336 protein-coding genes, 6 pseudogenes and 8 CRISPR repeat arrays (2 of these 350 cut by a window edge) are annotated in these 461,373 nt (G+C 73.0%); of the genes and pseudogenes, 142 read left to right on the top strand and 200 right to left on the bottom strand.

The annotated features are described in order from the left end of the window. Window positions 1-671 carry the 3' portion of an isocitrate lyase/PEP mutase family protein gene (locus tag ACOJVX_RS11390; protein ID WP_026420218.1) on the top strand. The gene continues 109 nt to the left of window position 1, outside the view, so the window shows 671 of its 780 coding nt (coding positions 110-780); its start codon lies off the left edge, out of view; the stop codon is at window positions 669-671. A gap of 245 nt (window positions 672-916) precedes the next feature. Here the strand turns inward: ACOJVX_RS11390 and ACOJVX_RS11385 are convergent, their stop codons facing one another. Further along, window positions 917-1,684 (bottom strand): ABC transporter permease, encoded by a 768-nt coding sequence (locus tag ACOJVX_RS11385; RefSeq protein WP_026420217.1) that lies wholly within the window; start codon window positions 1,682-1,684, stop codon window positions 917-919. Next, entirely contained in the window at window positions 1,681-2,634 is a 954-nt protein-coding gene (locus ACOJVX_RS11380; RefSeq protein ID WP_051314280.1) for an ATP-binding cassette domain-containing protein, read from the bottom strand. The genes ACOJVX_RS11385 and ACOJVX_RS11380 overlap by 4 nt, the downstream gene beginning before the upstream one ends. A gap of 60 nt (window positions 2,635-2,694) precedes the next feature. Between ACOJVX_RS11380 and ACOJVX_RS11375 the strand changes: the two genes are divergently transcribed. After that, window positions 2,695-3,432 (top strand): TetR/AcrR family transcriptional regulator, encoded by a 738-nt coding sequence (locus ACOJVX_RS11375; protein ID WP_418153435.1) that lies wholly within the window; start codon window positions 2,695-2,697, stop codon window positions 3,430-3,432. Window positions 3,433-3,595: 163 nt separating this feature from the next. Here ACOJVX_RS11375 and ACOJVX_RS11370 read toward each other — a convergent pair. Continuing rightward, window positions 3,596-3,847, bottom strand: a pseudogene (locus ACOJVX_RS11370) (GNAT family N-acetyltransferase); the annotation flags it as partial. Window positions 3,848-4,541: 694 nt separating this feature from the next. Here ACOJVX_RS11370 and ACOJVX_RS11365 point away from each other — a divergent pair. Genes ACOJVX_RS11365 through ACOJVX_RS11355 form a run of 3 tightly spaced genes read left to right on the top strand, consistent with a single transcriptional unit; the run spans window position 4,542 to window position 7,446 of the window. Next, window positions 4,542-5,606: a FecCD family ABC transporter permease gene (locus ACOJVX_RS11365; protein WP_422647511.1), complete on the top strand. Its 1,065-nt coding sequence runs from the start codon at window positions 4,542-4,544 to the stop codon at window positions 5,604-5,606. Next, on the top strand, window positions 5,603-6,439 hold the full coding sequence (locus tag ACOJVX_RS11360; protein ID WP_026420214.1) for a heme ABC transporter ATP-binding protein: 837 nt from the start codon (window positions 5,603-5,605) through the stop codon (window positions 6,437-6,439). Before ACOJVX_RS11365 ends, ACOJVX_RS11360 begins: the two co-directional genes overlap by 4 nt. Then, window positions 6,436-7,446 (top strand): ABC transporter substrate-binding protein, encoded by a 1,011-nt coding sequence (locus ACOJVX_RS11355; RefSeq protein ID WP_418153437.1) that lies wholly within the window; start codon window positions 6,436-6,438, stop codon window positions 7,444-7,446. The genes ACOJVX_RS11360 and ACOJVX_RS11355 overlap by 4 nt, the downstream gene beginning before the upstream one ends. A 731-nt stretch (window positions 7,447-8,177) precedes the next feature. Here the strand turns inward: ACOJVX_RS11355 and ACOJVX_RS11350 are convergent. Next, complete coding sequence (locus ACOJVX_RS11350; protein WP_030107072.1) at window positions 8,178-8,834, bottom strand: TetR/AcrR family transcriptional regulator; 657 nt, start codon at window positions 8,832-8,834, stop codon at window positions 8,178-8,180. Window positions 8,835-8,891: 57 nt separating this feature from the next. Between ACOJVX_RS11350 and ACOJVX_RS11345 the strand changes: the two genes are divergently transcribed. Next, window positions 8,892-9,629 (top strand): SDR family NAD(P)-dependent oxidoreductase, encoded by a 738-nt coding sequence (locus tag ACOJVX_RS11345; protein WP_418153439.1) that lies wholly within the window; start codon window positions 8,892-8,894, stop codon window positions 9,627-9,629. A gap of 46 nt (window positions 9,630-9,675) precedes the next feature. After that, the gene (locus ACOJVX_RS11340) at window positions 9,676-9,993 is read left to right on the top strand and encodes a DMT family transporter (RefSeq protein WP_026420210.1); all 318 of its coding nucleotides are present in this window, start codon (window positions 9,676-9,678) and stop codon (window positions 9,991-9,993) included. Window positions 9,994-10,083: 90 nt separating this feature from the next. On the opposite strand, the gene ACOJVX_RS11335 is transcribed toward ACOJVX_RS11340, so the two are convergent. The 4 genes from ACOJVX_RS11335 to ACOJVX_RS11320 form a co-directional block, all read right to left on the bottom strand. Further along, window positions 10,084-10,638 carry a CGNR zinc finger domain-containing protein gene (locus ACOJVX_RS11335; protein WP_026420209.1) on the bottom strand — a complete coding sequence of 185 codons (555 nt, stop codon included), beginning with the start codon at window positions 10,636-10,638 and terminating at the stop codon, window positions 10,084-10,086. Between the two features lies 1 nt (window position 10,639). Next, entirely contained in the window at window positions 10,640-11,605 is a 966-nt protein-coding gene (locus ACOJVX_RS11330; RefSeq protein ID WP_422647510.1) for a ketopantoate reductase family protein, read from the bottom strand. A 180-nt stretch (window positions 11,606-11,785) separates the two neighbouring features. Continuing rightward, window positions 11,786-12,502: an ABC transporter permease gene (locus ACOJVX_RS11325; RefSeq protein WP_026420207.1), complete on the bottom strand. Its 717-nt coding sequence runs from the start codon at window positions 12,500-12,502 to the stop codon at window positions 11,786-11,788. A 38-nt stretch (window positions 12,503-12,540) separates the two neighbouring features. Beyond that, the gene (locus ACOJVX_RS11320; protein ID WP_026420206.1) at window positions 12,541-13,425 is read right to left on the bottom strand and encodes an ABC transporter ATP-binding protein; all 885 of its coding nucleotides are present in this window, start codon (window positions 13,423-13,425) and stop codon (window positions 12,541-12,543) included. A 317-nt stretch (window positions 13,426-13,742) separates the two neighbouring features. Between ACOJVX_RS11320 and ACOJVX_RS11315 the strand changes: the two genes are divergently transcribed. After that, window positions 13,743-14,906: a sensor histidine kinase gene (locus ACOJVX_RS11315; RefSeq protein WP_418153442.1), complete on the top strand. Its 1,164-nt coding sequence runs from the start codon at window positions 13,743-13,745 to the stop codon at window positions 14,904-14,906. After that, window positions 14,903-15,505, top strand: coding sequence for a response regulator transcription factor (locus ACOJVX_RS11310; protein ID WP_026420205.1), 603 nt, complete (start codon window positions 14,903-14,905; stop codon window positions 15,503-15,505). Before ACOJVX_RS11315 ends, ACOJVX_RS11310 begins: the two co-directional genes overlap by 4 nt. A 195-nt stretch (window positions 15,506-15,700) precedes the next feature. Here ACOJVX_RS11310 and ACOJVX_RS11305 read toward each other — a convergent pair whose 3' ends face one another. After that, complete coding sequence (locus ACOJVX_RS11305) at window positions 15,701-16,273, bottom strand: TetR/AcrR family transcriptional regulator (protein ID WP_035292881.1); 573 nt, start codon at window positions 16,271-16,273, stop codon at window positions 15,701-15,703. Between the two features lie 36 nt (window positions 16,274-16,309). Here ACOJVX_RS11305 and ACOJVX_RS11300 point away from each other — a divergent pair, with 36 nt between their 5' ends. After that, window positions 16,310-17,329, top strand: a complete 1,020-nt coding sequence (locus ACOJVX_RS11300; protein WP_026420204.1) for a DMT family transporter — start codon at window positions 16,310-16,312, stop codon at window positions 17,327-17,329. Between the two features lie 50 nt (window positions 17,330-17,379). On the opposite strand, the gene ACOJVX_RS11295 is transcribed toward ACOJVX_RS11300, so the two are convergent. Further along, a complete protein-coding gene (locus ACOJVX_RS11295; RefSeq protein ID WP_051314277.1) occupies window positions 17,380-17,958 on the bottom strand; it encodes a TetR/AcrR family transcriptional regulator in 579 nt (192 codons plus the stop codon). A 120-nt stretch (window positions 17,959-18,078) separates the two neighbouring features. Between ACOJVX_RS11295 and ACOJVX_RS11290 the strand changes: the two genes are divergently transcribed. Then, window positions 18,079-20,538, top strand: coding sequence for an MMPL family transporter (locus ACOJVX_RS11290; RefSeq protein ID WP_026420203.1), 2,460 nt, complete (start codon window positions 18,079-18,081; stop codon window positions 20,536-20,538). A gap of 321 nt (window positions 20,539-20,859) precedes the next feature. Here the strand turns inward: ACOJVX_RS11290 and ACOJVX_RS11285 are convergent, their stop codons facing one another. Both ACOJVX_RS11285 and ACOJVX_RS11280 read right to left on the bottom strand, forming a co-directional pair. Further along, the gene (locus ACOJVX_RS11285) at window positions 20,860-21,726 is read right to left on the bottom strand and encodes a GNAT family N-acetyltransferase (protein WP_418153445.1); all 867 of its coding nucleotides are present in this window, start codon (window positions 21,724-21,726) and stop codon (window positions 20,860-20,862) included. Between the two features lie 485 nt (window positions 21,727-22,211). Next, the gene (locus ACOJVX_RS11280) at window positions 22,212-23,060 is read right to left on the bottom strand and encodes an SAM-dependent methyltransferase (protein WP_030107081.1); all 849 of its coding nucleotides are present in this window, start codon (window positions 23,058-23,060) and stop codon (window positions 22,212-22,214) included. A gap of 554 nt (window positions 23,061-23,614) precedes the next feature. On the opposite strand from ACOJVX_RS11280, the gene ACOJVX_RS11275 reads away from it, so the two are divergent. After that, window positions 23,615-25,468 carry an alkaline phosphatase gene (locus tag ACOJVX_RS11275; protein WP_026420200.1) on the top strand — a complete coding sequence of 618 codons (1,854 nt, stop codon included), beginning with the start codon at window positions 23,615-23,617 and terminating at the stop codon, window positions 25,466-25,468. Window positions 25,469-25,597: 129 nt separating this feature from the next. Continuing rightward, entirely contained in the window at window positions 25,598-26,632 is a 1,035-nt protein-coding gene (locus ACOJVX_RS11270; RefSeq protein WP_418153447.1) for a hypothetical protein, read from the top strand. A gap of 510 nt (window positions 26,633-27,142) precedes the next feature. Here the strand turns inward: ACOJVX_RS11270 and ACOJVX_RS11265 are convergent. Next, window positions 27,143-27,709, bottom strand: a complete 567-nt coding sequence (locus tag ACOJVX_RS11265) for a TetR/AcrR family transcriptional regulator (protein WP_026420198.1) — start codon at window positions 27,707-27,709, stop codon at window positions 27,143-27,145. 102 nt (window positions 27,710-27,811) lie between these two features. Here ACOJVX_RS11265 and ACOJVX_RS11260 point away from each other — a divergent pair, with 102 nt between their 5' ends. Then, on the top strand, window positions 27,812-28,762 hold the full coding sequence (locus ACOJVX_RS11260) for an NmrA/HSCARG family protein (RefSeq protein ID WP_422647509.1): 951 nt from the start codon (window positions 27,812-27,814) through the stop codon (window positions 28,760-28,762). Window positions 28,763-29,061: 299 nt separating this feature from the next. Here the strand turns inward: ACOJVX_RS11260 and ACOJVX_RS11255 are convergent, their stop codons facing one another. Beyond that, the gene (locus ACOJVX_RS11255; RefSeq protein WP_418153450.1) at window positions 29,062-29,607 is read right to left on the bottom strand and encodes a hypothetical protein; all 546 of its coding nucleotides are present in this window, start codon (window positions 29,605-29,607) and stop codon (window positions 29,062-29,064) included. Further along, window positions 29,604-29,978: a hypothetical protein gene (locus ACOJVX_RS11250; protein ID WP_026420196.1), complete on the bottom strand. Its 375-nt coding sequence runs from the start codon at window positions 29,976-29,978 to the stop codon at window positions 29,604-29,606. Before ACOJVX_RS11250 ends, ACOJVX_RS11255 begins: the two co-directional genes overlap by 4 nt. Window positions 29,979-30,026: 48 nt before the next feature. Between ACOJVX_RS11250 and ACOJVX_RS11245 the strand changes: the two genes are divergently transcribed. Next, a complete protein-coding gene (locus tag ACOJVX_RS11245) occupies window positions 30,027-30,677 on the top strand; it encodes a TetR/AcrR family transcriptional regulator (protein ID WP_051314275.1) in 651 nt (216 codons plus the stop codon). A gap of 215 nt (window positions 30,678-30,892) precedes the next feature. Here ACOJVX_RS11245 and map read toward each other — a convergent pair whose 3' ends face one another. Further along, window positions 30,893-31,717 carry a type I methionyl aminopeptidase gene (map, locus tag ACOJVX_RS11240; RefSeq protein ID WP_030225916.1) on the bottom strand — a complete coding sequence of 275 codons (825 nt, stop codon included), beginning with the start codon at window positions 31,715-31,717 and terminating at the stop codon, window positions 30,893-30,895. An 87-nt stretch (window positions 31,718-31,804) separates the two neighbouring features. Between map and ACOJVX_RS11235 the strand changes: the two genes are divergently transcribed. Continuing rightward, on the top strand, window positions 31,805-32,074 hold the full coding sequence (locus tag ACOJVX_RS11235; RefSeq protein WP_026420194.1) for a helix-turn-helix transcriptional regulator: 270 nt from the start codon (window positions 31,805-31,807) through the stop codon (window positions 32,072-32,074). 469 nt (window positions 32,075-32,543) lie between these two features. Here the strand turns inward: ACOJVX_RS11235 and ACOJVX_RS11230 are convergent, their stop codons facing one another. From ACOJVX_RS11230 to ACOJVX_RS11205, 6 genes are all read right to left on the bottom strand, one after another. Next, window positions 32,544-33,767 carry a cytochrome P450 gene (locus tag ACOJVX_RS11230; protein WP_422647508.1) on the bottom strand — a complete coding sequence of 408 codons (1,224 nt, stop codon included), beginning with the start codon at window positions 33,765-33,767 and terminating at the stop codon, window positions 32,544-32,546. A gap of 69 nt (window positions 33,768-33,836) precedes the next feature. After that, window positions 33,837-35,066 carry an NAD(P)/FAD-dependent oxidoreductase gene (locus tag ACOJVX_RS11225; protein ID WP_030107086.1) on the bottom strand — a complete coding sequence of 410 codons (1,230 nt, stop codon included), beginning with the start codon at window positions 35,064-35,066 and terminating at the stop codon, window positions 33,837-33,839. Further along, on the bottom strand, window positions 35,063-35,263 hold the full coding sequence (locus tag ACOJVX_RS11220) for a ferredoxin (protein ID WP_026420191.1): 201 nt from the start codon (window positions 35,261-35,263) through the stop codon (window positions 35,063-35,065). The genes ACOJVX_RS11225 and ACOJVX_RS11220 overlap by 4 nt, the downstream gene beginning before the upstream one ends. 41 nt (window positions 35,264-35,304) lie before the next feature. Then, a complete protein-coding gene (locus ACOJVX_RS11215; RefSeq protein WP_026420190.1) occupies window positions 35,305-35,958 on the bottom strand; it encodes a TetR/AcrR family transcriptional regulator in 654 nt (217 codons plus the stop codon). Next, entirely contained in the window at window positions 35,952-37,220 is a 1,269-nt protein-coding gene (locus ACOJVX_RS11210) for a cytochrome P450 (RefSeq protein ID WP_051314274.1), read from the bottom strand. Before ACOJVX_RS11210 ends, ACOJVX_RS11215 begins: the two co-directional genes overlap by 7 nt. Before the next feature lie 398 nt (window positions 37,221-37,618). Then, window positions 37,619-38,308 (bottom strand): TetR/AcrR family transcriptional regulator, encoded by a 690-nt coding sequence (locus ACOJVX_RS11205; protein WP_030225923.1) that lies wholly within the window; start codon window positions 38,306-38,308, stop codon window positions 37,619-37,621. 207 nt (window positions 38,309-38,515) lie between these two features. On the opposite strand from ACOJVX_RS11205, the gene ACOJVX_RS11200 reads away from it, so the two are divergent. The 4 genes from ACOJVX_RS11200 to ACOJVX_RS11185 all read left to right on the top strand — a co-directional run bounded on the left by ACOJVX_RS11200 (window position 38,516) and on the right by ACOJVX_RS11185 (window position 42,404). Continuing rightward, a complete protein-coding gene (locus ACOJVX_RS11200) occupies window positions 38,516-39,970 on the top strand; it encodes an MFS transporter (RefSeq protein WP_422647507.1) in 1,455 nt (484 codons plus the stop codon). A gap of 355 nt (window positions 39,971-40,325) precedes the next feature. Beyond that, window positions 40,326-40,853, top strand: coding sequence for a winged helix-turn-helix domain-containing protein (locus ACOJVX_RS11195; RefSeq protein WP_030107093.1), 528 nt, complete (start codon window positions 40,326-40,328; stop codon window positions 40,851-40,853). A 76-nt stretch (window positions 40,854-40,929) separates the two neighbouring features. After that, window positions 40,930-42,012, top strand: coding sequence for a serine hydrolase domain-containing protein (locus ACOJVX_RS11190; protein ID WP_081715658.1), 1,083 nt, complete (start codon window positions 40,930-40,932; stop codon window positions 42,010-42,012). After that, a complete protein-coding gene (locus tag ACOJVX_RS11185; RefSeq protein ID WP_026420186.1) occupies window positions 42,012-42,404 on the top strand; it encodes a hypothetical protein in 393 nt (130 codons plus the stop codon). Before ACOJVX_RS11190 ends, ACOJVX_RS11185 begins: the two co-directional genes overlap by 1 nt. 175 nt (window positions 42,405-42,579) lie before the next feature. Here ACOJVX_RS11185 and ACOJVX_RS11180 read toward each other — a convergent pair whose 3' ends face one another. Beyond that, the gene (locus ACOJVX_RS11180; protein WP_026420185.1) at window positions 42,580-43,248 is read right to left on the bottom strand and encodes a response regulator transcription factor; all 669 of its coding nucleotides are present in this window, start codon (window positions 43,246-43,248) and stop codon (window positions 42,580-42,582) included. A 734-nt stretch (window positions 43,249-43,982) separates the two neighbouring features. Here ACOJVX_RS11180 and ACOJVX_RS11175 point away from each other — a divergent pair. Then, entirely contained in the window at window positions 43,983-44,840 is an 858-nt protein-coding gene (locus ACOJVX_RS11175) for a DUF4097 family beta strand repeat-containing protein (RefSeq protein ID WP_155886244.1), read from the top strand. 166 nt (window positions 44,841-45,006) lie between these two features. Here the strand turns inward: ACOJVX_RS11175 and ACOJVX_RS11170 are convergent, their stop codons facing one another. The 5 genes from ACOJVX_RS11170 to ACOJVX_RS11150 all read right to left on the bottom strand — a co-directional run bounded on the left by ACOJVX_RS11170 (window position 45,007) and on the right by ACOJVX_RS11150 (window position 51,641). Further along, on the bottom strand, window positions 45,007-46,413 hold the full coding sequence (locus ACOJVX_RS11170) for a sensor histidine kinase (RefSeq protein ID WP_337662032.1): 1,407 nt from the start codon (window positions 46,411-46,413) through the stop codon (window positions 45,007-45,009). Next, on the bottom strand, window positions 46,410-48,962 hold the full coding sequence (locus ACOJVX_RS11165; RefSeq protein WP_422647506.1) for an FtsX-like permease family protein: 2,553 nt from the start codon (window positions 48,960-48,962) through the stop codon (window positions 46,410-46,412). Before ACOJVX_RS11165 ends, ACOJVX_RS11170 begins: the two co-directional genes overlap by 4 nt. 1 nt (window position 48,963) lies before the next feature. Continuing rightward, on the bottom strand, window positions 48,964-49,707 hold the full coding sequence (locus ACOJVX_RS11160) for an ABC transporter ATP-binding protein (RefSeq protein ID WP_030107101.1): 744 nt from the start codon (window positions 49,705-49,707) through the stop codon (window positions 48,964-48,966). A gap of 216 nt (window positions 49,708-49,923) precedes the next feature. Next, the gene (locus ACOJVX_RS11155; RefSeq protein WP_418153463.1) at window positions 49,924-50,712 is read right to left on the bottom strand and encodes an ABC transporter permease; all 789 of its coding nucleotides are present in this window, start codon (window positions 50,710-50,712) and stop codon (window positions 49,924-49,926) included. Then, window positions 50,709-51,641, bottom strand: coding sequence for an ABC transporter ATP-binding protein (locus tag ACOJVX_RS11150; protein ID WP_026065685.1), 933 nt, complete (start codon window positions 51,639-51,641; stop codon window positions 50,709-50,711). Before ACOJVX_RS11150 ends, ACOJVX_RS11155 begins: the two co-directional genes overlap by 4 nt. A gap of 156 nt (window positions 51,642-51,797) precedes the next feature. Between ACOJVX_RS11150 and ACOJVX_RS11145 the strand changes: the two genes are divergently transcribed. The 3 genes from ACOJVX_RS11145 to ACOJVX_RS11135 all read left to right on the top strand — a co-directional run bounded on the left by ACOJVX_RS11145 (window position 51,798) and on the right by ACOJVX_RS11135 (window position 54,596). Beyond that, window positions 51,798-52,919 (top strand): sensor histidine kinase, encoded by a 1,122-nt coding sequence (locus ACOJVX_RS11145; RefSeq protein WP_422647505.1) that lies wholly within the window; start codon window positions 51,798-51,800, stop codon window positions 52,917-52,919. Continuing rightward, window positions 52,916-53,563, top strand: a complete 648-nt coding sequence (locus tag ACOJVX_RS11140) for a response regulator (RefSeq protein WP_026420181.1) — start codon at window positions 52,916-52,918, stop codon at window positions 53,561-53,563. The genes ACOJVX_RS11145 and ACOJVX_RS11140 overlap by 4 nt, the downstream gene beginning before the upstream one ends. A 196-nt stretch (window positions 53,564-53,759) precedes the next feature. Next, on the top strand, window positions 53,760-54,596 hold the full coding sequence (locus ACOJVX_RS11135) for an aldo/keto reductase (RefSeq protein ID WP_418153466.1): 837 nt from the start codon (window positions 53,760-53,762) through the stop codon (window positions 54,594-54,596). A 5-nt stretch (window positions 54,597-54,601) separates the two neighbouring features. On the opposite strand, the gene ACOJVX_RS11130 is transcribed toward ACOJVX_RS11135, so the two are convergent. Then, on the bottom strand, window positions 54,602-54,949 hold the full coding sequence (locus tag ACOJVX_RS11130) for a hypothetical protein (RefSeq protein ID WP_337662033.1): 348 nt from the start codon (window positions 54,947-54,949) through the stop codon (window positions 54,602-54,604). A 147-nt stretch (window positions 54,950-55,096) separates the two neighbouring features. Further along, the gene (locus ACOJVX_RS11125; RefSeq protein ID WP_418153467.1) at window positions 55,097-56,146 is read right to left on the bottom strand and encodes a 5-methyltetrahydropteroyltriglutamate--homocysteine methyltransferase; all 1,050 of its coding nucleotides are present in this window, start codon (window positions 56,144-56,146) and stop codon (window positions 55,097-55,099) included. Between the two features lie 318 nt (window positions 56,147-56,464). Here ACOJVX_RS11125 and ACOJVX_RS11120 point away from each other — a divergent pair, with 318 nt between their 5' ends. The 3 genes from ACOJVX_RS11120 to ACOJVX_RS11110 are packed head-to-tail and all read left to right on the top strand — an operon-like array spanning window position 56,465 to window position 59,465. Continuing rightward, window positions 56,465-57,475, top strand: coding sequence for an acyl-CoA dehydrogenase family protein (locus tag ACOJVX_RS11120; RefSeq protein ID WP_245588927.1), 1,011 nt, complete (start codon window positions 56,465-56,467; stop codon window positions 57,473-57,475). Then, window positions 57,472-58,758 (top strand): PIG-L family deacetylase, encoded by a 1,287-nt coding sequence (locus tag ACOJVX_RS11115; RefSeq protein ID WP_422647504.1) that lies wholly within the window; start codon window positions 57,472-57,474, stop codon window positions 58,756-58,758. The genes ACOJVX_RS11120 and ACOJVX_RS11115 overlap by 4 nt, the downstream gene beginning before the upstream one ends. Further along, window positions 58,755-59,465, top strand: coding sequence for a glycosyltransferase (locus ACOJVX_RS11110; RefSeq protein WP_418153470.1), 711 nt, complete (start codon window positions 58,755-58,757; stop codon window positions 59,463-59,465). Before ACOJVX_RS11115 ends, ACOJVX_RS11110 begins: the two co-directional genes overlap by 4 nt. A 112-nt stretch (window positions 59,466-59,577) precedes the next feature. Here ACOJVX_RS11110 and ACOJVX_RS11105 read toward each other — a convergent pair whose 3' ends face one another. The 5 genes from ACOJVX_RS11105 to ACOJVX_RS11085 form a co-directional block, all read right to left on the bottom strand. Then, window positions 59,578-60,597, bottom strand: a complete 1,020-nt coding sequence (locus ACOJVX_RS11105) for an ABC transporter substrate-binding protein (RefSeq protein WP_026420176.1) — start codon at window positions 60,595-60,597, stop codon at window positions 59,578-59,580. Then, window positions 60,594-61,385 (bottom strand): ABC transporter ATP-binding protein, encoded by a 792-nt coding sequence (locus ACOJVX_RS11100; protein ID WP_026420175.1) that lies wholly within the window; start codon window positions 61,383-61,385, stop codon window positions 60,594-60,596. The genes ACOJVX_RS11105 and ACOJVX_RS11100 overlap by 4 nt, the downstream gene beginning before the upstream one ends. 3 nt (window positions 61,386-61,388) lie before the next feature. Further along, the gene (locus tag ACOJVX_RS11095; RefSeq protein WP_422647503.1) at window positions 61,389-62,522 is read right to left on the bottom strand and encodes a FecCD family ABC transporter permease; all 1,134 of its coding nucleotides are present in this window, start codon (window positions 62,520-62,522) and stop codon (window positions 61,389-61,391) included. A 497-nt stretch (window positions 62,523-63,019) separates the two neighbouring features. Then, complete coding sequence (locus ACOJVX_RS11090; protein ID WP_030107120.1) at window positions 63,020-64,273, bottom strand: MFS transporter; 1,254 nt, start codon at window positions 64,271-64,273, stop codon at window positions 63,020-63,022. 424 nt (window positions 64,274-64,697) lie between these two features. Further along, window positions 64,698-65,123: a MarR family transcriptional regulator gene (locus ACOJVX_RS11085; protein ID WP_026420172.1), complete on the bottom strand. Its 426-nt coding sequence runs from the start codon at window positions 65,121-65,123 to the stop codon at window positions 64,698-64,700. Window positions 65,124-65,248: 125 nt separating this feature from the next. Here ACOJVX_RS11085 and ACOJVX_RS11080 point away from each other — a divergent pair, with 125 nt between their 5' ends. From ACOJVX_RS11080 to ACOJVX_RS11070, 3 genes are all read left to right on the top strand, one after another. Beyond that, window positions 65,249-66,982 carry an ABC transporter ATP-binding protein gene (locus tag ACOJVX_RS11080; RefSeq protein ID WP_422647502.1) on the top strand — a complete coding sequence of 578 codons (1,734 nt, stop codon included), beginning with the start codon at window positions 65,249-65,251 and terminating at the stop codon, window positions 66,980-66,982. Then, a complete protein-coding gene (locus tag ACOJVX_RS11075; protein WP_030225953.1) occupies window positions 66,979-68,823 on the top strand; it encodes an ABC transporter ATP-binding protein in 1,845 nt (614 codons plus the stop codon). The genes ACOJVX_RS11080 and ACOJVX_RS11075 overlap by 4 nt, the downstream gene beginning before the upstream one ends. A gap of 159 nt (window positions 68,824-68,982) precedes the next feature. Continuing rightward, on the top strand, window positions 68,983-69,270 hold the full coding sequence (locus tag ACOJVX_RS11070; RefSeq protein WP_418153474.1) for a hypothetical protein: 288 nt from the start codon (window positions 68,983-68,985) through the stop codon (window positions 69,268-69,270). 259 nt (window positions 69,271-69,529) lie between these two features. On the opposite strand, the gene ACOJVX_RS11065 is transcribed toward ACOJVX_RS11070, so the two are convergent. After that, window positions 69,530-69,754 carry a hypothetical protein gene (locus ACOJVX_RS11065; RefSeq protein ID WP_156038766.1) on the bottom strand — a complete coding sequence of 75 codons (225 nt, stop codon included), beginning with the start codon at window positions 69,752-69,754 and terminating at the stop codon, window positions 69,530-69,532. Between the two features lie 304 nt (window positions 69,755-70,058). Continuing rightward, a CRISPR array of direct repeats spans window positions 70,059-70,392; the repeat unit is 28 nt; unit sequence GGAACAGCCCCGCGTGCGCGGGGAGGAC. A gap of 270 nt (window positions 70,393-70,662) precedes the next feature. Between ACOJVX_RS11065 and ACOJVX_RS11060 the strand changes: the two genes are divergently transcribed. Further along, window positions 70,663-71,070, top strand: a complete 408-nt coding sequence (locus ACOJVX_RS11060) for a pyridoxamine 5'-phosphate oxidase family protein (RefSeq protein WP_418153475.1) — start codon at window positions 70,663-70,665, stop codon at window positions 71,068-71,070. Between the two features lie 109 nt (window positions 71,071-71,179). Here the strand turns inward: ACOJVX_RS11060 and ACOJVX_RS11055 are convergent, their stop codons facing one another. Then, window positions 71,180-71,416, bottom strand: a complete 237-nt coding sequence (locus tag ACOJVX_RS11055) for a VOC family protein (protein WP_418153477.1) — start codon at window positions 71,414-71,416, stop codon at window positions 71,180-71,182. Next, window positions 71,337-71,588: a hypothetical protein gene (locus ACOJVX_RS11050; RefSeq protein WP_422647577.1), complete on the bottom strand. Its 252-nt coding sequence runs from the start codon at window positions 71,586-71,588 to the stop codon at window positions 71,337-71,339. The genes ACOJVX_RS11055 and ACOJVX_RS11050 overlap by 80 nt, the downstream gene beginning before the upstream one ends. 714 nt (window positions 71,589-72,302) lie before the next feature. Between ACOJVX_RS11050 and ACOJVX_RS11045 the strand changes: the two genes are divergently transcribed. After that, a complete protein-coding gene (locus ACOJVX_RS11045; protein ID WP_155886242.1) occupies window positions 72,303-72,521 on the top strand; it encodes a hypothetical protein in 219 nt (72 codons plus the stop codon). A 112-nt stretch (window positions 72,522-72,633) separates the two neighbouring features. On the opposite strand, the gene ACOJVX_RS11040 is transcribed toward ACOJVX_RS11045, so the two are convergent. Both ACOJVX_RS11040 and ACOJVX_RS11035 read right to left on the bottom strand, forming a co-directional pair. Continuing rightward, a complete protein-coding gene (locus tag ACOJVX_RS11040; RefSeq protein WP_026420165.1) occupies window positions 72,634-73,251 on the bottom strand; it encodes an SRPBCC domain-containing protein in 618 nt (205 codons plus the stop codon). A gap of 301 nt (window positions 73,252-73,552) precedes the next feature. Next, window positions 73,553-74,119, bottom strand: coding sequence for a pyridoxamine 5'-phosphate oxidase family protein (locus ACOJVX_RS11035; RefSeq protein WP_422647501.1), 567 nt, complete (start codon window positions 74,117-74,119; stop codon window positions 73,553-73,555). Between the two features lie 59 nt (window positions 74,120-74,178). Between ACOJVX_RS11035 and ACOJVX_RS11030 the strand changes: the two genes are divergently transcribed. Together ACOJVX_RS11030 and ACOJVX_RS11025 are read left to right on the top strand one after the other, a co-directional pair. Beyond that, window positions 74,179-74,649 (top strand): winged helix-turn-helix transcriptional regulator, encoded by a 471-nt coding sequence (locus tag ACOJVX_RS11030; RefSeq protein ID WP_026420163.1) that lies wholly within the window; start codon window positions 74,179-74,181, stop codon window positions 74,647-74,649. Then, window positions 74,646-75,170, top strand: coding sequence for a hypothetical protein (locus tag ACOJVX_RS11025; protein WP_051712853.1), 525 nt, complete (start codon window positions 74,646-74,648; stop codon window positions 75,168-75,170). The genes ACOJVX_RS11030 and ACOJVX_RS11025 overlap by 4 nt, the downstream gene beginning before the upstream one ends. 121 nt (window positions 75,171-75,291) lie before the next feature. On the opposite strand, the gene ACOJVX_RS11020 is transcribed toward ACOJVX_RS11025, so the two are convergent. From ACOJVX_RS11020 to ACOJVX_RS10885, 28 genes and pseudogenes are all read right to left on the bottom strand, one after another. Beyond that, entirely contained in the window at window positions 75,292-75,912 is a 621-nt protein-coding gene (locus ACOJVX_RS11020) for a dihydrofolate reductase family protein (RefSeq protein WP_418153481.1), read from the bottom strand. Then, entirely contained in the window at window positions 75,909-76,580 is a 672-nt protein-coding gene (locus tag ACOJVX_RS11015) for a winged helix-turn-helix transcriptional regulator (protein ID WP_026420161.1), read from the bottom strand. The genes ACOJVX_RS11020 and ACOJVX_RS11015 overlap by 4 nt, the downstream gene beginning before the upstream one ends. 478 nt (window positions 76,581-77,058) lie before the next feature. After that, complete coding sequence (cas2e, locus tag ACOJVX_RS11010) at window positions 77,059-77,388, bottom strand: type I-E CRISPR-associated endoribonuclease Cas2e (protein WP_422647576.1); 330 nt, start codon at window positions 77,386-77,388, stop codon at window positions 77,059-77,061. 196 nt (window positions 77,389-77,584) lie between these two features. Next, window positions 77,585-78,364, bottom strand: a pseudogene (gene cas1e / locus ACOJVX_RS11005) (type I-E CRISPR-associated endonuclease Cas1e); the annotation flags it as partial. 41 nt (window positions 78,365-78,405) lie between these two features. Further along, window positions 78,406-79,071, bottom strand: a complete 666-nt coding sequence (cas6e, locus tag ACOJVX_RS11000) for a type I-E CRISPR-associated protein Cas6/Cse3/CasE (RefSeq protein WP_418153482.1) — start codon at window positions 79,069-79,071, stop codon at window positions 78,406-78,408. Further along, entirely contained in the window at window positions 79,071-79,787 is a 717-nt protein-coding gene (cas5e, locus tag ACOJVX_RS10995; RefSeq protein WP_418153483.1) for a type I-E CRISPR-associated protein Cas5/CasD, read from the bottom strand. The genes cas6e and cas5e overlap by 1 nt, the downstream gene beginning before the upstream one ends. Next, window positions 79,784-80,920 carry a type I-E CRISPR-associated protein Cas7/Cse4/CasC gene (gene cas7e / locus ACOJVX_RS10990; RefSeq protein ID WP_418153484.1) on the bottom strand — a complete coding sequence of 379 codons (1,137 nt, stop codon included), beginning with the start codon at window positions 80,918-80,920 and terminating at the stop codon, window positions 79,784-79,786. The genes cas5e and cas7e overlap by 4 nt, the downstream gene beginning before the upstream one ends. Beyond that, window positions 80,917-81,549 carry a type I-E CRISPR-associated protein Cse2/CasB gene (gene casB / locus ACOJVX_RS10985; protein ID WP_422647500.1) on the bottom strand — a complete coding sequence of 211 codons (633 nt, stop codon included), beginning with the start codon at window positions 81,547-81,549 and terminating at the stop codon, window positions 80,917-80,919. The genes cas7e and casB overlap by 4 nt, the downstream gene beginning before the upstream one ends. Then, entirely contained in the window at window positions 81,546-83,174 is a 1,629-nt protein-coding gene (gene casA, locus ACOJVX_RS10980; protein WP_422647499.1) for a type I-E CRISPR-associated protein Cse1/CasA, read from the bottom strand. Before casA ends, casB begins: the two co-directional genes overlap by 4 nt. Then, window positions 83,161-85,986 (bottom strand): CRISPR-associated helicase Cas3', encoded by a 2,826-nt coding sequence (gene cas3 / locus ACOJVX_RS10975; RefSeq protein ID WP_422647498.1) that lies wholly within the window; start codon window positions 85,984-85,986, stop codon window positions 83,161-83,163. The genes casA and cas3 (ACOJVX_RS10975) overlap by 14 nt, the downstream gene beginning before the upstream one ends. 657 nt (window positions 85,987-86,643) lie before the next feature. Beyond that, a CRISPR array of direct repeats spans window positions 86,644-87,220; the repeat unit is 28 nt; unit sequence GGAACAGCCCCGCGTGCGCGGGGAGGAC. Between the two features lie 253 nt (window positions 87,221-87,473). Next, entirely contained in the window at window positions 87,474-88,253 is a 780-nt protein-coding gene (locus ACOJVX_RS10970; protein ID WP_026420156.1) for an enoyl-CoA hydratase, read from the bottom strand. Beyond that, window positions 88,250-89,197, bottom strand: coding sequence for a 3-hydroxyisobutyrate dehydrogenase (gene mmsB, locus ACOJVX_RS10965; RefSeq protein ID WP_030107139.1), 948 nt, complete (start codon window positions 89,195-89,197; stop codon window positions 88,250-88,252). The genes ACOJVX_RS10970 and mmsB overlap by 4 nt, the downstream gene beginning before the upstream one ends. Next, window positions 89,194-90,237 carry an enoyl-CoA hydratase/isomerase family protein gene (locus tag ACOJVX_RS10960; RefSeq protein ID WP_422647497.1) on the bottom strand — a complete coding sequence of 348 codons (1,044 nt, stop codon included), beginning with the start codon at window positions 90,235-90,237 and terminating at the stop codon, window positions 89,194-89,196. The genes mmsB and ACOJVX_RS10960 overlap by 4 nt, the downstream gene beginning before the upstream one ends. After that, window positions 90,237-91,376 (bottom strand): acyl-CoA dehydrogenase family protein, encoded by a 1,140-nt coding sequence (locus tag ACOJVX_RS10955; protein ID WP_026420154.1) that lies wholly within the window; start codon window positions 91,374-91,376, stop codon window positions 90,237-90,239. Before ACOJVX_RS10955 ends, ACOJVX_RS10960 begins: the two co-directional genes overlap by 1 nt. A gap of 9 nt (window positions 91,377-91,385) precedes the next feature. Beyond that, entirely contained in the window at window positions 91,386-92,885 is a 1,500-nt protein-coding gene (locus ACOJVX_RS10950; protein WP_026420153.1) for a CoA-acylating methylmalonate-semialdehyde dehydrogenase, read from the bottom strand. A gap of 1,032 nt (window positions 92,886-93,917) precedes the next feature. Then, window positions 93,918-94,655 (bottom strand): thioesterase II family protein, encoded by a 738-nt coding sequence (locus ACOJVX_RS10945; protein WP_026420152.1) that lies wholly within the window; start codon window positions 94,653-94,655, stop codon window positions 93,918-93,920. Continuing rightward, complete coding sequence (locus tag ACOJVX_RS10940) at window positions 94,652-95,728, bottom strand: HAD-IIIC family phosphatase (protein WP_030107143.1); 1,077 nt, start codon at window positions 95,726-95,728, stop codon at window positions 94,652-94,654. Before ACOJVX_RS10940 ends, ACOJVX_RS10945 begins: the two co-directional genes overlap by 4 nt. After that, window positions 95,725-96,876: an acyl-CoA dehydrogenase family protein gene (locus tag ACOJVX_RS10935; RefSeq protein WP_418153491.1), complete on the bottom strand. Its 1,152-nt coding sequence runs from the start codon at window positions 96,874-96,876 to the stop codon at window positions 95,725-95,727. Before ACOJVX_RS10935 ends, ACOJVX_RS10940 begins: the two co-directional genes overlap by 4 nt. Before the next feature lie 3 nt (window positions 96,877-96,879). Beyond that, entirely contained in the window at window positions 96,880-97,140 is a 261-nt protein-coding gene (locus ACOJVX_RS10930) for an acyl carrier protein (RefSeq protein ID WP_030107145.1), read from the bottom strand. A 27-nt stretch (window positions 97,141-97,167) separates the two neighbouring features. Beyond that, window positions 97,168-98,034: a 3-hydroxyacyl-CoA dehydrogenase family protein gene (locus tag ACOJVX_RS10925; RefSeq protein WP_418153493.1), complete on the bottom strand. Its 867-nt coding sequence runs from the start codon at window positions 98,032-98,034 to the stop codon at window positions 97,168-97,170. Further along, window positions 98,031-101,615 (bottom strand): SDR family NAD(P)-dependent oxidoreductase, encoded by a 3,585-nt coding sequence (locus ACOJVX_RS10920; RefSeq protein ID WP_422647496.1) that lies wholly within the window; start codon window positions 101,613-101,615, stop codon window positions 98,031-98,033. Before ACOJVX_RS10920 ends, ACOJVX_RS10925 begins: the two co-directional genes overlap by 4 nt. Continuing rightward, a complete protein-coding gene (locus ACOJVX_RS10915) occupies window positions 101,612-110,938 on the bottom strand; it encodes an SDR family NAD(P)-dependent oxidoreductase (protein WP_422647495.1) in 9,327 nt (3,108 codons plus the stop codon). Before ACOJVX_RS10915 ends, ACOJVX_RS10920 begins: the two co-directional genes overlap by 4 nt. Window positions 110,939-111,053: 115 nt before the next feature. Then, window positions 111,054-117,629 (bottom strand): SDR family NAD(P)-dependent oxidoreductase, encoded by a 6,576-nt coding sequence (locus ACOJVX_RS10910; RefSeq protein WP_422647494.1) that lies wholly within the window; start codon window positions 117,627-117,629, stop codon window positions 111,054-111,056. A 32-nt stretch (window positions 117,630-117,661) separates the two neighbouring features. Further along, a complete protein-coding gene (locus ACOJVX_RS10905) occupies window positions 117,662-124,000 on the bottom strand; it encodes a type I polyketide synthase (RefSeq protein ID WP_422647575.1) in 6,339 nt (2,112 codons plus the stop codon). Window positions 124,001-124,057: 57 nt separating this feature from the next. Continuing rightward, the gene (locus ACOJVX_RS10900) at window positions 124,058-135,910 is read right to left on the bottom strand and encodes an SDR family NAD(P)-dependent oxidoreductase (RefSeq protein WP_422647493.1); all 11,853 of its coding nucleotides are present in this window, start codon (window positions 135,908-135,910) and stop codon (window positions 124,058-124,060) included. Window positions 135,911-136,053: 143 nt separating this feature from the next. Beyond that, a pseudogene (locus tag ACOJVX_RS10895) lies at window positions 136,054-140,502 on the bottom strand (SDR family NAD(P)-dependent oxidoreductase); the annotation flags it as partial. Further along, a pseudogene (locus ACOJVX_RS10890) lies at window positions 140,497-141,642 on the bottom strand (polyketide synthase); the annotation flags it as partial. The pseudogenes ACOJVX_RS10895 and ACOJVX_RS10890, both read right to left, overlap by 6 nt. A 34-nt stretch (window positions 141,643-141,676) precedes the next feature. Then, the gene (locus ACOJVX_RS10885; RefSeq protein WP_422647492.1) at window positions 141,677-154,021 is read right to left on the bottom strand and encodes a type I polyketide synthase; all 12,345 of its coding nucleotides are present in this window, start codon (window positions 154,019-154,021) and stop codon (window positions 141,677-141,679) included. A gap of 253 nt (window positions 154,022-154,274) precedes the next feature. On the opposite strand from ACOJVX_RS10885, the gene ACOJVX_RS10880 reads away from it, so the two are divergent. Together ACOJVX_RS10880 and ACOJVX_RS10875 are read left to right on the top strand one after the other, a co-directional pair. Beyond that, window positions 154,275-155,291: an FkbO/Hyg5 family chorismatase gene (locus tag ACOJVX_RS10880; RefSeq protein WP_162182708.1), complete on the top strand. Its 1,017-nt coding sequence runs from the start codon at window positions 154,275-154,277 to the stop codon at window positions 155,289-155,291. Further along, window positions 155,288-156,511 (top strand): 3-deoxy-7-phosphoheptulonate synthase, encoded by a 1,224-nt coding sequence (locus ACOJVX_RS10875; protein ID WP_418154674.1) that lies wholly within the window; start codon window positions 155,288-155,290, stop codon window positions 156,509-156,511. The genes ACOJVX_RS10880 and ACOJVX_RS10875 overlap by 4 nt, the downstream gene beginning before the upstream one ends. Window positions 156,512-156,526: 15 nt before the next feature. Here ACOJVX_RS10875 and ACOJVX_RS10870 read toward each other — a convergent pair whose 3' ends face one another. From ACOJVX_RS10870 to ACOJVX_RS10855, 4 genes are all read right to left on the bottom strand, one after another. Next, window positions 156,527-158,716 (bottom strand): BTAD domain-containing putative transcriptional regulator, encoded by a 2,190-nt coding sequence (locus ACOJVX_RS10870; protein ID WP_422647491.1) that lies wholly within the window; start codon window positions 158,714-158,716, stop codon window positions 156,527-156,529. Window positions 158,717-158,967: 251 nt separating this feature from the next. After that, window positions 158,968-159,239: direct repeats of the CRISPR family, unit length 28 nt; unit sequence GGAACAGCCCCGCGTGCGCGGGGACGAC. 73 nt (window positions 159,240-159,312) lie between these two features. Further along, window positions 159,313-160,164, bottom strand: coding sequence for an IS3 family transposase (locus ACOJVX_RS10865; RefSeq protein WP_422646788.1), 852 nt, complete (start codon window positions 160,162-160,164; stop codon window positions 159,313-159,315). A gap of 35 nt (window positions 160,165-160,199) precedes the next feature. Then, on the bottom strand, window positions 160,200-160,532 hold the full coding sequence (locus ACOJVX_RS10860; RefSeq protein ID WP_030106222.1) for a transposase: 333 nt from the start codon (window positions 160,530-160,532) through the stop codon (window positions 160,200-160,202). Between the two features lie 64 nt (window positions 160,533-160,596). Further along, window positions 160,597-161,481: direct repeats of the CRISPR family, unit length 28 nt; unit sequence GGAACAGCCCCGCGTGCGCGGGGACGAC. A gap of 731 nt (window positions 161,482-162,212) precedes the next feature. Then, window positions 162,213-163,211: an AfsR/SARP family transcriptional regulator gene (locus ACOJVX_RS10855; protein WP_026420368.1), complete on the bottom strand. Its 999-nt coding sequence runs from the start codon at window positions 163,209-163,211 to the stop codon at window positions 162,213-162,215. 383 nt (window positions 163,212-163,594) lie between these two features. Between ACOJVX_RS10855 and ACOJVX_RS10850 the strand changes: the two genes are divergently transcribed. After that, a complete protein-coding gene (locus ACOJVX_RS10850; protein WP_422647490.1) occupies window positions 163,595-164,332 on the top strand; it encodes a VC0807 family protein in 738 nt (245 codons plus the stop codon). 393 nt (window positions 164,333-164,725) lie between these two features. Here ACOJVX_RS10850 and ACOJVX_RS10845 read toward each other — a convergent pair whose 3' ends face one another. The 3 genes from ACOJVX_RS10845 to ACOJVX_RS10835 form a co-directional block, all read right to left on the bottom strand. Next, window positions 164,726-165,721 carry an o-succinylbenzoate synthase gene (locus ACOJVX_RS10845; RefSeq protein ID WP_026420369.1) on the bottom strand — a complete coding sequence of 332 codons (996 nt, stop codon included), beginning with the start codon at window positions 165,719-165,721 and terminating at the stop codon, window positions 164,726-164,728. Further along, complete coding sequence (locus tag ACOJVX_RS10840; protein WP_418155548.1) at window positions 165,721-167,166, bottom strand: hypothetical protein; 1,446 nt, start codon at window positions 167,164-167,166, stop codon at window positions 165,721-165,723. Before ACOJVX_RS10840 ends, ACOJVX_RS10845 begins: the two co-directional genes overlap by 1 nt. Before the next feature lie 294 nt (window positions 167,167-167,460). Beyond that, window positions 167,461-167,610: a hypothetical protein gene (locus ACOJVX_RS10835; protein WP_155886261.1), complete on the bottom strand. Its 150-nt coding sequence runs from the start codon at window positions 167,608-167,610 to the stop codon at window positions 167,461-167,463. Between the two features lie 564 nt (window positions 167,611-168,174). On the opposite strand from ACOJVX_RS10835, the gene ACOJVX_RS10830 reads away from it, so the two are divergent. From ACOJVX_RS10830 to ACOJVX_RS10820, 3 genes are read left to right on the top strand one after another with little or no spacing between them, the layout of a single operon-like run. Continuing rightward, window positions 168,175-169,224 carry a Gfo/Idh/MocA family protein gene (locus ACOJVX_RS10830; RefSeq protein ID WP_418155547.1) on the top strand — a complete coding sequence of 350 codons (1,050 nt, stop codon included), beginning with the start codon at window positions 168,175-168,177 and terminating at the stop codon, window positions 169,222-169,224. Continuing rightward, window positions 169,221-170,477 (top strand): DegT/DnrJ/EryC1/StrS family aminotransferase, encoded by a 1,257-nt coding sequence (locus ACOJVX_RS10825; protein ID WP_026420371.1) that lies wholly within the window; start codon window positions 169,221-169,223, stop codon window positions 170,475-170,477. The genes ACOJVX_RS10830 and ACOJVX_RS10825 overlap by 4 nt, the downstream gene beginning before the upstream one ends. 5 nt (window positions 170,478-170,482) lie before the next feature. Then, the gene (locus ACOJVX_RS10820) at window positions 170,483-170,932 is read left to right on the top strand and encodes an NUDIX hydrolase (protein WP_026420372.1); all 450 of its coding nucleotides are present in this window, start codon (window positions 170,483-170,485) and stop codon (window positions 170,930-170,932) included. Window positions 170,933-171,234: 302 nt separating this feature from the next. Here ACOJVX_RS10820 and ACOJVX_RS10815 read toward each other — a convergent pair. The 16 genes and pseudogenes from ACOJVX_RS10815 to ACOJVX_RS10740 form a co-directional block, all read right to left on the bottom strand. Continuing rightward, window positions 171,235-171,453 (bottom strand): annotated as a pseudogene (locus ACOJVX_RS10815) (DUF397 domain-containing protein); the annotation flags it as partial. Between the two features lie 203 nt (window positions 171,454-171,656). Beyond that, window positions 171,657-174,563 (bottom strand): AAA family ATPase, encoded by a 2,907-nt coding sequence (locus ACOJVX_RS10810; RefSeq protein ID WP_422647489.1) that lies wholly within the window; start codon window positions 174,561-174,563, stop codon window positions 171,657-171,659. Then, a complete protein-coding gene (locus ACOJVX_RS10805) occupies window positions 174,560-177,082 on the bottom strand; it encodes an AAA family ATPase (protein WP_422647488.1) in 2,523 nt (840 codons plus the stop codon). The genes ACOJVX_RS10810 and ACOJVX_RS10805 overlap by 4 nt, the downstream gene beginning before the upstream one ends. Beyond that, the gene (locus ACOJVX_RS10800) at window positions 177,079-179,850 is read right to left on the bottom strand and encodes an AAA family ATPase (protein ID WP_422647487.1); all 2,772 of its coding nucleotides are present in this window, start codon (window positions 179,848-179,850) and stop codon (window positions 177,079-177,081) included. Before ACOJVX_RS10800 ends, ACOJVX_RS10805 begins: the two co-directional genes overlap by 4 nt. Further along, window positions 179,847-180,554 (bottom strand): helix-turn-helix transcriptional regulator, encoded by a 708-nt coding sequence (locus ACOJVX_RS10795; RefSeq protein ID WP_081715691.1) that lies wholly within the window; start codon window positions 180,552-180,554, stop codon window positions 179,847-179,849. Before ACOJVX_RS10795 ends, ACOJVX_RS10800 begins: the two co-directional genes overlap by 4 nt. Window positions 180,555-180,886: 332 nt before the next feature. After that, the gene (locus ACOJVX_RS10790) at window positions 180,887-181,657 is read right to left on the bottom strand and encodes a hypothetical protein (RefSeq protein ID WP_030107193.1); all 771 of its coding nucleotides are present in this window, start codon (window positions 181,655-181,657) and stop codon (window positions 180,887-180,889) included. After that, complete coding sequence (locus tag ACOJVX_RS10785) at window positions 181,654-182,688, bottom strand: Gfo/Idh/MocA family protein (RefSeq protein WP_422647486.1); 1,035 nt, start codon at window positions 182,686-182,688, stop codon at window positions 181,654-181,656. The genes ACOJVX_RS10790 and ACOJVX_RS10785 overlap by 4 nt, the downstream gene beginning before the upstream one ends. Further along, window positions 182,688-184,121: a GMC oxidoreductase gene (locus ACOJVX_RS10780; RefSeq protein WP_418155540.1), complete on the bottom strand. Its 1,434-nt coding sequence runs from the start codon at window positions 184,119-184,121 to the stop codon at window positions 182,688-182,690. The genes ACOJVX_RS10785 and ACOJVX_RS10780 overlap by 1 nt, the downstream gene beginning before the upstream one ends. A gap of 26 nt (window positions 184,122-184,147) precedes the next feature. Further along, window positions 184,148-185,626 carry a glycosyltransferase gene (locus ACOJVX_RS10775; protein WP_422647485.1) on the bottom strand — a complete coding sequence of 493 codons (1,479 nt, stop codon included), beginning with the start codon at window positions 185,624-185,626 and terminating at the stop codon, window positions 184,148-184,150. Continuing rightward, window positions 185,626-186,819 (bottom strand): glycosyltransferase, encoded by a 1,194-nt coding sequence (locus ACOJVX_RS10770; RefSeq protein ID WP_422647484.1) that lies wholly within the window; start codon window positions 186,817-186,819, stop codon window positions 185,626-185,628. Before ACOJVX_RS10770 ends, ACOJVX_RS10775 begins: the two co-directional genes overlap by 1 nt. A 35-nt stretch (window positions 186,820-186,854) precedes the next feature. Beyond that, window positions 186,855-188,186 carry a UDP-glucose dehydrogenase family protein gene (locus ACOJVX_RS10765; protein ID WP_103055324.1) on the bottom strand — a complete coding sequence of 444 codons (1,332 nt, stop codon included), beginning with the start codon at window positions 188,184-188,186 and terminating at the stop codon, window positions 186,855-186,857. Between the two features lie 255 nt (window positions 188,187-188,441). Then, window positions 188,442-188,762 carry a hypothetical protein gene (locus ACOJVX_RS10760; protein ID WP_418155537.1) on the bottom strand — a complete coding sequence of 107 codons (321 nt, stop codon included), beginning with the start codon at window positions 188,760-188,762 and terminating at the stop codon, window positions 188,442-188,444. A 116-nt stretch (window positions 188,763-188,878) separates the two neighbouring features. Then, complete coding sequence (locus tag ACOJVX_RS10755; protein ID WP_418155536.1) at window positions 188,879-189,274, bottom strand: hypothetical protein; 396 nt, start codon at window positions 189,272-189,274, stop codon at window positions 188,879-188,881. Next, the gene (locus ACOJVX_RS10750; RefSeq protein ID WP_422646988.1) at window positions 189,268-189,702 is read right to left on the bottom strand and encodes a hypothetical protein; all 435 of its coding nucleotides are present in this window, start codon (window positions 189,700-189,702) and stop codon (window positions 189,268-189,270) included. Before ACOJVX_RS10750 ends, ACOJVX_RS10755 begins: the two co-directional genes overlap by 7 nt. A gap of 33 nt (window positions 189,703-189,735) precedes the next feature. Further along, on the bottom strand, window positions 189,736-189,921 hold the full coding sequence (locus ACOJVX_RS10745; protein WP_030105388.1) for a hypothetical protein: 186 nt from the start codon (window positions 189,919-189,921) through the stop codon (window positions 189,736-189,738). Beyond that, the gene (locus ACOJVX_RS10740; RefSeq protein ID WP_418154612.1) at window positions 189,918-190,091 is read right to left on the bottom strand and encodes a hypothetical protein; all 174 of its coding nucleotides are present in this window, start codon (window positions 190,089-190,091) and stop codon (window positions 189,918-189,920) included. Before ACOJVX_RS10740 ends, ACOJVX_RS10745 begins: the two co-directional genes overlap by 4 nt. 167 nt (window positions 190,092-190,258) lie before the next feature. Here ACOJVX_RS10740 and ACOJVX_RS10735 point away from each other — a divergent pair, with 167 nt between their 5' ends. Next, window positions 190,259-190,996, top strand: coding sequence for a GntR family transcriptional regulator (locus ACOJVX_RS10735; RefSeq protein WP_418154613.1), 738 nt, complete (start codon window positions 190,259-190,261; stop codon window positions 190,994-190,996). Between the two features lie 340 nt (window positions 190,997-191,336). Here ACOJVX_RS10735 and ACOJVX_RS10730 read toward each other — a convergent pair whose 3' ends face one another. The 4 genes from ACOJVX_RS10730 to ACOJVX_RS10715 form a co-directional block, all read right to left on the bottom strand. Continuing rightward, the gene (locus ACOJVX_RS10730; RefSeq protein WP_418154614.1) at window positions 191,337-191,651 is read right to left on the bottom strand and encodes a hypothetical protein; all 315 of its coding nucleotides are present in this window, start codon (window positions 191,649-191,651) and stop codon (window positions 191,337-191,339) included. Window positions 191,652-191,802: 151 nt separating this feature from the next. Then, the gene (locus ACOJVX_RS10725; protein WP_418154615.1) at window positions 191,803-192,054 is read right to left on the bottom strand and encodes a hypothetical protein; all 252 of its coding nucleotides are present in this window, start codon (window positions 192,052-192,054) and stop codon (window positions 191,803-191,805) included. 46 nt (window positions 192,055-192,100) lie between these two features. Further along, window positions 192,101-192,889 (bottom strand): hypothetical protein, encoded by a 789-nt coding sequence (locus tag ACOJVX_RS10720; RefSeq protein ID WP_418154616.1) that lies wholly within the window; start codon window positions 192,887-192,889, stop codon window positions 192,101-192,103. A 140-nt stretch (window positions 192,890-193,029) separates the two neighbouring features. Beyond that, window positions 193,030-194,436, bottom strand: a complete 1,407-nt coding sequence (locus tag ACOJVX_RS10715; RefSeq protein WP_418154617.1) for a short-chain fatty acyl-CoA regulator family protein — start codon at window positions 194,434-194,436, stop codon at window positions 193,030-193,032. Between the two features lie 280 nt (window positions 194,437-194,716). On the opposite strand from ACOJVX_RS10715, the gene ACOJVX_RS10710 reads away from it, so the two are divergent. The 4 genes from ACOJVX_RS10710 (at window position 194,717) to ACOJVX_RS10695 (ending at window position 203,071) form a co-directional block, all read left to right on the top strand. Then, window positions 194,717-196,198, top strand: coding sequence for an MmgE/PrpD family protein (locus ACOJVX_RS10710; RefSeq protein ID WP_422647483.1), 1,482 nt, complete (start codon window positions 194,717-194,719; stop codon window positions 196,196-196,198). Beyond that, on the top strand, window positions 196,198-197,091 hold the full coding sequence (prpB, locus tag ACOJVX_RS10705; RefSeq protein WP_418154619.1) for a methylisocitrate lyase: 894 nt from the start codon (window positions 196,198-196,200) through the stop codon (window positions 197,089-197,091). Before ACOJVX_RS10710 ends, prpB begins: the two co-directional genes overlap by 1 nt. Window positions 197,092-197,144: 53 nt before the next feature. Further along, window positions 197,145-198,320 carry a bifunctional 2-methylcitrate synthase/citrate synthase gene (locus tag ACOJVX_RS10700; RefSeq protein WP_051314326.1) on the top strand — a complete coding sequence of 392 codons (1,176 nt, stop codon included), beginning with the start codon at window positions 197,145-197,147 and terminating at the stop codon, window positions 198,318-198,320. Window positions 198,321-199,120: 800 nt separating this feature from the next. Next, window positions 199,121-203,071 carry a Dyp-type peroxidase gene (locus ACOJVX_RS10695; protein WP_422647482.1) on the top strand — a complete coding sequence of 1,317 codons (3,951 nt, stop codon included), beginning with the start codon at window positions 199,121-199,123 and terminating at the stop codon, window positions 203,069-203,071. A 753-nt stretch (window positions 203,072-203,824) separates the two neighbouring features. Here ACOJVX_RS10695 and ykgO read toward each other — a convergent pair. Beyond that, complete coding sequence (gene ykgO, locus ACOJVX_RS10690) at window positions 203,825-203,947, bottom strand: type B 50S ribosomal protein L36 (protein WP_016698990.1); 123 nt, start codon at window positions 203,945-203,947, stop codon at window positions 203,825-203,827. A gap of 346 nt (window positions 203,948-204,293) precedes the next feature. On the opposite strand from ykgO, the gene ACOJVX_RS10685 reads away from it, so the two are divergent. Further along, window positions 204,294-205,103 carry a class I SAM-dependent methyltransferase gene (locus ACOJVX_RS10685; RefSeq protein ID WP_030107181.1) on the top strand — a complete coding sequence of 270 codons (810 nt, stop codon included), beginning with the start codon at window positions 204,294-204,296 and terminating at the stop codon, window positions 205,101-205,103. A 335-nt stretch (window positions 205,104-205,438) separates the two neighbouring features. On the opposite strand, the gene ACOJVX_RS10680 is transcribed toward ACOJVX_RS10685, so the two are convergent. After that, window positions 205,439-206,731 carry an MFS transporter gene (locus ACOJVX_RS10680; protein ID WP_030228382.1) on the bottom strand — a complete coding sequence of 431 codons (1,293 nt, stop codon included), beginning with the start codon at window positions 206,729-206,731 and terminating at the stop codon, window positions 205,439-205,441. A 124-nt stretch (window positions 206,732-206,855) separates the two neighbouring features. Here ACOJVX_RS10680 and ACOJVX_RS10675 point away from each other — a divergent pair, with 124 nt between their 5' ends. The 5 genes from ACOJVX_RS10675 to ACOJVX_RS10655 all read left to right on the top strand — a co-directional run bounded on the left by ACOJVX_RS10675 (window position 206,856) and on the right by ACOJVX_RS10655 (window position 214,965). Continuing rightward, complete coding sequence (locus ACOJVX_RS10675; protein ID WP_162147338.1) at window positions 206,856-207,407, top strand: TetR/AcrR family transcriptional regulator; 552 nt, start codon at window positions 206,856-206,858, stop codon at window positions 207,405-207,407. Window positions 207,408-207,797: 390 nt separating this feature from the next. Beyond that, window positions 207,798-209,624 carry an ABC transporter ATP-binding protein gene (locus ACOJVX_RS10670; RefSeq protein WP_030107177.1) on the top strand — a complete coding sequence of 609 codons (1,827 nt, stop codon included), beginning with the start codon at window positions 207,798-207,800 and terminating at the stop codon, window positions 209,622-209,624. Then, a complete protein-coding gene (locus ACOJVX_RS10665; protein ID WP_026420389.1) occupies window positions 209,621-211,366 on the top strand; it encodes an ABC transporter ATP-binding protein in 1,746 nt (581 codons plus the stop codon). The genes ACOJVX_RS10670 and ACOJVX_RS10665 overlap by 4 nt, the downstream gene beginning before the upstream one ends. 859 nt (window positions 211,367-212,225) lie before the next feature. Further along, on the top strand, window positions 212,226-213,449 hold the full coding sequence (locus tag ACOJVX_RS10660; RefSeq protein WP_051314328.1) for an acyl-CoA dehydrogenase family protein: 1,224 nt from the start codon (window positions 212,226-212,228) through the stop codon (window positions 213,447-213,449). Between the two features lie 463 nt (window positions 213,450-213,912). After that, window positions 213,913-214,965 (top strand): methyltransferase, encoded by a 1,053-nt coding sequence (locus tag ACOJVX_RS10655; protein ID WP_245588943.1) that lies wholly within the window; start codon window positions 213,913-213,915, stop codon window positions 214,963-214,965. A 118-nt stretch (window positions 214,966-215,083) separates the two neighbouring features. On the opposite strand, the gene ACOJVX_RS10650 is transcribed toward ACOJVX_RS10655, so the two are convergent. Next, window positions 215,084-216,655 (bottom strand): aspartate aminotransferase family protein, encoded by a 1,572-nt coding sequence (locus ACOJVX_RS10650; RefSeq protein WP_422647481.1) that lies wholly within the window; start codon window positions 216,653-216,655, stop codon window positions 215,084-215,086. Window positions 216,656-216,930: 275 nt separating this feature from the next. Here ACOJVX_RS10650 and ACOJVX_RS10645 point away from each other — a divergent pair, with 275 nt between their 5' ends. Beyond that, window positions 216,931-218,046 carry an FAD-dependent oxidoreductase gene (locus ACOJVX_RS10645; protein WP_418154627.1) on the top strand — a complete coding sequence of 372 codons (1,116 nt, stop codon included), beginning with the start codon at window positions 216,931-216,933 and terminating at the stop codon, window positions 218,044-218,046. Between the two features lie 362 nt (window positions 218,047-218,408). Here ACOJVX_RS10645 and ACOJVX_RS10640 read toward each other — a convergent pair whose 3' ends face one another. Next, window positions 218,409-220,361 (bottom strand): AMP-binding protein, encoded by a 1,953-nt coding sequence (locus tag ACOJVX_RS10640; protein ID WP_422647480.1) that lies wholly within the window; start codon window positions 220,359-220,361, stop codon window positions 218,409-218,411. A gap of 275 nt (window positions 220,362-220,636) precedes the next feature. Here ACOJVX_RS10640 and ACOJVX_RS10635 point away from each other — a divergent pair, with 275 nt between their 5' ends. The 6 genes from ACOJVX_RS10635 to ACOJVX_RS10610 are packed head-to-tail and all read left to right on the top strand — an operon-like array spanning window position 220,637 to window position 235,556. Continuing rightward, window positions 220,637-221,842, top strand: coding sequence for a DegT/DnrJ/EryC1/StrS family aminotransferase (locus ACOJVX_RS10635; RefSeq protein WP_081715693.1), 1,206 nt, complete (start codon window positions 220,637-220,639; stop codon window positions 221,840-221,842). A 28-nt stretch (window positions 221,843-221,870) separates the two neighbouring features. After that, complete coding sequence (locus tag ACOJVX_RS10630) at window positions 221,871-223,058, top strand: FAD-dependent oxidoreductase (protein WP_026420395.1); 1,188 nt, start codon at window positions 221,871-221,873, stop codon at window positions 223,056-223,058. After that, window positions 223,055-230,509: an amino acid adenylation domain-containing protein gene (locus ACOJVX_RS10625; protein WP_422647479.1), complete on the top strand. Its 7,455-nt coding sequence runs from the start codon at window positions 223,055-223,057 to the stop codon at window positions 230,507-230,509. The genes ACOJVX_RS10630 and ACOJVX_RS10625 overlap by 4 nt, the downstream gene beginning before the upstream one ends. A gap of 9 nt (window positions 230,510-230,518) precedes the next feature. Further along, the gene (locus tag ACOJVX_RS10620; RefSeq protein WP_422647478.1) at window positions 230,519-233,671 is read left to right on the top strand and encodes a non-ribosomal peptide synthetase; all 3,153 of its coding nucleotides are present in this window, start codon (window positions 230,519-230,521) and stop codon (window positions 233,669-233,671) included. Next, a complete protein-coding gene (locus ACOJVX_RS10615; protein ID WP_081715694.1) occupies window positions 233,668-234,843 on the top strand; it encodes an acyl-CoA dehydrogenase family protein in 1,176 nt (391 codons plus the stop codon). Before ACOJVX_RS10620 ends, ACOJVX_RS10615 begins: the two co-directional genes overlap by 4 nt. Beyond that, window positions 234,840-235,556 (top strand): thioesterase II family protein, encoded by a 717-nt coding sequence (locus ACOJVX_RS10610; protein WP_103055334.1) that lies wholly within the window; start codon window positions 234,840-234,842, stop codon window positions 235,554-235,556. The genes ACOJVX_RS10615 and ACOJVX_RS10610 overlap by 4 nt, the downstream gene beginning before the upstream one ends. Before the next feature lie 501 nt (window positions 235,557-236,057). On the opposite strand, the gene ACOJVX_RS10605 is transcribed toward ACOJVX_RS10610, so the two are convergent. Together ACOJVX_RS10605 and ACOJVX_RS10600 are read right to left on the bottom strand one after the other, a co-directional pair. Further along, the gene (locus ACOJVX_RS10605) at window positions 236,058-236,588 is read right to left on the bottom strand and encodes a helix-turn-helix transcriptional regulator (RefSeq protein ID WP_211237612.1); all 531 of its coding nucleotides are present in this window, start codon (window positions 236,586-236,588) and stop codon (window positions 236,058-236,060) included. Between the two features lie 17 nt (window positions 236,589-236,605). Continuing rightward, window positions 236,606-237,808 (bottom strand): metal-dependent hydrolase family protein, encoded by a 1,203-nt coding sequence (locus tag ACOJVX_RS10600; protein WP_422647477.1) that lies wholly within the window; start codon window positions 237,806-237,808, stop codon window positions 236,606-236,608. Window positions 237,809-239,198: 1,390 nt separating this feature from the next. On the opposite strand from ACOJVX_RS10600, the gene ACOJVX_RS10595 reads away from it, so the two are divergent. The 3 genes from ACOJVX_RS10595 (at window position 239,199) to ACOJVX_RS10585 (ending at window position 243,373) form a co-directional block, all read left to right on the top strand. Continuing rightward, a complete protein-coding gene (locus ACOJVX_RS10595) occupies window positions 239,199-240,308 on the top strand; it encodes a phenazine antibiotic biosynthesis protein (protein WP_337662050.1) in 1,110 nt (369 codons plus the stop codon). A 26-nt stretch (window positions 240,309-240,334) separates the two neighbouring features. Next, entirely contained in the window at window positions 240,335-241,705 is a 1,371-nt protein-coding gene (locus ACOJVX_RS10590) for an aldehyde dehydrogenase family protein (protein ID WP_418154636.1), read from the top strand. 165 nt (window positions 241,706-241,870) lie between these two features. After that, window positions 241,871-243,373 carry an FAD-binding oxidoreductase gene (locus tag ACOJVX_RS10585; protein ID WP_422647476.1) on the top strand — a complete coding sequence of 501 codons (1,503 nt, stop codon included), beginning with the start codon at window positions 241,871-241,873 and terminating at the stop codon, window positions 243,371-243,373. 502 nt (window positions 243,374-243,875) lie between these two features. On the opposite strand, the gene ACOJVX_RS10580 is transcribed toward ACOJVX_RS10585, so the two are convergent. After that, window positions 243,876-244,511 carry an NADPH-dependent F420 reductase gene (locus ACOJVX_RS10580; RefSeq protein WP_030107159.1) on the bottom strand — a complete coding sequence of 212 codons (636 nt, stop codon included), beginning with the start codon at window positions 244,509-244,511 and terminating at the stop codon, window positions 243,876-243,878. Window positions 244,512-244,611: 100 nt separating this feature from the next. Between ACOJVX_RS10580 and ACOJVX_RS10575 the strand changes: the two genes are divergently transcribed. Together ACOJVX_RS10575 and ACOJVX_RS10570 are read left to right on the top strand one after the other, a co-directional pair. After that, the gene (locus tag ACOJVX_RS10575; RefSeq protein ID WP_026420403.1) at window positions 244,612-244,995 is read left to right on the top strand and encodes a winged helix-turn-helix transcriptional regulator; all 384 of its coding nucleotides are present in this window, start codon (window positions 244,612-244,614) and stop codon (window positions 244,993-244,995) included. 570 nt (window positions 244,996-245,565) lie between these two features. Next, the gene (locus ACOJVX_RS10570; RefSeq protein ID WP_418154389.1) at window positions 245,566-247,416 is read left to right on the top strand and encodes a flavin-containing monooxygenase; all 1,851 of its coding nucleotides are present in this window, start codon (window positions 245,566-245,568) and stop codon (window positions 247,414-247,416) included. Between the two features lie 85 nt (window positions 247,417-247,501). Here the strand turns inward: ACOJVX_RS10570 and ACOJVX_RS10565 are convergent. Next, window positions 247,502-248,435: pseudogene (locus tag ACOJVX_RS10565) on the bottom strand (cupin domain-containing protein); the annotation flags it as partial. 351 nt (window positions 248,436-248,786) lie between these two features. Further along, window positions 248,787-249,818, bottom strand: a complete 1,032-nt coding sequence (locus ACOJVX_RS10560; protein WP_422647475.1) for a helix-turn-helix domain-containing protein — start codon at window positions 249,816-249,818, stop codon at window positions 248,787-248,789. A 57-nt stretch (window positions 249,819-249,875) separates the two neighbouring features. Here ACOJVX_RS10560 and ACOJVX_RS10555 point away from each other — a divergent pair, with 57 nt between their 5' ends. The 3 genes from ACOJVX_RS10555 to ACOJVX_RS10545 all read left to right on the top strand — a co-directional run bounded on the left by ACOJVX_RS10555 (window position 249,876) and on the right by ACOJVX_RS10545 (window position 254,773). After that, window positions 249,876-250,808, top strand: coding sequence for an alpha/beta hydrolase (locus ACOJVX_RS10555; protein WP_337662054.1), 933 nt, complete (start codon window positions 249,876-249,878; stop codon window positions 250,806-250,808). Between the two features lie 447 nt (window positions 250,809-251,255). Further along, window positions 251,256-253,061, top strand: coding sequence for an ABC transporter ATP-binding protein (locus ACOJVX_RS10550; protein ID WP_422647474.1), 1,806 nt, complete (start codon window positions 251,256-251,258; stop codon window positions 253,059-253,061). After that, window positions 253,058-254,773, top strand: coding sequence for an ABC transporter ATP-binding protein (locus ACOJVX_RS10545; protein ID WP_422647473.1), 1,716 nt, complete (start codon window positions 253,058-253,060; stop codon window positions 254,771-254,773). Before ACOJVX_RS10550 ends, ACOJVX_RS10545 begins: the two co-directional genes overlap by 4 nt. An 820-nt stretch (window positions 254,774-255,593) precedes the next feature. On the opposite strand, the gene ACOJVX_RS10540 is transcribed toward ACOJVX_RS10545, so the two are convergent. Beyond that, window positions 255,594-256,454 carry a helix-turn-helix domain-containing protein gene (locus ACOJVX_RS10540; RefSeq protein WP_026420404.1) on the bottom strand — a complete coding sequence of 287 codons (861 nt, stop codon included), beginning with the start codon at window positions 256,452-256,454 and terminating at the stop codon, window positions 255,594-255,596. A gap of 123 nt (window positions 256,455-256,577) precedes the next feature. Between ACOJVX_RS10540 and ACOJVX_RS10535 the strand changes: the two genes are divergently transcribed. From ACOJVX_RS10535 to ACOJVX_RS10525, 3 genes are all read left to right on the top strand, one after another. Beyond that, window positions 256,578-257,573 (top strand): aldo/keto reductase, encoded by a 996-nt coding sequence (locus tag ACOJVX_RS10535; RefSeq protein ID WP_026420405.1) that lies wholly within the window; start codon window positions 256,578-256,580, stop codon window positions 257,571-257,573. Window positions 257,574-258,535: 962 nt separating this feature from the next. Continuing rightward, complete coding sequence (locus tag ACOJVX_RS10530; protein WP_051314331.1) at window positions 258,536-259,339, top strand: ABC transporter ATP-binding protein; 804 nt, start codon at window positions 258,536-258,538, stop codon at window positions 259,337-259,339. Next, on the top strand, window positions 259,324-261,219 hold the full coding sequence (locus tag ACOJVX_RS10525; RefSeq protein ID WP_422647472.1) for a hypothetical protein: 1,896 nt from the start codon (window positions 259,324-259,326) through the stop codon (window positions 261,217-261,219). The genes ACOJVX_RS10530 and ACOJVX_RS10525 overlap by 16 nt, the downstream gene beginning before the upstream one ends. A 439-nt stretch (window positions 261,220-261,658) precedes the next feature. Here the strand turns inward: ACOJVX_RS10525 and ACOJVX_RS10520 are convergent, their stop codons facing one another. From ACOJVX_RS10520 to ACOJVX_RS10475, 10 genes are all read right to left on the bottom strand, one after another. Further along, window positions 261,659-262,054, bottom strand: coding sequence for an NUDIX hydrolase (locus tag ACOJVX_RS10520; RefSeq protein WP_103056836.1), 396 nt, complete (start codon window positions 262,052-262,054; stop codon window positions 261,659-261,661). A gap of 150 nt (window positions 262,055-262,204) precedes the next feature. Further along, a complete protein-coding gene (locus ACOJVX_RS10515; protein WP_418154397.1) occupies window positions 262,205-263,362 on the bottom strand; it encodes an alkaline phosphatase family protein in 1,158 nt (385 codons plus the stop codon). Window positions 263,363-263,507: 145 nt separating this feature from the next. Then, a complete protein-coding gene (locus tag ACOJVX_RS10510) occupies window positions 263,508-264,263 on the bottom strand; it encodes a hypothetical protein (RefSeq protein ID WP_418154398.1) in 756 nt (251 codons plus the stop codon). A gap of 752 nt (window positions 264,264-265,015) precedes the next feature. After that, complete coding sequence (locus ACOJVX_RS10505) at window positions 265,016-265,765, bottom strand: class I SAM-dependent methyltransferase (RefSeq protein ID WP_418154399.1); 750 nt, start codon at window positions 265,763-265,765, stop codon at window positions 265,016-265,018. Then, window positions 265,743-266,801: a thiopeptide-type bacteriocin biosynthesis protein gene (locus tag ACOJVX_RS10500; protein ID WP_422647471.1), complete on the bottom strand. Its 1,059-nt coding sequence runs from the start codon at window positions 266,799-266,801 to the stop codon at window positions 265,743-265,745. Before ACOJVX_RS10500 ends, ACOJVX_RS10505 begins: the two co-directional genes overlap by 23 nt. After that, window positions 266,801-268,123 carry a lanthionine synthetase C family protein gene (locus ACOJVX_RS10495; protein ID WP_422647470.1) on the bottom strand — a complete coding sequence of 441 codons (1,323 nt, stop codon included), beginning with the start codon at window positions 268,121-268,123 and terminating at the stop codon, window positions 266,801-266,803. The genes ACOJVX_RS10500 and ACOJVX_RS10495 overlap by 1 nt, the downstream gene beginning before the upstream one ends. Further along, window positions 268,120-271,290: a lantibiotic dehydratase gene (locus ACOJVX_RS10490; protein ID WP_422647469.1), complete on the bottom strand. Its 3,171-nt coding sequence runs from the start codon at window positions 271,288-271,290 to the stop codon at window positions 268,120-268,122. Before ACOJVX_RS10490 ends, ACOJVX_RS10495 begins: the two co-directional genes overlap by 4 nt. A 97-nt stretch (window positions 271,291-271,387) precedes the next feature. Next, window positions 271,388-271,588, bottom strand: coding sequence for a hypothetical protein (locus tag ACOJVX_RS10485; RefSeq protein ID WP_026420412.1), 201 nt, complete (start codon window positions 271,586-271,588; stop codon window positions 271,388-271,390). A gap of 654 nt (window positions 271,589-272,242) precedes the next feature. Then, window positions 272,243-273,193 carry a pirin family protein gene (locus tag ACOJVX_RS10480; RefSeq protein ID WP_026420413.1) on the bottom strand — a complete coding sequence of 317 codons (951 nt, stop codon included), beginning with the start codon at window positions 273,191-273,193 and terminating at the stop codon, window positions 272,243-272,245. After that, entirely contained in the window at window positions 273,186-273,503 is a 318-nt protein-coding gene (locus tag ACOJVX_RS10475) for a GNAT family N-acetyltransferase (protein WP_026420414.1), read from the bottom strand. Before ACOJVX_RS10475 ends, ACOJVX_RS10480 begins: the two co-directional genes overlap by 8 nt. 203 nt (window positions 273,504-273,706) lie before the next feature. On the opposite strand from ACOJVX_RS10475, the gene ACOJVX_RS10470 reads away from it, so the two are divergent. After that, window positions 273,707-275,242 carry a 3-hydroxyacyl-CoA dehydrogenase NAD-binding domain-containing protein gene (locus ACOJVX_RS10470; RefSeq protein ID WP_418154404.1) on the top strand — a complete coding sequence of 512 codons (1,536 nt, stop codon included), beginning with the start codon at window positions 273,707-273,709 and terminating at the stop codon, window positions 275,240-275,242. 83 nt (window positions 275,243-275,325) lie between these two features. Here the strand turns inward: ACOJVX_RS10470 and ACOJVX_RS10465 are convergent, their stop codons facing one another. From ACOJVX_RS10465 to ACOJVX_RS10445, 5 genes are all read right to left on the bottom strand, one after another. After that, a complete protein-coding gene (locus ACOJVX_RS10465) occupies window positions 275,326-275,931 on the bottom strand; it encodes an MSMEG_1061 family FMN-dependent PPOX-type flavoprotein (RefSeq protein WP_103055347.1) in 606 nt (201 codons plus the stop codon). A gap of 95 nt (window positions 275,932-276,026) precedes the next feature. Further along, window positions 276,027-276,851 (bottom strand): siderophore-interacting protein, encoded by an 825-nt coding sequence (locus ACOJVX_RS10460; protein WP_103055348.1) that lies wholly within the window; start codon window positions 276,849-276,851, stop codon window positions 276,027-276,029. A gap of 487 nt (window positions 276,852-277,338) precedes the next feature. Then, window positions 277,339-278,643: a carboxyl transferase domain-containing protein gene (locus tag ACOJVX_RS10455; protein WP_418154424.1), complete on the bottom strand. Its 1,305-nt coding sequence runs from the start codon at window positions 278,641-278,643 to the stop codon at window positions 277,339-277,341. Between the two features lie 22 nt (window positions 278,644-278,665). Next, window positions 278,666-280,123, bottom strand: a complete 1,458-nt coding sequence (locus tag ACOJVX_RS10450; RefSeq protein WP_103055349.1) for an acyl-CoA synthetase — start codon at window positions 280,121-280,123, stop codon at window positions 278,666-278,668. A gap of 70 nt (window positions 280,124-280,193) precedes the next feature. Next, window positions 280,194-281,615: an SLC13 family permease gene (locus ACOJVX_RS10445; protein ID WP_418154406.1), complete on the bottom strand. Its 1,422-nt coding sequence runs from the start codon at window positions 281,613-281,615 to the stop codon at window positions 280,194-280,196. Between the two features lie 789 nt (window positions 281,616-282,404). On the opposite strand from ACOJVX_RS10445, the gene ACOJVX_RS10440 reads away from it, so the two are divergent. Then, the gene (locus ACOJVX_RS10440; RefSeq protein ID WP_418154407.1) at window positions 282,405-282,815 is read left to right on the top strand and encodes a hypothetical protein; all 411 of its coding nucleotides are present in this window, start codon (window positions 282,405-282,407) and stop codon (window positions 282,813-282,815) included. A gap of 8 nt (window positions 282,816-282,823) precedes the next feature. After that, window positions 282,824-283,423 carry a DUF3558 family protein gene (locus ACOJVX_RS10435; RefSeq protein ID WP_418154425.1) on the top strand — a complete coding sequence of 200 codons (600 nt, stop codon included), beginning with the start codon at window positions 282,824-282,826 and terminating at the stop codon, window positions 283,421-283,423. A gap of 355 nt (window positions 283,424-283,778) precedes the next feature. On the opposite strand, the gene fxlM is transcribed toward ACOJVX_RS10435, so the two are convergent. Further along, window positions 283,779-284,984: a methyltransferase, FxLD system gene (gene fxlM / locus ACOJVX_RS10430; protein ID WP_422647468.1), complete on the bottom strand. Its 1,206-nt coding sequence runs from the start codon at window positions 284,982-284,984 to the stop codon at window positions 283,779-283,781. Between the two features lie 197 nt (window positions 284,985-285,181). Between fxlM and ACOJVX_RS10425 the strand changes: the two genes are divergently transcribed. Together ACOJVX_RS10425 and ACOJVX_RS10420 are read left to right on the top strand one after the other, a co-directional pair. Continuing rightward, complete coding sequence (locus ACOJVX_RS10425; RefSeq protein ID WP_418154409.1) at window positions 285,182-285,424, top strand: hypothetical protein; 243 nt, start codon at window positions 285,182-285,184, stop codon at window positions 285,422-285,424. 275 nt (window positions 285,425-285,699) lie between these two features. Further along, on the top strand, window positions 285,700-285,981 hold the full coding sequence (locus ACOJVX_RS10420; protein WP_418154410.1) for a hypothetical protein: 282 nt from the start codon (window positions 285,700-285,702) through the stop codon (window positions 285,979-285,981). Window positions 285,982-286,158: 177 nt separating this feature from the next. Here the strand turns inward: ACOJVX_RS10420 and ACOJVX_RS10415 are convergent, their stop codons facing one another. Further along, window positions 286,159-286,638, bottom strand: a complete 480-nt coding sequence (locus ACOJVX_RS10415) for a CGNR zinc finger domain-containing protein (protein WP_026420431.1) — start codon at window positions 286,636-286,638, stop codon at window positions 286,159-286,161. A gap of 99 nt (window positions 286,639-286,737) precedes the next feature. On the opposite strand from ACOJVX_RS10415, the gene ACOJVX_RS10410 reads away from it, so the two are divergent. Next, complete coding sequence (locus tag ACOJVX_RS10410; RefSeq protein ID WP_026420432.1) at window positions 286,738-287,604, top strand: alpha/beta fold hydrolase; 867 nt, start codon at window positions 286,738-286,740, stop codon at window positions 287,602-287,604. Window positions 287,605-287,863: 259 nt separating this feature from the next. Here the strand turns inward: ACOJVX_RS10410 and ACOJVX_RS10405 are convergent, their stop codons facing one another. From ACOJVX_RS10405 to ACOJVX_RS10380, 6 genes are all read right to left on the bottom strand, one after another. Continuing rightward, window positions 287,864-288,856, bottom strand: coding sequence for an NADPH:quinone oxidoreductase family protein (locus ACOJVX_RS10405; protein ID WP_026420433.1), 993 nt, complete (start codon window positions 288,854-288,856; stop codon window positions 287,864-287,866). A gap of 372 nt (window positions 288,857-289,228) precedes the next feature. Further along, window positions 289,229-290,398: an acyl-CoA dehydrogenase family protein gene (locus ACOJVX_RS10400; protein WP_026420434.1), complete on the bottom strand. Its 1,170-nt coding sequence runs from the start codon at window positions 290,396-290,398 to the stop codon at window positions 289,229-289,231. Between the two features lie 101 nt (window positions 290,399-290,499). Then, the gene (locus ACOJVX_RS10395; protein WP_026420435.1) at window positions 290,500-291,753 is read right to left on the bottom strand and encodes an ABC transporter substrate-binding protein; all 1,254 of its coding nucleotides are present in this window, start codon (window positions 291,751-291,753) and stop codon (window positions 290,500-290,502) included. Then, a complete protein-coding gene (locus tag ACOJVX_RS10390; RefSeq protein WP_211237615.1) occupies window positions 291,750-293,084 on the bottom strand; it encodes a branched-chain amino acid ABC transporter permease in 1,335 nt (444 codons plus the stop codon). The genes ACOJVX_RS10395 and ACOJVX_RS10390 overlap by 4 nt, the downstream gene beginning before the upstream one ends. Beyond that, window positions 293,077-293,967 carry a branched-chain amino acid ABC transporter permease gene (locus ACOJVX_RS10385; protein WP_422647467.1) on the bottom strand — a complete coding sequence of 297 codons (891 nt, stop codon included), beginning with the start codon at window positions 293,965-293,967 and terminating at the stop codon, window positions 293,077-293,079. The genes ACOJVX_RS10390 and ACOJVX_RS10385 overlap by 8 nt, the downstream gene beginning before the upstream one ends. After that, complete coding sequence (locus tag ACOJVX_RS10380; RefSeq protein ID WP_418154416.1) at window positions 293,964-295,796, bottom strand: ATP-binding cassette domain-containing protein; 1,833 nt, start codon at window positions 295,794-295,796, stop codon at window positions 293,964-293,966. The genes ACOJVX_RS10385 and ACOJVX_RS10380 overlap by 4 nt, the downstream gene beginning before the upstream one ends. Window positions 295,797-296,088: 292 nt before the next feature. Between ACOJVX_RS10380 and ACOJVX_RS10375 the strand changes: the two genes are divergently transcribed. The 6 genes from ACOJVX_RS10375 (at window position 296,089) to ACOJVX_RS10350 (ending at window position 301,560) form a co-directional block, all read left to right on the top strand. Then, complete coding sequence (locus ACOJVX_RS10375; RefSeq protein WP_051314338.1) at window positions 296,089-297,141, top strand: phosphotransferase family protein; 1,053 nt, start codon at window positions 296,089-296,091, stop codon at window positions 297,139-297,141. 339 nt (window positions 297,142-297,480) lie between these two features. Further along, on the top strand, window positions 297,481-298,305 hold the full coding sequence (locus tag ACOJVX_RS10370; RefSeq protein WP_418154418.1) for an SDR family oxidoreductase: 825 nt from the start codon (window positions 297,481-297,483) through the stop codon (window positions 298,303-298,305). Window positions 298,306-298,425: 120 nt separating this feature from the next. Further along, window positions 298,426-299,193, top strand: a complete 768-nt coding sequence (locus ACOJVX_RS10365; RefSeq protein ID WP_026420439.1) for an SDR family oxidoreductase — start codon at window positions 298,426-298,428, stop codon at window positions 299,191-299,193. A 204-nt stretch (window positions 299,194-299,397) separates the two neighbouring features. Next, complete coding sequence (locus ACOJVX_RS10360) at window positions 299,398-300,618, top strand: acyl-CoA dehydrogenase family protein (RefSeq protein WP_103055357.1); 1,221 nt, start codon at window positions 299,398-299,400, stop codon at window positions 300,616-300,618. Window positions 300,619-300,886: 268 nt separating this feature from the next. Further along, on the top strand, window positions 300,887-301,054 hold the full coding sequence (locus ACOJVX_RS10355) for a hypothetical protein (protein ID WP_418154420.1): 168 nt from the start codon (window positions 300,887-300,889) through the stop codon (window positions 301,052-301,054). 305 nt (window positions 301,055-301,359) lie between these two features. Continuing rightward, window positions 301,360-301,560 carry a GNAT family N-acetyltransferase gene (locus ACOJVX_RS10350; protein WP_418154421.1) on the top strand — a complete coding sequence of 67 codons (201 nt, stop codon included), beginning with the start codon at window positions 301,360-301,362 and terminating at the stop codon, window positions 301,558-301,560. A gap of 144 nt (window positions 301,561-301,704) precedes the next feature. Here ACOJVX_RS10350 and ACOJVX_RS10345 read toward each other — a convergent pair whose 3' ends face one another. The 3 genes from ACOJVX_RS10345 to ACOJVX_RS10335 all read right to left on the bottom strand — a co-directional run bounded on the left by ACOJVX_RS10345 (window position 301,705) and on the right by ACOJVX_RS10335 (window position 305,682). Continuing rightward, a complete protein-coding gene (locus tag ACOJVX_RS10345; RefSeq protein ID WP_103055359.1) occupies window positions 301,705-302,811 on the bottom strand; it encodes a zinc-binding dehydrogenase in 1,107 nt (368 codons plus the stop codon). A 67-nt stretch (window positions 302,812-302,878) separates the two neighbouring features. After that, window positions 302,879-304,336, bottom strand: coding sequence for an aldehyde dehydrogenase family protein (locus ACOJVX_RS10340; protein WP_422647466.1), 1,458 nt, complete (start codon window positions 304,334-304,336; stop codon window positions 302,879-302,881). Window positions 304,337-304,458: 122 nt separating this feature from the next. After that, entirely contained in the window at window positions 304,459-305,682 is a 1,224-nt protein-coding gene (locus tag ACOJVX_RS10335) for an acetyl-CoA C-acetyltransferase (protein WP_026420444.1), read from the bottom strand. A 912-nt stretch (window positions 305,683-306,594) separates the two neighbouring features. On the opposite strand from ACOJVX_RS10335, the gene ACOJVX_RS10330 reads away from it, so the two are divergent. Next, window positions 306,595-309,357 carry a LuxR C-terminal-related transcriptional regulator gene (locus tag ACOJVX_RS10330; RefSeq protein ID WP_422647465.1) on the top strand — a complete coding sequence of 921 codons (2,763 nt, stop codon included), beginning with the start codon at window positions 306,595-306,597 and terminating at the stop codon, window positions 309,355-309,357. 209 nt (window positions 309,358-309,566) lie between these two features. Continuing rightward, complete coding sequence (locus ACOJVX_RS10325) at window positions 309,567-310,937, top strand: PucR family transcriptional regulator (RefSeq protein ID WP_211237616.1); 1,371 nt, start codon at window positions 309,567-309,569, stop codon at window positions 310,935-310,937. A gap of 573 nt (window positions 310,938-311,510) precedes the next feature. On the opposite strand, the gene ACOJVX_RS10320 is transcribed toward ACOJVX_RS10325, so the two are convergent. Beyond that, a complete protein-coding gene (locus ACOJVX_RS10320) occupies window positions 311,511-312,719 on the bottom strand; it encodes a helix-turn-helix domain-containing protein (protein ID WP_418155846.1) in 1,209 nt (402 codons plus the stop codon). A 502-nt stretch (window positions 312,720-313,221) separates the two neighbouring features. After that, window positions 313,222-313,773: a CRISPR direct-repeat array (repeat unit 30 nt; unit sequence GTCCTCATCGCTCCTACGAGGAGTTCCAAC). 90 nt (window positions 313,774-313,863) lie between these two features. On the opposite strand from ACOJVX_RS10320, the gene ACOJVX_RS10315 reads away from it, so the two are divergent. The 10 genes from ACOJVX_RS10315 to ACOJVX_RS10270 all read left to right on the top strand — a co-directional run bounded on the left by ACOJVX_RS10315 (window position 313,864) and on the right by ACOJVX_RS10270 (window position 325,275). Further along, window positions 313,864-314,319 (top strand): YybH family protein, encoded by a 456-nt coding sequence (locus tag ACOJVX_RS10315; RefSeq protein ID WP_418155847.1) that lies wholly within the window; start codon window positions 313,864-313,866, stop codon window positions 314,317-314,319. Between the two features lie 1,379 nt (window positions 314,320-315,698). Next, complete coding sequence (locus ACOJVX_RS10310) at window positions 315,699-316,442, top strand: CRISPR-associated endoribonuclease Cas6 (RefSeq protein WP_418155848.1); 744 nt, start codon at window positions 315,699-315,701, stop codon at window positions 316,440-316,442. After that, window positions 316,439-317,878, top strand: coding sequence for a hypothetical protein (locus ACOJVX_RS10305; RefSeq protein WP_418155849.1), 1,440 nt, complete (start codon window positions 316,439-316,441; stop codon window positions 317,876-317,878). The genes ACOJVX_RS10310 and ACOJVX_RS10305 overlap by 4 nt, the downstream gene beginning before the upstream one ends. After that, the gene (gene cas7i, locus ACOJVX_RS10300) at window positions 317,875-318,897 is read left to right on the top strand and encodes a type I-B CRISPR-associated protein Cas7/Cst2/DevR (protein WP_026420449.1); all 1,023 of its coding nucleotides are present in this window, start codon (window positions 317,875-317,877) and stop codon (window positions 318,895-318,897) included. The genes ACOJVX_RS10305 and cas7i overlap by 4 nt, the downstream gene beginning before the upstream one ends. Then, window positions 318,894-319,553 (top strand): CRISPR-associated protein Cas5, encoded by a 660-nt coding sequence (gene cas5, locus ACOJVX_RS10295; RefSeq protein ID WP_422647464.1) that lies wholly within the window; start codon window positions 318,894-318,896, stop codon window positions 319,551-319,553. The genes cas7i and cas5 overlap by 4 nt, the downstream gene beginning before the upstream one ends. Beyond that, window positions 319,550-321,931, top strand: a complete 2,382-nt coding sequence (gene cas3, locus ACOJVX_RS10290) for a CRISPR-associated helicase Cas3' (protein WP_422647463.1) — start codon at window positions 319,550-319,552, stop codon at window positions 321,929-321,931. Before cas5 ends, cas3 (ACOJVX_RS10290) begins: the two co-directional genes overlap by 4 nt. Further along, window positions 321,928-322,425 carry a CRISPR-associated protein Cas4 gene (locus ACOJVX_RS10285; RefSeq protein ID WP_026420451.1) on the top strand — a complete coding sequence of 166 codons (498 nt, stop codon included), beginning with the start codon at window positions 321,928-321,930 and terminating at the stop codon, window positions 322,423-322,425. Before cas3 (ACOJVX_RS10290) ends, ACOJVX_RS10285 begins: the two co-directional genes overlap by 4 nt. Further along, window positions 322,425-323,405, top strand: a complete 981-nt coding sequence (gene cas1b, locus ACOJVX_RS10280) for a type I-B CRISPR-associated endonuclease Cas1b (RefSeq protein WP_026420452.1) — start codon at window positions 322,425-322,427, stop codon at window positions 323,403-323,405. The genes ACOJVX_RS10285 and cas1b overlap by 1 nt, the downstream gene beginning before the upstream one ends. A 2-nt stretch (window positions 323,406-323,407) precedes the next feature. Then, window positions 323,408-323,671, top strand: coding sequence for a CRISPR-associated endonuclease Cas2 (gene cas2, locus ACOJVX_RS10275; protein WP_026066200.1), 264 nt, complete (start codon window positions 323,408-323,410; stop codon window positions 323,669-323,671). Between the two features lie 108 nt (window positions 323,672-323,779). After that, window positions 323,780-324,268: a CRISPR direct-repeat array (repeat unit 30 nt; unit sequence GTCCTCATCGCTCCTACGAGGAGTTCCAAC). Window positions 324,269-324,930: 662 nt separating this feature from the next. Beyond that, window positions 324,931-325,275: a hypothetical protein gene (locus ACOJVX_RS10270; protein ID WP_418156082.1), complete on the top strand. Its 345-nt coding sequence runs from the start codon at window positions 324,931-324,933 to the stop codon at window positions 325,273-325,275. 398 nt (window positions 325,276-325,673) lie between these two features. Here ACOJVX_RS10270 and ACOJVX_RS10265 read toward each other — a convergent pair whose 3' ends face one another. The 5 genes from ACOJVX_RS10265 to ACOJVX_RS10245 all read right to left on the bottom strand — a co-directional run bounded on the left by ACOJVX_RS10265 (window position 325,674) and on the right by ACOJVX_RS10245 (window position 331,081). Further along, on the bottom strand, window positions 325,674-327,275 hold the full coding sequence (locus tag ACOJVX_RS10265; RefSeq protein ID WP_026420454.1) for a long-chain-fatty-acid--CoA ligase: 1,602 nt from the start codon (window positions 327,273-327,275) through the stop codon (window positions 325,674-325,676). After that, the gene (locus tag ACOJVX_RS10260) at window positions 327,272-327,736 is read right to left on the bottom strand and encodes a MaoC family dehydratase (RefSeq protein WP_026420455.1); all 465 of its coding nucleotides are present in this window, start codon (window positions 327,734-327,736) and stop codon (window positions 327,272-327,274) included. The genes ACOJVX_RS10265 and ACOJVX_RS10260 overlap by 4 nt, the downstream gene beginning before the upstream one ends. Window positions 327,737-327,922: 186 nt before the next feature. Continuing rightward, complete coding sequence (gene fabG, locus ACOJVX_RS10255; RefSeq protein ID WP_026420456.1) at window positions 327,923-328,681, bottom strand: 3-oxoacyl-ACP reductase FabG; 759 nt, start codon at window positions 328,679-328,681, stop codon at window positions 327,923-327,925. Between the two features lie 76 nt (window positions 328,682-328,757). After that, window positions 328,758-329,909 carry an acyl-CoA dehydrogenase family protein gene (locus ACOJVX_RS10250; RefSeq protein ID WP_418153262.1) on the bottom strand — a complete coding sequence of 384 codons (1,152 nt, stop codon included), beginning with the start codon at window positions 329,907-329,909 and terminating at the stop codon, window positions 328,758-328,760. Between the two features lie 263 nt (window positions 329,910-330,172). Continuing rightward, window positions 330,173-331,081 (bottom strand): alpha/beta hydrolase family protein, encoded by a 909-nt coding sequence (locus ACOJVX_RS10245; RefSeq protein WP_026420458.1) that lies wholly within the window; start codon window positions 331,079-331,081, stop codon window positions 330,173-330,175. Window positions 331,082-331,472: 391 nt separating this feature from the next. On the opposite strand from ACOJVX_RS10245, the gene recQ reads away from it, so the two are divergent. Beyond that, a complete protein-coding gene (gene recQ / locus ACOJVX_RS10240) occupies window positions 331,473-333,314 on the top strand; it encodes a DNA helicase RecQ (protein ID WP_026420459.1) in 1,842 nt (613 codons plus the stop codon). Window positions 333,315-333,409: 95 nt separating this feature from the next. On the opposite strand, the gene ACOJVX_RS10235 is transcribed toward recQ, so the two are convergent. From ACOJVX_RS10235 to aceA, 3 genes are all read right to left on the bottom strand, one after another. After that, window positions 333,410-334,228 (bottom strand): lipase family protein, encoded by an 819-nt coding sequence (locus ACOJVX_RS10235; RefSeq protein ID WP_026420460.1) that lies wholly within the window; start codon window positions 334,226-334,228, stop codon window positions 333,410-333,412. 1,110 nt (window positions 334,229-335,338) lie between these two features. Next, complete coding sequence (gene aceB, locus ACOJVX_RS10230; RefSeq protein ID WP_418153260.1) at window positions 335,339-336,967, bottom strand: malate synthase A; 1,629 nt, start codon at window positions 336,965-336,967, stop codon at window positions 335,339-335,341. 16 nt (window positions 336,968-336,983) lie between these two features. After that, window positions 336,984-338,309, bottom strand: a complete 1,326-nt coding sequence (gene aceA / locus ACOJVX_RS10225; protein ID WP_418153259.1) for an isocitrate lyase — start codon at window positions 338,307-338,309, stop codon at window positions 336,984-336,986. 214 nt (window positions 338,310-338,523) lie between these two features. Between aceA and ACOJVX_RS10220 the strand changes: the two genes are divergently transcribed. Continuing rightward, window positions 338,524-339,951 carry a short-chain fatty acyl-CoA regulator family protein gene (locus tag ACOJVX_RS10220; RefSeq protein WP_030106617.1) on the top strand — a complete coding sequence of 476 codons (1,428 nt, stop codon included), beginning with the start codon at window positions 338,524-338,526 and terminating at the stop codon, window positions 339,949-339,951. Between the two features lie 78 nt (window positions 339,952-340,029). Here ACOJVX_RS10220 and ACOJVX_RS10215 read toward each other — a convergent pair whose 3' ends face one another. Beyond that, complete coding sequence (locus tag ACOJVX_RS10215; RefSeq protein WP_418153258.1) at window positions 340,030-340,500, bottom strand: DUF1772 domain-containing protein; 471 nt, start codon at window positions 340,498-340,500, stop codon at window positions 340,030-340,032. Between the two features lie 256 nt (window positions 340,501-340,756). Between ACOJVX_RS10215 and ACOJVX_RS10210 the strand changes: the two genes are divergently transcribed. Further along, on the top strand, window positions 340,757-341,704 hold the full coding sequence (locus tag ACOJVX_RS10210; RefSeq protein WP_026420465.1) for an AraC family transcriptional regulator: 948 nt from the start codon (window positions 340,757-340,759) through the stop codon (window positions 341,702-341,704). Window positions 341,705-341,780: 76 nt separating this feature from the next. On the opposite strand, the gene ACOJVX_RS10205 is transcribed toward ACOJVX_RS10210, so the two are convergent. Further along, the gene (locus ACOJVX_RS10205; RefSeq protein WP_245588954.1) at window positions 341,781-342,566 is read right to left on the bottom strand and encodes an aminotransferase class IV family protein; all 786 of its coding nucleotides are present in this window, start codon (window positions 342,564-342,566) and stop codon (window positions 341,781-341,783) included. Between the two features lie 581 nt (window positions 342,567-343,147). On the opposite strand from ACOJVX_RS10205, the gene ACOJVX_RS10200 reads away from it, so the two are divergent. Beyond that, complete coding sequence (locus tag ACOJVX_RS10200) at window positions 343,148-344,428, top strand: helix-turn-helix domain-containing protein (protein ID WP_418153256.1); 1,281 nt, start codon at window positions 343,148-343,150, stop codon at window positions 344,426-344,428. Window positions 344,429-344,838: 410 nt separating this feature from the next. On the opposite strand, the gene ACOJVX_RS10195 is transcribed toward ACOJVX_RS10200, so the two are convergent. The 17 genes from ACOJVX_RS10195 to ACOJVX_RS10115 form a co-directional block, all read right to left on the bottom strand. Continuing rightward, entirely contained in the window at window positions 344,839-346,008 is a 1,170-nt protein-coding gene (locus ACOJVX_RS10195; RefSeq protein WP_030106613.1) for an ABC transporter permease, read from the bottom strand. Beyond that, window positions 346,005-347,180, bottom strand: coding sequence for an ABC transporter permease (locus ACOJVX_RS10190; RefSeq protein WP_418153254.1), 1,176 nt, complete (start codon window positions 347,178-347,180; stop codon window positions 346,005-346,007). The genes ACOJVX_RS10195 and ACOJVX_RS10190 overlap by 4 nt, the downstream gene beginning before the upstream one ends. A gap of 7 nt (window positions 347,181-347,187) precedes the next feature. Further along, window positions 347,188-348,126, bottom strand: a complete 939-nt coding sequence (locus tag ACOJVX_RS10185) for an ABC transporter ATP-binding protein (RefSeq protein ID WP_418153253.1) — start codon at window positions 348,124-348,126, stop codon at window positions 347,188-347,190. Beyond that, window positions 348,123-348,698 carry a hypothetical protein gene (locus ACOJVX_RS10180; RefSeq protein ID WP_418153252.1) on the bottom strand — a complete coding sequence of 192 codons (576 nt, stop codon included), beginning with the start codon at window positions 348,696-348,698 and terminating at the stop codon, window positions 348,123-348,125. Before ACOJVX_RS10180 ends, ACOJVX_RS10185 begins: the two co-directional genes overlap by 4 nt. Window positions 348,699-349,136: 438 nt before the next feature. Next, window positions 349,137-349,616 (bottom strand): hypothetical protein, encoded by a 480-nt coding sequence (locus ACOJVX_RS10175; RefSeq protein WP_103056232.1) that lies wholly within the window; start codon window positions 349,614-349,616, stop codon window positions 349,137-349,139. Window positions 349,617-349,627: 11 nt separating this feature from the next. Continuing rightward, the gene (locus tag ACOJVX_RS10170) at window positions 349,628-350,863 is read right to left on the bottom strand and encodes a hypothetical protein (protein ID WP_418153250.1); all 1,236 of its coding nucleotides are present in this window, start codon (window positions 350,861-350,863) and stop codon (window positions 349,628-349,630) included. Window positions 350,864-351,586: 723 nt separating this feature from the next. Continuing rightward, window positions 351,587-352,705 carry a Gfo/Idh/MocA family protein gene (locus tag ACOJVX_RS10165; protein ID WP_418153249.1) on the bottom strand — a complete coding sequence of 373 codons (1,119 nt, stop codon included), beginning with the start codon at window positions 352,703-352,705 and terminating at the stop codon, window positions 351,587-351,589. Further along, a complete protein-coding gene (locus ACOJVX_RS10160; protein WP_422647462.1) occupies window positions 352,702-353,490 on the bottom strand; it encodes a sugar phosphate isomerase/epimerase family protein in 789 nt (262 codons plus the stop codon). Before ACOJVX_RS10160 ends, ACOJVX_RS10165 begins: the two co-directional genes overlap by 4 nt. A 245-nt stretch (window positions 353,491-353,735) precedes the next feature. Then, window positions 353,736-354,905 carry a Gfo/Idh/MocA family protein gene (locus ACOJVX_RS10155; protein ID WP_418153247.1) on the bottom strand — a complete coding sequence of 390 codons (1,170 nt, stop codon included), beginning with the start codon at window positions 354,903-354,905 and terminating at the stop codon, window positions 353,736-353,738. After that, window positions 354,902-355,735 carry a ThuA domain-containing protein gene (locus tag ACOJVX_RS10150; RefSeq protein ID WP_418153246.1) on the bottom strand — a complete coding sequence of 278 codons (834 nt, stop codon included), beginning with the start codon at window positions 355,733-355,735 and terminating at the stop codon, window positions 354,902-354,904. Before ACOJVX_RS10150 ends, ACOJVX_RS10155 begins: the two co-directional genes overlap by 4 nt. Before the next feature lie 409 nt (window positions 355,736-356,144). Next, window positions 356,145-356,981 (bottom strand): nitroreductase/quinone reductase family protein, encoded by an 837-nt coding sequence (locus tag ACOJVX_RS10145; protein WP_155886267.1) that lies wholly within the window; start codon window positions 356,979-356,981, stop codon window positions 356,145-356,147. A gap of 375 nt (window positions 356,982-357,356) precedes the next feature. Further along, window positions 357,357-357,806 carry an NUDIX domain-containing protein gene (locus ACOJVX_RS10140; protein ID WP_418153245.1) on the bottom strand — a complete coding sequence of 150 codons (450 nt, stop codon included), beginning with the start codon at window positions 357,804-357,806 and terminating at the stop codon, window positions 357,357-357,359. Window positions 357,807-358,230: 424 nt separating this feature from the next. Next, entirely contained in the window at window positions 358,231-358,686 is a 456-nt protein-coding gene (gene speD, locus ACOJVX_RS10135) for an adenosylmethionine decarboxylase (protein WP_418153244.1), read from the bottom strand. A gap of 19 nt (window positions 358,687-358,705) precedes the next feature. Then, a complete protein-coding gene (locus ACOJVX_RS10130) occupies window positions 358,706-359,860 on the bottom strand; it encodes a hypothetical protein (protein WP_418153243.1) in 1,155 nt (384 codons plus the stop codon). Beyond that, a complete protein-coding gene (locus ACOJVX_RS10125; RefSeq protein ID WP_418153242.1) occupies window positions 359,785-360,540 on the bottom strand; it encodes a class I SAM-dependent methyltransferase in 756 nt (251 codons plus the stop codon). Before ACOJVX_RS10125 ends, ACOJVX_RS10130 begins: the two co-directional genes overlap by 76 nt. After that, a complete protein-coding gene (locus tag ACOJVX_RS10120) occupies window positions 360,537-361,328 on the bottom strand; it encodes a class I SAM-dependent methyltransferase (protein WP_337661708.1) in 792 nt (263 codons plus the stop codon). The genes ACOJVX_RS10125 and ACOJVX_RS10120 overlap by 4 nt, the downstream gene beginning before the upstream one ends. Beyond that, a complete protein-coding gene (locus ACOJVX_RS10115; RefSeq protein ID WP_418153241.1) occupies window positions 361,325-362,446 on the bottom strand; it encodes an NAD(P)-dependent oxidoreductase in 1,122 nt (373 codons plus the stop codon). Before ACOJVX_RS10115 ends, ACOJVX_RS10120 begins: the two co-directional genes overlap by 4 nt. Before the next feature lie 241 nt (window positions 362,447-362,687). Here ACOJVX_RS10115 and ACOJVX_RS10110 point away from each other — a divergent pair, with 241 nt between their 5' ends. Genes ACOJVX_RS10110 through ACOJVX_RS10100 form a run of 3 tightly spaced genes read left to right on the top strand, consistent with a single transcriptional unit; the run spans window position 362,688 to window position 365,287 of the window. After that, complete coding sequence (locus ACOJVX_RS10110) at window positions 362,688-363,200, top strand: hypothetical protein (RefSeq protein WP_418153240.1); 513 nt, start codon at window positions 362,688-362,690, stop codon at window positions 363,198-363,200. Window positions 363,201-363,231: 31 nt separating this feature from the next. Continuing rightward, on the top strand, window positions 363,232-364,026 hold the full coding sequence (locus tag ACOJVX_RS10105; protein ID WP_418153239.1) for a hypothetical protein: 795 nt from the start codon (window positions 363,232-363,234) through the stop codon (window positions 364,024-364,026). Window positions 364,027-364,081: 55 nt separating this feature from the next. Then, on the top strand, window positions 364,082-365,287 hold the full coding sequence (locus ACOJVX_RS10100) for a M20 family metallopeptidase (protein ID WP_418153265.1): 1,206 nt from the start codon (window positions 364,082-364,084) through the stop codon (window positions 365,285-365,287). Window positions 365,288-366,276: 989 nt separating this feature from the next. Here ACOJVX_RS10100 and ACOJVX_RS10095 read toward each other — a convergent pair. From ACOJVX_RS10095 to ACOJVX_RS10080, 4 genes are all read right to left on the bottom strand, one after another. Further along, window positions 366,277-367,050: an ABC transporter permease gene (locus ACOJVX_RS10095; RefSeq protein ID WP_103055391.1), complete on the bottom strand. Its 774-nt coding sequence runs from the start codon at window positions 367,048-367,050 to the stop codon at window positions 366,277-366,279. Beyond that, complete coding sequence (locus ACOJVX_RS10090; protein ID WP_418153237.1) at window positions 367,047-367,781, bottom strand: ABC transporter ATP-binding protein; 735 nt, start codon at window positions 367,779-367,781, stop codon at window positions 367,047-367,049. Before ACOJVX_RS10090 ends, ACOJVX_RS10095 begins: the two co-directional genes overlap by 4 nt. Next, the gene (locus tag ACOJVX_RS10085; RefSeq protein WP_162147339.1) at window positions 367,778-368,335 is read right to left on the bottom strand and encodes a TetR family transcriptional regulator; all 558 of its coding nucleotides are present in this window, start codon (window positions 368,333-368,335) and stop codon (window positions 367,778-367,780) included. The genes ACOJVX_RS10090 and ACOJVX_RS10085 overlap by 4 nt, the downstream gene beginning before the upstream one ends. A gap of 63 nt (window positions 368,336-368,398) precedes the next feature. Next, window positions 368,399-368,719, bottom strand: a complete 321-nt coding sequence (locus ACOJVX_RS10080) for a hypothetical protein (protein WP_418153236.1) — start codon at window positions 368,717-368,719, stop codon at window positions 368,399-368,401. 83 nt (window positions 368,720-368,802) lie between these two features. Next, window positions 368,803-369,292: a CRISPR direct-repeat array (repeat unit 30 nt; unit sequence GTTGGAACTCCTCGTAGGAGCGATGAGGAC). A 392-nt stretch (window positions 369,293-369,684) separates the two neighbouring features. On the opposite strand from ACOJVX_RS10080, the gene ACOJVX_RS10075 reads away from it, so the two are divergent. Continuing rightward, entirely contained in the window at window positions 369,685-370,545 is an 861-nt protein-coding gene (locus ACOJVX_RS10075; RefSeq protein WP_418153234.1) for a nucleotidyltransferase domain-containing protein, read from the top strand. A 23-nt stretch (window positions 370,546-370,568) separates the two neighbouring features. Here the strand turns inward: ACOJVX_RS10075 and ACOJVX_RS10070 are convergent, their stop codons facing one another. From ACOJVX_RS10070 to ACOJVX_RS10050, 5 genes are all read right to left on the bottom strand, one after another. Then, window positions 370,569-371,885 (bottom strand): hemolysin family protein, encoded by a 1,317-nt coding sequence (locus ACOJVX_RS10070; RefSeq protein WP_026420482.1) that lies wholly within the window; start codon window positions 371,883-371,885, stop codon window positions 370,569-370,571. A gap of 156 nt (window positions 371,886-372,041) precedes the next feature. Further along, window positions 372,042-372,818: an ABC transporter permease gene (locus ACOJVX_RS10065; RefSeq protein WP_026420483.1), complete on the bottom strand. Its 777-nt coding sequence runs from the start codon at window positions 372,816-372,818 to the stop codon at window positions 372,042-372,044. Next, complete coding sequence (locus ACOJVX_RS10060; protein WP_103055395.1) at window positions 372,802-373,842, bottom strand: ABC transporter substrate-binding protein; 1,041 nt, start codon at window positions 373,840-373,842, stop codon at window positions 372,802-372,804. Before ACOJVX_RS10060 ends, ACOJVX_RS10065 begins: the two co-directional genes overlap by 17 nt. Window positions 373,843-373,883: 41 nt before the next feature. Further along, window positions 373,884-374,723 carry an ABC transporter permease gene (locus ACOJVX_RS10055; protein WP_026420485.1) on the bottom strand — a complete coding sequence of 280 codons (840 nt, stop codon included), beginning with the start codon at window positions 374,721-374,723 and terminating at the stop codon, window positions 373,884-373,886. Then, window positions 374,720-375,523: an ABC transporter ATP-binding protein gene (locus tag ACOJVX_RS10050; RefSeq protein ID WP_418153233.1), complete on the bottom strand. Its 804-nt coding sequence runs from the start codon at window positions 375,521-375,523 to the stop codon at window positions 374,720-374,722. The genes ACOJVX_RS10055 and ACOJVX_RS10050 overlap by 4 nt, the downstream gene beginning before the upstream one ends. A 296-nt stretch (window positions 375,524-375,819) precedes the next feature. Here ACOJVX_RS10050 and ACOJVX_RS10045 point away from each other — a divergent pair, with 296 nt between their 5' ends. The 9 genes from ACOJVX_RS10045 (at window position 375,820) to ACOJVX_RS10005 (ending at window position 383,827) form a co-directional block, all read left to right on the top strand. Further along, a complete protein-coding gene (locus ACOJVX_RS10045; RefSeq protein WP_030106581.1) occupies window positions 375,820-376,599 on the top strand; it encodes a nucleoside phosphorylase in 780 nt (259 codons plus the stop codon). Next, a complete protein-coding gene (locus ACOJVX_RS10040) occupies window positions 376,596-377,606 on the top strand; it encodes a dihydroorotate dehydrogenase (RefSeq protein ID WP_422647461.1) in 1,011 nt (336 codons plus the stop codon). Before ACOJVX_RS10045 ends, ACOJVX_RS10040 begins: the two co-directional genes overlap by 4 nt. After that, the gene (locus tag ACOJVX_RS10035) at window positions 377,603-378,406 is read left to right on the top strand and encodes an IclR family transcriptional regulator (protein WP_026420489.1); all 804 of its coding nucleotides are present in this window, start codon (window positions 377,603-377,605) and stop codon (window positions 378,404-378,406) included. Before ACOJVX_RS10040 ends, ACOJVX_RS10035 begins: the two co-directional genes overlap by 4 nt. Then, a complete protein-coding gene (locus ACOJVX_RS10030; RefSeq protein ID WP_418153230.1) occupies window positions 378,406-378,891 on the top strand; it encodes a hypothetical protein in 486 nt (161 codons plus the stop codon). Before ACOJVX_RS10035 ends, ACOJVX_RS10030 begins: the two co-directional genes overlap by 1 nt. Before the next feature lie 47 nt (window positions 378,892-378,938). After that, on the top strand, window positions 378,939-379,391 hold the full coding sequence (locus ACOJVX_RS10025; protein WP_422647460.1) for a hypothetical protein: 453 nt from the start codon (window positions 378,939-378,941) through the stop codon (window positions 379,389-379,391). Beyond that, entirely contained in the window at window positions 379,388-380,677 is a 1,290-nt protein-coding gene (locus ACOJVX_RS10020) for a Zn-dependent hydrolase (RefSeq protein ID WP_418153228.1), read from the top strand. The genes ACOJVX_RS10025 and ACOJVX_RS10020 overlap by 4 nt, the downstream gene beginning before the upstream one ends. Next, window positions 380,674-381,537: a dihydroorotate oxidase electron transfer subunit gene (locus ACOJVX_RS10015; RefSeq protein ID WP_026420493.1), complete on the top strand. Its 864-nt coding sequence runs from the start codon at window positions 380,674-380,676 to the stop codon at window positions 381,535-381,537. Before ACOJVX_RS10020 ends, ACOJVX_RS10015 begins: the two co-directional genes overlap by 4 nt. Continuing rightward, window positions 381,534-382,832, top strand: a complete 1,299-nt coding sequence (locus ACOJVX_RS10010) for a dihydroorotase (RefSeq protein WP_103055397.1) — start codon at window positions 381,534-381,536, stop codon at window positions 382,830-382,832. The genes ACOJVX_RS10015 and ACOJVX_RS10010 overlap by 4 nt, the downstream gene beginning before the upstream one ends. A 446-nt stretch (window positions 382,833-383,278) precedes the next feature. Continuing rightward, window positions 383,279-383,827, top strand: coding sequence for an NADPH-dependent FMN reductase (locus ACOJVX_RS10005; protein ID WP_026420495.1), 549 nt, complete (start codon window positions 383,279-383,281; stop codon window positions 383,825-383,827). Window positions 383,828-384,002: 175 nt separating this feature from the next. Here ACOJVX_RS10005 and ACOJVX_RS10000 read toward each other — a convergent pair whose 3' ends face one another. Further along, window positions 384,003-384,686, bottom strand: coding sequence for a hypothetical protein (locus tag ACOJVX_RS10000; protein WP_418153227.1), 684 nt, complete (start codon window positions 384,684-384,686; stop codon window positions 384,003-384,005). Window positions 384,687-384,830: 144 nt separating this feature from the next. Here ACOJVX_RS10000 and ACOJVX_RS09995 point away from each other — a divergent pair, with 144 nt between their 5' ends. Continuing rightward, window positions 384,831-386,069, top strand: coding sequence for an endonuclease/exonuclease/phosphatase family protein (locus ACOJVX_RS09995; RefSeq protein WP_422647459.1), 1,239 nt, complete (start codon window positions 384,831-384,833; stop codon window positions 386,067-386,069). Between the two features lie 170 nt (window positions 386,070-386,239). On the opposite strand, the gene ACOJVX_RS09990 is transcribed toward ACOJVX_RS09995, so the two are convergent. From ACOJVX_RS09990 to ACOJVX_RS09980, 3 genes are all read right to left on the bottom strand, one after another. Further along, window positions 386,240-386,773, bottom strand: a complete 534-nt coding sequence (locus ACOJVX_RS09990; protein ID WP_418153225.1) for a nitroreductase family protein — start codon at window positions 386,771-386,773, stop codon at window positions 386,240-386,242. A gap of 263 nt (window positions 386,774-387,036) precedes the next feature. Continuing rightward, window positions 387,037-387,393, bottom strand: coding sequence for a DUF397 domain-containing protein (locus ACOJVX_RS09985; RefSeq protein WP_418153224.1), 357 nt, complete (start codon window positions 387,391-387,393; stop codon window positions 387,037-387,039). Between the two features lies 1 nt (window position 387,394). Further along, a complete protein-coding gene (locus ACOJVX_RS09980; RefSeq protein WP_418153223.1) occupies window positions 387,395-388,261 on the bottom strand; it encodes a helix-turn-helix domain-containing protein in 867 nt (288 codons plus the stop codon). A 235-nt stretch (window positions 388,262-388,496) separates the two neighbouring features. Between ACOJVX_RS09980 and ACOJVX_RS09975 the strand changes: the two genes are divergently transcribed. The 11 genes from ACOJVX_RS09975 (at window position 388,497) to ACOJVX_RS09925 (ending at window position 398,438) form a co-directional block, all read left to right on the top strand. After that, window positions 388,497-388,928 (top strand): hypothetical protein, encoded by a 432-nt coding sequence (locus ACOJVX_RS09975; protein ID WP_422647458.1) that lies wholly within the window; start codon window positions 388,497-388,499, stop codon window positions 388,926-388,928. Between the two features lie 230 nt (window positions 388,929-389,158). Continuing rightward, window positions 389,159-389,506: a helix-turn-helix transcriptional regulator gene (locus ACOJVX_RS09970; protein WP_418153221.1), complete on the top strand. Its 348-nt coding sequence runs from the start codon at window positions 389,159-389,161 to the stop codon at window positions 389,504-389,506. A 203-nt stretch (window positions 389,507-389,709) separates the two neighbouring features. Then, a complete protein-coding gene (locus tag ACOJVX_RS09965) occupies window positions 389,710-390,726 on the top strand; it encodes a hypothetical protein (RefSeq protein WP_418153220.1) in 1,017 nt (338 codons plus the stop codon). A 195-nt stretch (window positions 390,727-390,921) separates the two neighbouring features. Continuing rightward, complete coding sequence (locus tag ACOJVX_RS09960) at window positions 390,922-391,047, top strand: hypothetical protein (RefSeq protein ID WP_422647457.1); 126 nt, start codon at window positions 390,922-390,924, stop codon at window positions 391,045-391,047. 221 nt (window positions 391,048-391,268) lie between these two features. After that, complete coding sequence (locus ACOJVX_RS09955) at window positions 391,269-392,333, top strand: hypothetical protein (protein ID WP_418153218.1); 1,065 nt, start codon at window positions 391,269-391,271, stop codon at window positions 392,331-392,333. A gap of 11 nt (window positions 392,334-392,344) precedes the next feature. Next, window positions 392,345-393,118 carry a glycosyltransferase family 2 protein gene (locus tag ACOJVX_RS09950; protein ID WP_418153217.1) on the top strand — a complete coding sequence of 258 codons (774 nt, stop codon included), beginning with the start codon at window positions 392,345-392,347 and terminating at the stop codon, window positions 393,116-393,118. Then, window positions 393,115-394,146, top strand: coding sequence for a hypothetical protein (locus tag ACOJVX_RS09945; protein WP_422647456.1), 1,032 nt, complete (start codon window positions 393,115-393,117; stop codon window positions 394,144-394,146). The genes ACOJVX_RS09950 and ACOJVX_RS09945 overlap by 4 nt, the downstream gene beginning before the upstream one ends. A 66-nt stretch (window positions 394,147-394,212) precedes the next feature. Beyond that, the gene (tyrS, locus tag ACOJVX_RS09940; protein ID WP_418153215.1) at window positions 394,213-395,610 is read left to right on the top strand and encodes a tyrosine--tRNA ligase; all 1,398 of its coding nucleotides are present in this window, start codon (window positions 394,213-394,215) and stop codon (window positions 395,608-395,610) included. Between the two features lie 7 nt (window positions 395,611-395,617). Then, window positions 395,618-396,298 carry an HAD family hydrolase gene (locus ACOJVX_RS09935; protein ID WP_418153214.1) on the top strand — a complete coding sequence of 227 codons (681 nt, stop codon included), beginning with the start codon at window positions 395,618-395,620 and terminating at the stop codon, window positions 396,296-396,298. Further along, window positions 396,295-397,314 (top strand): zinc-dependent alcohol dehydrogenase, encoded by a 1,020-nt coding sequence (locus ACOJVX_RS09930; RefSeq protein ID WP_422647455.1) that lies wholly within the window; start codon window positions 396,295-396,297, stop codon window positions 397,312-397,314. The genes ACOJVX_RS09935 and ACOJVX_RS09930 overlap by 4 nt, the downstream gene beginning before the upstream one ends. 473 nt (window positions 397,315-397,787) lie before the next feature. Beyond that, window positions 397,788-398,438: an NUDIX hydrolase gene (locus ACOJVX_RS09925; RefSeq protein ID WP_418153212.1), complete on the top strand. Its 651-nt coding sequence runs from the start codon at window positions 397,788-397,790 to the stop codon at window positions 398,436-398,438. Window positions 398,439-399,692: 1,254 nt separating this feature from the next. On the opposite strand, the gene ACOJVX_RS09920 is transcribed toward ACOJVX_RS09925, so the two are convergent. Continuing rightward, window positions 399,693-400,907: a site-2 protease family protein gene (locus ACOJVX_RS09920; RefSeq protein ID WP_422647454.1), complete on the bottom strand. Its 1,215-nt coding sequence runs from the start codon at window positions 400,905-400,907 to the stop codon at window positions 399,693-399,695. Window positions 400,908-401,130: 223 nt separating this feature from the next. Between ACOJVX_RS09920 and ACOJVX_RS09915 the strand changes: the two genes are divergently transcribed. Next, window positions 401,131-402,012 (top strand): alpha/beta fold hydrolase, encoded by an 882-nt coding sequence (locus tag ACOJVX_RS09915; RefSeq protein WP_030106568.1) that lies wholly within the window; start codon window positions 401,131-401,133, stop codon window positions 402,010-402,012. A gap of 65 nt (window positions 402,013-402,077) precedes the next feature. Here the strand turns inward: ACOJVX_RS09915 and hemC are convergent, their stop codons facing one another. Beyond that, window positions 402,078-403,100, bottom strand: coding sequence for a hydroxymethylbilane synthase (hemC, locus tag ACOJVX_RS09910; protein WP_422647453.1), 1,023 nt, complete (start codon window positions 403,098-403,100; stop codon window positions 402,078-402,080). Between the two features lie 395 nt (window positions 403,101-403,495). Beyond that, window positions 403,496-404,905: a PLP-dependent aminotransferase family protein gene (locus ACOJVX_RS09905; RefSeq protein ID WP_418153209.1), complete on the bottom strand. Its 1,410-nt coding sequence runs from the start codon at window positions 404,903-404,905 to the stop codon at window positions 403,496-403,498. Here ACOJVX_RS09905 and ACOJVX_RS09900 point away from each other — a divergent pair. The 3 genes from ACOJVX_RS09900 (at window position 404,904) to ACOJVX_RS09890 (ending at window position 410,015) form a co-directional block, all read left to right on the top strand. Further along, entirely contained in the window at window positions 404,904-405,905 is a 1,002-nt protein-coding gene (locus ACOJVX_RS09900) for a DMT family transporter (protein ID WP_418153208.1), read from the top strand. The genes ACOJVX_RS09905 and ACOJVX_RS09900 overlap by 2 nt on opposite strands. A gap of 544 nt (window positions 405,906-406,449) precedes the next feature. Then, window positions 406,450-409,218 carry a DEAD/DEAH box helicase gene (locus tag ACOJVX_RS09895; protein WP_422647452.1) on the top strand — a complete coding sequence of 923 codons (2,769 nt, stop codon included), beginning with the start codon at window positions 406,450-406,452 and terminating at the stop codon, window positions 409,216-409,218. A 452-nt stretch (window positions 409,219-409,670) separates the two neighbouring features. After that, window positions 409,671-410,015 (top strand): hypothetical protein, encoded by a 345-nt coding sequence (locus ACOJVX_RS09890; RefSeq protein ID WP_026420502.1) that lies wholly within the window; start codon window positions 409,671-409,673, stop codon window positions 410,013-410,015. 339 nt (window positions 410,016-410,354) lie between these two features. Here ACOJVX_RS09890 and ACOJVX_RS09885 read toward each other — a convergent pair whose 3' ends face one another. The 8 genes from ACOJVX_RS09885 to ACOJVX_RS09850 form a co-directional block, all read right to left on the bottom strand. Next, window positions 410,355-413,483 (bottom strand): ThuA domain-containing protein, encoded by a 3,129-nt coding sequence (locus ACOJVX_RS09885; RefSeq protein ID WP_422647451.1) that lies wholly within the window; start codon window positions 413,481-413,483, stop codon window positions 410,355-410,357. 584 nt (window positions 413,484-414,067) lie between these two features. After that, window positions 414,068-414,931 (bottom strand): sugar phosphate isomerase/epimerase family protein, encoded by an 864-nt coding sequence (locus ACOJVX_RS09880; RefSeq protein WP_418153204.1) that lies wholly within the window; start codon window positions 414,929-414,931, stop codon window positions 414,068-414,070. 66 nt (window positions 414,932-414,997) lie between these two features. Beyond that, window positions 414,998-416,185: a substrate-binding domain-containing protein gene (locus tag ACOJVX_RS09875; RefSeq protein ID WP_026420504.1), complete on the bottom strand. Its 1,188-nt coding sequence runs from the start codon at window positions 416,183-416,185 to the stop codon at window positions 414,998-415,000. Continuing rightward, window positions 416,182-417,210: an ABC transporter permease gene (locus tag ACOJVX_RS09870; RefSeq protein WP_026420505.1), complete on the bottom strand. Its 1,029-nt coding sequence runs from the start codon at window positions 417,208-417,210 to the stop codon at window positions 416,182-416,184. The genes ACOJVX_RS09875 and ACOJVX_RS09870 overlap by 4 nt, the downstream gene beginning before the upstream one ends. Then, on the bottom strand, window positions 417,207-418,223 hold the full coding sequence (locus tag ACOJVX_RS09865) for an ABC transporter permease (protein ID WP_422647450.1): 1,017 nt from the start codon (window positions 418,221-418,223) through the stop codon (window positions 417,207-417,209). Before ACOJVX_RS09865 ends, ACOJVX_RS09870 begins: the two co-directional genes overlap by 4 nt. Continuing rightward, window positions 418,220-419,695 (bottom strand): sugar ABC transporter ATP-binding protein, encoded by a 1,476-nt coding sequence (locus tag ACOJVX_RS09860; RefSeq protein WP_418153202.1) that lies wholly within the window; start codon window positions 419,693-419,695, stop codon window positions 418,220-418,222. Before ACOJVX_RS09860 ends, ACOJVX_RS09865 begins: the two co-directional genes overlap by 4 nt. Before the next feature lie 520 nt (window positions 419,696-420,215). After that, a complete protein-coding gene (locus tag ACOJVX_RS09855) occupies window positions 420,216-421,289 on the bottom strand; it encodes a hypothetical protein (RefSeq protein WP_418153201.1) in 1,074 nt (357 codons plus the stop codon). A 409-nt stretch (window positions 421,290-421,698) separates the two neighbouring features. Continuing rightward, window positions 421,699-424,107, bottom strand: a complete 2,409-nt coding sequence (locus ACOJVX_RS09850) for an HAD-IC family P-type ATPase (RefSeq protein WP_422647449.1) — start codon at window positions 424,105-424,107, stop codon at window positions 421,699-421,701. Between the two features lie 988 nt (window positions 424,108-425,095). Between ACOJVX_RS09850 and ACOJVX_RS09845 the strand changes: the two genes are divergently transcribed. Together ACOJVX_RS09845 and ACOJVX_RS09840 are read left to right on the top strand one after the other, a co-directional pair. Further along, window positions 425,096-426,094: an Acg family FMN-binding oxidoreductase gene (locus ACOJVX_RS09845; protein ID WP_418153264.1), complete on the top strand. Its 999-nt coding sequence runs from the start codon at window positions 425,096-425,098 to the stop codon at window positions 426,092-426,094. 49 nt (window positions 426,095-426,143) lie between these two features. Further along, on the top strand, window positions 426,144-426,422 hold the full coding sequence (locus tag ACOJVX_RS09840; protein WP_026420510.1) for an SHOCT domain-containing protein: 279 nt from the start codon (window positions 426,144-426,146) through the stop codon (window positions 426,420-426,422). Window positions 426,423-426,966: 544 nt separating this feature from the next. Here ACOJVX_RS09840 and ACOJVX_RS09835 read toward each other — a convergent pair. Next, on the bottom strand, window positions 426,967-427,878 hold the full coding sequence (locus ACOJVX_RS09835) for a universal stress protein (protein ID WP_103055409.1): 912 nt from the start codon (window positions 427,876-427,878) through the stop codon (window positions 426,967-426,969). A gap of 511 nt (window positions 427,879-428,389) precedes the next feature. Here ACOJVX_RS09835 and ACOJVX_RS09830 point away from each other — a divergent pair. From ACOJVX_RS09830 to ACOJVX_RS09820, 3 genes are all read left to right on the top strand, one after another. Next, a complete protein-coding gene (locus tag ACOJVX_RS09830) occupies window positions 428,390-428,662 on the top strand; it encodes a DUF1876 domain-containing protein (protein ID WP_026420512.1) in 273 nt (90 codons plus the stop codon). 723 nt (window positions 428,663-429,385) lie between these two features. After that, window positions 429,386-430,045: a response regulator gene (locus tag ACOJVX_RS09825; RefSeq protein WP_418153198.1), complete on the top strand. Its 660-nt coding sequence runs from the start codon at window positions 429,386-429,388 to the stop codon at window positions 430,043-430,045. 246 nt (window positions 430,046-430,291) lie between these two features. After that, window positions 430,292-431,323: an Acg family FMN-binding oxidoreductase gene (locus tag ACOJVX_RS09820; protein ID WP_422647448.1), complete on the top strand. Its 1,032-nt coding sequence runs from the start codon at window positions 430,292-430,294 to the stop codon at window positions 431,321-431,323. On the opposite strand, the gene ACOJVX_RS09815 is transcribed toward ACOJVX_RS09820, so the two are convergent. Continuing rightward, window positions 431,286-433,211 (bottom strand): FAD-dependent oxidoreductase, encoded by a 1,926-nt coding sequence (locus ACOJVX_RS09815; RefSeq protein WP_422647447.1) that lies wholly within the window; start codon window positions 433,209-433,211, stop codon window positions 431,286-431,288. The genes ACOJVX_RS09820 and ACOJVX_RS09815 overlap by 38 nt on opposite strands. A gap of 493 nt (window positions 433,212-433,704) precedes the next feature. On the opposite strand from ACOJVX_RS09815, the gene ACOJVX_RS09810 reads away from it, so the two are divergent. Then, a complete protein-coding gene (locus tag ACOJVX_RS09810) occupies window positions 433,705-435,027 on the top strand; it encodes an acetamidase/formamidase family protein (protein ID WP_422647446.1) in 1,323 nt (440 codons plus the stop codon). Between the two features lie 203 nt (window positions 435,028-435,230). Beyond that, window positions 435,231-436,034 (top strand): hypothetical protein, encoded by an 804-nt coding sequence (locus tag ACOJVX_RS09805; RefSeq protein WP_418153194.1) that lies wholly within the window; start codon window positions 435,231-435,233, stop codon window positions 436,032-436,034. Window positions 436,035-436,227: 193 nt separating this feature from the next. On the opposite strand, the gene ACOJVX_RS09800 is transcribed toward ACOJVX_RS09805, so the two are convergent. Beyond that, a complete protein-coding gene (locus tag ACOJVX_RS09800) occupies window positions 436,228-436,662 on the bottom strand; it encodes a hypothetical protein (protein WP_422647445.1) in 435 nt (144 codons plus the stop codon). A gap of 67 nt (window positions 436,663-436,729) precedes the next feature. Between ACOJVX_RS09800 and ACOJVX_RS09795 the strand changes: the two genes are divergently transcribed. Continuing rightward, a complete protein-coding gene (locus ACOJVX_RS09795) occupies window positions 436,730-437,023 on the top strand; it encodes an SDR family oxidoreductase (RefSeq protein WP_418153192.1) in 294 nt (97 codons plus the stop codon). Here the strand turns inward: ACOJVX_RS09795 and ACOJVX_RS09790 are convergent, their stop codons facing one another. After that, window positions 437,024-437,497: an SRPBCC family protein gene (locus ACOJVX_RS09790; RefSeq protein WP_026420518.1), complete on the bottom strand. Its 474-nt coding sequence runs from the start codon at window positions 437,495-437,497 to the stop codon at window positions 437,024-437,026. Window positions 437,498-438,014: 517 nt separating this feature from the next. Here ACOJVX_RS09790 and ACOJVX_RS09785 point away from each other — a divergent pair. After that, entirely contained in the window at window positions 438,015-438,971 is a 957-nt protein-coding gene (locus ACOJVX_RS09785; protein ID WP_422647444.1) for a zinc-binding dehydrogenase, read from the top strand. 322 nt (window positions 438,972-439,293) lie between these two features. Here ACOJVX_RS09785 and ACOJVX_RS09780 read toward each other — a convergent pair whose 3' ends face one another. Continuing rightward, window positions 439,294-440,904 (bottom strand): glycoside hydrolase 43 family protein, encoded by a 1,611-nt coding sequence (locus ACOJVX_RS09780; protein WP_422647443.1) that lies wholly within the window; start codon window positions 440,902-440,904, stop codon window positions 439,294-439,296. 381 nt (window positions 440,905-441,285) lie between these two features. On the opposite strand from ACOJVX_RS09780, the gene ACOJVX_RS09775 reads away from it, so the two are divergent. From ACOJVX_RS09775 to thrS, 3 genes are all read left to right on the top strand, one after another. After that, complete coding sequence (locus ACOJVX_RS09775; RefSeq protein WP_418153188.1) at window positions 441,286-442,566, top strand: ABC transporter substrate-binding protein; 1,281 nt, start codon at window positions 441,286-441,288, stop codon at window positions 442,564-442,566. 100 nt (window positions 442,567-442,666) lie between these two features. Continuing rightward, window positions 442,667-443,587: a PmoA family protein gene (locus tag ACOJVX_RS09770; RefSeq protein WP_418153187.1), complete on the top strand. Its 921-nt coding sequence runs from the start codon at window positions 442,667-442,669 to the stop codon at window positions 443,585-443,587. 144 nt (window positions 443,588-443,731) lie between these two features. Then, window positions 443,732-444,997, top strand: a complete 1,266-nt coding sequence (thrS, locus tag ACOJVX_RS09765) for a threonine--tRNA ligase (RefSeq protein ID WP_103056928.1) — start codon at window positions 443,732-443,734, stop codon at window positions 444,995-444,997. 70 nt (window positions 444,998-445,067) lie between these two features. On the opposite strand, the gene ACOJVX_RS09760 is transcribed toward thrS, so the two are convergent. The 10 genes from ACOJVX_RS09760 to ACOJVX_RS09715 all read right to left on the bottom strand — a co-directional run bounded on the left by ACOJVX_RS09760 (window position 445,068) and on the right by ACOJVX_RS09715 (window position 456,411). After that, window positions 445,068-445,343 carry a hypothetical protein gene (locus ACOJVX_RS09760; RefSeq protein ID WP_026420521.1) on the bottom strand — a complete coding sequence of 92 codons (276 nt, stop codon included), beginning with the start codon at window positions 445,341-445,343 and terminating at the stop codon, window positions 445,068-445,070. Between the two features lie 692 nt (window positions 445,344-446,035). Further along, window positions 446,036-446,902, bottom strand: coding sequence for a hypothetical protein (locus tag ACOJVX_RS09755; RefSeq protein ID WP_026420522.1), 867 nt, complete (start codon window positions 446,900-446,902; stop codon window positions 446,036-446,038). After that, window positions 446,899-448,239 (bottom strand): vWA domain-containing protein, encoded by a 1,341-nt coding sequence (locus ACOJVX_RS09750; protein WP_418153186.1) that lies wholly within the window; start codon window positions 448,237-448,239, stop codon window positions 446,899-446,901. The genes ACOJVX_RS09755 and ACOJVX_RS09750 overlap by 4 nt, the downstream gene beginning before the upstream one ends. Then, window positions 448,236-449,327, bottom strand: coding sequence for an ATP-binding protein (locus tag ACOJVX_RS09745; protein ID WP_422647442.1), 1,092 nt, complete (start codon window positions 449,325-449,327; stop codon window positions 448,236-448,238). The genes ACOJVX_RS09750 and ACOJVX_RS09745 overlap by 4 nt, the downstream gene beginning before the upstream one ends. Window positions 449,328-449,795: 468 nt before the next feature. Continuing rightward, entirely contained in the window at window positions 449,796-450,971 is a 1,176-nt protein-coding gene (locus ACOJVX_RS09740) for a macrolide family glycosyltransferase (RefSeq protein ID WP_418153184.1), read from the bottom strand. Window positions 450,972-451,621: 650 nt separating this feature from the next. Beyond that, entirely contained in the window at window positions 451,622-452,773 is a 1,152-nt protein-coding gene (locus tag ACOJVX_RS09735; protein WP_422647574.1) for an epoxide hydrolase family protein, read from the bottom strand. 461 nt (window positions 452,774-453,234) lie between these two features. After that, on the bottom strand, window positions 453,235-453,453 hold the full coding sequence (locus tag ACOJVX_RS09730) for a hypothetical protein (RefSeq protein WP_418156132.1): 219 nt from the start codon (window positions 453,451-453,453) through the stop codon (window positions 453,235-453,237). Then, on the bottom strand, window positions 453,450-453,677 hold the full coding sequence (locus tag ACOJVX_RS09725; RefSeq protein ID WP_026420527.1) for a hypothetical protein: 228 nt from the start codon (window positions 453,675-453,677) through the stop codon (window positions 453,450-453,452). Before ACOJVX_RS09725 ends, ACOJVX_RS09730 begins: the two co-directional genes overlap by 4 nt. A 237-nt stretch (window positions 453,678-453,914) precedes the next feature. Beyond that, a CRISPR array of direct repeats spans window positions 453,915-455,226; the repeat unit is 28 nt; unit sequence GGAACAGCCCCGCGTGCGCGGGGACGAC. 373 nt (window positions 455,227-455,599) lie between these two features. Then, window positions 455,600-455,941, bottom strand: a complete 342-nt coding sequence (locus tag ACOJVX_RS09720; protein ID WP_418156130.1) for a hypothetical protein — start codon at window positions 455,939-455,941, stop codon at window positions 455,600-455,602. 20 nt (window positions 455,942-455,961) lie between these two features. Next, a complete protein-coding gene (locus tag ACOJVX_RS09715; protein ID WP_155886268.1) occupies window positions 455,962-456,411 on the bottom strand; it encodes a hypothetical protein in 450 nt (149 codons plus the stop codon). A gap of 1,107 nt (window positions 456,412-457,518) precedes the next feature. On the opposite strand from ACOJVX_RS09715, the gene ACOJVX_RS09710 reads away from it, so the two are divergent. The 3 genes from ACOJVX_RS09710 to ACOJVX_RS09700 all read left to right on the top strand — a co-directional run bounded on the left by ACOJVX_RS09710 (window position 457,519) and on the right by ACOJVX_RS09700 (window position 459,099). Continuing rightward, window positions 457,519-458,391 carry a helix-turn-helix domain-containing protein gene (locus ACOJVX_RS09710; RefSeq protein WP_051713117.1) on the top strand — a complete coding sequence of 291 codons (873 nt, stop codon included), beginning with the start codon at window positions 457,519-457,521 and terminating at the stop codon, window positions 458,389-458,391. Then, the gene (locus ACOJVX_RS09705) at window positions 458,336-458,545 is read left to right on the top strand and encodes a DUF397 domain-containing protein (protein WP_335334188.1); all 210 of its coding nucleotides are present in this window, start codon (window positions 458,336-458,338) and stop codon (window positions 458,543-458,545) included. Before ACOJVX_RS09710 ends, ACOJVX_RS09705 begins: the two co-directional genes overlap by 56 nt. 359 nt (window positions 458,546-458,904) lie before the next feature. After that, the gene (locus ACOJVX_RS09700) at window positions 458,905-459,099 is read left to right on the top strand and encodes a DUF397 domain-containing protein (RefSeq protein ID WP_026420531.1); all 195 of its coding nucleotides are present in this window, start codon (window positions 458,905-458,907) and stop codon (window positions 459,097-459,099) included. Between the two features lie 519 nt (window positions 459,100-459,618). Here the strand turns inward: ACOJVX_RS09700 and ACOJVX_RS09695 are convergent. Then, window positions 459,619-460,248 carry a TetR/AcrR family transcriptional regulator gene (locus ACOJVX_RS09695; RefSeq protein WP_418155674.1) on the bottom strand — a complete coding sequence of 210 codons (630 nt, stop codon included), beginning with the start codon at window positions 460,246-460,248 and terminating at the stop codon, window positions 459,619-459,621. Between the two features lie 151 nt (window positions 460,249-460,399). On the opposite strand from ACOJVX_RS09695, the gene ACOJVX_RS09690 reads away from it, so the two are divergent. Beyond that, window positions 460,400-461,101, top strand: a complete 702-nt coding sequence (locus tag ACOJVX_RS09690) for an SDR family NAD(P)-dependent oxidoreductase (protein WP_026420533.1) — start codon at window positions 460,400-460,402, stop codon at window positions 461,099-461,101. A 255-nt stretch (window positions 461,102-461,356) separates the two neighbouring features. On the opposite strand, the gene ACOJVX_RS09685 is transcribed toward ACOJVX_RS09690, so the two are convergent. Then, window positions 461,357-461,373, bottom strand: partial view of a serine hydrolase domain-containing protein gene (locus tag ACOJVX_RS09685; RefSeq protein ID WP_422647441.1) — the final stretch only. The gene runs 1,087 nt beyond the window's last position; only the last 17 of its 1,104 coding nucleotides appear in the window; the start codon falls outside the window, past its right edge — the gene reads right to left on this strand; the stop codon is at window positions 461,357-461,359.

Raw genomic sequence — 461,373 nt, 5'->3', positions numbered from 1 at the left:
AGATCCCGGGAACACGGGCGCTGGCCACCGCGAGCCACGGCATCGCCGCCTCGCGCGGCTACCCCGACGGGGAACGCATCCCGCGCGACGAGATGATCGCCGAAGTGGCGCTGATCGTGCGCGCGGCGGGTGACCTGCCCGTGACCGCCGACCTCGAGGCCGGCTACGGCGACCCGGGTGGCACGATCGCCCGCGCGATCGAGGTGGGGGCCGTCGGCGCCAACCTCGAGGACCAGATGAAGCCGTTGGCGGAGTCGGTGGGGGCGGTCGAGGCCGCGGTGGCCGCCGCCGAGGCCGCCGGGGTCGACTTCGTGCTCAACGCGCGCACCGACGCGTTCCTCAAGGCTGGGGACCGCGATCCCGAGGAGGTGCTCGCGGACGCGATCGCCCGGGGCCGGGCCTACCTCGACGCCGGCGCGTCGAACGTCTTCGTGCCGGGGAGGCTCGACGTCGACCAGGTCACCCGGCTGGTGTCCGAGCTGGGCGAGCGCAAGGTCAACCTGATCGGCGTTCCCGGTTCGATCTCGCTGGAGGTGGCGCGGGAACTCGGGGTCAGCCGGGTGTCCTACGGACCGTGGAGCCAGAACGTCGCCCTGACCGCGCTGGCCGAGCTCGTCGAGGACGTCCACGCCGGTGGTGGGCTGCCGGCGGGCACCCGCACGTTGAACTGACCGACCGGCTGGGACACCCCGCCAGCCCCGGCGGCGGCCACTCCCCCGAGAGCCGCACCACCGGGTGGCGGGGTCCGGGCACCCGTTCGACGCGGATCGATGAGGAGAGGTCCGCCGCGTGGGGAAGGGCGGCCGCCGTGGCGACCGCCCTCCGTGGGACGCCTGGCCCGCTCCGGCACGCACGGGAGGTCAGGCCTGGCGCCCCCGCCGGGGTGCGCACGGGACGCCGAACCGGTCGCGAGTGCTCAGCTCCGGGCGGCGCGGTCGAACAGGCGTGCCGTGAGCAACGTCGCCCCGACGCCCAGGCCCACGAGCCAGAGCAGCGAGTGGGTGAGGGTGGTCGAGTCCGGAGCGCTGGTGGCGAGCCCGCGCAGCGCCTCGATGACGAGGGTGACGGGCTGGTGCTCGGCGAAGCCGCGCAGGAACCCGGGCAGGTTGTCGGCCGGCATGAACGCGGTGGACAGGTAGGGCAGGAACAGCGCGATGAAGCTGAACATGCCCGCCGACTCCACGGACTTCGACGCCAGCCCCCAGGCGGCGGCGATCAGCGTGAACACGAGGACGTAGGCCGCGAGCAGACCCACGATGCCCAGCCACTCCAGCGGGGTGGCGGTCGGCCGGAAACCCATGGCGACCGCGACGAGCAGCACGATCACGATGGAGGCCAGGTTGCGCAGCACGCTGGCGAGGACGTGTCCGAAGATGACGCCGGACGCCCGGACCGGCATGGTGCGCAGCCGCTGGACGAAGCCCTTGGAGACGTCGGTGTGGATGGACGTCGCGGTCAGGGCGGCACCGAAACCGGCGCACAACAACATCACGCCCGGGGTCACGTAGTCGGCGTAGGAGCCGCCCACGGTGGAGTCCAGGGCGGAACCGAACACGGTGACGAACAGCAGCATGATCGCCACCGGTGCGACGACGGCGGTGACCAGGCTGTCGAGGTTGCGCAGCGAGTGGGTGATGCTGCGCTTGGCGAAGACCAGCTCGGCGGGGAGCGTGGCGGTGCTCATCGGGCGGGTTCCTTGTCGGTCGGTGCCGTCGCGGTGCTGTGGCCGGTCAGGGCGAGGAAGGCGTCGTCGAGGGTGGGGTTCTGGACGGTGAGGGTGCGGACGTGGCGCCCCTCGGAGTGCAGGCGGTTGAGCAGGAGGCGGACCCGCTCGGGGTTGCCGTCGGTGACGGACCGGATGACGGCCCCGTCGTCGAGGACGAGTTCGACGGTCTCCCGCCCGACCCGCTTCTTGAGCTCCGCCGCCGTGCCCGAGGCGACGATCGCCCCGCCGTCGAGCACGGCGATGCGGTCGGCGAGGACGTCGGCCTCCTCCAGGTACTGGGTGGTGAGGATGATGGTCCGCCCGCCGCGCGCGAGCCGGGTGACCACGTTCCACAGCGCCGCCCGGCTCCGGGTGTCCATCCCGGTGGTCGGTTCGTCGAGGAAGATCAGCGGCGGGGAGGCGACCAGGCTGGCCGCCAGGTCCAGGCGGCGGCGCATCCCTCCCGAGTAGTGGCCGACGCGGCGGTGGGCCGCCGCGGTGAGGTCGAACTCCTCGAGGAGCTCGTCCGCGCGTCGGAGCGCCTCGGACTTCCCGAGCCGGAGCAGGCGCCCGACCATCACCAGGTTCTCCCGGCCGGTCAGCTCCTCGTCGACCGACGCGTACTGCCCGGTGACGCTGATGAGTTCGCGCACCCTGGCCCGATCGCGGACGACGTCGTGCCCGAGGAGCCGGGCGGTCCCCCCGTCGGCCCGGACCAGGGTGGTGAGGATGCGGATCAGGGTGGTCTTGCCGGCGCCGTTGGGGCCCAGGAGTGCGAGGACCCGCCCCTCCGGGACGTCGAAGGTCACGTCCCGGAGGACCTCGCGGTCGCCGTAGCGCTTGCGGATCCCGGAGACCGCGAGAGCCGACTTGTCGGCGGTCGGGCGATCTACGAATGGTGGTGTGAGCTGGGGTGATGACCTCGTCATGCGTACAGCGTAACAGTTACGCAGTATGAATGCGCAAGGGTTACGCAGTAGGATGGCCGCATGGCGAACGAGCACGAGGGGAACCTGGCTCCCCCTCAGGTCCCCCGAGCGGTTCTGCTGGCCTGGGGCCGGTCACCCGCCACCACGAAGGGGCCCCGGCCGAGGTGGACGCTCGAGCAGCTGCTGGCGGCGGCCGTCCGGCTCGGCGACGAGCAGGGCATCGACGCCATCACCATGAGTGGGCTCGCCAAGGCACTCGGCAGCGGGACCATGTCCCTGTACCGGTACGTGGAGTCGCGGGAGGACCTGGTGATCCTCGCGGCCGACCACGCCCTCGGCCCGGGTGGCGCCCCCGAGGGCGCGGGCTGGCGGGACCGACTCCGCGCCTGGGTCCGCGACCTGCGCGAGGCCTACGAACGGCACCCGTGGCTGACCGCGATCCCCGTCGGGACGGAACCGCTGCTGCCGTCCTACCTGCACCGACTGGAGTCGGGACTGGCGTGCCTGGAACCCACCGGGATCTCCGGCGAGCGCGCGGTGACCGTGCTGACCATGCTGTGGACCTACACCCGGGGTGAGGTGGAGCAGTACGCCCAACTCGCCACCCTCGCGGAGGAGGCGGCCACGGGCGTCAACGAGGTCCTCGCCGCGCGCCTGCGCGCCCTCACCGGCGACGCGTTGCCCAGGGTGCTGGCCACCCTCGAACAGGAGGCGGCATCGACAGCGAGCGACCACGACGAGTTCGACGCCGCGATCTCCATCGTCCTCGACGGGCTGACACCCCCCACCGAGAGGTAGCGGCCCCGCGAGGGGGTGTCAGCCCGAGCCGGCGGAACCCCCGGCGGGCCGCTCGTAGCGGATCTCCAGGCCGTCCTCGTCGTCCCACTGCTCCCCCCACCCGCGTGAAGTGGAACCGCGTCGCGAGATGGGTGGAGACCAGGTTGTCCGGGCTGATGCTCAGCCGCACCGTGCGCACCCCCGGTTCGGTGGCCGCGCGGTCCAGCAGGACCTCGAGCGCGGCCGCCGCGTAGCCCTGGCGGCGGTGAGTCGGCTCGACCGCGTAGCCGATCTCCACCATGCCGGACTCGTCGGGAGGTCCGTGGTACCCGGCCCGGCCCACGGCCAGCCGTCGTCGTTCGTCCCAGATGAGCCCGGTGACCCATGCCGCGCTCGCCGGCTCCCGGGCGACCCGCTCGGCACGGCGGCGCCACACGCCCCGCCAGGCCGGCCCCGCGAAGTAGGGGGAGACGGGCACGGGAGCGATGGCGTTCGCGCCGTCGAGGTCGCCGGCGGCGAGCGCGCGGAACACCGGGCCGGACAGGTGCACGATCCGCACCCGCCGGAGGAGGTGGGCGGTCACGGACGTGAGGCTCCCAGACGCGCCGGTCCCGGGGCCACCGGTTTACCGCCTCGCACTCGGAGCCGCGGACCGTCCCGGCCGCGCGGTCCACCTCCCACCCACCGGCTACCGCCGTCGACGTCCCGGCCTCCCTGGCGCGGGACGAGGCCGGCCGCCCGAGGTGGGAGCCACCAGCGGGTCCACCCGCCACCGTTCACCCCTCTCGTCACGCGCGGCGGTTCCTCGCCCGGGCGACGGCCCGGATCAGGGGGCGGTCGGGGCGCGAGTCCGGTTCGGCTGGTGCGGTCCTCCCGGCCACGCACGGAGATGACCGCGTGCGCGGCAGGTGGCCGCCTGGCACCACCCTCCCGCGCGGAGTCGTCCGGTCGCGGACCGAGACCCTCGGCTGGCGCGCGACACGCGACGCCTCCGGGACGCCGAGGGAACCGAGCGCGGGAGTTGCGTCGCGGCTCACGTTCCGTTGACAGCGCGCGCCGCCGACGACATACGATCCGGTCGACAATGATTTTCATTTCTTCTGGGCCGGTTCGGTCCCGCTAGGTGAGCTGTGAAGACCTCCGTTGCCGCGTCCCCGGCTCGGCGCGCGCGGCGCGGCCCCCCGCGTGCCGCCATCGTCCTGACCGGACTGACGGCCCTGCTGCTGGTCGTCGTGGTCGCGGCGGTGTCGCTCGGCCCGATACCGGTGCCTCCTCGGGACACCGTGCTGGTGCTGCTGCACCGGCTGGGCGTGGTGGCATCGGCGGGCCAGTACGAGCTGGTCGTGGAGACCATCCGACTCCCCCGGGTGCTGGTGGCACTGGTGGTCGGGGCGGCGCTCGCCGTGGCCGGGACCGTCATGCAGGCCCTGTTCCGCAACCCCCTCGCGGATCCCGGTGTCACCGGGGTCTCCAGCGGCGCGGCCACCGCCTCCGTGCTGGTCCTGGCCACCGGGGCCACGGTCCTGGGCCGTTGGGTGCTGCCGGCGGCGGCGTTCGTGGGCGCGCTGGCGGCGTTGGTCGTCGTGCACCTGGTCGCGGCCGCGCGGCGCGACCGGTCGGCCTCGACCCTCCTGCTCATCGGGATCGCGCTCAACGCGCTGCTCGGCGCGGTCATCAGCGCGGTGCTGGCGAACGTGCCGGACGACCGGGACGTGCGGGGCATCGTCTTCTGGCTCAACGGTGATCTGGTCGCGCGCACCTGGGAGCACGTGGCGCTGGCGCTCCCACCCGTCTGCGTGGGCGTCGTCGGCGTCCTGCTCCTCTCCCGCGACCTCAACATGCTGCTCCTCGGTGAGAGCGCGGCCCGGTCCTCCGGAGTGGACGTGCTCCGCACCCGCCGCCTGCTGCTCACCCTGGCCGCCCTGATCACGGGGAGCGCGGTCGCGGTGGCGGGAGCGATCGGCTTCGTCGGCCTCGTCGTGCCCCACGTCATCCGCCTGGTGGTGGGGCCCGATCACCGGCTGCTGCTCCCCGCCGCCGCGCTGTTCGGCGGGTCCTTCCTCGTCCTCGCCGACCTCGGCGCCCGGATGCTCCTCAGCCCGGTCGTGCTCCAGACCGGGACGCTCACCGCGTTGATCGGCGCGCCCGTCTTCCTCCTGCTGGTCCTCCGGCGGGGACGGCGAGGTGCGCGGTGACCGGTCCCCCTCCCCGCCACGGAGCCCCGGACGACCTGCCGCTGGTCGCGGAGGAGGTGAGCGTGGTCATCGACGGTCGTCCGGTGCTCGTCGACGTCACCGTGCGCGTGCGAACCGGCGAGGTGATGGCGCTGGTCGGTCCCAACGGAGCCGGCAAGAGCACGCTGCTCTCCGTCCTCGCGGGCCTCCGGCGGCCGGAGGGCGGGGACGTCCGGCTCGACGGGACCCCGACGCGGTCGCTGCGTCCCCGGGTCCTGGCGCGCTCCCTGGCCCACGTGCCCCAGGACACCGCACTGGACTTCGAGTTCACCTCCCGGCAGGTCGTGCTGTTGGGCAGGCACCCCCACCTCCGCCGGTTCGCCCCGGTGGGCCCGGAGGACGAGCGGATCGCGGACCAGGCGTTGCGCGACGCGGGAGCCGACCGCTGGTCCGACCAGGAGGTGACGACGCTCTCCGGCGGCGAGCGGCAACTCGTGCACATCGCGAAGGCGCTCGCGCAGGAACCCCGGGTGCTGTTGCTCGACGAGCCGGTCGCCGCCCTCGACCTCCGCCACCAGCTCCACGTGCTGCGCCTGCTCCGCGAACTGGCCCGACGCGGAACCGCCGTCGTGGCCGTGCTGCACGACCTCAACCAGGCCGCCCGGTTCTGCGACCGGGTGGCGCTGCTCCACCAGGGCGGTCTGCTCGCCGACGGCCCCCCGGAACTGACGCTCACGAGGGAGAACATCGCCGTCGCCTACGGAGTGCGGGTGGTGGTCCGCCACGACCCCGACACCCGGAGCCCACGCGTGGTCCCCCTGGACATCGACGAAGGATCAGGAGACACCCGATGACCAACCCGGTACGCCGAGGCTCACTCCTCGGCACCACGTCGCTGGCGGTGGTGCTGCTCGCCGGCTGCGCGACCACCCCGGCGGACGAACCCGTGCCCGCGCCGTCCTCCGCGCCGCCCGGTGCCGCCGCCTCCTACCCGCGCACCGTCGGAGGCGGCGGTCAGGGCGAGCCGGTCACGATCCCCTCGGAACCGACCCGGATCGCCGCCCTGTCACCGGACGCCGCCGAGGCCGCGCTGGCGCTGGTGGGGGCGGAGCGGCTGGTGGCGGTACCGGCGAGCGTGACCGGCACCCACCTCGGCAACCACGTCGAGGATGCGGCGGCGGTGTCGGAGCACCTGCCGCCGGGGACCAACCCGGACCCCGAGCTGGTGCTGTCCCTGAACCCGGACCTGGTCCTGGTCACCCCCCGCCACGACGGCGAGCAGGACGCGCTGTCCCTGCTCGACGAGAGCGGCGTCCCCGTTCTCGCGCTGGAGCACTGGGACGACCTCGACGAGGTCGCGGGGAACCTGACGCTGTTGGGTGAGGCGCTCGGGGTCGAGGACCGCGCCGAGAGCCTCGTGGCGGACATGGCCAGTCGGCGCGACGCGGTGCGCGATGCCGTCGACGGCGTCGATCGCCCCTCCGTGCTCGTCCTGAGCAACCAGGCCGGCGTGCCGTTCGTCCTCGGCCCCGATTCCTTCACCACCGGCCTGGTCGAGCTGGCGGGCGGTGCCTCGGCGGCCGAACGGGCCGGCGTGCGCCGCACCGGTCCCGTCGACCCGGAGGTCGTCGTCGGTGCCGCGCCCGACGCGGTCGTGCTGGTCGACGTGACCGGCGCGGGTCGCGAGTCCTTCGACAGCCTGCTCGCCCACCCGGCCGTCGCCGACATCCCCTCAGTGGCCGAGGACCGGGTGCTGCTCCTCCCCGCCGCCTCCGCCTTCGCCTCGGGCGGCGCGCACACCCTGGACGGGTTGGAGGAACTGGCCGGCTGGCTGCACCCGGAACGGTTCGACGGGCGGTGACCGGACCCGCTGGGGCGGAGTGCCCTCCGCCCGGCCGGTACCGGCGCGGCGGCACCAGGCGGCCGCGTGCTCAGGGCGGGGCGCCGCCGCTCCCCGAGCCGGACGGACGGCCCCAGCGTGGGGTGATCCGCCGAGGTCCCCGGCCCGGGGTGGCAGTCGGGGGCCCGCCTCGCCAGCGGCACGCCTGACGGCCCCGGGCGGACACGGAAGTGGCCTGGCCGGCACCGGTCCACCCCGCACCGGGCTCCCCGGTGCGCGGGACTGGTCCGGCTGGGCTCACCGTGCCCCCGCTCCTCAACCCTGCTCGTCACGTGGGTGGACGACCAGGTCGGGGCGCCGCCGCGCGCCGCGTCCCCTCCACCTCCGGGGGTCCGGAGCGGACACCGGTACGGGCGTCTCGCCCGGACCCACCGCGCCGGACCTCCCGACCGGACCGAGCCTGCCCGCCATCTCGTCCTTCTCCCGTCCCTCCCGCCTCCGGTCCACGGTCCGCCTCATCCAGTGGACGCGCGCGACCCGGTCCGGGCGGAGGATCCCCGCGCCGCCGCGTGTTTCCCGGCGCGCTCGTCGATGTGACGCCGACTTCCCCCGGGGTTCACCCACGGGTGCGCGAGCCCCCCGCGCGGATCGTCGACCGTCCAGGACCGACGCCCTCGGGACACCGCCAGGAGACCCGCGCGAACTCGGGTCTCCCCTGTCCAGCGCCGGATCCCGATCGGCGGTGGGGCCTCTCACCCGCCGCGCGCGGTGTCGACGAGGTGGTCCCAGGAGGCGAGGGTGATGTCCACGACTCCGTCGAGTTCGGCGAGGGTGGCGCCGTCGCGCGCCTGGATCGACAGGCCGAAGAGCACGGACATCAGGAACGAGGCGAGCCGGTCGACGTCGACCGAGCCGGGCAGGCCGCCGTCGGCCCTCGCGGCGCGAAGACGGGCGCGCAGCCGGTCCCGGTCCTGTTCGCGCAGGGAACGCAGCAGGTCGCGGAGGCCCTCGCTCTCCGGGGAGTAGGAGATCGCGGAGAGGACGACCAGGCATCCGTGCGGGGTCTCGGGGTCGACGTAGGCCCTGGCGTTGTCACGTAGCAGCGCCTCGACCGCGTCCCGCACCGGACCGGGCCTCTCCAGGGCGAGCGTGGTGGTCGAGCGGTCGGGCGAGTTGTAGAACTCGACGGCCTCGCGGAACAACTTCTCCTTCGACCCGAACGCGCCGTACAGGCTCGGGGGGTTCATCCGCATCGCCTGAACGAGATCGGTCAGGCGAGTGCCCTCGTAGCCGCGCTCCCAGAACACCTCCATCGCCTGGCGGAGCGCCGTCTCCCGGTCGAAGGCGCGGGGCCGCCCCCGCCGCCGGGGCTGGCCGGTGGCGTCGGTGGCGCCGTGCGTGCTGGACATGCCCCCAGTGTATATTTTTAATGTTCACTACAAAATTAACACCACTGGGAGAACCTGATGCCGCAACGGAACAAGGTCGCGCTGGTCACCGGAGGGAGCAGGGGGATCGGCGCCGCGATCGCCCGACGCCTCGCCGAGGACGGGGCGGACATCGCGATCACCTACCTGTCGTCGGAGGCAGCGGCCGACGGTGTGATCCGCGAGATCCGCGCCCTCGGCCGCCGCGCCACGGCGATCGCCCTCGACAGCGCGGCGCCCACGGCGGCGGTGACCGCCGTCGACGCGGTGTTCGAGGGGTTCGGACGGCTCGACATCCTCGTCAACAGCGCGGGCACCTTCCCGAACGGTCCGCTGCCCCAGGTGACCGGGAACGAGGTCGACGCGGCCCTCGCCCTCCACGTCAGGGCGCCGTTCCTCTTCAGCCAGGCGGCCGCGCGCGTGATGGGCCCCGGGGGCCGGATCATCACCGTGGGAAGCTCCTTCGCCAACCGCACCCCCTACCCCGGGGTCACCCTCTACTCCATGACCAAGGCCGCCGTCGAGGGCATGACCCGGGGGCTCGCCCGGGACCTGGGCGACCGGGGCATCACCGTGACCGCGGTGCACCCGGGCAACATCGACACGGACATGAACCCGGCCTCGGCTCCCGAGGCCGCCGAGGAGCTCCCCGCCATCCCACTGGGCCGCTACGGCGAGCCTCGGGACATCGCCGCCGCCGTCTCCTACCTCGCCGGGGACTCCGGTCGCTACGTCACCGGCACCGCCCTCACCGTGGACGGCGGTTACAACGCATGACCGGCGGGTTCTCCACCGGGGAGCGACGACGATCGGAGGCGACGTGATCTCATGGTTGCTCCTCGTCGCGGCCGGGCTCCTGGAGATCGGCTGGGCCAGCGCCATCAAGGAGTCCCACGGGTTCACCCGGTTCTGGCCCAGCGTCCTGGGGATCGGCGGAGCACTCGCCAGCTTCGCACTCCTCACCCTCGCGGTCAGGGACCTGCCCCTCGGGACCGCCTACGCGGTGTGGGTCGGCATCGGCGCCGTCGGCGTGGCGGTGGCGGGCGTCGTCTGGTTCGGTGACACCCTCAGCCCGGGCCGGGTGCTCTTCCTCGGCCTGATCGTGGTGGGCGTCGCCGGGCTGAAGTTCCTCGAGAGCTGACCGCCGCGCGAGATGATCCCCCGACCCGTGTGCCGAACGACGCCCGGGGAACCCCGCACCCGGTCCACCGGCCGCGCCTCGTCCCGGGGGTCACGAGCGGCGCTGGCGGTGGGCTCGGACCCGTTCGCGGGTCTGGCAGCGGGTCGAGCAGTAGACCCGGTGCCCACGGCGCGAGGTGTCGAGGTAGACGTCCGCGCACCGCTCGGCGGCGCACAGGCCGGCCGACCGGGTCGCCGGGTCGGTGAGCGCGTCGAGGACGGTGGCGAGCATCGCGGCCAGCAGCGGAGGCGCGTCCGCCGCCGCTCGCCACCCCAACCGGGGCGGGGCCCCCCGGCTGTCGAGACGCGGGACGAGCCCGACGCGGTCAACGAGGGCATCGACGACCGCGTCGCGTGCCTCGCCCGGCTCAGCGGCGAAGACGGCGTGGATCTCCTCCGCGGCGGAGCTGATCTCCTCGTCCGCCAGGCGGCTCCCCCCGGGCCAGGTCTCGTGCAGCCGCATCCGGTACGGGGAGTCCGGGGCGGGGTGACCGCCCCAGGGTCGGGCGGACGCCTGGCGCGGGGTGACCGCCCACTCGTTGACGAGCTCGACCGCCACCCCGACCGGCAGTGGCGGCACGGGCAGCCACGAGCGTGGTCCGGTCATCTCACGGTTCGACCACGGGTCCCGGGCCGACGTCGGACCGCTCCTCCCTGGCGGCCAGTTCCCTGGGCAGCTGGGTGGCCCAGATCAGCTCGTGCACGGGAACGGGGATGCCCAGCGCCGTGGCGTGCCGCACCACGGCGCCGCTCTGGTCGGCCAACTCCGAGGGGCGGCCCGCACACAGGTCCCGCTGGAGGGATGCGGTGGTCTCCGGCGCGAAGCCGTGCTCGTAGACGTCGAGGATCTCGGCGAGATCATCCTCGCCCAGGCGGGCCCCCGACCGGTTGCCGACCGCGATGACCTCCCGCATCGCCCGTTCCACCAGGTCCCGGGTGGGGCGCACGGACCTGGTCCGCCCCACCGGGGCGTCCGCCAGGGCGCCCACTCCCCCGTAGGACGCGATGAGCGCCAGTTTCCGCCACAACGCGGTGCGGACGTCCTCGGTCCACCGCGCGTCCACTCCGGCTCTCCGCAGCACCTCCACCAGTCGGAACCCGGCGGCGTCGGGTTCGGAGTGCCGCAGGGAGCCGAGGACCACGCGGGCCTCGGAGCCGACGAGTCGCACGGCCAGCGGCGCCACCCGCCGCACGATGACGACGACCGTCCCCCCGTACACCGCGTCGGAGGGCACGTGGGCGGCGGCGCGGGCCGGCGCGTCCACCCCGTTCTGGGTGGTGAGCACCCTGCCGCCAGGTTCGAGCGCCGGGGCGATCTCGGCGGCGGCCTCCTCGACCTGCCAGGACTTGGTGGCCACGATGGCGAAGTCGAAGCGGCGCCCCGCCAGGTCGTCGACGAACTCGACGTTCGAGACGACCTCGGTGTTGTTCTCGTTCCGGATCTCCACGCCGCCGCCGGCCGCGGCGCGCACCGTGGCCGGGCGGCCCTTGACCGTCACCGGCTCACCGGCCGACGCGAGACGCGCCGCCAGGTACAGGCCGACCCCGCCCGCCCCGTACACCAGAACACCCATGTCCCACCCCCGATCAGGTAACGCTCATCATGCCATAGAGCCGTTACTACACCAGGGGGATCCCTCGTCCGCGTCGAGGAGGCCGTCAGCCACCCCGCCGAGGACCCCGAGCGCCGGGGGCGGGCGATGTCTGGCACCCTCGCCAGTCCCGCGGGCCCGGACGACGTCCCGCCCGGGTCGTCACCGGCGTGGTTCCCAGCGGAAGAGGCGGGCGGCCAGGGCCACCGAGACGACGACCCAGCTCAGGGTGGGCGCCAGCAGCACCAGCGAATCGGCCAGCGCGACGCCGCCGTTCCACGCGGCGACGACCAGTTCGCTGGCCGCGCCGCCGGGCAGCAGCCGCTTGACGATGGTGAGTTCCTCGGTCCCGGTGAAACCGACCCAGCCGGAAACGGCCATCGTGCCGATGAGGACGGGCAGCGTGGTCACCTGGGCGTGTTCCGGGGAGTTCGTCACCCCGGCCGTCGCCAGCCCCAGGCAGAGCATCATGGCCACCGTGGTGACCACGGCGACCACCAGGAGGAGGACGTCGCTCGGCGCGCCGGCGACCACGCCCAACACGGTCAGGATCACGGTCACCTGGAGCACCGCGACGCCCGTCACCGGCAGCAGCAGACCGGAGAGGATGCGGGTGTCGCTCGCCGCCGTGGAGCGCAGCCGCTTGAGGAAGAGGTTCTGCCGGCGGGCGGCCAACGTGGTCACCGTGGTCGTGTAGAAACCCATCGCCAGCACGAGGAACAGCAGGATCGCCGCGATCGCCCCGAGGTCGAACACGGCGACGGTCTCGTGCAGGTAGATGTAGAGGGCGCTGAACGCCACGGGAAGTACGAACATGGTGACCAGAACCGAACGGTTCCGGAAGAGCTGGACCAGCTCGCCGAGCGCGATGGGGAACATGGAGCGGTCTCCTCCTGGGGTGGGGTTGGTCGGGTGGTCTACTCGGCGCCGATCGAGCGGAAGACGTCGTCGAGGCGGGTCGGACCGGCGTGGAGGTCCCCCAGTTCCACCGCGTTGTCCCGCGCCCAGTCGAGCAGGGCGTGCAGGTCGCGCTGCATCGTGAAGGTCTCGATGACGAACGCCCCGTCGCCGTCCCGGTGGACGTGCGGCGGCGGAGCCACCTCGGGGGTGGGCAGGGAGAAGCGGATCACCGATGGCAGGGTTCGCGTCAGCTCGGCGACGGTGCCCTCCCGGTGGAGACCGCCCTGGTGCATGAGCCCGATGCGGTCGGCGCGTTCCTGCGCCTCCTCCAGGTAGTGCGTGGTGAGGACGATGGTGGCTCCCTCATCCCGCAACCGGTCCACGGCCCGCCAGAGGTCGTCCCGGGACTGGATGTCCAGGCCGGTGGTGGGCTCGTCGAGGACGACGAGCTCCGGTGAGCCGTAGACGGCGGTGGCGAAGTCCAGGCGCCGTTTCTCCCCGCCGGAGAGCTGGGACACCCTGGTGGCCGCCGTGCGGGTGAGGTCGACGACGCCGAGCACCCGGTCGACGCTGTCCGCCCGCTGACTGAGGGCGCCGACCAGCCGCACGGTCTCCCGAACGGTCAGGTCCGGTGCGAAGCCGCTCTCCTGGAGCATGATGCCCATCCGGGGCCGCACCGCGCTCCGGTCGCCGGGGTCGCGCCCGAACACCCGCACCGAGCCCGAGGTGGGGTCGCGGTGGCCTTCCACGACCTCCAGGGTCGAGGTCTTCCCGGCACCGTTCGTGCCGAGCAGGGCGTAGAACTCGCCGCGCTCGACCTGGAAGGACAGGTCGCTGACCGCGTGGAAGTCGCCGTAGGTGACGCCCAGGCGGTCGACGTCGATCACTGGTGTCGTGGACATGCCTCGATCCCACCCGGCCGTGCCCTCCTCGACCAGTGCGCTCCCGTCACCACCTCGCCGTGACGTTGCACCCGGGTGGGCCGTGACACCGTGTCACTGGTGCCTGGTGGTCGCCGGCGGGACACTGGAGCGTCCCCGCCGCCTGACCTCGGAGAACCACCGATGCCCACCGAGCCACCGCCTCGCCCGACGGCGGCCACCGGGACCTCGCTCCCCCGACCGGTCGCCCCGAGGGGGGCGGGCCGCCGGCTCCCGCCGGAACCCCACCGCGCGGGGGGACGGGTCGGACACGCCGGCCGCCGCCCCTGGCAGGTCCGATGAGGCCGCGCCGACGGGCGCGTCGACCACGCGAACGTCCCCAGGGGACGTGGGCCCAGCTGCGCAGCCTCAACCTCACCGTGCTGCTCCCCCCGCTCGCCGCCGTCGGGGTGCTGCTGGTGGTCGTCGACGCCGAGACCTGGTGGCACGGGATCGCCCTGAGCCTGGGCGTGCTGGCCGCCCTCGTCGCGTTCGCGCGGTGGGCCGCCGGCGACGTCCTCCGCGTCGCGGTGCCCTGCCTGCTGGTCACGGGCGCGGTGTGGCCCCTCGGGGTGCTCGTCTTGGACACCCCCAGGGCGTTCTGGGGTGTGGCCCTGACCGGCCCCCTCGTCGTGCAGCAGCTGTCGCGCCACAGGGGGACCGCCTCGGTGGCACTGGTGGCCTTCGTCGCCGTCACGGGCGTGACGAGGCTGCTGGTGTCCGATGACCCGGTCCGCGACACGCTGATCTCCTACGCCATCATCCCGGCCACCCTCACCCTGGTGGGAGCCGCCCTCGCCTTCCCCAACAAGGGGTTCTCCGACCTCCTGCGGGAACTGGAGCAGTCACGGGAACGGGAGGCCGAACTCGCCGTCGTCAGGGAACGGATGCGGTTCGCCAGCGACCTCCACGACATCCAGGGCCACACGTTGCACGTGGTCAAGCTGAAGATCACCCTGGCCGAGAAGTTGTTGCACAGCGATCTCGGGCGGGCGAGGGAGGAGCTCCGGGAGGTGCACGCCCTGGTCGGGGACACCATCAGCCAGACCAAGGAGCTCGCGTACGCGCAGCGGCGGCTGAACCTGGCCACGGAACTGGAGAACGCCAAGAACCTGTTCGAGGCGGCCGGCATCCAGGTGCGCGTCGACCGGGAGGCCGAGGTCGATCCGCGTGCCGGGGAACTGCTCGGCCAGGTGCTCCGGGAGACGACGACGAACATCCTGCGGCACGCCGAGGCCACGCGGGTGCGGATCACCCTGTCCGAGGCGGGGATCTCCATCGTCAACGACGGGGTGCGGGAGGGGCCTTCGCCGGAGCTGCGCGGGCTCCGCACCCTGCGGGAACGGGTCGCGGGTGAGGGAGGGGAGCTGGCGGTGCGGCAGCGGGACGGCCGGTTCGTGACCGCCGCGACCCTCCCCGCTCCGCGAGCCGGTCAGGGGAACGACGGGAGGGACGACCGATGACCACCGTGGTGTTGGCCGATGACGAGGTGCTGCTGCGCAAGGCGTTGGCCGCGTTGCTCCCCCTGGAGGGCGAGGTCACCGTGCTCGCCGAGGCCGCCGACGGGCGGCAGGCCGTGGAGGCCACCCTGCGGCACCGCCCGGACGTGCTCGTGGTGGACCTGGAGATGCCCGGCATGGACGGTCTCGGCACCGTCGCGGAGGTGCGGCGCGCGCTGCCCGAGCAGGTGGTCCTCATGCTGACGCGTCACGCCCGGCCAGGCGTGCTGCGCAGGGCGCTGAAGCTGGGTGTGCAGGGCTTCGTGAGCAAGTCGGCGGAACCCGAGCACATCACCTCGGTCATCACCGCCCTGCACGAGGGCAAGCGGTGGATCGACCCGGACGTGTCCGCCCTCGCCCTCGTCGACGACTGCCCCCTCACCGAACGCGAACTCGACGTGCTGCGGGCGACCTCCCAGGGGTACTCGGTCGCCGAGATCGCGGCGCAGCTCCACCTCGCGGAGGGCACCGTGCGGAACTACCACTCCAACGCCATGCGGAAGACGCAGACGCGGACCCGGCACGAGGCGGCCCGCCACGCCAGGGAACACGACTGGCTGTAGGCGCACGACCGGGGTGGTGAACCGGGGTGGCACCTGTCGCGATCCCGTCCCGCCCGGCGGTGGCGGGTCGGAGCGGTGGCGGGATGGGTCGGGCGGGGAGGCTGGACCGTCCACCGTGGCCGGCCGGTTCCCGCGCGCCCGTTCCGGGCGCGGGCTGGTGGCTCCGCCCGGGTCCGACTTCTCCCCTGGCGCGGCTCACGGGGTGGTGAGGAGGCTCAGCGCGAGGTCACGGGCGCGGGCGTAGGCCTCGTCGATGACGCGCATCCCGTCGGTCACCAGCGCGCCCTCGTGCAGGAGCATGACGGAGCGGGCGGTCGCCTGGGCGTCGGCCGCCCCGGCGGCACCGGCGATGTCGGTGAAGAGGTCGAGCATCCACCGCTTCTGGCCGACGATCGAGGCGTAGGCGGGGTGGTCGGGTTGGCTGATCTCGGCGTGCGCGTTGATCGTGCTGCACCCCTTGCCGCCCTCCTCGGCTGCCCAGTCGGCGGAGGCGTCGAAGACGGCGGCGAGGCGGGCGCGCGGGTCGGGCCCCGCCGCCTCCAACCTGGGGGCGAGGAACGCCCGCCACCGCTGGTCGCGTTGGGCGAGGTACTCCACGACGAGCCGCTCCTTGGAGCCGAAGCGGTCGTAGAGGGTTTTCTTGGTCACGCCGGCCCGGGCGGCGATCGCGTCCACGCCGACCGCGTGGATGCCCTGCGCGTAGAAGAGCTCGTTCGCGGCAGCCAGCACGGCGCGTGCCTTGGGGGTCCATTCGATGTCGGTTCCCACCTGACAAACTATACAGGTCGGTATACCGTGACGGATGTGAGTAAACAGATCGGTATACCAAAGGAAGGGCACACCCTCCTCACCGTCGGCCTGGGTGCCCTGTTCGTGCTGTGCTGGTCCTCGGGCTTCATCGGCGCGAAGCTCGGCGCGTCCGACTCCCCGGTCGCCACCGTCCTGATGTGGCGGTTCGTCCCGCTGGCGGTGGCCCTCGCCCCGTTCCTGCTCCGTCGAGCCGGCACCCGGGGCACCGACGCGCGGAGCGACCTGGGACGGCAGGTCACGATCGGTGCGCTCTCCCAGTCGGGCTACCTGCTCACGGTGTACTGGGCCATCGGCCTCGGGGTCAGCACCGGGACCACCGCGCTGATCGACGGCATGCAACCCCTCGTCGTGGCCGCCCTGGTCGGCCCGCTGCTGGGTGCCGCCGTGACCGGACGGCAGTGGACCGGCCTGGGCCTCGGCTTCGTCGGTGTCGTCCTGGTCACCTGGTCCGATGCCACCGCCCCCGGCAACGACGTCCCCACCTGGGCGTACCTGGTGCCCTTCGCCGGCATGCTCTGCCTGGTCGCGGCCACCTTCCTGGAGAGGCGGGCTCCGACCTCCACGCCTCCGATGCGCGCGCTCGCCGTGCACTGCGCGACCTCGGCGGTGATCTTCTCCGCGATCGCCCTGGCGACCGGCACGGCGGCACTGCCGACCTCGGGCCAGTTCTGGATCGCGATGTCCTGGCTGGTCGTCTTCTCCACCTTCGGCGGCTACGGCCTGTACTGGTACCTGCTCCGCCGGGTCGGGGTCACCCAGGTGAACACGCTCATGTTCCTCGTGCCGCCGGTGACCACGCTGTGGGGTGGGCTGATGTTCGACGAGCCCCTCACCGCTGGCACCGCCGTGGGCCTCACCCTCGCGCTGGCCGCCACCTGGCTGGTCACCCGCGCCTCGGGTGGCCTGGGACGGCGCCCCGGCGGGCGCCCCTCCCGGCAGGCGGGCGGCGCTGATCCGGCACCGCCCCCGACCCTCGTGGAACCGGGAGCCGAGCGGGACCGCGCCTGGTCATGACCGGCTGGGCCGGGAAGGCGTGACGCGGCGCGCCGCCAGCGGGGTGGCACTCATCCGACGTCCTCGGGCTCCCGCCACGCGCCGATGCCCAGCAGCACCTTCCACAGCCAGTCCGCCGCGACGACCGGTGAGGGCAAGGGGTCACGCGCCACCCAGGCGGTGATCACCCCGAGGGCACTGCCCGCGATCCCGGAGGCGAAGACGTCGACGGGCAGGTCGACGAGAGCCGCCGGTCGGGCCGTGCCGACGGCGTCGATGACGATGAGTTCGATCCGGTTGCGCAACCGGGCGGTGACCAGCGTCGACCCGTGGTCGCCGAGGACCCGCCGGTAGAGGGCGGCGTGGGACGCGATGTGTTCGAGGTAGGTGAGCAGCTCGACCGGCATCCTCGGGGTCCCGGCGGCCACCGACACCTCGGGCAGTTGCGTCGACACGTCGTGGAGGGCGTCCTCCAGTGCGTCGGCGAGCAGCGTCTCCTTGTCGGCGTAGTGCTGGTAGAAGCTGCTGCGGTTCACCCCGGCGCGGACCGTGATGTCGCTGACCGTGACCTCGTCGAGTGGTCGCTCGCGGGCGAGCTCCAGGAGAGCGTGCCGGAGGCTCGCTCGGGTGCGGGCAACGCGGGGATCCATGGCGGGCATCGTCTCACGTGTCCAGCGCCACCCGGACAGTTATCCGACACACGTTGGATAACCGACAGTCGTCGGATAAGTTGGCGGCCAGCAACAGTCCATTCCGACGAAAGGCGTACGGTGGCCAACCTCCTGTACCGGCTCGGACGGTTATCCGCGCGACGCGCGTGGGCCGTCATCGCCACGTGGATCCTCGCGCTCGCGGTCGCGGCCGGTGCCTTCCTCACGCTCGGCGGCTCCCTGGCCACGAACTTCTCCATCCCGGGCACCGAGACCGAGCGGGTCAACGACAGCCTCACCGAGCAGTTCCCCGAGCTCACCGGTGCCACCGCCTCCGTCGTGTTCGCCACCGACGGCGAGTTCGGCGAGTCGGAGCGCGAGCGGATCGACGAGCTCCTCAACGACCTGACCGAGGTCGACGGCGTCACCGCGGTGACGAACCCGTTCGAGACCGAGGCGGAACGCGACGCCGCCGAGGGCCAGGTCACCGGCGGCCAGGCGATGATCGAGGGCGCGCGTTCGGAGCTCGAGTCCTCCTCCGACGAGTTGGAGGCGGGGCAGGCACAGCTCGACGCCGCGATCGAGCAGGCGCGGGCAGCCGGCGCCTACGAGCAGGCCGCCGAGGAGTTCGAACGGCAGCAGGCCGAGCTGGACGCCGGCCGCGAGCAGCTGGAACAGGGCCTGCGGGAGATCGAGGCTCAGGAGGCGGAGCTCGAACACGGCGCCGCGCTCATGGAGTTCGCCTCCACCGTCCGCACCGTGTCCGAGGACGGTGGAACGGCGATCGCCACCATCGCCTTCGAGGAGACGATGTTCGAGCTGCCGGACAGCGTCAAGGCCGAGGTCGTCGACGTGCTCTCCGCCGCCGAGATCGACGGCGTGCGGATCGACTGGTCCTCGACCATCACCACCTCCACCGAGGGCATCATGGGTCCGGGCGAGGTCATCGGCGTCATCGTCGCCGGCCTGGTGCTGCTGATCATGATGCGCGCGTTCCTGCCCGCGATCACCCCGCTGATCAGCTCGCTGGTCGGCGTCGGCGTCGGCGTCGCCGGTTCGCTCGCCTTCTCCGGTCTCGTCCCGATGGCCTCCATCACTCCGGTGCTCGGGGTGATGCTGGGCCTCGCCGTCGGCATCGACTACTCGCTGTTCATCCTCAACCGGCACCGCAAGCAGCTGCTCGCCGGCATGGACGTGGACGAGTCCATCGGCCTGGCCAACGGCACCGCCGGCAACGCCGTCGTGTTCGCCGGCAGCACCGTCATCGTCGCGCTGGTCGCGCTGGGCGTGACCGGGATCCCGTTCCTGGCCACGATGGGCGTCGTCGGCGCGGCCTGCGTGCTGGTCGCGGTCCTCGTCTCGATCAGCCTCACCCCAGCCCTCCTCGGGCTGTTGGGGACGCGGGCCCTGGGCCGGAAGGCGCGCGAGACGATCGGCGACCAGCGGCACACCGACACCGAGGTCCGGCCGCTGCGCACCCCGCGCGCGCTCGGCGCGGTCGCCCTGGCGACCCTCGGACTGCTCGTGCTGGCCGTCCCCGCCCTCTCGATGCGCCTCGGCCTGCCCGAGGGCTCCTCGGAGGCACCGGACACCACGCAGTACCAGGCCTTCAAGACCATCGAGTCGGAGTTCGGAGCCGGGGTGAACGGCCCCCTGATCGTGGTCGCCGAACTGCCCGGTGGCGTGGACGAGAACGAGGTGACGGCCACCCAGGCCGGGGTCGCCTCGGAGCTGATGGAGCACGCGGACGTCAGCGCGGTGGCGCCCATCGTCGTCTCCGACGAGCGCGACGTGTTCCTGTTCCAGGTGCTCCCCGTGGAGGGCCCCTCGAGCGAGTCGACGGAGAACCTGGTCCGGGACCTGCGCGGGATGGCCCCGCTGTCCGGGGAGGCCACCCTGGGCGTGGCGGGACAGGCCTCGGGCAACATCGACGTCTCGGAGAAGCTCGCCGACGCGCTGCCGATCTACCTGGTCGTCGTGGTCGGCCTCTCCCTGCTGATCATGATCGTGGTGTTCCGGTCGCTGCTGGTGCCGCTGATCGCCACCGCCGGCTATGTCCTGTCGCTGTTCGCCGCGTTGGGGGCGGTCACCGCCATCTACCAGTGGGGGTGGTTGTCCGACGTCTTCGGCGTGCACGAGCCGGGACCGGTGCTGAGCTTCGGCCCGATCATCATCATGGGTGTCCTGTTCGGGCTGGCGATGGACTACCAGCTCTTCCTGGTCTCCGGGATGCGTGAGGCGCACGTCCACGGGATGCCGGCCAGGGCAGCCGTCGTGCAGGGGCTGCGCCAGGGCCGGGCCGTGGTCACCGCGGCCGCGATCATCATGATCTCCGTCTTCGGCGGTTTCGTCTTCAGCGAGCTCGGGATGGTGCGACCGCTCGGGTTCGGCCTGGCGATCGGCGTCCTCTTCGACGCGTTCGTGGTCCGGATGGTGCTGGTGCCCGCCCTGATGCACCTGCTGGGCGAGAAGGCGTGGTACCTGCCGAAGTGGCTGGACCGGATCATGCCCGACGTCGACGTCGAGGGCGCTTCCCTGGAGCGCGCGCACTCCCCGAACGGGAGCGCGGCGACCTCCTGACCTCGTGCTCGACGGGCCCGTCCGGACCTCGGTCCGGGCGGGCCCTCGTCGTTCCGGTACCCGTTCCACGCGGCACCGGGTCCCTCGTCGGTGTCGGCGCGCTGACAGGCGCGCGGGGGACGTCGTACCGCCAAGGGAGGGCGAGGGCGGGTGGGGCGACGGGACCGCCGGCCCCCGGCCAGGACACCCGCGCGGCCCCGGTTCCTGGAGCCGTTCGAGGTGGCCCCTCCCCGACGCGGTTCCGCCGCCCGTCGGCGGTCCTCCGGCGGGCGCGACCGCCGGCGCCGGGCGAACGCGACCCGTGCCCGTCCGGTGCCCGGGCTAGGGAGCCCGGCGGAGGTCCCGGGTTTCGGGCCATCGCTGGAAGCCGGCCGACGCGTAGGTCGCTACGGCGGCGAGGTTGGCGCTCGGGGTGCGGACGACCGCGCTCGACGAACCCAGTTCCCGCAACGCGGCCGCCGCCGCGACCACGATCGCCCGACCATGCCCCTGGCCGCGGTGGTCCCGGTGCACTCCCATCGGTTCGAGCAACCCGGGCCGTCCCGGCCCGGCCGACCACACCGTCGCGGCCGCCACCGCCCTGCCCTGACGGTCGTGGGCGACCAGGCAACGGGCGTCGGCGTAGGGGGCGCCGGCCGCCATCGCCCGCCAGCGGTCCTCGGTGAACGTCGACCCGTCGAAGGACGCCCGCTGGACGGCGGCGCGGACCCACGCCCGGTCCGGTGTGGTCACCTCGATCCGAGGGCCGGGGGCCGGCACCGGGTCGGCGAGGTCGCGGCGCAGCGGCGTCCACGCTTCGCCGGGCACCCAGCCCCGCTCCGCCAGCCGGTCGCGGACCAACGCGCCAGGTGGGGCCTCCACGTACGCCTCACCCTCCCCCAGGACCCCGCACGCCGGTTCGGTCACGTCCTCCGCCAGCCGTCGGGCCAACTCCTCGTCCCGCTCGACGTGTGGCGCGATCGCCAGTCGCACCAGGTCAGGGCCGTCCAGCAGGCCCATCGCGAGGACCCGGCCGCCTCGGCTCCAGGTCCGGACCGCTCGGGCGGTGGCCTCCGCGCCGAACCGCCAGAACCAGCCCAGGTCCCCGGGGTGCGGCCGCTCCGGCGCCCCGTCGTCCTGCCACGCCCGCAGTACGTGCGCTACCGCGCTCAAGCCGTCGACTTCCGGAGTACCCAGGAGAAACGTCACACCACCGATCACACCCCACCGGACCGAGCCGCCGCACCTGATTTGCCGCCCGGTCTGGTGGCGCTTGGAACGCGCGGGGAGAACTCGACGCGGGTGGCGTGGTGGTGTGGCCACGCCAGCCCCGGTTGCGGAGCCCAGGCCCGGTGTCCGGTGCGGGCGTGCTGCCGGCGCCTGGTCCTCGGCCGTCGGGTCCACCTGGGCGCCACTCCACGGGCATCGACGCCCACGCCCACCAGCCCACGAGAAGGCATCGACGCCGGGCGGTCGTGGTGGGCTCGGCGCGTCCACGACGGCCGGGTCGCCGACGGGTGCCCCCGGCCCGCGGGATGCGCACTCACGGGCCGTGCGCGGGGCAGGTCTGGTCGCCTCGTTGTCCTGGCCGACGACGAGCGGAGCGTGGAGGCAGCCGCGCGACCAGCGTCGACGACGATCGTGGACCTGCCGTGCCTCCTCCCATCCACGGCGCCGGACCACCCCGGGGACGGTCAGCGGCGGCCGGTCACGAGGAGTGTCGGGTGCACCAGGTAGTAGCCGGGGTCGTCGAGGACGTACCCCTGGCCGCCGGGGGTGAGCAGGGTGCCGAGGAGTCGGATGTCCTCGTCGCCCAGGCCCGCCTCGGCTCCTCGGGAGCGGGCGGCCTCCAGGAGCTCGGGCCACACCACCCGTTCCAGGTAGGGGCGCGCGGTCGGGTCGTCGTCGACGGGGAAAGCGACGCGGGGGAAGACCTGGACCCGGATGTCGCGCAGTCCGGCGGCGACCATCCAGTGGACGTGGCGGTCGTAGTGCCGTTCCCCGCCGCCGGGCAGGCCCCAGTTCAGCTCCGAGGCGGTGCGCAGCGCGCGTTGCAGCCGCGCGTGGCCCGGCAGGAACATCGACTGGTAGTAGTTGCTGGTGAAGAGCCCGAGGACCCCGTCGGGCGCCAGCGCGCCGGCCATCGCCGCGACGACGGCGGCGGGGTCCTCGAAGTTGCCAGGCCAGACGACGTCGCTGCCCCAGATCGCATCGAAGGCCCCTCCCGATCCGGTGGCCTCGTCGAGGGTGGCCAGCAGGTCCCCGGCGCGGAGGCGGACGCGGTCGGCCACCCCCTCCTCCTCGGCGTGGGTCCGGGCCAACGAGAGCACGTCGGGGTTGAGATCCACCCCGAGGACCTCGGAGTCCGGCCCGGCCGCGCGCGCGAGGGCCACCAGTCCGCCGCCCGCGCCCGTGCCGGCGTCGAGCAGCCTGCGACGCCCGGACAGGCCCAGGGTCTCCACCGCCCGCTCGACCGCTGGGGCGACGAAAGCCCTGTTGCTCAGCAGGTAGGTGACCAGCCCGGTCCGCCGCAACTCCGTCATGCGAAACCTCCGTAGATGAAAATGATTTCCATTGTATGGAGTCGGTGGCGGCGGGACGCACCGGCCCACTCCCACCGGGCGGCATGGGCCCGACGGCGTGGAGGACGTCCGACCGACGTGGACCGTGTGGTGGCGGGCCGGACGCCCGGAACACACCCCGATGACGGGCCGCTCCCCCGACCCACCGCGGCCCCAGGGGCGACGAACGCTCCCACGCCCCGGACTGCGAGGAGGCGTTCCCGTAGCGGCCCGGCCCGGCCGGCCTGACGGCCATCAGCTCCGCACTCCCCGGAGCGGGGTGTCCCGCGGGCGGCCGGCATGGGGCCCCTGGCGACCACCGGTGAGCCCGAGGACACCCCCGCGCGACACGGCCGAGGCGCCACCCGCCGTGCTCACGACGGAACAGACGGTCTGGATCAGTCACCACGTCGGCAGAGGTTCACCCGGAAGCCGGCTACCGATCGTGTCCGCGTCACCTTCGGCAGAAAACGTGCGAGGGCCGCGTAAGCCACGTCCACGCGGCATCGGACCCACTGACACGGAACGAGGAAGCAATGAGCAGCAGAGTGCTCAAGCGCACTCGCGGTCTCGTCGTCACGGGAGCGGCCCTGGGCATGGCCGCCGCTCCCCTGTCGACCGGCGTCGCGGGCGCGGAGGAGACACCCGTGCCCAAGAACATCATTCTTCTCATCTCCGACGGCGGCGGTTACGGCCACTTCGACCTGCCGAGCCTCTACGAGCAGGGGCAGAGCTACGGTCAGGCCTCCGTCGACCCCGCCACCGGCGCCGTGGAGCACGTGCCCGGCACCGCGAGCCAGGTGTACGAGTCGTACCCGGTCCAGGTCGGGCAGTCCCACCACTCCGCGAACGGCCGCGCCGAGTACGTGACCGAGGACGCCTGGGGCTCGTTCGACTGGGTGGCCTCCGGCGCCACCGACTCGGCCGCCGCCGGGACCGCGCTGGGCACGGGTGTCAAGACCAACAACGGCGTCCTCGGCTACACGCCGGACGGGGACCGCCTGCTGACCGTCGGCGAGCAGGCCATCGAGGTCGGCAAGAAGGTCGGCCTGGTCACCTCGGTGCCCTTCAACCACGCCACCCCCGCCGGGTTCATCGCGCACAACGCCGACCGCAACGACTACCAGGGCCTGGCGACCGAGATGATCGACAGCGGTGTCGACGTCCTCATGGGCGGCGGCCACCCCAACTTCACCGACGCCCACACCCGCCGGGCATCGGACTGGACCTGGATCTCGCAGGACGACTTCGAGCGGGTGAGCACCGGCGGAACCGACTTCACCTACATCGAGGAGCGGTCCGACTTCGACTCCCTCGCCGAGGGCGGGACGGTCCCGGAGAAGGTCTTCGGCCTCGCCCAGGTCGCGGAGACCCTCCAGTACAACCGTCCCGGGCTGGAGAACGACGACGTCCTCCCCTGGAGCGACCCGCTCAACGCCGTTCCCGGCCTGGACACCATGACCGAGGGTGCGCTCAACGTCCTGGAGCAGGGCGACGAGGGCTTCTTCCTCATGGTCGAGGGCGGTGCGGTCGACTGGGCCGGTCACGCCAACCAGACCACCCGCACGGTGGAGGAGCAGATCGACTTCAACCGCGCCGTGGAGGCCGTGGACGAGTGGGTCGAGGCCAACAGCAGCTGGGACGAGACCCTGGTGATGGTCACGGCCGACCACGAGACCGGCTACCTCGCCGGCCCGGACTCGAACCCGACCTGGACCCCCATCACCGGTGAGGCGGGTGCGCTGCCCAACGTCTCCTGGCACTCCGGTGGCCACACCAACGGCCTCGTCCCCTTCTACGCCAAGGGCGCCGGCTCGGAGGTCCTCCAGGCCCGGGCCAACCAGTGGGACATCGTCCGGGGGGCCTACCTGGACAACACCGACATCGGCGAGGCCGTCTTCGACTTCCTCGGTCACGCCCCCGCCTCGGGTGACTCCTCGGTGGCGCTGGAGGCCAGCGTCCCGCTGCCCACCACCGGTGGTGCGCTGAGCATGTCGGTCGCCGACGCCGGTTCCGTCGTCCTCGAGGGCGACCCGCGCGGCCAGTCCGGTTCCCTGCCGCACGTCACCGTGACCGACACCCGCGACGAGGTGCAGTCGCGCGGTCAGGGCTGGACGGTCTCCGGCAGCGCCAGCGAGTTCGTCGCCGGTAACCGCCGGTTCGGCGCGGAGAACCTGAGCTGGAGCCCGAAGGTGGTCGAGTCCGAGTCCGGCGCCTCGGCCGGCCCGGAGGCCGCCTTCGACGGTCCGGCCGCCCTGGCCGACACCGACCGGGTGAGCCGCTTCGGGACGACCGTCCTGGGCGCGGACCTCGGCCTCGTGGTGCCGGAGGAGGCCCGTGGTGGTCGCTACGGCAGCGAGATCACGCTGACGCTGTTCGCCAAGGACTGATCGACGTGGGCGGGGTGGAGCGGGGACGCACCCTGCTCCACCCCGTCTTCCGTTTCCCGGTCCGGAGCTGGTCCTCCGGCCGGGACGAGGTGGAGCGCCGCGCGGACGCGCGGCAGGAAGGAGCCGGGTGTGTCCACCACCCCGCAGTCACCACGCCAGTTCCGGTCCCGTCCCGGACGGGCGTTCGCCGCGTTGGCCCTGACCACCGCGTTCCTCGGTCTCGGCGCGGGCACGGCCGCCGGGGACGCGGAGGCGCCCGTGCGGTGGAGCGTCGCCCCGGCTACCGGGGACGGCCCGGACGGTCGCCTGTCGCTGCGGCACGTCGCCGATCCCGGCGAGGAGGTGTCGGACGCCGTCGCGGTGACCAACCTCGGCACGGAGCCGGCCGAGTTCGCGGTGGCGGTCGGGGATGGCGTGGTCGGGCAGAGCGGTGTCTTCGACATCGCCACCGGGGAACCGACGGGGTCCGGCAGCTGGATCAGCGTCGGAGGGCTCGACGAGGGCACCGTGACCGTGCCCGGTGGCGAGACGGCGGTGCTGCCGGTGATCGTGGAGGTCCCCGAGGACGCGACGCCGGGTGACCACCCGGCGGGCATCGCGGTGGGGGTGTCCACCGACGAGGACGGGATCACCGTCCAGCGCCGGATCGGCGTCCGACTGCACCTCCAGGTGGCCGGCGAGCTGGAACCCGCGCTGGCGGTCAGCGCGGAGGGGACCTCGTACCGCCGCTCGTCGTGGGTGCCGTTCTCCCCGGGAACGCTGGTCGTCGACTACGAGATCGCCAACGAGGGCAACGTGCGGCTGGGGGCGGCCACCACGCTCGACGCGGAGGGCCTCTTCGGCCTCGGATCGGCGCGGGACTCGGACGGGGTGGACGAGCTGCTCCCGGGCGACGTGGTGTCCCGGTCCGTCGACGTCGAGGTCTCGCCCTGGTTCCTGCTCTTCGGTGACCTGTCGGTGACCGCGTTGGCCGTGGGTGAGGACGAGGTGTCCCCGCCGGAGGTCGCCTCCCACGGGTTCACGCGGACGGCCGTGCCCTGGACCGAACTGGCGGTTGTCGTCGTGCTGGCCGGCGTGGTGGGGATGGCGCTGGCCCGGCGCCGGCGCACCCGAATGGCAGCGACGACCGCGAGCGCGTCGGTGGGCGAGGGTGCGGAGTCCTGACCGGACGCGATCCTCGGCACGCGGCGGGCGAGGTGGACGACCGGTCCGCAGTCCGGCGCGGCCACGGGTAGGGCAGTCAGCGGAGCGACCCGCCTCCATCCACCGCCGGTGAGCGAACGACGACCGCCCTCGGCCCCACCCCCGCGCGTCGCCGAACTCCCCTCCCCACGGCACCCATGACGAGCGCCGGAGCGTCGGGACGTGAGCCGACGGCGACACCGTCGAGGAGGAATCGCCGACGACCTCGTGCAACCCGCCGTGGGCCGTTCCCTCCGAGGAGCGCACCCGCTCCGCGTGACGCGTCGGTGTGCGGCACACCACCGGAGGCATCGTGTCGGTCGTCCGCGCCACGCCGGGGAATCCCGCTCCGCCACCAGACCGGTTCGCATCCTCCTGCCGGCGACGGCGACCCGGGCCAGGGGACGTGGGCCGTTCCCCGTCCGGCGGACTGACTCCGCACGCGGTCCACGCCTGAGCGTGGGACGGACCTGGTCCGTCCCCAGGGCTCGCTCAGGTCCGAGGGCTCAGGCCCGTGACGGCCAACCGGAACAACCGGTCCGCCTGGGCACCGGGGTCAGGGTGGTGCTCCGTGGCCAGGGCGATGCCGACGGCCAGCGTGATCAGGTCCGGGACGGTGACGTCCTCGGCCACGGCCCCGTCCTCCACGGCAGCGCGCAGCAGCGGGGCGGCGGCTTCCTCCAGGGCGTCCGAGCAGCTGTTGCCGTGCGCCTGGGCCGACTCGGCTCCGTCGTAGGCCAGCGCGACCGCCAGTCCCCGGGCGGAGACGCAGTAGGAGACGACCTCGCCCAGCCAGTTCACGAGCGCGGTCCGGCTGTCGGCCGCGCCGGCCAGTTCGTGGGCGCGGACGCACAGGGCCTCGATCCGTTTCCGGGAGACCGCCTCCAACAGCGCTCGGCGAGTGGGGAAATGCCGGCGCACGGTCGCCGAGCCAACCCGCGCGGTGCGGGCGATCTGTTCCATGGAGGCGTCGGCGCCACGGGTGGCGACCTCGTCCTCGGCCACCGCGAGGATGTGCGCGTAGTTGCGCCTGGCGTCGGCACGCTGGCGCTCGGGCATGTCGTCACCTCCAGGTTTGCCAAGTGGCGGGGCCCGCCGTATCGTACCCGAACACAAACGGCGGGGCCCGCCACTTACGTCTCCACCCAGTCGAGGAGCAGCATGCCCACGAATCCCGCGCCCGTCCTGGTCACCGGCGCCACCGGCAGGCAGGGGGGCGCCACCGCCCGCGCCCTGCTCGCCGACGGCGTTCCCGTGCGTGCCCTCGTGCGCGACCCCGCGACCGACCGAGCGAAGGCCGTGGAGGAACTCGGCGCCGAACTGGTCACCGGCGATCTCCACGACCGCGACTCGGTGATCCGCGCGGCCGAGGGAGCCCGCGCCGTCTTCTCCGTGCAGATGCCCCGCATGAGCGAGGACGGGGTCGACTTCGCCGGGGAGGTGGTCCAGGGCCGCAACCTCGTCGAGGGCGCGAAGGCGGCCGGAGTACCCCAGTTCGTGCACACGTCGGTCTCCGGCGCCGGCCAGCACACCGGGACCCCCGGCTGGGCCGAAGGCCACTGGTCCTGGATGGAACCCACTCTCGGTGCGAAGTGCGCGGTCCAGGACCAGGTCCGCGCGGCCGGCTTCCCGCACTGGACCATCCTCAAGCCGGTCTTCTTCATGGAGAACTTCCTCCCGTCCATGGCCTACCTCTTCCCGCGCGGCATCGAGGGCGGCCTGGTCACCCTCCTGCGCCCCGAGGTCCGGATACCCGTGGTCGCGGTGGCCGACATCGGCAGGGCGGCGGCCGCCGCCATCGCCGCACCGCGGCGGTTCGACGGGGTCGAACTGGAACTGGCGAGCGACTACCTGTCGATGGCGGAGGTCGCCGAGGTCCTCTCCCGCGTCCTGGGCAGGCGGTTGTCGGCCCCGGACATGACCGAGGAGGAGGCCGTCGCCGCCGGCATGCCGCCGATGGGTGCCTCGCACACGTGGCTCAACGCCGCCGGCCAGCCGGGCCGCCCCCGGTTCGCGCGGGATCTCGGCATCCCGCTCACCAGCTTCGAGGACTGGGCCCTGGAGCACATGCGGGCCGAGGTGGGGCAGGCCCCCGGTTCTCCCGCCGGCTGAGGGACGCACCCCCTGACCGGACCCGAGCCAGCGCGGAGCGGGCTCGAGGTGGCGTGGAGGCATGGGTCCGCGCCCCCGTCAGGGCGACGTCCGAGTGGGATGCCGGTCTCGGTGGCCTCGTTCGCCTGCCTGGCGACGCCGCCGCGTGGAGCCGCGTTGCCAGTGGTCCTCGCCGGGCGAGGTGACCGAGACCGCCCGCACGAGGACCAGCTCCAGGGGCTTACCCGGCCCGCTCCTGATGGGTAGGCGCTCGCCGGACGCGCGGTGGGGGACCGTGCATTCGGTCCGCAGTCGACCCGTCAGGCCCGGGCGACATCAGCGGACGCTCGCGCTTCGCGCAGCTCCGATCGGGCGCGGACGATCTCGCCGACGAGGAGAGGGCCGAGGAAGAACACGGCGAGCACGGTGCCGAACGCCACCCAGGAGAGCAGCGCGACCCCGGAGTCCGCGATCGAGGCGGTGCGGTGGCCCACCCAGATCGCGACCGCCGCGAGGCTCGCCAGGGCGCAGAGCATCGCGGCGAGGCGGTGCCGCGCCCACGCGGCCAGCCCCAGGACGGCGACCATCGGCGGCAGGAACATGCCCAGTTCGTGGTCGCGCACGATGAACACGACGTAGGAAGCGGTCGCGATCAGCGTGGATGTGAGCGGGAATCGGGCGAACGACGCGAGCGCGACGCACCCGAGAACCACCATCGCGAAGGCGAGGGCGTCGACCGGGCGGGTCGGGCCCCACCCCGCCGCCGGGGTGAACGGGTCGCCCGTGACGGTGCCGATCGTCGCCCCGAGTTCGACGATCAGCACGACGAAGGCGACGACCGGCCAGATGAGCGTCCGGCGCGTCATGTCCACACCACCGCGACGATGACGTCGGTGACGCCGAGCCCGCCGGCGGCGTGGAACAGCTGTCGCACCGAGGCGGTGTCCGCTCCCCGACGGCGTCGCGCGATGAGCGCGGCGACGAGCGCCCCGAGAGCGACGAGGGCGATGCCGAGCTTGACGATCACCTTGACCTCGTCGACATCGAGCCCCTGCAGGCGCCGCGCGGCGATGAGGGCGTTGCCGGTGACGACCTGCACGATCGCGCCGGTGAGCATCAGGCGCAGGCGGAACGCCTCCCGGCTGCGGAGTTGCAGGAGGAAAGGACCGATCAGGGCCGCGAGGCCGAGGAAGTGGGCGACCAGGAGCGCGAGGCGCGTGATCTCTAACAGCGACATGTTCCTCCTAGGGGTGAGTAAGTATTCACTCACCCCTAGAGTGGCAGTATGCCGCTACCCAGGTCAACTTCGACTCCGCGCGGCGACGCACCGTCCGCCTACGAACGCATCCTGGACGCGGCGGCGGTCGTCATGCGCCGCGACGGGCTCATGCGCGCCACCACCAAGGAGATCGCCCGCGAGGCCGGCTGCTCGGAGGCGTTGCTCTACAAGCATTTCCCCGACAAGCGCGACATCTTCCTGCGAGTGCTGACCAACCGCTCACCGCGGCTCGATCTGGCCGGGGGACTGGCTGGCACCGGCACGGTCACCGCCAACCTGGAACATCTCGTCGCGAACCTGCTGCGGTTCTACGAGCAGGGTTTTCCGATCGCCGCATCGATCTTCGGCAACACCGAACTCCTGCGCGCTCACCGACAAGCGATGGTCACCCGCGGCGCCGGCCCCCACGGCCCCTCGGCTGGCCTCGCCCGCTACCTCGACCAGGAGGTCCGACTCGGCCGGCTGCGCGACCTTGACGCCGACGCCGTCGCACGCCTGCTCACCGGCGCCGCGCTGCACGAAGCGTTCCTTGCCGCCTACACGGGCGAGCCGGTACCCGACCCGACGGCCCTCGCCCAGCGCCTCGTCGCGGCCCTCGACCTCTCCCCGCCACAGGAGGAACGGCGCGACGAACCGGCACCGGACCGAGGAGCGTGACCAACCGACGCGATCGGCGCTGCCACCATCCCGCTCGGTCGCGGTGACCTTCCACGTCACGCGGATCCGCCCCCCTCGGGGCGCTTCGGGTCGAGTGGGTGCCGCCGCCGGGCGGCGCGTGGTCCGCACGCCAGCCCCGAGGGATCGCGCCCATCCGGCCACCGGGTGCGCCTGGCGCGGGCGGCGGGTCGGAGGAGCCGCCCGCGTCGGACCGGTCAGGCGTCCTTCGCGCCGGGAGGCCCGCCGGAACCGCCGGCCGTCGCGGCGGCCTCGGGTTCGCGCCGGGTGAGCACCCGGGGGCCATCCTCGGTGATCGCGACGGTGTGCTCGGAGTGGGCCGTGCGTGAGCCGTCCGCCGAGCGGATCGTCCAGCCGTCCGGGTCGTACACGATCCGGTCGGTCGTCCGCGCGAACCAGGGCTCCAGCGCGAGGGTGAGCCCGGGGCGGAGCGTCAGGCCACGACCGGCCCGCCCCTCGTTGGGGACGTGGAGGTCCTCGTGCATGGTCCGGCCGATGCCGTGCCCACCGAACTCGGTGTTCACCGGGTAGCCGTAGTCGCGGGCCACCTCTCCGATCGCCGCCGAGATGTCCCCAAGGCGGTTGCCGGGGTGCGCCACCGCGATCGCCGCCTCCAGTGCCTCCTCGGTGGCGCGGATGATCCGCAGGTCCTCCTCGGCTGGCGTGCCCACGATGACGGTGCGTGCCGAGTCGGCCGCCCAGCCGTCGATGCTGACCGCGAGGTCAGCGCTGAGGACGTCCCCGTCCCGCAGCGTGTAGTCGTGGGGGAGTCCGTGCAGGACGGCGTCGTTGACCGACAGGCAGATGACGTTGCGGAACGGTCCTCGACCGAAGGACGGGGTGTAGTCCCAGTAGCAGGACTCGGCTCCGCGCCGCGCGATCATGCCGCGCGCGTGGTGTTCAAGGTCCATGAGGTTGACGCCCACGTCGGCGAGACGGCCGACCTCGGTGAGCACCTCGGCGACGAAACGCCCGGTCACGTGCATGCGGTCGATCTCCGCAGGCGTCTTCAGTTCGATCACGAGCACCTCGCGTCACAGGTAGTGGTATTACTATACCTGCCACCCTAGCACTTGACGGTATACTAATACCAACCCTAGGCTGGGAACATGGTCCGCCACCCGCTCACCCCCGAACAGATCGAAGCCGGCAGGCGCCTCGGAGCCCTGCTGCGGCAGGCGCGAGCGGAGCGGGACCTGACGGACGTCGCGCGCGCGGCCGGCATCTCACCGGAGACCCTGCGCAAGATCGAGACCGGCCGGCTGCCCTCCCCGGGATTCGGCACGATCATCTGCCTCGCCGAGGCGCTGGACCTCTCCGTGGAGCGGTTGGCAGCCACCTGGCGCGGCAGCGGCCTGCCCCTGGGAGCCGTGTCCTAGCCGTTCCCCCCGCGCACCGGACCCCACCGACACCGAGGGCGAGAAGCCGGTGTCCGACCGCGCGGCGGTCCAGGATCGAGAAGGGGAACCAGCGGCTCACCGGGTGCGACGTGCTGGCTGGCTGACGGCCACCGGGCCGAACGTTCCGGTGAGCGAACCGTCGACGCGTGGGACGGCTCGCTCGACACGCGGGGCTCCCGCGAGGGCGGCTCGGCGGAGCGGCGGAAGCAGGAGGAACGGTCCCGGCCCACTCCGCACCGCGTGCCGGGAACGACCTGCCACCGGTGGGTGGCCGTCAGCGGAGCTCCCCGTACGCCTCCCCCGGTGGTCGGCCAGGCACGGCACCTCGGCGGGGAGGCGCCGCCCCCGGCCGCCCCGAGGCGGTTCCCGGCCGGACCAGGGCCGGGCCCGGGCGCGCCCTCCCGGCGGGTGCCGGCCCCGGGGTGACCGCCGGTGACGCACCCGGTGCCTACCAGGTCACCGGGAGCTCGTAGACGCCGTAGACGAAGCCGTCGTGCTTGAAGGGGATGGTCTCGAACTCGGTGGCGAGGCGGAGGTCGGGGAGCCTGCGGTACAGCGTGCGGTAGACGACCTCGAGTTCGAGCCTGGCCAGGGGCTGGCCGAGGCACTGGTGCACCCCGAAGCCGAACGCCACGTGGTGCCGGGCCTCCCGGGTGATGTCGAGCTCGTCGGGGTCGTCGAACGCCCGTGGGTCCCGGTTGGCCACGTCGTTCGGCAGGATCAGCCCCTCCCCCGCCCGCACCGGGCACCCCGCGACCTCCATGTCCTCCACCGCGACGCGGCGCCGCCCGCCGTGGGTGATGTTGAGGTACCGGAGCAGTTCCTCGACCGCCCGCGTCGCCACGGTCGGATCGTCGGAGTCGCGGAGCAGCGCGAGCTGGTCGGGGTTGCGCAGCAGCAGGAGCGTGCTCAGCGCGATCATGTTCGCCGTCGTCTCGTGCCCGGCGATGAGCAGGAGCACGGCCATCTCGGTGGCCTCACGCATGGTGAGGTCCCCGGCCGCCACCCGCCGGGCCAGCCGGGACAGCAGGTCGGCGCCGCCGGGTTCCCCCAGCTTCTCCCCGACGAGTCCCCCCAGGTAGCGGGCCAGTTCCCCGGAGGCCTCCGCCCGCTGCTCCGGAGTGGACTTCCGGTGCACCATCGTCCTGCTGTTCCGCTGGAAGAAGTCGTGGTCGGCGTAGGGCACGTCCAGCAGGTCGCAGATGACCAGGGAGGGCACCGGGAGCGCGAACGCCTCGACGAGGTCGACGGGGCGGGGGCCGGCGAGCAGGCCGTCCACCGCCTCGTCGACGATGCGCTGCACGGCGGGCCGCATCGCGGCGACGTTCTTCACGGTGAAGGCCGACCCGACCATCCGCCGCAGCCGCGCGTGCTCGGGATCATCCATGCCGATGAAGCTGAGACTGGCCCGGCCCGGGGCCGACCGGGGGTAGGTGGGGTGGGTCATGTCGGCGCTGACCCGCCGGTCGGACAGGACGGCGCGTTGGTCGGCGAACCGCGTCACCAACCACGGGGTGGTGCCGTCCCAGAGCCGAACCCGGGCCAGGGGCGTCTCCTCGCGGAGTCGCTCCAGCCGCGGGGGCGGGTCGAACGGGCAGCCCTCCGCGCGGGACATCGGGTAGTCGGGCGCGTCGGCCGGCGGGTGGTTGGCGGGGTCCAGGGTGCTCGTCATCGAATTCCTTCCGTGGCGGGCTCCCCGCCTTCCCTGCGGCGGGGGTGCCGGTGGGGCCGGCGGCGCGGGCTAGGCGGACGTGGGGGCGACGGCGGGTTGGCCGGTGTCCACCGCGGTCGGTGCGGTACGCGCTGGTGGTGGCCCGAGGAGGCGTTGCCGCAGTCGCCTGGCCTGTTTGGGCATGTTCCAGCCGAGGACGCCCACGGGCCGGCCCTCCCGCCGGTAGACGGCCACGAACCCACGGGACCCCAGTTCGCCGTCCTCGACGGTGACCTCGGCGTCGCGGGGCGGCAGGCCGTGGACCTGGAGCCTGGCGTCGAACTGGTCGGTCCAGAAGTAGGGCACGGGGGTGTACGGGCGGTCGGCACCCAGGATGTTCTGGGCGACCACCCCGGCCTGTTCGGTGGCGTTCGTGCGGTTCTCGAGTCGCATGCCGACGCCCAGGCCCTCGTGGAACCAGTGGGCGACGTCGCCGACGGCGTAGACCCCGTCGGCCGCCCGGCACCGGGAGTCGCAGCGCACTCCGCCGGTCAGGTCGAGCCCGCTGCCCGCCAGCCAGTCGGTGTTGGGCACCGATCCGAGGGCCACCAGGACGACCTCGGCCGGGATCTCCTCGCCGCCCTCCAGGGCCACCCCGGTGATCCGCCCCTCCCGGGCGACGAGCCCGGTCACGGCCCGGCCCAACCGGAGCCGCACCCCGTTGTCGGCGTGGGTCCGGCGCAGCAGGCCGGCCACCAGCGGGCCCAGCTGCGCCTCCAGTGGCGCCGCCTGGGGCCCGGTGAGGGTGACGTCGTGCCCGGCGGCGCGGGCGGTCGCGGCGACCTCCGCCCCCAGCACGCCGTCCCCCACCACGACCAGCCGGGTCCCGGGTCGGAGGTCCTCGCGCAGCGCCAGGCAGTCGTCGAGGGTGCGCAGCACGTGGACGCCGGCGAGACCGTCCTGCCCCGGGAACGTCCTCGGTCGGACCCCGGTGGCGAGCACCACGACGTCCGAGCGCAGCAGCCGTCCCGACGCGGTCCGCACCACCCGGTTGCCCGCGTCGAGGGAGACCGCCGGGTCGCCGAGGACCACCCGGACGTCCAAGGCGTCCAGAGCGTCCTCCTGGCGGAGCCGCACCCGGTCCGGTGCCCAGGCCCCGGCGAGGACCTGTTTGGACAGCGGAGGCCGGTCGTAGGGCGGGTGGGTCTCCGCTCCGAGGAGGGTGACCCCGTCGGTGTACCCCCGGCGGCGCAGGGCCTCGACCGTCGCGAGCCCGGCGGCGGACGCACCGACGACGAGCACCTCCGCCGGGGTGTTCACGGAGCTGTCCGCAGGGTGATCGCGGCGGCGGGGCAGACGTCGGCGGCCTCGCGGACGGCGTCGTGCAGCTCGGCCGGCGGTTCCGCGTTCAGCAGGACGACGACGCCGTCCTCGTCGCGCTGGTCGAACACGTCGGGGGCCGCCAGCACGCACGATCCCGCCCCACAGCACTTGTCCTCGTCGACGGACACCTTCATCGTTCTCGCTCCTTCGTCCTTCGTGGTGGTGGGTGGTCTCCTCAGCCGGTGGCCGAGGTGACGGGTGCGTACCAGAGCCCGACGATGGCGTCGACGAGCGCGGCCGCGGCGCCGTCCCAGGTGGCCTTCGGGGTCGGCCTGCCGTCGGCGAGGGCCGCCTCCCGTTCGGCGCACAGGTGGGACAGGAGGGTGCGGGCCATCACCCCGCGTTCGAGGTGGACCGGTAGTGGCAGGGTGGGCAGGCAGCGGTTGAAGCCCTCCACGATGCGACGCAGGGCCTCCGTGGTGAGCGCGTCCTCCATGATGATCCTGCGCAACGCGGGGTCGGTCAGCGCCTGGGCGCTGAAACGCGCGTACCAGGAGGGAGTGCCGAGCCGGTCCAGGTGGTCGGTGAACGGCCACACCAGGCACGCCACCCAGTCGCGCGCGTCGTGGCTGCCCTCGATGCGGGCGAGCATCCGCTCCCTGGTCGCCTCGATGGCACGGGAGTGCCTGCCGATGATGGCCCGCACCAGCTCGGTCCTGCTCCCGAAGTGGTACCCGACGGCGAAGTTGTTGCCCTGGCCGGCCGCCTCACCCACCTGCCGGTTGGAGACGGCGGAGATCCCGCGTTCGGCGAAGAGCCGCTCGGCCGTGGTCAGGATCAGCTCCCGGGTGTCCTCCGCGCGTCGGGTCCCGTGTCCCGTGGTCACCATCGAACCGGTAGTTCCTGGAGCCCGCCGACCACCAGCCCCTCCACCCGCGCCAGGTCCTCGGGGGCGACGGCGAGCTCGAGCGTGGGGAGGCGGCGCAGCAGCACGGAGAGCACGGCCTGGAGTTCGGTGCGGGCGAGGGACTGCCCGAGGCAGGAGTGGCCGCCCGCTCCGAAGGCGAGGTGCGTGTTGGGGCTGCGGGTGAGGTCCAGCTGGTGGGCGTCGGGGAAGACCCGCTCGTCGCGGTTGGCGGCGCTGAGGTTGCAGACGACGGTGGTGCCCCTGGGCACGAGGGTGCCGCCGACCTCGGCGTCCTCGGTGATGTAGCGGGGGATCCCGAAGCCGCCGTTGGCGTCCATGCGCAGGAGCTCCTCCACGGCGGTCCGCACGAGGGACGGGTCGGCGACCAGCGCCTCCCAGCGTCCCCGGTCCACGAGCAGCATGCCCACCATCTTGCCGATCATGTTCGACGTCGTCTCGTGGCCGGCGACCAGCAAGCCCTGCGCCGTCGCCAGCAGCGCCTCGTCCGGCATGACGTGCCCGTGGGTCTCCGCGGTGGCGATCAGCTCGCTGATCAGGTCCTCCCCCAGGTTCTCCCGGGTGGTCGCGATGTGGCCGACCATGTAGGCGCGGAACTCGGCCTGCGCCGCGTCGATCTCGTCCTGCTCGTAGCGGGTCAGGCTCAGCAGGGTGTTGGACCAGTAGGCGAAGCGGTCCCGGTCGGCCTCCGGCACGCCGAGCATGTCGCAGATGACCCAGACCGGCAGCGGGAAACCGACCATCGACCTGAGATCGGCGGGAGCGCCGTGCTCCAGCATGGCATCGACCAGGCGGTCGGTCATGGCCTCGATCCCCGGGCGGAGCTGGGTCATGCGCTTGGCGGTGAACCACTTGCCGACGAGCCGCCGCCACTGCTGGTGGGTCTCCTCGGGCATGGCGCTGGCGAGTGCGCCGTTGAAGACCCCGCCGGACTCGTTCGCCGCGATGCGGGCGGCGTCGGGGGCGTTGAGGTGGCGGGTGAACCGGGGGTCGGAGAGCACCTGCCTGACGTCGTCGTACCGGGTCAGCAGGGAGGCCGTGTCGCCGCTCGGCAGGGTGACCGGGGCGACCGGGCACCGCCCTCGCAGTTCGGTCCACTCCGTCGGTGGTTCCAACGCGGCCGGGGCCGGGATGGGGTAGTCCAGCTTCTGGTCGGCGTCGCCGAGTGCCACCGCGTCCTCCTGGGTGTCGATGTCCTCCGGTCCAGCTAAACGAAATCCCCCCATTGAGTCAAGCGACTGACTTACGACTTCTGGAGGTGATCACCATGACACAGGGTGACGGCAGCACCGCGGACAGGTCCAGTCCCCCGAGCCGAACGGTCCAGCCCCGCGGCGACCGGATCGCCCGGACCACTACGCCCCGAGGGGGTGACCGGGCACCACCATCCCCTTCGGACCTCGGTCGAACCGGGCACGCCGACACCACCACGGGGGACGGCTTCCACGGGCTGAGCCTCCTGAGCACCACCCGGATCGGGGCCCGCGCGGGGAAGCAGCTCAACCAGGGACGCGGGCCGCGCCGCCGGGTGTCGGGACCTCGCGGGAGCACCCCGGCCACCACCGCCCACCCGTCCCAGCCGGACGTGGAGGACCGGTGCCGGGCGGGCACCCGAGGGCCGCGATCACAGCCCCGGCGGCCTCGGCCGGGAGCGCTCACCCGCGTGGGGCGCCGTCCACAGCCCGACGATGGCGTCGACGAGACCGGTGGCGGCTCCGTCCCACCCGGCACGAGGGGTGACCTCTCCTTCGGCCAGCGCCCGCTCGCGTTCCGCGCAGACGTGGAGGATGAGGTGTCGGACCATGTCCGCGCGGTCCGCCCGCACGTCGGGCGGGACCTCCGGGAGGCAGGACGACAGCTGGTCGAGCACCTCGCGCAGCGAGGGCGAGGCCAGGGACTCCTCCGCGAGGACGGGGCGGAAGGCGGGATCGGTCATCACCTGCGCGGCGAACCGGGCGAACCAGGTCGGCCCGTCCAACGAGGACAGATGGGAGGTGACCGGACGCACCAGGCAGTCCACCCAGTCGCGGACCTCCCGCGAACCCCGCACGGCCGAGACACACGCCACCCGCAGCTCCTCGATGGCCTCGGTGTGCCGGCGGGCGATGGCGCGGACCAGGTCGGCCTTGGTGCCGAAGTGGTAGCCGACCGCCGCGTTGTTGCCCTGCCCCGCCGCCGCGCTGATCTGGCGGTTGGACACCGCGTACAGGCCCTCCTCGGCGAACAGCCGTTCCGCCGTGGCGAGGATCTGACGTCGCGTGACCTCGGCCTGCGCCGCCCTCGGTCGCCTGTCGACATCCGCCACCACGGTCACCACCCTACAGGCAGCTCACGGGGTGTTCGGACCCTCGATCTTCGATCCCCCACCCCGTGCCCGACCACCACTCCGACGATCCGGTCCGACATCGTGACCTCCCTGGTCTCCGCCCGGTGACGCCCCAGTGAATCCGGCGGGACTAGGCTAAGTCAAGCAACTGATTTAATATCGGTTCGCTCCCCTCTTCCCGACGGAGGCTCCGCCATGTCCACCGCACCCGTCCGCTCCGCCGACCCGACGGACCGACCACCGGCGAACACCGTGGTGGCCGTGCTCGCCTTCTCGGGCATCGTCGTGTCGCTCATGCAGACGGTCGTGATCCCGCTCGTCCCGCAGTTGCCCAACCTCCTGGGAGCTCCCGCGGCCGACACGACCTGGGCGATCACCGCGACCCTGCTCGCCGCCGCCGTCGCGACGCCGACCATGGGCCGTCTCGGTGACATGTACGGCAAACGGCGGATGCTGCTGATCAGCCTGGCGCTCCTGGTCGCGGGCTCGGTGGTGTGCGCGCTCAGCGACAGCCTGTCGCCGATGATCGCGGGACGTGTCCTCCAGGGGTTGGCCTCCGGGGTCATCCCGCTGGGCATCAGCATCATGCGCGACGAACTGCCCGCCGAGCGGCTCGGCTCGGCCACCGCGCTGATGAGCGCCTCCCTCGGCGTGGGTGGCGCGCTGGGCCTCCCCGCCGCGGCCCTGCTCGCCGAGCAGTTCGACTGGCACGTCCTGTTCTGGACGGCGGCCGGCCTGGGGGCGTTCGCGCTGGTCCTGGTGCTGGCACTGGTCCCAGAGTCCTCGGTGCGCTCGGGCGGCCGCTTCGACCTCGTCGGCGCGCTTGGCCTCTCGGCGGCGCTGGTCTGCCTGCTCCTGGCCATCTCCAAGGGAGCGGACTGGGGCTGGGGCAGCGGAACCACCACGGGCCTGCTCGCCGCCACCGCCGCCCTGCTGGCCGCCTGGGGCTGGTGGGAGCTGCGGACCCCCGGCCCCCTGGTGGACCTGCGCACCAGCGCGCGTCCACCGGTGTTGATGACCAACCTGGCCTCGGTCGTGTTCGGCTTCTCGATGTTCGCGATGTCGCTGGTGCTGCCGCAGTTGCTGCAACTGCCCACCGGTACCGGTTACGGACTGGGCCAGTCGATGGTGGCGGTCGGCCTGGTCATGGCGCCCTCGGGGCTGGTCATGATGGCGATGGCACCGGTGTCGGCCCGGATCTCCCGGACCAGGGGGCCGAAGACGACCCTGATCGTCGGGGCACTCGTCGTGGCGACCGGCTACGCGCTGAACCTGCTGCTGATGACGGAGATCTGGCACCTCGTGCTGGTGTCGAGCGTCATCGGCGCCGGCGTCGGCCTGGCCTACGGCGCGATGCCCTCGCTGGTGATGGCGGCGGTTCCCGTGACGGCGACGGCGGCCGCCAACAGCCTGAACACGCTGATGCGCTCGATCGGCACCTCGGTGTCCAGCGCGGTGGCGGGGGTGGCGCTCGCCCGGATGACGATCTCGTTCGGGTCCGACACCCTGCCGTCGCAGGACGCGTTCCGGTTGGTGATCGCGATCGGGGCGGGTGCGGCCCTCACGGCCGCCGCCGTCGCGGCCCTGATCCCCGGCCGCCGACCCACCCCGGCCACCGACCGGCCGGCCCCAGTCGCAGCCCGAGGCTGAGGGACCACCTCCCCGTCACCCATCCCCTGGTGCGCCCGGAGGCCGTCGCTGATCGCCCGGCCTCCGGGTTCGTCGCTGGCACGCGGACTTCCCGGGTCCCGCTGGCACCCCACACCGGACATGGCACCGGGCCGCACCCCTTCCTGGGGTGCCCGCCCTCGGAACGTGACCGCCGACCAGCACGGGGAAGTACGTACTTGTTGAACATGGAGATCCCCACCTCGCCCGGGGATCGGCGCCGATCAAGCCCGCCCACCACCAGGTACACCGAAACCAGCGCCCCTGGCCATCGTCAGCCCCCTCCCACGACACCCACCAGTTGCAAAAAGTACGGACTTACGTAATACTCGTGGCCATGACGGACGAATCCGGGTCCACCGAGGAGCGCCTCGCGGCCCTGGAGGAGAGGGTGCGAGCCCTCGAAGCCCGCTGGGCCGAGGACGCCACCTCGGCCCCTGAGGCAGCGGACCTCGCCGAACGGTTCTGGGTGCTGCGGGGCCTGCGCCAACGGATGCCCGCCGACGCCGGAGGGCTGGTCTACGCGGGCGTCCTCCGGGACGCCGCCACTCCGGTGGAGTGGCAGTACGGGCATTCCTCCGAGGAGCTGTTGGCACTGGAGAGCCCGGACGCGGAGTCCACAGCGGACCGCCTCGCCGCGCTGGGCTCACCGGTCCGGCTGCGCCTGCTCCGCGAGGTGCTCAACGGCGTCACCAGCGCGGCGGAGCTGGCATCGCTGGACTCGATGGGCACCAAGGGGCAGGTCTACCACCACGTCCGCATCCTGACCGCCGCCGGCTGGTTGCGGTCGGTGGGCCGAGGCGCGCTGGAGGTTCCGCCCGCCAGGGTCATCCCGCTGCTGCTCGCCCTCGCGGCGGCGCGCTGACGACGCGTTCCCGCCGCCGACGCCGTCCACACCCAGGTCCCACGACATCCGCGCACCGACACCAGGGGGAACAGCCATGCCTTCGTTACCGCTACCCGCCCGCTCCTCGACCGTGGTCGCGCTGGTCACCACCGCCGCGCTGAGCATCGGGATCCACACCGCGCCAGGCCCGTCCCAGTTGCCCGAGGACGCGCACGGCGGGCGAGAGCTCACCGACCTCGTGCTGGAGATCGCCGGCGAGGACCACCGGGCGCTCGCCGCCGCCGTCGTGACACCGGAAGGCCGCCACACGACCGTCATCGGCACCGACCACGACTCCCGTTTCGAGGCCGGTTCCATCACCAAGGGCATCACCGGCCTGCTGTTGGCCGACGCGATCGACCGGGGCGAGGTCACGGCGGACACCCGCGTCGGGACGCTGCTCGACCAGCTCGAGGGCACCCCGGCCGGGGAGGCGACCCTGGCGGAACTGGCCACCCACACCTCCGGACTGCCACCGCAGATCCCCTCCCGCCGCCAGTACCTGCTGAACCTGTGGGCGAGTTGGACCGGATCGTTCCCCTACCCGTCGAGCACCGAGGACCGGCTCGCCGAGGTCGCCGAGCTCGCGGCGGACTCCGAACCCGGCACCTACTCCAACGTGGCGTTCGAGGTCCTGGGAGCCGCGCTGGGCGAGGTCGCCGGCCAGGACTACCCGGAGCTCGCGCGGGACCGGGTCCTCGACCCGGTCGGCCTGGCCGACGCGCACATCCCGACCAGCCCGGCCGAACTGGACCGGCGGGACCTCCTCGGGGAGGACGCGTCCGGTCGGACCGTCGCCGCCTGGGCGGGCGAGTCGATGGCACCCGCGGGTGGCCTGCGGATCCACGCCGACGACCTGGCCGTCCTGCTGTCGGCGTTGCTGGACGGGACCGCACCGGGCATGGACGCCCTCGAACCCCGTGGTGAGCTGGGGCCCGACCGGATCGGCTGGGCGTGGATCACCACCGAGACCGAGGACGGACGGCAGGTGGTGTGGCACAACGGCCACACGTCCGGGTTCGCCGCGTTCCTCGGGGTCGACCGGGAGGCGGGGACCGGGGTGGCCCTGGTGTCCGCGACCGGGCAGTGGGTCGACGCGGCAGGCTGGGAACTGCTGGCGAGGTCGGGAGAACTCTGATGGAGGCACCCCTGCTGGGCGCGGTCCCCGCCCTCGTGGCCCTCGTGTTCATCGGGGTGCTCCTCACCAGGGCGTGGGGTCGCGGGAAGGCCGCGGCCAGGGACAGGTACGCCCTGGTGAGCGGAACGGTGGACGCCGTCGTGATCGCCTCGGTGGCGCGGGTGCTCGTCGCACCCCACGGCATGACGTCCTGGGGGTGGGCGATCAGCTGGGGCTGGGTCGCTGCCTGCGGCGCGATCGGCGTCGGGGTCGCGGGCGCCTGCCTGCGCTGGCGGTCCTTGCCCTGGGACGCGCCCACCAGGGCGGACCGCGCTCCCCGCCCCCGCCTGCGCGGAGTGCTCAGTGGCGCCTACGTGGCGGCGGGCGCGGCACTCGTCGTGCTCGTCAGCTAGTCGGCGTCATTCGGCCCACGGACCGGGCGCGCGCTCGCTCACCGGTCCGCCCCGCCGTCGCACGCCACCGCGTCCACCCCGGCGGCGCATCCGCTCCAGGCGCATCGGGTAGTCGACTCGCCCCCGATGGCTCCGCGCCCGCTGAGGTGAGGGAAACCCCGGTCGACCGCCTCGGTCAGGCGTCCCGCAGGTAGGTCAGCACCGCCAGCACCCTGCGGTGACCGTCGTCCGCGTTGAGCCCGAGCTTGTGGAAGATGTTGCCCACGTGCTTGGCGACGCCGGCCTCGCTGATGTGGAGTTGCCGCGAGATCATGTTGTTGGTGCCGCCCCGGGCCATCAGCCCGAGCACCTCGAGTTCCCGGGCCGTCAGCGCGGCGAGCGACTGCTGCTTCCGGCGGTCGGACATCATCTGCCTGACGACCTCGGGGTCGATCACCATCCCGCCGCCGGCGACGCGGCTGATCGCCTCGGCGAACTCCCCGACCTCCCCGATCCGGTCCTTGAGCAGGTAGCCGAGGCCGGCGGTGCTGGTCCTGGTGCCGCCGAACAGTTCGACGGTATAGGCGGTGGCGACGTACTGGGAGAGCACCAGGACGGCCAGATCCGGATGGTCACGCCGCAGCCTGACGGCGGCGCGGAGTCCCTCGTCGGAGTAGCCGGGGGGCATCCGCACGTCGGTGATGACCAGGTCGGGCCGGTGTTCGTCGACCGCGGCCACCAGCCCCTCGACGTTCTCCACGGCGGCCACCACCTCATGATCGAGGCGGGTCAACAGTCCGGTCAGCCCCTCCCTGATCAGGAGTGAGTCCTCCGCGAGGACGATTCGGACGGGACGACTGGACATCGGTGCTCCACCGTGGACGCTCGGGACGAGGGGTACGGATGATCACGCACAGTATGCCCGTCAGCTACGTTCACCCTTGTGTCGGATCCCGCGTCCAGGTGAGCCAGCTGCTGGTTCGCCGTCGTCGTGAGTCCACCTCATCGCAGGAGCGGTCGGCACGGCACCACCCACGTCCTCGGGTACCGGTCCTCGGCCGTCGCGGGCGCCGGCCACCAGATCCGGGACCGCCGGTGCGTCGGACTTCCCCCGCCCAACCTGATCGTCGGCCGCGGTGATCCTCGGACCAGGAATGTCCTCCCGGTCCGATCCGAGTCCGAGATCGCACACGTTGGCGTACTGCCAGTCGGCCGCGGTCGTGGTCGTGAAGCGATTCCTCGTGCTCGGCACGACCGCGCCCTGGGCGCGTTGGCGACATCGAGCCGCGGGCGGCGAGCGGCTATCGCCGCCCTGACCGGTCCCGGTCCGCCCGCTCCCGTCGGCTGGTCCCGACTGGAAGGCACCTGACCTGCCGGTACTCCACGCTCATCCGCTCCTGCCCGAGTGGCGGCGGACCGCTCGCGGGAATGGCGCCGTCGACGCGGTAGAGGATGTGGGACAGCCGTGACTACAGCAGGCTATACCCGCGATTCGGGGTTTTCCCGGATTCCTCGGCGGTGGGTGCGACGCTAGTTTGATTCCCTGTCCCCCGAAACGCGGAAGGGGGAAAGGAAATCGGGCGGAGAAAGGGAGAAGGAATGGGCCACAAGGCGGCTCCGCCAGTGATGGCCATCGCGCTCGTGGCGGCGGCTGCCGTCTCGGCCGGCTGTTCGCCCACGACGAACCAGGAGACGCTGACATCCAGCCACGAGTTCCCGCTCACCGGCGAGCGCCTCATCGTCGAGGTGGTCGGCAGTGCGGTCGAGCTTCGCGAGTCCGATGTGGACTCGGTGAGCTTCGACCAGTACCTCGGTGGTGCCGCGGCCAGCGAGGGCAACGCCAGCTGGACGGTGGAGCGCGACAGCCTCCTGGTGGAGACCACCTGCACCGGTTTCACCCCCGGCTGTTCGGGCCGCTACGCCATCACCGTGCCCGTGGGCACCGCCATCGAGCTGACGGGGCGGGGCCGGAGCGTCACCGTGACCGGCCTGACCGGCCCGGTCACGGCCAGTCTCGACAACGGCACAATCGACGTTTCCGACACCTCGGGCGACCTGGACCTCGCGGCCCGCTCCGGGCACATCAGGACGGACAACACCTCGGGTTCCCTCCGGGCGAGCATCACCACCAACCACATGGAGATCCGGAACGCGAGGGGGCCGCTGGACCTGAGCAGCGAGTCAGGCAACCTCGTCGTGCGGGGCATCAGGTCACCGGAGGTCACGACCAACACCCGGAGCGGGGACGCGAGGCTGGTGTTCGCCGAGGCGCCCCGGCGGGTGAGGGCCACCTCGGCGGGAAGTGGCGACGTGCACGTGGCACTGCCATCGGGGCAGGAGACCTACCAGGTCGTCACCGAGGCCCGGCGGCTGGAGTCGGACGTGGATCACGACCCCGCGAGCGACCGGCTGATCTCCGTGGCCGGAAGCACCGTTCGCCTGACTCGGGACGCGTGACCCGGCCCGGGTCGACCGGGTCCACCCGGGGCGCCGACGAGGTCCGCGAAGCACGATGCCGCCACGGGCCTCAGCCGCGGTCCAGCGGGGTGCCGGGCGCGGGAGCCTGCCCGGAGGGGCACCGCGCTGCCCGGTTCCGGGTCACGGCACCGAGCCCGGGTGGTGGTCAGCTCGCACCGGCGGCGTCGCCGGTGCGGGGCGGCGGGCAGGGGATGGTGACCGTGAGGGTGGTCGGTCCCCCGGTCGGGCTGGTGACCTCCAGCCGACCGTCGACGACCGCGACCCGGTCCTGGAGCCCCACGAGCCCGGTTCCCAGTCGGGTCGCGGACGCTCCTCCCACCCCGTCGTCGGTGACGGTGACGGTGAGCGTTCCCCGGTGCAGCCGACCGGTCACCTCAGCCCGCTCCGCCCGGCTGTGCTTGACGACGTTGGTGAGGGCCTCCCGCACCACGAAGTAGGCGGTCGCCTCGATCGAGGGCGGCAGCCGACGTCCCAGTTCGACATCGACGGTGACCGGGACCGGGCACCGTTGCGCGAGGTCCTCGACCGCGGCCCCGAGGCCGAGATCGGTGAGCACCCTGGGGTGGATTCCCCGGACCAGTTCACGCAGTTCGGTGAGCGCCGCCCTGGCCTGGTCGTGGGCCTCGTCGACGAGGCGGACGCCGCGCTCGTCCCCGGTCCTGGCCATCTCCAGCCTGGCCATGCCCAGGCTCATCATCAACGCGACCAGGCGTTCCTGCGCGCCGTCGTGGAGGTCCCGCTCGATGCGCCTGCGTTCGGCCTCGAACGCGTCCGCCAGTCGCATCCGCGAGGTGCGCAGCTCCCGGACCCTGGCCCCCAGTTCCTCCTCGGTGGGGGACAGCAGCAGTCGGGTCAGGGCCGCCTGCCCGAGGGCGATCGCCGAGGCCAGGTACAGCGACACCGGGGTCAGCACGAGGCCCAGCGCGGCCCAGCCCAGCGCCCCGGAGGCGGGGTCGTCGACGCCGAGGACGACGAGCAGGACGGTCAGGCCGAACCCGCCAGCGAGCAGGATGAGCCCCACCGCGTTGACGACGGCGAGCGGGAAGGCGACGACGAGGGCGTAGGCGAGCTCCCGCCACGTCGCTCGTTCCCGCAGCCGGCAGGTCAGCCACGGCCGGAGTCCCGACTCCGCCGGGGGGCGGTGCGCCGTCCGCAGGGGCAGGGAGTGGGAGTCCTCCACCAGTCGGAGCCGGTACCGCTCCACCACCGCCATCGGGATGCCCAGCAGCATTCCCCCGACCAGCAGGGGCACGCCGACCGCGACGGGAGCGAGGAGCAGGCCGAAGAACAGCGACACCGCGAACAGCACCAGCAGAACGGGCCCGCAGGCCGCTCCGACGGCGAGGTAGGCCAGTGAGCGCAGCGGCCACCAGGAGAACAGGAAGCGCAGCGGGTTACCGGTCAGCGCGGCGGCGAGGCTGGCGGGACGCCGGGAGGCGCGACGCCCCGGGTGGGCTGACGCCTCCCCGGTGCCCTGGCCACCGCCGGCACCCCCCGGGGTGCCCGGTTCCACGTCCGTCTCCGCCGGTACCTCGGTGGGCCTCGCGTTCACGGTCCCGCCCCCGCTCGTCCACGTCCGAGCAACGCGACCGGCAGCAGGCTCGCCGGCAGCGCCACCAGCAGGCAGGCCCCCGCCACCACGCCCAGGTCGCCCCACGGGATCGCGAGGTGCGCGGCGTCGACCGTCCTGGCCAGGGCGAGGTACACGCCGGTCCAGCTGACCGCCGCCGCGAGCACTCCCAGCAGCGCTCCGGTGAGGACCACCCCGACAGCCTCCCAGCTCATCATGCGGACCAGCTGGGCGCGGGTGGCCCCCGAGTCGCGCAGCAGGGCGAGTTCCGGGATCCGCCCGCCGGCCGACATCAGCAGCGTGTTGGCGATGGCGATGCTGGTGTAGAGCACGGCCATTCCGATGAGGACGAACGCGAACACCCGGCTCTCCTGGGCGTTGTCCACTTCCCGTTCCCACAACCAGCGCGCGCCCGGCGTGGCGACGGCTCCGACGGGGGCGAGGGCGTCGTTCAGCTCGGTCAGGGGGTCGTCGTCGGCCGGGGTGCGGTCGAGGGTGAGGTACAGCTCGGCGGTCATCGGGTCGCGGGAGTGCTGGGCGACCAGCTCGGGGATGACCAGGATCTCGGGGAGGTCGACCGAGTTCCGCAGCACGGCGGCGATCCGCAGTTCCCGCACCCGGCCGTCACCGAAGTGCACCGGGACGACCTGCCCGTGTTCCCACCCGGTGTCGTCGAGGACTGGTTGGGAGACGACGACGCTCTCCCCGTCAAGGGTCGCCGGGTCCCCCTCGGTGACGTCGAGCCGGTAGGTGTGCCGCACCGCCGTGGGGTCGACGCCGCCGATGGTGGTCGCCCGGGCGTAGGTGGCGGTGGGCACCCAGCCCCGGGTGCGGGTCACCGAGGCGAGCCCGACGACCTCGGGCGCGGCGCGGGCCACCTCGGCGGCTTCCGGTGGCAGGCCCGTCGCGGTGGTCGAGTGGACGATCACGTCGGCGGCGAGGTTGCGTTCGCTGTCCCGGGCGGTGGTGGCGCTGGTGATGCTGGTGGCCCCGAAAACCGTTCCGGCCAGTGCGACGGTGACGATCACCGGTGCCGTGGTCGAGGCCGTGCGGCGCATCCCGGTGCGCAGGTTGCGCGACGCCAGGAATCCGCTGGACCTGCTGAGCGAGGCGAAGGGGGTCACGACGATCGCCGCGAGGGCGGGCACGAACAGCGGTGCGAGGCTGACCAGGGTCAGGACGAGGAACACCGCCAGCAGGAAGGAGAAGACCACCACCCCGTCGGCGGCCGCGGTGGGCATCGTCGACGCGATCAGCGCGCTCAGTGCCGCGCACACCCCGGTGGTGATCCAACGGCCGCGGGTCATGCGGCTGTCGTCGAGCTGGCCGAGTCTCGGAGGTTCGGTGGGCGAGACGCCACTGCCCCGCCGGGACGCCCCGACGACACCGGCCAACGCGACGAGGAGCCCGAGGACGAACGCGAGGGCCAGCGGACCGGGTGCTGTGGGCGCGTGGAACCCCGGCGGGGCGGCCCCGGCGTCGACGAGCAGCGCGGCGACCTGGCCGGCGGCCGCCGCTCCGAGGAACACCCCGACGGCGGAGGCCAGCGCGCCGAGGATCAGCGCCTCCCCGACGAGCATCACCCGGAGCTGCCGGGCGGTGGCCCCCAACGCTCGTAGCAGGGAGAGCTCCCCGGTGCGTTGGGACACCGCGAACCCGAAGGTCCCGGCCACCACGAAGGTGGACACGAACAGCGCGATGACGGCCATCATCGCCAGCAGCGCGGTGATGTCCTGGGTGCCCTGCTGGTAGATCTCGTCCTGGGCGACGCCGCCCTTGGCCGGCCCGTGCAGCACGCGGAGCCCCTCGTCGGCGAACTCCTGGCGGATCGTCTCGGCGAGCCGGGCGGGGTCCTCCTCGGAGAACACCCCGAGGGCCACGGGGAGCTGTCCGTCGGGGACGAGCGACGCGGCGGTGGCGTCGTCGAGGAGGACCGTGGCCTCCCCGGGTATCCCGGTGCCACCGGGTGGTTCGGCCACGCCGACCACCTCGACGTCCTGGCGGCCGGTGGGGGCGGAGATCCGGAGCGTGGACCCGACGGTGATGCCGTCGGCGTCGGCCAACGACCGGCTCACCACGGCCTGCGCGGGTGCCACCGGTTCCTCTCCCTCCACCACGGTGAAGGGGGTCAGAGGAGCGTTGGACCAGGGTGCGCCGACCAGGTCCCGGAAGGGGGTGTCCGCGTCGTCCTCGGAGATCAGGCCGAGCGCGAAGGAGCCGTCGGCGACGACGTCGGTGACCCCGGGGGTGGTGCGGAGCCGGTCCGCGACCTCCGGGTCAACGCCCCGTTCCTCCCGTGCCGTGGGGTGCACGGTGCGATCGCCGACCTGGACCGGCACCTCCTGGTCGGCGCGGACGACCACGGCGGCGGCATCGTAACGACCGATCCCACCGAGCCCGGAACCGCTGGTGGAGGCGGAGAGCAGCTGGCCGGTGGAGGCCAACAGGGCGACTCCCAGGCAGAGCGCGACGAAGGACCCGACGAGCAGTCCTCGCCTGGCCCAGAGCGTGTGCAGCGCGACCCTCAGCATGTCACCCGCCCAACGTCGTCATCTGTTCGGCGACGGCGGCGGCCGAGGGGGCGACCAGTTCGCCGTGGACCTCCCCGTCGGAGAGGAAGACCACGCGGTCCGCCCACGCGGCGGATACGGGGTCGTGGGTGACCATGACCACCGTCCGCGAGTGCCGGTCCGCCGCGTCCCTGAGCAACGCCATCACGTCCCGGCTGGAGTTGGTGTCGAGCGCTCCGGTCGGTTCGTCGGCGAAGAGCACGGACGGTTCGGACACCAGCGCCCGGGCCACCGCGACCCGCTGCTGCTGGCCCCCGGAGAGCTGCGCCGGGCGCGCGGTGGCCCGGTCGGCGAGGCCCACCTGGTCGAGGACGAGTTCCACGTCGGCCCGCAGCGGGCGGCGGCCGGCCAGTCGCATCGGGAGTTCGACGTTCTGGCGGACGGTCAGCGCGGGCAGCAGGTTGTAGGACTGGAAGACGAAGCCGACCCGGTCCCTCCGCAGGCGGGTGATGTCGGGTTCCCCGAGCACGCTGATGGTGGTGCCCGCGAGGACGACCTCGCCCTCGGTTGGCCGTTCCAGGCCGGCGAGGCAGCGCAGCAGGGTGCTCTTGCCCGAACCGGACGGCCCCATCACGGCCGTGAAGGACGCCCGGGGGAAGCTGACGGTGACGCCGCGGAGCGCGGGCACCCTGTTCTCGCCCTTCCCGTACACCTTCCGGAGTCTCGACCCCCACAGGGGGACATCCTCCGTGACCTCCGGCTCCATCTGACCTCCCGCGTAGCACCACGCTGTTCGCGAGATCGAGTCAATCAGCACGGGGCCGGGAACTCACTGGAGTACGCACTCCACTTGCTGGTAGAGAGAACCCGACCACGCCGCCCCGAATCTGGTGGACGGTCGTGGTCGGGTCCTCCTCCCCCAGCCCCCGCTCGGGTGGCGGGCGGCTCCCTCAGCTGGGGCGGAGCGGGCGGGGTTCGGTGGTCACTGCCAGCGGAAGAACTTCGCGGCGACGAGGGAACCGATCAGCGTGGCACCGAGCAGGCTGAGGATGTGGGTCGTGTCCACCGACTGCCCCGCCCAGGCGGCGCCGAGGGCCTCGGCCGCCGCGCCGAAGGGGAGGAACTCGCCGATCGTGGCCATCAGGTCGGGCAGCGCCTCCCGGGAGCCGAACATGCCGCCGGTGGCTCCCATCGCGAAGAAGAGCACGAGCCCGATGGCGACGGAGGAGTTGGCCGTGGGGGCCAGGGCGGCGACGAGCATGCCGACCGCGTACATCGCGAACATGGTCAGGGCGAAGACGCCGAGCGCGACCAGCGGGGAACGGGGCAGGTTGCCGCCGAAGGCCGCGAGGGCGAGCGTGAGTGCCAGGGCGATGCCGATGACGCTCTGGATGACGCTGACCACGGCCTGGGCGACCAGGATCATCATCGGCTTCATCGGCGTCACGGCCAGCCGCCGCAGCACCCCGGACCGGCGGTAGTACGACAGGAAGCTGGGCATGTTCACCACGCCGACGGTCGCGACGACCATCGTGATGACCAGCGGGAGGACGAACACCTCCATGACCGTCAGGCCGTCCGTTCCCGGCAGGACCTGGTTGTCCATGCTGATGCCGTGCATCACCAGGAGCAGCATGGGCAGTCCGATGGGGATGAGCAGGCCCGCGGTGTCCCGCATGACCATCTTCGACTCGGCCAGGACGAGTGCCATCCAGGCGCCGAACCCGGGCGGGCGCGCCGTGATCTCGGGCTGTGTCGTCGGGGTGGTCACCGGGAGTCCTCCGTGGTGGCGTCGTCGTTGAGGGCACGCCCCGTGAGGGCGAGGAAGGCGTCGTCGAGGTTCGGCCGTTCGAGACGCGTCTCGGTGGCGATGATGTTGCCGTGCACGAGGGCGCGGCTGACCGACTGCAACAGGTCGCCGTCACCTCGCACGGTGACCTGACCGCCCTCGACGCGGACCGAGGTGACCTCGGGAAGCCTGTCGAGGACCGCCTGGTCGAAGGGGCCGTTGACCTGGAACCGGACCCGCTGGCCGAGTCCGGCGCCGGAGACCAGGCCGGCCGGGGTGTCGAGGGCGATGATCCGACCGGCGTCGATGATGGCGATCCGGTCGCACAGCCGCTCGATCTCCTCCATGAGGTGGCTGACGAGCAGGACGGTCACCCCGTCGGACCGCAGGTCCTCCACCAGCGCCCAGATGTCCCGGCGGGCCTGCGGGTCGAGACCGGTCGTGAGCTCGTCGAGCAGGGCCACCCTCGGGTTGCCGACGAGGGCCAGGGCGACGGAGAGCCGCTGTTGTTGCCCCCCGGAGAGGTTCTCGAACCGGTGGTCGCGCCGCGACGTCAACCCGACGCGGTCGATGAGCTCGTCGGGGTCGGCGCCGTCGCCGTAGAAGGAGCGGTACAGCCGCACCAGTTCCCGCACGGTGAGCGCGTTGTGGAGGTCGCTGGACTGGAGCTGCACGCCCAGGACCTGGCGGACCCGGTCGCGGTCGCGGTGCGGGTCGAGCCCGAGGACGCGCACCGTTCCCGAGGTCGGCCGGAGCAGACCGGCCACGCACTCGACGGTCGTGCTCTTGCCGGCTCCGTTGCGCCCGAGGATGCCGAAGATCTCCCCCTGCCGCACGGACAGGCTGACGTCGTGCACCGCGACGGTGGATCCGTATCGTTTGTGCAGTTCGTTGACCTCTATCGCTTGCAAGAACGCTTCTCCTGTCGGCTGGTGGATTCCCTCGTCCGGGGGATACCGCTGACGCTATTGCGCGGGCGGGTTCCCCCGCGCGTGCCAGAGGTCATGACGACCACCCATGACTTGTGGCAGGGGCGGCGGCCTGGGCCGGGTTCCTACGATGGCCGGGTGAGACGGCTGGACCCCGACACCTGGTCGGCGATCTTCGGACTCGTGGTGTGCCTGACCGCGGGGCTTCCCGTGCTGCTGACGCAGCTCAACGGGCAGGAGGTGACGGTCGGTCCCCTCTGGCTGTGGTGGCTCGTCTTCCTCGGCTTCGTGACCTCGCTGGTCGCCTCCGCCATGCAGTCCGAGGAGGCGTCGCGGGGTTCCCGGTGGTCCCTCGCCGGTGCCGTGGTGCTCGGCTGCGCCCTCGTGCTGTTGGCGCCGGGCGCCGGGTGGACGCAGATCGTGCTGGTGTACGTGGCCGCCATCAGCTGCTACATCGTGCCCTGGCGCGTGACGCTCGCGATCATCGTGCTCAACACGCTGGTGGTGCTCGTCGCCGCGTCCCAGGCCAGCCAGGAGATGCACAACGTCCTGTTCACGGCGATGCTCTACGCGTTCCTCCAGGTGGGGACCGCGCTGAGCGCCACCGCGCACCAACGGGACATCGAGTCGCGGGAACGCCTGGCGGTCGCCCACACCGAGCTGCGGGCGGCCAGCGCGATCCTCGCGGAGACGACCCGGGGCGACGAGCGCCTCCGGATCTCCCGGGAGCTGCACGACCTGATCGGCCACCAGCTGACGGTGCTCACCCTCGAACTGGAGGTCGCCGCGCACAAGAGCACCCCACCGGCCCTGGAGCACGTCGTCCGTGCCAGGAAGGTGGCGGGAGAACTGCTCGGCGACGTGCGCGCGACCGTCGGCGAGCTGCGCCGCCGCGCCCCGGACCTGCGGGACACCCTGGACCGGATCGTGCGGGACCTGCCCCAGCCGCTGGTGACGGTCCGGGTGGACGAGGACGTCCGGCTGGACGAGACGCGGGCGGCCGCGGTGGTGCGCTGCGCGCAGGAGATCATCACCAACACCATCCGCCACGCCGACGCGAAGGAGCTGTGGATCACGGTGAGCAGCGGGGAGAACGGCGAGGTGCGCCTGGTCGCGCAGGACGACGGGCGGGGGTCGGGGGACCTGGTGCTGGGCAACGGGCTGAGAGGGATGGTGGAGCGGGTGGAGGAACTCGGCGGACGGGCGCGGTTCCGGTCCGACAACGGTTTCCGGGTCGAGGCGGAGGTGCCGGCCGCGTGATCCGCGTGTGCGTGGTGGATGACCAGACCCTGGTCCGACAGGGCATCCGAGGTCTGTTGTCGCTGGCCGAGGACATCGAGGTGGTCGCGGAGGCCGACGACGGGATGGCAGCCCTGACCGTCATCGAGGAGACGACACCCGACGTGGTGCTGTTGGACCTGCGGATGCCCCGGCAGGACGGCATCTGGACCTTGGAGGCGCTGCGGGAGTCGGGGATCAGCGTGCCGGTGCTGGTCCTGACCACCTTCGACGACGACGAGCTGGTGTTGCGGGCGCTGCGGGCGGGTGCCCGGGGGTACCTGCTCAAGGACGTGACCCTGGAGCAACTGGTGGGCGCGGTGCGCACCCTGGCCTCGGGGGGAACCCTGGTGCAGCCGGCGATCACCGACCGCCTGCTGCGGGCGGTCCGGTCCCGCGAGGTGCCGTTCGACTCGGAGGTGACGCGGGTCGAGGACCTCACCGAGCGCGAGCTGGAGGTGCTGCGGCTGCTGGCCTCCGGATACGCGAACCGGGAGATCGCCGAGGCGCTGTTCCTGGCCGAGGGGACCGTGAAGAACCACGTCTCGTCGGTGCTGCTGAAACTGGGCACCCGGGACCGGACCCGCGCGGTGTTGCGGGCGCTGCACCTGGGTCTGCTGCGCTGAGGGTGGGCGGGTCGGCTCCGCTCCGCCCCGCGTATCCGGCCGGCCGGCGGGTAGCCGGGAGGAGGCCTACCCGCGCTGGAGGTGTCCGCGTACGCGCGCGGGGCGCGGCGGTGGGCACTTGATCGGGCATGTCACCTGCCCAGCCGCTGGCACCGGCCGAGGTGTCGGCGGGACGGCGCGGAGGATCGGAGGCCGGATGGCACGGGAGCCGCACTCGCCGGACGGGCGGGAGACCGCGCCGTTGGGCCAGGGCACGTGGGGCATGGGCCATCGGGACGCGGAACGCGCGGCCGAGGTCGCCGCGTTGCGACACGGTCTGGACCTGGGGTTGACCCTGATCGACACGGCCGAGATGTACGCCGACGGCGGCGCGGAGTCCGTGGTCGGGGAGGCGGTGGCGGGCCGCCGGGACGAGGTGTTCCTGGTCGACAAGGTGCTCCCCCACCACGCCGACCGCCGGGGAACGGTCCAGGCGTGCGAGCGGAGCCTGCGTCGGCTGGGCACCGACCACATCGATCTCTACCTGCTGCACTGGCGGGGGGCGACTCCCCTGGCGGAGACCGTGGACGCGTTCCTCCGCCTGCGGGACCGGGGTCTCATCGGGGCGTTCGGGGTCAGCAACCTCGATGTCTCCGACCTGGAGGAGTTGTGGCTCGTCGACGGCGGGCCGGAGTGCGCGGTGAACCAGGTCCTGTACAACCTGACGCGGCGGGGGATCGAGCTTGACCTCCTCCCCTGGTGTCGCGAACGGGGCCTCCCGGTGATGGCCTACTCCCCCATCGAGCAGGGCCGGCTGTTGGAGGACCCGGTGCTCACCGGGGTCGCCGGGCGGCACGGTGTCCTGCCGGCACAGGTGGCCCTGGCCTGGGTGCTGCGGGGCGGCGAGCTGCTGGCGGTGGCGAAGGCAGCCGCCTTGGAGCACGTGTCGGCGAACCGGGGTGCCCTGGACATCCGGTTGACCCGGCAGGACCTCGCCGAGCTCGACGCCAGGTTCCCGGCTCCCGACCGGCCGGTGCCGTTGGAGGTCCTCTGACGGGGTCACGATCCGCTCGCCGCGCGTTCCTCGCGCGGGCGGGTCGGAGCGCGCCCGTTCTGGGCCGTTCCCGCGTCGGCGGAGCGGGATTCGACCCGCTGGTCCGACAGGGAGGGTGGCAGGGCGGAGGCGCGGCCGGCGGTGCTGCCGCCCTGGCCGCTCGCCCAGTTCGGGGGCATCCCGGCGGGCGGAGCGGGGGTGGACCGTCCGCGAGCCGAAACGCCGAACCACCGGCCGAGCGACTCGACCAGCCGGTACCCCACCGCGTCCTCGGCCTGGTTCGTGAGCCGGTTGGGGCCGGCTCCCCACCCCGGCAGCGGCGCGATCTCGTCGCGTTCACCGGGACCTGGCACGAGTCACAGCTGGCGTGAGTCGTCGGAAGGCGGGCGCTGGCTCGCGGTCGACGTCGGGGTCGTGGGGGCACGCGGACTTGCGGTGGGAAGGTCCTCGTCTCCGTGCCGTTCCGGGGGCGGAGCCGAGCGGCCCCGCCCCCGGTGTCCTCACAGGCCGAGTTGTTCGGCGGCGAGGGCGGTGCCCTCGATCCGGGCGCGGATCTTCGCGAAGGCGGTGTCCCGGGAGGTGGAGGTGTCGTCGGCGAAGGGGGCGAAGCCGCTGTCGTCGCAGGTGCCGAGCCGGTCGACCGGCAGGTACCTGGCGGCGGTGAGGACCCGGTCGCGGACCTGCTCCGGCGTCTCGACGGCCGGGTCGAGCGGGTCGATCACGCCGACGAGGACGCGGGCTCCTGGCGGCAGGTGGTCGGCGACGACACCCAGCACCCGGTCCGGGTCGGGCTCGCTGGCCAGCTGGAGGTAGAAGGTGCCCGCCCGCGACCGGAGGAACTTGGGCAGCAGCTCGGCGTAGTCGACGTCGAGGCTGTGGGTGGAGCCCTGGTCCGCTCCGGGGGAGGTGTGCAGCCCGACGCGGGCCCGCTCGTCCTCGGAGAGGCGCTCCAACACCTGGTCGTTGACCGCGATGAGGCCGTCCAACAGGCCACCGGAGGGGTCCAGCTTGAGAGACAGCCGTGCTTCGGTGAAGTCCAGTTGGACGACGTGCGCGCCGGCCTCCAGGCAGGCCCGGATGTCGGCCTCCGCCTCGTTCACCAGGTCCTCCAGGAACGCTTCCCGGGGGTAGCCGTCGATCCCGCCGGCGGGGTACAGCAGGCTCAGCGCGGACGGCGCGATGACGGCCTGTTTGACCGGCGAATTCGTGTGCTTCCGGGCGGCGCGCAGGTAGTCGGCCGCGTGGTTGGCGTAGCGGAACGGCCCGGCGGTCAGCTGGGGCAGCTGCCGGGTGTGGCCGTCCGCGAACGGGATCACCACTCCCTCCGGCGACAGGTCCGGCAGCCCGGCGACCGGGTAGGTGGCGAAGCTGGGCTTGGCCTGTTCGCCGTCGGTGACGACCGGGGAGCCGATTTCCTCCAGCCGGGCGATGGTGTCGCGGACGGCGGCGTCCTGGGCGGCTGCCAGCGCGCCGGCGTCGCTCGCGCTCATCGCGGCGAGCAGTTCCGGGGTCCGGGGGATGCTCCCGATCGGTTCGGTGGGGATGGTCATCCGGAACGTCCTTCCAGGCTGTGTGCGAGCCAAGCCCGCCGAGTGGCACCGGAAGAACTACCAGACAGCGCGGCCTTCACCCGGCTCCGCCAAGATCAACCACCTGATGGGGTGAAGTGCCGGCACCCGCGGTGGAACGGTCATGTTCCGGGCCAGTGGCCCCCCGGCTGGCCGACGCCGGTGACCAACCGGGGGGCCACTGGCGGACCTCGTCATCCCTCTCCGGGCGGCCTGCCGACCCTGCCCCACGTCGGGTGGCGTGTCACACGACGGGGAGGGTGACGGGTAGTTCACCAGGCGACCGGGTATGCCGCTCCCATGCACCAGGAGAACCCGCCACCGAGGAGCCTTGTCGCCGAATTACCACCGAAGGGTCTCGCCGAGCCCCGCACCGTCATGACGGTGGCCGAGGAGCTGCGGTCCCTGGTCACCGCCGGGACGCTTGACCTGCCCCTCCCCGGGGAGGGGGACACCGCCGCCCGGTGGTCGGCCCTGTGCGAGCTGGGCAGGCGTGACCTGGTGTTGGCCCGTCTCGCCGAGGGCCACACCGACGCCACCGCCATCCTCGCGGAGGCCGGTGCGGTGCCCGAGCCGAACGCCCTCTACGGCGTGTGGGCCTCCCGCTCGGGCGGCACGGGCGCGGAGCTGGTCGACGGCCGTGCCTCCGGGCTGGTCCGCTTCTGCTCGGGGAGCAGCGCGCTCGACCGCGCCCTGGTCGTCGCCGACGAGCGGCTCGTCGAGGTGGACCTCGGGCACGAGGGGGTCCACGCCCACCCCGAGACGTGGCGGGCGGTGGGGATGGACGTCTCCGACAGCGGGGACGTGGTCCTCGACGGCGTCCCCGTCGAGCGGACCGTCGGCGGCCGGGGTTGGTACGTGCGTCGGCGTGGCTTCGCGCTGGGTGGGGCCGGCGTCGCGGCGGTGTGGCTGGGCGGCGCGGTGGGGGTGGTGGATCGCGTGGTCGAGTTCCTCCGGGATCGTGGTCACGTCGACGACCACCAGGCCGCCCACCTGGGCGCGCTGCGCACCGCCATCGCGGCCACCGACGCGTTGCTGGTCCGCACGGCCGGGGAGCTCGACGACGGCCGGGCCGGGGGCTCCGGGGACGCGGGGACCGCGCTCGTGGTGGATCTCGCCAGGGCGGCGGCCGAGTCGACGGCCAGGGACGTACTCGATCGCGCCCCCCGGGTCGTGGGCCCGGTGGGGCTGACCCGGGACCGCGACCTGCCGAGGCGGCTGGCCGATCTCCAGGTCTACGTCCGGCAGCACCACGGCGAACGGGACCTCGCCTCCCTCGGACGGCACGTCGTCGACGGGGGTGCCCGATGACCGGCGACCACACGGTGGAGGCGTGCTGGCGTCCCGCGCTGGCCGGTGTTCCCCGACGCCGGCTTCCCGCGCCCAGGAGGGCCACGGTGGTGGCCGCGCACCCGGACGACGAGACGCTGGGCGCGGGCGGCGTCGTCCGCCACCTGCACCGGCAGGGCACCGAGGTGGTGCTGGTCGTGGCCACGGACGGCGAGGCCGCGTTCCCCGACTCCCCAGCCGACGAACGGGCGGAGCTGGCCGGGATCCGCCGCCGGGAGCTGCGGGCCGCCCTGGACCGGATGGGCCTGGACGGGGTCGACCCGGTGTGGTTGGGGCTGCCGGACAGCGGGCTCGCCGAGCACGAGGACGCCCTGGTCTCGGTGTTGCGGGAGCTGATGGCCGACAGCGACCTCTGCCTGTTCCCCTGGCACGACGACCCGCACCCGGACCACCGGGCCGCGGGGCGGGCGGCGGCGGCCGCCGCGCCGGTGGGGGCCCACCGGTGGTCCTACCCGATCTGGTTGTGGCACTGGCGCGCACCCGAGGACCGGTCGATCCCGTGGGACCGGGCGCTGCTCCACCCGTTGTCCTCGGATGACCGCGCCGCCAGGGGCGCCGCCATCGCCGAGTTCACGTCCCAGCTCAAACCAGGGCCGCGCGGCGAGGACCCGATCCTGGACGAGGACATGCTCAGCCACCTCGACCGCGACGGTGAGGTGCTCTTCCGCGAACCCCGGGGCGACACGGCTCCCCAGGGCCGTTTCGTCGAGCTGTACGAGCGGCGGGCGGACCCGTGGGACGGGAACTGCTGGTACGAACGACGGCGCCGGGCGGTGCTCCTCTCGGCGTTGCCGCGCGAGCGTTACGGGCACGCGGTGGAACCCGCCTGCGGACCCGGCCACCTGACCCGCGCCCTGGCGGGGCGGTGCGACCGGGTGGACGCCTTCGACGCCGTTCCGGCGGCCGTCCGCGCCGCCCGCCGCGCCACCTCCGACCTGCCGGGGGTGCGGGTCCGGGACGGCAGGCTGCCGGCGGGCCTGCCCGCCGGCCCGGTGGACCTGGTGGTGCTCAGCGAGATCCTCTACTACCTCGACGACCAGGACCTGACGGCCACCCTGGACGGGGCCGTCACCGTCCTGCGCCCCGGCGGGCACCTCCTCGCCGCGCACTGGTTGCCGTGGGCGCCCGAGGCCCCGAGGAGCGGGTGGGACGCCCACCGGCGCCTGGTGTCCCGCCCCGAACTCCGGTGCCTGGTGGCGCACGAGGACGAGGAGTTCGTGACGCACGTGCTGGAGCGGCGGTGATCGGCGCGGTCGGGGTCGTCGTTCCGGCCAGGGACGAGGCGAAGCTCGTCGGGGCGTGCCTGCGGTCGGTGCTGCGGTCGGTGCGAGCGCTCCCGCCGGGTGTGGAGTCGGCGGTGTGCGTGGTGGCCGACCGGTGCGCCGACCCCACCGAGGTGGTGGCTCGCCACGCCCTGGCCGGCCACCGCCGGGTGGTCGTGCTCGGCAACGACGCGGAGCTGACGATCGGGGAGGTTCGCGACCTGGGGGTGGACAGCGTGCGGACCCTGTTGTCGGCGCACCCGGCCGAGCGCACGCTCCTGCTGCACACGGACGCCGACACCGTCGTCACCCCGAGGTGGGCCTCGGAACACCTGGCCCGGTGCGCGGAGGGCGCGCACGCGGTGGCTGGCGCGGCCCGGCTGTCCAGTCCCCCGACCTCGCGGCTGGCGCGCATCCGCTACCGGGACGTGCTGGAGCGGGCCCGTCGACCGGAGGGCCACGGCAACGTGTACGGCGCGAACCTCGGGGTGCGGGCGGACGCCTTCGAGGCGGTCGGTGGGTTCGGCGCGGTGGCGCACGGCGAGGACCACGGCCTCTGGCGACGGCTGGACGCCGGGGGTTTCCGCGTCCGCTACGACTCGGCCGCGACCGTGATCACCAGTGGTCGGGTGGTCGGGCGGGCGCCGTCGGGGCTGGCCGCGTTGCTGGCCTCACTCGCCGTCGAGTGAGGCCAGCGCGGGACCGGGCGCGGTGCTCGGGACAGGCGGGTGCCACCCGCTGATCCCCCGGGTCCGCGGGTGGTCAACGGGCTGACGGGCGGAGCGGTGGCGAGGTGGCGGGTCAGAGGTCGAGGTCGCGCAGGTAGTCGGCGAACTTCTCCAGGCCGTCGACGTTGCGGGGGCCGCTGATGCCCTCGTTGTAGTCGAGGACGAAGAACCGGTCGTTGACCACGGCGGGCAGGTCGGTGGTGGCGGGGAAGGACCGCAGGAAGTCGATCTTCTCCTCGGCGGGCTGGTCGCCGTAGTCGAGGATGATCACGACCTCCGGTTCGGCCTCCACCACGGACTCCCACCCGACGGTGCTCCAGCGGGCGTCGACGTCCTCGAAGATGTTGCGCCCGCCGGCGATGCGGATGATGTCGTTCGGCGGCACCTGGTTCCCGGCGGTCATGGGTTCGGCGGTCCCCGAGTCGTAGAGGAAGACCGGCACCCCCTCGCCCTCGGGCACGTTCTCCTCCACCGCCTCGACCCGGCTCCGCAACTCGGCGACGACCTCGTCGGCGCGGTCCCGCACCCCGAAGATCGCGCCCAGCCGCTCCAGGTCGGTGAAGAGCCCGTCGAACGGGCTGACCCGCTCCGGGTGGCCCGGGTAGTTGTAGCAGCTCTCGGTGTGCATGAAGCTCTGGATGCCCAACCCGTCGAGGATCTCCGGGGTGATGCCGCGCTCGTCGCTGAACCCCGAGTTCCAGCCGGCCACCACCAGGTCGGCACGGGCGTCGGCGACGAGTTCCCGGTTGAGCAGGTCGTCGCTGAGGAACTCGACGGCCGCGTAGTCCTCGGCGAAGGGGGACTCCTCGACGGGCGGGTTGGCCGGCGGCATGACGTAGCCGTGGACGTGGTCGGTCAGGCCGAGGACGAACAGCTTGTCGGCGCTGCCGGCCTCGTAGGCGACGGCGCGTTCCGGTAACCGGTACTCGACCTGTTCGCCGCACCGGGGGACCGTGACGGTGCCGCCGCCGGTCGCGGTCTCCTCCACGGTGGCGCCGCAGGCGGCGGTGAGCACGGAGGCGGCGGTGATACCGAGGGCGGCCGTCCTGGTGCGGAGGCGACGGGTGCTGGTTCGGCGGGCGGGGGCGGTCACGGGGTGGTCCTTCCGGAGTCGTGGGTGGTGAGCGCGTACAGCAGCTGGGGGTCCCCCGTCACCGGGTGGGTGACGACGGTGGCCTCGACGCCGAAGACGTCGCGGACCAGCTCGGCGGTCAGGACCTCCGTCGGCGGACCGGCGGCCACCAGGCGGCCGTCCCGCAGGACACCGAGCCGGTCGCAGCTGGCCGAGGCGAGGTTGAGGTCGTGCAGCACGACGAGCACGGTGAGCCCGCTGCCGCGCAGCAGGGAGAGCAGCTGGATCTGGTGCCGCACGTCGAGGTGGTTGGTGGGTTCGTCGAGCACGAGGACGCTCGGCTCCTGCACGAGCGCCCTGGCGACGAGCACCCGTTGGCGTTCCCCTCCGGAGAGGGTGAGCACGCCTCGGTCTGCGAGGCGAGCGACGTCCATCCGCTCCATCGCCCACTCGCACAGGTCCCGTTCCCGGCGGCTGAGCGCCTGGTTGCCCGCGTTGTGGGGGGTGCGGCCGAGCGCGACGAGTTCGCGGACGGTGAAGTCCAGGTCGACGGTGTTCTCCTGGGTGAGCGCCGCCAGCCGGCGGGCGCTGTCGCGCAGCGGGAGCGCGTGGAGGTCGTCGCCGCCGATCCGCACCGTGCCGGTGTGGGGTCGCAGTGCCCGGTACACGCAGCGCAACGCCGTCGACTTGCCGGAGCCGTTGGGCCCGACCAGCCCGACGACGCCCCCGCCGGGGACGTCCAGGCTCAGTTCGCGGAGCAGGGTGGTGCCGTTGGCGGTGACGGAGAGGCGGTCGAGGGTGAGTTCCACGGGTCAACGTCCTCCGAACAGGTAGCCGCGGCGCCGCATCAGGGTGAGCAGCACCGGGACGCCGACCAGGGCGGTGATGACGCCCAACGGCAGCTCGCGGGGGGCCACCAGGGTCCTGGCGAGCAGGTCCGCCCACACCATGAGGACGGCGCCGACGAGGGGGGCGATGACGAGGACCCTGCCGTGGCTGGCGCCGACGACGATCCGCGTCAGGTGGGGGATCACCAGTCCGACGAAGCCGATGGCCCCGCTGACGGCGACCATCGCGCCGGTGACCACCGAGGTGAGGACGAACAGGCCGACGCGGAGCCGGTGGGTGTCGATGCCGAGGCTCACGGCGGTCTCGTCCCCGAGCGAGAGCACGTCGAGGCGTCGGGCGTTCCTGACGAGGACGACGACCGCGACCAGGACGGCGACCGCGACCAGGGGGAGGGTGCTCCAGGTCGCGGCCCCGAAGCTGCCCATCGTCCAGTAGAGCACCATGCTGGTCGCCTCCCCGCTGGGCGCGAGGTAGATGAGCAGGCTCATCACGGCCTGGAACCCGAAGGACAGGGCCACCCCGGTCAGCACCAGGCGCAGCGGGGTCACCCCGGCGCGCGAGCGGGCGGCCAGGTAGACGAGGGCGGAGGCGCCGAGGGCGCCGAGGAACGCGCCGGCGGAGACCGCGTGGACACCGAGCACGGCCAGGCCGCCGAACACCGAGACGCTGACGGCGCCGACGGAGGCCCCGGAGGAGACGCCGAGGATGAAGGGGTCGGCGAGGGCGTTGCGGACCATCGCCTGGATGGCGACGCCGACGAGGCTCAGGCCGGCTCCGACGACCACGGCGAGCAGCACCCGGGGGGTGCGGACCTGCCAGACGATCTGCTGGACGGTGACCTCGCTGGCGGGGATGGTGCCGCCGGTGAGGGCTGCCCAGAGGTGCCGGGCGGTGTCAGCGGGCGAGATGACGCTCGGGCCCAGGCCGATGGCCAGCACCACGGAGCCGGCGAGGAGCACGAGGAGTCCGACGACGCCGACGGCCAGCCCGGTCCAGCTCGGGGCGGGACGTGGTGGCGGGTGCTGGCCCTCCGTCCGCTCCGGGGCGTCGTCGTGGGCCGGGAGACGGTCCTTCGGCGTGTTGGTCGTGGAGGTCACCCGCGCTCCAATAGATTTGATTTCCGTTTTCATTAAGCTAGCACGGGTGATCCCGGCTCCACAGTGACCGGCGCCACTCCGCTGCCTCGACCTCGGGATCGTCGTCGGGCTGGAGCGGCGGTCGCGTCGTTGGGGATGCGCCGTCGTCACGCCGGACCTCGCCCCGGTCCGCACTCGACGCCCAGGGCCCGAGCCCCACGGCGGGCCGTCCGGCCGTTGCACCGCGAACGACGTGGGGGACCGGCGTTCCCGCTGGCATCACCGCGCACCCCATCCCCCGCGCCGGCGACCGACCGGGCGATGGCGCGGATCGTCCTCGATGGACGGGGGGCCGAGCGAGGAGAACGCGGGCCGGCCCCGCCGGGAGGAGCGGCCGCCGACCCGACGGGCGGAACACGGGAGCCCGTCCGGGTCCGCGTGGGATCCGCCGGAGTCGAACGACACACCCTTCCCCCGCCGGGGGCCACCACCCCAGTCGGCGGGCTCAGCGGTCGGACTCAGCGGTCGACGGAACGGCGCGAGTAGCCGCGCGCTCCCGGAGCGCAGGCCGCCAGGGCCGGCGCGAGGAAGCACACCACCGCGCACACCGCCAGGGTCGTCGACACCCCGCCCGCCGCCACGGCCGGGGTGATCAGCGCCAGGCCGACCGGGGCCAGACCGTAGGAGAACAGGAAGTCCACGGAGGAGACCCGGGCCAGCAGTCGGGGTTCGACCTCGCGCTGGATGGCGGTGAACCACAGGACGTTGAACAGCTCGATGCCCACCCCCGCGAGGACGTAGGCGAGGACCACCGCCGCCGGCGGCGCCTCCAGCATCATCGCCAGCGGCGCGAAGCCGTAGAGACCCAGCCCGAACAGGGAGGCCCACCCCGGCGACCGGGGCCGCCACCTGGCGACGACGACCGCGAATCCCAGGGCTCCCAGCGTGTAGCCGGTGGTGGCGGCGACCAGCACGAACTCGCCGTCGTAGTGGTCGCGGCTGACCAGGGGCAGGATCACGCCGGTCGCGGAGTAACCCGTGGCGATCACCGCCGAGAGCGCGGCGAGCCCGGCCAGGAACCACGGGTGCCGCCGCGCCTCCCGCAGGCCGTCGAGGAACTCACCCACGACGGAGGCGGACCTCCCCGCCTCCGCTCGGGCCGGGGGCGCGGAGGCGCCGGCGGGCGGCAGCAGCGCGGCCCCCAACCACATCAGCGCGGTGCCCAGGATGAGGGCCGACGTGTCCAGGAGGACCGCCAGCATCGCGGTCAGCCCCGGGGCGGCGAGGGTGGTGCCGCGCACAGCCAGGCTCATCGCCGCGTTCGCCCGCTGCCGGCGTTCCTCGACGACGACCTCGGCCGTCAGCGCCTGGTAGGCGGGCCGGCAGGCGCCCTGGCCGCAACCGACGACGGCGGCCGCGATCGCGGTGACCGTGGTCGACCACCCGAGGCCCACCACGACCAGGGGCGTGGCGGCGGTCGCGGCCAACCCGGACCAGAGCACGGTGGCGCGACGGGAATGCCGGTCGGCGAGCACACCGCCCACGGGGACGGCGGCGAGGAATCCGACCGTTCGGGCGGCCAGGACCACGCCAAGCTGCCCGACGCCGAGCGTGCCGTCCACGACGGCGAACCCCAGGAGGAACGGCAGGGCCCAGGTGGCAAGGCCGGACAGTGTCGCGCCACACCAGAGCCGGAGGAAGGCGGGGTCCCGGCGGAGCGGGCGGCCCTGGTCGGGCGGCGGCGTGGGGTGTTCGGCCACGGGGGCGACCATCGGTCTGCTCCTCGACTGTTGCGCGGTCGACGTGCGGCGCGGTCGGACCGAGGGCCCTGGACTCGTACCGGGTCGCCTCCCGGCGACGTTCCGGCGCTCGCGGGGACCACCAGCATACTGAAAACGATTATCGCTATCTGGGGCGGGCTTCCGCCCCGCGCCAACACCACCGATGACGTCACCCGACGGGGGACCCCGGAGCGGCACCCGGGGCAGGGCCTCACCCTCCCTCCGCGGTGGCCACCGGCCGGCAACCAACCGGCGCACCGACGGTGGCGAGCGGTCAGGACGAGGAGGAGAGCGCCGAGATTCGGAAAACGGGGTGCGCGCCCCTCGAACGGGAGCGAGGATCCCGGGGTGGATCCTCCTCGCGGCCCACCGGCCGGGCACTCCGGATGGACGAACGCCGCACCGCTCCCCCAGCTCAGGAACGGACGCACAACCGCCGCGCGAGCCCGTCCAACATCGCCAGCACCTCGGCCCGCGCCTCCACGTCGTCACCGCCGAGAGCGCGGTCGATGACGTGGTCGATCGGTGCCACCGGACGGCTCCGGCCCCACTCGCGGATGTTGGCCGAGGGCGCGACGAGCGTCCGCCTCCGGTCGGCCGGGTCCACGGTGGTCTCCAGCACCCCTTCGGCCCGGAACCGCGCCACCGCGCCCGAGACCTGGCTCTGGAGGAACCCGGTGCGCTCGGTGATGTCACCGATGGAACTGCCCGGGTGCTCGATCACGTCGAGCAGGATGGTGCGGGCACTGGCCGGCAGTCCGTGGAAGCCGCCCTCGGGAATGGCGTCCTCACCCAGTTTCATCAGCCTGCGCCCGAGTAGGTAGAGCACGAACCCGTCCACGCGCTCACGCTACAACAGCCAACACTCATCACCGACGATGCATCACTTGTGATGTAACCTGTGCTGACCTTCCGACCGCCACCCACCACACGCGCGACCCGTCGCGCCCGACACGTGGAGACCGCGTGCTCATCGCGCTGCTCAGAGTCCACTTACGGCCCTACACCGGCCGACTCGGTCTACTCGTGCTGCTCCAGCTCGTCCAGACCGTCGCCACCCTCTACCTGCCCACGCTGAACGCCGACATCATCGACAACGGCGTCATCCCCGGTGACCAGGGCCGCATCCTCACCGTCGGCGCCGTCATGATCGGCGCCACCATGCTCCAGGTCGCCTGCGCGGCCGGAGCCGTCTACCTCGGCGCCCACACCGCGATGTCCGTGGGCCGCGACATCCGCGCCGCCGTGTTCCACCGGACGCAGTCCTTCTCCAACCGCGAACTCGGCGAGTTCGGCGCCCCCTCGTTGATCACCCGCACCACCAACGACGTCCAACAGGTCCAGATGCTGGTCCTGATGACCTGCACGCTGATGGTCACCGCCCCCATCATGTGCGTCGGCGGCATCGTGCTGGCCCTCAACCAGGACGTCCCGCTCTCCGGCCTGCTGGTGGCACTCGTACCGGCGCTCGGCCTGGTCGTCGTCGCCCTGGCCTCCCGGCTGCGCCCCCTCTTCCGCACGATGCAGGAGCGGATCGACGGCGTGAACCGGGTCCTGCGGGAACAGATCAACGGCCTCCAGGTCATCCGCGCCTTCGGCCGCGACGACCACGAACGGGACCGCTTCCGGACCGCCAACACCGCGCTCACCGACACCGCGCTGCGCATCGGCCGGCTGATCGCCGTGATGTTCCCGCTGGTGATGCTCGTCGTCAACCTCGCCACCGTCGCCGTGACCTGGTTCGGCGCCGGCCGGATCGACAGCGGCGCCATGCAGGTCGGCGCGCTGGTGGCGTTCCTCAGCTACCTCATGCAGATCCTGATGGCGGTCATGATGGCGACCTTCATGTTCATGATGGTGCCGCGCGCCGAGGTCTGCGCCGACCGCATCCAGGAGGTGCTGACCACCGAGGGCACCGTACGACCGCCCGAGGACCCGGTGCGGGAGCTCCCGGGAACCGGCGGCCTGGAACTGCGGGACGTCGAGTTCCGCTATCCCGGGGCCGAGGACCCGGTGCTCCGCGAAATCAGCTTCCTCGCCAGCCCCGGGCAGACGACGGCCGTGATCGGCAGCACCGGGAGCGGCAAGAGCACCCTGCTGAGCCTCGTCCCACGCCTGGCCGACGTCAGCGGCGGCGCGGTGCTCGTCGACGACACCGACGTCCGCGACCTGGACCCGGCGCTGCTGGCCCGCACCGTCTCCGTGGTCCCCCAACGCCCCTACCTGTTCTCCGGGACCATCGCCAGCAACCTCCGGTACGGCAACCCGGACGCCACCGACGAGGAACTGTGGCGGGCGCTGGAGATCGCGCAGGCCGCCGACTTCGTGCGCTCCCGGCCCGAAGGGCTGGAGGCACCGGTCTCCCAGGGCGGGACGAACGTCTCCGGAGGACAACGACAACGCCTGGCCATCGCCAGGGCCGTGGTCCAACGCCCCGCCGTGTACCTGTTCGACGACTCCTTCTCCGCCCTCGACTACGCCACCGACGCCAGGGTCCGGGCCGCGCTCGCCCAGGAGACCAGCGACCGGACCGTCGTCATCGTCGCCCAGCGGGTCAGCACCATCCGCGACGCCGACAAGATCCTCGTGCTGGAGGCCGGCCGCGTCGTCGGCTCGGGAACGCACACGGAACTGATGGCGGACAACGACGTCTACCGGGAGATCGTCCTCTCCCAGCTGACCGAGGAGGAGGCCGCGTGAGCGCCCGAACCACCAGCGAGGACCGGCCCGCACCCCAGAGCGCCGGCCGGCCCCCCAACGAGAAGTCCAGCGACTTCCTCGGCTCCGGGCGGCGGGTGCTCGGACTGCTGACCCGTGAGCGCACCGCGATGGTCGTGGTCCTCGTGCTGGCCCTGGCCAGCGTGGCGCTCAGCGTCGCGGGACCCCGCATCCTCGGCTACGCCACCGACCTCGTGGTCGACGGCGCCTTCGGACCCGACGCCACCGGAATCGACTTCGGCGCCCTCGGCACCGTCCTGCTGTGGGTGCTGGCCGTGTACGTGGCGTCGGCGGGCTTCGGGATCGTCCAGGGCCGGCTCACCAACGGCGCCGTCCAGCGCACCGCCGGCCGGCTGCGCCGCGACGCCCAGGCCAAACTCGCGCGACTGCCGCTGCGGCACTTCAACGGCCAGTCCCGGGGCGAGGTCCTCAGCCGGGTCACCAACGACATCGACAACGTCGCCCAGTCCCTCCAGCAGGTGCTCTCCCAGGTCATCGTCTCCCTGCTGACCCTGGTGGCGGTGCTGGCGATGATGTTCTCCATCTCCTGGCTGCTCGCGCTGATCGCCCTCCTCAGCATCCCGGCGGCGGTGCTGGTGACCGCCCTCATCGGCAAGCGGGCCCAGCCCGAGTTCGCCGAACAGTGGAAGAGCACCGGTGACCTCAACGGCCACGTCGAGGAGATGTACACCGGGCACGCGCTGGTGCGGGCCTTCGGCCGCCAGCGGGAGGCCGCCGAGGTCTTCGGCGAGCGCAACGAACGACTCTTCCGGTCGAGCTTCCGCGCCCAGTTCATCTCCGGCCTCATCCAGCCGAGCATGATGTTCGTGTCGAACCTGAACTACGTGCTGGTGGCGGTCGTCGGCGGCCTGCGGGTCACCTCAGGCCAGCTCACCATCGGCGACGTGCAGGCCTTCGTGCAGTACTCCCGCCAGTTCACCCAGCCGCTCACCCAGGTCGCGAGCATGGCCAACCTGGTGCAGTCCGGGGTGGCCTCCGCGGAACGGGTCTTCGACTTCCTCGACGCCGAGGAGGAGGAACCGGACCCCGCCGAGCCACACCGGCTGCCGACCGTGCGGGGCCGCGTCGAGTTCGAGCACGTCTCCTTCCGCTACGACCCGGAGAAGCCGCTGATCGAGGACCTGTCGCTCGTCGCCGAACCCGGGCAGACGGTGGCGATCGTCGGCCCAACCGGGGCCGGCAAGAGCACCCTGGTGAACCTGCTGATGCGCTTCTACGAGGTCACCGGCGGCCGGATCACCCTCGACGGGGTCGACACCGCCACGATGACGCGGGCCGACGTGCGGGCCACCACCGGGATGGTCCTCCAGGACACCTGGCTGTTCGGCGGCACGATCGCCGAGAACATCGCCTACGGCGCGAAGGACGCCACCCGGGAACAGGTCATCGCGGCGGCGAAGGCCGCCCACGTCGACCACTTCGCCCGCACCCTCCCCGAGGGCTACGACACCGTCATCGACGAGGAGGGCGGCGGGGTCAGCGCCGGCGAGAAGCAGCTGATCACCATCGCCAGGGCCTTCCTGGCCAACCCGTCGATCCTCGTCCTCGACGAGGCGACCAGCTCGGTGGACACCCGCACCGAGGTGCTCATCCAGCGGGCGATGGCCGAGCTGCGCAGCGGCCGGACCGCCTTCGTCATCGCCCACCGCCTCTCCACCATCCGGGACGCCGACCGGATCGTGGTGATGGAGGAGGGCGCCATCGTCGAACAGGGCACCCACGACGAACTCCTCGCGGCGGGCGGCGCCTACGCCCGCCTCTACGCCGCGCAGTTCGAGCAGCCCGTCGTCGAGACCGGCTGAACCGGAGGCCCCGGCGTTCCGGGCCTGGTGCGGCGCACCAGGCCCGGAACGGTTTCCGCCCTCTCGAAACCGCGTCGACATCTCGGGCGCATCGCTCTTTCCGGCGGCGTTCGCGCCATCTCCTTGACCCCCCACCGCCGGTTTCGGTGGGATCGTCCGGTGCGAACACAGGTTGTGTACAAGATCACCTACCCCAACGGCAAGATCTACGTGGGTTCCGACGTGACCGGCACGGTGACCTACTTCGGAAGCGTCAACGACGAACTCGTGGCCGCCGACCACACACCGGAGCAGTTGCGCGATTTCACCGTGCGCAAGCAGGTCCTGTGGGAGTCGCCGACGGCGGAACCTACCGAGGTCCGGGCGCGGGAACGCCAGTACATCGAAACGCTCCAGTCGAACAACCCCGACATCGGCTACAACCGCACCCCGAAGTTCCAGGGATGAGGGCGGACCAAAGGCCGCCGGGGCCCGCCCCGAACCGCTGACGACGGGGCGCCGGCGCCCCGTCGACCCGCTCCCGACCGGCACCGCACCGGGAAACCCGGGCTTCCCGGTGCCCGCCACACCAGGAACGAACGGGGATGTCGGAGTCGCCCCGCGATTCCGGCGGAACGCCGGCCTCCGACCCCGCACGGCTGGGTCGGCAGGGCCGGCAAGGTGGTGCCGTCACCACCACCAACCCGGTGGAAAGCGATCAGGACGTCTACTCCCGCACGCAGACCTGCGGGCCGAGCGATCGGAACCCCTCGTCACAGGGCGAGGAGTCGCCCCACACCGCCACGGTCAGCGGGATGATGAGCACCAGCAGGACGAGCGCCGGAACGCACCACAGCCACGTCCAACGGCGGAGGCAGGACCGCCGCTGGCAGTTGGGCGGCTCGAACAGGGTCATGCTGCCGCACGGGCAGATGACCCTCCTGCTCAACACCGGCACGAGGTGGGGGGAGCCTGGTCGGGAGAAATGCGGAGAGTTGCCACACCCGGACATGGGGGCTGGTGCCATGCGGCCATGCCAGGACTGTAGGAGTGCCAGCTCGAATCACGCTCACGCAGCACAGAGTTCACCCTTTGGGGCTAGCAGCAGTCGGTGAACGTGCCCACCCGAACGGCGGCTGGTCGACGACGGGGCCCGATGCGTGAACTCGGCAGCCCCCCGGAAGCAGCCAACATCACGAGCAGTCCCGCATGCGCGGGGAGACCGGCTGTCCGCACCGGCCGCCCCTGTGGACGAGGGAACCGCCCCGAGTGCGCGGGGAGGACGTCGAGGTGGTGGACCCGAACCAGCTTGGGCTCGGAACAGCCCCGCGTGCGCGGGGAGGACCCTGCGGGACCCGTTCGAGCGTGAGTCGGTGCGGGAACAGCCCCGCGTGCGCGGGGAGGACGGGTGATCCGTCCACCAGGTACCCCGAGAGGAACGGAACAGCCCCGCGTGCGCGGGGAGGACGACCGTGATGGTCTGACGGGCTCTGCACCCCTGCGAACAGCCCCGCGTGCGCGGGGAGGACATGGTGTCGTGAGTTTCCGTCATGACCGTGCCCGGAACAGCCCCGCGTGCGCGGGGAGGACACTTCCTGACCTGCGGCGTTAGGAGCGCCCACACCGATTCTCATTCACTTTGTTCCGTCACCATACGGGATGCTCCGGTTCCCGGAGCGCCGCCGAACCGTCTCGACGAACCGGACGCGCCTCGCAGGAGCACTCGTCATTGTCCGCATTACCCCCTCCTCTCCCCTGCCTCCAACCCCGGGCGGACCCGTCTGCCGAAGACGGAGCACTGACGCCCATCCACCACTATGACCTTGACCTCAAGCGATGTGGAACTCCTAGCGTTGTGGCATGACTACTGGTTCGCCACTGGAAGGCCTGTCGGAGAAGGCCGAGGACCGAGTTCTCTGGCTCGGCACCGTGACCCCCAGCAACCGGCCAGCACTCCGCCCCGTCTGGTTCGTCTACCTGGAGGAGAAACTCGTCGTCTTCAGTGAGCCGCACGCCGCCAAGGTGCGCCACCTGCTCGCGAATCCGGAGGTCGTGATGACCTTCCACTCGGACCCCAGCGCCGGGCACGTCCGTGTCGTCTCCGGCCGGGCCGAGGTGAGCCTCGACGGCCCGCCTCCGTCCTCGATCCCGGAATTCCTGGGCAAGTACGAACACCTCTACCCCGCCACTGGCTACACCCGTCACACCTTCGACGCAGCGCTCAGCGCCCGCATCACCATCACGCCCACCCACTCCTGGGGTTGGTAGGTCAAACCGTGCGACCGGCGGGGTCGCCCAGGCAGGAACCGATCGCTCGCTAGGCGGCGTTGCTCGCGGCTGGGAGCTGGTGGCTGTGGGCGACACCGCCGCGACGGCCTCAGACGACGTCGAACTCGTTGCCCTCGGGGTCCCGCATGGCGGCGGTGTAGAGCCCCATGTGCGGCTCATCCTTGATCCGCAGCAGGGTGGCACCAGCTGTGACCAGCCGTTCGACGGCAGCCTTGACCCGCTGCGCGCGGACTTCCAGTGGGACGTCACGGCCACCACTGACCTTCAGATCGAGATGCCACCGGTTCTTGCCAACCTTCGGTTCGGGAACCTGCTGGAACCACACCCTCGGTCCGCGTCCAGTTGGGTCGACGATCGACTCCGGGACATCCCCGGCGCCTGCCGGTAGCTCTGGACTCGGGCACCCCCGTCGCCGCCCAGTACGCGCGCCAGGTGGCGTGCCCGGCAGGAGGGGGCTCGGGGACGTAGCCCAGGGCCTCGGCCCAGAACGTCACCATTCTCGGCGGATCGGAGCAGTCGATCGTCAGCTGCACCGTCATCTCCATGCGCGGAGCATCCCAGACCAGGCTGACAGGACACCGACTTCGCTGAGAGGTCCCAGGGGCGGCCAGGTCCCGGCGAAGGACGTCCGCTGCGATCGCGGCGCGCCCACGTCGTGCGTCGGCCCGCGATGTCGCCGCACGATCACCGCGCCCACATCCCACTCACGGCCGAGGTCTGGACCACCGCTGGAGGAGGCCGGACCTCCCGGACGTTGACCACGGCTCGGACCGGCGTTCTCCGGAGCGTGCGGCCCTGGGTTCGGCCAGGGACCTTCGATCGGGGGCCATCCGCGAGGTTTCACCCCACGGCCAGGTCATCACCCCTTCTCCCCGGTCTCGTCGTGCTGGTACCCACTCCTGGAGGGCGGGGGACCGTGGCGCACGACCGGGGTCCGTTCCGTCTCCAGTGGGGAGCGCGGTCGTGTGGTGCGAACTCCGCCGAGTGGCGGGCTGGTGAACGGTTCACCGGCGGGCCGCCGCCCGCCCTGCCACCAGCGGCTTCCGGGTGCTCGCGGCTGGTGCTTCCCATCCCCCTCCTCACGCGGCGAACGAGCCGGGCGCCGGTCGGCGCTTCCGCCCACGTGGGCGGTGCCGGTGCCGGGCCCCACCGCCCGGCCAGGCGGCGGGCGTCGTGCCAGCAACGGACCGGCCCGAGGAGGACGGTGTCCGATGTGGATTGAAAACCCGGATTTGGGCGTCCTGCACCGGCTTCGCGACCGGACGACGACCCGCGTCGCGGTGTGGTGCGGCAGGGTCTTCGACGCGGGCGAGGTTCGCGGGGTGCCGCACGGCACCGGCGGGAAACCCTGCGTCACCTGCTGGGAGCGGGAACTCCTGACCTGGATGAACCGTCGAGGTCCTGGAGAGGCGCCCTCACCAGAGGGATGAGCGACGATGTCGTCAACGTTCGGGGCCGGGCGCAGGGCTGGCACAGGCCACGCCGAAGCGGGGCAGCGAGCGTCTCCGTCCGCCCGCCCCGGCGTGGTCGTGCCCTGGGCGGCTACTGCTCGGCGCCGGTGTAGAAGGCGAAGGTGCGATCCGAGGTCTGCCGGGCGTGGTCGGGATCGGCCCCGGCCTCGACGTCGGCGTCCGCCCAGGCGGCGGCGGTGCGCCGCATGAACTCGACCCCTTCCTCGCTGGCTCCCACCTTGGCCATCTCCTCGGGGGTGGCACGCGGGTCGCCGGCGAGGTGCAGCGCGAGGGAGAGGACGGAACCGTCCCAGCCAACACCGGTGGCGCTGGGGCCGAACGTGTTCCAGAAGTCGCCGCCGGCCTGGACGTGCTCGACGCGGAGGACCGCTTGGTCGCCCTCCTCGCGCAGGCTCACCTCGACGAAACTGCCAGCACCGGAGTCCTCCCAGGTCACCCGCAGTCGCTCCCTCGGCACGCAGACCTCGATCGTGCCCTCGATGCCCCTGCCCTCCAGGCGGTACCTGCCTCCTTCGCGCAGGTCACCGCTGACCGGCTCGAACCAGCGCGGCAGCCGTTCGGGGTTGACGCAGGCGTCCCACAGGTCGGGCAGCGTGGTGTCGTAGGCGCGGGTGAGGATCACCGAGTTCATCTCGGTGCCCCGCTTGACCGCGCGGTGGGTCCGGTTGATGTGGTCGAGAAGGTCCATCGCCGCTCTCCCCCTGTCCGCCGCCCCGCTGCCGCGGGTACGGCCTCGTCGTCGCCGAGGCGTTCCACCGGGTCCCACAGCTGGCCCGCCTGCTCGGCCATCCCCTCAGGGAGTACCCAACCGCGTCGCTCTCAGCAGGACGATGAGCGGCGGCGGACGCCGGCTCATCACCTGGCTCCAGGACCCGCGCACACATTACGGCAGCGAGTTATATAAGTAAAACCTGAACTATGCCCACCTCCCCCTTCGTCCCAGCCCGTGACCGAGCGGCGCCATACGGGCGACCCTCGTGGGGGCGCACCTACCACGACCAGCGGGTGGCCGAGACCTCGGCGAACCCGAACGACACCCGGGGCACCACGCCGTAGATCCCGTACTCGGGTTCGCCGAGCAGGTCGGGGTCGGTCACGCCCCCGTCGTCAGCGACGGCGAGCCGCCACCCGAACCTCCCGGCCAGCGCGTCGCCGACCCGACGAAGCCCCCTGACCTCCCGAACCCGCTCCGCCCGCCCCTCCAGCACCAGCTCCAGCTCGTCAGAGCTGACGATCACACTGACCTGGGGGTTCACTGCGAGGTTCCTCCCCTTCCGGGAGCCCGGCCGGAGCGTGACGAACAGGGCGCCGTCGACCCAGACCGCGAAGACGGGCACGGCGTGCGGCCGACCGTCGGGCCGGGTGGTCGCCAACCACACCGTGGAGGCCGCCGCCAGCCGCCGCTCCGCCTCGGACCAGGGCGTCAGCGGCGCCTGGGCGTCGAACGGGCTGGCATCAGAGGGGCCGAACAGGGGTTCGGTCCGCGAGGGAGGTCCGCCGCCCTCCTCCCACGAGACGAGGTCGGCGGCATCATCGGCGGGAATGTCCGTTTCCATGCCGTCGCACTCTAGACCACAGAGTTCCCTCAAGGAACTTAGCTGGGTATGATGGGCGCATGCAGCGGACCCGTTTCGGCGACATGCCCTGCTCGATCGCACGGACCTGGAACGTCATCGGTGAGCCGTGGTCGCCACTGATCCTGCGCGACATCTACGTCGGCGTACGACGGTTCGACGACCTCCAGGCGTCCTTGGGCATCTCACGCAAGGTGCTCGCCGAACGCCTCGCCTGGCTCGTCGACCAGCAGGTCCTCGACCGCCACCCGTACACGAACAGGCCCACGCGCCACGAGTACGTGCTCACCCCTCGGGGCGCCGAACTCTGCGACGCGCTCCTCGTGCTGGCCGGGTGGGGCGACCGGTGGTTGGCCGGCGAGGACGGCCCTCCCGCGCTGTTCCGACACCGGAGCTGTGGCGAGGCGAGCAACGTGACGCTGCACTGTTCCCACTGCGACCAGCCAATGACCGCTGCCGACGTCGACGTGCTCGACGGCCCCGGAGCACCGGCACGGGAGGAGACACCGTGACAACCCCAGCACGCGCCACCCTCATCGGGCGGGACGCGCCACCCGGCTCCACACCGATCCCCTGGGAGGAGGCGCGCGACAGGTTCGCCACTGCCAGCACCTACTGGTGGAGCACGGCCAGCGGCGACCACCCCACCCTGCGCCCGGTGCTGTCCGTGTGGGTCGACGGCGCGCCGCACGTCTCGACCAGCCCCGCCACCCGTAAGAGCCGCCCCCTCGACACGAACCCGACGACCACGCTGGCCTGTCAGACCGACATCGCGGACACCGTCGTCGAGGGCACGACGAGCCGCGTCACCGACCGGGCCACGCTGCACGCGGTCGCCACCGCCTACGCCACCAAGTACGGCTGGTCCCCGAGCGTCCTGGGGGACGCGCTCGGTGGCGAGGAGGGGGCGCCGACCGCCGGCCAGCCGCCGTACGAGGTCTACCGGATCACGCCCCGCCGGGCCTACGCCTTCGGCACCGACGAGGACCACGGGGCCCGCTCCACCCGCTGGGTCTTCCCCGACCACTCCTGAGCCGACCCGCTGGGCGACCTACCGCGCCGGGGCGGGGCCGAACCCCCGCCCCGGTCGGCTCACCGTGCTACCCGGTGGTGGCACGCTGGGCTCCCGAAGGAGGCGGAGCTTGGCCGGCGGGTCAGGCCCCGCGCTCGTCCCGAGGCAGCTGGTAGGTCAGGTGGGTGGCGTTCGGCGTCACCGTGACCGCCGACTGCGACAGCAGGACGCGCTGGTCGATGTGGGCGAAGAGTGGCGTGCCCGAGCCCATCAACACCGGGGACAGGTGGATGCGGAGCTCGTCGACGAGGTTGAGCGCGAGCGCCTGAGCGCAGACGTCCCCGCCACCCATGATCACGGTCTCCCGGTCGCCGGCGACCTCCCGGGCGGCCGCGACGGCCGCTGCCACGCCCTCGGTCACGAAGGTGAAACCGGTCTGGTGGCGCGGGTTCGCCGGGGGCTCGTGGGTCACCACGAAGTTTGGGGGAGCCTGGGACTGGTCCTGCTCGTAGCCGTAGCCGAGGTCGTCCTTCCAGCCGGCGGCACCGTCGATCACGTCGAACGTCCGCCGACCCATCACGACGGCCCCGGTCGCCCTGAACGCGGCATCCAACAGCGCGGAGTCCTCCGGCGAGGGTTCCTCCGGCATGACCCAGCGATGGATCGGCTCACCGCCCTCCCCCAGGCCCTGGTCCGGACCGGCGTTCGGGCCGGTGACGAAACCGTCCAACGACATGGAGATGTCCACGACGACCTTGCTCACGAATGTCCTTCCTCAGTGGGTGGATCGGGGAGAACGAAACAGGACAACAGGGACTTGACGTCCGCGTGCGGACCGCTGACCACGGCGAGCTGCCGGCGCTCGGCGTCCTCGACCGCAAGGGAGCCGAACGTCAGGTCCGACAGGACGACCGGCGTGGCCGCCACGCGCGCGGCGGGCGGACGCGACGCGGGGGTAGCCCGGGCGATCTGGAACACGCCCTCCTCGATCTGCGTGTCGAACACGTCCTCGCCCATCTCCAGCCGCACCGCGACCGCGCGTTCGCCGGCCAGGGACGCGTCGAAGGTGGTGCGCAGCGCCAACGCGAAGGAGGAAGGACTGAGGACCTGGGCGGCGAGGTCCACCGGAGTGTGCGCGGCCCACCGCCCGAGGGCGATCAGCACCGGCTCGAGCGCGCGCCCCCAGGCAGTGAGTTCGTAGACCGCGACCGGCGTGGGTGGCGGGAGGCGCCGCCGGACCACCACCCCGACCTCGGCCAGCTCCCGTAGCCGGGTGCCCAGGATGTTCGTGCTCACGCCGGGCAGCGCGGCGGCGAGATCCGAGTACCGCCGTGGCCCGAACACCAACTCCCGCACGACCGGGAGCGCCCACCGCTCCCCCACCGCGTCCAGCGCCCGGGTGATCCCGCACGCGTCCCCGTACGTCCGCATGCTGGCACCATACAACTCCGCACTTGTTTTTCGAGAGCAGTGGTTCCGGGCATGTCGCTACCCATCCCCCATGACCCCGGAACGGATGACGTCCGGTCAGGCCGGCTTACGCCAGCGCGAACGGCACCACCGCCGGCCACCACCGGCGACAGCACCCCCGGGAACCAAACCCACCCAACGAGGCCCCTAGAGGACCGGGACCGGCGAACGGGCGGAGTTGGCGGTGGGGAACAGCCCCACATGCGCGGGGAGGACTGCACATCCGGCCCTGCGAGGTGAGGCCCCAGACGGAACAGCCCCGCGTGCGCGGGGAGGACCGTTCCCACTCCATTAGGTGCCAGACAGCCGGGGGAGCAGCCCCGCGTGCGCGGGGAGGACGTCTCCTTGCGGCAGGGCCTGACCTCTGTCATCGGAACAGCCCCGCGTGCGCGGGGAGGACACTTCCTGACCTGCGATGTTAGGAGCACTCCCGGGGTTTTCATTCACTTTTCTGGCCACGGCCGTACCGCCTCCTCCTGCTGGCGGTGCTCCAGCCCGCGCGCTGCTTCGGCGCGGAGCGCTTCCGCTGCGCGGGCCTCAGCATGAGTTGGACCCCCTCGTGATCCACCGGTGTCCACTCGTGGCCGTGCACCTCGAAGGCCAACCCCTGCTCGGTGTCCGTGTTGTAGACCATGATCGCTCGGCCGGTCTTCACCATCTCCTGGACGCGTCCCCACAACAGTGTGCGCACCCGAGCCGTGATGCCGCCGACGAAGACACCGGGGGAGATCTCCAGCAACCAGCGAGTGAGGTGGCCGCGCAAGCCCACCGGGCAGGCTGTCACCACGACCACGGTCACGACGTCTCCCGACCTGGTCGATGCCGTCGTCGTACTCGTCGTCCTGCCCGTAGGAGACCCCGGCCCGCACGTCCGGCCCGTCCTCGTTCCACAACATGACCACGTCGGGGAGTTGGAGGTCAGTGGCGTCCCCGAGCTGTCCGTCCGCCGGGTCGTGCAGCAGGGTGACGATGTCGCGGACACAGGTCCGGAGCAACTGGCCGTCCTTCAAGCGGTCCCGCACCGATCGACGGGTCACCGCGCCGATGTCATCGGGGTCGGTGGCCGCCACCTCGAAGGCGACGGGGATCGTGACCTCCGCCTTGTAGAGGTCGGCGATGTCGTAGACGAACGACCGCCGGTTACCGCTGTGGACGAAACCGAGTCCAGGAGCCAGTCCCAGCGACACGATGACCGCATGGACCACCCCGTAGAGGCTGGTGTGCGCGGCGGAGAGCGCCTGGTTGATCGGACTCCCGCCCGCGAAGTCGTGCGGGTCGTACTCCCTCCCGTCCCAGTCGATGCCGGTGCGGGCGGCGTACTCGCGGTACAGGCGACGGACCCGTGCCCCCTCCCGTCCTCGCAACTGCTGCATGGTCGAGGCGCTGACGTCCTCTCCGGGAAACCGCATCCCGTACATCCGGCGCGCGACCGACAGCCGTGACGTGCGATTGCTGACCAGCGCCGCCTGCCGTTCGAGGAGCCGGGAGGAATCCGTCAACGTCCGGCCGTGCGCGTAGTAGCGCACGCCGTGCTCCCCCACCCACACCACTGGTGATCCGCTCTCCGCGAGCAGGTTCACCGCGTGGTGGCTGATCGTGGTGCCGGGACCGAGCATGAGGACGCTCAGGGTCGCCGCCGGGATGTGGAAGGTCCCACGCTCGTCGCGGGAGGTGATGGCGTTGGCGTCGCGGTGGACGACGCAGTGTTCGAGGTAGACGAAGGTGAGCCGGTCCGTGGCTCGCACCAGGTGCGAGATGGGGACCGGCCTCGCCCCGGGGATTTCCGTCACGTCGGCCTGACCCGGGCCAGGGTGAGCAGACCGCACCCGTAGCCCTTGGCGGACCCGACACCGTGGGTCAGCGTCCGGCGGAACACGCCGGGGTCGGCGACCCGCAACCTGCCCTCGTAGGTGGCGAGGGTGAGGGTGACCGTGGTTCCCTGGCGGGCGAACCTGCGACGGTCCCGGCCCCGCACCGTCACGTCGGGCTCGTTCTCCACGGCTGGCGGGATGCTGAAACCCAGTCGTTCGACTCGTCCCAGCAACCAATCGGTCTGCTGCGTCACGGTGAGGTGCCCGTAGCGTTTCGTGTCCACATCCGACGTCCTGCGAACGCTCCGGGTCGGGTTCGCGGTGAGGCGGAAGGCCCATTCCTGGCCTGCGGCGAGCTGGTCGAGAAGTGGGCCGTAGGGACGGGTGTCCCAGGTGCTGGTGGCGGGCCACCCGGTCTCCTCCACCAGGTGGGTGAGGTCGGGCCGGTGCGGGCTGACGATGTACAGCAGGGTCTGGTTCGGGGTCTGGTCGAGACGCCAGAGGACCCTGCCGTCCTCGGTCGGCTCGCGGTGCGCGGCGGGAAAGGCTTTCATCACGGCACCGTGCAGGCGGTGCGGTGATGCCAACAGGTGACGCGTGGCCCGCCGTGCAGGGTTCAACTCGAAACGGGTGAGGTGCATCAGGACGGGCTCCCGAGCAGTTCCATGGGGTCGTGTGGGTGTTCGTCCGGTGGTGGACGGTGGTCGGGGTTCGGGATGGTGACCGTGTCCCGGTGGACGCTGCGCCAGGAGTACTGGCGGTGCCGGGGGTCGAAGCTGATCGGGACATCCCGCACGACGTCGCTCCCGGGTGTGTCGGGTGGGCAGTCGAGGACGACGTCCACCGTCACCTCCCGGTCGTGGGCGCGCTTCCTTCGGACGGCCGGGGAGGCGAGCCACGGAACGGTGGCCAGCGCCGTCCTGATGTCGCCGTCGATGACGGCCTCCACGAGACGGCCGGCGGGCGGGCAGGAGCGGCGGCCCAGGAACAGGGGTGCGGCCGGCCTGCGCAGCGCGGCACGCACCCTGTCCAGCAGTTCCGCGTCACCCTCCACGGCGACGCAGAACACCGCGTCGGCCAGGTAGAAGCGGGTGGACAGCGGCATGGTCTGTGACCCGTCTGGGCTGCGGGCAGTCTGGAAGTCGCGTTCCAGTTGGCCTTCCTGATCGACCCTGACCCCCACCCTGAGGTGGGTGAACGCTCCGAGGTCGTCGGCGCGGCGGACCCCGCAGGCGGAGGCCAGCAGTCCGATGACCCCGCTGCGGCTGGGTGCGAGGTCGGTGTTGCGGCGGGTGAACCGGCTGCTGGTCCCCCAGGACTGGAGCGGTGCGGCGAACCGCAGGACGAGGGCGGTCACGGGGCGAGCCGCTCGGCGACCAGCTGCCCGGCCCCCTTCACTGCGACGTCGAGGCTGACCCGCTTACCGATCTCGGCCAACGGCTCGACGCGCTCACCGACGCCGAAGCTCCACGCCCGCAGGGGTGTCTCGTCGAAGGCCGCGTGGATTTCGGTGGCGTGGGTGGCGATGCGACGGATCGAGCCGCTGATCCGCCCGCCCTGCTCCCGGGCGGTCACCGCCTCCTCGAAAGCACCGACGAGGTTGATGGGCTGCGTCTCGCGGGCGACGACGAGCACGGCGTCGGGCAGGGTGCGGTTGGCGAAGGTGTTCTGCTTGCCGGTGGGCATGCTGGAGACGAAGGCACGGACGAACGCCTCGACCGCCCGGCGGGTGGCCTCGACGTCCCCCAGGTTCTCCTGGAGCTGGTCCACGTCGATCGTCGCGTAGCGGTACAGCGTGGAGGAGTTGAACTCGATGGTGCCGATCATGCCGGCCCCGGCGTCCTCCTCTTCGACCGCCTTCTTGTGGTCGTCGACGGCTGTGTAGTAGTCGTACTCGTTGGTGACCCCGTGGACGCTGAGGGCGTGCGCGACCTGGGTGGCGGCCTCGACGTTGAGATCGGGGAGGTTCGCGACCATCCTGCCGAACAGGGCCACATCCACGGAGTGGGACCGGTCGGCGCGGGCCTTGGCCTCGGACTTGTCGATCTTGGTTTTACCGTCGCCGGCCTCCCGCGCCGCCTCCACCGCGAGGTCGGCGAGGTTGGTGATCTGCGCGCGGGAGAGGAAGACCAGGAACTCGGCCTCGTCCGGGGTACCCTCCGGGGCCTTCCGCGGTGCCTTCAGCTTGAAACCGGCGGCCTCCAGCACGGACTTGGCGAGTTCCTGGGCGCGGTCGGCGTGTTCGGGGGAGCGTTCGCCGATGGTCTGTGCGACCAGTTCGACGATCCGCTTGGTGCGGACCCCCAGGTTCTCCTTGTCGAGCAGGGCCTCGAAGGCGACCCGGGTGGCGCGCTTCCACGCCTGGCTGGACACCCGGGCGCGCCGGACACCCCCGTACATGGCGGTCTTCGGGGTTCCGGTGTCGTCGCGGTTGATGTTGCTCGGCGGAACGGTCTGGATGACGTGCAGGTCGATGATGGTGCGGCTCACGAAGCGTCCTCTGTCTTCTCGTTGTCGCTCGGCGGAGTGGTGTCGGATTCGGTGTTGGGCGCCCGGTGGAACTGACGACCCCAGTCCCGCCGGATGCGTTCGGGGGCGTCCTCGAAGCGTTGCCAGCGGAACAGCTGGTCGGCGAGCAGGCCGTAGTCGAGGGGGATCTCGGCCCCTCTCAGCAGCTTGACCAGGCCCCGCAGGTGGATGAGGAGTTCGTCGAGGTCGGTGCTGGTGACGAGCGTCGCGAACCTGCGGGCCGCCGGGTCGGTGGGCGAGATCTCCGCCTGGGGGTGCAGGGCCCGCGCCGCCCGGCCGACCCCCCAACCGGGTACGCACGCGTGTTTGCGCAGCGATTGCTGGTGCACCGCGAAGAGCGTCATCGCGTGGTGGGCTGCGGTTTCCCGCGCGCTGGGTTGGTCACTGTGCCAGCCCTGCGTCATGAAGGGGGCGTAGGTGAGGTCCAGGATGTCGGGCATCACGCCTGGCGGTGTGTCCACGGCACGGCGCAGTCTCGCCAGACCGGCGACAGCGTGTGACCTGTCCTTGATGTACTCCTGTTGGAGCCGACCCGACTGCTCGTTCACCCACTTCCGCAGCGGGGTGGGATCACTGTGGTTTCCTGTCATTCTTCGTCCTTCTCGGGCGGTTGCGCGGGGGATGCCATGGGCAGTGCTCGGTGCAACGCGAAGGTGAACCAGCGTTCGGCGACCGGGATGGTCATCCACTTGCCCTTGACGAGCCGGCCGGTCCACCCTGCGGGGGGTGCCTCGGCGATGAGGCGGCTGCCCACCGCCCGCATCTCCGCTCGGGCCGCGACGTGCCACTGCTCCTTGACATCAATCGGGTCATCCCCGGGGAGTCGAGCGGCGAGCCAGCGGCGGAACGCCGGGTCCAGCGCGGCGTAGGCGAGTTCGAGGGCGGAATCCTTCGGCCCCAGTCGGTTGTTGACGTTGGGCTCCTCGCGGGAACCGCAGGCCTTCGCGAGGTTCAGCGCGAGGTCGCCCACGGCGTAGGCGGCCTTCTCCGCGTCGCGGACGCAGCCGAGCACGACCTCCTTCAGGTGGGCCAGTTCTCGGTCGAGCAGCGCCGCGTGCAGTGAGATGGCGTCGTCGACGATCTCGGCCGTCGTGGAGCTCTGGCTGCCATAGGTCATACCGGTGGTGTGCAGGCGAAGCGGATAATCGCGGGGCAGCCGTCGGTCACTCGTCAGTCTGGCTATCTGGTCGAGCACGCCGGGGGCCAGGCGGTCGGAGGCCTCCGACCGCTGATTGCTGGTGACCGTCTGCGGCAGCATCGCGGTCAGCCCGCGCCAGATCACCCGTTCCGGGCTGTGCTCCAAGGGCATGTACACCGGGGTGCTGGACTTGAGCTTCTTCTCCTGGGTCTCGCTGCGCCGCCACGACGTGTGCGTCTCGTGCCGGTGCTGGTTCTGCGGCCCGAGTGGATCACCGTTGCAGACGAGGACCTTGGTCACGCGGTCCCCGGTTCCGACCAGGCGGATGCGCCGGCTCTGCCACGTGTAGAGGTCGACGGGGCCGGTGGGCTCCCGCTCCTTCCCGAGTGGGCCGCGCTGGCCGTGCTCCCAGGCTGGTAGGTCGTTCTCCCGGGTGGGGAGCACCAGGTTGAGCAGCAGGGTGCGCCAGAGGGTGTCCCCTTCCGGGGCCACTCCCCCGAGTCGTCCGCTCCACCCGGTGCCGATCGGGTAGCCCTTACCGTTCTTGACCCGGCTGTCGCCGACGGCGCCGGACTTGATGCCGGACGGGTCGAAGGCGTGGCAGTGGACCAACCAGCGCGCGGCCTCCGCCGGGGAGAGCGTGAGGTCCCGCTCGAGCCTCGTACTGAAGAAGGGGTGTCCGTTGGGGACGTCGGCGACGATCCTGTTGAGTTCGAACACCTCGTCCTTGGCGGTGCGAAGTGTCGCCACCTGCATGAACGGTTCCACGGGGTGGAAGAGGTCGAAGCGGGAACGGTGCCGCTCCAGGTAGTCCTTGATCTGGTCCTGCGGGACGCCCTCGTCCCACAACCGCTTCCAGCCGTCGTCGTCCAGGCCCCGACCGAAGGCCCGATGGCACACCGCGAGCAGGAGGCGGAGGTGGGCGAACTGCTGGGTCGGGATGTCCCCGACCAGGCCAGCGAGAGTCTCGGACTGGGTGAGGGTGTCGAGCAAGGACTTCTCCGTCACCTCGCCGTCGAGGTCACGCACGAGCAGCCAGGGCCGCTCCACGAGGTCGTAGGGGTCAGGCAGGCTCATGCATCAGTCCTCGTCGCCGGTCGTAGGTGAGGATGTGGTCGTGCAGTCGGGTTCGTCGTTCGGCATCGAGCGTCAGGACGAGTTGCCCGCTCAGCAGGGGATTGGCCTGGAAGCTGGCGAACCAGTTGTCCTCCAGTTCGTCGATGACCTCGTCGATCACGTCAGGGGTGCTGAGGGCGAGCGGCAGCCGCAGGGAACACGCCGCGACGACCCGGGCCTGGTCCCACGGGACCTTCGAGTCCAACGGCAGCTGTTTCCCCCCTCCCGGGACCCAGGGCAGGGTGCGCAGCCCACCGCCAGCGTCCCGTTCGACGACGAGGACTTCGAGCGAGGCGGCACCGTCCCGGACCTGTGCGGCTCCGCGTGCGGTGTCCTCCGAGGCATCACCGACTCCGGCCTTCAGCCAGCCGGTGAGGGCACCGGTCTCGGACGGCGCGCCCAGCCGATAGTTCTTCGCGTTCGCGGCGCGCCGGTTGGCCGTCTCCTCGGCGGCCTGGGCGGCGGCGGTCATCGCCGGTTGCCAGGAGTTGGGGCCGAGGGTGGTGTCGCCGTACCCGGCCTGCACGAGCGGCGCGATGTCGTGGGGTAGGGCGATCTCGTCGCGGTCGATCATGAGGGCGGCGGCCCGCAGCAAAAGGTGTTCCCCGTACACGCGCCGCGAGCCCGGGTGTGCCCGTGCTGGCTCGGCCGCCCAGTCCTCCACTCCCACGATGGCACAACGGGGGCTGCTGACCGCCGTCGGGCGGGACCGGGTGTGGCGGTGAAGGCGTCCCATCCGCTGGAGCAGCAGGTCCACTGGCGCCAGGTCGGTGACCATCAGGTCGAAGTCGACGTCCAGCGACTGCTCGACGACCTGGGAGGCGACCACGATGTGCAGCGGTGGACGGTCGGGGGCGGACTCTGGTGGTCCGAAGCGCCGCAGGAGCCCCCGGTCGATCTCCGCCCGGTCGCAGGCCAGGAACCGGGAGTGCGCGATGGTGACGGCGTCCTCGCCGAACTCCTCGCTGAGCCGCCGGGCCGTCTCCTGCACTCGACCGACGGTGTTGTGCACGACGACCGCGCAGCCACCGTCGGCCAGTTTCGCGCGCAGGTAGGTGACAAGGGTGTCCTGGCCGTCGTCCAGCCTGTCGAGGGCGACCCGGGTCCGCTCCGGGGGTAACGGCAGCACCGTCGGAGGTGGACCACCGCTCACCGACACCACGGGGTAGCCGGGGTGCCCGGCGGGAACGCAGGAGGCGTCGCCACCTCGACCGGTGTCGTAGGCGTGGAGCAGTTCCGCGCGGCGGTGGTCGGGCAGCGTGGCGGAGAGCAGCACGACCGGGACCCGGTACGCCCCTAACCATTCGAGGACGCGGTGGAGGTACTGGGACATGTACACGTCGTAGGCGTGCACCTCGTCGACGACGACGACCTTGCCCGCGAGGGAGAGGTGCCGCAGCATGACGTGCCGGCTTTTGAGGGCGGCGAAGAGCAGCTGGTCGATGGTGCCGACGACGAACGGCGCGAGCCCGGACTTCTTGCGCCCGCTCAGCCACCAGTGCGCGACCACGGGGTCCTCGCAGTCGTCCTGCGAGCGCCGGGACGATCCGCGCCGCTCCACGTCGTCCCCCATCGAGGCGAACCGGCCGCGTCGGACGAGCCCCGAGTAGGTGTCGTTCAGGTGCGCCTTGCCGTGGGCCAGGCTCACCGACGCCCTGTCGGGGATGCCGTCGAGCCTGTGCAACCAGGTGTGGACCCGGCCGAACATCGCGTCGGTGGTCGCCTGGGTCGGCAGCGCCACGATGACGCCGTCGGCGCCGGCCCGGTGCGCCATCACCTCCGCCACCAGCAGCGCGGCCTCGGTCTTCCCCGAACCCATCGGTGCCTCGATGATGAGGAGCCCTGGCCCGGGTTGCTCCACCGCCGCGCGGACGGCGGCGATCTGGACGTCGCGGGGGCGGTCACGCTCGAACCGGCGCCGCAGGAGCCCCGCGACATCCCCGTCGAACGGAACGGCCCGCCACCGGGGCGACAGGTTCAGCTTCGACCACGCCTCCGCCACCCGGCGTTCCGTCACCGTGTCGTCAGGCCCCGGCGCCCGGTCAAGCGCACCGACGGGGTAGAGCGGGAAGAGTTCGGAGTTGGAGGCGATCCAGTCGGCGACGATGACCAGGGCGGTCAGCAGGGCGAGCGCGGGCCGGCTGAACCGGACACCACGGAAGTGGACCAGTGCTTGCGGCCCACCCAGGTGGTCCAGCGACCACCCGAGGATGTGGTCACGCACCTCCTGCCACCGGCGATCACCGAGGAGGTATTCCAGCCCGTCCAGGCGGTGCAGCGCCGTGTCGTCCGGCGGGAGGCCGTGGTGGCTCCCGACGACCGAGGCCAGTTCGTGCGCCGCGCCCAGGAAGTCGAAGCCGAGCTCCTCCTCAAGCCACTCCCGCACCACCCGCTGGCCGGCGACGGCGTGGTTGGCTCTAGGCCGCTCGGGGTCCGCCTTGATGCCACGCCGTACGGTCAGTCCCCGACTCGCCATGTGGTTCGCCAGCTCGGGAACCTGGCAGGCGAAGGCCGGGCTGCACTTCAGGAGGTCGTGGACGGAGGCGAGCCACACGGTGAGGGTCTCGACGTCCTCACGGCCACCAGGGAACTCGGCGGCGAGCCGGTCCACTACAGCCGGTGACAGCCACTCACGAACGAGCAGCCGAGCCACCCCAGCGGAATCGGCGAGGTGTTGGTGCAAGGGAAGCCAATGCGTGAGCTCCCCGCTTGGGTCACGCTCAGACTTCGCCCAGACAGCCGTCCAGGCTACTTCGATCGGGGACAACCACACCCTCCAGTCAGGTCAGCACTGAACTAATACCGAAAACCCGTGACGTCGTTCCGGAAAACCAGGAACCTCACCCGTTCGGCCGAATATCGACCACTCGACACCCTGAGATCCAGGCCAGGTGACACCTTGGCCAGCAACGACGGACACCCCTGCCTCGATGGAAAATCACCAGCGCACGACTGGGAAAGTTAGGTTCCGGGTAACCGCCCGGAACCCCACGACCCGAGCGGTTTCCTAGCACCGAGCACCGACAGGAAACGAGGACTGCGGAGATTGGCCAGTGAGCCAACAACGACGGGAGCCCCCGACGGAGAATTGCCGCGACAACCGTTCCGAGACGGCCAGTTACCCCGCAGGCGCTTTCCCGGCTTCCCACTTCGGGGCTAGCCAACTCCGGGACCTCACAGCAGCGAGTGATCGATCGCCGCAGTTCGGCAGCGGTCCGTGTGGGGGCTGGCCGCACCTCGGTGACGAGCAGCCGCGTCCCCGCGTCCGTGGACCAGCTGGCCGGCTCCAGTGCTGTGCGCCCTGCGTTGCCCGTCAGCTCCACATCCGACACTCGACCCACCGAGGGTCCAGCTCATGGACGAGCCCGACCGGGCAAGCTCCTGGGCGGAGGAGGGCAGCGTCCCCAACGGTATGTCCAGCGCGAGGACCGGAACAGCCCCGCGTGCGCGGGGAGGACTCGATGAGGCGGTACTTCGACAGGACCGCCGCGGGAACAGCCCCGCGTGCGCAAGGAGGGCGACAGCATGGGCACCAGCACTGCCGGTGGCTACGGAACAGCCCCGCGTGCGCGGGGAGGACGTCGTCCGGGTCCAGGTCACCGAGGTAGTCCAGGGAACAGCCCCGCGTGCGCGGGGAGGACGTCGTCCGGGTCCAGGTCACCGAGGTAGTCCAGGGAACAGCCCCGCGTGCGCGGGGAGGACGGCGATCGCCAGCAGGCGGGACCGATCAGGTTCGGAACAGCCCCGCGTGCGCGGGGAGGACGCTGTGGGTAAAAGGTGGGGGGTCGGCCCATCGGAACAGCCCCGCGTGCGCGGGGAGGACCGCGGTGCCGCCGCCGAACACGAGGCCGGCGGAGGAACAGCCCCGCGTGCGCGGGGAGGACCGTCCTTGTGGTGGCCTCCGGTGCCCCCGAGGGGGGAACAGCCCCGCGTGCGCGGGGAGGACCTGCTGCCCCGCGAAGCGGCGGCCCTCTCAGGCGGAACAGCCCCGCGTGCGCGGGGAGGACACTTCTTGACCTGCGGGTTTACCGCGACCCGGCCCGGTTTTCATTCACTTTTTCTGGCATCTCCACCTCGGGAACCTCACACGGGATCGGCACGGCGGCCGGCGGCCAGCTCCCCGGAGGCGGGGTCGGTGTTCGCTACCTCCCGAACAAGCCTAGCGACACCTCACCCAGGTTCCCACGTTCGCCCGCGATGCCTCAAGGGCACGGGCGGCGGACAGCCCTCCGCGCCTGACGGGCGGCGGCCTTCCCTCCCTCAGCGGTGGCGGAACTGGGGGGCGCGCTTCTCGCTGAAGGCGGCCATGCCCTCCTTCTGGTCCTCGGTGGCGAAGGTGGAGTGGAAGACGCGGCGTTCGAAGAGCAGGCCCTCGGCGAGGCCGGTCTCGAAGGCCTGGTTGACGACCTCCTTGGCCATCGCGACCGCCGGGGCGGAGAAGCCGGCGATGCGGGTGGCGGCGGTGAGCGCCTCTTCCCGCAGGGTCGCGGTGGGGACCACCCGGGACACCAGTCCGGAGCGGTCGGCCTCCTCGGCGTCCATCATGCGGCCGGTGAGGCACAGGTCCATCGCCTTGGCCTTCCCCACGGCCCGGGTCAGGCGTTGGGAGCCGCCCATGCCGGGGATGACGCCGAGGGTGATCTCGGGTTGGCCGAACTTGGCGTTGTCGGCGGCGATGAGCAGGTCGCACATCATGGCGAGTTCGCAGCCGCCGCCGAGGGCGTAGCCGGCGACGGCGGCGATCAGGGGGGTGCGGACGTCGGCGAGGGCGGTCCAGCCTGCGAGCCAGTCCTGGGCGTGGACCTCGCTGAAGGTGAGGTCGCGCATCTCCTTGATGTCGGCGCCGGCGGCGAAGACGGTGTCCGAACCGGTGATGATGATCGCGCCGACGTCGGGGTCGGCGTCCAGCCTGGCGGTGAGGTCGGTGATCTCCCGCATGGTCTGGAGGTTGAGCGCGTTCTTGGCCTTCGGGCGGTTCAGGGTGATGAGGGCGACGCGGTCGGCTGGCCGTTCCAGGGTGATGGTGTGGAGGTCGTTCACGGGGTTCCGTCCTGGTTGCGGGTGTCGTCGACGACGGGCTCGGCGGTGGCGGGCGTGCCTGGGTCGAGGGATCCGTCGCGGATGGCGGTGATGATGGCGGAGAAGTCCCGCGCCGGCCCGTCCTGGGCCACGAAGGCCGCGTAGAGTTCGGCGGCCCGCCGTCCGAGGGCGGTGGTGGTGCCGGTCTGTTCGGCGGCGGCCATGGCGAGGCCGAGGTCCTTGAGCATCAGGCCGCTGGCGAAGCCGCCCGCGTAGTCGCGGTTGGCCGGGCTCTTGGGCACCGGTCCGGGGACGGGGCAGTTGGTGGTGAGCGCCCAGCACTGGCCGGAGGCGGTGGAGGCGACATCGAAGAGGGCCTGGTTGGTCAGGCCCAGTTTCTCTCCGAGGGCGAAGGCCTCGCTGACTGCGATCATGGAGGCGCCGAGGATGAGGTTGTTGCAGACCTTCGCGGCCTGGCCGGCGCCGGATGTTCCGCAGTGGATGGCCCTGGCCCCCATCAGCCGGAGGTAGGGCTCGGCGGCGGTGAACGCGGTGTCCTCCCCGCCGACCATGAAGGTGAGGGTGGCGGCCTCCGCCCCGACGACTCCCCCGGAGACGGGGGCGTCGACGGCGGGGTGGCCGGCGACGAGGGCGAGTTCGGCGGCGGCACGGGCGTCGGCGACGTCGATGGTGGAGCAGTCGAGGAACAGCGCTCCGGGGGCGGCGAGGGGCAGCACCTCCTGGTAGCAGTCCAGGACGTGGCCGCCGCCCGGCAGCATGGTGATGACGACGTCGGCGTCGGCGACGGCGGCCCCGGGTTCCTCCACGGTGGTCACGCCGGCGGCGAAGACGCGGTCCCGTGCCATGGGCACGGGGTCGTAGCCGACGACCCGCTGTCCGGCCCTGGCGAGGTTGACGGCCATCGGGCCGCCCATGTTTCCGAGTCCGAGGAACGCGACGCTCATCGGGACCACACTCCTTCCAGCCTGGCTTCGTCGGAGTCGTCTGCGGTGAAGTAGGCGGCCACGGTGGCCTCGTCGACCTCGGCGAGGGTGGCCGGTGACCAGCGCGGGGAGCGGTCCTTGTCGATGATCTGGGCGCGCACGCCCTCGACGAGGTCGGCGGAGCGCAGGGCGGCCCGGGAGGTCCGGTACTCCTGGCGGAGGACGGCCTCCAGGTCGGGCAGGGTGGCGGCCGACCGGAGTGCCCGCAGGGTGACGGCGAGGGCCGTGGGTGACTTGGTGTCGAGGGTGGCGGCGGCCTCGGCGGCGGGGCCGCCGTGGTCGCGGAGCCGCCGGAGGATGTCTGTGACGGTGCCGGCGGCGTAGCAGTGGTCGATCCAGCCGGCGTCGGCGGCGAGTGCGCTGGCCGGTGCCGGGGTGGCGTGCGCCCGGATGGCCTCGGCGGCGGGTGCCTGGGTGAGGGCTTCGGTGAGGTCGGCGAGGCGGTCGCTGGGGACGTGGTGGTCGGCGAGTCCGCAGTGGAGGGCGTCGGCCGCGCTGACGGGTGCCCCGGTGAGGGCGAGGTGGGTGCCGAGTTGTCCGGGGGCGCGGGAGAGCAGGTAGGTGCCGCCGACGTCGGGGATGAAGCCGATGCCGACCTCGGGCATGGCGATGCGGGAGCGTTCGGTGACGACGCGGTGGCGGCCGTGGGCGGAGATGCCGACGCCGCCGCCCATGACGACGCCGTCCATCAGGGCGACGTAGGGCTTGGGGTAGCGGGCGATGCGGGCGTTGAGCCGGTACTCGTCGGCCCAGAAGTCGAGGGAGGCGGTGCCGCCGGCACGGGCGTCGTCGTGGATGGAGCGGATGTCGCCGCCGGCGCACAGCCCCCGGTCCCCGGCTCCGTCGACGAGCACGGTGCGCACGGTGTCGTCGTGCTCCCAGTCGTCGAGCGCGGCGTGGAGGGCGCGGACCATGTCGTGGGTGAGCGCGTTGAGGGCCTTCGGCCGGTTGAGGGTGAGTCGGCCGAGGTGGCCTCGCACGGTGCGGAGCACGTCGGTCATCAGGCGGCCTCCCGCAGCATCCAGCGGGAGACGATGACCCGCATGATCTCGTTGGTGCCCTCCAGGATCTGGTGGACCCGCAGGTCCCGCACGAGTTTCTCCATGCCGTACTCGGTGAGGTAGCCGTAGCCGCCGTGGAGTTGGAGGGCCTGGTTGGCGATGTCGAACCCGGCGTCGGTGCAGAAGCGCTTGGCCATCGCGCAAAGCGGGGTGGCGTCGGGTTCGCCGTGGTCGAGGGCGTCGGCGGCCCGCCACAGCAGGGTGCGGGCGGCTTCGAGTTCGGTGCGCATGTCGGCCAGGCGGAACTGGAGTGCCTGGGCGTCGGCGAGGCGGCCACCGAACGCGGAGCGTTCGGTGAGGTGGCGGACCGCTTTGGTGAGGGCGGCTTCTGCCCCGCCGAGGGAGCAGGCGGCGATGTTGAGCCGGCCGCCGTCGAGGGCGGACATGGCGATGCGGAACCCGCCGCCCTCGCCGCCGAGCAGGGCGTCGGCGGGCACTCGGGCGCCGTCGAGGATGACCTGCCGGGTGGGTTGGGCGTTCCACCCCATCTTGACCTCGTTGGGTCCGAAGGACAGGCCGGGGGTGTCGGGTTCGAGGAGGAACGCGGAGATCCCGGCGGCGCCGGGGCCGCCGGTTCTGGCGAGGACGACGTAGACACCGGAGGTGCCGGCGCCGGAGATGAACTGCTTGACGCCGTCGAGCACCCAGTGCTCGCCGTCGCGGCGGGCGCGGGTGGTGAGCGCGGCGGCGTCGGAGCCGGCGTCTGGTTCGGTGAGGCAGTAGCTGCCGAGGGTGTCCATGCGGCAGAGGGCGGGCAGGTGGCGGTGCCGCTGCTGGTCGGTCCCGTACTGGTCGATCATGCGGGCGACCATGTTGTGGATGGAGACGTAGCCGGCGATGGAGGGGCAGCCGGTGGCCAGTGCCTCGAAGATGAGGACGGCGTCGGTGCGGGTGAGGTCGGAGCCGCCGACGTCCTCCCGGACGCAGACCCCGCCGAGGCCGAGTTGGGCCGCGGTGCGGAGCACGTCGACGGGGAAGTGCTTGGTCTGGTCCCAGTGGACGGCGTGGGGTTCGAGGTGTTCGGTGGCGAAGTCGGCGACCGTCTCGCGGAGCGCGCGTTGTTCGTCGGTGAGTGGCATCGTCGGTCCTCAGTGCATGGTGGGGATGACGAAGGAGGCGCCTTCCTTGGCTCCGGAGGGCCAGCGGGAGGTGACGGTCTTGGTGCGGGTGTAGAAGCGGATGGAGTCGGGGCCGTGTTGGTTGAGGTCGCCGAATCCGGAGCGCTTCCAGCCGCCGAAGGTGTGGTAGGCGATGGGCACCGGGATGGGGACGTTGACGCCGACCATGCCGGTGTTGACGCGGGAGGTGAAGTCGCGGGCGGTGTCGCCGTCGCGGGTGAAGATGGCGACGCCGTTGCCGTACTGGTGTTCGCTGGGGAGCCGGAGGGCGTCCTCGTAGTCGGTGGCGCGGACGACGGAGAGGACGGGTCCGAAGATCTCCTCCTGGTGGATGCGCATCTCGGGGCGCACGTGGTCGAAGAGGCAGCCGCCGAGGTAGAAGCCGTTCTCGTGGTCGGGGACGGTGACGTCCCGGCCGTCGACGACGAGGGTGGCGCCTTCGCTGACCCCGAGGTCGACGTAGTCGCGAACCCGGGTGACGGCCTCGGCGGTGATGAGGGGTCCGAAGTCGGCGGTGTCGTCGAGTGCGGGGCCGACGCGGAGGGCGCGGACCCGGTCGGCGAGCCGTTCGACGAGGGCGTCGGCGGTGGCCTGACCGACGGGGACGGCGACGGAGACCGCCATGCAGCGTTCCCCCGCCGAGCCGTAGCCGGCGCCGACGAGCGCGTCGACGGCCTGGTCGAGGTCGGCGTCGGGCATGACCACGAGGTGGTTCTTGGCGCCGCCGAAGCACTGGGCGCGTTTTCCGTGGGCGGCGGCGGTGGCGTAGACGTACTCGGCGATGGCGGAGGATCCGACGAAGCCGACGGCCTGGATGGTGGGGTGGGTGAGCAGGGCGTCGACCGCTTCCTTGTCGCCGTTGACGACGTTGAACACGCCCGGCGGGAGCCCGGCCTCGATGAGGAGTTCAGCCAGGCGCAGGGGCACGGACGGGTCGCGTTCGGAGGGCTTGAGCACGAAGGCGTTGCCGCAGGCGATGGCGGGGGCGGCCTTCCACAGCGGGATCATGGCCGGGAAGTTGAACGGGGTGATGCCGGCGACGACGCCGAGTGGTTGGCGCATGGAGTAGACGTCGATGCCGGTCCCGGCGCTCTCGGTGTACTCGCCCTTGAGGAGGTGGGGGATGCCGACGGCGAACTCGACGACCTCGAGGCCTCGTTGGATGTCGCCGTGGGAGTCGGCGAGGGTCTTGCCGTGTTCGGTGGAGAGCAGGCGGGCGAGGTCGTCCTGTTCGGCGCGGACGAGTTCGAGGAAGCGCATCAGGACGCGGGCGCGGCGCTGCGGGTTCCAGCGGGCCCATTCCCGTTGCGCGGCTGCCGCGTCGGCGACGGTGGCGTGGACCTCGTCGGCGCTGGCCAGGGGGACGCGGGCCCGGACGGCGCCGGTGCTGGGGTCGTGGACGTCGGCGAAGCGACCGGAGGTGCCGGGGACGGTTTCTCCGGACCGGAAGTGGCGCAGTTCTGCGGTCACGCGGGTCACCTCTTCTTCCTGGCGCTGGATCACGAAGGGGTGACGGGGCGTGGGGCCTGGCTCCCGCCACCGGGGACTGGGTGGGGTTGCGGGGCCGGGCTACCGGCGGGCCGGCGGTGGGGTGCTGCGGCGGGCTGGTCGACGAGGGCTCCTCATGCGGTGCTCTCCCTCCTCGTGGACGAGCGGCGGCGGTCCGGTGGCCGGTGGTCCGGCGCCTGCCAGCGTCGCCGGCTTCCGCCCTCAGGCGGGGCCGGTGGTCCGCGACGTGGCGTCGTTGCCGGTCACGGGGGTGGGGACGTTCCGGGTCGCCCCGGTTCCTCCCACCTCACGAGCTCCGTGGACACCATATAGTAGGAAGTCAAAGTATGTCGATAGCCCGGTGAGACCAGGACGAGGGCGTGTCCGTTGTGGACCATGTGCGGTGTCCCGGCTCGGTCGGGTGCCCCCGCGCCGACCTTGGGCGCCACCAGCACACGACATCCCACCCGCACTCGGCTTCTCCCACGCCGTGAGATCGACGACCGCCCGCTCGCGCCGATCCCGACGGCCTGGGGGCACCGGGGCGAGGGTGGCCGCCGGGAGGGCGGGAGCGCTGGTGGCGGTGACGGGGACCGGTATGCCGCTGAAGACGATCAGGAAGGTGTAGCCGGCCGCGCGGCGAGCATCCGGGTGGTCGGCTCCTGCTCATCGGCCCGCCCGTGGTGCCGGACACCTTCCTCCTCGCGAACCCGCTGGTGACACCCACGGTCTCCGGCGGGACCAGAAGCACCGGATCTGCCCCGGACTGGCCGTGACCACGGCCAGTCCGGTTCGCGCTCCGGTCCCCCAACGGGCGGCTGGCGATGTTTCGGAGCCGCTGGGAGCGAGGGTCCTGGCCGACCGGGGCGGGCACGCCGATGGGCGCAGCCGTTCCAGCCAGACGGAGGAACCCGAGCACCGGCACCCTGACGCGGGTGACGGGGTCGGGAGCCCGCGTCCGGCTGGGGCACGCGGACCGGGGCGGGCCGCGCCCCGGTCCGGGCACGACCCGGGTCAGCCCAGGAGCGTCCCGGTCGCGGTGGTCACCAGTTCCTTGGCGTGCGGGACCAGGAAGAAGTGGTCACCGGGCAGGACCCGGACCGTGCATCCGGCCCCGGCCTGCGCGGTCCACTCCCCCAGCTCCTCCTCGGTGGCCCGGGGGTCGTCGTCGCCACCGAACACCGTCAACGGCACGTCCAACGGTGCCTGCTCGGCGTACCGGTAGTTCTCGTTGACGGCGAAGTCCGCGCGCAGCGTGGGGAGGAACAGTTCCAGCAGGGCGGGTTCGGTGAGGACCTCCTCGGGTGTGCCGCCGATGCGCCGCAGTTCGGGGACCAACTCCGCCGTGCTCAAGGTGTGCAGGACCCGCCGGGGGTTGCGGCGCTGCGGGGCGGTGCGACCGGACACCACCAGGTGCGCCGGTGGGGTCGCTCCCCTGGCGCGGAGCCGTCGGGTCAGTTCGAACACGACCAGCGCGCCCATGCTGTGCCCGTAGAGCGCGTAGCGGCCGGTGAACTCGTCGCCGATGTCGTCGAGCAGGTCGTCCAGCAGCGCGTCGAGGTCGTGGTGCGCGGTCTCGGCCATGCGTTCGGCCCGGCCGGGAGGCTGGAGCGGGCACACCTGGACCTCGGGGGGCGCCAGTCGACGCCACTCGGCGAAGGCGGCGGCGCCGGCGCCGGCGTGCGGGAAGCAGAACAGCCGGGGCGCGGCGCGGTCCGGAACCCCGAACGGCAACCAGCGGGAACCAGTCATCGTGTCTCCACCGTCAGGTACCCGGGCATGGGTTGCACCACCTCGAGGTCGGACTCGAACACCACGGAGTCGCCGTCGCGGGTGAGTTCGCGGAACCCGGCGAAGGCGTAGGTCACGTACATCATGCGGTTGCGGCCCGTCTCCACGAAATCCGCCCGCAGCCTGGCGCCGTCCTCCCCCGCCAGTCGCATGACGTGGTTGAGCAGCACGGTTCCCACGCCACGTGCCATCACGCGGCAGGACATCAGCATCATGCGGAGGTGCCAGACCTCGTCGCCGCGTTCGACGAGGGCCAGGCCGATCTTGCCGTAGTCGCCGTAGCGGTCGGTCAGCGCGGCGACGAGCAGCAGGTGGTCCTCGGAGCGGCGGAGCCGGTCGAGTTCCTCGTAGGAGTAGGTGCGGCCGGTGGAGTTCAGCTGGTTGGTGCGGACGGTGAGTTCCTCGGCGCGTTGGAGGTCGGCCTCCTCGGCGCGGGAGATGGTGAAGCGGAGGTCGAGGGTGGCCAGGAACTCCTCGCTGGTGCCCTGGTGGTCCTGTTCGGCCTGGTCGCGGACGGCGGCGCTCTGGTACATGGCGCGGCGGTGCCGGGACTCGTCGGTGACGAAACGGGGGTGGAACTCGTCGCGGCGCAGCACCTCGGTGATGTCGGCGGCGTCCACGGTGGTCACCTCGGGCAGCGCGAAGCGGACCTCCTCGCGTTCGAAGGGTTGGTCGTCGACGAAGGCGATGGCGTCCAGGCCGATGTTGAGGTCAGCGGCGATGCGTTCGATGGAGGAGGACTTGGGGTTCCAGGTGATCTTCGGGTGGAGGAAGTAGTGGTCCAGCCCTTCTGCTCGTAGTCGGTCCATGGCCAGGTCGGGGTCGTTGCGGCTGGCGATGGAGTGCAGGACGCCGAGCTGGTCGAGGCGGCGGAGTTCGGCGACGACCTCGGGGCGGACGGTGACCCGCTCGTCCTCGAGCAGGACGCCCTCCCAGACGGTGTCGTCCAGGTCCCACACGACGCACTTGATCCGCCCGGGGCGGGAGGTCGGTGCGGTGGTCGTGGCCTCGCCGGCGGTCGGGGTGCTGGTCACGGCGCTACCTCCCGGTGGGCGTGGTCGGCGATGGCGGTCTGCTGGAGTTCGGTGGAGCCCTCGATGATCTCCATGACCTTGGCGTCGCGGTAGAGCCGGGCGACCGGGGAGCGCGGTCCGCAGCCGAGGGCTCCGTGGATCTGGACGGCGTCGCTGGCGGCGCGGGCGGCGGCGGTGGCGGCGAAGTACTTGGCGACCCAGGTGGCGGTGATGACGCCGGGGTCGTCGGTGTCCCTGAGCCGCCCGGCCTCGGCGCACAGCAGGCGGGCGGCCCGCCGGTTGGTGATCATGTCGCTGAGCATGCGGCGGACGAGCTGGCGGTCGGCCAGGACGCCGTCCCCGGAGGGGCGGGTGGCGGTGAGGTCGGCGCAGGCTTCGAGGGCGGCCGAGATGATGCCGACGCTGCCGCTGGCGACGCTGAGCCGGCCGAGGTCCAGGGCGGAGGTCATCACGGTGGCGGCGGCCCAGCCGGGTGGGCCGAGCACGGCGTCGGGGCCGAGCCGGACGTCGTCGAAGCGGATCTCGGCGAGCATGCTGGCGCGGGTGCCGAGGACGCCCGAGAGGGGCGTGACGGTGACGCCGGGGGCGTCGGCGGGGACGAGGAACGCGGTCATCGCCTCCCCGGTGCCGGCGAAGACGAGGAGGAGTCGGGCCAGTTGCCCGCCGGTGATCCACTTCTTGTGCCCGGTGAGGACCCAGCCGTCGCCGTCGGGTTCGGCGCGGGTGGCGGCGACGGAGGTGTCGCTGCCTCCCTCCGGTTCGGTGAGGCAGAAGGCGGCGAGCGGCCGGCCGGCGGCGAGTCCGGGCAGCAGGCGGTCCCGCTGGCCCTGGTCGCCCCAGCGCCACACCGACCAGCTGACCATGCCGTGCACGGTGAGCAGGCTGCGCAGGGAGGAGCAGCCCCGGCCGATCTCCTCGTGGATCCGGGCGAGGGTGGCCGTGCTGGTGCCGGTGCCGCCGTGCTCCTCGGGGAGGAACGGGGCCCACAGGCCGAGTTCGGTGACGCGGCGCAGCAGGTCGTCGGGTACCCGTTCGTCCTCGTCGTACCGTTCCACCCTGGGGCGGATCTCGGTGTCGACGAAGTCGCGGACCAGGGTCGGGTCGGGTGCGGTCGGTGGCGCGGGTTCTCGGGTGTCGGCGGCGGTCACGGCTCAGCCCGCCGTGGCCTCGGTGCCGGTGCCGACCCTGTCGACCAGGGCGGCGATGGCGGTGACCGAGCTGAAGTTCTCCCGGCGGAGTTCGTCGTTGGGCACCCGGACGCCGAGTCGCTGCTCGACGAACATGACGAGTTCCATCGCGAACAGGGAGTTGACGAACCCCAGGGCGAAGATGTCCTGGTCGTCGTCGAGGGTGATCTGGGGGAAACGGCCGGTGATGAACTGGCGGACCTCGGCGCGGACGTCCTGGGCCATGGGTCTGGGTCCTCCTGGGGTGGCGGGTCAGGGGTTGGCCGGCGCGGCGGCGCCGTCGTAGGTGTAGAAGCCCCGGCCGGTCTTGCGGCCGTGGTGCCCGGCGTCGGTCATGCGTTTGAGCAGCGGGCAGGGCCGGTACTTGCTGTCGGCGAAGTGGTCGTGGAGGACCTCGACGCTGTGCAGGATGGTGTCGACCCCGATGAGGTCGGCGGTCTCCAGTGGTCCCATCGGGTGGCCGAAGCAGCTGCGGAACACCTCGTCGACGGTGGCGGCGTCGGCGACTCCCTCGTGGACGAGGAACGCGGCCTCGTTGACGGTGAGCATGAGGACGCGGTTGGAGACGAATCCGCAGGCGTCGTTGACGGGGATGGCCTTCTTGCCGATGGAGTCGAGCAGGGCCCGCACCGTGGCCAGTGCCTCGGCGGAGGTGTGTTCGCCGGGGATGATCTCGACGGCGGGTTTCATCGGCACCGGGTTCATGAAGTGCACGCCGACGAACCGCCGGGGCCGGCGGGTGAGCGAGGCGAGCCGGGTGATGGGGATGGCGGAGGTGTTGGCGACGAACACGGCGTCGGCGCGGACGGCCGCGTCCAGCCGGGGGTAGAGGTCCTTCTTGAGGTCCCAGCTCTCGGTGATGTTCTCGATGACGACCTCGGTGTCGGCGAGCGCGGCGAGGTCCTCGCTGGTGGTGATGCGCCCGAGGACCTCCTCGGCGTCGAGGTCGGGGCCGCCGAGGAAGCGGGACATCCGGCAGTCGCGGTCGATAATCTCCCTGGCCCTGGTGAGGGCGTGGGGATCGGAGTCGACGAGCACGACGGGGTGCCCGTGGCGTGCGAGGTTCTGCGCGACGCCGGCCCCCATGACTCCGGCGCCGACCACACCGACGTGGGTCACGGTTGGTCTCCTGTTCCTGCGGTTGCGGTGGCGGCGAGGGCGGTGGCCAGGCGCCGCACGGTCGGGTTGGCGATCAGCACGTCGGCCTTGGTGCCGCCGAAGCGCGCGCGGACGCGGGTCATGACCCGGACACCGGCGAGGGAGTGGCCGCCGAGGTCGAAGAAGTCGTCGTTGGCGCCGACGCGGTCGAGGCCGAGGACCTCGCACCAGATGGCGGCGAGGTGGGTTTCGTCGCCGGGGGTGGGTTCCTCGTAGGGGATGTCGAGTTCGGGGCGGGGGTGGCGGAGGGTGGGGGCCTTGTCGGCGCCCCGGGAGTCGGTGAGGTTGGTGATGCGTTCGTCGAGGGGGCCGCAGGAGACGACCAGGTGCGGGGCCCGGTCGAACAGGGACAGCGCCCGTTCGAACAGGTCGGTGCCCTCGGCCCGGTCGTGGGTGTAGTCGCGGATGGCCGGTGCCAGGGTGCGCGGGTCGACGCCGTCGGTGAGCCAGGTGTCCCAGTCGACGGTCTGCCAGCGTGCCGGGGTGGTGTCGGTGAGCGCGACGGACTGGGCGTCGAGGGCGGAGTTGGCGGCGGCGTAGGGGCCGTGGCCGAGCCCGCCGAGGAGGGTGGACATCGAGGAGACGGCGAGCCGGACGGGTGCCTCCCCTTCGTGGAGCAGGTCGTGCAGGACCCGTTGCCCGGTGACCTTGGAGTGGAAGTGTTCCTCGCAGGCGGCGCGGTCGAGGTCGACGACGGGCCCGTACCGGTCGGAGCGCATGGTGCCGGCGGCGTGGATGACGGCGTCGAGGGGGCCGAAGCGCTGGCGGGCGACGTCGAGCGCGGCGGCCATCGCCACCGGGTCGCCGGCGTCGGCGGCGAGGGCGAGCACGTCGGCGCCGAGGCCGGTGAGGCGACGCAGGGTGGTGATGTGCTGGGCGGTGCGGTCGCTGGCCGGGTCGTGGTGGGCGAGGTGCTCGTCCCACTGGTCCTCGGGGGGCAGCGGGGTGGTGGCGGTGAGGACGAGGCGGGTGTGGCGGGTGGTCACCAGGTGTTCGGCGAGGATCTGGCCGACGGCGCCGAGGCCGCCGGTGATGAGGACGGTGCCGCCCTCGGGGATGCGGCGTCCCCGGGCGGGTGGGGCGGGCAGCGGGAGCCGGTCGAAGTGGCGGACCCAGCGGTCGGTGCCTCGGAGGGCGACCGGTTCGACGAGGTCCACCCCGAGTTCGGTGAGGACGGCGGCGGCGAGTTCCCGCGTCCCGCCGAGCGCGGCCGCGCAGCCGGTGACGTCGACGTCGATGAGCCGGCAGTCGAGGTCGCCGACCTCCTGGGCGATGACGCGCAGCAGGCCGAGCAGGGTGGCCTGTTCGGGGGCGGTGAGGTCGTGGGTGGTGGCGTTGACGGCGCCGCCGGTGCACACCAGCAGGTCCACGTCGCCGGGGGCGGGGTGTTCGGAGAGGGCCTTGGCCAGGGCGCGGACCGAGTGGAACCCGCGGTCCTGGGCGGCGGCGAACCGGGCGGCGGGGTCCTCGGGGCGGGGCGCGGCGAGGCTGGCGGTGTGCAGGACGGCGCGGGGGCGGCCGTGTTCGCGCAGGAACGCGGCGGCGTCCGTCGGGGTGGCCACGGTGGCGGGGTCGACGAGGGCGACCTCGGCTCCGTCGGCGCGCAGCAGGGCGGCTGCTGCCGCGCCGACCTCGTCGTCGGCGACGACGAGCCACGGGCCGAGGGCGCGGGCGTGCCCGGGGTCGCGGACCGAGGGCAGGGGGACGCGGCGCCACGAGGGGTGGTTGATCCAGTCGGCGGGGTCGGGCAGACGGTGGCCGGGCAGTCCGGCGTCCTCGCGGGCGGCGGCCGCTCCCAACGCGGGGCGGGGGATGAAGTACTCCCGCCGTTCGAACGGGTAGGTGGGCAGGGGGACGCGGCGGACGGTGCGCCGGTGCAGGGCGGCCCAGTCGACGTCGGCCCCGTCGAGCCACTGGTCGGCGGCGGTGGTGAGGGTGTCTGGCCGCGTCGCTGGGGCGCCGCGCGACGAGGGGTGGGCGGTGCGGTGGCGGGTGGGGTCGTCGAGGGCGGCCACCGCGTCGGCGAGGTCGTCCGCGACGCACACCAGGCGGTGGCCGAAGCCGGCGCGGCTGAGCTGGAGGGTGTAGGCGACGTCGCCCAGGTCGGTGTCGGTGAGGGTGCCGTCGGCCAGGCGGTCCCGCAGGGCCAGCCGGGCGGCGGTCAGGGCCGTGGCGGTGCGGGCGGACAGGACGAGCACGTGCGGCCCGGGGAGGGGGTCGGCGGCGGGTCGGGGCGGTGCCTGTTCCAGGACGACGTGCGCGTTGGTCCCGCCCGCGCCGAAGGAGCTGACCCCGGCGCGGCGGGGGGTGTCGCCGGGGGTAGTCCAGGGCTGGTAGGTGGTGAGGACGCGGAACCGGTCGCGGGGCAGGGCGGTGTTGGGCTGCCGGAAGCCTCGGGTCGCGGGGAGTTGGGCCCGTTCCACGGCGGTGGCGGCCTTGATGAGCCCGGCCATGCCGGAGGCCCGGTCGAGGTGCCCGAGGTCGGGTTTGGTGGAGGACAGCACGCAGGGGGTGTCGCGGGCGGTGGGGAAGGCCCGGTCCAGCGCGGCCAGTTCGACGGAGTCCCCGAGCCGGGTGCCGGGGGCGTGGCACTCGACGTAGTCGATCTCGCCGGGGTCGACCCCGGCCACGGACATGGCGTCGCTGATCACGGTGGACTGGCCCTCGACGGAGGGGGCGACCAGGCCGGCCCGGGCGGAGCCGTCGTTGTTCACGGCGCTGCCGAGGATCACGGCGTGCACGTGGTCGCCGTCGGCGAGGGCGTCGGTGAGTCGTTTGAGGACGACGACGCCGACGCCGTTGCCCAGCACGGTGCCGTTGGCGTCGGCGTCGAGGCTGCGCACGATCCCGTCGGGGCTGGTGAGCGATCCCTCCTCGAACAGGTAGCCCTCGGGGACGGGTTCCTCGATGCGGGACGCCCCGGCCAGCGCGGTGTCGCACTCCTGCGTGAGCAGGCTCTGCACGGCGACGTGCACGGCGACCAGGGAGGTCGAGCAGGAGGACTGGACGGAGAACACGGGGCCGTCGAGGCCGAGCCGGTAGGAGACGACCATGCACAGCGAGTCGGGGGCGGTGCCCATCGCGTACTGGCCTCGGGTGATGGTGTCCATGACCTCGGGGCTGGCCAGGACGTGCCGCAGCCCGTAGAAGCTGTGGCCGACGCCGCCGAAGACCCCGACCCGGCCGGGGACCCGGTTGGGCTGGTAGCCGGCGGATTCCAGGGCCTCCCAGCAGCATTCGAGGAACAACCGGTGCTGGGGGTCGGTGGCCTCGGCCTCCCGGGCGCTGAACCCGAAGAAGGAGGCGTCGAAGAGCCCCGGGTCGTCCAGGGGGGCGCCGCGTCGCACGTACTGCGGGTTGGCGAGCATGGCGGGTGGGACGCGGGCGGCGGCGAGTTCCTCCTCGGTGATCTCCCGGATCGCCGTCGGGCCGCCGGTGAGGTTGCTCCACAGTTGTTCGACGGTGCCCGCGCCGGGGAAGCGGCCGGTCATGCCGACGATCGCGATCCGGGTGTCGTCCTCGGGCATGTCCACCTCGTTCATGCGTTCTTCCTCCGCTGCGCCGCGCGCAGACCGGCGCGCCGCCGTTGGCCTCGGTCGCCGCCGGTTTCGGTCACGGCCGGGCTCGGGGGCGCCTGGTCGGGTGCGATCAGTTGGGCCAGGGCGCCGACGGTCGGCGCCTGGTACAGGACGTGGGGGGCGAGGTCGTCGACGTCGAGGCGTCGGCGGATGTCGGCCAGCACCTTGATGCCGACCAGCGAGTTGCCGCCGAGGTCGAAGAAGCCGTCCTGGGCGCCGACGCGGTCCAGTCCGAGGGCCTCGGCCCACACCTCGGCGACGGCGGTCTCGACGTCGCCGGTGGGGGCGACGTAGGGGGTCACGAGGTCGGGGCGGGGGTGGCGGGGGCTCGGCTGGTCGGTGGGGCGGGGTCCGTTGACGGCGTCGACGGTGAACTGGGAGCTGGCGCGGACCAGGGTGGTGAAGTCCTGGGTGTTGACGACCGCGTGGGGTTGGTCGGTGGCCAGCGCGCGCAGCAGGGAGCGCCAGCCGGCGTCGAAGTCGATGCCGAGGCGGGCCCTGTTGGCCCGGAAGTAGTCCTGGAGCGCGGAGTCGTAGCCGGCGAGGCCGGCCTCCCAGGCGTTCCACCGCCACTCCCCCCAGCCGACGGAGAGGGTGCGCCACGGCTCGGTGGCGCGGCGGGGGTCCCTGGCGTGGGCGTCGAGGAAGGCGTTGGCGGCGCAGTAGTCGACCTGGCCGGGTCCGCCGCCGGTGGTGGCGGTGATGGAGGAGAACAGGACGAGGAAGTCCAGGTCGGGTACGGCGCGCAGCGCGCGGGTCAGGGCGAGGGTGCCGGCGACCTTGGGGGCGAGCACCCTGGCCATCTCGGCCCGGGTCTTGAACTGCATGAGCCCGATGCCGGGGACGCCGGCGGCGTGCAGCACGCCGTGCAGCGCGCCGAAGCGGTCGAGGGCGGCGCGGACGGCCCGGTCGGTGTCCTCGGGGAGGCTGACGTCGCCGGTGACGACGAGGACTTCGGCGCCGGTGCCTTCCAGGCGTCGGACGCCGGCCACGCGGCGGCGCACCTCCTCGCCGGTGCGGGGGTCGGCGAGGATGTCGTCCCAGGTGTCGCGGGGTGGGAGGCCGGTGCGTCCGAAGAGGACGAGCCGGGCCTGGCAGGTGGTGGCCAGGTGTTCGGCCATCGCCAGGCCGATGCCGCCGAGCCCGCCGGTGACGAGGTAGACGCCCCGTTCCCGCGGCGCGCCCTGGCCGGCGGTGGTCCGCGCGTCGGTGTCGGGCTGGGCTGGGGGGATCCGGTCGTGCTCGGGCAGCCAGCGGCGCCCGCCGCGCAGGGCGACCACCGGGTCGGCGGGGTCGGCGGCGAGTTCGGCGGTGAGGGCCCTGGCCAGTCGGGGCGACGCGGCAGGTTCGGCGGGGTCCAGGTCGACCAGCCGGCAGGTGACGCCCGGGTATTCCAGCGGTACGACCCGCACGGGTCCGGTGAGGGTGGCCCAGGCCGGTCGCAGCGCCTCGGTGCCGGTGGCGGAGCAGACCCCGGAGGTGACGACGTCCAGCGCCCAGGAGGTGGAGCCGAGGTCGCGGAAGGCGACGGCGAGGCCGACGAGGGTGTGCAGGCCCCGGGTGAGGGCGGTGTCCACGGCGCCGGCGGGGTCGTGCGCCTGGTCGCCGTCGGCGGCGTGGTCGGGGAGCGACCACAGGTGGACGACGCGGTCGGGGAGTTCGTCGAGTTCGCGGGTGTGGCGCAGCGCGGCCCGCAGCTGGTCGGCGTCGCCGGGGCGGAGGGTGGCGGTGTCGCCGTCCCAGCGGGGTTCGGTCGCGTCGTCGTCGGGGCGGGCGAAGCGGACGGTGCCGCCGGCGGCGCGCAGGGACTCGGCGAGGGACCGGGTGAGCGGGGCGTCGGGGTCGTCGACCAGCAGCAGCCACCGGGCGGCCGGGGGTGGGGTGGGCCGGGGTGGGGTCTGCCGCCACACCTCGGTGTGCAGCCAGTCCGGCTCCTCCAGCAGGGGCAGGGCGCTGATGTCCAGCGGTGCGCCCTCCGGTGCCGGGGAGCCGGGGTGGCTGGCCCGGGGGGACTCCTCCAGCCAGTACTCCCGCCGCTGGAACGGGTAGGAGGGCAGTGGGACCCGGCGGGCCTCGCCGTGGTGGTGGGCGGACCAGTCGAGGTCCACTCCGGACAGCCAGAGCCGGGCGAGGCCGCCCATCAGGGTGTGGTCGTCGGCGTCGGTGTCGACGGCGGCCGGGAGGACGGGCACGATCAGCGGGCCCCGGTCGCGGTCGCAGTCCGGGTGCGCGCGGGCCATCGCGCCCAGGGACCGGCCCGGGCCGAGTTCCAGCAGCACCAGGTCGGGGTCGGCCAGCAGGTGTCCGAGCCCGTCGGCGAACCGCACGGTGGACACCATGTGCCGTGCCCAGTACTCGGGGTCGGTGACCTGGTCGGCGGTCACCGGGGCGCCGGTGGCGTTGGACAGGTAGGGGATGCGGGGTGGGCGGGGGCTCAGGTTCTCGGCCACCCAGCGGGTGAGCTCCTCGTGGGCGGGGCGCAGCAGGCGGGAGTGGTAGGCGTGGGCGCTGGGGAACCGGCGATGCGGTTCCCCGGCCTCGTCGAGCAGGCGGGTGAGGGCGTCCACCGCTTCGACGGTGCCGCCGACGACGGTCATCTCCTCGCCGTTGACGGCGCACACGTCCACTCCCCGGTCGGCCAGGGGGCCGAACCGCCGGTCGAGGGTGTCCGGTGCCAACGCGACGGTGAGCATCGCCCCGCCGGGCAGGGTGTCGATGAGGGCGGCGCGGTGGACGAGGAGCCGGAGGGTGTCGCGGGTGCTGAGCACACCGGACAGGCAGGCTGCGACGTACTCCCCCAGGGAGTAGCCGAGCATCACCGCGGGGGTGACGCCCCAGTCGAGGAACAGCCTGGCGAGGGCGTACTCGGCGACGAACACCGCGAGGTGGGCGACCTCGGTGCGGGTGAGCTCGCTGGCTTCCGGGCTGTCCGGGCCGGTGCGGGGCCCGGTGAGCAGGGCGACGACGTCGACGTCGACGAGGTCGGCCAGCTCGGCGGCGCACTCGTCGACGGTGGCGCGGAACCGGGGTTCGCGGTGGTACAGCTCCCGGACCATGCCGGGGTACTGCTCGCCGACGCCGGCGAACAGGAACGCCACCGGGCGGTCCCGGGCCGGGTCGCGGCGGAGGAGGGGGGTGGCCGGCGCGGTGCCTCCCGCGGCGAGGTCGTCGGTGGCGGAGACCACGAGGGCCCGCCGGTGTTCGAAGGTCTCCCGACCGACCTGGAGGGTGTGGGCTACGTCCCGCAGGTCCAGTCCGGGGTGGGCGGCGAGGTGGTCGCGGAGCCGGTCGACGGCGGCGTCCGCGCTCTCGGCGGTGCGCCCGGAGAGCGGCACCAGCTGGTAGCGGCGGTGGCCGGTGCCGGGCCGAGGCTCGGGGTCGGGGGCCTCCTCGACGACGACGTGCACGTTGGTGCCGCCCATGCCCAGCGAGTTGACGCCGGCGATGCGCCGGCCGCCGGGCGGTGGGGTCCAGTCGGTGAGGGCGGTGGTGACGTGGAAGGGGCTGGCCTGGAAGTCGATCTCCGGGTTGGGGGTGGTGAAGTGCAGGCTCGGGGGGAGCTGGCGGTTCCGCAGGGCCAGCACGGTCTTGATCAGCCCGCTGGCCCCCGCCGCGGCGGCCAGGTGCCCGATGTTGGTCTTGACCGACCCGATGGGGCAGGACTGGCGAGGGGGGCCTTCGCCGAACGCCCTGGCCAGCGCCGCCACCTCGATCGGGTCGCCGAGTTCGGTCGCGGTTCCGTGCGCCTCGACGTAGCCGACCTGTTCCGGGCGGACCCGGGCGGCCCGCAGGGCGTCGGAGACGACGCGGGCCTGGCCGACGACGCTGGGCGCGGTGTAGCCGACCTTGAGGGAGCCGTCGTTGTTCACGGCGGAGCCCCGGATGACGGCGTGGACGGTGTCCCCGTCGGCGAGGGCGTCGGCGAGCCGTTTGAGCAGCACCACGCCGGCGCCGTCCCCGAAGAGGGTCCCGGCGGCGGCGGCGTCGAAGGTGCGGACGTGGCCGTCGGGGGATTCCATGCCGCCCGGTTGGTAGCGGTGCCCGACCCGGTCGGGCACGTGGATGGCGACACCGCCGGCGAGGGCGAGTTCGCACTCGCGGGCCCGCAGGCTCTGGCAGGCCAGGTGCAGGGCGACCAGGGCGGTGGAACAGAAGGTCTGGACGCTGATGCTGGGCCCGGTGAGGCCGAGCTTGTAGGACACCCCGCTGGCCAGGGAGTCCTTGTCGTTGCCGATCAGCGAGGCGTACAGGTCGGCTTCGCCGCCGTCACGGACGGCGTCCTGCCGGCGGGCCATGTAGGCGCTGAGGTTCGACCCACCGAACACCCCGACGCGGTCGCGACCCCGGGCGGAGCCGTAGCCGCCGTCGTCCAGGGCCTCCCAACAGCACTCCAGGAACAGCCGGTGCTGCGGGTCGGTGATGCTGGCGTCGCGGGGGCTGTAGCCGAAGAACTCGGCGTCGAAACCCCGGATGTCGTCGAGGACGGGCCGGCGGGGCACGTAGTCCGGTGAGTGGATGTCGGCCTCGGGGACGCCGGAGGCGCGGAGTTCGTCCTCGGTGAACTCGGTGACGGACTCCACGCCGGCGGCGAGGTTGGCCCAGAAGGTGCCCAGGTCGGGGGCGCCGGGGAAACGGCCGGCCATGCCGACGACGGCGATCGGGTCGGGGGCCCCGGTCGGGTCGGGGGCGGGGGCCGGGGGCGGGTCGGCTGGTTCCTCCTCGGCCGTGCCACCGGCCCGTTCCAGCAGGGCGGCCATGGTGCGCACGTTGGGGGCCTCGAACAGCGACACGGCGGAGAGCGCGATGCCGAACACGCGTTGCACCCGTTTGACCAGTTGCAGGGCCATCAGGGAGGTGCCGCCGAGGTCGGCGAAGTTGTCGTGGGAGCCGACCCCGTCGATGGCGAGCACGTCCTCCCACACCTTGGTCAGGCGGCGTTCCACCTCTCCCCGGGGCGGGACGAACTGCTGGGCGAGGTCGGGGCGGGGGAACCGGTCCCCGGGGGTGGTCGGGTCGTCGCCCTGGTCGACCCACTGCCGGATCCGGCCGGCGAGGTCGCCCGCGCTGACCAGGGTGCGGGTGACGGGGGCGGCGAGCACCCGGTCGAGGGCGGTCAGCGCCTGGTCCTCGGTGAGGGAGTGCTCGACCTGGCTGCTGCCGAAGTCCTGGTCGCGGAGGGCGTCGGCGGTGCTGGCCCAGGTGTCCCAGTTGATGGCGCTCCAGCCGGTGTTGCGGGCGGCGACGGCGTCGAGGAAGGAGTTCGCTGCGGCGTAGGCGGCGAAGCCGATGCCGCCGAGGGTGGTGGAGATCGAGGAGAACAGCACGCAGCGGTCGACGTCGACGTCGGCGAGGACCCGTTCGAGCACGCGGGTGCCTCGCACCTTCGGGGCGAAGTGGCGGGCCCGCACCGCGGGGTCGAGTTCGGCGAGCACCCCGAACGCGGCCGGGTCGGTGAGGCCGGCGAGGTGGATCACGGCGTCGAGGCGGCCGTGGCGGTGGGTCAGGGTGGTGACCAGGGCGCGCATGGCGTCCTCGTCGGTGATGTCGACGGTGGCGACCTCGACGCTGGCGCCCTGCTCGGCGAGGTCGGTGAGGCCGCGCAGCCGGGCGCGCAGCGCGGGGTCCTCGGCGGCGTCGAGGACGGCGGGCCAGTCCTCGCGGGCGGGCAGCGCGCGGCGGGTGGTGAGGACGACGTGGCCGCCGAGGCGGGCGGCGAGGCGGAGTCCGACCGCGCCGAGGCCGCCGGTGACCAGGGTGACGCCGTCGGCGCGGGGCCGCCACGGCGTGGGGGTGTCGGCGGGCTCGGCCGGCCGGTGGTCCAGGGTGGAGCGGACGCCGTCGCGGTGGGCGACGAAGCGGTCCGTCCCGGTCGCCCACATCTCGGCGGCGACGAGGGCGGGCAGGTCCTCGGTGGGCAGCCGGACGTCGACCGCCCGCACCAGCAGCGACGGGTACTCCTGGGGGATGACCAGGCAGGCGCCGAAGGCGGTGGCGCGTTCGGCGACGGGCACGTCGCCCGGTGCGACGGCGCGGGCGGAGTCGGTGACCACGGTGACCGGCAGCGGGGCCCCGGCGGCGGCGCCGAGGGCGGTGGCCAGCGCGCGCAGGCTGTCGAAGCCCAGGCGGAGTGCGTGGGTGGCGTCCCCGGCGGTGCGGGTGTCGACGCCCCACAGGTGGACGACGGCCGCCGGGAGCCCGGTGCGGTCCAGCAGCCGCCGGTAGTCGGCGGGGTCGTCGGGGCGGAGGACCCCGTTGTCCTCGTCGGGTTCCTCGCCGGGGTGGACCAGCACGCAGGTGTGGTCGGGCAGGCGGTCGGCGAGGGCGGCGCCGATCCCCCGGTCGTCGGCGAGGATCCACACCGGACCGGTCGGGGCGGGTGGCGGGGTGGCCGGCAGCGGCGCCGGTGTCCAGTGCGGCCGCAGGATCTCCGGGCCACCAGTGGCGGTGGGGGTTCGGGTGGCGGGGGGTGGTGTCCCGGCGGCGCGGCCGGGGGTGTGGCCGGCCGGGTCGGGGGCCGCGCCCGGCCGGGTGGTGGGGCCCGGGGGTGTGGCGGGGCTGGCCTCGATCCAGTACCGGCGGCGCTGGAACGGGTAGTCGGGGACGGTGGTCTTCCTGGCGCCCCGGCCCCGGTGGTAGGCGGCCCAGTCGACGTCGGCACCGGCGAGCCACAGTTGGGCGACGGCGTTGGCCAGCACGGCCTCGTCGGTGGCCGGGTCGGCCTCGGCGGGCAGGGTGGGCACGAGCAGCGGCCAGCGCCTCGGCTCGCAGTCCGGGTGGTTGCGGGCCATCGCGCCGAGGGACTGGCCTGGTCCCAGTTCGAGGAGCACGTCGTCCCCGCCGGCCAGGACGGTGCCGAGCATGTCGGCGAAGCGGACGGTGCTCACCATGTGCTGGGCCCAGTAGCCGGGGTCGGCCAGCTGCGACTCGGTGACGAGTTGACCGGTCACGTTGGACAGGTAGGGGATGGTGGGGGGCCGGGGGCTCAGGTTGCGCCGCGCCCAGTCGGTGAGGTCGTCGGCGACCGGTCGCAGGGCCTCCGAGTGGAAGGCGTGGCGGGTACGGAGCCGGCGCAGCGGGACCCCGTCGCGGGCGAGGCGGTCGGCGAGTTGGTCGACGGCGTCGGTGGCCCCGGAGACGACGACGAACCTCGGCCCGTTCTCGGCGGCGATGTCCACCCCCAGGCCGGTGGTGCCGTACCGGTGGCGCAGTTCGTCCGAGGACAGCGGGACGGCGGCCATCGCGCCCCGGGGGAGCCGGGAGATGAGGGTGGCGCGGACGGCGACGAGGCTGGCGGCCTCGTCGAGGGTGAGGGTGCCGGCGAGGCAGGCGGCGGCGAACTCGCCGATGCTGTAGCCGAGCAGGACGCGGGGCCGCACTCCCCAGGAGGACACGAGCTGGCCCAGGGCGTAGTCGACGGCGAACATGGCCGGCTGCACGATCTCGGTGCGGGCCAGGTCCCCGTCGTCGTCGGCGGCGGCGGCGGGCCCGGTGTCCCGGCCCAGCAACCGGGCGAGGTCGTTCCCGCCGGTCTCCCGGTCCCGCAGCAGTTCCTCGACGGGGTCGCCGTCGAGGTGGCGGGCGAACACGGCGCGGCAGGCGTCGAGTGCCTCGGCGAAGACGGGTTCGGTGCGGTGGAGGCCGGCGACCATGCCCCGGTAGTGCTCGCCGACCCCGGCGAGCAGGAAACCGGTCGTACGGCCGGTGGTGGCGTCGACCCGGGTGGACAGCCGCTGGGCCGCCTGGGTGGTCACCGCGTCGGCGGCGTCGCTGGCGGAGGTGACGACCGCGGCCCTGCGGTGTTCCAGGACGGCCCGGCCGGTCTGGAGGGTGTAGGCGGCCGAGGGCAGGTCGGGGGTGCCCTGGAGGTAGGTGGCCAGGCGGGCGGTGGACTCGTCGGCGGCGGCGGCGTCCCGCCCGGACCAGACCAACACCTGGTGGCGGCGGGCGGGCAGCGGGGCGGTCGGGGTGGTGTCCGCCGGTTCCTCGAGGACGACGTGGGCGTTGGTGCCGCCCATGCCGAAGGCGCTCACCCCGGCCCGCCGGGGCCGGGACGACCGGGGCCAGGGCTGGCGGTCGGTGACGACGCGGATGCGGTCGCCGGAGCGGGCCAGCTGCGGGTTGGGGGTGGTGAGGTGGAGGGTGGCGGGGATCTCCTCGTGGCGCAGGGCCAGGGCGGTCTTGATCAGGCCGGTGACGCCGGCGGCGCGGTCGAGGTGGCCGAGGTTGGTCTTGGCCGAGCCGATGCGCAGCCGCACGCCCTCGGTGTCGAAGACCTGTTGGATCGCGGAGATCTCGGCGGCGTCCCCGAGGGGGGTGCCGGTGCCGTGGGCCTCCAGGTAGTCGAGGTCGGCGGGTTCGAGCCCGGCGGCGGCGAGGGCCTCGGCGACGACGGCGGCCTGTCCGGCGACGCCGGGGGCGGTGAACCCGACCTTGTCGGAGCCGTCGTTGTTGACCGCCCAGCCCCGGATGACGGCGTGGACGCGGTCGCCGTCGGCGAGCGCGTCCTCCAGCCGGCGCAGCGCGACGACGCCGACGCCGCTGCCGACGGGGGTTCCGGTGGCGGTGGCGTCGAAGGCCCGGCAGCTGCCGTCCCGGGAGGACATGCCCGCCTCCTGGTAGAGGTAGCCGACCCGGTGGGGCAGGGAGACGGTGACGCCGCCGGCCAGGACGAGGTCCGCCTCGCCGGCGAGGAGGGTGGAGCAGCCGAGGGACACCGCGACCAGCGAGGTGGAGCAGTAGCTCTGCACCGCGTAGGCGGGTCCGGTGAGGCCGAGGGCGTGGGCGACGCGGGTGGCCAGCGAGTCCTTGTCGTTGGCCAGTCCCACCTGGACCTGCCCGAGCAGTTCCAGCAGGTCGGGGTGGCCGAGCAGGTGGTGGGTCAGGTAGGTGCTCAGCGCGGCCCCGCCCACGACGCCGATGGTGCCGTCGAACCGGGCCGGGTCGACGCCGGCGTCCTCCAGGGCGTGCCAGGAGCTCTCCAGGAACAGCCGCTGCTGCGGGTCCAGCAGTTGGGCCTCCCGGGGCGTGTAGCCGAAGAACCCGGCGTCGAAGAGGTCGATGTCGTCGAGCACGGACCCGGCGCGCACGTAGTCGGGGTCGGCGAGCTGGTCGGCGGGCACCCCGGCGGCGCGCAGCTCCTCGTCGGTGAACCGGGAGATGGACTCGACACCGGACCGCAGGTTCGTCCACAGTCGGCGGACGTCCGGGGCGCCGGGGAACCGGCCGGCCATCCCGACGAGGGCGATGTCCGCTCCGGTGTCGCCCGACTCGCGTGCGCTTTCGGTCATGGATGACTCACCTATCGTGATCTCGTCACCGGAACGCCTGATCTCGGCAGAGGCTAGGTCTGGCTCCTGACCTGCCCCAATGTGGCGCGTCCACCGGGTGCCCATCTCGAAGTAACTACCGGCGGCGACGGGCGGCCACCGCCCGGCGGCGTTCGCCTCGGCGCGCCGCCCGGGTGGTGCCCGGTTCGGGGGTGTGGTCGTCGGGGTCGCGCACGAGTTCGGCGAACCGGGCGACGGTGGGGCGCTCGAACAGGTTCGCGGGGGCGAACTCGATGCCGAAGTGGCTGGAGAGGTGGGCCACCACGGACAGCCCGACCAGGGAGGTGCCGCCGAGTTCGAAGAAGGGGTCGTGGACGCCGACGCGGTCCACGCCCAGCTGGTCCTGCCAGACCTCGGCGATGTGCCGTTCGGTGTCGTCCCGGGGCGCCAGGTAGGGGGTGCGCAGCGTGGGCCGGGGGCGGCGGCGCTCCGCTGGCACGCCGCCGGCGGCGGCCTCGACCTCGGGGCCGGTGCCGGTGGCCTGGGCGGTGAGGCCGTCGAGGGTGTCGCCGAGCGCGTAGACGTGCGGGGGGCCGGCGGCGACCACCCGGGTGAGGGCGTCGAGGCCGGCGGCGTCGCTGATGCCGGACCGCGCGCGGTAGCGCAGCATCCTGGCGCGGAGTTCGGGGGCGTCGGCCAGCGCCTCGGTCTGCCACCGGTCGCGTCGCCACGGTCCCCAGGCGACGGAGACGACGCGGTCGGCGATCGCCCCGGTGCCGTCGTGGGCGAGCGCGAAGGCGTCGAGGAACGCGTTGGCGGCGGCGTAGTCGGTCTCGCCGAAGCCGCCGACGGCGGTGACGGCCGAGGAGAACAGGGCCAGCAGGGGGACGGGGCGGCGGCGCAGCGCCTCGGCCAGGGCGAGGGTGCCGGCGATCTTGGGGGCGAGGACGGCGTCGGCCCGCTCCCGGGTGCGGTGCTGGAGGAGGCCGCCGCCGGCGACACCGGCGAGGTGCAGGACGCCGTCGAGGGGGCCGAGGCGCTCGTGGGCCTCCTCCAACGCGGCCGAGACCGCGTCGGGGTCGGTGACGTCGGCGGTGAACGGGTGCGCCTCGACGCCGGCGGCCCGCAGGGCGCGGAGCTCGCCGATCACCCTCGCGTCCTCGCCCCTCGGGTGCTCGGCCAGCACGGTGTCCCACCGGTCGGCCGGGGGCAGGGTGCGGCGGTGCAGCAGGGCCAGGCGCGGGCGCAGCGGGGCGAGCTGGGCGGCGAGGGCGAGGGCGAGTTCACCGGTCCCGCCGGTGATCGCGTAGGTGCCGCCCTCCCGCCACACCTGCCGGGTGGGGACGGCGGGCAGGGTGAGGGGGTCCAGCACCGCGCGCCACCGCCGGCCGCGCCGCCAGGCGTGCGCGGTGTCGGGTGGGGTGGGTGCGGCCAGCGCGGACAGTTCGATGTGGACGTGGCGGGCGTGGTCGGTGGCGTCCGGGTCGAGGTCGACGCAGGAGACGCGGGCCGAGGGGTACTCGCGTCGGATGCTTCGGTTGAGCCCGGCGGGCAGGGCGCGGAGGGGGTCGAGGGTCTCCCCGCCGAGGACGTCGGCGGCGCCGGTGCTGGCGACGAGCAGGTGCAGCGGTCGGGTGGGGGCGACGGCGGAGGCGGCCTGGACGAGGGCGACGAGGCTGTGCGGGCCGTCCCGCAGGGCCGTGGGGGTGTCGGGGGCGGGGCGTAGGCCGAGGGCGTGCACGACCCGCAGTGGACCGGTTCCGGTGTCCACCTCGGACAGCAGCTGGCGGAGGTGGTCGGCCTCGCCAGGGTCGAGCTCGTGCGGCGGGTGCCCGTCGAGGCGGAGGACCTGCCCGGGGCGCACGGCGACCGGGGTGTGGCCGGTGGCGCGGAGCCCGTCGGCGAGGGCGTCGTCGTGGGCGAGGACGAGCACGGTGCCGGGTTCGGCCGGTGCCAGGGCGCGCGGGGACTCGTCGCGGTGCCAGGTGGGTCCGTGGAAAGTGATCCCGGGAGCGGGGGCACCTGGTCGGGTGTCGGCGTGGCCGGTGGTCTCCGGCCAGTGGCGGACCCGGTGGAAGCGGTAGGTCGGCAACCGCAGGGTGCGGGCACCGGGGCGGCTCAGTGGCGTCAGGTCGACGCCGATCCCCCGTTCCCAGAGCCGGCCGACGAGGTCGAGCCAGCCGCGTTCGTCGGAGGCGTCGGGCAGGGGGAACTCCCCGGTTCCCGTCGTGGACAGGACGACCTCGGGGTCGGGGTCGGAGGCGTCCTGGCCCAGGCCCCAGGCGGCCAGCCGCTCGGCGAGTTCCGGGCGGGCGTCGTCGGTGGCCTCGACGGCGTGCGGGGTGTCGCCGGTGGTGGGCGTGGTGGTGCGGGTGGCCGCGGCGCGCAGGGCGGTGACCGCCTCGGTGGGTTCGGAGGCGACGACGGCGAGGCGGTGGGCGAGGGCGGCCCGGCCGGCGGCCAGGGTGTGGGCCACGTCGGAGAGCCGGAGTTCGGGGTGGGCGTCGAGGTGGTCGGCGAGGGCGACGGCGTTGTCCCGCGCCGCCTGGTGGGTGGCTCCGGACACGGTGAGCAGGTGGGGGCCGGGGTGCCCGGTGTCCTGGTGGTGGTGGGTGGGGTCGGGCGCGGCCTCCAGGACCAGGTGGGCGTTGGTGCCGGACCAGCCGAAGGAGCTGATGCCGGCCCTCGGCGGCTGGCCGGGCGCCCCCGGGAGGGGGTGGGTGCCGGTGGCGGGGCGCACCGGCCCGTCGAGGTCGACCTGGTCGCTGGGGGTGGTGAGGTGCTGGTTCGGGGGGAGCCGCCGGGCCCGCAGGGCCAGGACCGCCTTCACCAGGCCCGCCATGCCCGCCGCGACGAGCAGGTGGCCGACGTTGCTCTTGGCGGCACCGACCAGCAGCGGCCGGTCGTCGTCCCGGCGGGAGAACACCTCGCGCAGGACGCCGAACTCGATGGCGTCGCCGAGGGCGGTGCCGGAACCGTGCGCCTCGACGAAGTCCAGGTCCCCGGGGCGGAGCCCGGCGTCGGCGAGGGCGTCGGTGATGGCCGCCCGCTGGGCCGCGCCGCTGGGCGCGGTGAGGCCGTTGGTGTGCCCGTCGGAGTTGGTGGCCGTGCCGCGCAGCACCGCGTGCGGTGGGGCGTCCTCGGGGCGCACGTCCCGGGACCGGCGCAACACCACCGCCGCGCCGCCCTCGCCGATGACGTAGCCGTCGGCGGCGGCGTCGAAGACCTTGCAGTGCGCGTCCTCGGCGAGCATGTGGGACTTGCAGGCCTGCACGAACACCTCGGGGCTGAGGGTGGCCGAACTGGCGGCGACGATGGCGGTGTCGCACTCGCCCGCCCGCAGGCTGCGCACCGCGAGGTGCACGGCCACGAGGGACGAGGAGCAGGCGGTGTCGACGGTGAGGCAGGGGCCGCGCAGGTCGAGGTGGTAGGCGATGCGGCCGGCGGCGGCGCTGGCCGAGGTGCCCAGGGCGAAGAGGGGGTCGTCGGCGAGGGACCGGCCCTCCGCCTCGGCCTGCCGCGCCTGGTACTGCTGCGAGTCGGTCATGCCGAGGAACACACCGGTGCGGCTGCCGCGCACCCGGTCGGCGGACAACCCGGCGTCCTCCAGGGCCGACCACACCAGTTCCAGCACCATCCGGTGCTGCGGGTCGAGCCGTACCGCCTCGCGGGCCGTGTAGCCGAACAGGGTGGCGTCCCAGTCGGCGATGTCGGGCAGGTAGGCGGCGCGCTGGGTGTAGGCGCGGCCGGGGGCGGCGCGGTCGGGGTCGTGGTAGGCGGCGGCGTCCCACCGGCCCGCGGGTACGTCGGTGACGGGGTCGGTGCCCTCGACGAGGAGCCGCCAGTAGGCGTCGGGGCTGTCGGAACCGCCGGGGAAGCGGCAGGCCATGCCGACGAGGGCGACGGTGTCCCCGGTCGCCGGTGCGGCCTCGGGCCGTCGGGGTGGGCGTGGCTCGGCGACGTCCTCGTGGAACAGCGCGGCGAGCAGGTGCCGGGCCAGGTCACGGGGGGTGGGGTGGTCGAAGGCGGCGGACACGGCCAGGGACACCCCGGTCTCGGCGGCGAGGGCGTCGCGGATGCGGACGGCGGCCAGCGAGCCGACCCCGAGGTCGGTGAACGACCGGCGGGCGGGGACCGTGCCCCCGGCGGGCTGGTCCAGGGCGTCGGCGACGGTCCGGGTGACCAACCGCACCAGGTGGCGTTCCCGGGTGGCCGAGGGGAGGGCGGCGAGCCGGTCGCGGGTGGCGGCGCGGCGCGCCGCCCGCTCCGGGGAGTCGTCCCCGCCGGCTCCGGAGGTGGCGTCCGCGTCCGGTGGCGCGGCGGGACGGCCGGTGGGGTCGGTCGTCCCGGCGGTCGCCGCCGGCTCCAGGCCGCCGCCGAGCCAGTAGTGGCGGCGTTGGAAGGCGTAGGTGGGCAGGTCGACGGGGTGGCGGGCCGGGAGGACCCGCCGCCAGTCGACGGTGCGGCCCAGGGTGTGCAGCCGGGCCAGTGCGGCCAGCGGACCGTCCTCGACGGACACGACGATGTCGGTGCCTGGGGAGGTGGCCGGGGGGCTGGTGCCGAGGACGAGGTGGACGGTGGTGCCCTCCCCGGCCAGCGCGGCCAGGTCCACCGCCCCGGCGGTCCCGGTCGACGGGCCCGGCCGGTCGGACCAGTAGGCGGGGTCGAGCCAGTCCCGGGTGGACACCGGCCGCTCGGCCACCGCCGGCAGGTCGGGTTCGTGGAAGGTCACCGCGTCGAGGACGGCGCGGTGCTGGTCGGGGGTGGCGGTCAGCACGTGGAGGGCGTCGGCCCTGGACCACAACCCGGCGGCGACCGCCGCCGCGTACTCGTCGGCGCCGGCGCCGGCGACCGCCTCGGGGGTGATTCCGGCGGAGACGACCAGGTCGAACAGGGCGATCTGGTGGGCGATCCGCTCCCCCGCCGGGCGCAGCTCCTCGTAGCTGGCGGCGAACACCGGGAACCGGGCGGCGAGGTCCTCGGCCTGGCCGGGTGGGAGTTCCCCGGTGAACACGACGGCGACCGCCGGGTCCTCGACCTCCTGCGTTCCGACGAGCAGGGCGGCGCCGGCTGGGGCGGCCGTGCCCTCGGCGGCGAGGACGTCGAGTCCGGCGCGGAGGCTGGCGAGGTCGTCGCCGAGGACGACGGCCCGGGTCTCCAGCGCGGCCCGACCGGTGCCCAACGTCCACGCCACCGCGTGCGGGTCGACGTCGGCGGCGGTGTCGAGGGCGTCCCGCAGCCGCGCGGCCTGCGCGCGCACTCCGTCGGGGGTGCGGGCGGACACCGGCCACACCGTGGTGGTCGGGGCGGTGGTGGCGGTGGGGGGCGTGGGGGCTCCGGGTGCCTGTTCGAGGATCAGGTGCACGTTGGTGCCGCTGAAGCTGAAGGAGGACACCGCGCCGCGCCGGGGACGGTCCCGGGCTGGCCACGGTGTCGGCTCGGTGAGCAGGCGCAGCGCCCCGGTGCGCCAGTCGACGCGGGTGGTGGGCCGCTCGGTGTGCCGGGTGCGGGGCAGGGTTCCCTCCCGCAGTGCCATGACCATCGAGAGCAGGCCCGCCATGCCCGAGGCGGCCTGGGTGTGGCCCAGCACCGACTTGACCGAGCCCACGTGCAGCGGGTCGTCCCGGTCCCGCCCGTAGGTGGCCTGGAGGGCGTGGGCCTCGATGGTGTCCCCCAGCGGGGTGCCGGTGCCGTGCGCCTCGACGGCGTCGACGGCGGTCCCGGGTAGTCGGGCGTCGTCGAGCGCGGCCTGGATGACGCGGCGCTGCGCCGGGCCGTGCGGGGCGGTGAGCCCGTTGGACGCGCCGTCGGAGTTGACGGCGGAGCCCCGCAGGACGGCGAGGACCGGCCGGCCCTGGGCGAGGGCGTCGGACAGCCGTTGCACGAGGACCATGCCGGCTCCCTCGCCCCAGCCGATGCCGGTGGCGTCCTCGGCGAAGGGCCGGCAGACGCCGTCGGGCGCGGAGCCGCGCAACGTGCCGAACTCGACGAGCATGTCGGGTTGGCCGAGGATGGCGGCGCCGCCGGCCAGCGCCAGCGAGCACTCCCCGGCCCGCAGCGCCCGCACCGCCAGGTGCAGGGCGAGCAGCGCCGACGAGCAGGCGGTGTCGACGGTGGCGGTGGGGCCCTCCAGCCCGAGGGTGTAGGCGATGCGGCCGGAGGCGATGCTGGTGGTGCGGCCGGTCATGACGTGCCCGGCGACGTCGGCGGCCTCCGGCGCGCCCCTCCCGTACTCCTGGGCGACGACTCCCAGGTAGACGCCGGTGTCGCCGCCCCGCAGGGACGTGGGGGCGATGCCGGCGCGTTCGGCGCTCTCCCAGGCCAGTTCCAGCAGGACCCGTTGTTGCGGGTCCATCGCCAGCGCCTCCCGTTCGCCGATGTCGAACGGGTCCGGGTCGAACCAGCCGGCGTCGCGCAGGAAGCTCCCGCTCCGGGCGTAGGTGGTGCGCGGGTTGGTGGGGTCGTCGTCGAACAGGTCGTCGAGCCGCCAGCCCCGATCGGTGGGGAACGGACCGACCGGGTCGGGCCCGTCGGCGAGCAGCCGCCACAGCGCCTCGGGGGTGTCGGCCCCGCCGGGGAACCGGCAGGCCATGCCGACGACCGCGATCGGCTCGTGGGCCCTGTCCTCCAGTTCCGCCAGCTGGCGGCGCGCGTGGCGCAGGTCCACCGTCGCGCGCTTGAGGTAGTCCAGGTACTTCTCTTCGCTGGCCACGGGGGTTCTCCTTGCGGGCGGGGACGGGCGGCTCAGGAGGTGCCCAGCTCGCTGTCGAGCAGGGCGAACATGTCCTCCGCGGACGCGTCGGTCACGTCGTCGTGGCCGCGGGCGTCACCGTCGGGGCCGCCGGGGGCGGCGGCCCGGGTCGACCAGGTGGACAGCAGCCGCCGCAGGGCCGGTTCCACTCCCGAGTAGGCCTCGTCGGTGGGGTCGGCGGAGGCCAGGAGCTCCTCCAGGCGGTGGATCCGCTCGCGCAGCGGGGCGGCCCGGTCGGCGGGCGGGGCGTCGGTGCCGGCGTCGCCGACGAGTTCGGTGAGCAGGGCACCGGCGACGGCCTGCGGGCTGGGGTGGTCGAACACCAGGGTCGCGGGCAGCCGCAGGCCGGTGGCGGCGGCGAGCCGGTTGCGGAGTTCGACGCCGGTGAGGGAGTCGAGGCCGAGTTCGGTGAACGGCTGCTGCGGGCGGATGCGCCGGTGGTCGGCGTGGCCGAGGACGACGGCGAGTTGGGTGGTGACGACGTCGAGCACCACCCGCTGCCGTTCCATGCCGGACAGGCCCGGGAGTTCCTCGGTCCAGGCGGTGTCCAACCCGGTGGTGGCGGCGCTGGCCTGGCGTCGAACGGTGCGCCGGACGAGGCCGTGCAGCATCGGGGGCGCGGTCCCGGCGGTGGCTTCCAGCCGGGCGGTGTCGACGAGGATGGGCACCACCACGGGGCTGGTCGAGCGGTGGGCGGTGTCGAGCAGCGGCAGCGCCCGTTCCGGGCGGAGCGGGGTGATCCCGCCCCGGGAGATGCGGGCGACGTCCTGTTCGGACAGCCCGGCGCCCATGCCGATCCCTTCCCACAGGCCCCAGGCCAGCGCGCGGGCCGGGCGGCCGGTGGCGGCCCGGCGGAGGGCCACCGCCTCCACGGCGGCGTTGGCGGCGGCGTAGTTGGCCTGGCCGGGCGCTCCCATCAGGCCGGCGGCCGAGGAGAACAGGGTGAGGAAGGACAGGTCGAGGTCGGCGGTGAGCCGGTCGAGGTGGTGGGCGGCGTCGGCCTTGGGCGCGAGGACGGCGTCGACGCGGTCGGGGGTCAGGGTGCCGAGCAGCCCGTCGTCGACGACCCCGGCGACGTGGACGACCCCGGTGAGGGGGTGCGCGGCGTCGATGCCGTCCAGCAGGGCCCGGGTCTGGTCGGGGTCGGCGACGTCGCAGGCGACGAGGGTGGCGGTGGCGCCCAGGTCCGCCAGGTGGGCGACGAGGTCGGTGGCGCCGGGGGCGTCGGGGCCCCGGCGTCCGGTGAGCAGCAGGTGGCGGACACCGTGGTGGGTGACGAGGCGTTCGGCCACGGCCCGTCCGACGCCGCCGGTGCCGCCGGTGACGAGCACCGTGCCCTCGGGGTCGGGGGGTCGGGGCACGGTGACGACGACCTTGCCGACGTGCCGGGCCTGGCTCATGAACCGCAGGGCGTCCCCGGCCTGGCGGACGTCCCAGCAGGAGACGGGCAGCGGGTGGATCCGGCCCTGGTCGAACAGGGGGAGGAGTTCGGTGAACATCTCCCGGATCCGCACCGGACCCGCCTCCAACAGGTCGAACGACCGGTACTCCACCCCCGGGAACTCCCCCGGGTCCCGCAGGTCGGTCTTGCCCATCTCCACGAACCGACCACCCTCGCCCAACAACCCCCTTGAGGCGTCGACGAACTCCCCCGCCAACGAGTTCAGCACCACGTCCACCCGCCCGAACCGCTCCGCGAACCCGGTGTCCCGAGAGGACGCCACCCGCTCCGGGGCCACCCCCAACGCCTCCACGAACCCCCGCTTCACCGGCCCGCACGTCCCGTACACCACCGCACCCCACTCCCGGGCCAACTGCACCGCCGCCATCCCCACCCCACCGGCGGCCGAGTGCACCAACACCGACTCCCCCTCGACCAACCGGCCCAGGTCCCGCAACCCGTACCAGGCGGTCAGGAACGTCACCGGCACCGTCGCCGCCTCCGCGAACGACCACGACCCCGGGAACCGGGACCACATCCGGTGGTCGACGACCACCTCGGAGGCGAACCCGCCCTCGCACAGGCCCATCACCCGGTCACCCACGGCGAACCCGTCCACCCCGCGTCCGACCTCGGTGACGACCCCGGCGGCTTCCAGGCCCAACGGCAGGGGTTCGCCCGGGTACATGCCGAGCACGGTCATGACGTCACGGAAGTTCACCCCGGACGCCCGCACCGACACCCGGATGGCGCCCTCGGGCAGGTCCTCGACCGGCTCGGTGGCCTCGGGGGCGACGCCGTCGACGCTGCCACGCCCGTCGGCGGCCAACCGCCAGGTCCCCTCGGGGGGCGGGGCCACCGTGGCGGCGGGGGACGGCTGGAGCCGGGGCACCCACACCGCGGCGTCCCGGACGGCGGTCTGGGGTTCGCCGACGGCGACGGCGGACCGGACCTCGTCCAGGGGGACCCCGCTGCCCGGGGGCAGGTCGACGAGCAGGATCCGGCCGGGGTCCTCGGACTGGGCGGACCTGACCATGCCGCCCACCGCGGCGGCGGTCGCGGTCACCGGGGCGTGGTGCGCGGGGTGGGTGGCGGCCCCGCCCCGGGTGACGACGACGAGGCGGGCCCCGGACCACCGCTCCTCGGCGAGGAAGGTCTGGAGCACGGCGAGGGTGGCGTGGGTGGCGGCGCGCACCGACCGGGGTTCGTCGTCGGCCGGCGGGAAGGCGGGCCACACCAGGGTGTCGGGTTCACCGTCGACGGCGGCGAGTGCGCCGGCGGGGGCGAACTCGTCGAGGACGTGCCAGCTGCCGGTGTCCTCGGTGGCCGTGGGGCTGGCGGAGGTCCACTCGACGCGGTAGAGCGGGTCCTCCTCGGCGGCGGTGGTCCCCTCCGGGGTGGCCACGGTGGCCTCCCGGAACGCGGTGACCCGCCCGGTGAGCACCGGTTGCCCGGCGCCGTCGGCGAGCAGGACGTCCAGTTCGCCGGTGCCGAGGCGGTGGAGGACGGCCCGGACCTCGGCGGCGCCGACGGCGTGCAGGCGCAGCCCGGCCCAGGTGGCGGTGACGGTGTCGGCCCCGAGCAGGCCGGCGGTGCGGGCGGCGGCCAGGGCGGTGTCGAGCAGGGCGGGGTGGAGGTCGAAGTGCCGGGCGTCCCGGGCGTGGTCGGCGGGCAGGTCGAGGTCGGCGAGGGCCAGGTCCTCGGAGCGCCGCAGGCGGCGGAGCGCGCCGCCCTCGCTGACGGAGAGCTCCTCCACGTCGCCGGTCTCCGGGGGCGAGGGCACCGTGGCGGCGCCGCCGCTGGTCAGGCGTCCGGTCGCCAGCTCGGTCCACGGGGTGGTGCCCTCGACCCGGCCGTGGACGGACAGGGCGCTGGCCGCGTCGCCGTCGGGGACGAGGGTGACCCGGAGGTGGACGTCGGCGGCGTCGGGGACCGCCAGCGGTTCGGCCACCTGGAACTCGGCGACGGTGTCGTGCCCGGCCTCGTCGCCGGCCCGGACGGCGGCCTCCAGCAGCGCGCCGACCGTGACGACGACCCGCCCGCGCACCGGGTGGTCGGCCAACCAGCCGTGGGTTCCCGAGGCGAGCCGGCCGGTGAGCACCACCCCGCCGTCCCCGGGGAGGTCGACGACGGCGCCCAGCACCGGGTGGTCGGCGGCGGCCACGCCGAGACCACGGGGGTCGGCGGACTGGCCGGAGCCGCTCAACCAGAACCGTTCCCGCTGGAACGGGTAGGTGGGCAGGCCGACGACCTCGCCGCGCCCGAGCACGGTGTCCCAGCCGACCGGGGTGCCCGCGCAGAACAGGGCGCCGAGCGCGGTGAGCACGTGCGCCGGTTCGTCGCCGTCGCGCCGCAGGGTGGACACGACGGGCACGGTCTCGTCGAGCACCAGGCCGGCCATCCCGGCCAGGGTGGAGTCGGCACCGACCTCGACGACGGCGGTGGCCCCGAGGTCACCGAGCTTGGCGAGGTTGTCGGCGAACCGCACGGTGGAGCGGACGTGCTCGGCCCAGTAGGCCGGCTCCGTCCACCGGTCCGCGGTGCCACCGGTGACGTTGGACAGCCCGACGAGCTGGGGTTCCCGGAACTCGAGGGTCTCGAGGACACGGGTGAACTCGGCCAGCACCGGGTCCATGCGGGCGCTGTGGAAGGCGTGCGACACCCGCAGCCGGGTGGCCTTCACGCCCCGCCCGGTCGCGGCGGCCACCACCCGGTCCACGGCGTCGGCGTCGCCGGAGACCACGACCGAGGTCGGGCCGTTGACGGCGGCCACCTCGACGCCCTCGACGAGCAACGCGTCCACGGTGGACGGGGTGGCGGCCAGGGCAGCCATCGCGCCGCCGGGGGGTAGCCGCCGCATCAGGCCGGCGCGGGCGGCGACGACCCGGCAGGCGGCGGGCAGGTCCCACACCCCGGCGACGTGCGCGGCGGTCACCTCGCCGATGGAGTGGCCGCCGACGATGTCCGGGCGCACTCCCCAGGAGGCGAGCAGCCGGTACAGGGCGGTCTGGACGGCGAACAGCGCGGGCTGGGCGTGGCCGGTGTCGTCGAGCAGGTCCTGGTCGGCACCGAGGACGGCGTCGCGCACCGAGAACCCGACCTCGGGGTCGAGGGCGGCGCACACCTCGTCGAAGGCGTCCCGGTAGGCGGGGAAACGGGCGTGCAGCTCGCGGCCCATGCCGGCCCGCTGGGTGCCCTGGCCGCCGAAGAGGACGGCGAGCCGTGGGGGCACGGCGGTCCCGGTGCGGACCCGGGGGTCGGGCTGGTCGCGGGTGAGCGCGTCGAGGCCGGCCAGCGCCCCGGCGTGGTCCTCGGCCAGCACGACCGCCCGGAAGTCCAGTCGCGCCCGGGTGGTGGCGAGGCTGCGGGCGACGGTGCCCAGCGGCAGTTCGGGGTGGGCGGTGAGGTGGGCGGCGAGCCGGCCGGCCTGGGCGCGCAGCGCCTCCTCCGACCGGGCGGTCACCACCAGCGGCGCCGGGGACGTCTCCGGGGCGGCCGGGGCGGGTTCGACCGGCGGGCCCTGTTCGAGGACGACGTGGGCGTTGGTGCCGCTGATCCCGAAGGAGGACACGGCGGAGCGGCGGGGCCGGCCGGTGTCCGGCCACGCCGTCGGGTCGCTGGCCAGGGCGACGGTGCCGCCGGACCAGTCGACGTGGCTGCTGGGTTCGCTGACGTGCAGGGTGCGGGGCACCCTGCCGTGGCGCATGGCCTGCACCATCTTGATGACGCCGGCGACGCCGGCGGCGGCCATCGAGTGCCCGATGTTGGACTTGATGGAGCCCAGGAGCAGGGGGCGGTCGGGGGTGCGGCCCTGCCCGTAGGTGGCGATCAGCGCCTGCGCCTCGATGGGGTCGCCGAGCGCGGTGCCGGTGCCGTGCGCCTCGACGACGTCGACATCGCCGGTGGACAGGCCAGCCGAGGCCAGCGCGGAACGGATCACCCGCTGTTGGGAGGGCCCGTTGGGGGCGGTGAGGCCGTTGGAGGCGCCGTCGGAGTTGATGGAGGTCCCCCGGATGACGCCGTGCACCCGGTGCCCGTTGCGGAGGGCGTCGGACAGCCGCTCCACCAGCACCATGCCGGCGCCCTCCGACCAGGCGGTGCCGTCGGCGTCGTCGGAGAAGGACTTGCAGCGGCCGTCCGGGGACAGGCCGCGTTGGCGGGCGAACTCCACGTAGATGGTGGGCACCGACAGCACGGTGACGCCGCCGGTGAGGGCCATCGAGCACTCGCCGGCGCGCAGCGACCGCACGGCGTGGTGCAGGGCGACCAGGGAGGAGGAGCAGGCGGTGTCGACGGACACGACGGGACCCTCGAACCCGAAGGTGTAGGCGAGGCGCCCGGAGGCGACCGAGCAGCCGTTGCCGGTGAGCAGGTAGCCCTCGACGTCGTCGCGGGGGCTGCTGCGGTGGTTGTACTCGGCGGCGGGGATGCCGACGAAGACGCCGGCGTCGCTGCCTTTCAGGCCGGTCGGGTCGATCCCGGCGTGTTCGAAGGTCTCCCAGGCGGTCTCCAGCAGGATCCGCTGCTGCGGGTCCATCGCCAACGCCTCGCGGGGGGAGATGCCGAAGAACTCGCGGTCGAAGTCGGCGGCCCCGGTGAGGAACCCGCCGCGCCGGGTGTAGCAGCGGCCCACGGCGGCGGGGTCGTCGTCGAAGAGGTTGGCCAGGTCCCAACCCCGGTCGGTGGGGAAGTCCGAGGTGGCGTCGCGGCCGGTGTCGACGAGGTCCCACAGGGTGTCCGGGTCGACCACGCCACCCGGGTAGCGGCAGCCCATGCCGACGATGGCGATCGGTTCGGTCGAGCGGTCCTCGATGCGCTTGAGCCGGTTGCGGGTCTCGTGCAGCTCCGAGGTCACCTGCTTGAGCAGGTGCAGCATCCTGTCTTGTTCCACCATGGGGGACCTCGCTGGGTTCGCGCTGGTTGTCGCTGGTCTCTGGGGCGGGCCGCGCTAGGAGATGCCGAACTCCTCGCTGAGGAGGTCCGCGAGTTCGTCGGCGGAGGCGTCGGCGATCCGGTCTCCGACGCCGACGGCCCCGGCTGCCCCGGCCTCGGTGTCGGGGGTGGTGAGCCGCTCGGCGAGGGCGTGCAGCCGCGCGGCGAGCGCGGCCCGGCCGGACTCGTCGGCGCCGAGCGCGTCGACGGCGGCGTCGATCCGGTCGAGTTGGGCGAGGAGCGCGGAGGTGGACGGGACGCCGTCCAGGTCCAGTTCCGCCAGCAGCGCCCGGCCGACGGCCCTGGGTGTGGGGTGGTCGAAGGTGACGGTGGCGGGCAGGGTGAGGCCGGTGGCCGCGTTGAGCCCGTTGCGGAACTCGACGGCGAGGAGCGAGTCGAACCCGAGGTCGGCGAAGGCCTCGTCCGGCTGGACCCGGCGGGTGCCGTCGTGACCGAGGACGGCGCTGGCGCGGTCGACGGCGAGTTCGGTGAGCCGTTCCGCCGCCTCGGCGGGGGACAGCCCGGCCAGCTGCCGGACCAGGGTGGAGGTGTCGGGGGCGGGGGCGGTGGTGGTGGCGGTGCGGCGCACCGGTCCGGCCAGGTCCCGCAGCAGCGGCGGGGCGGCGGCCCCGAGCCGGCGGGGGTCGACCCGCAGCGGGACGAGCAGCGCCTCGGGTCGCCGGGTGGCCTGGTCGAACAGTCCGAGCGCCTGGTCGGCGGTCAGTGGCGGGAAGCCCTGTTCGGCGAGGCGGCGGCGGTCGGTGTCGGTGAGGTCGCCGGCCATGCCGGTGTCCGCCCACAGGCCCCAGGCCAGGGACTGGCCGGGCAGGCCCCGCTGCCGGCGGCGGAGGGCGACGGCGTCGAGGGTGGCGTTGGCCGAGGCGTAGCCGGCCTGCCCGGGGGCTCCGAGGACCCCGGCGGAGGAGGAGAACCCGACGAAGAAGGACAGGTCGTGGGTGCGGGTGGCCTGGTCGAGCAGCTCCGCCGCGTCGGCCTTGGGCGCCAGCAGCGCTCGGACGCGGTCGGCGGTGAGCGAGCCGAGGACACCGTCGTCGACGGTCCCGGCGGCGTGCACCACGCCCTGCAGATCGGGGTGGGCCCCCAGCAGCGCGGTCAGGGAGTCCTGGTCGGTGACGTCGCAGGCGGTGACGGTGACGGCGCCGTCGTGGTCGGCGACGAGGTCGGCGGCTCCCGGGGCGTCCAGGCCCCGGCGGCTGGCGACGACGACGTGCCGGGCGCCCCACGCGCTGACCAGGTGGCGGACGAGGTGCGCGCCGACCCCGCCGGTGCCGCCGGTGACCAGGACGGGGGCGTCGGGGTCGAAGGCCCTGGGCACGGTGACGACGATCTTGCCGACGTGCCGGGCCTGGCTCATGAACCGCAGGGCCTCGGAGCACCGGCGGATGTCCCAGGTGGACACGGGCAGGGGGGTGAGGGAGCCGTCCTCGAACAGGGGGAGGAGTTCGGTGAACATCTCCCGGATCCGCACCGGACCCGCCTCCAACAGGTCGAACGACCGGTACTCCACCCCCGGGAACTCCCCCGGGTCCCGCAGGTCGGTCTTGCCCATCTCCACGAACCGACCACCCTCGCCCAACAACCCCCTTGAGGCGTCGACGAACTCCCCCGCCAACGAGTTCAGCACCACGTCCACCCGCCCGAACCGCTCCGCGAACCCGGTGTCCCGAGAGGACGCCACCCGCTCCGGGGCCACCCCCAACGCCTCCACGAACCCCCGCTTCACCGGCCCGCACGTCCCGTACACCACCGCACCCCACTCCCGGGCCAACTGCACCGCCGCCATCCCCACCCCACCGGCGGCCGAGTGCACCAACACCGACTCCCCCTCGACCAACCGGCCCAGGTCCCGCAACCCGTACCAGGCGGTCAGGAACGTCACCGGCACCGTCGCCGCCTCCGCGAACGACCACGACCCCGGGAACCGGGACCACATCCGGTGGTCGACGACCACCTCGGAGGCGAACCCGCCCTCGCACAGGCCCATCACCCGGTCACCCACGGCGAACCCGTCCACCCCGCGTCCGACCTCGGTGACGACCCCGGCGGCCTCCAGGCCCAACGGCAGGGGTTCGCCCGGGTACATGCCGAGCACGGTCATGACGTCACGGAAGTTCACCCCGGACGCCCGCACCGACACCCGGATCTCGCCGAGGCCCAGCGCCTCGCGGCGGGCGGTGTCCACCCGGACCCCGTCGAGGGAGCCGCCGGGTTCGGTACCAACCGTCCACGGCGTGCCCGGCAGGGACAGCCCGCCGTCGACGGGGCGCATCCTCGGTGCCCAGAGCCGACCGGAACGCAACGCCAGCTGCGGTTCGCCGGCGGCGACCGCGCCCCGGACCTCGGGGGCGTTCACCGACAGGGGGCGGTCGGTGTCGACGAGCAGGATCCGCCCCGGGTTCTCCGACTGCGCCGAGCGCAGCAGCCCCCACACCCCCGCGGCGGCCGGGTCCACCGGTGCCTCCGCCAGGCCCTCGTCCGGGTCGGCGGTGACCGCGTCGCGGGTGAGGACGACGAGCCGGGTGCGGGTGAACCGGTCGGCGGCGAGGAACGTCTGGACGAGGTCGAGGGCGGCGACCGGGCCGGTGCCGCTGGCCGCCTCCCAGAACAGGACGTCGGGTGCGGTGTCGAGGTCGCGGAGGGCGTCGGCGCCGGTGACGCGGTCCCACGACCAGCCGACGGTGCCCTCGGTGGGGCGTTCCACCGCCCGCCACGCCACCTCGTGCAGGGCGCCCCCGGTGGCCGCGGCGGCGCGCACACCCTCGGGGGAGGCGGCGCGGAGCATCAGCCGGTCGACGGTGAGGACGGGGACGCCCTCGGCGTCGACGGCGCGCAGGGAGACGGTGTTGTCGCTGAGCCGGGAGACCCGCACCCGGACGGCGGTCGCTCCCGAGGCGTGCGGGGTGACCCCGCGCCAGGAGTAGGGCAGCAGCGGGCCGCCGTCCCCGGCGGGCAGCAGCTGGGCGGCGCCGACGGCGTGCAGGGCGGCGTCGAGCAGGGCCGGGTGCACGCCGAAGGCGGTGGCCGGGGCGTGTTCCGGTTCGGGCAGTTCCACGGAGGCGAGGGCGTGGTCGCCGTCGCGCCGGGTGGCGCGCAGCCCCCGGAAGGCGGGGCCGTAGTCCAGGCCGGCGGCGGCGAAGGTCTCGTACACGCCGTCGGTCCCCGCCGACACGGGGGCGCGGCGGGCGAGGTCGGCGTCCGGGGCCGGCGCGTGGTCCGGGCCGGCCGACAGGGCACCGGTGGCGTGGACCCGCCACTCCCCCTCGGACTCGAGGCGGGCGTGCAGGGTGAACGGCCGGTGTCCCTGGTCGTTCTCCCGGGCCACGACGAGGCGCAGCTGGGTGGGTTCGTGGTCGGAGAGCACGAGGGGCGCGGTGGTGACCAGTTCGTCGACGGTGCCCCGGCCCACCTCGTCGCCGGCGCGGACGGCCATCTCCACGATGGCGGCGCCGGGGACGACGACCTGCCCCAGGACGCGGTGGTCGGCCAGCCAGGGCCGGCTCGTGGTGGACAGGGCGCCGGTGAGGACCACCGCGCCGGTTCCGGGCACCTCCACGGCGGCGGCGAGCAGCGGGTGGTCGGTGCCGGTGACACCGAGCCCGCTGGTGTCGGCGGCGGGCCGGGAGGTCCCGGTGAGCCAGAACCGTTCCCGGTCGAACGGGTAGGTGGGCAGGTCGACCCAGTCGCCGGCGCCGAACAGGTCGTCCCACTCCACCGGGACCCCGGCGCAGTACAGTTCGCCGACCGCCGCGAGCAGCGACGCCGCCTCGGGTCGGTCCCGGCGCAGGGCGGCCACGGCGCGCCCCGGCTCGGCGAGGACCGTCGCGGCCAGCCCGGTGAGGGTGGCGTCGGCGCCCAGTTCCAGCACCGCGTCCACTCCCGACGCCTCCAGCGCGGCGAGGTCGTCGGCGAACAGGACGGGGGCCCGCACGTGGTCGACCCAGTAGTCGGGGTCGGTCCAGCGGTCGGCCGGTCCGCCGGTGACGTTGGACAGCCCCGGCAGGGTCGGGGCGGCGAACCGCACCTCCCGCAGCACGCGGGCGAAGTCGGCGAGCACCGGTTCCACCAGGTGCGAGTGGAAGGCGTGGGACACCCGCAGCGCCCTGGTCCGCAGTCCCCGGGCCTCGGCCGCCTCGGCGACCGTGGCCACCGCGCCGGACTCCCCGGAGACGACCACCGAGGTGGGGCCGTTGACGGCGCCGACCCCGGCGCCGGGCACCAGGAGTTCCTCGACCTCTCCGCGCCCGGCGGCCACGGCGACCATCGCGCCGCCGTCGGGTAGGGCGTCCATCAGCCGGGCCCGGGCCGCCACCACCCGGCAGGCGTCGGGCAGGTCCCACACCCCCGCCACGTAGGCGGCCGTCAACTCCCCCACGGAATGACCGGCCACCACCTCCGCCCGGACCCCCCACGAGGACACCAGCGCGTGCAGCGCGGCCTCCACCGCGAACAACGCCGGTTGCGCCCAGCCGGTGCGGTCCAGCGCGTCGGCGTCCGCACCGAACACGACCTCGGCCAGGGGGCGGTCGGCGGCCAGTTCGGCGTCGAGGGCGGCGCAGACCCGGTCGAAGGTGTCGGCGTAGACGGGGAACCGGTCGTGCAGTTCCCGGCCCATCCCGATGCGTTGCGAGCCCTGCCCGCCGAACACGACAGCCAACTGGTGCACCGGGACCACTCCTGAGACGAGTCGGGGGTTCGTTTCTCCTCGGGCGAGCGCGCCGAGCGCGGCCGACGCGGCCGGCCGGTCGTCGGCCAGGACGACGGCGCGGTGGTCCAGCCGGGCCCGGGTGTGGGCCAGCGACCGGGCCAGGGCGCCCAGCGGGACCTCGGGGCGGGTGTCGACGAGCTCGGCCAGCCGGGCCGCCTGGGCGCGCAGCGCCGACGGTGTCCGCCCGGACAGCAGGAGCGGGACCGGGTTCTCCGTCCTCCCGGGTTCCTCGCGGGCCGGTGTGGGCGGCGGTGCCTCGAGGACCACGTGGGCGTTGGTGCCGCTGAAGCCGAACGACGAGACGGCGGCGCGGCGGGGCCCGGGGGTGTCGGGCCACGGCCTCGTCTCGGTGGCCAGCCGCACGGCGCCGGCGGACCAGTCGACCCGCGAGGTGGGGGTGGTGACGTGCAGGGTGCGGGGCACGGTGCCGTGCCGCATCGCCAGCAGCGCTTTGATGACGCCGGCGACGCCGGCGGCGGCCTGGGTGTGGCCGAGGTTCGACTTGACCGTTCCCAGCAGCAGCGGCGCCTCCCGGTCGGCGCCGTAGGTGGTCAGCAGGGCGTGCGCCTCGATGGGGTCGCCCAGGGCGGTGCCGGTGCCGTGCGCCTCCACGACGTCGACGTCGCGGGCGGTCAGGCCGGCGTCGGCGAGGGCGGCGCGGATGACCCGCCGCTGGGCCGGGCCGTTGGGGGCGGTGAGCCCGCTGGCGGCCCCGTCGTGGTTGACGGCGGAGCCACGCAGCAGGCCGAGGACGTGGCGGCCGTGGCGTCGGGCGTCGGAGAGGCGTTCGAGGACGAGGACGCCCACGCCTTCCGACCAGGCGGTGCCGTCGGCGTCCTCGGAGAAGGACTTGCACCGGCCGTCGGCGGCGAGCCCGCCCTGCCGGGAGAACTCGACGAACGCGGCCGGGGTGCTCATCACGGTGGCTCCCCCGGCCAGGGCCAGGGTGCTCTCCCCGGTGCGCAGCGACCGGGCGGCCAGGTGCACGGCGACCAGGGAGGAGGAGCAGGCGGTGTCGACGGTGAGGGCCGGCCCTTCCAAACCGAGGACGTGGGCGACCCGGCCGGAGGCGACGCTGCCGGTGGTCCCGGCGCCGAGCAGGCCCTCCACCTCGGGGGGAGCGTCGGCGAAACCGGGGCCGTAGTCGTGGTACATGATGCCAGTGAAGACGCCGGTCCGGCTGCCCCGCGCGGACCGGGGGTCGATGCCGGCGTGTTCGAGGGCCTCCCAGGAGGTTTCCAGCAGCTGGCGTTGCTGCGGGTCCATCGCCAACGCCTCGCGGGGGGAGATCCCGAACAGCCCGGCGTCGAACAGGGCCGCGTCGTCGAGGAACCCGCCCTCGCCCACCGAGCTGGTGCCGGGCCGGGTGGGGTCGGAGCCGAGGACGCGGTGGAGGTCCCAGCCCCGGTCGGTGGGGAACGGGCCGATGGCGTCGACCTCGGCGGTGAGCAGGTCCCACAGGTCGTCGGGGCCGCGCACCCCGCCCGGGTAGCGGCAGGCCAGGCCGACGATCGCGATGGGGTCGTCCGAGGAGCCCGCCGTGGGGGCGGCGGCCGGGGTTTCCTCGGGGTGCCCGTCGGCGGCGAGGAAGGCGGCGAGCCGCTCGGCGGTGGGGTGGTCGAACGCGAGGGTGGCGGGCAGGGGCCGGCCGGTGGCGGCGCTGAGCCGGTTGCGCAGTTCGACGGCGGCGAGGGAGTCGACGCCGAGTTCCCGCAGGCCCCGGTGGGCGTCGACCCGCCGGGGGTGGTCGTGGCCCAGTACGGCGGCCAGGTGGGCGCGGACCAGGGCGAGCGGGTCGGACGGCGGGGGCGGGGGTTCGGCGGTGCGGGGGCGGGCGGCGGGCAGCAGGTCGGTCAGCAGGGCCGGCGGGTCGGGGTGCCTGGCGAGCTGCCCCGGGTCGAGGTCGAGGGCGACCAGGGAGGGTTCGGCCCGGGTCATCGCCAGGTCGAGGAGTTCGAGGGCGCGGGGCGGGTCGAGCGGGGGGAACCCGGTGGTGACCAGTCGGCGGCGTTCGGACGCGGTCAGCGTGCGGGCCATGCCGGTGTCCGCCCACAACCCCCAGGCCACGGTCTGCCCGGGCAGCCCCTGCCGGCGGCGCCGGGCCATCAGGGCGTCGACCTCGGCGTTGGCGGCGGCGTAGGCGGCCTGCCCCGGCGCGCCGAGCACGCCCGCCGCCGAGGTGAAGGCGACGAGGAAGTCCAGGTCGAGGTCCCGGGTGAGCTGGTCGAGCGTGCGGGCGGCGCCGGCCTTGGGCGCGGCGACCCGCCGCAGGCGGTCGGGGGTCAGGGAGGTGAGCACGCCGTCGTCGAGCACGCCGGCGGCGTGGACGACGCCGGCGAGGGTGTCGGCGAGGGTGGCGAGCAGGCCGGCGAGTTCGTCGGGGTTGGACACGTCGCAGGGCACGAACCGGACCGCCTCGCCGCAGTCGGCGACGAGGTCGGCGACCCCGGTGTCGGAGCGGGCCGCGACGACCACCCGGGTGGCGCCCCACTGGTGGACGAGGTGGCGGACGACGTGGGAGCCGACTCCCCCGGTTCCCCCGGTCACCAGCACCGTGCCGTGGGCCGTCGGGGACCGCCGGCCGGCGGTGTCCTCGGCGACCGGGGTGAGGCGCGGGGCGAACACCCGGCCGTCGCGGACCGCCACCTGCGGTTCCCCGGTGGCCAGGGCGAGGCGCACCGCCTCGGCGCTGTCGTCGGCGTCGAGGAGGACCAGCCGGCCGGGGTGTTCGGCCTGGGCGGAGCGCACCAGTCCCCACAGGCCCGCCGCCCCGGGCACGACCGGTTCGTCCCCGAGGTCCACGGCGCCCCGGGTGCGCACCACGACGCGGTCCGGCCGGTCGAGGAGGTCGAGGAGCGTCGGCAGCTCCTCGGCGGCGTCGCCGCTGGGTGCCCACTGGGTGGCGGCGGCGGGCGCGGTGGAGGTTGGCGCGACCTCCACCCAGTTCGTGGTGTGGAGGTGACCGCCCGAGGTGGCGGCGGGCGGTGGGGTGGCGGGGCGGAGGGTGAGGCGGTCGACGGTGAGCAGCGGGCGGTCGGTGCCGTCGGTGAGCAGGAGCGACACCGAGGAGTCGTCGAGCCGGGTGATCGTGGCCCGCGCTGCCATGGTGCCCGGGTGGTGCGCGCGCACCCCGCGCCACGAGTACGGGACCAGGGGCGCGCCGTCGTGGTCGGGCAGCAGACCGGAGGGGTGCAGGGCGTGCAGGGTGGAGTCGAGGACGGCGGGGTGCGGCCCGAAGCCCTCGGCGGGGCCGGGGACCTCGACCGAGGCGTGGACGGTGGTCCCGTCGCGGCGCGCCGCCCGCAGGCCCTGGAAGCTCGGCCCGTAGTCCAGGCCGCGTTCCGCGAGTTCCGCGTAGAGCGCGGCGGTGTCGACCGGGTCCGGCGCCGCCGGCGGGGGCGCGGGGGTCGGCGGGGGGCCGGCGACGCCGAGGGTGCCGGTGGCGTGCCGGGTCCACTCGTCGCCCGACTCGGGGCGCGCGTGCACCGTGAAGGGCCGGTCACCGGTCGCGTCGGCCGGTGCCACCACGACCCGCAGCACGAGGGGACCGTCGAGCACCAGCGGGGCGAGGCTGGTCAGTTCGGTCACCTGGGGGTGGCCGACCTCGTCGCCCACCCGCAGGGCCAGGTCGACCAGGGCCGCGCCGGGCACCACGGTCCGGCCCAGCACCCGGTGGTCGGCCAGCCACGGCGGCGTGTCGGGGCACAACCGCCCGGTGAACAGCACCTCGTCCGAGCCGGGGACGTCGACGACACCGCCGAGCAGGGGGTGCCCGGCGGCGCGGACGCCCAGACCCGTGCCGTCGGCGCGCGGCCCGGGGGCGGTGAGCCAGTAGTGGCGCCGGTGGAACGGGTAGCCGGGCAGGTCGAGCGTCCTGGCGTCCTCGAAGAACTCCCGCCAGGACACCGGGACCCCGGCGACGTGCAGGTCGGCCAGCGCGCGGAGCAGGGATTCGGCCTCGTCGTGGTCCCGGCGGAGCGCGGGGACGGCCGGGACCGCGTCGCCGAGGACGAGACCGGTGAGGCCGGTGAGGGTGGAGTCCGCCCCGAGTTCGAGCACGGCGGTGACGCCGAGGCCGGGCAGGGCGGCGACCAGGTCACCGAACAGGACGGTGGCCCGGGCGTGCTCGACCCAGTAGTCGGCGTCGGTCCACCGTTCGGCGGTCCCTCCGGTCACGTTGGACAGCCCGGTGAGGCCCGGTTCGCGGAAGGTGACGCCGTCGAGGGCGGCGCGGAGGTCCGCCAGCGCTGGTTCCACCAGCGCGGAGTGGAAGGCGTGGGAGACCCGGAGCCGGGTCGCGCGGATGCCGCGCGCGGCGGCGGTGCGGACGGCGGCGTCGACCGCGTGCGCCGGGCCGGAGACCACCACGGCCTCGGGGCCGTTGACGGCGGCGATCTCCACCCCGTCGACGCGCAGCGCCTCGGCGGTTCCGCGGTCGGTGTTGAGAGCGGCCATCGCGCCGCCGTCGGGCAGGGCGTCCATCAGCCGGGCCCGGGCCGCCACCACCCGGCAGGCGTCGGGCAGGTCCCACACCCCCGCCACGTAGGCGGCCGTCAACTCCCCCACGGAATGACCGGCCACCACCTCCGCCCGGACCCCCCACGAGGACACCACCGCGTGCAGCGCGGCCTCCACCGCGAACAACGCGGGCTGGGCGTGGCCGGTGCGGTCGAGGCGCGCGGCGTCGGCGGGGCTGGTCTCGCCGAGGACGAGGTCGCGGACGGGGAACCCGAGCTCCGGTTCCAGGGCGGCGCAGACCTCGTCGAGGGCGGCGGCGAAGGCCGGGTAGGCGGCGTGGAGCCGCCGGCCCAGGCCGGGCCGTTGGGTGCCCTGCCCGCCGAAGAGGACCGCCAGCCGCCCGGGGCGGGTGGGGCGGGGGGCGGTGACCTCGGCGAGGCCGGCCAGCAGGTCGGCGCGGTCCCTCCCGAGCACCACCGCCCGGTGGTCGAGGCTGGCGCGGGTGGTGGCCAACGAGTGGCCGAGGTCGGCGGGCTGGGCGCCGTCGCGCAGCACCTCGGCGATGTTCCGTGCCTGGACCGGCACCGCCTCGGGGGTGCGGGCCGAGAGCACCAGGGGTGTGAGCGGGCCGCGCACCCGGCCGGGTGTCGCGTTCGGTGGCGGGGGCGGCGCCTGTTCGAGGATGACGTGGGCGTTGGTGCCGCTGATCCCGAAGGAGGACACGGCGGCCCGCCGGGGCCGGTCGTGCTCGGGCCACGGGGTGTCCTCGGTGGTGAGGGTGACCGCGCCGGAGGTCCAGTCGACGTGGCTGGTGGGCCGGTCGACGTGGAGGGTGCGGGGCAGCACGCCCCGACCCAGGGCCAGGGCGGTCCTCAGGACGCCGGCGACGCCGGCGGCGGCCTGGGTGTGGCCGAGGTTCGACTTGACCGACCCCAGCAGCAGCGGGGTGTCCCGCCGCTGCCCGTAGGTCGCGAGCAAGGCCTGCGCCTCGATCGGGTCGCCGAGGGCGGTACCGGTGCCGTGGGCCTCGACCGCGTCGACGTCGGCGGGTTCCAGCCCGGCGGCGGCCAACGCGGTGCGGATCATGCGCTGTTGGGCCGGCCCGTTGGGGGCGGTCAGCCCGTGGGACGCGCCGTCGGAGTTCACGGCGGTGGCACGGACCACGGCGAGGATGCGGCGGCCGTGGCGGAGCGCGTCGGAGAGCCGTTCCACGAGCAGCAGCCCGGCGCCCTCGGACCAGGCGGTGCCGTCGGCGGCGTCGGCGAAGGACTTGCAGCGCCCGTCGGGGGCGAGGCCGCGTTGCCTGGCGAACTCGACGAAGAGGTGCGGGGAGGTGAGGACGGTGGCGCCGCCGACGAGGGCGAGGCGGCTCTCCCCCGACCGCAGGGACCGGGCGGCCAGGTGCAGGGCGACCAGGGAGGAGGAGCAGGCGGTGTCGACCGAGAGGGCGGGGCCTTCGAGGCCGAGCGTGTAGGCCAGGCGCCCGGAGGCGACGCTGGTGGTGTTCCCGGCGAGCAGGTAGCCCTCGACCTCGGGGACCCCGTGGCGGGCGTCGCGGTCGTAGTCCTGCCCGGACACGCCGACGAACACCCCGGTGGGGGTGCCGCGCAGCGACCGGGGGTCGATGCGGGCGTGTTCGACGGCGCGCCACGCGGTTTCCAGCAGGACCCGTTGTTGGGGGTCCATGGCCAGCGCCTCGCGGGGTGAGATGTCGAAGAGGGCGGCGTCGAACAGGGCGGCGTCGGCGAGGAACCCGCCCCGGTCCACGTAGGTGCGGCCGGAGGCGGCCGGGTCGCTGTCGAAGAGGTGGTCGAGGTCCCATCCCCGGTCGGTGGGGAAGGGCCCGGTGACGTCGCGGCCCTCGGCCAGCAGCCGCCACAGGTCCTCGGGGGAGTCGACGCCGCCGGGGAAGCGGCAGGCGGCGCCGATGATGGCGATGGGCTCCGCCTCGGTCTCGTCCCTCTCGCGCACCCGGCGGGTCAGGCGCTCGTTCTCCTTGAGCGACGCCCGCAGCGCTTCGACGAGCCGCTCGTCAGCCTCCGCCATTCCGCGTCTCCTCCGCAGGGGTCGAGCCGTCCAGCAGCACGCTAGGTCGGGGTGGGGGGTGGACCAATGGCACGCGTCCACCCCGGGGGCATTGCCGGCGCACTCCGCCAGGCGGGTCAGTCGCCGGCGCCGGCCAGGGCCCGGCGGATCAGTTCGTCCGGGTCGAGGGAGTCCAGTTCGGACTCGGCGTCCTCGGTGGGTGGCGTCGCGGTGCCCGGGTCGGTGCCCGGGTCGGCCGTGGGTGGCCGCAGGGTGTCGAGCAGGTGGTCGGCCAGCGCCTCGGGTGTCGGGTGGTCGAAGACGGCGGTCGCGGTGAGGCGGACACCGGTGGCCCGCACCAGCCGGTTGCGGAGTTCGACGGCGGTCAGCGAGTCGAATCCCAGGTCGCCGAAGCCCTGGTCGGGTCGGATGTCGGTGGTCTCCCCGTGCCCGAGGACGCTCGCGGTGTGTTCCCGCACCACGTCCAGCACGGCGGCGCCGGCCCGGGCGGTCGGGAGTGCCGCGAGGCGGTCGACGAGGGCCGCCGGGGCGGTGTCCCCTTCGGACGCGGCCCGCCGGGTGGGCCGCACCAGGCGGGCCAGCGGCGGGGGCACCGGGCGGCCGGCCACGGTCGCCAGGTCCAGGCGCAGGGGCAGGCACCGGGGTTCGGCGGTGGTGACGGCGTGGTCGAACAGGCCCAGGCCCTCGGACCGGCCCAGTGGGAGCAGCCCGTCGCGGCGCATCCTGGCCCGGTCGGTGGCACTCAACCCGGCGGTGATTCCCCTGTCCTGTTCCCACAGCCCCCAGGCCAGGGAGGTGGCGGGCAGTCCGTGGGCGTGGCGGTGGGCGGCCAGCCCGTCGAGGACGGCGTTGGCGGCGGCGTAGTTGCCCTGGCCGGGCCCGCCGAGGACCCCGGCGGCGGAGGAGAACAGCGCGAACAGCGCGAGGTCGCTGGTCAGTTCGTGCAGGTGCAGCGCCGCGTCGGCCTTGGGCCGCAGCACCCGGTCGAGCTGGTCCGGGGTGAGGGAGCCGATCACGGCGTCGTCGACGACCGCCGCGGTGTGGACGACGCCGGTGAGGGGGTGGTCGGCGGGCACGGAGGCGATCGCCTCGGCGAGGGCGTCCCGGTCGCCGACGTCGCAGGCCAGGACGCGGACCCGGGCGCCGGCCGAGGTGAGGTCCTCGCTGAGGGCGGCGGCGCCGGGGGCGTCGGGGCCCCGGCGGGAGAGCAGCAGCAGGTGCCGCACCCCGTGGGCGTCGACCAGGTGGCGGGCCAGGAGCCCACCGAGGTCCCCGGTCCCCCCGGTGACGAGGACGGTGCCGTCCGGGTCGGGACGCCGGGGCAGGGTGAGCACCACCTTGCCGGTGTGGTGGCCCTCGCGGACGTGCCGGAACGCCTCCCGCGCCCGGTGGACGTCCCAGGTGGTCACCGGCAGCGGGGCGAGCGCCCCCCGGTCGAAGAGGTCGAGCAACGCGGTGAACATCCGCTGGATGTGGTCGGGGCCGGCGTCGAGGACGTCGAAGTCCCGGTAGCGGACGCCGGGGTGGTCCCGGGCGATGGTGGCGTCGTCGCGGATGTCGACCTTGCCCATCTCCAGGAACCGGCCGCCGGGGCGCAGCAGCCGCAGGGAGGCGTCGACGAACTCGCCGGACAGCGAGTTGAGGACGACGTCGACCCCGTCGGCGAAGGCGTCCTCGAACTCGAGGGTGCGGGAGGAGGCGATGCGCTCCTCGGCGATCCCGTTCCCCCGCAGGGCATCCCATTTGCGGGGGTGCGCGGTGCCGTGGACGGTGGCGCCGAGGTGGTGGGCGAGTTGGGTGGCGGCCATGCCGACACCGCCGGCGGCGGCGTGGACCAGCACCGACTCCCCCGGGGCGAGGTCGGCGAGGTCGACCAGGGCGTGGTAGGCGGTGAGGAACACCAGGGGCATCCCGGCGGCCTGCTCGAAGGTCCACCCGTCGGGGAACCGGGTGAGCAGGCGGCGGTCGGCGACGGCGACGGGCCCGAACCCGCCGAACACCAGGCCGGTGACCGGGTCGCCGGGGCGGAGGTCGGTGACCCCGGGGCCGACCTCGCGGACGACGCCGGCGGCCTCGCCGCCCAACAGGCCCGTGACGCTGGGGAACAACCCGAGGACGGTGAAGACGTCGCGGAAGTTCACGCCGGCGGCCCGGACGTCGATGCGGACCCGCCCGGCCGGGAGCGGGGTGTCGAGCACGTCGGGGCAGGGGTCGATCCGCAGGTTCTCCACGGTGCCGGTGCCGCTGGTGCCCAGCCGCCACGCCGGCTCCCCCGGTGGCGGCGCGAGGACCCCGTCGGAGGTGAACCGGGTGAGCCGGGCGGCCAGCGGCCGGCCCTCCCGCACGGCGATCTGGGGTTCTCCGGTGGCGAGGGCGCGGCGCAGCGCGCCGGGGAGGTCCCGGGTGGTGGCGGTGGTGGTGTCGACGTCGACGAGGACGAGCCGGCCGGGGTGTTCGGACTGGGCGGAGCGGACGAGGCCGTGGACGGCGGCTGCGGCCAGGTCGGGGACGTCCTCGCCCGGTGCCGTGGACACCGCGCCGGTGGTGAGCACGAGCAGGCGGGTCCCGTCGTCGGTGGCCAGCCAGTCCCGCAGGGTGGTGAGGGCGGCGGTGGTGGCGGTCCGCACGTCCCCGGTCGGGGGTGACCAGATCCGCACCTGGGCGTCGGTGCCCTCGCCCGGTCCGAGGCCGAACCGGTCCTCCCCCAGCGGCGCCCACCGGGCGGGGTCCTCCTCGGTCCCGCTGGTCGGGGTCCAGCCGGGGCGGAGCAGGTGGTCGAGCACGGCGGGGTCCCGGGTGGTGGGGTCGCCGCCCAGCCTGCGCACGGTCAGCGCGGCGATCTCGGCGACGGGCGCGCCCCCGGCGTCGGCGAGGACGAGGCGCACCGCCTGCCCGCCCAGGTGGGTGACCCGGACCCGCAGGGTGCGGGCACCGGTGGCGTGGACGCGCACCCCGGCGAAGGAGAAGGGCACGAAGGCCGTGTCGGCGGGCAGGAACCCGGTGAGCCGCAGGGTGTGCAGGGCGGCGTCGAGCAACGCGGGGTGCACCGCGAAACCGTCGGGTTCCGCCGGGGCGGGCAGGGTGACCTCGGCGAACACCACGTCGTCCCGGCGCCAGGCCGCGCGCAGCCCGCGGAAACCGGGGCCGTAGTCGACGCCGACGGCGCGCAGGCTGGTGTAGACGTCGCCGGTGGACAGGGCCCGCCCGCCGCTGGGGGGCCAGTCGGTGAGCGGGTCGGGTTCGGCGTGGCCGTCGGTGAGGGTTCCGCTGGCGTGTTCGGTCCAGGTGCCGCCGGGGTGGTCGGGGCGGGCCAGCACGGACACGGTGGCCGGCTCACCGGGGGTGGCGACCACGCGGATCCGGACGGCGCCTCGGTCGGGCAGTTCCAGTGGGCGGTGGACGACGAACTCCTCCAGCGTGCTGGCGCCGAGCTCGTCGCCCGCGCGGACGGCGAGGTCGACCAGGGCGGTGCCGGGGACCAGCACCCGGTCCAGGACCCGGTGGTCGGCGAGCCAGGGCTGGTCGGCCCGGGAGAGCCGTCCGGTGAGCAGGACACCCCCGTCGGGCAGGTCGACGGCCGCGCCGGCCAGGGGGTGACCGGTGGTGTCCTGTCCGAGCGCGGCGGCCCCGGTGGCGGCGGCGGGGGCACCGAGCCAGTACGGGGTGTGCTGGAAGGAGTAGGTGGGCAGCTCGACCGGGGTGGCGCCGAGGTCGGTGAACAGCGGGGTCAGGGTGACGTCGTGGCCCCGGGTGACGAGCCGGCCGACTCCGGCCGCCACCGACCGGGTCTCGGGGGTGTCGTGGCGCAGCAGGGCGATGGCGGCGCCACCGGGGCGGCGGAGGGTGTCGGTGACCATCGCGGAGAGCACGCCGCCCGGTCCCAGTTCCACGAAGGTGGTGGTCCCTCCTCGTTCGGCGGCGGCGACGCAGTCGGCGAAGCGCACGGTTCCCCGCGCGTGGTCGGCCCAGTAGTCGGGGGAGGCCACCTGGTCGGCGGTGAGGGGGGCGGCGGTGCGGTTGGACAGCACCGGGATCGACGGTTCGCGGGCCGTGGTGCCGGCGACGACGGCGCGGAACTCGTCGAGGACCGGTTCCACGAGCGCCGAGTGGAACGCGTGGGACACCCGCAGTTCCCGTGTCCTGGTGCCGCGCCCCGCCCAGCGGGCGGCGAGGGCCCGCACCTCGGTGGCCTCACCGGAGATCACCACGGAGGCGGGGCCGTTGACGGCGGCGACGCTGACGGCGGTGCCCGCCACCTCCACCGACACCTCGGCCTCGGGGGCGGCGACGGCGACCATCGCCCCGCCGGGGGGCAGCGCCGCCATGAGGCGGGCCCTGGCGGCCACGACGCGGCAGGCGTCGGGCAGGTCCCACACCCCGGCGACGTGGGCGGCGGCGAGTTCGCCGACCGAGTGCCCGATCAGGACGTCGGGGCGGACGCCCCAGGACTCCAGCAGCCGGAAGAGGGCGACCTCGACGGCGAACAGCGCCGCCTGGGCGTGGCCGGTGTCGTCGAGCCGGCCGTCGTCGGCACCGGTGAGCACCAGGTCGGCCAGCGGGGTGGCCGCCCCCAGGTGGCGGTCCAGTTCGGCGCAGACCTCGTCGAAGGCCTCGGCGTAGCGGGGGTGGGCGGCGCGCAGCTCGCGTCCCATGCCGGGGTGCTGCGCGCCCTGCCCGGTGAAGGTGAAGGCGATACCGCCGCCGTGGCCGTGCTCCCCGGCGTCCGCCGGCAGGGACCGCAGTTCGTCGAGCCCACCGGTGACGACGACGCGGTGCGGGAGCAGCGCGCGGCGGGTGGCCAGGGTCAGGCCGACGTCGGCCGGGCGGAGCTCGGGGTGGGCGGTGAGGAAGTCCGCCAGGGTCCTCGCCTGGGCGAGCAGGGCCGGGGGGTTGGGGGCTGACAGCAGCCAGGGCACGGCGGGCGGGGTGGGTCCACCGGTGGGGTCGCCGGTGGCGACCACGGGCGGGGACACGGGTGCGGGCTCGGGTTCGGGTTGGGGTTCGGGTTCGGGGGCCGCTTCGAGGACGACGTGGGCGTTGGTGCCGCTCATGCCGAACCCGGACACGGCGGCGCGGCGCGGCCCGGGGCCGGCGGGCCAGGGCCGCGCCTGGGCGAGCAGTTCGACCCGGCCGGCGGTCCAGTCGACCTCGGGGGTCGGGGTGTCGGCGTGCAGGGTGCGGGGCAGTGCCCCGTTCCGGAGGGCGCCGAGCGCCTTGATGACGCCGGCCATCCCGGCCGCGCCCTGGGCGTGGCCGAGGTTGGACTTGACCGAGCCGAGCCACACCGGGGTGTCCCGGTCCTGCCCGTAGGTCGCCAGCAGCGCCCGCGCCTCGATCGGGTCGCCCAGGCGGGTGCCGGTGCCGTGGGCCTCCACGAGGTCCACGTCGGAGGGTCGGAGGCCGGCGTCGGCGAGGGCGGCGCGGATGACCCGCTGTTGGGCGGGTCCGTTGGGGGTGGTGAGCCCGCTGGAGGCGCCGTCGGAGTTGACCGCGCTCCCCCGGACGAGGCCGAGGACGGGCAGCCCGGCCCGCCGGGCCTCCGACAGGGGGGCGAGCAGCAGGACGCCGGCCCCTTCGCTGAACCCGGCGCCGTCGGCGGCGGCGGAGAACGCCTTGCAGCGGCCGTCCGGGGCGAGGCCCCGCTGCCGGGAGAACTCCACGAACACCGCCGGTTCGGCGATGACGGCGACCCCGGCGGCGACGGCCAGCCGGCATTCGCCGGCCCGGAGGGCGCGGGTCGCCAGGTGCAGGGCCACCAGCGAGGAGGAGCAGGCGGTGTCGACGGTCAGCGAGGGCCCTTCGAACCCGTAGGCGAAGGACAGCCGTCCGGAGACGACGCTGCCGGCCTTCCCCGTGCCCAGGTGCCCCTCCAGGTCGTGGGGCACCCCGGCGTGGCGGGCGCCGTACTCGGTGGCGCTGATGCCGGTGTAGACGCCGACCCGTTCGCCGCGCAGGCCGTCGGGGGCGATGCCGGCCCGTTCCAGGGCCTCCCAGGTCAGTTCCAGCAGGAGCCGCTGTTGCGGGTCCATCGCCAGCGCCTCCCGGGGGGAGATGCCGAACAGGTCCGCGTCGAAGCCGGCGACGTCGGCCAGGAACCCGCCCCGCCGGGTGGTGATGCCCCCGCGCGTCCCCGGGTCCTCGGCGTGCAGGCCCTCGATGTCCCAGTGCCGGTCGGTGGGGAAGTCCCCGGTGGCGTCCCGTCCCTGGGCGACGAGGTCCCACAGCGCTTCGGGGCTGTCGGCCCCGCCGGGGTAGCGGCAGCTGGCGGCGACGATGGCGACGGGTTCCCGACCTGGGTCCTCGGGCCGCGCGGCGAGCTGGGCCCGCGCCTGGCGCAGTTCCACCGTCACCTTGTTCAGCAGCCGCCGCATGCGGTCGTCGTCGGTCACGTCCTGCCTCCGTTCCTCAGGAGATGCCGAACTCGGCGTCGAGCAGCGCGATCAGTTCCTCGTCGCTGGCCGACTCGATGTCCGCCCCACCGGCCCCTGGCGCGTCGTCGAGATCGAGTTCGGCGAGCACGTGGCGGGTGAGCGCGTCCGGGGTGGGGTGGTCGAACGCGGCGGTGGCGGGCAGTCGGAGCCCGGTGGCGGTGTTCAGGCCGTCGCGCAGCCGGACCGAGGCCAGTGAGTCGAACCCCTGTTCGCGGAATCCCCGGCCCGGGTCGACGGAGTCCAACTCGCCGTGTTGGAGGACGGCGGCGGTGGTGTCGAGGACGAGGGCGCGCACGATGCGGTGCCGGGCCGCCGGGTCGGCGGCCCGCAACCGGGCGAGCAGGTCGGCGGGGCCGGCGGTGTCCTCGGCGGCGGGCAGCAGGTCCCGCAGCAGCGGTGGCGGGGTGGGGCCGGCGACGACCGCCCAGTCCAGGTCGGCCACGAGGGTGTCGGCGGGGGCGTCGAGGATCCGCCGCAGCGTCGCCAACGCGCGCTCGGGGTCGAGGTCGCGGACCCCGGGGCGGCGGCCGTGGTCGCCGTCGGTGGCCCAGTGGCCCCAGGCGACGGAGGCGGCGGGCAGGCCCTGGGCTCGGCGGCGGGCGGCGAGGGCGTCGAGGACGGCGTGGCCGGGGGCGTAGCCGCCCTGCCCGGACGCGCCGAGGGTGCCGCCGACCGAGGAGAACAGGACGAACGCGTCCACCTCGTGGTCGCGGCTCACCCGGTCGAGGGCGGTGGCGGCGGTGACCCTGGTGCGCAGCACGCGGGTGAGCTGGGCGTCGGTGAGGTCGGTGAGCATCGCGTCGTCGAGGACTCCGGCGGTGTGCACCACGACGCGGGGGGTCTCGTCGGCGAGGGCGGCCCGCAGGGCGTCCTCGTCGGCCGGGTCGCAGGGAACGGGGTGGACGGCCGGGGGCAGGTCCTCGGGTGGGGGCGTGGCCGGGTCGGTCAGCAGGAGGACGCGCGGGGCCCCCATGGCGGCCAGCCAGGTGGCGACGAGGCGGCCGGTGGTGCCCTCTCCCCCGGTGACCACGGCGGTGCCCGCCGGCCGCCACCGGCCCGGGGTGGGCGGGGCGGGCGCGGGCCGGATCCGGCGCGTCCACGCCCGGCCCGCCCGCAGGGCCAGTTCGTCCTCGTCGCCGGCCACGGCCGTCGGCAGCCAGGTGAGCGCGTCGAGGTCGACGACGTCGACCAGTCCGCCCCAGGAGTCGGGGCGCTCGGCGGCGAGCACCCGTCCCAGCCCCCACTGGGCGGCCTGCCCGGGGTTGGGCACGTCGTCCCCGGGTGCCGCCGAGACCGCGCCGCGGGTGACGATCCACAGCGGAACGCCCTTCGGGAGGGCCTGGACCAGGTGGACGGTCGCGAACAGGCCGCCGGTGGCGGTGCCCTCGTCGGCCAGGGACAGCAGGGAGACCACGCCGGCGGCCTCGCCGTCGGCCAGCAGCCGCGCCAGGCCCGCGCGGGAGGTGTCGGTGGCGGTGCGCACCTCGAACCCGGCCGGGATGCCGGCGGGGACCTCGACGGAGCTCGGGGTGAGGACCAGCCACCGGCCCTCGGGCGGGGTGGTGGCGGGTCGGTGCGGGAGGGGCCGCCACTCCACGCGGTGGCACAGGTCGGCGCCGGCCGGGGTGTGCCAGGTGGCCAGGGCGGGCAGCAGCCGGTCGAGGGCGTGGAGGTCCTCGACGTCGGCCAGCCCGAGCCGGGTCCGGAGCGTCTCGGTGTCGCCGTCGTGGACGGCGGTCCAGAAGTCGTCGTCCCGCTCCTGGGGGGTGTCCGGTTCGTCGATCCAGTAGCGCCGGTGTTGGAAGGGGTAGGTCGGCAGGGCGACGGGCCGGGCGGTGCGCCTGGCGATCACCGTCGACCAGTCGACGGGGACACCCCGCACGTGGGCCTCCGCGACGGCGGTGAGCACCTGCCGGTGGCCGCCGTGGTCCCGTCGGAGGGTGGCGACGAGTCCGACGGGCACGCCGGCGGCCTCGGCGATGTCGCCGGTGGCGGGCAGCAGCACCGGGTGCGGGCTGACCTCCACGAAGGTGCGGTGGCCCCCGGCGAGCAGTGCCTCGGTGGCGGGCAGGTAGCGGACCGGTTCGCGCAGGTTGCGGAACCAGTGGTCGGCGGTGAGTTCCCCGGCCCGCACCCAGTCGCCGCTGACCGTCGAGCGCATCGGCACGGTCGGGTGTCCCGGGTGGATGTCGGCGAGGTCGCGGACCAGGGTGTCCCGGAGCGCGTCGACGGCCGGGCTGTGGGAGGCGTAGTCGACGGCGATGCGGCGGGCCCGCACCCCGGCGGCGTGGAGGGCGGCGGCGAGGGCGTCCAGGTCCTCGGGCGGTCCGGCGAGGACGGTGGCCAGGGGGCCGTTGGTGGCCGCCACGCTCACCCGGCCGGCGTGGGGTGCCAGGTGGTCGGCGGCGTCGGCGGCGGACAGCCCCACCGACAGCATCCCGCCGGTGCCCGCCAGGTCCCGCAGGGCGCGGGCGCGGACGGCGACGACGCGGGCGGCGTCGTCGAGGGAGAGGGCACCGGCGACGCAGGCGGCGGCGATCTCCCCCTGCGAGTGGCCGATGACGGCGTCGGGTCGGACGCCGTGCTCCTCCCACACGGCGGCGAGGGACACCATCATCGCGAACAGCGCGGGTTGCAGGACGTCGACCCGGTCCAGGCCGGCCCCGGTGCGCAGCGCCGCCTCGAGGTCGAGGTCGGCGTGCCGGCGGAGGGCGGCGGCGCAGTCGGCGATCCTGGCCGCGAACACCGGGCTCTCGGCCAGCAGGTCGCGGGCCATGCCGGGCCACTGTGCCCCCTGCCCGGGGAACACGAGGACGGTCCGCGCGTCGGGGTCGACGACCCCGGTGACCACCGACGGCGTCGGACGTGAGGAGGCCAGCGCGCGCAGCCCGGCGTGGAGCCCGTCGCGGTCGGCGCCGAGGACGACGGCGCGCCGGTCGAGGGCGGCCCGCCGGGTCAGCAGTCCGTGGGCGACGTCGGTGACGTCGACGTCGTCGTCGGTGAGCAGGCGGGCGAGGCGGCCGGCCTGCTCGGTGAGCGCGGCCCCGGACCGGGCGGAGAGCAGCAGCGGCGGCGCCGCCGTGGACGGTCCGATGTCGGGTGCCGGGTCGGGCCGTCCGGGCTCGTCGGGGGCCTGTTCGAGGATGACGTGGGCGTTGGTGCCGCTCACCCCGAAGGACGACACCGCGCCCCGTCGTGGCGCCTCCCCCGTCCAGTCCCTGGCCTCGGTGAGGAGTTCGACGGCGCCGGCGGTCCAGTCGACGTGCCCGGTGGGCCGGTCAACGTGCAGGGTCCTGGGCATCCGGGCGTGCCGCATCGCCTGCACCACCTTGATCAGGCCGGCGACCCCGGCGGCGGCCTGCGAGTGGCCCAGGTTCGACTTGACCGAGCCCAACCACAACGGGGCGTCCCGGTCCCTCCCGTAGGTGGCGAGCAGGGCCTCGGCCTCGATGGGGTCACCGAGCCGGGTGCCGGTGCCGTGGGCCTCGACGAGGTGGACGTCCCGCGCGGCGAGGCCGGCGGATGCCAGCGCCTGCCGGATCACGCGTTGCTGGGCGGGTCCGTTGGGGGCGGTCAGCCCGTTGGAGGCGCCGTCCTGGTTGACCGAGGTCCCCCGCACGACGGCCAGCACGGGGTGACCGTGGCGGCGGGCGTCGGAGAGCCGTTCCACGAGCAGCAACCCGGCGCCCTCGGACCACCCGGTGCCGTCGGCGGCGGCGGCGAAGGGTTTGCACCGGCCGTCGGGGGCCAGGCCCCGTTGCCGGGAGAACTCCACGAACGGTGTGGGGGAGGACATCACGGACGCGCCGCCGGCCAGCGCCAGGTCGCACTCGCCGGACCGCAGGGCCCCCACGGCGAGGTGCAGGGCCACCAGCGACGACGAGCAGGCGGTGTCGACGGTGACGGCGGGACCCTCCAGACCGAAGGTGTAGGCGATGCGGCCGGAGGCGACGCTGCCGGCGGTGCCGTGGCCCAGGTAGCCCTCCAGTTCCCCGGGGACGGTGCGCAACCGGCCCACGTAGTCGTGGTGGATCTGCCCGGCGTAGACGGCGACGGGACTGCCGCGCAGCGCGGTCGGGTCGATCCCGGCGTCCTCGAAGACCTCCCAGGCCAGTTCCAGCAGCAGCCGCTGCTGCGGGTCCATCGCGGTCGCCTCCCGGGGGGAGATCCCGAAGAACGCCGCGTCGAACCCGGCGACGTCGTCGAGGAACGCCCCGGCCCGGACGTAGCTGGTGCCGGTCCGGTCCGGGTCCTCGTCGAACAGGGCGGCGAGGTCCCAGCCCCGGTCGGTGGGGAACGGGCCGACGACGTCGACCTCGTCGTCCACCACCCGCCACAGGTCCTCCGGCGAGGCGATGCCCCCGGGGAACCGGCAGCTCATCCCGATGATCGCCACCGGTTCGTCCTCGGCGGCCGGGGCCGCCCTCGTGGCGGTCCGGGCCGGTGCGGAGGTCCCGTCGAGCGCGGTGAGCAGGTGGGTCGCCAGGGCGGCCGGGCTGGGGTGGTCGAAGGCGGCGGTGGTGGACATCCGCAGCCCGGTGGCCGCCTGGAGCCGGTTGCGCAGTTCCACCCCGGTCAGGGAGTCGAAGCCCTGCTCGGAGAAGGCCCGGTCGGGGACGACGGCCGCCGGGCCCGGGTGGCCGAGGACGGCGGCGGCCTCCGCGCGCACCAGGGCGAGCGCGGCGGCCGGTCGGTCGGCCGCCGGCAGGTCGCCGAGCCGCGCGCCGCCGCCCCGGGCGGGCCGGTCGACGGGCCGGCCCCGGACCAGGGCGCGCATCGCGGGTGGCAGGGGGCGCGCGGAGCGCGGGTCGAGCGCGGCGGCCACCACGCAGGGGTCGGGCGAGTCGAGGGCGGCGTCGAACAGGGCGAGGGCCGCGTCGGTGTCCATCGGGAGGACACCGCCCCGCCGCAGGCGTTCCCGGTCCCGGTCGGTGAGGTGGCCGGTCATGCCGCTGACCTCGGCCCACATGCCCCAGGCGATCGAGACGGCGGGCAGGCCGGCGGCCCGCCGTTCCACGGCGAGCGCGTCGAGGGCGGCGTTGGCGGCGGCGTAGCCGGCCTGCCCGGCGCCGCCGAGGGTGCCGGCGATGGACGAGAACAGCACGAACGCGGCGAGGTCGGTGTGGGCGGTGAGCTCGTGCAGGTGGCGGGCGGCGGCGATCTTCGGGTCCAGCACCACAGGCAGGGTGTCGGGGTCGGTGTTCGCCACGGTGGCGTCGGCGAGGACCCCGGCGGCGTGGACGACCACGCCCAGGTCGTCCACGGTGGCCAGCAGCGCCCGCAGCGCCGCGCGGTCGGCGGCGTCGCAGGCCACCACCCGGACCTCGGCCCCGGCCTCGGCGAGGTCGGCGAGCAGGTCCGGCGCGGCGTGGCCGCCGCGGCTGAGGAGCACCAGGCGGCGGATGCCGTGCCGGGCCGCCAGGTGGCGGGCGACGAGTCCGCCGAGGACACCGGTGCCGCCGGTGATCAGGGCCGTGCCGCCGGGGTCGACCGGTGCCGGCACGGTCAGCACGTTCTTGCCGGTGTGCCGGCCGGCTGCCATGACGCGCAGCGCGCCGCGAGCGTGCCGGACATCCCAGGCCCGGGTGGGTAGGGGCCCGGGGCCGTCGGTGGTCAGCGCGGCGAGCATCTCCCCGATCCGCTCGGGCCCGGCGTCGGTGAGCAGGTCGAACGCCCGGTAGGTGAGCCCGGGTGCGGTGCCGGGGTCGCGGATGTCGGTCTTGCCGAGTTCGACGAAGCGGCCACCGGGCGCGGTCAGGCGCAGCCCGGCGTCGACGAACTCGCCGGTGAGGGAGTTCAGGACGACGTCGACTCCCCGGCCGCCGGTGACCGCGCGGAACCGCTCCTCGAAGCCGGTGTCGCGGGAGGAGGCGATGTGGTCCTCGGGGATGCCGAGGTCCCGCAGCACCGACCACTTCCCGGGGCTGGCGGTGGCGAGGACCCGCGCGCCGTGGCGACGGGCGAGGGCGATCGCGGCCATGCCCACCCCGCCGGTCCCGGCGTGGACCAGCACGGTCTGCCCGGGTTGGAGGCCGGCGACGTCGAACAGGCCGTAGTGGGCGGTGAGCTGGGCGATGGGCACACCGGCCGCGTCGGCGAAGGACCACCCGGCCGGGATCGGCGCGAGCATCCTGGCGTCGGCGACGACCCGGGGCGCGAAGGCACCGTCGACGACGCCGAACACGCGGTCGCCGGGGTGGAGGTGGGTGACGTCGGCGGCGGTCTCCACCACGACCCCGGCGGCCTCGCCGCCGAGCACGTCGTCGGTGACGGTGACCACGCCCAGGGCGAGCAGGACGTCCCGGAAGTTGACGCCGGCGGCGCGGACCGCGATCCGGACCTGGCCGGGCCGCAGGGGGTCGGGTGGCGCGGGGACGGCGGCGAGGTCGTCGAGGGAGCCGGTTCCGCCGATCGCCAACCGCCACGGCCCGTCGGGCACGGGCAGCGGCGGTGGGTCGGTGGGTGGTGGGGCGCTGGCCGGTCGCAGCCGGGCGGCGGTGACGACCCCGTCCCGCACGGCCAGGTCGGACTCGCCGGCGCGCAGCGCGCCGAACACCGCCGGCCAGGCCGGGCCGGGGTCACCGTCCACGGTGGCGAAGGCGCCGGGGTGTTCGGTGGCGGCGGCGCGGAACAGCCCGGTCACCGGCCCGCCGCCCCGGGTGAGCACGACCAGGGTGGCGTCGCGGCCGATCCAGTCCTTGGCCAGGGCGAGCGCGGCGAGGGTGGCGGTGCCCGGGTCACCGGCGGGGGCGCGGACCAGGACGAACTCGGCGTCCTCGACGGGCACCGGGTCCGGCACCGGGTGCGGGGCGGTCAGGTCGGCGTCGAGCGCCGCGACCCGGACGTCGGTCGCGGCCGGGTGGTCGACCGGCACGTGGTCGAGGCGGTGCGGTGCCGGCGCGGCGGCGGCGGGGGACCGCAGGGTCAGGGCCTCGACGCGGGCGACGAGCCGGCCGGTGTGGTCGACGGCGACGACCTCGACGGTGGTGGCGTCGAGGACGCGGAGCCGGGCCCGCAGGGCGCGGCCGGTGGGGGCGCGGAGTTCCACGCCGGTGAAGCCGAACGGCAGTGGCGTGCCCGCTCCCCCGACGTCCGCGCCGCTGGCGCCGATGGCCTGGAGCACCGCGTCGAGCAGCGCGGGGTGGCAGGTGAAGTCCCCGCCGGTGTCCTCGGGCAGTTCGACCTCGGCCCGGAGTTCCGCGCCGGGCCCGGTGCCGGTGCGCCACAGCGCCCGCAAGCCCCGGAACAGCGGCCCGTACTCGTAGCCCCGGTCGGCGAGCCGGTCGTAGGCACCGTCGAGGTCGACCGGCTCCGCCGCCCCGGTCGACCAGGCGGCCGGGGCGGGGCCCGGGCCGGCGGCGACGACGGCCCCGGTGGCGTGGGTGGTCCACGGGCGGTCGCCGGCGCGGGCGTGCAGGGCCACCGGGCGGCGGCCGTCCGCGTCGGGCTGGTCGACGACCAGCCGGAGGGTGACCGGGACGTCGAGTTCCACGGCCACGGGGGCGGTGAGGGTCAACTCCTCGATCCGGTCGCAGCCGTGCCCGGCGGCGACGGTGGCCACCAGGTCGAGCACGGCGGTGCCGGGCACCAGGGCGGTGCCGCGCACGGCGTGGTCGGCGAGCCACGGGTGGGTGGTGAGGGAGATCAGCGCGGTGTGGACGGTGGCGTCGGGCAGGTCGACGGACGCGCCCAGCAGCGGGTGGTCGGCGGCGGTGATCCCGGCGGAGCCGAGGTCACCGGTCCCGCCGCCGGCCGGGGGCAGCCAGAACCGCTGGCGGCGGAAGGCGTACCCGGGCAGCGGGACGCGGCGGGCGCCGCTGCTCTGGAACCAGGAGGTCCAGTCGACGTCGACCCCGGCCGTCCACAGCTGGGCGGCGGCGGTGAGCAGGGGGGTGAGGTCGTCGTGGTCGCGGCGCAGCGAGCCGGTGACGACCCCGGTGGCCTCCCGCTCGTCGAGGATGTCGGTGAGGCCGACGGTGAGCACGGGGTGCGGGCTGGACTCGACGAACACGCGGTGCCCGTCGGCGAGGGCGGCCTCGACGGCGTCCTGGAACCGCACGGGGTCGCGCAGGTTGCGGAACCAGTACTCCGGTCCCAGGTCGGCGGTGTCGACGCGGGTGCCCGTCACCGTCGAGTAGAAGCGGGTGTCGCAGGAGCGGGGGCGGATGTCGGCGGCGAGGTCCACGAGCCGGTCCCGCAGGGCCTCCATCCTCGGCGAGTGGGAGGCGTAGTCGACGGGGATGCGTCGGGCGCGGATGCCATCATCCGCGCAGGAGGCGACGAGCCGGGCGAGGGCCGCGCCGTCACCGGAGACCACGGTGGACCGGGGCCCGTTGCTGGCGGCGACGACCGTTCCCGGGGGCAGTCGGCGTTCGGTGTCGGCGGCGGACAGCGGGACCGAGACCATGCCGCCGTCGCCGGCGATCTCCCGCAGGGCGCGGGCGCGCAGCGCGATGATCCTGGCGGCGTCGCCCAGGTCGAGCCCGCCGGCCACGCAGAGGGCGGCCAGCTCTCCCTGGGAGTGCCCGATGACCGCGTCCGGGCGCACCCCGAGGGAGGTCCAGAGCCGGCCCAGGGCCACCATCACCGCCCACAGCACGGGTTGGACGACGTCGACGGTGTCCAGGCTGGGGGCGCCCTCGGCGCCGGTGAGGACGTCGAGGGCGGAGTACCCCAGGTGGGGGCGGAGGGCGTCATCGCAGGCGGCCAGTTCCGCGCGGAACGGTGCGGACACCGCCAGCAGCCGGGTGCCCATGCCCGCCCACTGGGAGCCCTGGCCGGGGAAGACGAGGACGACGCCGTCCCCTCCTCCGCCCACCGTGGTGGTGACGGCGCGGTCCGACCAGTCGCGCAGCGCCCGCGCCGGGTCCTCGTCGGCGCCGAGGAGCAGCACGCCCCGGTGGTCGAGGGTGGCCCGGCCGGCGGCCAGCGAGAACCCCAGGTCGCTGGCGTCGGCCCCTCCGGACCCGCGGAGGTGGTCGGTGAGGCGGTCGACCTGGGCGCGCAGCGCCTGGTCGTCGCGGCCGGACAGCACGAGGGGGACCAGCGGTGGGGGTGTCCGCGTGGTGGGGGCCGCCTCTGGCGGGGCGGGCGCCTGTTCGAGGACGACGTGGGCGTTGGTGCCGCTGATCCCGAAGGAGGACACGCCGGCGCGGCGGGGGCGGCCGTGGTCGGGCCACGGCTGTTCCTCGGTGAGCAGCGCCAACCCGGAGGTGGCCCAGTCCACGTGGGGGGAGGGCCGGTCGACGTGCAGGGTGCGGGGCAGTCGGCCGGCGCGCAGGGCCAGCACCACCTTGATCACGCCGGCCACGCCGGCGGCCGCCTGGGTGTGGCCGAGGTTGGACTTCAGCGATCCCAACCACAGCGGGTGGTCCCGGTCGGCGCCGTAGGTGTCGGCGAGGGCGTTGGCCTCGATGGGGTCGCCCAGCACGGTGCCGGTGCCGTGCGCCTCGACGGCGTCCACCTCGGACGGTTCCAACCCGGCGTCGGCGAGGGCCCGGCGGATCACGGCGCGTTGGGCCTGTCCGTTGGGCACGGTCAGCCCGTGGGAGGCGCCGTCGGAGTTGACGGCGGAGCCGCGCAGCACGGCCAGCACCTCCCGGCCGTCCCGCCGGGCGGCGGACAGCCGCTGGAGGAGCAGCAGTCCGGCCCCCTCGCCCCAGCCGGTGCCGTCCGCGTCGGCGGAGAAGGATCGGCAGCGGCCGTCCGGGGAGAGCCCGCGTTGCCGGGAGAACTCCACGAACAACTGGGGTGTGCTGATGACGGTGGCCGCCCCGGCGAGGGCCAGCTCGCACTCCCCCGCCCGCAGGGACCGGGCGGCCAGGTGCAGGGCGACCAGGGAGGAGGAGCAGGCGGTGTCCACGGTGAGGGCGGGTCCCCGCAGCCCCAGGGTGTAGGCGATGCGGCCGGAGGCGACGCTGCCGAGCTTGCCGACGTCGAGGTAGCCCTCCAGTTCGGGCGGCGGCGGGTCGATGCCGGCTCCGTACTCGTGGCGCATGACCCCGGTGAAGACCCCGACCTCCCGGTCGCGCAGCGAGTCCGGGGCGATGCCGGCGTTCTCCAGCGTCCGCCAGGCCACTTCGAGCAGCAGCCGCTGTTGCGGGTCCATCGCCAGCGCCTCGCGCGGGGAGATCCCGAAGTGCTCGGCGTCGAAGTCCTCGACGTCGGCGCGGAAACCGCCCCGGGTGGTGATCGAGCGCCCCGGCCGGTCCGGGTCGGGGTCGTGCAGCCGGTGCAGGGGCCAGCCCCGGGTGGTGGGGAACTCACCGGTGGCGTCGACGCCGTCGACGACCAGCCGCCACAGGTCCGCCGGGTCGTCGACCCCGCCGGGCAGGCGGCACCCCATGCCGACGATGACGACCGGGTCGTCGTCGGGTTCGACCGGTGCGGCCCGGCGGCGCGGCTCGGGCCGGGACGAGGTCCCCCCGGCCGTGACCGTGGTGGTGGTGGTGCCGAACAGCCGGTCCCGCAGGAGGCGGGCGACGGCGGCGGGGGTCGGGTGGTCGAAGACGACGGTCGCCGGCAGCGGCACGCCCGCGCGGCGCACCACCGCGTCGCGCACCAGGAGGGCGGTGAGCGAGGTCAGCCCCAGCTCCCCGAACGGCCGGTCGTCGGCCACGTCGGCCCGGTCGACGCCGAGCGCGGCGGCGGTGCCCTCCCGGACCAGGCCGAGGAGCCGCCGGTGCCGTTCCCGGCGGGACAACGGGAGCAGGCCGGCGCGGAGGCCGTCCGCGCGCCCCTCGTCGGCGCCGGGCGCGGGCTCCTCGGCGGTGGTCGGGACCTCCGCGAGCAGCCGCCACGGCCGCTCGGCCAGCAGGTGCCGGGTCACCTTGCCGGCGGCCGTCCTGGGCAGGGCGTCGAGCGCGCGCAACTGGGTGGGCACCCGGAACCCGGCGAGCTTCTCCCGGCAGACGCGGAGGACCTCCTCGGGGTCGAGGTCGTCCCGGCCGACGAGGTAGGCGACCGGCACCTCCCCGAGCCGGGGGTCGGGCGCGGGCCCCACGGCGGCGTCGAGGACGCCGGGAGCGCCCAGCAGCACCTGTTCCACCTCGGCGGGGTGGATGTTCTCCCCACCTCGGATGATCAGTTCGGAGATGCGGCCGGTGACGGTCAGGTAGCCGTGGTCGTCGCGGCGGGCCAGGTCGCCGGTGCGGTACCAGCCGCCGGGCAGCGCGTCCGCCGTGGCCTCGGGGTCCCGGTGGTAGCCGGCCATGACGTTGGGGCCGCGCACCCACACCTCGCCGTCCTCGCCGACCGGCACGTCGGTGCGGGTGCCCGGGTCGACCAGCCGCACGGACAGGCCGGGCACGGGCAGCCCGCACGACCCGGGGACGCGGGTGCCACCGGGCCAGTTCGTGGTGATGGGCCCGCAGGTCTCGGTGGTGCCGTAGCTGTCGATCAGCGGGGCACCGAACCGGGCCTCGACGCGGGCCGGCAGCTCGGCGCCGCCGACCGCGCCGGCGGTCAGGCACAGGCGGAGCCCGGGGGCGACGATGCCGTCGGCGTCGGTGGCCCGCAGCAGCTCCTGGTACATGGCGGGCACCCCGACCAGCACGCTGAACTCCCCGGCCGCCAGCCCCGCCAGCACCTCCTCGGCGGCGAAGCCGGAGGTGACGTGGGCGCTGGCGCCCACCGCCAGCACGCCGAGGGTGCCGAGGTGGTGGCCGAGGCAGTGGTGCAGCGGCAGCGGCCACAGCACGCGGTCCTCGCCGCTCAGGCCGAGGATCGGGGCGTAGCAGGCGGCGATCGTCCACAGCGAGTTCCGCGTGGAGGAACGCACACCCTTGGGTCGGCCGGTGGTCCCGGAGGTGTAGAGCATGAACGCCCAGTCGTCCACCCCGAGGTCGTCGCGGGCGGGTTCCGGCGCGGGGCTGGTGGCGAGGTCCTCGAACCGGGGGCCGTCCCAGTCCACCGGGTCGACCTCGTCGGCGAGGACAGTGGTCAGCGCGGGCGCCACCCGGGTGAGCCTGGCGATCCGCGCCGGGTCGGTGATGACGGCGACGGCGCCGCTGTCCGCCAGGAGGTGGGCCAGCTCGTCGTCGCTGGACAGGGGGTTGACCGGCACCCCGACCGCCGAGGCGCGGGCGGTGGCGAGGTAGCTCTCCACGAGGGACACGCCGTTGCCGAGCACGAACGCCACCCGCTCCCCCCGGGCCACCCCGAGGGCGGCCAGGTGCCCGGCGAGCCGCCCGGTGCGGGCGGACAGCTCCGCGTAGCTCACGGAACGGCGGGCGTCGGAGTAGGCGGTGCGCTCCGGGATGTCGCGGGCGTGGTCGCGCACCAGCTCGTGGACGGGGCGGATCAACTCGGTCCTGAGCATGTCACCACACTTCGCTCACTGGGGTCGGGGCCGCCCGGCGCGGGGAGCGGGGCGCGACAGGCGGCCACGTTACGAACGGCGACCGTCGGCACGCTGCGGAAGAAGCCCACCGCACGGCCATCCCCCGGGAATCCGCGCGGCCGCTCACCAGCCCGCTGTTACCGACAGGTGGAAGTCCGGCACTGCGCCGGGACGGGCCGGGTTCCTAGCGTCGGGGCCGACAGCCGTCGGAACTCCACTGCTGGGGTGGTCCATGACTCGCTCGCCCGTCCAGCCCGTGGGCGCGCTCGCCCCGCTGCTGCTCGCCCCCGACTCCGACTCGGCGTCCGCCGAGGACGGCCCGGTGCTCGGCGTCAACCGGTACCTGGACGTCGCGTCGGCCCCGGCGGACGCGGCGCACCCGGGCATGACCGTGCCGCTGGCCGCCCCGACCGACGAGGTCGCCGAGGTGTGGCCCGCCGACGGCCCCGTCCGCTCCGGGGACCACGGCGGCATCCGGTACGCCCACTCGGACCGCTTCCTGTTCTGCTCGGCGCGGCTGCCCGGCTCCGGCTCCGGTGCCCGGGAGGTCGGCCGGATGTACCGGGAGCTGTTCGCGCTGCTGGCCCGCCTCGACTACCCCCGGCTGGTCCGGGTCTGGAACCACATCGCCGGCATCAACGACCGCACCGGGACCGGTGAGGAGACCTACCGCGACTTCTGCGTGGGCCGCAGCCTGGCCCTGGAGGAGTTGGGGATGCTCAGCGACATGCCGGCCACGACGGTGATCGGCGCGGCGGCCGGCGGCGTCGAACTGTCGTTGATCGCCACCCGGGGTGTCGACCCGGTCAACGTGGAGAACCCCCGGCAGGTCCCGGCCTACCACTACCCGTCCCGGTACGGGCGGCGCGCCCCGAACTTCGCCCGCGCCACCTACCTGCCCCGGCACGGCGACCCGGCGGCGCGGGGCTCGGTCCTCGTCTCGGGCACCGCCAGCATCATCGGTCACGAGACCCGGCACGTGGGCGACGTGCGCGCGCAGTGCAGGACCGCCCTGGGGAACGTCGAGTTGCTGGTGGGCCCGGAGAACCTGGGCCGCCACGGCGTCGACCACGCCTACGGGCTGGCCGACCTGCGGGCCGCGAAGGTGTACGTGCGGCACGCCGAGGACCTGCCCGCCGTCCGCGAGGTCTGCGCCGAGCTGTTGCCCGCCGACGGCCGGGTCGCCTACCTGCGGGCCGACATCTGCCGCGCCGACCTGCTCGTCGAGGTCGAGGGCGTCGCGACGTGACCTCCGGCGAGGTCGGGGAGGCCGGCGCCCTGCCCGTCGGGGCGGTTGGCCGGGGCGGGTTCCCCGCCGGGGTGGACTGGCACGGGGTGCCCGCGCTCCAGCAGCCGGACTGGCGGTGGGACGAGTCCCACGCACCCGTCCTCCGGGCCCTGGAGGCGGCGGAGCCGCTGGTCACCGGGGCGGAGGTCCGGGAACTGTCGACCCGGCTCGCCGCCGTCTGCTCGGGCGACGCGGTGCTGGTGCAGGCCGGTGACTGCGCGGAGAGCTTCCACGCGGCCTCGGACCCGCGCACCGACGCGGTGGTGGCGGTCCTGGACCGGTTGGCGGCCGGGTTCGGAGGTGGGCGCCCGGTCCTGCGGGTGGGCCGGATCGGTGGCCAGTTCGCCAAACCCCGGTCGCGGTCGGAGGAGGTGGTCGACGGGGTGCCGCTGCCGCCGTTCCGGGGGCACCTCGTCAACTCCGAGGTCGCCGACGTGCGCGCCCGGCGCCCCGACCCCCGCCGGATGCTGACCGGCTACCGGTTGGCCGCCTCGGCCCACCGCAGGCTCGCCGCCCACCGGGCGTCACGCCCCGACGGGTGGGGGCCGTGGTCCAGCCACGAGGCACTGGTCCTGGACTACGAATCGGCGTTCCTGCGCCCGGACGACACCGGGGAGCTGGTGTTGGGGTCCACCCACTTCCCCTGGGTCGGGGAACGGACCCGCCAACTCGACCACGGGCAGGTCCGGTTGGTGGCCTCGGCCGGCAACCCGGTGGCGTGCAAGCTCGGCCCCGGGGCGACGGGTGAGGACGTGGTCCGGCTGTGCGAGGTCCTCAACCCCGACCGGACCCCGGGCCGGTTGACCTTCGTGGTGCGGATGGGGGTGCCGGCCATCACCTCGGCCCTGCCGCCGCTGCTGCGCGCCGTGCGCGCGGTCCACCACCCGGTGGTGTGGGTCAGCGACCCGATGCACGCGAACACCGTCGCCGCACCCGGCGGTCGGAAGACCCGGTTCCTGACGGCGATGGTCGAGGAGGTCGGCTGGTTCACCCGGATCGTCCGCGACCACGGCGAGCACCCCGGCGGACTGCACCTGGAGGTGGCCGCCGAGGAGGTCACCGAGTGCGTGGGCGGGCCCGTGCCCGACGTCGAGGCGTTGGACGCCCGCTACGAGACGCTGTGCGATCCGAGGCTCAGCCCGGCCCAGGCGGCGGAACTCGTCGCCCGGGCCGGGTTCTGACCGTCGCCCGGGCGATCAGCCCGGGATCGCGGCGACGGCCGGGACCGGTACCCCGGCCTCCGCCCCACGCGGGTTGAACCGGGCGAAACCGGCCATGCCCTCACGGTGGGCGGCCTGGTCGTCCCCGGCGGCGTTGAACCGGGCCGCGTACTCCAGCGCGCGCAGCGGGCAGCCCCGGATCTCGCCCAGCAGCTCCCGCCACTCGCCGGTGGCGGCCGACGGCTGGGACGGGCCGAGGTGCGACTGGCGGCGGCGCGGGTTGAGCACCACGTCCAGCAGCCGGGTGACCGCGTTGTCGGTCAACCGGTCGAGGACGAAGCTCAACGAGTTGGGGCCGGTGGCGTTCTCGGACACGCGACGGGAGAACGCGTCCCTGGCGGTGGTCACGATCATCAGCGGCAGCGGGTCCGGGGTGTCGACGAGGGCGGCCAGCGCGGCGAGGAGGTCGTCGTCCGCGTGGTGCGCGTCGTCGACGACGACGAGCGCGGGCTGCCGACTGGCGAGACCCCGCAACGCCTCCACCCCGCCGCCCGGCTGGTCCCGGACCAGTTCGGACAGGACCGTGCCGGCGTCGCCGTGGCCGGGCCGCACTCGGGTGCGCAGGACCCGGGTGGTGTTCAGCGTGCCGTCCCGCAGCTGGTCGACGAGTTCGGACACCAGCCGTGTCTTGCCGACGCCGGGGGCGCCGAGCAGTGTCACCATCGCCGGTCGTCCCGTCGCGTGGGTGCGGGCCGCGGTGCGCTGCAACAGGTCCAGTTCGAAGGACCTGCCCACGAAGGGGGTGGGGCCGTGCCAGGAGCTGGGGAGCTCCGCCGGTGCCCCGGTGGGTCGTGGTCGTGCCGCGAAGGGGCCGTGTCCGACCGGTCCCTCGGGTGGGGCGGTGTTGAGGACGACCCGGCCGGGGGTGGCGGCGGCGGCGAGCCGTCGGCAGCTGTCGAGCACGACGGCGGCGACCTTCGGCACGGCGGTGTCCCCGTCGACGAGCCGGGTGACCACCGCCTCCCCGGAGTGCACGGCCACCCGGACCTCGGCGGGGTGGAAGTCGACCACCGAGCGGCGGGCGATGGCGCCGGCGGCGGCGAGCGCGCGGTCGGCGTGGTCGGGCTGCCTGCCGGACGCGCCGAAGTAGCCGCACCAGGACGAACCTGGGCCGGGCGCGGACTGCCCGCCGTGGTGGCGGATCTGCTGGCACACGAACCCCTCCACGGTGGCCGCGTGCTCGGCGGTGGTCATGACCATGACCACCGTGAGGGCCCGCTGTTCGGCGACCGCCCCGTTCTCCGGGATGGGGCCGGGGGCCGGGCGGGCCGGCTCCGGCGGGGCCGGGGCGCCGAGCCGGGTCGCCGACGCGCCACCGTTGTGCCGTGGCGCGGGCGCGAGGGCGGGCGACGGAGCGGCGCCGGGGACCACGGTGGGCCCGGGCACCCCGGCTGCTGCCCCGGGAGTGGTGGGTGCCGCCAGCTCGGGCCGCTGGTTGAGGATGTCCCGTTCGAGGGTGCGCAGGGTTTCCCCTGGTTCCACGCCGAGTTCCGCGACCAGCCGGGTGCGCAGGGAGCGGTAGGCGGCGAGCGCCTCGTGTTGGCGCCCGCACCGGTACGCGGCGAGCATCAACAGCCCGCACAGGCGTTCCCGCAGGGGGTCCGCCGTGACGGCCAGTTCGAGCTCCCCGACGACGTCCTGGTGCCGTCCCCTGGCCAGTTCCGCCTCGAACCTGTCCTCGACGGCGGAGGCGCGGGCCTCCCGGAGCACGTTCAGCTCCGGCCAGTCGAACCCCAGCTCCACGAGGTCCGCCAGCGGATCTCCCCGCCACAGCCCGAGGGCCAGGCGGAGGGACTCGGCCGCGCCGGCGGGATCGCCGGACCGCAGGGCGGCGCGGCCCCGCTCGGCCAGGTCGGTGAACGCGTGGCGGTCGACGCGGACCGGGTCGACCTGGAGCAGGTAGCCGGGGGCGTGCGTGAGCAGGATCGGCGCGTCCTCCTCGGCGGCGAGCAGCCCGCGCAGCCCCGACACCGCGTTCTGCAACATCTTCCGGGCGGTGCGTGGCGCGTTGTCGCCCCACATGGTGCGCAGGAGCCTGCTGGTGGGGATGACCTCGTTGCCGTGGAGCAGCAGGTAGGCGAGAACGGCACGTTGGTGCACTCCGGACACCGGGAGCGGCGCGCCGCCTCGCGACACCGACAGCGGCCCCAGTATTCCGAACTCCATGGTCCTCCTCCTGTCGGTACGACGTCCCCCTGTTGGGGGACGTTATGTCCGGGACCAGTAAGGAAAACCTCACTACCTCGTTGGCCGAATCGGTGAGTCGGCAACATCGACCGACTGACTCTCACCGTCGGTGACGACGTGCGGGTGGGCCGTCGCTCTCCGCTTCGCAGCTGAGCGCGGAGACCCCATCAATCCTCGGGACCAGCTTCGCGCGGGGACGACGTGGCGGGTTGACGGACGGCCGCCACCTGGGAACAGCCCCACGTGCGCGGGGACGACGACGGTTGCGGCGAGGTCGAGCCATTCACCGGCGGAACAGCCCCGCGTGCGCGGGGACGACGCCGAGTGCGTCTGCGAGGCCGACCAGTTCCAGGGAACAGCCCCGCGTGCGCGGGGACGACCCTCGCGGACATCCGAGAGCAGCCGGACGCCAAGGAACAGCCCCGCGTGCGCGGGGACGACCCGCTCAAGGCGAACCGCGACGCGTACGACTTGGGAACAGCCCCGCGTGCGCGGGGACGACACAGCCACTTGTCTATAGCGCGCTGGACCGCCCCGGTGGTGTTGGAGGCCGTGCCTCCCACGCTCGTGTGCGTTCAGACCGCTGTGGCCTGTCGCCAGTGTCGTTCCTCGTACTCCAACGGTGGCCTATTCCCACACCAACTATGCAGCCTGTGGTGATTGTACCAGTGAATCCACTCCGCAGTAGCAGCGCGGACGTCCGCAACCCCCTTCCACGGGCCTTTCCGGTAAATCAGCTCCTTCTTGTACAACGCGTTGACCGACTCCGCCAGCGCATTATCGTAGGAATCACCCCGACGCCCAACCGACCGCGCGATCCCCGACCGGCTCAACCGCTGACTGTAACGCAACGCCGTGTACTGCACCCCCCGGTCGGAATGAGCCACCAAACCAGGAGACAGACGACTCCTCCGCGCCCACAGCGCCATATCCAACGCATCCAACGCCAGCGACGTATCAGCGGTATCCGACACCTGCCACCCCACAATCGCCCGCGAGAACGCGTCCACGACCAACGCCGAATACACGAACCGACTCTCCCCGAGCCGAACGTAGGTCAGATCCGTGACCCACAACCGGTTCGGCCTCGGTGCCCGGAACACCCGCTCGACCAGGTCACCGGGCTGGCCCTCGACCTGCCCGGGCAGCATCGACCGCGGCCGGCGGGACCGGGTGACCAGCCCGGTCATGGCCTCGGACCGCATCAGCCGTTCCACGGTGCAGCGGGCCACGGTCACGCCTTGGCGGTGCAGTGCCGCCCAGATCTTGCGTGCCCCGTAGAGCCGGTGCGAGTCCTCCCAAATCCGGCGGATCACCGTAACGAGTTCCCGGTCGCGGCGGTGCCGGGCGGAGGGGTTCGTCCGTCGGTTGCGAATCGCGTAGTAGGTGGACACGCTCAGCCCTACTGTGCGGCAGGATACTTCCACGGGGAACCGGTCCCGGTGGTGGTCGACGAACTCGGTCAGCTCGGTGGGCGGGGGTCCATCTCCCGGGCGAAAAAAGCCGAGGCAGCCTTGAGGATTTCGTTGGATCGGCGGAGTTCGGCGTTTTCCCGTTCCAGCCGTGCGATCCGGTCCCGGTCCGACTCCCCGGTATTCGTGGAGTCCGCCGAGCCGGTGTGGGTGCTGGGTTCACCGCTGCGGACCCAGTACCGCAAGGCCTCGGGGTGCACTCCGAGTTGGTCGGCTACCCGGGCGATGGCTCCACGTCCGGGTCCCCACTGCCCCTCCAGTTCACGGACCATCTCCACCGCGCGTCGCCGCAACTCCTGGGGGTATTTCTTCGCGGAACCCATGCTCCTCATCCTTCCTGGGGTGCAGGGCCTCCAACAAACCCAGTACGGTCCACGCTCCAAAAAAGGGAACAGCCCCGCGTGCGCGGGGACGACCCGATTGGGGCCAGGCCCCACTTTCGGATTTCCGGAACAGCCCCGCGTGCGCGGGGACGACTGATCGGCGCCCACCCGATCTGGCCTTCCGGTAGGAACAGCCCCGCGTGCGCGGGGACGACCCTACATCAGGGCGGTGATGGCGTCAGGAGACCGGAACAGCTCCGCGTGCGCGGGGACGACCTGACACCCATCTCCAGCCCCCGGCTCCGCGCGGGAACAGCCCCGCGTGCGCGGGGACGACGTCCGTGTCTGGAATCCCTGCTCCTCGGAACACGGAACAGCCCCGCGTGCGCGGGGACGACATCGAGGACTTGTGCAGCGAGCTCCGGCAGCGGGGAACAGCCCCGCGTGCGCGGGGACGACGTTCAAGGGATGTTCTATCCCCACCGGAGAGCGGGAACAGCCCCGCGTGCGCGGGGACGACCCGGCTCACCTGCGCTGACCGCGTCAGCGCGGGCGGAACAGCCCCGCGTGCGCGGGGACGACTCCGGGCCGGGGCTGGTCGTCCTCGGTGGGGGGGGAACAGCCCCGCATGCGCGGGGACGACCTCCCCGCCTTCGGCGGGTCCTACCGCGACGCCGGAACAGCCCCGCGTGCGCGGGGACGACGCTACCTCGACGTCGACGGTCTCCCGCACGGCGGGAACAGCCCCGCGTGCGCGGGGACGACGACGCCCTCGCCGCGATGCGGGCCGCAGAGGAGGGAACAGCCCCGCGTGCGCGGGGACGACGGACGCGTTCCTCGCCCAGGCCCAGGCGATGGGGGGAACAGCCCCGCGTGCGCGGGGACGACGTCCATGTCGATCTCCTTCTGTTCGTTGCGGGGGGAACAGCCCCGCGTGCGCGGGGACGACACTTCTTGACCTGCGGCGTTACGAGCGACACGACCGATTCTCATTCACTTTCCCGACGGTCTCCCGCATCCCACAGATCCTCCCTGCCCACAGTATCCCGTCCCCCCGCCACAGCCCTCCAGCAGGCCCTTAACGACTCCACCAGGCGTCCCCACGACCCGCCGCCGCCCTCCCGCGACGGCGAGGACATCCGCACCGCTCGACCACGCGCCGCCCACCAGCACGAAACTGTCCGCAATTCCCGTCAGCCACCACATCGCGCCATACCTGGTGAAACATCCACAACAACTGCCGTTTCCGCCCTCCCCGCCGTCCCTCACACCTCGCGCCACCATCTGACCTGCGAGTTCTCGCCCGTTCGTACCTCGAACCACGAAGAAGCGGTCCGCACGACCACTCGCTCACGTGACCGGCGCGGGCTGGTCCACTGCCTGCCGTTCGGCGGCGAAGCACAGTTCCGGACGCCCTCGGGCGCCCGCAGGCCTACCCATCCCTGGCAATTCAGGTCACGAACTGCCCTGAATTCGGCCACACCACCACCCGTGGCCGAACGGTTCCTCACTTCGCTGGCAGCCCGACGCTGGGGAGCATGCGCTCAACCGGCTTTTCCAGCACCCCCACCGCCGGGGACAGCCGAGCACGGCCTCCAGGCGAGGTTGACGCGGCGCGGGAACCGGGACGCGCTCACGGGTGGGAGCCTGGCCGACCTCGGAGGCGATGGTTCAGCAGTGTCACGCCCTCACCTCCGACGGCAACTCCGCCGGTGCCGCCTCCACTCCCCGTTCGCGTTCGGACAGCAGGCGGACCCCCTCGTCGACCAGGGCGGCCGGTACGGGCTCCTCCGCCGGCCCGGCGGGCAGCACGACCGCTGAGACGGTGCGGGCCCGACCGCCCTCCCGGCCGATCAGGTCCGCCCGGATGCGGCCGGCGACGGCACGGGCCTCGGCGGGCGGTGCGGGCAGGACGGCGATGACCAGCGACCCGAACTCGACGTGGACCCGCCCTCCGGCGGCGCGCAGATGCGCGTGCACCCGGGCGGCGGCCCACGCCTCCCGGTGGGTCGTCTCGGCGGGGGACTCACCGGGTGTGGCCGGGGACTCGGCGGTCACCAACAGCACGCTGCTCGTGCCGAGCCCACCACCGTCCGGTCGGATCACCTCCCGGGGAGGACGGTCCGGTTCGGGGCGGGCCGCGAGGGCACCGCCCGCTTCGGACTCCTCGACGATCCGTTCCTCCACGGCGCGCCGCAGCCGCAGGAGGTCCCGCCACTCGGCCCACTCCGCCTCCAGGGACCCCGGTGCTGGTTGGGGTGTCTCGGGCGGCCACACCGCCAGCGCGGAGCGGAGGCGGTCGAGTCCCTGCCTCCGGTCGCCGTCGCGCAGGAGGCGGAGCCCGTCCTCGGCGTGCCGGGCGAAGCGCCCGGCGTCGACCCGGTCGGGGTCGATGCGCAGGAGGTAGCCCGGGGAGTGGGTGAGGAGCACCGCGCCGCCCGAGGGGTCGTCGTCCTGGGCCAGCACACCCCGGAGCTCGGAGACGGTGTTCTGGATCATCTTCCGCCCGGTCCTGGGGGGTTCGTCGCGCCACAGGGCCGCGAGCAGGTCCTCGATCGACACCACGGAGTTCGCCCGCAACGCCAGGTAGCGCAGGACCGCCCGGTGCTTGGGCCCGCCGAGCAGCAGGGCCGTTCCCCGCGCCTCCGCCCGGACCGCGCCCAGTACACGAATTCGCATCCTTCGGCCCCGCTTTCGGATCAGGCGTCGGTGCTGTGCCGCCGCTCCGCCGTCGTGGTGGGTCGTCCCGCGCTGCCGTGCCCGCCCGGCGCGGTGTCGTGGGTCCGCCGTCCCGCTCCCCCGCCCCGTCACGACCGGACGCCTACGGAGCGCGGTGCCCCGCTGGGAGGGCCACCGCCGGTCACCGGAACGGCGGTGGCCCCGTGGACCGGGCACGCTAGCCATCCGTGCCACCCCGGTGACAGTGCGTGCTTCCACCGGTGGGGTCAGCGGGCGGTAACCGGTGGGCGGTCACTGACCGAGCGGTGGAGGATCTCCCGGGGTACCGGGCGGCGCTCCGTTCGACAATGGTCGGGGCCGGGGAAACCGTGGGAGGAGGCCGGGTGGGCGGAGACGAGCGGCGTCCTCGCTCGCCGGTTCGCCCCGCGCGGGTGTTGGGCGGGGTGTTCCTCGACGCCGGCCTGTCGGTGTCGGCGTACCTGGTGTTCCGGTGGGCCGGGGCCGGTGACTACCTGGCGTTGCTGGCCGGGACCGTCGTCGCCGGTCTGCGGCTGGGCTGGGTGCTGTTGCGCACCCGGCGGCTCGACGCGTTCGCCTTGTTCATGACGGCCACCTTCGCGGTGGGCCTCGGCCTGTCGTTCGTCACGGGAGACGCCCGGTTCCTGCTGCTCAAGGAGTCGGTGGGCACCGCCGTCACCGGGCTGCTGTTCCTGCTGACCTGCCTGCTGCGCCGTCCGCTGCTCTACGCGGCGTCCAAGCGCTTCGCCGGTCTCGACGCGGCGGAGTCGACGGCGTGGGATGAGCGGTGGCGGGCCAGCCCGCACTTCCGCCGGCTCTTCTACCGCACCACCATCGTGTGGGGGTTGGGATTCGTCGCGGAGGCGGTGCTGCGGGTGCCGTTGGTGTTCCTGCTCCCGATCCCGGTGATGGCCACGGTGGGCTCACTCGGCACACCCGTGCTCATCGTGGGCCTGCTGGGGTGGACGCTGTGGTACGGGCCCCGCCGGGAACTCCGGGTCCAGGAGATCGAACGCGCCGAAGCCGCCGGAGCGGCGGGAACGGATCGCGAGAACGCCCTCCCAGCCGGCACCGAGGCGCGGGACCGGACGACGAGCGGCTGACCGGCCGGTGCGGGGCACCCGAGCCCGCTGGCACCCCCGGCCTCCCCGCCCCCACCGAAGCACGTCGAGTGCGCGCCGATGCAGGAAGCGACCCACACCCCGCCCTGTCGCCGCTGCGCGGGATGCGAGGCACCGGACACGGCCCTTCGCGGACACGCTGGACGAGCGTGCCACCGCCACTCCGCACACCACCGACGAGCAGCGGCCCTTGCGCTGCTGGATGAGGAGGAGCGCCGAGGCCCACGCGACGTCCTGGTCGTGCGCCCTCCTCTGCCCTTGGTCGCACGACAAGCTCGAACGATCAGTGAGGCCCGAACCGCACCAACGCGGAACCCAACAGGGACGATCAGCTCCTCGGGTGTTTCCGCGCGGACCGCCGCCCTCACGCTCGTATCAGCCGGACCGGTCCGCGCCGTGCACCGCGCGCACGCGGGCCAGCCGGTCGCGCCACCACCCGGCTTGTTCGGGCTCGACGAGTTCGTAGGTAGCGAGCAAGGAGGGGTCCGGGGCTGGTGGCGTGCGAGGCACGGGAAGGAAGCCGTCCACTGCCCGCAGGGAGCCGGGGCCGGACACGAGATCGCTCTCGAACAGCGACAGCGTGCCCAGACCGCAGGCGAAGTCCAGTTCGGGCAGTGCGGCGGCGAGGGCGACCTGTGCGGCGAGACCGACGCTGGTCTCCAGTGCCGAGGAGACCACGCAGGGAAGCCCGGCGGCTTCGGCGACCCGCAACGAGCGACGGACGCCACCGAGTGGGGTGCACTTGATCACCGCGACGTCCGCTGCGCCCGCGACGGCCACCCGTAGTGGGTCGTCGGCGCGGCGGATGGATTCGTCGGCGGCGATCCGGACCTCGACAGCCCGCCGGACGATGGCGAGTTCCTCGATGGTGCGGCAGGGTTGTTCGACGTACTCCAACCCGCCGGCGGCCTTGTCCAGCTGGCGGATGTGGGACACGGCGGTGTCGGTGTCCCAGACTCCGTTGGCATCGACCCGGATCGCGCCGTCCCGCCCGAGTGCGGCACGAACGGCTTCCACGCGAGCGAGGTCCTCCGGGAGCGACTCGGGGTGATCAGCGACCTTGATCTTGGCGGTCCGACACCCCGAGTTCGCGGTGATCTCATAGGCCCGTTCGGGGCCGACGGCGGGCACGGTGCAGTTGATGGGGATGCGGTCACGCACGGCTGGCGGCCAGCCAATGGCGCACTGCTCGATGGTCGTCGACAACCACCCCGCCGACACGGTGTCGTCGTAGTCGGAGAAGGGGCAGAACTCGCCCCACCCGGCAGGACCTTCGAGCAACATCCCCTCGCGGACGGTGATGCCCCGAAAGCGGGCACGCATGGGAATCGCGTAGATGCGGGCACCCTCGAAGTCGATTCCGGTGGTCATCAGGTGGCGGTGTCCTCGTCTCGGTGGGTACGGGTGCGGGTCAGGTCGGTGATGCGGTCGTCCAGCTCGCGCGCGTCCGGTGAGGTGCTGCTCAGCGGACGAACCCGCCGTTGGAGCATACGGAGCCTGTCGAGGACACGGTTGGAGCTGACCTGCCGCGCCATGCGCACGGCGTCCCGTCCCACGGAGGCGGCCTGTTCCAGATCACGGCTGGCCAGGTGAGCGAGGGCAAGGTCAGCCTGGACGAAGCATCGGCTGCGCACCCGCCACGGTTCATAGGTGTCCAACGCCTGTTTGATCAAACTGGCGCCTTGGTCTGGGTCGCCCACGTCGCGCAGACATCGGCCGAGATCGGCGGCGAGTTCGGCTTCGGTGTAAAAGGCCAGCCAGGCGGGTTCCTCGTCGATGCGCGCACGCTCGTAGTGCCGCTCGGCCTTCAACACGGCCGTGCGGGTGGCGGTGGTATCGCCGGACAGCGCGTGTCCCCGCGCCTCGACAGCATACAGCAGGGACGACAGCACCGGCGTGGCCTTGCCGTTAGCCACGCTCTGCCCCGCACGAGCCAACGCGACGCCTTGCCGGGCGTGGCAGAGCCGCTCGTGCTCCGCCACCGCGGCAAGTCCCAACTGGACGGTGAAGCGACTCATGTGGGACAGGACGTTCGCCGCGTAGAGCCGGTTACCAGCGCCCATGGCGAGATTGAGCGTCTGGATGTAGTAGCGCTGAGCCAGCGAGTGCCGGCCGACATCCGCGGCCATCGATGCGGCCAGCCACGACGCCTGTGCGACTGCGTCCAGAAGGGCCTTGCCGGTCGATTCCGAGTAGCTGCCGTGCATGACCGTGTTGGCTTCGCGGTGCAGCACCTGAACCACCTGCTCACGGACACGACCCGAGCCGTAGCGGTGATCCAGTCGTCGGAGGTGGGCGATGTGCTCGACGATGATCTCGACATCGGCAGTACCGATGCGTTTTCCCGCCGCTCGCGCGGTGCTCTCGGCCGGGGGCACCGTGATCGCGTACAGCGCTGGTTCGGAGAAGGCGGCCGCTGTGAAAGCGGAGCCCAGCAGGAAACCAGGCCGGTCCCTATCCCGTCCGGCCAGTTCGACGACCGTTCGGACTGTGCCGTCCAGTGTGCCCGAGCAGTTCAGTCCATCGTGTCGATCGCCGGCCACGGGAGCACGATCCGTGAACCCGCATTCGCTGATGCTGATCTCACGGTGCAGCTGGCGGGACAGCACCCTGGCTACCAGTCTCGGCACGGGCCAGCGTGGTTGCGACCCGCACAGCATCCGGGTCACCGAGGTCGTGTTGGTTCCGACGTAGACGCGTTCCTCGGCTCCCGCAGCCACCACCGCGCGTGCTAGTGCGGCGTTGCTCATGCCCGCTTCGTCCAGCAAGGCACGCAGAACATGGTTGTCGCTGCCCGCGCCACTCTCACTGCTCACCCGGGTCCCATCCCGCACGCTGGCCTGACCGCTGCTGGTAGTTGATCCTGGCCTACTGCTCCTACGCTGTGAAGCCTTCCCGCCCAAGTGGGACCCAAGTGCGACCCCTGAGAGTCGACCGGTCGTAATCGCACTGATCCAAGACTGCCAGTCGCCCACTGCCATCGATTTACTGGTAGTAGCGAGTGCACCACATATCGTCACCAGAGGAGCGAGAAGTGCTGATCCACGGGGACGACCACACCGCGGGACGGGCACCCCCTGCTGATGTGACTAGCACCGTGCGGGGCTGATTCACGAACCTTGCGACCGGGTGAAGCCGAGACGATGTGCCTCTGTTGCTGGCAACTCATCGCCGGCGGCGATCCTGGGGATGTTGACCAAATCATTCTCATCGAGCCTGAAGGTCACCGACGGCAACACTCCGCCAACGAACTTGAGCACCAGCCACCCTCCGGCCAGGAGAGCGGAATCAGCGAGGTGAGGTTCTGACTATCGACTTTTCATCGCGTTCGCTGGCGAACGACCACCACGTATAGGGTTATTGCGTCCGACGGGATGGGAAGCCGCGTCTGCCCCGCACGCTCGACATCGTAGCCGATCTCTACTACCTCGAAAAACACGTCACTGGTCGGGCATTCGCGAACGATCTGGTCGCACCCAAGCCCGCATTGTCCACACGATCTCGCTACGGAGTCTCGCACGCTGACCTAACTGAGCATGTTGGTCAGCAACCTTCAGGACCAGTCGGCCTTGACGGCGTGCGTGGACGTAGCGCTGAACGTGAGAGTGGAGCAGATCAGGAGCCGGAGGCCACTTGACCGAGGACCACCCGTACGAGGTGAACCCGGACGGCATCGCCCCTGATTCAGTGGTCGCTTGATGCGCACGGAAACACAGACTGCCCCAGCCAAAGTTCTGGTAATGGACAACGGGTTACGACCGGTAAGCGCCACCACTCAAGACGTTCTGTCATAGTCCGCACGAAACTCGAAACAAGGGGAAGGTATGGCCGAACTGACACCATGTCGGTTTACGGAAAATGGACAAAAAAGCCGCACATGGACGAAGCTCCGGGCAGGCGTAGTCGGCTTGGGCAAACAAGCGCTGGACGACCACATTCCGGCACTCCTCAGCTCAGACGCAGCGGAGCTGGTCGCCGTCTGCGACGAGGACACCGAGATCGTCAGGGAACAGCGGTACAAACTTCGGGTCGCGGGCTACACCGACGTGGAGGCGATGTTCACTGCCGAACAGCTCGACTTCGTGGTGGTGTGCGTGCCGCACAACGCCGGGCAAGCGATCATCCATACCGCTGCCGAACGCCGCGTCCACGTCCTCAAGGAGAAGCCGTTCGCTACGACACTGACGGAGGCCAAGGAACTGGCCGAGCTGTGCGAGCGCACCGGCATCCACCTGATGGTGACCTTGCAACGACGCTTCAACCCAATCTACACCAGCTTCACCCAACTTGCCGACCAGATCGGAACACCGTTCGTGGTAAATGCGGCGTACACGCTGCACATCACCGATCCGTCCGAAGGATGGCGCGGCCAAGCCACCAAGGCAGGCGGCGGTTGCGTGATCGACATGGGGTACCACCTGATCGACATGCTGCTTTGGTACTTCGGTCTGCCGGATCGATTGCTAGCCGACATTTCCACGACTGCTCGACCGGACCGCAGCTACGATGCCGAGGACACCGCACTTATCCACTTCAGCTACGACAGCGGCCTGTACGGTTCACTGCTTCTCTCACGGTTCATCGGACCGAAGTCGGAACAAATTCGACTCGTCGGCAGTAAAGGCATCGTACACTTGGAACGCGGCAGGATCAGGCGACTCACCAACGGCGGCGACGTCGTGGAGTCACTTGCCCGCGAACAAGCCTGGCCGTCTGCAGCCGTCAGCCAGATCAATCATTTCTGCCGCGTCATCGAAGGAGCGCGCCCCAACGCCAGCGGGCCGCGCGAGAATCTGGCGCATCTCAGCTTCGTCGAGGGCTGTTACGAGTCGGCCCGCACCCGTACGTCCATCAACCCAAAGGAACTGGCGTGAACGCACTGGCACTCACCGGCGGGTCGCCGGTCATCTCCCAGCTTGGCTCCCACTTTTCCTGGCCACCGATCACGCACGCGACGACCAAAGCCGTGCTCGACCAGCTCACGACGACTGTCTCGATCTATGACCGCTCAGGCGTGATCGCGGAGTTGGAAGACGCACTCCAGGAGTACTTTGGTGTCCGGCACGCCGTGCTCACTAGTTCGGGGACAGCAGCGGTGCACTCGACCTACGCAGCCACCTGCGTCGAGCCGGGTGACGAGGTGATCGTCCCGGCATATACCTTCCTCGCCACTGCGACGCCGCTGTTCCACCTCGGTGCGGTCCCAATTCTGGCCGACTCCGACGAGACCGGGAACATGTCGGTGGCAGAGGTCGAAGCGCGAATCACCAACAAGACCACGGCGATTATGGTGACGCACCTCTGGGGTACTCCGGCCGACATCGACGCACTGCTCGCCCTGGCCAACCGTCACGGCCTAGCCCTGCTAGAGGACGCCTCGCACGCCCACGGCGCCACCGTCCACGGCCAGAAGGTTGGCACGTTCGGTCACACAGCCGCCTTCTCGATGAACGGTCCGAAGCCCCTGTCGGCAGGCGAAGGCGGCTTCGTGCTGACCGATGACGACGATGTGTACCACCGCGTCCTGCTACACGGTCACTACAACAAGCGGTGCCGAAACGAGATCCCCGCCACCAGCCCGATGCACCCCTACGCCGTAACCGGTATGGGGCTGAAGTTCCGCATCCACCCACTGGCCGCGGCCATCGCTCTCGACCAGCTCGGTTCGCTGGACGACTACCTCAACGGAAGGGAGAACGTCGCCCGTTACCTGTGCAACCAGCTCGGCGAGCTCCCCGGCATCGCCGTGCCGAGGACCCCGGACGGCGTACGGCCCGCCTGGTACGGCCTACCGCTGACCTACGTTCCAGAGGAACTGGGAGGCCTCCCGGTCAAGCGCTTTCATGAAGCGCTGCTCGCGGAAGGACTCAAGGAGGTTGATCAGCCCGGTTCAATCTGCCCACTCAGTCGGTTCCCGCTGTTCCGCGACCCCGCGCCGGTGTTCCCGCACTACCCGCACCGGAAACGGGTGGCATACCGCGAGGGGCAGTTTCCCGTGGCCGAGCAGATCTGGCAGCACACCCTGAAGCTGCCCGTCTGGCACCGGGAGGAGGACTTGCCGCTGGTAGATCGCTACATCGATGGACTGCGCAAGGTGATCGAACACCACACCGAACTACTAGGGTAGGTTCCATGATCGACGCTTCCGTGCTCGCTCAACTCACCACTCAGGCCGCTGAGGACGGCGTTCAGCAACTCGTCGTCGGCGCGATCGTACAGAATCACAACAAGGTGCTGCTTCTCAAGCGTCCCGCAGACGACTTCATGGGCGGCATCTTCGAGCTGCCCAGCGGCAAGGTGGAGAGTGGCGAGAACCTTGACACTGCTACCGTCCGCGAGGTCCAGGAGGAAACCGGTCTCGCCACCACTGATATCACCGATTACATCGGCAGCTTCGACTACACCTCGGGCAGCGGAAAGAAGAGCAGGCAGTTCAACTTCGCCGTCGTCGTGGCTGATGCCGATGAGGTCAGGCTCAGCGAACACGACGCCTACGTGTGGGCTGCACTGAACGAGGACCTGCCCGTGACCGACGCCGTCAAGGGAGTGTTCGACAAGTACAAGCAGCTGCGTGCTGTCTGAGGCCGCTCTCCATGCTCCCCACGTCGCCTCAAGGACGCGGGGAGCATGGGCTATCCGGAGACGAGGAAGCTGGCACCCCAAGCCACGACTCTCGGAAAGATCCAAGTAAAACGGCTCAACGAGACGGAACCCACATCACGAACCCGCGCACGGGCAGCCACCGCCTGGCATCAGTTTCGTCCCGGAGGCCGCGCTGCGGGGCCGTTGGTGTTCGTGCTCCCGCTCCCGGTGGCGGTCACGGTGGGCTCACTGGGGACAGGCGCGCCGTGTCCCGGTGCGCCTGCTCCAGGCCACTGGGTGTCGAGGTCGTCGAACTCGCCGGCCTTGCAGCCCTTGATCCACGCGACCATCTCGGCGCGGGTGAAGAACACGACGCCCGCGTCGGGGTGCTTGCTGTTGCGCATCGCGATGGTGCCGTTGGCGAGCGGGGCGACCTCGACGCAGTTGCCCGCGCCTGGACCACCGCTGCCCGAGAAGCTGCTCTTGCGCCACGCGGCGTGAGCCAAGGCGTCGTTGTCCACCACTTGGCGTCCCCCTTCGTCGTGGATCACTGGTACTCCTTCGCGGCTTTCCTGACCAGATCCACCGAGTCGGTGTGGGGAAGCGCTCGCTCGGTGAGGACAGCCCACTTCAGAATACAAGCGCGGACCGCGTCACGGTCCTCGATGTACGCCGCTCCGCCGGATCCCTCGGCGTAGCCGAAATCCGGGGCGGGTGGCGGGAGTCAGCAGGCTCGGGTGCTCGGGTCGCCGGGGCCGGTGGAGACGGGGACGAGTGCGGCGGCGAGCCCGGAACGGCCGTCGACGGCCAGCTTGCGGTACACCCGGGTGAGGTGCTTCTCCACGGCGCGCACGCTCACGGTGAGGGTGTCGGCGATCTCCTTGTTCGTCCTGCCCTCGGCGGCCAGCACCGCCACCCGCAGTTCGGCCCTGGTGAGCACCAGGTCCACCCCCGACGCCCGGGAGCAGGCGGCCAGGTCGAACCGGAAACGGTCGGTGAGCCAGTCGATCCCTCGGTCGGCGGTCAGGTCGTGGCCCTCCCGCAACACCGGTTCCGCCGCCGGATCGCCCGCCCGCAGCAGTGCCCTGCCGAGTTCCGCCAGGGTGCGGCCGAGTTCGAGGCGGTTCCCCGAACCGGCGAGCACCCGCCGGGACTCCCTGAGCAGTTCGATGCCCCTCCTGCCGTCGGTGACAGTCCCCAGCAACCGCAGCGCGGCGCCCAGCGTGGCGGGGGCACCCCACCGGACGGCGAGGTCGTACTCCTCGGCGGCCACCGCCCTGGCCGCCGCCGGGTCCCCCATCCGCAGGTGCAGGGAGGTGGCCCAGTGCCGCCACGGGCTGAGCGCCGGGTTGCGGCGCCCGGCGCGGGCCAGCAGCTGGCCGCACTCCTGGACGTGGTGGAGGGCTCCCGGCAGGTCCCCGGCGTGGGAGCGGAGGAACCCGCGCAGCGGCAGCAGCGCGTCGTGGTGGTAGGCCGCGCCCTCCGAACCGGTGGCGTGCCGCTCCAACCGGTCGAGCAGCCAGCGCGCCATGCGCGCGTCGCGGGGCAGCAACGCCGTCGGCACCAGCGCCGCCAGGCACAGCGGTAGGCCGTCCGGCCACTCCGACTCGGCGAGCGCGACCGCGTCCAGCCCGCACGTCCGGGCCCCGGTGACGTCGCCCGCTCCGAGCCGCGCGCTGACCAGGCCGACCGACACGAGGACGCGGGCGACGACGGAGTTCTGCCGCCGCGCCTGGTCGAGGGCGATGTCGAGCCAGGTGCCGACGTCCTCGGCGGCGTCGGCGGCCACCAGGGTGGGTGGCAGCAGCACCAGTCCGGTGTGGACGTGCCGGGCGGCGGCGGGTTCGCCGGCGAGCACGGCCCGGCCGATCCGCCCCACGGCGTCGGAGGACAGCAGGAGTCCGCCGGTGGCCTGGTGCAGCAGCACCGACACCAGTTCCCGTTCGGCCGGGGTGCGGCCGCCTGGCACGACGTCGAGGTCGCGGAGCCGGTCGAGGACGGAGTCCTCGGTGTCGGGTGCCAGTCCGGCGCGGCGGACCCGGCACTCCACCCGCAGCGCGATCTCCGGGTCCTGCCCGGTCAGCGGTTCCCCTGACCGCAGGTCCGCCTCGGCGCGGCCCAGCAGTTCGCGGACGGCGGGCGTCACCTCGTCGAGGAGTTCCGGGGCGAGTCGGGTGGCCGCGACCGCGCGTTCCCTGGGGTGGGGCAGCAGGGGGACGGCCTGGGTGAGGTGTCGTCGCGCGGCGGCCCGGTCGAACTCGCGTTCGGCGAGGGCGAGTTCCACCAGCAGCCGGGCGCGCACCACCCCGTCGTCGACGTCGAGCAGCAGCCGCCGCAGGTAGTCGGCCGCCTTTCTCGGCGCTCCCCGCCGGAGCGCGGTGTCCGCCGCCTCCCGCAGGACCCTGGTGGCCCAGGCGTGTTGGGGGGTGGTGACGGCGAGGAGGTGTTCGGCCACGCGTTCGGGGGGTCGGCCCCGCTGGTGCAGGAGGAGGGCGGCGGCCTGGCGCAGGCGTTCCCGTTCGGCGACGCCCATCGCGCGGTCGACGGCGGCGCTGGCGCAGGGGTGGCGGAAGGAGCACGTGCCGTCGACGTGGACCAGTCCCAGCTGGCCCAGGACGTGCAGCGAGCGGTCGCAGGTGAGCTGGTCGAGTCCGACGAGGTCGGCGACGAGTTCGGGGGTCGCCTCCTCGCCGAGCACCAGCACCGCGCGGCCCACGTCCCGCACGGGCGCGACGACGGCGTCCAACCAGGTGGTCAGCCGGTCGCCGAGCAGCCCGGACCACGGGCTGTCCTCCGCCGTGAGCTGGTCGGCGGTGGCGGGTGCCCCCGAGGACGCGACCGCGTCGAGGATTCCGGTGAGGAACATCGGGTTGCCCCCCGACTCGGCGTGGGCCCGGGTGACGAACTCCTCCTCGACCGGTGCGCCGAAGCGGTCCCTGGCCAGGGTGCGGACGGCGTCGACGCCCAGCGGTCGGGGCCGGAGGGTGCGGGTGGCGGCGGCGAGGACGTCCTGGACGTCGGGGCGTTCCGACCAGCAGCCGACGTCCCAGGCGGCGGCCACGACGGTCACCGGGACACCGGCCAACCGGCGGGCCAGGTAACCCAGCCAGCGCAGGGACTCGGTGTCGACCCACTGGAGGTCGTCGACGACGACCAGCAGCGGCCGTTCCGCCGCCAGGTTCGCGGCCAGCGCGCGCAGCGCCGGCCACAGCGTCGCCGGTGGGACGGGCTCGGGTGGGCCGGGGTCGGGTGGGCCGGGGTCGGCGTCGAGGAGCGGGGCGGCGGGGGCGGCGGCTCCGGCGAACCAGCGGGACCGGCGCTCCGGGTCGGCCGACCAGATGGCGGGTTCGAACAGTTGCCGGGTGACGCCGTGCGCGAACTCCCGTTCCAGCGGTGCCCCGCTGGCCAGCACCACCCGGGTGTCGGCGGTCTCCTCCAGCTGGTCGGCGACCGAGCGCAGCAGGGCCGTCCGGCCGATGCCGAGCGGGCCGACGACGGCGGTCAGGGAACCGTGGCCGGCGTGGGCGGCGCGGACGGCGGCGCGGATCGCCGCGACCTCACCCTCGCGCTCGCACAGCCGCATCGCCTCTCGCCTCCCGCTGGACGATACGACGTGCCCGTCGGGGGTCACCGCACGTCCTCCCGCCCCGGTTCCCCCGAGCGGCGACCGAGTGGGTACCCGGGTTCGACGAGGTCACGGCGTCGCGTGTGGTGCAGCGTCGACCACGCCCGTGCGGCGAGCTCCTCGGTGCGCCGCAGCGGCGCCGGCGCTCCCCACCTGCCGGCCAGCTCCCGTTCCTCGTCGAAGAGCCGGGTGGCCTGCGCGACGTCGCCGGTGGCCAGGCAGGCGGTGGCGGTGTGTCCGCGCCACGGCAGCAGCGCCGGGTTGGGTTCCTGGCGGGCCAACAGCCGCCAGCCGCACTGGCGGAGGTCGGCGAGCGCCTTCCCCGGCTCGCCGAGGGCGAGGCTGAGCCGACCTCGGGTGTAGAGCACCCTGGCTCCGATCTCCCCGCCGATCGTGACGTCGGGGGGACAGGTGCGGAGCGCCCGCTCCGCGTCGGCCACGTCACCCACGTCGAGGTGGTGGAGGGCCCGCACCGAGGCCACCTGGGCGGCGAGGCTCCTCGACCGTCGCACGGCCGGCAGGGCGTCGCTGATCAGGGCCAGCGTCCGGTCGACCTCGGCGGGCAGTGCGGCGCGCAGCGCGGTTCCGGCTCGGACGGTCAGCACCCGGGCGACCACCCAGGACGGGGCCTGGCGGCGGGCCTCGGCCAGGACGGTGTCGATGGCGTCGAGGGCCTCCTCGTCCCGGCCCGCGAGGGACAGCGCGCGGGCGGCGGCCAACCGGGGGGCGGTCAGGGCGGCGGTGAGGGGTGCGCTGGTGGCCGGCTGCCCGTTGGGGGACAGTGCCCTGCGGGCGAGGTCCACCGTCCTGGTCAGGTCCACTCCGGCCACGGCGAGGGCGTGGGCGAGCGCCGCGCTCCGCGCGGGGTCGCCGGGGTCCGGTGGCAGCGGGGGTGGGGCGAGCTCGACGAGCCCGCCGGGTTCACCGCGTTGGGTGGCGTGGGCGAGCTGGCACAACGCCGTGAACGGCGCGTGGATCTCCTCGGGGGTGGTGTCGGCGTGGTGGGCGTCGGCGAGCGCGGACAGCTGCCAGTAGGCGGTGCGTCCGCGTCCCCCGGCCAGCAGCAGGTCGGCCGCGCGCAGGGTCGCCTCGCCGGGGGCTCGTCCACCGCCGGCGTCGGCGAGGACGTCGGCGAGGTAGCGCTCTCCCGTGTCCGCCGTGGCGCTGACCGCCGCCCGTTCGATCAGGGTGTTGACCCGCGTCGTCGGGGCCAGGGGTTCCCGCAGCGCCCGGTCGAGGTAGCGGGCGGCGTCGTCGGGGTGGCCGGTCGCGCGGGCCTGGTGGGCGGCGCGTCGCAGCACCCCGACGGCCCAGCCCCCGCCGCCGGATGGGGCGCGCATCAGGAGTTCGGCGACGTCGACGTCGTCCACGGCGGACCGGTGGCCGAGGTCGGCGGCCCGCGCGTACAGGTCCTCCCGGTCGTGGGTGGGCATCTCGGCGAGCACGCGGTCGCGGACGATCGGTCCGACCACGTCGGGGCGGTCGTCGGGGCCGCCGCGACCCCGGACGAGGCCCATTCCGGCGAGCCGGTCGAGGACGACGCGCTCGGAGGCGTCGCGGAGGCCGGCGAGTGCGGCGACGAGCCGGAACGGCAGGCGGCCCCCGGTGGCGGCGAGCGCGCGGAGCAGTCCCGCCGGTTCGGCCTCCAGGGTCGCGGCGAGCCGGGTGACGCGGTCGCCGTGGGCGGCCGCGACGACACGCCACACGTCGGTGGCCGCGAGGTCCTCCGGGGGGACGCTGGCGGATCCGAGGTGGCGGCGGAGGACGTCGAGCAACCAGGGGTTGCCGCCGGTGGCGTCGGTCGCCGCCCGCGCGAGCGTCTCGGGCGCGGGCGCACCGGCCCGCCCGAGGGCGCTCCGGACGCTCTCGGGGGTCAGCGGACCCACGGCGAGCAGGTGTGGCGCGGTGACCCGGTCCGGGCCGTGCGGCGCGCCCTCGGCGCGGGGGGACAGCGGCACGGCTCCGGTGTCGCCGGCGAGCAGCAGTGCCAGTGGGACGTCCCGCAGGCGCCTGCGGAGCGCGCCGAGCCAGCCCACCGACCACCGGTCGGCCCAGTGGGCGTCGTCCACGACGACCAGCAGGGGTTGTTGGCGTGCGACGGAGAGGAAGTCCCGGCACAGCAGCGGGACGAGTTCGGCGTCGCGGTCGGGGTCGGTCCACACCGGCGAGGTCCACAGGGAACTGCCGGGTGGGGTGAGCGCGCCGAGCAGTTGGGAGGTGATGCCGTGCCGGAGCCGGGTCTCGGCGGGTGTCCCCCTGGCGAGCACGACCCTGGCGCCGCGCCGTTCGGCGGCGGCGGCCGCGTGCAGCAGCAGCGCGGAGCGCCCGCTGCCGGGAATTCCCTCGACGACCCCGACCGACGGGGTGGAGGCGAGGAGTTGGGAGACGATCCGGCGCAGGGTCGCCAGTTGGGGCGCGCGGTCGAGCAGGTGCGCCCTGGCGGCCTGGTCCTGCCAGTGGCGCCGTCCGGTGAGCACGGACGCGGCGGAGGTCGCCGGCGGCGCGGCGGGCTGGTCTGGGTTCATCGGTGTTGGCCGGTCGGGTCGGGTTCGGGGAGGACGGCGCGCAGCGCGGCCCGCCCTGGCACGTCGAGCTTGCGGTAGGTGTTGGTGAGGTGCACCTCGACGGTCCGGACCGTCACGAACAGCGCGTCGGCGATCTCGCGGTTGGTGTGGCCGGCGGAGGCCAGGGCGGCGACCCGCCGTTCGGCGCCGGTGAGGAGGTCCACGGCGGCGGGTCCGGTGGAGCGCCGGCGGCCGCCGGCGGCGGCGTGGCGGCGGCTCGCGGCGAGGAACAGCGCCTGGGACCCGCACTGGGTGGACAGGTCGAGGGCGGCGCGCAGGTGTTCGCGGGCCTGCCGGTTCCGGCCGACCCGCAGCAGCGCCTCCCCCAGCCGGAAGCGGGCGTTGGCCAGGCACAGCCGCGCCGGGGAGGTGGCGAGCAGGTCCACCGCGTCGGACAGCAGGGCCACCGCGCGGCGCCCGGACTCGGCCAGTCCCCGGGCGGTCAGCCCGAGGCCGATGGCGCGGGGCGCGCCCCAGCGCAGGGCCCGCTCGTGCTGCCGGTGGGCCAGTTCACCGGCCTCGGTGCGCCGGCCGAGTTCGACGAGGATCGCCGTGGCGTCCACCCACCAGGTCGCGAACAGGGGGTTGGTGATGCCGGTCCGGTCGAGGTGGTCGCCGCAGCGCCGCAGGTGGTGCAGGGCGCCTTCGGTGTCGCCGCTCTGCCAGCGGGCTCGTCCCCGGGCCAGCAGGTGGTAGGGGTGGTTCCACACGACCCGGTCTGCCCCGGGGCGGCGGGCGAGCAGCAGCGCGCGTTCGGCTCCGGGGAGGTCGCCGTGGGCGACGAGGGTCACGGCGAGCATGGTGTTCGGCCAGGCGGCCCTGGTGCGCCGGGGGTTGCGGGCGGCCGCCTCGGCCGCGTCGCGGGCGTCGGCGACGGCATCCCGGACGCGTCCGGCGGCGAAGAGCACGTGGGCCCGGTTGGCGAGGGCGACGCTGAGGGTTCCGGAGTGGGTCCGTCGGCGGGCGGGGTCGGTGAGCCGGTCGAGCACGGTCAGCGCGGTGGGCAGCTCGTCGGCGAGGTGCAGGGCGAAGGTGGCGCTGACCAGTGCCCAGTCCCCGGTGCCCTCGGGGACCCGCACAGCCCGTTCGGCGAGGTCGAGGCTGCGCGGCAGGTCGGTTCCCCCTCCCGCGTCGAGGGCGGCCAGGACTCCCAGGAGCTGGCGTTCCCCGGGGGTGCGCCCCGGCGGGGCGGGGATGGTCCGGGCCAGTGCCCGGGTCTCCGCCAGGGTGCTGGCCTCCTGGATGCCGGTGAGCAGGAGGGTGGACTCCACCTGGGCGCGCAGCTCCCGGTCGGTGGGTCCCGGGTTGTCGCCCACCGCGGCGATGAGTTCGGCTCGTGCGTCGGCGAGCACCCGGGTCCCCTCCGGGGCGCGTTGCGCGCTGACGGCCGTCAGTCCTACCTGGACGGCGAGGCTGGCGCGGTCCCGCGCCCCGGTGGTTCCGGCGAGGGCGGGGGCGAGGTGGGCGAGGGCGGCGGCGGGGTCCACCTGGGCCAGCGGGCGGGCCAGCTCGATGCGCAGTTGCACCGGTGGGGTGAGCGGCCCGCCGGCGGCCAGCACCCTGGCGAGGTAGCTGGCGGCGTCCTCGGGGGCGCCGCGGCGGCGGGCCGCGTCGGCGGCCTCCCGGAACACCCCGGTCATCCACGGTTCGAGGGGGCCGTTCCGTTCGAGCAGTCGCAGGGCGACCTCCTCGGCGGGGCGGCCGGCGTCGTTGAGCAGGCGGGCGGCCCGGTCCCGCAGGCTTGGCAGTTCGTCGGCGGGGTGCGCGGTCAACACGGCCAGCCGGCCGGTGGTGTGGGTGAACCGGCCGCCGGTGACGAGCCCGGCCCGCGCCAGTGCGGTCATGGCATGGCTGGCGACGTGTTCCGGGACGCCGGCGAGCGCGGCTACCAGCCCGATCCCGGGGGTGGCCCCGGGTCCGGGGTCCTCCAGCACGGCCAGGGCCCTCGCGACCACCCGGACGTGGTCGGGCAGGGTGTCGAGGCGGATCAGGGCTGATCGCCGACGGACCTCGGCTCCCAGCTCGGTCACCCGGTGCGCGTCGCGGTCGTCCGGGGTGATCCCGGCCGTGTGGAGTTCGTCGAGCAGCCGCCGCAGCAGTGCCGGGTTGCCTCCGGTGAGGTCGTGGCAGCGGCGCACGAAGCTCGGGGTGCCGGGGCCGTCGAACGCCTCGCGGACCAGTTCGGCCACGGCGGGTTCGGTCAGCGGTGGGAGGGGCAGGCCAGCGGCGCCGGGGCCGCGCAGCAGGCGGGTGAGCACCGGGTCGGCCGGGGCGCGGACGGCGTCGTGCCAGCCGAGGACGACCAGCAGCGGTCCCCGGGTGGTCCGCCGGAGGAGGAAGTCCAGCCAGCGCAGCGACGCGGCATCGCACCACTGGGCGTCGTCGATGACGAGGGCGAGCGGGCGGTGGCGCATCAGCTGGCTGACCCGCCGGTAGGGGGCGTGCAGGGCCTCGTGGGTGTCGTCGCCGGCGTCGCCGGGCCCCGGGTGGTGTCCGAGGGGGGCGAGCAGCGCGTGGACGGTGCCGCGGTGGCGGGTGGCGGAGGAGGGTCGGCAGGCCGCCCGGAGGACGGTGAAGTCGGCGGCGAGTCGCCGGCGGAGGGTGTCGAGGACGACGGTGCGGCCGGTGCCGGCGGCTCCCGTGACGACGACGAGCCGGGCCAGGCCGGCGCGGACGTGGTCGGTGTGGGCGGCGAGCTGGTCGAACTCCCGCTCGCGCCCGACGATCACCGGACCCATTCCGGGGCGACTCGGGGTGGCCAGGCTCCCGGGCGCAACATGCCGAGGCTGTAGGCCTTGGAGACCAGCGCCGGCCGGTTGGGCACGTCCAGCTTCCGCATCAGGGTGCGGACGTGGTAGTCGACGCCCTGCCGGCTGAGGTAGAGGTGGGCCGACATCCACGCCGTGGACTGGCCGGCGGCGACGGCCTCGAGCACGCGGCTGCCGGCGCGGCTGAGCCGCGGTTCCCCCCGTCCGCCGGGCCGCTCGCCCCGTTCCGGGGTGAACACGACGACGAGCATGCGGGGTTGGTCGTCGGCCCCGCACAGGGCGGTGCCGGTGAGGTGGCCGGGGACGAGGGCGCCGTCGGCGCGGCGGATCAGCACGTTCTCGGTGAAGCGGGTGGCGCTGCCGTCGGCGAGGTGTTCGGCGCGGCGGCGGATGTCGACGGCGAAGCCGGGCTCGACGAGGGCGGCGATGTCGTGGCCCCGCACCTGGCCGGGAGGTCGTCGCACCACCTGGGAGAACTCGTGGCTGACGCCGAGCACCCGCAGGGTGAGGTCGGACCAGGCGATGCAGAGGGTGGAGGATTCCAGGAGGGTGTGGAAGAGGCCGGGGGGAACGTCGGTGCGGTCGGGCGGCGGGTCCACCTCGGGGTGGGTGCCGGTGGCGTCCAGCTCGGCCAGGTCCGGGGTGCGGACATCGGTCTCGGACACACTGCCTCCTTTTCCCGCCAGCACGCGAACCCGCGATTCCCCCTCGCCGTCGGAGCTTCACGAGCCGGGGTCAGGGAGTCGGAACGGGCTCCAAGATCACCGGTGATCGTCGCGCCGATCCTATGAAGCGATCACGGAGAGCGGCAACGCGAGCACGTTCCCGTTGCCTAACCTTGTGGTCCCGTCCCCCTTTGGTTCGGTCCTCAACCACCTGCTCCCGCATTCGTACGGGCCCCAACGGAGCAATGCCGGACCCCGAACGGAGCAACTGGTTCTGGGAGATGGCCGTACCCGCGCCGTCGCGGCCCGCCGAGCGCCGCGCCGTGAGCCGCTCATCTGAGCAGCGCGGCGGTCTCCTGGAGGACGGGGAGGGTGTCGAGGGGGCTCGGCGCCCCGGAGGCGAGGACCGCCCGGACCGCCTCCCACAGGCCGCGACGGTCGTTGACCTCGGGCAGCGCGTCGCACCGGACACCGGCGGGATCGTGCCGGACCAGGGTCGAGCGGGGGCCGAGGGTCACCGACCAGCGCACGGCGGACCCGACGGCGTCGAGCACGAGCACCGGCCCGTCCCCGTCGACGCCGCCGGTGAGCAGGACGTCGTGGTCCGCCCGGTGGGACACCAGGGAGTACCCGTCGGGTCGGAGTTCGACGGGTGCCAGCGCGCCGAGGCCCGGGACCAGCCCGCGCGCCACGGCGAGCTGGGTCGCCAGGGCCGTGTGCGCATCGCCTGCCGGGAGGCGGATGTCGAGGTCGAGCAGTTCCGCACCGGCCAGCGGGAGCCGACCGCCCGGAGCACGGGCGGCCCAGCCCGGGAGGGTGGGCCGGGGAGCGTCGAGCACGCAGCGCACCGACCTGGCCGTCAGGCCCTCGACGAGGGGCAGGGCGGCGGCGACGGGCCGGGAGAGGACGACCACGCGGGTGCGGTCGGAGCGCTCCCGGAGCCGGTCGGACCAGCCGGGGACGCCGCAGTCGACCAGCAGGACCTCGGCCCCGGCCGGTCCCGCCACCACCCGGAACGCGCCACCGAGGCCGGCCAGGGCCCGCCGGTGCCACTCGTCCGCGCCAGGGTCGCCGCCCAGCGCCACCGTGACCGGGCCGGTCACGACGGGTCCCCGAGCAGGGGCGCGGCCGCGTCGGCGATCCCGAGCAGGTAGTCCAGGTCCGCGACGGCCTCCTCCAGGGGCAGCACCGGTTCGGCGGTGCCGGCGGCGACCTCGGCCACGTTCTCCCACATCGCCCGGTACCCGTCGAGCGGGGTGGACCAGCGCCGGGTCTCCCCCGCCGCCGTCCAGCGCGCCGTGGCGGACCCGGCGCGCAGGTAGGAGGAGGGGAGGTCGACCCGCAGCCGGCCTCCCTCGCCTCGGGCGTCCACATGCCAGTCCGGCCGCCGCCAGTCCCCGGCGGAGAACCCGGAGAGGACGGCGGTGCCGCCCGGGCCGGCCAGCCCCAGCAGGTAGCCGCCGGAGGGCAGCAGCCTGGCGTGGGTCACCCGGTCCACCTCCGGGAGGAGCGCCCGCAGGTGGGTCGCGGTGTGGACACCCAACCCCAACAGGGCGAACCGGAGCACGACGGCGCGGGCCGAGGGGTCGGTGATGGGCGGTGGCGCCGGCGGCGCGGGTGGAGGTGCGGAGCCGGACGCCAGGGCGACCAGCACCTCGGTGCGCGGCACCCAGGCGCGGACCCGCACCCGCCGGGCTCCTCCCAGCCGGGGGCGCGCGTGCCCCAGGGCCGCCCGCCACGCGGGGTCGTAGGAGTGCATGGTCCCGACCAGCACCCGGGTGCCGGCGCGGCCGGCGGCGGTGGCGATCCGCTGGGCGTCTTCGACGCCCAGCGCGAGCGGCTTCTCGCACAGCACGACCCGCTTGCCGGCCTCGCAGGCCGCGACGACGTGATCGGCGTGCGTCCAGTGCGGACCGCAGACCGCGACGACGTCGACCGCCTCGTCGTCGAGCAGGGCGGCCACGTCCACCCCCGCCCGAGCGCTCATCTGAGCGCCCTCCAGGGCGGTTCTCGCGGAGTCGGGTGTCGCGGCCACGGCGTGGACCACGGGGAGCCGGTCAGCCAGCTCCCGCAGCACCGGGAGGTGCACGCTCCGTACAACACGACCGGTCCCGATGATGCCGACTCCCGCCATCACACCCCCTGGATCATCCGCGCCACCGCCGCCGCCGAGCGCACGGCGAGGGCCGCGCTGGTGAGCGTCGGGTTCGCCGCCGTGGGCCAGCCGATGACCCCGTTGCCGCCGACGACGAGGTTGTCCACACCCCACACCCGGCCGTCCCGGTCGCAGACCGAGGTGCGCGGGTCGTCGCCCATCCGCACCGTGCCCTGGTAGTGCAGGGAGCTGCCCGCCGGCAACAGCCGGGGCTCACCCCCGGGGGTCGCCTCCCCGAGCGAGGCGGCCACGGTGGACACGAGTTCGGCGGCGCGGGCGGCGGTGTCCCGGTCGGCCCGGGTGAGCCCGTACTCCACGCGGGGCGCCGGCATCCCGTAGGCGTCGAGCCGCTCCGCCGAGAAGGTGACGCGGTCCCGGGCACGGATCTCCTTGGCCGCGTACCAGGTCAGGCTCAGCAGGGGACGTGGGTCGGCGACCCTGGGGCCCAGCGGGCCGAGGTCGGCGAGCATGACCTGCCCGTGGAAGGGGTGCCCGCTGGTCCAGGGGACCCGCAGGACACCGGTCACCAGGTCCCGCCACTCCCCGTCGAACGGTTCGGCCGGTTCGGGGTGACGGGGAGGGTCGTCGAGGTCCAGCAACGCCCACGCCATCACCGCCAGGTGGTCGTTGAGGTACCGGCCCAGGGCTGGTGGTCGCAACCCCGACGCCCACAACAGCTGCGGTCCTCGGAACGCGTCGGCCGCCACGGCCACCGCGCGGGACCGCACCACCCACCGCCGGCCACCGCGCAGGCACTCCAGTTCCGCGCCGACCACCCGGCCGTCGTCGAGGAGCAGCCGGCGGCACAGGGTCTCGGGGCGGAGCAGGAACCCCGGCTGGCGGTCGAGGTCGCCGAGCACGGTGTCGACACCGCCCCACTCCCCCGGCCCGCCCGCCATGGGCATCCACCCGACGTCCTGACCGGGCAGGGCGTCCCGGAGCCCGGCGAGCAACCGGGTGCCGGCGGCGGTGTCGGCGTAGGGCCGGGCGCGCACCCCCAGCAGCCGCTCGGCGACGGCGAGGTCGTCGGAACCGACGAACGGGGACCGCTCCGCCGGCCCCGGGCGGGGGGTGGCGCAGGTCCAGTGGCCGCCCATGCCGCCGACGCAGGTGGACAGCGCGGCGGCGGGCATCCCGTCCTGCTCGTCGCCCTCCGGGTCGGCCGGGCGCAGCAGCCCGGTCCCGAACCGGGGCGTGACCGCGCCGGCTCCGACCGCCGGGTACCGCCCGGCGGAGCGGTGGCGGGGTTCGGCCCGGTCGGCGGCCGGGAGGTTGTGCACGTTGCGGCCGGGTGGCCCGGTCACGGCGGGGCCCGCGTCGACGACGAGCACCGAGGCCCCGGGGACGAGGTCCCGGACGCGGCGGGCGACGGTCGCGCCGACGGGTCCGCTACCGACCACCAGCAGGTCCACGGTGGAGGGTCCCTCCGGTGGGTCGGTCACGGCGTGGCCCGGGGCGGTCGGAGGCCCTGCTCCTCCAGCAGGGTCAGCAGGTTGTCGATGGACAGGTCGTCGGGGCCGGGAGGTTCCCCGGTGCCCCACTCGGCCGCGTCCACCCCCTCCACCCCGCCGATCTCGTCCAGGACACCGTCGAGGTCGGACGCATCCGGGGACAGCAGGGCGGCCCGCCGCACCAGGGCCGTCCGTTCGAGCCGGCCGAGCTCGCCCCTCTCGGGGAGGCCGAGCGGGACGACCGCGAGGCGCCGGACGTCCGACCACCGCACCAGCCGGGCCAGCGCCCCGGGGTGGAGGCGCCACCCGGCCGGGCAGGTGAACCGGAACGGGACGGGGAACGAGTCGCGCCCGGCCGAGGTGGCGAACCGGACCCGGCCCTCCCCCCGGTAGTGGACGCGGGTGAGCCGGGCGTCGACGAACTCCTCGGCGAGCACGTCCCGCCGTTCCCCGCCCAACTCGTCCCACGGCCCCAGCAGCGTGACCCGCACGTCGGGCACCCCGCCGGCCAGGGCCGCGTCCACGCTCGCGCACACCGCCTCGTGCCCGGCGCCCCGGGTGTCGATCACGACGTCGACGTAGGGCACCGTCCACTGCCGCGCCACGCCCCGGCGGGCCAGGCGCAGCGTCGGCACGAGATCCGCCAGGTAGGGGCGGTTGTGCCGGACCGTGCCCTCGGGGTCGCGGAGCAGACCGGAGGCGCCGAGGTGCCAGGACGTCGCGCCCGCCTCCGGCACGAACACCGCGCCGGCCTGCGACAGCCGGTAGCCCAGCTCGGTGTCCTCGCCGTGCGTCAGGCGCGGGTCGACGCCCCCGGCGGCCCGAAGCAGGTCGGCGGGGACGGACATGCTGGCGCCCACCAGGGTGGTGCCCACGCTCGGCCCGGCCTCCCGCAGCCCGTCGGTCTCCCCGCTGACCGCGTCGATCCAGTGGTTGGGCGTGGCGCCGGCCGGGTCGTACAGCTCACCGGAACGGCCCTCCGCGACCGAGGCCCGCACCTGCTCCGGGGTGAGGTCGCCGCTGGTGAAGTCCACCATCAGCCGGTGGCCGAGCACGACGAGGTAGTCGGCGAGGTGGTGCCACCGCAGGTGCAGCTCCACCTCCTCCCGGCAGGCGATCATGTCCGCGTCGAGCCGGTGGATGACCGTGCCCTCGGCGACGTCGACGCCCCGCCGCAGCGCGTGCCCCGGCCCCCACCCGTCGGGACCCGCCGTCACCAGCCGGGTGCGCTCCGGCCTGATCTCCGGCAACCGGACCGGCGGGGTGCTGCCGTCGTCGACCACGACGACCTCCAGCAGTTCAGCCGGGTAGGACTGGGCCGCCAACGCGGCCAGGGTGAGGTCCAGCCGGTCGTGGTAGTCGTGCGCGGGGATGACGACGCTCACGGGCAGCTCCGGCGTCCACCCGCCCGGGTCCGGTGGGTGGAGCACCCCGTGGTCGTTGTGCCGGATGCGGGGACGGGCCATCACCGCACCAGCCCTTCCAGGTGGGCCACGGCCGACTCCACCGGCGGCAGCGCCAGCATCCGCCGCTGGGCGCGGCGGAGCCGGGCTCCGTACCCGGGATCGTCCAGCAGGGTCCGGCAGGCCTCGGCGACGTGGTGGCCCTCGGGGTCGGCGACCCGCACCCCCAGGCCGAGCTCGATCAGCCGGTCGCTGTTGTGCTCCTGGTCGCCGAACAGGGGCAGCACCGCCATCGGCACCGCCGCGCGCATCGACTCGCGGATGCTGTTGTAGCCGCCGTGGGTGACGAACAGCTGCGCGCACTGCAACAGCGACGGCTGGGGGATGTGGTCGACCACGTGCACGTTCTCCCCGGCGAGATCCGGGTCGACGGGGATCCCCCCTGTGGCGACCACGCCCACGCAGTCCAGTTCGGACAGGCCGGCGATGAAGGACTCGGGGACCACCGCGAACGGGTGCTCGGTGACGGAGTCGGGGAGCTGCCCAGGCTCCGGGGTGAACCCGGGGAGCATGGTGCCGGCCGAGGCGATGACCAGCGGTCGGTCCGCCGGCAGGTCGGCGACCCAGTCCGGGAGCCGTTCGGCGCGGGTCACCGCCGCCGGCTGCTGGTAGGCGAAGGCCGGTGCGGCGTCCGACCGGGCGAAGGAGAGTTCGGCGGGCACGCAGTCCAGGCGGCCGTGCGGGTACATGGCCAGCGGGTCGTCCAGGGGTGCCAGCCCCAGCTCGGCGCGGCGCCCGTTGAGCTCGGCGTGCACCAACGCGGGGTCGAGGAACTGGCCGGTCCCCGACGGCGCGGGCACCGAGGGGACTCCGAGCGCCTCCGCGACCAGGGCGCCAGCGAAGTCGGTGCCGTCCCGCAACACCAGGTCGGGGTCGAAGTCCCGGGCCAGGGGCAGGATCGCCTCGTGGTTGGCTGCGATGTGGGGGCCGCAGCCGGTCATCACCCACAGCGCCTGGTGGTGCCGGTCGACGTCCGCCGGCACCGTGGAGGTGCCGTCGGCCAGGGCCCGCATCACCAGGTCGGCCAGTTCGGACAGGACCGGTTCGACGCGGACCGGTTCACCGTCGAACACGGCTGCCGGTTTCGGCGGCGCGACGACCAGGAGCTCGTGCCCGGCCGCGACGAGGCCCCGCGCGAGGGGCAGCAGCGCCCTGGCGTGGGAGGGGGTTCCGGTGATCGTGCAGAGCACGCGCATCGCGGTGTCCTTCTCTTCTCGGATGGTCGACCCGGTCAGGGTTCGGGGACCAGGTCGGGCTCGGCACGGGCCGCCCCGGGGGCGGCACCGAAACCGGTCAACGTGATCCCCGCGCCGGCGAGCACGTCGGGATCGAGGTGGTTGCGGGTGTCGACGACGACGGGCCGGGCCAGCAGCCCGGCCACCCGCGACCAGTCCAACGCCCGGAACGACGGCCACTCGGTGAGCAGCACCAACCCGTCCGCGCCTTTCGCCGCCTGGTAGGGGTCGTCGGTGACCGCCACCGCGCCACCGGGGATCTCCCGGGTCACCGCGACCGCCGGGTCGTGGGCGACGAGCTCGGCACCCCGCCGGGCCAGCAGTTCCGCGATCGCCAGCGCGGGCGAGTCCCGCAGGTCGTCCGTTCCGGCCTTGAAGGTGAGGCCCAACAGCCCGAGCCGGAGCCCGTCGAGGGACCCACCGCAGGCGGCCTCGACCCTGTCCACCACCCGCTCCCGCTGCCGCTCGTTGGTGCGGACGGCCTCGGCGAGGAGGGGGAAGTCGAAACCCACCGACTCCGAGACCCGCAGCAGCGCCATCGTGTCCTTCGGCAGGCAGGACCCGCCCCACCCCGGCCCCGGCCGCAGGTAGGACTGGCCGATCCGCTGGTCGTAGCCCATGCCGGTGAGGATGTCGGCGATGTTCCCGCCGAGGCGTTCGGACAGCTCGGCGATGGAGTTGACGTAGGACAGCTTCGTGGCGAGGAAGCAGTTCGCCGCGTACTTGACCAGTTCGGCGCTGGTGGCGTCGGTGAGCACGGCCGGCGCCCCGAGCCGCGCGTAGAGGGCGAGGACCCGTTCGGCCGCGCGGCGGCTGTCGGAACCGACGACGATCCGGTCGGGTGAGAGGAAGTCCGCCACCGCGCTGCCCTCGCGGAGGAACTCGGGGTTGCTGACGACGTGGACGTCGTCGCGGCCCAGGATCTCCGCCATCCCACGTGCCGTCCCCACCGGGACGGTGGACTTGTTCACCAGGACGCAGCCCGGGGCCAGCAGTGCTCCGGTCTCCGCCAGGACCGCCGACACCGCCGTGAGGTCGGCCGTCCCGTCCGGCCCCATCGGGGTGGGCAGGCAGAGGATGACCACCTCGGCGTCGCGGACCGCCCCGGCCGCCCCGACCTCGAAGGCGAGCAGCCCGGAGGCCTGGCCCTGCCGGATCAGCTCGGGCAGCCCCGGTTCGAGGATGTCGACCTCGCCCCGGCGGAGGCGGTCGACCTTGGCGGAGTCGATGTCGGCGCACCGCACGCGATGTCCCAGCGAGGCCAGGCACGCTCCGGTGGTGAGTCCGACGTAGCCGCTCCCGATGACGGCGACGGTGTAGCGGTACACGGGGCTTCTCCTTGCCTCGGAACTGCCTGCTGGAGGGCCCGGCGGCGGGTGGCGCGGACACCGGCCCAGCCCACTGAGCACCCCTTGGCCCGGTGCGGCGGCGATGGCGGGCAGCGGGAGGTGACGGACGGTGGGCACGGTCGGCGCCCGCGACGACTCGCTGGTGCGGGTGAGCTGGGGTGAGCGCGCACACCACCGGGAAGGCCGGGAGGTCGCCGAGCAGCGGCACGGGGAACCGCGTCGATCCGGTGAAGGTCATCGGCACCACGGCCACCGCGAACGCGACGCCGTGACCTCCCCGGCGCTGCTCGCCACCCGGGTATCGAGCACACCGACGGTCGTGGTGGGGCCCGCTCCGCCGGGTCCGAGAACGCCGAGCATCTCCCCACGACGCACGGAGGAGCACAGCCCCGCCACGGCGAGGCGCCGCGCCCCCGGGTAGCGCTCGACCAATCCGCGCACCTGGGCCGCGAGGCCCGGCCCTGGGGGAAACGCGCGCATCGGGTTCCCTCCCTCGGCCGTGATCTCCGCGAGGACCGAACGGCGGGCGCCGGTCACGTCGAGGGTCATGGTCACCGCGCCCGACCACGCCGGAAAATGGCAGGCGGCTACCGGACACCCACTGGCGGGTAAACGCGGAGGACGGCGAGGGAGCAACGGAGCGACGTGCCGTCGGAGGGACGGTTCGCCGCCTAGTCCCGGAACTCGAAGTAATCCAGCACGATCATCAGCAGCGGTGTCAGCCGGCCCACCAGCTCCCGTCCGCCTTCGGTGAGCTGGTGCCGCCGAATCACGGGCGCCCCGGGGGCGGGGCTGGCACGGACCACGCCCCGCAGCAGCAGGTGACGGCACTGGAGGTGCCTGCGGACCGTCTCCCACGCCGGGTGGGACAGTCCCACCCGGTGGCGTACGGCGCTGGCCGTGGTGGGGCCGTCGGCGACGACTTCGAGCACGGCCGCGCCCGACACGGTCAGGTCGTGCACCCGGCAGGCGGTGGCGGTGAGCACCGCGACCGGGGCCGACGGGTCGAGGTGTCCCGCGCGTAGCGCGTGGGTGAGCCGGGTGGCGGGGGCGTAGGGGTTCACCACGTTTCCGCTTCCTCGTGGCGGGGGAGCCAGCAGGCCAGGCAGAACTCCACGCCGGGGGTGAGCAGGCTGACCAGTTCGGTGTCGGCCGCCGGGGTCCAGATGCCGCAGGCGGTCCGCACGTCCAGGTCGGTGCGGTCCCGGGTGAGGTGGGCGGCGGTGTGTCCGGGGACGACGAGGGCGGCGAACAGGTCCGGTTTCATGATCTCGGCGCAGTGCGCGCAGGGTTGGTAGGGGATCTCGGGTGGGCGTTCGTCGTGGCCCACGACGACCGGGTGTCCGCAGAGGGTGTGGATGGTGGTGCCGATGAGGTGCTCGCCGTAGCCGCCGAGCACCAGGTGTCGCCACCACAGCCAGCCGGCGGGTGGTTTCGCGTCGATGCGCCAGAAGGCGGGCGGCTGCCCGGCGGTGACGCGGTCATGTTCAGGCATGTGGGACCGTCCCCGACAGTCGGTCGACAGGGTTCAGGCGGCCAGGGCGGCCACGATGGCCACGGTGGTGGCGGTACTCAGCAGGATCACGGCCGTCACGCGGGCCATGGCGGCGAAGCGCCGCCGGCGCAGGCGCCGCCGCTGGGCCTGGAAGGCGCGCATCGCCAGGAGGTCGCGTGTGCGGGCGGTGTCGGCGAGGTCCCCGCCGTGGCCGGTCACCGGGTGGCTCGGGTGGTGAGGGTGCGGAAGGTTCCGGTCTCGGGGTCGTACTCGACGACCCGGTGGCCGCGTGGTTCCGGGGGTAGTCCGCGTTCCGCGAGCCACGCCGCCCCCCGCAACAGCAGGGCTACACTCAGAGAAACGGTGATCACCAGGCACAATGCCCACATCGGTACATTCCCTCCGAACGAACAAGGAGCGCTGCGCGGTCGGGGAACCAATGGAAGAGACCCGCCGCCACAAACGAAAGCGCCAAAGGTGTAGATGTTTGCTGTAGGGTGAAGCTAGCAGCAAGATCGACCAAACATCTACACGTTCACCCCTTAGGAGTAGGCCCGTGGGAACAACCTTGTACAGCCGCATCGCCTCCGATCTCAGGGACCAGATCGCGAGCGGGGAGTTCCCGCCCGGATCGACGCTTCCCGCGATACCCGAGTTGATGACGCGCTACGACGCAGCACGTGACACCGTTCGCGACGCGATCAGGGTCTTGTCGGTTGAGGGACTGGTGACCCCACGACGAGGCATCGGAACGGTCGTCCGGGAAACCAGCCCGGTACGGCTCGAATATGCGCCGATCGGTGCCGCGCGCACCTGGGAAGCCCAGACCGCGGGAGAAGGAACGGACAAGCTCGTTTCAGCCGAGTGGGAACAAGCCGACCGTGACGTCAGCAGCCGGCTCCGCGTCGACATCGGCGAGCGGGTCATCCGGCGAGTCCGCCACCACTACCAGGGCCAGGGCATCGTGCAGGTGCACGAACAGTGGATTCCGGGAACGCTGGCCGAGCTGATCGCCGCCAAGGGAGGCGGCGACCTCGCGGACACCACCCGAGGACCAGGCAACATTTTCCAGGAGGCCGACGCAGCCGGACGGAAACCCGCGTCCACCACCGAACGCATCACCGCCCGGATGCCAGACCCGGACGAGCGCGAGGCCCTGGAACTCCCCGTCGGCGTCCCCGTCCTGGTCACGAACCGGACCACGGTGGACGTGGACGGTCAACCGATCGAGTCCAGCCACATCGTGAGCGCCAGCGACAGGGTCAGCCAGTCCTTCACCGTCCAGCTGGGCTGACAGCAGCCCGTCCCGAGGGGATGTAGGTCGGCACCACCAGTCCAGGACACGCTCCTTACGGGCTCGCGCACCGACAAGCCATCCGATGAAAGGGCGGCACGGTGAGCCTGAACTGGCGTGCGTCTCGTTTGACTCGGGACAGTGCGCAGTGCGGCGAGGCGGGACGCAACAGGGGTGTCCGGCTGGGCGACACGAAGCACCGCGACGGCGACGCTCTCGGCATCGACCACCACACGGGCTCGACGTCCTCACGGCAGCGAAGCCCGGACTCCCACAGGCAGCATCCTGACGAGCCCCCCGACCAGCAGCACTCCCGGCCAGGGGCTCGTTCCATATCGGCTCACGCAAACCACGCGATATCACCGAAGTCGACTTCACGGCCGGCCTCCTCGTACCTCCGCGTCTCGCGTTCGATGCGCGCAGCCGACTCCTCCCGAGTACCGCCCCAGGGCACGAATCCGTCCTCACGGAGATCACCCGGGGTGACCTTCCCCTCGCGAACGAGCTCAGCCGCTATACGGCCCGCCCGAGAAATCTGCCGCTGCGAGGGATCGCCGCCGACATGAACACCAAGACCGCTGATCTCGGCCATCATCACGTAATCGTCTTCGACGAGGTCACACACTGACTCCCGAACCTCGTAGTCAAGGCCCATCCTGGTCATTCCTTACCGCATTCACTTCAAGGAGACTTTACTACCTGTCCCTGATGTCGATCGCGGTGGTGGTCACGACGTGGCGACGTGATGGGCACTAACGTGCCCTTGAAACCCCAACTGATTGTTCGAGGGCTGGGTCCCTGCCAGCTCACGTGAACCACGCAATGTCACCGAACTCGACTTCGCGGCCGGCAGCCTCGTACTCACATGCCTCCCGTTCGATGCGCGCCGCCGATTCTTCCCGAGTGCTGCTCCAGGGTACGAATCCCTCCTCGCGGAGATCACCAGCGGTAATCCTACCCTCACGGACGAGCTGCGCAGCGATGTGCCCCGCCCTGCTGATTTGCTTGTCGAAACGCACTCCTCCGACGGCTACAACAGCCCCGATAACGTCAGACATCATGACATAGTCAAACCGAGCAAGATCGCACACAGATTCTCGTACCTCATGGTCGATGTCCACTTACTTCTATCTCCCTCATCGCAACGTGCACCTTGAACAAGTTTCGCTGACTGTCCCGAATGTCCAGAGTGGGATCATCTTTCGTCGATGCCGAGGTGTAACGGTAACCAATCCTGGTACCGTCAGGCTGTACCATCATGACCCCTCGATATCCAGGTACATCGACCTCGCGGGCCCCCTGGGAGAGGGCGTCGAATATCTCACGCACCTCGTCTGCGGTATCGACTTCACGTACCGCGATTCTCCTCCCGTGCGGCGACCGCCGGCCGATTCCTTCTCCCTTGTCCCTCGCGTAGTCGCTCGCGGTCTTCCCTCGCCACGTTCCCACCCTCGGCGGCGCGGCCGGTGGTGCCGCAACCATAGGAGCGGACGGCGCGGCCGGTGGCACGACAGTCGTGGGAGCGGGCGGCGCGGCCGGTGGCACGACAGTCGTAGGAGCGGACGGCGCGGCCGGTGGCACGACAGTCGTAGGAGCGGACGACGCGGCCGGCCCCGCGTGGACGTCGCCGGCGATGCCGTCCAGGTAGCGGCGGATGATCTCGGCGGACCGCCCGAACGCCTCGTACGCCTGCTTCACCGGCTCCGCCGCGTCGGCGGCCGACTTCACCACCCACACCACGTCGTGATCCGCCGAGCCCAAGAGGAGATGCGCGGTGAGCTGGCACCCCCGCTCCGCCCGGTCGAGCGCCGCCACCAACCCCCGTTGGGCTTCCTCGATCTCCACCAGGACCGCCCGTGCCTGGGCCACGACATCCGCGACGGACACAGTCACCTCCCCACCTCGGCGATCACCGTACGCTACCGAGAACCACCGTCCGTGAGGATTTGGCGGACTGGGAAATCGGCTCCGGTCCGCGGAACGAGGCCGACCGGGCAGTCCTGTTGGGAGACGCCCCGTCCTCCGGCGACGGATCAGCCAGCCGGCGGGTAGGGCAGGGTGGTGCTGCTGTTCTCGTCCACCCGCAGCGGCCGGCCCAGCAACGGGAACGCCCGCTGCGGGCAGGCGGGGCGTTCGCACACCCGACATCCCATACCGATCGGCGTGACCCGGGCCTCCTCCCCCAGCGCCAACCCGTCGGAGTAGACGAGTCGCCGGGCGTGCGGGAGTTCGCAGCCCAGGCCCACGACGAAGGTCTTCCCCGGGTCGCCGTGGCCGCCGGTGGTCCTGGACACCGTGCGGGCGATCCAGAAGTACTTCTTGCCGTCGGGCAGTTCGGCGATCTGCGTGAGCACCCGACCGGGGGAGCCGAAGGCCTCGTAGATGACCCACAACGGGCAGGAACCCCCGACGCGGGAGAAGTGGAACCCGGTCGCCGACTGCCGTTTGGAGATGTTGCCCGCCCGGTCGACCCGCACGAACGAGAACGGCACGCCACGCGCGTTGCGCCGTTGGAGGGTCGACAGCCGGTGGCACACCGTCTCGAAGCCGACCCCGAAGTGGTCGCAGATCCTGGCGATGTCGTACCGGTACCGTTCCGCGACCCCGAGGAAGGTGCGGTAGGGCAGCACCAGGGCGCCGGCGAAGTAGTTGGCCAGTCCGATCCGGGCCAGGCGGCGGGCGGTGCCGCTGCCGAAGGCCCAGGACGCGACGAGCCGGTCGATGACCTCCCCCACCTCCAGGAGCGCCAGTTGGGAGGCGAGCCGGAAAGCGGCCTGACCCGGCCGCAGCGTCGGCGCGAGGTGCAGGACCCGCCGGTCGGGGTCGTAGCGGTGCTGGTCCGATCCGGGTTCGATACCCCGCGTGGTCACCTCGACCCCGTGGCGGTCGGCGAGGGCGGCGACGAGGGCGGGGCGCACCTCCCCTGGCCGCAGGCGGAGCTCCACCGCCAGGCGTTCGGCGGGTTCGTCGAGCTCGGCGACGTAGTTCTGCCGTTGGTAGAAGTAGTCGCGGATCTCCTCGTGCGGCATGGGGCCGGCGACCCGCTCCGGATCGCGGCCGCCCGTGATCGCCGCGAGGTTCTCGGTGGCCTCCCGGTAGCGGCGGTGCAGGCCGACGAGCGCGCGGGCGACCCCGGGGAGGTTGGCGGTGAGCTCGTCGAGTTCGCCGGCGGAGAGGGTGTCGGCCACCGCCGCGTCGGCGAAGACCTCCCGGACGTCGGCGACCAGGCGCACCGTGTCCTGGGGGGCGAAGAACTCGGCGTCCAGCCCGAACGTCTCGGTCAGCCGGAGCAGGACCGGGACGGTCAGCGGTCGGGTGTCGTGTTCCAGCTGGCTGACGTAGCTCGGCGAGACGTCGAGCGACCTGGCCAGGGCGACCTGGCTGAGGCCCCGGTCCCGCCGCAGTTGCCGGAGCCGGGCTCCCGCGTAAATCTTCTCCACCCGAGGACGTTAACAAGCTTCACAGATCAGGGCGAAGTTTTCACAACACTTGGCAGCCAGGAGAGGTAGCAGCGGCCGGTTCGCGGTGCCACGATTTCGGTGAGGGCGTCACAAGCTTCACAGGAGGGGCGGGAACCAGCCGAGGAGCGGGCTCCCCACCGGAAGGCCCCGGCCGGGGAACTCGTCCTCCTCGGAGGCGTTCCGCCACCGGCCGGCGAGGTGGTGGCCGCGCCGAACCGCCCGGCGCCCGCCGCCCACTCGAGGGACCTCAGGGAGAGTGATGATCGACCACGTGGTGCGCACCTACCCGTCAGCCGAGCCCCTGCCCAGGGAGGAACAGCTGGCCTGGAAGCTGGCGGCCGTGGCCACCGACCCGGTGGCCGTCGAGCCCGAGGTCACCGAGATGGTGATCAACCGGGTCATCGACAACGCGGCGGTGGCCGCGGCGTCCCTGGCGCGTCGCCCCGTGCTCGCGGCCCGGGACCAGGCCACCCGGCACCCCGCCTCGCCGGGGGCGGTGGTGTTCGGCACGGCCGGCCGGTACTCGCCGGAGTGGGTGGCCTGGGCGAACGGGGTGGCGGTCCGGGAGCTGGACTTCCACGACACGTTCCTCGCCGCCGACTACTCCCACCCGGGGGACAACATCCCGCCCGTGCTCGCGGTCGCCCAGCACACCGGGGCCACCGGGGCGGACCTCGTCCGGGGGATCGCCGCCGGCTACGAACTCCAGGTCAACCTGGTGCGCGGCATCTGCCTGCACGAGCACAAGATCGACCACATCGCCCACCTGGGCCCCTCCGCCGCCGGCGGGATCGGCGCCCTGCTCGGCCTGGACACCGCCACCGCGCACCAGGCCATCGGGCAGGCCCTGCACACGACCACGACCACCCGGCAGTCCCGCAAGGGGGAGATCTCCTCGTGGAAGGCCTACGCGCCCGCCTTCGCCGGCAAGGTCGCCGTGGAGGCGGTGGACCGGGCGATGCGCGGTGAGGGCGCGCCCAGCCCGGTCTACGAGGGTGAGGACGGGGTCATCGCCTGGCTGCTCGGCGGTCCCGAGGCCCGGTACACGGTCCCGCTGCCCGCCCCCGGCGAACCGAAGCGGGCCATCCTCGCCACCTACACCAAGGAGCACTCCGCCGAGTACCAGAGCCAGGCGTTGATCGACCTCGCCCGCCGGCTGGGTCCGAGGATCGGCGACACCGACAAGGTGGTCCGGGTGCTGATCCGCACCAGCCACCACACCCACCACGTCATCGGTTCCGGGTCCGGCGACCCGCAGAAGTACGACCCGAACGCCAGCCGGGAAACCCTCGACCACTCGATCCCCTACATCTTCGCCGTCGCCCTCCAGGACGGCAGCTGGCACCACCAGCGCTCCTACGAGCGCTCCCGCGCGACCCGCCCGGACACCGTCGAGTTGTGGGGTCGGGTGAGCACGGTGGAGGACCCGGAGTGGACCCGGCGCTACCACGCGCCGGAACCCGCGTTCGGGGGTCGGGTCGAGGTCGAACTCGCCGACGGCACGGTGCTCGCCGACGAGATCGCGGTGGCCGACGCGCATCCGGCGGGCGCTCGGCCCTTCGCCAGGGAGCAGTACGTGGCGAAGTTCCGGGAGCTCGCAGACGGGGTGGTGCCCTCGGAGGACCAGGACCGCTTCCTCGACGCGGTCACCCGGTTGCCGGAGCTCGACGCGGCGGAGGTGGCGGCCCTCGCGCTCCCCTCGCTCTCCGACCCGGCGCCCGCGACGAAGGGGATCTTCTGATGCTGTACTCGACGACCTCGGCAGCCGAGAAGCGGTCGGCGTTCCGCGCCGACCTGGCGTCGGGGCGGCTGCTCCGGTTCCCCGGCGCCTTCAACCCGTTGTCCGCGCGGCTGATCCAGCGGGCCGGTTTCGAGGGGGTGTACGTCTCGGGCGCGGTCCTGGCCGCCGACCTCGGGTTGCCCGACATCGGCCTGACGACGCTGACGGAGGTCGCCGGCCGGTCCCAGCAGATCGCGCGGATGACGGACCTGCCCGCGCTGGTGGACGCCGACACCGGGTTCGGGGAGCCGATGAACGTGGCCCGCACGGTGCAGGCGTTGGAGGACGCCGGGGTGGCCGGGTTGCACCTGGAGGACCAGGTCAACCCGAAACGCTGCGGGCACCTCGACGGCAAGGAGGTCGTGGACCGGGACACCGCGGTGCGGCGGATCTCGGCGGCGGTGACCGCCCGGCGCGATCCGAACTTCGTCATCGCCGCGCGGACCGACGCGCGGGGGGTGCTCGGGATGACCGAGGCCGTGGAACGGGCCCGGGCCTACCAGGACGCCGGGGCGGACCTGATCTTCCCGGAGGCGATGGCCGACGCATCCGAGTTCGAGCGCATCCGCTCGGCCGTGGACGTCCCGATCCTGGCGAACATGACCGAGTTCGGCAAGAGCGAGCTGCTGAGCACCAGCACCCTGGAATCGCTCGGGGTGAACCTGGTCATCTACCCGGTGACGCTGCTGCGGCTGGCGATGCGCGCGGCGGAGGACGGCCTGACGACCATCGCCGACCAGGGCGGTCAGGCGGAACTGCTCGACCGGATGCAGCACCGCCGGGAGCTGTACGACCTCGTGGACTACGCGGGGTACGGGACCTTCGACTCCTCCGTGCACGACTTCCGCGTCTGAGCCCTCGTCGCGGCTGCCCGCGGGCGCCGCGCCCCAGCCGAAGGGGGACACCGATGTCCACTCCCACCGTCCACCGGGGACTCGCCGGCGTCGTGGCCGACACGACGGGCATCTCCTCGGTGAACCCCGACACCAACTCGCTCACCTACCGCGGCTACGCCGTGCAGGACCTCGCCGAGCACTGTCGGTTCGAGGAGGTCGCCCACCTGCTCTGGCACGGCGAGCTGCCCACCGCCGAGCAGCTCGCGGCGCAGGACGCGGAGGAACGCGGGCTGCGCGCGCTGCCGCCGGACCTCGTCGGGCTCCTGCTCGCGCTGCCCCCGACCGCCCATCCGATGGACTCGTTGCGGACCGCCGTGAGCGTGCTCGGCGCTAACGACCCCGGGGAGGACGACAACTCCCCGGCGGCCAACCACGCCAAGTCCCTCCGGTTGTTCGCCGCGCTCCCCGCCGCCGTCGCGCTCACCCAGCGGCGCCGCCGGGGCCTGCTGCCGCTGGAGCCGAGGGCTGACCTGGGCTACGCGGAGAACTTCCTGTACATGACCTTCGGGGAGGTGCCGGAACCGGCGATCGTCCGTGCCTTCGAGATCTCCCTCGTGCTCTACGCCGAGCACAGCTTCAACGCCTCCACCTTCACCTCGCGGGTGGTCACCTCCACGCTCTCCGACCTCTACAGCGCGGTGACCGCGGCGGTGGGGGCGCTCAAGGGCCCGTTGCACGGCGGGGCGAACGAGGCGGTGATGGCGACCCTCGCCGAGATCGGGAGCGCCGACCGGGTGGAGGGCTGGTTGTCGCGGGCGTTGGCGGAGAAGCGGCGGATCATGGGGTTCGGCCACCGCGTCTACAAGCACGGCGACTCCCGGGTGCCGACGATGCGGGCGGCGCTGGGCGAGGTCGTCGAGGCGCGGGGTGGGGAGGACCTGCTGGCGATGTACGAGGCACTTGCCTCGGCGATGCTGCGGGAGAAGGGGTTGCACCCCAACCTCGACTACCCGGCGGGGCCGGCCTACCACCTGATGGGGTTCGACACCCCGACGTTCACGCCGATCTTCGTGGCCGCCCGGATCACCGGGTGGACGGCGCACATCGCCGAGCAGTTGGCCCGCAACAGCCTGATCCGCCCGACGAGCCTCTACACCGGGCCGGCCGAGCGGCGGGTGGGCCGAGGTGCGCCGCCCGCGCCGAGGGCGGCCGCGGAGGACGGCTCCCCCGCCCGTCGCGTTCGCTGAGCCGGCCCGCCGCACCCGCCCGGGTCCCCCGGGTGCGGCGACGTCGGGGCGGCACCTCCGCCGGGTAGTCGCCGCCGACCGCGACCCGCCCCGGTCCTGGCCCCGCCGGGACCGGGGCCTTCCGCTGCCCGGGGAGTCCGGGCCCGCCGGCGACGGGTCCGAAGCACCGTTCCCGGGTCCGCGCCACCGGGACCGCCACGGGCCGGACCGGCGCAGGGCCTTCGACCGCGTGCTGGGCCGCCCGCGCGGCGCGGTTGTCGTCGGTGTTCCTCCCCCATCGCTGGTGGCGCGGCTCCTGATGCGGGTCACGCCGTCGCCGGCCGGCCCTCCCCCACCGAATTCCTCCTCAAGGTGGCGGCCCTTCAGGGGAACCACCGGGCTATGTCACCCAGGTTTCCCCATTCTTTCCCACTGTCGAGTGATTGTTGACGCGTTACCTCGTCGCTATCTTGTCGGGTGCCCGCCGGGACGGTGGCGCGCACCATCCACGATTTCCGTTCTCCGCCGCCCACCCCGCCGTCACACGACAGAAACGGCCGCATTGCCTGTTCCTCCCCGCGCTCCGGACCAACGAACCGGAGGACGGTTCTCGCTCTTCGGGACCCCCGTCTCCCCTGGTCAGCCGCGTGGTGATCGGCCACCGGCCGGCATGCGCGAGCGCGGGTCCCGTTCTCACACCGCACCCGGTTGGCGCGCGGCGAGATTTCCTCCACCACGAAGAACCGTGATGCGTCCGGACGGGTGACACGCACACGGCCGAGCAGTACCTCAGTTCCGAATTCCCCACGGAAAGGGAAACAGTGCCCGATTCAACGACCAGTACCGAGTCCACGGAAACGACGGTCCCCGCACCCAGGAACGTTCCCCTCGCGCGCCCGGTTCCCCCCGGTGACGTCCTCGGCGGCAACGAGGTGTGGCGCCACGTCCAGCGCGGTCTGGTCTACCCGTCCCCGCACGCCCTCTTCGCGACGTTCTGGCGAGCGCCGGAGGGCACCAAGATCACCCTGGCGCTGCTGCGGCGGGTCATGTCCTCGCTCCGGGACATCATCCACTCCCGCTTCGGTGACGCCAACACCACCGCCGTGGTCGGCGTGGGGTTCGGCCTGTGGAACGAGATCTGCGCCGCGGAGGGCATGGAACCCCCGACCGGGATGCGCTTCGACCTGCCCGCGAAACGGAAGGACGGGTCGCCCACGTCCACGGTGTTCGAGCGGTCCGGCGGGACCCTCGTCGACTCCGACGCCGACCTGTGGTTCCACCTCAAGTCCGACGAGGAGGGGCACTGCGACGGGGTCTACCAGGAGTTGGAGCGTCTCCTCGACGAGGAGGGGTGCGTCGCCCGGCACCGGGAGCAGCAGCGGGCCGACACCAAGGCGACGGGTGAGAAGAAGCTGGGCGGCAAGGTCCTGGGCTGCCGGTTCTCCGAGAACCTCAACAACCCGACCGATCCGGTGACCCTGGAGACCCACACGATCGTCGGCAACGAGGACCCGGCCTACGCCGGGTCCTCGTTCGTACTGGCCCAGCGGTTCGCGTTCAACTGGGAACACATCCTCAACATGGGCCCCGACCAGATCGAGGACCTCGTCGGGCGCACCTCGGAGGACATCATCGTCCCCACCAGGGACGAACGCAGCCACATCAAGTGCGCCCGGGCGCAGGACGCCCAGGGCGACACGATGCGGATACTCCGGCTCGGGCTCCCCTACGGGCGCAGCGACGCCACCACCAACAACGACCTCCGGTTCAAGGGCGCCAGCCTCCGCGACGAGCAGGGGGTCTACTTCGCCGGCTACGCGCGGCGCGCCGGCATCCTGGAGACCATCATGGACCGGCAGGTGGGCTCGCACGAGGGTCACATGGCGGACCGGTTGCTCTCCACCGTCCACTCCAACCTCGGCGGCGTCTACTTCGTGCCCAGCGCCACCGTGCTGGGGCTGGACCTGCCAGACCTGGACGACCTCGACGAGGTCGGGTGGGACGACTTCCCCGGCATGGACTGGAGTCGACTCGACCGGCACTTCACCGAGCGGTCCACCAACGGCCTGATGTTCTACAACCACCGCGACTGGCTCTACCAGATGAGCACCGCCGCCGGTGAGGACCGCGACCACTACCTGCCCCCCACCAAGCGGGTGCTCCGGCTGGTCGCGGCGGCGTTCTCCCGCTGGCAGGACAACTGGTACTTCGACCGCGTCCAGCAGGAACCCGAGCACCTGTCGTACTACCTCACCCGCGAACTCGGCGCGGAGGCGGCCGAGGAGATCATGGCGCGGCCGGTGATGGAACGCATGGGGTGGACGGTGCGCCTCGGCCTCGGCAGCGTCTTCGCCAGCGAGGAGTACGGGTTCCGGGGGCGGCGGCGCGACGCCGAGGGCAACTGGGTCAACGGCGCCGACACCTACCACATCGAACCGCTCGAACTGATCGTCGGCGGCATGCCCACCCTCGGGTTGGGCCAGGGCAAGTACGTCATCGACTACACCCGGGACGACGAGAAGCTCGCCAACTTCTTCCAGAACCTCGGCCCGGCCTCGGGGGTGGGCCACGTGGTCCCCGGCTACGAGAAGCTGCTGAGGCGGGGCCTCGGCGGGCTCGCCGAGGACGTCGCCGCCCTGCGGGACGCCGCCGAGGACGAGGACACCCGGCTGTTCTACACCGCCGTGCACCTGGCCCTGGAGGGGGTCCGCGCCCACTGCCTGGCCTTCGCGGAGCTCGCGGCGGCCACGGCGGACGCCCTGCCGGCCACGCGGGAGGTCGAGCGCGCCAACCTCGCCGAGGTCGAGTCACGGATGCGGCGGTTGTCCACCGACGCCCCGGAGACGCTGCTGGAGGCGGCCCAGCTGATCTTCACCATGCACTCCTGCCTGCACCTCATCGGGGAGCCGACGGCGATCGGGCGGCTGGACCAGCTGTTGCAGCCCTTCTACGAGTCCGACATCGCCTCGGGCGTGCTCAGCCCCGCCAACGAGGACGAGCAGGCCCAGGAGATCCTCGACTGCCTGTGGGTCAAGCTGGGCGGGAACGTGCTGTGGAACCGCATGTTCGTCGACGACCACCAGCCCGACGGGAACATGGCGATGGGCGGGATGGCCGGCAACTACCCCCAGGGCGCGGCCAACAACCAGTGGGTGCAGCAGATCACCGTGGGTGGCACGGTGGCCAACGACTCCCCGGGCAGCGGTGACCCGGCCTACAACCGCATGACCATGCTGTGCCTGCGCGCCGCCCGCCGGCTGCCGCTGAACGCGCCCTGCCTGTCCCTGCGGGTGCGCCGGGACATGCCGGCGGAGTACGCGGAGGAGGCGGCCAAGGCCCTGCTCAGCGGTGGCGCGCACCCGATCCTGATCAACGACGAGAAGGTCATCCCCGGTCTGGTCCGCAGCGGCGAGGAGATCGGCGACGGGCCGGACACCGGCGAGTACACCCCGGTGCGGGAGAGGGCCGGCGACTCCTGGAGCAGCGAGGTGCCCCTCGAGGTCGCCCGCGACTACGCCTGCGACGGGTGCTACGAACCCCAGTTCGTCGGCAAGAACTGGTTCACCCTCGGCGGGCTCAACACCCTCCAGCTGCTGGAGGCCACCCTCAACCGGGGCAAGTCGTGGTTGACCGCCGGACCGATGTGGTTCCGGGGGCAGCGGGTCTCGTTCACCTCGCCGAAGCCGAACGACATCGGCTCCTTCGAGGAGGTGCTGGACATCTTCTTCAGGCACCTGTCCTGGTCGTACGCCAAGCAGGTGGACGGCCAGCTCGGCGTCTACGGGAAGATGAGCGCGGTCTGCCCGTCCCCGCTGCTGTCGGTCTTCGTCGACGACTGCCTGGAGAAGGGCATGGACTACTACGCCGGCGGGGCCCGCTACAACGTGATCGGGCCGTGCTTCACGGCGTTGCCGAACACGATCAACTCGTTGTGGGCGGTGCGGAAGCTGGTCTTCGACGAGACGACCGCCGTGACCTCGCTGCCCGAGCTCGTCGAGGCGCTGATGTGCGACTGGGGCGAGTCGATGGTCGAACCCTTCGTGAGCACGCTGGCCGGGGAGGGCCGCATCGCCGCGCGGGCGGAGCGGTTCCGCGACCTGCGGGCCGCCGCGCTGGCCCTGCCCCGGTACGGCCGGGGGGACCAGGAGGTCGACGCCTTCGGCGACGAGTTCCTCCAGCGGGTGTCCGCCACCGTGATGAGCACCCTCACCGACCCGGCCCAGCCGACCGCGCGGACGCTGGTCGAGCTGGCGGAGCGGTACGGGAGCCCGGAGCACCCGTTCGGGATCCAGCTCCAGCCGGGGGTGGGGACCTTCGAGAACTACCTGGAGTTCGGTGCGATGTGCGGTGCCTCCGCCGAGGGGCGGCGGGCCGGCGAACCGTTGGCCACCGACCTGAGCCCGACCCCCAGTCCCGCCGACCGGCCGGTGGACCACCAGGAGGCCGACTTCCTGACCACGCTGCGCGGGATGACCGGGGCGGGCAGCGAGTCGTTCTGGGACATCGCCCCGACCGACTACAACATCCGGGAGGACTTCGGGCTGGACGCGCTGACCCGCGTCATCCGCGAGTTCGCCTCGGGTGAGGGGTCCAACCTGCTGACGGTGACGTGCGCCAACCCGGAGACCTTCGAGGGCGCGTGCCGCGACCCCGAGAAGTACGACGTGGTGCGCGTGCGGATGGGCGGCTGGTCGGAGTTCTTCATCTCGATGTTCCCGGCCCACCAGCGCACCCACCAGCGCCGTCCGATCAGCGTGATGACGGAGGGCTGAGGAAGGGACAGCGGGCCGCCGACTGCGGCACCGGATCGAGCGTGCCGGCTGGCTCCACCACTCCGGTGGTGGGCTGGCCGGTCGCCGGCCGGTCGCCGGCTGTGCGGCGGTCAGCCGCGACCGGTGATGCCCGGCGTCCCGTCGCCCCACCGGGCGGGGCGACCGCGAGGAACGGGGCGGTCGCGGGTTCGCGGCCTCCCGGACGATCGCTGGCTGGTGGGCGAGCCCCGCGCGCCGGTGCCCCGGCCACCTCGCCCTGGTCGTTGCAGGGCGGGCTGGGCCGCGAACGCCGGCGGGCCTGGTGCCGGCCTGGGTCTCCCCTGGCCGTCGCCCGGGGTCCGGCGGCGGGCTTGGCTGGCGTGGAGTGCCTCGCGCCGGGTGGGATGTCGTCCACTCCGGCCCGGCGAGGACGGGCGCGGCGCGAGGGTGGAACCGCGGCGGACTCGGTCCCTGACTCGGGACGCCGGCACCTCCGTCGCGGCCACCCGCCGCCCGTGGACCAGGTTCGCTCGACCGCGCTCGGGGTGCTCCCGCGTCACCACCAGCTCGGCGGCGCCCCTCACCGAGCCATCGCGGGATGGGGCGCCGCTGGCGAGCGGGGACGCGGTCGTGGGCCGGGCCGACATGAGGCGCGGGCCTCCCCGGGCCGCTCCTCCCGGGGAAGGCACCGGGTCGCGTGCGGCGGAGGCGGTGCGGCCTCCGCCGCCGGAGCGGCCTTTCACGGACCGGGAGTTCCCGCCCCCGGGGCGCGGTTCACGCCTGGCGGGCCTTGTTGCGGGGATCCCGCTTGTTGATCACGTACACCTTGCCCCGGCGCCGCACGACCTGGGCCCCGGGCTTCTTCTTCAGCGATCGCAGTGACCTGCGGACCTTCATGAGCTTCTCCTTCGTGTCGACGGCCCTCGTGGCGGTGCCCCGGCACCGGGACCCGGTGGGGCGGAGCCCTCGTCCGCCCTGCGGGGCGGAGGGAGGCGTCCCCGTGCGGCGCCCCGGGTGGTGCCCCTGGGCGGGGCACCACCGTCGTGGATGGGAGGGCATCCCCGGACACCGTACACGACAACGATTTTCATTTTCATCCATGCTCATCATTCCCGGCCGACGACACCCAGGATCGGGCGTGAGACGGGGCGAACACCCGGCGCCGGACCACCGGAGGAGGCCGGGAACCCTGGCCCACTGGAGCCACACCCGCCTTCGGGCTGAAATGATTATCATTCTCGACATGACCGCGCATCGACTTCCGGTGGACCGCCCCTCCTTCGACACGGCGACGGCCCACTTCGACGAACTCGGACGTCACCTGTGGGAACCGATCGGGGCGGCCACGGTGGCCGCCCTGGCGCTCCGCCCCGGGGAACGGGTCCTGGACGCCTGCTGCGGGACCGGGGCCTCGGCACTGCCCAGCGCCCGACTGGTGGGACCGGACGGCACCGTGGACGCCGTCGACATCTCGGATCCGATGATCGACCGCCTGCGGCGGCATGCCTCCGACCTGCCCCAGCTCCGCGCCTCCTCGGCCGACGTCACCACCTGGGAGCCCTCGGGGTACGACGTCGTCCAGGCCGTGCTCGGCATCTTCTTCTTCCCCGACATGGCTGCCGGCACCGATCACCTCGTCAGCCGGGCACGGGTCGGGGGCCGCGTGGGGTTGACCGTCTGGCGGCGCGGGGCGATGGAGGCGGCGGGCGCGCGCCTGGGCAGGGCCGTGTCCGAGGTGCTCGGGACCCCGCCCTCCGGGCCGCCCCCGTCCCCGCCGCCGGCCCGGGACATCCGGACGGTCGAGGGCTTCACGGACTGGCTGCGGGACCGGGGCCTGCACGACGTCGTGGTGCGGGTCCACGAACACCGGCTGCCCATGACGCCCGACATCGCCTGGCTCGTGGTCCTCGGCTCCGGCTTCCGCGCGGCCCTCGACCCCCTCGACGAGGAGGGGATCGAGGCGGTCCGCGGCCGCTACCTGGAGCTCCTCGCCGAGGACGACGTGACCGAGCTGGACGCGACAACCCTGGTGGGCACCGGGAGTCGGCGCTGAGGCCGGATGACGGTCGCCACCCGAGGAAGTCGGTGGACTCGGCCGGGTGCGAAAACCATTTCCAGGAATCACCATTCCCGCACCGAGAGTCATGAGCCGGAAACGGGATGCGACATCCTATTCGCCCGCGCCCGCCGCGAAGCCGGTTTCGGGGCTGTCGCCGCGCGGCTCGCGCGGAACTCCCCTTCCCCACCGCGACCGACAATGTTCCCGGCGCATTTCCCGGGAGAGGCCGACACCACCGGCGCCGGGAGCGTCCGCCCGCTCCATCCCGGCGGCGGGGGCGGCGGGGGCGGCGGGGGCGGACATGAGCCGACCGCCGCCCCCGAGGTAGCTCAGCCGCCCGCCGTGGTTCCGCCGGACACGTGCCGCCTCGTCCAGGCGAGCGCGACGGCGGCACCGGCGAGCGTGACCAGGACGGAGCTGGCGATCATGACCGGGTACCCGGTGACGCCCGCCAGCCCCAGCCCGACCGAACTGAGGACGATCCGGCACATCCCGATCATGGACATCGGGATCGTGTAGTCGGTCGCGGCCGAACTCTTCCTGGCCAGCTCCATCGAGATGGTCGACACCCACGTCATCTTGGCCCCGTAGGCGACGGCCATGACCACCAACGCCCCGGCCGTCAGCCCGTACCCGCCGCCGCCGAACGCCAGGGGCAGCAGGCATGCCGTCGCGACCGCCCCCACCACCCCGGTCACCACGACGGGAGCGGAACGGCCGAACCGGGTGATCAGGGCGCCCGCCACCAGGGCGACGGCGGCCTGCGCCGCGACCGCCAGCGTGTACTGGACCAGCGCGATCTCGTCGAGCGACCAGTCGACCGCCAGCAGCATCGCGGACTGCGGAGCGGACGCGAGCCAGTCACCGAGCAGGAAGACGGGGATCACCAGCAGCGTCCAGACGGCGGTCCGCCGCTGGCGGAAGAAGCTGAGCAGCGCCCGCCAGGGCTCCGACCGGTTGGCGGGCCGCACGACCGGCTCGACGAGCCGCGCCAGCACGGCGAGGGGGATGAGGAAGACCGCCGCCAGGGCCAGCAGGGTCGTCGTCCAACCCGCGTGGGAGTAGAGGAACAGGGCGCCGCCGGAGCCGATGAGGATGGACAGGCTCGCCGCCGCGACCTGGATGCCGTTGGCGACGCCGTAGTCGCTCGGCGGCAGCAGGCGGACCGCCATGCCGTTGATCGCGGTGTCGTGGAAGGCCGAGATGACCAGGAGCAGCGTCATCAGCACCAGGGTGGGCCCCAGGTTGTCCACGGGATCGAGTCCGGCGAGGACGACGAGTAACAGGACGAGCACGACCTGCGTCGACAGCAGCCACGTGCGGTAGTGGCCGAACCGGACCGAGCCGAACCGGTCGATCACCGGACCGATGAGGAAGCGGCTGAAGTAGACGACGCCGAGCAGGTTGATCAGCGCCACCGTGCCCAGGGAGACCCCCCGGCCGAGCAGGATCGTGCCGAGCGCTCCGAAGAAGAACGAGTAGCCGATGTCGGCGACCAGGAACAGCGCGGTGATGACGCCGAGCCGGTGTGCTCGCCCCAGCTGGCCCGGTTCCGTTCGACCGGCCCGCCCGGGTGGGCCGGTCGTGGTCTCCGGTACGACACCGTGTTCAGTGCCCCGCATCGTCTCTCCCTACAATTGGCATGACTGACCGGCAGTCACGGTGAATACAACAGTTCGCGCAAACAGCGCTGTGTGCGGCACGGGATCGCGTTGTATACGCTGTTCCGGACCGAAAGGGGATGAGGTGGCACGCACGAAACCGGGCGAGCAGCGTCGCAGTGAATTGCTCGACGCCGCCGAATCACGCGTGCTTCAGGACGGCATCGACTCCCTCACGGTCGATGACATCACCGTTGGTGCCGGCGTCGCGAAGGGGACCTTCTACCTCCATTTCACGAACAAGGACGATCTTCTCGGTGCCCTGCGGGACCGGTACGTCCAGCGGTTCGTGAGCAACCAGCGGCAGGCTGCCGAGCCCAGCGGGGGTGTCGACAAGATCGAACGGTGGATCCTCAGCGGGATCGACGAGTACCGGCGTGACGTCCGGCTGCACGACCTGCTGTTCCACCACCCGTCCCGGCCAGAGGGCCCCGAGGACAACCCGGCGGTGGACGCGCTGCGCGACCTGCTGGTCGAGATCGGGGCGACGATCCCCGACCCCACGGCGACGGCGGTGATCCTCTACCACGCGATGCACGGGACGGCCGACCACATCCTGCACACACCGGCGGACGAGGACCGCATGCTCGCCGAGGTGACCCGGCTCTGCCGGATCCTGCTCGCGCCCGCGACCTGAGCACCCGGGCCCCGGGGGCCTGACCCGCCCGCCCCGGCCGGGCCTCGGGGTGTCCACGGGGGCTCGCGCGCGCCCCCACCCGTCGTCGGGCACCCGGCACCACGCCGTCTCGCAACGCCCTCACCGCCTCGCTCCGGAAGTCACCTCCCGGCTCCCGTGGTTCGCCCGTTGGTGTGCACGGCCTCCGCCGGGGTACCCAACGCCCGGTCCGGCGGACGACCCTGGTTCGACCTTTCCGATTAGGTTAGCCTAGCCTTGAGTGGTGACTGACTGCCAGTCATTCCGTCGCCCCGGGGCCGGTCCCGGCGCCACACAGGCAGCCGACCAGGCACGCCGACCGCGCCCTGACCACGCGGCGACGCGACATGACCTCCACGACGAGGAAGGCTCATGACAACGACGGACACGACCACGGCGGAGCGCACCGCCCCACTCGACAACCCCCCACGCGGCCCCGCCGAGGAGGACAACCCCACCCTGGTCCGGGTCGGCGCGGCGGCTCGCCTCCTCCGGCCGGTCCGTCGCCACTTCATCACCTGTGGGGTGCTGTCCGCGCTCGCCGCCGCGGCGGGATTCCTCCCCTACCTGGCCATCGCCGAGATCGCCCGTGCGGTGCTCACCGCACCCAGCGCTGCTGCCGCCGCCCCCACGGTCTGGACCTGGGTCGCGATCGGTGGCCTGGGGGCGATGCTGCGCCTGGTGCTGCTGGGCTTCTCCTCCCACGTGGGCCACTACGCGGACGCCGAGATGCTCAGGGACATCCGGGTCCGGCTGGTGCGGCGGCTGGGGGTGATCCCCCTCGGCTGGTTCCGCTCGGCCGGCTCCGGCCAGGTGAAGAAGACCATGACCGACGACCTGGAGGAGATGCACCAGCTGATCGCGCACGCCCTCGGTGAGATCACCGCCGGGGCGACGGCGATCCTCGTCGGGTTCGGGTACCTGCTGTTCGTGGACTGGCGGATGGCGCTGATCACGCTGGCCGTCCCGGCGATGATGCTGCTCGCCTACCGCGTCTCGATGCGTTCGATGCCCGCCCACATGGCTCGGCTGCTCGCGGCCGAGGGGCGGATCAGCGCGGCCAGCGTCGAGTACGCCGACGGGATCAGCGTCGTGAAGGCCTTCGGCACCAACGGCCGACTGCTCGACCGGTTCGGCGCCGCCGTGCGGGAGCACACCGCGGCGATGCGCACCTGGGTCTCCGAGGTCCGGTACAGCTCGGCGTTGTGCCAGCTCTTCAACTCCGAGGTCACGGTCCTCGCGGTCGTCTTCGCGGCGGGGCTCGGTTTCGTCACGGCCGGGGAGCTCACCTTCGTCGACATCCTGCCGTTCCTGGTGGTGGGCGTGGGTCTGCCGACCTCCCTCACCCCGTTGATCCAGGGCAACCAGGGTCTGCGCAAGGCACGGATGGCGGCGGGGCGCATCGACGCCCTGCTCAACCGGGAGGCCCTGCCGGAGCCCGCCGAGCCCAGGACCCCGACCGGGCACGACATCGAGCTCGACCGGGTCACCTTCTCCTACGACGGGGCCACCAACGCGGTGGAGGACGTCAGCGTGCGCTGCCAGCCGGGCACCGTGACCGCGCTGGTCGGGCCGTCCGGCGCGGGCAAGACCACGCTGGCCAGCCTGCTCCCCCGGTTCTACGACGTGACCGGCGGAGCGATCCGCATCGGCGGGGTCGACGTCCGGGACATGTCCTCCGAGACCCTGCTGTCCTCGATGACGCTGGTCTTCCAGGACGTGGCGCTGCTGCGGGACACGGTGACGGAGAACATCAGGATCGGTCGTCCGGGCGCCTCCGACGAGCAGGTGCGCGAGGCGGCGCGGGCGGCCCAGATCCACGACGTGATCGAACGCCTCCCGCAGGGCTACGACACCGTGCTCGACGCGGTGGGTGGCGGGCTGTCCGGAGGTGAACGGCAGCGGCTGACCATCGCGCGCGCGATCCTGGCCGCCGCTCCGGTGGTGGTGTTGGACGAGGCCACCGCCGCCCTCGACCCGGACGGGGAGGCCGCCGTCCAGGACGCGCTGGCCACCCTGATCGCCGGTAAGACGGTGATCGTGATCGCCCACCGGCTGCACACCATCGCCAGCGCCGACCAGATCCTGGTCCTGGAGGGTGGTCGGGTCGCCGAGGTCGGGTCGCACCCCGTCCTCCTCGCCCGCAACGGCCTGTACGCGCGGATGTGGCGGGCCCAGCAGAACGGAGACACGGCATGATCCGCCACCTGTACCGCCTGTACCCGCATCCCGGGGTGCTGGTGCGGATGGGACTGCTGCACCTGGTCCTGGCGATCCTCCAGGGCGTGCTGCTCGGCATGTTGGTGCCGATCCTGCGGGCGCTGCTGCGTCCGGAACCGGATCTCGCCGCCGCCACGCCGTGGCTGGTCGCCGGGGCGGTGGGCGCCGCCGTGTACGGGGTGTTGAAGATGATCGCCACCCCGGTGGGCTTCGCCGCGAGCATGAGCCTGGCAGCCCAGCTGCGGCACCGCCTGATGCGGCACGCCGCGACCCTGCCGCTGGGCTGGTTCACCGGGGGGAACAAGGCGAAGCTGTCCCGCACGGTGACCACGTCGGCCGGCAACGTGGCCCAGCTGGCCTCCACGTTCGGACCACCGGCGATCACCGGCACCGTCGTGCCGGCGACGGTCGTGGTGGTGACCTTCTTCGTCGACTGGCGGTTGGCGCTGCTGTTCCTGGCGATCCTGCCGGTGGCCTTCCTCGCCCTGCGGCGCGCCGGGCGGATCACCGCCGAGGCGGACCGCGAGCTCGACGAGGCGGCCACGGAGATCGCGGGCCGGGCGATCGAGATGGGGCAGGCCCAGCCGGTGCTGCGGGCGGCCGGTCACGGCACCACCGGCACCGCCCGGATGCGGCACGCGCTGGACGAACACCGCACGCGGTACCGCAAGGGCCTGCGTCGTTCGCTGGTCCCCGACCTGACCTACACCGCCGTGGTGATGGTGGGGTTCGTCGCGGTGATGGTGCTGGGTGCGCAGTTCCTGCTCAGCGGCACCCTCCAGGTCGCCGACGCGGTCGCGTTGCTGGTGCTGGCGGTGCGGTTCCTGGAGCCGCTCGGCACCCTGACGGAGCTGCTGGGCACCCTGCACGCGATGGACAACTCCGTGACCCGGGTCGAGAACATCCTGTACACCCCGGCGTTGAAGCACCACCCGAAGCCGGTGCGCGAGTTGAAGGACGCGACGATCGAGTTCTCCGACGTCACCTACTCCTACGGAGGGACGCCGGCGTTGTCCGGGGTGTCCTTCCGGTGCCGGCCCGGCACGACCACCGCGCTGGTCGGGCCGTCCGGGTCGGGCAAGACCACGGTCACCCGGCTGATCGCCCGGTTCTTCGACGTCGACTCCGGCAGCGTGCGGGTCGGCGGCGTGGACGTCCGGGAACTCGACCACCAGGTGCTGCTCAGCGACGTGGCCATCGTGTTCCAGGACGTGTACCTGTTCGACACGACGATCGAGGAGAACCTGCGGATCGCCCAGCCGGACGCGACCCACGAGGAGCTGATGGCGGCGGCGCGGGCGGCCCGGCTCAACGAGGTCGTGGCCCGGTTGCCGCAGGGTTGGCAGACGAAGGTCGGGGAGGGGGGCGCCCAGCTGTCGGGAGGCGAGCGGCAGCGGGTGTCGATCGCCCGGGCGTTCCTCAAGAAGGCGCGGGTGGTGCTGCTCGACGAGGCCGGGTCGGCGCTGGACCCGGAGAACGAGGGCGCGATCAGCGAGGCGATCGCGAACCTGTCGCAGGACCCGAACCGGACGGTGATCGTGATCGCGCACCGGCCGGCGACGCTGGCCACCGCCGACCACGTGATCGCGCTGGACGGCGGCCGGGTCTCCGAGGCGGGGACCCCCAGCGAGCTGCGGGCGACCGGGGGCACCTTCGCCCGGTTGTACAACCAGTACGAGCACGCGCGGAGCTGGCACATCGGGGCGGCACCGGCCCCCTGATCCGCCACCGCCGACGTCCCGGCCGGGGAGGTCAGCCCGGCCGGGACGGGTCTGTCCCGTGCCCGCGCGATGCGCACCGGGTGGTACGCGGCGGATCTCCCCTCGGGTGTCCGGCGGATCGGTGCGCTCCGGCTCGCCCGGTGTGCCGGCTGGCGCGCGCCTGCGGGATGGGGCGGCTGGTGTTCGGGAAGGGCGACGCGTGAGCGCCATCCCCTTTCTCGGGCACTCCCGGGCCCGTGTGCGGGAAAGCGCGTCGCCGGGGCGAGTCGGTGGGCCAACGGGAAATGGCGGTCCTCGCCCCCGGCGGCGGGGTTCGACGGGCACCCATTCGGGATTTCGCGCGGATCTCACCCGAACTCTCGCGGAATACTCGATCCCGGGTCGTCACCGTGGGCGGGATGCGACGCGGAGGGCTCGCCTTTTCGGGTGCCGCCGCCCCCACTGTCGGCGGGCCGTGTCATGTTCGGGCCGGGGTCGGGTCAAGGGACCGCGCCCTCCTCCAAGGGGGGCGTGTCGGGGGATCACCGGGCACACCCGTGCCGGGCGAGGTGCCCACGGCCGGGCTGGCGACGTCCGGCGCCCGCAGGGCTTGGAGCGGGGGTAATCCCAGGTCAACGAATGACGATGGGGGGTGACCGGGATGGCTCCACTCGGACCGAGCGGATGCGGCCGTTCCGACCAGTGGTCGGGCCCGCTCGGGGGGACGGCCGGCCGTCGAGGGGCCGGGCAGCCGATGGTGGTCTCCTCGCGCTGCCGATCGCTCCGCTGGCTGGCGGCACCGGTTCTACACCGAAGAGACGAGGTGTACACCTCCCGCACGTCTTGACAATTCGTTCCCATGATAAGTGAATAAGTAATCATGGATGAGGCTTACACTTACGAGCGCGGCGCCGACGTGATCTGGCCGGAGATTGATCACCTGATCCCGAAGTCCGTTTTCGCGGAACTGTCGGAGGAGGCGGAGGAAAACGACAGGAACGGACGGTTGTCGGATCGCAGTGTGGACATCCTGCGGTCCGCCGGGTATTTCGGCCTGCCGATTCCGACCGAGTTCGGTGGGAGTGGGGCCTCGTTGGCGGAGTGCTGTGCCGTGCAGCGGGCGGTGGGCGCGGCCGATCCCGCGCTGGCGGTCGGCGCGAACATGCACCTGTTCTCGCTGGGTTTCATGGTGGAGCACTGGCGTCGACACCAGGACGAGTCGGCCCAACTGCTCCGGGACGTGGCCCGGGACAACCTGGTGATCGGTTCGGCGTTCGCCGAACCGGGGCTGGGCGGCGCGCTCACCCGGTCCAACTGCCCGGCCCGCAGGGTGGGTGACAGCTGGATCGCCAACGGCGTGAAGGTGCCCTGCTCGCTGGCCGAGCGGAGCGACGTCCTGTGCCTCCAGGTGGTCGACGAGGCCGGCGGGCCGGAGAGCCTGGTCGTGGCGCTGCTGCCCACCAACAGCCCGGGGGTGTCGATCGACCGGACCTGGGACACCCTGGGGATGCGGGCGTCCGAGTCGGATGCGGTCCGGCTGACCGAGTGCGAGATCACCTCGGACATGGTGATCCACCGCAGCGAGCCGGGGTCAATGGGTGACGAGGTGTTCGCCGCGGGGCTCGGCTGGTTCTGCACCACGGCGACCGCGCTGTACCTGGGTGCGGTGTCCGCGTCGATCGACCAGGCCCGGGCCGCCCTGGCCAAGTCGCCGATCAGCCACCTGAGCGCGTCGAGGTCGGCGTTGCCGTCGTTCCAGGCCGCGCTCGGTGACATCTACGCGGAGGTGTTGCCGTTGGAGGCGGCCTGCGTGGGCCTGGCCCGCCAGCTGGACGAGGACAGGGTGGACCCTCGGACCCTGGCGCCGGCCCTGATGGCGCTCAAGCACCAGTCGGTGGAGATCGCCATCCGCGCGGTCGAGATGGCCTCCGAGCTGGTGGGGGTGGCCTCCTACTCGTCGAGCGGGACGGCGTCGCGCCTCATCCGGGACGTGCACGCGGTGCGCTTCCACCCACCGACGCGGTTCGTCACCCGGCAGGCGCTCGGGAGGTGGGCGCTGAACCTGCCGTGGAGCTTCGAACTGGCCGAGCGTCCGACCGACTAGTGGACCAGGCGGGTTTCCCCCCGCCCCGTACGGGGCGGACGGTGATCGGGTCGCCGGCCGAGCCCGTGCCCCGGTGGCCGGGCCCGGGCACGCTCGCCCCGGCGGTGTGGTTGTCGAGCCGGTGCCGTGCGCCGGTGTGGCCCTCGCGCCAGGAACCCGCTCCCCCGGTCGTCCCCCCTCCGCCGTCCCGCTCGGGTGGGAGGCCGGCGCGTGGTGCGGCAGCACCCACCCGCCGGCGGTCACCCAGGCTGCCCTCGTCCCGTCCCTCCTACCGCACGGTCCTGCTCCCCCTGGCCCGGCCCGAGAACGCGGCGCGGGTCAGCGGGGAGCCGGAGGGCCAGCCGGCCGGTACGACCTCCGGAGCGCCCCGGTGTTCCCGGCGTTCGCGGCGGCTCGGATCCGGCCGTTGACGCGTTCCGGCTTTGCTCACCCCCAACCGCTGAGAGAGGACACCATGTCGGAAATGACCGCCGCGGAGGTAGCGGCTCGTCGCAAGGTGATGCAGTGGCTGTTCGGCACGATGGCGACGCAGGTCGTGGGCGTGTCCGCCAGGTTGAACCTGGCCGAGGCCATCGGTGACGAGGAGGCACACGTCGACGACCTGGCCAAGGCCTACGACATCCCGGCGGAGCGGTTGAACAGGCTGCTGCGCGCGCTGGCCGCCCTGGGGCTCTGCGAGGAGCGGAGCCCGGGGAGTTTCGCGCTCAACGACGCCGGCTCCCTGCTGCGCCGGGACACGCCCCGGTCGCTGCACTACCTGGTGCTGCTGCTCACCGAGCCGGTGATGCAGGAGGCGTGGCTGAACCTGGGAACGAGCGTGCGAACCGGTCGGACGGCGTTCGAGGACCTCTTCGACGAGCCGGTGTTCCAGTACATGGCCAACAAGCCGGAGTTGTCGCAGTTGTTCAACGCGGCGATGAGCCAGCGCACCAGGTCCGACGGGGTGGCGGGGTCGCTGCCCGAGCACTACGACTTCGCCCGGTTCACCTCGCTGACCGACATCGGTGGCGGGGACGGCACCCTGCTCGCCGCGGTGCTCGCCGAGTTCCCCACGTTGAAGGGTGTCCTGTTCGACACCCCGCAGGGGGTGGCCGAGGCCAAGGCCACCCTCGACGGCGCCGGGTTGAGTGACCGCTGTGGCGTGGTGGGCGGTGACTTCTTCGACTCGGTCCCCTCGGGCTCCGACCTGTACATGATCAAGAGCGTGCTGCACAACTGGGATGACGAGCGGTGCGTCGAGATCCTCCGGCGCGTCAGGGCCGGCATCCCGCCGGAGGGCCGGTTGTTGATCATCGAGCCGGTTCTCCCCGAGGTCGTCAGCTCGGACACGGCCCGGATCGAGGCGGCCGAGGACCCGTACATGAGTGATCTGAACATGATGGTCCTCATCGGCGGCCGGGAACGGACCCGCACGGACTTCGAGAAGTTGTGCGGCGACTCCGGTTTCGCCGTCGAACGCGTCATCGACCTGCCGGCCGACGTGGACTTCAGCCTGGTGGAGGCCCGCCCGGTCTGACCGGTTCGCGACCCACCGCCGAGTACCGAGCACGCGGGGAGGTCGCACCGACACGCGGGCGGGGTTCACCGCCGTCCGGGGGCGGCACCGCGCACGGCGCCGCCCCCGGACGGGGTGGTCACGACAGCACCAGTCGGTCCCCGTCCTGGTCGCGCAGGGCGGTGAACAGCGAACGCAACGCCGTCTCCGTGCGGTCGATCTCCTCGTCGGTGATGTACAGGGAAGGCGAGAAGCGGAGGAAGCCGCTGCGCGGGCCGGCCGGCAAAACCCGGATGTGGTGCTCGCGGAGCAGGAAGCCGGCGAGGACGTAGCCGAGGAACCCGTGGGCCGCCTTCTCCCGGATCGCCTGGGAGGTGGCGTTCGACTGGTCCCGCAGTTCCAGGGCCAGCATGAGCCCGGTCCCCCAGACCGCGCTGACCACGTCGGAGTGGTCGGCGCGCACCGACTCCAGCATGGCCTCCAACCGCTGCCCGCGCTCCCGCACCCGCTGGTAGACGCGCCCGCCGTCGGCTTCGACCATCTCCAGCACCTTGAGCGCGATGGAGGCGGAGAGACCGTCCTTGGCGAAGGTCGAGCTGTGGATGACCTCCATCGCCGGCAGGAAGCGGTCCTGGCGGATCAGGGCCACCGAGTTCTTGACGATCCCGCCCCCGATGGCCTTGGCCAGCGTGTAGTAGTCGCCTCGGATGCCCAGGAGCGCGCTGCCGAAGAACGCCCCGGTGCGACCGATGCCGGTCTGCACCTCGTCGACGACCAGCGGGCAACCGAGGGTGTCGCGGAGCCGGTGGAGTTCCTCGGCCAGTTCCGGTGTCACCGTCTTCATCCCGGATCCCCCGCGCACGGGTTCGACGAAGATGGCGCCGACGACGGGGAAGTCCCGTTCGACGACCCGGACGGTGTCCTTGTCGAGGGACAGGGTGAGCACGCTCCGACGCTCCTCTTCGACGATCTTGCCGATGAGCTCCGGCTCGTCGGCGGGCAGGAAACGCGCCGGTGACGACAACGCGGTGAACGGGGTCCGCCAGGGTTCGTTCTGGGTGAGCTGGATGCTGCCGACGAGTTTGCCGTGGAAGGAGCCGTCCAGGGTGAGGAACAGCGGCCGTTCGGCGCGGCGTTCGTCGTTGTGGCGGTGGATCTCGGCGATGACGCCGTCGACGTCGCCCGCCCCGCCACCGACGAGGGGGAGGGAGGCGGTGTCCAGGGTGGCCGTTCCGGTGGTGAGGGCTTCCCTGGCGGTGTCGAGTTCGGCGTCGATCTCGGCGAACAGCGCGGTGATCCGCTCCTGCCGTTCGAGCTCCGCGTGCTTCATGCAGATCTCGTTGGCCTCGGCTCCGCTGTTGGCGAAGATGGCGTTGTAGCGGTCGTCACGGCCGGTCTCGCGCCGCATGATGTCGTTGAGGATGCGGCTGATCTGGTTGGCGCGGGGCTGTCGGGAGAGCTGGGCGTGGACGACTGTGCCGGCGTCCAGGGCGGCCTTGGCGTGGGCGATGATCTCGGGGTGGTTGTGCCCGAAGATGAGGGATCCGAAACCGCAGGCGTGGTCGAGGACCGGGACCTCCCTGCCCTCGTCGTCGAGGTAGTAGACCGTGTTCCCCTCGGCGCGGACGTACTCGACTCCGAGTCCCATGCTCGTCAGCCAGCCGTTCAGTACGGCGTCCGCGTAGACGGGCTCACCGGATGGATGGGTCATCACCAACCTCTTTCCTGTGCGGGGAACGTCCGTGCCGCCGACCGGTACCGGGAACGGCCGGCGCTGGGGTTCTCGGCATCGCGTCGCCCACCATGCCGGAACCGGCGGTGCGACGCGTGGGGGGACTGGTCACGTGACCATTCTCCGCCGTGCCGACCTCTTCATTAGAGTCGTTCTCCGCCACGGGTACAACGGGTCTACATCGCATGGCATAGAACGCGACTCCTACCACCGCCATATTGTTCCGCCATAATTTTCCCTGGAATAGTGGTACGGTGCGAAAATCAGCGGAAATCGCGGGCGCCGGCTTCGCGGGACTGACGGTCGCCACCGAACTCGCCCGTCTCGGGTGGCGGGTCCAGGTCCACGAATCCGCCGATCGGCCGCGCACCTTCGGCGCGGGGATCTTCCTCTGGGACAACGGCCTGCACGTCCTGCGGGAGCTCGGGGTCGTCGACCGGGTGCTGGCGGGCTGCCACGAGGCCGTGCTGTGGGAGGAGCGGACGGCCACCGGCGAGCGGATCGGCGTGCGCCCCCTGGCCGCGCGGGGCGGGCTGCGTCTGGTCACCCTGCCCCGCCACCGTCTCATGACGTCGCTGCTCTCGGCCGCGGGCGAGGCGGGAGTTCGGGTGCGGACGAGGTCCAGGGCGGTGGGCGCGGACCCCGACGGCGCGTTGCTGACCGCCGGTGGGCACCGGTGGGAGGCGGACCTGGTGGTGAGCGCCGAGGGCATCCGCTCCGCGCTGCGGGTCAGCCTGGGCGTGCCGACCGAGCACGTGGTGTTCTCCGCGGGAGCGTGCCGGTTGTTGGTGCCCTGGGGCCGGGTTCCGGGTGGCGGGGACATGTGGCGCCAGTACGTCAACTTCAGCGACTCCCGGTCCCGGCGGCGCGTGTTGTACGTGCCGTGCGGGAACGAGGTCGTGTACCTGCTGCTCGGGGCGGAGGAGACCGATCCGGCGTTGCGCCGACCGCTCGACCCGGGGCCGTGGTGCGCGACCTTCCCCCCGCTGCGGTCGCTGTTGTCCGAGCTGCCGCCGAGGCCTCGGTTCGACCGGTACGAGTCGCTGCGGCTCACCGCCTGGTCGGTGGGCCGGGTGGGTCTGGTCGGGGACGCGGCGCACGCCATGCCACCCACGCTGGGGCAGGGCGCGGGCACGGCGCTGTCGAACTCGCTGGCCCTGGCGCGTTCGGTGGACGGGTCGGGGGATGTCCAGGCGGGGTTGCGCTCGTGGGAGGCGGCGCAGCGGCCGATGGTGGACCTGACTCTGGAGGAATCGGTGCGGGGTGTGTCGTACATGTACCCGGGGCCGGGGTCCCCTGGGCTGGACGGGTGGCCGGGGAGCGCGTTCGACATCGCCGCCCACCGGGTGCCACCGCGTCGCGGCGGGTGAACCGGCGGTGGTGGGGGGCGCTGGTCGCCCGGATCGCGCCGTCGCCGCGTGGCGAGCCGGGGATGGCCCGGCGTTTCGGGTGGCCCGATGGGTGGCCCGTGCCCCTCCCCCTCGTCGTCCGGCGGTAGGGGCCGGCGGTCGAGTTCCGTGGTGTCCCGCTCCGTCGGCGCGGCGGTCCGTCATCCCCGGGGGCCCGCGCCGCTCCCGCCCCGCCGGAGGTTCGGGGTCGGCACCGGCCGGGCCCAACCCCGACCGCGCCGCGGCCGACGGTCGACGGGGGCGGCCGCTCGGTCGGCGGCGGGCAACCCGGTGGTCGCTGGCCACCCGGCGGGGTGCGGATGCGGGGTGGCCCTCCCCCGCCGCTACCGGTCCTCGGCGGCGAGGGCGCGCAACCGCTTCTTGTCCACCTTGCCGATGCCCAGGTAGGGCAGCGCGTCGACGAACTCCAGGCGCTCCGGGAGCTTGTAGCGGGCCAGGCCGCGGTGGACGAGGTACCGGCGGACGTCGACGAGCGTGGGCGGGGTCCCGTCGGCCACCACGAAGAGGCACACCTCCTCCCCGTAGCGGGGGTGGGGGCCGGCGACGGCCGCCGCCGACGCGATCGAGGGGTGCTCGGCCGCCATCAGTTCGAGCTCGACCGCCGAGATCTTCTCGCCGCCCCGGTTGATGACGTCCCGGTTGCGCCCCTCGACGATCAGGGAGCCGGAGGGGTGCACCCGGACCAGGTCCCCCGTCCGGTAGAAGCCGTCGGAGGTGAAGGTGCTCGCGTTGGACTCCTCGTCGCCGTAGTACCCGGCGACGGTGTAGGGGCCCCGGGTCAGCAGCGCGCCGAGTTCCCCCGGTGGCACCGGGTCGCCGGCGTCGTCGACGACCCGGATCTCGTCGGCCGGGGACGCCGGCCGGCCCTGGGTGTCGAACACGACCTCGTCGGTGTCGTCGAGGGCCGTGTAGCAGAGCAGTCCCTCGCTCATGCCGTAGCACTGCTGGACCTGGCACCCGAGCACGGCGGGCACCTCCTCCACCTGGCCTCGGCGTGGGCGGGCGCCGCCCACCTGCAGGACACGCAGGCTCGACAGGTCGTGGGTGGTGGCGCGGCCCGCGTCGACCCACCGTTCGACCAGGGCGGGGACGAGGGTGGTGTGGGTGACCCGTTCCCGTTCGACGAGGGCGAAGGCCTGTTCCGGTTCGGTGCTGGCTCCCAGGACGACACGTCCCCCGGCGGCGAGGGTGCCCAGCACCCCCGGGCAGCCCAGGACGAACCCGTGGGTGGCTGGCATGACGGCCAGGTACACCGACTCGGGTCCGACACCGGCCAGGGCGGGGGTGTGGCGCAGCTGGTAGCCGTAGGCCTCCTGGAGCCGGGGGATGACCTTGGGGGGTCCGGTGGTGCCGCTGGAGAGCAGGCACAACGCGGCCCGGTCGAGGTCGGGCGCGGGCTCGGCGGTGTCCTGGACCGCCGGTCCCCCGGCACCGTCCTCGGCGGGGGCGCACAGCGCGGCCAGGTCGACGCAGGAGGGGTCGGGCTCTCCGCTGAGCAACACGGTGCCCAGGCAGGCGTGTTCCTCCCGCAGCCGCTGGGCCATGGCGAGGTGGTCGAACCGCGCGTGCCGGCGGGGGACCGCGATGGCCACCGGGCGGGCCGTGCGGACGACGTGGTCGAGTTCGTAGTGCCGGAGGGCGATCGGCGTCATGATCGGGGTGGCGCCGATGCGGGACAGCGCGAGCGCCAGCACGACGAGTTCGGGCTCGTTGGGCAGTTGCACGACGACCATGTCGCCCGCGCGCACCCCGAGCGCGGTCAGCCGTGCCGCGGTCGCGCTCACCGCCGAGCGGAGCTCGCCGCGGGTCAGCCGGCGTTCGCCGGCGACGAGGGCGACCTGGTCGGCTTCGGCGGGGGCGTCGTCGAGCACGATCTGGTCGACGCGGTGGGGGATCCAGTAGCCGGCCGACCGGTACTCGGCCGCCCGCGCCGGTGAGATGCGCACCAGCCCGTCCTCGCCGGTTCGGGAAGCATCCCCGCCGGGGGCCGCGGTGTCGGTGGCCGGGGCCCCACCGCCGTTGACCGCGGGGGCGGCGTGCTCGTCCCCGGCCGCGGGGGTGGCGCCGGCGGCCTCGATGCGCGCGCTGAGCTCACCCAGGGTGTAGTCGTGTGCGTCCCACAGGTCGACCACGATGCCGTAGTCACGGCCGAGCCGGGCCTCCAGTTCCACGGTCTCGGTGGAATCGAGCGCGAGGTGAGCGCGCAACCGCAGGTCGGGCGCGATCTCCTGCTCCTCGACACCGAGTTCGGTCAGAATCCTTCGCAGTTCTTCCACGACGTCGCCCTCACCGCGCAGCAGGAATTGTCCGACACCTGATCAAGGTATTGCCGACGGCGCTCCGGAGAAATCCGACTCTGGTCGTAGAACCTTCAGTACCGAACGGCCAGTAGCCATACCACGCACGGGCCCGGAGGATCGAAATCGCGGGCCCAGGTGAATTGACCGACCGCGTGTGCGGAACGCGGCGACGGCGGTTCCCGGAACTACGGAGAAGTGACGGCGGTATGCCAGCAGACCGGTACATGGTTCCCTATCCTTCGCGCGGCACGGTGCTCGGCGACACGGAGCTCGGTGCCGTGAGCGAGGCGCTGCGGTCAGACCAGACTCTGTCCGCGGGTGGTTATCGCGAGGCCTTCGAGCGGCGGTTCGCCGATCTGGTGGGCAGTCGGCACGCGGTGTCGGTCACCAGCGGCACGGTGGCGGTGCAACTCGGCATCGCGCTGCTCGGCCTGCGCCCCGGGGACGAGGTGATCGCGACCCCCCAGACGTACAAGGCCACGGTGCAACCCCTGTTGGACGCGCCGGTGACGGTGCGGTTCTGCGACGTGGACCCGCACACCCTCAACGCCGACCCCCGGAGCGTCGAGGCGTTGATCACCGACCGGACCCGGGCGATCCTGCTGGTGCACTACGGCGGGCTGGTCGCGGACATGAACGAGATCATGCGCATCGCCCGCGCGCACGACCTCCTGGTGCTGGAGGACTGCGCGCACGCGCTGGGCAGCGTCTACCACGGGCGGCGGCCCGGGACGCTCGCCGACATCGGGTGCTTCAGCTTCCACTCCAGCAAGAACATCACCACCCTCGGCGAGGGCGGCATGGTGACGGTCAACCGGGACGACTGGGCGGAGCGGCTGGACCTGATGCGCTCCAACGAGTCCGACAGCGTGTACGCCGACGCCCCCAGGCTCATCGGCGACCGCAAGCGGGCCTCGGCGTGGATGTTGCACCCCGGCAACGCCTTCACCCATGACTGCGTGGAGATCCGGCACCCGGGGACGAACGCGACGTTGTGCGAACCGGGCGCGGCCATGGGCCTGGCCCAGTTGGACCGGCTGGACCGGCTGATCTCCCGGAGGCGGGCGATCGCGGCGAAGATCAACGCCGTGCTGGAACGCTACTCGTTCGCACGCCCCGTCCAGGAGCCACCCGGTGTGGTGAGCGCCTACCACCTCTACACGTTCCTGCTGGAGACCGAGGACGGCCAGGCGCGCGACGCCGTGGTCGACAGCCTCGACCAGCGGGGGGTCGAGATGCGGCTGCGGTACTTCCCGCTGCACCTGCTGCCCGAGTGGCGAGCCAGGGGGCACGAGCTGGGTGAGTGCCCGGTCGTCGAACGCCTGTGGTTCGAACGGCAGATCAACCTGCCCTGCCAGCCGAGTCTCTCCGACGCGCAGGTCTCCCACCTGCTGGAGGTGCTGGACCGGACGTTGGCCGAGGCGGAGAACGGCATCCGCGCGTTGGCGCGGACTTGACGCCCACCGGGCAGGAAGGCGCTGAGCAGTGAGTGAGCAGACCGAGTACGACGTCGTCGTGATCGGGGGTGGCCCAGTGGGGCTGTCCTGCGGCTGGCAGGCCGCGGCACGGGGCAGCCGCACCCTGGTACTGGACCGCGTCGGGTTCTTCAACGAACGGTTGGGGACCAGCGGGGCGGAGCGGCACTGGCGGCTCCAGTACACCCAGGAGGACCTGTTCCAGCTGACGCTGGCCGCGCTGCCGCAGTGGCGCCGGTTGGAGGACCTCGCCGAGCGGACGCTGATCCACGAGATCGGCAGCCTGTGGTTCGGGGATGTCGAGGTCGAGACCAACGAGGGTCAGATCGCGGGCACCGCCCGCATGATGGACAAGCTCGGCGTGGGCTACGACTGGCTGACGGCCCGCGAGATCGAGAGCCGGTTCGGGTTCACCAACCTGCCGGACCACTTCGCGGGCTTCCTCCAGCCCCAGGGCGGCACGATCGACGTGCGGGGCACCATCGCGGCGCTCTACGGCCTGGCGCAGGAGGAGGGCTGCGACCTGCGTGGCGGGGAGCGGGTGCTGGAACTCGTCCCGGACGCCGACGGGGTGAGCCTGCGCACCGACCGGGGCCGCTACCGGGCGTCGAAGGTGGTGTTGGCCAACGGGGCCCACGCCAACGACCTCCTCGCGCCGCTGGGCGCGTCGATCGACATCCGGCTGTACGAGATGGCGCTGGTGACGATGCGGCGCCGCTCGGAGGACGTGGACTTCCCGTTCTGGTTCGTCTTCCAGGAACCCACTCCCGAGGACACGAACCTGTTCTACGGGTTCGGCCGGAACCCGTGGTCGCCCAGCGAACTGGTCCGGCTGGGACCGGTGTTCGAGGTCGACGCGCTGGAGCACGCCGACCTGGCCACCAACACGCCCAACCCCCGGCACATCAGCCGCATCGGTGAGTTCATCGGCCGGCACCTGCCGGCGCTCGACCCGGAACCGGTGCGCACCGGCACCTGCCTGGCGGTGCTGCCCGGCGACCCGCGTCGCCAGTTCTTCCTCGGCACCGCGCAGGGCCTGGTCGACCACGGCGAGCACCTGGTGCTCTACAGCGCCGGCTGGGGCTTCAAGTTCGTGCCCCTGCTGGGCCAGATCTGCGTCGACCTCGCGTTGGACGGCCGGACCGCGCACGACATCTCCCGTCTCAGCCCCACAGCCCCCCAGGAGGAGTCCCAGTGACCGGTCATGACACCGTCGAGTCGTCCGCGGGGAGTGTCGCCGTCGTCGGCATGGCGGGCCGGTTCCCCGGAGCGCCGGACCTCGACGCCTTCTGGCGCAACCTGCGCGGGGGTGTGGAGTCGGTCGCCCCGCTCAGCGACGAGGAGCTGTTGGCCGAGGGCGTGCCCCGCGAGGTGTTCTCCCGCCCCGAGTACGTCCGGGCCGCCTCGGTGTTGGACGGGGTGGACCTGTTCGACGCGTCGTTCTTCAACGTCAACGCGCGGGAGGCGGCGCTACTCGACCCCCAGCAGCGGTTGTTCCTGGAGACGGTGTGGCACGCGTTGGAGAACGCCGGCCGTGGCCCCGGGACCGACAGCGACGTCGGGGTGTTCGGTGGGGCGGGCATGTCGGCGTACCTGATGTCGAACCTGCTGGGTGGCAGCAGGATCGTGATGAGCCCGACGGTCTTCGAGCTCCAGATCCACAACGACAAGGACTACCTGGCCAGCCGGACGGCGTACCTGCTCGGGCTGAACGGGCCGGCCGTGTCGGTGCAGACCGCCTGTTCCAGCTCGCTGGTGGCGGTGCACCAGGCGGTGCGGGCCCTGGTGAGCGGGGACTGCGGTACCGCGGTGGCCGGTGGTGTCTGCGTCCGGGTGCCGCACAAGGTCGGCTACCTCTACGAGGAGGGGTTGATCTACTCGCCCGACGGGCACTGCCGTCCCTTCGACGCCGACGCCAGGGGCACCGTGTTCGGCAACGGTGTCGGCGCGGTGGTGCTGCGCCGGTTGGAGGACGCGCTCGCCGACGGTGACGACGTGCTGGCCGTGATCCGGGCGACGGCGGTCAACAACGACGGCAACGACAAGGTCGGCTACACGGCGCCGTCGGTGGCCGGGCAGCAGCGGTTGATCGCCAGTGCCCTGGCCGCCAGCCAGGTGGAGGCGCACACGATCACCGCGATGGAGGCGCACGGCACCGGAACCCAGGTGGGCGACCCCATCGAGATCAGCGCGTTGAGCCGGGCGTTCGGCGAGCACACCACCAAGACCGGGTTCTGCGCGTTGGGGTCGGTGAAGGCGAACATCGGCCACCTGGAGTCGGCGGCGGGTGTCGCGAGCCTGATCAAGGCGGTGCTCCAGCTGCGGCACCGGGAACTGGTCGGGGACCCGCACTTCCGCAGCCCCAACCCCCGGATCGACTTCGGGCAGACCCCGTTCTTCGTGAACACCGAGCTGAGCGAGTGGCGCAACGGCACGCACCCCCGTCGGATCGGGGTCAGTTCCTTCGGCATCGGCGGCACCAACGCGCACGCCATCCTGGAGGAGGCGCCGGCGCGCCGTCCCTCACCGGAGCCGGTGCGGCGCCCGCAGGTCGTGCTGCTGTCCGCGAAGTCGCCGCAGGCCCTGGACCAGGCCAGCGCCGACCTCGCCGACCACCTCGACGCCGAGCGGGACACCGCCGACGCGGCCCGGCTCGCCGACGTGGCCTCCACGACCCGCCTGGGTCGGGGCTCCCTGCGGTTCCGGCGGGCGCTGGTGGCCGACGAGGTGGGCACCGCCGTGGACCTGCTGCGCGGGTCGGACCCGTCGCGGGTGGCCAGCGCGGTGGCCCGCCCGGCCGCGCCCAAGGTGGTCTTCCTCTTCCCCGGGCAGGGGACCCAGCACCCGGGGATGGGTCGTGGCCTGTACGAGGCGGAGCCGGTGTTCCGGGCCGCCGTGGACGAGTGCGCCGAGATCCTGCTGCCGTTGTTGGACCTCGACGTGCGCACCGCGCTCTATGAGGCGGAGGAGGGTGACGAGGCGGCGGCCACGGCCGTGGAACAGACGGGCCTGGCCCAGCCGGCGTTGTTCGTCACCGAGTACGCCCTGGCCCGGCAGTTGCTGAGCTGGGGTGTCACGCCGGACGCGATGGTGGGGCACAGCCTCGGCGAGTTCGTCGCGGCCTGCCTGGCCGGGGTGATGGACCTCGGCGACGCGCTGCGGCTGGTCGCCTCGCGTGGACGGTTGATGCAGGACCTGCCCGGTGGGGACATGCTCTCCGTCGGGCTGCCCGAGGAGGAGCTGCGGGAGCTGTTGCCGGCCGAGCTGTCGGTCGCCGCCGTCAACGGACCGGCGCTGTGCGTGGTGTCCGGGCCCAGCGAGGCGGTCGCGGAGTTCCGGGAGTCCCTGGAGGGCCGGGAGGTCAGCACCCGGCTGCTGCGGACCTCGCACGCCTTCCACTCGGCGATGGTCGACCCGGTCGTGCCGACCTTCACCGACCAGGTGCGGGAGGTGTCGCTGCGGGCGCCGGAGCTGCCGATCCGGTCCACGGTGACCGGTGGGTGGCTGGAGGCCGAGGGCGCCACCGACCACGGCTACTGGGGCACGCACATGCGGGAGCCGGTGCGTTTCGGCCAGGCGGTGCGGGAGGCGGTGGCCGACCTCGGGCAGTGCGTCCTCGTCGAGGTCGGACCGGGCAACACGCTGGGCACCCTGGCCCGGCAGGCCGTCGACTCGGCGGCGACGGTGTCCGTCGTCAGCGGGATGCGCCGCGCCGACCAGGACGGGCCGGACGTGGAGGTGTTGCTGTCGGCGCTGGCCGGGCTGTGGCTCGCCGGGGTCGAGGTGGACTGGACGCGGTCGGAGCCTGGGCGGGCGCGGGTCGCGCTGCCCGGGTACCCGTTCCAGCGGCAGCGCTACTGGGTGGAACCGCGGGGCGGGGGCGCGAGCGGGGAGCTGGTCATCGACACCCCCACCGGGGGTGAGGACGCCGAGGGCGAGGCCACCGCCGGTGGTCGGCCGGCGCACCTGCTCACCACCTACGTGGCACCCCGGGACGACGCCGAGCGGACCCTGGTGGAGCTGTGGGAGGAGTTCTTCGGTTTCTCCCCGATCGGCGTGCACGACAACTTCTTCGAACTCGGCGGGCACTCGCTGTTGGCCACGCAGATCCTCAACCGGCTGGGGTCGCGGCTGGGCCACTCGGTGGCCCCGAGCCAGCTGCTGTCCCGGCCGAGCGTGGCCGGGCTCGCCGAGCTGCTGGCCGAGCAGGAGGACAGCGACGCGCCGGCGCTGAAGCTCCCGGTGCTGGTGCCCGACCCCGAGCGCCGGCACCAGCCGTTCCCGCTGAACGAGATGCAGCAGGCGCAGTGGATCGGCCGGCTCGGCAGCTTCGACATGGGCGGGGTGGCGCCGCACCTGTACCTGGAGTTCGACAGCGACACCCTCGACGCGGCGCGGTTGCAACGGGCCTGGCAGCAGGTGGTGCGCCGCCACGAGATGCTGCGCATCGTCGTGTTGGCCGACGGTCGGCAGCGCATCCTCGACAACGTTCCCGACTACGAGTTCGAGGAACTGGACCTGCGGGGCGTGGACCCGGAGGAGGCGCGCGCGCTGCTGGCCGAGGTGTCCGACCGGATGTCCACCGAGGTCCGGCCCGCCGACACCTGGCCGTTGTGGGAGGTGCGGGTGTCGAGGCTGGGTGACGGGCGGCTGCGCACCCACATCAGCTTCGACCTGTTGTGCGCCGACGTGGCCAGCTTCTTCTACCAGATCCTGCCGTCGTGGCGGGAGTTCCACGAGAACCCGGAGCTGCCCTCGGAGCCCCCGGAGCTGTCCTTCCGGGACTACGTGCTGGCGGAGGAGGCCCTGCACGACTCGCCGCTGTACGAGCGGTCCCTGGAGTACTGGCGGGAACGGGTGGCGCAGTTGCCGCCCGCGCCGGAGCTGCCCACCGTGGTCGCGCCCGGCGAGCTGGTCACGCCGGAGTTCGTGCGCCGGCACGGCAGCCTGGACCCCCGGGTGTGGGCGGGCATCAAGGAACGCGCCGGCGAGCACGGCGTCACCCCCTCCAGCGTGCTGTTGGCCGCCTACGCGGCCGCGGTGGGCCGGTGGAGCAAGAGCCAGCACTTCACGTTGAACTTCACCGCGGTCAACCGGCTGCCGTTCCACCCGGACGTCGACACCACGGTCGGGGAGTTCGCCTCCTTCGAGCTGCTGGAGGTGGACGTCCGCGAGCTGGACACCTTCGCCGAACTGGTGACGCAGGTGCAGCGGCGCAGCTGGGAGGACTTCGAACACCGCTACGTCAGCGGGGTGCGCATCCTGCGGGAGCTGAACCGGCTGCGGCGGGACACCACCGGTGGGCTGATGCCGATCGTGTTCACCAGCGCGCTGTCCACCGAGACCGACCCGGCGTCGGTGCCCTCCCCGTTGGACTGGCTGGGCGAGCAGGCCGGCTTCATCTCCCAGACCCCGCAGGTCACCATCGACCACTTCGTGTTGGAGTTGGGTGGTCGCCTGGAGCTGGCCTGGCACGCCGTCGACGAGCTGTTCCCCGACGGGATGATGGCCGAGATGTTCGAGGCCTACCAGGAACTGCTGGTGAGCCTCGCGACCCGGGAGGGGTGGGACCGGCCGCCGCTGGTCGCGCTGCCCGAGGAGCAGCTGCGGGCCAGGGTCCAGGCCAACGACACCTCCGGTCCCGTGCCCGAGGGGCTGCTCGCCGACCGGGTGTTGGCCGCCGGCCGCGACCCGGTGACCGCCGGGCGGCCCGCGGTGGTGGCCGGCGACCGGGTGCTCACCCACGCCGAGCTCGCCGCCCGCGCCGGGGACCTCGCCGGACGGCTCGTCGAGGCGGGCCACGGCAGGGGCAGCGTGGTGGGCGTCGGCCTGAGCAAGGGGTGGCGGCAGGTCGTCGCCGCGGTCGGTGCCTCCGCCGCCGGGTGCACCTACGTGCCGGTCGACCCGGAGCTCCCGGAGTCGCGGCGGCGCTGGCTCGTCGAACACGCGGGCGTCCAGTGCCTGCTGGTGGACGGCGCGGGCGGCACCGAGTGGCCCGAGGGCGTCCCGACGCTGGTGGTCCCCGACGGGTCCACCGCCCCGCCCGACGAGGCCGCCGACTGGCGGTGCCTCGGAGACCCGGGCGACATCGCCTACGTCATCTACACCTCGGGATCGACGGGCACGCCGAAGGGGGTGGCCGTCACCCACACCGCGGCGTTGAACACGCTGGTGGACGTCCAGGAACGGTTCGGGCTGACCGAGACCGACGCGGTGTTGGGCCTGTCCTCGCTGAGCTTCGACCTGTCCGTCTTCGACGTCTTCGGGATCCTCGGCGCGGGGGCGGCCCTGGTGCTGCCGGAACCGGAGGCGCGGCGGGACCCGGCGCGGTGGGTGGACCTGCTCCGCGAACACCACGTGACGGTGTGGAACTCGGTGCCAGCGCTGTTCGAGATGCTGGTGACCTACCTGGAGAACGGGCGGGAGGAGGACACCGGGGTCGCGCTGCGACTGGCGATGCTCAGCGGCGACTGGATCCCGGTGAGCCTGCCGGACCGGGCCCGGGCCCAGGCACGGGACCTGCGGGTGGTCAGCCTCGGTGGTGCCACGGAGGCGGCGATCTGGTCGATCCACTTCCCCGTCGAGGAGGTTCCTCGGGAGTGGACCTCGATCCCCTACGGCTACCCGCTGCGCAACCAGTCCTTCCACGTGCTCAACGACCGGATGGAACCGGCTCCGGTGTGGACGGCCGGGCACCTGCACATCGGCGGCGTGGGCCTGGCGTCCTGCTACTGGAACGACGAGCAGCGCACCGCCGAGTCGTTCGTCACCCACCCCACCACCGGTGAACGGCTCTACCGCACCGGTGACCTGGGCCGGTACCTGCCGGGCGGGGTGATCGAGTTCCTGGGCCGGGAGGACTTCCAGGTCAAGATCGGCGGGTTCCGGGTGGAGCTCGGCGAGGTGGAACACGCGATCGAACGGCACCCGAAGGTCGCCAACGCGGTGGCGGCGGCACTGGGCTCCCGCACGCAGCAGCGGCTGGTGGCCTACGTGGTGCCGGCCGAACCCGCGGAGGACCTCATCGAGTCGGTTCGGGAACACCTGGCGGGGACGGTCCCCAACTACCTGGTGCCGGCCGACATCGTGGTCCTCGACGAACTCCCGCTCAGCGCCAACGGCAAGGTCGACCGGGCGGCGCTTCCCGCGCCGGACCGCGTCGGGCACGCCGGCGGCGGCGACGGGATCGTCGACGAACGGCTCGCCGACACCCTGGAGCGGCTGCTCGCCCTGGCCGCGGAGAGCCTGTCGGTGGAGGCGGCGGGCGCCGAGGACAACTTCTTCTCCCTCGGCGGCGACTCGATCATGGGTATCCAGTTCGTCAGCCGTGCCGCCGCGGAGGGACTCCAGGTCGGCCCGCAGGACCTCTTCGAGAGCGACACCTTCCTCGACCTGGCCCGCAGGGTCACCGCCACCTCCGAGCAGGAGGCGGACGGGACGGTCGCGCCGTTCACCCCGCACCAGGCGGCCCTGGTCGCCGAGGGGGCCGTGGACTGGATCACGGTCGAGGCGGCCGCCTCCGACCTCGACCCGGCGTTGGCCGAACGCGCGCTGCGGGAGATCGCCGACCGGCACCCCGCGCTGCGACTGCGGTCGGGGACCCGGGACGACGGGACGCCAGGGCAGTACGACGGCGGATCCCCGGGGGACGGCCTGTTCTCCGAGATCGACCTCAGCGGGCTGGCCGAGGACGCCCGGGACGACGCGCTCGCCGAGATCGTCGCGGAGATGTCGGAGGAGGTGGGCCTGGCGGAACGGGAACCGGTGAAGTTGGCCGTGGTCCGCGCCGGCGCCGACGACGTGCGGCTGCTGTGGTTGGCGGCCGGTGCCGCCCTGGACGACACGTCGTGGCGGCTGCTGTTGGCCGAGTTCGGCCGGGCCTACCAGCAACTGGCCGAGCGGGGTTCCATCGACTGGACCGGGATGCCGGAGAGCGTCCTGGGCTGGGTCGCCACCCAGGAGGGCGCGGCACCGCCCCCCTCGGTGGAGACGGTGGCCTTCACCGGGGAACTGCGCACCGTGCTGGACGCGGACGTGACCACCGCGTTCGCCGAGGCCACGTTCGGCGCCTACCACCTGGAGCTGGGTGAGGCGGTCGCCGCGGCGCTGACCGTGGCCGCTCGGGCCTGGCCTGGGCGGGAACCGGCGGTGACGGTGGAACGGTCGCTGCGGACCGCGACGACCGACGAGGCGCTGGGCCGGTTCACCGAGGTGACCACGCTGGACGTGGCGGCCGAGGCCGTCGCCGACACCCTGACCGGGGTGAAGCGGGCCTACCGGGACGTGGTCCGGCCGGCGCCGGCCCAGCCGCGCGTGCACCTGCGGGACGTGCGGTCCGGTGACTGGCGTCCCACCTCCGGGCCACTGTCCCCGGCCGGGTTGTCCTCACCCGTGTCCACCGCGACCACTCCCGAGGTGCTCGCCGAGGTCGGCGCCGCGGTCGTCGGAGGGGAGCTGGTGCTGCGGTGGCGGCACACCACCGACGCGGCCGAGGCCACCGCGCTCGCCGAGGCGTTCACCGAGGCGGTCGAGACCATCACCGAGCACTGCCGGCAGGCGGGTTCCGGTAGCTACGAGCCGTCGGACTTCCCCCTGGCCGGTGTCGACCCCGACGAGCTCAGCGCCCTGCTGTCCACCCTTGAGAAGTAAGGCCGGTCCATGAGCCAGTTGAAAAAGGGCATCGAGGATGTCTACGAACTCACCCCGATCCAGCAGGGCCTGCTGTTCGAACAGCTCGCCAACGGAGACGCCGGCGTCTACATCGAGCAGCTGCTGCTGACCTTCGACGGAACGCTGCACCCCGAGGAGTTCCAACGGGCGTGGCAGATGGTCGTCGACCGCCACCCGATCCTGCGGACCTCCTTCCACTGGCGGCCGGAGGGCCTGCCGCTCCAGGTGGTGCACCAGCACGCCGAGCTGCCACTGGAGGTCCTGGACTGGCGGCACATCCCGGTCGCCGAGCAGAAGGAGAAGATCACCGAGTGGCTGGACCGGGAACGCGTCGAGGGTTTCGACGTGACCCAGGCCCCGGTCATGCGGCTCAGCGTCATCCACAGCGAACCCGAGACGTGGATCTTCGCCTGGCGGCTGTCGCACCTGCTGATGGACGGCTGGTCGTTCGGGTTGGCGGTCAGCGACTTCATCGACTGCTACCGGGCCCAGTGCCTGGGGTACGAGCCGGAGCGCCGGCCGATGCGGCCCTACCGCGACTACGTGGCCTGGTGGAGCCAGCGGGACCCGGAGGGCAGCCTGCCGTTCTGGCGTTCGGAGCTGGCGGGGTTCACCCCGCCGGAGCAGCTGCGGATGGGCGGCACTCCCCCGGCTCCCGGGGAACCCAGCCACGGGTTCGTGGAACTGAGCATGGCCGAGCTGGAGGCCGGGCTCCGCGACCTCGGCAGGACGAACCAGCTGACGCTGAACACCCTCGTCCAGGGGGCCTGGCTGGTGGTGTTGTCGCACCACTACGGCACCACCGACGTGGCCTGCGGTTTCACCATGGCGCACCGGCCGGCGGAGCTGCGGGGCAGTGAGAACATCCTCGGGCCGTTGATCTCCACGATGCCGGTGCGGGAACGACTCGAACCGACCCGGGCCGCGCTGTCCTGGCTGCGGGACTTCCAGATCCACATCACGGCGGTGCGGGAGAACACCAGCAGCCCCCTGTTCGAGGTGCAGCGGGTGCTGAACCTGCCGTTGGACGTGCCGCTGCTGGAGAGCAGCGTGTCCTACGAGAACATGCCCATGCCCGACTTCGCGCTCGCCGAGACCGGGATGAAGCTCACCGAGATGCGCTACGACGGGCGGCCGCACTACCCGATCACGATGGTGATCATGCCGGGTGAGGGCATGCCGCTGCGGGTGATCTACGACCGGAGCCGGTTCTCGCCCGAGGCGGCGCACCGGTTCTGCGACCACCTGCGCACCGTCCTCACCCGGCTCGTGGAGTCCCCCGAGCTGACGGTGGGCGAACTGCTGCCGGCCGAGGCCGTCGGGCCGCTGCCCGGTGCGACCGGGGACACGCCCGCCCCGCTGGACGAACGGCCCCTGCACGCCACGTTCTCCGACCTGGCCGCCGCCAACCCCGACGCCGAGGCCGTGGTCTTCGGGGACCGCCGCCTCACCTACGGTCAGCTGGCCGCGCACAGCGACGCCATCGCCGAGGAACTCGTCGAACGCGGGGTGGCGCCCGGGGACCGGGTGGGCCTGTGCCTGGAACGCTCCGACGCCCTGGTCGCCGCGATGATCGGCGTGTTCAAGGCAGGAGCGGCCTACGTCCCCCTCGATCCCGAGTACCCGGCGGAGCGGCTGCTGTCGATGATCGACGACGCCGGCATCACCGCGCTGGTCCGGGGGCCGGACCTCGCCGAGCGGACCGAGGGCTTCACCGGGCCGGTGCTCACGTTGGCCGAGGAGCTGCCCTCGTCCCCCACCGGCCGACCGCTGCCCGAGGTGGGTGCCGACGCGCCCGCCTACGTGCTGTACACCTCGGGCTCCACCGGTCTCCCGAAGGCCGTCGTGGTGACCCACCGCAACGCGCAGAGCCTGCTCGCCGCCGGGCGGGAGCTGTTCGGGTTCGGCGCGGGCGACACGTGGACGTTCAGCCACTCCTTCTCCTTCGACTACTCGGTGTGGGAGATCTGGGGGGCGTTGGGCAACGGCGGCCGGCTGGTCGTCGTCCCGTCCTGGACGGTCCGCTCCCCCGACGAGTTCCACGCCCTCCTCCGGTCGGAGGCGGTCACGGTGTGCAGCCAGACGCCGATCCTGTTCGAGCACTTCGCCGCCGCGGACGAGGCGGCGACGCCGGCGGACGGCGAGCCCGCGCTGGCGCTCCGGCACATCTTCATCGGCGGCGACCGGTTGCACGCGGCGACGGTGCGGCCGTGGTTGGCCCGGCACGGCGACGACGCGCCCCAGCTGCACAACCTCTACGGGGTGACGGAAGCGGCGGTCGTGTCGACCTGCCACCGCCTGACCTCGGAGAACGTCAGCACCGACGCGCCGCTGCCCATCGGTCGCGCCCTGCCCAACCAGCGGGCGTACCTGCTGGACGACCGGGGCCGCCCGGTACCGCCCGGGTCGCGGGGTGAGCTGTGCCTGGCCGGTCCGGCCGTCGCCGCCGGCTACCACGCGCGGGAGGAGTTGACCGCCCGCCGGTTCGGCGTCGAGCCGGTGGCCCCCGCTGAGCGGATGTACCGGACCGGGGACCAGGCCAGGGCGCTGCCGGACGGCACCCTGGAGTACCTGGGCCGGGACGACTCGCAGGTCAAGATCCGGGGCTACCGGGTCGAACTGGGCGAGATCGAGGCGGTGCTCCGCTCGCACCCGTCGGTGGCCTCCTCGGTCGCCGTCGCCCGCGCGGACGCGGGCGGGGAGCGGATCCTGTGCTACGGCGTGCCGGGCGACGGCGACCGCGCACCGGAGTCCGAGGTGCGGGACTTCGCGGCCCGCCGGTTGCCGGCGCACATGGTGCCCACCGCGTTCGGTTGGTTGGACGCGTTGCCCACCACGGTGGGCGGCAAGATCGACGTGCGCGCGCTGCCCGAGCTGGAGACCACCGCCGGTGGGGACCGCGGCGAGGCCCCGCGCACCGACCTGGAACGGGAGCTGGCGGAGGTCCTCTCCGGTCTGGTGTCGCTGCCGGCGGTGGGACGGCGGGAGGAGTTCGCCGACCTCGGCCTGCACTCGGCGCACATGATGCGGCTGATGACGACGCTGCGTTCTCGGTGGAACGTGTCCGTCCCGCTGCGGGAGCTGTACGTGTCCAACACCCTGGAGGACCTGGCCAGGCTCGTGGAGAGGGAGCGGGCGTGAGCGCACCGACGGTGACCACGGGCAACGGGGCTGCCCCGCCGCCCCTCACCCGGCTCTCCCCGGAGGACGAGGCGTGGCGGGCCCATGTGCGGGCGTTCGCCGAGGAGCACATCGCCCCGTTGTCCGACCGGATGGACCGGGACGCCACCCTCGACCCGGGGCTGCGGGAGAAGCTGTTCTCCGCCGGCCTGATGGCGGTGGAGGCCCCGGCCCGCTACGGCGGCCGAGGTGGCTCGCTGTTCCAGGTCGTGCTGACGATCGAGGAGGTCGCCCGGGTCGACCCCGGCGTGGCGGTGGGTGTCGACGTGCACAACGCCCTGGTCGTGGCGACCCTGCTCCGGCAGGGCACCGGGGACCAGAAGCGGCGCCGGTTGCCGCTGCTGGCCACCCGCCAGGTGGGGGCGTTCGCGTTGTCCGAGGAGAACGCCGGGTCCGACGCCTTCGCGGGCACGACCACGGCGGTGCCCACCTCCGACGGCGGGTACCGCATCAACGGCCGGAAGCGGTGGACGAGCAACGCCGGCCAGGCCGACGTGTTCCTGGTGTTCGCCAGGACCGAGGGGCACGGTTCCTCGGCGTTCCTGGTGGACCGGACGGCGGAGGGGCTGAGCATCGACCCCCGCACCGAGCAGATGGGGGTGCGGGCGGCTGCCACCGCGGACGTGGTGCTCACCGATGTGCGCGTCCGCCGCCAGGACTGCGTGGGCGGGCCGGGCGGCGGCGAGGGGGTGGCGATCGGCGCGCTCGACATCGGCCGGATCGGCATCGCCGCGCAGATGGTGGGACTGGCCCAGGGCGCCCTGGACGAGGCGGTGGCCTACAGCAGGACCCGGGAGCAGTTCGGGCAGCCGATCGGCTCCTACCAGGGGGTGCGGTTCACCCTGGCCGACATCGCCACCGAGGTCGCGGCCGCGCGAGCCCTGCTCTACGACGTGACCAGGACGGTGGCGGCGGGGACGGACATCGCGGAACGCCTCCGGCTGACCGCGATGGCCAAGTACTTCGCCTCCCAGGTGGCCGAACGGGCCGCCTCCCGGGCCTTGGAGGTGCTCGGCGGCAACGGCTTCACCCGGGAGTACCCGCTGGAGCGGTTCTACCGGGACGTCAAGGCGGGCAAGATCTACGAGGGGACCTCGAACATGCTGCTCCGGAGCATCGCGGGGTCGCTGTGACGACCCGGTTGTACTGCCTGGCCCACGCCGGCGGAGACGCGCGGATGTTCAGGTCGTGGTCGGCGGCGCTGGCCCCGGAGGTGGAGGTGCGCCCGGTGCAGTTGCCCGGGCGCGGTGACCGGCTGCGGGATCCGCTGGTCGACGACCTGTCGACCGTGTTGGACGACGTGCTGTCCTCGGTGGACACCGACGTGCCCTACGCGCTGTTCGGGCACAGCCTGGGCGCGATCCTCGCGTTCGAGGCCGCGGGCAGGCTGCGGGACGCCGGACTGCCCGGCCCCCGGTGCCTGTTCGTCTCCGGGCACCGCGCCCCGCACCTGCCGTTGCGGGAGGCGGTGATCCACCACCTGCCCGACGACCAGTTCATCGAACGGCTGCGTGAGCTCAACGGCACGCCGCCGGTGGTGCTGGAGAGCCCGGCGTTCCTCCGGGTCCTCCTGCCGGTGCTGCGGGCCGACTTCACCATCTCGGAGACCTACCGCTACCGGGACCGCCCGGCCTTGGACTGCCCGGTCGTCGCGCTGGGCGGGAAGGAGGACCCCGACGTCGATGGCACGGAGCTGGCGGAGTGGCGGCGCCACACCCGAGGGCCGTGCCGCAGGACGATGTTCCCGGGTGGGCACTTCTTCCTGTCCTCGGAACGGGATGCGGTGCTGGCGGTGGTGGCGGCCGAGTTGGGCTCGGTGACCTCGCCGCAGCGGTCGTCCCCCTGAAGCGGGGACGGCGACGGAGGCCGACGGCGACCCCGGTCCGGGGTCCGCCGGTCTCCCCCTGGACGCGCCGACGCCCCGGCGCGAAACACCGACGTCCGTCGGCGGTTCCCGGGCTGTGACCGCCGACGGACGTCCGGTGAGCGGTGGACGGGCGATCCGCCGGTCCACCCGGGCGGGTGGAGCGCCGGAGGTGGGGCGCCCGGCGGAGGGCAGCGGGAACGACCGGCCCGCGCCGAGCGGGACCGGCCCGGGGATCGGGAACGACAGGAGACGTGGGTGCGGGCGGAGCCGGGCTCGGAGGCGGACGACGACGTTGTCGTCCGGTCGGTACCGAGGCTGGCCCCCGACGTGCTCCAGGTGACCGGGTGACCGGAGGTGGGACGTCCGGCGCACCGCGGGGTGGGGCGGTGCCGGGTTGTCCGGGAGGGAGGTCCTCCCGCCACGGACAACCGGTCCTCAAGGAGGGTGAGGTACTCGGCCCAGCCGCCCAGCCCGCCGCCGTCAGAGCGAGCAGGACCGCGTGCAGGACCGCACCGGTCCGTTGCTGGTGCTCTCGGGCACCAGCCCGTGGTGCATCGCGATCACCACGGCTTCGGTTCTGTCGGCAGCGCCGAGCTTGTGGTAGATCATGTGGAGGTGCGCCTTGACCGTCTGCTCGGTGATGTGCAGGGACCGTCCGATGCGGCGGTTGGAGGAACCCTGCATGAGCAGGTCGAGGACCTGCTGTTGACGTCGGGTGAGTTGGAGTTTGCGCCCGTTCGGCGCCTCCGACGGCGTCTCCCCCGCGTCCCGGTCCGTGGTGGGGGAGGGACGAGGTCGCTCCGGCTGGGCCGCCCCCTCGGGGAGGTCCCGTCCCGCTCCCTCCGGTTCGCGGTAGTCGCGGGGCGTCGGCAGGCTGCTGCGTGCCCGCCGGGCGAAGTCCCCGAGTTCCTGTAATCGGGCGAGCACTTCGTGGATCACCGCGAGGGCGGTCTGGACACCGTCCTCGTCTCGTCGTTCGAGCGCTGGTTCTCGTCGCTCGGACGCTGGCATGACATTCGTACGGTCGATCACCGGGTGAGCCGCCCTCCTGTGTGGTTGGGACACTTGACGAGCGTTCCGGCCTTCCAGACGTGGGTCACGGTGTCTGGTCGGGCCAGGACGGAGATGTCCTGGAGCGGGTCGGAGGCCAACGCGATCACGTCGGCGTCGTATCCCTTCGCCAGCTGCCCGGACAGTGGTGCCTGTGGACCGAGCGTGGCGGGGGCGTCGGCCGTGCCGGCGGCGATCGCCTGGAGCGGGCTCAGGCCCGCGGCCACCAGGTAACCGAACTCCTCACCGTTGTGCCCCCAGCCGAACGGTGTCTCGGGCATGCTGGTGCCCAGGTCGGTTCCCATGGCGATGCGGACTCCGGCACCGTGCGCGAGGGCCATCGCGGCCCGGTGCCGTTCCTGGAGTTCGTGCAGCTTCCTGCGGGCGGCGGGCGACACCTGGTCGGCTCTGGAGAGGATCGCCTCGTAGATGGTTCGGGTGGGCACCAGGATCGCCCCGCACTCCCGCATCGCGGCGGCGACCTCCTCGTCGACGTCGGTGCCGTGTTCGATGGTGCGGCAACCAGCCCGCAACGCGGCCATGATCCCGGCCTTGCCGTGGCAGTGCGCCGCGACGACCCGATCGGACCTGGCTGCCTCCTCGACGATCGCCCGGAGCTCGGCGTCGCTGAACTGCTGGTGGGCGGGGTGGTCGAGTTCGCTGAGGACTCCCCCCGACGCGCAGACCTTGATGACCCTGGCGCCGAGCCTCAGTTGGAGCCGGGTGGCGCGCAGGCAGTCGTCGACCCCGTCCGCGACCTGGAGCATCCCGTTCCGCCGTTGCGGGTCGACGACCCAGGCGTGGGGCAGGCCGTGGGCGTCGGAGTGCCCACCGGTGGGGCTGATCACACTGCCGGCGGGGTAGACGGTCGGACCGGGAACGGTGCCCTCGTCGATGACCCTGGCGAGGTAGACCCCGTACCCGCCGACCTCCCGCACGCTGGTGAACCCGGCGTCGAGGGCGAGCTGGGCGTCGCGGACCGATCGCGCGACGGCGACCTCGGCCTGGTTCAGCATCAGTTGTTCGGTGCCGACCGCTCCTCGGAGCCCCGTGAAATGGGTGTGGCAGTCCCAGAGCCCGGGCATGACGACGTCGACCTCGTGGATCTCGTCGTCGGGATTCGGAGGTGGCGCGGCCGCGGCGGAGCCGGAATAGCCAATCCGGTCACCCTCGAACAGCACAACGCCGTTCGGAACAGGTTCGCCTCGCCCTGGAATCAGTAGACCCGCGTGGATGCGGTACACGACAAATCCTTCATCTCAGGCCCCCCGTTGACCATCACTTAACACGATGATATGGTTCCTGATTAAACTGGGACACCCCCAGATCCTCGATCGAATATAACCCAACCGTGACCGTGCGGCAAGGGTCAATGACTGTCGGTCAGTCACCCTGTCCACCCCCTGTCCGGTTCCCGGCGGAAATACACTGGTCACATACCTGAATTTCACAACGCCCCACCCCCACCCGGAGTGGACCGCGAACCAGTTCGGGGCGGGCATTCACAGTCTGTCACAGCATCCCGCGTCGCGGGGTTCGCCACCGCTCCACGGGCCGACGGACGGGAAACGACACGATCACGACGAGATTGCGCGGGTATCTCACGGAAGCGGAGCGACGAACGGAGGCCACCCACCGGAGGCCACCCGCCGACTCCAGGCCCGCCCCCGTGACCCGCGCCCGTCCCCTGGTGGCCCCGCACCCCGCGCCCGCCGAGCACAGCCCCAGCCGCGCCGTCACCCCGGCGGAACCCGACCGCCACCCCACCTCCGATGCGGCACCCGTTCGCGCTGGTCAGGGCCGGTCGTAGTGGGCCGGTGACCTGGCGTCGAGGCCACGACCAGGGGCACGAGAATCCGGGCCGCACGCCGATCCGAGTTCACGGCGGCCGCGCGGCCCGCCGGCCGGTCAGGAACCGCCGCCCGTGCGGGCGCACCACCCCGAACCCCGGCGCCAGATCCCGAACCACCCGCCAAGCGGAACCGGGGAACGCCGCTGACACCGGTCCGCTCCACTCCCGTCGGAAATGGAGCGGACCGACCGCGACACCGAGCGAACCGGACGTTCCGGGACGGAACACCGCCCCCGACCGGGACGCACCGTCGCCACCGACCCGGCCAACACCTTTTCCCGCCAGCGGAAATAGAGCGGTGTCCGAGTCCGACCCGACCCGGTGGCTCCCGTTTCCCGAGTTCCCGAAAGAACCTCCCGTCGTCCTGACGAGTTCCCGGCCACCGTTCCACACGGTCAGCCGCGCGCCACCTCGGGCCCAACGATCACTGGGCCAGGTGACCCAGTACGCGCGCCACCCGATGGAAGCGGGAATTCCCCTTTCCAGGCGCGCCCCGGACGGCCACCCGAAACGACCGCACCCGTCACCCGTACGGCGGTTCCGCGCCGAATTCCCCGCCAGAACTCCCCCACGCGTACTACACCGTTCTGCGCCTCGCGGATTCCAGACAGGGCATCGCCGTTTCGGTAAAGTCTCCGGTGCCGCCGCCGGGACATCCGACTTTTCCCGCAGCTGGTTCCTCTTCTCCTGATCAGCACGAGCCGGCAAGGAGACGTACGTTGACGACACCTGCCCCATCACCGCTGGACACGCCGTGGCAGACACCGCCGGACGCGCAGGACCTGGTGCGGGAGGCGGTCGAGTGGCACTTCAACCCGAAAACCGGGTCCCGGTTCTGGCTCGAGCGGGCCAGGACACTGGACTTCAACCCGCTGACCGACGTCCACACGGTCGAGGACCTGACGCTGTTCCCGAACGTCGTCGACGAGCTGCGGCACATCCCCGTGGAGGACATGGTCCCCCAGGGTTACGCCTCGATCGCGGGGATCACCGCGCGCCCCCTCGTGGGTGAGAGCGGGGGCACCACCGGACGTCCCAAGCGAATCTACAGCCTCCCCGACGTCCTGAACTCCTCCTGGCGCTGGTACTGGTCGCGGTTGCGGGAACACGACATGCCCACCGGCCGGAACTGGCTCGGCGTGGTCCCGATGGGGCCGCACATGATCGGCACCCTGACACAGGACGCGGCGGCCGAGTTCGGCGGTATCTACTTCCCCCTCGACCTGGACCCCCGCTGGGCCAAGCGCTGCGTGGCGTCGGGGTCGGCCGAGGCGGTGAAGGGGTACGTGAACCACCTGGTGGACCAGGTCGAGTGGATCCTCACCACCCAGGACATCGGGCTGATCGCCGCGACCCCACCCCTGCTGCAGGCCATCTGCACCAGGGAACACCTGGTCGACATCATCAACGAGCGGGTCCACACCATCACCTGGAGCGGCGCGTCGATGGACGCCGACACCGCGGAGCTGATGGCCACCGAGGTGTTCCCCGAGGTCAACATCATCGGGATCTACGGCAGCGCGATGATCTTCTGCGGCATCCCGCAGCGGCCAGGCGGCGGACGCACCGACCCGGCGATCTTCGACCCGCCCTCGCCGTTCTCGATGTTCGGCCTCATCGACCCGGAGACCGGCGGCAGCGTGCCCTACGGGGAACGGGGCCAACTGGTCTCCCACCACATGACCAGGAACCTGTTCCTGCCGAACAACCTGGAACGGGACACCGCCATCCGCCACGAGCACGGCCTGGGCTACGCCGGCGACGCCCTCTCCGAGGTGCGGCCCGTCGAGGAGTTCGGTTCGGCGAAGGTGATCGAGGGGGTCTACTGACAGTGCCCACCGCATCCCCTGCCCTGATGGAACTGGCCGCGCTCGGGCCACGCGGCCCCTACGTGTCCCGCAACCGCGAGCTGGTCGCCGACGTGCGCGGCGGTCCACTCGCCGAACTCAGCCTGGTCCCCGCGCTGTTCGTCCAACGCGCGATGCGGACGCTGTCGAAGGCGGAGAGCCCGGGTGAGTCCGACCGCGAGGCGGCGCTCACCCAGGCCGGTCCGCTGTTCAGCACGGGGGTCGTGGGCGGGGTGAGCGCCGAGGAGTACCACCGGGCGGTCGCCGCCGCCTCGGGAATGCCGATCACCTTCGTGCGCACCGCGTCCCAGGGGGTGGGCGACTACGCGGCGGCCGCGTTCGACGCCGCGCGGATGGCCCGCCCCGTCGGCGCGGTGAGCGGGTGGCGGGCCCCGGCGGCCCGATCCGGGGCGGCGGTGTGGGTGCGACGGGGTGACGTGCTCGCCGTGCACGCCCCGGCCAACACGCCCGCCGTGCACAGCGCGTGGCTCGACGCCCTGGCGTTGGGCTACCGGGTGGCGGTACGACCGTCCCGCCGGGAGCCGTTCACGCCGCACCGACTGGTGACCGCGCTGCGGGAGAGCGGGTTCGGACCGGACCAGCTCCTGTTGTTGCCGACCGACCACGCCGCCGCGGACGGCATCATCGCCGAGGCGGACGTCGCCCTCGCCTTCGGCGGGGACGCCGTGGTCGGCAAGTACGGCGCCGGCCCGATGGTGCTCCCCCAGGGCCCCGGGCGGTCGAAGATCCTGCTGACCAGCGGCGCCGACGTCGACCGCCACCTGGACACCGTCGTCGAGTCGGTCGCCGACCAGGCGGGCACCGGGTGCGTCAACGCGACGGCGGTGTTCGTCGAAGGAGACCCGGCGCCGGTGGCCGAGGCGATCGCCGCCCGGTTGGCCGACGCGCCCGCCCTGCCCCCCGAGGACGAGCGGGCGGTGCTCCCGGTGCGCGCGGAGTCCGACGCCAGGGACATCGACGAGTTCCTGCGTTCCCGCCGGGGCGACGCGCGTTCCCTGCTGGGGGACACGGTGGTGGCCCCGCTCGGGGACGGCTCCGCCGCGCTGCGTCCCGCCGTGTTCCTGGTGGACCGGGCGGACGCGCCGCAGGCCAGGATCGAACTCGGTTTCCCCTGCGTGTGGGTGGCGCCGTGGACGAGGCAGGACGGGATCGCCCCGCTCCGGGACACGCTGGTGCTGACCGTGCTCGGGGACGACGAGGCGCTGGTGGACCAGTTGGTGGCGGAGCCCAGCATCCGCAACGTGCACGTGGGCGACCACCCGACCACCTGGAGTCGACCGGGGGTTCCCCACGACGGCTACCTCGGGGAGTTCCTGATGCGGGCCAAGACGGTCATCCGGGACGATCCCGGGCGGTAGGGACGTCGCGGGGCCGGCGTCACCGTCGCCGCCCGGCCCCCGCGACGCCGGCCGCCTCCGCCGGTGGTGGGCTCGGACGCGGCCGCCACCGAACTCGTCCGCGTCCCGCCCAGGCCGGCGCGGGCGTTCGTGCGCTGGAACCCGTCGACTGGAAGGTGCCCGATCGTGTCAACCCGAGCGGCTGTGACCGTGAAACCGGACGATCACCGCTACGACCTGCTCGCCCGGGCCGACAACTACCGGTTCGTCGCCCAACCCGAGTACTTCCGGTTGCCCTACTCCACGGCCCAGGTCGTCGAGGCGGTGTCGGAGGCGGTCGCGGCGGGCAAGCGCCTCACCGTGCGCTCCGGTGGGCACTGCGGGGAGGCGTTCGTCGCCTCCCCCGACGTCGACGTCATCGTGGACCTGTCCTCGATGTCCCACGTGGGCTACGACGAGGAACGTGGTGCCTTCGAGGTGGAGGCCGGTGCCACGGTCGGCCAGATCTACCGGGCGCTGTACAAGAACTACGGGGTGACGTTCCCCGGCGGTTTCTGCATGGGGGTCGGGGCGGGCGGCCACATCTCCGGTGGGGGCTACGGGCCGCTCTCGCGCCTGCTGGGCCTGACCGTGGACTACCTGCACGCGGTGGAGGTGGTGGTCGTCGACGCCGAGGGCGTGGTGTCCACCGTGGTGGCGACCCGGGAGGAGGACGACCCGAACCGGGACCTGTGGTGGGCCCACACCGGCGGCGGGGGCGGGAACTTCGGGGTGATCACGCGCTACTGGCTGCGGTCGCCGGATGCGGTGGGCGACGCCCCCGAGGAGGCGCTGCCCCGCCCCCCTGCCTCGTTCCACGTCGCGCGGGTGAGCTGGTCGTGGGCCGAGCTGACGGAGGCCGACTACGTCCGGCTGGTGAGCAACTTCCTGGACTGGCAGCTGCGGAACTGCACGGTCGACTCCCCCAACATCGGGCTCTACGCCCTGCTGGAGTGCTTCCACCGGTCGGCTGGGCACCTGGCGATGCACGCCCAGATCCCGGTGGACGTCCCCGACGCCGAGGAGCGGATGTCGTGGTTCCTCGCCGAGCTGAACGAGGGGGTCGCGGTGGCCCCCTCGGTGACCCGCCGGCGGTTGCCGTGGTTGGCGACCAGCCAGCTGTTGGCGATCCCCGACGTCGGGCCGGGTGCGATCGGGGTGCGGCGGAAGGTCAAGTCCGCCGACCTGCGCGGCCCGCACACCCGTGAGCAGCTCGCGGCCGCGTACCGCCACCTGTCCAGGGCCGACTACCACTGCCCCAGCGCCGCGATGGAGTACATCGCCTACGGCGGGCGGGTGAACACCGTCGACCCGGCGGCGACGGCGGTTCCCCGCGGGGCGTCGTTGAAGACCTTCTACATGGTGGCGTGGACCGATCCGGATGAGGACGAGGAGCACCTGCGCTGGATCCGGGAGATCTACCGGGACATCCACTCCGCCACAGGTGGTGTTCCCAGCCCCGACGAGGTCAACACGGGCGCCTACATCAACTACCCCGACATCGACCTGGCCGACCCCGAGTGGAACACCTCCGGTGTCCCCTGGCACACGATCTACTACGGGGACAACTACCCGAGGCTCCAGGAGATCAAGTCGAGGTGGGACCCGCGCAACGTGTTCCGGCACGCCTTCTCGATCCGTCCTCGGTGAACCTCGACGAACGCGGAACGCCGCACCCCGGGTGGGTCGGGGCGCGCGCTCGCCCCGGGGGCGCCGCGCGGTAGGGCGTCACACCGCTGGGGCGTCGTGGGCCCCGGGCGCGCGATGGTCGTCGCCGGTCCGGGGGTGGCGACGCCGCGAAGGGCAGGTGCGCCGCGCGCGGCAGGCGCTGGGCCTCGCCCGGGGCTCGGGCCGTGGCACCTCCGGGTGGGTCGAGCCGCTGAGCGTCGGTTTCCGGGCGGGAGGGGCGTCGGCAGGGGTCTCGGGCACCTCGACGGGCCCTGTGGTGTTCGGCCGTGGAGCGGGCCGCTGCTCCGGTGATCGTCCCCGGTGGGGCACGGTGCCCGGTCCGGCGGAGCCGCCCCCGCCCGGACTCGGCGGGGGCGCTCGTCGACGGGCCCGCCCCCGGGGCACGCCACCACGCGCGACCCGGCGCGTCCCAGGGGTCGTCCGGGGTGGGAGGCCCGAGATGGGTTCCCCGTCTCGTCCGTCGTCAGGCTGGCAGGCTCGGCAACGCCGAACGGGGGTCGGTTCCGGAGAGCGCCAGGCTGGTGGCGAAACCGGCGATCTCCTCCAGCTGCCTGGCCCGGTCGAGCCGTCCCAGCGCGGCGGGCACCCCACCCAGGTCACGCACGAGGGAGGCGACGCGCTCCACCGCGACCGGGTCGTCGCCGCACATCGCGACCGCTGGCGCCGCGCCGCCGTCGCGCGCCACTGGCCACCGCGAGGCCGGGAACAGGTGGAACGCCTTGACCAACCGCGCCCCCGGGGCAAGTGCCGCCAGCCGGCCGGCTCCCGACTCGCCCGGCTCGACGAGCAGGGCCCCGGTGGTGAAGTCGACCGGGTTGGTCGGGTCGATCACCGTCGTTCCCGCCAGTGTTCCGGTCGGCCCGCCCACCTCGCGCACCACGTCGGCCGCACCGGCCCAGGGCACCGCGAGCAGCACGACTTCCTGCCCGGTGACCGCCTCGCGCTGACTGGCCGCCCGTGCCGTCCCGCCGAGGCCGTGGGCGAGCCGCCGAGCCCTGTCCCTCGACCTCCCTCCGACCACGACCTCGTGCCCGGCCCGCACCCAACCCGCGCCCAGCGCCGACGCCATCGTGCCGGTGCCCAGGATCCCGATCCTCATCGCTCCACTCCGATCTCCGCCGTGTCCCCGGTAGTACGGATGGACGGTAGGGATCGCGACGCGCACCGATCGGTAGGAGACCAGGGGCGAGAATGGTCCGATGACACGCGCGGACCAGTCGCACTGCGTCGAGCTGAAGGCCGACTGCCGGGTTCGGGCCGCCACCGACCTGTTCACCCACCGCTGGGACCCGGTGGTGCTGGTCGCGCTGGGTGAGGGCGCCCAGCGGCGGCGGGACCTGCGGTGGGCGATCGGCGGGCTGAGCGACAAGGTGCTGACCGAGTCGCTGCGCAGGCTCGTCCGCCAGGGACTGGTCGGACGCCGTTCCCTCCCGGCGGCGCCGCCACACGTCGAGTACCGGTTGACCGCGCTCGGGGAAAGCCTGGTGCGCGGTCCGCTGAGGGCGCTGGCGCGGTGGATCGACGAGCACGGGGACGAACTCCTCGCCGCCGAGGAGCACGCCGACCGCGTCGACCTCCCCTGAGCCTTCGGGCAGGACCGCATGAGGCACCGTGGTCGGTGACGAGCTCGGTCGAACGCACGCCCGCCCGGCGGTGGGTGGTCCGGGGTCGAGCGGCGGTCCTGGAATTCCGCCGTTCCCACCGTGAAAGGGAAACCACACCAGCCCCACGCCGAACTCGATTTCCGGTCGAGAGCAGTGGGGCCGCACTGAACGGGTCCACGGTTCCTCCACACCATTGTCGGCGCCCCGCACCCCGTTTGTCCCGCTCACCGGCGGTACCGGAAATATTCCGACGGAACCGGCACCTCCGGAATGGGGGACCACCGCTCGCCCTCGGGGCGAACGCCACCGGGACCGGGGAGCGCCCACCCGGCTAGCCTCGGTGGGACCGGACGGCCTACACCCGCTCCGACCAGGTCATCAATGGGCGATCCGCCGTTCCCGTCCCCTTGCGGGGACGGCCCGCACGCGGGTGTTCGGGTGTCACCGTCAACAGCCGTCCGCGCCAGGGGAACACCAGGGCACACCGACATTCCTCGTTCGTCGACGTCGGATTTCCGTGCCCGGTTCACGACGAGGACGGGTTGAACGATGACCGGACCAACATCCTCCCCCACGGGGAGCAGCGAAAAGCGCGCGACGGAAACGGATCCCGCCCGGCTCCGGGAACGTTATCGCGTCGAGCGCGACCGCCGACTGCGCGCCGCCGGCAGAACGTACGTCTCACCGACAGGTCCCCTCGCGCACCACGCCGCCGACCCGCACGCCGATCCGGCGTTCCACCGGCCGCCGCTGCGGGACGAGGTCGACACCCTGATCGTGGGCGGTGGGTTCGGCGGTCTGCTCCTCGCCGCCCGCCTCCGGGAACGCGGTGCGCGGCGCATCCGGATCGTCGACCGCGCCGCCGACTTCGGGGGGACCTGGTACTGGAACCGGTACCCGGGAGCGCAGTGCGACGTCGAGTCCTACGTCTACCTCCCGTTGTTGGAGGAGACCGGCCGGTTGCCCAGCGAGAAGTACTGCGGTGGCGAGGAGATCCTCGAGCACGCCCGGGCGATCGGTCGGCGGTTCGACCTGTACCGCGACGCCTGCTTCCAGACGGAGGTCACGGAGCTGCGCTGGGACGAGGAGGAACGGCGGTGGACGGTGCTGACCGACCGGGACGACGTGGTTCGGGCCCGGTACGTGGCGGTGGCGACCGGACCGTTCCGCGAGCTCCGGCTCCCCTCGATCCCGGGCCTGTCCACGTTCCGGGGTCGGGTGTTCCACACCGCCCGGTGGGACTACGCCTACACCGGCGGTGGGCCGTCCACGGCGATGACCCGGCTGGCTGACAAGCGGGTCGCGGTGGTGGGAACGGGTGCCACCGGCATCCAGTGCATCCCCCCGTTGGGGCGGGACGCCGGTCACCTGTACGTGTTCCAGCGGACGCCGGCGGCGGTCGACAGCCGGGGGAACCGTCCCACCTCCCCGGAGTGGGCGGGCGCGCTGGCCCTCGGTTGGCAGCGTCGCCGGCAGGAGAACTTCACCGCCGTGGTGTGCGGCGTGGACCAGGACGAGGACCTGGTGGCCGATGGGTGGACGGAGCTGTTCCGGTCGTTGCGGGTGCCCCTCCCCGGATTGGCCCCCCACGGCTCGGAACCCGAGGGGGACGCGGCGGAGCGCATGGAACTGGAGGACTTCCGGCGGATGAACCACCTCCGGTCCCGGGTGGAACGCTGTGTCCGCGACCCGGAGACGGCCGAGGCCCTGAAACCCTGGTACCGGCAGTTCTGCAAGCGACCCGGTTTCAGCGATGACTACCTGGCCACCTTCAACCGTCCGACGGTCACCCTGGTGGACACCCGGGGGCGGGGCGTGGAACGGGCGACGGAGCACGGCCTCGTCAGCGGCGGCGTCGAGTACGCCGTGGACTGCGTCGTGCTGGCGACCGGGTTCAGCGAGGGCACGCCCTACGAACCGGGTTTCGGCGGTTGGATCCGAGGTCGACACGGCGTGCGGTTGTCCGAGCACTGGCGGAACGGTGTGCGCACCCTGCACGGCCTCTACAGCCACGGCTTCCCGAACTGCTTCCTCCTCGGCCCCTCCCAGAACGGCATGTCGATCAACTTCTCGCACAGCCTGGACGAGCAGGCCCGGCACCTGGCCGCCGTGATCGACGCCGCCGAGCGGAGCGGGGCGTGGTACGTCGAACCCACGGCGGAGGCGGAGGCGGCCTGGGTGGAGGAGGTGCGCCGTTCCGGTTCGATGGACCAGGAGTACCTGCTGGCCTGCACCCCCGGCTCCTACAACGGGGAGGGCCGGCCCGTCGACCGCCCCGACACCTACGGCGGGCACGCCGTCCAGTTCCACGGGGTGATGCGGCGGTGGCGGTTCACGGGCGGGATGACCGACGTGCTCCGGGCCCCGGTCCGCGCGGTACCCGCGCCTCGCCACGACTGACGGTGCCGACGGGAGAGGCGAGGCCCTCCCCGCCTCCTGGTGGCGACCCGACCGGTGCGCCCGCCGGCACCGGCGGGGAGGCGGTGGCCACCGCGCGACGGTAGGCGGTGGGGCTGCACCCGCGGAGCCTGGTGAACGCGACGCTGAGCGCGAAGGCGTCCGCGTAGCCGACCCGGCGGGCGATGGTCGCCACCGTCGACTCCGTCTCCCGCAGCAGGTCCGCCGCCAGGCACACCCGCCACTCCGCGAGGTACCTCATCGGTGGTTCTCCCACGCCGGCGGTGAACCGGCGGGCGAACGCGGCCCGGGAGAGGCCGCAGGCGTGGGCGAGCGTGGCGACCGTCCATGGGGCGGCCGGGTTCTCGTGCAGCAGCCGCAGCACGCGGCCGACCACGGGGTCGGCGGCCGCCCGGTACCAGTGCGGGGCCTGGTCGGGGTGGGAGTCGAACCAGGCGCGGAGCGTCGAGACGAGCAGCAGGTCCAGGAGGCGGTCGAGCACCACCTGGTGCCCGGGCAGGGTAGTGACGATCTCCTCGGAGACCAGGTCGAGCACCGGGCAGTGGCGGTCCTCGTCGCGGGTGACGAGCACGGGGGGGCAGCGCGCGCAGCAGTCGGTCGCTGACCCCGGTGCGCCCGTCGTAGACCCCGGTGAGCAGCTGGGTGGAGCCGCCGGGGTCGACCGAGCAGGTTCGGGTGGCGGCCGGGGCGTCGGTGTCGAACGGCGTGCCATCCGCCCACCGGCATTCGACGTCGCCGACCACCACCAGGCGCGGTGGGGTGTCCGGTGGGTCGGACACGGTGTACGAGGCGGGGCCGGTGAGGACGGCGATGTCGCCCGGCGCCAGCGGGATCGGTGCCCCGCCGACCGGGGTGATCCACCCCGACCCGTCCAGCAGGGTCACCAGGGACAGCGGAGCCTCGGTGTCGAAACGCACCGACCACGGCGGGTCCAGCACCGCGCGGGCCAGCAGGGCACCGTGCGCCCGCACCGAGGACAGCAGTTCCGCGAGGATGTCCACCCGCACCAGAGTAGACGCTCAGGCATCGGCTGGGACCAGATGACCGATGGACGTCCTGTCGCATGGGTGAGGGGCGGAGAGCGAGTGCGTGCCCGCGTCGAATGCGGGCACGCCGCACGCGTGTTCCTGGGGAGCCGCGCGGACGGCGGACCGGGCCGGGCCAGCAGCGCCCCCTCGACCGGACGGGCCGGGCTGGCTCGGGACAGGTCCAGGGCGGGGACACCGCGTCGGGCGTGGCCGGCGGGGTGGGCGCCCCGAGGAGGGAGGGCCGCTGGCTTCGGCCGACGTGTTCCACCCCCGGTCGCCCGTGCCCGCGATGCCCACGGCTCCGGCGGCGGGAGAGACGGCTCCTCACCCGTCGAGCAGTCGCAGCGCGGTGAGGGCCAGCCTGGCCCGCAGCACTCCGGTGGGCTCGGTGAGATCAACGCCCAGGATGCCGCCGATCTGGTCGAGCCGGCGGGCGACGCTGCTGTGGTGCAGGTGGAGGTGGTGGGCCGCGCGACGGAGAGAACCGCTGGCGCAGTAGGCCTCCAGCGTCTCCAGATCCTCGGGACGGGCCGCCAACCGGGCGACCGCCGCCACGTCGACGTTGTCCCGCAGGGCCTCGTCGGGAAGCTGGGCGAGCAGTGCCAACGCCCCCAGGTCGTCGTGGTGGACGACGGGGTGAGCGTGAGTGGTGTAGCGGAGGGCGGTGCGCGCCCACCGCCAGGACTGGTCGAGGTTCGCGGCGGCGGCGATGCCCGCGCGGACACCCGCCGGGAACCGGGCGCGGTCCACGGTCGTGGCCAGGAGGACGCCCACGTCACCGAGCGTCGCCGCGCGCACCAGCCGGCCCGGGCATACGAGCGCGCTGATCTGGTCGAGCGGCAGTGACGACCTGACGGCGATCACGTGAATCGGCGGGGCGCCACCGAACCCCATGAGCCGCAACGCCCTGGCCCTGCCCGCCTCATCGCAGCCGGAGCTGATCGCGAGCTCGACGAGGGCGGGGTCGGCCATCGTCGTCCTGGCTGGCTCGTACCGCTCGACGACGGCCGACACCGCGATCGCGAACCGCTCCAGCAGGGCGTCGTCCAGTGGGCCGGGAGCGCCGGTCCGTTCCAACCACACCACTCCGATCTCCTCGTCATCGAGGGTGATCGGCACCGTGGTGGACGCCGGTGTCGGGTCGGAGGCCGACCGGCCGTCGGGGGCGACGCGAACCGTCCGACCCGTGCCGTGCAGCCGGATGCCCGCCACGCATTCGGCCAGGCCGGCCGAGGCCCGCGCGAGCGCGGGCAGGTCGACCCTCCGGCGGATCAGCGTGTCGTAGAACATCACGATCCGGATCGCGCCCTCAGCCCGGGAGTCCAGTCGCGACAGCCGTTCGGCCAGTGCCTCCATGCCGGAAGGGTAGCGACGATCGTCGCGTGATCGGCGAGGATGCGCGACGGTCGGCGGGTGATCGTGACGGCGTCGATCCCGAGAATGGTCGCCGTGAACCCGGAACTGGAAGCATTCATCCCGCTCCTCCCGCGCCTCGACGTCACCGATGTGGCCGCCGCGCGCAGGACCTACGCCGAGCTGGCCGCCGCGAAACCGGCGGCGGACACCAGCCGCATGGTCATCGAGGACCTGACCGTGCCCGGTGACCCGGGGGTGCCGGTGCGGATCTACCGACCGCACCAGGCCCAGGGTGTCGTCCTCTGGCTGCACGGCGGCGGCTGGATGATGGGCGGCCTGGACTCCGACCAGCCTTTCGCGAGTCGGCTCGCGGAGGGCTCCGGTGCGGTGGTGATCTCGGTGGACTACCGGCTCGCTCCCGAGCACCCCTTCCCCGCCGCCCTCGACGACGTCCACACCGTGCTGACCTGGGCGGCCGAGCATGCCGCCGAGCGGGGCTTCGACGCGGACCGCATCGCGGTCGGCGGGCACAGCGCCGGCGGGAACCTCGCCGCGGGGGTCGCGTTGCGGGCGCGGGACGAGCAGGGGCCGCCGATCCGCCTCCAACTGCTCAACGAGGCCGCCCTCGATGACCGGCAGCTGACGTGGTCGCAGCGGAACTTCACCGACACTCCGTGGGCGACCCGGGACTCCGTGGGGCGCCAGTGGCGGCACTACCTGGGGACCTCGGTCCCCTCCCCCTACTTCGCCCCGGCGCGGGCCACCGACCTGTCCGGGCTGCCTCCCGCCCACATCACGGCCGCCGAGTTCTGCCCCAACCGTGACGAGGACATCGACTACGCGACGCGGCTCCTGCGGGCGAACGTCCCGGTCGAGCTGCACCAGTGGCCTGGCACCTTCCACGGCTCGCAGGCGATCCTGTCGGCCGAGATCTCGCAGCGGCAGATCGCCGAGATCTGCGGGGCCCTGCGTCGCGCCCTGACCGCATGAACGGCTCGTGCCGCACCCGACCGTCGCCGCTCCCCCACGCGCCCGCCGGTCAGCAACGGGTGAACACCGAGGTGGCAGGGCCACCGTCGGCCCTGGGGGTCGCGCCGGCCGTCAGCGTCGGAGCGGGGATCGCCGCCGAGCACCGGGCCGGCGATCGGTGCGGGTGTCATCGCGCTGATCGCGACGCCGCGGCGGAGGACACCGTGGACGTCCGGGACCGGTGCGCCACCCGAGGTTCCCGGCGGGGACGGCATCGGCCGGCCGGGGAGACCCGAACCGACCAGCCCAGGCGGTCATCCTCGTCCGCGCCGCCGCCGTCGCCGCGCGGGGTCCTGCCCGGGCACGGCGGCGGCCAGCTCCGACGTGTGACCGGGGCGACCGCGCGCCTCCGGCCACCCAGGTCCCGGCCCTGGCTGGCGCTGGGAGGACCCCGTGGGGAGGTGCTCGATGACCCGCGCTGATACCGACGGAACGCGCGTCCAACCGGCCCCGCCCTCGGGTTCCGAACCGGACGGGCGGGGCGTCGCACGGCTGTTGCGCCCCCACCTCGGAGGTTTCGCGGCCGTCGCCGTCCTGCGTGCCGTCGGGGACGTGGCCGGTCTGGTGCCGCTGCTGGCGGTCGTGGAGCTGGGTCGCGTCCTGCTGTCTCCCGGCCCCGCCGATCCCGGCCACCTGCGGCTCGTCGTGCTCGTGGGCGCGGTCGGCCTGTTCGTCCGGCTGGTGTTCACGGCCATGTCCTCCGGGATCGGGCACGTGCTCGACGACCAGGTCCAGCTGTCGTTCCGCCGCCGGTTGGCGGCGTGGTTGGGGCGGGTACCGCTCGGGTGGTTGGCGCGGCGCCGGACTGGCGAGCTGGCGAAGGTGGTGGGTGAGGACGTCAGCGCGGTGCACCCGGCCATCGCGCACACACCCGGCGAGCTCGCCTCCGCGTTCGTCGTGCCGCTGGTGTCGCTGGTCTACCTGGTCACCATCGACTGGCGGCTCACGTTGATCACCTTGCTGCCGGTGGTACTGGCGCTGGCGGTGGTCCCCCTGATGATGACGCCGACCCGGCTGCGGGAGCAGGCGGAGTTCGACGGGGCGATGGGGCGGCTGTCGAATTCGGTCGTCGAGTTCGTCCAGGGCATCGCGGTGGTCCGGACGTTCGGAGGGGCCGGTGGCGCCCACCGCCGGTTCGTCTCGTCCGTCGACGACTTCGTCGGGACGTTCGGGCGGTGGGTGCGCGGGATGTCCCGGCCCGCCGCGGGCATGGGGCTGGCACTGTCCCCGCCCTTCGTGTTGCTGGTCGTGCTGACGGGCGGTGCCGTCCTGATCGCGGACGGCAGCCTGGCCCCGGCCGACCTGCTGCCCTTCACACTACTGGGCCTGGGCCTGACCGCTCCGGTGGCGGCCCTCGGCCACGGACTGGACGACCTGCGGGCCGCCGGTCGGGCGGTCGGGCGCATCCGGGACGTGCTCGCCGTGGAACCGCTCCCGGAGCCCGCCGACCCGCTCGTTCCCCCCGGGCACCGGGTGGAGTTCCACGACGTCCGGTTCGGCTACGAAGCCGACCACGAGGTGCTGCGCGGAGTCGACCTGGCACTCGAGCCAGGAACGGTCACCGCGCTCGTGGGACCGTCGGGGAGCGGGAAGTCCACGCTGGTCCAGCTGTTGCCGAGGTTCCACGACCCCGGTCACGGCCGCATCACCCTCGGCGGTGTCGACCTGCGCGACATCGATGGCCGGGAGCTCCACCGACGGATCTCCTTCGTCTTCCAGGACGTCCGGCTGCTGCGCGCGTCGGTCGCGGACAACATCGCGTTGGCGGTGCCGCACGCGCACCGTGACGACGTGGTGCGCGCCGCCCAGCTGGCGAACATCCACGACCGAGTGCTGCGCCTGCCCAGGGGGTACGACACGGTGCTGGGCGAGGAGACCGAGCTGTCGGGCGGTGAGGCGCAGCGGATCTCGATCGCCCGGGCGCTGCTCGCCGACACTCCCGTCCTGGTGCTCGACGAGGCCACGGCGTTCGCCGACCCCGCGACCACCCTGGCGGTTCGCCGGACCCTGGAAGCGGTCGCGAAGGACCGGACCGTGCTGGTCATCGCACACCGCCTGGAGACGGTGGAGGGCGCGGACGCCGTGGTTCTGCTGGAGGACGGGGTGATCGTCGAACGTGGCCGCCCTGCCGAGCTGCTCGCCAGGAACGGGCGGTTCGCCGAGTTCTGGCGATTCCACCGGTCGGCGACGGGCGAAGGAGACGAGTTCCGGTGATACGACTGCTGCTGCGGGTGTTGGGCCAGGAGTACGCCCGGCCGGTGCGGCGCACCGTCGCCCTGATGACGGCCGCCGCGATCGCGGAAGGGCTGTCCTACGCGTTGGTGCTGCCCGTGTTGCGGGCGTTGCTCGGGGGCCAACCCGCCGAGGCCTGGCCGTGGCTGGGCGCGTTCGGCGCGGCGGTCGCCGCGCACGGCGTGCTGCGCTACCGGGCCGACCTGGCGGGGTTCCGCGCTGGAACCCTGCTGCTCGACGGCATGTACCGGCGGTTCGGGGGCCACCTGGCCCGCCTGCCCGTCGGCTGGTTCGACGCGGCCCGGGTCGGGGAGGTCTCCGTCCTGGCCGGTCCGGGCATCTTCTCCGCGATGGGCGTTACCGCGCACCTGTTGTCGCCGTTCATCTCCGCCTGGGTCACCCCGCTGACGGTCATCGTCGTGATGCTGTCCGTTCACTGGCAACTGGGGCTGGCCGCGGTGGTCGCCGCGCCGGTCGTCGTGGCGATCCACCGCTGGGCCGGTCGGGCGTTGACCGCCGCCGACGCGGACCGCGCCAGCCGCGACCACGAAGCCACCAGCCGGGTGATCGAGTACCTCCAGGCCCAGCCGGTGCTGCGCGCCGGGGGCCGCACCGCCGACCGGTTCCAACTGCTCGACGACGCGCTGCGCGCTGTCCGGCGGGCGTCCCGACGGACCACCCTGTCGGTGTTGCCGGCCACGATCGGTCTTTCCCTCACCGTGCAGGCGTTGTTCACCGGGCTGTTGGCGCTCAGCGTCCACCTCGTGCTCGGCGGCGGCACCGGTGTGGCCGAGGTGCTGACCATCCTGGTGTTGGCCGCCCGTTGCGTGGACCCGCTGCTGTCGCTCGCGGAGTCCGGGGGCAAACTCCGGGCCGCCCGATCCGAGTTGGCCAGGTTGGACACGGTGCTGCGCACCGAGCCGCTCCCGGAACCTCGGGAACCGGTGGAACCCGAACGTCACGACCTGGAGTTCACGTCCGTCTCCTTCCGGTACGGCGACCGGGACGTGCTCGACGACCTGTCGCTGTCGGTGCCGGAGGGGCGGAGGATCGCCGTCGTCGGGCCCTCGGGCGCGGGCAAGAGCACGCTGCTCCGGTTGATCGCGCGGTTCCACGACGTGCGGGCGGGTTCGGTGCGGGTCGGGGGTGTGGATGTGCGTGCGATGAGCACCGAGGTGCTGCTCTCGCGGATCGCCCTCGTCTCCCAGGACGTCCACCTCGTCGACGGCACGATCGAGGAGAACGTCCGGCTGGGCCGTCCGGGTGCCCGGGACGCCGAGGTGCGGGAGGCGGCGGCCGCCGCGCGACTGGACGAGGTGGTCGAACGCCTGCCTGACGGGTGGGCGACACGGGTGGGGGAGGGTGGCGCCCGGCTCTCCGGCGGTGAACGCCAGCGGGTCGCGATCGCGCGCGCGTTGGTGAGGGACGCGCCGATCGTGCTGTTGGACGAGGTGACCTCGGCCCTGGACCCGGTGAACGAGGCCGCCGTGCACGAGGGGATCGAGCGGTTGGTGGTCGGCCGGACGGTGATCATGGTGGCCCACCGACCGCGCACGGTGTGGCGTGCCGACCGGGTGGTCCTCCTCGACGGCGGTCGGGTGGTGGCGGAGGGCGATCACGACGAGCTGTTGCGCCGAGGAGGCCGCTACGCGCAGTTCTGGGGTGCGGTCAGGAGCCCCGTTCCGGGCGGGTGAACCACGGAGTCCACGCTGCCGCGCCGTCGAGCGCATACGGGAGGATCAGCCGGGGGCCGGTCAGCGGGGCCGCCGAGGACAGCAGTTCCCGCGAGGATGCCCACCCGCACCAGAGTGGGCGCTCAGCCATCGGTTCGAGCTGGGTGACCACTCCCCCTCTCCGTCGAGGGGGTTGGCTGGAGGTCGTGGGCGTCGCTCCGATTCTCGTCACCGGTGCCACCGGCAGGACCGACCGCCGGGTGGAACGCCCTGCTGGGGGATGCTGGTGTGCCGGTGCCGGTGCCGGTGCCGGTGCCGGTGCCGGCCGGCCGCCCGTTCCCGGTCCCGTGCGCTTCGACTGGTGGGACCAGGGCACCTGGGACCCGGTGCTGACCGGGGCGGCTGCGGTCTACCTCGTCCCGTGGGACGGCGCCGCGCTGACGCGGGAGTTCGTGGAGCGGGGCCGGCGCGCTCGGTGTCCGGCGCGTCGTCCTGCTGTCCGGGAGTGGGTGGACGTCCCGGGGCACCTCAGCGACGGGAACGGCGAGGGCGACACCCACGTCCACGGGGAGCGCGGCCTGGGACAGCGGTCTGGAGTGGACGACCCCGCGGCCCCGGCTGGTTCACGCACCGTGGACCACCGTCGCGCCAGTTCCGAACACCCACCCCCGCTGCCAGCCCCGCTCCTGGGAGGTCGGATCGCCCCGGAGGACGGTCGGCGGCGCCTGTGCCCTGTTCCGGTCCGGGCGGTCGCCGTCGCCGGGTCGGTGGCGACGGCGGTGGCGGCGGCGCACGACTGCGAGCTGGGCACCGTCCGACGACCTCGGGCGGGGACGGGGTGTCACCGGGTCGAATCGGCCGTGGTCCCGGTGGGGAACTCCTCGGCGCCGATGACCTGGAGCAGTTCCAGCCGTCTGCGGGTGTCGGCGTCAGCCGGGGTGAGGACGAGCAGGAGTTGCTCCTGGTCCGGGGTGACCAGGGTTTCGCAGTCCATCACCAGGCGGCCGACCCGGGGGTGGAGCAGGGTCTTGCGGTCGGCGCGCCGGACGGCCACGGCATGTTCCGCCCAGCGCCGGCGGAAGTCCTCACTCGCCGCCCGCAACCGGTGGACGAGCCCGGTGACCACGGGGTCACCGGTCCGCCGGCCGGCGGTCGCGCGGAGGTCGGCCACGAGCTGGCGGGCCTGGTGCTCCCGTTCCTCGGGCGGGTACTGGTCGCGCGTACCGGGGTCGGTGAACCAGCGGTGGACGAGGTAGCGCCGGTCACCGGTGAAGCCGGTGAGGTCCCCGTGCAGGTGCACCGAGGCGCGGTTCTGGGCCAGCACCTCCCCCAGGTCGGAGGCGACCAGTGCCGCGGTCTCCCCCACCAGGTCGAGCATGCGCACCAGCCCGGCCCTGGCCAGCCGCGCCACCTCCTCCGCCGGAGGGGGGCGGTGGCCGGCCAGGTGGAACAGGTAGGCCCGTTCGTCGTTGGACAGCCGCAACGCCCGGGACAGCGCCCCCAGGAGCTGGACCGAGGGTTGGCTGCTGCGGCCCTGCTCCAGGCGCACGACGTAGTCCACCGACATGCCGGCGAGCAGGGCGACCTCCTCCCGCCGCAGGCCGCTGGTCCGCCGGCGGCCGCCCTCGACGATGCCCACCTCGGCGGGGCGGATCGCCGCCCGGCGGCGGCGCAGGAAGTCGGCCAGTTCCTCGCGGTCCATGGGTCCATGCTGCCCCGAGCCGCCTCCCCCATCCAGGGAGCGCCACTCCCACGATCGACGCTCCTCTCCCCTCCGCCCGGACCGGCCCGCAGGCTGGGGAGAACGACGACTTAGGAGATCGTGATGCGGACACGAACGCTGGGCACCACCGGCCCCACCGTCTCAGCCATGGGGCTGGGCGCGATGGGCCTGTCAGGTGCCTACGGGGCCACCGACCGGTCGGAGGCCATCGCCACCGTGCGCGCCGCCCTGGAGGCGGGTACCACGCTGATCGACACCGGTGACTTCTACGCGATGGGGCACAACGAACTGCTCCTCGCCGAGGCCCTGCGCGGCCGGGACCGGGACGGCTACCAGCTCAGCGTGAAGTTCGGGGGGTTGAGCGGCCCCGGCATGTCGTTCACCGGTGTGGACTGCCGGCCCGAGTCCGTGAAGAACTTCCTGGCCTACTCCTTGACGCGGCTGGGCACCGAGTACGTCGACATCTACCGCCCCGCCCGCCTCGACCCCACCGTCCCGATCGAGGAGACGGTGGGCGCGATCAAGGACATGGTCGACGCCGGGTACGTGCGGCACATCGGGCTCTCGGAGGTCGACGCGGCCACGATCCGCCGGGCACACGCGGTCCACCCGATCGCCGACCTGCAGATCGAGTACTCACTGGTCTCCCGCGCGGTCGAGGCGGAGGTGCTGCCGACGTTGCGTGAGCTCGGCATCGGGATGACGCCCTACGGGGTGTTGAGCCGAGGGCTGCTCTCGGGGCACTGGGCGGCCGCGCCGGTCACCGCACCCGGTGACATGCGGGCACTCCTCCCCCGGTTCTCGGCGGAACACGTGGAGCACAACCTCGCCCTCGCCGAGGCGCTCCGCCGGGTCGCCGAGGCCAAGGGCCGCACCGTCGCGCAACTGGCCATCGCCTGGGTGGCGGCCCAGGGCTCGGACATCGTGCCGCTCGTCGGTGCCCGTACCCGCGGGCGGCTGGGCGAGGCGCTGCCCGCCTTCGACATCGATCTCACCCCGGAGGACCTCGCCGCGATCGAGGAGGCCGTGCCACCGGGAGCCGCCCGAGGGGACCGGTACCCGACCCCGATGATGTCCGGCCTCGGCGTCGGCAACTGAACTCCGAGGACCGCACGTCGTGGCCGTGGGCGGGACCGCCTCCCGTGGGTGGTGTCCCGAACGCCGGACGCGCCACCCGGTGAGTCGCGACCGGCTCCTCCTCCGTCCGGCCGTGAGTGGCGGAGCTCCGCCGCTCACGGCCGGTCCGACCCGGTCCGTGGGGCGGTCACGCACCACGCGGTGTCGGCGAAGCCTCGTGGCCTCACCGGAGTACGCCTCCGCCCGAGGGATGTGGCCGGAACTTCTGGTCCTGGTCCTCGTCCGGACCCGGGGCTCGCACGCTCGGGACGCTCGGGACGCTCGGGACGCTCGGGACGCTCGGACACGGGAAAGGTCCTCGACGGTGAACGCCAGTCGGCCGCCTGTCCCGATGAACGCCCGAGGAACGGCGCGTCGAACCGTGGGGCGTCCCGGGGGAGAACACCTTCGCCCCCGGGGCCGAGCGCGGCGCACCAGGACAGGACCACATTCGTCGAACCGGATTACCTCACCGGTGATGCCGTACCAACTGATTCCGCATTCCGCGATTCCCCGTTCCGCGAAGGCGGCGGAACCGACCATGTGCTGAAACGCCATCGCCGCTTTTCCGACAACCGGACAGCGCGGGCACCGAGGCGGGCTCGGTGACGCGGGTCGGCCAGGGGCCCGTCGCGGTAGGCGTCCTGGGTCCCGCCCCCCGAGGAGGGGAATCGACAGCGTGGCAGGCGGTGTTCGCTCCCGTCCAGGCTGTCGGGACCACCGTTCGTCGGCCACGCGGCCGGTGCCCTTCCCGTCCGGCCCCGAGGGTGCCCGGCCTGTCCGGCGCGGCGGACCACCCCCTGCTCCTCCCCTGGAATCAGGGGCATTCGACCGCCAACTGAGCGGAATCCCGGTCCGCTAGGATGGACGCGCTCCAATCGCGCCCAGCCCGATTTGACGCCGGATTTCCAGGAATTGACCGCCACGACCCCTTTGGTGGCCAGATGACCCACGAGCGCAGCGAGAATTCCGCACCGCCGGTGGTCGGAGGGCGATTACCCGCGTTGGAGGTTCGGGGCCTGCGAAAGGCGTTCGGGGACGTCGACGCCGTGACGCGGGTGGACCTGACGGTGCCGAGTGGCTCCTTCTTCGGTCTGGTCGGCCCCAACGGAGCGGGCAAGACCACCTCCCTGTCCATGGCGGTCGGGCTCCTGCGCCCCGACGCCGGGACGGCACGGGTGTTCGGCGTCGATGTCTGGGCCGACCCGGTGCGTGCCAAGGCGATGCTCGGCGTGTTACCGGACGGCCTGGCGATGCCCGAGCGACTGACCGGTCGGGAGTTGCTCACCTACCTGGGACTGCTGCACGGCCTCGAGGCCGGCGCGGTCGCCGAGCGCGCCGACGAGCTGCTGACGGTGATGGAGCTGGACGGCGCCGAGCGGACGCTGGTCGGCAACTACTCCGCCGGCATGCGCAAGAAGATCGGCCTGGCCACCGCACTGCTGCACGGTCCCCGCCTGCTGGTCCTGGACGAACCGTTCGAGGCCGTGGACCCGGTCTCGTCGATGACGATCAAATCGATCCTCCAGCAGTTCGTCAGCCGGGGCGGCTCCGTGGTGGTCTCCAGCCACTCCATGCTGCTCGTCGAGATGCTCTGCGACCAGGTGGCGGTGATCGCCTCGGGCAGAACGGTCGCCGAGGGCACCCTCGACGAGGTGCGCGGCGGCGCCAGCCTCGAGGACACCTTCGTCCGCCTCGTCGGCGCGTCGACCCCGGGCGAGAAGGGGCTCTCGTGGTTGGGGTCCTGATCCGGATGAAGCTCGCGATGCTCCGGAACTCGATGACCGGAGGGCACGCGGCGGAGATGGCCCTGGGGGCCGTGCTCGGCGTGCTGACCGCGGCGGGCACGATCGTCGTGGCGGTGAACGACGCGGCCATCTCGGCCGACGTGCTCGCGGTGGTGTTCGCCGGGTGGACGCTCGGGTGGGTCCTCGGCCCGCTGTTCGCCGGCGGTGAGAGGAACGACCTGCGCCCCGAGCACCTCACCCGCGTCCCGATGTCGTCGCGGACGATGGCCAACGGCCTGTTCGGCATGTCGTTGTTCGGTATCGGACCGGCGGTCACGCTGCTCGCGTTCCTCGCCCTCGTCGTGTTCGCCGTCCGGCTCGGAATCGGGCCGACGCTGGTCGCGTTGGTGGCCGTGCCCGCGACGCTCGCGACGCTGGTGCTCCTCTCCCGGATCACGATCGCGCTGGTCGGCGAGACGATGCGCTCCCGGGTCGGCGCCGCGTTGGTCGCCGTGCCGTGGGCGGTGATCGTGGCGTGCGCCTCGAACATCGGCGTCCTGCTGGTCGTGCTCGGCCAGTCAGAGATGCTGCGCGGGGACTGGCCGGCCTGGTTGCCGATCACCCTGCGGGTGCTGCCCTCCGGCTGGGGAGTCGCGGCCGTCGAGGCCGCGGGACGTTCCGACTGGCTGGTGGCCGGCGGACTGCTCGTCGCACTCGTCGCACTCGTCCTCGGCCTGCTGGCGTTGTGGTCGAGGCTGCTGCACCGCCGGGTGACGGGCGCGCTCGGCACGCCGGCGGTTCGCCCGAAGGTGTCCTCCCGGACCCTGGTCGGCCGGTTGCCGTCGACCAGGCTCGGCGCCGTCATCGGCAAGGAGCTGCGGACGTGGCCCCGGGACATGCTGCGCACGTACTTCTGGTTCTTCGCCCTGTGGTTCGCCATCACGTACTCCGCGCTGCCACTGTTGGCGGGCGTCACGGCCTACCTGCCCTGGGCCGGTGTCGCGCTGGTGATCATCGCCGCCGCGTCGTCGGCGAACCTGTACAGCGCCGACGGCAGCGCGCTGTGGCTGACGCTGATGAACCCGGGCGTCGAGCGGGTGGACGTGCGGGGGCGCCAGCTGGCGTGGCTGCTGGTCACCGTGCCGGTCGCCCTGGCGCTGACCGTGATCGGGATCCTGGTCGACGGGCAGGGCTGGCTGTGGCCGTGGGCGCTCGGCTTCCTCGCCAGCTCCATCGGGACCGGCGCCGGGCTGTTGGCGCTGCTGTCGGTCATGGTGCCCATCCGGATGCCCGACGCCCACCGCCGCAGCGCGAACCCCGCCACCGACAGCGGCAACATCACCGGGCTGGTCTGGATCATGATCGGCGCCTCGGTCGCGGCCGCCCTGCCGGTCGCCGGCGTCGTGCTCCTGGGGACGTTGCGCGACGACCCGCTGCTGCGGTGGTCGGGTGTGCCTCTCGGCCTGCTCATCGGCGGGTTGGCCCTGTGGCTGTTCGGGCGGCTGGCCTACCGCAGGCTCGAGACGAACGGCCCCGAGCTGCTGGAGAAACTGCGGGGCGGGAACCCGAACCTCCGCGCGAAGCCGGGGGAGCCCACGGTCGTCCTGGTCGAGCCGCCGGGCGCGAACGGGATGCGCGTCACGATCGGGCTGTGCCTCGGCGCCGGGTGGATACCGATGGCCTCCGGCGTCATCTCGTTGATCCTGATCGTCGGGGGCGACGCGTCGCGGACCCTGTGGACGTTCGCGACGCGCCTGCCCGAGCCGCTGCCCGTTCCGGTCGCCATCCTGCTGGTCGGGCTGAGCGTGCTCGTCTACGCGACCGGCGCCCGCACCCTGCTGAGACTGCGCAGGCTGCGGCGGGAACCGGCGACGACATCGGCGGCCGCCGTGGCCGCCTGACCCGGACCCGGCCCCTCACCCAGCAGCCGGTAAGCCAGTTCTCGACCGGGCCCTCCGTCGCCGCGCGTTCCCACTGGTCCTCGTGACGTCCTCGCCCGGAGCGGCGACATCCTCGCCGCGCGGTTCGAGGAGGCGCGCCGGTCCCGCTCGTCCGGCGGCACGCCGAGCGGCACGGTCCGGAGGAACAGGTCGGGGCCGGTCAGGGGCAGGTCCTCCAGCGGAGCCGCGGCGATCTGATCAACCCACCGCCACTGCCCACGCCAGGATCGCCGCGCCTCGCGGAGGCGGGCCCGTCCGCCGGGGTCCGGCGGCCGTCCCGGGGCCACCGCTGAGGGGCGACCGCCCCGGGGGCGGGGCGAGGTGCACCGCCGGGTTCCGAGCGGGAGCCGGGCCGGCCCCGGCGCCACTCGGCCGGACGGCCAACCCCCACGCGGAGGGGTCAGTTGAGCAGGCCACGCTCCCGCAGGTCGTCGAACACGGCGCGGCCAGCCTCGGACAGCCGATCCCGGTCCGCCGAGGTCAACCAGGCCAGTTCCTCGATCTCGGCGCGGGGTTCCGGGGTGCCCCGGTGCTCCGCGCGATAGCAGGCCATCCGGACGAGCACGCCCTCGGCCTTCCCGTCGGCACTGGCCTCGACGGTGGCCACGTGTTCCGCCGAGTCAGCCAGCACCTCGACGCCGAGTTCCTCGTCGACCTCCCGCACGAGGGTCTGGACATCGGTCTCCCCGGGGTCCCGCTTGCCGCCCGGCAGGTAGAACAGCTCCTTGCCACGGGACCGGGCGCACAGCACCGCTCCGTCCACGATCTCCAGCCACGCCACCTTGTCGATGACCACCAGCCCACTCCTCCTCGCCTCCGGCGCCGTCACCGACGGCGCTGCCCCAGCATCCCCGGCGCCGTGGTGGCCGCCGCACGGTGGTCCCGGATTCGGGGGCGGGCGGTGCGGCACCCGGCCGTGGTGCTGGTCCGATGGACGGGTCGGGGGTCAGGGGTTCCGGAAGGCCAGCAGGGGGACGAGTTGTTCCTCGGCGGTCAGCGAGCCGTGTTGTCCGACGAAGCCGCTGAGCCGCGACTCGGCCCGTGACCGCGTCAGCCCCAGGGTTCCGCGCGCGGCGACGACGAGGTCCCCGATGCGGGGGCGGAGATGGTCGGCGACGACGGGACCGAACCAGTCGGCCTCGACGGCCTGGTCCCGACGCACGATCCACGCCCGGTCGCCGAGCCGTTCCCGCCACGCGGCCAGCACGTCGGCGGTGGCGCCCGGTTCAGTGTGGAGGTGGCGCACCCGCGCCTCGCCCCCGATCATGCGGACGCCCTCCCGCAACGGTGCCTCGGTGTCGAGGTCCACGCGGTCGTCCTCGCCGATCGAGACCATTCCGTGGTCGGCCGTGACCACCAGCATGCCGTCGGCGGGGAGCCGCCCGGCGACGGCGGCGGCGAGCTGGTCGACGTGCGCGAGCTGGTGGCGCCAGGGATCGCTGCCCGGCCCGTGGAGGTGACCGAGGGCGTCGAGGTCACCGTGGTAGGCGTAGCAGAGCACCCGGCCCCCCGCCTGGAGCGCCGCCACCGCACCGCTCGTCAGGTCGCCGAGGGCGTGGGTGCCGTGGAAGCGCCCGCCGCGCAGGACCGCGCGGGTCAGCCCGCTGCCGTCCTGGTCGCGGTGCGCGACCATGTGCACCGCGACGCCGGCCTCCTCCGCGCGTTCCCACACCGTCCGACGGGGCTGGAACTCCTCGGGGACGACCTGGGAGCGGAGGTCCACCGGGCGGCCGTCGCCATGCCGGTGCCAGCCCAACGCGTTGAGGACGAGGTCGTCCCGACCCACGGCGAGGGAGTACCCCACGATTCCGTGCTCCCCTGGTGGCACGCCGGTTCCGATGGTGGCGATGCTGGTGGCCGTGGTCGCGGGGAAGCCTGCGGCCAACGGGGCGCGACCGGTGGTCAGGGAGGTCAGGAACGGCGCTTCGGTGGGGTGGGCGCGCAGGAGTTCCCAGCCCAGTCCGTCGACGAGCAGGAGGCAGATCTTCGTAGCCTCGGGCAGTCCGAGGTCGTTCGAGGTCCCGGGGAGGCCCAGTCCGGCCAGCAGCGACGGGACGACGTCGGCGAGTGAACCAGCTCGATACCCGGGTACCAGGGGTTCCATGCGACCGACCCTAGTGCCCCTGTCACGGGGCGGGGCGGTCCTCGTTGGCGGGGATGTCCCTCCGCTCTTCCGCCCGCGCGTCGGGCTGGCTGCCGAGGCCCGGTCCTCGGGCTGGCCCGGGGGACCGGGTGACCGGGCTGCCCCGTCAGCCTGCCCGGACGAGCACCGCCCCACCGTTGACGTTGGCGGCGCGGATGTCGCGGGGGCTGGTCGGGTCGTTCGGCAGCTCGACGTCCGCGCGGTCGTGCTCACTGGTCGCGTTGATCGCGTAGGTCTCGTCCGGGGGCAGCGTCACGGTCACCGACGAGTGGCGGGACACGGCGTCCACGGTGTCGGGCGCGGAGGTGAAGCCCAGGCGGACGCTGCCGTTCTCGCTGTGGACGCGCACCGCCGGGGAGCGCAGGCGGGTCCCGGTGATCGCGCCGGCGACACCGGTGACGTCGACCTCGCCCGCGACGTGGGCGAGGTCGACGGTGCCGTTGGTGTTGTGGATCTCCAGGTCGTTCGGGATGTCGGTCGCGCCGATGTGCCCGGCTTCCGCGCGCAGGGTGAGCGTCGTGTCCGGGGGCACGGCGACCTCGAAACTCGCGCCGCAGCCCGGGCTGAACCCCTCGCACCGGGCGTGGAGGATCAGGTCCTCGCCCTCGAGTGCCCAGGTGGCGTTGCCGTCCTCGGCCGCCATGCCGGTTAGCGTCCTGCGCACGGTGACGGTGCCGTCGGAGCCCGGGACGACGCGGAGGTCGAAGTTGCCGGTGTCGATGGTGAGCCGGGGGCCCTCCAGGGGGAAGTCGCGTTCGTCGGAGCGCGGGGGCGTGTCGGTGCCGCAGGCGGCCAGGAGAAGGCTCGATACCACCAGGGCGATCGTGGGCCGGGTCCGGGAACTCCTGGTGGTGCTGGTCATCGGTGGTCGTCATCCTTGTCGTCGGCGGCCTCGGCCGCGTGGGGCGGTGGTCTTGCGGTGCGCGTGGGACACGGCTTCCTCGCCGCGTGCGGGGGTGGACGTCCACCAGCCGGTTCCGTGGCGCCTTGGTGGGCGGACGGCGCCGTCCGAGGCGGGCGCGGTTGATCGCCGGCGCCGGAGGGCGGGCGTCGGGGCGCGGGTGTCCGTCGCCGTCGAGCCAACCAGATCGGGTGCGGGAGGTCAGGGGTGCCAGCTGCCGTTCTCGGGTGGAGCCAGCTGTACGGCTGGAAGGGTGATGGCACTCCGTCCCACGGACCACTCCGGCCTCCCACGGGGAGTTCGACCGGCCTCGGCTCGTGGGGAGTGGCTGTCGGCGGTGGTCACGCCGCCCCGGTGGTCACGTCGCCGGGCGGCTCGCCCGGCGGTGCGCACCGGGTCGCGTGGGTCGGAGGTAGCCCGCTCACCATGCCTCGGGGTGCCGTCGATCCCGACCTCGGCCCGCCGGGTCCTCCCTTCCACCCGGCCGGGCCAGAGGATCCGGCCGACCACCCCTGCCTGATGTGGAGCCCGGGCGGTGCCCTGTGCTGGGGACCGGTGCGGGCACGTGCCCTGCCGTCGCGGGCCGGCGGGTCGGCTGCGGGTGGACGACTCGCCCGAACGGCCGCTCCGGGTCGCGCGGGTGTGCCGGGTTGCGGGGCGACTCGGCCCGGACCGCGACGTCGCGCTCGCGGTGCCCGTCGGTCGCCTCGCCCTCACCGCAGGCGCAGCCGCGCCAGGTGGTGGAACTCGCCCGCCCAGACGTCCTCCAGGGTCCAGGGTGTGCCCGTGGTGAGGGTCCGCAGGTCGTCCGGAGCGAGGAAGACGTAGTCGAACCACTCGGAGGCGAGGTCGGCGTAGCGCACCCGGAGCCGCCACTGGCCGGGCAGCCGCCCGTGCCGGAGGTTCTCCTCCTGGTAGGCGAGTTCGGCGGGAGAGGACAGTCGTGCGGGGTCGAAGCTCGTCCCCAGGATGACCGCCCCAGGGTTGGCCACCCTCGCCAGCTCCGTGAGCAGCGTCGGTGCCCGGTCCCGGCTTTCGAGGAGCCCCAGGCCGTTCCCGGTCAGGATGATCGAATCGAAGCCCCCGGTCAGGTGGCCGAGGTCGGAGAGCCGTCCGACCACGGCGTCCAGGCCGCGCTCGGCGCAGACCTGGACCGCCCCGGCCGAGGCGTCGACACCCAGGACGCGATACCCCCGGTCACGGAGGACGGACAGCACCCGGCCAGCGCCGCAGCCGACGTCCAGCACCGAGCCGCGCACGGCCCGCACCAGTTCCCGGTCGACGTCCTGCCACGCGTCCAGGGGATCGAAGTAGGCGGCCGCCGGCGAGCGGTACCACTGCCCGTCGTCCCGTTCCAGCAGCTCCGTGACCTCCCCGGCGGCGCCGCCCTCGTACCAGCAGTCGCGGACCATGGCGCCGAAGGCGTCACCCACCACGGGGTCAGCCTGTGGTTCTCGTGGCACGCACGACCTCCTCGGATGGGCCCTGGGCGAGTGCTTCGGTGATGCCGACCTGCCAGTCCCGGGGCATCCGGGCCCGGTTCCAGTGGAAGACGACGAGGAAGGCGGCCGCCTCCCGAGGTCCGACGAGGGCACCGGGACGCTCGAGGTGCTCCGCTCGCCAGGCCGCGCACACCCGGCGCACCGCGTCCCGGAAACGGGTGAGGTCCTCGCCGACCTGGGGCCAGGAACGCGGGGAGTTCAGGAAGTCGGAAGCGTTCCACACCTGGTTGATCCTGGCCGACGTCCTCGCCCAGCCGGCCGGTTCCTCCGAGCCGAACGTCCGGCCCGCCTGCCACCGCAACCTGTCCCACACGTCACGGTCCTCGAACTCGGTGATGCCCAGCTCGGCGAGCAGTGTCCGGATCATCGACAGCGAGACGCGCCACAGGGGGCCTGGTGGCTCCTCGTGGCGGAGGTGCCCCAGCCAGAACAACGAGTCGGCGGTGAAGACGCCGTGCACCCACGGCATCGCGGCCGGTCCGCCGAACAGGTGCTGCTCCGGTTCGTACACCGCGTGCCGCAGGCCGCTGATCAGGCCGGTCCGCTCCCAACCGCGCCACACCTCCTCCAGCTTCCCGGCCGTCGCCGCGTGGTGCGCCGGGGGCACGTGGAAGCGCACCCGGATGCCCTGCGCCTTGTGCACGAAGTAGAAGTGCGTGAGGAGCCCCTCGTCCAGGAGCTCGCGCACCAGCGTGTGGAGCTCCCCGTACAGCTCGTGCCGGGGGCGGGACGGTGGGTGCAGGCGGTACTCGAGCCACGTGTGGTGTTCGTCGTGCGCCCGCAGTGCCGGCAACCCGGCTCCGAGGAAGGCGTCGAGCGCGGGGAGGTCGGCGGAGGTGAAGGGAACCGAGCGGGGCGGGGTGTCGTCGAGCTGGGCGGCGAGGGCCCGCAGGAAGTCGGGAAGCGTCCACGTCCTGCCGCCGACGCGCACGGCGTGCCCCGATGGGTGTCCCGTGCCCTCGGCGGACCGGGCCTCCGGGGAACCGTGGGTGTCCATCACATCACCGCCAGGGCGCTGGGCCAGGGCAGTGCCCGCCCTGGCGCGGCGTAGTCGTCCAGGGCGAGGGCGAGGCCCGCCGCGCCGCCGAGGAACCCGGCGGGCTCCCGCCCGGGCCCGATGTGGTCGTGCCCGACGGCGAAGGTCGGTAGCCGATCGCCGTCGACGGCGCGAAGGATGCGTTCGACGACCCGGTCCCTGCACTGGCGGACGAGCTGCCCGTCCGGTCCGTCGGTGAAGTAGCCGAGCAGGTGCAGCGCACCCGCCCAGCCGTGGCACAGGGACCAGTGGTCGATGCGCCAGGCGTCGAGGGGAATCCGGACGACCGAGGCCACGGATTCCTGGGCCAGCAGCAGCCAGTCCTGCCGGCCCAGGGCCCGCCCGGCGAGCTGCACGGCTCGGGAGACCCCCGGGGCGCCGTAGCACCACGAGACCCGGCCACGCGCCGCGTCGGAGCGTCCGGCGTCGAACTCCTCCAGTGAGACGACGTCCGGCCAGTACGGCCCGTACCGGTCGGCTCGCTGGAAGGTGCCCAGCAGGGTGACCAGGGCGCTCATGGCCTCGGCCTGGCCGGGGACGACGACGCCGTCGGCGTGCGCGGTCGCCAGCACGGCCAGCGGGCCGGCGATGCCGTGGGCCAGCCCCAGGTTGAGGTGACCGTACCTGCGCAGGGACTCCTCCATCTCGGGGCGCCAGTTGGGGGGCACCGTCGACCAGTAGCGCGGGACGTGGCGACCGGCGTGCTCGACGGGGTCGACCATCGAGACGAGTGAGATCAGGAGTTCCTCGATCTCCGGGGCGGTGCCCCCGCCGCGCAGCAGCAGGTACCGGGCGAAGCCCGTCAGGCCGTCGAGGACGTCGAACCGCGCCATGGTGTCGAGCGGTGTCGTCCGCACCAGGTGGCGGAGCCGGCGAACCCGTTCGATCACCAGGGCGTCGATCGTCGCCAGGGACGTTGCGTAGCCCCCGCCGGCCCGCCGTGCGAGGTCCAGTGCGAAGCCCAGGCCGGCGACCTCGTAGTGCAGCCCGTGGGCCAGGTCCTGGCGGCCGGCCAGGCCCGCGCTGGCCATGCCCAGGTAGCGGTGGGCGACCAGCCGCTCCGCCGGATCCCTCGACACGCGGTCGCTGAACAGGACGGAGATGCCGGCGTAGCCGCTGGCCAGCGACAGGGTCTGCCAGGGTTCCCTGCTTCCGTCCTCGGCTTCCACCTCCAGGTTCCGCGCGTCCCGCAGCACGTCCGCGATGCGCTCCGCGAGCGCGGACGCCTGGGGGGCGAGTCGAGGGGCGGGCGGGGAGTGCGAGGAGGTCACGGTGTGCGTCATCCCGCGTCCCTTCCCTCGGCGGACGTCCGGGTCCGCGCGCGGTGCCGGAGCTGGCCTCGGCGGGCCCGGGCGGCGTGGCCCAGGAGGCGCACGCTCGCCCCCTCCGTCGCCGGGTCGATGCCGTACAGGCGGTTGTGGTGCATGTGCAGCAGGCTTCCCACCGCCATGTCCTGCCAGCCGCGTCCGTCCTCGTTCCCGATGCCGGGCAGGAGGATCTCCCCCAGCCGCCGCACGGCCGCGCCGCTGGTGTGGAGGGCCCAGTGGCGGTCGGGGGGCAGCGAGCCGGTGATGAGGGCCCGGGCCCGGTCGGGGTCCAGCAGTCGGAGAGCGGCCTCGATCTCCCGCCGGGGTGGTGCCGCCCCCTCCGGAGTGGGCAGCGCGTCCACCCAGTCGAGCCAGTCCCAGCTGCCCAGTGCGGTGAGCAGGTGGACGTACCCGGCCAGCAGTAGGTGGCTCCTGTCCGGGGTCTCCCCCTTCTGCCCGTGGGCGGCCAGCAGGCCGGTGGCCAGGACGCTGTCCGCCCAGAACCACTCCTCGGCGGCGCGCAGCCCGGCCGCGCCCCCGTACCGGGCGGCCTCCGGCTCGTACGAGCGGATCCTGAGGTCCCTGATCAGGCCGGATTCCCGCGACTCCGCGCCGAAGCGCAGGAGCCGGGCCCACACCTCGGGGGCGAGCGTGTCGTCCGGGCCGTGCAGGCGGAGCCTGATGTGGTCCCACGTCTCTCGGTACCGCATGAAGAACCAGCGGTCGAGGTGGTTCTCGACGTCGGCGACCAGCCGGGGGAGGTGCCGGGTGATCAGCTCCTCGTGCACCTCGGGGACCGCCTGGATCTCGACGAACGCCCATTCCCCGCCCGGGTGGTGGGTGACGCGGTCCTCGGTGTTGGCCAGCCGTCGCGGGTCCAGGTCCGGGTGGGGGTCTCGGGTGTCCGGCTGAGCGAGGCGCCGCAGGGAGACGACCACCTCGTTGTTGTGGCCGCCCAGCAGTCCGTTGCCGTCCGCCGCCTCCCTCGGGGGCTCGGTGACGGTCAGCTCGCCTCTCGTGATCTCCCGCCGCAGGATCTCCCGTTGGAAGGGGCTGGACAGGTCGAGCTCGTAGACCTGGTCCCGCCGGCCGATGTGGACGCGGTCGGGGATCCGCAGGTCGTCCCGCCACCGGGTGACCGCCTCGGTCCACCCGGTGGCGCGTGCCGCGCCGTGCCGCATCCGGGTGCTCGGCCGCCAGGTCAGGGGGGAGACGACGACCCGGCCGAGCCGGACGCGGGGCAGGCACGGCAACGTCGAGAAGGGACCCCAGTCCCACGGTTGCCAGACCCTGCCCTCGCCGCAGAAGGGGAGTTCGGCCAGGAGTCGGGCCAGGTTGGGGGCGGTGGTGCTCAGGCTCACGACGTGGGGAACCACGGGGTGGACCTCCTGGCCCGTCCGCTCCCAGTGCAGGCGCAGCTGGTCGCCGTCGGCGGCCACGACGAGTTCGCGCCAGTCGATGACGCCCTCGGCGGCGGGGTCGACGAAGGTGCCGACGGGAATCGTGTGGGGCAGCAGGTCGGGGACGTGCATCACGTTCAGCGCCCGGGGCAGCACCGGGAGGAACACGACCTGCGCGGGCAACCCGCCGTCGGGGTCGCTCATCAGCCGGCCCAGGTCGGCCGCCGTGCCGGTCGCCCCGGCGAAGCGGCCGTTCATCGCCCCCGCCGTGTAGGAACCGATGGCGGGGGCCAGGTGCAGGGTGAAGTCCCCGGCGGCGAGCCGCTCCTCGTCCGGGGCCAGGACCTGGAAGCAGTTCTCCAGGGACCGTGGCGGTGGGACGTCGTCGTCCACGGTCAGGCGGCGGACGTCGTCGTCGGAGAGGACGAGTTCCCTGGTGGCGTCGTTCAGCCCCCGGTGCAGGAACTCGCCCAGGACCTCGCGGCGCTCGGTGTCCCGCTCGTTCGCGGGTCGCTTCCCGGTGGGGAGCGTGGTGCTCGTGCGCGGGTAGAGGTAGCCGGTCGGGTAACCCAGGCCTCGGTGCGGGTCGACCAGCTCCGTGAGCCGGACGGCGCCGTGCTGCCCGTAGCGGTCCGTGAACGCCTTCCGGTACCCCCGCATGTGCGCGAAGGCGTCGCTCGGCGCCGACATGGACCACAGCGCGGAGGCGCAGCGTTCGACCTCGTCGAGAACGGGTGCGGGCAGGCGCAGGGCGCTGTCCCGGTACAGGTCGACGTGCGGGGCCGCCGAGCGGGAGGGTGTCACGCCGGTGACAGTGTCGAGCAGGGATCGCCACGTGTCACCGCCCTGCCCGGGAGCCGTGGCGCGGTAGTCGGACAGTGCCTCGCGCACGACGCGGATGTCGTGCCGGGCCCGTGTCCCGGCGGGCAGCAGGTCCTCCAGGGTGGCCAGGTGGTCGTCGTCCAACCTGGTCGTGGAGAACTCGGTGAGCAGGACCTCGTGTGCGACGAGGGTGGCGAGGAAGGCGTCCAGCCGGTCCTGGCCGAGGCGGGGGAACTCCCGGGCCATCTCGCCCAGGAGGGAGGAGTAGGACCGGGGGCGGTCGGTGTTCCGCCGGACCCAGGACAACACCGGGGTCAACCGCATGGTCAACTCCCTCGGCAGCTCCTCCGTGCTGCCCAGCTTCTCCGTGCCCTCGGCCCGGACCGGGACGTGGGGCAGGACGAGCCTGTCACCCCGCTGGACGCAGAGGTTGTTGAGCACGACCTGGAGGGACGCGCGGACCTCGGGATCGGCGCGCCAGGTGGCCGAGGCCGCGTCGAACCACCGCGCGTCGGGGCGTGCGGTCTTCGTCGGAGCGGAGGAGTGGGAGCCGGCCCGGTCCGTCGCCGGGCCTCCCAGGACCGAGACGCTCGCGAGGAGCCCGAACGGGGTGGGCCGCCCCGTGATGCGGCGCGCGTACCGGGTCATGGCGACCGCCACCCGCACCAACTTCTTCCGGCTCACCGAACCGCCGTCCAGAATTCTGTCAACTTCCTCCGAAAGGTGACCGCTGGAGACGGCCACGGCCTCCCGAAGGACGTCGTTGGCGGCCAGCTCGGTGATGTATTCGACCAGGTCCGCATCCGTGCTCGCCGCGACGTCGACAAGGCTCGCGATGGTTTTGTCGAACGTACCACCAGGGAGGGATGCGGCACGGAGGAAAATCGGGCCAGCGGCCTCGAACCAGCGATCTCGTGTCATGGAGGGCAACCTTCTCGGAGAAGATCGGGCTGCCACCGGACAAGTCCGGTGGCAGCCGGATTCTGACCTTCCTAGGAAATTCCTACCGCTCCCGTCGTCAGCAACAGGGCGGGTTGCAGCCGTTCGTCAGGTTGCAGGACGTTCCGGACGTGCCCGTCGTCTCGCAGGTCACGAACGTGAACATCTCGGGGCGGAACGTCGCGTCAGCACCTCCGGTCACCTCGAGCTGGATGTCGAGATCCAGATCCGCGAGGCCGGGTTCCGCTTCGGTCTCCATGGCGGCGGTCGCTGTGGTCACGTTGCCTCCTTGATATCCGGACGGTCGAAAAACCGTCGGCGGCGGGGAAGGACCGCGCACGCGAGAAGGATCCGAACAGCACACGAGCAACCACCGGAACCGGGCGGGTCGAACGCCGGCCGGAGGATTTCTCCACCGGACCGGGAGGACGCACCGCACGTACGTGATATTCCCACACCATCGGCTTGATTCCCTGCCGGACATTAACAGCCCCCTTTGAAGCCGTAAAGGGCACTCGGGATCACGGAATCCGTTTCCGCGTCCGGGTTTAGTTCTCCTTAACCACGACTTGAGCGCGGCGGGACGAGTCGGTACACGCGATTCACCGGCCGAGATGTCGGTGGCGGCCCACCGGGATCCCGCTCGCGGGAGCGAGGGATCCGGGAGTGCCCGACTCGCCCGGCGAGCACGCGGGAGGTGGGCTCGCGTACCGCCTCCGGGGTTCCCTCGGCTCGGGTCGGAGGTAGCGGCGCGGGCGGTCGGATCGCGGGCGATGCGATCTTCGGTGGCACGGGGCGGGCGCGCCGGCTGGCCCACACCCGCGCCCCGACGACGCCTCGATGTCGGGCGTCGACCGGGGGGCTGGCGTTCGTGCTCCCGGGTGTCGCCGCGCACGGTGGGAACGGCGCGCGCGGCGGGAGGCGGAGGAGCGGTTCAGCTCCGCCGGCGGGGGCGCAGGCGGACGCCGGGCAGTTCCGGCGCGGGGATGCGGTCGGTGCCGTGGCCGGCCACGACACCGAACCTGCCGTGGTGGTCCTCCCAGTCGGCTCGGGCGGCCTCGATCTCGGCGTGGTCGCGACCGACGAAGTTCCACCACATGACCAGGTCGTCCGGGAACGGCTCCCCACCGAGCAGCAGGAGTCTCGTGCCCTCCGCCGCGCCTCGGAACTCCAGCCCGCTCCGTCCGGTGCCGAGGTAGAGCAGCGGACCGGGGGTGACGCGGACCCCGTCCACCTCCACCTCGCCGGACACGACCAACACGGCGTGTTCGAAGTCCTCGCGCACCGGCAGTTCGGCCCGGCCGGGCGCGAGGGACAGCTCCGCTCCGAGGAGGGGGCTGTGCGTCGTCGCCGGGGAGCGGACCCCGGCGAGGTCACCCATGAGGACGGTGGCCCGCAGCGGGCCGGTCTCGTGGCGGGGCAGGTCGAGGTGCTGTTCGAACCCGGGGTCGATCCGGGCGCGGTCGGCGGGCAGCGCCACCCAGAGTTGCAGGCCGTGCAGGGCCTCCCCGCCCTCGGGGGAGACCTCGGAGTGGGAGACGCCTCGGCCCGCCGTCATGAGGTTCAGCTGCCCGGGTCGGACGAGCACGTCGCTGCCGACGCTGTCGCGGTGCCGGATCTCGCCGCTGATCGGCCACGTCACCGTCTGGAGGCCGATGTGCGGGTGGGGTAGGACGGTCATCGGGATGCGTTGGGGGCCGAACTGGTCGAGGAAGCACCAGGCACCCACGGTGGGCAGGGTGCGTTGGGGGAGCACGCGGTCCACCCGCACCCCCCGGATCCCGCCGAGGGGCACCTCGCGGGCCGGGTGGAGCTCGCGGACCGGGCGGCTGGTCGTCGCTGAGCCGCAGCGGGTCTCGGCGGGCTGGGTGGACAGGTCACTCATCGCCGCCACCGCCCTGCGGGCGGGGCTGCCGGACGTGCGGGGCGAAGCGGGGGTTCCTGGCGACGAAATCGGCGATGAAGGAGCACACCGGGACGATCTTGTGGCCGCGCGCGACGACGTCGTCGAGGGCTCCGGTGGCGAGCCGGGTGCCCAGGCCCTGCCCCGCGAAGTCGTTGGACACCTCGGTGTGGGTGAGGATCGTGGAGTTCCCGACCTCCTGGAAGTCGGCGAACCCGGCCCGGGTGTCACCGACCCACACCTCGTACCGGGAGCGCCCCTCGTCGCGGACCACCCTGGCTTCCTCGACCATCGCGTGCCCTCCTGATCACCGGCTCCCCGCACCGGATGACGGGGACGCCCCCGCATTCTGCCAACCGGGCGGGGCCGGTGACGACCGACCAGCCTTGCCCTGCTGCCTAGGCTGACCGTGATCGCGGTGGTGCTCGCCTCGCCCCGGCCCGGCGGGTGCCGGTCGGCGCGGGGCGGGGACACGGAACAGCACGGGAGGCGCGGATGCGGGTCAGGGTCGTCGGTGCCGGGGTGATGGGGCGGGGCATCGCCCAGTGGGCGGCCACGGCCGGTCACACGGTCGAGCTCGCCGACGCGAGACCGGCGGCCGTGGGGGAGGCCGTCGAGTTCACGCGGTCGATGCTCGGCCGCACGGTCGAGCGGGGCCGGTTGAGCGCCGAACAGGGCGCGGCGGCGGGGGCGCTGCTGGTGCCCCTCGACTCGCCGTGGGAGCCCGGGCCTGAGGTGGACCTGGTGGTGGAGGCGGCGCGGGAGGACCTGGCCACCAAGGTGGAGGTGTTCACCCGGCTGGCGGAGGTGCTGCCCGCGCACACGGTGTTCACCAGCAACACCTCGTCGATCCCGATCACCAGGATCGCGGCGTCCCTGGCCGACCCGTCCCGGCTGGCCGGCCTGCACTTCTTCAACCCGGTTCCGCTGATGCGGTTGGTGGAGGTCGTGCCGGGCGCCAGGACCCGACCGGAGATCCCGGGGCTGCTCGCGGAGTTCGTGCGGGGCTGCGGGCACCGGCCGGTGGTGGTGGCCGACACCCCGGGTTTCCTGGTGAACCACGCCGGGCGTGGGCTGGTGACGGAGGCGTTGGCGCTGGTGGAGGAGGCCACCGCTGGTGTGCCCACCCTGGACGCCATCGCCAGGGACGTGCTCGGATTGCGGATGGGGCCCTTCGAGTTGATGGACCTCACCGGGCTCGACGTCACCGACGCCGTCATCGACTCGGTGTGGCAGGGCTTCCGCTGTTCGGACCGGTTGCGGCCCTCGTTCCTGACCCCGAACCGGGTGGCCGCCGGCCTGCACGGCCGCAAGACGGGCGAGGGCTTCTACTCCTACGGCGACCCCGGCCCGTCCCGGGCGGCGGAGCCACCCGTCGTGGGGGACCGGGGCCGGGTGTTCCGGGTGGCGGGGTCCGGGGTGGACGCCACCGCCCTGCGGAACCGGCTGGTGGCGGTGGGCGGGCGTTTCGTCGACAACCCGGCCGTCGCGGCCGAGGGCACCCCGGTGCTCGTGCCCACGTGGGGGACGACGGTCGCCGCGCTCGTCGCCGAGCACCGGCTGCCCCCGGCCGGCACCGTCGGGGTGGACCCGCTGTCGCTGGCTCCGGGCAGCGGTCGGATCGTGCTGGCCGCGACTCCCGCCGTGGACGGCACCGTGGTGGCCGACGCCCGCGCGGTCCTCGCCGGTCCGGGAGGCGACCCGGAGGAACGGGTGGTGTCGGTGGTGCGGGACACGGCCGGCTCGGTGGCGCAGCGCCTGGTGGCCTCGATCGTCGGGGTGGCCGCCTCCATCGCGGAGCGGGACCTGGCCAGCCCGGAGGACGTGGACCTCGCAGTGAGCCTCGCGCTCGGCTACCCGCACGGCCCGCTGTCCTGGGGTGACCGGATCGGCGCGCGCCGGCTCCTCGCCCTCCAGACCGCCCTGTTCGTCACCACCGGCGACCCCCGGTACCGGCCGACCCGGTGGGTGACCGAGCGCGCCCAGTTGGGGTTGCCGCTGACGACTCCCGCGAGCGGCCACCACGACTGACCCGGAGGGCCCCCTCGCTGGGGCCGGTGGGACGGAGGCGTCGACCTGGGGTGGGTAGGGAGCCGGGTGGCCGGTCGGCCCGCTCAGCCGGTGAGCGTCGTCCGCGCCGCCCGCTGGCTCTCCAGGATGGCCAGTGTGCTCGGCGCCGCCTCGGGATCCGGCCAACCCGCCGGATCCCACAGCGAGGACCTGAGGAACGATCGTCCGCAGTGGACGAACAACTCGTCGACGGCCACCTCGACCGCCAGGGACGGCCTGGTGCCCTCCAACGCCAACCGGTCGAAGTAGGGGGCCGAGCGCAGGACGGTCGCCCGCCCGTTGACGCGCAGCGTCTCGAGGCGGCCCGGCATCAGGAACAACAGGCCCACTCCGGGGTTGCGCAGCAGGTTCCGCAGGCTGTCCAACCGACGGTTGCCGGGGCGGTCGGCGAAGGCGAGGGACCGTCCGCCGTCGAGGACCAGGACGCTGCCCGGCGGGTCGCCCCGGGGTGAAACGTCGAGGGCGCCGCCGTCGCCGGTGGTGGCGAGCAGGAAGAACGGTGATGCCTGGATGAACCGCCCGGACTGCTCGTCGATGACGGGGATCGCCTTGTTCGCCATCGCGGGTAACGGGTCGTCGACGATCTCGCGGAGTTCGGCCTCGCTGGTGACGGCGCGGCGCGTGGTCGGGTTGGCGTCCTTGCCACTCATGTGGGTCCCTCGTCGTCCGGGTGCGGGGTGCGCGCGCTTCCACCTGCGGGCCGGACGTGGGCCGGGTGCCGGCGTCGGCGACGGCACCCCGGATGTTAGTGCCGCCAGTAGCCTCCGAAGTAGTGCGAGCGCCGGTCCCAGCCGAGGTCGCCGAGCAGGTGCCGCCGGAGGGCGGCGACGAGCCCGGCCTCCCCCGCCACCCAGGCGTAGGGGGTGCCGGCGGGCAGGTTGAGACCCGCGAGTTCCGCGACCAGCCGATCCCCGGGTTCGACACCGGTCTCCTCGGCGAGCCAGCGGATCTCCACGCCGGGGCCGGCGACCAACGCTTGCGCGTCGTCCTCGGCCGGCACCGACACCAGCACGCGGGCGACGGCGTCGGGAGGCAGCGACTCGACGATCGCCCCGATCGCGGGGAGGGCCGTGGCGTCGCCCACCAGCAGCTGCCAGTCGGCGGCTCCGGGACGGTACTCGACTCCGACCGACTCACCCTGGTGGTGCGCGGCGGGCGCGACCAGTCCGAGGACGGCGCCCGGCCGGACGCGGTTGGCCCAGCGGGTGGCGGGGCCGGCGTCGCCGTGCAACGCGAAGTCGATGTCGATCTCGGCGAGTTCGGGGCGGTGCTCCCGGATGGTGTAGGTGCGCATGGGGGGTTGGAGGGCCTCGGGCATGGCGCGCCACGCCTGGTACCAGTCGTCGCCGGCGGGCAGTTGGGGGCGGTCCTCGCCGTCGAGGGGCAGCAGGATCTTGACGCGCTGGTCGTACCCGCCGCTGCCGACGGTGGCGATGGGGCCGCCACCGAAGGTCACCCGCATCATGTTCGGGGTGACCAGGCGGGCGGCGGTCACCGTGGCGTGGCAGACGGTGGACGTGGGGCGTGCGGTCGTGGGCCGGGGTGCGACGGTGGCGTTCGGGGCGGTCATCGGCTCCTCCTTCGGACCCGGAGCCGGCCGAGCACGCCGGCCGACGGCGCGGCGAGCCGGGATGACCGGCGGGGACGGGTCACGGACACCTCCAGGGGGGCGTTCAGGTTTGCCTACCCTAACCTCCCGGTTCGCCCGTTCGGGCGAGGGGATGTCCACCGTCACACCCGCCCGGATCCCCGTCCACAGTGGGTGACGTCAAGATCGCCGGCCGTGCGGGGCTGGGAGGGCTGCCGGGGTCCGGGGTCCCGGTCGAGCCCCCGCCGCACCCGCGACCGGGCACCGCGGCGGGACGGAACCCGCACTCCCCCGCCCCGCCCGCGGGGCACCCGTTCTCCCCTGACCGGCGCCCCACCAGGCCACGAGCGGCCCCGCCCGGAATTCCCACCCTGGGAAGCCGGGCGCACCACCAGCCACCCCCGGCCGGCGGGATGACGCATCCGGGAGGCCGGACCTGGTCCTGGGGCGGGTGGTCCCGAACCGGCCCTCACGCCCCAGGGCGGACGATGCCCCGTGCGAGCCCCAACCCCACCACGTCCTGCGGGCGCAGCCGCAGCTGGTCGGCGGTGGCGGGCACCTCGGAGGGATCCCGCTTCAGGATGGCGGCCGCCGCCTCCGGGGAGGTCACCGAGAAGTAGCTGTCCGGGGCCATCCAGGTGTTCTCCGACGAGGCGAACGCCAACGCCCCACCCGAACCGCCCTCCCCCACCACCAGAGTGGTCACCGGCACCCTCGCCTCGGCGATCGCCGCGAACAGGGCACCGATCGCGCCCCCGGCCCCGGCCCGTTCGGCGGCCCCGTCGTTGGCCGCGCCCACCGTGTCCACCAGCGTCAGCACCGGGACACCGAGCCGGTCGGCCAGCCGCACCAGCCGGGCCGCGGTCCGGAACCCGGTCGGTGTCGTCGGGGTCCCCAGTTGCGCCGCGTAGGCCACCGACCGCTCGCCCCGCCAGCCGAACCCGCAGGCCACGCCGTCATCCACGCCCCCGACGCGGTCACCCCGGATGTCCTCCCGCCAGTCGAAGTGGGCGTCGAGGTAGGCGTCGGCCCGGGGCCGCCGGGGAGATCGCGCCGCGCTCACCGCCTCCCACCCAGTGCGGGGAGGGCGCGCCGCCCCCAGGGCGGCCGGCGGCGCGACCGGCCCCACCGCCGGCCTGGTCAGCAACCGCACCCAGCGGCCCACCACGGCGGGCAGGTCCCGTTCCGGCACGACCGCGTCGACGTGCCCGGCGGCGAACTGCCCCTCGGCGGTGTAGGCGGCCTCGTCGCCGGGCGGGCGGACGCGGGACCCCGCGAAGCCGATCTGCGCCCCCGGCGTGGCCAGGGTGACGTCCGCGCCGCTGGCCAGGGTCGCCCACCCCCCACCGGTGGTGGGGTCGAGGGCCACCGCGAGCTGCGGCACCCCGGCGAGCCGGGTCCGGCCCATCTCGGTGGCGATGCGGTGCAGCTGGGACAGCGCGGCCATCCCCTCCTGGGTGCGGCTGCCGCCGGTCGCGACGAGCGACACCACCGGGGTACCCCGCTCCCGGGCCTGGGCGAGGGCCGCCCGCACCCGCTGCCCGGTGCGGTGGCCGATCGAACCGCCGAGGAAACCGAACTCGAAGGCCACCAGGGTCACCGGCACACCGGCCACCGTGCCGGTGCCGCAGACCACCGACTCGCTCTCCCCGGACCGCTCGGCCGCGTGGGCGTGCGCACCGCCGTACCCCGGCCAGCCGATCGGCCCATCCCCCTCCAGGGGATCGGTGTCCACCGGGACCGACGCGACGACGTCGGCCGCCAGGGCGCGCATCAGGACCCGGGCCGGCACCCGCTCACCCACCCAACGCCCGCTTCATGACCTTGCCCATGTCGTTGCGGGGCAGGGCGTCCAGGTAGCGCACCACCCGGGGCCGCTTGTGCGGGGCCAACAGGGTCGCCACGTGATCGACCAGGTCCGCCTCGGACGGGCGGGGCGCGGCGGCCGGCACGACCCAGGCGACCACCCGCTCACCCAGGTCCGGGTCCGGCTCCCCCGTCACCGCCACCTCCGCCACCCCGGGGTGGTCGAGCAACGCGTTCTCGATCTCCCCCGCCCCGATCTTGTAGCCGCCGCTCTTGATGAGGTCCGTGGCCCGCCGGCCGACGATCCGCAGGGAACCGTCCGGGTCCCGCACGCCCATGTCCCCGGTGCGGAACCATTCGCCGTCGAAGGCGTCCCTGGTGGCGTCGGGACGGTTCAGGTACTCGGTGAACAGGTTCGACCCGGTCACCTGGATCTCCCCGATGGTCTGCCCGTCGTCCTCGGTCAGCTCCGCGCCGGCGTCGTCGACCAGCCGCACCCGCACCCCGGCCAGCGGGACGCCCACCGTGCCCGGCCGCGCCGGCCCGTCCACCCGGACACTGGTGTTCATCAACGTCTCGGTCATCCCGTACCGCTCCACCACCCGCTGCCCGGTGGCCGCGCCGATGCGCTCGTGGTCGTGCACCGGCAGCGCCGCCGACCCCGACACCAACAGCCGCGCCGAGGACAACGCCCGGGCCAGGTCGGGCCGGTCGGCGATCTCCTCGGCGATCCGGTGGTACATGGTCGGCACGCCGAACATCATGGTCCCGCCGGCCGACAGGCGCTCGACGAGCGCGTCCGTGCCGAACCGCCCGAGGTGGTGCACGGTGCCGCCCAACCTGACCGGGCCGAGGATGCCCAGCACCAGGCCGTGCACGTGGAACAGCGGCAAGCCGTGCACCAGGACGTCGGCGGCGGTCCACCGCCACGCCTCCCCGAGCGCGTCGATCGTGCTGGCGACCGCGCGGCGGGGCAACACCACGCCCTTGGGGGCGCCCGTCGTCCCCGAGGTGTAGATGATCAGCGCGGGGTGCTCGGCCGGCGGTTCCGGTGGCAGCTCGCCACCGTCTCCCGTCAACGACACGCTCACCCGGGGGACCCGCGCCAACTCTCGGGGCAGGGTCACCCCGGGTTCGGCGAGGACGAGCGCCGGCGCGCTGTCCTCGACGATGTGCGCCACCTCCCGTTCCCCGCTCCTCGGGTTGATCGGCACGGCGGGAACCCCCGCCACCAGCGCCCCCACCACGGCCACGGCGGTGTGCGCGGTGGGCGTCGCCCACACCGCGACGTGCGCTCGACGCCCCCGCGTGGTCTCCACCGAACGCAGCCGTCGGGCCACCGCACCGGCCGCCGCGGCCAGCCCCGGGTAGTCCAGTGCCACGGACCCGAACCGGACGGCCTCGCGGGCGGGCGGGTTCAGCAGGGCGGGAAACAGCGGCTCGGTCACGGGGAACCTCCTGGCTCGCGGTCCACGTCCGGACGACGAGGGACGTCGTGGTCGGCTGGCCGGTCATGGTTCAGCCGAAGCCGGGCACCACCAACGCCAGCCAGATCAGCGCCGGTGCCACGGCCACCACGATGCTGGCGTAGATCAGCAGCCGGCGGAAGAGGAGATCACGGTCGAAGCCGGCGGAGTTCGCCAGGACCAGCGCGCCGTTGGTGGAGAAGGGACTGACGTCGACCACCGTCGCCGAGACAGCCAAGGCCGTCACCATCCCCACCGGCCCGACGGCCCCGGTCAGCAGGAACGGCACGGCCAGGGGGATGAGCGCGCCCATGATGCCGACCGAGGACGCGAACGCCGAGACGACGCCGCCGATGTAGCAGAACAGCAGGGCCGCCAGCAGGGGAACCCCGATGTTCCCGACGGCCTCCCCCGCGTAGTCGATGGTGCCCATCGTCTCCAGGACGCTCACGTAGGTGAGGACCCCGCAGATCAACAGCACCGTGGACCAGGTGATCTCGTTGACGGCGGCCCGCCCGGTGTCCCGCCACACCACGCTGAGCAGCACGCCGAGGGTGATGGCGGTCAGCCCCACGTCGAGGTCGAGGACGAGGGCTCCGACGACGAGCACCAGCAGGCTGGCCAGCGTGGTGGCCCGCGCCGGTGTGAGCCGGGGAGCACCGCTCGGGCCCGTCCCGGACGTGGCGTCGGAGCGGCCGTCCGCGCCCCCACCCCCGGTGGAGGCACCGATACCGGGCACCTCGTCACCCGCCGCCGGGTCCCGCGCCCCGCCTGGCCCATCAGTCGCCGTCCGGGTCTCGGCCGTCGGCGCGGATGTCCGTGCGGATGTCGGATCCGGCTCCAGTTCGGACGGGACCCGCACGTCGGTGCGGGGCAGCCGCAGGCCACCCAGGACGACGAAGGCGATGGCGGCGACCACGAGGTTGACGGCCAGGCTCGCGAGGAACAACACGGCCGGGTTGCCCGCCAACCCCTCCCGGGCGACGACCGCGTTCACCGTGGTCCCGTAGACACTGATCATCGAGAACGATCCGGCCTGGGTGCCGTGCACGAGCAGGACACCCATCAGCAGGGGGTCGATGCCGTAGTTCCTCGCCGCCCGCAACGCGACCGGCGCCAGGATCGCGGCCGCCGCCGGACTGACGGCCCCGATACCGGTCATCAACGCGGCCACCCCGAAGATCACCCAGGGGATGAGGACGACGCGGCCTCCCACGAGGCGCAACGCGGAGTGCACCAGCCAGTCGGTGGTCCCGTTGACCCTGGCGAAGCCGAACAGGAACGTGACCCCGACCAGCACCACGAAGAGGTCACCGGGGAAACCGGCGAGGATCGCGTCCTCGTCCATGCCGGCCAGCAGCGTCCCGACGCCGAACGCCGCCGCGAAGGACAGCACGCCCATGTTCAGCGACCTGGTGGTCGCGACGACGAACACGGCGACCAGCACGAGGATGGAGATCAACTCAGCGGACATCGGCGCTCCCGTCCCTGGGTCGCGAACCGCCGGGTCCACCGTGGACCGACCCGGTGGTGGTCTCACCGTCCTGCCGGCCGGTCGGGGTGTCAACACCCGGTCCGGGCAACTGGCTCGACCGCTCCGCCAGCCGGCCGCCGCCGGGTTCCGCCGTCGAGGGGTGTCACCGAGGCGTCCGGCCTGGCCCCCGAGGTCGACGTGTCAGCCCACCCATCGATCCCGTGGCCGCTCAGCGGGTGCGAGCGGACCGGGAGGTTCGCGTCCGCCGGGGACGGTTCCGTGTTCGCCGTCGTGTCGACGGTGCTGTCAGGCACGCGCCATGTGCCGAGGAGCCGTGTTCGGGGCCGAAACGGGCGGACCGACATTCGCCGCACGCGTGACCACGACAGCGGCGGGCGGCATACTGTCCGCAGGGAGGCGTGTGGTGGTGCGAGCGACCGCGAGGAAAGTGAAGGACTTTCCGTCGCGTTGCCCGTAACGCCGCAGGTCAAGAAGTGTCCTCCCCGCGCACGCGGGGCTGTTCCCTGTCGCCCTCCAGCATCGCGGAGAAGATCCTCGTGTCCTCCCCGCGCACGCGGGGCTGTTCCGCCCGTCTCCGCAGGGAGATCGAAAAGTGGGGGGGTCCTCCCCGCGCACGCGGGGCTGTTCCCCGGCCGATCGTTATCTCCACCCCGAGCCTGGTGTCCTCCCCGCGCACGCGGGGCTGTTCCGGCGTTTCCGACCCCACACGGAGATGCCACCAGCCGCGCCCCCCATGAGGGGCTGGATGCGTACGCCAGGGGAGGTTCGATGCACGTGGAGTCCGACGGTGGTGGTGACACCTCTGCCGTGACGCGGAAGATGACGGGTAGCGTCCACCAGTTCAAGGTCGCAGCGGCCGCAGGCAAGGTCTCGATCGACCCGGACAGCGCCGAAGCAATGGCCACCAAGGTTGATGCCATCGCTGACCGAGCAGAACGTCGACTGGGCTACTTCCGTTTCTTGCGGCAGGACGTGAAGCTGGGTTCGAGCCCGGTGGCGAAACTGATGTCCCAGCAGGATCAAGCCTCCGCAGCCGGTTTCCCTGACTCCGCCTACGAAAACCTTCTGCTCTACATCGAAACACTGCGGGATCTCGCTTCCGCTATTCGGGCGAGTGCGCGCGCGACGAGTCAGACCGACGAGGACAGCGCCGCATCGATGAACCAGATTGACAGGTGAGGAAGACGATGTTGCGAATCGGCCCGGCGAGTCGGTGGGCGGTGGTGGCCCTCGCCGCGTGCACGGCCTCAGCTTGTGCCCAGGAAAGCGCTGGTAGAGCCATCGATTCCACGGAGATCCCGGAGAACACGGTTGGCACCGGGACTCCTCCCACTTCCTCGGGCCCTCCGGGGGACACGGCTCCCGGGGACGTCGGAGCGGAACTCGAGGCCACACATCCCTGTGAGGTACTTCCCGAGCACGAGGTGACGGCACTGGGATTTGAGCCGGAAAGCGCGCACTTCGACGATTTCGGAATCATTTACTCGTGCTGGTACGAGCCCCTTCCAACCGGCCAGGGAAACCTCACGCTCCAACTCGATGCGAACAAGGGAGTGGATACGATCAACCTGACTGGTTTCTCCGCGAACGAGATCCAGGTCGGCTCCCTACGGGCACTGCGCATCACCGACGATCTGGACCCTCGCGTGTGCCAGGTGGCGCTGGCGTTGGACGAGGAGGTCCACGTCTCGGTGATGGTGAGCTTCGTGGAGGACACGGAGGAGGCGTGTCGTCTCGCCGAGGCGGCCGGTGCGCTGGCCGAACAGTACCTGCCGAGCGCACGCTAGCCGCAGGAGCGCGCCTCGCCTCCCCCCCGGCAGGAAAGGAACCGTCCGCATGTCGTTGTCGCTGGTGGAGGTTTGGGAGCGCTACCCGGTGAGCAGCAGGTCCAGGCCGCCGGCCCGGCGGACGCCGACGCGTGCCGCCAGGAACCAGCCTGGCCTACGAGCTGGCACGCTGCTGGCGGGGGCGTCCCGGCTCGTTCCTCACCGCAGGACGCGGCGACCCGCGAGTCCGTGCCCCTCGCCGTTCTCCGTCGAAGTCGCGGTTCCACGGGCTGCGCGGCCAGACATGGTGCACCCGCCCCCACCGGGCCGGGCGCGCCACGTTCTTGGTGCGAGGCGTCGCCGAGGCGGTGACCGGTCAGGGCGTGGCGACCATGCGGACGTGGTGCTTGTCGGTGATCACGCCGGTGGGCAGGTTCTCGTCGGCCGTTCCGGCGGGGTAGGCGGTGATGACGGGCTGGGCGGCGCGGTCGCGGTCGAAGCGGCGGATCTGGGCGACCAGCCGCTCGGCGAGTTGGGCGGCGGCGGGGCCGTGTCCGGTGGCGCCGAGTTCGTAACGGCGTTCGCCGTCCTGGTCGATGGGGCGAGGCTTGGTGAGGTAGGCCAGGGAGTCGCCCTCGACGATCGCGGGCGTGCGGTAGGCGAAGGCGGGGTGGCAGAGACCAGCCTTGATGGCCTCGTCTTCGGCGTCGAGGCGGCAGGTGCCGGGTTCGATGGCGGTCAGCCAAAGCCAGATGTGGTCGAAGGGCTCGTCAGCGACCACGGAGGCGCCGGACCACACGGTGCTCTCGGGTCCGGTGAACACCTCGTGCAGGGCGGCCGGGTCGATGTTCTGATCGGTGTCCCAGTACAGCACGACGTTCTCGACGACCGTGCCGGTCCGCTCGCCGGTGGGCACGATGCCGATCATGGGGATGAACCCGCAGAGCTGGCTGTTGGTCGCGCGCAGGTGCGTGTCCTGACGGGTGAAGGCGACGCTGCGGGCCTGCCCGCGCCAGTGCGACGGGACTACCAGTGTGCCGCCGGGGGCGAGCTGGTCGAACCAGGCCGGGGGCAGGTCCCAAGGCCCGACGGTGACGATGACCTTGTCGTAGGGGGCATGGTCCGGTGCGCCCAGGGCGCCGTCGCCGGTGATCACCCGCACCCGGTCGTAGCCGGTGTCGGCCAGAGTGCGGCGGGCGTGGTCGGTGACGTCGGGGTGGATGTCGACGGTGGTGACGCTGCCGGTCGGTCCGACGAGTTCGGCGAGGAGGGCGGCGTTGTATCCGGTTCCCGCACCGATTTCCAGCACGTGTTCTCCGGGGCGCGGATCGAGTTGGCCGAGCATCATCGCCACCACCGTGGGCACGGAGATGCAGCTGGCCGGCCGGTCCTTGCCGGGCTTGATGGTGATCGCCTTGTTGGCGTACGCCTCCTCGACCGAGGCGTCGGGCACGAACCGGTGCCGGGGGACGGCGCGGAACGCCTGCTCGATGCGCTCGGAGGGCAGGTGACCGGCGGTGCGGATGTGGTTGATCATCTGCTCGCGCAGGTCCTCGGGGCAGGTGCTGGTGGCGTTGGTCATCCGGTTCCCTTCCTTGGGTTGTGGTGCCGCGCGAGAGCGACAGAACAGCACGCTGGCAGACCACCACGTCATCAGCACCGGGCAGCTGGTCCAATGCCTGGACCTGATTCCACGCCCGATCGAGTGGTTCGGTGTCGGGCGTTCTCGTCCCGCGTCACCAACGATCTGGACCTCGCGTCTGCCAGGGAGCGCTGGAGTTGGACGAGGAGTTCCACGTCTCGGTGGTGGTGAGCTTCGTGGCGGACACGGAGGAGGCGTGTCGTTTCGCCGAGGAGGGTGGTGTGCTGGCCGAGCAGTACCTGCCCGGGCGCATGCTGGCCGTGGGAGCACCCCGCGTCCCCTCCGGCAGGCAAGGAACCGTCCGCATGTCGTCGCCGCTGGTGGAGCTCCGGGCGCGATGCGGTGAGCGGAAAGCCCCGCAGGGCGACCAACGGTCGTGAGGCGAGGACCTGGCTGCGCTGGACCCAGTACGCCGACCACGGCCCGGACGAGACCGTGCTCGGTCCAGTAGCCGGGCGCGCGGTGTTGGACCTGGGATCGGGCAGCGGGGACGACCTCGCTCACCTCGTGACCCTCGGAGCCACCGGGGTCGGTGTCGACGTCGCCCCCACCCGTGAGGAGGTCGCGCGGGAACGCTGGGGCCATCTGCCGAGTGTGGAGTTCCGCACGGCCGAGGCCACCGCTTTCCTCGTGGACGGCGGGGACGTTCGTAGTGGTGCTGTCGATCTTCGGTGCCGTGTGGTTCACGGACCCGGACATCCTGCTGCCGCTCGTGCGGGAACGGATGATTCTCGGGGGAGTTCTGGCGTTCTCCCACCTGCCGCCGGGAAGCCAGGGGCCACGCCCTGGCGACGCGGGTATGCGGCACGACCACTCACCCGACGAGTGGGCACGATTCCTTCCTGGTCACGGCTTCTCCGAGGTGGGCGTGTCACTGGTCGGCCCGTCTCCGGGTAGCGCCGTGGGCACGACGCTCGGGCGTGCCAGGGCGGCCTGACCGGCTGGGCGTGCGCGCCTCCCCTCGCGCGCCCGCCGGATGTGCCGGAGTGCTGCCCCTGAGCCGCACGTTCGCGGGGTGGGGCCGCCGGTCTCGGCCTGGCTCGGCGCTGTCCTCTGGCGGTCCACCAGGCCTCACCTGGGTGGGAGGCGCGTTCGGACCCGTACCGGGGGCGGGTCAGCGGGTGCGGGCGTAGTGGCGGCGGGCCTTCTCGCGGTTGCCGCAGACGGCCATCGAACACCAGCGGGCGCGGTTGGCGCGGCTGCGGTCGAACAGGAACAGCTGGCACCCGTCGTTGGCGCAGGGGCGGAGCCGGCCGGGTTGGTGTTCCTCGGTCGCCGCCCAGGCGAGGACGATCTCGACCGCCAGCCGGGCGTGCGGGGGAGTCTCGAGCGTCCAGCGGAGACCGTCCGGCGTGGCCTCCGGGATCTGGCGAACCCCTTCGAGGAGTGGCGCCAGCGTGGCGGGCGAACTCGCTCCGGTCACCACGTCCCGCAGGGCGTCCCGCGCCGCGCGCAACAGCGCCAGCTCCGCGGGGCTGCCGTCGCCGCCGTGGTCCCGTGCCCAGCGCGCGCCTCGGGTCGGGTCGCCGAGCGCGTCCTGTTCCTCGCCGTTGACCAGTGGCCTGCTGTTGAGCAGGTCCAGCAGCGCGTCCACCGAACACCACCTAACCTCATCGAGTCCTTTGACAGGTTATCCGATCCCGTGCTTGCATGACGAGCAACTAACCGGATCGAACAATAAAAGAGGTTAGATATGAGCTCGGTGCACCACCGGACCGCCACGGTCGACGGCCACGAGATCTTCTACCGAGAGGCCGGCCCCGCCGACGCCCCCACGATCGTCCTGCTGCACGGTTTCCCGACAAGCTCGTTCATGTTCCGCGAGCTCATCCCGCTGCTGGCCGGCGACTACCACGTCATCGCGCCGGACCACCTCGGCTTCGGCCACTCCGACGCCCCGGCGGTGGAGGACTTCACCTACACCTTCGACGCCCTCGCCGACCTGACCGCCGGGCTGCTCGACCAGTTGGGCCTGGACCGCTACGCCCTCTACGTGCAGGACTACGGGGCCCCCATCGGCTGGCGGCTCGCCCTCCGGAGTCCCACACGGATCTCCGCTCTGGTCACGCAGAACGGCAACGGCTACGAGGACGGGTTCGTCGAGTCGTTCTGGAACGACCTCTGGGCGTACGGGGCGGATCCGGGCCCCCGCACCGAGCCCGCCGTCCGCGCCGCGCTGAGCCTCGACGCCATCCGCTGGCAGTACCTGCACGGCGTACCCGACCCCAGCGTGGTGAGCCCGGACACCTGGACGCACGACTTCGCCCTGGTCTCCCGCGAGGGCAACGACGAGGTCCAGTTGGCGCTGTTCCGCGACTACTCGAACAACCGGCCGCTCTACCCGCTGCTGCACGAGTACCTGCGCACCAGCCGGGTCCCGGTGCTGGCCGTGTGGGGAGCCAACGACGAGATCTTCGGGCCGGCTGGTGCCCGCGCGTTCGCCCGCGACGCGGAGGACGCGGAAGTGCGACTGGTCGACGGCGGCCACTTCCTGCTGGAGAGCCACCTGGAGGTCGTCGCGGGGTACGTGCGCGACTTCCTGGCGCGCGTGCCCCGCTGAGTGGCCCGCTGCGCCGCCTCCCGCCGCGCCGGCTCGCCCGGTCGACCCGGGTTGACCAGGCCCGACCGCCCGGCCGTCCGGACGACGACAGGGTTTCCCGGGGGCCTCCGCCCGGGCGGGGGTCGGTGGCGCCCCGGCTGCGGGACGCCACCGGATGAACCGGGCGGTCTCCCCTCCCCTCCTCTCCGGCTCCGGCGGAGGCCTTCGCCTGGCGCGGACGCCGGTCGGGACTCCGGGCCGGCGGGCACCTGTCCCGGGTTCAGCCCAGTCCGGGGGAGACCGCCAGCCGGCCGACCGTGTTGCCCTCGGCGAGGCGCTGCAACCCGGCGGCGGCCTCGGACAGCGGCAGGCGTTCGCCCACCCGGGGTCGGGCGATGCCCTCGTTGGCCAGTCGGGTGAGCTGGGAGTGGGCCTGGGCCACGGCTTCCCGGTCGCGTCGGGCGTAGAGGCCCCAGTGCAGGCCGACGATGGAGTAGTTCTTGAGCAGGGCGTGGTTCAACGCGGGCTGGGGGATGGTGCCGCCGGCGAAGCCGACGACGACGATCCGCCCCTCGAAGGCGACGCACTTCGTGGAGCGCTGGTAGGAGTCGCCGCCGACGGGGTCGTAGACGACGTTGGCGCCGTGGCCTCCGGTGACGTCCTTGACGACGTCCACCAGGTCCTCCCGCGCGCGGTTGACGACGACGTGAGCGCCCATCGCCCTGGCGACCTCGACCTTCCGCTCGTTGCCGACCACGCCGATGACGGTGGCCCCGGCGGCCCGGCCGAGTTGGACGGCGGCGCTGCCGACGCCGCCGGCGGCGGCATGCACCAGCAGCACGTCGCCGGGTTGGATGGTGGCGCGGTGGTGGAGTCCGAACCAGCCGGTCTGGTAGCCGATGAAGAAGACGGCGGCCTCCTCGTCGTCCAGCGAGTCGGGGGCGGGGAACACCGTGGCGGCCTCCATGACGGTGTACTCGGCGAGGCCTCCCCGGGGGAGCGCGGCCAGGCCGATCACCCGCTCCCCCACCCGCCGGTCGGTGACCCCTTCCCCCACGGCGACGACGTCGCCGCAGAGTTCCACGCCCGGGGTGAACGGCAGCGGCGGACGCACCTGGTAGCGGCCCTGGCAGAGCAGCACGTCGGCGAAGTTGACGGCGGCCGCCCTGACCCGGACGACGACGGTGCCCCAGGACGGTTCCGGCTGGGGTGTGTCGACCAGTTGGAGAACTCGGTTCGGTTCGCCGGTCTCCCGCACCTGCCACGCTCGCACGCTTTCCTCCCTCGTTCGTAGGTCGCGGGGTCGCCCCGCGTGTTGTCGGTGCCCGGCCGGGTGCCGAGGCGGGCGCCCGCCGGCGGCGGGCTCGTTCGCGGTGGGAGGCGGTGTGCGTCGCCCCTCGGCCGGGTCCCGCTGTGGCGAGTCCCGCTGGTGGCGCGACGGCCAGCCGCCGCCGGGGGCCGCCCGTGGGGCGGCGGCCCGGGCGCGCTGATGTCAGAGCCGTTCACGTCCTCGGCGTCGCCGCGGGTCGGCCCCGCGGGGGAACGGGTTGGAGTGGCCTGCCGCACCGGACGCCGGGCCAGCGCCCCTCGAACCCCCCGCCCACGGTCCGGGTTGGTCGGGTCAGTCGGTCGGTCAGTCGGTCGGTCAGCCGAGTTGGTCGCCGACCCTGGTGTAGCCGCGCAGCAGGTCGCGGGAGATGATCAACCGCAGCATCTCGTCGGTGCCCTCGAAGATGCGGAACAGCCGGACCTGCCGGTACCAGCGTTCGATGGGCAGTTCGCGCGTGTAGCCCATGCCGCCGTGGATCTGGAGCACCCGGTCCACGACCCGGTTGACCATGCCGGCGCCGAACAGCTTCGCCGCCGCCGAGCTGTGCCGGGGGTCGCGACCCTGGTCGACGGTCCAGGCGGCGCGCAGCACGAGCCCCCTGGCCGCCTCGATCTCGACCTCCGAGTCGGCGATCATCCACTGGATCGCCTGGTTCGTCCCGATCGGGCGGCCGAAGGTCTCGCGTGTGTTGGCGTACTCGATGGCCATCTCCAGGGCCCGTTCGGCGATGCCCAGCCCCTGCGACGGGATGGCGTAGCGGCCCTTGCCGATCCACTTCATGCCGAGTTCGAAACCCTGGCCCACCTCGCCGAGGACGTTGCGGTGGGGGACGCGCACGTTGTCGAAGACGAGGGAGGCCGGTCCCCCCTCGCCCATGGTCTGGATGAACTCCGAGGTCCAGCCCCGCTCCCGGTCGACGAGGAAGGCGGTGGACCCGCCGCGCGCGCCGACGTCGGGGTCGGTGACGGCCACGACGATGGCGAAGTCGGCCTCGTTGCCGCCGGTGATGAACACCTTCTCGCCGTTGAGGACCCAGTCGTCCCCGTCGCGCCGCGCGGTCATCCGGATGTTGGCGGCGTCGGAGCCGGCGCCGGGTTCGGTGATGGCGAAGCAGGAGACCCGGTCGCCGGCGATCGTGGGCAGCAGGTATTCGGCCCGTTGTTCGTCGTTGCCGTGGTAGAGGATGTTGTCGGCGCTGCCGCCGAACCGGAAGGGGACGAAGGAACGGCCGGTCTCGGTCCACACCAGGGACTGGTCGACGGCGGGCAGGCCCATGCCCCCGTACTCGGTGGGGGTGTCGAGCCCCCAGAACCCGAAGGCCTTCGCCCGCTGTTGGAGTTCCCGCAGTTCGGACTGTTCGAGTCCGGGCAGGCCGCGCCGTTCCCGGCGGAGCGCCTCGGCTTCCAGCGGCATCACCTCCTTGCGGACGAAGTCGCGGACGGTGTTCCGGACGGCCTGTTGTTCGTAGGTCAGCGCGAGGTCCATCAGCTGCTCCGGATCAGTGGTGGTGGGCGGGCCGGGTACCGCTTCGGGCGGGGCGGGGCCCGGCTCGGCCCGCGTCGGGTGGGCGGTGGTGCTGGGGGTGGTCAGCTCGTGGGCAGGGGGTAGTCGGCCACGGCGTCGGCGGTGCTGGCCGCCTCGACCTCGACGAGGCCCCCGTCGGCGCCCCGGGCGGGCGCGAGGACGTAGGAATCGGAGGAGGGCGGTTGGGCGGGGTCGGAGAAGTCCATCGGCATCCCGAGGCCGACGTCGACGAGGTCCTGGGAGCGGTGCGCCTCGACGATGCCCTCCCTGGTCAGGTCGCCGTGTTCGCAGGCCGCGGCGAGGGTCTCGGCCAGCGACCGCATGGTCGAGTAGCCGGAGAGCGCGCCGCCGTCGATGTCGTCCCCGGGGTAGCGCTCCTGGTAGGCGGCGACGAGTTCCCGGACACCGGGGAGGTCGCTTGACGCGGCGGGGGCGCCGCTGATGAGGAAGAAGTGGTCCTCCAGGGCCTCGGCGACCGGGGTCTCCAGCAGTTGGGAGGCGTAGGAGGGGGTGTTGCCGACGACGGGGACGGGGTCTCCCGACGAGGCGGTGACCCCGACGAGGGAGGCGAGTTGCGCGGGTCCGACGCTGGTGAGGATGGCGGTCACGCCGGCGGAGCGGAGCGCGGCGGCCTGCCCGGTGAGGTCGGACTCCCCGGCCCGAACGCGTTGCTCGACGAGGGTGAGTCCCGCGTCCTCGGCGGCGTGGCGGGCGCCGAGGACGGCGTTCTGCCCGTAGTCGTCGTCGAGGTAGACGTGGCCGATGCGCTCGCCCGGTTCGACGCGTCCGGTGCGGAGCAGGAAGTCGACGCCGTTGACGAGGTCGATGTCGTAGACGTTGCCGGGTACCTGGATCTCGCGGTGGCCGAGGAGGCTGGACGCCCAGCTCTGGGGGAAGGTCAGCAGGCCGTCGCGGACGATGTCGTCGGAGAGCGCGGCGAGCATGGGCGCGCCGAGCAGCTGCGGCATCGCGGCCACCTCGGGGGCGATCTCGCCGTACCCGGCGGTGGCCCGTTGCACGTCGTAGCCGTGGTCGCGGACCACGATCTCCAGGTCGCGGCCGCAGACCCCGCCCTCGTCGTTGATCTGTTCGACGGCGAGCTGCTGGGAGTTGACGATGCTGGTGCTCAGCGCCGCGTACGGGCCGGTGAGGTCGGTCAACGCGCCGAGCCTGATGGTGGTGTCGGTGACGCCGGGACCGGTCGAGGGGCCGTCGCCGTCCGCGCCCTGGGTGCCGGTGGCCTTGGAGCTGCAGGCGGTGAGGGTCAGCAGGACGGCGAGGGCGGCCGCGCCGGAGGTGGGAAGGGTCCGTCTCATGGGGTGTCCTCCTTGGCGGGACGGTCCAGCGGCCCGGTGGTGGGGTCGGGTCGGGCCGGCCCGGCGGGGTCGCCGGGTTCGGCGGGGGCTGGGCCGGGGTGGGTGGGGACGTGCCGAGCTGGGCGGTGCCCGGTCGGTCCTGGCTCCGGTGCGGTCGGCCCGTGGGGGACGACGGCCGCTGTCGGTCCGCCCGCTGTCGGGGTGTCGCGGCTGCGGGCGTGGAGCAGCCGCTCGGCGAGGCCGGCGAGGCCTCGGCGGGTGAGCAGCAGCACCAGGACGATCGCGAGCCCGTACAGGTAGCGGGACAGCTCGGCGGGGGTGACGCCGGCCTGGCCGGAACCGGGGGCGACGACCAGCGGGAGGTGGTCGGAGTACTGGGTGAGCAGCTGCGGGAGCACGGTGACGAACACGGCACCGGCGACGGCGCCGCCCACGGACCCCAGACCGCCGATGATGATCATGGCGAGGTAGTCGATGGACAGGGCGAGGCCGAAGTAGTCGGGGACGACCCGGCGGAAGGCCAGGGCCAGCAGCACCCCGGCGAGCCCGGCGTACATGGAGGACACCACGAACGCGGCGGCCCGGAACCGGGTGGTGGACACGCCGAACACCGACGCGGCGACGGGGCTGTCGCGCAGCGCCCCGAACGCCCGGCCCGGTCGGCCGCGCACCAGGTTGCGGGCCACCAGGAACGCGGCGAGCACCGCCACCAACCCCAGGTACCAGAGCCGTTCCAGGCCGCCGAAGGGCACGCCGAGCACGACGAGCCCGGGCGGGTCGTCGGCGAAGGCGAAGCTGCCCAGGGTCAGGGGTTCGACGGAGCGGCCGTGGTGGCCACCGGTGATCTCGGGCAGGCCCACCAGCAGCTGGTGTCCGACGAAGACCAACGCCAGGGTCGCCAATCCCAGGTACATGCCGTGGAGTCGACCGGCGATGGGGCTGAACAGGCCGCCGGCGATCCCGGCGAGCAGGACGGCCAGCACCGCCGCGGCCCAGGTCGGCAACCCGAGGCCGCCCGGCCCGGCGCCGGGCGCTCCGGGTTCACCGGAGGCCCAGGCGTAGCCGTAGGCGCCGACGGCGAGGAAGAAGGCGTGGCCGAGGGAGAGCTGGCCGGCCACCCCGGACAGCAGGGTCAGCCCGATCGCGCCCACGGCGGCGGCCATCGCGAACAGGCCCGTCTGCATCCAGGTGGGTGGCAGGTACAGCGGCAGCACGAGCAGGGCGAGCAGCAGCGCGGCCGTGGCCAGTGCCCGGGTCGGGGGTCGACGGGGCGGGAGGCTTTGGCGGGGCGCGGTGGGGGCCGTGGGGTCGGCGACCGCCGGTTCAGACACGGGTGGTCTCCTTCGCTCCGAGCAGACCGTTCGGGCGGACCAGCAGCACCAGCAGCATGATCAGGTAGGGGGCGACGTCACCCAGCGACTGGCCGAGTTCTCCCAGGTGGGTGCGGTAGCTGGTGACGGTGGCCTCGGTGAGCCCGATGAGCGCGCTGCCCACCAGGGCACCGGGCACCGAGGTCAGGCCGCCGAGCACGGCGGCGGGGAACGCGGCCAGCGCGACCTGCCCGGTGGCCCGGTCCAGGCCCGGGGTGGGGAAGGCTGCGAGGAAGACGGCGGCGACGGCGGCCAGCGCCCCGGCGACGCACCAGGCGCTGACCCGGACGCGGCGCAGCCGGACCCCCATCAGGGTGGCGGCCTCCCGGTCGGCCGTCACCACCCGCAGCGACAGGCCCCACCGCGACCAGCGGAGCAGGGCGAACAGGGTCGCGATGAGCAGGACCGCCACGAGCACCGAGGCGATGCGGGACTGGGCGATGACCGTCCCACCGAGGCGCACGACCCCGGTTCCCCAGGGGTCGCCGAGGGAGAGGACGTCGGATCCGATCAGCCGGGACAGTTCGGCCAGCAGCAGGATGTCGACGCCGATCGTCACGATCGTCAGCACGTGGGCCTGGCCGAGGTGGCGTCCCCTGGCGCAGACGAGTTCGACGAGTCCGGCGCCGGCGGCCGTGACCGCGACGGCGGCGGTGACGGCGGCGAGGAAACCCCAGTGCGGGTGCAGGACGGCGGTCAGGTAGGCGCCCAGCAGCAGCAGCGAGCCGTGGGCGAAGTTCATGACCCCGGACACGGTGAACACGACGACGAACCCGACGGCGATCAGCGCGTACACCGAGCCGAGGGCCAACCCGTTGACGAGGATGTCCGCGACGCCGCTCATCTGGGGTCCTCCGGCAGGGTCGTGGCGGTCGCCGTGCCGGGGCCGGCGGCGGACTCGGGGACGGGGACGGGGACGCCACCGAGGTAGGCGGCGATCACGGCCGGGTCGCCGCGCACCCGCTCGGGTGGCCCGGTGGCGACGCTGCGGCCGAAGTCGAGGACGGTGACCTCGTCGGCCAGGCCCATGACCAGGGGCATGTCGTGTTCGACGAGCAGGATCGACGGGGCGAGTTCGGCGCGGACCCGGGCGATGAGGTCGACCATGCGGCGCCGTTCGGCCCCGTTCATCCCGGCCACCGGTTCGTCGAGCAGCAGCAGCCGGGGTTCCATGCACAGCGCCCTGGCGAGTTCGACGCGTTTGCGGTCCCCGTAGGACAGCAGGTCCACCGGGGTGTCGGTCAGGTCGCCGAGGCCGACGAGCTCGGCGACCTCCCGCACCCGCGCGCGGTGCGTCCGTTCCTCGCGGACCGCGCCCGGCAGCCGCAACGCGGAGGCGAGCAGCCCGGCTCGGGTGAGGACGTGCCTGCCGAGCATCAGGTTGTCGGAGACGGTGCCCCGGGCGAGGACGACGTTCTGGAAGGTGCGGGCCACGCCGAGCGCCGCGATCCGGTGCGGTGCGGTGCGGGTGAGGTCGTGGTCACCGAGGACCACGCTGCCGGTCGCCGCGCGGCACACCCCGGAGAGCACGTTGAAGAAGGTGGACTTGCCGGCGCCGTTGGGGCCGATGACGGCGTGCAGGCTGCCGGGTTCGACGGTCAGGTCCACGTCGTCCAGGGCGACCAGTCCGGCGAAGCGGACGGTCAACGACCGTACCCGCAGCGGAACCGCCGCCCGCCCGGTGTGGGCGGGCCGGCCCGGGATCGGTGGTTCGCGGTCCCGGTCGCCGACGCCCCGCGGGTCCGATGGGGTCGGAAGGGCCGGACTCCCGCCGGGTTCGGCGCGAGCGGGCGCCGCTGGCCGGGTGTCGGCACGGCGGGCCCGAGGGCCGTGGTCGCCGTGGTCCGGGTCCGACGGTTCGACGTCCCCCTCGGCGCCGGTCCCGGTCGGTTCGGGCTCCGACGCGTCGGGTGCCTCCCCGAGGTAGAGCCGCCGGACCTCGTCGGAGGTGGCGAGTTGGGCCGCCGCGCCGGACAGCCGCACCCGGCCCAGGTCGAGGACGTGGGCGTGGTCGGCGACCCCCAGGGCCAGGGCGGCGTTCTGCTCGACCAGCACGACGGTGACGCCGCTCCGGTTGATCTGGCGGATGACCTCGGCGACGGTCTGGACCACGCGGGGCGCCAGGCCCAGGGAGGGTTCGTCGAGCAGCAGCAGCCGGGGGGCGGCCATCAGCGCCCGGCCGATCGCGAGCATCTGCTGCTCACCGCCGGAGAGGGTGCCGGCGGGTTGGCCGCGCCGCCGGGCCAGCACGGGGAACAGGTCGTACACCTCGTCGCGGGCGGCGCGTCGCCGGGCGCCCCGGGGCGAGCGCGGGCCGAGGGCGCCGGCGTCGAGGTTGTCCGCCACCGACAGCGCGGGGAAGACGCGGCGGCCCTCCGGGACCTGCACGACGCCGGCCGCCACCGTGGACGCCGCGTCCCGCCAGTCCAGCGGCCGCCCGTCCACCTCGACGGTTCCGCCGGTCACGGCACCGCCGTGCAGCGGCAGGGTTCCCGACACGGCGCGCAGCAGGGTGCTCTTGCCGGCCCCGTTCGCGCCGAGCAGCGCGGCGACCGAACCGGGTTCGACGTGCAGGCACACCTGGCGCACGGCCGGCAGCGCCCGCCCGTAGCGGATGTCGAGCCGGTCGACGCGGAGGCCGGCGGGGGTGGTGGGGCGCGGGTCGGTGGTCATGGTGGCTGGCCTCCTCTCCGGTGCTGGTCGGGACTGGTGTGCACGCGGACACGGCGTGGTCCGGCCCGCCGGGCGCGGGCGGCTCGCGGGTGGGGTGGTGCGGGCCCGTCGGTTCCCGCCGACGGCGCCGGCGGCGGTGGGCCGGCTGGTGGCAACGACGACAGCACGGGCCGTTCGGCGGGGTCCAGCGGCGCATGCCAAGTCATGGCGGCCGCCCAAACCCGTCCCGCCCAGTGTGTGCGCCGCCACAGTCCTCGCCTCCGGTGGCGGGTATCGCCCCGACGATCGGGGAATGAGCGATGACGACAGTGCGCACCTGCCCGGGGGCGACGCCGCCGGACCGCCGGGCCTGGACCTCGCGCGACTGCGCGCGCACCTGGCGGAGCACCTGCCGGGGGGCGTGGTGGGCGAGCTCGGGGCCCGGCTGCTGACCGGGGGGCGGTCCAACCTGACCTACCTGGTGTGGGACGGGGTCCGGCGGTGGGCGGTGCGCCGGCCCCCGCTGGGGCACGTGCTGCCCACCGCGCACGACATGGGTCGGGAACACCGGGTGCTCGCCGCCCTCACCGGCACCCCGGTTCCGGCCCCGGTCCCCTTCCTGCTGTGCCGGGACCCGGCGGTGCTGGGCGCGCCGTTCTTCGTGATGGAGTTCGTCGAGGGCGAGGTCCCGAACGCGGGCTCGCTGCGGGGCCACGGGGGCGGGCACGCGCGCCGGGTCGGTGGGTGCCTGGTCGACCGGCTGGTGGAGCTGCACGCGGTCGACGTCGACGCCGTCGGCCTGGGTGACTTCGGCCGACCGTCCGGGTTCCTGGACCGCCAGCTGCGGCGGTGGTGGCGCCAGTTGGAGGGGTCACGCAGCCGTCCCACACCCGAGCTGGACGGGCTGCGTGCCGCGCTGGCCACGGCGGTCCCGGTCTCCCCCGCCCCCACCCTGGTGCACGGGGACTTCCGGGTGGACAACGCGGTGTTCGGTCCGGACGGGACCGTGCGGGCCCTGCTCGACTGGGAGATGTCCACGCTGGGTGATCCGTTGACGGACCTGGGGATGCTGCTGGTGTACGGGCGGCGTGCCCCCCTGGACGGTCAGGACCCGGTGAACGCCCGCACGGTGCCCGGGTTCCCCGACGAGGACGAGCTGGTGGCCCGCTACGTGGCCGGTTCGGGGCGGGACGCCGCCGGTCTGCCCTGGTACGTGGCGCTGGGTTTCCTCAAGCTCGCGGTGATCCTGGAGGGGATCCACTACCGGCACCAGCAGGGCAGGACGGCGGGACCGGGTTTCGAGGGCATCGGGGACCTGGTGCGCCCACTGGCGGTGGCCGGGCACCGGGCCCTGGACGGCGGGTGAGCGGAACACGGCGGGGGCGGTCCGGCCTCGCCGGCTGTCGCGGCGCACACCACCGCGCCGGGAAGCCTGTGCGCCGGCAGCGGATGCCACGCCGGCACCCGGGCGGCGCGCCCCGACACCGGTCCACAGCGGACACGATCTGACCAGTGTGAACCCACTCCGAACAGGGCCGTCGGGGTCGGCTGGGACCCCGTCCCGGTGGGATGGCGGCGGGGCCCGACGTCGTTAGGCTGGCCACCACCCGGACCCGCTCCCCGCCGGCTCCCGGCCGGCCGCCCCCGTCCCCGCACCGGGTCCTCCACGCGGCACGCCGACGTTCCCCTCGCAGGAAGGCAGGCCATGACATCGTCCTTCTCCTTCCACGGCCGGCTCGCCGTCGTCACCGGCGGCGGCTCGGGCATCGGACGGGCGTTGGCGTCCGGCCTCGCCGAGGAGGGCGCCCGCGTCGTGGTCGCCGACCTCGACGCCGCCGCCGCCGCCCGGGTCGCCGCCGCGCTGCCCGGCGGGCGCGGCGTTCCCCTGGCCCTCGACGTGACGGATCCGGTGGCGCTGGACCGGGCGATCAGCGGAGTGGAGGCCGAGCTGGGACCGGTGTCGGTGTTCTGCTCCAACGCCGGGATCGCCGGCAGCCGCCTGCTGGGGTCCCCGGAGGAGTGGGAGCGGATGTGGCTGGTGCACGTGGCCGCCCACGTGCACGTCGCCCGCCGAGTGCTGCCGGGGATGGTCGCCCGGGGCGAGGGCCGCCTGTTGGTGACCGCCTCGGCGGCCGGTCTGCTGACCAACCTGGACTCGGCCGCCTACGCAGTGACCAAGCACGGCGCGGTGGCGGTGGCCGAGTGGCTGGCCATCGAACACCACGACGCGGGGGTGCGGGTGTCCTGCCTGTGCCCGCAGGGGGTGGCGACGCCGATGCTGACCGGCTCCGACGGCGGGGCACCGGCCACGACGGCGGCGGGTGGCGTGCGCTCGGCCGAGGACGTGGCCGCCGAGGCGTTGGACGCGTTGCGGCACGGCCGGTTCCTGGTGTTGCCCCACCCGGAGGTCGGCGAGTTCGAACGCCGGCGGGCCACGGACCGGGAACGCTGGCTGGACGGGATGCGCCGGCTCCGACGCCGCCTCCGGCCCACTGACCCGCACCTGGCCGGCGGCACCTCGCCCGGCTGATCCCAGGGCAGCCCGCCCCGACACCCCGAGCCAGTGACCCGTGACCCGCGAGGAGGACCCGTGACGACCTCGGACCCCCGTCCCGACGGCACCCCCGGCCACCCCGACGAGCCGGTGCCGATCCCCACCGCCGACGGCACCCCCCGCCTCGCCGGTCGCGTCGCGCTCGTCACCGGGGCCGGACGGGGCATCGGGTTGGCCATCGCCCGCCGCCTGCTCGCCGAGGGGGCTCGGGTGTGCGTGACCGCCCGGCACGCCGAACCGCTGGCGGAGGCCGCCGCCGACCTCGGCGGCCCGGACCGGGTGCTCGCCGTCCCGGGCCGCAGCCACGACGCCGAGCACCGCGCGGAGGCGGTGCGCCGCACCGTGGAACGGTTCGGCCGGCTCGACGTGCTGGTCAACAACGCGGGCACCAACCCGGTGCGGGGGCCGCTGCTGACCGCCGGCCTCGACGCCGTCCGCAAGACCTTCGAGGTCAACGTGTTCGCCGCCCTGGGCTGGGTGTCGGAGGCGCACCAGGCGTGGCTGGGCGAGCACGGCGGCGCCGTGCTGAACGTCGCCTCGATCGCCGGGTTGGACACCTCCCCCGGCCTCGGGGTGTACGGGGCGAGCAAGGCGGCGCTGATCCGCCTGACCGGTCAGCTGGCCGTGGAACTCGCGCCCCGGGTCCGGGTCAACGCCGTGGCCCCGGCCGTGGTGCGCACCCGCTTCGCCGCCGCCCTCTACGAGGGCCGTGAGGACCGGGTGACCTCGGCCTACCCGCTGGGCAGGTTGGGGGATCCGGCGGACGTCGCCTCGGCCGCCGCGTTCCTGGTGTCCGACGACGCGTCCTGGATCACCGGGCAGACCCTCGTGCTCGACGGCGGCCACACCCTCCGCCCGGCCTGACCCCCGGCCCCCGGGCACCCCCGCCGGTGGCCGATCCACCCCGTCCCGGTGTCCGTTCCGTCCACGGCGGACGGCGGGTCCGTCTCCGCTGGGTCGTTCCGGCGACGACGGCGTTCCGCCCCCTCGCCCGCGTCGACGCCCGACGCCGCGTGCCGAACCCGGGCGTCCCCGCCCCCGTGACCCCGCTCCCGAGGAGGAAACCCGATGGACTTCGCCCACGACGAGCGCACCCGCGAGCTGGCCGACCGCCTGCGGGGCTTCATGGCCGAGCACGTGCACCCCGCCGAGGAGGCCCTGGCCCGGGGCGAGGCCGACCCGGGGCCGGAGTGGGGGCCGCCGCCGCTGCTCGCCGAGCTGCGGGCGGAGGCCCGGCGGCGCGGGCTGTGGAACCTGTTCCTGCCCGGGGAGCACGGCGCCGGGCTGACCACCCTCCAGTACGCGCCGCTGGCCGAGATCACCGGCCGCAGCCCCCGCCTCGCGCCGGCCGCGCTGAACTGCGCCGCTCCCGACACCGGGAACATGGAGATCCTGGCGTTGGCGGGCACCGAGGACCAACGGCGGCGGTGGCTGGCACCGCTGCTGGACGCGCGGATCAGGTCGGCCTTCGCCATGACCGAACCGGACGTCGGTTCCTCCGACGCCACGAACATCGCCACCACGGTGGAACGGGTCGGCGCCGAGTACGTCGTCAACGGGCGCAAGTGGTTCGTCTCCGGGGCGCTCTCCCCCGAGTGCGAACTGCTGATCGTCCTCGGCAGGACCTCGGAGGACGGTCCGGCACGGGAACGGCACAGCATGGTCCTGGTGCCGACCGGCACGCCGGGTGTGACGGTGCGGCGCGGCATGAGCCAGTTCGGGTACTCCGACGACGACCACGGCGGGCACGCCGAGATCCTGTTCGAGGACGTGCGGGTCCCGGCCGCCAACCTGTTGGGCGAGCCCGGCTCGGGTTTCGCGATCGCCCAGGCCCGACTGGGCCCGGGGCGGGTGCACCACTGCATGCGGCTGCTCGGCATGGCCGAACGCGCGGTAGAACTGGCCTGCGCGCGGGCCGCGACCCGCACGACCTTCGGCCGCCGGCTGTCCGACCAGGGCGTGGTGCGGGAGTGGGTGGCCGAGTCGAGGGTGCGGATCGACCAGTGCCGGCTGCTGGTGCTCCGGGCGGCGTGGCTGATGGACCGGGAGGGCAACCGGGCCGCCCGCGACGAGATCCAGGGCATCAAGATCGCCGTCCCCCGGGCGGTGGAGTGGGTGGTGGACAGGGCGGTGCAGATCCACGGGGCGGCGGGGGTGAGCCAGGACCTGCCGTTGGCCCGGTTCTGGGCGATCGCGAGGTCGCTTCGGATCGCCGACGGCCCCGACGAGGTGCACCTGCGGTCCCTGGGCCGCCGCGAGATCGAACGCCAGCTGGCGGCGCTGGCCTGACCGGGTTCCGCGCCGCCCCGCCCCGCTCGGCCACCGCGCGGGTGGTGGGCCACCCGGGCGGGGTGGTGGGCCACCCGGGCGGGGTGGTGCCAGCGGCAGGGCCGCAGGGGCGTCAGCAGATCGCCGACGGGCCGCGGCCACCGGTGGCAGCGGACGGGGCCAGCCCGTCGGTGCCTCCGACGACCCCGGGACGGCGGTGGGGCGAGGCCGGCTCGGTTCGGCCGGGAAACCGGTGGTGGGACGCCGTCACGGCGGCCAGGATGGCCCCGTGTCAACACGAGTGGCTCCCCTCACGGGTGGCGGCGCGCGCATCGCGGCTGGTATCGCCCCCGCCCTCCCGAACCACGGCCACCACGTCGCCGCGCTCGACCGCGTGGAGGACGCCGACTCCACGAGCGGTCGGGCCCTCCACGTCGGCGGTGGGCCTCGTGGCTGACCGGCGGCCGGCCACGCCGGACTTCACGATCCGCCCGGCGCGGCTTGACGACTGGCCCCGGATCTGGCCCATCGTCGAGGACGTCGTCACCGAGGCGCGAACCCTCCCCTACGACCCCGGCATGGGCGCGGACGACGCCCGGCGGATGTGGCTGCTGCCGGCACCAGCCAGGACGGTCGTCGCCGCCGACGGCGACCGGGTGCTCGGCACCGCGAACATGTACGCCAACCGTCCGGGTCCTGGCAGCCACGTGGCGTCCGGCAGTCTGATGGTCGCCCGGGCGGCGCGGGGCGCGGGCGTCGGGCGTGCTCACCACCGACCTGATCGGCTGGGCGCGGGAGAACGGTTTCGCGGCGGTCCAGTTCAACGCCGTGGTCGACACCAACACGAGCGCGATCCGCCTCTACGAGAGCCTGGGTTTCGTCACGCTCGGGGTCGCCCCCGGGGCGTTCCGCCACCCCGAGCACGGTGACGTCGGCCTGCGGATCATGTGGCTGGACCTGTGACCCGACCGGTCGCGTGCCGGGTCGCGGTGCCCCGGGCCGTCCTCGGTCGCCGCGGCGCGGCAGAGCAGCCCACCCCCGGGAGAGGCCGGGGGTGGGGTGGCCGGTGCGGCCCGGTACGGGGACACCACCGGACCGGGCCGGCGCTCAGCCCTGGTCGCCCTGGTCGAACACGACGACCGCCCGCGCGCCCCGGCCCCGGTCGAGGTCGGCGAAGACGTCCTCCACCTCGGCGAGGTCGATCCGCCGGTCCACCAGGGACCCCAGGTCGAGGGCTCCCGCGCCGAGCAGGCCGAGCAGGACGGGCAGGTCCTCGGCCGGGTCGCAGTCCCCGTACATGCAGCCGGCGAGGGTGCGGCCCAGCATGGCGACCTCGGCGGCGCTGAGGGTCAGGGTGTCGCTCCGCTCGCCGAGCCCGACGACGGTGGCCCGCCCGCCACGGCGGAGCACGTCCCAGGCGGCGCGGATGCTGGTGGCGCGGCCGACGCATTCGACGGCGTGGTCCGCGCCCCTGCCCCCGGTCAGCCTTCGGACCCGCCGGGCCAGCTCCGGCCCGGGTTCGAGCACCTCGGTGGCCCCCAGGGACTCCGCGAGCGCGGCCTTGTCCGGCGCGGGGTCCACGGCGATCACCGGGGCCGCCCCCGCGATGCGGGCGGCCTGCACCGCGCACAGGCCCACCCCGCCCAGCCCGAGGACCACCACGGACTCACCGGGGCGGACACGGGCGGCGTTGCGCACCGCCCCCACGCCGGTGAGGGCGGCGCAACCCAGCAGCGCGGCCTCCACGGCGGGGGTGCCGGGTGGCAGCGGAACGCAGGCGTCCTCGGCCACCAGCGTCTCGGTGGCGAAGGCCGCCGCGCCCAGCCCTGGGAACAGAGGTTGGCCGTCGGCGCCCACCGCGTGCGGGCGGGTCGCGTACCGCAGCGACGCCTGGCACAGGTAGGGCTGGCCGCCCCGGCAGAACCAGCAGTCCCGGCAGGGCGGTGACCAGTTCAGCACCACCTGGTCGCCGACCCGCAGGCCCGTCACCCCCTCCCCCACCTCGACGACGTCGCCGACGCCCTCGTGCCCCAACACGGCCGGCAGGTGGTGGGGCAGCACACCCCGGGCCAGCGACAGGTCGGAGTGGCAGACACCGGCGGCGGTCATGCGGACCCGGACCTCCGACGGGCCGGGGTCGCGCAGCTCGATCTCCTCGACCCGCAGCGGTTGGTCGGTGGCGCGCAGGACGGCGCCGACGGCGGTGCTCGGCATGGTGTGCTCCCTCGCGGGGTGGGGTCGCGGCGACCTAGACGGGTCGGGGCCCGTGGGGTCGAGGTGGTCAGAGCGGAAGCTGGACGGCTTTGAGCTGCTGGAACTCGGCGATTCCGTGCGGCCCCAGTTCCCGCCCGTACCCGGAGTGGCCGTAGCCGCCGAAGGGCGCGACCGGGTTGAACGGTGCCCCGTTGATGTCGACCTGCCCGGTGCGCAGCCGGCGGGCCACGGCGGTGGCGGTGTCGTCGTCCTCGGCCCAGACGGCGCCGGCCAACCCGTAGGGGGTGCCGTTGGCGATGCGGACGGCCTCCTCCTCGTCCCGGTAGGGCAGCACGGTGAGGACCGGCCCGAACACCTCCTGCTGGGCGATGGCGGCGCCGGGGTCGGCGTCGACGACGACGGTGGGCCCGCAGTAGTGGCCGCGCCCGTCCGGCCCGGCGGCGTCCCGACCGTCGACGGCCAACCGGGCGCCGTCGTGGACCGCGCGGGCGATGTGCCCGGTGACGGTGCGGCGGTGGTCGGCCGAGACCAGGGGCCCCAGGCGGGTCTCCGGGTCGGTCGGGTCCCCGGGGCGGTACCGCTGGCTGGCCGCGACGGCCAGGTCGACGGCCTCGGCGTACCGGTCGTGGCGCACCAGCAGGCGGGTGTGCGCGGTGCAGGTCTGCCCGGCGTTGAGCAGGCAGCTGTCCACTGTCCTCCGCACCGCGCGGGCCAGGTCGGCGCCGGGCAGCACCACGGAGGCGGACTTGCCGCCCAGTTCCAACGCGACGCGGGCCAGGCGTTCCCCGGCGAGCGCGGCGACCCGGGCGCCGGCGGTGGTCGACCCGGTGAAGGACACCATCGCCACCCCGGGGTGGCGGACCAGGGCCTCCCCGACCACCCGGCCGCCACCCGGGACCACGTTGAGCACCCCCGGTGGCAGCCCGGCCCGGTCGGCCAGGTCCGCCAGGGCCAGGGCGGACAGCGGGGTGAGGCCGCTGGGTTTGAGCACGACCGGGCAGCCGGCGGCGAACGCGCCGGCGATCTTCGCGACGGCCTGGTGCAGCGGGTAGTTCCACGGCGTGATGCCGCCGACGACGCCGACCGGGTCGCGGAGGACCAGCGAGTGCCCGAGCCGTTCCGGGGCCGCGAACCCGGGGTCGCGCAGCAGGGCCGAGGTGGACTCCAACACCCGCAGGGGCAGTCCGACCTGCACGGCGCGGGAGAAACGGATCGGCGTGCCGAGTTCGGCGGTGACCAGCTCGGCGAGGTCGGCGGCCCGGTCGGCCATCGCCGCGCGCAGGGCGTCGAGGTGGTCGGCGCGCTCACCCGGTTCCAGGGCCGCCCAGGCGGGGAAGGCCCGTTCCGCGGCGAGCACCGCCTCGTGCACGTCCTCGGGGCCGGCCGCCGCGACCCGGCCGAGCAGCTCCCCGGTGGCGGGGTCCTCCACGTCGATCGGCGTCGACGTGCGCGGGGCCGTCCACCGGCCGTCGAGGTACAGGCGGTCCGGGGGCAGCTGGTCGAGCAGCTGGGGCTGTGCTGGCACGGCGTCCTCCACGCGCTCGGGGTGTTCGGGCGTCGGGTGGTCGGGATGGGTCGTGGGTGGTCGGCGGTGCCTCGCCTCCGGGTGACGTGCGGCCCGTGGGCGGCGCCGGGACCGCACCGGGGTCAGGAGAGGCGTTCGACGACCATCGCCATGCCCTGCCCGCCGGCCACGCACATCGACACCAGGCCGAACTGGCCGTCCCGGACGCGGAGGCCGTGCAGCAGGGTGGCGGTCAGCCGGGCCCCGGTCATGCCGAACGGGTGGCCGACGGCGATCGCGCCGCCGTGCACGTTGAGCCGGTCCTCGTCGAGCCCCAGGTCGCGGTGGACGGGGATGACCTGCGCGGCGAACGCCTCGTTGATCTCGGCCAGGTCGAGGTCGCCGACGCCGAGCCCGGCGCGGCGCAACGCGAGCCGGCAGGCCGCCACCGGCCCCAGCCCCATGATCTCCGGGGACAGCGCCGACACCCCGGTGGAGCGGATGCGGGCCAGCGGGGTGATGCCGAGGTCCCCGGCGCGGTCCTCGTCCATCACCACCAGGGCGGCGGCGCCGTCGTTGAGCGGGCAGCAGTTCCCGGCGGTGACGGTCCCGTCCGGCCGGAACACGGGGGCGAGCCCGGCGAGCCGGTCCAGGGTGGTCCCGGGGCGGGGGCCGTCGTCGGCGGCGACGACGGTGCCGTCGGGGAGGGTGACGGGGGTGATGTCCTCGGCCCAGAACCCGTCGTCGAGGGCACGGGCGGCGGCCCGCTGCGAGCGCACCGCGAACTCGTCCTGTTCGCGGCGGCTGATCCCCCGGTGCTGGGCGACGTTCTCGGCGGTCTGCCCCATCGCCAGGTACACGTCGGGCAGTTCACCGGACAGGCGGGGGTCCTCCCAGGGTGGGGCTCCGCCGCCGGCGCGGGTGGCCGAGCGGGCCATCGCCGCCGCGTAGCGGGGGTTCTCACCCCGCCCGCCGGCCTGGGCGTCGGCGGGGCGGGCGATGCGGGACACGCACTCGACGCCGCCGGACACGTAGGCCAGGCCCTCCCCCGCGCGGATCGCGTGGAACGCCATCCGGGTGGTCTGGAGGGACGAGGCGCAGTGCCGGCTGATCGTCGCGCCGGGCAGGGCGTCCAGGCCGAGCGACACGGCCACGACGCGGGCGATGTTGAACCCCTGCTCGCCGCTGGGGTTCCCGCAGCCGAGGTAGAGGTCCTCGACGTCCTCGACGGGCAGTTCGGGGACCTGGTCGAGCGCGGCGCGGACCATCGCGGCGGCGAGGTCGTCGGGGCGGACGTCGCGCAGCGACCCCTTCCTGGCCCTGCCGATGGGGGAGCGCGCTGCGGCGACGATGACGGCCTCGGGCATGGTCTCCTCCGGGTGCGGGCGGGGCGTGGGGCGGCGGGATCGGGGGCGTCGGCCGTGCGCCGGCCGCCGGCCCCGGGGCGGGGTGTTCCGGCTGGGCGGACCGGCACGGGACGGTCGGGTCCGGTCGTCCGGTCGTCCGGTCGGGGCCGGTCGGCTGGAGGGACGACGGGCCCGGGGTGGCGCCGGCAGCGGCGCCGGTCGGGCCGGCGACGGCTGCGGTTCGCCGGCCCCGGCCCGGCGGATGCCGCCCGGGGCCATCCCACCTGACCACGGGCCACCTCCCCTGTACAGCGGGGCCGGCGGCTTCTGGCGCCTTGCACAACCGGGGACGACGCCGCCATGTGACAGGGCACAGAACGCGACGACGACGCGGAGGGCACCGGCGCGGCCCCCTCGGTCGCCACACCCGCCGCGCCCTGGGGAAACACCGCTCACGACCGGCTCGCGGGCGCACAGTGGACCCGGGAGGCGGGCCGAGCGGCGGTCTTCCGCCGGAGTTCACGCGTGCGTAACTTGGCCGGTGTGATCGGAAAGCCTGTCCACTCGGTCGGCCTCCGCATCCACGACCGAGGCGACGACGCCCTGGCGGTCACCCGACCGCGCACCGTGGCACGCGGTCGTGCCCGGACGGCCGCGCGGACCGCCGCGCCCCCACCTCGGTGTCCTGCCTGCTCCGCCCCGGAGGTTCCGCCGCCGCCCGCGTCCCGCCCCACCCCACCCGTGACCACCCGGCCACGGGTCGGCCCGCCTGCCGGTCCCGAACCTCGGGTGGCCGGCCCCGCCGCACCGGCCCGCCACCCCGCCGTGAGGGGCGCGACGGCGGCCGGGCCGTTGACCGCCAGCGGAGGCCCACCCACGGTCCCGCCGCCCCCGACCCCGGGTCCGCCGCGCCCGGCTGAGGAACCGCCCGGAGTGGACCCGCCCCCGACGCCGCCCGGTCCGCCCGGCGGCGTCGCACCACTGCCGGACCGGGGAACGTCCGCGCCCGCGGCCCGCGCCGGGCCACCTCCCACCGCCCTGGATCGCCTCCCCGCCGACACGCGCCGGCTGGTGCTGGTCGCCGCCGCCGCGACGGTGTTCGACGGGCCACCCGCCCTGGACCTGCTCCACCGCGCCGCACGCCGCGCCGGGCTGTCCCCGTCCTGCCTGGACCCGGCCGAGGACACCGGGCTCCTCGTCGTCGACGGCGACCTCGTCCGGTTCCGCGACCCCCACCTGCGGGACGCCGTCTACCGGGAGGCGCCGCGACCCCACCTGCGCGCCGCCCACGCGGTGGTGGCCGACGTCCTCGACCCCGGGCCCGGCGGTCTCCGCCGGTTGTGCCACCGGGCGGCGGCCACCGTCGGCCCGGACGACCGGTTGGCCGCCGCCCTGGCCCGCGCCGTCGACCGGCACTCCCCGACCGGCCGGGGACCGCTGCTCGACCACGCCCAGTGCTCCACCGCGCTGGCCAGCGCGGCACGGCTCACCACTGACGCCCGCCGCCGCGCCCGCCGCGTCCTCGCCGCCGTCGACCACGCCTGGCTCGCCGGCGACCCCCGCCGGGCCTGGGCGCTGCTGACGGCCCCGGAGCTGCCGGCGGCCGACGACGACGTGGTCGGCCGCCGGGAACTCGTGCGGGGAGCCCTGGAACTGCGCGGCGGGGTGGTCTCCGACGCGCACGCCTCCCTGGAACTGGCCGCCGCCCTGTTGCGCCCCCACGGCGGACCGTTGGCGCGGGCGGCGCTCATGGACCGGTTGGCGGCCAGCTGGGCCAGCGGTGACCTCCCCCGGCACCTGGCCGCCCTCGACCACGCGGCGGCCGACGACCCACCCGGACCGTCCACGGCCGGGAACCGCCCGGCGGCCGAGACCCCGCCCGCCCCGACCTCGGGGCACCGGCTGCCCAGGGCGCCCCGATTCCCCGACGTCCGCCTCGCGGCGCGCCTCGCCGGTGTCCGAGCGGCCGCCCACACCCAGCCCTGGGCTCACCCGGCGGCCACCCGGCCACACCCCCCGGGAGGAGGGCTGGTCAGCTGGTGCGAGGCGCCCCGCTCGGCTGTGCGACCGACACCGTCCTGGACGGTCCACCGGCACCCGGGCATCCCCGGGACCCGCACCCCACCCGAGGCCACCGAACGCCCACTCCCGGCGCCACGACAACCCCCCGACCCGCCACGGCCCGGCCGGCACCCCTCGGGTTGGGAGGCCGACTACGCGGGCGGACTGGCGGCCGTGCTGCGCGGCCGGCCCCACGAAGGAACCCCCCTGCTGCGCAGGATGCTCGACGGCGAGCTCGACGGCGCCGTCCCCCTGTTCGCGGCCACCGTCGCCGCCCTCGCCGCCGGCCGCCCCCGGGACGCCGCGACGGCGGCGGCCCGAGCGCTGGCCTCGGCCCGCGCCGGCGGGCCGGCCGCCCTCGTCCCGATCGCGCTGGAACACCTGGCCCACACCGAACTGGTCCTCGGCGACCACGCCCGCGCCCACTCCCACGCCTCCGCCGGGCTGCGCGCCGCCCACCGCGCCGGCCAGCCCAACCAGGCCACACACCACCGCGCGCTCCTCGCGTTCACCTCGGCCCTGCTCGGGGAGGAGGAGTCCTGCCACGACCACGCGGCCCGGGCGGCCAGGGAGGCCGCCGCCCGGGGACTGGTGTTCGCCGAAACCCTGGCCACCTGGGCACTGGCGATGCTGGACCTGGCGGGTCGCCGGCCCGAGACGGCCGCCGACCGGCTCCGCCCGCTGCTGGTCGGCAGCGGGCCACGCGGCCACTTCGCCGCCCGCGAGTTCGCCGTCCCCTCGCTGGTGGAGGCGGCCGTCCTCGCCGGCGACACCCACGGCGTCCACGCCCCGCTCCGGCGGTTCGAACGCTGGGCGGCGGCCACCGGCGACCCGGACCGGCGGGCACAGGCGCTGCGCTGCCGCGCCCTGCTCCACGCCGACGACAGCGGCGCGGACGCCCTGTTCCGGGAGGCGATCGACCTGCACGAACGGGCCGGCCAGGGCTTCGAACAGGGCCGCACCCGCCTGCTCCACGGGGAGGCGCTGCGCCGGCGCCGCAGCCCCGGAGCCGCCCGGGACCAGCTGCGCGCCGCGCTCGTCCTGTTCGAACTGTGCGGGGCCAGGCAGTGGGCGACCCGGGCACGCGACGAGCTCCGCGCGGTCGGCGACTCGCCGCCCCGGGCCGTCAACCTCGCGGGCCGCCGCCGGAGGACGGTCGACACCGACCGGCTCACCCCGCAGCAGCTGCGGATCGCCCGCGCCGTCGCATCCGGTAACACCAACCGGGAGGTCGCGGTGAGCCTGCGGCTCAGCCCGCGCACCGTGGACCACCACCTCCGCAACGTCTTCGCGACCCTCGGGGTGCGCTCCCGCGTCGAGCTGACATTGCTGCTGTCGAACGGCGGCTCCGACCGCGACGACACCCCGGCGGCCAGCGGCGTCGGCGTCGGCGTCGCCGTCGGGCGGCACCCCACCGGCCGGGAGGCGGCCGGGCAGGCGTCGGTGACCGCCCTGGCCACCGCGCCCCGCCGGCGACTGCCACCGGGACAACAACCCGTGTTCGGTCGGCCCAGGAACCCGGCGACCACGACCAGCGGCGAGGCACCACCGCGTCCCACATCCGAGACCAGCGCCCCGCGCCGACGGTCCCTGCCCTCCCGCCCGGGCGGCCAGGCCGAGGAGGCGGGCGCGTGACCCGGCCCGTCGAGCCGGCGCACCGCACCCCCTGCCGCTGGGCGCCAGGGCCCGTGCCGTCCGTGGCCCCCGCCTTCCCCACCAGCGCCGCCACGCCGCCGCCCCCACATCGCCCGCACCGCTCGGCGAGGGCGGCGAGGCCGCACCCCGACCACCGTCCCTGCCCCAGGGCCGCGCCCTGCCCCTCCACACAGGACGAGGTGAGACCCGTGACCAGACCCGCGTCGCCGCTCCGCCACCCCACCACCCCGGGCGAACCGACCGGCCGCACCGTCTTCGGCGGGCGGCCGCACGCGGACGCACGCACCCGCCCCCACGGGCCGGCCACCGGCAGGACCTCGGTCCGCGCCCCGCACGCCCTCCCCGGACTACCCGCCGCCGGCCCGCCGATCCGCTCCCGCGCCAGCGCCGAAGCCGTCGCCGTCGTCCACCACGCCGCCAGGAGCCTGCTCAGCGAACTCCCCCAGCTCACCGACCACCTCGTCGCGCTGCTGCGCGAACAGGAACCCGCCTACCGGTCGGCCGCCACCGACTTCGACGGCCTGTGGCGGGAGGTGCACGAATCGCTGGAGCACAACATCCGGTCGATCCTCGCCCCCCGGGAGACCCGGGAGTCCGCCCGCCGCTGCTCGTGGCGGATCGGAGCCGAACGGGCCGAGCAGGGGCTGCCCCTCGACGCCCTGCTGCACGCCTTCCGGTTGGGCGGTGGCGTGGTGTGGCAGGGGCTGGTCGACGCCACCACCCGCAGCGACCCCGACCGGGTGCACCTGCTGGTGCACGTCGCGGCCGACGTGTGGAACTTCGTCGACGAGCACTGCGGCCTCCTCGCCGACGCCTACCGCAAGGTGGAGGGCCAACTCACCCGGCGCCGGGAGGAACGACTGCGGGCCCTGGTGGGCGCGTTGCTGGACGGCAGCACGAGGCTGGCCGACGTGCCCGCGGTGGCCGCCGCCCTGGACCTCCCCCAGCAGGCGCGGTACGCGGTGGTGGTCGTCGCCGGGCAGGGCCGGGCGGTGCTCCGCGACCCGGGCCTGCGGGTCGGTGTCCCCGGAACCCGGATCATCTGGCACACCGGGGTGGAGGAGGAACTGGGCATCGTCCAGCTCGGGGACGTGGCGGTCGCCGACCTCGCCGCCGCCCTGACCGTCCCCCGGGGCTGCCGGGTCGGGGTGAGCCCGGCCGTGGAGGAGCTGGCCGCCGTGGGCGCGGCCCGCCGTTTCGCCGACACCGCGCTGCGGACCTGCGAGGACGACGCCCAGGTCGCCCTGTTGGAGGACCACCTGCCCTCGGCGATGGTGGTGAGTTGCCCGGAGCTGTCGGCCGCGCTGACCCGGCGGGCCCTCGGCCCCGTCCTCGACCTCGACCCGCCGGACCGGAAGGTCCTGCTGTCCACGCTGGAGGTGTGGTTGGACTGCGACGGATCGGCGCTGCGGGCCGGCACCCGGCTGTTCTGCCACCGCAACACCGTGCTGAACCGGCTGCGCCGCTACGAACAGCTCAGCGGGCGGTCCCTGAACCGGCAGCGCGACCTGCTGGAACTCGCCCTCGCCCTGGAAGCCCAACGCCTCCTCGGCGAGTGAGCGGAACGGGGAGCGGAGTGTGCTGAGGTCGGTGCGACGTGGCCCACCGCGTTGGGCCGGGGCGGCCGATGAGCGCCGGGGTGCCCCGGTCCTGCGCCGCTGAACGGGAACCGTTCCGCCGCACGGCTGGGAGGTGCGCCCGGCGATGCGGTGCCGCCAGCCCGCACCGGAACCGGGCCTGCGGGGGACACTGGACGGCGGTGACGGTTCCCGGGCGGACCACCGCCGAGCCGCCGCCCGAGGTGTACGGCGGGCCGCCGATCACCGAACGGCTGGCGACCGGCACCCCAGGACGTCGGGCTTCTCCGCCTCGCCTGCTGAACGCGAACACGGACGCCATCGCCGTCGCCGTGCCACAGGTCACGTCACAGCGAGGACGGCCAGCTGGCCAGCCGTCACCAGCCGACCCCGACAGGCGGCCGGCGCCGGCCGACCCCCGTCTCGCACGCCCGCAAGCGCACGCCGACGACACGGCGGACCGTCATCGTGATCGGCGTGACACCGCGGTGCGCTGCGGAGGGGAAGTGCCACACCGTGTCCAGCTACCAACCTGACCGGGGAGGGTGGGTTCGGTCAGGGCGCGATTCCCATCCGAAGGGCGAGGCCCCGCAACGCGCCCGCACCGGCTTCCCTGCGCGACCGCACGAGCAGGCTGCTGACAGCATCCCGGACCAGGGGGTGGTTGCGGACGCGGTGAGGGGCGAGCTTCTCGGCTTTCAGCAACAGCGCGAGGCCCCGCTCACGGGACCGGGTCTCCGAGAGCACCGCACGTCCCCACTCCGAGTAGAACGCCGCTCGCCTCCCCGCGTAGGGAATGACGTCAATGTCAATCTGCCCCGCGATCCTGTCCACGGCGCCGATGTCCTTCTTCTCCGAGGCGATCACCAGCGACCAGACGGCGACGTTGGTGGGGCCGAACCAGAGTCCCGCCCACGGAGACCCCGGGCCGCTCACTCGTCGCGCCGCGTCCCGAGCCTCCCGAACGTGTGCGTCCGCGACATCATGCTGGCCCGAGGCGACCGCCCCCAGCGCCGCGTTGAGGTGCACCTGGCCATACGCTTCGAGCACGCCCGGCTCGCCGATGTGCGGTTCCAGCGATCCGGCCGCAGCGGCCGAGAAAGCCACCTGTTCACGTCGCCGGCCAGGACCGAACGCCTGACCACGCATCCAGTAGCCCAGCCCCCGGAGCTGAGGATCGTCGAGATCCTCGGCGATCGTCCTGACGTGCGTGTACGCCAGGGCCGGCAGCCCCACACCGTGCAGTGCTTTCGCCGCGTCCATGATCGCCTGGTAGGTGGAGGCGAGCCACTCACCGGCCTGTCGCCGATGAGGCCCCGAGGCGTACAGGACCAGGAGTTCACGTACGAGGCGCGGCGCGAGATCCGCCAGGGCCGGGTAGTCGCAGGCGTGGCGGGCAGCGTTGACGCCGTCGACGGCCGCCGCCAGCGCGGGAAGCGGGCGCGGCGTCGTGTCCTCCGGCCGTTCTCCGGGCATCGCGGAGGTGAGTGCGCTGTCCAAGGACTGGATGACATCGTGTGCGCTCTGGTCACCACGGCGGAGCGTCTTGTGCGGTTCCGATGTCAGTGCCGAGGGGGCGACCCGCAGGGCCGACGCGAGCGCTTCGAGCAACGACCGTGAACTCACCGCACGCCCGCCGAGTTCGATCCGCGAAAGGTAGGACCGGCTGATTCCGGCAAGGCCAGCGACCGAGGACGCGGTCATGCCCCGCCAGTGCCGGATCTGCCGAATCCTCGTGCCGATGAGGTCGTCTTCGAGTTTCACCGAGGTCCCCTTCGCCGCACGAACCCGCCGCTGCCGTACGCCAGCGTAGGCTTCTCCCATGCTGGTGAGGACCATCCGATCCGGTGACTCGTTCCTCCCCGCCGACAGCCAGTCGCCTGGTCAGGTGGGGACACCAACGGTTGGCCGCTCGTCGAGCGACCGGCGCGGTACCGCACGACGCCAGGTGGAGCAGACGACGAACGAGGCCCGCTCCGGGAGCTGCCCGTCGCTGCGAGACCGTCACGACGCGAGCCTTGCATGCGCTCGCCCGGCTGCCTGTGTCGCGTGGCCCGCGGCACCCGCCTGCGAGCTCGACATCCTGCGGCGGCCGGGGGCGGGCTGACGGCCGAGCACCGGGCGGGTTGGGCGCGACGCGCACGGTAGGCTTGCGCACGGAGATTTCAGCGAACCCCCCGGGTCAGATGTCAAACCTCAGGTTCACTGCAAAAGCGGCGCCAAAAGCACCGTGCAAGAAGGCCCTGACCAGCGACTTTACTCTCGGGTCCTCATCGCTCCTACGAGGAGTTCCAACGTTGCTGTCATAAGGTTACCTTGCAGCACGGCGCTGGTCCTCATCGCTCCTACGAGGAGTTCCAACACCCCGGCCAGCGCGGTCCGCCAGGTGGCGATGTGGTCCTCATCGCTCCTACGAGGAGTTCCAACCGCCCTCCTGCACCCATTCGGCGAGCTGCCGGGTGGGTCCTCATCGCTCCTACGAGGAGTTCCAACTGGATTGCGACCCTCAGGGCAACAGTACGTCCGCTCGTCCTCATCGCTCCTACGAGGAGTTCCAACTCGGTGGGCAGGTCGGTGTCGATGGTGGCGGCCAGGGTCCTCATCGCTCCTACGAGGAGTTCCAACCGCCCTGTCGGGATCTGTCCCCGCAGGTCAGAGCGTCCTCATCGCTCCTACGAGGAGTTCCAACGCTTCGTCCCCGGCGCTGCCGGGGGCGTTGCGGGTCCTCATCGCTCCTACGAGGAGTTCCAACTGGGACGACGCCACCGAGCGCCGCCGGGCCAAGAGGGTCCTCATCGCTCCTACGAGGAGTTCCAACAGTGTCGGTGCGGCCCTGCACAATCGGGTGGCAGCCCATTCACGCTGCTCCTAAGGAGTTTCAGGTGACGACGAGTGAGGAGATGCAGCGGTGGTCTCCACCTCCCGCACATCACACGATGACCACGAGCAGGTTCACACCGTTCTCCTCGCCCGGGAACGGGCCATCCGGGACAAGGATGTGCTGGCGTCGTCATCGGTATACGTGCCCGACGTGACCGTCTTCGCTCTCGCGCCCCCGCTGAGCCTGCGAGGACAGGCCGCGTTCGATGAGGCGGGAACGCGCGCCTGGTACGACTCCTTCACCGGACCCATCGGTCGGCAGCGGCGTGATCTGGTGGTCGAGGTCAGCGGCGACATCGCCTGTGCCCACTGCTTGGTCCATTTGACCGGGCGACGCACCGACGGCGCTGAGACAGATCTGTGGTTCCGAGAAACCCTCGTCCTGCGCCGCCACGGCGACACCTGGCTGATCAGCCACGAGCACGCCTCGGTACCCCTGCTGATGGACGGATCGGGAGCGGCCGCCACCCAACTCCATCCGTAACCAGGAGACCGCCACCAGGCCACGCCACAGCGAAACCGTGCCCGACGATGCAGGGCCTTGCGGTGAGAGCCAAAGTGCTGGACGCAGCTGACCTGGTATGAACTTCGGACAGTAGGTCCTCCGAAGCTAGCCGAACAAGCTTTGGAGGTAGACAATACCGGCAGTGCATTCCGCCTCGTAGGCTTCACGTATAGTCCACAAGTACAGACCCTTCTAGGGGTTACAAGTACTGCCGCCTGGAGGTTGCCTACCTACTAGGACGCGCGAACGTACTCATCGGCCCTCATGAGGGGCACGAGGCGGGTGACGGTGGTTGAGTCGCCCGCCTCTTTGCGTTGTCGAATGACAAGTATGACGAAGCTGGACGTCGCTTGGTCGAGCACAGCGGCACGGCTCACTGTCCCACCCACACCGCCTCTGCTACCCTGAGTGACAGCTCAGCTGCTCTACCTCGAAGCGTCAGTACGACGACCTCCTGATGACACGAGGGCCGGGAGGCCATGGAGGCAGTGATGGGAAGGGACGTCGTGCGCACACTCGCAGTCGTCTTGATCGTGATCTTCGCTCTTGGGTTTGGCGCAGTGACAGGGCTACTCCTGGCCATCCTCACTGACGCCGCCGCGCTAGGTGCCGCAGTCGGGATCGGCTCCTTCCTTTCAGTATGGATGTTGGGCTTGCGTTCGCTTGGTTGGATCTTTCCACCAGGGTGAACCGATTCGCGCTGACGAGGAGCGGTAATGCCGCTTGCCTCCCACGTCCGGTGCAGTCCTGGGCCACAAGGACCTTACCTGACGCGAGGACAGCAGGCGGCACTCTCAGCTAACACTCCCGCAGGGTCGACAAGGACTCCTCGAGTCGGCAGGCAACCGCTTGCTGGCGCCATCCTTCAGCGAACCTCACTCGCTGCAGGGGACCCGGGGGGTCCGCTGAAAGAGCAAGATCACCTGGATCATTCGCACCGCCGCGGATTGGGCTAAGTGGGTGAAACTTGACCGGTAGCCCCTGGCGGAAAAATCACTGATGGCATCGCTGGACGCCGGCCCGAACGAGCGCACGGAGCCCTACTCGCGGCTCAGCGACGCCCGAAGGAAGGCGATCCAGAGGCTCCACCGGGGATGGCGATACGCACTCACCACACGGGCGTCGACCGACACCCAGATCGCCATAACCGCAGGTCGAGTGCCCCCAGCGCCTGAATTTCCACCTGCGGACAGTTACCGGCGGTCGGACGCAACGAGGTTGACGGCGGAAATTTTCCCCAAACAACGAAACGGTTATCAGCGAATGATCCACCCGATTCATGGCCTTCCGTCGCCGCACTCCCCCGGTCGGCGGCGTGTGGTAGTCACTGCTCCCGAAGACAGCGGATTGGAGGTGCGATGCGACTGCGAGCAACGGTGACCACGACAGCCCCCGACATTCCGTGGGCGGAGGTTCTGCGGCCGGGACGGGGAATCGTCTACCAGATGTTGGGGGACAACGCCCCCGCGTTGGGCGCCGAGCTGCACAGCGCCGGGTTCGGTCCCCACCGGCTCGTGCCGGTGGGGTGTGGGGCTCCCCGTTTCCCACGAGCGCGGCGTCAACGGGGTCGCTACGCGGCGGGCGGTGAGGGGACGCTGGAGTTCGGTAGCCCCCTGCCCGAGGTGATCGAGGCGTTGGCCGCCGGCCTTGCCGGGGCTCGGGTCCTGGACTGGGGCGGTGTCGCGCTGCGGGTCCAGAACGTGGTGAGCGTGCCGGCTCCCGAGTTCTCGGACGGCTCGGCGCGCCTGGCGACGACGACACCGGTGGTGGTGAAGGGGCCGCCCGCGCGGGATGCGGCGGGGGCCCGGCTCCGGTCGCAGCGGTGGCTGTTGCCCGGTGAGCCGGAGTGGGACGTCTTCTTCGTCCGGAATCTGCGCCGCAAGGCCGAGACGCTGGGGTTGGACCCGGAGATCTCGTTGACCGAGGTATGGCGGGTGGGCCCGAAGAGGTCCTTCGCCGTTGGCCAGGGCGACACCGTCGGTGCGAAGGTGGGTGCGGCGGTTGGGGTGACCTTGGTGGGGTCTCCCGACACCCTGGCCGCCGTGTGGTCGTGGGGTTTGGGAGCGGCGAACATCGCCGGCTTCGGGGCGGTGGAGACATGACCGCGGCCGACACGCGGGCGACCAGCACCGGGGAGCCGTTCCTGGTCGAGTTGACGGCCCACCCCCTGCAACGGGTGGGTGCGTTCGCGTTGGCCGTGCTGGCGAAGGAGTCACATCCGCGGCGGGTTTCCGAGGACAGGTTCCTCCGCGTGTGGAACCGCATGACCGAGGACGCGGTGGCGGCGACGCGGGAGACCGACGCCAAGCAGCCGGGGGCGTTCCTCCTGTCGGCCTCCTACGCCCTGTGGCCCAACAGCAAGATGAACATCCCGAGCCTGCGGAAGCTGAGCGCGGACCAGCGCGGCCAGGCGGTCGTCGAATGGCGGACTCCGCGTCCGCCCGGGTCCTGGCCCGAGGCGCCCTGCGCGCTGTGCGGGCGACGGGCGTGCGGCTTCTACGGGAAGGTGGACGTGCCGCTGGCGATGTCCACCGAGTACCGGAACACCACTGTCGTCGGTCACGACGGGATGCCGCTGTGCCGGACCTGCCTGGGCAGCTTCTACGCCCTGCCCTACGCGTGCCACTTCCAGGGTGGTCGCGCGACGATCACCCACGCCTGGGACGAGGACTTCCTTTCCTTCGCCACTCGGCACCAGGTCGAGGACACCCGGAAACGCATCGGGAGGGTTTCGGTCACCCCCAGCAAATGGCCGGCGTACGTCCGGGAGAGCCTGCTCGTGAACCGGATCCGCGCCTACGGGCACCCGGTCCGGTCGGACGTGTCCCTCATCATCTTCACCAACAACAACCAGGAGCAGGAACTCACCGAACAGCGTATGGACCAGCCGCTCGTCGAGTGGATTCACGCCGTCCGACAGGACAAGACGTCGGACCCCTGGAATTCATTGGAACGCGCGTGCCATTCGGAGAAGGTTCCCGGTGCGGCGGCGCTGGCGGGTGAGCTGGTGCGGTCCCCGCGAAGGCTGCCCGCGAAGGTCCTCCGATACCTGGTCCCCCTGCTGACCTCGGCACCCGACACGCGTGACGAGATCAGGCAGCTCGTCGGCGCGCTCCGCTCCTTCGTAGGAAAGGTCCTGCACGTGAACGACCGCGAACTCCAGGAGATCGAGGGCCTCGGCAAACGAACGGCGGCCCTCATGATGGCCACGAGGAAGAAGGTCAAGCCCTTCGTGGTGGCGTACCGGAAGTCGACCACGTTCCGGAAGTGGTTCAACGACGGTGCCGTGGAATGGCTGTTGTGGCGCGACCGCGAGGAACTGACCTCCCTGATCGACACCACCGAGCCCTTCGTCACGCCCACCCACCTGAGGTGGCTCTTCGAACCGGACGAGCAGGCGTGGTTGCGGCGCAACCTGCTGTTCGTCGCGGTGATCCACGAGCTCCACTCCCAGGGCTACCGCCCTGACTCGGACGACACCCGGTCGATCGAGGACACCCTGCACACCGACGGCGAGGACAAGGAGAACGACGAGTGACGTACCTGGTGGGCACCCTGGTGCTGGAGATCAAGGCGGGGGCGCCGAACAACGGTCGCGGCGAGGACAACGTCGGCAAGGTCAAGGCGACCCGGGTTGGCAACCGGGTCTTCCCCTACGTGTCGGCGCAGGCGGTCCGGCGGTGGTGGCGGGACTCGCTGCCGCCCGGTGAGGCCCGCTCACCGGTGATCCGCTCCGGCAAGGGCGCCAAGCAGCAGGCCCATACCCAGGGGCGCGGGGACCTGTACCTCGACGACGACCTGTTCGGGTACATGGTCGCGATCGAGAAGAAGTCCTTCAACCGGGACACCGTGTTGGCCGTGGGTACGGCCGTGTCCGTGGCACCCCGGCAGGTCACCCACGACTTCGGCACGATGAGCCGGGGGTTCGAGGTGGGCGCGGACCCGGTGATCCACGAACACGAGCACTACACCGGCGACCTGGCCTGCCCCGTCCTGCTGGACCTCGCCCGCCTCGGCACCTTCCAGTTGGAAGGGCAGGGCAACCGGCCCGATCTGAACCCGGACGCCGCGAAGGAGGCGCGGGTGAACGGGGCGGAGGAGATCGACTTCCGGTTCGGGCAGGCCCTGCGCCTGCCCCTCGCCGAGCGCCGGCGCCGCGCTGCCGTGTTGTGGCGGACGCTCGCGGAGCTGCGGGGCGGGGCGAAGCAGGCCCTGCACTACGGTGAGCGGTCACCCGCGCTGGTCATCCTGGCGCCCGTGAAGGGCGGCAACAACCCCTTCACCCGGCTGCTGCGCCACGACCTGGGGGAAACCGTCGTCGCGCTCGACGTGCTGCGGGCGGAGATGCGGGCGTGGGAGGACGAACTCGACGGCCCCGTGCGCATCGGGTGGGCCCCGGGCTACCTGGAGAGGCAGCGGGACGCGGCGGAACGCGAACTGAAGGATCTTGTCGACTCCGGGCAGGTCGTGTTCGACCACCCCCGCGTCGTTCTCCGCCAGTTGGCGGCGGAGTTGGAGGGTGGCGACCTCGATTCCTGGTTCGAGGACCGCTCGTGAGTGTCCCGGCTCTGGAGGTCACCTTCGACGCTTCGGTGGCCTCCTTCCGCAATCCGCTGTACCCCGGGCTCCAGATCGGGCTGCCCTGCCCTCCGCCCTCCACCGTCGGGGGTCTGCTGGCTGCCGCCGCCGGTGGGTGGGGCCAGGTTCCGCGTGACACGCGGTTCGCGCTGTGCTGCCACGCCGAGGGGCATGGAACGGACCTGGAGACCTTCCACCCGCTGGCTGAGGGGGTCAGGCAACCGAGTCCGGTTCCCAAGGATCGCGACTACCTCTGGGGTGTCCGGTTGACGGTCTGGCTGTTCGAGGACCTCGACCGGTGGTACCGCCGGTTCCGCCGGCCGGTGTGGCCGCTGCGGCTGGGGCGCAGCCAGGACCTCTGTTCGGCACGGGCCGCGTGGGTGGACCTGCGGGAGCAGCCGGGCAGGCAGGGCACGGCGCTGCTCGTGGACCGCCCGGACGCGGTCGGTACCCGGCTACGGCTCACTACGGCGATCAGCGTGGACCGGGCCCGGATGCGGTGGGACGACTACCGGCATTCCAGTGATGCTGCCGCCGCCCGGGGTGTGCTGAGCGACGGCTGGTCCACGCACGACGGTCAGGCCGTCGTGCCCCTACCCCCGACCCATCCCGAGGTAGTGGAGGCACGCTCGTGACGGAGGACCTGCCGCACCTGTGGGCCAAGAGCCCGGCGAAGGAGGCGACGACCGGGGAGAGCCTCACCGAACACAGCGCCCGGACGTCGGCGGTGGTGCCGTTGATCCGAGCCAGGATCGGCGTCGTTGACGGCATCTGGGACGAGTCCTGGTGGCCCGCCGTCCAGCTGGCCGCGCTCCTCCACGACGGCGGCAAGATCGACCCCGGTTTTCAGCGGCAGGTGCGGACGAACACCCGCTGGGGCCTGCGGCACGAGGTGCTGTCGTTGGGCTTCGTCGACCTGCTCGTCACCGATCAGGAGGTTCGCCGTCGCGTGGCGGCGGCGGTCGTCACGCACCACCGTCCGTTGCACGGGGACGCGACGCGCTCGATCCTGCCGGACAACCTCTCCCAGGACCAGCAGGCGTTGGGGCAGGCCTTCACCGTCGCCGAGGACGACGGGACGGTGCGAGCGCTGGCGGCCTGGTTCGCCGACGCGGCGGCCCGGGTGGGTCTGCCGGTGGATCGGAGCCGGCTGGGCGGGCTCACCCGTGACGACATCCGCGCAGGCACCCTGACCTTGCTCCGTGATCTCGCCGAGGACTGGTGGTATCCGGGGACGGAGCAGGGCGGCCTGCCCTGGGTCCTGCTCCAGGGTGTCGTCACGATGGCCGACCACGTCGCCTCGGCCCATGGCGAACTGCTCACCGGGGTGCCCCTGCGCGGCTACGGTGACCGGGTTCGGGTCCGGCTGGCGGCTGCTGGGCACCGCCTGACCCGCGCCCAGGAGGAAGCCGCCGCGGCACACCACCTGCTGCTGGTCTCGCCGACGGGCAGCGGAAAGACGGAGGGCGGCCTGCTGTGGGCTGAGGCGGCGTGGCGACAGGTCGCCGAGCAGCGGAACGCCCTGCCCCGCGTGTTCTACGTGCTCCCGTTCCTGGCGTCCATCAACGCGATGGCGTTGCGCCTCCAGGAGGAGGACGGCGTCGAGGACGTCGGGGTGCTGCACTCCAGGGCGGGGATGTTCCACCTGAACGAACTCATCGAGGCCCGGGCCGCCGGCTCCGATGACCGCCCCGAACCGACCGTCGAGGACGCCGCCACCGCGCTGGACCACGTCAACGCGAGCCGCACCCACCGCGAGCTGTTCCGCGTGACCACGCCCTACCAGTTGCTGCGAGCCGCGTTCGGCGGTCCGGGTGACTCGTCCACCCTCGCCGACACCGTGAACAGCGTCTTCCTGTTCGACGAGCTGCACGCCTACGAACCCCGTCGTCTCGGGATGCTCCTCGCCATGATCCGGCTGTGGACACAGGAACTGGGAGGACGGGTGGGGGTGCTGAGTGCGACACTGCCCGAACGGTTCCGGCGCATCCTGCGCGACACCATCGCCGGCCGGTTGGACGTGGTCGACGGGTTCGCCGGCGTGCGCCACACACCGCGCCACCGGCTGCGGATCGGCGGCGGGCACCTCACCTCGCCGGAGTCGGTCGACCGGATCGCCGCCGATCTCCACGCCGGTCAGGCGGTATTGGTGGTGGCCAACAACGTCGCCGACGCCTTGGACCTCTACGACCTGCTCGGGCCGGTGGCCAAGGAACAGGGTGGGGAGGCGGTGCTGCTGCACTCCCGGTTCCGCAACTGCGACCGCGCCCAGAAGGAGAAGCGGATTCTCGAGCTGTTCGGGACGGATCGCCGGTCGTCCCGAGGGCTCCTGGTGGCCACCCAGGTCGTGGAGGTGAGTCTCAACGTCGACTTCGACGTCCTGCACACCTCCGGTGCAGCGCTGGAGGCGCTGTTGCAGCGGTTCGGGCGGGTCAACCGCCGTGGGAAACGAGCACCCGCGTCGGTGTGGGTGTGCGAGCCGGAGTACCGGAGGCGGCGCGGCGGAGGTGAGGAGACCTGGGCTGACGGAGTGTATGACGAGGTCCCCACCCGCCTGTGCTGGGCAGCCCTCCAGAACCACGACGGGGAGACCATCGACGAAGCCGACGCCCAGCAGTGGCTGAACGCCATCTACGACTCGCCGTGGGGCGACACCTGGGAGAAGGAGGTGCTGGTCTCCCAGGAGCGGTTCGACGAGGACTACCTCGACTTCCGCAGCCCGTTCGCGGACCGCGAGGGCCTGCGAAAGGAGTTCTTCGCGACCTTCGACGGCGTCGAGGCCATCCTCAGCGACGACCTCGCCGACTACCAGGCCGACCGGCGCCAGGGCGAGAAGGGGCAGGGCGCCCTCCTCGCCTCCCGGTTCCTGCTGCCGCTACCCGTCCACCTCAGCTCCAGCGGCCACTTCGACCGCCGGCACGGGATCACCGTCATCAACGGCGACTACCACCCGGAGCTCGGCCTCAAGGGCATCGTGAGGGAAACCCGCTACCAACCAGGAGAGATTCTGTGATCAGCGCCGACGATGTGGGTGGAGTCCACATCAAGTACCTGTACCACTGCCGGCGCCAACTCTGGTTGTACTCCCGGGGCTTCCGACCGGAACAGCTCAGCGAGACGGTCGCGCTGGGCACCGCCATCCACGACATCTCGTACTCCCGGTTCAGCCCGGTCGACCTTGGGGCCGCCACCCTGGACCACCTGGACAACCAGCTGTGGGTGCACGAGGTCAAGCACTCCGACAAACGCCGTGAAGCCGACCGAGCCCAGGCCCGCCACTACTGCCACCAGCTGACCAGGGTCGGCGTCGACGTGCAGGGGGCGGTGCTCCACTACCGGTCACCACGGAAAACCGAACGGTTCCCCTATACGGAGGAGGAACACATGCACGCGTCCGAGGACATCGAACAGGTCGTCGCCACGATCGCCCTCCCCGAATCACCTCCGCGCCTCCCGAAGAGCCGCTGCCGAGGGTGTAGCTACAGCGACTACTGCTGGAGCGTGTGATGCCAGCGGCCTCCCGAACCTACTGGCTGCTCAACCCGTGCCGACTGCGTCGCCAGGACGACAGCATCCGCGTCGAACGCGAGGGGAAGCCCCCGGCTTTCGTCCCCATCGAGGATGTACGCGACATCATCGCGCTGGCCGAGGTGGACCTCAACACCTCGATGATCAGCCTGTTGAACAAGCACCGGGTCGCCATCCACATCCTCTCCCACTACGGCGACTACGCGGGCTCCTTCCTGCCCGCCGAGACCTCGGTGTCAGGAACGGTGGCGCTCAACCAGGCGCGCATCGCCAGCGACGACGGGGAGTCCCTGACGATCGCCCGCAGCCTCGTCGACACCGCCGCGTTCAACATCCGCCGCGTCATCGACCGCAAGCTCCTCACCCGGCCCTACGGCGTCCTGACCGAGGCACTCGAGGCGGCGACCACCCGCGAACAGCTCATGGCCGCCGAAGGCAACTTCCGACGCAGCGCGTGGGAGGCCCTCGACACCAAGCTGCCCGACTGGCTCCAGCTCGACGGACGCAGTAGGAGGCCGCCCCGCAACGCCGGCAACGCGGTCATCAGCTTCATCAACGGCACCGTGTACGCGCGGATCCTGACCGGGCTGAGGCTCACCCCGCTGCACACCGGAGTCGCCTTCCTCCACGCCAGCACGCAACGACACCGCCACTCCCTGGCACTCGACCTCGCCGAGGTCTTCAAGCCGCTGTTCGCCGAGCGCATCCTGCTGCGCCTGGCCAACCGGAAACAGCTGAAGAAGCACCATTTCGACGTGGGAACCAACCAGGCGATGCTCAGCGAGGCGGGCCGGGAGTTCATCGTGAAGACGGTGCGCGACGACTTGGCGGAGAGCGTCAACCACCGCACGCTCGGCCGCAAGGTCACGTACGACGAGTTGATCTACCTTGACGCGCTCGCGCTGACCCGAACCTGCCTTGAGGGCACGCCGTACAAACCGTTCCGGATCTGGTGGTGAGGGTGTACACCATTCTCGTGTACGACACGGCGGCGGAACGCAATGCCGGTGTGTTGCGGACGTGCCGAAGGTACCTACGCCACCAGCAGCGGAGCGTGTTCGAGGGGGAACTCAGCGCGGCCCAGTTCGTACGCCTCCGCGAGGAACTGCGGCAGCGCATCGATGCCGACTACGACCACATCCTCGTCTACACCTTCCCGCCGGGCACCGACCCGCAACGCCAGGCATGGGGTCGACCGGACGACGAGCCGCCAGATATCCTGTGACTACCTCATTTCAGCGAACCCCCCGGGTCGGATGTCAAACCTCGGGTTCGTTGCAGAACAGCCACCAGAATCCCACTGTAGATACCCTGTGGCCAGCGACTTTACTCTCGGCTCATCGCTCCTACGAGGAGTTCCAACACCTTGATTGGCTTCGCGCCGGGGCAGGCCCGCTGGTCCTCATCGCCCCTACGAGGAGTTCCAACCTGTCGGGGGTCACTCCCCCGCCGGTGCCAATAGAGTCCTCATCGCTCCTACGAGGAGTTCCAACTCCGCCTGGGCCTGGGCGCAGGGGTCGCACGCCCAGGTCCTCATCGCTCCTACGAGGAGTTCCAACAGGTTGGCCACCGCTGGGTTCTGCGAGGGCACGTAGGGTCCTCATCGCTCCTACGAGGAGTTCCAACAGGTGACGGGCGACAGCCCGCAGACCATCGTGGAGTTCTCATCGCTCCTACGAGGAGTTCCAACGCCCCCCTTCTAGGACCGGCGGGCGACTCCCCCCTGTCCTCATCGCTCCTAGGAGGAGTTCCAACCGAACCGCAGAGACGAGCCGATCGGGTCGATCACCAGGTCCTCATCGCTCCTACGAGGAGTTCCTACTCAACGACCAGGAGTGCCGGGCTGGTCCGGAATGCCCTCGGGGCTCCTGCTGGTTGTGTCATCGCGGTCGTCAGGAGCTGGTGGTCTGACGCCCTCCCATCGTCCTACGTCGAGGCGAGGCTCCGCCGCCTCGACGGAACGCTGAACGACGTTCAGCGGTTCGGGTTCATCGCGCCTCCGAGGAACTGACCAAGTCGGTTTCCACTCGCGCCGTCGCTGATCTCGGCCGCCTCAGAGCAGGCGGACAGGATCACTCTTCAGCGACGCTGACTGAGGAGAGTTGAGCGTGACGTTACCCATCACACCGCCGCTCACGCCTGTGCTCACACGGTTCGATGCCACCCGCCCGACACCGAGGCGCGTAAGCCGCTTCCACAGCAGGCCGGAACCCCGCCCCGGGCCGGGTGGCCGGCTTGCCTCGCTGGAAGGGACGAGGTCCAGGCTCGTCCTGTCGGCAGCGCGCGCCCGTTCCTTCGGTCGGAGCTGCCGAACGTCCGCGTACGACGTCGTCTGGGCGGTGCTCCGTGGCGCGGTGCTCGCGGAACTGCTGACCGCGGGCTGGGTCGTGGCCCGCGCCCAGCGTGTTCGGGACGCGGTGGAGATCCGGTACCGGGTCTGGCGGCTAGGTGTTCGGCGCCGCCGGGGTTGTGATCGGGGGCGGCATGACGGCACAGGTTGACGCGGCGTTGGGCGCGCTGGTGCGACACGGCTTCGTGTTCCGCCATGCTCCGGGGGATCGCTACGTTCCGTGGACCCTGTTCGGTCAGCGGCCGCGAGGCGCGTACGGCGACTACCTGCACGTCAGCGGGCCGGACGACTGCCTGGCTGCCCGGATGCGGACATCCTCGCAGCCCGCGCCGTCCGACGTGGTGTGGTGCGAGGAGGGAGCGTTTCTGGACACCGTGTCCGCGCTGTTGTCCCTGCCAGCCCCGGATGACGCGAACGCTCCGAGGCTGGCGACACGTCGGACGGCGGCGCTGTGGACTCCCGGCATGCCGCTGGGCTGATCGTGGACCAGCGGTACGGCACGGCCAGGGTAATGGCGCCGAAGCGCCCAGTGTGCGACGAAGCGCCGCCGGTGGCTCGGTGGCGGTCCTGCGACCGGCACGGCGACCCCTGGTCATGGCGGTCAGCGTCATGACCAGGGCGTCGCGGTGGTCAGCCGGCGCGCGAGAGCGGGTTTCCGCTTCTCGTTCGACGGCTCGATCTCGGGGAAACGGCGGATACCACCCGCACCCGATGTCGATGCCAGCCCGGCGGTGGCAGGAGGAACGCGTGGAGCGGGGGTACCGGCGGCCAGCCGCCCTCCGCCCGTCGGCGATGCCGGGTTCGGGTGCTGAGGCGCCTTCCCTCGAAGGTCCCCCGGTACTCCCACAGGCCGTGAACTGCTGGCGGATGACCCGGCTCAGCCGGCTTCCGCGCCCGGCTCCGCCGCGAGTCTCCGGCGCAGTTCGCGTTTGAGGACCTTGTGGGAGGGGCCCAGCGGCAGTTCGTCGACGAAGCGCACGTGGCGGGGGTACTTGTGCTTCCCCAGCAGCGGCCGGGACCAGGACACGAGGGTTTCCTCGGTGACGGGTTCGCCGCCCTCCTCCGCGACGACGACGGCGCACACCTCCTCCCCGTACACCGGGTCGGGGAGGCCGATGACGGCGACCTGCCGCACGGAGGGGTGGCGGGCCAGGACGTCCTCCACCTCGCGGGGGTAGATGTTGTAGCCGCCCCGGATGACGACGTCTCCCTTGCGGTCGACGACGCGGACGAAGCCGTCGGCGTCCTTGGTGCCCAGGTCGCCGGTGCGGAACCAGCCGTCGACGACGACCTGTTCGGTGGCCTGCGGGCGGTTGAGGTAGCCGGCGAAGACGTTGTGGCCGCGCACCACGATCTCGCCGAGCTCCCCCTCCCCTAACAGGCGAATCCGTTCCGGGTCCTCCAGTTCGGCGATCTCCACCTCGACGCCCCAGATGGCGTGGCCGACGGTTCCGGCGCGGGTGCCGAACCTCGGTTGGCTGGCGGTGGCCACCGGTGACGTCTCGGACAGCCCGTAGCCCTCGTAGATCTGGGCGTCGAAGGTGGTGCTGAACCCTTCGAGCACGGGGACGGGGAGGGCGGCGCCGCCGGAGACGCACAGCCGCAGCGCGGGCAGCCGGTCGTGTCGGCTGGCGGCGGCGAGCAGTGCGACGTACATGGTGGGGACGCCGTGGAAGACGTCGACGTCTTCCCGCAGCATCAGGTCGATCGCGGTGTCCGGGTGGAACCGGGCGAGCAGGACGAGGGTGCCGCCGGCCCGGAAGCAGGCGTTCATGCTGACGGTCTGGCCGAAGGTGTGGAACAGCGGCAGGCAGCCCAGTACGACGTCGGCGTGGCGGACCTCGTTGGCGTCGAACGCGGAGATGGTGGCGTTCATGACGAGGTTGAGATGGGTGAGCACGGCGCCTTTGGGTTCGCCGGTGGTGCCGCTGGTGTAGAGGACGACGGCCGGGTCCTCCGGTGCGGTGGTCTCGGCCACCGGGAGGGGGGTGGTGGTGTCGGCGAGCTGGTCCAGCGACGGGACGGGCGTCGACCCGTCGGCCGCCCCGTCAGCGGGGATGCCGGCGTCACCGCCGGAGGGGGCGCCGCCGACGGTGACGAGGGGGACGCCGGCCTCGGCCGAGGCGGCGGCGCCCACGGCGGCCAGCGCGTGGTGGCAGACGAGCAGGTCGGCTCCGCTGTCCCGCAGGACGTGGGCCATCTCCGGGGCGGTGAACAGCAGGTGGACGGGGACGACGACGCAGCCGGCGGCGAGGGCCCCGTAGTAGGTGGTGGGGAACTCCACGGTGTTGGGGGCCAGCAGGGCGACGGTGGGACGCGGTCCGGGGCACAGCTCGCGGAGGGCGGCGGCGTAGCGGAGGGAACGCTGCCAGAGTTCGGCGTAGGTGACGCGGTTGTCGCCGTCGACGACACCGACCTTGTCCGGGTGTCGGAGCGCGGATTCGCGCAGGACGCTGGTGAGGGAGAGGGTCGCGGTCACGCCTCCTCCTCGGGGTAGAAGCGGCTGAGGGATTCGGCGACGCAGCAGGGTTTGTCGGCGCCGTCGGCCTGGATGGTGACCAGCAGGTGGACCTGGACGGCGTCGCCGACCTGGTGGGCCTGGTCGAGGCGGGCGGTGGCGCGGACGGTGTCCCCGGTGCGGAGGGGCGCGGGGAAGCGGACCCGGTTCAGGCCGTAGTTGACGATCAGTCTGGCGCCCCGCACCCGGTAGAGCCCTCGGATGAACGAGGGCAGCAGGGACAGGGTGAGGTAGCCGTGGGCGACGGTGCCGCCGAAGGGGCCGTGCGCGGCGCGGGTGGGATCGGTGTGGATCCACTGGTGGTCGTCGGTGACGTCGGCGAAGGTGTCGACTCGTTCCTGGTCGATGACGGTGGCCGGTCCGGGTCCGAGGTGGTCTCCGGTGGCGTCGAGGAGGGCGGCGGGCGAGTCGAAGATCCTCATCTGGCACCGCCGGGGGCGGCTGGGGGCGTCCGGCGGGGCGGTGTCGCGCGGGCGGTGCGGGGAGGTGGGCCGGTCCGGGTGGTGCGCCGGGTCGGCGGCTCGGGGCGGGCTGTCCTCGGTTCGTCGTTGAACGTGAGGTTCACCTGGCGACCTCCGGTGTGGGTGGGGTGGGTGGGGTGTGCCGGGTCAGCGGGATCCGCCGTTGACGTAGAGGGTCTGGCCGGTGACGTAGGAGGCGTCGTCGCTGGCGAGGAAGGTGATGGTGGAGGCGATTTCCTCGGGGGTGGCGACGCGGCGCAGGGGGATCTGTTCGGCGGCGCGTTCCTGGTGCTTCTCGGGTTCGAAGCCGACGCGGCGGGCGGTGGCGGCGGTCATGTCGGTGGCGACGTAGCCGGGGGCGACGGCGTTGACGCGGATGCCGAAGGGGCCGAGTTCGAGGGCGAGGGTGGCGGTGAGCCCCTGCACGCCGGCCTTGGCGGCGGCGTAGTTGGACTGTCCCCGGTTGCCGAGGGCGGAGCGGCTGCTCAGGTTGACGATGCGTCCCGACCTGGCCTGGACCATGTGTGCCTGTGCGGCCTGGGTGCAGAGGAACATGCTGGTGAGGTTGGTGGTGAGGACGGCGTTCCAGTCGGGCAGGGTCATCTTGAACAGCAGGTCGTCGCGGGTGATGCCGGCGTTGTTGACGAGGATGTCGAGCCGGCCGAACTCCGCGACGACGTGGTCGGTGGTGGTCTGGACCGAGTCGGGGTCGGTGACGTCGCAGCCGAGGGCGAGGGCTCGGCCGCCGGTGCGCTCGATGTCGGCGGCGACCTCGGCGGCGCGGTCGGCGTTGAGGTCGACCACCGCGACGGCCGCGCCTTCCGCCGCGAGTCGGCGGGCGGTGGCGGCGCCGATGCCCTGGGCGGCTCCGGTGACGATGGCGGCGGTGTCGGTGAATCCCCTCATGCTCGGGTGTCCTCTCGTGGGTGCTGGGCTGGGTGGCCGGGATGGGGCACGTCCGGGGCCGGGACGGCCGGGCTGGTCAGCTGAAGGCGGCGACACCGGTGAGGGACCGGCCGATGACGAGTTGCTGGATCTGGCTGGTTCCCTCGTAGAGGGTGGTGACCCTGGCGTCGCGCAGGTAGCGGCTGACGGGGTACTCGTCGACGTAGCCGTACCCGCCGAAGACCTGGACGGCGTTGTCGGCGGCGCGGACGGCGGCTTCGCTGGCGAAGAGTTTCGCCATGGACGCGGCCGTCTCGTGGGGTTGGCCCCGGTCGAGGAGGTCGGCGGCCTGCCAGACGAGGAGTCGGGCGGCGGCCGTGTCCACGGCGGTGGTGGCGAGGAGCCGTTGGACGAGTTGGTGGCCGGCGATGGCCTTGCCGAACTGGTGGCGTTCCCCGGCGTAGCGGAGGGCGGCGTCCAGGCTGGCCTGGGCGATGCCGACGCAGCCGGCGGCCACGGACACCCGGCCCTTGCCGAGGGCGGACATGGCGAGGGGGAATCCGCGTCCGACCTCGCCGAGCCGGGCCGTGTCGGGGACTCGGACGCCGTCGAGGTGGAGTTCGGCGGTGGCTTGAGCGCGGAGTCCGAGTTTGCCGTGGATCTCGCGGCGGTGGAAGCCGGCGCTGGTGGTGGGGACGAGGAACGCGGTGATGCCCCGGGTGCCGTCGTCGGAGGTCCTGGCGAGGAGGAGGGCGACGTCGGCCCAGGTTCCGTTGGTGATGAACGTCTTCGCGCCGGTGATGAGCCAGTCGTCGCCGTCGCGGACGGCGCGGGTGGTCAGGGCGCCGGCGTCGGAGCCGGTGCCGGGTTCGGTGAGGGCGAAGCAGCCGAGTGCCCGGCCGGAGCACAGTGCGGGTAGCCAGCGCTGGTGCTGTTCGGGGGTGCCGTGCCGGGCGATGGTGGCGGCGACGAGTCCGAGGGAGACGGAGACGACGCCGCGGACGGACGAGTCGGCGCGGCCGAGTTCCTCCAGGACCAGGTAGTAGGCGAGGTGGTCGCCGCCGCTGCCGCCGTGCTCCTCGGGAATGGTGAGCCCGAGGAATCCGAGTTCGCCCATTCTGGGAATGAGGTCGAGGTCGAGCGACTCTCGGCGGTCCCATTCCTCGGCGTGGGGGGCGATCTCGTCGTCCGCGAAATTGCGCGCGAGTTGTCGCAGGTCAGCGTGTTCCGGGGTGAGGCTGAGATCCATGGTTCTCCCCGCGACGTTCGGGTGGCGGCCGTGGTTCTCACAAATTAGCCGGCGTGGTTGTCGGGGTAAATGGACGGAATGACAGTGATGTCGGAGTGCGGTTGGGCGGGTGTACAGCGGGCGTGGCTCCGGGTGGCGCACGGCCGGGTGGGGTCGGGCTGGGCGGGCTCGACCGGCGGGCGCGTTCTTCGGCGGCGGGTGGCGCACGGCCGGGTGGGGCCGTCGGTGACGGCCCCACCCGGAGGTGGTGCGGGGGTGTTCGGTCAGCTGTGGGGGCAGGTGTCCCGGTACTCGGAGATGTCGCGGTCACCGGAGGGCGCCGGGCAGAGGAACTGCTCGTAGCGGGTGTCGTCGTCGATGAACCGCTTGAGCCAGGAGATCGTGTACTTGGCGATGGTGGTGTTGGAGATGTTGGGCGCGAAGTGGCTGGCCCCGGCGAGTTCCAGGTAGGCCTTGTTCAGGGTGGACGGGAGGCTGTTGTAGAAGGGCTTGGAGTGCAGGGTCACCGAGGCGATGGAGTCGTTCTCGGCGCCGACGACGAGGGTGGGGACCTGGACGTCGGACCAGTTCTTGCTCAGGTGCCAGCCGGTGAGCGGGACGGCGGCCTTGAGGCTGGGGCGGTTGCTGGCGGCTTCGAGGGTTCCGCCGCCGCCCATCGAGTGGCCGATGACGCCGAGGCGGGTGGGGTCGATGCGGTCGCGGACCGAGCGGTGGTCGACGAGGTGGTCGAGGGCGGCGAGCAGCTGGCGGCCCCGGCTGGCGGGCTGGTCGAGGGTGGTGATGGTGTCGATGGTGAAGACGATGAAGCCCTGGGAGGCCAGCCGGTGGCCCAGCCAGGAGATGGAGGATTCCAGGGCGGTGTAGCCGGGGGAGATGGCGACGGCGCCGAAGGTGCCCTCCGCGGTGCTGGTCGGGTAGTAGATGGTGCCGCCGCCGAAGCCGCTGGCGGCGAGCCGGGAGACGTTGGTGCTGCTGGTGGAGAAGGGGCCGCGGAGGGCTTCGATGCTCCGTTCGGTCGGGGCCGGGCCCCGTTCGTAGGGGTTCTCCTGGCCGGAGGCGGCCGGGGCGGCGGCGAGGCTGCCGGCGACGAGCCCGAGGGTGAGGACCGCGCTGGTGAGGGCGCGGCGTAACCGGGAGCGGGGCGGGGTGGGACGGGAGAGTGTGGAACGCACGGCGTTGTGCTCCTCTTCTCGGTGGGGGCGGCGTGAGGCGGCGGGGCGTGGGCGGTGCTGTGCCCGCCGGGGTGGGCTGGTGGCGGGAGTGGGAACGCCTCCGCCTCGCCGGGGCCTCGGCCCGGGTGGTCGGGGGGTGCGTCGATTGTTCGGGCGGGTCGTGGCGGGGCGCATCGGCGAAACCACCGGCCTCGGGCTGGCGGCGTCGGGGTCGACCGGTGCACCGGGGCGGGCACGGGCGAGGCGGGGCGGCGCCGCCACCGGGCGGGCCGGGCGGGGCGACCGCCGGGTGCCCGAGGCCTCATGGTGACGAGCGGAACCACTCTGACCTGCGGTGACGGCCTGGCGACCGTGGTCGGGGGGTGTCCGGGGCTGGCCCTAGAATCGCGGGATGGCTGCCACCGACACCGGTCAGGACACCCGGGACGCACTGGAGGTGCTGCGCAGGGTCTTCGGGTACGACTCGTTCCGGGACGGGCAGCGGGAGATCGTCGACCACGTGGTCGACGGCGGTGACGCGCTGGTGTTGATGCCCACCGGCGGTGGGAAGTCGCTGTGCTACCAGATCCCGTCGTTGGTCAGGGACGGCGTGGGTGTGGTGGTGTCCCCGTTGATCGCGCTGATGCAGGACCAGGTGGACGCGTTGACCGCGTTGGGGGTCCGCGCCGGTTTCCTGAACTCCACCCAGGAGCCCGAGGAACGGGAGCGGGTGGAGGAGGCCTTCGTCGACGGGCGGATCGACGTGCTCTACCTGGCGCCGGAGCGGTTGCGGCTGGAGTCGACCGTGCGGTTGCTGGACCGGGGCACGATCTCGCTGTTCGCGATCGACGAGGCGCACTGCGTCGCGCAGTGGGGCCACGACTTCCGCCCGGACTACCTGTTGCTCTCCCACCTGCACGAGCGGTGGCCGGAGGTGCCCCGGATCGCGTTGACGGCGACGGCCACCGAGGCGACCAGGGCCGAGATCGTGTCCCGGTTGGACCTGGGTGGGGCGCGGCAGTTCGTGGCGAGTTTCGACCGGCCGAACATCCAGTACCGGATCGTGCCGAAGAACGACCCGAAGCGGCAGTTGCTGCGGTTGTTGCGCGCCGAGCACGCCGGCGAGGCGGGCATCGTCTACTGCCTGTCCCGGGCCTCGGTCGAACGCACCGCCGAGTTCCTCGTCGCCAACGACATCCCCGCGGTGCCCTACCACGCGGGTCTGGACGGTCGGACCAGGGCGGCGAACCAGGCGCGGTTCCTGCGGGAGGACGGGCTGGTGGTGGTGGCGACGATCGCGTTCGGGATGGGCATCGACAAGCCCGACGTGCGTTTCGTGGCGCACCTGGACCTGCCGAAGTCGGTGGAGGGCTACTACCAGGAGACCGGGCGGGCCGGGCGGGACGGGCTGCCGTCCACCGCCTGGTTGGCCTACGGCCTGCCGGACGTGGTGCAGCAGCGTCGGCTCATCGACGGGTCGGAGGGCGACGACCAGCACCGGGCCCGCCTGGTGGCGCACCTCGACGCGATGCTGGCGTTGTGCGAGACGGTGGAGTGCCGGCGGGTGCGGCTGCTCGCCTACTTCGGGCAGCGCGGTGAGCCGTGCGGGAACTGCGACACCTGCCTGACCCCGCCGGAGACGTGGGACGGCACGGTGGCCGCGCAGAAGCTGCTGTCGACGGTGTCGAGGTTGCACCGGGAGCGGCGGCAACGGTTCGGCGCCGGCCAGGTGATCGACATCCTGTTGGGGCGGAAGACCGCGAAGGTCATCCAGCACGACCACGACACGCTGTCGGTGTTCGGGATCGGCACCGAGCTGTCGGAGGCGGAGTGGCGGGCGGTGGCCCGGCAGTTGTTGGCGCAGGGGCTGCTGGCGGTCCAGGGCGAGCACGGGGTGCTGGGGCTGACCGAGGCCAGTGGTGCGGTGTTGCGTCGGGAGCGGGAGGTGCCGCTGCGCCGCGACGCGGTGCGAAGCTCCGAGGGCGGGTCGACGCGGACGGCGAAGCGGTCGGGGAGCGCCCCGGTGGACCTGCCTGCGGAGGCGGTGCCGGTGTTCGAGCGGCTGCGGGCGTGGCGGTCGGCCACCGCGAAGGAGCAGGGCGTGCCCGCGTACGTGATCTTCCACGACGCGACGTTGCGCCAGATCGCGGCGGAGTCACCGTCGACGCTCACCGCGTTGGGCGGGATCAGCGGGGTGGGTGAGAACAAGCTCGCGAAGTACGGGCAGGCCGTGTTGGACGCGTTGGCGTCCTGACCGGCCGCCCATGACGACCGCGGAGGCGGGCGGTCACCCCGACAGCACCCCTGCCGCCCGCCTCCGGGCCGTCCGACCGCCTGAGTCCGCCGGACTCAAGCGAGGTTCTTCTCGAGGCACTCCAGGTAGCGGTTGATCGGGTGGTCGCGCAGCGCGTCCGCGCCCGGGGAGAGCGGGTCGGCGGTGTGCCCTCGGAGCCGGTCGACGGCCCCGCCGAGCAGCGTGGTCCGTTCCTGGAGCCGGCCCTGCGAGTCGAAGTACCGCACCCGTTCGACGTGGCGGTAGAAGGGCTCCGGCGGTAGTTCGGGGACGACGTCGTTGTTGTTGACGAAGCGGTGCGTCCTGGCCCGGATGGCACCGTCGTAGGCGGTGGCCAGTTCGCGGTCGCAGGTGCGGGGTTGCCCGAAGGTGTAGATGCCGTCAGCCAGCAGGTTGGGGTCCTCGAAGTAGAGCCAGGCCGCGGCGAGCTGCGCCAAGGCGCCACCGAGGCTGTGCCCGGTGAACCACAGGGTCTGGTCGTTGTCCCGGAACTCCTCCAGGGTGGCCAGCAGCGCCGGGTGCACCGAGGCGAGGGCCTGGCTGAAGCCCAGGTGGACCAGGCCACGGCGGTCGGGGCCCGGGCCGGCCGGTGCGTTGGCGTCGGTGAGCCAGTCGCGGATCTGGGTGGGTTCGGTGCCCCGGAACGCGACGATGATCATGGAGTCGGACGCGGCGACGAAGGCCTGGGTGTGGTCGATGGGGAGGGGCGTCACCGGCGTGCCCTCCAGGAAGCGGAACCGGTCGAAGCCCCACTCCCCCACGGCCTCGCGGATCGCGCTCTCGTCGGAGTAGGCGAGTTTCGCGGCTCTGGCCAGCCAGTACGCGTGCTCCAGCCGGTATCCGGTCTCGTGGTGGTCGAGGGCGGTGATCGCCACGGGCAGCCCTTCGTCGCGACGTGCGGCATCGGTTGGTGTGCCGGTCGCCGGCGGTCCCGGTGTGTCCTCCGCTCCGGCTGGGCCGGAGGGCGGGAGCGCATCGGCTCCGGTTCGGGGGCCGACCCGGCCGGACGACGGTGGCCGCGCCGGCGTCGGCCCGCCCGGGGCCCGTGTCGACCACGGTGCCCTCGGACGGTGTGACCGTAGAAGAGGCCCGCCACCCGGTGTGGGAACGAACCACCCGATCCACTCGATCCGGGGATGTCGCGTCACCACGACGAGGGTTCACCGTTCGGCGCCGCGCTGAGGCCGTACGACGCGGAGCGGAGGTGTGGTGGGGAAACCACGGCGGCCCTGGCGCGGGCCGCTCCGCTGTCCCCGGGGCGGCGGGATGCCGGGTGGGGCCGTGGCGGGTCGTGCACTCGCCGTTCGGGTCCCGGCGGCGCGAGGACCGGGGGCGCCGGTGCTGGCCGCGAGCCTGGGTGGGCGGCCCTCGCCCCGGGTTACCCACCGCGGTGGTGACGACGTCGGTGGGGCTGCTGACGCGACGCGGACGGCGGCCGGGTGTGGGAGACCGTGCGCCTGGTGGACGTCATCGACTTCCCGGGTGGCGGCGGTGGGGGCGGCGGCGGTCGACCTGGTGTTCCGGTGGGAGCGGTGGGCGTCGGGTGGGTCGTCGTGCCCGTCCCGGCGCGGCCGGAGCCGGTGCGGGGTCCGCTGGCGGCGAGGCGGGGATGCCCGCTGGAGGAGCTGTGGGGAGGCGGGGCTGGTGTGTACCTCGCCGGCCTGTCAGCGGGTGGATGGCGTGGGCGGGCCCCGCCCTCGGGGACGGGGAGGGCGGGGCCGGGACGCGGGGCGTCGGGAACGCTCCCGCGTGGGTGTGGTCGGGGCCCGCCGCGCGGCGGCGGCTGGGGCGCGGCGGCGAACGGGTGGGCGGCCCCGTTCGTCGGGCCCCGACCCGAGGCGGCCCGCCCCCGTCGGGTCGGGGAACGCGGTGGGCGGTGCCGGGAGGGCTGGGGGTGGTGGGCTGGGCGGGTTCACCGGCAGGTCGGCCGTGGTGGGCGGTGGTCCCCCGGCCGGTGGTGGGCGCGGGGCTGGGTGGGGGCAGGGTCAGCGGTGGGTGGTGAGGTGGTGGGCGTAGGCGTGGGGGGTGAGGAAGTCGGGCAGGGTCGGGCCGAGGGCGGTCGCGGTGAGGATGTCCACCGCCGCGTCGAGCCGGGTGGCCTCCGGGTTCTCCGCGCGGATCACGTCGAGTTCGGCACGCAGCGCCTCGCCGACCAGGTCGCGGGTGACGGTGGTGCCGTCGGTGAGGGTGGTGGCGGTGTGGATCCACTGCCACAGCTGGGCGCGGGCGATCTCGGCGGTGGCCGCGTCCTCCATGAGGCCGTGGATGGCGACCGCGCCGCTGCCGCGCAGCCAGGCGTCGAGGTAGCGCAGGCACACCCCGACGTTGGAGCGGACGCCTTCCCGGGTGACCTCGCGGCCGGCGCCGCCGAGGTCGAGGAGTTGGTCGGCGGTGACGTGGACGTCGTCGCGGGTGCGGTGGAGCTGGTGGGGGCGGTCGCCGAGGACGGCGGTGAACGCCTCGCCGCACACCGGCACCAGGGCGGGGTGGGCGACCCAGGACCCGTCGAACCCGTCGGTGGCCTCCCGGTCCTTGTCCTGCCTGACCTGGGCCAGGGCTTCTCGGTTGGCGTCCGGATCGCGGCTGGGGATCACGGCGGCCATCCCGCCGATGGCGTGGGCGCCGCGCCGGTGGCAGGTGCGGACGAGCAGTTCGGTGTAGGCCCGCATGAAGGGGACGGTCATGGTGAGACGGGCGCGGTCGGGCAGGACGACGTCGGCGCCGCGCCCGCCGAGGGTTCTGATCAGGCTGAACAGGTAGTCCCAGCGCCCGGCGTTGAGCCCGGCGGCGTGGTCGCGGAGTTCGTGGAGGATCTCGTCCATCTCGAAGGCGGCGGTGATGGTCTCGATGAGGACGGTGGCGCGGATCGTGCCCGGGGGCAGGCCGAGGGCGCGTTGGGCGAGCAGGAACACCTCGTTCCACAGGCGGGCTTCCCGGTGGTTCTCCAGTTTGGGCAGGTAGAGGTAGGGGCCGCTGCCGTCCTGGATGAGGCGGGTCGCGTTGTGGAAGACGTGGAGGCCGAAGTCGACCAGGCTGGCCGAGACGGGTCGGCCGTCGATGCGGAGGTGTTTCTCCACGAGGTGCCAGCCTCGGGGCCTGGGCACGATGGTGGCCGGGTCCTCGGCGATCCGGTAGCGGCGTCCGGTGTCGGTGGTGAAGTCGATGCGGCGTCGGATGGCGTCGTGCAGGTTGAGTTGCCCGCCGATGATGTTGTCCCAGGTGGGGGCGGTGGCGTCCTCGAAGTCGGCCATCCACACCTTCGCGCCGGAGTTGAGGGCGTTGACGGTCATCCGCCGGTCCGGGGGTCCGGTGATCTCGACGCGGCGGTCGAGGAGCCCGGGTGGGGGTGGGGGGACGCGCCAGGTGGGGTCGTCGCGGATGGCGGCGGTTTCGGGCAGGAAGTGGGGTGTCTCGGTGCCGTCGGTGAGGCGGGCGCGGCGGTGGCGGCGGCGGTCGAGCAGCTGTCGGCGGTCGGCGGCGAAGGTGTTGTCCAGCAGCGCCAGGAAGTCGAGTGCGTCGGGGGTGAGGATCTCGTCGTACCGGTCGCGGAGCGGGCCGTGGATCTCGACGCGTCCGGTGGTGGGGAACGGGGTGTGTCGGGTGGCGGTCGTCATCTCGTCCTCCCTCGGCTCAGAACTGGGCTTCCTCGGTGGAGCCGCGCAGCGCGGTGGTGGAGCTGTTCGGGTTCAGGGCGGTGCTGACGCGGTCGAACCAGCCGGTGCCGACCTCGCGTTGGTGGCGGGTCGCGGTGTAGCCGTGCGCCTCGGCGGCGAACTCCCGTTCCTGGAGGTCGACGTAGGCGGGCATGCCGGTGGTGGCGTACCGGGAGGCGAGGTCGAACATCGAGTGGTTCAGGGCGTGGAAACCGGCGAGGGTGATGAACTGGAAGCGGTAGCCCATGTGCCCCAGTTCCCGTTGGAATCGGGCGATGGTGGCCTCGTCGAGGTGCGCGCGCCAGTTGAACGAGGGTGAGCAGTTGTAGGCGAGGAGCTGGTCGGGGTAGCGGTCGTGGATGGCCTCGGCGAAGGCGCGGGCCACCTCCAGGTCGGGTTCGGAGGTCTCCATCCACAGCAGGTCGGCGTGGCGGGCGTAGGCGAGGCCGCGTTCGATGCAGGGTTCGAGGCCGGCGCGGACGGTGTGGAAGCCCTCCCCGGTGCGTTCTCCGGTGGTGAAGCGGCGGTCGCGTTCGTCGACGTCGCTGGTGAGCAGGGTCGCGGCCTGGGCGTCGGTGCGGGCGATGATGACGGTGGGGACGTCGAGGACGTCGGCGGCGAGGCGGGCGGCGTTGAGGGTGCGTTCGTGCTGGCGGATGGGGACGAGGACCTTGCCACCGAGGTGGCCGCACTTCTTCTCCGAGGCGAGCTGGTCCTCCCAGTGCACCCCGGCGGCGCCGGCGGCGATCATGGCGCGCATCAGTTCGAAGGCGTTGAGGGGCCCGCCGAAGCCGGCTTCGGCGTCGGCGACGATGGGCGCGTACCAGTCGACGTCGCGGTCGCCTTCGGCCCAGGAGATCTGGTCGGCCCTGGCGAGGGCGTTGTTGATGCGGCGGACGACGGCGGGCACCGAGTTGACCGGGTAGAGGCTCTGGTCGGGGTAGGTCTGGCCGGCGAGGTTGGCGTCGGCGGCGACCTGCCACCCGGAGAGGTAGATGGCGCGCAGTCCGGCGCGGACCTGTTGGACGGCCTGGTTGCCGGTGAGCGCGCCGAGGGCGTGCACGTAGTCCTGGGTGCCCAGCAGGTGCCACAGGTTCTCGGCCCCGCGCCGGGCCAGGGTGTGTTCCTCGACGAGGCTGCCGCGCAGGGTGAGGACGTCCTCGGCGGTGTAGGAGCGTTCGACGCCGCGCCAGCGGGGGTTGGTGGCCCATTCGCGGCGCAGGGCGTCCGCCGCGTCGACGGGGTCGGGGGCGGCGGTGCGTTCCCGGCCCGGGGTGCGGGTGTCATCCGTGGTCGTGGTCATCGGGCACCTCCGATTTGCGAAGTCCGCGATCGTGCGGCGGGGTTTCCCGACGATGGCACGCCACGGGTAACCGCTGGAAGGTTGCCAATCCGCCAATTTCCGCGAATTTCTCCCGGCTGTTCCGCGAATTCGGCGAAGACCCGTTTCCTATGCTGGACCGGTCGCGCCCGGTCGCGGTCGGGCCCCGCCAGCGGCGTCGGGAGGGGTGGTCGTCGTGGACAGGACCTTCGTCGGAGCGAAGCTGCGTCACCTGCGGGAGAGCAGGTCGATGAGTCAGGTGAACCTGGCGAGGCTGTTGGAGATCTCGCCGAGTTACCTGAACCAGATCGAACGGAACGTGCGGCCGTTGACGGTTCCGGTGTTGCTGCGGATCACCGAGGCGTTCGGGGTGGACGCGGAGTTCTTCGCCAACGACGACACGGGGCGTTTGGTGGCCGAGGTGCGGGAGGCGTTGCTGGACGAGGAGGTGGGGGCCGAGGCGTCGACGGGCGAGTTGACCGAGTTGGCGACGAACCTGCCGACGATCGCGCGGGCGCTGGTCCGGTTGCACCGCCGTTACCGGAGCGCGGTGGAGAACACGGCGGCGTTGACGGCGGAGAACGGCACCGGGTCGCACGGGAGCGCGGCGGCGCCGTTACCGCACGAGGAGGTGCGGGACTTCTTCTACGAGCGGGAGAACTACGTCGCCGAGCTGGACGAACGCGCCGAACGGTTGGCGGTGGGCCTGGACCTGCGGCGCGGGGAGGTGCGGGCGGCGCTGCGGGACCGGTTGTCCGGGACGCACGGGGTCCGGGTGACCAGTGAGGGGGTCGACGAGGCGGCCGGTGAGCAGCACCGGTACGAGCCGGCGGCCCGGGTGCTGCGGTTGGCGCCGACGCTGCGGTTCGGTCAGCAGGCGTTCCGGATGGCCTCGCAGATCGCCCTGTTGGAGCACGACCGGCTGATCAGCGCGTTGGCGGACTCGTACGCGTTCTCGGGGTCGGCGGCGAGGTCGTTGGCGCGGGTGGGGTTGGCGAACTACTTCGCGGGGGCGTTGATCCTGCCCTACGGGTCGTTCCTGCGGCGGGCCGAGGAGTTCCGGTACGACATCGAGCGGTTGTGCGACCACTTCAGCGTCGGGTTCGAGACGGTGTGCCACCGGTTGTCGACCTTGCAACGCCCCAGGGCGCGGGGGGTTCCGTTCTCGTTCGTGCGGGTGGACCGGGCGGGCAACATGTCGAAACGGCAGTCGGCCGCGGGTTTCCACTTCTCCCGGGTGGGTGGGGCGTGTCCGTTGTGGAACATCTACGAGGCGTTCAGCGCGCCGGGGAAGATCCTGACGCAGATCGCGACGTTGCCGGACGGCAAGAGCTACTTCTGGGTGGCGCGGACGGTGCGCCGCAACATCGGCGGGTTCGGCAGTCCGGGGAAGATGTTCGGGGTGGGGTTGGGCTGCGAGCTGCGGCACGCGCGGCGGTTGGTGTACTCCACGGGCCTGGACCTGGACGACCTGGAGGCGGCGACGCCGATCGGGATGGGGTGCAAGGTGTGCGACCGGCCGGCGTGCCCGCAGCGGGCGTTCCCGGCGGTGGGCCGGCAGCTGACCGTGGACGAGAACACCAGCACCTTCGTCCCCTACCCGGCGGTGCCCGCCTCCCCCTGACCGGGGTGGGGTGGCTCGCGGTCAGGGGTGGGGCGGTCAGTGGCGGCCAGTTCGGGGTGAGGCGGACGGCGGCGGCGGTCAGTCGAGGGCGAGGCCCAGTGCCAGACAGGCGACGGCGGCGGTGGCGGTCACCGAACGGACGACGTTGGCGCGGGTCCAGCGGCGTTCGAAGGCGCGGCGGGCGGTGCTGGCGGTTCCCCCGGTGGCGGCGAGCGCGGTGTTCAGCGGCACGTTGACGGCGCCGGTGACGGCGACGGTGGTGAGGCTGAGGGCGAGTCCGGCGAGCGGCCAGGGCAGGGCGGTTCCGCCTCCGGAGGTGAGGTGGGTGGCGGCGGCGAGGGCGGCGAGGAGCGGGGTGCCGAGGAAGGGCAGGAGGAACCACGGGTTGGGGATGACCTCGTTGATCCGTCGCATCACCCGCACGAAGGTGTCGTCGTCGACGCGGCGCAGCGCGGGCATCACCCCGCAGGCGAATCCGGTGAACAGCCCGGCGACGAGCCCGCCGGTGACGGTGGCGGCGACGAGGGCGCCGGTGCCCAGCGCGCTCATCGGCGGCCTCCGGTGACCGGCGCCCGCTCCGGGCCGGTGGGGGCGGCGGGCGGGGTGGCCGCGGGGGAACCGGGGCGGGCCGGCGGCGCCGGCAGCGGGGGGCGGGCGACCCGGTGTCCGGTGGCGGCCGCTGCGAGGAGGACGGGGCCCCCGGCCGCCCTGTGGTGCTGTGTCATGGTCACAGTGAACCCCGGGCTGGTGAGACGATCCATCGCCGAGAGGCTCGAGAACCTCATCGAGCGTCTAGGCTGCGGCGGTGGACGCGTTGACCGGGTTGTTGGACGGCGCTCGCGCGCGTGGCGCGTTCCTGGTGCGGTCGGTGCTGGACCCGCCGTGGTCGCTGCTGGTGCGGGACCGGGCTCCGCTGACGGTGCTGACCCCGTTGCGGGGCGAGGCGTGGGTGGTTCCGGATGCCGGGGAGGCGGCCCGGCTGCGGCCGGGGGACGTGGCCCTGCTGCGGGGTCCCGACCCGTACCGGGTGGCCAGCTCTCCGGAGCTGCCGCCGACGGTGGTCATCCACCCCGGGGACCGGTCGGCCACGGTCGGCGGGGAGGAGTTGTGCGAGCGGCTGCGTCTGGGGGCCCGGTCGTGGGGTGGGGGTTCGGCGGAGGGCACGGTTCTGGTGACGGGCACCTACCACGCGGACGCGGCGGTGGGCCGCCGGTTGCTGACGGCCCTTCCCGCCCTGGCCGTCGTCCCGGCGGAGGCGGGTGAGGGGTCGCTGGTCTCCCTGCTGGGGTGGGAGATCACGCGGGACGAGCCGGGCCAGGAGGTGTTCCTCGACCGGTTGTTGGACCTGGTGGTGGTGTCCTCGGTCCGGGCCTGGTTCACCCGGTCCGGCTCGGCCGCCCCCGGCTGGTACTCGGCGGCCGGGGATCCGGTGGTGGGTCCGGCGCTGCGGCTGCTCCACGACCGGGCGCGGGAGAACTGGACGGTGGCCGCGCTGGCCGCCGAGGTGGGGGTGTCGCGGGCGACGCTGGCACGGCGGTTCACCGAGTTGGTGGGGGAACCGCCGATGTCCTACCTGACCGACTGGCGGCTGAGCCTGGCCGCTGACCTGCTGCGCGGGTCGACGGCGACCTTGGAGGTGGTGGCGCGGCGCGTGGGTTACGGGAGTGCCTTCGCGTTGAGCACGGCGTTCCGCCGGGAGCGGGGCATGAGCCCCCGGGAGTTCCGGCGGGCCGGTGGCCGAGCCGCCGGCTGAGGCGCCCCCAGGCCGGCGGGTCGGCGGTCGGGGCCAGGTGGAGGGAGGTGCCCGCTCCCCGTGCCGGCCGCACCGTTCACAGCCGGTCCCAGGGCACCGAGGCGTAGGTGTGGTGCAGCGTCCTCATCAGGTCCGGGTCGACGGGGAAGTGGTGGTCGTCGATCTGGCTGACCGGGCTCACCCCGCGCGAGTTGGTGACGAAGGCCGCGGACAGCCCGGGCAGGTCCGCCAGGCGCACCGGGCGGCGGTGTTGCGGCACGCCCCGCGCGGTCAGTCCCGCGACGAGGAGCCCTTCGGTGACACCGGCCAGCGCGGGCGCCTCCGGCCAGCGGACCTCGGTCCCGGCGAGGAAACCGATGTTGCTGACGGTGCCCTCGGTGACCAGGTCGTCCTGGCCGACGAGCAGGGCGTCGTCGAAACCGTCCTGCCTGGCCTGGCGGCCGTGGTGGAGCTGGGCGAAGGTGCCGACGTGTTTGAGGTGCGGCAGCGGGCGTTGGTAGCGGACCGAGCGGAGGCGTCGCGGAGCGGACGGTGGGTCAGCGGGTGGGCGGACGGTGACCAGCAGGGACGACGTGGGGGCGTCCTCTGGTTGGAAGGCGCTGACGCGCACGGTGGCGTCGTGGCGGGCGGCCAGGGCGTGGCGGACGCGCCGGCGGACGAGGTCGCCGTCGAGCCCGGTTCCGAAGAGTTCCCGGTTGGCGGCGTCGAGCCGGTCGAGGTGGGCGGCCAACCCCCGGACCCGTCGGTTGCGGACCTGCATCGTGGTGACGTGTCCGTAGTTGACCGTCGCGGGCAGGAGGAGCTGGTCGACGGTGGCGGGGTGGCCGTCGATCTCGGCGTGGAGCACGCCTGGTGTGTTCACGGCGAGCGATGCTAACCGGAGCTCCCCCGCGGGGTCGGCCCCTGGGGCCGGGTGCCGTGGGCCGGGGGCGCGGGACACTTGGCGAACAGCCGGGAGGGCGCGCCCCTACCGTCGGTGGGGACGGTTGGACGCGGTGGGCAGCGCGGCTGAGCGCCAACCGTGAGTCCCGGCCCGGCCATGCGGGCTGCCCGTCCGGGTGAGTGACGACGAATCGGTGGTGCCCTCACCCACGCGATGATCCCCGTTGCCCCGGGGAGTGCGAGGTCGACGAGGTGCGCGGCCGCGCCCGCGGCGTGGGGACCGTACGGCTCGCGGTGGCAGGGCGAGGGAGTCGCCCGACCAGCCGCCCGAGGATGCAGGGGCACGGGCCGACCGGAGCTGGGGGGTCGGGCCGACCGCTGGCCCGCCGGCGTCTGCCGGCCCTGCTCCGGCGGCGTCCGGTCACGGCCAGGCGGCGGCCAGGCCTTGCGAGCCCCTGTCCACAGCGGAGCGGCCCCGTCCGCTCGCACGCTGGCACGCCCGCCGCCGCTACACTGAGCGACGGAGCCACTTCCCCGCGCGATCCCCCCAGGACGAGGCACGTGCTGGAAGCCAGGGACGAGCAGGTCGAGGTGTCGTGGGCGGTCCCGCCGCCGAGGAGGACCATGATGGACAACACCGAACACCTGGGGCGGCGGATTCGCGCCCTGCGCCACGCCCGGGGGATGTCGCAGCAGGTCCTCGCCGACCTGTCCGGTTTCACCAAGTCCTACCTCTCCCACATCGAGACCGGCACGCGTCCGGTGGAACGCCGGTCCACGCTGGAAGCCCTCGCCGCCGCCCTGCGGGTCGCCCCGTCCGAGATCAGCGGGCCGCTCGCCTGGTCCGCACCCGACCCGGTCGCCGCCGAGGCGCGTGCGGTCACCGAGGACCTCGCCGCCGTGCTGGCCGACCACCGCGTGGGTGACGTCCCGGACCGGCCCGTCCGGCCGTGGGGCGAGGTGGCGGCCGACGTGCGCCGGCTGAACTCCGACCTGCGGCCCCGCGCCGACTACGCGGCCCAGGGGTACCTGCTTCCCCGGCTCGTCGAGGAACTTCTCGTGACAGCGGGCCGTGCGTCCTCGCCACATCGCACCGACGCCCTGGTCGCGCTGGCCGACTGCTACCACGCGGCGGCGGTCATCGCGAAGAACACCGGGGTCCGCCCCCTGGCGTGGGTGGCGGCCGACCGGCTCATGGGCGTCGCCGAGCGCCTGGGCCGGCCCGAGCACACCGCGCACGCGCTGTGGGTTCGCACGCACATGATCGGCGGAGTGGGGCGGGAACGTCAGATCCGGCAGGCGGGCCGCTGGCTGGATCTGCTCGCGGACGAGATGTCCGACCACCGGGTGGCGCAGGCGGCGGGGCAGCTGCACCTGACGGCGGCGTTCGCGCACGCGACCCTCGCCGACGCCCGAGGTGCCGCCGACCACCTCCACGAGGCGGAGGTGGTGGCGAACCGGCTCTCCTCCGACGCCGGACGTTTCGGCTACCTGTGGTTCGGCCGCACCAACGTCACGTTCTGGCGGGTCTCGATCGCGGCGGAACTCGGGGAGCACACCCTGGTGGAACGGCTCGCCGAGGGTGTCGACCCGGGCACGCTGCCCGACCGGGGCCGGCAGGCGCAGTTCTACTCCGACTACGGCCGTTCCCTTGTCCGGGCGGGCCGGACAAGGGAGCGGGGGGTCCGGGTGCTTCGCCGCGCCGAGGAACTCGCGCCGCAGCTGACCAGGAACAATCCCCTGGTGCGGGAGGCCGTGCGTTTCGTTTCGGGCCGCCGGCTCGCCGAGCCCGCCGCACGGGAGGCAAGGGGGATGGCCCACCGCATGGGCGTCGCGGCCTGAGGGCGACGGCTCGGCGCGGACCCCTGCCCCCCGTCCTCCCGATTCCCGGGTCGACGGATGGCGGGCGGGACGGTCGGTCGTGGGTGGGAGCTCGCCGGACCGTGCTGGTGCCCGGGTGGCCGATGTGGCCGGCGGCGACGGCAGCACCAGCGTTCCCGGTGTTCGCGCCCCCGGCACGGCGGCGATCGGACCAGCGCGCCGGTGGGTGCGATCGACCGTCAGGGTGTGCCGTCGACCTCGTTCCCCCTCGTCCTCGCGGCACCCTCGGAACGCCGGTCAGGGCTTCTGGGGGCCGTCGGAGGCGGCGGCCCCCTTGCTCACGGGGTGGCGGGGCGGCGGGGTGGTGGTTCCGCCGGCGCCGGTCGGGGCGGTGGGCGCGCCGCCCCGACCGCCCCGACCAGCGGGACCGGTCAGCGCATCGTCATGGCCCGGCGGCGGAACACCACCAGGGAGACCACCAGCAGCACCGCCGCCATCCCCAACAGCACGGCCGTCTCCACCAGCACCTCGCCCGCGCCCTGCCCGGGGCGGGCGAGGGTCAGCAGGCCGTCCATCGCCCAGGCGTGCGGGAACAGGTAGCCGATGGTGGTGAGGGTCTCCCCGGCCACCTCACGCGGCCACAGGCACCCGCCGAGCATCCCGAGCACGATCCCGACCGGCGGGCCGATCGCCGGGGCCTGGGACGGGGAGCGGACCAGGCTGCCGACCAGCATGGCGGCCCCGGTGGCCACCAGGCAGAAGGCACCCACCACCACGGCGACGCCCAGCGGGTCGCCCCAGGAGACGTCGAACATCAGGGCGCTGACGACGATGATGAGCAGGGCCTGCCCCACCGCCACCACCAGCCGGCTCAACGCCTCCCCCGCCAGCACGGTGCTCGGCCGGACGGGGGCGGCCAGTGAGCGGCGGACCATGCCCAGCCGGCGGGTCTCGACCAGCGCGGCGGCCACCGCCATCGAGTTGATGAAGGTGAACAGCACGAGGTTCGCCGGCGCGGTGTAGGCGAACCCCCTCGGGTCCGTTCCCTGGCCGGCGTCGTCGGGGGCGCGGGCCTCCACCCCGGCCAGGTCCTCCCGGGCGGCCCGCACGGACGCGGCGGCCTCCTCGGGGGTGGCCCCGGCCGCCTCGGCGGCGCGGGTGGCCTCCAGGACGGCCGAGACCCGGCCCACGGCGACGTCGACGGCGCCACGGGCGGCCATGCCGGTGCCGTTGGTCTGGGTCATGACGAGTTCCAGCTCGGTGGAGCCCGGTGGGATGAGCAGGCCCACGGCCAGGCGTCCCTCCCGCACGCCGGCCCGCACCTCCTCCTCGGTGTCCCGGCGTTCCACGTCGAGGTTCGGGCTGGCCGCCAGCTCCTCCAGCACGGCAGCCGCGACCGGGTCGTCGTTCCCGGCGACCACCCCCACGGGCAGCCGGGTCCCCCCGTCCGACCCGCCGCCGAGGGCGAGACCGACGAAGGCGATGGTCACGAACGGCATGACGAGCATGAAGAACAGGCCGGTGCGGTCCCGGGCCTGGCGTCGCAGGTTCGCCGCCACCAGGGCCAGGATCGGCCGGGGTCGCCGACGGGACGGGCTCATCCGAGGAGTCCTTTCCGGAACCGGAGGGCCGCCAGGCCACCGGCGACGACGGCGATCAGGCAGACCACGCCGATCGGGCCGGCCACGGAGGCGAGGTCACCGCCGGCGGCGAGGCCGGCCAGCCCGGTCGACGTCCACCCGTTGGGGGTGAACAGGGCGAGTGCCTGGAGGAAGTCCGGCAGGGCGTGGAGGGGGACGAGGCTGCCGCCGAGGATCCCGGAGGCGAAGGCGATGCCCAGGTTGTACCCGTCGGCCTGGGCGTCGGTCCTGGCGTTGCCGGCGACGAGCATGGTGATCGCGGTGGCGGCGAGCACGTGCGCCCCGCACAGCGCCAGCACGGCCAGCGGGTCCCCCCAGCTCAACCCGAAGAACAGCACCGAGGAGGCCCAGGTGGCGCAGACGCTGGTCATGGCGAGCAGGAAACCGACGATCCCCTTGCCGACGACCGGTGTCCACCGGGGCACCGGGGCGACCCGCAGCCGGCTGAGCGTGCCCAACTGCCGGTCGGTGAGCAGGCCGCGGGTTGAGGTCGAGACCACCAGGTAGGCGAAGAGCACCGCCATCCCCGACGCGTAGTGGACGGCGCCGTCGACCTTGCCGCCGGCCATCGGGTCGGCGTCGAGGGTGAGGGTGGGGCCGGCGGCACCGTTCTCCTCCACGAAGAGCCGCACCTCGTCGGCCGGAACACCGGCGTCCAGGGAGGCCCGCACGGCCAGGGTCCTGGCCTCGACGAGCGCGGAGATCTGGTCCACCATGCTGTTGGCGATCAACCCGGCCAGCGGGGTCGAGTCGGAGGTGAGCACGGTGACCTCGCCGCCCTCGCCCGCTCCCACGCTGTCGCTGAAGCCCGGGGGGAAGACGATCGCCGCGCCGATCTCGCCGTCGTCGACGGCCACGCCGGCCTGGTCCTCGTCGTCGTAGTCGCGCAGCGTGAGGACGTCCCGGAGTTCGTCGGTGGCCAGCGCCTCACGCCGGACGCTGGTGGGGAACTCGCCGCCGTCGAGGTCGACGATGCCGATCGACGCGCGCAGCGGCGGGTCCTCACCTCCGAGCGCGAGACCGAACAGGGAGGCCAGGGCGACGGGGGCGACCAGGGCGAGCAGCAGGGCCGTGCCGTCGCGGAGCCGGGAGCGGAGTTCGTGGCCGCTCACCACGAGAAGTGATCTGATCATGTCCCGTTCAGTCCCGGAGGGTGCTGCCGGTCAGGTGCAGGAAGGCGGCCTCGAGGTCGGGCTCGGTGATCTCGACGCCGGTGATCGTGGCCACCCCCTCGACCGCGCCGATGAAGGTGGGCAGCAGGTGTCTGCTGCCCTCGGCGAGCAGGCGGAGGCTGGACGTCCCGGTGGGCACCGCCTCGGTGACCCCGGCGACGGCCCGGAGTTTGTCGGCGGCGGCGGTCAGGTCCCCGTCGAGCACCAGTTCGACCCGGTCGGAGGTGCCCAGCCGGGACACCAGTTCCCGTTTGGTGCCCTCGGCCACCAGCCGGCCCTTGTCGATGATGCCGACCCGCTGGCACACCCGTTCCACCTCCTCCATGTAGTGGGAGGTGTAGAGCAGGCTCATGCCCCCGGCGACCAGTTCGTCGACCCCTTCCAGGATGGCGTTGCGGCTCTGCGGGTCGACGCCGACGGTGGGCTCGTCGAGGATGAGGAGGGTGGGTTCGTGGAGCAGGGCGGCTCCGATGTTGATGCGCCGTTGCATGCCACCCGAGTAGTCGCCGACCTTGTCGTCGGCGCGGCCGGTGAGCCCCACCAGGTCGAGGACCTCCGCGATGCGGTTCTGCAGGGCTCGGCGGGGCAGACCGTAGAGGCGCCCGAAGTAGCGGAGGTTCTCCCGCCCGGTCAGTTCCGGGTAGAGGGCGATCTCCTGCGGCACGTACCCGATGCGGGCTTTGGCGGCCCTCGGGTCCTGGGCGAGGGCGTGGCCGGCGACGTGGACGCTGCCGGCGTCGGGACGCAGCAGCCCGGAGAGCATGGAGATGGTGGTGGTCTTCCCGGCTCCGTTGGGCCCGAGCAGGCCGTAGGCCTCGCCGCGGGCGATGGTGAGGCTGATCGAGTCGACGGCCAGGTGGTGGTCGAACCGCTTGGTCAGGTCCTGGCAGACCAGCGCATCCGTCACTGGCCGGCCTCCTGCGCGCGGCCACCGATCCCGACCCGGGCGCAGGCCGGGGCGAGGTCGCCCCGGGACAGCTGCCGGTCCGGGCCGTTACCGGCCTGGAGGTCGTGGGCGTCGGTGTGGGTGATCTCCTCGTCCGGCACCCTGTCGTCCACCGGGTCGCCGCCCCGCTCCTTCGAGGACGCGGGGGTGCCCGCGCCGCCCGTCACGCGTGGCCGGCTGGGCCGGTGCGCGTCGGGCCGGTGGTGGACCGGGGCGGGGTGCCGCACCCACCCGCGCGGGTGGGTGCCCCGGACCGCGTCGTCCGCGCGGTTCGGGGTCTCCCCGGTGAGGACGGCGACGGCGCGGGCGCCCGGGAAACCGGTCGGGGTGTTGAACTCGGGCGGGGTGAGGCCCCCGACCGGGTCGCCGTCGGGGTCATGGTCGCTGATCCCGCTGGCCGCTCCCCCGGGCGCGTCCGTGAGCGGGCGGGCTAACGCGGTGGGTTCGCCGCCCGGGTCGGCGGCGTCGAGCGTTCCGGGGGTGGACCCGCCCGGGTCGACGAGCACGTCCTGCGGTGGTGGTGCGAGGGACATCACGCGGCTCCTCCTGTGGTGGTGGGAAGACCACGGCCATCGCCACGGGACCGAAGTGGTCTGGTGCCGTGACGCGTGGACGTGGTGTTCGCCGCCGGATCCGGCGGCGAAGGGGTTCGGGATGGGGGACGCGGGAGACGGGGGACCGCCCGGCCGCCCGGGAGGGGCGGTCCGGTTCCGGACCGGCCACGGCCGTTCCCTGGCCCAGGCCGGCAGGCCGCGAGCTGGAGGTCCCGGGCGTGTGCCGCCGAGCCGTGGAGTTCCCGCCGGTGGGGCACGACACCCCCGTGCGGGAGGCCTGGCGGACCGTTCGGCCGGCGGCTCCCCGACACACCGGGCACGGTCCACCGGAGGGGTGCCAGCGTCAGGAACAGGGCCAGCGGAAACGCCGGGCCACGCCGTCGCGGGGCCCGGGCCACCGGATGGCTCCCGGAACGGTCAGTCGCGGTGGGCTCCCTCGGGCCAGACGACCGTGACGGGCACCCCGCGTTCCCGGGCAGCCCGGACCACGTCGGCCGTTCCCCCGTAGCCCCGCGCTGGTTCCCCGTCCCACACGGCCACCAGTTCGTCGGCCTCCTCCACCATCCGCACCCCCGCCCGCATGTGGGACTCCGAGGTGGAACGCTGGTAACCCAGCCGCACCACGTCGGTGGCCCTGGCCAGCAGGGCGTCGTAGACGGGGCGGTGCCCGGCGGGCAGGCTGTCGCGGTACTGGGCGGCCGGGACGACGACGACCAGTGACCCGCCGGCGTCGAGGACGGACCGGGCGAAGAGGGTGTCCGCCCCGTCGGCGACGCACGACATCCCCACCAGCGGCTCGTCGGCTCGCTTGGCGAGGGTGCGCCGCAGCTCGGTGGCCACGAGTTCCTCGGTGTCCGGGCCGAGTCCTCGGTGCCCGGTGATGGCCAAGCAGGTCATCGGTCCTCCCGTCAGTCGGTCACGGTCAGCTCCTCGTTGGGGGCCGTGGCGCCGCCACGGCGGGGCAGGGCCGTGTGGAGGGCACGGACCCGGACCAGGATGCGTTCGCTGCCCAGGTCCCGCCCGACGCGCAGCGCTTCGGCGGCCAGCCGGTCGCTCTCCTCCCACCGGCCCGCGCTGGCCAGGGCACTGGCCTGGTCGAGCTGCGCCAGGGCCCGGGGTTTGGGTGCGGTCAGGGCGGGTGCCGCCGCCGCGAGGGCACCCATCGCGCCCCGGGTGTCCCCGAGGCGGGCCAGCGCGGTCGCCCGGTGGCGGGCCGCCCTGGCGTCGTCGAAGGCGAACACCCAGGGCCACACCGGTTCCACCCGGCCGCTGCCCGCGTCCCGTTCGGCACGCCGCAGCGCCACCGCCGTCGCCCTGCGGTCGCCCAGGGCCGCGTGGCCGACGGCGTGCAGCGAGGAGAGCCAGGACCGGGCGACCGGTGGGGACGACGCGCCGAGCTGGGTGGTGGCGCGGTCCAACAGGGCCACCCCGTCCCGGGGCTGGCCGGTCTCCACCACGTACTGGCCGAGGGAGCCGACCATGTAGGCGACCAGCAGCGGGTTGTCCGCCCGTTCCGCGTGCCGCACCGCCCGCGCGTAGTGCCGCCGCGCGGTGTCGACGTCCCCCCGGTCGGCGGCGAGCCAGGCGCAGAGGCCGGCGATCTCGGACAGGACGGTGTAGCCCTCGGGGGTGCGGCACCGGGTGCGGACGACCTCGCCGGCGAGGGTCAGGTGCGCCTCGGCGGCCGGGCCGAGGCTGGCCGAGGACACCGTCTGCTCCATCCGGCGGTAGTGGGCGGTGGGGCCGGCGAGGGAGGCGAGCAGGTCCCGGGCGTTCCCCCCGACGGCGGCCCGACGGTGCGACGCGGGTGGGGAGTGGTCCGCTTCGGGCGGGGCGGTGGTGGGGCCTGGGGATAACCGCCGTGCCCTGGCGGGCCGGGTGAACCCGAGTTCCCGGTCGGTGGCGGCCCCGAGGACGTCGCGCAGCGCGGCGCGGTAGTGGGCGGCCGGCCACCGGATCACGCCCCGCTCCCACTTGCCGATGTGGTTGGCGTTCACCGGGGTGATGTGGCGTCCCCCGCTGAGGCGGTTCACCTGGACGTTCACCGCGTCCGCGAGTTCCTGCCTCGTCATCGACTCGCCGGGCGACGAGGGCGACTGGGCGCCTTCCCGCGCGGTGCGCAGGAGGGCGTTGTCCTCCGACACTGCTGGCTCCTCCGCTGGCCGTGCGCGGGAGTGTATCGAGTGCGCGGGGTCCGATGTGAGGTGTTCGCGGTACTCGTCCCCCGACTGCCGGAACGCCGGCCCCCTCCCCCGACGCGGTCCCACGGGGGTGCGGGTGTCCCGGCCGGAAGCGGCCGGGGCGGGCGCCCGAACCGGCCGGTGCGGCGAGCACGGCCACCGCACGGGCGCTGCGCGAGGAGCGGTCCGGCCACTTCCGGGACGGGCCAGGAACGGCCAGGTCGACGGCGCGGCCGGCGCGGGACGCCGCCGGCCACCCCGGACGCCGCCGTCCGACGGGCCGCCGGGTCGCCGGGCCGCCGGGTTGGCTGGCTTCGCTGGCTCGCTGGTCAGGTGGTCCTCGGCCAGGCCCTTGACGGGCACCGGACTTCCACCTCGAAGCGAGCACGTCGAGAACGCGGCTCGTCATGCGTTGGCCGTGCCGACGGTGCGGGCTCCTCGGTTCGTCCGGACCCGGTCTCGGCTGGACTCCCGGTCGGCGAACACGCACGCGCGCCGGACGGCGCGGACGAGGGAGCGCCCGCCGGGCGGAGGACGGCCCGGCGGAGCAGGCGGAACGCCATCGTGGCTCCCGACGATCGCCCCGACCGTCGATGTCGATCGACGCCACCGGTGGCGTCGGCTACCGGAGAGGACACCCCGGGTGCGCGTTCCCCGCACGGGGAACCGGGGCGTCCTCGGCGGCGGTCAGCTCCCCGTGGCCGTCCCGGGCGCCCACCCCGGCGGCAGCGGCTCGGGCATGGGGAAGGAACCACGCACGGTGTCGAACTCGCCGGCGGCGGCCGATCGTTCGATCGCCGTCATCAACTCCAGGACGTGCAACCCCAGCTCGCCACTCGCCCGGTGCGGGGTGCCGGCCCGCAGCGAGCGGACCATGTCCACGACGCCGAGGCCCCGCCCGGCGGAGGGAACCGGGGGCGCGGCCACCCGCCACTCCTCGTCGCCCCGGTCCCGGATCCGCACCTCACCGGCGAAGTGGTTGGGGTCGGGCAGGGCCAGGGTGGCCTCGGTCCCGGTGACCTCCACGAACCCGTGCCGGCGCAGCGGGGAGTCGAAGCTGAACAGCAGCGTCGCCGCCGGTCCTCCCGCGTACTCGACCAACGCGGAGACGTGCGTGGGCACCTCCACGCGGAACTCGGTGCCCGCCAGGTCACCGGCGACGATCCGCCGCGTCGTCAGCGCCTGCCGGCCCACCGCTCCCACCCGGTGCGCGGGCCCGAACAGCGACGCCAGGACCGTCAGGTAGTAGGGGCCGAGGTCGAACAGCGGGCCGGCGCCCCGCTGGAAGAGGAACGCCGGGTTGGGGTGCCACCGGTCCGGGCCCGGTTCCTGCACCAGCGCGAGCGCCGTCAGCGGGGTGCCGATGGCCCCGGCGTCGATGAGCCGCCGAGCCGCCTGGAAACCCGTGCCGAGCACGGTGTCCGGGGCGCACCCCAGTCGGCGGCCGACCCGGCCGGCCTGGGCGACCAGGGCCCGGCCGTCCTCCAGGTCCAGGGTCAGCGGCTTCTCGTTCCACACGTGCAGCCCGGCCTCCAACGCCGCCGAGGCCACCTCGACGTGGGCGGCGGGAACGGTCAGGTTCACCACCAGCTCCACCCCGGGGTGTTCCAGGGCCTGCCCGAACGTCCCCGAGGCCGGCACCCCGTACCGGGCGGCCTGGGCGGCGGCGCGGTCGACGTCGAGGTCGGCGCAGAACAGCACCGAGACCTCCGGGAACGAGGTCAGGTTCGTCAGGTACTGGTCGCTGATCGACCCGCAGCCCACGACGGCGACACCGAGCGGCGCCACCGGGTCCGGGGCCGTCACCGGTCGCTCCCGCCGCCGGCCGGGTGGGCGAACCCGTTGTCCCGCAGCCAGTCGAGGCTGTCCCCGACCGCCGCGAGGACGTCGGTGGCGCAGTCGTCGAGTTCGACGACCCGCCACTCCACCGCCGGGTTCGCCGTGAGGACCTCCGCGACGGGCATGCGTCCCGCGCCGACGGCGGTCATCGGGTCGGTCCTGGTCACCGGCCCGTCCTTGACGTGCAGGTACCGGACCCGGTCCCCCAGCCGTCGGAGCAGGGCGGGCACGTCCTGCCCTGCCACCGCCGCCCAGTAGGTGTCCACTTCCAACACCACCTCCGGGGCGAGGGCGTCGGCGAGCACCACCAGCGCGGGGCTGCCGTCCACGTCGGTGAACTCGAACTCGTGGTTGTGGTAGCCGAGCCGCAGACCCGCGTCGGCCGCCCGGGACGCCACCGCGTTCAGCTCGGCGGCCAGCGCCGTGACCGCGTCCCGGTCGCCGAACCGCTCCGGCAGCGCGACCGGCACGATGACCGTGTCGGCGCCGACCGTCCGGGCCCCGTCGAACAGGGCGTCCACGTCCTCCGACAGGACGGGGGCGTGGACGGCGCAGACGGCCAGGCCGGCCGCGTCGAGATCGTCACGCAGCCCGGGGGCGTCGGTGAGCACGTCGAACGGTTCCACCGCGCCGTAACCGAACCCGGCGAGGGCGGCCAGCACGCCGACGCGGTCAGCGGCCAGCTGCTCCCGCACCGTGTAGAGCTGCACCGCTGGGGGTGTCGAGAGGATCGGACTGGTCGGATCGGACATCTGCACCTCCTGTCAGGACACCGGAGCCGGCCGCGCTGGGCGTCCGGAACCGACAACCGGGTGGGGGCCGGCGTGCGGCCGGGGCGCCCCACGGGACATGGCTCGGGCGTGCGGTGGGATGGGCCGCCCCAGGGCGGGGGCCAGGGCCACCCGGTCTGGCCCGCCTACCCATCCGGGGGTGCGGGGCGGTGGGCCGCCTCGGGCCCCGCCGCGAGGCGGGAGTGGCGCGGGACGACCGGAAACCGTCATGTCCCCGCACCGCTGCCGCCGCCGTTCCCGCCGGGGGTCGGCGGCCGCCAGTCCCGCAGCGCGGGTCGCAGGTCCTCGTCCGCCCCGTCCACGGCGTCGCGGTGCGCCTCGGCGAGCAGGTCCGCGATGACCACCCTGGTCCCGGTGCCGGCCGACGCGATGGCGCCGTGCACCATCGCCAGGCTCAGCAGGTTGTCCGCCGCCACCGTGCTCGGCGGGAGCCCGGTCCGCAGGGCGTGTTCGAATTCGGTCAGGGAACCGGCGATGTCCGTCGGCGACGGGGACCCCCACCCGCGCGCCCGGGACTCGGCCGCCGCCTCGGCGGCGCCGGCGACCGGCACCGCGTGCTCGACGACGGGTTCACCCTCGCCGTCCCACACCGCCGCCCCGTGCCGCCCGCTGACCCGCCACCGCCCGTTCCAGGAGGTCTCCAACCCGGGGGCGCACCAACTCCCCGTGTAGAGGTAACGCACTCCGCCGGTCATCTCGAAGATCGCGGTGGCCGCCGCGTCACCCCGGTACCAGCTCCAGTGCGGGTTGAACTCCTCGCACCACACCGTCACCGGGTCGCCGCCCACCAGGTACCGGGCCGCGTCGAACGGGTGGATCGCCATGTCCAGCAGCAGCGGGTGCTCCATCTCCTCGCGGAACCCGCCGAACCTCGGCGCGCGGAAGAACTCGGTGCTGACCGTGCCCACCGCCCCCAAGGTCCACACCTGCCGCCGCAGCGCGGCCAACCCGGGGCTGTGCCGACGGTTCTGGCTGACGGCGAACAGGCGGCCGGCGCGTTCGGCGGCCACCACGAGGCCGATCGCCTCGGCGAGGGTCGCCGCGAGCGGTTTCTCGCCGAGCACCGCCAACCCCAGGTCGAGGGCCTCCCGGGTGACGGAGTAGTGCGCGGAGGGGATGGTGACGTCGACGACCAGATCGGGCAGGGTGGCCTCGGCGAGGGCGCTGAGCGAGGTCGACACCGGAACCGGGGGCACCCCGCAGGCCGACAGTGCCGCCGTCGCCGCGTTCGGGTCGAGGTCGACCACGCCGACCAGGTCGACCGTGGGTGAGGCGTCCACCGTGTTCAGCCAGGCCCGCCCCATCGCTCCCGCCCCCACGACCACCGCGCGCAGCGGGCCGTGGTGGTCGACGGTGCGGAAGGCTCCGACGGTCATCGGTCCGCACCCGGGGACGCGGCCCCCGAGTGTGTCGCCGGCTCGTCGTCCCACCAGCCCACCGGGGAGCGGCGCAACCTCGGCGGGGACCCGACCGGCCGGTCCGGCCTCGCCCACCTCACCCCGTTGGCGATCACCCGCCGCACGTCGGGGTGGTGGTAGACGGGGTAGTCCTGGTCGCCGGGGCTGAAGTAGAAGATCCGGCCGTGGCCCCGGCGGAAGGTGACACCGCTGCGGAACACCTCGCCGCCGCTGAACGAGGACACGAAGACCAGCTCGTCCGGCGCGGGGATGTCGAAGAACTCCCCGTACATCTCCTGCCGGTCGATCACCAGCGGACTCGGCACGCCCTCGGCGATCGGGTGCCGGGGGTCGACCGTCCACACCAGTTCCCGGTCGTCGCCGTTGCGCCACCGCAACGCGCAGGTGGTGCCCAACAGCCGCGTGAAGACCTTGGAGAAGTGCCCGGAGTGGAGCACGACGAGCCCCATGCCGCCGAGCACCCGCTCCCGGACCCGTTCCACCAGGGCGTCGTCGACGCGATCGTGGGCGAGGTGGCCCCACCAGACGAGGACGTCGGTGGTGTCGAGGACCTCCGGCGGCAGGCCCTGCCCGGGTTCGTCCAGGGTGGCGGTGCGGATGGAGGTGGCCGGGCCGAGGTGGTCGGCGATCGCCGCCGCCACCGCGCCGTGGATTCCCCGCGGGTAGCGTTCGGCGACCTCCGGTTGGGTCCGTTCGTGGACGTTCTCGTTCCACACGGTGATCCGGGGTGGTTCGGGTGCGTCCCCGGGGGTGTCGGCGGCGGGACGGTGGTCGGGCACGGCACTCACCGGCGGTCCTCCATCGCACGAACGGTCACGGTCGGAGGACGTCGTCTGTCGTGCGTCGCGACACCCCCGCCAGGGTGAGCGCACCGCTCCGACGGACCAGGTCGACCGGTGTCCACGCCGGGGCACGGTCCCCGTGTCGATCTTGTCCTGCACCGCCGATCCAACCGACCCCCGACGGCGGGAACAATCAGCCGGTCGGGCGATATGCGCGTGGCGCATTCGACCGCGCTCCGTGTCGAACACCGTTCGACCTGGTCACCCGTCACCCGTGTCGAATGACTCCCCGGGCGGGTCCCCTGTGCGCGTCCTGCCACTCCTCGCCTCGCCGCCGCCCACCGCTGCCCCCTCCTCCGGCTTCGGCCCGGCACCCGCCTCGGGCGGATGCCGGGCGCAAGAGCTCAGGGACGGCTCACCCCGTGAGGCCGATGATCTCCAGGAGCGGGCTCCGCGCATGCCATCCCGCCCGGTCGAGCTCCTCGGACAGCCCCTGCGGGTTGTCCGGCCGGCTGAGCTGGTCGAGGACGTCGTCCAGGACCCGGCGGCGATCCACGACGTCGGTCACCTCCACGGCCGTGGCCGGAAGGTCGACGACCACCGACTCCTTGAGGTGCAGGGTGAGGCGGGGGTCGGCCAGCAGGTTGCGGTACCAGTCGCGGGGACGGTCCTCCGGGTAGCCCGTCAGGAAGAACCGGCCCCCGGACCGGTAGAGCCAGATCTCGAGGCGCCGGGGCAGCCCGGACCGGCGTCCGACCGTGGTGATGTCCACCAGCACATCCGAGTGGAGCGCCCGGCGCACGGCGGCCTCATCCGGTGTCCCCGTCCCGGTCGACGCCGGCTGGGGTTCCCACCGGTGCGACGCCGGGTCGTCCGCGTGGCGGGCGTAGACGTCGGGGGGACCGGCCACGTAGCAGGCCGTCACCTCCTCCTCCGCCACGAACTCGTTCGTCGAGTTCGCCGGCAGGTGGACGACCTCACCGGGGTGGACGACCAGTTCGCCGTCGTCCTCGGTCCGCACCCGCAGAACACCGCCCAGGACGATCACCATCTCGTCGTAGGGGAAGGCGGCCCGCAGCCGCTCGCCCGACGGCATGGCCGCGAACCCCACCACCATCGCCGCCTCCGGGTCGGTCGCCCGGCTGACGAGATCACTGCCGAAGAGCTGGTACCCCGCGCCGTCGGGCGGGGACCAGTCCTGGTTGCTCCGCGCGTCCTCGATCGTCCACCTGCGCACCCGCCTGCGTTCCACCGCCACGTTCCTCCCGTCGGGACGCCCCTCGGCGTCCGTCCGGCGGACCCTAGGACCTGAAGCGCACTGGAGGTCAACAGCGGGCGGTGCCGAGCTGGTCGTTCAGAGCTGAGTGCGCACCGCCGCGCGCTCGCGAGAAGCCGCTACCAGTGGGGATCTGGGCGCTCGTCGAGCGCTCACCTCGCTCACGGCGGTATTTCGACCAGTTCCGGTACAACACCGTGAACGGCACTGGCTCAACCCCACTCGCGCGAGGCTTTCGAAGGGGAAGCGGCGCGCTCGCGCACCACCGACGGCTCACCCCGCTCGCGCGGGGCTTTCGCTTCAGGTCACAGCATCGCACCGGTACGAGCCTCCCGGCGATCCGCGAGACGCTCAGTCGATGAGCGTGAGGGGCGCGGTGCTGAACCGGCCGGAGAGCAGGTCGTCAAGCAGGGTAGGCAGTTCGGCGGGCAGGAGCTTGTCGCGGCACTGCCGCAGCTCGTCCGCTGGCCACCAGCGGCGTCCGATCTGCCCGGCCTTCTCGTTCTCGGTGGGCCGGGGCGCGACCTGCGGGGTGTTCCCCTGGGTGCGCCCGAGAAAGACGCGCTCGATGCGGTGGTGGTCGCGGCCCTTGTACCGGAACCGGGATTCACGCACCCACAGTTCACGGCCGAGGGTGGGGAGCATGATCCCGGTCTCCTCGGCGGCTTCGCGGCGGGCTGCATCGCGGAGGTCTTCGCCGTCGTCCAGGCCGCCGCCGGGCAATTCCCACCAGTGGTGATCGGGCTCGGCGGGGTCGAGGGGACCGGCCACGTAGCAGGCGGTCACCTCCGCCTCGGCCACGAACTCGGCGGATCCCCACCAGCAGGACCATCCCCCACCGGTCGGCCGCTCGGCGGAGCGCGCCGGTGGCTCGACGCCTCCTCGGTGTCCCTCCTCCTGTTCGGTCCCCGTTGTCGAACCCCACGAAGGTACGAGCAGCTGCGAGTGCCGGAACCGCCCCGGGATATATTGATTCGCCGGCCACCGGACGCCCGGTCCACAGCGAAACCACGACGCGCACCGACGAGCAGCGGGAGCGGCCGAGCCACCAGTCACGGCAGCCCCGACGGCCAGCTCACGCGCTCCCAGGCGACGGATCGCGACGTCCGGAGCCATCCCCGGCACCACCCGAACCGACTGACTCCGGCGCGGGCCGTCCGCCCGGCCTTGCCGTTTCCTCTTGCCCAGGACCAGGACCGTACTGGATGGCCCTGCCTCCGATCAGCTAGCGGAACCACGTGTCCGGTCGACCAACGGCCGAGCTCCGGCGAGGAGTCGCGGACGTTCCATTCCAGCATGGCTCGTCACCGAACACCCCATCCTGCTGGCGCCGAGCCAGCAGCGACGCCGGTGGGCCGAGCCGATCGATTCGCTGGCCGTGCACAGTCTCCCCGCCGAGCGCGGCGAGGATCGGGGCGATCGCCTTTTCGGGGTCGGTATCGGCACGGCAGGTGAACAGGTCGACGTGCGCGAGTTCGTGCTCGGGCCAGGTGGACACGGTCAGGTGGGACTCGGCCAGCACCAGCACGCAGGTGGCGCCGTGCGGCTGGAACACCACGGGCAGTTCGCCGAGCACCGTGCAGCCGAGCCGGGCGACGGCGGCGCGCATGGCTTCCAGCAGCTCGGCGGGTTCGGGATTGGGGATGGTGCAGCCGGTGATGTCGTAGACGACGTGGATCACGGGACCCTCCAGGGATTGGTCAGGCCGATCGCCGGTCGAGGGACGGGCCGTTGGCTGGGATGCGGATGAGGTCGGCGAGGTAGTCGACGGTGTAGGAGCGGTGCAGCCGGCGCGGTTCGGCCGCCCAACGGGTGACCTCGGTCCAGAGCGCGTCGAGCGCGTCGTCACCGTGCTGGTCGAGCAGGACATCGAGGTTGAGGAACGCCTCGGGCAGGTCGGCGTAGGCGGCGCCGTAGCGGACATAGAGCGTCTTGGACAGCTTGCCGCCGCTGCGGTCGAGCACGAGTGGGGTGAACACGCTGACCGGCCATTCGGCGGCCGGGATGCCCAGCGTCGCCAGCGCGGGCGCCAGGACGTGGGCGTGCCAGGCCCCGCCCCAGTCCGCGCCGTCCACCGACACCGAGCACGCCTCGTACAGCTCACCCTCGGCGGCGAGCAGGAACCCTTTCTGAATGGAGCGGACCGGGGTATTCGCGTCGTACCAGCCGCCCGTACCACTGATGTCAATGGTCTCCCGGTAGCAGCCGTGGACTGGGCAGAGCGAGTCCAGGTGAACGACTCCGTCACCCGCGGTGATCGACAGGTTCTTCGCGGATTTCTCCATCAGGCGACACTCGGGGCAGCGTGGTCGGATGCGGACGATCCCGTCGGCCGGGGCCACGATCGAGCGGAAGTCCTCCAGACGGGAGGCCATCGCGTGCAGGCAGGTCCGCACCGGCGTCAGCCTTTGGTAGATCGAGTACGGCCGGAACTCGTAGCGCACCTGCGAGCGGTCCGCCGCCCACCGCAGCAGCCGCTCGAACCCCGAGATTCGGTCGGCGCGGTCGAGGTGGCCGGAGTCGATGAGATCTCCCACGGTGCGGGTGTAGATCTCGCCGTCGATCTCGACATGCTCTGCCGGGGCGTTGTCCAGAGCGTCGAAGATGACCGTCGCCGGAAGGTCCAAGACGTCGGCGTTGTGGCGGGCGGCGGCGAACACCGAGAGCACGGTGACGACGGTGCCGATGTGGGGAGTGCCGTTCAGCTGCGCGGCGGTCGTCACACGAAGCCGCTGCTTGCCGCGGGCCGCGGCTCGCAGCAGATCGGTGTTGTCGCTCGTCAGATGCGCGATCCCGACCGGGGCGAAGAACAGCTCGCCTGGTTCTGGTGACTGAGCGGTTCGGCTTGTGGGCATGGCTGTGTCCTTCCGACGTAGGTCCACACGGCGGGAAACTCGGGATCGGCGATCGTGATCCGCTTGAGGAGCAGTAGGTGCGCGCCTGCCTGGGTGGCGGCGTTCTGGTAGAGCTGGTGGGTCAGCTCGACTCGCCCGCGTGGGTCGCGGGCAACCCAGTTGGCGCCGGCGGTCCAGCCGCCCGGCGCGAGCAGGCGATGAATCTCGGCGAACCGGGTGGTGAAGTGCTCGTCGTTGCGGCACAAGCCGAGCAACCCGAACTGGGTCACCAGGTCGAAGGTGGTCGCGGTCAGGTCGGCGGGCAGTGACCGGTCCAGGCAGTCGGCGCGGACCCGTACGACCAGCGATCGGCAGCGTGCCAGGAAGTCGTCAGGCTGGGCGCGCCCGCAGAGCGCCAGCGCGGTGGTGTGCACCCCGCGAGGCTGGGCGAGTTCGGCGAACTGGCCCAGGATCTCCAGCCGTGTGCGATCGACGTCGACCGCGACGAGTTGCTGGGCGCGTAGGGCGATGGCCCACAGCATCGACTCCGATCCGCAGCCCAGGTCCACCCAGGTCTGAACGGGTGGGATGGTCATCAGGGCGGCGAGGATGTCCTCGGTGCCCAGGCCGAAGCGGAACTGCTCGGCGTAGTAGCGCCGCCAATACTCGTCCGCGTCGGCCACGGTCTCGTTGCCGCTCACCGCTGGACTCCCGGGTCGGTGGTGGCCAGGACTTCAGACAGCCCGTGCTGTCCGGCCAGCAACCGGACGTGGACGAACCCGGCGGCGGTGAAGGTGTCCCGCAACTGCTGGGCGGAGAACAGGGCCAGCTCCACCGTGGTCGTGTAGAGGCTGTGCCCGGCGGGGTCGACGTAGTCGAACTCGATGCGCAGCCGGTCGTCGTCGCGTTGCTGGCGGCGACGCCGCAGGACCGCCCCACCGGCGTGGGCGGGGTCGAACCAGCGGTCGGGGAACCACACCCGGTGCTGGCGGGCGACGTCGTAGAAGGTGGCGGAGTCCACCCCACCGCCGGGATGCGTGCACGCCACCTGCGCGAGCACCTCGACACCAGGACGCAGTGCCTGCCGGAGCGCGGTCAACATGTCGGTCAGCGAGGATTGGCGGGCGAGCTGGTTCAGCGCGGCGTTCGGCGCCACCACGAGCTCGACCTCGGAAAGGAACTCCAGCTCGTGCAGGTAGGCCACCGCCGGAACCGTGTGTTCGGCGGGCACACCGGCGTTGGCTGCGTGCTCGACCGCGGCGGCGAGCATCTCCGGGCAGGCGTCCACCAAGGTCACCGTGGCGCCTGCACGGGCGTACTCGGTCAGGAAATGTCCTGCGCCGCAGGGGATTTCCACCACGTGCGGGCCGGTGCGCAGCAGCCCATGCAGCAGCCGGGGTCGGCGAACGGCGGTGGCTTCGGCGCGGGCGAACCGTGCCCGCCGCGCGTAGGACTCGACCACGGCGACGGCGTTGCTGGTCGCGGTCACGCCGGGACTCCGTAGAACGCGGCGTGCTGACGGCAGATCGGATGCACCAGCCGACCGGCCTGGGCGATCCGGGCTGCCTCGATCGCCCTGTCGCTCACGCCGGACAAGGCGACGCGGGCCAGGCGCACCAGGTACGGGGCGGCGTTGCCGGTGTACGCCGCGGTCGTGGTGAGCGGCACCAGCGCCGGGAGGGCGTCGAGTTTGACGTGCAGCACGCCTTGGGTCACGCGCGGGGCGTCGCCGGGTTGCTGGACCGGCCCGGCCGTGGGCAAGTAGCCCTCCCCATACCCGCAGGTGGCGTCCACGATGACCGCGCCGGCCTTCATCTCACGCAGGTCGGTTTCCGTGATCATTGGGGCCGTGTCGAACGTCGAGATCAGGATCGCGCCGACAACGAGATCCGCCTCGGCCAGGACGCGCGAGCGCAGCTCCGGCGTGTTGACCGCGACCCGCACGCCGGTCGGGGCGTCCGGCAGGTACCGGCCTGCCGAGTCCTCCGAGCGCGTGAGGACGGTGACCCGCGCGCCGAGCGCGGCCGCGGTGCGAGCCGCAGCCGCACCGACGGTGCCGCATCCGATCACCACCACCTGGGGCGCCACCGCTCCGGTGACTTCGGCCAGCAGCACGCCACGTCCACCCTGGATGGTTTGAAGTGCTTGTGCCCCATACAGAACCGACTGGATTCCGGCGATTTCCGCCCCGGGGGCCGCCATCGGGAACCGGCCGTCCTCTTCGAGGAACTCGTAGCTGTACGCCGTGACGCCGCTGCCCGCCAAGGCGGCGAGCAGGGCGGGGTCGCCCTCGGCGTGGAACAGCGCGCCGATCGACTGGCCGGGCCGCAAGCGGGACAGCTCCTTCGGGTTGACGGACTTGTAGCGCAGCACCAGAGGCGCGGCCCACACCTCGTCCGGGGCGGCGAACCGCACTCCTTGCGCGGCGAGCTCGGCGTCGTCGCAGAAGACCCCCGCACCGAGGCCGGGTTCGGCAAGAACCTCGAACCCGGCCTCGGCCAGGACGCACGCGACCGTCGGGGTGAGCAAGGTGCGCCGGTCACCGGTGCTGGATTCGCGCGGGAAGCCGATGACGAGGGCGGTACTGTCGGGCATCTGCGCCTCCACGGGTGTTCCACACTGGATGTAGGTGAAGCGTCACGCCCCGTGACCCGCTGCGCCAGGTCACCGCGTTCGTGGCTGTTACTCACCGGTTGTGGGTTCGTTGTTCATCCCCATGTCGAAATCGCAGGTGGGTAGGTGAATGGCGCTGCCGGAGCGGAGCGCTGCGCATCCGGGTGATTACACTTCGTTGGCTTGGGAGGCCGCTGTCCCGGCGGCGTGATCATGATGACGGGAGGAGCCTGGAGTGCAGGAAGACCTATTCGGCACCGCGGAGTTCGATGTCCCGGTCGAGCGTGTGTTGATGTCGCTCGACCCGGAGTACTACGAGTTGATCTGGCAGCGCCTCAAGCGGCACGAGTTCCGCCGCCGATATCTCGCTGACCGGCCCACCACGTGGTTCGTCTACCTCACCGCGCCGGTATCCAAGCTGGCCGCCGTGATCGACCTCGACGAAGCCGTCGTGGCCAGTCCGACCCGGATCGCTGAGATCGCCGAGCAGGCCCGCGTCGGCAACGGCGAATCGGTCTTCGAGTACCTCAAGGATCTGGAGAACGGGTTCGCGCTGCCGATCAGGAAGGTGCGCGAGTTCTCGGGGTTCACCGCCGAGGAACTGACCGGCATGCTCGGCAAATTCCACCCTCCGCAGGGCTACACCCGGGTGGACAAGAACCTCACGCTCGCGGGCGTGTGCGACAAGCTGATGGCGGCCGAACCGGTGCGAGAGCTGGTCGTGGAGCACCCTGCCTCCGTAATCTGATCACATCAGGAACGGGAAGGGGTGGGGCGAAATGGCCGGTCGGCGCGCACGTGGTAAGGGCCCAGCAGCCGTCCTGGGCGTATCCCCGCTGCGGCAGGCACGCCTGTCAATTCCGGCCACGCTGGAGCAGGTCTGCGAGGACCTCGACAAACAGTCGAATAACGGCTCGTCCGGAGTCACGCCGAGTATGTTGTCCGGCTGGGAGCTGGGCAAGCACATCACCAGCATCCGCTACCGCAAGGTGCTCGCCGGCTATTACGCCCAGCCCCCGGAAGTGCTGTTCGCCCACCAGGACCAGCGGCTCACCGCCGGATCCGAGACACCACTCCTGCTGGTCGGCCACCACGACCTGCGCGCGGCCATGACCGAAGTGGTCCACGGCGCCGGCCAGTACCTGGCGGTCGTGGGGTCCCGCTCACGCGACGCGGCCTACCTCGACGCGATCGAGGCCGTGCTGGTGCAGCGGCCCGAGCTGGTGCACTACCGGGTGCTGTTCGGCCCGCCGCGCCACCAGGTCCTCAAGGACCACCTGTTGCGGCTGGTGAAGATCCGCGATCCGCACGACCGCAGCCTTGGGGTGAAGACGCTGCACATCGGCGTTGTCGAGGACGCCCCCCGAGCCCCGGAGCGGTTCTTCTGCGCCTCGGAGTCCACCGCCGTCGTGCCGATCCCCTCACTGACCTCATCGGAGGCGTTCGACTCCGGGGTGCTGTTCGAGGCGGCGGTGGCCGAACGGCTGATCGACCACGCACGGCAGGTCTACGCCGGTGCCCGCCGGATCGAGAGTGACCAGGCCCTACGTGACCTGCCGGCAGTGCCAAGCTAGACGCCAGAGACGATGCCCAGCAGAGCGTGGGTGAAGGGCGGTGCCGGTCGTGAACATGATCAACCACGGCGGTGAGCGCGACGTGTTGGCTGCGGCTACCGAGGACCACGAGTCGGTCATCGCCCTGACCCGTGAACTCGTCGCCATCCCCAGCCGAGGCGGTGTCGACCCGTACGAGCCGGTGCTCAACCGGCTGAGTGGCTGGCTGGAACAGCGCAACCTCGTCGTCACCGTGCTCAGGGACAAGGCCGGCGCCACCGTCGGCCTGACCTGCGAGATCCGCGGAGCGCATCCCGGCCCCCGCTGGGTGCTCGACGCCTGTCTGGACACCGCACCCTTCGGCGACGAGGCCGCCTGGACCCATCCGCCGACCTCCGCGACCATCGTCGACGGTTGGCTCTACGGGCGCGGCAGCGCCGACTCCAAGACCGGCGCCGCGATCTTCTGCCACGTCGCCACCCGGCTCGCCACCATGACCGACCAGCTGCGCGGCAGCCTGGTACTGCTGTTCGACGTCGACGAGCACACCGGGGCCTTCGGCGGGGCGAAACGCTACTTCGAGGGCCCGGACGCACCCGACGACGTGGCCGGCGTGATGATCGGCTACCCCGGCATGGACAAACTCGTCGTCGGCGGACGCGGCGTGCACCGTGCCACACTGCACGTGCACGGCGTGGCCTCGCACTCAGGCGGTAGCAAAACCACTCCGAGCGCCATCGAGAAGGCCGCCAACCTGGTCCGGGTGCTCTCCGCGGCTGAGCTCGCCGCCAGCGCCAGCTCCGAATTCCCGATGGCCGGCAAGCTAACCGTGACCGCGATCGAGGGAGGCCAGGGCTACTCGGTCACCCCGGACCTGTGCACCCTCCACGTCGATATCCGCACCACCCGCGACTTCGACGACGAGGACGCCGCCCGACTGCTCCAACACCTCGTCGCCCAAGTCGACGACGCGTGGCCCGGAACGCATCCGACCCTCATCCAGGTCGACACTCGCTGGCCCGCGTTCGCCCTCGCCGAAGACTCCCGACTGCGCGCCGCCATCCTCGACGCCGCCACAGCGGTCGGCGTCGAGGTCGAGCCCAAGATCGCCGGCCCGTCCAACATCGGCAACTACCTCGCCGGCCTGAACATCCCCGCCACCGCGGGCTTCGGCGTCGACTACGTCGGCCTACACGGCACCGACGAACGAATCCGCCTGAACACCATCCCCACCATCCAAGCGATCTACCACGCCGCCGTACTCGCGCTCCTGCGTCCGTAGCCCGACCGTGCGCGGTTTCGACAACGAGCAGTGGGACGTCCCCAGGTGGAACAGGCAACTCCAACTCGTGCCCGCCGCGTTCGGATCGCGCGGACCGGGGAACCAGCAACACCAAAATGGTGGACACGGCCGGTGCCCGCATAAACGACGGGCACATCCCGGGACACCACCGCCCGGCACACCGAGAGGACTGCCCCGCTCGCTCGACACCAGACCGGCGGCCGCGACGACCGGCGAACGCCGGCGGCGGGCGGCAGACAGTGCCCCGCCGGCCGGACCGGCCCTGCGATCCCGGCCGCCCCGAACAGTGGGTGGCGTACCGGCTCACCCCCGCTTGCGCGGGGCTTTCCCACCGGGTCGGTTGCGCGCGGCAAGTTCCTCCGGCTTACCCCCGCTTGCGCGGGGCTTTCCAGGTGGAGGCCGTCCGGCACGCCACCCGCCACGGATCACCCCCGCTTGCGCGGGGCTTTCGGAGGTGTCCGCGCCGCCGGTGGCGGACGCGGCGGATCACCCCCGCTTGCGCGGGGCTTTCGCCTGCCGGGGCTGTCCTGGGGGAGGACCGGTCGGATCACCCCCGCTTGCGCGGGGCTTTCCCTTCGCGACCTGCACCGATGGGAGCCCGTTACCATTTCTTAACTTAGACGGATCCGGCGTCACTGTACTCCTGTCCGCTACTCTCCGTGAGAGAAGCGGCGACGCTTCGGAAGGCGGCCGTCGAGGTTCCGGCCCCAGGCGGTGGGACGAACCGCGCGGAGAACAGACAGCCACCAGGTCTCGACACCCTCGAGAATCAGCCGCAGGACCAGTGACACGTTCGCTGCTGCCCTGCTTCGTTGTCGAGCGAAACGAACGAAGGCTTCGGCGGCCTCCTAGGACTCCCCGGAACGTCGGCGTCTCGGTTCCCCACCCTACCGTCGAGCCCCTGAAGCCCCCTGCGCCGAACGTTCCTGCTGATACTCAGACTTCAGCGCCCGCTCGCCGGAAGCAGCTCACACTCCTCGGTCCAGCTCCAAGCGGTTCCACACGTGGACCGTGAGACCGCAGAACACCGCGCTGGTGGCGATGACGAGCCCCAGTTGGGCCATACCCACCACCTCGGGGAAGAGCGCCCAGATCGCCGGAGTCGCGAAGGGCAGCCACGCGGCCGTTGCGGGCTGCACGATCGCCGCCACCTGGGACACCACGATGAGGGCGATGGCCGCCCCTATCCCGGGAAGTGCCCCTCGGCCGAGGGTGGCTACCAAGGACGTGGGGACCACCACGGCACCGGTCAGGACGAGCAACAGCACCAGCCGGGTGAAGTCGGCCAGCACGTCGCCGTTGACAGGACCCAATCCCAGCAGGATGCCCACCAGGAACAGTGCGCCAACCGACACCAACGCGACCGCGCACACCCAGAGCAGATGGGTCAGCAGCTTGGCCAACACCACCACCGACCGTGTTGTCGGGGAGGCCAGCAGCCCGAGGACGGTGCCGTCGGTGAACTCCCGTCCGAAACTCCAGCTCAACGCGATGCCGAACGCGAGCAGGCCACCAGCGGCGGCGATCTGGGTGACGATCGTGAACAGCAGCGGCCAGCCGTCGAGATCGGCGGCGGCGCCGAGCCGGTCCACCACCTGGTCGTTCCCCGTGGAGACGGCGAGGACCAGACCGCAGCCGAGCAACGCGAGACCGACGACGAAGACACCGCCGGTGATCCACAAGGGCCGAGCTGCTGAGGCCTTGTGGATCTCGACCCAGCACGCTCCTCGGAAATTGTTCATACCCGCTCCCGGTTTCGTCGCTCGTCGTCGGAGAGCACGAGGTCGAACAGGGCTCGTTCCAGATCGGTTCCGCCGGGGTCGAGGGTTCCGGCGATCTCTCCACGGTTCATGACCGTGATCCGATGAGCGATCCGGGCCACCTCGTCGAGGTGGTGGCTGGAGACCAGAACGCCCGCACCGCGTGCCGCACGACGGCGGAGCCGCTCACGCAGGTCGATCACCCCGGCCGGATCGAGGGCGTTGGTGGGTTCGTCGAGCACGAGGAGCCGTGGCTCGTCCAGCATCGCCACGGCGACGCCGAGCCGCTGCCGGTTCCCCTGGGACAGCCGTCCCGCGCGCACGGCCGCGTAGTCACCGAGCCCGGCGTCGTCCAGGGCCTTCCGCGCGGCCTCGGCCGCCGTACTGGCGGGCAGTCCGCGCAATCTGGCCGCGACCAGCATGTTCCGCTGTGCGGTGAGTTCCGGGTAGGCGAACGGCCGATCGAGCATGTGGCCCACGCATCGCCACCTGCTCCCGGTCATTCGCGCCACCGGCGTACCAGCGATGCGGATGTCTCCGGATCGCAACCGCGCCATGCCGAGGATCAGGCGCATCAGCGTCGTCTTTCCCGCACCGTTGAGGCCCACCAGGGCGTGCACCTCTCCCTCTTCCACCGTGAGCGTCACTCCCCGCACGCCCACGCCCGGGGAGTAGGAGCGCACGGCACCGGTGACCTCAAGCAAGGCGGTCACGCCCCGACCTCCAACACGCTGAGCGCCGTCTCGATCGCTTCGACCAAGGTGGTGCCCTCGTTCTCCGCCCACTCGAAGAGTCCGGCGGAGAGTGCGCCCAGCAGCGCGGCGGCGGCGGCCCGGGCAGCGCGGGGATCGGTACCGTCGCTGATCAGCTGCTGCTGGATGGCCGCCGCCGTCTCCTCGTTCTGCTTCGCCAACGCCACGCGCAGGGTCAGAGTCGACGCGATGATGCGCACTCGACGGCGAACCATGCCCAGCTCCGCGTCGTCGAGTCCGCTCAACGCGCCACGCACGCCTCGAACCGCCCGAAGCAGCGCAGCCTCGCTCAGCGGGCGCTGGCTGATGGCACGAGCGATCACCGGGTCGAAGGGGTCGACGAGGACCGCCTGTTCCTTGGAGCCGAAGTGCCGGAAGAACGTCATCTCCGAGACCCCTGCGGAGGCGGCGATCTGCGACACGCTCGTCTGGTCGAATCCCTGTTCCTCGAAGAGCGCGAGCGCGCGCTCGGTCAGCAGAGCCAGCGTGCGCTCACGCTTCGACACCGTAGCCACGGACAAATGTTATCGACTAACATTTTTGAGTGGCTAGCGGCCCCGCCCACGAAGCGGAGGAGCTCAACGGGGTGCGGCGAGCGCGGTAGCGGCCGGAACGAAGCTGCGGATCACCGCGACGGTGTGGGTCGCCGCGTGCACCATCCCGCCACTCCTAAGCGCCGGCTCGAAACCCGGGGCTCTCGGGCACGTCGCCCCCACCACACCCACTAGCCGCGCGACCGCCGTTGCGGCAGATGCCAGCAACCGGCGGACCTCCTCCAGGCCGCAACCGAGCCACCGGGCAGTGCCGGCGAGCGCGACCAGGTAGTCGGTAAGCCCCTCGAGCCAGCCCTTCTCCTGGTCGTTCCCCTCGATACCCTGCCGCTCCGGCAGGGTGTCCACGCCCGCGACCGGGCGAACGCAGATCCCCGGTCGCCCTCGTGGTCACGCCAGGGCTTCGGCAACCCTGGCTGCACGGCGGGATGGTTGTGGTTCCTCGTAGGAGCGATGAGGACGGACTCGTCATGCCCGACTACCACGTGCCTGACCAGTTGGAACTCCTCGTAGGAGCGATGAGGACATGTTGTCCCAGGCCATTGGGGGCGGCCATCCCGCGCGTTGGAACTCCTCGTAGGAGCGATGAGGACACTCGGACATCCAGATGACCTCGTCCGGCGGAGAGCGTTGGAACTCCTCGTAGGAGCGATGAGGACCCCCGGCGTCACTCGCCGTGGCCGCGTCCCTCGCGTTGGAACTCCTCGTAGGAGCGATGAGGACGACGTCGCGCTGTACGCGCGCCGCCTGGTCGAGGTGTTGGAACTCCTCGTAGGAGCGATGAGGACTCGCCGCCACCAGCCTGTGGTCCACCGCGACCATCCTGTTGGAACTCCTCGTAGGAGCGATGAGGACCGGCGCCGCGCCCGGGGTTGTGCTCCGGGACTACGTGTTGGAACTCCTCGTAGGAGCGATGAGGACCCGAGAGTAAAGTCGCAGGTCAGCGGGCGCCTGGACCATCCTATCGGACACGGTTCTGCAGCGAACCCGAGGTTTGACATCAGACCCGGGGGGTTCGCTGAAATCTCGCCTCACTCGATGGTGCCTCCTCCCAAGCCTCCCGGCGGCCCGAAACACCACCAGATCAGCATGCCGAACCGGCGAAGGCCGCCGGGAAGGTGCCCACCGGCCCCGGTGCTCGACCGCCTCAAGCGTAGTGGTCGCCCACCTCTCCCCCATCGCTCGTTCGATACCATCCGCGCATGAGCACTTCCTGAGGACACGGTTCCGCACCGTCACCACCACTCGCGTCCGTGGGCCGTCTCCGGCCGGACGTGGGAGCCCGTTCGTCCACTTCAGGGAGGAGTCCCACCATGCCCCACGCCGAACCGACCGCCCTCGCCCGCCGCATCGACCGACTGCGCGAGGTGGCGCACGCGGAGCCCCGGCTCGACGGCGTGCTGCTGTACGGGTCCTGGACCCTGGGGGAGGCTGACGCCTACTCCGACGTGGAGGCCTACCTGTTCGTCCGTGACGCGGACGTCGCGGACTTCGACGGGGTGGAGTTCGCCGCCCGCCTCGGCCCGTTGGCCTACTCCTACGAGAACCAGTTCGGGGTCCTCACCGTCGTTTTCGACGATCTGATGCGTGGCGAGTTCCACGTGACGGCCTCGGGTGCGGGCGTGGAGCAGGTGCGCGGCTGGCGGGGGATGATCCACCTGCCCGACACCGAGCGTGCCGTGGTGTTGGACCGGGACGGGCGGCTCACGTCGGCGGCGCGCACGCTCGCCGAGTTCCAGCCGCCGGAGCCGGTGGGGACGGCGTCGCACCTGGTGGGTGAGCTGACGAACTGGACGTTGATGGAGGCTCACCTGTTGGCGCGGGGTGAGACGGCGCGGGCGCATGCCTGGGCGCAGTTCATGGTGGCGCCGGCGCAGTTGAAGTTGTGCCGGTTGCTCCGGGACTCGACCCGGCACTGGTTGACGCCGAGCCGGGCTGTGGAGCAGGACCTGCCGGCGGCCGACGTCGAGCGTTACCGGGCCACCACGTCCGCCGCCGAGCCGGCTTCGGTGTTGGCGGCGGCGGTGCGGTCGTGGCGGTGGACCCGGGAGTTGGCGGCCGAGGCGGAGGCGCGGTGGTCGATCAGCGTGCCCACGGAGTTGCACGGGCGGATCGCGGCGTTGTTGGCGGACCTGGAGGCCGGCGCCGGGTGGCCCGGGCCGGCCGTCGGCTAGCGGTCCGCCCCGCGAGGACGACCTCAGTCCTCGTCCTCCTCGGCGGGTCGTGACCGCCGCAGGGGGGTGACGAGGATGCGGGAGACGCGGCGGCCGTCGAGGGCGCGCACGGTGAAGCGGTGGTGGAGGGCTTCGACGCTGTCGCCCTCCCGGGGTAGGCGGTTGAACAGGGCGACGACGTAGCCGGCGAGGGTGTCGAAGGGGCCGTCGGGCAGGGTGAGGCCGGTCTGTTCCTCCACCTCGGTGCGGTGCAGCAGTCCGTCGACCTCGACGGAGCCTTCGGGGGATCGCCGGGAGGGGACGGCGCCGGGGTCGTACTCGTCGTAGATCTCGCCGACGACCTCCTCGACGAGGTCCTCGACGGTGACGATGCCGTCGGTGCCGCCGTACTCGTCGATGACCATGGCGAGGTGCCCGCCCTTGCGGCGCATCTGGGAGAGCGCGGCCAGCACCGGTTTGCTGCCGGGGAAGGCCGCGACGGGGCGGGCGATGTCGGCGAGGGTCCGGCCTTGGGGGTCCTCGCCGTCGACGACGGCGAGCAGGTCGCGGACGTGGACGAAGCCGACGACGTCGTCGGGGGACTCGCGGATCACCGGGTAGCGGGAGTGGGGTTTGCCGCGCATGAGGCGGACCGCGTCGGGCAGGGGGAGGTCGGCGTCGAGGAACTCGACCTCGGTGCGGGGGATCATGACCTCGCTGAGGACGCGGTCGCCGACGGCGAAGGCGTCGTCGAGCAGGCGGCGTTCCTCCACGGTCAGCTGTTCGTTGGTGCGGACCATGTCCCGCAGTTCCTCCTCCCCCACCTTCTCCTCGGCGGCCTGCGGGTCGATGCCCATGAGGCGGACCACGGCGTTGGTGGAGCGGGAGAGCAGCCAGATCAGGGGGCGGAAGACGGTGGCGAGGCGGTCGAGGACGCCGGCGGTGAACAGCGCCACCCCTTCGGACTTCTGGAGGGCGAGGCGCTTGGGGGCGAGTTCGCCGAGGACCAGGGACAGGTAGGAGACGAAGAGGGTGACCAGGACCAGCGCGAGGGTGGCGGCGAGGCCGGCGGGCAGTCCCCAGTCGGCGAGGTAGGGCTCGAGGCGGACGGCGATGGTGGCGCCGCCGTAGCCGGAGGCGAAGAACCCGGTGAAGGTGACGCCGATCTGCACTGCGGAGAGGAAGCGGTTGGGGTCGGAGCGGAGCCTGGCCAGTCGCTTCCCCCGGTTGCCCCGGGTGGCGGCGAGTCTGTCGACCTGGCTGTCGCGCAGCGACACCAGCGCGATCTCGGAGGCGGCGAAGTAGCCGCCGGCGAAGACGAAGAGCAGAACCAGCGCGAGATTCGTCGCGACACTGTCCATCCCTGGAATTCTCACAGGGTTGGGGTGTTCTGGCAGATCAGCGTGACGTTTCCGGTGGGCGTGCCAACCGCCGGGATGCGGGCGGCCCGCCCCGGGGGTGGGGCGGGCCGCCGTGCCCGGTGGTTCGACGTGTGTCCCTCCCGGGGCGGGGTGGGGTCAGCCGCCGAACCGCTCGGTGAGTTTGCGTTCGATGAGCCCCACCAGGGTGTAGAGGGCCCAGCCGATCGCGGAGAGCAGGATGAGGCAGATCATGACGACCTGGATGTCGTCGTTGTCCTGTGCCTGCTTCTCCAGGTAGCCCAGGCCGGCCTGGGCTCCGATGAACTCGCCGATGACGGCGGCGGTGACGGCCTGGAGCACGCCGACCCGCAGGCCCGCCGCGAGGGCGGGCAGGCTGTAGGGCAGGTCGATGAGCAGGGCGCGTCGGCCGCGTCGGATGTTCAGGACGTCGGCGAGGTCGTGCATGGTGGAGGGCATGCCTCGGAGCTTGCCGACCATGTTGATGAGCACCGGGTAGAAGGTCACCAGGGTGATCAGGGTGATCTTGGATCCGATGCCCAGGCCCAGCCAGAGGACGATGAGCGGGGCGATGGAGATCTTCGGCGTCACCTGGATGACGACGATGATCGGCATGAGCAGTCGTTCGATCCAGCCGACTCGGACGAAGAGCACCGCGAGGGCGATGCCGATGACCGAGCCGAGGGCGACTCCCTGGAGCACCTCGGCGAGGGTCTGCTGGAGGTGGATGCTCAGCCCGCCGGCCTGCCACAGGGAGACGGCGCGGGTGACGAGCTGCCCGGGGCTGGGCAGCACGTAGGAGGGCAGGCCGGAGAAGGCGGCCAGTGCCCACCACAGGCCGACGCCGCCGGCGAGGGAGGCCGCGCCGACCAGCAGGGGCAGGGCGCGGTCGCGGCGCTCAGTTGTCGAGCTCACGGTGGTCCCTGACCAGGTCGGCGGCGTCGAACGCCTCGTCGATCAGTTCGAACTCGGCCTGGGAGTCGATGGCCTCCTGCCAGCGGTCGAGGTTGCCGTGGCCGAAGCCGTTCTCCTCGGTGTCGGCGGACTGCCACAGTTCGGCGGCGTAGACGTCGCGGAGGACCTCGGAGATCTCGTCCTCCTGGCCCTCGAAGGTGGGGGCGTACTTCTCGATGGACATCGCCGTGGACTCGTCGATGTGGTCGATCGTGTACTGGAGTGCCTCGTCGAGGGCGGCGGTGAAGGAGGCGACGACCTCCGGGGTGTTCTCGACGGTGTCGGGGCTGGTGACGAGGATGTTGCCGAAGGAGGGCAGGTACTCGTCGCTGAGGATCTGGCCGACGTCCATCCCGGCGTTCTGGAGGGCGAAGTAGCGCAGTCGGGAGAAGACGATGGCGTCGACCTCGCCGCTCTGGAGGGCCTGGACGATGGCGCCGGTGCCGATGGTGCGCAGGTCGATGTCGTCGACGGTCAGGTCGGCGCTGTCGAGCATGGCCTGGAGCTGGGCGTAGTTGGGGCTGCCGAGGTCGGTGACGGCGACGCTGCGGCCTTCCAGGTCGGCGGGGGTCTCGATGCCGCTGTCGTTGGCGAACAGCAGGGCGCCGATGCCCTTCTGGTAGGTGGTGTGGACGACGTTGGTGCGGACGCCGCTGCCGTAGGCGGTGATGACGGAGTCGCCGTTGGGGAAGCCGAAGTCGACGTTGCCGGCGGCGACGTTCTGGACGATGTCGGCGCCGTTGGCGTAGGTGAACTCGACGTCGAGGCCGTGGTCGGCGAAGTAGCCCTGTTCCACGGCCTCGTAGAGGGGGGCGTAGTAGGGGACGGCGGCGCCGTCGATCTGCACGGTGACCGAGGTGGTGCCCTCGTCACCGCCGGTGGTGGTGCCGGCGTTGTCGGCGGGGCTGCATGCGGCGACACCGCCGAGGGCGGCGGCCAGGCCGAGGGCGGCGACGCCGCGCAGGGAGCGGGGGGAAGGGGACATGGTAAGTCCTTTCGGGACGGGGCGGGTCCGGCCGTCGCGGGTCAGCGGCGCCAGGGCAGTGCCCGGCGTTCGACGAGGCTGACCAGGGCGAAGCCGGTCAGTCCGACGACCACGGTGAGGACGACCGCGGCGATGAGCTGCGGCGTGTCGTAGGTGCTCCGGCCCTGGACCATGAGGAATCCCAGGCCTTGTTGGGCGGAGATGTACTCGGCGAGGAACGCGCCGGTCATCGCGTCGATGACCGCGATCCTGGCGCCGGCGAACAGGGCGGGCAGCGCGGTGGGCAGTTGGACGAGCCGGAAGAACCGGGCGGGTCCGAGGTTGAGGACGCGGCCCAGTGCCCGTTGGTCGTCGGTGACCTCGCCGAGGCCGAGCATCATCGCGATCATCATGGGGAAGAAGGCGAGCATCACGATGAGCGCGAGCTGGGAGCCGAGGCCGAGGCCGAACCAGAGGACGAGCAGTGGGGCGAGGGCGATCTTGGGTGCGGCCTGGAGGATGACGACGTAGGGCGCCAGGATCAGGCGGACCGTCCGGAAGGAGGCGATGACCCAGCCGAGGAGGGAGCCGATGACGATGCCGGCGCCGAGTCCGACGGCGATGTTGCGGACGGTGTAGCCGAGGTGGGGCCACAGTTCGCCGCTGCTGGCCAGCCGCCACAGGGCGTCGCCGACGCTGAGCGGGTCGGGCAGCAGGTAGGAGGGGACGTCGGCGAGGGTGACGTAGAGCTGCCAGGCGAGTAGGACCACGGCCAGGTAGGCGGCGGCGACGGTGATCCGGCGCAGCGGGGTTCCCTTGCCGAAGGGGCCGCCGCCGGGTCGGTTGCCGCCGGGCGCGGGTGGCGGGGTGGCGGCTCCGGTGGTGATCTCGGCGGTGCTCACGCCAGCTCCCCGCGCAGCATGCCGGCGAACTCGGCGAAGACCGGGAGTTGCCGGGTGGCGGCGTCGCGGTTCCGGTCGAGGGGGACCTGGTGGACGGAGCGGAGCCGGCCAGGGCGGGGTGACATGACCACGACGCGGTCGGCGAGGTAGGCGGCCTCCTCGACGCTGTGGGTGACGAAGACGATGGTCTTCCTGGTGGCGGCCCAGATGCGCAGGATGTCGTCGTGGAGCTTGTCCCTGGTGATGGCGTCGAGGGCGCCGAAGGGCTCGTCCATGAGCAGGATCCGGGGGTCGTAGGCGAGGGCGCGGACGATCGCGACCCGTTGGCGCATGCCGCCGGAGAGTTCCTTGGGGTAGGACTTGGCGAAGTCGCGCAGCCCGACGAGTTCGAGGAGTTGGTCGACCCGGTCGGTGGGCAGGTCGGAGCGGTCCTTCTGGACCTCGATGCCGAGGGAGACGTTGCGGGCGACGGTGCGCCACGGCAGCAGGGCCGGTTCCTGGAAGACGAAGCCGATGTCGCGGCCCGGGCGGGGAGCGCGGGTCCACTCGATGGTGCCCTCGTAGTCGGTGTCGAGGCCGGCGACCATCCGCAGCAGGGTGGACTTGCCGCAGCCGGAGGGGCCGATGATGGCGATGATCTCGCCGTCGCCGATGTCGAGGTTGACGTCGTCGAGGGCGCGCACGGAGGCGCCCTTGACGCTGACGTACTCCTTGCTCACACCGCGGATCTCCAGCAGCCGCCTGTGGTCGGTCGCGGCCGCCGGGGGCGGCGCGGTGTCCTCGTGGGTGTGATGGGTCACGGTGGCGGCTCCAGCGGGAGTCAGCCGGTCTGGTCCGGCTCGGATGGTCGAGTCGAGGATGCACACTAAGCATTTCTTCCGTGTTGCGGAAGTGGTCATCCGGAATTGTTGTCCGCGACGGAGAGTGCCCGCTTGGACGACCCTACGAGGCGGCGTTGATCGTTTGCGCTGGTCGAGGCTCGTATTTGACTCTGCACGCACTGTCGGGGACGGAACGTGACTGTTGACTGCCCGTGATGGCGCACCGCACACTGACGATTCTGGAAATCGACTTCCGCCTGACAGAAGGAGTCCTGGTGCCTCGCAGCGCTGCCGACCCGTGGCTCGACGGACGGCCCCCGCACCTGCCGTGCGGGCCCGGTGACCTGCCCGAGGTGTGCCTGCTGCCCGGGGACCCGGCCAGGGTGGACCGGGCGGCGGCCGTGCTCGACGACTTCCGCGTGCTGGGCCAGAACCGCGAGTTCCGCGTGGGCGTCGGCCGGCGGGGCGAGGTCGAGGTGGGGGTGTGCTCCACCGGCATCGGTGGCCCCTCCACCGAGATCGCGCTGGTGGAGCTGGCCCGGCTGGGCGTGCGGACGGTGCTGCGGACCGGGGGCATGGGGGCGCTGTCGGCGCGGATCGCGCCCGGTGACCTGTGCGTGGTCACCGAGGCGGTCCGCGAGGGCGGGGCCGCCTCCTGGTACGCCGACCCCGAGGTGCGGGCGCTGTCCAGCCCCGAGGTGCGCACCGCCCTGGCAGCGACCGCCGACCGGGCGGGGGAACGGGCACACGGCATCACCGTGCTCTCCTGCGACTCCTACTACGTCGGGGAGGGCCGCCCGGTGCCCGGGCTGGAGGACAGGGCCGCGCGCCGCTTCGCCCAGGTCGAGGCGCTCGGGGTGGACGCGATGGACATGGAGTGCGAGACGGTGCTCGCCGTGGGCGCGGCCGTGGGGCTGCGGGTCGGGGGCCTGCTGGTCGCCCACGCCTCCCGGGCCACCGACAGCTGGTTGGAGGACTACGAGCCGGCGCAGTTGCGGATGCTGCGGGTGGCGGCGGACGCGGCGGCGCGGCTGAGCTCGGAGGGCCAGCGGTGACCGCCGTCACGACGGGTCCGCGTCCGGTCGGTGACCCGCCGGCCGGGGAGGACGCCCGCGCCCGGTTCTTCGCCGCCGCCCCGGCCGCCGAGGGCGGCGCGGCCCCCGACCTGCGGGTCCGGCTGGGCTCGCTGACCCTGCGCAACCCGGTGATGCCCGCCTCCGGGTGCTTCGGGCCGGAGCTGGCCCCGCTGGTGCCCACGTCCGAGATCGGCGCCACCGTCACCAAGACCGTGTTCGCCCGGCGGCGTGGCGGCAACCCGACCCACCGGTTGACCGAGACCCCGATGGGCATGATCAACAGCGTGGGCATCCCGAGCCTGGGCACCGACGGGTTCGTCCGCGAGATGCTGCCCCGCTACCGGGCGATGGCCGCCCCGGTGATCGTCAGCGTCGGCGGTCTGGCCGTGGGCGAGTACCTCACCGTCATGGACGAACTGGCGGGGGCGCGGTTCGACGGGGTCGAGGTGAACGTGTCGTGCCCGAACCTCGAACACGGCGGCCTGGACATCGGCACCGATCCGGACGCGGTCGCCCGCGTCGTCTCCGGGGTCGTCGCCCGCACCGACGTTCCCGTGCTGGTCAAGCTCACCCCGATGGTGTCCTCCATCGCCGAGGTGGCCCGCGCCGCCGAGGAGGCCGGCGCGACCGCGTTGACCGTGGCCAACTCCTTCCCCGGCATGACCCTGGACCCCCGGACCCGCCGGCCCGTCCTGGGCAACCGGGTCGGCGGGGTGTCCGGGCCCGCCGTCAAACCCCTCGCCCTCCGGCTCACCTGGGCCACCGCCGAAGCGGTGGGTGTTCCGGTGATCGGTTGTGGTGGTATCTCCACCGTGGACGATGCGCTCGACTTCCTGGCCGTCGGCGCCACCGCCGTCCAGGTCGGCACGGCGCACTTCGCCCGGCCGTTCGTCATGGCCGAGATCGCCCGCGGGCTCGCGGCGCGGTGCGCGGCGGCGGATGCCACCCGACTGACCGACTACGTCCGGACCCTGGGGGAGACATGAGCGTCGACAAGCCGATGCAGGTGGTGGTGCGCGCCCTGGACGTGCTCACCGCGTTGAGCAACGCCCGGGGCGGCAGGACCCTCCAGGACCTGCACGAGGAGCTCGACATCCCGCTCGGCAGCATGCACCGCGTCCTGTCCACCCTGACCCAGCAGGGCTTCGTCAGCCGGTCCCGGGTGAACAAGCGGTACTTCATCGGCCCGGCGGCCCGCGCGTTGTCCGCGCAGCGCTCCCACGGTGGCAGCCCGCTCGTGGTGCCCCCGGCGGCGCTGGCCCAGGCCGGTGAGGAGAGCGGGGAGACGGTGTTCCTCACCGAGATGATCGGGGAGCTGCCCGTCTGCGTGGCCCTGGTGGAGGCCCGGCACCCGCTCCGGCTGTTCGTGCGGATCGGGCAGGAGATGCCGTTGCACGCGGCCGCCGCCAGCCGCTCCATCCTGGCCCACCAGCCCGAGGACGTGGTGCGCACCCTGCTCGCGGGCACCTCGATGACCGGGTTCACCGCCGACACCCCGCGCACCGTGGCCGAGGTCCTCGACCACCTGGCGGTGGTCCGGGACCGGGGCTACGACGTGTGCGACGACGAACTCGACCGGGACGTGTGGGCGGTGTCCGCTCCGCTGCTCGCCGCCGACGGGTCCGTCACCTCCAGCGTCACCCTGGCCGCGGCCGGTTCCCGGATGAGCGACCCGCTCACCCGGGCCCGCGCGACGGAGATCGTGCTGCGCGCGGCCAGGGAGATGTCCTTCGACCTGGGGTGGTCCGGCGAGGACGTCGCCCATTCCACGCAGAGAGGAACCTGATGAGCCAGCAGTCCTCCCCCACGCGCCCTCGGGTGGACCCGACCGAGTTCGCCGCCGACGTCCTGGCCGCCGGCGGCGGCACGCCCGCCCAGCCCACCTCCCTGCCCGCCGCGTTGCGCGGGGGCCGGTGGGTCGCGCGGCCGGCGTTGCTGCGGCGGGCCGCCGCGTTGCTGGCCCCCGTCCTGCCCGCCGGGGTGGACCGCATCGTCGGGGTGGGGCCGGCGGAGCAGCCGCTGGTCGTGGCGACCGCGCTGCACACCGGCCTGCCCTTCGCGGTGCTCGACGACACCACCGGCGACCCGGCCACGGCCGGGGATGCCGGGCCGTCGCTGCTGGTGGGCGAGGTGCACCGGCACGAGACGGTCGTGCTGGTCGCGGCCGCGCCCTCCCCGGCCGACCACCACGCCGGGGAGGCGATGCGCTCCCACGGCGTGCGGGTGCCGCGCACCGCGCTGCTCAGCGAGGTCCTCGCCACGGCGGACTGACCCGCCGGCCCCCGCCCGTCCCCGTCACCCACCCCCTGGAGGCCGACATGGCTACCCCACCCCCGCGCGACGTCGCCGTCGACGCCGCCGTCGAGTTGCTCGTCCCCGCGCCCGGCGGGCCGCCCGTCCTCGACCCGGCCCGTTCCCCGGCCGCCGCCGAACGGCTCGGCGCCCTCGTCGCCGAGGAGTTGCGCGCCACCGGGGTCGACGCCGTCCTGACCTGGGAGGAGGACGGTGGGGCCGCTGTCCTCGGCCACATCACCGCCCGGGAGTTGGGGGCGCCCAGGGTGGCGGTCCGCGAGGACCTGGGCCGGCTGCTGGGGGACGTGGATCGGCTGCGCGGTCTGCGGGCCGGGTTGGCGGCGCTGACCGAACCAGCCCCGCGGGTGCTCGACCCGCTGCGCCGGCTGGTGTCCTCCCACGACGGCGAGATCGTCGCCACCGCCGTGGCCGTGCGGCCGGCGGAGCTGGACGAGGCCACCAGGAGGGCACGGGGATGACGACCACCGAGAACCCGCTCGTCCTCGCGGTGGACCAGGACCGGATCGCCGCCGACCTCGACCACCTCGCCTCGCTCACCGAACCCGGCCCCGGCGTGTCCCGCCTGGCGTTCACCGAGTTGGAACGCCAGGCGCACGAGTACTTCGCGGCGACGTTGCGGCCGTTGGGGTACCGGGTGTGGACCGACACGGTCGGGAACACCATCGCCGAACTCGAGGGGACCGATCCGGGCGCGCCGGCCATCGGCACCGGGTCCCACCTGGACAGCGTGCCCTCCGGCGGCCGGTTCGACGGCATCGTCGGGGTCGTCGCCGGCATGGAGGTGGCCCGCGCGCTGGCCGACTCCGGCGTGCGGCCGAGGCACCGGCTGCGGGTCGTGGCCTTCGCCGCCGAGGAGGGCGCGCGCTTCGGCCAGGCCTGCACCGGCAGCCGGGTGGTGGCCGGGCTCACCGACGCCGCCGACCTGGACCGGCTGCGGGACGCCGCGGGGACGAGCATGGCCGAGGCGATGCGTTCGGTGGGGCTGGCGCCCGAGCGGGCCTCCGAGGCCCGGTGGGCGGCCGAGGACTGGGCGGCGTTCATCGAACTGCACATCGAGCAGGGCAAGGTCCTGGAGTCCCTCGACCTGCCCATCGGGGTCGTCGACGTGATCTCCGGCAGCACGCGCCTGGAATTCACCGTCACCGGCCTGGCCTCCCACACCGGGGGCACGCCGATGCACCTGCGGGCGGACGCGTTGGCCGCCGCGGCCGAACTGGTGCTGCTGGCCGAGGAGATCGCCACCGACTCCCGCCACCACGGCACCCGGCTCACCGTCGGGCGGCTCGACGTCAGCCCGAACTCGCTGACCACCATCCCCGGTGCGGTGGTGTTCGGGTTGGACGTGCGCGACGTCGACAGCGCCCGGCAGCGGGAGACGGCCGCCGAGTTCACCGCGCGGGCGCACGCCGTGGCGGCCCGCAGGGGCGTCGGGCTGCGGGACCGGTTGTTGGCCGACACCTCCCCGGTGGTGCTGCCCTCCTGGATCCAGGACGAGATCACCCGGGCGGCCCGCGACTGCGGCTCCGCCTACCGGGTGATGCCCAGCGGCGCCAGCCACGACAGCCAGATGCTGACCAGGGTGGTGCCGGTGGGCATGGTCTTCGTGCCCAGCCGGGACGGCCTGAGCCACACCCCGGCGGAGTGGACGAGCGTGCCGGAGATCGCCGAGGGCACCCGGGTGCTGGCGGCGACGCTGCTGCGCCTGGACGCCGCCGCGTCCACGGGTGAGGAGCGGGCGCGGTGACCGCCCCCCTGTCGCGGAGCCTGGCCGAACGGGTGGTGCCGTTGCCGCCGGCCGCTCGACCGGAACCCACCTGGGACGAGTGCCGGGTGGTGGCGCACGAACCCGTCGGGGACCGCTACCACCGGCTGACCCTGCGGGCGCCCAGCATCGCCGACCGGGCGTTGGCCGGGCAGTTCGTGATGATCACCATCCCGGAGAGCACCCCGTCCCGGTCGGTGTTGCCACGTCCGATGGCGGTGCACCGCCGACGCCCCGCCGAGGGTGTCGTGGAGATCGTCTACGGGGCCGGCGGGGCCGGCACCCGGGCGCTGACCGAGGTGGCGGTGGGCGAGGACCTGCTGGTCACCGGTCCCCTCGGCCGTGGTTTCACCCTCGACCCCGGGACCCGCCGCGTGCTGGTGGTCGGCCGGGGCATCGGGGTCTGCTCGGTGATGGGCGCCGTGGAGGACGCGGTGGCCACCGGGGTGGAGGTCGTCGCGGTGACCAGCGCCCGCACCACCGAGGCGTTGGTGGGGCCCGGTGACCTCGCCGAACTCGGGGTCGAACGGGTGTTGGCCGTCACCGACGAGGCCGGCGACAGCGCGGTGCCCGCGCTGCGGTCCCGGCTGGCCGGGGAACTGGCGGACGGACCACCGGCCCAGGTGTTCGTCTGCGGCTCCGACCGGCTCGCCGAGCTGTGCCGGTCGTTGGGCCAGGAGTGGGGCGCGCGGGTTCAGGTGTCGTTGGAGGCGCACATGGCCTGCGGGTTGGGCTACTGCCACGGCTGCGCGACGGCGGCCACCACCACCGGCAGCGAGAGCCCGCTGATCTGCGCCGACGGCCCCGTCTTCGCCCTGCCGACCGGCGGTGGCGACCGGTGAGCGAGCTGCGGTTGCGTGCCGTCCGCCCCTACGGGGAGGGGCCCCCGGTGGACCTCACCGTGCGGGACGGGCGCATCGCCGCCGTGGAACCCGCCGAGGGCTCCCCGCCCCGCGCGGGCGAGCTGGACGGGCGGGGCGGGGTGCTGCTGCCCGGGTTCGTGGACCTGCACACCCACCTGCGGGAACCCGGCGGTGAGGACGCGGAGACGGTGCGGACGGGGACGGCGTCGGCCGCCGCCGGCGGGTTCACCGACGTCTTCGCCATGGCCAACACCCGGCCGGTGACCGACTCCGTCGACCGGGTGCGGTGGTTGGCGGAGCTGGCGGCGGCGGAGGCCGTGGTCCGCGTCCACCCGGTGGCCGCCGTGACCCGGGACCTGGCCGGCGCCGAACTGACCGACCTGGACGCCCTGGTCGCCGCCGGGGTCCGGGTCTTCTCCGACGACGGGCACTGTGTGGACGACCCGGCCCTGGTCGACCGGGCCCTGCGCCACCTCGGCCCGGCCGGTGGGGTGTTCGCCCAGCACGCGCAGAGCGCGGCCCTGGCCGGCGGCGGCCAGGTCGACGCCACGGTCGCCGCCCGGCTGGGGCTGCCGCCGTGGCCGATGGTGGCCGAGGACGTGGTGGTGGCCCGCGACGCGCTGCTGGCCCTGGAGCGGGACGCGCCCCTGCACGTCTGCCACGTGTCCTCCCCCCGGTCGGTGGAGATCGTCCGGTGGGCCCGGGAACGGGGGGCCCGGGTCAGCGCGGAGGTCACCCCACACCACCTGTTGCTCGACACGACCCGGAGCGGGACGGGGGACCCCACCTACAAGGTCAACCCGCCGCTGCGCGCCCCGGAGGTGGCGCCGGCGCTGCGGGATGCCCTGCGCGACGGGGTGATCGACGTCGTCGCCACTGACCACGCCCCGCACCCGGCGCACCGCAAACGCGGGCCGTGGCGGGAGGCGGCCTTCGGGATGACCGGGTTGGAGACGGCGCTGGCGGTCACCGCCGAGGTGTTCGACGGGACGTCCGGTGTGGACTGGCGTCGGGTGGCCGAGGTGTTGTCCCACCGGCCGGCCGCCCTCGCCGGCATCGACGGGGTTGCCGGTCGGCCACTCGCGGTGGGCGAACCAGCCACCTTCTGCGTCGTCACCGAGGACACCCCGTGGACGGTGAGCCGGGCGGACACCCGCAGCCTGTCGGGGAACACCCCGTTCGAGGGCCGGGAGTTCCGGCACCGCGTCGTGCTCACGGTGGTGGCGGGCCGCGCGGTGTGGCGGCACGAGGCGACGACGGCGGAGCGCCGCTGACACCGGCCGGGGAGTAGGGGCGGGGCCGGCCCCGCTCCCCCGCCCCGGCCACGTGCCCGCGCGCCCGACGCGGCACCGGGTGGACGTCGCCAGGGGGCGCTCCCTCGCGGTGCGCACCCGCTCACCGCCGACCCCCGACGCCCGCCGGACGGCGACGTGGGGGACGCCCGGCAACCCCACCGGGCGCTCCCCAGTGGAGTGAATTCCGGGCCGGCGCGGGACGCCGCACCCCCCGTCCCGCAGGTGCGCGCGTGGAGACGGTCGCGCGCGCTCGACCAGCGGTTCTCGCCCGTTCCGCCCGCGGGGTGAGCGGGTCAGGGAATCCGCGCGTCGCCCCAGCCCACTGCACCGTCCACCCAGGACGTCCTTGACCTGAACAAAGGTTCAGGTCCTAGCGTTCCTCACGCACGGCCACCCGGTCGTGCCACACCGTCGAGGAGGAACCGATGTCGCACTCCCCCGCCCCCTACCGTCTCGCCGTGCTCATGGGCAGCGTCCGCGAGGGCAGGTTCTGCCCCACCGTCACCCGGTGGTTCGTCGGCCAGGCCGTCAACCGCTCCGACATCGCCACCGTCGACGTCATCGACCCCGCCGAACTGAACCTGGAGGACGAGGAGTTCGCCAAGCGCATCGAGGCCGCCGACGCGATCGTGGTCGTCACCCCGGAGTACAACCACGGCTACCCCGGTGCGCTGAAGAGCGCCATCGACTCACTGTTCGCCGAGTGGCAGACCAAGCCCGTCGGCTTCGTCAGCTACGGCGGGATCTCGGGTGGCCTTCGCGCGGTGGAGCAACTGCGCGCGGTCTTCGCGGAACTGCACGCGGTCACGATCCGGGAGACCGTCAGCTTCCACGGCGCCGACGCGTGCTTCGACGCCAAGGGGAACCCCCTCGACGCGGACCGGGTGAACCGCGCGGCGAGCGCCCTGCTGAACCAGCTCGGCTGGTGGGCCGAGACCCTGCGGGACGGCCGGGCCGCCCGCGCCTACGTCTGAGGCGACCCGGCTCCGCCGACTGGGGCTGGCCCGCGTCCGGACGGGCTGGCCACCCGTCGGCCGAGACGCGCCGACCAGTCCACGGTGGATCGCCGTGCGCGGTTCCACCACGCGGGGGACCGGAGCGACGGGCAGGGGCCCCGCCGGTCGCCGCCGCCGCGCTCAGCGGACCTGGTCAGGGGGCCGCGCCGGCCGCCCCGGCGGGCCTGCCCGGAACCGCACCGGTGGGGGCGCGCAGCAGGTCCCGGTGGTCCAGCCAGTCGGCGACCTCCTCGGCGAGGTCGCCGACCGTCCGGCCCGCCACCTCCAGTTCGAGGACCGGCAACCTGCTCGCCGCCGCCAGCCGACGCAGCGCCCGCTGCTCGGCAAGGAAGAACCCGAGGTCGTCGTACTGGTCCGGTTTGGCCGAGACGAGCAGGCGTTCCTCCCGCGCCGAGGCGAAGGTCTCCTCGGCCCGGGTGCACAGCACGATCGCGAACCCCAGGGGCAGCAGCCGCTCCTCCAACCCCGCGTCGTCGAAGTCCCGGCCCCGACGCTGCTGGTCGGCGCGGGCCGAGAGGTGGAAGCGGTCCACGATCCACGAGTAGTACCGGTGCAGCTCGAACAGCCGGGTCCAGGTCCGGAACACCTCGACCGCCGCAGGTTCCTCCTCCGGTCCGAAGGAGATGGGACTGGGGCCCCACGCCTGGTTGGTCAGGCCGCCCCACTCCCCGGAGATCACCGGGGAGTGGTACCGGTAGCGCCGCGGCCCGACCACCCTGGGGTGCTCGTTGAGCGCGAACGCCAGTTCGGTCTTCCTCGTCAGCCGCGTGCCCTCAAGGATGATCTTCGGGCACAACGGCGGGGCGGATTCAGCCATCTCGTCAGTCAAGAGCAGCACATCCCGGGGATCAAGAGACGGGCACCGCGCTCTCCGAGGAGCCCGCCGGCCGGGCGACGGTCGGCGTCACCAGGTGGGAGGCGTTGATCGGCGACGGTGCCGTGCGGGGACGATGCTGGAGGCATGTGGTCCTCCACCGCCGACCCGCCCTCCCGTCGCGCGCCCCGCGACTCCACCGCCCCCTCGACGCCTCCGCCCCGCCGGACCGCGCGCGCCACCGGTCGGGACACGGCCCGGTGCCGACCGGGCAGCCTCGGCGTGCCCGCACCACCGACCCCCGGCACGGTCCGGGTGGCCACCTTCAACACCGCGCTGTCCCGCCCCGTCGAGGGCGGGATGGCCGCCGAACTGTCCGACCCCGCGGGCAGCGAGCAGGCACGGCTGGTGGCCGAGGTGCTGCAACGCGTTCGCCCCGACATCGTGCTGCTCGCCGAGTTCGACCACGACGCCGACGGTGCGGCGGCCACCACCTTCGTCCGCGACTACCTGGCGGTCCCCCAGCTCGGCGCGGAACCCCTGCGCTACGACCACCGCTTCCTCGGGCCGGTGAACACCGGAGTGCCTTCGGGTTTCGACCTCGACCGGGACGGCGCCTTCGACGGACCCGACGACGCCTGGGGATACGGGCATTTCCCCGGCCAGTACGGGATGCTCCTGCTGTCCCGCCACCCGATCAACGTCGAACGGGTGCGGACCTTCCGGCGTTTCCGCTGGCAGGACCTGCCTGGCGCGCTGCTCCCGTCCGCCCCGGACGGCAGCCCCCACTACCCGCCCGAGGTGCTCGACCGGTTCCCGCTCTCGTCGAAGTCGCACTGGGACGTGCCGGTCCAGGTGGGGTCCCGCGCGCTGCACGTGCTGGCGTCCCACCCGACCCCACCCGCCTTCGACGGCCCGGAACGGCGGAACGTCCGGCGCAACCACGACGAGGTCCGGTTCTGGGTGGACTACCTGTCGCCGGGCGGTGCCGACCACCTGCACGACGACGCGGGTACCGCCGGTGGCCTGCCGCCCGGCGCCGAGTTCGTCGTGCTGGGTGATCTGAACGCCGACCCCTCGGCCGGCGACCGGGAACCGGGTGCGATCCGCCGCCTGCTGGCCGCACCCCGGCTCGTCGACACCCGGCCGGGCAGCCTCGGCGCGGTGGAGGCGGCCCTGCGACGGGGGTGGTCGGGAACCGGGTGGACGGCCACCGCGGACTTCGGGGTCGACGGACCGGGCTGTCTTCGGGTCGACTACGCGCTGCCCTCGGCCGGTACGAACCCGGGGGCGAGCGGCGTCTGCTGGCCGCCGTCCTGGTCCGCTCTGGAGCGGCTCGCCCTGGCCTCGGACCACCGGCTGGTGTGGGTCGACCTGCGGTGGTGATCGGCTGGTGCGACGGGCGGGGCGCGTACCTCCGCTTCCGCTCGCAGGGACGCGCCCACCTGGCCCGTTCTCCTGGCCCCGTCCACCTGGCTTCCGTCGCAGGTGGGCTCCGGCCCGGGCTCGGGCCGGGGCCGGGTCGCCGGAGTTCGACCGGCGTCGGGCCGGGCGGGTCAGACCGCGTCGTCCTCGCCGAGCAGGGGGCCGGTGGCCAACCGCCCGGTGGGGATGGCGGACACCCCGGCGGGAGGCGGGGCGGGATGACCGAGGGCGACGACGTGGCGAACCTGCCATCGGACCTCCAGACCCAGCAGCCGGCCGGCGGCGGCGACGTTCCGCTCGGGGTGGAGCGTCACCGGGCAACTCCCGAGGCCCAACGCGTGGGCGGCCAGCAGGATGGACTGGCACAACCTGCCCTCGTCGAAGCCGGTGTCCCGGCCGCCGAGTTCGGGGTCGACGGCGATGGCGAGCACGGTGGGGGCGTTGGCGAGGTGGAGCGCGTAGTCCCCGAGGGTGCTCAGGCGTCGCCGGACGTCCTGTTCGGTGACCACCCGCAGCCGCCACGGCTGCCGGTTACGGGCTGACCCGGTCCACCGCGCGACCTCGCAGACCGCCTGGATGTCCCGTTCGGCCACCGGTTCCTCGGTGAACCACCGGGTGGCCCTGGGCGTCCGCAACCAGTCCAACAGTTCCTCGGCGCGCGACACCACCCCAGTCTGCCGGAGACGGTTGAGCGTGAGCTGTGCAGGGGCGGCTTCGACAAGTAGTGGGAGCGCAACTCTGCGGGAACATCCCCCAACGGACACCGCATGGCCATGACAACCCGTTCACCACAAGGCGCTGGAGACGTGTGCACTGAAGCAACGCGTGTCCTGAGCTACCTTCGCCCTCCCAGGCTCTGCCCGGGCCCCACACACCGCAGGTCCGTGAACCCTGCTGGCCGCCGACGACTGTGTCGCCTCGCGCGAGTTCAGCTCGCGGCGGGAAGTTCGCTGACGAAGTCGAATTCGCCGTCAGAGGCGCCCGCCAGGAAGGCGGACCACTCGCCGTGATCGAAGCGAAGCTCGACCTCGCTGGTCAGGGAAGTGACGAGCGTGTCGGTGCCGATCTTGGTGATGGCGGCCACGCCGTTCGTGTTGGCAACGCCGTCGCAGGCGTCGCGCACGAAGGCTGTCCAGGCGCCGAGCGGGTAGGCGATCGTCCCAGCGGTGGGGTACTTGCTGTGCCGGATGACCACACCGTCCGCTGTCGGCGCTACCTCGACGCAGTTCTCACCGTTGCTGCTGCGTGTGGAGGTCCGCCACGCAAGGCGGTCGACGGCGGTCATCTCAGTCCTCCGAACTCGTTTTCAAGGTCTCGATGCGGGCGGCGATGACATCGGTGGAATCTGACACCGAAAGTGCAGCGGCGCACAACCGGTCAGCGGACAAAGTATACGCCTCAACCTGATCTTGGTCCTGGACGTAGATGGCACCCGTGGGGTACTCGATGTAGCCGATGCTCTGGGCTTCGTCGAAGTCCAGCAGCAGGAAGTCACCGTCGAGCCCGTCGTGGACGGAGACGCTGACAGGCATGATGTGCAGCTCCACGTTGTCGCGCCGCACCTGGGTGAGCAGATGCTCCAGTTGCGCCCGCATGACCTGTGGCCCGCCAATGACGCGATCGAGGACGTACTCCTCGATGACAGCGCGGAACCTCAATGGGGCGACCTCGTCCGCGAGGCGTTGACGTGCCATGCGGGCACGGACGACCTGCGACGCTTCCATCGGCGGAACGCGCAGGTTCCCCACGAGCAGCGCGGCCGCGTAATCCGGGGTTTGCAGTTGACCTGGCAGCAGGAGCGACTCATAGGTGAACTCTGAGGCCGCGAGCCCTTCCAGGCCGACGAAGGTCTTGAACCAGTTGGGCAGTACGTCGCCGAAGGGTGCCCACCAGGTGCCCTGATCGGCCCTTGCTGCCAGCGATGTCATCCGGTCGACATGTTCGACGTCCGCGCCGTACGTGCGGAGCAGAGTCGTGACATCGCCGGGTTTCTGCTGGGTCTTGCCGGTTTCCAGGTAGTTGATCTTGGCTTGACTACAGGACAGGATCTTCCCGGCTTCGGCTTGCTTGAACCCTGCTCGCTCGCGCGTCACCCGGAGGTCGTGCCCAATCAGGAAGCGCAGGGCGGACGGGTCTGAGCGGTGGTCAGCCACGTGGTGTCCTCCTGTATTTCGGCCAGATCACCCACAGTGTGGCAGCCAGCGGAGCAGGAATCGGCATGGTCCACCACCCAAATGATGCATGGCCCAATGTATATATACAAGGTAGGTTAGACGGCACCGACAGATGCTGACCATGCACCGTTGGGGCTGGACGCCTTCACGCAGGTAGCGCCCGCGGGAAGCCGCTGCCCCAACACCAAAGAACCGCGACAGACGGAGGCAACCCATGACCGCCCACACGCACTGGGATCAGCCGCGCCAACTCGAAGACCACGATCAGCGGTCACACGGTCACCCGCCGAACATGCCCGCATCGGATCCCGTTGAATTGTCGCCGCTGTGCGACGAGCTGGAGTTCGCCCAGATCCTCGAAGAGATGGTCGCTGACGAGGCACCCCGGCTGTTCGCCGTGGTTCAGGAGTACGGCGAACGCGTGGACGGGCGGATCGCCGCATGGGGTTTGGCATTTGCTGACCACACCGAAGTCGCCTCCGTCGAAGGCGGGCTGCGAACAAGCCTGCAAGCACCGGAAGGCGCGCTGCGCCTGTTCGCGTGCGGCAGCCACGTCCGGGCTCGTCTCGTGTGGTTCAACCCGGACGCGGCCACGCCCGCCGACTGTGACGACGAGAGGCCGCATGAACGCCTCGGATGGCGCTAGGGAACGGCGCGCCGTGGTTGCCAGAATCGTGCCCGCAGCTTCTGCGCGACATCCCCACATCGAGTTCGGCGGACTGACCGTGCCGTGCGCCGCTTACACCGCACCCGTCTTCGGGTGGACCGGGAGCGCCCTACCGCTTCCGGGCACGCCGAACGGAGAACGGAAACGGCGCCCCGACGCCGTCGGAACGCTCAGTCCACCGCGACACCAATGGGAGGAGTGACCGAGTCGTGGCCCAACTACATCGCCCGCTGACGTACCGCCGAGTCATCGCTGGATACACCCAAGAGCGTCTGGCCGAGGTGCTCGGCGTCGATCGCAGCACGATCGGCCGGTGGGAACGCGGAGAACAGCTACCCCAACCCGGGCAGCGCCCCGGCCTCGCCCACAAGCTCGGCGTTACGCTGGATCACCTGGACAGCCTGCTTCGAGCGCGGCCAGTCGGACCCGACCTAGCCTCGGACAGCATGGCCGCCCGCAGCGTTCCTGACTCCGAATCAACGTGCAATTGCTCCGTTCGTGTAGCACGACCGGAGTGTCAGCCACTCTCATTGCAACAAGCAATAGGCTCACCGTAATGACAGCAACACAAAGGGTGACACGTGATCAGGGTGCGGACCGGGGCGCGGCTGCCGGATCAGCAGAGCAACCAGTCACACCCAGGGGATGGCCGGCGTCTCCAGTACCGGTGTCCCAGCCAAGTGCGGCTCGGCTGACAACGTCGCCAGGCCGCTACGACGACCTTCCCGACTCCGTTCGGGCAACACTGCTATCAACCGCTGTGGGCGATCACGTGCCCTCCGATCTCCTCGCCGATGCCTTCCGGGCCACCGTGGACTTGTCCGCGCCGACGCGGGATGTGGTGCTCGGGTCGCTGATGATGGCGGCGATGGCTCGTGGCCCTGCGGTGGATGACATGGAAGCGCTGCTCCGCGCCGCGCTGAACGTGGACGGCTGGGAGCCCTACGAAGTGATCAGTGGCGGTGACCGACCGGTGTTGATGGTGGCAGGTAGCGGCAAGAAGGGCGTGCGGACGCTGAACGTGTCCACACCCGCAGCGCTTGTGGCGGCCGCCGCAGGGGCACGGGTGATCAAAGTCGGGTCGGCCGCCACCTCCTCGGCGCTGGGTTCCCGAGACTTGGTGCGCGCCCTGGGCGTGAGGGAGAACCGCACCGTTGAAGGTGTGCGCGCCGACTTGGACAGCTGTGGGTTCGCCTTCGTGGCAATCGAGCCGAAAATTCCGATCCTGGACGCGCTGTACGGCGGGCGGTTCCACGCGCCGAACCCGTTCTCCTTCGGGCTGGCTCCACTGGCAAGCCCAGCGCGTGGCGACATCACGGTGTTCGGGCTCGCACACCCTCGGGTGGACGTGGCGGCGCGTGTGCTAAGTCGCTTCGGCATGGACCACGTGGACGTGCTGACTACCCACCTGCCTACCGGCCACTACCTGGACGAGATCGGCCCGGCGGGCGAGGTGCGATTGTGCCGGGTTCGAAACGGCGAAGTTGAACCAGTGGAAGTTGAACCGGCTCGTCGTTCACCGGCAACCGACTTGCCCGACGTGTTGCCGGTGTCCCCCAGGCCTGAGGAAGCGATCGAGCTGACTGGTGAGTTGCTGGCTGGACGTGGACTGGCCAGCCATCGCGCCATCGTTGCGCTCAACGCCGCTCATTTGCTGGTGCTCGGCGATATCGCCGCGTCGTTCCAACAGGGCAAGGATTTGGCCGATGACATCCTGCGCAGCGGCGCGACGCTGTCGCGCATTCCGATAGCGCGCACGGCCGAGAAGGGCGCGTGAATCATGGGCTCGGACCCAGACCTGTTCTTTCTCGCCCGAGGCTACACCCAACGTGTTCCACCCAAATACTTCGCGGTCGCCGATAGCGCGGGGGTTACCTGAGAGCCAAATGTGTATCCGGGAACGTTGGCACTGGTTCGCAAGCATCATCGTGGCATCATCATCGACTTTGGATGCGGACGCGCGGACAAGCACGTGACCCTGCACGAACAGAACCCGGATGTCGACCTCGTCGGTGTCGACTTCGGCTCCGATATGCCGCTGGCCCCCGAAGTACTCGCCCGACCGGTGGTCGTGTTTCGGACGTGCTGGAACATCTGATCGACCCGCGCCCAGCGAGTCGCTGATCTGCTGGCTACTCGACCACGTCGCGGCATGCGCGGTGCTGTCCAAGCCGGCACGGGACAAACGTGCCGGAGCCGGCCATCCAGGGCCACCGCGCAGTCCGTCCCATGTACGGGAGTGGACGCAAAGGGAGTTTCGGGAGGAGGCGGTTTGACGACCCAACTTGTCGCCGTCACGCAAGTTGGCGATGAACGGTGGTGACGCCGATCCGCGTTGCCCATGTTCCTGGCCGGACGCCGTACGCACGGAAACTGCACGATGCCGATATCCGGGTTCTCAACGGCACGACCGTCGACGGGCTTGCCGTGCCCCGTGATGTCACGTTGTCCTGGCTGCTCGAGCACCGACCGTGGGATTGGTTGGACGTGGTACACCTGCATCATCCTGACTTCGAGCCGATTTCTCGCCTGCGCACCGTGCTCGCGGAGTGCCGCCGCGCCGGCAAGCGGGTGGTGTTCACCGCGCACGACGTGAGCCCGGTCTTCGGGGGCCGGGCGGCGCACCACAGCAGACTGCGCACACTCGCAGAGTTTGACGTGCCGTTCGTTTGCCTCACGCCTGCTGCTGACGCCGAAGTGCGCTCGCGCTTCGCTGTTCGCACGGCAGTGGTTCCTCACGGCTACGTCGCCCCGCCGGGAACACGGCGCCGTCCGGCACGGCGGGAACCTGGCCCCACCCGGTTCCTGATCTACGGGTCCCTGCGGCGCAACCGGGACGTGGAACTGGTGCTGGCTTGCTGGCGTTTCGCCCGTTACCTGACCGGTACCACGCTGCACCTGTTGCTGCGTGCTCCGTCGCGCGGCAGCCTCGCTGGAGACGCCGCAGTATGGCGGGCCATCCGCGAGCACGCCGCCGATCCGCGATTGCGCGTCGACGTCCTGCCGTTCCCGACCGACGACGAGGTGAACGAGGCCGTGGTCGACGCAGACTGCCTTCTCCTGCCCTATCGGTGGGCCAGCCACTCCGGGCAGCTCGAGCACGCTTTCGACCTCGGCGCGCTGGCGGTAGCGGCGCGAACGGGCTACCTCCCGGAGCAAGTGACGCCGCACCACGGACTCGTACCGGAGCCAGTGTGGTTCGACTGGTCCGACACCGCGCCGTTCGACCACGGCGCGCGGCTGCTGGAGGCGATGCGGACCGCGCACGCAATGATCCAGAACGGCTGTCGATCCCAGAACGCGGAGGACTTCGCCGACCACCGCCGGCGCGAGCACACGGACGTCATGTCGGCGTACCGCACCCTGTACGAGGGCGGACGATGATGTCGCCCTCGGTGTCTATCGTCGTGTTGAACCACAACTACGGGCGGTTCGTCGGTGACGCCCTGGCCAGCGCGGTCGGCCAGGAGCCGGACGGCTACCGCCTGGCCGAGGTCGTGGTCATCGATGACGGCTCCACCGACGACAGTCACGAGGTGTACCGCCGGTTTCCCGGTGTCCGCGTGGTCCGTAAGGCTCACGAGGGCTTCGCCGCCACGCTCACCCGCGCCGCCCGCGTGGCGGCCGGGAACTGGCTCACCCCGCTGGACGCTGACGACGCCTTCACACCGGACAAGCTGCGGACGCTGGCACCGCACCTGGCCGATCAGACTCGGCTACTGATCCAGCACGCTGAGTACGTCATCGACGCCGCCGGCAGGCCGTTCGCCGAGGAAACCCATCCCGGCGGGGCGACGAGCACGCTGGTGGTGCGCGCTGACGCCGCACGGGAACTGCTGCCGGTCACCAATGCGTTCTTCCACGTGCTGGCGGACCTTGGGCACGGTCCCCGTCTGCCGGTGCCGCTGACCCGCTACCGGGTGCACGAGGCGAGCATGACCGACCGCCGCACTCCGGCCGTCTTCTCCGATTACATGGCTGGCGCCTGTGACGACTTGGCTACTCGCCTCGACCAGCTCCGCTTCCGCCCGCTGGCCTGGGCGAGCGCCGTTCAGCTCGCTGACCTCGCTGTCTCGTACCGCCGTCGGGCGACGAAGTTCCGCGACGACGCCCATCGCCAGCGTGAGCAGGCTGGGAACTCCCCCAGCCGGGAAGGATCGTCCCGGTGACCAACGCCGTGCTGTTCTCCGAGTCCTATTACCAGCAAGTACTCGCCGAGTTCGACTACACCCCGTTCGACCTGAAGAGGTTCGACTTCAGCGTGGCCAGGCTGGACGCCGACACACTCAACGCCCGTTACCTGTGCCACCACCACGGCGAGCAGTACCTGAGCGCTGCCCCGGAGCGGCGGATTGTCACCACCGGTTTCGGCATGTCCGGCACCCCACACCTGGCCACGGTGTCCCACATTCTCAAAATGATCGAACTCCAACGCGGAGGTGAGCGCTGCCAGATCGTGCTCGGCGACCTCGACGCCTACAACGGCAAGGCCAAGCCCTACACCGAAGTGCGCGAACTGGCCGAACGATTCCGGGAGTACAGCTTACGGCTGGGCTTCGACGTCGTGGCCGGGATCGTGCGCTCCCAGGAGAGCTACCTACCCGCGCTGGAGGCGATGTACCTGCTCGGTCGCTACGTCGAGCAGGCCGACTTCGACGCCGCTGAGGAGGACAACCACGGCTACTACGCCGACCTCGGGCTGGTCGACGCGACCATGACCTTCCGCCGCGCCCTCTCGCTGTCGCTCATGGCCGCTGACTTCCTCGCCCTTGGACATGACCACGACGCCGTGCTGGTCATGCTCGGCGTGGACGAACACCGCTACGTACGCTTCGCCCAGCAGGTACGGGAACGCCTGGACGAGCATGTTCCACTCCGAGGTGGTTTCGCGCTGACCGCCGCCTACACCCGGATGGTCCGCGGGTTCGGCGGCCACCCGAAATTCAGCAAGAGCATCCCCGGCTCAGCCCTGGACGTCACCACCGCCCCCAGGGAGGTGCGCCGCCTACTCAGCGGCGAGCCAAACATCCCCGAGAAATCGGCCACTTATCAGCTCATGTGCCAACTGCCGCGCTACGACGGCGCCACCCTGCTCGACCTGCACGCACATTGTCAGCGTGCCGATCCGCCCTGGCAGCGGGCGGTGAGCGAGTTCGCCGACCACGTAATCGACCTGATCAGCCTATGGCCTCGTTAACCAGGAGGAAACAGCTCGCATTGGCCCGATAGCATGTGTGGACATCCAGTTTCCAGGAGAGCGTTGATGACCCGACTGAGCCAGTCCGTTGACCGCGCGACCGCACTGCTGGACGGCGCGGACCTTTCGGCCGACGCCACCGTGCGCGAGCTGCTGACCGAGACCACACAGCGCCGCGGCCTGGATCTCTCGGACCTGGCCCCGGCCGAGCAAGCCGCCCTGATCGCCGCCCGTTCGCAGGAGCTTCAGCCCTCGGCCGATGCACTGGCTGAGCGGATCATCGCCGCCGACACGAAGGGCCGCCGGTTCGTCGCCAAGTTCGGTATCGACCCCACCGGAGCCGAGGTGCATCTGGGGCACTCGGTGCCGATGCTCATTCTCAGCCGATTCCAACGCATGGGCCACCAGGTCGTGTTCATCGTCGGAGACATGACCGCCAAGATCGGCGACCCGTCCGGCCGCTCCGACGATCGCCCAGCCCTGACCGACGAGGACATCGCCCGCAACCTCGCCACCTACCGTCAGCAGGTCACTCCGTTCTTCGACTTCGACCGCGCCCAGTTCCGTCACAACGGTGACTGGCTGCGACAGATACCCCTGCCGAAGATCATCGAAATCATCTCGCAGATCCCGGCGTCGATGCCGCTTCAGCGTGAGGACTTCCGCAAGCGCCTCGACGCCGGACAGGGCCTGTCGCTGGCCGAACTGATGTACTCGGTCGTGATGGCACTGGACTCTGTGGAGACCAACTGCGACCTGGAGGTCGGCGGCATCGACCAGTTCCTCAACATGCAGATGTGCCGCAAGGTCATGGACGTCTCCGGCCAGACACCCGAGCTGGTGGTAGCCACCTCGTTGATCGAGGGCACGGACGGCACCGGGGTCAAGATGAGCAAGTCCAAGGGCAACTACGTGCCGCTGACCGCTCCAGCCGGCGAGATCTTCGGCAAGATCATGTCGGTGCCCGACCGGCTCGTGGGGCCCTACTTCCGGGCACTGTCGGAATGGCTGGATTCCGAACTCTCGATCACCACCGCGCGGGTGGAGGCCGGGACCCTGCACCCGATGGACCTGAAGAAGATCCTTGCCGGAGAGGTCACCGCCGCCGTGCACGGTGTCGACGCGGCGATGAAGGCGCGCGAGGAGTTCGTCGCCCGCTTCTCCAAGCGCACCTTCGGAGAGGTCGAGAACCTGCCCACGATCGCCGGCCTGGGTCAGCCCGTCACCGAGATCGTCAAGTCCCTGGGCTTCGCCAAGAGCAACGGCGAAGTCCGCCGTGTCGCCCAGCAGAACGGCCTGCGCCTCGTGGTCGAGTCGGAGGGCGACCAGGAGCAGGTGATGCTGAGCCCCGATGAGACCCGCGAACAGCTGGCCACCCTGGTCAGGGACAAGCTCGACGGCAGTACCGGCGTCTTCTACCTCAAGGTTGGTCGCAAGCTCGCACGCATCGTCACCAGCGCTTGATCCGGTTATGCGGGCTGTCGTCCTGGATCTGTTCGGCACGTTGGTCACTGCGCCCACTCCCGAGGAACGGGCCAGCGCGGCATCTCGGGTAGCGGCCGTGGTTGGTTGTGACGCGTTGACGGTCGACAACTATTTCCGCGCCACCTGGCACGTCCGCCACGACGGCACTCTGCCGGCGCTGGCCGACCTCGCCGCACACCTCGTCGGTGCCGTCCACAGGTCGTGCTCGGCGGTGGGGTTGGTCGCGCACGAGTTGCGAATGCTCGGACTAGCTCGTCTCGTGCCCCCACCCTCGGTGATCCACGCGCTGGAAACGTTGCGGAGCCAGCGGCTACGACTCGGCATCCTCAGCGATGCCAGCGCCGAGATCGCCGCAGCCTGGCCCAGCAGCCCGCTCGCCCCGCTGGTGGACACAGCCGTGTTCAGCTGCACCGCCCATGCCGTCAAACCGGACCAACGGCTCTACGGCCGCGTCTGCGCTGAGCTGGATGTGCCACCGGATCGGGTGCTTTATGTGGGCGACGGCGGCGGTGACGAGCTACGTGGTGCGGTCGCCGTGGGGATGACAGCGGTCGCAGTTCGCCGCCGTGGCCCAGCACATGCCCTCGCCTTCGGCGAAACGGACTGGTCCGGCACCGTCCTCGACACGGCGGAACACGTGCCCACCTATCTTGCGGAACGCGGATGAAGGCGTGGGAGATCCGCAACGGTGAGCTAGCTCTGCACGATGTGAGACCAGCGCAGCCCCGAGAGAACGAGACCGTGGTGCGCGTCAGCCACACCGGTATCTGCGGCAGTGACCTGCCAAAACTGTCGCGTCCCGACAGTTTTGCGCTTCCAGGGTTTTGGCGACCCGGCCACGAGGTCGTCGGTCTCGACCCGGCGAACCGCCCTGTCGCTGTTGACCCACTCGCACCGTGTGGAAACTGTACTCGCTGCACGACGGGTGACATCCACCTGTGCGCTGACCTGCGTCGGCTCGGCTGGGACATACCAGGCGGATTTGCCGAGGAAGTGGTAGTCCCGGCGGAAAACGCGCACCCGCTGTCGAGTGGCGTGAATCCACTCCACGCGGTACTCGCTGACCCGGCTGCTGTCGCCATCCACGGCCTGCGCTGCAACCCGATCGCTCCGCCAGGACGACTGGCCATCGTCGGTGCGGGCACGGTCGGCCTACTCACCGCGCTCTACGCTCGTCAGCAGGGCTGGACGGTCACGATCGTGCACCGCGACGGACGTCCTCCGCCCGACGCCCTCGCCAAGACGGTGCGGGCCGCGTTCCGATCACCCGCCACGCTGCCACAGGACCAGACCTTTGACACCGTGGTGGACGCGGCCGCCGGAAACGACCCGACGCCGCTCGACCTTGCCCTTCGGCTTGTGGGCGACGGTGGCACTGTCGTCGTCCAGAACGCCTATCATCCTGGTGTCCAGCTTTCGACGTCGCTGCGTGACCTCTTCCGCCGGTCGATTCGCCTCATTGGCTCGTTCTCCTACTGTCGCCGTCGGTCGGACGACTTCAGCCTTGCCCTGGACTTGCTGCGACATCACGCCGCACAAATCGCTCACCTCGTGGTCCCAGCGGGCGAACTCGCGGAATTACCTACCGTGCTCGGCACACAGCGAACCCGATCTCTCCGCCATGTTCTCACCGTTCACGCCTCAGAGCGTCCCAGGCAAGTCGGCTGGCGGTCGACGGGGTGATGCTGGGCCTCTGACCGGCCCCGAGCGCTGAACCGGCAGGAAGCGTTTCCCTCCGTTTCTCAGCGTCTGTAGGGCAACTCCACACCACGCCCTGCCGGCCACCAAGGCCCTGGGGCTGAGCGCCCGATGTACGCACGCGGAGATTCCAAGCTGCCCGTCTGGTCCGCGTCGTACAAGCCCTACTCATGCCGGGCACATCAGCAGGGCTATGCCGAGGGGCACCGAGCCCCTCGCTGTCGTCTCCAGGCTGATCCTGCGGCCGTCCATCTTCGATCTGCTCGTTCCCACTGAGTGCGTTCGCGGTGAAGTCGACCTCGGTGTGGCAGTCGGAGAACTCGCCCGGAACGCTGACGTCCGTGTCCACCGGATCACAGGTCGCTGGGCCACGTCGGTGACCCGCGTCGATACCTTGTTGCCCTACAAACCTACTGGCAGCTCCAGGCCGAGCCTGACGCTTACCTTTGAGGACAACCGTGAAACTGATCGACATTTTCAATGACCGGTACGAACCCCTAGGCACTGCGGACAAGAAGACCGCGCACGCCCAGGGATTGTGGCACCGGACCTTCTCCGCGCTGTTGATCAACCCGGTCACGAAGCGCGTAGTCCTTCAGAAGAAGGCACCGGGCCGGTACAGCTTCGACCGGCCCGACTACGCCGACATCACCGTTGGCGGCCACTATCAGGCCGGCGAAACCGTCGAAGACGGCGTGCGAGAGGTCCACGAGGAACTGGGACTACCCGTTAGCCACGGTGACCTACATCCGATCGGCCTGCGACAGACCGCAGTCACCCTCGCCCCCGACTACGTCGAACGCGAGTTCCAACACTGGCACCTGATCCCGCTGGATGTGGCGTTGGACGACATCCCGCTCGCCGACGCCGAGGTCTCCGGCCTGGTGGACATCTCCCTGGACGACGCGATCGCACTTGCCGACGGCGATGCTGACACCGTTCCCGCCTGCTTCGCCACGCGCACCGGTGCCGGTCTCGCCTACAGTGAGGCCACCTTGACCACCGCCGACCTGATCCCCAACTACCTCAGGCTCGATCAGCTCTACCTGCGCCTGTTCGTCACTGCCCGCCGGTTCTGCGGTGGCGAACGCGCGCACCTGTTCTGGTGAAAGCGGGGCACCTGCCGGTGCGGATCGCTCTCGTCGCGGTCACCCGCCCGAAGGCATCACACTCGCTCCGGTCTCGAGCCCTCGGAATCCCGTCGCTGGATGTCGGCCCAAGGATCAACGCTCGGCTTGCCAGCTTCCCACCCCCTTGGGGACAGAACCGCATCCAGCCGCGCTCCACGCCCTCGGCGCACGGTTTGATCGCGACCAGCGGCAGCACACTCGCAAGAAGCTCCGAGGCGCGGAAGCCGCTCTCGATGAGCCCGCCGCGACCAGCTTAACCTCAGTGGGTCCGCGTCCAGATATCGAGCGCGCCTCTCGCTTGCGAGGACGCCGAGGCTACTGGAGGAAGATCAGCTAGCCGATGCCAAGGCGAATCGCGAAACGACAACTCCTCGGTCAGCCCCCGAACATGGAACGGCCCGTTCGAGGGAGGTCCGCCTGATCACTTGCGGCGCGGGACGTCGGGATCCTGATGGTCCCGGCTGTCCGTCCAGGTCCTCGAACGGGTCACTGGTTACCCAGCACCACCACTGTGCCTGGTGGTGCGGTGTCGCCCACAGGGCCGTTGGGCCCGACGTCGCCAGGCACGTCGGCTCGTCCACCCCGGGGCGCCTGGGTGGTCGTACTCCTTCGCTGGTTGCTGATCAGCATGGCCGGGAACCGGGGTGCGGGTCGCCGCGGAGCCCGCACCCGCCACCTGTGAGGACCGGATCCCGGACGGAACGGCCACCACGGGGCGAGTGGTCATGGCCCGGGTGCGGCGGACGATGAGCTCGCCCCCGCCCGGCCGCCGATGCTCGGGTGCCACCACGCGCGGCGCGGTACCTGGGCGACTGGGCTCGCTGGAGCTCCCGGCCGTGTTCACGGCACCAGCTGGAGCCGACGACAGGTGAGCCGCGACGCGGCCGCGACACGGACAACGCGCTCGACAGCCCGGGCCGACGCGGGGTCCTGGGGCTCTGGATGAATCGAGCGGCGGCGAGAGAGCCCACACAGAGGAAGGCCCGTCCGAGGTGGGGAACTCGTCGTCTTTCGACGATGAGTGACCAGTCGAACGCTGACACGGGGTCTGCTCCTGGTCTTCACCCTGTCCTCGGGCGGGTCACTGGTTGCCCAGCACGTTCAGGATGCCTCCCCGGCACCCGTCGCGTCAGGAGTCCTTGGGCCCTGGTCGCGGGGGTCGAGTGGCCCCACTCGTGGCGATGGTGCCGTCGAGGCCCGACCGGGGCGGGGGACACGGGGCCCGGCGTGCCGTCAGTCGGGCGGTCGTTGGCCGGGGAACCACCACCCGCTGGGTGGGGTCGAGGGCCGGGGGCCGGTGCCCTCCACCCGGATCGGGAAGGTGGCCGCGCCCAACCGCCGGTCGGCGACCGCCTCGGCGACGTCCGAGGTCGTCAGCACCCCGACCGGGCCTGCCGCGTCCTCCACCAGGATCCAGGCGTGCCGCTGGTCGCCCAGCCGTGGGACCACGGTGGCCAGTGATTCCTCGACCCGCACCCTGATCAGCTGGTCGGCTGGCACCGCCAGTTCGCCGAGTCGGGCGGTGCCTCGGGCGTCCTCGGGCACCGACCGGATCCGGTTCGGGGTGAGGAGCCCGGTGACGTGGCCGTCGGGGTCCAGCAGGACCACGGCTGGTGGGGGCGGGTCGGTGGGCAGGCCGTCCCGGAGGAACCCGTGCAGGGTGGTGTCGGGGCCGGCGCTGGGCACGGGGTGGCGCATCACGTCCCGGACGGGGACGTCCGCCAGGGCGGCGCCGACCCTCGCCTGTTGCGCCTCGGCTCCGGCGACGGCGGTGATGAACCAGCCCAGCAGCACCCACCACAGCCCGTTCGTTCCCCGGAACAGCAGTTGCGCGATGCCGAGGCCGATGAGGAGCAGACCGAGCACCCGCCCGGCGTAGGCCGACCAGATGGCCGCCCGCCACCGGTCGCCCCGCCACCGCCACAGCGCGGCCCGCAGCACCCGCCCGCCGTCCAGGGGCGCGGCGGGGAGGAGGTTGAAGACGGCGAGAGCCGCGTTGAGCAGCGCGAGGTAGACGAAGACGATCGCGACCAGCGCGGCGGCGCCGAACTGGGCGGTCGCGGAGGCGAGCGCGGCGAACAGGAGGGCGAGCAGCGCGCTGGCGGCGGGTCCCACCGCGGCGATGCGGGCCTCGGCGCCCGCGTCGCGTGCCTCTCCTCTGAGTTGGGCGACCCCGCCGAGCAGCCACAGGGTGATGCCGGCGACCTCCACGCCGTTGCGGCGGGCGACCACGGCGTGGGCGAGTTCGTGCACCAGCAGGGAGAGCACCAGGAGCAGGGCGGCGCCGATGCCGGCCACCACGTAGGCGGCGACCGGGTAGCCGGGGAAGAGCAGGGGCAGTTGGCGGGCGGCCAGGCCGATGGCCACGAGGAGCACGATGCCCACCACGCTCCAGTGCAGGCCCACCGGGATGCCGGCGATCCTGCCGAGGCGAAGGGTCGTCCTCATCCGCGCACCTCCGTTCGTCGGACAGCGGGTCCAGTGGTGGTGCCGTCCTCCTCCCGGGTACCCCGACCGGCCGGCACGGCCCCGGTGGCGGGTGAACTCGCCGGATCGGCGGGGAGGCGCGGACCACCAGGACACGAGACGGGACGTACCGCTTCGGCAGGGGATGTCGCGGTCGGCCACGATGAGCAGGACACGACGAGACATCCCGTGTTCGGAGGTGGGGATGACGACCCCTGTCGAGACCACGGTGACCGTCGCACCCGGTGTGCGGCTGTGGACCGAACGGCGCGGCGACCCGCGCGCCCCGGCACTGCTCCTCGTGATGGGCGCCAGCGAACCAGGCCTGAGCTGGCCGGACCCGTTGGTGGACCGGCTCGCCGCCCACCACCAGGTGATCCGGTACGACCACCGGGACACCGGGGCCTCCACCCGCGTGTTCGACGAGGCCCCCTACCCGCTCGCCGAGCTGGCCGAGGACGCGGTCCGAGTGCTCGACGCGCTCGACGTGGACCGCGCCCACGTCTTCGGCCTGTCGATGGGCGGGATCCTCACCCAGCTCCTGCTCGCCGACCACCCCGACCGGCTGCGCACCGCCAGCCTGTGGAGCACCTTCGCGATGAGCACCACCCCGCTGCGGCACGACGACGGAGCCACCACCCCGGTCGAGGAGCTCCCGGGACCGGACGAGGAGCTGATCGGCTGGCTGAGCGGGCTCACCCCTCGGCCCGACCTGGAGGCGGAGCTCGACCAACGGGTCGAGAAGTGGCGGCGCATGAACCCGGGGCCGCTCCCCCTGGACGCCGCGGACTTCCGTACCAGGGAGGAGCGGATCATCGCCCACAGCGGGCGGTGGGACGACTCATGGGCGCACGCGCTGGCCGACCAGTCCGGTCTGCTCCGCACCGACCAGCTCGCGGCGAACACGGTGCCCACCCTGGTCATCGAGGCTCCGGCCGACCCGGTCGTCCCCCCGGTCCACGCCCGGCACCTGGACCAGGTCGTCGGCGCGACGAGGCTGGTCACGATCCCCGGGTTGGGCCACGCCCCGGTCCGGCGGGCGCTCGACCCGATCGCGGACGCGGTGCTGGCCCACACCCTCGCCTGAGCGACCAGCGGCGGCGGGTGTCTGGCACCCGGGCAACCGGACGGCGGTTCCCCTTCGCGGGGCCGTCAGTGCCGGGTGTCGCCGATGAGTTCCCGGGCGCCCTGGCTGATCAGGTCGTCGGCGACCCGGGCGCCCAGGCCCACCGGGTCGTCGGCCACGCCGGTGGCGTGCGACCGCACCCACCCTGACCCGTCCTCGGAGAACACCAGGCCGGAGAGGGCGAGCCGGCCCTCGTCGGTGGTGGTGCAGTGCAGGGCGATGGGGCTGTTGCAGTGGCCGGAGAGCAGGTGGAGGGCGGTCCGCTCCGCCGACACCCACCGGGTGGTCTCCTCGTCGCCCAGGTGTGCCAGCAGCCGCATCACGGCCTGGTCCTCGACCCGGGCCTGCACGCCGATCACCGCGGCCCCGCAGGCGGGGACCACCGAGGGCCGGGAACCGGCCGACCAGACGGTGGACAGCACCTCGGTGATCCGGTCGGTCAGGCCGATGCGTTCCAACCCGACCCTGGCCAGGACGATGGCGTCGAACTCCCCGGCGTCGAGCTTGGCCAACCGGGCGTTGACCGAGCCCCGGATCCGGTCGATGCGCAGGTCCGACCGGTACAGCCCGAGCTGGGAGCGGCGGCGGACCGCCGAGGTCCCGACCCGCGCCCCCTCGGGCAGCTCACCCAGCCCGACCCCGGTGCGGGAGATCAGCACGTCGTGGGTGTCCCCCCGGGGCAGGAACGCCCCGAGTTCGGTGCCGGCGGGCAGCGGAACGTCGCCGGGGACGTCCTTCATCGAGTGCACGGCGAGGTCGACCTCACCGGCCACCAACGCCCCGTCGATCTCCTTGGTGAACGCGCCCTTGCCACCCAGCTCGGCCAGGTTGCCGTGCCAGCGGTCGGCGCTGGTCTCGATGCCCACCGTCTCGACCGGCAGGTCGGGCAGGACCGACCGCACCGCGGCGATGACCTGGTCGGTCTGGGCTCGGGCCAGCGGGGAGGTCCTGGTGCCGATCCGGAGCGGGACGTCGGCGAACCGGGCGGCGACCTCGTCCTTGAGCTCCTCGATGGGCGCGGCGGACGGGGCGGTGGGTGTCACGGACACGGGCGATCCCTGGTCGACGGCGGCGGGAACCCCCTGGTGGCGACCGCCCGCGCTGGAGCCTGGGCTCCGGTGCGGCCCGAGGCGCCGGGCTGACGGGCGGCCCGACCAGGTTGCGGGTTCGGGTCGGGTGCCACCCAGGATGTCACCCGCGTGTTCGCCCGCGCACACCGGTCCGTTGCTCTCTTTCCGGCCGTACCGGGCCAACCCCCACCGCACGACCGGGTCGCGGCCCCCAGCCGACCACGACGGTCCGTCCGACGTGACGAGTGGCACCACCGCGTGGTCGGCGGGTGGTCCAGGACGGTCGCGGAACCACCGGTGCGCGCACGCGCGCCTCCCGGGCGCTGCGCGAGCCCGCCCCGCCGATCCGGGGGTGACGCCCGGCGCGTCCCCGCTCAGGGCAGCTGTCGGGCCACCGCATCCCCGAGTCGGCGCGCGGCGTCGGGGAAGGCACCCGGGTCCGGCCCCGAGTAGGTGAGCCGCAGGTAGGAGCCGGTCGGCTCGGCGGGGAACCAGCCGTCCCCCGGGACGACCACCACCCCCTCAGCCTCGCAGTCCCGGGCGAGCCGGTGCACGTCCACGGCGTCGGGCAGGCGCACCCAGAGCCCCAGCCCGCCCTCGGGCACCGCCTCCACCCTGGCGGTGGGGACGTGCTCGTGGAGCGCGTCGGCCAGCAGGTCACGGCGGGCGGCGAGCGCCCGGCGCAGCGACCGGAGGTGGGTTCGCCAGGCGGGTTGGGTGACGACGTCGAGGGCGACGGCCTGGAGCAGGCCGCTGACGTACAACGACTCCGCCTGCACGTCGGCGAGCAGCCGTTCCCGCACCGGGCCCCGGGCGAGGACGGCGGCGACGCGGACCGAGGGGGAGACGCTCTTGGTCAACGTCCGCAGGTACACGACGTGGCCGGCGTCATCCCGGGTGGCGAGGGGAGCCGACTCGGCGGTGATGCCGAGGTCGTGGGCCCAGTCGTCCTCGACCAGGAACGCGCGGTGGCGGCGCACGACGTCGAGGATCCGCTCGGCGAGGTCGGGCGACCAGCGGGCCCCGGTGGGGTTGGCGAAGTGCGGTTGGGCGTAGAACACGCGGGCCCCGGTCCGGGCGAACGCGTCGGCGACCTCGTCGGGGTCGGGGCCGTGCGCCCCGCTGGCGACGGGCACCATCCGGACGCCGGTGCGCGCCGCCGCCGAGATCGCCCCCCAGTAGGTGGGCGACTCCACCAGGAGGGGTTGTCCGGCTCCGACCAGCGCGCGGAAGGTGGATCCGAGGCCGCTCTGACTGCCGGGCAGGACGATGGCGTCCCCGGGGGTGGGTGGCGAGACACCGCCGGGGGTGGCGGCGGCGAGTTCGGCGGCGAACCACGCCTGGAGTTCGGGCAGGCCGGCGGGTGGGGGGCGGGTGAGCGCGACGTCGCCCCGGGCCGCGCGGGTGAACGCCGCCCGGACCAGGCGCTCGGGCAGCAGTTCCCGGTCGGGGTAGGCGGAGTTCAACGCGGTCACGTCGTTGGGGGTGCTGCGCAGTGCCGTCGAGACCGGGGGGCGGGTGGCCGGCGCCCCCAGCGCCGCCGTCTGCCATCCGTAGTCCCGTGGCCGGGCGATCCGGGGTGCCCGGACGAAGCTCCCCACCCCCGGTCGGGTCTCCACCACGCCCTGGTCCACCAGGACCCGCAGCGCCCGCTGCACCGTGATCGGGCTGGCCCCGTACCGGGCCACCAGGGTCCGGGTGGAGGGCAGTCGCGTGCCGGGGGCGGCCGCCGCGATCCACGCGCGCAGGTCCGCCGCGATCCGCGTTCCGCTATCGTGGGACATGAGGGATCAGAGTAGCGCTACTCCCGCTCCGCGGGCTCCGCTATCGCCGTCGTGGGCCGGTCTGGGCTGGGGTCTGCTCGGTGTTACCGCGTTCTCCTTCACCGTTCCGCTCACGCGGATCGCGGTGGAGGGCGCGGGGATGTCGCCGCTGTTCGTCGGCAGCGGCAGGGCGGTCGTCGCGGCGGTGCTCGCGGCGGCCGCGTTGGGCCTCACCCGGCAGCGGCTCCCCCGGGGCCGCCAGTGGTTCCGCCTCGCCGTCGTCGCCGGGGGCGTCGTCGTCGGCTTCCCGGTGCTCACGTCCTTCGCGCTCACCTCGGTTCCCGCCAGCCAGGGCGCGGTCGTGATCGCGCTGCTGCCCGCCGCGACGGCGGTGCTGGCGGTCCTGCGGGGCGGTGAACGCCCGCCCAGGGCGTTCTGGGTGGTCGCGGTGGCCGGCGCGGCGGTCACCGTCCTGTTCACCGCCACCCGGGGCGGCGGGTTCGACGGTCCGAACTGGGCTGACCTGCTGCTGCTCGGCGCGGTCGTCGCGGGCGGCATCGGCTATGCCGAGGGCGGGCTGCTCGCCCGGGAACTCGGCGCCTGGCAGACGATCTCGTGGGCGCTGGTGGTGGCAGCGCCGCTGATGGTCGCGTTCACCGGCCTGTCGATCGCCCGGCAACCGTTGACCGGCGATGCGGCCGGGTGGGCGGCGTTCGCCTACCTCTCCCTGGTGAGCATGTTCCTCGGCTTCTTCGCCTGGTACCGGGGGCTCGCGATCGGTCCGATGTCCAGCGTCAGCCAGGTCCAGCTCGTCCAACCGGTGCTCAGCGTGGCGTGGGCGGCGGTGCTGTTGGGTGAGGTCCTGGGCTGGCGGACCGCCCTGGCCGGTGCGGCCGTCATCGCCTGCGCGGGCCTCGCCGTCCGCGTCCGGTCGCGGCCCGGGCCGGAACCCACGGGTCCGGCGGTGGTCGCCGAGCGGGGTGTGCCGGAACCGGCGAGCCGGTCGCGTCGACGCGGATGACCGTGGCCACCTGGCGCGGGGCAGCGACGCCCGGACCGGGCCGTGGTGGGGCCGGTCGGGTTTCGGAGTTCGTGGGCCGGGTCGGCCCGGGTTCTCGGTGCGTCCTACGCCGAGGGCCGCCGGCGCACCGGTGCCGCCGTGGCCGACGGGCGGCACGAGGTCCTCGGCGTCCCCGGGGCCGCCCGCCGACCGGTGTGGACGTTCCCGTGACGGCGGGGCCCCCGGTTCCCCCGTCGTCCTGGGCTTCCGGAAGAGGCGCGGGGGACGCCGACGGGCAGGGAGTCCCGGCGGCGGGGGTTCCCCGACCGGCCACGCCGGGCCGAGCCGACCGGGTGGTCTCGGCGACGTCCACGCCACCGCCGGCCCGGTGCACCGGCTGATGTCGAGTTCGAGGACGGGGGTCGCCGAACCACCCCCGACACCCCCGATACCCGCGACCACGCCCCCGCGCACCCACGGCCACCGACGCGGAAACCCTTGTCTACCAGCGGTTTCCCGGCTGGCTATACTGCGCTGCACCCGTCGCCGAGGAGAGAGGTCCACTGTGTCACTCCCGGCCGACGAACTGTGGCGGCCGGTGGGCGGGACCATCCCGCGACGCCAGTGGATGAAGATCACCGACCCGGACGCCCTGCCGGCCGAGGTGCCCGGCGACACCGAGTTCCGGGTGCTGCTGCCCGCCGACGACCGCTTCACCGTGCTGCGGGAGAAGTTGGCGGCCAGTTCCATCCCGGTGCGCCAGGTGCCCTACCTCCTGGAACAGGAGACGATCGCCGAGTACCAGGACGCGCGGGGCCGCGACCGGCTCACCGTCATCAGCGCCGAGTGCGACCTGGGTCGCGTCGGCCCGGCCCGGCTCGTCCGCACCGACGGGCGGTCCGCCGAGGCGGCGCGGGAGGCCTTCGACCTGCTCTGGCACGCCCACGCCGACACCGGTCCCGCCGCCGGGACCACCGTCCCGGTCGCCGAACTCACGCCCCCGGAGTGGGCGCGGTTCCTGCCCTTCCCGACGTTCAACCCGGCCCAGGCCGAGGCGGTCCCGCACGTCGTCGACCACGACGGCCACCTGATGGTGGTGGCACCCACGGGGTCGGGCAAGACGGTCATCGGCATGGCCGCCGCCCTGCGGGCCATCCTGGGGCAGGGCCGCAAGGCGGCCTGGCTGGTGCCGCAACGGTCCCTGACCGACGAGCTCGACCAGGAACTCCAGGGGTGGCGCGGGCACGGCCTGCGGGTGGAACGGCTCTCCGGCGAGTACAGCGTGGACGTCGGCCGGGTCCGCGACGCCGACCTGTGGGTGGCCACCACGGAGAAGTTCGAGGCCATCTGCCGGACCTCGTCGCTGCGGGAGGCGCTGGACGAGGTCGGCTGCGTCATCGTCGACGAGATCCACCTGCTCGGCGACCAGACCCGGGGCCCGGTGCTGGAGGCGCTGCTCGCCCGGATGCGGGGCGATGCCACGGCGCTGCGCCTGGTGGGCCTGTCGGCCACGGTGTCCAACGCCGACCAGGTGGCGACCTGGTTGGGGGCGCGGCTGGTGCGCATCGGCTGGCGGCCGAGCCGCCTCACCTGGCAGTTGCCCATGATCCCGATCAGCGGCGACTGGGCTGCTACCGACGCGACCCGCACCCGGTTGGCGGCGAGCATCACCGACCGGGTCACCGCCGACGGCGGCAGCGTCCTGGTGTTCTGCGGCAGCAAACGGTCGGTGCGCCGCACCGCCCTGATCATCGCCGCCAGCCGGGGTGCCCGCACCGACGGGGTGCACCCGGACGACCTCGAACGGCTGCACGAGGTGTGCCTGGGGGCGGGCGTGGGCCTGCACTACAAGGGCTGGGACCACCGGCGCGAGGCCGAACGTGGATTCCGGTCCCGGGAGCTGTCGGTGCTGGTCGCGACCTCCACCGTCGCGGCCGGGGTGAACCTGCCGGCCCGGGCGGTGGTCGTCCGCGACACCCAGGTCGGCTTCGACGAGATCGACGTGGCCACCGTCCAGCAGATGTTCGGCCGGGCCGGCCGGGTGGGGGCGGGTGAGGACCAGGGCTGGGCGTTCCTGGTGGTGGACGAGACCGAACGGCCCCGGTGGCAGGGGCGGTTGGTCGCCGGGAACACCGTGTCCTCCCAGATCCAGTCCAGCCTGCCCGACCACGTGCTCGCCGAGGCCGTGCAACAGCGCCTCTCCACGGTGGAGGAGGCCGAGGCGTGGTGGGTGGGGACCCTGGCCCACCACCAGGGCAGTCGGAGCCTCGCGCCCCTGCGGCAGGCGCTGTCGTTCCTGGTGGACGGTGACTTCCTGACCGCGACCACCGGGTCCGACGGCGTCGAACGGTTCACCCCGACCGAGCTCGGGGTGCTGACCGCGCGGCTCATGGTGTCCACGACCGTGGGTCAACAGTTACGGACCGCGTTGGCCAGGGCGGCCGTGCCCGGTGACGCCGACGCCGCGGAACGCGTGCTGGTGGACACCCTCGCCGGCGTGGTCCCCCGCCTGCTGAACGCCCCGGTCAGCGAGGACATCAAACCCACCGTGGCCCGACTGCTGGCCACCGGTGGCCGGCTGGACGTCACCCCCGATCCGGAGCCCCGGGCCGGGGCGGGGCGGGGGCCGCTGGTCACCCACACCGCCTACGCGCAGGGCGACCTGGCCCGCGCCGTGCTGCTCACCGTCGCCAACAGCCCCCGGTCGTTCCACCCCCGGGCCCGGGTGATCGGCGGCATCCCCTACCCGACGATGTACGCCGCGCTGGAGGAGGCGCCGCGCTACCTGCACTGGTTGGGCACCCAGGGCCAGCTGGGCACCGTTCACCCGTGGGTGGCGATCGTGGCGGCGGACCTGGGCCGGCGGGTGCGCTGGCGGCGCTGCCAACCGTCCCGGGGGGCCGGCCGGCTGTTGTGGATGGTCGAGCAGATGGCGACTCCGGTGCACGCGGCCGACGGGGTGCCTCCCCTGTTCCGGGCGGCGACCGCGCGGGGCCTGACCAGTCCCGACTGGACCTCGTCGGGGATGCCGAGGAACTGCCGGCTCGACGAGGCCGACTACGCCGCGCTGCTGCGGGACCGGGCGACCCGGGTGCAGGTGGAGGAGCTGGGGGACCTGGTGCGGGCGACCGGGCCCACCGGGTGCGTGTTGGCGACCTGGGCCGGTCGGGCGTTCCACCTGACACCCCTGCACCGGGGGGAGGCCGAGTCGCACTACCCGGAGGGCCCGGTGCGGCATCGGGGGGCCGCGGTGTTCACCTGGCGCGGTGACTACCGGGCGTTGGGGTGGTTGGCCGACTACGACGGGTTCGCGCCCGAAGCGGACGCCGACTGACCTGGTTCGCGGCGGCCGTGGGCAGTGGTGGGCCGCGCACTCGGGCGGCGGCGGCCGGTCAGCCGAGTCCTGGCGGGGGCGGTCGACCCGGTGGGTCGCGCTGCCCGTGGGTCTCCGTCCACCGATGGGCCTCGGCGACGACCGGGTCGGTTGACGAGTGGGTCAGGTCCCCGGTGGCAGCGGAGCCGCGGGTTGCTCGCGTGGCACCGCCGGTGACCGGTTCCCGTCGGCGCCTGGAGGTGGAGAGCTTCCTGCCCCGACACCGTCGCCCGGATCCCCGGAAGTCGTCGGGCGAGAACGGTTGACGGAACCGGGCCGGCATTTCCCTCAGTGCGCGGGAACTGGGCCACCGAGGTTCGCGGAAAGGTTTCAGCCAGGTGGCCCTTGTTCCGCCGGGTGTCATCTTCCACATTGATGATCAGTAGAGCTGACCACGTGATCCTGGGGGAACGGTGAACACCTACGAGGAGCTTCGCACCGCCGTCACCAACAACGACGGGCTGCACAAGACGACGATGGACACGCTGAAGAAGATCCAGGGGGCGGGACGGCTCGGGGTGCACGTGCGCAGCGACATCAGCCGGAAGCTCGAATCGCACGGTCTCGGGCACCTGCCCCGGGAGCTCCCGCCCAACCAGGAGGACGTGGTCCGGCTCTACCTGTTGGGCAGCCGGGTCGCCGACATCGTCAAGGCCGTCCTCAACCCCAGCGACCGGGGGGACGACACGCTGCGGGCGATCGGCGGTTCGGAGGCAGAGGACCTGGTGCGCCAGATCCGGCAGCTCGTCTGCGGCTGAGCCCGGGGACGAGCTGGGGGCGAGGAGGGGGCGAGGAGGGCGGACCGGCGAAGCGCCCGCCCCCGGGAGGGCCGGCTCGCCGGTCCGGAACCGGGGACCAGCGTCGGCGGTTCGTCCCGGCGGAGCACCCCGCGTGTGGTGGGTCCGCCGGGTCACCCGCCCGGCCCACCGCTGGCCCCGTCCCGGTCGTCGCGGCTCCCGCACCGGACGCGGTGCGGCGGTGGCGGGTGGGCACCCCGCCCACCCGCCACCGCGTGTCCGCACCGATCCCGTGGGCACGGCGGCCCTCGGTCAGCCGGCCCTCGGCCGGTCACCGGGGTCCGCCGCGACCTCCGGCGCTCAACTCGCCGGGGGCACCCCCACTCCGGCTCCCTCGAACAGCAGGGAGTCCAGGTCGAAGCTGTTGTTCGTCCCGGTCCGGAACACCAGGTACACGGTGTGCGTGGTGTCCAGTTCCGGCAGCGCGGTGACCTCCGTCGACTCGTAGCTGGACCAGCCACCGGTGTTGGGGACCTCGGTGGTGGCCACCAGCTCGCCGTCGGGGGAGTCCAACCGCAGCTCGATCGACCCACCCGAGGCGACCGAGGACACCCGGTAGCTCACCGCGTCGATGCCGACCAGGTTCATCGGGTCGAAGGCGATCCAGTCGCCGTCGCTGACGTCACCCACCCGTGCACCCGACTCGGCGCCCTCGTCGCGGACCACCCGCACCCCGCTGGAGTCGGTGAAGTACTCGGCCTGCTTGTGCTTGGGCTGGAGGATCACCTTGTCGTAGCCGGTCAACGGTGGCGCCTGGTCGAACCAGCCGTCGTCGGTGTAGCGGGCGTTGAGCACGTAGTAGAGGTTGGCGCCCTCCGGGTGCCCGCCGAGGTCAGCCGTGTTCACGGTGTTCCCGCAGCCGGGCAGGTCCTCGGTGGGGTGCTCGTGGTCGTCGTGGCCCAGCGCCGGGTTCACCAGCACCCGGTCGCAGTCGGTGTGCCGGTCCTCGACGTCGGTGACCGAGACCTCGTAGGACACGTCGTCACCGAACTCGATGAACCCGCCCTTCGGCGGCCAGTCCACCGACACCTCGGGGGCGGTGTTGCCGACGGTGATCTCCAGGTTGGCGTGGGCGCTGGCCCCGTCGGGGTTGGTCACCACCAGTTGCGCCCGGTACACGCCCCGCCGGGAGTAGCGGTGCTCGGGGTTGGGTTCGGTGGAGTCGACCACCCCGTCCCCGGTCAGGTCCCAGGCGAACTCCAGGTCACCGCCGCCCCGGTCGTAGCTGCCCTCGCTGGAGAACGCCACGTCCAGCGGCAGTCCCCCGTTGGTGCGGGATGCGCTGGCCACGGCGACCGGTTTGGGCTGGCCCTGGTTGTACTCGATGCGGTACAGCCCGGCGTCGGAGTTCCCGCCGCCGAACTGGCTGCCCCACTCCAGCACGTACAGGGCGCCGTCGGGGCCGAAGGCCATGTCCATCGGCTTGCGGAACTCCTCGTCGTCGAGGAAGTCGTTGATCTTGAGCAGCTCGTGGTCCTCGTCGAGGCGGATCTCCTTGACGTAGTCCCGGGTCCACTCGTAGAGGAAGTGGGCGCCGTCGTAGTACTCGGGGAACTTCGTCTCCGACGGGTTGTCCGGGTCGTACCGGTACACCGGGCCGCTCATCGGCCCGCTGCCGCCCGAGCCCAGCTCGGGGAAGTGCGGCGACTCGTCGTAGCCGTACCAGACCAGCGGGGCCTGGGCCGGGGGCAGCTCGACCAGGCCGGTGTTGTTCGGCGACTCGTTCACCAGGTTGTCGCAGTCGAACTTCTCGCCGACCTCACCGGTGTCGGGGTCGTAGGGGGCGTAGGGCTGGTTGTCGCCGTGGCAGAACGGCCAGCCGTAGTTGCCCGGTTCCTTCAGCAGGTTGTACTCGACCAGGCCCTCGGGGCCCCGGTCGGTGGTGGGGCCGCCCCGGTCGGGCCCGTAGTCGGAGACGTGCAGGTAGCCGGTCTCCTGGTCCACGCTGAACCGGAACGGGTTGCGGAAACCCATCGCGTAGATCTCGGGCAGGGTGTCGGCCGTACCCGGGGGGAACAGGTTGCCCTCGGGGATAGCGTAGCCACCCTCGTCCAACGGTTGGATCCGCAGGATCTTGCCGCGCAGGTCGTTGGTGTTGCCGGAGGTGCGGGCCGCGTCCAGCATCTCCTGGCCCTCACGCCAGTCGATGGGGGCGTAGCCCTGCCAGTCCGGGGACAGGTTGGGGGCGACGTCGTCTCCGACGCCCAGGTAGAGGGTGCCGTCCGGGCCGAAGGCCAACGCGCCGCCGGTGTGCCCCGGCTCCGGGTAGGTGCGGCTGCGGTAACCGGGCACCTCCAACAGCACCTCCTCGGTGGCCGGTTCGAGGGCGTTGCCGGCCACGGTGAACCGGGACAGCCGGTTGACGTCCTCCTCGCTGTCGATCGGCGAGTAGTACAGGTAGATCCAGTCGTTCTCGGCGAAGTCCGGGTCGAGGGCCAGGCCGACCAGGCCGTCCTCGCCGCCGGTGTAGACGTCGAGCCGGTGCGCGGTGGTGGTCGCGTTGGTGGCGGGGTCGAAGACCTTCACGGCACCGCCGCGTTCGGCGAAGAACACCCGGCCGTCCTCGGCCACACCCAGCTGCATCGGGTCGCTGATGGCGGTGTCCAGCGGGGTCTTCTCGAAGTACTCCCACACCGTTCCGCCGCAGTCGCCGGCCTCGACCCCGGCGGCCCACAGGGTGCCGCCCACGACGTGCTGGTAGAACTCGGGGTCGTCGGTGAAGGAGGCGATCTCGTGGCCCATCGCGGTGGCCCACACCCGACCGCCCTCGGGGGTGTGGCACCAGGAGATGGGGTGGTCGGGCCCCATCGCGTCGCCGCCGGGGTTGAAGGTCCGCTCGTCGGCGTCGACGAGGACGTGCACGTTGCCCCGGGCGCTGTAATCGAAGTTGTACCACTCCTCGGCCCGGTGCCAGCGGTCCGGCAGGTGCCGGGTGGAGGGGTGGACGCGGTCCAGGACCCGGGCGGTGCCGTCCAGGGTCCCCGGTGAGTGGCTGGGCATGGACGGGCCGCCGTTGATCACCTCGTCCCACCAGGGGAACTCGTCCTCGATGCCCATGTCCAGGGTGTTGTGGATGGCGACGATGCCCCCACCGCCCCGCAGGTAGTCCTGCACCGCGGCGCGTTCCTCGTCGGTCTCCCACACCATCCCGGAGTTCTGCAACATGATGATGACGTCGAACTGGGCGAGGTCGTCGTCGTTGAAGATGGCGGAGTCGTCGGTGTGCACGAGGTCGAAGTCGTGCTCCTCGGCCTGCCGGTGCACCATGTCGATCCCGGCGGGGATGGAGTCGTGGACCCAGCCGACGGCCTTGGTGAACAGCAGGGCGGTGAACTGGGGGGACGCTTCCGCCTGTCTGGGCGGGGCGACCAGGAACAACGCTGGCACGAGTGCGGCCAGCACGAGGGTGACGCTGAAACGGCGGCGCACCGATCTCCTCCTCTGCCTCCCGGGATGGTCCACCGCGGACCGCCGTCAGGCGGTCGTTCCCGGTTCCCGGACCCGGCGGGAGGCGTCACGAACCGCCGCCGCGAGCCGACATCGACCGCGACGGGGAGACGACTTCCCTCTCTGGTGCCGAGCGAACCGCCGGCGAATGGTCAGCCAGCGACTCAACCGTGACATGCGGTGGTAACACGAGCATAGGAATCCGACATCGTGATGTCCATGACACAAAACGGTTTTCCCGTTTTCCGTCCCCATTTTCCGGCCTTCCCACCAGCGGGAACATCGTGGGCACGCCTCGATTCCGACCGGCATGGGAATCGCCGGTCGGGACCACCTCGACTGTTCTGACGAAAAGGGGGAGAAACGCGGTGCGCGATCACACGCCGGCGAGGTGCGGCGTCCGGGAATTCGCCGGCCGACGAATGCTGTCCTGCTCCGTTCCCCTCCCCTTCCCTCCCCTTCCCTCCCCTTCCCTCCCCTTCCTCTCCTCTTCCTCTTCCCTTCCCCGGCCAGGTTCCCGGCGGTGAGCGACCTCGCGGGCGGCGAGGCCGGGACGCCGCCCCCGCCTAGGTGCCCAGCCGGGTCAGGGCGCCCCGCAGGAACGCCAGGCCCTCCACGGCCAGCGCGTCCTGCGACTCGGCCAACGGCCGCCACACCGAGGCCGCCCTGGCGATGGACTCGGTGTGCGCGGTGAACGACTCCACGCACAACGCGCCCCGGTAGCCCACGTCCCGCAACGCGCCCAGGAACCCGGCCCAGTCCAGGTGGTCGGCTCCCGGGGTGCCCCGGTCGTTGGCGCAGACCTGGACATGGGCGATCCGGTGCCCGGCGGCGTGGACCGCCCCGGCCAGGCTCCGCTCCTCGATGTTGAGGTGGTAGGTGTCCACCATCAGGCCCACCGCCTCCTCCGGCAGACCACGCAGGGCGGTCAGCGCCTGGTCGACGGTGTTGACCACGCTCGTCTCGTACCGGTTGAGCGGTTCCACGGCCAGCACCACGCCTCGTTCCGCGGCGTGGTCGAGCACGGGCCGCAGGCCGGCCCGCAGCCGCGCGTAGACGTCGGCGCGTTCGGCCTGGTCCATCCGCCAGGCCGCACCCACCGGGGCGTAGGTCGGGCCGCCCACCACGCCGGACCCGAGCCGCACGGCCACGTCCACGCAGTGCCGGAGGTACTCCTGGGTCGCCTCGACGTCGGCTCCCGCACCGACCAGGTCACGTCCCTCGGACATCACCGCGATCACCGCGGCGCAGTCCAGGTCGTGCTCGGCGAGCACCTCGGCGGCCCGCCCCGGGTCGAAGTCACCCGGCTGTTCCACCGGGAGTTCCACCGCGTCGAAACCCCAGGCCGCCAGCCGGGGCAGCAGCGTGGCCACCGCCTCGTCGTCCAGCGGGGAACCCCAGATCCAGGTGTTGGCGCCCAGTGCGAACATGCCCGTCCCTTCGTCTCGAACCGGTCCTCGACCACACCGGGTCCCCGACTGCCTGGCGTGGGGTGCTCACCCGCCCCAGGCGGCGGGGAAGTCGGGCAGGTCCTCACAGCCGCACAGCGCGTAGTGCTGCGGGGGCATGTCCGGTTGGAGGTAGTCGTCGAGGGTGTCCTGGGTGATCACCGGCTGCGGCAGCACCCACTGCTCGGGGACCTCCTGGCCGCCGAGCACCCGCAGCGCCGCCAGCACCGGCGTCCGCCACTGGAAGGTGGGGTAGCCGGGGGCGACCGCCGTCAGTCCCCGCTCGTCCCAGGCCTGGAGGAAGTCCTGCTGGTCCTCACCCGTGATCGGGGGAACCGGCACCCCGGCGTCCTCGAACGCCTCCACCGCCGCCACCGCCGTCGCGCCCGCGTCCATCCATACGCCGTCCAAGCCGCCGAACCGCTGGATGTAGTCCGAGACGGTGTTCTTCACCGTCGCCGGGTCGTCCTCGGTGAACTGGACGCCGACGACCTCCAGGTCGCTGTCCTCGAACACCCGCTCGGCCGCCGCCCACCGGTGTTCGAGCACGTCCACGCCGGGTGAGATGCGCAGCGCCAACACCTGGCCGCCCGGTTCCACCTCCTCCGCCAGGAACTCGGCGCCGGCCGCGCCGTAGGCGTACCCGCCGATGGGGCTGATGAAGGTGACCGGGCAGTCGGTGTCCACGCCCCGGTCGAACACGATGACCGGCAGCTGCTCGCAGGCCGCGGCCACCGCCGGGGTCAACGTGGCCGTGGTGTTCGGGGAGACGATGAGCAGGTCGCAGTCCTGGCTGGCCAACGACTGGATGTCGGAGATCTGCTTGTCGTCCTGGCCCTGGGCGTCGAGCACGGTGAACTCGGCGATCTCCGGGTGCAGGTCCACCTCGGCCCGCATCGTCCGCCACCCCACGGACCGCCACGGGTTGAACAGGCCGGCGTTGGAGAAGCACAGGTGGTACGGCCCGTCCTGCTGGTACTGCTCGGTGGGCACGTACTCCGGTTCCAGCGCCTGCTCCCACGGGCGGTCCGCCGGACCGTCCGGGGTGGCCTCCCGCAACGCCAGCTGCCGTTCGTACTCCGCCTGGTCGAAGAACTCGGAGGCGGTGGCGTCCGCCCCGGTCTCGTCCCCGGCGGTGGGACCCGACCCGGCGTCGGGGAGGTCACTGGTGCAGCCGGCGACGAGCAGCGCGGCCGCCGCGACCGCCACCCCGACCGTCCTCGTTCTCGTTCTCATACCGACTCCCTGACGGGTTGATGGGTCCTCGTGGCCCGCCGCGACCAGGAGATCCCCCCGACCGCGACGGCGGTGATGACGATGACGCCCTGCACGGCCGACTCCAACGCGCCGGACACCCCCAGCAGGGTCAGCAGGGTGAACAGGGCCTGGAGGGAGAAGGCGCCGGCCATCGCCGCGACCACCGAGCCCCGGCCGCCGCCGAGGGCGACACCCCCCAGCACGACGGCGGTGATCGCCTGGAACTCGTAGCCGGAACCGGCCTGCGCGGACACCCCGGTGAACCCGCCGACGAGGATCGCGGCCACCGCGGCGGCCACTCCGGACAGCGCGAACGCCAGGATCCGCAACCGGGCGACCCGCACCCCGGCCAGCCCGGCGGCGACGTCGTTGTCACCGGTGGCGACCAGCGTTCGGCCGGTGTCGGAGCGCATGAACAGCACGGCCGCGACGCCGACGACGGCCAGCACCACCACCGCCCACGGCAGCCACTCGGCGCCGGGGACCGCGGAGCGCCCCAGCATCCGGTAGTCCTCCGGCAGGTACCCCCGGGGCGCGCCCTGCGTCCAGAAGAACACCGCCCCTTGGAGGACCAGCATCATGCCGAGGGTCGCGATGAAGGAGGGCACGGCGAACACGGTGGACACGATGCCGTTGACCACGCCCACCAGCAGGCCCCCGAGGAGCAGCACGGCCACGACCACCAGCCACGGCAGTCCGGGAGCCAGGTTGAACAACTCGGCCGCCACGACCACCCCGGCGGTGACCACCGCCCCCACCGACAGGTCGAAACCACCCGAGACGATCACCAGGTACTGCCCGGCCGCGAGGATCACCAACGGCGCGGAACGCCGGAGGAACGCCAGCAGCCGCTCCGGATCGAAGAACCCGGGGTCGACGACCGCCAACGCGACCAGCAACGCGACCAGCAGCACCAGCACCGGCGCCACCGCCCGCAACCCGGCCAGCGGGGCCGGCCGCCACCGGAGGTGCGCCGCGCCGCTCGCCGGCTCCGTCCCCGTCATGACCCACCCCGCATCCCGCGGCGTCGGACGTCGACGCCGCGCCGCGCGTAGAGAGCGACCGCGACGACGATGACGACGCCCCGGACGACGTTCTTGAAGAAGGGATCGACGGCGAGCTGGTCGAACACGGTGTCCAGGGTGGCGAGGATCAGGACCCCGCCGACCGTGCCGGCCACTCCGCCACGGCCACCGGCCAGCAGGGTGCCGCCCAGCACGACGGCCGCGATGGACACCAGGTCGTACTGCGCCTCGGTGCCCGCCCACGGCGCCCCCGCGCCCAACCGGCTCGCCAGGAACACCCCGGCCAGGCCCGCGCACAGGGCGCACAGGACGTGGGCGGTCACCCGGGTCCGGGTCGTGGGCACCCCCGACAGCCGGGCGACCTCCTCGTCGCCGCCGACCGCGTAGATGTGGTGCCCCAGCCGGGTGCGCCGCAACACGAACCAGGTGACCGCGACCGTGGCAGCCAGCAGGAACACCGACACCGGCACCGGGCCGAGCCGGTCGTAGCCGAGGTGCTGGAAGGAGGTGGGCACCGCACCGGCCGGTCCGGTGTAGTTGTGCTCCAGGTAGCCCCGCAGGATCAGCGCCATCCCCAGGGTGGCGATGAAGGCGTTCACCCCGAGCCGGGTGACGACGAGACCGTTGGCCAGTCCCACGACTGCGGCCACGGCCAGGGCGGCCAGCACGCCGGGGACGACACCGGCGGTCTGCATGGTCTGCGCGGTGACGAGGCTGGTCAGGCTGACCAGGTAGGCCACCGACAGGTCCAGCGACCCGGCCAGGATCACGTAGGTCTGCCCGACGGCGACCAACCCGAGGGCCACCGAGTTCTGCAGGATCGTGACCGTGTTGCCCACCGTGACGAAGTCCCCGCCCCGCGCGGCGACCGCCAGCCACCCGACCAGGTAGACGCCGACCAGGGCGAGGTAGACGACCCCCACCGGCCCGCGCGGTCGAAGTCGGACGAAGGCACCGGACCGGCCGCTCGGTGTCACCGAGGGGGCCGTCACGCCGCCACCTCCGCGCCCGTGCTCAACCGCATGATCCGTTCCTCGGTGGGCCGCGCGGGCAGCTCCCCGCTGATCGTGCCGTCCCGGAACACCAGGACCCGGTCGCTCATGCCGATCAGTTCGGGCAGCTCGGAGGACACCATCACCACCGACAGGCCCTGCCGTGCCAGGTCGCGGACGAACTCGTGGATCGCCGCCTTGGCGCCGACGTCCACGCCCCGGGTGGGTTCGTCGAGCACGAGCAGCCGGGGGCGGGCCGCCAACCACTTGGCGAGCACCACCTTCTGCTGGTTCCCGCCCGAGAGGAACCGCACCTCCCGGTCGCTGGCCCCGGCCCGGACGTCGAGCCTGGTGAGCAGCTCGCCGACCTCCACCGGCTCGACCTCGGCCCGGCGGCGGCCGGCGAAGGCCGCCCGCAGCACCAGCAGCGCGTTGTCCAGCACCGGCTGCCGCAGCACCAGTCCCTGCCCCTTGCGGTCCTCGGTGACCAGGGCGATGCCGGCGCGGATGGCGGCGCGCGGGGAGTTCGGCCGCACCGGTCTCCCGTCCAGCCACATCTCCCCGGTGGTGAAGGGGTCGGCCCCGAACAGCGCCCGGGCGAAGGAGGTGCGGCCCGATCCCTGGAGGCCGGCCACCCCCACCACCTCCCCGGCCCGCACCTCGACGGTGATGTCCCGCAGCCGGTCGTTGCCGGCGCCCCGGACGGCGAGCCGCACCTCGCCGAGGTCGCCGGGGGCGGCCAGCGGGGGGTGGTAGTCGCGGAGTTCGCGGCCCACCATGAGCCGGACGAGTTCGTCCCGGTCGGTGTCGCGGGTGGCCAGGGTGCCGGTGACCCGGCCGTCCTTGAGGACGGTCACCCGGTCGGAGAGGTCGAAGATCTCCCGCATGCGGTGCGAGATGTAGAGGATGGCGATGCCCCGGGCGGTGAGCCGCCGCACCAGGTCGTACAGGAGGTCCACCTCGTGTTCGGCCAGCGGGGCGGTCGGCTCGTCCATGACGAGGATCCGCGCGTCCCCGGCGAGGGCCTTGACGATCTCGACGACCTGTTGTTGGGCGACGGAGAGACGTCGCACCAGGGTGCCCGGGTCGAAGGAGACCGCTCCCACCTCGGCGAGCAGGGCCCGGGTGCGTTCGACCATCGCCGCGCGGTCCACGAGGAGCCGTCGCGGGCCGCGTCCGACGGGTTCGCGTCCGAGGAACACGTTCTCGGCGACGGTCCGGTCGGGCAACAGGGTGAGTTCCTGGTGGATGATGCCGATTCCGGCGCGGCGGGCCGAGGCCGGATCGGGAAAACGGTGGGGTACGCCGTCGATCTCCAACCGCCCCGAATCGGGTTGGTGCACGCCCGCGATGACTTTCATGAGCGTGGATTTCCCGGCGCCGTTCTCCCCGACGACGGCGTGCACCTCACCGGGGGCGAGGTCGAGGTCGACCTCGGTCAACACCCGAATTCCGACGAAACTCCTCGACATTCCGCGCACGGTGAGCAGTGGTGTTCCCCGTTGATTCACCAAACCTCCGCAGGCCGTCCCTCGCCGTCACGGTAGAGGCTTTCGTCGGCGCAGGACAGAAGTGCGGATGCGTCTCGTCGGGTTAACGGTTTTCCTTTTTCGTATCGTTCGGATTCGAGACGAACGAATGGTGGTCCCGTTCGTCCACCGATATGCCGGACCGGCTCGTCCTTCCAGGGCAGGCGTGGGCGGCGGACGGTGCAGTGGTGCCGGCGGGCCGGTGCTACCTCGGGTGACCGGAACCGCCGAACGAGCGATTGGCTCGTGTCCGGATGGGGACATCGCGTCGTCCGCCGGCTCCCCTGGTCGGCCCGGCGGTGGGGCGAGGTGTCCCGGGCCCGGTCGCCAGGGGGTTCGCGGGCGTGGGCGTCGTCCCCGGTCGCCGCCCCGAACCGGCCGCGCCGGCCGCACCCCGGTCCCGGCGGCGGCGCCGGTGGTGCCGCCCCGCCCCGGGGGTGCGGGGCGGGCCGGGTCGCGGGGGTCAGCCTGGTCGGGACGTGGCGGCGACCCGCTGCCACGCGTCGAGGAGCCGCCGCGCCGAGCCGCCGACCGGGCCGACCGCGTCGGCGAGCACGGCGGGGTCGGGCGGGGTCGCCCGTTCCACCTCGGACGCCGCCCGGTCGGCGTCCTGGATGGTCGCGGAGCAGACCGCGCGCAGGTGGTCGGGGACGGACAGGCCCGGGTCGACGCAGCCGACGAGGGGCGTGCCGACGGCGGCGATGAGCGGGAAGACGGTGCCGGGGATGCCGATCGCCACCTCGGCCCTGGCCGAGCTCTCCAGGGAACTGACGGGGCTGATCTCGTACTCGCCCCACAGCGCCGGGTCCTCGCGGGGGTGGAGTCCGACGAGGATCCGCCAGCCGGCGGCGCGCAGCCGGCTGGCCGCCTCCAGCAGCAGTCGCGCGCCGGGTGCCGCCCCGCCCGTCTCGTCGGGGTGGGTCACGCTGGTGAGGACGAGCGCGAGGCCGGGTTCGGGGTCGCGGGTGGGCAGCGAGTCGGTCTGCGGGGAGCCGACGACGTCGATCCGTCGGGAGGTGCCCAGGTGGGCGGCGAACGACCGGGCGTCCGCCGGGGACGAGGCGGTGACGGCCCGGATACGGGACCTCACCCGGTTGGCGCCTTCCGCCTCCTCCGGACGCAGGTACGCGAGGGTGCTGGCGGCGACGGGCAGCCGGCGGAACCGGTCCACGCACTCCACCGGCCAGGGCTCGGCGCCGGTGACGACGAGCAGGTCCGCCGTCGTGACCTGGTCGGGGGTGGCCACGGGCACCGGGTCGTCCGGGGCGACGCCGTCGAGGTCGGGCACCAGCTGCACCAGGTCCAGGCCGCGTGCCCGGGCCTCGTCGAGCAGGGGCGCCACGTGGTAGGTCCCCCACGGTTCGTTGGTGGCGACCACCACCCGGGGTGCCTCGTCCCGGGGGCCCCGGGCCGGGCCCGGGCGGGCCGCCCGGGCCACTCCGGCGGTGACGGCGAGGGCGCCGGAGGCGAGGCCGGCCGCGAGAAGGGCGCGGCGGCCGAGCCGGGCGGGAGTGGGGTGCTGGTGTCCGTGGCGCATGGCCGGACCGTAGGTGGGGACGGTGGCCCGTGGGTGACGGGTGCGGGTCGGTCCGGCGACGGTCGGGGAACGGTCGGCGGGTATGGCCGCGGCCCGTGGCCTGGAGTGGCTGGACACGTACGAAGTGAATTGGTTTCACATATCACTGAAGGGACGGTGCCCGCCGAACCTACGGGGAGGCCGTCGGCTGGGCCCGGCCTCGGCCGCCGCCCCGTCAGGACGATCCCGGGGCACCGCCGCCCCCGGTGACCTCGCCGCGTCGACCGCTCACCCCGCGCGCCTCCGGCCCGGGCCACCACCGACCGCCGCGACGCGGCGGGGCGGGAACCGCTGTTCCTGGTTCCCGCCCCACGACGCGCACCCGTCACCACGGTCGGCCCGCCTCCGCTCCCGGGGCGAGCCACCCCGGCTAGGCGGGCAGCGGTTCACCCACGGCGGCCTGTCGCCGCGACCACCACCGGTTGACCCACCACACCGCCTCCACCACGAGGATGCCGACACCCCCGCACAGCAGGGCCTTGGCCGTGCCCGCCAGGTTGCTGGGGTCGAGCTCGAAGTACTTCTGGGTCAGGGGCATGAGGAACATCGCCGTGGACAGGCCGGCCATGCCCAGGATCAACCCGACCTTCCACCACGAGTAGGGCCTGGCCACGATCGCCAACACCCACAACGCGATGACGATCAACGTGATCAGCGCCGTCGTCCCCGCCTGGATGCGGTCCACCTGGCTGGCCCCCGGCCCCTGGTAGACGAGCAGGTAGGAGACGAACGTCGCCACCGAGATCACGATGCCGGCGGGAATGGCCATCCGCATGACCCGCCCGACGAAACCCGACCGCGCCCGCTCGGTGTTGGGCGCGAGGGACAGGATGAAGGCCGGCACCCCGATGGTGAACCACGCGGTGATCGTGACGTGCCGGGGCAGGAACGGGTAGGGCACCTGGGCCATGCCGATCATCAGGGCCAACAGCACCGAGTAGACGGTCTTGGTGAGGAACAGGTTCGAGACCCGCTCGATGTTGCCGATGACCCGGCGGCCCTCCGCGACCACCTTGGGCAGCGTCGCGAACTTGTTGTCCAGCAGCACGATCTGCGCCACGGCACGACTGGCCTGGCTCCCGGAGCCCATGGCGACCCCGATGTCGGCGTCCTTGAGCGCCAGCACGTCGTTGACCCCGTCGCCGGTCATCGCCACCGTGTGGCCCCGGGACTGGAGCGCCCCCACCATCGCCCGCTTCTGCCCAGGGTCGACCCGGCCGAAGACCGTGCCCGCCTCCACGGCGTCGGCCAGCGGTTCCGGCTCCGAGGGCAGGGTCCGCGCGTCCACGGGCCGGTCGGCCCCGGGAAGTCCCAGGCCGCTGGCGACGGCGCCGACCGAGGTGGCGTTGTCCCCGGAGATGACCTTCATCCCGACCCGCTGGTCGTGGAAGTAGTCGATGGTGTCCTTCGCGTCCGGCCGGATGCGCTGTTCCAACACGACCAGCGCGACCGGGCTGACCCGGCCGGGAGCGTCCTCGGCGTCCACCGGTCGGTCCGACCTGGCGAGCAACAGCACCCGCAGACCCCGCGCGCCGATCCACTCGGCCTCGGCGCCTTCCACGCTCCCCTCCGCCAGCAGGACGTCGGGGGCGCCCAACAACCAGTTGCCGTGCTCCCCGAAACTGGCGCCGCTCCACTTCCGCGCCGAGGAGAAGGGCGCGGTGCCCGTGACCGTCCAGCCCGGGTCGTTCGGGTGCGCCTCGGCGATCGCCTGGAGGCTGGCGTTCGGGCGGGGATCGGCGGCGGCCAACGCGGCCAACGCCCGCGCCGCGTTCGCCGAGGACTCCCCGGTGTTGCGCACCCGCACCTCGGCCAGGCGCATCCCGTTCTCGGTCAGCGTGCCCGTCTTGTCGGCGCACACCACGTCCACCCTGGCCAGCCCCTCGATGGCCGGCAGTTCCTGCACCAGGCACTTGTAGCGGCCCAGGCGGATCACCCCGACGGCGAAGGCGATGCTGGTCATCAGGATGAGCCCCTCGGGCACCATCGGCACCAGGGCGGCGACCATGCCCCGGATCGCCTCCGGCCACGCCTGGTCACCGGCGAGCTGGTTGTAGATGGTGAGCAGCCCGGCTGGCACCAGCAGGTAGGTGATGACCTTGAGGATCCTGTCGATCCCCGAGCGGAGCTCCGACTTCACCAGCGTGAACTTGCTGGCCTCCTCCGCCAACCGGGCGGCGTAGGCGTCGCGGCCGACCTTCGTCGCGGTGTAGACACCCGACCCGGCGACCACGAAGCTCCCGGAGAGCACCCGGTCCCCCGGCGCCTTGACCACCGGGTCCGACTCGCCGGTGAGCAGCGACTCGTCCACCTCCAGGGCCTCGGCGGCGAGGACCGTCCCGTCCACCACCACCTGGTCGCCCGCACCCAGTTCGATCACGTCGTCGAGGACGACCTCGTTCGGGGCGATCTCGGCGGACTGGCCGTCCCGGCGCACCCGGGGCCGGCTCTGCCCGATGATGGCGAGTTTCTCCAGGGTCCGCTTCGCGCGGAGCTCCTGCACCACGCCGATCGCGCTGTTGGCGACGATCAGGACGCCGAAGATCCCGTCCAGGAAGTAGCCGGTGGACATCACCAGGACGAAGAGCACGGCGTAGATGGCGTTGATCCTGGTGAGGACGTTGGCCCTGATGATCTGCGCGACGCTCCGGCTGGCCCGTGCCGGCACGTCGTTGGTCTGTCCCGCGGCGACCCGCTGTGCGACGTCGGCGGCGGTGAGGCCGTCGAGCAGGTCGCGTGTTCCGTCATTCGCGTTGCCGGTCACCCCAGCGAGCGACATATGTGCTTCTCCGTGTCGATGGTCTCACCCGGGGTGGTCGCGGGTGAATGGCATCGCCGGGGCACCTGGTGCCCCGGCCCTCGCGGATCCCCGCTCCCGTCCTCCGGTCCCCCACCACCGGGTGGACGGTTCGTCGCGCGGTGTCCCACGTCCTGGTCGCGCTGCTCGCTCCTGCGGCCGTCCCTCCGTCGCTTGGGTCGAGGTGTCCACGACTCTAGGAGTTGGGGGTCGTGGGCACATTGGGCATCGGTCAGTCAGGTCCCTGAATCTCCTCGGGGATGCCCCCGAGAAGAGCCAGGGTTTGGTGCCAACGGCCGGTTCCGGCCCGGTCGGGGCCTCGACGCGCGACCGCCGACGGCACCACCGGTCGGCATGCGGGGAGGGTGTGGTTCCCCAGGCTCACTCGGTCCTGGCTCCGCCGACGCGGCGTCGGTGCCGCATGGTGGTTCCCGGACCGGTCGGCGGGGACATCGCGGACCTGGAGCGGTCCCGTCGACGACGTGTGTCCCCGAGACCAGGAGGATTTCATGGCCGGTGTTCCGCCGACGCCGCGACCCGCCACCAGCGCGGTCGGGGGTCGGGCGGGGCTGCTGGCGCCGTTGGACGGAGCCGGCCAGGGCCGCCCGGGGCGGCGGGAGCACCACGCGCGAACGTGCCCAGGCCGGGCCTCGACCTCGCCCTCGTGGGCGACGCGGTCCCGAGGAGCGCTCGGCCCGAATCCTCCGCCCCGGCCCGCGGTGCCGCCGCCGAACTCGGGGCTGGGACGACGCGCCACCCGCGCGGCCTGGGGAGGCCCGGCCGGTGCGACCGTCCCCGCTCCCGCCGTGCGCCCGGCATACGCCGAGGAGACGGGGGCATGGCTGGGGACGCCGCCGGGGCTTTCGTCGCCGGGGGAGGCGGGCTTTGGTCCCTGCCCTCCCACCCGGGACGGGCCTAACGTCGTGATGACGGACCGACGGAACCGAGTCGACTCCGGGAGCTGGTGAGCATGTCGGACGGGCCTGGCGAGGAAGTGCTGTGGTCGGCCGTCGACCAGGCGACCCGCGCGCCCTCGGTGCACAACACCCAGCCGTGGCGTTGGCGTTGGGAGCCGGGTGCGGTGTGGCTGTACGCCGACTGGGGCCGGCAGCTCCCGGTGGCCGACCCCCGGGGGTGGGACGTCCTGATGAGCTGCGGAGCCGCCCTGCACCACCTCCGGGTGGCCCTCGCGGCGGCCGGGTGGGCGACCGAGGTGCGCCGACTTCCCGATCCCACCGACGGGTCGCTGTTGGCCGCCGTGCGCACCCACCCGCACCAGCCCACCGAGGAGGAGCGCCGCACGGCCTCGACCATCCCCGAGCGGCGGAGCGACCGTCGCCGGTACGACCTGTGGCAGGTGCCCATGGCCCTGATCAGGGAGATGGAGGAGCGCGCCGCCGAACAGGGGGTCACCGTGCGCCCGGTGACGGACCCGGCCACCCGGTACCGCCTGGTCAGTGCGATGCGGGAGGCGGCGGAACGGCAGGAGTCCGACGAGGCGTACCTCTCGGAACTGGCCGCGTGGAGCGGGCGCCTGTCCCACGACGTGGAGGGCGTTCCGGCCGCGAACACCCTGGCCCCCGGCGCCGGGGACCCCGACGTGCCGACCCGGTGGTTCCCCGGTGGGGAACTGCCCAGGTCGCCCCGCCAGCTGAACGATCCGGACGCCGGCACCCTGCTGGTCCTCGGCAGCGCGCGGGAGGACCGGATGTCGTGGCTGCGCGCCGGGGAGGCCCTGAGCGCGGTGCTGTTGTGCGCGGCCGAGCACGGGCTGGTGAGCTGTCCGCTGAGCCAGGCCCTGGAAGTGCCCATCACCCGGGACGCGCTGCGCGAACGGGTGCTGGACGCGGAGACCTACCCGCACATCGTGGTCCGGGTGGGTTGCCCACTGCTCAACGCTCCCCCGTTGGCCGAGACCCCGCGCCGCCCCCTCGCGGAGATCGTGGAGCGCGCGGCACCCGTGCGCTAGGGCCGTGCCGGCCGCGTGGACGCGCGAGGCGGCAGAGGAAGGAGTCCCGATGTACTACGGACCGACCTGGGGCCCAGGGCCCTGGATATTCTTCGTCGTCCTCCTGCTGTTGATCGTCGCCATCGCCCTCTCGGCGTTCCTGGTCCGGCGCGGCGTCGCCGGTGGGACCTCGGGCGCGCACCGGGCGGACGGCACGATGCGCGAGACCGGCCTGGAGAGCGCCAGGCGGATCCTCGACGAGCGCTTCGCCCGGGGCGAGATCAACGAGGAGGAGTACCGGCGACGGCGGCACGTCATCAGGGACGACGGCGCCTCACCTGGCGACTGACCGTCGGCACCGCCGTAACCGACACCAGGCGCGCCGTGCCCGGCGACGCCACGGGATTCGGGTTGGGGGAGGTGCCCGGGCCGGACACCGTGGCGGGGGCACCCCGGTTCGCCCGACACCACCGACGAGGGGTGGTGCTCCCGCTGCCGTCCCACACACCAGGGGAAGGCCGTCCCAGGCACCCCGGGGGAAGTGGGGCATCGCTGGCTGGACCTCGTTGGGTGGAAGCTGATCATGATCACCGGTCGCTGCCCCAGGAATGCCGCCGCTCCCCCAGGGAGTCCGCGAGAGCACAGGGAGTCCGCGAGAGCTGGAGGCCACGAAGCGGCGCTTCATGGGGCCTGAGCGCGTTCGTGAGCCGCGGTCCCCGCGCCCGGCCTCACTGCCCGTGTACCGAGGACGCGGGGCCCTCCCGGGCGCTGGGCGGCGTCGCGGCCGCGCCGGTGGGGTTGAGGTTCGCCGGCCCCCGAGAGCTCCGGACCCGCACGATGCCTCCGCGCGCTTCCCCAGCTTGTCGGCCTCCTCCTGGGCGGGCGCGGGTGGGTCAGGACTGGTCCTCCGGCCGCGCGATGATGACCGGGCAGGACGCGTGGTGCAGCAGGGTGCGGCTGGTGGACCCCAACAGCATGCCGGTGAAGCCTCCCCGGCCCCGGCTGCCCACGATGATCATCCTGGCGCGTTCGGCCTGGCTCAGCAGGCCCGGGCCGGGCCGGTCCCGCACCACCATGCGTTGGACCCGGACGTCCGGGTACCGCTCCTGCCAGCCGGCGAGCCGTTCGGCCAGCACCAGCTCCTCGGCGGCCTCCACCGCCTGCCAGTCGACCATGTTCCTGGTGAGTTCGAAGTCGCTCTCGAAGGCCGCGTCGATCCAGGTGTGCACCGCGAGCAGGTCCGCGCCCCGGAACGCGGCCTCGTCGAAAGCGAGGGCGATGGCGCGTTCGCTGGTGGGGGAACCGTCGACCCCGACGACGATGGGACCCGTCTCGGGCGGAGGTTCGGTGGGGGTCCGGCCCCGGATCACGGCGATCGGGCTGTGCCCGTGGGCCGCGAGCGCGGTGGCCGCCGACCCGACCAGCAGGCTGGAGAAACCGCCACGCCCCCGGGAGCCGAGGACCACCAGCTGGGCCTGCCGGGACAACGCGATCAACGCGGGGACCGGCCCCTCCATCCGGGTCTCCGGCCGGATGTCGACGTTCGGGGCGACCTCGGTGGCGACCTCAGTGGCCCGGTTCAGGTACTGGGCGACATCGTCGCGTTGGGACTGGATGATCGCGTCCACCGACTCGGGGGTGGTGACCACTCCGGGGTAGGTGACGAACAGCGGGAGGTAGGCGTGCGCGAGCACCAGGGGGACCCGGCGTTCCCGCGCCTCCTCCGCCGCCCACCGGGTCGCGTTCAGCGCCGCGTCGGAGCCGTCAACCCCGACCACGATGTGGTGGCCGACTGTGGTGGTCATCGCGTCCTCCCCAGGGTCCGCCCGGTTCCACGTCGGAGGCGGGATCGGGGGTGAGCTCGCCGAGCCCACCGGCGGGCTACCCGTGCCGGCGGTATCGCCCCGCCCGCGTCCGTGCCACCGTCTCCGGGTTCGACGGTACGAGGCGGGCGGTCCGCTCGCTCGGGACTTCCGACCCGTGAGGAGGGGACCTCCGTCTCCCCTCCGAAGGAGCAGCCTCGGGGCCTGCCAGGCTCGACGGGCCGGTCCGAGGCGGGCCGGGTCCGCTGCGCCGCGTGCCGCCGGCCCACCTCCGGTCGGCGGGTCGGGGGCGTCGCGCGGCGCCCTGGGGGCGGCGGGAGGCCGAGCGTTCGGCCGGCCTCCCGCCGCCTGCCTCCGGGCTTGTCCTCGTGCCGAGGCGCGGGGCCCTCCGCGACCCGGTTGCCCGGCGGGCGGTCGGCGGGACCTTCGACCCTGCTCCGCGCCTGCCGGCGGCGGGATGCTGGCGGCATCCCAGCGGGGAGAGGAGGCCGTCATGGAGTACGTCAAGCGCTGGAACATCGAAGTCTCCGTGGTCGAGGAGGGGCGGGAGACGCACGCCGAGGCACGCCTGTACACGACGGAGGCGCAGCCGCCGCTCATCGGTGCGGGACGGGCGCGCTGCAACGTGTCGGACGACAACGTGCCCCAGATCGGCGACGAGCTGGCGGTAGCCCGCGCGCTGGCCGACCTGTCCCGCCAGTTGGCCCGGATCACGGCGACCGACATCGAGTCGATGACGCGCGAGCCCGCCTTCGTGCGGGTGTGACGAGTGCCGCGAAGGCGGGCCAGGCACGGGTGTGAACCCCGGGGATTCCCGGGGCGTTGACCGACCGGCGGGCAGGGCCCGTCCGCCTCCTCGCGGCCGTCGCGGCCGACGAGGAGAAGCGATCCGAGGAGGAACATCGGCGGGTGGATCCGCCGCGAACGGAACGGCGGCGGGCCACCACCTCCTGTTTTCGTTCACCCTTGAGCGCGACCCCGGTCGGGGATGGCGTTCGAGGGCGGTCTCCGCTGCTGGGAGGTCAACGGCTGGGGTGCCCCACTGGCGACACCGCGTCCGCCGTGTCCCGACTGGCGTTCTCGTCGGCGTGGGGAACGGTGGTCGTCGTTCCCCTCGGGATCGCCAGTGGAGCCTGGCCTCAGGGGCACGCGAGGGCGCTTCCGGGGCGGATCCCGCCCCGGGCTGCCGGCCACGCGCGGCCGGCAGCCCGCAGGTCGCCCGGCCGCCGTACCCCAGCTCCAACCGCACCGCACGGCCACCGCGAAGCGCCCACAAGATCCGGATGCCCCGCCCACTCCGGCCCGGGCACGAGGTCCCGTCGGCCCCTCGGGGTCGCCGCCGAACGGCCCGGGTGCGACCGGCGAAGGTCCCCCGGAAGGACTACCGTCGAAGGGGCAGGGACAGGGGCCCTGACGAGTCCGGGGCACCGGTCCGGAGTTGACGTCGTCCGCCGAGGGGCGGGCGTCGTGGTCACGCCGGGAGGTCACGGTGGCGGTCTCCGTGTTCATCGTCGACGACCACGAGATCGTGCGACGGGGCATCACCCAGCTCCTGGACGCCGAGCCCGACATGGACGTGGTGGGCGAGGCGGCCGACGCCGCGCACGCCCTCGCGCGCATCCCGGCGCTCCGGCCCGACGTGGCGATCCTGGACGTCCGGCTCCCCGACCGGGACGGCGTGTCGGTGTGCCGGGAGATCCGCCGGACGGTGGACCCGCCGCCCGCCTGCCTGATGCTGGCCTCCGACGACGCGGACGACGAGGCGGTGTTCGCCGCGATCATGGCGGGCGCGGCCGGGTACCTGCTCAAACGCATCAGCGGGAGCGGCCTGGTCGACGCGGTGCGTGCGGTCGCGGCCGGGGAGTCCCTGCTCGACGCCAAGGTCACCAACCTGGTGTTGGCCCGGTTGCGGCAGGGCGAGGAACGGCGCGACCCCCGGTACCCCGATCTGAGCCCGCAGGAGGAACGGATCCTGGACCTGGTGGCCACCGGGCTGACCAACCGGCAGATCGGTCGTCGGTTGAACCTGGCGGAGAAGACGGTGAAGAACTACGTGTCGTCGTTGCTGCACAAGCTGGGGTTCGCCCGCCGGACCGAGGCCGCCGTCTACGCGACGAGGCAGGCGACGGCCCGCCGGCCGCACCGCTGAGCCGGCGCCGGACGTCGCCGGTCCACGATCCGTCACGGGCGCCACCGGCCTCCCCGGCAGGGTCGGCGTGACGGGCACCGAACCGGCCAGCCGATCGGCGGCCCCCGCCCCGGTGGTGCGTCCGCCTCGGGCCCTAGGTCCCACCGGGACCGGTCCACGGTCCCTGTCCGACGGCCGCCGGCCAGCAGAGGATGTGCACAAGGGCGGTGTCCGATCACCGCGCGGGCTGGGCGCGAGGACAGACTGATGAGCACGACGAGAACGACGACGGTGACCGGCACGTCGGGACAGGCACGCGACGCGGAGGGGATGGGAGCTCTCGCCGAGCTGCTGGTCACGGCGGCGACGCGGGCACCGTCACCCCACAACACGCAACCCTGGCGGTTCGAGGTGCGCGGGAACGGCATCGCGCTGCGCCTGGACCGGTCCCGGCTGCTCGGGGTGGCCGATCCGGAGGGCAGGGAGGCGCGGTTGGCCTGCGGGGCCGCCCTGTTCAACCTGCGGCTGGAGGCGCGGGCCCGGGGCATCGCCGCCGTCACCGAACTGCTGCCCGACCGGAGCGCTCCTGACCTGCTCGGGGTGGTGCGGCTGGCCGGCGCGCACCGCCCCTCCGGTGAGGAACGGGCGCTGGCGTCGGCGATCCCACGCCGGCACACCAACCGGCGGCCCTTCGCCGAGGAGCAGCCGCCGGAACCGTTGCGGCACGCGCTGCGCAGGGCCGCCCAGTTGGAGAGCGGCGTGTTGGACTTCCTCGAGGAGCCGACGCGGTTCGCCGACCTGGCGCGGATGATCAGGAGCGCCGAGGCCGCGCAGCGCGACGACGACGCGTTCATGGCGGAGCTGCGGCGCTGGACGACGGGGGTGGCCAGCGTCAGCGACGGGGTCCCGTCCCGGGCGAGCGGGCCACCGCCCCTGGAGGAGGGCCTGGTGGCGGTCCGGCGGTACGGCCCAGGGCACCGACCCCCGCGCGCCTACGAGCGGGTGCCGCTGCTGGGCGTGGTGCTCACCGACGAGGACGACCAGCGCGCCCAACTGGTCGGGGGCCACGCCATGCAGCGGGTGCTGTTGGCCGCGACAGCGGCCGGGTTGAGCACCTCCTTCGTCTCCCAACCGATGGAGGTGGGCTCGGTCAAGCGGGAGCTGGACAGGTTGGTCGGCTCGCGCGGGTACCCGCAGACGGTGCTGCGGATCGGGTACGGCTACCCGGGGTTGCCCACGCCCCGCCGGGCGGTGCGGGAGGTCACCCGTGGTCTGCCCCCGGTGGCGGAGCCCGGTTGAGGCCGTCGGTCGGTAGGCGCCCGGGGTGCGCGCCGACCGCCGGTGCCGGAGGGATGCGCCCCCGGCCCGGCCCGGCGCCGGTCGGCTTCGTGGTGCCGGGTTCGGCTTCCTCGCGGTGTCGGGTGGGTAGGGGTCGACCACGTGGGCGGGGTGAGCGCGGGGTTCGGCGACCGCACGCACCGCGCCAGCCCCGGGCCGGCGGAGGACGGGACGGCTTCGGCTCACCCCGCACCTCCTGCCTGCCGCGCTCACCCACCGTCCGGGTCCCCTGCGCTCCCGGGCCGGCCGGGCTCACGTGGCGCGGGCCTGCTGGTGCAGGTTCGTCACCGCGTCCCGTGCGGAGAGGAACGCCCCGGCCTGCCAGGCGACGAGGTAGCTCAACCAGTCCCCGGCGAAGTGGACGCGGCCGGCGGGTCGGGTGAGCAGCGCGTAGTGCCCGGAGGACCGCGAGGGCCAGGACGCCCAGCCCTCCTCGATGTGGGGGGGTGCGTTCCCATGCGATGGAGAACGAGGAGGTCAGGCCGCGCCGGTAGCGGGCGCCGTGGATGCGCGAGCCGGCCCGCACCGCCCGGGACAGGCGTTCTGCCGGGGAGAGCCGCCCGAACTCGACGGCGCGCTGCCCGCTCACGTAGTAGCCGATGAGCACCCCCCGAGCCTCGTGGTGGCCATGCGACGGATACCAGATCTGGGTGATGTCGAGGTCGGTCTGGGTGATGCCGCCGTAGAGGCGCTCCTCCTGCTCCCACCACCGGCCCTGGTACTCCAGGCCGATCTTGCCCGAGGCGGTGGGCCGGGGCTGGGCGAGCGCGGCGGACACCTCGGGGCCGAGGTTGTGGTCGAGCCGGGCCAGCAGTCGGGGCGGCAGGGTGGCCACGCAGTAGTCGGCGGTCGCGACCTGGTCACGTCCCCGGGCGTCCCGGTAGACCACCCGCACCCCGTCGGCGCCGGTGGTCAGCGCGCGCACTTCCGCGCGGTGGGTGACGCGGTGGGCGCCCACGGCCCGTTCGAGGGCGGTGACGATGGCGTCCATGCCACCCACCGGTTGGAACATCATCATCGCCTGGTCGACACCGAACTCGAAGGAGAAGGCCCTGCCGACCTGGCTGGCGAACACCTCCGACAGCGTGGGCGGCGGACCCAGCACCACTCCCGGGCGTTCCCCGGCGCCGGGTTCCTCCGCGTAGCCCCGCCGGCTGCCACCCCGGTAGGCCCAGCCGTCGGCGCGGCCGCCGATCGCGCCGAAGCCCTCCAGGAAGGACAGCACCCGTTCCCGGTCCTCGGCGGTGAGCACGTCGTCCAGCGCGCCCTGGTCGGTGGCCTTGGCCAGCAGTTCGGCCACGTAGCCGTAGACGTCGGCCTTCGCGGTGCGGAAGCGGACGGCCGTTCCCCGGCCGGCCCCGTTCTCCCGGTGCACGTAGGCGTTGGCGTTCTGGTTGGCGAACGGTTCGACGGGCACGCCGAGCTCACGGCAGTAGTCGAGGGTCACCATGGACTGGGCGATCCGGCCGGGGCCGGCGTTCATGTACTGGCCGTCGGCGAACTCGGCGCGGTGGGTCCGGCCGTCGAGGTCGCGTTCCTCGTCGCCGCCCCGCACCGTCAGGTTCCGGCCTCCGGAGCGGTGCCTGGCCTCCAGGACCCGGCAGTCGTAGCCGGCCTTGCCGAGTTCGTAGGCGGCGGTCAGCCCGGCCACTCCCGCACCGATCACCAGCACGGTGGGCATGTCGTCGCCGGCCACCTCGGCTCGTCGTGGGGGGTGGAAGTCGGGGCCGTGCCGGTCCGCGTGGTCCGGGGCCAGGCCCAGGGCCGTCATCGTCTCGAACAGGACTCCCGCCCCGCCGGTCGCACCGATGGTCCGCAGCAGGTCCCGCCTGGTCACCTCGGATCGCATCGCGCCATCCCTCCCCTTTCTCGCCGGTTGGGCAGCAGCGTCCGAGTGGGACGTGTCGGCCGGGTGATCCTCGGGTTGCCAGGTCGTGGGTTTTCTCCGTCACCCCTCGGGTCGCGGTCCTCCCGCCCGAGGCGGAGCGGAACGGGTGCTGCCCCGCCGGCGGCAGCGCTGGGGGCCGTTCGGTCGGCTCGGGGTGGTGCGGGGTCACGAACCGGCCACGACGGGGTCGGGGGGACGACGTTCCCGTCAACTCCCGCTCCGACGGATCTCCGGTGGCGTTCCCCCTGGTGGCGGCGTCGCCGAGCTCGGCGACGCGGGTGTGCGGCCTGGGATGGGCGTGCGCCCGGCACCTCGGCAACGTGGTGGACATCCCCGGGCGGGCAGTCGACACGGGGTGGTGCGATCAGGGCAACACGGACGACATGCGCGGTTGGTGCCATGCCCTTCCGGGGGAGCCCGCTGGCTCCCCGTCGACGAAGGGAGCCAGTCAGCCATGACGCGGCGCGCGAACGACGGCGACACCCCGATCGGGGGCCGAGGTGCACAGGGTCACGGGAGGGGCGCGGAGGCGGCACGCACCCTGCGGTCCGGGCTGGGCCGGCGGGGTTTCGTCCTGGCCACCGCCGGACTGGCCGCCGGGGGAACCCTGGTCGTCGGCACCGGGGGCGCGCTGGCCGCCCCGGGAACCTCGGGCAGCCCGGGCAGCCCGGAGGACCTGGCGGTGGTGCAGCCCGGCGGGCGGCACCGGGGGACCTACGTGCCGGCCGACGCCGGATCGGTGACGTGGGGCCGGCTGCCGAACCGGACCACCCGGCCGGTGGCCACCGTCGACTCGGGATCGCTGGTCACCCTGGACACGGTGTCCCACGAAGGACTGCTGGAGGACCAGGGCCGGGACCCGAGGGGCTACTTCGGCGGTTTCGGCGTCCGCGCCCGGGACGTGCTGTGGGACGCGATCCGGATCGCCAGGGAGACACCGCACGACGGGCCCGGCCCGCACATCATCACCGGGCCGGTCGCGGTGCGCGGCGCCGTGCCGGGCAGTGTGCTCCGGGTGGACGTGGTGGATCTGCGGTTACGGGTCCCGTACGGGGTCGTGTCCAACCGCCACGGGCGGGGTGCGTTGCCCGGCGAGTACCCAGAGGCCTGGGTGGGGGATCCGGCGTTGTCGGAGTACGTGAACCCGGGCGGGGAGATCAGCGTCTTCGCCCGTGCGGAGTGGGACGGGCGGCGGCTGGTGGGCACGCTGCCCGGCCCGGTGCGGAACCGCTTCCCACTGGCGCCGTTCCTCGGGGTGATGGGCGTGGCCCGGGACACCTCCGAGGTGGTCGACTCGGTGCCACCGACCGACGCCGGGGGCAACATCGACATCCGCCGGTTGGGGGTGGGCAGCACCCTGTACCTGCCGGTCCGGGTGGACGGTGGCCTGTTCTACACCGGCGACCCGCACATGGCGCAGGGCGACGGGGAGGTCGCGCTGACGGCGATGGAGGGATCCCTGCGGGCGACGGTCCGGTTGACGGCCGTCCCGCCCGGTGGGGACGCGCCGCGCACGGCGTTCACCTATCCCTTCGCCGAGACGCCGGAGCACTGGATCCCGATCGGGCTCAGCGATGGTGAGGGCACCGAGGGTGGGTTGGACGCGGCGATGCGCACCGCGGTCCGCCACGCGATGGCGTTCCTGACCGAGGAGTTGGGGATGGAGGGACCGGTCGCCTACGCCTACCTGAGCGCGGCGGCGGACTTCGCGGTCTCGCAGGTGGTGGACCGCACCACGGGCATCCACGGGTTGATCCGCAAGGCCGACTTCGCCTGACCCCGGCGCCCCAACCGCCGCTCCCGTGGGCGGGCGCCGGGCACGCCGCGCCTCCGGGTCGCACCGGGGCCGCGGTGGGGACGGGGCTGGGCCGTCTCCGGTCCGGCGTCGCGGACGTGCGGATGTCCGCCCGATCGACACCCCGGTGTCACGGTGGGGGGTTACGCTCCAGGGCTCGGATCACCGGCATCACGGAGGTGGAGATGACCGGTCAGGACGTCACTGGACGGCCTCGGGACGAGGAGCGGGACGGGTCCGGGGAGACCGGGCGGGTGGGTCCCGTCGGCGCGATGGTGTTCGCGGCGCTGGCGCTGGTGGTCAACGTCGTGACCGTGCGGCACGGCATCGGTCCGTCGATCTGGGCGGCGCACCTACCCGACGGTCCCAGCACCGCCGTCATGGTCGCGATCACCGGGATCGGTGCCGTGCTCGGGCTCCTGCTGACCCTCGCGGCGGGTTTCACCGTGGCTGGCGCGGTGGCGACCTCGGAGGGCGTCTCCCCGCTGTGGTCGTTCTTCGGCCAGGTGGGCCTGGGGTACGCGCTCGGTTTCGGTTGGACCTACCTGGCCCTCGACTCCCAGGGGGTGCGGCCGCTCGGGTCCCTGGCCGGGACGTTCTGGTGGTTCCTGGCCGGTGGAGTACTGATGGCCCTGGTGGCCGCGCGCACGCTGCGCGGCGAGCGGGAGGAGGCCGACCGGCGGCGGTCGGTGCGGGAACGGGGTGCCTTCGTCACGGGCCGCGTCCTGGACGTGGCGGAGGCGACCACCCGAACGGTGGTCAGCGGGAACAGGACGCCGTGTCGGCTGCGGATCGGGTTCCGGGACGACGACCGGCGGGTGGTGACCTCGGTGACCGTGGAGGTGGCACCGACGCGGATGCCGCGACCCGGCGACGACGTCGACGTCTGGTACCTGCCGGGCGGGATCGGCGCCGGGCCCGGGGAGGAGCACGGGATCGCGGACCGGGACGTGGTGGTGGAGCTCCGTCGCCCCGAGGTCGAGTTCTGACGGTGCCCGGTTCGTGGAGCCGTCGGGCCGCGGATCCCGCGCACGTCCCGACCGGGGCGGGTGTCCGGGCGCGTCGTCGGGCCGGGTGCCTCCCGCGCCGGGTGGTGGGGTCGAAAGGGGTTCGTCGGCCGTGGGAACGACGCCCTACTGTCGGCCCCGGTCCGTCCACGTCATCCGGTGTGGCCCCGGCTCCTCAGGAGGACTTCCCGTGAGCGGTCTCCCCACCCCGGCCGAGCTCCGACCTTCGCCGCTCCCGCTGCTCGGACGGTCCGCACTGGTCACCGGGGTGAGCAGGCGGGCGGGCATCGGCTACGCGGTAGCCCGCCGGTTGGCCGCGCTGGGCGCGGACCTGTTCCCGCACCACCACCTCCCGCACGACGAACGGCAGCCGTGGGGCGCGGACCCGGGTGGGATGGGCGCCGTCGTCGCCGGGGTGGCCGAGTGCGCCCGCCCCGGTGGTGTGGTCGCGCACGGGGACGTCGACCTCGCCCGCCCGGCCGGTCCGGCGGAGTTGACGCGGGCGGCGGTGGAGCGCCTCGGGCACGTGGACGTGCTGGTGCGCGACCAGGCGTTGAGCGGTTCGGACGGTCCGCTGGACGTGCTGGAGGCCGCCGACTTCGACGCCCACTTCGCGGTTCGGCCGCCAGCACGACGGGCGGATCGTCTTCCTGACCTCGGGGCAGAACGTGGGGGTGATGCGGGACGAGATCGCCTACGCCGCCAGCAAGGGCGCGTTGGCGGCGATCACCCCCAGTCTCGCCGACCACTTCCCGGACCGGGGGATCACGGTGAACGCGGTCAACCCCGGTCCGGTGGACACCGGCTACGCCCCGCCCGCCGCGCACGAGGAGGTGCGGCGGCGGTTTCCCGGCGGGGCGTGGGGTGGCCCTGACGACCCGGCCCGGTTGATCAGCTGGTTGGTCGGCGACGACGGCCGGTGGGTCACCGACCAGGTGATCAACTCGGAGGGCGGGTTCCGCCGGGGCTGATCAGGACAGCCCCTCGGCGATCTCCCCGACCCGGCGCATCCCCTCCCGCATGATCTCGCTCATACCGGGCTGGACCCACGCGTCGCGTTCCTCCACGGACTGGAACACCGACACCTGGCGGTGCAGGGTGCGGCCACCGAGGTCCTCGAAGGTGAAGACGCCGAGTTGCACACCCCCGGGCAGGCCCTCCATCTCGAGGGTCTGCACCATCCGGTTCGGCGCGTCCACGTCGTGGCACACGCCGTGGAAGACGTAGGGGGTGCCGGCCGGGTCGCGGCTGACGTAGCGCCACAGCCCACCCGGCCGCAGCTCCATCCGTTCCACGGTGGTCTCGAAGTTGCCGGCACCCCACCAGCGCGGGATGAGTTCCGGGTCGGTGATCGCGCGGAACACCGCCGCCGGTGGGGCGTCGAAGGTGACGGTGGTGGTGATGTCCTGGCGGTCCGGGGCGATGGTGATCTCGGCGGGGGCCATCGGCGCTGTCCTTTCCTCGGTGGTCGCGCGTCGTGGTCGGGGCGGGTCGCCCGGCGGTCATTCTGCGTGTCGGCACCGACGCGCCGCGTGTTCGGCACCGACACCATCAGGTGGTCTCCGGTCGGGCGATCGCCCCGGGCGCGCCGGTCGGCTCGGCGGAGCGCGGCCCGGACCGGTGCTCGGTGGTCGCGCGTCACGGCGCGGCTCGGGAGTGGACGATGGTGGCCGACCAGGCCATCCGGTGTTCCAGTGGCCGACCAGGCCGACCAGGCCGTCCGGTGTTCCGGTGGCCGCCGGTCGCCCGCCCACGGGTGGGCCGCCCCGGGGCCGGTCACCGGGGTGAACCCCGCGCGAGCGCGGCACCGGGTGCGGCCCCGCTCCTGGCCGACTACCAACAGGACGCCGCCGTGACCTGCGCAAACACCGTTCCGGTGCTAGCGTGTTCGGTCACGGGACTCCCCCGGGCCGACCGGAACCGCGTCGCGGCCGAGGCCACCAGGCAAGGGAGGCGGAGCACATGCGAGCGGCCGTGCTCACCGGGCAGGGCGCGCCACCGCGTGTCGCGGAGGTGGACGCCCCCTCGATCGGTGCCCCGGACGAGGTGCTGGTCCGCGTCCTCACCAGTTCGCTGAACCGCGCTGACCTCGACGTGGTGGCGGCGTGTGACGGGCGCCCTCGGCCGTTGGGTCTGGACTTCGCCGGCCTGGTCGTGGAGGCGGGGTCGGCGGTGGCGGACCTGGCGCCGGGTGACGGCGTGGTGGGTTTCCTCCCGCCGGGAGCCCCCGACGGGCCGGGGGCGTTCGCGGAGTACCTGGTGGCCCCGGCCCACCGCCTGGCGCGTCGACCGGTGACGCTGGACTTCGTCCAGTCCGGGGTGCTGCCCCTGGCGGGCACGGCCGCGCTGCTCGCCGTCGACGTGGTCGTCCCGCCGCGCCGGAGTCGACTGGTGGCCCCGACACGGGGTCCCGTGCTGGTGGTGGGGGGTTCGGGCGGGGTGGGGACCTTCGCTGTCCAACTGGCCAACGCCCGGGGGGCGGCGGTGGTGAGCACCGGCCAGCCCCAGGACCGCACCCTGTTGCACCTGCTCGGGGCGGTCGAGGTGCTCGACTACTCGGCGGACTGGCCGTCCGAGGTCCGGGAACGGTACCCCGAGGGGGTGGACGGGCTGGTGGACCTGGTCAGCGACGCCGACCGGTTCGCGACGCTCGCCGAGCTGGTGCGGTCGGGTGGCCGGGTCGCCAGCACCCGGGGCGGGGCGGACGTGTCCGCGCTCGCCGAGCGGGACGTCACGGCGGTGAACGTCGTCGCCCGTTCCGACCGGGAACTCCTGGGCCGGCTGGGCGACTGCGTGGACGCCGGGACGCTGCAACCGGTGATCGACCGGGTGATCAGCCTGTCCGACCTGCCTTCGGAGTTGGGCGCGGCACCACGGCCGCACGGTTGCGGCAAGGTCGCGGTGACCATCGGGGACTGAACGGTCTCCGGCCGCGCCCGAACGGCGGGAGCGCGGCCCGCCGCTACCGGGTGCCAGGCGGCGTGGGTGGCAGCGGGGTCCGGCGGCCCTGACGGTGGGACGCCGCCGGTCCGGCGGTGGGCTCCCCCGCGACGGCGGGCGGACTGGGACGACGACGCTGGTCGTCCCGGTGCGGCGGGGAGGCCCCGTCAGCCGCCCGCCGCCTCGGGCGGGCCTCCGTGGCCCGGGGAGCCGGGACGCGAGCGGGGATCCCGGCCGGGGGTCGAGCCCCTCCGGACCGGGCGGGGAGGACACCAGCGAGGACGGCGCGCCGGGGTGGCGGTCAGCCCGGTCCGACCCGGAAGTAGGGCAGGTCCACGTGCCCGGTCGTGGTGGACTCGGCCGGGGCGAGGGCGAACACGCCGAGGCGGGCGCCGACCCAGCGGCCGGGGCGGGCGGTGAACTCCTCCCCCACCTCCCGCCAGCCCTCGTCACCGGGGTTCGCGTGGAACTGGCACCGGGCCTCCGGCCGCGCGGTCACGGCCAGTCCGACCCGGGTGGTCCCCGCCGGCAGCGGGCTCCGCAGCAGGTCGCGTTCGTGGTCGTCGCCGCCCAGGTGCAGGCGGAGCACGAGATGGGTGCCGTCCTCGGTGTGGTCGAGTCCGATCCAGGCGTACCGCTCGCCGAGCACGGCCAGCCCGGTGCGTTCGCCGACGGCCCGGGGCCGGAACTCCACCTCGGTGCTCGCGGTGAAGGCCAGGGCGGGGAAGCGCTGGGAGAGGACCGCCGCGGCGGTGCCGAGGTGGTCCGGGTTCTCCGTGGGCTGGCTGGGCAACCGCAGCCAGCCGGGGCGGGCGGTCAGCGAGTACCAGTCCTGGCGGGGGTTGGCCGGCCACGCCCACTGCGGACCCAGGCAGGGGCCGGTGAACTCGTCGGTGGTCTGGGGTGCCCGCCGTGGCTGGGTCGGCAGGTGGGGTCGGGGGTGGGCGGGCACGGGTTCGCCTCGCTCGGCACCGGGGTCGGCGGCGCCGATGACGGGCCAGTCGTCGGCGGTCCACCGGAGTGGCTGGAGGTGCGTGATCCGCCCGTAGGCGCCCCTGTCCTGGAAGTGGAGGAACCAGTGCTGGCCGCCGGGTGTGTCCACCCAGGCGCCCTGGTGCGGGCCGTTGACCTCGCTGCCGCCCTGGGACAGCACGACGCGGTGTTCGTAGGGGCCGGTGAGGTGGCGGGAGCGGAACACCGACTGCCAGCCCTCGGCGACCCCGCCGGCCGGCGCGAACACGTAGTAGTGGTCGCCACGCCGGTAGAGCTTGGGGCCTTCCAGGGTGTGGCAGCCGGGCACCTGGTCGCCGTCGATGAGCAGCAGGCCGCCGGGTGGGGTGGCGGTGGTCGCCGGCAGGGCGCCGGTCGTCGGGTCCGGTTCGTCGAGGAGCCGGGAGCCGTCCGGGGCCATCGCGCGCAGGGTCAGCCGGTTGCGGATGCCGGAGCGGCTGCGGGCCCAGCCGTGCACCACGTAGGCGGTGCCGTCCTCGTCCCAGAACGGGCAGGCGTCGATGAGGCCGCTGCCGGTGACAAGCAGGTGCGGCCTGGTCCACGGCCCGGCGGGGTCGGCGGCGCTGGCCAGGAAGATCCCCACGTCCGGGTCACCCCAGCAGACCCAGAACCGGCCTCCGTGGTGTCGCAGCGACGGTGCCCACACGCCCTGGCCGGGCCGGGGTTCCCGGTACCTCTCGACGGGTGGGAGTTCGGGCAGGACGTGACCGAGGATCGTCCAGTTGACCAGGTCGCGGGAGTGCAGCACGGGCAGGCCGGGCACCTGGTTGAAGGTGGAGGAGACGAGGTAGTAGTCGTCGCCGACGCGGATGGCGTCGGGGTCGGAGAAGTCGGCGCACAGCACGGGGTTCCGGTAACGCCCGTCGCCGAGGTCGGCGATCCAGGCGTCTCCCTCCGCCACGTCCACCACCGCTGGCCACCGCCCCTTCTCCGTCCCGGATCTCCTGGGTCACCGCCCCCGGTGGCTGGTCGGGCCGCCTCCGGCGTGGGTGGCCGTGCCGCCTCGATCGGGAAAACGGTTGCCGGGGAGTGTGCCACGGCCATCCCCTCCCGTGGCGCCGGTGGCTGGTAGCGGCCGTCCCGCCGGGAACGACCCCGCCGCCGCTCCACACAGCTCCGGCGGCCCACCCACCTCCGCCCCCTGGGCGCACCCAGCTGACTCCGGCCGGGTGCCAACGCGAGGACGAACGGGCGACCCGGGCCACACAGTGACCGTTGACACCGGGACAACGGCACCATACGGTGCGGTAAGCGCTTTCCTTTCCTCGACGTGGAGGACGCCATGCCCGCTCACCGCCCCAGACGCGTGGCCTGGGTCGCGCTCGGCTCCGCCGTCGCGCTGACGGCGGCCGGCTGCGGCGGCTCGGCCGCCGACGACGGGTCGGTGACCCTGCTGTTCACCTGGTGGGGTGATGACTCGCGGGCCCGGGCCACCCAGGAGGTGGTCGACCTCTTCGAGGAGCGCAACCCCGGTATCACGGTGAACACCTCGTTCACCTCCGGCGGCAACTACTTCGAGAAGCTCTCCACCGAGGTGGCCGGCGGCAACCCGCCCGACGTCTTCCAGCTCGACTACTCCAACCTCCGCGAGTTCGCCGACCGAGGCGTCGTGCTCGACCTGGCCGACCACGGCGACGACGTCGACCTGGACGGCGTCGCCGAGGCCATGCGGGATGCCGGGAGCATCGACGACGGCGTGTACGGGCTGCCGATGGGCCAGAACACCCACGCGCTGATCTACGACCCGCGACTGTGGGAGGAGGCCGGCGTCCCCACGCCCGAGTACGGCTGGACCTGGGACGACTTCTTCGACTCCGCGCGCGCCATCACCGAGTCCACCGACGGCGAGGTCTACGGGTCGACCGACTTCGGCTGGTCCTGGGAGACCTTCCAGGCCTGGTTGCGGCAGCGGGACCGGGACCTCTACGCCGAGGACGGCTCGCTGGCCTTCGACGAGTCCGACGTCCGCGAGTACCTGACCCTGCTCGACAACTTCCGCGCGGGCCAGGCCACCACCCCGGCCTCCCTGAACGGCATGATCGACGGCGCCGTGGAGAACACTCCCTTCGCCAAGGGCCGCTCAGCGACCGACCTGGCCTGGGACAGCGTCCTCGCCGGTTACGACACGGCGATGGGCCGCCCGCTGGCGATGGCCCCCCTGCCCAGCGACACCGACCGGTTCGGCCAGTACGCCAAACCGTCGATGCTGATCTCCGCCGCTCGGGCCTCCGACCACCCGAGGGAGGCCGCGATGCTCATCGACTTCGTCATCAACGACGTCGACGCCGGCCGGATCCTCGGCACCACCCGGGGACTGCCCCCCAACCAGGAGGTCCGGGAGGCGCTGGCCGACGACCTCGAAGGACTCGACCGGCAGGTCTACGACTACGAGACCGGCCTGGAGGAACACCTGGAGGGCACTCCGCCCGCGCCCCCGGAGGGCAACGGCACCCTCAAGCGGGAGTGGCAGCGGCACAACGACGCGGTGTCCTTCGGGAACAAGACCATCGAGGAGGCGGCCGCCGACTTCATGCGCATCGCCGAGCAGGAGGTCGGTGCCTGACCCTGCCACCGCGACACCGCCACAGACCACGGGTCGGTGGCGCCGGCCCCCGAACCGGCGCCACCGACCCGGATCCACGTCCTGACCCTGGAGTGCCGAGATGACCGCAGCCGAGCCGGACCCCACACCCGAGGCCACCCTCCGGGTGGCGGGGACACCCGTGGCCGACCACGTGACCGACGTGGGCTGGTGGGAACCGACGCTGGCGCCCCGGCCACACCTGCACCCGGTGCGCACCCTCGCCGGCGTCGAGGTCACCGAGGCGCGGCCGGTGGACCACCCCTGGCACCTGGGCGTGTTCGTCGCCGTCCAGGACGTCGAGGACTGCAACTTCTGGGGCGGCCGCACCTTCGTGCGGGGACAGGGCCCGACGTGGCGCCCCGACCACGGCTCGGTGCGGCACGAGCGGTGGACCCACCGCGACGCGGACGCGCTCGCCTCGGAGCAGTCGTGGATCTCGGTGGCGGGGGAGACGGTGATCAGCGAGACCCGCGCCACCCGGTCCCTGGTGGGGCCGCCGACGACGGGCGGCTGGGTGCTGGACTACGCGTTCACCCTGCGCAACGTGACAGGTCGGTACCTCGACCTGGGCAGCCCGGCCACCAACGGCAAGGTCGGCGGCGGCTACGGCGGGTTCTTCTGGCGGGCCCCGCTCTCCTCGGCCACCCCCCGGGTGTTCACCGCCACCGCCGAGGGCGAGGAGGCCGTGCACACCACCCGCTCCGGGTGGCTGGCGTTCCTCGGGCACCACCCGAACGCGGAGGACCTGGTCCGGGGGGACGGCCCCACCGGGGACTACACCCTCCTGTTCGTCCCGGCCGACGAGCGGACGGCCGAGGACCCGTGGTTCGTGCGGGTCGCCGACTACCCGGGCGTCGGTTCCTCCCTCGCCCCCGAGCACCCGCTCCGCCTGCCCGCCGGCGACAGCCTGCGCCGCCGGTTCCGGGTGCTGGTGCTCGACGGCCACCTGGAACGCGGTGCCTGCGCGGACGCGGCGCGGTCGGTGGCCGAGCTCCCCTGATCCGGTGCGCCCGGCCGGGCCGGGTGTTCTGCTACCGTGGTCGCCGTGCAGCACGCCGTGATGACGACGACGCCGGAGACCGTCTCGGCGTGCTGAGCTGATCCCTTGTTCGAAGCCCCGGGGCGAGTGCCCCGGGGCTTCGTGCTGCGGTCACTCGCCTCCCGTAAGCGAGGAGACCTGATGCACGACCACCGCCGGCTCGGCCGCGAGCTGGAGCTGTTCGACACCGACCCCCTCATCGGCGCCGGCCTGCCGTACTGGCGTCCCGCCGGGGCGGCGATCCGCCACACCCTGGAGGAGTACGTCCGCGCGGTCGAACGCGAGGCCGGCTACCAGCACGTGTACTCGCCGGTGCTGGGCAAGCGGGAGCTCTACGAGATGTCCGGGCACTGGGCGCACTACGCCGACAGCATGTTCCCGCCGATGGACCTCGGCGGGGAGCAGGTGGTGCTGCGCCCCAGCCTGTGCCCGCACCACGCCGTCATCTACCGGTCGAGGTCCCACAGCCACCGGGAGCTGCCGGTGCGGATCGCCGAAGTGGGCGGCATGTTCCGGTCGGAGCTCTCCGGGGTGTTGGGCGGCCTCACCCGGGTTCGCGGAATCCAGCTCAACGACGCCCACGTCTTCTGCGCCCCGGACCAGGTGGCGGCCGAGGTGCGCGGGGCGTTGGAGCTGATCGGCCGCGCCTACCGGGACCTCGGGTTGCGGGCGGCCCGCTACCGGCTGTCCCTGCCGCCGGAGGGCGCGGCCGTGGTGGGCGACCCCGAGGACTGGCGGCGCGCCTCGACCCTGCTTGCCGGGGTGTTGGAGGAGTTGGGTGTCCCCCACGACGCGGAGGAGGGCGAGGCGGCGTTCTACGGTCCGAAGATCGACGTGCAGGTCGTCGACGGGGCCGAGCGGGAGGCCACCCTCTCCACCGTGCAGGTCGACTTCCACCAGCCGAGCCGGTTCGACCTGCGCTACGTGGGCGCCGACGGGCGCCGGCACCGCCCGGTCATGGTGCACCGCAGCATCATCGGCAGCGTGGAACGGGCGGTGGCGTGCCTGGTGGAGCAGCACGGCGGGGCGTTCCCGGCGTGGCTGGCCCCGGTGCAGGTCGCGGTGCTGCCGGTGTCCGACCAGGAGGTCGGGGCGGCGGCGGGCCTCGTGGAGCGGTGCGCGGGGCGGGGCCTGCGGGCCGAGCTGGTGGGGCCGGACCGGGGCAGCCTCGGCGCCCGGGTCCGCCGGTCCAGGCTGGTGCCCTACCAGGCGGTGATCGGTCCTCGGGAGGCGGCGGAGGACCGGGTGGCGCTGCGGCTGCGGGACGGGCGTCGGCTGGACCCGCTCGCCTCGGGTGAGGCGGTGGACCGCGTCGCGGCCGTGGTCGACGCGCGGTCCGGGGTGCTGTGGCCGGACCCGGTCGCCGCGTGACCCCTCCTCGGCTGGACGGCCGGGCGGCTGGGGCTTCCCGAGGCGCCGGCGTCCCGGGAAGCCCTGGTGGTCACGCCCCGGCCGGGGTGCCCTCGTCCTCGTCCTCGTCGAACTCGAAGCGGAAGTAGACGGACAACCAGAACGGCTCCGGCTCGTCGTGCGACCAGTTCCAGGAGACGTCGATGAGGAACACGTCGTGCTCGCTCACCCATCTCCGCGCCTTCTCGAACACCTCGGCGGCGGTCGCCCCGGAGAACAGGCGACGGGCGATGGGGTGGACCTGGCCGTCCTCGTCGTCGGAGTCGTCGAAGCTGGCGGGGACGTCCAGCCGGTAGTCGTCATCCATTCCCGCATGCTGCCAGAGGACCCCACAGCACGGGCCTCGGCGGCGGCCGGCCCGCCGCTCACCCGGGCCGGGGGCGGAGGCGCCGAACTCGGGGGGCGCGCACGGAAGGACCGAGGGCCGTCCGGCCCGCCGGGGCGCCCGCCGTCCGGACAGGACGCGGCCGTGCCCGGCGCCGCGCTGGGTGAGCTGGCGGGCGGACCGGGCGCCGAGGCCCGCGCTCGCCCCGGTGACGGGGACGAGGCGCCCCGACGGTCCAGCGTCATGCGGCCCCCTCCTGGTGACGTCTTCGCCAGCGTCCGGACGAACTCCGGCGGAAGGAGCGGGGTGGATCGGAAGTGGACCGGGGATCCGCGCCGGCCGGCGACGCGTGCTTCCCGTGAACGGGGGCGCGCGGGGGAAGCTCGGACCGCCCCGGTCCGGATCCGCGGCGGACCGGTGTGCCTCAGGGTGGAGGACCCGGTTCCTCCTCGGTCGTGATCGCGGCACTCGTCCCGTCGACGGCCTCCGCCCTCGCCGGGCGGACGTCCGCCCAGTGGGTGCGGACGCACGGCGTCCGGCTCCCCACGCCGGCACCCGGTGTTCCTGACCCGTCGACCGCCCCGCCCGACGCGGCCGCCCGGAAGCTCGTGCCCTCTCCTGGCCGCGTCCGCCCTCCGGTGCGCGGTCGGCGGAACTCACGCCGACCTCCAGGGTCAGGGCGCGTCCTGGTCCGGCGGCTGACCGCCCCCGAGGGCGCGCAGCACCGCGGCCTGCTCGGCGGTGGTGCCCGCCGCCCTCGCCCGCCGGGCCTCCTCGACGGTGAACCCGGCGACGACCCAGGAGGGCACCTCCGCGCGCGGCACCCCGGCATCCCACCACCGGGCGAGGAGGGCGGCCGGGTCCTCGCCCCGCTCGCCGAGGTCGGCGGCCTCAGCGGGGGTGAACCCCATGACCCGATAAAGGGCGGCGTGGGTCGGACTGGTTCCGCTGCCGGCCCACGGCACCGCCTCCTCACCGGACCACCCGGTGTCCAGGTAGGCGCGGGCGGTGAAGGCGGGCACTCCCGCGCCCAGCAGCATCCGCAGGGTGGCGTGCTGGCCGTCGTCGAGTTCGGACGAACCCGCCGGCCCGGGGGCCATCAACCGCCACCACCACCGCCGGGGCCGCGGGTTCTCCCCGGCCAGGTGCCGTTCGGCGGCCTCGGCGTGGCCGTAGCCGAGTTCGTGCCAGCGCACGGCGTCGCGGGGTGTCATGCCGGCGCGCAGCAGCGGGCGCACCGTGTAGGGGGTGAGCCCCGCCGTGCGCCAGGCGAGGGCCTGCTCGGCGGTGTAGACGCCGCTGGTCCGCCACCGCTCGGCCGAGTCCAGCAGGAAGCCGTGGTCGATCCACTGCCGGGCCTCGGCGACGGTCACGCCCCGCCCGGTCCACTCGTGCAGGTCCTCCGGGACCGGGTCGCCGTCGTGCCCGGGGGCGGCCTGGCGGCGCGCCTCGTCCGAGGGGGCGGGCTCGTGCGCGCCCTCGCGGGTTCCGTCGCGGCGTTCGCCGTGGTCGTCGGGTTCGTCGGCGGCGGCGATGCTCATGCCTCGGCTCCTCGGGGTGCGGTGGCGGGGAGGGGGATCGGGTGCGCCCAGGCGGGCGGGGTCGGGGCGTCGGCGGGCGGCGGGTGGGCGGCCACGAGACCGACGACGACCGGCACCGGCGGCCGGCGCTCGGGCCATGGCGTGTGCCCGTCGGTGAGGACGAGGACCAGGTCGGGGCGGGGTCGCAGGGCGAGCGCGGCGGCGATCCCGGCGCGCAGGTCGGTTCCCCCGCCGCCGGTCAGCTCGATGTCCGCCGCCTCGCGGACTTCCTGGACCGGGTGGGCCCGGTCGTCGCAGCAGATCGCGCGCAGCCGCCTCTCGGGTCCGGCCGCGCGGGCGAGGACACCCGTGATCTCGGAGAGGAACCCGGCGAGCACCGGGGCGGCGACGCTGCCCGAGGTGTCGATGACCAACGCGATCCCGGGTGCGGGGGCGACCATCGTCGGCAGGAGGACCCCGCCGGGGCCGGGGCGGCGGGACGGTCGGCGGTAGGAGAAGTCCACGCGGCCGGTGGTCCGCCGGACACCCCGGCGGAGAACGGCCCCGAGTCGGGTGCGCCAGTCCACGACCGGACGTCGCCGGTCCTCGGCCCACCGCCGCCAGCCGCCGGGCACCGCGGTCCGGGCCGCCGCCCGCCGTTCGATGTCGCGGGCGAGGGCGAGTTCGAGGACGTGGCGTTCGGTGTCGTCGATCCCCTCCCCCGCGCCGGTCTCCTCGTACCGGCCGTCCAGGCCCCGCACGGCGGGTCCGCAGTCGACGAGGTCCACGAGACGCCGTCCGCCACGGCGGTGAGCGGTGTCGAGGACCTCGATCAGGGACACGTACTCCTCGGCCAGCCGCCCCTCGGGCAGCCCGAGCGCCCGGGGCGAGACCACGCCCTCCGGGGTGGTCAGGCCGGCCGATTCCAGGTCGTCGTTGACCTCGGCGTCCGCCGCCTGGTTCCACCGGTGCGCGGCCTCCTCGTCGGCCCCGCCGGTTCCTCCGGTCCGCCGTCCCGCCCCCTGGTTCGGGCCGCGCGCCGCGTGGCGGCGGACGAGGTGTCCGATGTGGTGGAGCAACCACCACCCGGTCTCCTCGACGGGGGTGGTCAGCAGGGTTCCCGGATCGAGGTGGACCCGCCACCGGGTGTCGGTGGGCAATGCGCGGAACTCCGGGTCCGGCACCGGCTCGCCGGTGTGCTCGTCCGAGCGGGCTTCGAGGACCACGGGCCGCAGGGCGAACACGGCGCTGGCCAGGTAGGGGGCCTGGGCGGCTGCCCACAGCCGCGCCTCGGCGAAGCGGCGCAGGACCTCGGGCTCCCGGTCGGGGTGGGGGGTCCGCCCGGTCGCGGTCGTCACGGGAGGAGTCCCGCCGCCCGCAGGATCGGGGCGAGTTCGAGCACCGTGGTCGGTGGGGTGGCGCCCGTGGGGCGGTGCGCGGCCAGTGTTCGGGCGGAGGTGGCGGCGACGTCCGGGGTGGACCGGGCGACCCGGCCGATGACCGCCCAGGCCCGTTCCCACGAGTCGACAGTCCCGTCGGCGAGGACGTGGGCGACGAGCGCGGACAGCAGGGCGTGCCGGCGGTCGGCCCGCTCGGGCAGCGGCGCGTCCGGGTTGGCCAGCAGGGTTTCGGGGGCGGGCAGGTCGAGGGTGCGCAGCCAGGTCAGGGCCTCGTAGCCGGCTCCCTCGCCGACCGCCCCCACGAGGAGCGCGGCGATCACCGGCTCGTCGCTGGCGTTCGCCTCGCCGGCGGCCAGGGCGGTGGCGGCCATCGCCCAGCTCCGGGGGCTGGGCCAGCCGCGCCCGGCCCGCTCCGGGGAGTCCGGGACGTCGAGCAGCAGTTCCGGCCGGACCCGCAGGAACTCCCCGATCCTGGCCTTCGCGGCGGCCACCTGGGCGGGGGTGGGGGCCGTGGGTGGTGGGGACCCGTCGTCCGCCGCGAAACCCCGGGTGAAGCCCTCGGCGATGTCGGCCGCGCTGACCTCCCAGGTCAGGTGCACGAGGCGGTTCGCGAGCGGAGCGGTGAGCTCCCAGCCGTCGGCGGCCAGGCCGGGCGGGTTCGCGGCGGCGACGATCCGGACGGTGGTGGGGAGCGTGAGGTCCCCGACTGTGCGTTCCAGGACCACGCGCAGCATGGCGGCCTGCACGGCGGGCGAGGCGGTGGTGAGTTCGTCCAGGAACAGCAGCCCGGTCCCCGCGGTGGCGAGTCGTTCGGCCCACCGGGGCGGCGCGAACCAGGTGCCGTCGGCGCGGACCACGGGCAGGCCGGCGAAGTCGCTGGGTTCGCGGATCGAACCGACGACGGCCTCCACGGGCAGGCCGAGCCGCTCGCCGAGGGCGAGGACCGTGGAGGTCTTGCCGGTGCCGGGGTCACCCCACAACAGCACGGGCAGGTTGGCGGCGACGGCCACCGCCAGCGCCTCCCGCACGGTCTGGTTGCTGGTCATCGGTGGTTCTCCTCTGTTTCCGGGCAGCGCGAAGTCCGCGCGGTCGCGCGCTCGACGGGCTGGGGATGAGGTCCTGGTCCCCGCAGGCGCCCGGTCGTCCTCGGGCATGCCGGGAGCAGGCCGGCGCCTGTCCTGGTTCGGCGCTCCCGTGGGTCAGCGACCTCGGCGCGCCGCGCGGGCTGTCACGAGGCCGCTGACCCACAGCGCCGGGATCTCCGAACTCCTCGCGTCCGGAGCGGCATCCCTCCCCTGCCGTCAACCATAGTTGACTTCCACGGGCGATGTCAACCGAGGTTGACTCATGGATGTGCCCCTGATCTAACCGGGCAGGAACCGGACCGGGCAGGAACGAGGGGCCGCGACGCGACGCCGTCCCCTCCACACGGCGCGGAGGGGACGGCGCCAGAGGCACCGGCGGAGCACCCGAGGCGACCCCGGGCACTCCGCCGGTCGGGAACTCACCCGGGATCAGCCGAGGGCGGCCTCGATCAGATCGGCGGCCCGGCTGGTGCCACCCTCCAGGAGCGCGTCCTCCCGCAACCGCGCCGAACGACGCGCCACCTCCGGATCAGCGACGAGTTCTGACAGCGTGTCCCGCAGGACCTCCGCGGTGGCGTCGGCGGTGTCGACGCGACGCGCCACCCCCAACCCCACCAGCCGGTCCGCGTTCATGAACTGGTCCACGGCCTGCGGGACAGCGATCATCGGAACCCCCGCCGACAGGCCCTCGGCGCTGCTGCCCATCCCGGCGTGCGTGACGAAGGCGTCAGCCTGTTCGAGGATCGACAACTGCGGCACCCAGGAACGCACCTCGACGTTCCCCGGGATCGCACCGAGCTCGGCCGGGTCCACGTACTTCCCGATCTGGAGCACGACATGCCACCCGGGCAGGTTCCCGTAGGCGGCCAGGCACTGCCGGTAGAACTCCGGCTGGCGCGTGTAGGCCGAACCCAGCGAGACCAGCAGGACCTTCTCCGCCCCCTCCGGGCGGACCCAGGTGTCCCGGTCCGCCCGAGGGCCGGCACACGAACCGACGAAGGTCACCGTCGTGGTGTCGACCCGGTCCGCGTTGGGTTGCATCGCACGCGGGATCAGGGCCAGCGCCGTCGACGGCCGACCCGCGAAGGCGTCCATGTCGGTCGTGGTGGCCCCGGTGTCGGCGAGCCACCGACCGAACCGCTCCCGGTAGGCGTCGGCACCGGGCAACCCCCACAGCGGAGCGGCGACCTCCTCGTCATAGCCGTCCCAGGACACGAACGCCGGGGACAGCTGCACCAGCGGACGCCCCTGCGTCTCGGCGATGACCCGCGCCGCGTAGGCGCCGATGTCGTACAGGTAGACGTCCGCCGGGTCGGCGTCGTAGAAGGCGCGCAACGCCGGCAGGGCCTGGATGCCCTCGTCGAGGAACAGCCCCATCGCGGCGATGGGGTCCTCCGGCCAGTCGTTGTCGGCCACGGGCAGCACCGAACGGTAGGGAACGAGTTCCGCACCGGTCGGGGTGATGAGGTGGGAGACCGCCGGGTCGTTGGCGTAGGTGACCCGGTGGCCCCGCGCGACGAGCTCCCGGATGATCTCCAGGCTCGGCAGGACGTGGCTGACAGCGGGAACGCTGACCATCGCGATGTGGGCACGGCGACGTGACATGAGGAATCGACTCATTTCCGGTCTACGAGGAATGGCATGACGAATCCGTGCGCGAACCAGGCCCACGGCGGCAGCCTGCGGGCGGGCGCACGGAGAGCAGGGGCGTTGCCCCTGGCGACGTCACTCGTAGATCGGGAGGAATGCCATGCCCGCGACCCTACCCCGACGTCTCCCGCCGACGCACCCGAATAACGGGGAGACCGGCCGGAGGCGATCCCCGAGCACTCACCCGACACCGTCAGGCGGGACCACGTCTCCGACGGGCAGCGCCCGCCGGGAGTGGCGCGGCCCGGGACGACTGGTCGCCACCGCGCGGCACGCGGGCCCATTCCCCACCTCGGAGGTGCTCGTCGACGGCCTCACCGGAGCCCGGGGACCCGTCACAACACCCGTCACACCACCCGTCACACCGGGACGGGTCCACCTGTCCCACCGTGACGGCTCCTGGACACCGCCGTCACACCGAATTCCCTGGTCAGGGGACATGAAGATGGCGCTGTGACGGGTGGGACGCCTTCCCGGGCGGTGTCTCTCCCCATGCCCTCAGGGCCCCCTCGCGAAGCCCAGACACACCCGCGCCCCGCCACCCGTCACACCGTCACACCCCCACGCACCGATGGCGGAGGGCTCTCGCCATACGAACCGGGGCGTCAGGCCTGGGCCGGGGAACCGGCCCGTGGCTGGCCGGTCGGAGCGGCGGAGGCGGCACCCGACGGCTCCTCCGCCAGCCGGGAGAGGAAGAAGGTCCGCACGTCGGCGGCGAGCAGTTCGGGCACCTCCACCGCGGCGAAGTGGCCGCCCCGCTCGAACTCCGACCAGTGCCTGATGTCGTACAGCCGCTCGGCGAGGGGGCGCACCGGGAGCGTGATGTCGTGCGCGAACACCGCCACTCCCACCGGCACCGGACACCGCTCGGCGCGCCGAGGAGCCTCACGGTGCAGTCGCGCGGCGGAGGCGGCGGTGGCGGTCAACCAGTACAGGGAGACGTTGGTGAGCATCCGGTCGTCGCTGATCCGCGAGTCCGGGTCCGTCCAGTGGGCGAAGCGCTCGGCGATCCACGCCAACTGCCCGACGGGTGAGTCGGTCAGCGCGTAGCCGATGGTCTGCGGGGTGAGGGCCTGGAGCGCCTGGTACGGCGGGCGGTTCGCCATCAACTGACGAATCCGGTCCAGCCGGACCTCGTCCGCCGGGGACAGCTCGACGTCCGCGTCCGGGACGGGTGGCGTGGGCAGGTAGTTGACGTGCACGCCGACGACCCGGTCGGGTGCGACGGCACCGAGCGCCGTGGAAATGCCCGAGCCGAAGTCGCCGCCCTGCGCGCCGTAGCGCTCATACCCGAGCCGACGCATCAGTTCGGCCCAGGCCCGCGCGATCCTGGGGATGTCCCAGCCGCGCTCGCGGGTGGGACCGGAGAATCCGTAGCCCGGGATGGAGGGGATCACCAGGTGGAAGTCACCGGACAGCGGTCCGATGACGTCGAGGAACTCCAGGAACGAGCCAGGCCAGCCGTGGGTGAGGATCAGCGCGAGGGCGTCCGGCTTCGAGGATCGGACGTGGACGAAGTGGATGCGCTGGCCGTCGATCTCGGTGGTGAAGTGCGGTAGCTCGTTGAGGGCGGCCTCGTGCGCCCTCCAGTCGTAGCCCGTCCGCCAGTACTCGACCAGATCCCGGAGCCGGGTCAGCGGGAAGCCGTAGTCCCAGCCGGCGTCAGCGATCTCGTTGGGCCAGCGGGTGCGGGCGAGCCGGTCGGTCAGGTCGTCGAGGTCGGCATGGGGGACGTCGATGCGGAACGGCGTGATCATGTTCTCCACTCCGGTGAGGTTCGTTCGCCACCCAGGGATCGGGCCGTGCCCCAGCCCAGCCGGTCGGCTCACGGCCGGAGTGACGGTCGCGGGGAGAGCGGGCGGAGAACCGTTGGCTGGGTCGCGTGGTGCTTGAGCACGTCCGCTGCGCCCGCCCGGGGATGCTTCCCGCTCCACCCATCCGCCCGGACGGGCTGGAACAGGACCTCCCTCGGACGGTGGCACCCTGGACGGCGAAACCCTAGAACCTCAAGCGAGGTGGAGATCAAGAGCCGACGTGTCAACTCCGTCGCCAGATGTGGGCGGCGATGTCACCCGGCCTGGGACACAAGCCGTGCGGGTACCCGGGAGTCCAACGCCCCGGCGATCACGTTCAGCTGGCGAAGGGGCCATCTCCCGCGTCACGGCCTGTTCGGTATGGCGGGCGCACGGGGACACCCGCAGGCGCTCGGGCTACTCCACTAACCGACATCGCTCTTGACGACGATCTTCTCGGGTTTGCTCGTGTCGTCCCCGCCTGGTGGAGCTGTGGCGAAAGCCCGGAGACGGATGGTCACTCCGTCGGAGAAGCGCACGGCGAAGCCGGTAGTCGAGGGAACCTGGTACTCCTCGACGCTGGCTATGCCGGGGTGAGCCGCGAACTGTTCGCGGAGCAACTCGCGAAAACGATCGAGTCTCACAGCGCCTCCCGGGGGACCTCGGGCGAGTCAGCAGCCATACGCGGAATTCCCGGCCCGGACACGTCGTCAACGTAGAGATAGGCGGCCGCGCCGCTCGCGAAGTCGACCCTGAACCGCGTTCGGTGCTGCGGACGGTCCTCTCCGTAGCAGTGCACGTTGGTGACCTCGGGGTGGTCGGTCGTGATCAGGCCCGCCAACAGCTGATCGAACGCCCGCAACTTCACGTGGCATCCTTCCTTCCAGGGCAGCTCGGCCTCAGCTGCTCCTGAGGACCAAAGGCGTACCCAGCCATCGGCAGACCCGGGCGGGCTCCCTACCGCAGCTCCCCGGGCGCCTCCGGGTAGCCAATCGACTACCGATGGTAGCGAACGCGGTCTCGCGGCGACTGGTGCGTCCCAGTGCGCACAACCCGGATGCGCGGGGACGACATCATCGGCCTGGCCTCCGCCGGCCCGGCTGCGGGAACAGCCCCACGTGCGCGGGGACGACGTGATGGTGGCCACGCCCCACCAGGCCGGCTGGGGAACAGCCCCGCGTGCGCGGGGACGACCTCCGACTTCTGGGAGTCCTCGAACTCCCGGTACGGAACAGCCCCGCGTGCGCGGGGACGACTTCCCTGGTATGTCGACCAGCTTGGCCGGGCGCGGAACAGCCCCGCGTGCGCGGGGACGACCGCCACACCCTCCGTGTTCCGCAACAGCTGGGCGGAACAGCCCCGCGTGCGCGGGGACGACGGCCTGATCTGCCGTTCGCAGGGCGCCGGCGACGGAACAGCCCCGCGTGCGCGGGGACGACGAAGTGTCTCAGGTCATCATTGCGACCCGCGGCGGAACAGCCCCGCGTGCGCGGGGACGACGAAGTGTCTCAGGTCATCATTGCGACCCGCGGCGGAACAGCCCCGCGTGCGCGGGGACGACAATCATCGGCCCCTCGAACTCGGGCAAGACGGTCGGAACAGCCCCGCGTGCGCGGGGACGACCAGCATCATCTGCGCCTGGTAGACGTCACGCTGGGAACAGCCCCGCGTGCGCGGGGACGACATTGACGCGCGCAGCTGGATCGCCCGGCCCTCGGGAACAGCCCCGCGTGCGCGGGGACGACCCCCGTATCCGATCGCAGGCAGGCCGTCAATTGGGAACAGCCCCGCGTGCGCGGGGACGACGCGGACACCCGAAGGGCGGGGTTCCGGCAGACGGGAACAGCCCCGCGTGCGCGGGGACGACCTGGCTGGGCGTCGTTACCGCAGGTCGGACGCGGGAACAGCCCCGCGTGCGCGGGGACGACCCTAGGGGGGGCGGGTGGAAGGCCCGTTGCAACGGAACAGCCCCGCGTGCGCGGGGACGACCAGCGTCCGCAGCGCCAGCGCCCACCCCTCGTCGGAACAGCCCCGCGTGCGCGGGGACGACGATCGCCGGGTGACAACCCAGCCGATCGCAATGGGAACAGCCCCGCGTGCGCGGGGACGACTCAGCAAGGAGGGGCGGGAGTCGCCCCGGAAAAGGAACAGCCCCGCGTGCGCGGGGACGACGACGGCGACGTGTTCTTCGTGCGCGGCACCGCGGGAACAGCCCCGCGTGCGCGGGGACGACGAGACTGATGATCACGATCGACCACATCGCCGAGGGAACAGCCCCGCGTGCGCGGGGACGACCAGTTGGTGTACATGATCGGCGCAACGATGGACGGAACAGCCCCGCGTGCGCGGGGACGACGGTGAGGGTTCCTGCGATGGTGACGGACGCGGCGGAACAGCCCCGCGTGCGCGGGGACGACACTTCCTGACCTGCGGCGTTACGAGCGACAGGGCCGGTTTTCATTCACTTCTTCCAGCCTCCGCTCCACGCCGCTCCGTCTCCTCCTCAGTATGAGCCTCCCGCCGAGTCGCATGGGCACCGGGATCGTCCAGCCAGTAAGCAGTCGGCAGAGCCGACTTGTCCTGCTAGCGAACCTACCCCTGCGCCCACGGCCCCGGGTCCCGACCGACCCATGCCCCAGCAACCGCGAGGCGCGCGTCCCTCGGGCGCGACCTCAGGCAACAGCTCGCAGGGGGCGAATTCAGGACATTTTCTGCCCTGAATTGCCCGTGACCGCGATCTGACGGGCGGCGAAGCGGAGCTACCAGCTCAGGTCGCACAGCGACCTGAGGCTAGGGCGTCGACGACACACCAGACAGCTCAGCAAGGAAGGCCTCGACGGCCGGCAACAGGTCCAGCGCCACCATCCGACCGGCAGGCGTCATTCGCAGCACCCGATTCCCCGGCTCGCCCGACCAGACCACATACCCCACGGCGACCAGGTCGGCAGTCTTCTCACTGAGGTCGGCCAGCCCCACCCCAGTGGCCTCCGTCAACTCGACAATCCTGAAAGGCCGACGCTCCACCAGTTCCAGCACCGCGAGCTCCGCCCATGTCAGCCCGAACCGATTGCGAACCCGGAACAGCAGGGAATGCCGGGGCGTGCCGCGTACTTTCCGCAGCCCGACGGTCACTGGGAACGCGGAACAACGGCTCATCGGGCACCCACCCGGCCTTCGAGCCGAGACGCGGCAGTGCGCAGAGCCCGGGCCATCGTCGTCGCGGCCTCGGGTTCCAGCAGCAGGGCCACCGGGTGGGCGGTGTCCAGGGTGTCCAGGGCGATCAGTCCGGTCGGCCGTCGAGCGGGGTGGGTCAGGGTGGCACCGGGGGTGACGGTGAGCTGGGAGACGAGGTCCTCGTTCGCGCACAGCGTGGTGACGGTGCCCGAACGTGGGGTGGTGAGCAGTGACGCGAGCAGCCGGGCATGGGAGGACGCGAGTCCAACGGTGCTCTGCACCAAGGTGAGGGCTACCAGGTTCGCGGGATCAACCGAGACGATGCAGGAAGCGGTTTGACTGTGTGCGTTGCGGACGATGTGAGCGGTGACGAGCACCCGCCACTCGGCGTGGTTCACGGGGTAGGAACAGGCACGATGAACACTCATGATGATTCTCCGAATACGGGCTGACGCAGCAACGAACGGTGGAATTCCGGGTGATCGCCAGGTACGCCGAGGCTGTGCGCAGCGAGGCTGTGCTCGGCGAGCAGGAGGCGATGAGCGACGCCGGGGGGCGGCTGCGGGACTGGGCGAGGAAGGGCGCGCGTCAGCGCGGCGGGTGGCCCAGCGGCCGGAGTAAGCCTCGGCCCGCGTCGAGGAGTTCGGCTAGCTGGAACGTTGCGAGCTGGTCGAAGTGGGTGATCCAGCTTGCGACTCCAGGATGGGTGGAACGCAGCTGCCAATCGGTACCGACTGGACGGGGACGGACCAGGAGGGAGCACTTCGACGCGGCAGGGTGCGCCACCGCCAGAACTACCGGAGCTGGGCTCCCGTTCAGACATCGGACCAGCTCCCGCACTTGATCAGGCGTGAGCCCGACGGTGCCCGCATGGGTGGAGCCCAGCCGGATGATCAGGAGTGCGCGGCCGGATGCGAGTTCGAGCTGACAGGTGGACGGGGCGTCCCGTTCGATGTCCCAGCCACGAACGCGGTGGTACCAGCGGAACCGCTCTGGGCCAGGGGACAGGTCGACAGTCACTAGGTCCTCACCGTTGTGGGTGAGTGGCACTGGACGGGGGGATGCGGGTGAGCATGCGTGTTTTCGCCCTTCTCATCTGGTTCAACTTGTTTGCGAAAAGCTGGGAGCTCAACGGAGCCCTCTGAATCGGTATGACCAACCGCCTCATGCCCTTCGGACAGCACGGCATGAACCAGAGCTACGTGCGATGAGGGAAAGGCCGAGGGCAGGAGAAGCACGGCCTGCGGTTTGAGCCGTGGGTAGCTGACGCACTGCCCCTCATTGAGCGCAGCCAAAACGTGTTCGGCCTCGTTGATTCGCTCCTACGCGACCGGCCGACGCACCTCCTCCTCCGCGCGGTCGCGGCTCAGCTGCAGGGGCCGTGCTCACCTCAGCTGCGCCTTCCGTACAGCAGAGCTTCCCGCAACGAGCTTTACTAAATTCCATGTGCTTGAATAAACTCTCCTGGTGGGACTCGCACAAGTCCCCAACTGGGTGGAAGAACTAGGTGCACTGCGGAGTTCTAAGGTCGAGGTATGGCGAGCAAGGCACAGGCCCGCGCACTCGGGGCGGAGCTCCGTGAGTGCCGTAAGCAGGCACGCGTGACCATGGCGGAGGTCGCGCGGCTGATCGGATGCAGTACCGCGACCATGTCGCTCACCGAGACGGGCAAGCGCCTGCCTCCAGTCGAGGACGTCGCGGCGATTCTCGCCGTCCTCAGCGTTACTGGGGCAAAGCGCGAACGCCTGGTCCGGATGGCCCGGGAAGCTGCCGTCGAGCCGCGTTGGCTTGGCGTCGGCATTCCAGGACTCGCGCCGCAAGTGACGGGCATGGCGGAGCTGGAACGCACATCCGTTCGGATCACGGCAGTCGCGCCAAACCTGGTGCCGGGACTTCTCCAGACAGCGAACTACGCTAGAGCCGTCTTCGCCGGCTCAGACGTCAACCCATCAGAGATTGAAGCTCGAACGACCTTCCGTATGGGACGGCAACGCGCACTCGACGAGGTCACATATGTAGCACTCGTCGACGAGTCAGTTCTCCGCCGCCCGGTCGGCGGAGCACGTGTCATCCGTGACCAGCTGGAACACCTGGTGGAAATGGCCGGACGACCCAACATCACCATCCAGGTCCTGCCCATGTCGCTTGGATGGCACGACGCCCTGGAAGGCCCGTTCGTCATCCTGGAAGGCGAGAAGACAGCACCAGTGGTTCACCTGGAGCACAAACGAAGCGGGCTGTTCCTTGACGAGGATGACGCGGACGAGGTGCAGACGTACATGAGGTCAGCGGCTAACCTCCAGCAAAGGGCGCTCACCGCTCGACAGTCTGTGGAGCTGATCGCCGCAGTGCATGACGACTGGAGTACCAATGCAGGCGCAGCAGCAACCGAGGTGGCGAACGTCTAGTCACAGTGGCTCTCAGTCTGACTGCGTCGAGGTCGCCTGTGAGCCTGACGTGGTCTCGATCCGGGACACCAAGAACAGGGACGGGGGAACTTTGGTGGTCGACCGGGCTGCCTTCGGCGCGTTCGTCAAGGCGGTCAAGACCGAGCGCCTCTGATGCCTATGCCTTGGGAGCTAGGCAACCGGGCGGGTAGGTCTGGTAGAGACCTGGGGACGCGTGGAAGGGCGAATGCAAACCTGCGGGTAGTGCTATGAATGCGCTGGTTAGGAAGGGGTCCTCCCCGCGCACGCGGGGCTGTTCCCGGTTCGGGAAGACGGGCACCGCGTGTGCAACGTCCTCCCCGCGCACGCGGGGCTGTTCCCTCTGAGCCACCTGTTGGCATCGACGTTCGTGGACGATCCGCTGACCACTGAGACGTTCATCGCGGCCGAAGACGCTGGCCTCCTCGCTCGATCCGGCGGACACAGCGGACATGATCAAGTCATACCTACGTCACCACCAGGAGAGATAGATCCATGCAGGTTGATGGCGAGTTTGGACGCTGGCGCAAGGCAAGCCGCAGCGGCCCCCAGGTCGAGTGCGTGGAAGTTGGCAGCAACGCGGATCACGTCGCGATCAGGGACACCAAGAACAGGGGTGGAGGAACCTTGGTAGTCGACCATCCGACCTTCGGCGCTTTCCTCACTGCTGTCAAGGACAAGCGCTTCTGATGCGTAGCGGGCCAACCGGACCCACACGCGGCATGGGGAGGGCAGGTCGGGGCGAGAGCTGGGGGTGGTGCAGGCAAAGTGACAGAGAACGTGCGGGTAGGAGTGTAAACGCGCTGGTCAGGAAGTGTCGTCCCCGCGCACGCGGGGCTGTTCCATGGCGCTGGCCAGGAGTTTTCATCCTCATCTGGTCGTCCCCGCGCACGCGGGGCTGTTCCCGTGTCAGCCGCCCGTCCCCGACCCGGTGCGGCGTCGTCCCCGCGCACGCGGGGCTGTTCCACCAGGGCGGACGACTAACCACCGGACGCCGTCCTCCCCGCGCGAGCGGGGCTGGTCCCGCCCCCACAGCACGCGAGGCACCTCCAGGTAGGTCCTTCCTCGCGCACGTGGGGCTCGTCCTCACGCCTCCTGGGGCTGGGCGCGGCTACTTGGCAGGGCGGCGAGCGTGGATCGAGCGATCGGGGTGCGCTGTCGGGCTACCCGGCACCGAATAAGCATGTCGGAGGACGCTGCTCGCCCGTCCTACGCCTCGCCCAGGCCCCGCAACGCCTCGCGGACCTGCCCTTCGGTCGGTTGGCTCGCGGGAAGCGGGGTGCGGGCGGCCTCGGCGCGCAGGCCGTCCAGGAGGTAGGCGACCTGCCGGCGCCAGGCGTCCGGAGCGGCGTCGGCGGTGGCACGGGCCAGTAGCGCGTTGGCGGCGAAGGCGAACACCAGGTCGGCGTTGGTGAAGTCGGGGCGCAGGGCGCCGGCCTCGTGGGCCCGTCTGACGATCCGTCGCGCGGCCTCCATGCTGCGGCCGCACGCCGCCATCAGCCGTTCCGCGTCCGGGTAGCGGCCGCCGACCACGTCGGCGACGGCGGGGTCGGTGGCCTGGAGTTCGCAGAGCCTCTCAACGTAGTGCGCGAACCCCTGCCAGGCGTCGTCGTGGGACAGCGCCTGCTGGGCGACCTCGTCGAGGCGGCGGGCCGCCCCCTCGGCCACCACCGCGTCGATGAGTGCCTCGCGGGTGCCGAACAGGTTGTAGAGCGTGCCGTGGCTCACTCCCGCCCTGCGGGCGATCTCCTTCAGCGGCACCTGGAGGCCGCGCTCCTGGAAGAGCTCGGCGGCGGCCGCCCGCAGCTTCTCCGCGTTCCGTTGGGCGTCGGCCCGCATCTGGTGGTTCCTCCTGGTCCTGCCCTCGACGGTCCCGCCGCGTCCGCCGGCCCACCGTGCCGAACTTGACCCTGCTGTCAATTTACATGCTACCGTCGGGACTCAAGTTGACCCCAGGGTCAAGATGTCGTGAGCAAGGGAGCACTCCCCCATGTCCAAGGTGATCGCCGTCTTCGGGGCCGGTACCGGTCTCGGCTCCTCCGTCGCCCGCCGCTTCGGCCGGGAGGGGTTCCGGGTCGCCCTGGTGGCTCGTCGCCGCCCGCGCCTGGACGCCCTCGTCGAGCAGCTGGCGGCGGAGGGCATCGAGGCGGCCGGGTTCACCGCCGACCTGTCCCGGCCCGCCGAGGTGCCGGCGCTGATCGCGAGCATCCGCGATCGCTTCGGCCGCATCGACGTGATCGAGTACGGGCCGTTCAGCGCCGACCAGGGTTTCGGGCCGGCCGCCCAGACCGATGCCGCCCTGTTGGAGCAGGGCCTGCCGATGTTCCTGCTGACCCCCGTCGAGGTGGTCCGCGCGGTACTGCCGGAGTGGACCGAGCGTGGGGACGGTGCCTTCCTGCTGACCTCCGGGGTCACGGCGGTCCACCCCGTGCCCGGGCTCAGCGGCCTGGCCCCGGTGGGCGCCGCCATCCGCAACTACCTCTACTCGCTGCACGGCGAGTTGGCCGAGGCGGGAATCTACGTCGGGACCCTGGCCGTCGGGGCGACGATCGCCCGCAGCGAGATGAGCGCACTCGTCGCCGACTCCGGGGCCTCCACCGGGTTCCCGGTCGTCGATCCCGACGACCTCGCCGAGCAGTACTGGGACATGTACACCACCCGGCACCAGGTCGAGCGGATCCACCCAGCCTGAGAGCTGGGGCGCAGCGGCGGCCAAGAACAGCGGTCGGGTCAGGACGAGCGGGCCCGCCCGGGAACGACGCGTCACGAGCAAGCCCGAGGGCCTACGGGCCTCGCCCGGCCCGCCCGGCGCTGGGGGCGCCTGGTTCACCGTGTCCGGCGGACTCGGGCCACGCGACCCTGCCTCGCGCACCTTCGGGAGGCGCGCGCGGGGACTGGTCGGCGGGACCCGCGCCCCGTCAGCGAGGGACGGTATCGGACGGGGGCCTCAGCTCAGGCACTCCC

This window comes from Actinoalloteichus caeruleus (assembly GCF_049311605.1).
In the GTDB taxonomy this organism is placed as follows: Bacteria; Actinomycetota; Actinomycetes; order Mycobacteriales; family Pseudonocardiaceae; genus Actinoalloteichus_B; species Actinoalloteichus_B caeruleus.
This window is presented reverse-complemented; position numbering and strand designations above follow the sequence as displayed.

Excerpts from the sequence above, each read along its gene's own strand:
- ACOJVX_RS10100 (WP_418153265.1), top strand. The coding sequence starts at position 364,082 with ATGATCAACCACGGCGGTGAGCGCGACGTGTTGGCTGCGGCTACCGAG.
- ACOJVX_RS09930 (WP_422647455.1), top strand. The coding sequence starts at position 396,295 with ATGAAGGCGTGGGAGATCCGCAACGGTGAGCTAGCTCTGCACGATGTG.
- ACOJVX_RS09850 (WP_422647449.1), bottom strand. The coding sequence starts at position 424,107 with ATGTCGCTCGCTGGGGTGACCGGCAACGCGAATGACGGAACACGCGAC.
- ACOJVX_RS09820 (WP_422647448.1), top strand. The coding sequence starts at position 430,292 with ATGAGCACGACGAGAACGACGACGGTGACCGGCACGTCGGGACAGGCA.
- ACOJVX_RS09745 (WP_422647442.1), bottom strand. The coding sequence starts at position 449,327 with ATGACCAGCAACCAGACCGTGCGGGAGGCGCTGGCGGTGGCCGTCGCC.
- ACOJVX_RS10105 (WP_418153239.1), top strand. The coding sequence starts at position 363,232 with ATGGCCGGTCGGCGCGCACGTGGTAAGGGCCCAGCAGCCGTCCTGGGC.
- ACOJVX_RS10680 (WP_030228382.1), bottom strand. The coding sequence starts at position 206,731 with ATGCGGGGCACTGAACACGGTGTCGTACCGGAGACCACGACCGGCCCA.
- ACOJVX_RS10410 (WP_026420432.1), top strand. The coding sequence starts at position 286,738 with ATGAGCTCGGTGCACCACCGGACCGCCACGGTCGACGGCCACGAGATC.
- ACOJVX_RS10070 (WP_026420482.1), bottom strand. The coding sequence starts at position 371,885 with ATGGACAGTGTCGCGACGAATCTCGCGCTGGTTCTGCTCTTCGTCTTC.
- ACOJVX_RS10870 (WP_422647491.1), bottom strand. The coding sequence starts at position 158,716 with ATGGAGTTCGGAATACTGGGGCCGCTGTCGGTGTCGCGAGGCGGCGCG.
- ACOJVX_RS11250 (WP_026420196.1), bottom strand. The coding sequence starts at position 29,978 with ATGTCGCTGTTAGAGATCACGCGCCTCGCGCTCCTGGTCGCCCACTTC.
- ACOJVX_RS10620 (WP_422647478.1), top strand. The coding sequence starts at position 230,519 with ATGAGCCAGTTGAAAAAGGGCATCGAGGATGTCTACGAACTCACCCCG.
- ACOJVX_RS11115 (WP_422647504.1), top strand. The coding sequence starts at position 57,472 with ATGACCGGCGACCACACGGTGGAGGCGTGCTGGCGTCCCGCGCTGGCC.
- ACOJVX_RS11175 (WP_155886244.1), top strand. The coding sequence starts at position 43,983 with ATGGGCCACAAGGCGGCTCCGCCAGTGATGGCCATCGCGCTCGTGGCG.
- aceB (WP_418153260.1), bottom strand. The coding sequence starts at position 336,967 with ATGACGACCGCCACCCGACACACCCCGTTCCCCACCACCGGACGCGTC.
- ACOJVX_RS09920 (WP_422647454.1), bottom strand. The coding sequence starts at position 400,907 with ATGAGGACGACCCTTCGCCTCGGCAGGATCGCCGGCATCCCGGTGGGC.
- ACOJVX_RS09855 (WP_418153201.1), bottom strand. The coding sequence starts at position 421,289 with ATGCGCCACGGACACCAGCACCCCACTCCCGCCCGGCTCGGCCGCCGC.
- ACOJVX_RS10830 (WP_418155547.1), top strand. The coding sequence starts at position 168,175 with ATGGCCGAACTGACACCATGTCGGTTTACGGAAAATGGACAAAAAAGC.
- ACOJVX_RS11030 (WP_026420163.1), top strand. The coding sequence starts at position 74,179 with ATGCAGCGGACCCGTTTCGGCGACATGCCCTGCTCGATCGCACGGACC.
- ACOJVX_RS10060 (WP_103055395.1), bottom strand. The coding sequence starts at position 373,842 with ATGTCCCCTTCCCCCCGCTCCCTGCGCGGCGTCGCCGCCCTCGGCCTG.
- ACOJVX_RS10000 (WP_418153227.1), bottom strand. The coding sequence starts at position 384,686 with ATGGCTGAATCCGCCCCGCCGTTGTGCCCGAAGATCATCCTTGAGGGC.
- ACOJVX_RS10590 (WP_418154636.1), top strand. The coding sequence starts at position 240,335 with ATGGAACTGGCCGCGCTCGGGCCACGCGGCCCCTACGTGTCCCGCAAC.
- ACOJVX_RS10035 (WP_026420489.1), top strand. The coding sequence starts at position 377,603 with ATGAGCGTCGACAAGCCGATGCAGGTGGTGGTGCGCGCCCTGGACGTG.
- ACOJVX_RS10820 (WP_026420372.1), top strand. The coding sequence starts at position 170,483 with ATGATCGACGCTTCCGTGCTCGCTCAACTCACCACTCAGGCCGCTGAG.
- ACOJVX_RS10605 (WP_211237612.1), bottom strand. The coding sequence starts at position 236,588 with ATGCCAGCGTCCGAGCGACGAGAACCAGCGCTCGAACGACGAGACGAG.
- ACOJVX_RS11045 (WP_155886242.1), top strand. The coding sequence starts at position 72,303 with ATGTGGATTGAAAACCCGGATTTGGGCGTCCTGCACCGGCTTCGCGAC.
- ACOJVX_RS09905 (WP_418153209.1), bottom strand. The coding sequence starts at position 404,905 with ATGTCCCACGATAGCGGAACGCGGATCGCGGCGGACCTGCGCGCGTGG.
- ACOJVX_RS11135 (WP_418153466.1), top strand. The coding sequence starts at position 53,760 with ATGGCACGGGAGCCGCACTCGCCGGACGGGCGGGAGACCGCGCCGTTG.
- ACOJVX_RS09935 (WP_418153214.1), top strand. The coding sequence starts at position 395,618 with ATGCGGGCTGTCGTCCTGGATCTGTTCGGCACGTTGGTCACTGCGCCC.
- ACOJVX_RS10195 (WP_030106613.1), bottom strand. The coding sequence starts at position 346,008 with ATGAGCCCGTCCCGTCGGCGACCCCGGCCGATCCTGGCCCTGGTGGCG.
- ACOJVX_RS10380 (WP_418154416.1), bottom strand. The coding sequence starts at position 295,796 with ATGACCACCGACCCGCGCCCCACCACCCCCGCCGGCCTCCGCGTCGAC.
- ACOJVX_RS10445 (WP_418154406.1), bottom strand. The coding sequence starts at position 281,615 with ATGTCCGCTGAGTTGATCTCCATCCTCGTGCTGGTCGCCGTGTTCGTC.
- cas6e (WP_418153482.1), bottom strand. The coding sequence starts at position 79,071 with ATGCACCTCACCCGTTTCGAGTTGAACCCTGCACGGCGGGCCACGCGT.
- ACOJVX_RS11050 (WP_422647577.1), bottom strand. The coding sequence starts at position 71,588 with ATGGTGACGTTCTGGGCCGAGGCCCTGGGCTACGTCCCCGAGCCCCCT.
- ACOJVX_RS09880 (WP_418153204.1), bottom strand. The coding sequence starts at position 414,931 with ATGTTCGCACTGGGCGCCAACACCTGGATCTGGGGTTCCCCGCTGGAC.
- ACOJVX_RS10955 (WP_026420154.1), bottom strand. The coding sequence starts at position 91,376 with ATGCCACTCACCGACGAACAACGCGCGCTCCGCGAGACGGTCGCCGAC.
- ACOJVX_RS10700 (WP_051314326.1), top strand. The coding sequence starts at position 197,145 with ATGTCCACTCCCACCGTCCACCGGGGACTCGCCGGCGTCGTGGCCGAC.
- ACOJVX_RS10260 (WP_026420455.1), bottom strand. The coding sequence starts at position 327,736 with ATGAGGATCTTCGACTCGCCCGCCGCCCTCCTCGACGCCACCGGAGAC.
- ACOJVX_RS11210 (WP_051314274.1), bottom strand. The coding sequence starts at position 37,220 with ATGGGGGGATTTCGTTTAGCTGGACCGGAGGACATCGACACCCAGGAG.
- ACOJVX_RS10560 (WP_422647475.1), bottom strand. The coding sequence starts at position 249,818 with ATGGAGGCACTGGCCGAACGGCTGTCGCGACTGGACTCCCGGGCTGAG.
- fxlM (WP_422647468.1), bottom strand. The coding sequence starts at position 284,984 with ATGACCAACGCCACCAGCACCTGCCCCGAGGACCTGCGCGAGCAGATG.
- ACOJVX_RS10435 (WP_418154425.1), top strand. The coding sequence starts at position 282,824 with ATGTTGCGAATCGGCCCGGCGAGTCGGTGGGCGGTGGTGGCCCTCGCC.
- ACOJVX_RS10130 (WP_418153243.1), bottom strand. The coding sequence starts at position 359,860 with ATGCCCACAAGCCGAACCGCTCAGTCACCAGAACCAGGCGAGCTGTTC.
- ACOJVX_RS11215 (WP_026420190.1), bottom strand. The coding sequence starts at position 35,958 with ATGGTGACCACGGGACACGGGACCCGACGCGCGGAGGACACCCGGGAG.
- ACOJVX_RS11015 (WP_026420161.1), bottom strand. The coding sequence starts at position 76,580 with ATGCGGACGTACGGGGACGCGTGCGGGATCACCCGGGCGCTGGACGCG.
- ACOJVX_RS11195 (WP_030107093.1), top strand. The coding sequence starts at position 40,326 with ATGACGGACGAATCCGGGTCCACCGAGGAGCGCCTCGCGGCCCTGGAG.
- ACOJVX_RS10175 (WP_103056232.1), bottom strand. The coding sequence starts at position 349,616 with ATGACCTGCTTGGCCATCACCGGGCACCGAGGACTCGGCCCGGACACC.
- aceA (WP_418153259.1), bottom strand. The coding sequence starts at position 338,309 with ATGACCACGACCACGGATGACACCCGCACCCCGGGCCGGGAACGCACC.
- ACOJVX_RS10805 (WP_422647488.1), bottom strand. The coding sequence starts at position 177,082 with ATGAACCCAGACCAGCCCGCCGCGCCGCCGGCGACCTCCGCCGCGTCC.
- ACOJVX_RS11235 (WP_026420194.1), top strand. The coding sequence starts at position 31,805 with ATGGTCCGCCACCCGCTCACCCCCGAACAGATCGAAGCCGGCAGGCGC.
- ACOJVX_RS09830 (WP_026420512.1), top strand. The coding sequence starts at position 428,390 with ATGGAGTACGTCAAGCGCTGGAACATCGAAGTCTCCGTGGTCGAGGAG.
- ACOJVX_RS11190 (WP_081715658.1), top strand. The coding sequence starts at position 40,930 with ATGCCTTCGTTACCGCTACCCGCCCGCTCCTCGACCGTGGTCGCGCTG.
- ACOJVX_RS10460 (WP_103055348.1), bottom strand. The coding sequence starts at position 276,851 with ATGACCGCCCCGAACGCCACCGTCGCACCCCGGCCCACGACCGCACGC.
- ACOJVX_RS09690 (WP_026420533.1), top strand. The coding sequence starts at position 460,400 with ATGTCCAAGGTGATCGCCGTCTTCGGGGCCGGTACCGGTCTCGGCTCC.
- ACOJVX_RS09860 (WP_418153202.1), bottom strand. The coding sequence starts at position 419,695 with ATGTCGAGGAGTTTCGTCGGAATTCGGGTGTTGACCGAGGTCGACCTC.
- ACOJVX_RS09760 (WP_026420521.1), bottom strand. The coding sequence starts at position 445,343 with ATGGATGACGACTACCGGCTGGACGTCCCCGCCAGCTTCGACGACTCC.
- ACOJVX_RS10845 (WP_026420369.1), bottom strand. The coding sequence starts at position 165,721 with ATGACCACCGGAATCGACTTCGAGGGTGCCCGCATCTACGCGATTCCC.
- ACOJVX_RS10030 (WP_418153230.1), top strand. The coding sequence starts at position 378,406 with ATGAGCCAGCAGTCCTCCCCCACGCGCCCTCGGGTGGACCCGACCGAG.
- ACOJVX_RS11180 (WP_026420185.1), bottom strand. The coding sequence starts at position 43,248 with ATGTCCAGTCGTCCCGTCCGAATCGTCCTCGCGGAGGACTCACTCCTG.
- ACOJVX_RS11335 (WP_026420209.1), bottom strand. The coding sequence starts at position 10,638 with ATGACCGGACCACGCTCGTGGCTGCCCGTGCCGCCACTGCCGGTCGGG.
- ACOJVX_RS10945 (WP_026420152.1), bottom strand. The coding sequence starts at position 94,655 with ATGACTGGTTCCCGCTGGTTGCCGTTCGGGGTTCCGGACCGCGCCGCG.
- ACOJVX_RS10570 (WP_418154389.1), top strand. The coding sequence starts at position 245,566 with ATGACCGGACCAACATCCTCCCCCACGGGGAGCAGCGAAAAGCGCGCG.
- ACOJVX_RS11295 (WP_051314277.1), bottom strand. The coding sequence starts at position 17,958 with ATGGATCCCCGCGTTGCCCGCACCCGAGCGAGCCTCCGGCACGCTCTC.
- ACOJVX_RS09870 (WP_026420505.1), bottom strand. The coding sequence starts at position 417,210 with ATGACGGGGACGGAGCCGGCGAGCGGCGCGGCGCACCTCCGGTGGCGG.
- ACOJVX_RS10885 (WP_422647492.1), bottom strand. The coding sequence starts at position 154,021 with ATGCTCAGGACCGAGTTGATCCGCCCCGTCCACGAGCTGGTGCGCGAC.
- ACOJVX_RS10540 (WP_026420404.1), bottom strand. The coding sequence starts at position 256,454 with ATGGACCGCGAGGAACTGGCCGACTTCCTGCGCCGCCGCCGGGCGGCG.
- ACOJVX_RS11280 (WP_030107081.1), bottom strand. The coding sequence starts at position 23,060 with ATGACGGAGTTGCGGCGGACCGGGCTGGTCACCTACCTGCTGAGCAAC.
- ACOJVX_RS10465 (WP_103055347.1), bottom strand. The coding sequence starts at position 275,931 with ATGAGTGGCAAGGACGCCAACCCGACCACGCGCCGCGCCGTCACCAGC.
- ACOJVX_RS11220 (WP_026420191.1), bottom strand. The coding sequence starts at position 35,263 with ATGAAGGTGTCCGTCGACGAGGACAAGTGCTGTGGGGCGGGATCGTGC.
- ACOJVX_RS09695 (WP_418155674.1), bottom strand. The coding sequence starts at position 460,248 with ATGCGGGCCGACGCCCAACGGAACGCGGAGAAGCTGCGGGCGGCCGCC.
- ACOJVX_RS10475 (WP_026420414.1), bottom strand. The coding sequence starts at position 273,503 with ATGGTCGAGGAAGCCAGGGTGGTCCGCGACGAGGGGCGCTCCCGGTAC.
- ACOJVX_RS09815 (WP_422647447.1), bottom strand. The coding sequence starts at position 433,211 with ATGCGATCCGAGGTGACCAGGCGGGACCTGCTGCGGACCATCGGTGCG.
- ACOJVX_RS10915 (WP_422647495.1), bottom strand. The coding sequence starts at position 110,938 with ATGACCGAAAGCGCACGCGAGTCGGGCGACACCGGAGCGGACATCGCC.
- ACOJVX_RS11275 (WP_026420200.1), top strand. The coding sequence starts at position 23,615 with ATGAGCAGCAGAGTGCTCAAGCGCACTCGCGGTCTCGTCGTCACGGGA.
- ACOJVX_RS10250 (WP_418153262.1), bottom strand. The coding sequence starts at position 329,909 with ATGGATCTCAGCCTCACCCCGGAACACGCTGACCTGCGACAACTCGCG.
- ACOJVX_RS10515 (WP_418154397.1), bottom strand. The coding sequence starts at position 263,362 with ATGGAACCCCTGGTACCCGGGTATCGAGCTGGTTCACTCGCCGACGTC.
- ACOJVX_RS10880 (WP_162182708.1), top strand. The coding sequence starts at position 154,275 with ATGACTCGCTCGCCCGTCCAGCCCGTGGGCGCGCTCGCCCCGCTGCTG.
- ACOJVX_RS10775 (WP_422647485.1), bottom strand. The coding sequence starts at position 185,626 with ATGGCCCGTCCCCGCATCCGGCACAACGACCACGGGGTGCTCCACCCA.
- ACOJVX_RS11345 (WP_418153439.1), top strand. The coding sequence starts at position 8,892 with ATGCCGCAACGGAACAAGGTCGCGCTGGTCACCGGAGGGAGCAGGGGG.
- ACOJVX_RS09900 (WP_418153208.1), top strand. The coding sequence starts at position 404,904 with ATGAGGGATCAGAGTAGCGCTACTCCCGCTCCGCGGGCTCCGCTATCG.
- ACOJVX_RS11165 (WP_422647506.1), bottom strand. The coding sequence starts at position 48,962 with ATGCTGAGGGTCGCGCTGCACACGCTCTGGGCCAGGCGAGGACTGCTC.
- ACOJVX_RS09845 (WP_418153264.1), top strand. The coding sequence starts at position 425,096 with ATGTCGGACGGGCCTGGCGAGGAAGTGCTGTGGTCGGCCGTCGACCAG.
- ACOJVX_RS10670 (WP_030107177.1), top strand. The coding sequence starts at position 207,798 with ATGACAACGACGGACACGACCACGGCGGAGCGCACCGCCCCACTCGAC.
- ACOJVX_RS10535 (WP_026420405.1), top strand. The coding sequence starts at position 256,578 with ATGCGGACACGAACGCTGGGCACCACCGGCCCCACCGTCTCAGCCATG.
- ACOJVX_RS10025 (WP_422647460.1), top strand. The coding sequence starts at position 378,939 with ATGGCTACCCCACCCCCGCGCGACGTCGCCGTCGACGCCGCCGTCGAG.
- ACOJVX_RS09735 (WP_422647574.1), bottom strand. The coding sequence starts at position 452,773 with ATGATCACGCCGTTCCGCATCGACGTCCCCCATGCCGACCTCGACGAC.
- ACOJVX_RS10665 (WP_026420389.1), top strand. The coding sequence starts at position 209,621 with ATGATCCGCCACCTGTACCGCCTGTACCCGCATCCCGGGGTGCTGGTG.
- ACOJVX_RS11350 (WP_030107072.1), bottom strand. The coding sequence starts at position 8,834 with ATGTCCAGCACGCACGGCGCCACCGACGCCACCGGCCAGCCCCGGCGG.
- ACOJVX_RS10495 (WP_422647470.1), bottom strand. The coding sequence starts at position 268,123 with ATGACGCACACCGTGACCTCCTCGCACTCCCCGCCCGCCCCTCGACTC.
- ACOJVX_RS11035 (WP_422647501.1), bottom strand. The coding sequence starts at position 74,119 with ATGGAAACGGACATTCCCGCCGATGATGCCGCCGACCTCGTCTCGTGG.
- recQ (WP_026420459.1), top strand. The coding sequence starts at position 331,473 with ATGGCTGCCACCGACACCGGTCAGGACACCCGGGACGCACTGGAGGTG.
- ACOJVX_RS11260 (WP_422647509.1), top strand. The coding sequence starts at position 27,812 with ATGCCCACGAATCCCGCGCCCGTCCTGGTCACCGGCGCCACCGGCAGG.
- ACOJVX_RS11355 (WP_418153437.1), top strand. The coding sequence starts at position 6,436 with ATGACCAACCCGGTACGCCGAGGCTCACTCCTCGGCACCACGTCGCTG.
- ACOJVX_RS11330 (WP_422647510.1), bottom strand. The coding sequence starts at position 11,605 with ATGGGTGTTCTGGTGTACGGGGCGGGCGGGGTCGGCCTGTACCTGGCG.
- ACOJVX_RS11325 (WP_026420207.1), bottom strand. The coding sequence starts at position 12,502 with ATGTTCCCCATCGCGCTCGGCGAGCTGGTCCAGCTCTTCCGGAACCGT.
- ACOJVX_RS10480 (WP_026420413.1), bottom strand. The coding sequence starts at position 273,193 with ATGAGTGACCTGTCCACCCAGCCCGCCGAGACCCGCTGCGGCTCAGCG.
- ACOJVX_RS10310 (WP_418155848.1), top strand. The coding sequence starts at position 315,699 with ATGCGACTGCGAGCAACGGTGACCACGACAGCCCCCGACATTCCGTGG.
- fabG (WP_026420456.1), bottom strand. The coding sequence starts at position 328,681 with ATGAGGGGATTCACCGACACCGCCGCCATCGTCACCGGAGCCGCCCAG.
- ACOJVX_RS09710 (WP_051713117.1), top strand. The coding sequence starts at position 457,519 with ATGGCGAGCAAGGCACAGGCCCGCGCACTCGGGGCGGAGCTCCGTGAG.
- ACOJVX_RS10270 (WP_418156082.1), top strand. The coding sequence starts at position 324,931 with ATGACGGCACAGGTTGACGCGGCGTTGGGCGCGCTGGTGCGACACGGC.
- ACOJVX_RS11385 (WP_026420217.1), bottom strand. The coding sequence starts at position 1,684 with ATGAGCACCGCCACGCTCCCCGCCGAGCTGGTCTTCGCCAAGCGCAGC.
- ACOJVX_RS11320 (WP_026420206.1), bottom strand. The coding sequence starts at position 13,425 with ATGTCCACGACACCAGTGATCGACGTCGACCGCCTGGGCGTCACCTAC.
- ACOJVX_RS09805 (WP_418153194.1), top strand. The coding sequence starts at position 435,231 with ATGACCGGTCAGGACGTCACTGGACGGCCTCGGGACGAGGAGCGGGAC.
- ACOJVX_RS10095 (WP_103055391.1), bottom strand. The coding sequence starts at position 367,050 with ATGAACAATTTCCGAGGAGCGTGCTGGGTCGAGATCCACAAGGCCTCA.
- ACOJVX_RS11380 (WP_051314280.1), bottom strand. The coding sequence starts at position 2,634 with ATGACGAGGTCATCACCCCAGCTCACACCACCATTCGTAGATCGCCCG.
- ACOJVX_RS10730 (WP_418154614.1), bottom strand. The coding sequence starts at position 191,651 with ATGGGCCTTGACTACGAGGTTCGGGAGTCAGTGTGTGACCTCGTCGAA.
- ACOJVX_RS10190 (WP_418153254.1), bottom strand. The coding sequence starts at position 347,180 with ATGATCAGATCACTTCTCGTGGTGAGCGGCCACGAACTCCGCTCCCGG.
- ACOJVX_RS09840 (WP_026420510.1), top strand. The coding sequence starts at position 426,144 with ATGTACTACGGACCGACCTGGGGCCCAGGGCCCTGGATATTCTTCGTC.
- ACOJVX_RS10510 (WP_418154398.1), bottom strand. The coding sequence starts at position 264,263 with ATGACCAGCACCACCAGGAGTTCCCGGACCCGGCCCACGATCGCCCTG.
- ACOJVX_RS11200 (WP_422647507.1), top strand. The coding sequence starts at position 38,516 with ATGTCCACCGCACCCGTCCGCTCCGCCGACCCGACGGACCGACCACCG.
- ACOJVX_RS10020 (WP_418153228.1), top strand. The coding sequence starts at position 379,388 with ATGACGACCACCGAGAACCCGCTCGTCCTCGCGGTGGACCAGGACCGG.
- ACOJVX_RS11375 (WP_418153435.1), top strand. The coding sequence starts at position 2,695 with ATGGCGAACGAGCACGAGGGGAACCTGGCTCCCCCTCAGGTCCCCCGA.
- ACOJVX_RS10770 (WP_422647484.1), bottom strand. The coding sequence starts at position 186,819 with ATGCGCGTGCTCTGCACGATCACCGGAACCCCCTCCCACGCCAGGGCG.
- ykgO (WP_016698990.1), bottom strand. The coding sequence starts at position 203,947 with ATGAAGGTCCGCAGGTCACTGCGATCGCTGAAGAAGAAGCCCGGGGCC.
- ACOJVX_RS10440 (WP_418154407.1), top strand. The coding sequence starts at position 282,405 with ATGCACGTGGAGTCCGACGGTGGTGGTGACACCTCTGCCGTGACGCGG.
- ACOJVX_RS09875 (WP_026420504.1), bottom strand. The coding sequence starts at position 416,185 with ATGAGAACGAGAACGAGGACGGTCGGGGTGGCGGTCGCGGCGGCCGCG.
- ACOJVX_RS10740 (WP_418154612.1), bottom strand. The coding sequence starts at position 190,091 with ATGTGGGCATTGTGCCTGGTGATCACCGTTTCTCTGAGTGTAGCCCTG.
- ACOJVX_RS10580 (WP_030107159.1), bottom strand. The coding sequence starts at position 244,511 with ATGAGGATCGGGATCCTGGGCACCGGCACGATGGCGTCGGCGCTGGGC.
- ACOJVX_RS10305 (WP_418155849.1), top strand. The coding sequence starts at position 316,439 with ATGACCGCGGCCGACACGCGGGCGACCAGCACCGGGGAGCCGTTCCTG.
- ACOJVX_RS10455 (WP_418154424.1), bottom strand. The coding sequence starts at position 278,643 with ATGCGCGCCCTGGCGGCCGACGTCGTCGCGTCGGTCCCGGTGGACACC.
- ACOJVX_RS09770 (WP_418153187.1), top strand. The coding sequence starts at position 442,667 with ATGACCGCAGCCGAGCCGGACCCCACACCCGAGGCCACCCTCCGGGTG.
- ACOJVX_RS10575 (WP_026420403.1), top strand. The coding sequence starts at position 244,612 with ATGACACGCGCGGACCAGTCGCACTGCGTCGAGCTGAAGGCCGACTGC.
- ACOJVX_RS10005 (WP_026420495.1), top strand. The coding sequence starts at position 383,279 with ATGTCGCACTCCCCCGCCCCCTACCGTCTCGCCGTGCTCATGGGCAGC.
- ACOJVX_RS09835 (WP_103055409.1), bottom strand. The coding sequence starts at position 427,878 with ATGACCACCACAGTCGGCCACCACATCGTGGTCGGGGTTGACGGCTCC.
- ACOJVX_RS10660 (WP_051314328.1), top strand. The coding sequence starts at position 212,226 with ATGGATGAGGCTTACACTTACGAGCGCGGCGCCGACGTGATCTGGCCG.
- ACOJVX_RS09995 (WP_422647459.1), top strand. The coding sequence starts at position 384,831 with ATGTGGTCCTCCACCGCCGACCCGCCCTCCCGTCGCGCGCCCCGCGAC.
- ACOJVX_RS10725 (WP_418154615.1), bottom strand. The coding sequence starts at position 192,054 with ATGTCTGACGTTATCGGGGCTGTTGTAGCCGTCGGAGGAGTGCGTTTC.
- ACOJVX_RS09705 (WP_335334188.1), top strand. The coding sequence starts at position 458,336 with ATGACGACTGGAGTACCAATGCAGGCGCAGCAGCAACCGAGGTGGCGA.
- ACOJVX_RS10490 (WP_422647469.1), bottom strand. The coding sequence starts at position 271,290 with ATGACACGAGATCGCTGGTTCGAGGCCGCTGGCCCGATTTTCCTCCGT.
- ACOJVX_RS10930 (WP_030107145.1), bottom strand. The coding sequence starts at position 97,140 with ATGGCCCAGGACGTCCGCGCCGAGGTCCGCCAGTTCATCACCGGCCGT.
- ACOJVX_RS10710 (WP_422647483.1), top strand. The coding sequence starts at position 194,717 with ATGATCGACCACGTGGTGCGCACCTACCCGTCAGCCGAGCCCCTGCCC.
- ACOJVX_RS10160 (WP_422647462.1), bottom strand. The coding sequence starts at position 353,490 with ATGTCCGATCCGACCAGTCCGATCCTCTCGACACCCCCAGCGGTGCAG.
- ACOJVX_RS11310 (WP_026420205.1), top strand. The coding sequence starts at position 14,903 with ATGACCACCGTGGTGTTGGCCGATGACGAGGTGCTGCTGCGCAAGGCG.
- ACOJVX_RS09775 (WP_418153188.1), top strand. The coding sequence starts at position 441,286 with ATGCCCGCTCACCGCCCCAGACGCGTGGCCTGGGTCGCGCTCGGCTCC.
- ACOJVX_RS10785 (WP_422647486.1), bottom strand. The coding sequence starts at position 182,688 with ATGGCGGGAGTCGGCATCATCGGGACCGGTCGTGTTGTACGGAGCGTG.
- prpB (WP_418154619.1), top strand. The coding sequence starts at position 196,198 with ATGCTGTACTCGACGACCTCGGCAGCCGAGAAGCGGTCGGCGTTCCGC.
- ACOJVX_RS10385 (WP_422647467.1), bottom strand. The coding sequence starts at position 293,967 with ATGAGCGGCGTCGCGGACATCCTCGTCAACGGGTTGGCCCTCGGCTCG.
- ACOJVX_RS11255 (WP_418153450.1), bottom strand. The coding sequence starts at position 29,607 with ATGACGCGCCGGACGCTCATCTGGCCGGTCGTCGCCTTCGTCGTGCTG.
- ACOJVX_RS09795 (WP_418153192.1), top strand. The coding sequence starts at position 436,730 with ATGCGGGACGAGATCGCCTACGCCGCCAGCAAGGGCGCGTTGGCGGCG.
- ACOJVX_RS09975 (WP_422647458.1), top strand. The coding sequence starts at position 388,497 with ATGACCGCCCACACGCACTGGGATCAGCCGCGCCAACTCGAAGACCAC.
- ACOJVX_RS10180 (WP_418153252.1), bottom strand. The coding sequence starts at position 348,698 with ATGTCCCTCGCACCACCACCGCAGGACGTGCTCGTCGACCCGGGCGGG.
- ACOJVX_RS10750 (WP_422646988.1), bottom strand. The coding sequence starts at position 189,702 with ATGCCTGAACATGACCGCGTCACCGCCGGGCAGCCGCCCGCCTTCTGG.
- ACOJVX_RS10855 (WP_026420368.1), bottom strand. The coding sequence starts at position 163,211 with ATGCGAATTCGTGTACTGGGCGCGGTCCGGGCGGAGGCGCGGGGAACG.
- ACOJVX_RS09810 (WP_422647446.1), top strand. The coding sequence starts at position 433,705 with ATGACGCGGCGCGCGAACGACGGCGACACCCCGATCGGGGGCCGAGGT.
- ACOJVX_RS10360 (WP_103055357.1), top strand. The coding sequence starts at position 299,398 with ATGGACTTCGCCCACGACGAGCGCACCCGCGAGCTGGCCGACCGCCTG.
- ACOJVX_RS10655 (WP_245588943.1), top strand. The coding sequence starts at position 213,913 with ATGACCGCCGCGGAGGTAGCGGCTCGTCGCAAGGTGATGCAGTGGCTG.
- ACOJVX_RS11265 (WP_026420198.1), bottom strand. The coding sequence starts at position 27,709 with ATGCCCGAGCGCCAGCGTGCCGACGCCAGGCGCAACTACGCGCACATC.
- ACOJVX_RS10215 (WP_418153258.1), bottom strand. The coding sequence starts at position 340,500 with ATGAGCGCGCTGGGCACCGGCGCCCTCGTCGCCGCCACCGTCACCGGC.
- ACOJVX_RS11040 (WP_026420165.1), bottom strand. The coding sequence starts at position 73,251 with ATGGACCTTCTCGACCACATCAACCGGACCCACCGCGCGGTCAAGCGG.
- ACOJVX_RS10530 (WP_051314331.1), top strand. The coding sequence starts at position 258,536 with ATGACCCACGAGCGCAGCGAGAATTCCGCACCGCCGGTGGTCGGAGGG.
- ACOJVX_RS11245 (WP_051314275.1), top strand. The coding sequence starts at position 30,027 with ATGCCGCTACCCAGGTCAACTTCGACTCCGCGCGGCGACGCACCGTCC.
- cas1b (WP_026420452.1), top strand. The coding sequence starts at position 322,425 with ATGCCAGCGGCCTCCCGAACCTACTGGCTGCTCAACCCGTGCCGACTG.
- mmsB (WP_030107139.1), bottom strand. The coding sequence starts at position 89,197 with ATGAGCGTCGCGTTCCTCGGACTCGGAAACATGGGCGGCCCGATGGCC.
- ACOJVX_RS10550 (WP_422647474.1), top strand. The coding sequence starts at position 251,256 with ATGACCCGCGCTGATACCGACGGAACGCGCGTCCAACCGGCCCCGCCC.
- ACOJVX_RS10400 (WP_026420434.1), bottom strand. The coding sequence starts at position 290,398 with ATGGACCTCGCGCTGACCTACGAACAACAGGCCGTCCGGAACACCGTC.
- ACOJVX_RS10345 (WP_103055359.1), bottom strand. The coding sequence starts at position 302,811 with ATGCCGAGCACCGCCGTCGGCGCCGTCCTGCGCGCCACCGACCAACCG.
- ACOJVX_RS10075 (WP_418153234.1), top strand. The coding sequence starts at position 369,685 with ATGCCCCACGCCGAACCGACCGCCCTCGCCCGCCGCATCGACCGACTG.
- ACOJVX_RS09915 (WP_030106568.1), top strand. The coding sequence starts at position 401,131 with ATGACGACCCCTGTCGAGACCACGGTGACCGTCGCACCCGGTGTGCGG.
- ACOJVX_RS10500 (WP_422647471.1), bottom strand. The coding sequence starts at position 266,801 with ATGGACACCCACGGTTCCCCGGAGGCCCGGTCCGCCGAGGGCACGGGA.
- ACOJVX_RS10960 (WP_422647497.1), bottom strand. The coding sequence starts at position 90,237 with ATGACCGACGTGCTCCGCACCGTGCGAGGCCACCTCGGCCGACTCACC.
- ACOJVX_RS09755 (WP_026420522.1), bottom strand. The coding sequence starts at position 446,902 with ATGAGCATCGCCGCCGCCGACGAACCCGACGACCACGGCGAACGCCGC.
- ACOJVX_RS11230 (WP_422647508.1), bottom strand. The coding sequence starts at position 33,767 with ATGACGAGCACCCTGGACCCCGCCAACCACCCGCCGGCCGACGCGCCC.
- ACOJVX_RS11090 (WP_030107120.1), bottom strand. The coding sequence starts at position 64,273 with ATGGTCGCCCCCGTGGCCGAACACCCCACGCCGCCGCCCGACCAGGGC.
- ACOJVX_RS11160 (WP_030107101.1), bottom strand. The coding sequence starts at position 49,707 with ATGGAGCCGGAGGTCACGGAGGATGTCCCCCTGTGGGGGTCGAGACTC.
- ACOJVX_RS10470 (WP_418154404.1), top strand. The coding sequence starts at position 273,707 with ATGCGGGTCAGGGTCGTCGGTGCCGGGGTGATGGGGCGGGGCATCGCC.
- ACOJVX_RS11125 (WP_418153467.1), bottom strand. The coding sequence starts at position 56,146 with ATGACCATCCCCACCGAACCGATCGGGAGCATCCCCCGGACCCCGGAA.
- ACOJVX_RS09700 (WP_026420531.1), top strand. The coding sequence starts at position 458,905 with ATGCAGGTTGATGGCGAGTTTGGACGCTGGCGCAAGGCAAGCCGCAGC.
- ACOJVX_RS09715 (WP_155886268.1), bottom strand. The coding sequence starts at position 456,411 with ATGAGTGTTCATCGTGCCTGTTCCTACCCCGTGAACCACGCCGAGTGG.
- ACOJVX_RS10335 (WP_026420444.1), bottom strand. The coding sequence starts at position 305,682 with ATGCCCGAGGCCGTCATCGTCGCCGCAGCGCGCTCCCCCATCGGCAGG.
- ACOJVX_RS10370 (WP_418154418.1), top strand. The coding sequence starts at position 297,481 with ATGACATCGTCCTTCTCCTTCCACGGCCGGCTCGCCGTCGTCACCGGC.
- casB (WP_422647500.1), bottom strand. The coding sequence starts at position 81,549 with ATGACAGGAAACCACAGTGATCCCACCCCGCTGCGGAAGTGGGTGAAC.
- tyrS (WP_418153215.1), top strand. The coding sequence starts at position 394,213 with ATGACCCGACTGAGCCAGTCCGTTGACCGCGCGACCGCACTGCTGGAC.
- ACOJVX_RS11315 (WP_418153442.1), top strand. The coding sequence starts at position 13,743 with ATGAGGCCGCGCCGACGGGCGCGTCGACCACGCGAACGTCCCCAGGGG.
- ACOJVX_RS10375 (WP_051314338.1), top strand. The coding sequence starts at position 296,089 with ATGAGCGATGACGACAGTGCGCACCTGCCCGGGGGCGACGCCGCCGGA.
- ACOJVX_RS10920 (WP_422647496.1), bottom strand. The coding sequence starts at position 101,615 with ATGAACGAGGTGGACATGCCCGAGGACGACACCCGGATCGCGATCGTC.
- ACOJVX_RS09740 (WP_418153184.1), bottom strand. The coding sequence starts at position 450,971 with ATGTCACGTCGCCGTGCCCACATCGCGATGGTCAGCGTTCCCGCTGTC.
- ACOJVX_RS10395 (WP_026420435.1), bottom strand. The coding sequence starts at position 291,753 with ATGAGACGGACCCTTCCCACCTCCGGCGCGGCCGCCCTCGCCGTCCTG.
- ACOJVX_RS10650 (WP_422647481.1), bottom strand. The coding sequence starts at position 216,655 with ATGACCCATCCATCCGGTGAGCCCGTCTACGCGGACGCCGTACTGAAC.
- ACOJVX_RS11060 (WP_418153475.1), top strand. The coding sequence starts at position 70,663 with ATGACTACTGGTTCGCCACTGGAAGGCCTGTCGGAGAAGGCCGAGGAC.
- ACOJVX_RS09785 (WP_422647444.1), top strand. The coding sequence starts at position 438,015 with ATGCGAGCGGCCGTGCTCACCGGGCAGGGCGCGCCACCGCGTGTCGCG.
- casA (WP_422647499.1), bottom strand. The coding sequence starts at position 83,174 with ATGAGCCTGCCTGACCCCTACGACCTCGTGGAGCGGCCCTGGCTGCTC.
- ACOJVX_RS10860 (WP_030106222.1), bottom strand. The coding sequence starts at position 160,532 with ATGGGTTCCGCGAAGAAATACCCCCAGGAGTTGCGGCGACGCGCGGTG.
- ACOJVX_RS10155 (WP_418153247.1), bottom strand. The coding sequence starts at position 354,905 with ATGACCGTCGGAGCCTTCCGCACCGTCGACCACCACGGCCCGCTGCGC.
- ACOJVX_RS09985 (WP_418153224.1), bottom strand. The coding sequence starts at position 387,393 with ATGACCGCCGTCGACCGCCTTGCGTGGCGGACCTCCACACGCAGCAGC.
- ACOJVX_RS11185 (WP_026420186.1), top strand. The coding sequence starts at position 42,012 with ATGGAGGCACCCCTGCTGGGCGCGGTCCCCGCCCTCGTGGCCCTCGTG.
- ACOJVX_RS09790 (WP_026420518.1), bottom strand. The coding sequence starts at position 437,497 with ATGGCCCCCGCCGAGATCACCATCGCCCCGGACCGCCAGGACATCACC.
- ACOJVX_RS11120 (WP_245588927.1), top strand. The coding sequence starts at position 56,465 with ATGCACCAGGAGAACCCGCCACCGAGGAGCCTTGTCGCCGAATTACCA.
- ACOJVX_RS10685 (WP_030107181.1), top strand. The coding sequence starts at position 204,294 with ATGACCGCGCATCGACTTCCGGTGGACCGCCCCTCCTTCGACACGGCG.